The sequence below is a fragment of the Deinococcus taeanensis genome, assembly GCF_020229735.1.
Taxonomy (GTDB): domain Bacteria; phylum Deinococcota; class Deinococci; order Deinococcales; family Deinococcaceae; genus Deinococcus; species Deinococcus taeanensis.
This window is the reverse complement of sequence record NZ_CP083455.1, coordinates 1845330-2295142: the sequence shown is the minus strand read 5'-3', so window position 1 is coordinate 2295142 and position 449813 is coordinate 1845330. Positions and strand designations below refer to the sequence as shown.

The 449813-nt window shown below is 69.1% G+C and carries 424 protein-coding genes, 13 tRNA genes, 5 pseudogenes and 3 riboswitches (1 of these 445 only partly in view); of the genes and pseudogenes, 223 read left to right on the top strand and 219 right to left on the bottom strand.

The window, feature by feature from the left end; translation table 11 throughout:
* Window positions 1–37 precede the first annotated feature (37 nt).
* The gene (locus LAJ19_RS11045) at window positions 38–1207 is read right to left on the bottom strand and encodes a YihY/virulence factor BrkB family protein (RefSeq protein ID WP_225475804.1); all 1170 of its coding nucleotides are present in this window, start codon (window positions 1205–1207) and stop codon (window positions 38–40) included.
* Between the two features lie 89 nt (window positions 1208–1296).
* Here LAJ19_RS11045 and LAJ19_RS11040 point away from each other — a divergent pair, with 89 nt between their 5' ends.
* The 3 genes from LAJ19_RS11040 to dnaX all read left to right on the top strand — a co-directional run bounded on the left by LAJ19_RS11040 (window position 1297) and on the right by dnaX (window position 6125).
* Window positions 1297–1719, top strand: a complete 423-nt coding sequence (locus LAJ19_RS11040) for a thioesterase family protein (protein ID WP_225475803.1) — start codon at window positions 1297–1299, stop codon at window positions 1717–1719.
* Between the two features lie 127 nt (window positions 1720–1846).
* A complete protein-coding gene (locus tag LAJ19_RS11035; RefSeq protein WP_225475802.1) occupies window positions 1847–3580 on the top strand; it encodes an NAD-dependent malic enzyme in 1734 nt (577 codons plus the stop codon).
* A 235-nt stretch (window positions 3581–3815) separates the two neighbouring features.
* Window positions 3816–6125, top strand: a complete 2310-nt coding sequence (dnaX, locus tag LAJ19_RS11030; protein ID WP_225475801.1) for a DNA polymerase III subunit gamma/tau — start codon at window positions 3816–3818, stop codon at window positions 6123–6125.
* A gap of 427 nt (window positions 6126–6552) precedes the next feature.
* Here the strand turns inward: dnaX and LAJ19_RS11025 are convergent, their stop codons facing one another.
* Together LAJ19_RS11025 and LAJ19_RS11020 are read right to left on the bottom strand one after the other, a co-directional pair.
* The gene (locus LAJ19_RS11025) at window positions 6553–7746 is read right to left on the bottom strand and encodes a sensor histidine kinase (RefSeq protein ID WP_225475800.1); all 1194 of its coding nucleotides are present in this window, start codon (window positions 7744–7746) and stop codon (window positions 6553–6555) included.
* Window positions 7747–7915: 169 nt separating this feature from the next.
* Entirely contained in the window at window positions 7916–9202 is a 1287-nt protein-coding gene (locus tag LAJ19_RS11020) for an MFS transporter (RefSeq protein ID WP_225475799.1), read from the bottom strand.
* A gap of 152 nt (window positions 9203–9354) precedes the next feature.
* On the opposite strand from LAJ19_RS11020, the gene LAJ19_RS11015 reads away from it, so the two are divergent.
* A complete protein-coding gene (locus LAJ19_RS11015; RefSeq protein WP_225475798.1) occupies window positions 9355–9612 on the top strand; it encodes a hypothetical protein in 258 nt (85 codons plus the stop codon).
* A gap of 70 nt (window positions 9613–9682) precedes the next feature.
* On the opposite strand, the gene LAJ19_RS11010 is transcribed toward LAJ19_RS11015, so the two are convergent.
* Window positions 9683–11398 carry a S8 family serine peptidase gene (locus tag LAJ19_RS11010; RefSeq protein ID WP_225475797.1) on the bottom strand — a complete coding sequence of 572 codons (1716 nt, stop codon included), beginning with the start codon at window positions 11396–11398 and terminating at the stop codon, window positions 9683–9685.
* A 263-nt stretch (window positions 11399–11661) separates the two neighbouring features.
* Between LAJ19_RS11010 and LAJ19_RS11005 the strand changes: the two genes are divergently transcribed.
* The gene (locus LAJ19_RS11005) at window positions 11662–12906 is read left to right on the top strand and encodes a glycoside hydrolase family 1 protein (protein WP_225475796.1); all 1245 of its coding nucleotides are present in this window, start codon (window positions 11662–11664) and stop codon (window positions 12904–12906) included.
* Window positions 12907–12967: 61 nt separating this feature from the next.
* On the opposite strand, the gene LAJ19_RS11000 is transcribed toward LAJ19_RS11005, so the two are convergent.
* Window positions 12968–13042 (bottom strand) — tRNA-Thr (locus LAJ19_RS11000).
* Window positions 13043–13148: 106 nt separating this feature from the next.
* Here LAJ19_RS11000 and LAJ19_RS10995 point away from each other — a divergent pair.
* Window positions 13149–13865 carry a PIG-L family deacetylase gene (locus tag LAJ19_RS10995; RefSeq protein ID WP_432804245.1) on the top strand — a complete coding sequence of 239 codons (717 nt, stop codon included), beginning with the start codon at window positions 13149–13151 and terminating at the stop codon, window positions 13863–13865.
* A gap of 1 nt (window position 13866) precedes the next feature.
* Here LAJ19_RS10995 and LAJ19_RS10990 read toward each other — a convergent pair whose 3' ends face one another.
* Both LAJ19_RS10990 and LAJ19_RS10985 read right to left on the bottom strand, forming a co-directional pair.
* On the bottom strand, window positions 13867–14865 hold the full coding sequence (locus LAJ19_RS10990; RefSeq protein WP_225475794.1) for a ParA family protein: 999 nt from the start codon (window positions 14863–14865) through the stop codon (window positions 13867–13869).
* Window positions 14862–15323 carry a peroxiredoxin gene (locus LAJ19_RS10985; protein WP_225475793.1) on the bottom strand — a complete coding sequence of 154 codons (462 nt, stop codon included), beginning with the start codon at window positions 15321–15323 and terminating at the stop codon, window positions 14862–14864. The genes LAJ19_RS10990 and LAJ19_RS10985 overlap by 4 nt, the downstream gene beginning before the upstream one ends.
* A gap of 219 nt (window positions 15324–15542) precedes the next feature.
* On the opposite strand from LAJ19_RS10985, the gene LAJ19_RS10980 reads away from it, so the two are divergent.
* From LAJ19_RS10980 to LAJ19_RS10970, 3 genes are all read left to right on the top strand, one after another.
* Entirely contained in the window at window positions 15543–16637 is a 1095-nt protein-coding gene (locus LAJ19_RS10980) for an acyl-ACP desaturase (protein ID WP_225475792.1), read from the top strand.
* A 138-nt stretch (window positions 16638–16775) separates the two neighbouring features.
* The gene (locus tag LAJ19_RS10975) at window positions 16776–17675 is read left to right on the top strand and encodes a polysaccharide deacetylase family protein (protein WP_225523256.1); all 900 of its coding nucleotides are present in this window, start codon (window positions 16776–16778) and stop codon (window positions 17673–17675) included.
* A gap of 65 nt (window positions 17676–17740) precedes the next feature.
* Window positions 17741–19039: an MFS transporter gene (locus LAJ19_RS10970; protein ID WP_225475791.1), complete on the top strand. Its 1299-nt coding sequence runs from the start codon at window positions 17741–17743 to the stop codon at window positions 19037–19039.
* A gap of 27 nt (window positions 19040–19066) precedes the next feature.
* On the opposite strand, the gene prmC is transcribed toward LAJ19_RS10970, so the two are convergent.
* From prmC to LAJ19_RS10890, 16 genes and pseudogenes are all read right to left on the bottom strand, one after another.
* On the bottom strand, window positions 19067–19912 hold the full coding sequence (prmC, locus tag LAJ19_RS10965; RefSeq protein ID WP_225475790.1) for a peptide chain release factor N(5)-glutamine methyltransferase: 846 nt from the start codon (window positions 19910–19912) through the stop codon (window positions 19067–19069).
* Window positions 19913–20497 (bottom strand): Jag family protein, encoded by a 585-nt coding sequence (locus LAJ19_RS10960; protein ID WP_225475789.1) that lies wholly within the window; start codon window positions 20495–20497, stop codon window positions 19913–19915. It lies immediately after the preceding gene.
* Window positions 20498–20709: 212 nt separating this feature from the next.
* Window positions 20710–20985 (bottom strand): annotated as a pseudogene (locus LAJ19_RS10955) (low molecular weight protein-tyrosine-phosphatase); the annotation flags it as partial.
* 19 nt (window positions 20986–21004) lie between these two features.
* Window positions 21005–22225, bottom strand: coding sequence for a DUF418 domain-containing protein (locus LAJ19_RS10950; RefSeq protein WP_225475788.1), 1221 nt, complete (start codon window positions 22223–22225; stop codon window positions 21005–21007).
* A 40-nt stretch (window positions 22226–22265) separates the two neighbouring features.
* Window positions 22266–23642, bottom strand: coding sequence for a carboxypeptidase-like regulatory domain-containing protein (locus tag LAJ19_RS10945; protein WP_225475787.1), 1377 nt, complete (start codon window positions 23640–23642; stop codon window positions 22266–22268).
* Between the two features lie 154 nt (window positions 23643–23796).
* Entirely contained in the window at window positions 23797–24966 is a 1170-nt protein-coding gene (locus LAJ19_RS10940) for a cytochrome P450 (RefSeq protein ID WP_285892297.1), read from the bottom strand.
* Window positions 24948–26387, bottom strand: coding sequence for a phytoene desaturase family protein (locus tag LAJ19_RS10935; RefSeq protein WP_225475786.1), 1440 nt, complete (start codon window positions 26385–26387; stop codon window positions 24948–24950). Before LAJ19_RS10935 ends, LAJ19_RS10940 begins: the two co-directional genes overlap by 19 nt.
* A 139-nt stretch (window positions 26388–26526) precedes the next feature.
* On the bottom strand, window positions 26527–26820 hold the full coding sequence (locus tag LAJ19_RS10930; protein ID WP_225475785.1) for a hypothetical protein: 294 nt from the start codon (window positions 26818–26820) through the stop codon (window positions 26527–26529).
* 309 nt (window positions 26821–27129) lie between these two features.
* On the bottom strand, window positions 27130–28230 hold the full coding sequence (locus LAJ19_RS10925) for a glycosyltransferase family 2 protein (RefSeq protein WP_225475784.1): 1101 nt from the start codon (window positions 28228–28230) through the stop codon (window positions 27130–27132).
* Window positions 28227–28892: a 1-acyl-sn-glycerol-3-phosphate acyltransferase gene (locus LAJ19_RS10920; RefSeq protein ID WP_225475783.1), complete on the bottom strand. Its 666-nt coding sequence runs from the start codon at window positions 28890–28892 to the stop codon at window positions 28227–28229. Before LAJ19_RS10920 ends, LAJ19_RS10925 begins: the two co-directional genes overlap by 4 nt.
* Window positions 28882–29904, bottom strand: coding sequence for a carotenoid biosynthesis protein (locus tag LAJ19_RS10915; protein WP_225475782.1), 1023 nt, complete (start codon window positions 29902–29904; stop codon window positions 28882–28884). Before LAJ19_RS10915 ends, LAJ19_RS10920 begins: the two co-directional genes overlap by 11 nt.
* Entirely contained in the window at window positions 29901–30302 is a 402-nt protein-coding gene (locus LAJ19_RS10910) for an NUDIX domain-containing protein (protein ID WP_225475781.1), read from the bottom strand. Before LAJ19_RS10910 ends, LAJ19_RS10915 begins: the two co-directional genes overlap by 4 nt.
* A 45-nt stretch (window positions 30303–30347) precedes the next feature.
* On the bottom strand, window positions 30348–31883 hold the full coding sequence (locus tag LAJ19_RS10905; RefSeq protein ID WP_225475780.1) for a phytoene desaturase family protein: 1536 nt from the start codon (window positions 31881–31883) through the stop codon (window positions 30348–30350).
* Window positions 31884–31965: 82 nt separating this feature from the next.
* Complete coding sequence (locus LAJ19_RS10900; RefSeq protein ID WP_225475779.1) at window positions 31966–32604, bottom strand: hypothetical protein; 639 nt, start codon at window positions 32602–32604, stop codon at window positions 31966–31968.
* Between the two features lie 294 nt (window positions 32605–32898).
* Window positions 32899–33591 (bottom strand): aminotransferase class IV, encoded by a 693-nt coding sequence (locus tag LAJ19_RS10895; protein WP_225475778.1) that lies wholly within the window; start codon window positions 33589–33591, stop codon window positions 32899–32901.
* Complete coding sequence (locus LAJ19_RS10890; RefSeq protein WP_225475777.1) at window positions 33588–35492, bottom strand: chorismate-binding protein; 1905 nt, start codon at window positions 35490–35492, stop codon at window positions 33588–33590. The genes LAJ19_RS10895 and LAJ19_RS10890 overlap by 4 nt, the downstream gene beginning before the upstream one ends.
* A gap of 101 nt (window positions 35493–35593) precedes the next feature.
* On the opposite strand from LAJ19_RS10890, the gene LAJ19_RS10885 reads away from it, so the two are divergent.
* Together LAJ19_RS10885 and LAJ19_RS10880 are read left to right on the top strand one after the other, a co-directional pair.
* Window positions 35594–36052, top strand: a complete 459-nt coding sequence (locus LAJ19_RS10885) for an RrF2 family transcriptional regulator (RefSeq protein ID WP_225475776.1) — start codon at window positions 35594–35596, stop codon at window positions 36050–36052.
* 25 nt (window positions 36053–36077) lie between these two features.
* Complete coding sequence (locus LAJ19_RS10880) at window positions 36078–37175, top strand: quinone-dependent dihydroorotate dehydrogenase (protein ID WP_432804206.1); 1098 nt, start codon at window positions 36078–36080, stop codon at window positions 37173–37175.
* Window positions 37176–37217: 42 nt separating this feature from the next.
* On the opposite strand, the gene LAJ19_RS10875 is transcribed toward LAJ19_RS10880, so the two are convergent.
* The 6 genes from LAJ19_RS10875 to LAJ19_RS10850 form a co-directional block, all read right to left on the bottom strand.
* On the bottom strand, window positions 37218–37538 hold the full coding sequence (locus LAJ19_RS10875; RefSeq protein ID WP_225475775.1) for a DMT family transporter: 321 nt from the start codon (window positions 37536–37538) through the stop codon (window positions 37218–37220).
* Window positions 37539–37555: 17 nt separating this feature from the next.
* Window positions 37556–37625: riboswitch (guanidine-III (ykkC-III) riboswitch) on the bottom strand.
* Between the two features lie 81 nt (window positions 37626–37706).
* On the bottom strand, window positions 37707–38414 hold the full coding sequence (locus tag LAJ19_RS10870) for an ABC transporter ATP-binding protein (protein WP_225475774.1): 708 nt from the start codon (window positions 38412–38414) through the stop codon (window positions 37707–37709).
* Entirely contained in the window at window positions 38407–39210 is an 804-nt protein-coding gene (locus LAJ19_RS10865) for an ABC transporter ATP-binding protein (RefSeq protein ID WP_225475773.1), read from the bottom strand. The genes LAJ19_RS10870 and LAJ19_RS10865 overlap by 8 nt, the downstream gene beginning before the upstream one ends.
* Window positions 39203–40195 (bottom strand): branched-chain amino acid ABC transporter permease, encoded by a 993-nt coding sequence (locus tag LAJ19_RS10860; RefSeq protein ID WP_225475772.1) that lies wholly within the window; start codon window positions 40193–40195, stop codon window positions 39203–39205. Before LAJ19_RS10860 ends, LAJ19_RS10865 begins: the two co-directional genes overlap by 8 nt.
* Window positions 40192–41058: a branched-chain amino acid ABC transporter permease gene (locus tag LAJ19_RS10855; protein ID WP_225475771.1), complete on the bottom strand. Its 867-nt coding sequence runs from the start codon at window positions 41056–41058 to the stop codon at window positions 40192–40194. Before LAJ19_RS10855 ends, LAJ19_RS10860 begins: the two co-directional genes overlap by 4 nt.
* 83 nt (window positions 41059–41141) lie before the next feature.
* Window positions 41142–42278 carry an ABC transporter substrate-binding protein gene (locus tag LAJ19_RS10850; RefSeq protein WP_225475770.1) on the bottom strand — a complete coding sequence of 379 codons (1137 nt, stop codon included), beginning with the start codon at window positions 42276–42278 and terminating at the stop codon, window positions 41142–41144.
* An 820-nt stretch (window positions 42279–43098) separates the two neighbouring features.
* On the opposite strand from LAJ19_RS10850, the gene LAJ19_RS10845 reads away from it, so the two are divergent.
* From LAJ19_RS10845 to LAJ19_RS10800, 10 genes are all read left to right on the top strand, one after another.
* Entirely contained in the window at window positions 43099–43296 is a 198-nt protein-coding gene (locus LAJ19_RS10845; RefSeq protein ID WP_225475769.1) for a helix-turn-helix domain-containing protein, read from the top strand.
* Between the two features lie 181 nt (window positions 43297–43477).
* Entirely contained in the window at window positions 43478–44725 is a 1248-nt protein-coding gene (locus LAJ19_RS10840; RefSeq protein WP_225475768.1) for a hypothetical protein, read from the top strand.
* Entirely contained in the window at window positions 44716–45834 is a 1119-nt protein-coding gene (locus LAJ19_RS10835; protein ID WP_225475767.1) for an AAA family ATPase, read from the top strand. The genes LAJ19_RS10840 and LAJ19_RS10835 overlap by 10 nt, the downstream gene beginning before the upstream one ends.
* On the top strand, window positions 45828–46205 hold the full coding sequence (locus tag LAJ19_RS10830) for a TubC N-terminal docking domain-related protein (RefSeq protein ID WP_225475766.1): 378 nt from the start codon (window positions 45828–45830) through the stop codon (window positions 46203–46205). The genes LAJ19_RS10835 and LAJ19_RS10830 overlap by 7 nt, the downstream gene beginning before the upstream one ends.
* Before the next feature lie 220 nt (window positions 46206–46425).
* Window positions 46426–47394 (top strand): hypothetical protein, encoded by a 969-nt coding sequence (locus LAJ19_RS10825; protein ID WP_225475765.1) that lies wholly within the window; start codon window positions 46426–46428, stop codon window positions 47392–47394.
* 208 nt (window positions 47395–47602) lie between these two features.
* A complete protein-coding gene (locus LAJ19_RS10820) occupies window positions 47603–48043 on the top strand; it encodes a hypothetical protein (protein ID WP_225475764.1) in 441 nt (146 codons plus the stop codon).
* 220 nt (window positions 48044–48263) lie between these two features.
* Window positions 48264–48348, top strand: a riboswitch (cyclic di-GMP riboswitch).
* Between the two features lie 71 nt (window positions 48349–48419).
* Window positions 48420–48884 carry a hypothetical protein gene (locus LAJ19_RS10815; protein WP_225475763.1) on the top strand — a complete coding sequence of 155 codons (465 nt, stop codon included), beginning with the start codon at window positions 48420–48422 and terminating at the stop codon, window positions 48882–48884.
* A 93-nt stretch (window positions 48885–48977) separates the two neighbouring features.
* On the top strand, window positions 48978–49751 hold the full coding sequence (locus tag LAJ19_RS10810) for a hypothetical protein (protein ID WP_225475762.1): 774 nt from the start codon (window positions 48978–48980) through the stop codon (window positions 49749–49751).
* 388 nt (window positions 49752–50139) lie between these two features.
* Complete coding sequence (locus tag LAJ19_RS10805; protein WP_225475761.1) at window positions 50140–52164, top strand: carboxypeptidase regulatory-like domain-containing protein; 2025 nt, start codon at window positions 50140–50142, stop codon at window positions 52162–52164.
* Between the two features lie 508 nt (window positions 52165–52672).
* Complete coding sequence (locus LAJ19_RS10800; RefSeq protein ID WP_225475760.1) at window positions 52673–53755, top strand: tyrosine-type recombinase/integrase; 1083 nt, start codon at window positions 52673–52675, stop codon at window positions 53753–53755.
* 95 nt (window positions 53756–53850) lie between these two features.
* Here the strand turns inward: LAJ19_RS10800 and LAJ19_RS10795 are convergent.
* The 4 genes from LAJ19_RS10795 to lon form a co-directional block, all read right to left on the bottom strand.
* Window positions 53851–53925 (bottom strand) — tRNA-Asn (locus tag LAJ19_RS10795).
* Window positions 53926–54001: 76 nt separating this feature from the next.
* A complete protein-coding gene (locus LAJ19_RS10790) occupies window positions 54002–54529 on the bottom strand; it encodes a YqgE/AlgH family protein (RefSeq protein WP_225475759.1) in 528 nt (175 codons plus the stop codon).
* Window positions 54530–54584: 55 nt separating this feature from the next.
* Window positions 54585–55457 (bottom strand): hypothetical protein, encoded by an 873-nt coding sequence (locus LAJ19_RS10785; protein WP_225475758.1) that lies wholly within the window; start codon window positions 55455–55457, stop codon window positions 54585–54587.
* 93 nt (window positions 55458–55550) lie between these two features.
* Window positions 55551–57995, bottom strand: a complete 2445-nt coding sequence (lon, locus tag LAJ19_RS10780) for an endopeptidase La (protein ID WP_225475757.1) — start codon at window positions 57993–57995, stop codon at window positions 55551–55553.
* A gap of 252 nt (window positions 57996–58247) precedes the next feature.
* Here lon and LAJ19_RS10775 point away from each other — a divergent pair, with 252 nt between their 5' ends.
* Complete coding sequence (locus tag LAJ19_RS10775; RefSeq protein ID WP_225475756.1) at window positions 58248–59321, top strand: alpha/beta hydrolase; 1074 nt, start codon at window positions 58248–58250, stop codon at window positions 59319–59321.
* An 18-nt stretch (window positions 59322–59339) separates the two neighbouring features.
* Here LAJ19_RS10775 and LAJ19_RS10770 read toward each other — a convergent pair whose 3' ends face one another.
* The gene (locus tag LAJ19_RS10770) at window positions 59340–60482 is read right to left on the bottom strand and encodes an acyl-CoA dehydrogenase family protein (RefSeq protein WP_225475755.1); all 1143 of its coding nucleotides are present in this window, start codon (window positions 60480–60482) and stop codon (window positions 59340–59342) included.
* 388 nt (window positions 60483–60870) lie between these two features.
* Here LAJ19_RS10770 and LAJ19_RS10765 point away from each other — a divergent pair.
* The 5 genes from LAJ19_RS10765 to LAJ19_RS10745 all read left to right on the top strand — a co-directional run bounded on the left by LAJ19_RS10765 (window position 60871) and on the right by LAJ19_RS10745 (window position 63850).
* Window positions 60871–60947, top strand: a tRNA-His gene (locus LAJ19_RS10765).
* Window positions 60948–61023: 76 nt separating this feature from the next.
* Window positions 61024–61109, top strand: a tRNA-Leu gene (locus LAJ19_RS10760).
* A gap of 113 nt (window positions 61110–61222) precedes the next feature.
* Window positions 61223–62125 carry a tyrosine-type recombinase/integrase gene (locus LAJ19_RS10755; protein ID WP_225475754.1) on the top strand — a complete coding sequence of 301 codons (903 nt, stop codon included), beginning with the start codon at window positions 61223–61225 and terminating at the stop codon, window positions 62123–62125.
* A gap of 60 nt (window positions 62126–62185) precedes the next feature.
* A complete protein-coding gene (locus LAJ19_RS10750; protein ID WP_225475753.1) occupies window positions 62186–62680 on the top strand; it encodes a hypothetical protein in 495 nt (164 codons plus the stop codon).
* 120 nt (window positions 62681–62800) lie between these two features.
* Window positions 62801–63850 carry a barstar family protein gene (locus tag LAJ19_RS10745; protein ID WP_225475752.1) on the top strand — a complete coding sequence of 350 codons (1050 nt, stop codon included), beginning with the start codon at window positions 62801–62803 and terminating at the stop codon, window positions 63848–63850.
* A 36-nt stretch (window positions 63851–63886) separates the two neighbouring features.
* Here the strand turns inward: LAJ19_RS10745 and LAJ19_RS10740 are convergent, their stop codons facing one another.
* Both LAJ19_RS10740 and LAJ19_RS22260 read right to left on the bottom strand, forming a co-directional pair.
* Window positions 63887–64093 carry a hypothetical protein gene (locus tag LAJ19_RS10740; RefSeq protein WP_225475751.1) on the bottom strand — a complete coding sequence of 69 codons (207 nt, stop codon included), beginning with the start codon at window positions 64091–64093 and terminating at the stop codon, window positions 63887–63889.
* 132 nt (window positions 64094–64225) lie between these two features.
* A complete protein-coding gene (locus LAJ19_RS22260; RefSeq protein ID WP_490713220.1) occupies window positions 64226–64486 on the bottom strand; it encodes a type II restriction enzyme NmeDI-related protein in 261 nt (86 codons plus the stop codon).
* An 11-nt stretch (window positions 64487–64497) separates the two neighbouring features.
* Here LAJ19_RS22260 and LAJ19_RS10730 point away from each other — a divergent pair.
* The 4 genes and pseudogenes from LAJ19_RS10730 (at window position 64498) to LAJ19_RS10715 (ending at window position 68319) form a co-directional block, all read left to right on the top strand.
* Window positions 64498–65669 (top strand): annotated as a pseudogene (locus LAJ19_RS10730) (IS3 family transposase).
* 874 nt (window positions 65670–66543) lie between these two features.
* Entirely contained in the window at window positions 66544–66867 is a 324-nt protein-coding gene (locus LAJ19_RS10725; RefSeq protein WP_225475750.1) for a hypothetical protein, read from the top strand.
* Between the two features lie 224 nt (window positions 66868–67091).
* The gene (locus LAJ19_RS10720) at window positions 67092–68033 is read left to right on the top strand and encodes a hypothetical protein (RefSeq protein ID WP_225475749.1); all 942 of its coding nucleotides are present in this window, start codon (window positions 67092–67094) and stop codon (window positions 68031–68033) included.
* A gap of 25 nt (window positions 68034–68058) precedes the next feature.
* Window positions 68059–68319, top strand: a complete 261-nt coding sequence (locus LAJ19_RS10715; protein ID WP_225475748.1) for a hypothetical protein — start codon at window positions 68059–68061, stop codon at window positions 68317–68319.
* A gap of 20 nt (window positions 68320–68339) precedes the next feature.
* Here LAJ19_RS10715 and LAJ19_RS10710 read toward each other — a convergent pair whose 3' ends face one another.
* From LAJ19_RS10710 to LAJ19_RS10685, 6 genes are all read right to left on the bottom strand, one after another.
* On the bottom strand, window positions 68340–68918 hold the full coding sequence (locus LAJ19_RS10710) for an HNH endonuclease (RefSeq protein WP_225475747.1): 579 nt from the start codon (window positions 68916–68918) through the stop codon (window positions 68340–68342).
* Window positions 68899–69663: an integrase core domain-containing protein gene (locus LAJ19_RS10705; protein ID WP_225475746.1), complete on the bottom strand. Its 765-nt coding sequence runs from the start codon at window positions 69661–69663 to the stop codon at window positions 68899–68901. Before LAJ19_RS10705 ends, LAJ19_RS10710 begins: the two co-directional genes overlap by 20 nt.
* 89 nt (window positions 69664–69752) lie before the next feature.
* Window positions 69753–70040 (bottom strand): transposase, encoded by a 288-nt coding sequence (locus LAJ19_RS10700; protein ID WP_225475745.1) that lies wholly within the window; start codon window positions 70038–70040, stop codon window positions 69753–69755.
* Between the two features lie 52 nt (window positions 70041–70092).
* Window positions 70093–70650: a hypothetical protein gene (locus tag LAJ19_RS10695; RefSeq protein ID WP_225475744.1), complete on the bottom strand. Its 558-nt coding sequence runs from the start codon at window positions 70648–70650 to the stop codon at window positions 70093–70095.
* A 70-nt stretch (window positions 70651–70720) separates the two neighbouring features.
* A complete protein-coding gene (locus LAJ19_RS10690; protein WP_225475743.1) occupies window positions 70721–71164 on the bottom strand; it encodes a DUF6210 family protein in 444 nt (147 codons plus the stop codon).
* Between the two features lie 326 nt (window positions 71165–71490).
* Window positions 71491–71820 (bottom strand): DUF3969 family protein, encoded by a 330-nt coding sequence (locus tag LAJ19_RS10685; RefSeq protein WP_225475742.1) that lies wholly within the window; start codon window positions 71818–71820, stop codon window positions 71491–71493.
* Between the two features lie 450 nt (window positions 71821–72270).
* Here LAJ19_RS10685 and tig point away from each other — a divergent pair, with 450 nt between their 5' ends.
* The 11 genes from tig (at window position 72271) to ppk1 (ending at window position 84882) form a co-directional block, all read left to right on the top strand.
* Window positions 72271–73590: a trigger factor gene (gene tig, locus LAJ19_RS10680; RefSeq protein WP_225475741.1), complete on the top strand. Its 1320-nt coding sequence runs from the start codon at window positions 72271–72273 to the stop codon at window positions 73588–73590.
* Between the two features lie 128 nt (window positions 73591–73718).
* Window positions 73719–74753, top strand: a complete 1035-nt coding sequence (locus LAJ19_RS10675) for a beta-ketoacyl-ACP synthase III (protein ID WP_225475740.1) — start codon at window positions 73719–73721, stop codon at window positions 74751–74753.
* Complete coding sequence (gene fabD, locus LAJ19_RS10670) at window positions 74750–75655, top strand: ACP S-malonyltransferase (RefSeq protein ID WP_225475739.1); 906 nt, start codon at window positions 74750–74752, stop codon at window positions 75653–75655. Before LAJ19_RS10675 ends, fabD begins: the two co-directional genes overlap by 4 nt.
* Window positions 75652–76173, top strand: a complete 522-nt coding sequence (locus LAJ19_RS10665) for a DinB family protein (protein ID WP_225475738.1) — start codon at window positions 75652–75654, stop codon at window positions 76171–76173. The genes fabD and LAJ19_RS10665 overlap by 4 nt, the downstream gene beginning before the upstream one ends.
* The gene (fabG, locus tag LAJ19_RS10660; protein WP_225475737.1) at window positions 76170–76919 is read left to right on the top strand and encodes a 3-oxoacyl-[acyl-carrier-protein] reductase; all 750 of its coding nucleotides are present in this window, start codon (window positions 76170–76172) and stop codon (window positions 76917–76919) included. The genes LAJ19_RS10665 and fabG overlap by 4 nt, the downstream gene beginning before the upstream one ends.
* A 113-nt stretch (window positions 76920–77032) precedes the next feature.
* Window positions 77033–77263, top strand: coding sequence for an acyl carrier protein (gene acpP / locus LAJ19_RS10655; protein ID WP_225475736.1), 231 nt, complete (start codon window positions 77033–77035; stop codon window positions 77261–77263).
* A gap of 120 nt (window positions 77264–77383) precedes the next feature.
* A complete protein-coding gene (fabF, locus tag LAJ19_RS10650) occupies window positions 77384–78628 on the top strand; it encodes a beta-ketoacyl-ACP synthase II (RefSeq protein WP_225475735.1) in 1245 nt (414 codons plus the stop codon).
* Window positions 78629–78780: 152 nt separating this feature from the next.
* Window positions 78781–81120, top strand: coding sequence for a hypothetical protein (locus LAJ19_RS10645; protein WP_225475734.1), 2340 nt, complete (start codon window positions 78781–78783; stop codon window positions 81118–81120).
* The gene (locus LAJ19_RS10640; RefSeq protein ID WP_225475733.1) at window positions 81121–82161 is read left to right on the top strand and encodes a hypothetical protein; all 1041 of its coding nucleotides are present in this window, start codon (window positions 81121–81123) and stop codon (window positions 82159–82161) included. It begins immediately after the preceding gene.
* Window positions 82139–82711, top strand: a complete 573-nt coding sequence (locus LAJ19_RS10635; protein WP_225475732.1) for a hypothetical protein — start codon at window positions 82139–82141, stop codon at window positions 82709–82711. Before LAJ19_RS10640 ends, LAJ19_RS10635 begins: the two co-directional genes overlap by 23 nt.
* Before the next feature lie 41 nt (window positions 82712–82752).
* A complete protein-coding gene (gene ppk1 / locus LAJ19_RS10630) occupies window positions 82753–84882 on the top strand; it encodes a polyphosphate kinase 1 (RefSeq protein WP_225475731.1) in 2130 nt (709 codons plus the stop codon).
* Between the two features lie 141 nt (window positions 84883–85023).
* Here the strand turns inward: ppk1 and LAJ19_RS10625 are convergent, their stop codons facing one another.
* On the bottom strand, window positions 85024–86736 hold the full coding sequence (locus LAJ19_RS10625; RefSeq protein ID WP_225475730.1) for a 30S ribosomal protein S1: 1713 nt from the start codon (window positions 86734–86736) through the stop codon (window positions 85024–85026).
* A 293-nt stretch (window positions 86737–87029) separates the two neighbouring features.
* Between LAJ19_RS10625 and LAJ19_RS10620 the strand changes: the two genes are divergently transcribed.
* Window positions 87030–87103 (top strand) — tRNA-Gln (locus LAJ19_RS10620).
* A gap of 128 nt (window positions 87104–87231) precedes the next feature.
* Entirely contained in the window at window positions 87232–88890 is a 1659-nt protein-coding gene (gene treS / locus LAJ19_RS10615; protein WP_225475729.1) for a maltose alpha-D-glucosyltransferase, read from the top strand.
* A gap of 187 nt (window positions 88891–89077) precedes the next feature.
* Here the strand turns inward: treS and glpX are convergent, their stop codons facing one another.
* Complete coding sequence (glpX, locus tag LAJ19_RS10610) at window positions 89078–90094, bottom strand: class II fructose-bisphosphatase (RefSeq protein WP_225475728.1); 1017 nt, start codon at window positions 90092–90094, stop codon at window positions 89078–89080.
* A gap of 330 nt (window positions 90095–90424) precedes the next feature.
* On the opposite strand from glpX, the gene pgm reads away from it, so the two are divergent.
* The 10 genes from pgm (at window position 90425) to LAJ19_RS10560 (ending at window position 101698) form a co-directional block, all read left to right on the top strand.
* Window positions 90425–92074: a phosphoglucomutase (alpha-D-glucose-1,6-bisphosphate-dependent) gene (gene pgm / locus LAJ19_RS10605; protein WP_225475727.1), complete on the top strand. Its 1650-nt coding sequence runs from the start codon at window positions 90425–90427 to the stop codon at window positions 92072–92074.
* A gap of 287 nt (window positions 92075–92361) precedes the next feature.
* Window positions 92362–93174, top strand: a complete 813-nt coding sequence (locus tag LAJ19_RS10600) for an MHYT domain-containing protein (protein WP_225475726.1) — start codon at window positions 92362–92364, stop codon at window positions 93172–93174.
* A gap of 89 nt (window positions 93175–93263) precedes the next feature.
* Window positions 93264–93626, top strand: coding sequence for a response regulator transcription factor (locus tag LAJ19_RS10595; protein WP_225475725.1), 363 nt, complete (start codon window positions 93264–93266; stop codon window positions 93624–93626).
* Complete coding sequence (locus LAJ19_RS10590; RefSeq protein WP_225475724.1) at window positions 93626–94012, top strand: chemotaxis protein CheW; 387 nt, start codon at window positions 93626–93628, stop codon at window positions 94010–94012. The genes LAJ19_RS10595 and LAJ19_RS10590 overlap by 1 nt, the downstream gene beginning before the upstream one ends.
* 39 nt (window positions 94013–94051) lie before the next feature.
* Window positions 94052–96265 (top strand): methyl-accepting chemotaxis protein, encoded by a 2214-nt coding sequence (locus LAJ19_RS10585; RefSeq protein ID WP_225475723.1) that lies wholly within the window; start codon window positions 94052–94054, stop codon window positions 96263–96265.
* 79 nt (window positions 96266–96344) lie between these two features.
* Entirely contained in the window at window positions 96345–99065 is a 2721-nt protein-coding gene (locus tag LAJ19_RS10580; RefSeq protein ID WP_225475722.1) for a hybrid sensor histidine kinase/response regulator, read from the top strand.
* Complete coding sequence (locus LAJ19_RS10575) at window positions 99062–99814, top strand: DUF4388 domain-containing protein (RefSeq protein ID WP_225475721.1); 753 nt, start codon at window positions 99062–99064, stop codon at window positions 99812–99814. Before LAJ19_RS10580 ends, LAJ19_RS10575 begins: the two co-directional genes overlap by 4 nt.
* Window positions 99811–100614: a response regulator gene (locus LAJ19_RS10570; protein ID WP_225475720.1), complete on the top strand. Its 804-nt coding sequence runs from the start codon at window positions 99811–99813 to the stop codon at window positions 100612–100614. Before LAJ19_RS10575 ends, LAJ19_RS10570 begins: the two co-directional genes overlap by 4 nt.
* 93 nt (window positions 100615–100707) lie before the next feature.
* A complete protein-coding gene (locus tag LAJ19_RS10565; protein WP_225475719.1) occupies window positions 100708–100893 on the top strand; it encodes a hypothetical protein in 186 nt (61 codons plus the stop codon).
* A complete protein-coding gene (locus LAJ19_RS10560) occupies window positions 100883–101698 on the top strand; it encodes a DUF421 domain-containing protein (RefSeq protein ID WP_225475718.1) in 816 nt (271 codons plus the stop codon). The genes LAJ19_RS10565 and LAJ19_RS10560 overlap by 11 nt, the downstream gene beginning before the upstream one ends.
* A gap of 78 nt (window positions 101699–101776) precedes the next feature.
* Here the strand turns inward: LAJ19_RS10560 and LAJ19_RS10555 are convergent, their stop codons facing one another.
* The 11 genes from LAJ19_RS10555 to LAJ19_RS10505 all read right to left on the bottom strand — a co-directional run bounded on the left by LAJ19_RS10555 (window position 101777) and on the right by LAJ19_RS10505 (window position 113107).
* On the bottom strand, window positions 101777–102160 hold the full coding sequence (locus LAJ19_RS10555; protein WP_225475717.1) for a 2Fe-2S iron-sulfur cluster-binding protein: 384 nt from the start codon (window positions 102158–102160) through the stop codon (window positions 101777–101779).
* A gap of 27 nt (window positions 102161–102187) precedes the next feature.
* Entirely contained in the window at window positions 102188–103867 is a 1680-nt protein-coding gene (locus tag LAJ19_RS10550; protein WP_225475716.1) for an adenine deaminase, read from the bottom strand.
* A 384-nt stretch (window positions 103868–104251) separates the two neighbouring features.
* Window positions 104252–105061 (bottom strand): hypothetical protein, encoded by an 810-nt coding sequence (locus LAJ19_RS10545; protein WP_225475715.1) that lies wholly within the window; start codon window positions 105059–105061, stop codon window positions 104252–104254.
* Between the two features lie 21 nt (window positions 105062–105082).
* Entirely contained in the window at window positions 105083–105838 is a 756-nt protein-coding gene (locus LAJ19_RS10540; protein WP_225475714.1) for a PulJ/GspJ family protein, read from the bottom strand.
* A complete protein-coding gene (locus LAJ19_RS10535; RefSeq protein ID WP_225475713.1) occupies window positions 105835–106230 on the bottom strand; it encodes a prepilin-type N-terminal cleavage/methylation domain-containing protein in 396 nt (131 codons plus the stop codon). Before LAJ19_RS10535 ends, LAJ19_RS10540 begins: the two co-directional genes overlap by 4 nt.
* Window positions 106227–106709, bottom strand: a complete 483-nt coding sequence (locus LAJ19_RS10530; RefSeq protein ID WP_225475712.1) for a prepilin-type N-terminal cleavage/methylation domain-containing protein — start codon at window positions 106707–106709, stop codon at window positions 106227–106229. Before LAJ19_RS10530 ends, LAJ19_RS10535 begins: the two co-directional genes overlap by 4 nt.
* Window positions 106706–108304 carry a pilus assembly PilX N-terminal domain-containing protein gene (locus tag LAJ19_RS10525; RefSeq protein WP_225475711.1) on the bottom strand — a complete coding sequence of 533 codons (1599 nt, stop codon included), beginning with the start codon at window positions 108302–108304 and terminating at the stop codon, window positions 106706–106708. Before LAJ19_RS10525 ends, LAJ19_RS10530 begins: the two co-directional genes overlap by 4 nt.
* Window positions 108305–108447: 143 nt before the next feature.
* Window positions 108448–109524: a C39 family peptidase gene (locus LAJ19_RS10520; RefSeq protein WP_225475710.1), complete on the bottom strand. Its 1077-nt coding sequence runs from the start codon at window positions 109522–109524 to the stop codon at window positions 108448–108450.
* A gap of 65 nt (window positions 109525–109589) precedes the next feature.
* Window positions 109590–110600, bottom strand: a complete 1011-nt coding sequence (locus LAJ19_RS10515) for an alpha/beta hydrolase (protein WP_225475709.1) — start codon at window positions 110598–110600, stop codon at window positions 109590–109592.
* Window positions 110601–110712: 112 nt separating this feature from the next.
* Window positions 110713–112416 (bottom strand): long-chain fatty acid--CoA ligase, encoded by a 1704-nt coding sequence (locus tag LAJ19_RS10510; RefSeq protein ID WP_225475708.1) that lies wholly within the window; start codon window positions 112414–112416, stop codon window positions 110713–110715.
* A gap of 277 nt (window positions 112417–112693) precedes the next feature.
* A complete protein-coding gene (locus LAJ19_RS10505) occupies window positions 112694–113107 on the bottom strand; it encodes a RuvX/YqgF family protein (RefSeq protein ID WP_225475707.1) in 414 nt (137 codons plus the stop codon).
* Window positions 113108–113170: 63 nt separating this feature from the next.
* Here LAJ19_RS10505 and LAJ19_RS10500 point away from each other — a divergent pair, with 63 nt between their 5' ends.
* On the top strand, window positions 113171–113953 hold the full coding sequence (locus LAJ19_RS10500) for an enoyl-CoA hydratase-related protein (RefSeq protein ID WP_225475706.1): 783 nt from the start codon (window positions 113171–113173) through the stop codon (window positions 113951–113953).
* 99 nt (window positions 113954–114052) lie between these two features.
* Here LAJ19_RS10500 and LAJ19_RS10495 read toward each other — a convergent pair whose 3' ends face one another.
* Complete coding sequence (locus LAJ19_RS10495; protein WP_225475705.1) at window positions 114053–114721, bottom strand: hypothetical protein; 669 nt, start codon at window positions 114719–114721, stop codon at window positions 114053–114055.
* A gap of 109 nt (window positions 114722–114830) precedes the next feature.
* On the opposite strand from LAJ19_RS10495, the gene LAJ19_RS10490 reads away from it, so the two are divergent.
* The gene (locus LAJ19_RS10490; protein ID WP_225475704.1) at window positions 114831–115967 is read left to right on the top strand and encodes an XdhC family protein; all 1137 of its coding nucleotides are present in this window, start codon (window positions 114831–114833) and stop codon (window positions 115965–115967) included.
* Between the two features lie 429 nt (window positions 115968–116396).
* Window positions 116397–117410: a 4Fe-4S dicluster domain-containing protein gene (locus LAJ19_RS10485; protein ID WP_225475703.1), complete on the top strand. Its 1014-nt coding sequence runs from the start codon at window positions 116397–116399 to the stop codon at window positions 117408–117410.
* A 66-nt stretch (window positions 117411–117476) separates the two neighbouring features.
* Here LAJ19_RS10485 and murA read toward each other — a convergent pair whose 3' ends face one another.
* Window positions 117477–118754 carry a UDP-N-acetylglucosamine 1-carboxyvinyltransferase gene (gene murA, locus LAJ19_RS10480; protein WP_225475702.1) on the bottom strand — a complete coding sequence of 426 codons (1278 nt, stop codon included), beginning with the start codon at window positions 118752–118754 and terminating at the stop codon, window positions 117477–117479.
* A gap of 286 nt (window positions 118755–119040) precedes the next feature.
* On the opposite strand from murA, the gene LAJ19_RS10475 reads away from it, so the two are divergent.
* Entirely contained in the window at window positions 119041–119265 is a 225-nt protein-coding gene (locus tag LAJ19_RS10475; protein ID WP_225475701.1) for a transcriptional regulator, read from the top strand.
* A gap of 73 nt (window positions 119266–119338) precedes the next feature.
* Here the strand turns inward: LAJ19_RS10475 and LAJ19_RS10470 are convergent, their stop codons facing one another.
* Window positions 119339–120328: a C40 family peptidase gene (locus LAJ19_RS10470; protein ID WP_225475700.1), complete on the bottom strand. Its 990-nt coding sequence runs from the start codon at window positions 120326–120328 to the stop codon at window positions 119339–119341.
* A gap of 189 nt (window positions 120329–120517) precedes the next feature.
* On the opposite strand from LAJ19_RS10470, the gene LAJ19_RS10465 reads away from it, so the two are divergent.
* Window positions 120518–121801 carry an MFS transporter gene (locus LAJ19_RS10465; protein ID WP_225475699.1) on the top strand — a complete coding sequence of 428 codons (1284 nt, stop codon included), beginning with the start codon at window positions 120518–120520 and terminating at the stop codon, window positions 121799–121801.
* Window positions 121802–121873: 72 nt separating this feature from the next.
* On the top strand, window positions 121874–122035 hold the full coding sequence (locus tag LAJ19_RS10460; RefSeq protein ID WP_225475698.1) for a hypothetical protein: 162 nt from the start codon (window positions 121874–121876) through the stop codon (window positions 122033–122035).
* Between the two features lie 126 nt (window positions 122036–122161).
* On the opposite strand, the gene LAJ19_RS10455 is transcribed toward LAJ19_RS10460, so the two are convergent.
* The 3 genes from LAJ19_RS10455 to LAJ19_RS10445 form a co-directional block, all read right to left on the bottom strand.
* Window positions 122162–123904 (bottom strand): SLC13 family permease, encoded by a 1743-nt coding sequence (locus LAJ19_RS10455; protein WP_225475697.1) that lies wholly within the window; start codon window positions 123902–123904, stop codon window positions 122162–122164.
* 89 nt (window positions 123905–123993) lie between these two features.
* On the bottom strand, window positions 123994–125076 hold the full coding sequence (locus tag LAJ19_RS10450; protein ID WP_225475696.1) for a [LysW]-lysine hydrolase: 1083 nt from the start codon (window positions 125074–125076) through the stop codon (window positions 123994–123996).
* Window positions 125066–126103 (bottom strand): hypothetical protein, encoded by a 1038-nt coding sequence (locus LAJ19_RS10445; RefSeq protein ID WP_225475695.1) that lies wholly within the window; start codon window positions 126101–126103, stop codon window positions 125066–125068. Before LAJ19_RS10445 ends, LAJ19_RS10450 begins: the two co-directional genes overlap by 11 nt.
* Before the next feature lie 174 nt (window positions 126104–126277).
* On the opposite strand from LAJ19_RS10445, the gene LAJ19_RS10440 reads away from it, so the two are divergent.
* The 4 genes from LAJ19_RS10440 (at window position 126278) to LAJ19_RS10425 (ending at window position 129518) form a co-directional block, all read left to right on the top strand.
* Complete coding sequence (locus tag LAJ19_RS10440) at window positions 126278–126535, top strand: hypothetical protein (RefSeq protein ID WP_225475694.1); 258 nt, start codon at window positions 126278–126280, stop codon at window positions 126533–126535.
* 65 nt (window positions 126536–126600) lie between these two features.
* The gene (gene purE, locus LAJ19_RS10435) at window positions 126601–127131 is read left to right on the top strand and encodes a 5-(carboxyamino)imidazole ribonucleotide mutase (RefSeq protein WP_432804205.1); all 531 of its coding nucleotides are present in this window, start codon (window positions 126601–126603) and stop codon (window positions 127129–127131) included.
* A gap of 46 nt (window positions 127132–127177) precedes the next feature.
* Window positions 127178–128248 (top strand): 5-(carboxyamino)imidazole ribonucleotide synthase, encoded by a 1071-nt coding sequence (purK, locus tag LAJ19_RS10430; RefSeq protein WP_432804204.1) that lies wholly within the window; start codon window positions 127178–127180, stop codon window positions 128246–128248.
* A gap of 115 nt (window positions 128249–128363) precedes the next feature.
* Window positions 128364–129518 (top strand): VanW family protein, encoded by a 1155-nt coding sequence (locus LAJ19_RS10425; protein WP_225475692.1) that lies wholly within the window; start codon window positions 128364–128366, stop codon window positions 129516–129518.
* 54 nt (window positions 129519–129572) lie between these two features.
* Here the strand turns inward: LAJ19_RS10425 and LAJ19_RS10420 are convergent, their stop codons facing one another.
* The 5 genes from LAJ19_RS10420 to LAJ19_RS10400 form a co-directional block, all read right to left on the bottom strand.
* Window positions 129573–130163, bottom strand: coding sequence for an antibiotic biosynthesis monooxygenase (locus LAJ19_RS10420; protein ID WP_225475691.1), 591 nt, complete (start codon window positions 130161–130163; stop codon window positions 129573–129575).
* Window positions 130160–131044: a drug/metabolite exporter YedA gene (gene yedA, locus LAJ19_RS10415; protein ID WP_255639830.1), complete on the bottom strand. Its 885-nt coding sequence runs from the start codon at window positions 131042–131044 to the stop codon at window positions 130160–130162. Before yedA ends, LAJ19_RS10420 begins: the two co-directional genes overlap by 4 nt.
* Window positions 131045–131058: 14 nt before the next feature.
* A complete protein-coding gene (hisD, locus tag LAJ19_RS10410) occupies window positions 131059–132366 on the bottom strand; it encodes a histidinol dehydrogenase (RefSeq protein ID WP_225475690.1) in 1308 nt (435 codons plus the stop codon).
* Between the two features lie 150 nt (window positions 132367–132516).
* Complete coding sequence (locus tag LAJ19_RS10405; RefSeq protein WP_432804203.1) at window positions 132517–133038, bottom strand: hypothetical protein; 522 nt, start codon at window positions 133036–133038, stop codon at window positions 132517–132519.
* 98 nt (window positions 133039–133136) lie between these two features.
* Window positions 133137–134312: a phosphopentomutase gene (locus tag LAJ19_RS10400; protein WP_225475689.1), complete on the bottom strand. Its 1176-nt coding sequence runs from the start codon at window positions 134310–134312 to the stop codon at window positions 133137–133139.
* Between the two features lie 197 nt (window positions 134313–134509).
* Between LAJ19_RS10400 and lptB the strand changes: the two genes are divergently transcribed.
* The 4 genes from lptB (at window position 134510) to LAJ19_RS10380 (ending at window position 138606) form a co-directional block, all read left to right on the top strand.
* On the top strand, window positions 134510–135301 hold the full coding sequence (gene lptB, locus LAJ19_RS10395; protein ID WP_432804202.1) for an LPS export ABC transporter ATP-binding protein: 792 nt from the start codon (window positions 134510–134512) through the stop codon (window positions 135299–135301).
* Window positions 135302–135318: 17 nt separating this feature from the next.
* Window positions 135319–137079 carry a DUF3084 domain-containing protein gene (locus LAJ19_RS10390; protein ID WP_225475688.1) on the top strand — a complete coding sequence of 587 codons (1761 nt, stop codon included), beginning with the start codon at window positions 135319–135321 and terminating at the stop codon, window positions 137077–137079.
* Between the two features lie 56 nt (window positions 137080–137135).
* Window positions 137136–138335: an ABC transporter substrate-binding protein gene (locus LAJ19_RS10385; RefSeq protein ID WP_225475687.1), complete on the top strand. Its 1200-nt coding sequence runs from the start codon at window positions 137136–137138 to the stop codon at window positions 138333–138335.
* Between the two features lie 112 nt (window positions 138336–138447).
* Entirely contained in the window at window positions 138448–138606 is a 159-nt protein-coding gene (locus LAJ19_RS10380) for a hypothetical protein (protein WP_225475686.1), read from the top strand.
* 45 nt (window positions 138607–138651) lie between these two features.
* On the opposite strand, the gene LAJ19_RS10375 is transcribed toward LAJ19_RS10380, so the two are convergent.
* Both LAJ19_RS10375 and LAJ19_RS10370 read right to left on the bottom strand, forming a co-directional pair.
* A complete protein-coding gene (locus LAJ19_RS10375) occupies window positions 138652–139353 on the bottom strand; it encodes a potassium channel family protein (RefSeq protein WP_255639829.1) in 702 nt (233 codons plus the stop codon).
* Between the two features lie 3 nt (window positions 139354–139356).
* The gene (locus LAJ19_RS10370) at window positions 139357–140772 is read right to left on the bottom strand and encodes a TrkH family potassium uptake protein (protein ID WP_225475684.1); all 1416 of its coding nucleotides are present in this window, start codon (window positions 140770–140772) and stop codon (window positions 139357–139359) included.
* A 74-nt stretch (window positions 140773–140846) separates the two neighbouring features.
* Between LAJ19_RS10370 and LAJ19_RS10365 the strand changes: the two genes are divergently transcribed.
* The 5 genes from LAJ19_RS10365 (at window position 140847) to LAJ19_RS10345 (ending at window position 145265) form a co-directional block, all read left to right on the top strand.
* Window positions 140847–141926 (top strand): methyltransferase domain-containing protein, encoded by a 1080-nt coding sequence (locus tag LAJ19_RS10365; RefSeq protein WP_225475683.1) that lies wholly within the window; start codon window positions 140847–140849, stop codon window positions 141924–141926.
* Between the two features lie 39 nt (window positions 141927–141965).
* On the top strand, window positions 141966–142982 hold the full coding sequence (locus LAJ19_RS10360) for a Gfo/Idh/MocA family protein (protein WP_225475682.1): 1017 nt from the start codon (window positions 141966–141968) through the stop codon (window positions 142980–142982).
* Window positions 142983–142992: 10 nt separating this feature from the next.
* Window positions 142993–143928 carry a DUF8754 domain-containing protein gene (locus LAJ19_RS10355; protein ID WP_225475681.1) on the top strand — a complete coding sequence of 312 codons (936 nt, stop codon included), beginning with the start codon at window positions 142993–142995 and terminating at the stop codon, window positions 143926–143928.
* 140 nt (window positions 143929–144068) lie between these two features.
* On the top strand, window positions 144069–144650 hold the full coding sequence (gene xpt / locus LAJ19_RS10350; RefSeq protein WP_225475680.1) for a xanthine phosphoribosyltransferase: 582 nt from the start codon (window positions 144069–144071) through the stop codon (window positions 144648–144650).
* A 48-nt stretch (window positions 144651–144698) separates the two neighbouring features.
* A complete protein-coding gene (locus tag LAJ19_RS10345; protein WP_225475679.1) occupies window positions 144699–145265 on the top strand; it encodes a peptidylprolyl isomerase in 567 nt (188 codons plus the stop codon).
* 63 nt (window positions 145266–145328) lie between these two features.
* On the opposite strand, the gene LAJ19_RS10340 is transcribed toward LAJ19_RS10345, so the two are convergent.
* The 3 genes from LAJ19_RS10340 to gnd form a co-directional block, all read right to left on the bottom strand.
* Window positions 145329–146585, bottom strand: coding sequence for a cation:proton antiporter (locus LAJ19_RS10340; RefSeq protein ID WP_225475678.1), 1257 nt, complete (start codon window positions 146583–146585; stop codon window positions 145329–145331).
* Window positions 146586–146669: 84 nt separating this feature from the next.
* On the bottom strand, window positions 146670–146969 hold the full coding sequence (gene rpoZ / locus LAJ19_RS10335; protein WP_225475677.1) for a DNA-directed RNA polymerase subunit omega: 300 nt from the start codon (window positions 146967–146969) through the stop codon (window positions 146670–146672).
* 113 nt (window positions 146970–147082) lie between these two features.
* Window positions 147083–148549, bottom strand: a complete 1467-nt coding sequence (gnd, locus tag LAJ19_RS10330; protein WP_225475676.1) for a decarboxylating NADP(+)-dependent phosphogluconate dehydrogenase — start codon at window positions 148547–148549, stop codon at window positions 147083–147085.
* Between the two features lie 117 nt (window positions 148550–148666).
* Between gnd and LAJ19_RS10325 the strand changes: the two genes are divergently transcribed.
* From LAJ19_RS10325 to msrB, 6 genes are read left to right on the top strand one after another with little or no spacing between them, the layout of a single operon-like run.
* Window positions 148667–150250, top strand: coding sequence for a glycoside hydrolase family 10-like protein (locus tag LAJ19_RS10325; protein WP_225475675.1), 1584 nt, complete (start codon window positions 148667–148669; stop codon window positions 150248–150250).
* Between the two features lie 41 nt (window positions 150251–150291).
* Window positions 150292–150771 carry a flavin reductase family protein gene (locus tag LAJ19_RS10320; protein ID WP_225475674.1) on the top strand — a complete coding sequence of 160 codons (480 nt, stop codon included), beginning with the start codon at window positions 150292–150294 and terminating at the stop codon, window positions 150769–150771.
* Window positions 150772–150812: 41 nt separating this feature from the next.
* Window positions 150813–151082, top strand: a complete 270-nt coding sequence (locus tag LAJ19_RS10315; RefSeq protein WP_225475673.1) for a hypothetical protein — start codon at window positions 150813–150815, stop codon at window positions 151080–151082.
* 43 nt (window positions 151083–151125) lie between these two features.
* Window positions 151126–151860: a metallophosphoesterase family protein gene (locus tag LAJ19_RS10310; protein ID WP_225475672.1), complete on the top strand. Its 735-nt coding sequence runs from the start codon at window positions 151126–151128 to the stop codon at window positions 151858–151860.
* A gap of 58 nt (window positions 151861–151918) precedes the next feature.
* Complete coding sequence (locus LAJ19_RS10305; protein WP_225475671.1) at window positions 151919–153481, top strand: acyl-CoA carboxylase subunit beta; 1563 nt, start codon at window positions 151919–151921, stop codon at window positions 153479–153481.
* Between the two features lie 56 nt (window positions 153482–153537).
* Complete coding sequence (msrB, locus tag LAJ19_RS10300) at window positions 153538–153990, top strand: peptide-methionine (R)-S-oxide reductase MsrB (RefSeq protein ID WP_225475670.1); 453 nt, start codon at window positions 153538–153540, stop codon at window positions 153988–153990.
* Between the two features lie 45 nt (window positions 153991–154035).
* Here msrB and LAJ19_RS10295 read toward each other — a convergent pair whose 3' ends face one another.
* Both LAJ19_RS10295 and LAJ19_RS10290 read right to left on the bottom strand, forming a co-directional pair.
* Window positions 154036–154596, bottom strand: coding sequence for a CAP domain-containing protein (locus tag LAJ19_RS10295; RefSeq protein ID WP_225475669.1), 561 nt, complete (start codon window positions 154594–154596; stop codon window positions 154036–154038).
* A gap of 295 nt (window positions 154597–154891) precedes the next feature.
* Window positions 154892–155554, bottom strand: a complete 663-nt coding sequence (locus LAJ19_RS10290; protein ID WP_225475668.1) for a hypothetical protein — start codon at window positions 155552–155554, stop codon at window positions 154892–154894.
* A gap of 96 nt (window positions 155555–155650) precedes the next feature.
* Between LAJ19_RS10290 and LAJ19_RS10285 the strand changes: the two genes are divergently transcribed.
* On the top strand, window positions 155651–156121 hold the full coding sequence (locus tag LAJ19_RS10285) for a hypothetical protein (RefSeq protein ID WP_225475667.1): 471 nt from the start codon (window positions 155651–155653) through the stop codon (window positions 156119–156121).
* A gap of 30 nt (window positions 156122–156151) precedes the next feature.
* Here the strand turns inward: LAJ19_RS10285 and LAJ19_RS10280 are convergent, their stop codons facing one another.
* Complete coding sequence (locus tag LAJ19_RS10280) at window positions 156152–157603, bottom strand: magnesium chelatase ATPase subunit I (protein WP_225475666.1); 1452 nt, start codon at window positions 157601–157603, stop codon at window positions 156152–156154.
* 128 nt (window positions 157604–157731) lie between these two features.
* Here LAJ19_RS10280 and LAJ19_RS10275 point away from each other — a divergent pair, with 128 nt between their 5' ends.
* Together LAJ19_RS10275 and LAJ19_RS10270 are read left to right on the top strand one after the other, a co-directional pair.
* Window positions 157732–158079 carry a hypothetical protein gene (locus LAJ19_RS10275; RefSeq protein ID WP_225475665.1) on the top strand — a complete coding sequence of 116 codons (348 nt, stop codon included), beginning with the start codon at window positions 157732–157734 and terminating at the stop codon, window positions 158077–158079.
* A gap of 22 nt (window positions 158080–158101) precedes the next feature.
* Window positions 158102–158749 (top strand): DUF2268 domain-containing putative Zn-dependent protease, encoded by a 648-nt coding sequence (locus LAJ19_RS10270; protein ID WP_225475664.1) that lies wholly within the window; start codon window positions 158102–158104, stop codon window positions 158747–158749.
* Between the two features lie 2 nt (window positions 158750–158751).
* Here the strand turns inward: LAJ19_RS10270 and LAJ19_RS10265 are convergent, their stop codons facing one another.
* The 3 genes from LAJ19_RS10265 to LAJ19_RS10255 are packed head-to-tail and all read right to left on the bottom strand — an operon-like array spanning window position 158752 to window position 160431.
* The gene (locus LAJ19_RS10265; RefSeq protein ID WP_225475663.1) at window positions 158752–159258 is read right to left on the bottom strand and encodes a hypothetical protein; all 507 of its coding nucleotides are present in this window, start codon (window positions 159256–159258) and stop codon (window positions 158752–158754) included.
* A gap of 1 nt (window position 159259) precedes the next feature.
* Window positions 159260–160162, bottom strand: a complete 903-nt coding sequence (locus tag LAJ19_RS10260) for a DMT family transporter (protein WP_225475662.1) — start codon at window positions 160160–160162, stop codon at window positions 159260–159262.
* 8 nt (window positions 160163–160170) lie between these two features.
* Complete coding sequence (locus tag LAJ19_RS10255) at window positions 160171–160431, bottom strand: hypothetical protein (RefSeq protein WP_225475661.1); 261 nt, start codon at window positions 160429–160431, stop codon at window positions 160171–160173.
* 297 nt (window positions 160432–160728) lie between these two features.
* Between LAJ19_RS10255 and LAJ19_RS10250 the strand changes: the two genes are divergently transcribed.
* The 7 genes from LAJ19_RS10250 to LAJ19_RS10215 all read left to right on the top strand — a co-directional run bounded on the left by LAJ19_RS10250 (window position 160729) and on the right by LAJ19_RS10215 (window position 168847).
* Window positions 160729–161256 carry a GNAT family N-acetyltransferase gene (locus tag LAJ19_RS10250; RefSeq protein WP_225475660.1) on the top strand — a complete coding sequence of 176 codons (528 nt, stop codon included), beginning with the start codon at window positions 160729–160731 and terminating at the stop codon, window positions 161254–161256.
* Between the two features lie 209 nt (window positions 161257–161465).
* Window positions 161466–161542, top strand: a tRNA-Arg gene (locus tag LAJ19_RS10245).
* Window positions 161543–161734: 192 nt separating this feature from the next.
* The gene (locus LAJ19_RS21675) at window positions 161735–164893 is read left to right on the top strand and encodes a GAF domain-containing protein (protein ID WP_255639828.1); all 3159 of its coding nucleotides are present in this window, start codon (window positions 161735–161737) and stop codon (window positions 164891–164893) included.
* A gap of 113 nt (window positions 164894–165006) precedes the next feature.
* Window positions 165007–166410 carry a DEAD/DEAH box helicase family protein gene (locus LAJ19_RS10230; protein WP_225475659.1) on the top strand — a complete coding sequence of 468 codons (1404 nt, stop codon included), beginning with the start codon at window positions 165007–165009 and terminating at the stop codon, window positions 166408–166410.
* The gene (locus tag LAJ19_RS10225; protein ID WP_225475658.1) at window positions 166397–167629 is read left to right on the top strand and encodes a DUF790 family protein; all 1233 of its coding nucleotides are present in this window, start codon (window positions 166397–166399) and stop codon (window positions 167627–167629) included. Before LAJ19_RS10230 ends, LAJ19_RS10225 begins: the two co-directional genes overlap by 14 nt.
* Window positions 167630–167780: 151 nt before the next feature.
* Window positions 167781–168224: an acyl-CoA thioesterase gene (locus LAJ19_RS10220; protein ID WP_225475657.1), complete on the top strand. Its 444-nt coding sequence runs from the start codon at window positions 167781–167783 to the stop codon at window positions 168222–168224.
* Complete coding sequence (locus tag LAJ19_RS10215) at window positions 168221–168847, top strand: histidine phosphatase family protein (RefSeq protein ID WP_225475656.1); 627 nt, start codon at window positions 168221–168223, stop codon at window positions 168845–168847. Before LAJ19_RS10220 ends, LAJ19_RS10215 begins: the two co-directional genes overlap by 4 nt.
* Window positions 168848–168895: 48 nt before the next feature.
* On the opposite strand, the gene LAJ19_RS10210 is transcribed toward LAJ19_RS10215, so the two are convergent.
* Window positions 168896–169561, bottom strand: coding sequence for an HD domain-containing protein (locus LAJ19_RS10210; RefSeq protein WP_225475655.1), 666 nt, complete (start codon window positions 169559–169561; stop codon window positions 168896–168898).
* The gene (locus tag LAJ19_RS10205; protein WP_225475654.1) at window positions 169558–170097 is read right to left on the bottom strand and encodes a DinB family protein; all 540 of its coding nucleotides are present in this window, start codon (window positions 170095–170097) and stop codon (window positions 169558–169560) included. The genes LAJ19_RS10210 and LAJ19_RS10205 overlap by 4 nt, the downstream gene beginning before the upstream one ends.
* A 718-nt stretch (window positions 170098–170815) precedes the next feature.
* Here LAJ19_RS10205 and LAJ19_RS10200 point away from each other — a divergent pair.
* Both LAJ19_RS10200 and LAJ19_RS10195 read left to right on the top strand, forming a co-directional pair.
* The gene (locus LAJ19_RS10200; RefSeq protein ID WP_225475653.1) at window positions 170816–171070 is read left to right on the top strand and encodes a hypothetical protein; all 255 of its coding nucleotides are present in this window, start codon (window positions 170816–170818) and stop codon (window positions 171068–171070) included.
* Window positions 171071–171072: 2 nt separating this feature from the next.
* Window positions 171073–172227: an MFS transporter gene (locus LAJ19_RS10195; RefSeq protein WP_225475652.1), complete on the top strand. Its 1155-nt coding sequence runs from the start codon at window positions 171073–171075 to the stop codon at window positions 172225–172227.
* 71 nt (window positions 172228–172298) lie between these two features.
* Here LAJ19_RS10195 and LAJ19_RS10190 read toward each other — a convergent pair whose 3' ends face one another.
* A complete protein-coding gene (locus LAJ19_RS10190) occupies window positions 172299–172844 on the bottom strand; it encodes a CAP domain-containing protein (protein WP_225475651.1) in 546 nt (181 codons plus the stop codon).
* Between the two features lie 273 nt (window positions 172845–173117).
* On the opposite strand from LAJ19_RS10190, the pseudogene LAJ19_RS10185 reads away from it, so the two are divergent.
* Window positions 173118–173938 (top strand): annotated as a pseudogene (locus LAJ19_RS10185) (enoyl-CoA hydratase/isomerase family protein).
* A 21-nt stretch (window positions 173939–173959) separates the two neighbouring features.
* Here LAJ19_RS10185 and LAJ19_RS10180 read toward each other — a convergent pair.
* A complete protein-coding gene (locus LAJ19_RS10180) occupies window positions 173960–175048 on the bottom strand; it encodes a GGDEF domain-containing protein (protein ID WP_225475650.1) in 1089 nt (362 codons plus the stop codon).
* Between the two features lie 160 nt (window positions 175049–175208).
* Between LAJ19_RS10180 and LAJ19_RS10175 the strand changes: the two genes are divergently transcribed.
* Together LAJ19_RS10175 and LAJ19_RS10170 are read left to right on the top strand one after the other, a co-directional pair.
* Complete coding sequence (locus tag LAJ19_RS10175) at window positions 175209–176201, top strand: malate dehydrogenase (RefSeq protein WP_225475649.1); 993 nt, start codon at window positions 175209–175211, stop codon at window positions 176199–176201.
* Window positions 176202–176541: 340 nt separating this feature from the next.
* Window positions 176542–177459 (top strand): ferritin-like domain-containing protein, encoded by a 918-nt coding sequence (locus tag LAJ19_RS10170; protein ID WP_225475648.1) that lies wholly within the window; start codon window positions 176542–176544, stop codon window positions 177457–177459.
* Window positions 177460–177578: 119 nt separating this feature from the next.
* Here the strand turns inward: LAJ19_RS10170 and LAJ19_RS10165 are convergent, their stop codons facing one another.
* Window positions 177579–178835 (bottom strand): aminopeptidase, encoded by a 1257-nt coding sequence (locus LAJ19_RS10165; RefSeq protein ID WP_225475647.1) that lies wholly within the window; start codon window positions 178833–178835, stop codon window positions 177579–177581.
* Between the two features lie 176 nt (window positions 178836–179011).
* On the opposite strand from LAJ19_RS10165, the gene LAJ19_RS10160 reads away from it, so the two are divergent.
* From LAJ19_RS10160 to LAJ19_RS10140, 5 genes are all read left to right on the top strand, one after another.
* Window positions 179012–183889: a response regulator gene (locus LAJ19_RS10160; RefSeq protein WP_225475646.1), complete on the top strand. Its 4878-nt coding sequence runs from the start codon at window positions 179012–179014 to the stop codon at window positions 183887–183889.
* Entirely contained in the window at window positions 183886–184722 is an 837-nt protein-coding gene (locus LAJ19_RS10155; protein ID WP_225475645.1) for a CheR family methyltransferase, read from the top strand. The genes LAJ19_RS10160 and LAJ19_RS10155 overlap by 4 nt, the downstream gene beginning before the upstream one ends.
* A complete protein-coding gene (locus LAJ19_RS10150; RefSeq protein ID WP_225475644.1) occupies window positions 184722–186326 on the top strand; it encodes a sensor histidine kinase in 1605 nt (534 codons plus the stop codon). The genes LAJ19_RS10155 and LAJ19_RS10150 overlap by 1 nt, the downstream gene beginning before the upstream one ends.
* Window positions 186327–186415: 89 nt before the next feature.
* Window positions 186416–187843: an Asp-tRNA(Asn)/Glu-tRNA(Gln) amidotransferase subunit GatB gene (gene gatB, locus LAJ19_RS10145; protein WP_225475643.1), complete on the top strand. Its 1428-nt coding sequence runs from the start codon at window positions 186416–186418 to the stop codon at window positions 187841–187843.
* The gene (locus LAJ19_RS10140) at window positions 187840–188481 is read left to right on the top strand and encodes a hypothetical protein (RefSeq protein WP_225475642.1); all 642 of its coding nucleotides are present in this window, start codon (window positions 187840–187842) and stop codon (window positions 188479–188481) included. Before gatB ends, LAJ19_RS10140 begins: the two co-directional genes overlap by 4 nt.
* A 32-nt stretch (window positions 188482–188513) precedes the next feature.
* Here the strand turns inward: LAJ19_RS10140 and LAJ19_RS10135 are convergent, their stop codons facing one another.
* Window positions 188514–190568, bottom strand: coding sequence for a cation:proton antiporter (locus LAJ19_RS10135; protein WP_225475641.1), 2055 nt, complete (start codon window positions 190566–190568; stop codon window positions 188514–188516).
* A 57-nt stretch (window positions 190569–190625) separates the two neighbouring features.
* Complete coding sequence (locus tag LAJ19_RS10130) at window positions 190626–191879, bottom strand: sensor histidine kinase (protein WP_225475640.1); 1254 nt, start codon at window positions 191877–191879, stop codon at window positions 190626–190628.
* A gap of 238 nt (window positions 191880–192117) precedes the next feature.
* On the opposite strand from LAJ19_RS10130, the gene LAJ19_RS10125 reads away from it, so the two are divergent.
* From LAJ19_RS10125 to LAJ19_RS10110, 4 genes are all read left to right on the top strand, one after another.
* A complete protein-coding gene (locus tag LAJ19_RS10125) occupies window positions 192118–193113 on the top strand; it encodes a carbohydrate kinase family protein (RefSeq protein ID WP_225475639.1) in 996 nt (331 codons plus the stop codon).
* Window positions 193110–194141 carry an endolytic transglycosylase MltG gene (gene mltG / locus LAJ19_RS10120; protein ID WP_225475638.1) on the top strand — a complete coding sequence of 344 codons (1032 nt, stop codon included), beginning with the start codon at window positions 193110–193112 and terminating at the stop codon, window positions 194139–194141. The genes LAJ19_RS10125 and mltG overlap by 4 nt, the downstream gene beginning before the upstream one ends.
* A 78-nt stretch (window positions 194142–194219) precedes the next feature.
* Window positions 194220–194549, top strand: a complete 330-nt coding sequence (locus LAJ19_RS10115) for a hypothetical protein (protein WP_225475637.1) — start codon at window positions 194220–194222, stop codon at window positions 194547–194549.
* A 21-nt stretch (window positions 194550–194570) separates the two neighbouring features.
* Complete coding sequence (locus LAJ19_RS10110; RefSeq protein ID WP_225475636.1) at window positions 194571–195128, top strand: GNAT family N-acetyltransferase; 558 nt, start codon at window positions 194571–194573, stop codon at window positions 195126–195128.
* Between the two features lie 6 nt (window positions 195129–195134).
* Here LAJ19_RS10110 and argB read toward each other — a convergent pair whose 3' ends face one another.
* The 3 genes from argB to LAJ19_RS10095 all read right to left on the bottom strand — a co-directional run bounded on the left by argB (window position 195135) and on the right by LAJ19_RS10095 (window position 199719).
* On the bottom strand, window positions 195135–195884 hold the full coding sequence (argB, locus tag LAJ19_RS10105) for an acetylglutamate kinase (protein ID WP_225475635.1): 750 nt from the start codon (window positions 195882–195884) through the stop codon (window positions 195135–195137).
* Window positions 195885–195948: 64 nt separating this feature from the next.
* Complete coding sequence (locus LAJ19_RS10100) at window positions 195949–196950, bottom strand: MBL fold metallo-hydrolase (protein WP_225475634.1); 1002 nt, start codon at window positions 196948–196950, stop codon at window positions 195949–195951.
* A gap of 114 nt (window positions 196951–197064) precedes the next feature.
* Window positions 197065–199719, bottom strand: a complete 2655-nt coding sequence (locus tag LAJ19_RS10095; protein ID WP_225475633.1) for a sensor domain-containing protein — start codon at window positions 199717–199719, stop codon at window positions 197065–197067.
* A 289-nt stretch (window positions 199720–200008) separates the two neighbouring features.
* Here LAJ19_RS10095 and LAJ19_RS10090 point away from each other — a divergent pair, with 289 nt between their 5' ends.
* Window positions 200009–200707 carry a S4 domain-containing protein gene (locus LAJ19_RS10090; protein WP_225475632.1) on the top strand — a complete coding sequence of 233 codons (699 nt, stop codon included), beginning with the start codon at window positions 200009–200011 and terminating at the stop codon, window positions 200705–200707.
* A gap of 5 nt (window positions 200708–200712) precedes the next feature.
* Entirely contained in the window at window positions 200713–201723 is a 1011-nt protein-coding gene (gene zapE / locus LAJ19_RS10085; RefSeq protein ID WP_225475631.1) for a cell division protein ZapE, read from the top strand.
* A gap of 65 nt (window positions 201724–201788) precedes the next feature.
* On the opposite strand, the gene dnaG is transcribed toward zapE, so the two are convergent.
* Window positions 201789–203567, bottom strand: coding sequence for a DNA primase (gene dnaG, locus LAJ19_RS10080; protein WP_225475630.1), 1779 nt, complete (start codon window positions 203565–203567; stop codon window positions 201789–201791).
* A gap of 224 nt (window positions 203568–203791) precedes the next feature.
* Between dnaG and LAJ19_RS10075 the strand changes: the two genes are divergently transcribed.
* Window positions 203792–204106, top strand: a complete 315-nt coding sequence (locus LAJ19_RS10075; RefSeq protein ID WP_225475629.1) for a cupin domain-containing protein — start codon at window positions 203792–203794, stop codon at window positions 204104–204106.
* Window positions 204107–204161: 55 nt separating this feature from the next.
* Here the strand turns inward: LAJ19_RS10075 and LAJ19_RS10070 are convergent, their stop codons facing one another.
* Window positions 204162–204539, bottom strand: coding sequence for a nuclear transport factor 2 family protein (locus LAJ19_RS10070; RefSeq protein ID WP_225475628.1), 378 nt, complete (start codon window positions 204537–204539; stop codon window positions 204162–204164).
* Window positions 204540–204673: 134 nt separating this feature from the next.
* Here LAJ19_RS10070 and LAJ19_RS10065 point away from each other — a divergent pair, with 134 nt between their 5' ends.
* Window positions 204674–205237, top strand: a complete 564-nt coding sequence (locus LAJ19_RS10065) for a type 1 glutamine amidotransferase domain-containing protein (protein ID WP_225475627.1) — start codon at window positions 204674–204676, stop codon at window positions 205235–205237.
* Window positions 205238–205311: 74 nt separating this feature from the next.
* On the opposite strand, the gene LAJ19_RS10060 is transcribed toward LAJ19_RS10065, so the two are convergent.
* A complete protein-coding gene (locus tag LAJ19_RS10060) occupies window positions 205312–206172 on the bottom strand; it encodes a hypothetical protein (protein WP_225475626.1) in 861 nt (286 codons plus the stop codon).
* 284 nt (window positions 206173–206456) lie between these two features.
* Between LAJ19_RS10060 and LAJ19_RS10055 the strand changes: the two genes are divergently transcribed.
* Complete coding sequence (locus LAJ19_RS10055; RefSeq protein ID WP_225475625.1) at window positions 206457–207218, top strand: sugar nucleotide-binding protein; 762 nt, start codon at window positions 206457–206459, stop codon at window positions 207216–207218.
* Window positions 207219–207477: 259 nt separating this feature from the next.
* On the opposite strand, the gene gcvP is transcribed toward LAJ19_RS10055, so the two are convergent.
* The 3 genes from gcvP to gcvT form a co-directional block, all read right to left on the bottom strand.
* The gene (gene gcvP, locus LAJ19_RS10050) at window positions 207478–210330 is read right to left on the bottom strand and encodes an aminomethyl-transferring glycine dehydrogenase (RefSeq protein ID WP_225475624.1); all 2853 of its coding nucleotides are present in this window, start codon (window positions 210328–210330) and stop codon (window positions 207478–207480) included.
* A 96-nt stretch (window positions 210331–210426) separates the two neighbouring features.
* Complete coding sequence (gene gcvH / locus LAJ19_RS10045; protein WP_225475623.1) at window positions 210427–210789, bottom strand: glycine cleavage system protein GcvH; 363 nt, start codon at window positions 210787–210789, stop codon at window positions 210427–210429.
* Window positions 210790–210843: 54 nt separating this feature from the next.
* Window positions 210844–211917, bottom strand: coding sequence for a glycine cleavage system aminomethyltransferase GcvT (gene gcvT, locus LAJ19_RS10040; protein WP_225475622.1), 1074 nt, complete (start codon window positions 211915–211917; stop codon window positions 210844–210846).
* 377 nt (window positions 211918–212294) lie between these two features.
* Here gcvT and LAJ19_RS10035 point away from each other — a divergent pair, with 377 nt between their 5' ends.
* The 3 genes from LAJ19_RS10035 to LAJ19_RS10025 all read left to right on the top strand — a co-directional run bounded on the left by LAJ19_RS10035 (window position 212295) and on the right by LAJ19_RS10025 (window position 213939).
* Window positions 212295–212843, top strand: a complete 549-nt coding sequence (locus LAJ19_RS10035) for a 2'-5' RNA ligase family protein (RefSeq protein ID WP_225475621.1) — start codon at window positions 212295–212297, stop codon at window positions 212841–212843.
* Window positions 212844–212991: 148 nt separating this feature from the next.
* Entirely contained in the window at window positions 212992–213231 is a 240-nt protein-coding gene (locus tag LAJ19_RS10030; RefSeq protein WP_225475620.1) for an NUDIX hydrolase, read from the top strand.
* 75 nt (window positions 213232–213306) lie between these two features.
* Complete coding sequence (locus tag LAJ19_RS10025) at window positions 213307–213939, top strand: SDR family NAD(P)-dependent oxidoreductase (protein WP_225475619.1); 633 nt, start codon at window positions 213307–213309, stop codon at window positions 213937–213939.
* On the opposite strand, the gene LAJ19_RS10020 is transcribed toward LAJ19_RS10025, so the two are convergent.
* From LAJ19_RS10020 to LAJ19_RS10010, 3 genes are all read right to left on the bottom strand, one after another.
* Window positions 213926–214471, bottom strand: a complete 546-nt coding sequence (locus tag LAJ19_RS10020; RefSeq protein ID WP_225475618.1) for a 5-formyltetrahydrofolate cyclo-ligase — start codon at window positions 214469–214471, stop codon at window positions 213926–213928. The genes LAJ19_RS10025 and LAJ19_RS10020 overlap by 14 nt on opposite strands.
* 51 nt (window positions 214472–214522) lie before the next feature.
* Window positions 214523–215314, bottom strand: a complete 792-nt coding sequence (locus tag LAJ19_RS10015; RefSeq protein WP_225475617.1) for a phosphodiesterase — start codon at window positions 215312–215314, stop codon at window positions 214523–214525.
* A 152-nt stretch (window positions 215315–215466) separates the two neighbouring features.
* Window positions 215467–216315, bottom strand: a complete 849-nt coding sequence (locus tag LAJ19_RS10010; RefSeq protein WP_225475616.1) for a DUF4394 domain-containing protein — start codon at window positions 216313–216315, stop codon at window positions 215467–215469.
* Between the two features lie 151 nt (window positions 216316–216466).
* Between LAJ19_RS10010 and nucS the strand changes: the two genes are divergently transcribed.
* Window positions 216467–217216: an endonuclease NucS gene (gene nucS / locus LAJ19_RS10005; protein WP_225475615.1), complete on the top strand. Its 750-nt coding sequence runs from the start codon at window positions 216467–216469 to the stop codon at window positions 217214–217216.
* An 18-nt stretch (window positions 217217–217234) separates the two neighbouring features.
* Here nucS and hisIE read toward each other — a convergent pair whose 3' ends face one another.
* Window positions 217235–217903 carry a bifunctional phosphoribosyl-AMP cyclohydrolase/phosphoribosyl-ATP diphosphatase HisIE gene (gene hisIE / locus LAJ19_RS10000; RefSeq protein WP_225475614.1) on the bottom strand — a complete coding sequence of 223 codons (669 nt, stop codon included), beginning with the start codon at window positions 217901–217903 and terminating at the stop codon, window positions 217235–217237.
* Window positions 217900–218691, bottom strand: coding sequence for an imidazole glycerol phosphate synthase subunit HisF (gene hisF / locus LAJ19_RS09995; protein WP_225475613.1), 792 nt, complete (start codon window positions 218689–218691; stop codon window positions 217900–217902). Before hisF ends, hisIE begins: the two co-directional genes overlap by 4 nt.
* A gap of 193 nt (window positions 218692–218884) precedes the next feature.
* Between hisF and LAJ19_RS09990 the strand changes: the two genes are divergently transcribed.
* On the top strand, window positions 218885–219316 hold the full coding sequence (locus LAJ19_RS09990) for a response regulator (protein ID WP_225523248.1): 432 nt from the start codon (window positions 218885–218887) through the stop codon (window positions 219314–219316).
* A gap of 77 nt (window positions 219317–219393) precedes the next feature.
* Window positions 219394–220233: a DUF72 domain-containing protein gene (locus tag LAJ19_RS09985; protein ID WP_225475612.1), complete on the top strand. Its 840-nt coding sequence runs from the start codon at window positions 219394–219396 to the stop codon at window positions 220231–220233.
* On the opposite strand, the gene mqnB is transcribed toward LAJ19_RS09985, so the two are convergent.
* Window positions 220230–220889 carry a futalosine hydrolase gene (gene mqnB, locus LAJ19_RS09980; RefSeq protein ID WP_225475611.1) on the bottom strand — a complete coding sequence of 220 codons (660 nt, stop codon included), beginning with the start codon at window positions 220887–220889 and terminating at the stop codon, window positions 220230–220232. The genes LAJ19_RS09985 and mqnB overlap by 4 nt on opposite strands.
* Before the next feature lie 37 nt (window positions 220890–220926).
* On the opposite strand from mqnB, the gene LAJ19_RS09975 reads away from it, so the two are divergent.
* The 5 genes from LAJ19_RS09975 (at window position 220927) to glmU (ending at window position 225502) form a co-directional block, all read left to right on the top strand.
* Complete coding sequence (locus LAJ19_RS09975) at window positions 220927–221655, top strand: SDR family oxidoreductase (protein ID WP_225475610.1); 729 nt, start codon at window positions 220927–220929, stop codon at window positions 221653–221655.
* Window positions 221656–221903: 248 nt separating this feature from the next.
* Window positions 221904–222137, top strand: a complete 234-nt coding sequence (locus LAJ19_RS09970) for a twin-arginine translocase TatA/TatE family subunit (RefSeq protein WP_225475609.1) — start codon at window positions 221904–221906, stop codon at window positions 222135–222137.
* 10 nt (window positions 222138–222147) lie between these two features.
* Entirely contained in the window at window positions 222148–222927 is a 780-nt protein-coding gene (tatC, locus tag LAJ19_RS09965; protein ID WP_225475608.1) for a twin-arginine translocase subunit TatC, read from the top strand.
* Window positions 222928–223014: 87 nt separating this feature from the next.
* Window positions 223015–223941 (top strand): prolipoprotein diacylglyceryl transferase, encoded by a 927-nt coding sequence (gene lgt / locus LAJ19_RS09960; protein ID WP_225475607.1) that lies wholly within the window; start codon window positions 223015–223017, stop codon window positions 223939–223941.
* A gap of 112 nt (window positions 223942–224053) precedes the next feature.
* Window positions 224054–225502 (top strand): bifunctional UDP-N-acetylglucosamine diphosphorylase/glucosamine-1-phosphate N-acetyltransferase GlmU, encoded by a 1449-nt coding sequence (glmU, locus tag LAJ19_RS09955; RefSeq protein ID WP_225475606.1) that lies wholly within the window; start codon window positions 224054–224056, stop codon window positions 225500–225502.
* A gap of 67 nt (window positions 225503–225569) precedes the next feature.
* Here glmU and LAJ19_RS09950 read toward each other — a convergent pair whose 3' ends face one another.
* Window positions 225570–226940 (bottom strand): MFS transporter, encoded by a 1371-nt coding sequence (locus LAJ19_RS09950; RefSeq protein ID WP_225475605.1) that lies wholly within the window; start codon window positions 226938–226940, stop codon window positions 225570–225572.
* 65 nt (window positions 226941–227005) lie between these two features.
* Here LAJ19_RS09950 and LAJ19_RS09945 point away from each other — a divergent pair, with 65 nt between their 5' ends.
* Window positions 227006–227416: a GNAT family N-acetyltransferase gene (locus LAJ19_RS09945; RefSeq protein WP_225475604.1), complete on the top strand. Its 411-nt coding sequence runs from the start codon at window positions 227006–227008 to the stop codon at window positions 227414–227416.
* On the opposite strand, the gene LAJ19_RS09940 is transcribed toward LAJ19_RS09945, so the two are convergent.
* Both LAJ19_RS09940 and rnhA read right to left on the bottom strand, forming a co-directional pair.
* Window positions 227417–227974 carry an HD domain-containing protein gene (locus LAJ19_RS09940; protein WP_225475603.1) on the bottom strand — a complete coding sequence of 186 codons (558 nt, stop codon included), beginning with the start codon at window positions 227972–227974 and terminating at the stop codon, window positions 227417–227419.
* Window positions 227975–228067: 93 nt separating this feature from the next.
* Window positions 228068–228616: a ribonuclease HI gene (rnhA, locus tag LAJ19_RS09935; RefSeq protein ID WP_225475602.1), complete on the bottom strand. Its 549-nt coding sequence runs from the start codon at window positions 228614–228616 to the stop codon at window positions 228068–228070.
* A gap of 148 nt (window positions 228617–228764) precedes the next feature.
* On the opposite strand from rnhA, the gene LAJ19_RS09930 reads away from it, so the two are divergent.
* From LAJ19_RS09930 to LAJ19_RS09920, 3 genes are all read left to right on the top strand, one after another.
* Window positions 228765–229226 (top strand): DUF4870 domain-containing protein, encoded by a 462-nt coding sequence (locus tag LAJ19_RS09930; protein ID WP_225475601.1) that lies wholly within the window; start codon window positions 228765–228767, stop codon window positions 229224–229226.
* A gap of 34 nt (window positions 229227–229260) precedes the next feature.
* Entirely contained in the window at window positions 229261–230016 is a 756-nt protein-coding gene (locus LAJ19_RS09925) for a PIG-L deacetylase family protein (RefSeq protein WP_225475600.1), read from the top strand.
* 83 nt (window positions 230017–230099) lie between these two features.
* Complete coding sequence (locus tag LAJ19_RS09920; RefSeq protein WP_225475599.1) at window positions 230100–230639, top strand: SRPBCC family protein; 540 nt, start codon at window positions 230100–230102, stop codon at window positions 230637–230639.
* A 52-nt stretch (window positions 230640–230691) separates the two neighbouring features.
* On the opposite strand, the gene LAJ19_RS09915 is transcribed toward LAJ19_RS09920, so the two are convergent.
* Both LAJ19_RS09915 and topA read right to left on the bottom strand, forming a co-directional pair.
* The gene (locus LAJ19_RS09915) at window positions 230692–231006 is read right to left on the bottom strand and encodes a hypothetical protein (RefSeq protein ID WP_225475598.1); all 315 of its coding nucleotides are present in this window, start codon (window positions 231004–231006) and stop codon (window positions 230692–230694) included.
* A gap of 7 nt (window positions 231007–231013) precedes the next feature.
* Complete coding sequence (gene topA, locus LAJ19_RS09910; RefSeq protein WP_225475597.1) at window positions 231014–233920, bottom strand: type I DNA topoisomerase; 2907 nt, start codon at window positions 233918–233920, stop codon at window positions 231014–231016.
* A gap of 160 nt (window positions 233921–234080) precedes the next feature.
* On the opposite strand from topA, the gene LAJ19_RS09905 reads away from it, so the two are divergent.
* The gene (locus tag LAJ19_RS09905; RefSeq protein ID WP_225475596.1) at window positions 234081–234653 is read left to right on the top strand and encodes a YdcF family protein; all 573 of its coding nucleotides are present in this window, start codon (window positions 234081–234083) and stop codon (window positions 234651–234653) included.
* Window positions 234654–234722: 69 nt separating this feature from the next.
* On the opposite strand, the gene murJ is transcribed toward LAJ19_RS09905, so the two are convergent.
* From murJ to LAJ19_RS09885, 4 genes are all read right to left on the bottom strand, one after another.
* Window positions 234723–236291, bottom strand: a complete 1569-nt coding sequence (gene murJ / locus LAJ19_RS09900; RefSeq protein WP_432804243.1) for a murein biosynthesis integral membrane protein MurJ — start codon at window positions 236289–236291, stop codon at window positions 234723–234725.
* 88 nt (window positions 236292–236379) lie between these two features.
* Complete coding sequence (locus tag LAJ19_RS09895; RefSeq protein ID WP_225475594.1) at window positions 236380–236832, bottom strand: hypothetical protein; 453 nt, start codon at window positions 236830–236832, stop codon at window positions 236380–236382.
* Window positions 236829–237257, bottom strand: coding sequence for a uracil-DNA glycosylase (locus LAJ19_RS09890; protein WP_225475593.1), 429 nt, complete (start codon window positions 237255–237257; stop codon window positions 236829–236831). Before LAJ19_RS09890 ends, LAJ19_RS09895 begins: the two co-directional genes overlap by 4 nt.
* 39 nt (window positions 237258–237296) lie before the next feature.
* Window positions 237297–237434 carry a hypothetical protein gene (locus tag LAJ19_RS09885; RefSeq protein WP_225475592.1) on the bottom strand — a complete coding sequence of 46 codons (138 nt, stop codon included), beginning with the start codon at window positions 237432–237434 and terminating at the stop codon, window positions 237297–237299.
* 183 nt (window positions 237435–237617) lie between these two features.
* Between LAJ19_RS09885 and tdh the strand changes: the two genes are divergently transcribed.
* The 3 genes from tdh to dnaJ all read left to right on the top strand — a co-directional run bounded on the left by tdh (window position 237618) and on the right by dnaJ (window position 241740).
* Window positions 237618–238643 (top strand): L-threonine 3-dehydrogenase, encoded by a 1026-nt coding sequence (tdh, locus tag LAJ19_RS09880; RefSeq protein WP_225523247.1) that lies wholly within the window; start codon window positions 237618–237620, stop codon window positions 238641–238643.
* Between the two features lie 737 nt (window positions 238644–239380).
* Window positions 239381–240394 carry a tryptophan--tRNA ligase gene (gene trpS / locus LAJ19_RS09875; RefSeq protein ID WP_225475591.1) on the top strand — a complete coding sequence of 338 codons (1014 nt, stop codon included), beginning with the start codon at window positions 239381–239383 and terminating at the stop codon, window positions 240392–240394.
* Window positions 240395–240615: 221 nt separating this feature from the next.
* Entirely contained in the window at window positions 240616–241740 is a 1125-nt protein-coding gene (dnaJ, locus tag LAJ19_RS09870) for a molecular chaperone DnaJ (RefSeq protein WP_225475590.1), read from the top strand.
* A gap of 378 nt (window positions 241741–242118) precedes the next feature.
* On the opposite strand, the gene LAJ19_RS09865 is transcribed toward dnaJ, so the two are convergent.
* Entirely contained in the window at window positions 242119–243552 is a 1434-nt protein-coding gene (locus LAJ19_RS09865; RefSeq protein WP_225475589.1) for a phytoene desaturase family protein, read from the bottom strand.
* Between the two features lie 234 nt (window positions 243553–243786).
* On the opposite strand from LAJ19_RS09865, the gene LAJ19_RS09860 reads away from it, so the two are divergent.
* A complete protein-coding gene (locus tag LAJ19_RS09860; RefSeq protein WP_225475588.1) occupies window positions 243787–244782 on the top strand; it encodes a ribose-phosphate diphosphokinase in 996 nt (331 codons plus the stop codon).
* Window positions 244783–244842: 60 nt separating this feature from the next.
* On the opposite strand, the gene LAJ19_RS09855 is transcribed toward LAJ19_RS09860, so the two are convergent.
* Complete coding sequence (locus LAJ19_RS09855; RefSeq protein ID WP_225475587.1) at window positions 244843–246318, bottom strand: hypothetical protein; 1476 nt, start codon at window positions 246316–246318, stop codon at window positions 244843–244845.
* Window positions 246319–246431: 113 nt separating this feature from the next.
* Here LAJ19_RS09855 and LAJ19_RS09850 point away from each other — a divergent pair, with 113 nt between their 5' ends.
* The 4 genes from LAJ19_RS09850 (at window position 246432) to LAJ19_RS09835 (ending at window position 248601) form a co-directional block, all read left to right on the top strand.
* Window positions 246432–246806 carry a protein kinase family protein gene (locus tag LAJ19_RS09850; RefSeq protein WP_225475586.1) on the top strand — a complete coding sequence of 125 codons (375 nt, stop codon included), beginning with the start codon at window positions 246432–246434 and terminating at the stop codon, window positions 246804–246806.
* Window positions 246736–247107 carry a fructosamine kinase family protein gene (locus LAJ19_RS22075; RefSeq protein ID WP_432804242.1) on the top strand — a complete coding sequence of 124 codons (372 nt, stop codon included), beginning with the start codon at window positions 246736–246738 and terminating at the stop codon, window positions 247105–247107. Before LAJ19_RS09850 ends, LAJ19_RS22075 begins: the two co-directional genes overlap by 71 nt.
* A gap of 270 nt (window positions 247108–247377) precedes the next feature.
* Entirely contained in the window at window positions 247378–248211 is an 834-nt protein-coding gene (locus LAJ19_RS09840; RefSeq protein WP_225475585.1) for a VCBS repeat-containing protein, read from the top strand.
* Window positions 248212–248277: 66 nt separating this feature from the next.
* Window positions 248278–248601 (top strand): non-heme iron oxygenase ferredoxin subunit, encoded by a 324-nt coding sequence (locus tag LAJ19_RS09835; RefSeq protein WP_225475584.1) that lies wholly within the window; start codon window positions 248278–248280, stop codon window positions 248599–248601.
* 41 nt (window positions 248602–248642) lie between these two features.
* Here LAJ19_RS09835 and LAJ19_RS09830 read toward each other — a convergent pair whose 3' ends face one another.
* The 7 genes from LAJ19_RS09830 to dcd form a co-directional block, all read right to left on the bottom strand.
* On the bottom strand, window positions 248643–249158 hold the full coding sequence (locus tag LAJ19_RS09830; RefSeq protein WP_225475583.1) for a hypothetical protein: 516 nt from the start codon (window positions 249156–249158) through the stop codon (window positions 248643–248645).
* 88 nt (window positions 249159–249246) lie between these two features.
* Entirely contained in the window at window positions 249247–249954 is a 708-nt protein-coding gene (locus tag LAJ19_RS09825; RefSeq protein WP_225475582.1) for an ankyrin repeat domain-containing protein, read from the bottom strand.
* 67 nt (window positions 249955–250021) lie between these two features.
* Window positions 250022–251194 (bottom strand): acetyl-CoA C-acetyltransferase, encoded by a 1173-nt coding sequence (locus LAJ19_RS09820; protein WP_225475581.1) that lies wholly within the window; start codon window positions 251192–251194, stop codon window positions 250022–250024.
* Window positions 251195–251855: 661 nt separating this feature from the next.
* Entirely contained in the window at window positions 251856–252269 is a 414-nt protein-coding gene (locus LAJ19_RS09815; RefSeq protein ID WP_225475580.1) for a DoxX family protein, read from the bottom strand.
* A 68-nt stretch (window positions 252270–252337) separates the two neighbouring features.
* Window positions 252338–252559, bottom strand: a complete 222-nt coding sequence (locus LAJ19_RS09810) for a hypothetical protein (protein WP_225475579.1) — start codon at window positions 252557–252559, stop codon at window positions 252338–252340.
* 74 nt (window positions 252560–252633) lie between these two features.
* Entirely contained in the window at window positions 252634–253131 is a 498-nt protein-coding gene (locus tag LAJ19_RS09805) for a GNAT family N-acetyltransferase (protein ID WP_225475578.1), read from the bottom strand.
* A 17-nt stretch (window positions 253132–253148) separates the two neighbouring features.
* Window positions 253149–253709, bottom strand: a complete 561-nt coding sequence (dcd, locus tag LAJ19_RS09800) for a dCTP deaminase (RefSeq protein ID WP_225475577.1) — start codon at window positions 253707–253709, stop codon at window positions 253149–253151.
* A 271-nt stretch (window positions 253710–253980) separates the two neighbouring features.
* Here dcd and LAJ19_RS09795 point away from each other — a divergent pair, with 271 nt between their 5' ends.
* Complete coding sequence (locus tag LAJ19_RS09795) at window positions 253981–254724, top strand: metallophosphoesterase family protein (protein ID WP_225475576.1); 744 nt, start codon at window positions 253981–253983, stop codon at window positions 254722–254724.
* Between the two features lie 62 nt (window positions 254725–254786).
* Window positions 254787–255872: a hypothetical protein gene (locus tag LAJ19_RS09790; protein ID WP_225475575.1), complete on the top strand. Its 1086-nt coding sequence runs from the start codon at window positions 254787–254789 to the stop codon at window positions 255870–255872.
* A gap of 95 nt (window positions 255873–255967) precedes the next feature.
* On the opposite strand, the gene LAJ19_RS09785 is transcribed toward LAJ19_RS09790, so the two are convergent.
* The 5 genes from LAJ19_RS09785 to LAJ19_RS09765 form a co-directional block, all read right to left on the bottom strand.
* A complete protein-coding gene (locus tag LAJ19_RS09785) occupies window positions 255968–256654 on the bottom strand; it encodes a Bax inhibitor-1/YccA family protein (RefSeq protein WP_225475574.1) in 687 nt (228 codons plus the stop codon).
* A gap of 104 nt (window positions 256655–256758) precedes the next feature.
* Complete coding sequence (gene treY, locus LAJ19_RS09780) at window positions 256759–259569, bottom strand: malto-oligosyltrehalose synthase (protein WP_225475573.1); 2811 nt, start codon at window positions 259567–259569, stop codon at window positions 256759–256761.
* Complete coding sequence (treZ, locus tag LAJ19_RS09775; protein ID WP_225475572.1) at window positions 259566–261392, bottom strand: malto-oligosyltrehalose trehalohydrolase; 1827 nt, start codon at window positions 261390–261392, stop codon at window positions 259566–259568. Before treZ ends, treY begins: the two co-directional genes overlap by 4 nt.
* 249 nt (window positions 261393–261641) lie before the next feature.
* Window positions 261642–265577 carry a ribonuclease R gene (gene rnr, locus LAJ19_RS09770; protein ID WP_225475571.1) on the bottom strand — a complete coding sequence of 1312 codons (3936 nt, stop codon included), beginning with the start codon at window positions 265575–265577 and terminating at the stop codon, window positions 261642–261644.
* Between the two features lie 233 nt (window positions 265578–265810).
* Window positions 265811–266575 carry an exodeoxyribonuclease III gene (locus tag LAJ19_RS09765; protein ID WP_225475570.1) on the bottom strand — a complete coding sequence of 255 codons (765 nt, stop codon included), beginning with the start codon at window positions 266573–266575 and terminating at the stop codon, window positions 265811–265813.
* 94 nt (window positions 266576–266669) lie between these two features.
* On the opposite strand from LAJ19_RS09765, the gene LAJ19_RS09760 reads away from it, so the two are divergent.
* A complete protein-coding gene (locus LAJ19_RS09760; RefSeq protein WP_225475569.1) occupies window positions 266670–266978 on the top strand; it encodes a hypothetical protein in 309 nt (102 codons plus the stop codon).
* Between the two features lie 52 nt (window positions 266979–267030).
* Here the strand turns inward: LAJ19_RS09760 and LAJ19_RS09755 are convergent, their stop codons facing one another.
* Together LAJ19_RS09755 and LAJ19_RS09750 are read right to left on the bottom strand one after the other, a co-directional pair.
* Complete coding sequence (locus tag LAJ19_RS09755; RefSeq protein ID WP_225475568.1) at window positions 267031–268179, bottom strand: aminotransferase class I/II-fold pyridoxal phosphate-dependent enzyme; 1149 nt, start codon at window positions 268177–268179, stop codon at window positions 267031–267033.
* Between the two features lie 80 nt (window positions 268180–268259).
* Entirely contained in the window at window positions 268260–268658 is a 399-nt protein-coding gene (locus LAJ19_RS09750; protein ID WP_225475567.1) for a hypothetical protein, read from the bottom strand.
* Window positions 268659–268807: 149 nt separating this feature from the next.
* Here LAJ19_RS09750 and LAJ19_RS09745 point away from each other — a divergent pair, with 149 nt between their 5' ends.
* Window positions 268808–269341, top strand: a complete 534-nt coding sequence (locus LAJ19_RS09745; RefSeq protein ID WP_225475566.1) for a DUF2721 domain-containing protein — start codon at window positions 268808–268810, stop codon at window positions 269339–269341.
* 602 nt (window positions 269342–269943) lie between these two features.
* Window positions 269944–270297, top strand: coding sequence for a DUF1905 domain-containing protein (locus LAJ19_RS09740; RefSeq protein WP_225475565.1), 354 nt, complete (start codon window positions 269944–269946; stop codon window positions 270295–270297).
* Between the two features lie 64 nt (window positions 270298–270361).
* On the opposite strand, the gene LAJ19_RS09735 is transcribed toward LAJ19_RS09740, so the two are convergent.
* Both LAJ19_RS09735 and rpoB read right to left on the bottom strand, forming a co-directional pair.
* Entirely contained in the window at window positions 270362–274981 is a 4620-nt protein-coding gene (locus LAJ19_RS09735; RefSeq protein ID WP_225475564.1) for a DNA-directed RNA polymerase subunit beta', read from the bottom strand.
* 79 nt (window positions 274982–275060) lie between these two features.
* Window positions 275061–278516, bottom strand: coding sequence for a DNA-directed RNA polymerase subunit beta (rpoB, locus tag LAJ19_RS09730; RefSeq protein ID WP_225475563.1), 3456 nt, complete (start codon window positions 278514–278516; stop codon window positions 275061–275063).
* A 363-nt stretch (window positions 278517–278879) separates the two neighbouring features.
* Here rpoB and LAJ19_RS09725 point away from each other — a divergent pair, with 363 nt between their 5' ends.
* The 4 genes from LAJ19_RS09725 (at window position 278880) to LAJ19_RS09710 (ending at window position 281229) form a co-directional block, all read left to right on the top strand.
* A complete protein-coding gene (locus tag LAJ19_RS09725) occupies window positions 278880–279671 on the top strand; it encodes a hypothetical protein (RefSeq protein WP_225475562.1) in 792 nt (263 codons plus the stop codon).
* Between the two features lie 96 nt (window positions 279672–279767).
* Window positions 279768–280322 carry a DUF2239 family protein gene (locus LAJ19_RS09720; protein ID WP_225475561.1) on the top strand — a complete coding sequence of 185 codons (555 nt, stop codon included), beginning with the start codon at window positions 279768–279770 and terminating at the stop codon, window positions 280320–280322.
* The gene (locus tag LAJ19_RS09715) at window positions 280319–280630 is read left to right on the top strand and encodes a GIY-YIG nuclease family protein (RefSeq protein ID WP_225475560.1); all 312 of its coding nucleotides are present in this window, start codon (window positions 280319–280321) and stop codon (window positions 280628–280630) included. The genes LAJ19_RS09720 and LAJ19_RS09715 overlap by 4 nt, the downstream gene beginning before the upstream one ends.
* Window positions 280588–281229: a hypothetical protein gene (locus tag LAJ19_RS09710; RefSeq protein WP_225475559.1), complete on the top strand. Its 642-nt coding sequence runs from the start codon at window positions 280588–280590 to the stop codon at window positions 281227–281229. The genes LAJ19_RS09715 and LAJ19_RS09710 overlap by 43 nt, the downstream gene beginning before the upstream one ends.
* Window positions 281230–281280: 51 nt before the next feature.
* On the opposite strand, the gene rplL is transcribed toward LAJ19_RS09710, so the two are convergent.
* From rplL to LAJ19_RS09650, 12 genes are all read right to left on the bottom strand, one after another.
* Window positions 281281–281643 (bottom strand): 50S ribosomal protein L7/L12, encoded by a 363-nt coding sequence (gene rplL / locus LAJ19_RS09705; RefSeq protein WP_225475558.1) that lies wholly within the window; start codon window positions 281641–281643, stop codon window positions 281281–281283.
* Window positions 281644–281706: 63 nt separating this feature from the next.
* On the bottom strand, window positions 281707–282204 hold the full coding sequence (gene rplJ, locus LAJ19_RS09700) for a 50S ribosomal protein L10 (RefSeq protein WP_225475557.1): 498 nt from the start codon (window positions 282202–282204) through the stop codon (window positions 281707–281709).
* A gap of 195 nt (window positions 282205–282399) precedes the next feature.
* Window positions 282400–283101 (bottom strand): 50S ribosomal protein L1, encoded by a 702-nt coding sequence (rplA, locus tag LAJ19_RS09695; RefSeq protein WP_225475556.1) that lies wholly within the window; start codon window positions 283099–283101, stop codon window positions 282400–282402.
* Window positions 283094–283528 carry a 50S ribosomal protein L11 gene (gene rplK / locus LAJ19_RS09690; RefSeq protein WP_225475555.1) on the bottom strand — a complete coding sequence of 145 codons (435 nt, stop codon included), beginning with the start codon at window positions 283526–283528 and terminating at the stop codon, window positions 283094–283096. Before rplK ends, rplA begins: the two co-directional genes overlap by 8 nt.
* A gap of 172 nt (window positions 283529–283700) precedes the next feature.
* Window positions 283701–284273, bottom strand: a complete 573-nt coding sequence (gene nusG, locus LAJ19_RS09685) for a transcription termination/antitermination protein NusG (RefSeq protein WP_225475554.1) — start codon at window positions 284271–284273, stop codon at window positions 283701–283703.
* Window positions 284270–284449: a preprotein translocase subunit SecE gene (gene secE / locus LAJ19_RS09680; protein ID WP_225475553.1), complete on the bottom strand. Its 180-nt coding sequence runs from the start codon at window positions 284447–284449 to the stop codon at window positions 284270–284272. The genes nusG and secE overlap by 4 nt, the downstream gene beginning before the upstream one ends.
* A 79-nt stretch (window positions 284450–284528) precedes the next feature.
* On the bottom strand, window positions 284529–284696 hold the full coding sequence (gene rpmG, locus LAJ19_RS09675) for a 50S ribosomal protein L33 (protein WP_012692576.1): 168 nt from the start codon (window positions 284694–284696) through the stop codon (window positions 284529–284531).
* A 558-nt stretch (window positions 284697–285254) separates the two neighbouring features.
* The gene (tuf, locus tag LAJ19_RS09670) at window positions 285255–286472 is read right to left on the bottom strand and encodes an elongation factor Tu (protein WP_225475552.1); all 1218 of its coding nucleotides are present in this window, start codon (window positions 286470–286472) and stop codon (window positions 285255–285257) included.
* A gap of 159 nt (window positions 286473–286631) precedes the next feature.
* Window positions 286632–286706: transfer RNA gene (locus tag LAJ19_RS09665), tRNA-Thr, on the bottom strand.
* A gap of 7 nt (window positions 286707–286713) precedes the next feature.
* Window positions 286714–286786, bottom strand: a tRNA-Gly gene (locus tag LAJ19_RS09660).
* Window positions 286787–286792: 6 nt separating this feature from the next.
* Window positions 286793–286878 (bottom strand) — tRNA-Tyr (locus LAJ19_RS09655).
* A gap of 63 nt (window positions 286879–286941) precedes the next feature.
* Window positions 286942–287017 (bottom strand) — tRNA-Thr (locus LAJ19_RS09650).
* A gap of 293 nt (window positions 287018–287310) precedes the next feature.
* Here LAJ19_RS09650 and LAJ19_RS09645 point away from each other — a divergent pair.
* Window positions 287311–289230, top strand: coding sequence for an ABC transporter ATP-binding protein (locus LAJ19_RS09645; protein WP_225475551.1), 1920 nt, complete (start codon window positions 287311–287313; stop codon window positions 289228–289230).
* Complete coding sequence (locus LAJ19_RS09640; protein ID WP_225475550.1) at window positions 289227–291095, top strand: ABC transporter ATP-binding protein; 1869 nt, start codon at window positions 289227–289229, stop codon at window positions 291093–291095. Before LAJ19_RS09645 ends, LAJ19_RS09640 begins: the two co-directional genes overlap by 4 nt.
* A 64-nt stretch (window positions 291096–291159) precedes the next feature.
* On the opposite strand, the gene tsaB is transcribed toward LAJ19_RS09640, so the two are convergent.
* Window positions 291160–291744 carry a tRNA (adenosine(37)-N6)-threonylcarbamoyltransferase complex dimerization subunit type 1 TsaB gene (gene tsaB, locus LAJ19_RS09635; RefSeq protein ID WP_225475549.1) on the bottom strand — a complete coding sequence of 195 codons (585 nt, stop codon included), beginning with the start codon at window positions 291742–291744 and terminating at the stop codon, window positions 291160–291162.
* Between the two features lie 110 nt (window positions 291745–291854).
* On the opposite strand from tsaB, the gene LAJ19_RS09630 reads away from it, so the two are divergent.
* Complete coding sequence (locus tag LAJ19_RS09630) at window positions 291855–293000, top strand: citrate/2-methylcitrate synthase (protein ID WP_225475548.1); 1146 nt, start codon at window positions 291855–291857, stop codon at window positions 292998–293000.
* 97 nt (window positions 293001–293097) lie between these two features.
* On the opposite strand, the gene LAJ19_RS09625 is transcribed toward LAJ19_RS09630, so the two are convergent.
* The 5 genes from LAJ19_RS09625 to LAJ19_RS09605 form a co-directional block, all read right to left on the bottom strand.
* Window positions 293098–293490, bottom strand: a complete 393-nt coding sequence (locus LAJ19_RS09625; RefSeq protein WP_225475547.1) for a hypothetical protein — start codon at window positions 293488–293490, stop codon at window positions 293098–293100.
* A gap of 287 nt (window positions 293491–293777) precedes the next feature.
* The gene (locus LAJ19_RS09620; RefSeq protein ID WP_225475546.1) at window positions 293778–294236 is read right to left on the bottom strand and encodes a hypothetical protein; all 459 of its coding nucleotides are present in this window, start codon (window positions 294234–294236) and stop codon (window positions 293778–293780) included.
* A gap of 51 nt (window positions 294237–294287) precedes the next feature.
* On the bottom strand, window positions 294288–295286 hold the full coding sequence (locus LAJ19_RS09615) for an MBL fold metallo-hydrolase (protein ID WP_225475545.1): 999 nt from the start codon (window positions 295284–295286) through the stop codon (window positions 294288–294290).
* Between the two features lie 96 nt (window positions 295287–295382).
* The gene (locus LAJ19_RS09610; RefSeq protein WP_225475544.1) at window positions 295383–296318 is read right to left on the bottom strand and encodes a PEGA domain-containing protein; all 936 of its coding nucleotides are present in this window, start codon (window positions 296316–296318) and stop codon (window positions 295383–295385) included.
* Between the two features lie 51 nt (window positions 296319–296369).
* Complete coding sequence (locus LAJ19_RS09605) at window positions 296370–296831, bottom strand: peroxiredoxin (RefSeq protein WP_225475543.1); 462 nt, start codon at window positions 296829–296831, stop codon at window positions 296370–296372.
* A 36-nt stretch (window positions 296832–296867) separates the two neighbouring features.
* Here LAJ19_RS09605 and tilS point away from each other — a divergent pair, with 36 nt between their 5' ends.
* A complete protein-coding gene (gene tilS / locus LAJ19_RS09600) occupies window positions 296868–298472 on the top strand; it encodes a tRNA lysidine(34) synthetase TilS (RefSeq protein WP_225475542.1) in 1605 nt (534 codons plus the stop codon).
* Window positions 298473–298476: 4 nt separating this feature from the next.
* On the opposite strand, the gene LAJ19_RS09595 is transcribed toward tilS, so the two are convergent.
* A complete protein-coding gene (locus LAJ19_RS09595; protein ID WP_225475541.1) occupies window positions 298477–299157 on the bottom strand; it encodes a glycine-rich domain-containing protein in 681 nt (226 codons plus the stop codon).
* 193 nt (window positions 299158–299350) lie between these two features.
* Window positions 299351–300481, bottom strand: a complete 1131-nt coding sequence (locus LAJ19_RS09590) for a GTP pyrophosphokinase (protein ID WP_225475540.1) — start codon at window positions 300479–300481, stop codon at window positions 299351–299353.
* 57 nt (window positions 300482–300538) lie between these two features.
* On the opposite strand from LAJ19_RS09590, the gene LAJ19_RS09585 reads away from it, so the two are divergent.
* Window positions 300539–302338, top strand: a complete 1800-nt coding sequence (locus LAJ19_RS09585; RefSeq protein ID WP_225475539.1) for an N-acetylmuramoyl-L-alanine amidase family protein — start codon at window positions 300539–300541, stop codon at window positions 302336–302338.
* On the opposite strand, the gene LAJ19_RS09580 is transcribed toward LAJ19_RS09585, so the two are convergent.
* A complete protein-coding gene (locus tag LAJ19_RS09580; protein WP_225475538.1) occupies window positions 302325–302678 on the bottom strand; it encodes a hypothetical protein in 354 nt (117 codons plus the stop codon). The genes LAJ19_RS09585 and LAJ19_RS09580 overlap by 14 nt on opposite strands.
* A gap of 189 nt (window positions 302679–302867) precedes the next feature.
* Between LAJ19_RS09580 and LAJ19_RS09575 the strand changes: the two genes are divergently transcribed.
* The 5 genes from LAJ19_RS09575 (at window position 302868) to LAJ19_RS09555 (ending at window position 308254) form a co-directional block, all read left to right on the top strand.
* Window positions 302868–303557: an SDR family oxidoreductase gene (locus tag LAJ19_RS09575; RefSeq protein ID WP_225475537.1), complete on the top strand. Its 690-nt coding sequence runs from the start codon at window positions 302868–302870 to the stop codon at window positions 303555–303557.
* A gap of 50 nt (window positions 303558–303607) precedes the next feature.
* Window positions 303608–304612 carry an NAD(P)/FAD-dependent oxidoreductase gene (locus tag LAJ19_RS09570; protein WP_225475536.1) on the top strand — a complete coding sequence of 335 codons (1005 nt, stop codon included), beginning with the start codon at window positions 303608–303610 and terminating at the stop codon, window positions 304610–304612.
* Window positions 304613–304621: 9 nt separating this feature from the next.
* A complete protein-coding gene (locus tag LAJ19_RS09565; protein ID WP_225475535.1) occupies window positions 304622–305257 on the top strand; it encodes an HAD family hydrolase in 636 nt (211 codons plus the stop codon).
* 44 nt (window positions 305258–305301) lie between these two features.
* On the top strand, window positions 305302–307782 hold the full coding sequence (gene hrpB / locus LAJ19_RS09560) for an ATP-dependent helicase HrpB (protein WP_225523245.1): 2481 nt from the start codon (window positions 305302–305304) through the stop codon (window positions 307780–307782).
* Window positions 307783–307852: 70 nt separating this feature from the next.
* The gene (locus tag LAJ19_RS09555) at window positions 307853–308254 is read left to right on the top strand and encodes a hypothetical protein (protein WP_225475534.1); all 402 of its coding nucleotides are present in this window, start codon (window positions 307853–307855) and stop codon (window positions 308252–308254) included.
* Window positions 308255–308350: 96 nt separating this feature from the next.
* Here the strand turns inward: LAJ19_RS09555 and LAJ19_RS09550 are convergent, their stop codons facing one another.
* Together LAJ19_RS09550 and LAJ19_RS09545 are read right to left on the bottom strand one after the other, a co-directional pair.
* A complete protein-coding gene (locus LAJ19_RS09550; RefSeq protein ID WP_225475533.1) occupies window positions 308351–309124 on the bottom strand; it encodes a methyltransferase domain-containing protein in 774 nt (257 codons plus the stop codon).
* A 240-nt stretch (window positions 309125–309364) separates the two neighbouring features.
* A complete protein-coding gene (locus LAJ19_RS09545; protein ID WP_225475532.1) occupies window positions 309365–309973 on the bottom strand; it encodes a Rad52/Rad22 family DNA repair protein in 609 nt (202 codons plus the stop codon).
* A 130-nt stretch (window positions 309974–310103) separates the two neighbouring features.
* Between LAJ19_RS09545 and hisB the strand changes: the two genes are divergently transcribed.
* From hisB to LAJ19_RS09495, 10 genes are all read left to right on the top strand, one after another.
* Complete coding sequence (gene hisB / locus LAJ19_RS09540) at window positions 310104–310691, top strand: imidazoleglycerol-phosphate dehydratase HisB (protein WP_225475531.1); 588 nt, start codon at window positions 310104–310106, stop codon at window positions 310689–310691.
* Window positions 310688–311320, top strand: a complete 633-nt coding sequence (hisH, locus tag LAJ19_RS09535) for an imidazole glycerol phosphate synthase subunit HisH (protein ID WP_225475530.1) — start codon at window positions 310688–310690, stop codon at window positions 311318–311320. The genes hisB and hisH overlap by 4 nt, the downstream gene beginning before the upstream one ends.
* A gap of 80 nt (window positions 311321–311400) precedes the next feature.
* On the top strand, window positions 311401–312441 hold the full coding sequence (locus LAJ19_RS09530; RefSeq protein ID WP_225475529.1) for a branched-chain amino acid aminotransferase: 1041 nt from the start codon (window positions 311401–311403) through the stop codon (window positions 312439–312441).
* Window positions 312442–312613: 172 nt separating this feature from the next.
* Complete coding sequence (locus LAJ19_RS09525) at window positions 312614–314485, top strand: 1,4-alpha-glucan branching enzyme (protein ID WP_225475528.1); 1872 nt, start codon at window positions 312614–312616, stop codon at window positions 314483–314485.
* Window positions 314486–314540: 55 nt separating this feature from the next.
* Window positions 314541–314822 (top strand): hypothetical protein, encoded by a 282-nt coding sequence (locus LAJ19_RS09520; protein WP_225475527.1) that lies wholly within the window; start codon window positions 314541–314543, stop codon window positions 314820–314822.
* An 87-nt stretch (window positions 314823–314909) separates the two neighbouring features.
* Window positions 314910–315932, top strand: a complete 1023-nt coding sequence (locus LAJ19_RS09515; protein ID WP_225475526.1) for an FAD:protein FMN transferase — start codon at window positions 314910–314912, stop codon at window positions 315930–315932.
* Window positions 315933–315967: 35 nt separating this feature from the next.
* Window positions 315968–316525 (top strand): DUF2271 domain-containing protein, encoded by a 558-nt coding sequence (locus LAJ19_RS09510; RefSeq protein WP_225475525.1) that lies wholly within the window; start codon window positions 315968–315970, stop codon window positions 316523–316525.
* A complete protein-coding gene (locus LAJ19_RS09505; RefSeq protein ID WP_225475524.1) occupies window positions 316503–317168 on the top strand; it encodes a PepSY-associated TM helix domain-containing protein in 666 nt (221 codons plus the stop codon). Before LAJ19_RS09510 ends, LAJ19_RS09505 begins: the two co-directional genes overlap by 23 nt.
* Before the next feature lie 21 nt (window positions 317169–317189).
* Window positions 317190–317975 carry a nitroreductase family protein gene (locus LAJ19_RS09500; RefSeq protein ID WP_225475523.1) on the top strand — a complete coding sequence of 262 codons (786 nt, stop codon included), beginning with the start codon at window positions 317190–317192 and terminating at the stop codon, window positions 317973–317975.
* Window positions 317976–318118: 143 nt separating this feature from the next.
* Window positions 318119–319306 (top strand): trans-sulfuration enzyme family protein, encoded by a 1188-nt coding sequence (locus tag LAJ19_RS09495; protein WP_225475522.1) that lies wholly within the window; start codon window positions 318119–318121, stop codon window positions 319304–319306.
* A gap of 60 nt (window positions 319307–319366) precedes the next feature.
* Here LAJ19_RS09495 and LAJ19_RS09490 read toward each other — a convergent pair whose 3' ends face one another.
* Complete coding sequence (locus LAJ19_RS09490) at window positions 319367–320008, bottom strand: DUF1648 domain-containing protein (protein ID WP_225475521.1); 642 nt, start codon at window positions 320006–320008, stop codon at window positions 319367–319369.
* A gap of 2 nt (window positions 320009–320010) precedes the next feature.
* Complete coding sequence (locus tag LAJ19_RS09485) at window positions 320011–320298, bottom strand: autorepressor SdpR family transcription factor (protein ID WP_225475520.1); 288 nt, start codon at window positions 320296–320298, stop codon at window positions 320011–320013.
* A 162-nt stretch (window positions 320299–320460) separates the two neighbouring features.
* Here LAJ19_RS09485 and LAJ19_RS09480 point away from each other — a divergent pair, with 162 nt between their 5' ends.
* The 3 genes and pseudogenes from LAJ19_RS09480 to LAJ19_RS09470 all read left to right on the top strand — a co-directional run bounded on the left by LAJ19_RS09480 (window position 320461) and on the right by LAJ19_RS09470 (window position 323003).
* Window positions 320461–321465, top strand: a complete 1005-nt coding sequence (locus LAJ19_RS09480; RefSeq protein ID WP_225475519.1) for an NADP-dependent oxidoreductase — start codon at window positions 320461–320463, stop codon at window positions 321463–321465.
* Between the two features lie 70 nt (window positions 321466–321535).
* A pseudogene (locus LAJ19_RS09475) lies at window positions 321536–322637 on the top strand (IS630 family transposase).
* 21 nt (window positions 322638–322658) lie between these two features.
* Window positions 322659–323003: a hypothetical protein gene (locus LAJ19_RS09470; RefSeq protein WP_225475518.1), complete on the top strand. Its 345-nt coding sequence runs from the start codon at window positions 322659–322661 to the stop codon at window positions 323001–323003.
* 175 nt (window positions 323004–323178) lie between these two features.
* On the opposite strand, the gene LAJ19_RS09465 is transcribed toward LAJ19_RS09470, so the two are convergent.
* The 6 genes from LAJ19_RS09465 to LAJ19_RS09440 form a co-directional block, all read right to left on the bottom strand.
* Entirely contained in the window at window positions 323179–324180 is a 1002-nt protein-coding gene (locus LAJ19_RS09465; RefSeq protein WP_225475517.1) for an isocitrate/isopropylmalate dehydrogenase family protein, read from the bottom strand.
* Between the two features lie 133 nt (window positions 324181–324313).
* Window positions 324314–325306, bottom strand: a complete 993-nt coding sequence (locus LAJ19_RS09460; protein ID WP_225475516.1) for an NAD(P)/FAD-dependent oxidoreductase — start codon at window positions 325304–325306, stop codon at window positions 324314–324316.
* A 2-nt stretch (window positions 325307–325308) separates the two neighbouring features.
* A complete protein-coding gene (mnmC2, locus tag LAJ19_RS09455; RefSeq protein WP_225475515.1) occupies window positions 325309–326010 on the bottom strand; it encodes a tRNA (5-methylaminomethyl-2-thiouridine)(34)-methyltransferase MnmC2 in 702 nt (233 codons plus the stop codon).
* Window positions 325997–326170, bottom strand: a complete 174-nt coding sequence (locus LAJ19_RS09450) for a hypothetical protein (protein WP_225475514.1) — start codon at window positions 326168–326170, stop codon at window positions 325997–325999. Before LAJ19_RS09450 ends, mnmC2 begins: the two co-directional genes overlap by 14 nt.
* A 58-nt stretch (window positions 326171–326228) precedes the next feature.
* Window positions 326229–326696 (bottom strand): serine hydrolase, encoded by a 468-nt coding sequence (locus tag LAJ19_RS09445; RefSeq protein WP_225475513.1) that lies wholly within the window; start codon window positions 326694–326696, stop codon window positions 326229–326231.
* A 115-nt stretch (window positions 326697–326811) separates the two neighbouring features.
* Window positions 326812–327297, bottom strand: a complete 486-nt coding sequence (locus LAJ19_RS09440; protein ID WP_225475512.1) for a hypothetical protein — start codon at window positions 327295–327297, stop codon at window positions 326812–326814.
* Between the two features lie 192 nt (window positions 327298–327489).
* On the opposite strand from LAJ19_RS09440, the gene LAJ19_RS09435 reads away from it, so the two are divergent.
* The 5 genes from LAJ19_RS09435 (at window position 327490) to LAJ19_RS09415 (ending at window position 332862) form a co-directional block, all read left to right on the top strand.
* A complete protein-coding gene (locus LAJ19_RS09435) occupies window positions 327490–329502 on the top strand; it encodes an elongation factor G (RefSeq protein WP_225475511.1) in 2013 nt (670 codons plus the stop codon).
* Window positions 329503–329684: 182 nt separating this feature from the next.
* On the top strand, window positions 329685–330698 hold the full coding sequence (locus LAJ19_RS09430; protein ID WP_225475510.1) for a threonine aldolase family protein: 1014 nt from the start codon (window positions 329685–329687) through the stop codon (window positions 330696–330698).
* Window positions 330699–330762: 64 nt separating this feature from the next.
* Window positions 330763–331728 (top strand): CPBP family intramembrane glutamic endopeptidase, encoded by a 966-nt coding sequence (locus tag LAJ19_RS09425; RefSeq protein WP_225475509.1) that lies wholly within the window; start codon window positions 330763–330765, stop codon window positions 331726–331728.
* Entirely contained in the window at window positions 331725–332120 is a 396-nt protein-coding gene (locus tag LAJ19_RS09420; RefSeq protein ID WP_432804201.1) for a YkvA family protein, read from the top strand. The genes LAJ19_RS09425 and LAJ19_RS09420 overlap by 4 nt, the downstream gene beginning before the upstream one ends.
* 37 nt (window positions 332121–332157) lie before the next feature.
* Window positions 332158–332862: a hypothetical protein gene (locus LAJ19_RS09415; RefSeq protein ID WP_225475508.1), complete on the top strand. Its 705-nt coding sequence runs from the start codon at window positions 332158–332160 to the stop codon at window positions 332860–332862.
* A gap of 78 nt (window positions 332863–332940) precedes the next feature.
* Here the strand turns inward: LAJ19_RS09415 and LAJ19_RS09410 are convergent, their stop codons facing one another.
* Window positions 332941–333447, bottom strand: a complete 507-nt coding sequence (locus tag LAJ19_RS09410) for a DUF456 domain-containing protein (protein WP_225475507.1) — start codon at window positions 333445–333447, stop codon at window positions 332941–332943.
* A 75-nt stretch (window positions 333448–333522) separates the two neighbouring features.
* Window positions 333523–333599 (bottom strand) — tRNA-Met (locus LAJ19_RS09405).
* A gap of 155 nt (window positions 333600–333754) precedes the next feature.
* Between LAJ19_RS09405 and fni the strand changes: the two genes are divergently transcribed.
* Entirely contained in the window at window positions 333755–334768 is a 1014-nt protein-coding gene (gene fni / locus LAJ19_RS09400; RefSeq protein WP_225475506.1) for a type 2 isopentenyl-diphosphate Delta-isomerase, read from the top strand.
* Between the two features lie 142 nt (window positions 334769–334910).
* Here the strand turns inward: fni and ychF are convergent, their stop codons facing one another.
* Both ychF and LAJ19_RS09390 read right to left on the bottom strand, forming a co-directional pair.
* Window positions 334911–336008: a redox-regulated ATPase YchF gene (gene ychF / locus LAJ19_RS09395; RefSeq protein WP_225475505.1), complete on the bottom strand. Its 1098-nt coding sequence runs from the start codon at window positions 336006–336008 to the stop codon at window positions 334911–334913.
* An 89-nt stretch (window positions 336009–336097) separates the two neighbouring features.
* A complete protein-coding gene (locus LAJ19_RS09390; RefSeq protein ID WP_225475504.1) occupies window positions 336098–336493 on the bottom strand; it encodes an SH3 domain-containing protein in 396 nt (131 codons plus the stop codon).
* A gap of 77 nt (window positions 336494–336570) precedes the next feature.
* Between LAJ19_RS09390 and LAJ19_RS09385 the strand changes: the two genes are divergently transcribed.
* Window positions 336571–337236 (top strand): YczE/YyaS/YitT family protein, encoded by a 666-nt coding sequence (locus tag LAJ19_RS09385; RefSeq protein ID WP_225475503.1) that lies wholly within the window; start codon window positions 336571–336573, stop codon window positions 337234–337236.
* Between the two features lie 18 nt (window positions 337237–337254).
* Here the strand turns inward: LAJ19_RS09385 and LAJ19_RS09380 are convergent, their stop codons facing one another.
* Together LAJ19_RS09380 and LAJ19_RS09375 are read right to left on the bottom strand one after the other, a co-directional pair.
* Window positions 337255–338559, bottom strand: a complete 1305-nt coding sequence (locus tag LAJ19_RS09380) for a sensor histidine kinase (protein ID WP_225475502.1) — start codon at window positions 338557–338559, stop codon at window positions 337255–337257.
* A complete protein-coding gene (locus LAJ19_RS09375) occupies window positions 338556–339239 on the bottom strand; it encodes a response regulator transcription factor (RefSeq protein WP_225475501.1) in 684 nt (227 codons plus the stop codon). Before LAJ19_RS09375 ends, LAJ19_RS09380 begins: the two co-directional genes overlap by 4 nt.
* Before the next feature lie 295 nt (window positions 339240–339534).
* On the opposite strand from LAJ19_RS09375, the gene LAJ19_RS09370 reads away from it, so the two are divergent.
* From LAJ19_RS09370 to LAJ19_RS09345, 6 genes and pseudogenes are all read left to right on the top strand, one after another.
* Window positions 339535–340761 (top strand): TolC family protein, encoded by a 1227-nt coding sequence (locus LAJ19_RS09370; RefSeq protein WP_255639826.1) that lies wholly within the window; start codon window positions 339535–339537, stop codon window positions 340759–340761.
* 150 nt (window positions 340762–340911) lie between these two features.
* Window positions 340912–341265, top strand: a complete 354-nt coding sequence (locus LAJ19_RS09365) for a TolC family protein (protein WP_225475500.1) — start codon at window positions 340912–340914, stop codon at window positions 341263–341265.
* Window positions 341262–341822 carry a hypothetical protein gene (locus LAJ19_RS09360; RefSeq protein ID WP_225475499.1) on the top strand — a complete coding sequence of 187 codons (561 nt, stop codon included), beginning with the start codon at window positions 341262–341264 and terminating at the stop codon, window positions 341820–341822. Before LAJ19_RS09365 ends, LAJ19_RS09360 begins: the two co-directional genes overlap by 4 nt.
* Window positions 341819–343156 carry an efflux RND transporter periplasmic adaptor subunit gene (locus tag LAJ19_RS09355; protein WP_225475498.1) on the top strand — a complete coding sequence of 446 codons (1338 nt, stop codon included), beginning with the start codon at window positions 341819–341821 and terminating at the stop codon, window positions 343154–343156. The genes LAJ19_RS09360 and LAJ19_RS09355 overlap by 4 nt, the downstream gene beginning before the upstream one ends.
* Window positions 343153–343873, top strand: a pseudogene (locus LAJ19_RS22070) (ABC transporter ATP-binding protein). Before LAJ19_RS09355 ends, LAJ19_RS22070 begins: the two are co-directional and overlap by 4 nt.
* Window positions 343870–344727 (top strand): ABC transporter permease, encoded by an 858-nt coding sequence (locus tag LAJ19_RS09345; RefSeq protein ID WP_225475497.1) that lies wholly within the window; start codon window positions 343870–343872, stop codon window positions 344725–344727. The pseudogene LAJ19_RS22070 and the gene LAJ19_RS09345 overlap by 4 nt, the downstream one beginning before the upstream one ends.
* Before the next feature lie 312 nt (window positions 344728–345039).
* Here the strand turns inward: LAJ19_RS09345 and guaA are convergent, their stop codons facing one another.
* Both guaA and LAJ19_RS09335 read right to left on the bottom strand, forming a co-directional pair.
* Window positions 345040–346557 carry a glutamine-hydrolyzing GMP synthase gene (guaA, locus tag LAJ19_RS09340; protein WP_225475496.1) on the bottom strand — a complete coding sequence of 506 codons (1518 nt, stop codon included), beginning with the start codon at window positions 346555–346557 and terminating at the stop codon, window positions 345040–345042.
* A 107-nt stretch (window positions 346558–346664) separates the two neighbouring features.
* Window positions 346665–348395, bottom strand: a complete 1731-nt coding sequence (locus LAJ19_RS09335; RefSeq protein ID WP_225475495.1) for a PEGA domain-containing protein — start codon at window positions 348393–348395, stop codon at window positions 346665–346667.
* Window positions 348396–348491: 96 nt separating this feature from the next.
* Here LAJ19_RS09335 and LAJ19_RS09330 point away from each other — a divergent pair, with 96 nt between their 5' ends.
* From LAJ19_RS09330 to LAJ19_RS09320, 3 genes are read left to right on the top strand one after another with little or no spacing between them, the layout of a single operon-like run.
* Window positions 348492–349541, top strand: coding sequence for an Mrp/NBP35 family ATP-binding protein (locus tag LAJ19_RS09330; RefSeq protein ID WP_225475494.1), 1050 nt, complete (start codon window positions 348492–348494; stop codon window positions 349539–349541).
* Window positions 349538–350182, top strand: coding sequence for a helix-turn-helix transcriptional regulator (locus LAJ19_RS09325; protein ID WP_225475493.1), 645 nt, complete (start codon window positions 349538–349540; stop codon window positions 350180–350182). Before LAJ19_RS09330 ends, LAJ19_RS09325 begins: the two co-directional genes overlap by 4 nt.
* A gap of 17 nt (window positions 350183–350199) precedes the next feature.
* Window positions 350200–350793, top strand: a complete 594-nt coding sequence (locus tag LAJ19_RS09320) for a 2'-5' RNA ligase family protein (protein ID WP_225475492.1) — start codon at window positions 350200–350202, stop codon at window positions 350791–350793.
* A gap of 65 nt (window positions 350794–350858) precedes the next feature.
* Here LAJ19_RS09320 and LAJ19_RS09315 read toward each other — a convergent pair whose 3' ends face one another.
* The 6 genes from LAJ19_RS09315 to LAJ19_RS09290 form a co-directional block, all read right to left on the bottom strand.
* Window positions 350859–351950, bottom strand: a complete 1092-nt coding sequence (locus LAJ19_RS09315; RefSeq protein WP_225475491.1) for a bifunctional 3-deoxy-7-phosphoheptulonate synthase/chorismate mutase — start codon at window positions 351948–351950, stop codon at window positions 350859–350861.
* Between the two features lie 125 nt (window positions 351951–352075).
* A complete protein-coding gene (locus LAJ19_RS09310) occupies window positions 352076–352501 on the bottom strand; it encodes a globin domain-containing protein (RefSeq protein ID WP_225475490.1) in 426 nt (141 codons plus the stop codon).
* A 130-nt stretch (window positions 352502–352631) separates the two neighbouring features.
* On the bottom strand, window positions 352632–353180 hold the full coding sequence (locus LAJ19_RS09305) for a hypothetical protein (RefSeq protein ID WP_225475489.1): 549 nt from the start codon (window positions 353178–353180) through the stop codon (window positions 352632–352634).
* 131 nt (window positions 353181–353311) lie between these two features.
* Window positions 353312–354085 (bottom strand): DUF2705 family protein, encoded by a 774-nt coding sequence (locus LAJ19_RS09300; protein ID WP_225475488.1) that lies wholly within the window; start codon window positions 354083–354085, stop codon window positions 353312–353314.
* 34 nt (window positions 354086–354119) lie between these two features.
* Entirely contained in the window at window positions 354120–355058 is a 939-nt protein-coding gene (locus LAJ19_RS09295; protein ID WP_225475487.1) for an ABC transporter ATP-binding protein, read from the bottom strand.
* Window positions 355059–355883: 825 nt separating this feature from the next.
* Window positions 355884–356768, bottom strand: a complete 885-nt coding sequence (locus LAJ19_RS09290) for a 1,4-dihydroxy-6-naphtoate synthase (RefSeq protein WP_225475486.1) — start codon at window positions 356766–356768, stop codon at window positions 355884–355886.
* 102 nt (window positions 356769–356870) lie between these two features.
* Here LAJ19_RS09290 and LAJ19_RS09285 point away from each other — a divergent pair, with 102 nt between their 5' ends.
* Complete coding sequence (locus LAJ19_RS09285) at window positions 356871–357410, top strand: DUF6174 domain-containing protein (RefSeq protein ID WP_225475485.1); 540 nt, start codon at window positions 356871–356873, stop codon at window positions 357408–357410.
* 70 nt (window positions 357411–357480) lie between these two features.
* Here the strand turns inward: LAJ19_RS09285 and ribF are convergent, their stop codons facing one another.
* Together ribF and LAJ19_RS09275 are read right to left on the bottom strand one after the other, a co-directional pair.
* A complete protein-coding gene (ribF, locus tag LAJ19_RS09280; protein ID WP_225475484.1) occupies window positions 357481–358377 on the bottom strand; it encodes a riboflavin biosynthesis protein RibF in 897 nt (298 codons plus the stop codon).
* Window positions 358374–358877: an NUDIX domain-containing protein gene (locus tag LAJ19_RS09275; protein WP_225475483.1), complete on the bottom strand. Its 504-nt coding sequence runs from the start codon at window positions 358875–358877 to the stop codon at window positions 358374–358376. The genes ribF and LAJ19_RS09275 overlap by 4 nt, the downstream gene beginning before the upstream one ends.
* A gap of 60 nt (window positions 358878–358937) precedes the next feature.
* Here LAJ19_RS09275 and dgt point away from each other — a divergent pair, with 60 nt between their 5' ends.
* A complete protein-coding gene (dgt, locus tag LAJ19_RS09270) occupies window positions 358938–360071 on the top strand; it encodes a dGTP triphosphohydrolase (protein ID WP_225475482.1) in 1134 nt (377 codons plus the stop codon).
* An 81-nt stretch (window positions 360072–360152) separates the two neighbouring features.
* A tRNA-Ile gene (locus LAJ19_RS09265) sits at window positions 360153–360229 on the top strand.
* Window positions 360230–360265: 36 nt separating this feature from the next.
* Here the strand turns inward: LAJ19_RS09265 and LAJ19_RS09260 are convergent.
* From LAJ19_RS09260 to lipB, 3 genes are all read right to left on the bottom strand, one after another.
* Window positions 360266–360412, bottom strand: coding sequence for a CBS domain-containing protein (locus tag LAJ19_RS09260; protein ID WP_349774807.1), 147 nt, complete (start codon window positions 360410–360412; stop codon window positions 360266–360268).
* Between the two features lie 170 nt (window positions 360413–360582).
* Window positions 360583–361572: a lipoyl synthase gene (gene lipA, locus LAJ19_RS09255; protein WP_225475480.1), complete on the bottom strand. Its 990-nt coding sequence runs from the start codon at window positions 361570–361572 to the stop codon at window positions 360583–360585.
* Window positions 361573–361577: 5 nt separating this feature from the next.
* Window positions 361578–362297: a lipoyl(octanoyl) transferase LipB gene (lipB, locus tag LAJ19_RS09250; RefSeq protein ID WP_225475479.1), complete on the bottom strand. Its 720-nt coding sequence runs from the start codon at window positions 362295–362297 to the stop codon at window positions 361578–361580.
* A 189-nt stretch (window positions 362298–362486) separates the two neighbouring features.
* Between lipB and LAJ19_RS09245 the strand changes: the two genes are divergently transcribed.
* From LAJ19_RS09245 to LAJ19_RS09235, 3 genes are all read left to right on the top strand, one after another.
* The gene (locus LAJ19_RS09245; RefSeq protein ID WP_225475478.1) at window positions 362487–363017 is read left to right on the top strand and encodes a GNAT family N-acetyltransferase; all 531 of its coding nucleotides are present in this window, start codon (window positions 362487–362489) and stop codon (window positions 363015–363017) included.
* A 408-nt stretch (window positions 363018–363425) separates the two neighbouring features.
* Window positions 363426–363845: a 50S ribosomal protein L19 gene (rplS, locus tag LAJ19_RS09240; protein WP_225475477.1), complete on the top strand. Its 420-nt coding sequence runs from the start codon at window positions 363426–363428 to the stop codon at window positions 363843–363845.
* Between the two features lie 154 nt (window positions 363846–363999).
* A complete protein-coding gene (locus LAJ19_RS09235) occupies window positions 364000–364812 on the top strand; it encodes an HAD hydrolase family protein (RefSeq protein ID WP_225475476.1) in 813 nt (270 codons plus the stop codon).
* Between the two features lie 43 nt (window positions 364813–364855).
* Here the strand turns inward: LAJ19_RS09235 and LAJ19_RS09230 are convergent, their stop codons facing one another.
* Both LAJ19_RS09230 and LAJ19_RS09225 read right to left on the bottom strand, forming a co-directional pair.
* Window positions 364856–365428 (bottom strand): DcrB/PsbP domain-containing protein, encoded by a 573-nt coding sequence (locus LAJ19_RS09230; protein ID WP_225475475.1) that lies wholly within the window; start codon window positions 365426–365428, stop codon window positions 364856–364858.
* Window positions 365429–365433: 5 nt separating this feature from the next.
* On the bottom strand, window positions 365434–366882 hold the full coding sequence (locus tag LAJ19_RS09225; RefSeq protein WP_225475474.1) for an ATP-binding cassette domain-containing protein: 1449 nt from the start codon (window positions 366880–366882) through the stop codon (window positions 365434–365436).
* 96 nt (window positions 366883–366978) lie between these two features.
* Here LAJ19_RS09225 and LAJ19_RS09220 point away from each other — a divergent pair, with 96 nt between their 5' ends.
* Genes LAJ19_RS09220 through LAJ19_RS09210 form a run of 3 tightly spaced genes read left to right on the top strand, consistent with a single transcriptional unit; the run spans window position 366979 to window position 368947 of the window.
* On the top strand, window positions 366979–367542 hold the full coding sequence (locus tag LAJ19_RS09220) for a histidine phosphatase family protein (protein ID WP_225475473.1): 564 nt from the start codon (window positions 366979–366981) through the stop codon (window positions 367540–367542).
* A 13-nt stretch (window positions 367543–367555) separates the two neighbouring features.
* Window positions 367556–368476 carry an SPFH domain-containing protein gene (locus LAJ19_RS09215; protein ID WP_225475472.1) on the top strand — a complete coding sequence of 307 codons (921 nt, stop codon included), beginning with the start codon at window positions 367556–367558 and terminating at the stop codon, window positions 368474–368476.
* Window positions 368477–368479: 3 nt separating this feature from the next.
* Window positions 368480–368947, top strand: coding sequence for an NfeD family protein (locus tag LAJ19_RS09210; RefSeq protein ID WP_225475471.1), 468 nt, complete (start codon window positions 368480–368482; stop codon window positions 368945–368947).
* A gap of 68 nt (window positions 368948–369015) precedes the next feature.
* Here the strand turns inward: LAJ19_RS09210 and LAJ19_RS09205 are convergent, their stop codons facing one another.
* From LAJ19_RS09205 to murF, 14 genes are all read right to left on the bottom strand, one after another.
* On the bottom strand, window positions 369016–369612 hold the full coding sequence (locus LAJ19_RS09205; RefSeq protein WP_225475470.1) for an antibiotic biosynthesis monooxygenase: 597 nt from the start codon (window positions 369610–369612) through the stop codon (window positions 369016–369018).
* Window positions 369613–369715: 103 nt separating this feature from the next.
* Complete coding sequence (gene rpsI / locus LAJ19_RS09200; RefSeq protein WP_225475469.1) at window positions 369716–370117, bottom strand: 30S ribosomal protein S9; 402 nt, start codon at window positions 370115–370117, stop codon at window positions 369716–369718.
* Window positions 370117–370542: a 50S ribosomal protein L13 gene (gene rplM, locus LAJ19_RS09195; protein WP_225475468.1), complete on the bottom strand. Its 426-nt coding sequence runs from the start codon at window positions 370540–370542 to the stop codon at window positions 370117–370119. The genes rpsI and rplM overlap by 1 nt, the downstream gene beginning before the upstream one ends.
* 189 nt (window positions 370543–370731) lie before the next feature.
* On the bottom strand, window positions 370732–371163 hold the full coding sequence (gene aroQ / locus LAJ19_RS09190; RefSeq protein ID WP_225475467.1) for a type II 3-dehydroquinate dehydratase: 432 nt from the start codon (window positions 371161–371163) through the stop codon (window positions 370732–370734).
* 64 nt (window positions 371164–371227) lie between these two features.
* On the bottom strand, window positions 371228–372283 hold the full coding sequence (aroB, locus tag LAJ19_RS09185) for a 3-dehydroquinate synthase (protein ID WP_225475466.1): 1056 nt from the start codon (window positions 372281–372283) through the stop codon (window positions 371228–371230).
* On the bottom strand, window positions 372270–373007 hold the full coding sequence (locus tag LAJ19_RS09180; protein WP_432804241.1) for a shikimate kinase: 738 nt from the start codon (window positions 373005–373007) through the stop codon (window positions 372270–372272). The genes aroB and LAJ19_RS09180 overlap by 14 nt, the downstream gene beginning before the upstream one ends.
* Before the next feature lie 49 nt (window positions 373008–373056).
* Window positions 373057–374205, bottom strand: a complete 1149-nt coding sequence (gene aroC / locus LAJ19_RS09175) for a chorismate synthase (RefSeq protein ID WP_225475464.1) — start codon at window positions 374203–374205, stop codon at window positions 373057–373059.
* Window positions 374206–374304: 99 nt separating this feature from the next.
* Window positions 374305–376305, bottom strand: coding sequence for a secretin N-terminal domain-containing protein (locus tag LAJ19_RS09170; protein ID WP_225475463.1), 2001 nt, complete (start codon window positions 376303–376305; stop codon window positions 374305–374307).
* Window positions 376306–376308: 3 nt separating this feature from the next.
* A complete protein-coding gene (locus LAJ19_RS09165) occupies window positions 376309–377595 on the bottom strand; it encodes a hypothetical protein (protein ID WP_225475462.1) in 1287 nt (428 codons plus the stop codon).
* Complete coding sequence (locus LAJ19_RS09160; protein WP_225475461.1) at window positions 377592–378239, bottom strand: type IV pilus inner membrane component PilO; 648 nt, start codon at window positions 378237–378239, stop codon at window positions 377592–377594. Before LAJ19_RS09160 ends, LAJ19_RS09165 begins: the two co-directional genes overlap by 4 nt.
* Window positions 378229–378918 (bottom strand): fimbrial assembly protein, encoded by a 690-nt coding sequence (locus LAJ19_RS09155; RefSeq protein WP_225475460.1) that lies wholly within the window; start codon window positions 378916–378918, stop codon window positions 378229–378231. The genes LAJ19_RS09160 and LAJ19_RS09155 overlap by 11 nt, the downstream gene beginning before the upstream one ends.
* Window positions 378911–380089 (bottom strand): type IV pilus assembly protein PilM, encoded by a 1179-nt coding sequence (pilM, locus tag LAJ19_RS09150; protein WP_225475459.1) that lies wholly within the window; start codon window positions 380087–380089, stop codon window positions 378911–378913. Before pilM ends, LAJ19_RS09155 begins: the two co-directional genes overlap by 8 nt.
* Before the next feature lie 332 nt (window positions 380090–380421).
* A complete protein-coding gene (locus LAJ19_RS09145; protein WP_225475458.1) occupies window positions 380422–381141 on the bottom strand; it encodes a hypothetical protein in 720 nt (239 codons plus the stop codon).
* Between the two features lie 68 nt (window positions 381142–381209).
* A complete protein-coding gene (murF, locus tag LAJ19_RS09140; RefSeq protein WP_225475457.1) occupies window positions 381210–382499 on the bottom strand; it encodes a UDP-N-acetylmuramoyl-tripeptide--D-alanyl-D-alanine ligase in 1290 nt (429 codons plus the stop codon).
* Between the two features lie 79 nt (window positions 382500–382578).
* On the opposite strand from murF, the gene LAJ19_RS09135 reads away from it, so the two are divergent.
* Both LAJ19_RS09135 and LAJ19_RS09130 read left to right on the top strand, forming a co-directional pair.
* Window positions 382579–384309, top strand: coding sequence for a bifunctional metallophosphatase/5'-nucleotidase (locus tag LAJ19_RS09135; protein WP_225475456.1), 1731 nt, complete (start codon window positions 382579–382581; stop codon window positions 384307–384309).
* Between the two features lie 62 nt (window positions 384310–384371).
* A complete protein-coding gene (locus tag LAJ19_RS09130) occupies window positions 384372–385382 on the top strand; it encodes an acetamidase/formamidase family protein (RefSeq protein WP_225475455.1) in 1011 nt (336 codons plus the stop codon).
* Here LAJ19_RS09130 and LAJ19_RS09125 read toward each other — a convergent pair.
* The 3 genes from LAJ19_RS09125 to LAJ19_RS09115 form a co-directional block, all read right to left on the bottom strand.
* Window positions 385374–386732, bottom strand: a complete 1359-nt coding sequence (locus LAJ19_RS09125; protein ID WP_225475454.1) for an amidohydrolase family protein — start codon at window positions 386730–386732, stop codon at window positions 385374–385376. The two genes, LAJ19_RS09130 and LAJ19_RS09125, sit on opposite strands and share 9 nt — an antisense overlap.
* A gap of 495 nt (window positions 386733–387227) precedes the next feature.
* Complete coding sequence (locus LAJ19_RS09120; RefSeq protein ID WP_225523242.1) at window positions 387228–388787, bottom strand: DAK2 domain-containing protein; 1560 nt, start codon at window positions 388785–388787, stop codon at window positions 387228–387230.
* Window positions 388788–388854: 67 nt separating this feature from the next.
* Complete coding sequence (locus tag LAJ19_RS09115) at window positions 388855–389187, bottom strand: Asp23/Gls24 family envelope stress response protein (protein WP_225475453.1); 333 nt, start codon at window positions 389185–389187, stop codon at window positions 388855–388857.
* A 120-nt stretch (window positions 389188–389307) separates the two neighbouring features.
* Between LAJ19_RS09115 and LAJ19_RS09110 the strand changes: the two genes are divergently transcribed.
* Window positions 389308–390630 (top strand): M17 family metallopeptidase, encoded by a 1323-nt coding sequence (locus tag LAJ19_RS09110; protein ID WP_225475452.1) that lies wholly within the window; start codon window positions 389308–389310, stop codon window positions 390628–390630.
* A 52-nt stretch (window positions 390631–390682) separates the two neighbouring features.
* Here the strand turns inward: LAJ19_RS09110 and LAJ19_RS09105 are convergent, their stop codons facing one another.
* Window positions 390683–391603, bottom strand: a complete 921-nt coding sequence (locus LAJ19_RS09105) for a DUF4032 domain-containing protein (protein ID WP_225475451.1) — start codon at window positions 391601–391603, stop codon at window positions 390683–390685.
* 235 nt (window positions 391604–391838) lie between these two features.
* Here LAJ19_RS09105 and LAJ19_RS09100 point away from each other — a divergent pair, with 235 nt between their 5' ends.
* The 4 genes from LAJ19_RS09100 (at window position 391839) to LAJ19_RS09085 (ending at window position 395347) form a co-directional block, all read left to right on the top strand.
* The gene (locus LAJ19_RS09100) at window positions 391839–392435 is read left to right on the top strand and encodes a sulfite oxidase-like oxidoreductase (RefSeq protein ID WP_225475450.1); all 597 of its coding nucleotides are present in this window, start codon (window positions 391839–391841) and stop codon (window positions 392433–392435) included.
* Window positions 392436–392484: 49 nt separating this feature from the next.
* Window positions 392485–393018 carry a mismatch-specific DNA-glycosylase gene (locus tag LAJ19_RS09095; protein ID WP_255639822.1) on the top strand — a complete coding sequence of 178 codons (534 nt, stop codon included), beginning with the start codon at window positions 392485–392487 and terminating at the stop codon, window positions 393016–393018.
* On the top strand, window positions 393003–393779 hold the full coding sequence (locus LAJ19_RS09090; RefSeq protein WP_225475449.1) for a hypothetical protein: 777 nt from the start codon (window positions 393003–393005) through the stop codon (window positions 393777–393779). Before LAJ19_RS09095 ends, LAJ19_RS09090 begins: the two co-directional genes overlap by 16 nt.
* A gap of 149 nt (window positions 393780–393928) precedes the next feature.
* A complete protein-coding gene (locus tag LAJ19_RS09085) occupies window positions 393929–395347 on the top strand; it encodes an alpha/beta fold hydrolase (protein ID WP_225475448.1) in 1419 nt (472 codons plus the stop codon).
* A gap of 18 nt (window positions 395348–395365) precedes the next feature.
* On the opposite strand, the gene LAJ19_RS09080 is transcribed toward LAJ19_RS09085, so the two are convergent.
* Window positions 395366–395674: a hypothetical protein gene (locus LAJ19_RS09080; RefSeq protein WP_225475447.1), complete on the bottom strand. Its 309-nt coding sequence runs from the start codon at window positions 395672–395674 to the stop codon at window positions 395366–395368.
* A gap of 71 nt (window positions 395675–395745) precedes the next feature.
* Window positions 395746–396606, bottom strand: coding sequence for a GNAT family N-acetyltransferase (locus LAJ19_RS09075; protein WP_225475446.1), 861 nt, complete (start codon window positions 396604–396606; stop codon window positions 395746–395748).
* 366 nt (window positions 396607–396972) lie between these two features.
* Between LAJ19_RS09075 and LAJ19_RS09070 the strand changes: the two genes are divergently transcribed.
* Window positions 396973–397554 (top strand): DUF4258 domain-containing protein, encoded by a 582-nt coding sequence (locus tag LAJ19_RS09070; RefSeq protein WP_225523240.1) that lies wholly within the window; start codon window positions 396973–396975, stop codon window positions 397552–397554.
* Window positions 397555–398186: 632 nt separating this feature from the next.
* Here the strand turns inward: LAJ19_RS09070 and purH are convergent.
* From purH to LAJ19_RS09045, 5 genes are all read right to left on the bottom strand, one after another.
* Window positions 398187–399749: a bifunctional phosphoribosylaminoimidazolecarboxamide formyltransferase/IMP cyclohydrolase gene (purH, locus tag LAJ19_RS09065; RefSeq protein ID WP_225475445.1), complete on the bottom strand. Its 1563-nt coding sequence runs from the start codon at window positions 399747–399749 to the stop codon at window positions 398187–398189.
* 50 nt (window positions 399750–399799) lie between these two features.
* A riboswitch (ZMP/ZTP riboswitch) is annotated at window positions 399800–399886 on the bottom strand.
* 244 nt (window positions 399887–400130) lie between these two features.
* Window positions 400131–400673, bottom strand: coding sequence for a hypothetical protein (locus tag LAJ19_RS09060; RefSeq protein ID WP_225475444.1), 543 nt, complete (start codon window positions 400671–400673; stop codon window positions 400131–400133).
* A 42-nt stretch (window positions 400674–400715) separates the two neighbouring features.
* Entirely contained in the window at window positions 400716–400949 is a 234-nt protein-coding gene (locus tag LAJ19_RS09055; RefSeq protein WP_225475443.1) for a hypothetical protein, read from the bottom strand.
* A gap of 129 nt (window positions 400950–401078) precedes the next feature.
* Window positions 401079–401654: a GrpB family protein gene (locus tag LAJ19_RS09050; RefSeq protein WP_225475442.1), complete on the bottom strand. Its 576-nt coding sequence runs from the start codon at window positions 401652–401654 to the stop codon at window positions 401079–401081.
* A 7-nt stretch (window positions 401655–401661) separates the two neighbouring features.
* Window positions 401662–402027: a winged helix-turn-helix transcriptional regulator gene (locus LAJ19_RS09045; protein ID WP_225475441.1), complete on the bottom strand. Its 366-nt coding sequence runs from the start codon at window positions 402025–402027 to the stop codon at window positions 401662–401664.
* Window positions 402028–402114: 87 nt separating this feature from the next.
* On the opposite strand from LAJ19_RS09045, the gene LAJ19_RS09040 reads away from it, so the two are divergent.
* Both LAJ19_RS09040 and LAJ19_RS09035 read left to right on the top strand, forming a co-directional pair.
* Window positions 402115–402735 carry a nitroreductase family protein gene (locus tag LAJ19_RS09040; protein WP_225475440.1) on the top strand — a complete coding sequence of 207 codons (621 nt, stop codon included), beginning with the start codon at window positions 402115–402117 and terminating at the stop codon, window positions 402733–402735.
* A gap of 126 nt (window positions 402736–402861) precedes the next feature.
* On the top strand, window positions 402862–404550 hold the full coding sequence (locus LAJ19_RS09035; RefSeq protein ID WP_225475439.1) for a bifunctional metallophosphatase/5'-nucleotidase: 1689 nt from the start codon (window positions 402862–402864) through the stop codon (window positions 404548–404550).
* 55 nt (window positions 404551–404605) lie between these two features.
* Here the strand turns inward: LAJ19_RS09035 and LAJ19_RS09030 are convergent, their stop codons facing one another.
* From LAJ19_RS09030 to LAJ19_RS09005, 6 genes are all read right to left on the bottom strand, one after another.
* Window positions 404606–406204 carry an ABC-F family ATP-binding cassette domain-containing protein gene (locus LAJ19_RS09030; protein ID WP_225475438.1) on the bottom strand — a complete coding sequence of 533 codons (1599 nt, stop codon included), beginning with the start codon at window positions 406202–406204 and terminating at the stop codon, window positions 404606–404608.
* 255 nt (window positions 406205–406459) lie between these two features.
* Window positions 406460–407269: a manganese ABC transporter permease MntB gene (mntB, locus tag LAJ19_RS09025; RefSeq protein WP_225475437.1), complete on the bottom strand. Its 810-nt coding sequence runs from the start codon at window positions 407267–407269 to the stop codon at window positions 406460–406462.
* Window positions 407270–407317: 48 nt separating this feature from the next.
* Window positions 407318–408040 (bottom strand): manganese ABC transporter ATP-binding protein MntA, encoded by a 723-nt coding sequence (mntA, locus tag LAJ19_RS09020; protein WP_225475436.1) that lies wholly within the window; start codon window positions 408038–408040, stop codon window positions 407318–407320.
* A gap of 106 nt (window positions 408041–408146) precedes the next feature.
* Window positions 408147–409031 carry a manganese ABC transporter substrate-binding protein MntC gene (mntC, locus tag LAJ19_RS09015; RefSeq protein WP_225523239.1) on the bottom strand — a complete coding sequence of 295 codons (885 nt, stop codon included), beginning with the start codon at window positions 409029–409031 and terminating at the stop codon, window positions 408147–408149.
* 29 nt (window positions 409032–409060) lie between these two features.
* Window positions 409061–409306, bottom strand: coding sequence for a 50S ribosomal protein L28 (gene rpmB, locus LAJ19_RS09010; RefSeq protein WP_225475435.1), 246 nt, complete (start codon window positions 409304–409306; stop codon window positions 409061–409063).
* A gap of 87 nt (window positions 409307–409393) precedes the next feature.
* A complete protein-coding gene (locus tag LAJ19_RS09005; protein ID WP_225475434.1) occupies window positions 409394–410449 on the bottom strand; it encodes a CobW family GTP-binding protein in 1056 nt (351 codons plus the stop codon).
* A gap of 346 nt (window positions 410450–410795) precedes the next feature.
* Here LAJ19_RS09005 and trxB point away from each other — a divergent pair, with 346 nt between their 5' ends.
* Together trxB and LAJ19_RS08995 are read left to right on the top strand one after the other, a co-directional pair.
* A complete protein-coding gene (trxB, locus tag LAJ19_RS09000; RefSeq protein ID WP_225475433.1) occupies window positions 410796–411770 on the top strand; it encodes a thioredoxin-disulfide reductase in 975 nt (324 codons plus the stop codon).
* Window positions 411771–411871: 101 nt separating this feature from the next.
* Window positions 411872–412387: an HD domain-containing protein gene (locus LAJ19_RS08995; protein WP_225475432.1), complete on the top strand. Its 516-nt coding sequence runs from the start codon at window positions 411872–411874 to the stop codon at window positions 412385–412387.
* Window positions 412388–412479: 92 nt separating this feature from the next.
* Here LAJ19_RS08995 and LAJ19_RS08990 read toward each other — a convergent pair whose 3' ends face one another.
* Window positions 412480–412956: an FKBP-type peptidyl-prolyl cis-trans isomerase gene (locus LAJ19_RS08990; RefSeq protein WP_225475431.1), complete on the bottom strand. Its 477-nt coding sequence runs from the start codon at window positions 412954–412956 to the stop codon at window positions 412480–412482.
* Between the two features lie 103 nt (window positions 412957–413059).
* Window positions 413060–413866: a CAP domain-containing protein gene (locus LAJ19_RS08985; protein WP_225475430.1), complete on the bottom strand. Its 807-nt coding sequence runs from the start codon at window positions 413864–413866 to the stop codon at window positions 413060–413062.
* A gap of 444 nt (window positions 413867–414310) precedes the next feature.
* Between LAJ19_RS08985 and LAJ19_RS08980 the strand changes: the two genes are divergently transcribed.
* Window positions 414311–415522, top strand: a complete 1212-nt coding sequence (locus LAJ19_RS08980) for a molybdopterin molybdotransferase MoeA (protein ID WP_225475429.1) — start codon at window positions 414311–414313, stop codon at window positions 415520–415522.
* A gap of 21 nt (window positions 415523–415543) precedes the next feature.
* On the opposite strand, the gene LAJ19_RS08975 is transcribed toward LAJ19_RS08980, so the two are convergent.
* Both LAJ19_RS08975 and LAJ19_RS08970 read right to left on the bottom strand, forming a co-directional pair.
* Window positions 415544–417010: a glycoside hydrolase family 13 protein gene (locus LAJ19_RS08975; protein WP_225475428.1), complete on the bottom strand. Its 1467-nt coding sequence runs from the start codon at window positions 417008–417010 to the stop codon at window positions 415544–415546.
* Window positions 417011–417074: 64 nt separating this feature from the next.
* Entirely contained in the window at window positions 417075–418373 is a 1299-nt protein-coding gene (locus LAJ19_RS08970; RefSeq protein WP_225475427.1) for an HD domain-containing protein, read from the bottom strand.
* Between the two features lie 94 nt (window positions 418374–418467).
* On the opposite strand from LAJ19_RS08970, the gene LAJ19_RS08965 reads away from it, so the two are divergent.
* From LAJ19_RS08965 to LAJ19_RS08935, 7 genes are all read left to right on the top strand, one after another.
* A tRNA-Ala gene (locus LAJ19_RS08965) sits at window positions 418468–418542 on the top strand.
* 375 nt (window positions 418543–418917) lie between these two features.
* Complete coding sequence (locus LAJ19_RS08960; RefSeq protein ID WP_225475426.1) at window positions 418918–420546, top strand: ATP-binding protein; 1629 nt, start codon at window positions 418918–418920, stop codon at window positions 420544–420546.
* Window positions 420547–420635: 89 nt separating this feature from the next.
* Window positions 420636–421403, top strand: a complete 768-nt coding sequence (locus LAJ19_RS08955; RefSeq protein WP_225475425.1) for a sulfite exporter TauE/SafE family protein — start codon at window positions 420636–420638, stop codon at window positions 421401–421403.
* Window positions 421400–421693 (top strand): hypothetical protein, encoded by a 294-nt coding sequence (locus LAJ19_RS08950; protein WP_225475424.1) that lies wholly within the window; start codon window positions 421400–421402, stop codon window positions 421691–421693. Before LAJ19_RS08955 ends, LAJ19_RS08950 begins: the two co-directional genes overlap by 4 nt.
* A gap of 925 nt (window positions 421694–422618) precedes the next feature.
* Complete coding sequence (locus LAJ19_RS08945; RefSeq protein WP_225475423.1) at window positions 422619–424964, top strand: 3-hydroxyacyl-CoA dehydrogenase/enoyl-CoA hydratase family protein; 2346 nt, start codon at window positions 422619–422621, stop codon at window positions 424962–424964.
* A gap of 25 nt (window positions 424965–424989) precedes the next feature.
* On the top strand, window positions 424990–426171 hold the full coding sequence (locus LAJ19_RS08940; protein WP_225475422.1) for an alpha/beta hydrolase family protein: 1182 nt from the start codon (window positions 424990–424992) through the stop codon (window positions 426169–426171).
* 216 nt (window positions 426172–426387) lie between these two features.
* A complete protein-coding gene (locus tag LAJ19_RS08935; protein WP_225475421.1) occupies window positions 426388–427587 on the top strand; it encodes a thiolase family protein in 1200 nt (399 codons plus the stop codon).
* 79 nt (window positions 427588–427666) lie between these two features.
* On the opposite strand, the gene LAJ19_RS21665 is transcribed toward LAJ19_RS08935, so the two are convergent.
* Window positions 427667–427792 carry a hypothetical protein gene (locus LAJ19_RS21665; RefSeq protein ID WP_255639820.1) on the bottom strand — a complete coding sequence of 42 codons (126 nt, stop codon included), beginning with the start codon at window positions 427790–427792 and terminating at the stop codon, window positions 427667–427669.
* A gap of 193 nt (window positions 427793–427985) precedes the next feature.
* Here LAJ19_RS21665 and LAJ19_RS08930 point away from each other — a divergent pair, with 193 nt between their 5' ends.
* The 3 genes from LAJ19_RS08930 to LAJ19_RS08920 all read left to right on the top strand — a co-directional run bounded on the left by LAJ19_RS08930 (window position 427986) and on the right by LAJ19_RS08920 (window position 430543).
* Window positions 427986–429191: a 23S rRNA (cytosine(2499)-C(5))-methyltransferase gene (locus tag LAJ19_RS08930; protein WP_225475420.1), complete on the top strand. Its 1206-nt coding sequence runs from the start codon at window positions 427986–427988 to the stop codon at window positions 429189–429191.
* Window positions 429192–429393: 202 nt separating this feature from the next.
* Complete coding sequence (locus LAJ19_RS08925; RefSeq protein ID WP_225475419.1) at window positions 429394–429624, top strand: hypothetical protein; 231 nt, start codon at window positions 429394–429396, stop codon at window positions 429622–429624.
* A 220-nt stretch (window positions 429625–429844) separates the two neighbouring features.
* Window positions 429845–430543 carry an HAD family hydrolase gene (locus tag LAJ19_RS08920; protein ID WP_225475418.1) on the top strand — a complete coding sequence of 233 codons (699 nt, stop codon included), beginning with the start codon at window positions 429845–429847 and terminating at the stop codon, window positions 430541–430543.
* A gap of 369 nt (window positions 430544–430912) precedes the next feature.
* Here LAJ19_RS08920 and ppsA read toward each other — a convergent pair whose 3' ends face one another.
* Window positions 430913–433291 carry a phosphoenolpyruvate synthase gene (gene ppsA / locus LAJ19_RS08915; RefSeq protein WP_225475417.1) on the bottom strand — a complete coding sequence of 793 codons (2379 nt, stop codon included), beginning with the start codon at window positions 433289–433291 and terminating at the stop codon, window positions 430913–430915.
* 173 nt (window positions 433292–433464) lie between these two features.
* On the opposite strand from ppsA, the gene LAJ19_RS08910 reads away from it, so the two are divergent.
* Window positions 433465–434274, top strand: coding sequence for a pyruvate, water dikinase regulatory protein (locus LAJ19_RS08910; protein ID WP_225475416.1), 810 nt, complete (start codon window positions 433465–433467; stop codon window positions 434272–434274).
* 364 nt (window positions 434275–434638) lie between these two features.
* Here LAJ19_RS08910 and LAJ19_RS08905 read toward each other — a convergent pair whose 3' ends face one another.
* Entirely contained in the window at window positions 434639–436987 is a 2349-nt protein-coding gene (locus LAJ19_RS08905; RefSeq protein ID WP_225475415.1) for an AfsR/SARP family transcriptional regulator, read from the bottom strand.
* A gap of 152 nt (window positions 436988–437139) precedes the next feature.
* Window positions 437140–438771: a glucose-6-phosphate isomerase gene (gene pgi / locus LAJ19_RS08900; protein WP_225475414.1), complete on the bottom strand. Its 1632-nt coding sequence runs from the start codon at window positions 438769–438771 to the stop codon at window positions 437140–437142.
* 245 nt (window positions 438772–439016) lie between these two features.
* On the opposite strand from pgi, the gene LAJ19_RS08895 reads away from it, so the two are divergent.
* From LAJ19_RS08895 to LAJ19_RS08885, 3 genes are all read left to right on the top strand, one after another.
* The gene (locus LAJ19_RS08895) at window positions 439017–439235 is read left to right on the top strand and encodes a hypothetical protein (protein ID WP_225475413.1); all 219 of its coding nucleotides are present in this window, start codon (window positions 439017–439019) and stop codon (window positions 439233–439235) included.
* Window positions 439236–439419: 184 nt separating this feature from the next.
* Complete coding sequence (locus tag LAJ19_RS08890) at window positions 439420–440706, top strand: thiolase family protein (protein WP_285892296.1); 1287 nt, start codon at window positions 439420–439422, stop codon at window positions 440704–440706.
* Entirely contained in the window at window positions 440703–442061 is a 1359-nt protein-coding gene (locus LAJ19_RS08885) for a 3-oxoacid CoA-transferase (protein WP_225475412.1), read from the top strand. The genes LAJ19_RS08890 and LAJ19_RS08885 overlap by 4 nt, the downstream gene beginning before the upstream one ends.
* 63 nt (window positions 442062–442124) lie before the next feature.
* Here the strand turns inward: LAJ19_RS08885 and LAJ19_RS08880 are convergent, their stop codons facing one another.
* On the bottom strand, window positions 442125–442781 hold the full coding sequence (locus tag LAJ19_RS08880) for a TetR/AcrR family transcriptional regulator (RefSeq protein WP_225475411.1): 657 nt from the start codon (window positions 442779–442781) through the stop codon (window positions 442125–442127).
* A gap of 197 nt (window positions 442782–442978) precedes the next feature.
* On the opposite strand from LAJ19_RS08880, the gene hpf reads away from it, so the two are divergent.
* The 4 genes from hpf (at window position 442979) to tsaD (ending at window position 446173) form a co-directional block, all read left to right on the top strand.
* Complete coding sequence (hpf, locus tag LAJ19_RS08875; RefSeq protein ID WP_225475410.1) at window positions 442979–443542, top strand: ribosome hibernation-promoting factor, HPF/YfiA family; 564 nt, start codon at window positions 442979–442981, stop codon at window positions 443540–443542.
* A gap of 103 nt (window positions 443543–443645) precedes the next feature.
* Complete coding sequence (locus LAJ19_RS08870; protein WP_225475409.1) at window positions 443646–444719, top strand: butyrate kinase; 1074 nt, start codon at window positions 443646–443648, stop codon at window positions 444717–444719.
* Window position 444720: 1 nt separating this feature from the next.
* Complete coding sequence (locus tag LAJ19_RS08865; RefSeq protein ID WP_225475408.1) at window positions 444721–445095, top strand: hypothetical protein; 375 nt, start codon at window positions 444721–444723, stop codon at window positions 445093–445095.
* A 67-nt stretch (window positions 445096–445162) separates the two neighbouring features.
* Window positions 445163–446173 (top strand): tRNA (adenosine(37)-N6)-threonylcarbamoyltransferase complex transferase subunit TsaD, encoded by a 1011-nt coding sequence (tsaD, locus tag LAJ19_RS08860; protein ID WP_225475407.1) that lies wholly within the window; start codon window positions 445163–445165, stop codon window positions 446171–446173.
* Window positions 446174–446255: 82 nt separating this feature from the next.
* On the opposite strand, the gene LAJ19_RS08855 is transcribed toward tsaD, so the two are convergent.
* Window positions 446256–447965, bottom strand: coding sequence for a long-chain-fatty-acid--CoA ligase (locus LAJ19_RS08855; RefSeq protein WP_225475406.1), 1710 nt, complete (start codon window positions 447963–447965; stop codon window positions 446256–446258).
* Between the two features lie 265 nt (window positions 447966–448230).
* On the opposite strand from LAJ19_RS08855, the gene LAJ19_RS08850 reads away from it, so the two are divergent.
* The 3 genes in view from LAJ19_RS08850 to LAJ19_RS08840 are tightly spaced (at most 54 nt apart) and all read left to right on the top strand, a layout consistent with a single transcriptional unit that may run on beyond the window.
* Complete coding sequence (locus tag LAJ19_RS08850) at window positions 448231–448773, top strand: nucleoside deaminase (protein WP_225475405.1); 543 nt, start codon at window positions 448231–448233, stop codon at window positions 448771–448773.
* Window positions 448774–448800: 27 nt separating this feature from the next.
* A complete protein-coding gene (locus LAJ19_RS08845) occupies window positions 448801–449685 on the top strand; it encodes a ribokinase (protein WP_225475404.1) in 885 nt (294 codons plus the stop codon).
* Between the two features lie 54 nt (window positions 449686–449739).
* Window positions 449740–449813, top strand: partial view of a DUF1999 domain-containing protein gene (locus LAJ19_RS08840; RefSeq protein ID WP_225475403.1) — the start only. 427 nt of this gene lie beyond the right edge of the window; 74 of the gene's 501 nt are visible here — the first part of the coding sequence; it begins with the start codon at window positions 449740–449742; its stop codon lies beyond the right edge, outside the window.

Here is a 449813-nt window from a genome sequence, read left to right as displayed (position 1 = left end):
TGCGCCCCACGCGCCCTGCCGGGTGAGCCGGGCGGGCTCAGCGCTTCGGGCCACCAGTCAGGCCGAGCACGCGCAGCACGATCACGGCCGGCACGGCCAGCGCCGCCGTCAGGGCGTTCCACAGCGTGCCGCGCACACTGGGCAGCACCCGGCCCTCGCCGTGACGGGCGACCCTTGGCAGCATGCGCGGCACCTTCGGAAGCGGCAGGCCCAGGACCCGGCCGCGTGAGTCCTGCACGGGCCGGTCGGCGCTTTCTTTCGCTGCGCGTTCCTGCTCGCTCTCGGTCGTGTCGATGTCCACGCCCTGCGCGGCCAGCGCCTGCTTCTTCGCGGTGTTCGCCGCGCCGCCCGCATGCGTTCCGAACTTCTGGGAGTACACCCACGTAACTTCCGCCCCGAAGAAGAAGATCATCGCGGAGTAGTAGATCCACAGCAGCAGCACGATCAGGGTCGCCGCGGCGCCAAAGGCACTGCCGGGCGCCGCCTGCCCCAGGTACAGCCCGATGCCCAGCTGCCCCAGCGTGAACAGCGCCGCGGTGAACGCTCCGCCCACCCACACTTCCTGCCATTCCAGTTTCACGTCGGGCAGCACCTTGTAGATTCCGGCGAACACCGGGGTGAGGAACAGGGAGGACAGGAGTGCCGTGCCGATGCGCACCAGGAACGCGCCCGCCCCGATCCGGTCGCCGAGGCTCTGCGCGATGGCGGACAGGTACGTGTTCAGACCCAGGAACACGATCAGGAGCAGTCCGATTCCCAGGATCAGCAGGAACGATTTCACGCGGGTCCACAGGATGTTGATGAAGCCGTGAGGCGGCGCAGGGTCCGCGCCCCACATGGAGTTCAGGGCGTCCTGCAGCTGCACGAACAGGCCGGTCGCCCCCATGAACAGGGTCACGAAGCCCGCGATGGTCGCCACGAGGCTGCCCTTGTGCAGCGTTTCGGGTTTGATCAGGCCGCGCAGAAACCCGGCGGCGTCCGTACCGAGATTCTGCGCGATCAGGCCAGACGGTCCGAACAGCTGGTCAAGCACGGCGGAATTCGAGAGGAACTGTCCCGCGACCGCCACGGCCAGCAGCAGCAGCGGCGCCACGCTGAACATCGCGTAGTAGGCGATGGCGGCCGACAGTCGTGGGGCCTTGTCCTGCCCGAAGGCCAGGAACGCCTCGCGCAGCAGGGTGAACAGATCCGCAGGCTTGAGCCTCATTCCGGCAGTGTAGGGGCCCCCTCCGGGCGTGTCCGTCAATCCGGATTAACGCTTTACCCATAGTGCAGCGCCCCTGTTAGCCTGCCGGCATGCAAGTCATTCCTGAGGGGTTCACCCGGACCCTGACCGTGACCGTCACCGACGAGATGACCGTGAACTTCGGGGAACTGGGCCGCCTGCACCCCGTGTACGCCACGTACTGGATGGCCCGGCACTTCGAGGAGGCGGGCCGCAAGATCATCCTGCCGTTCCTGGAGGACGGTGAGGGCGGCATCGGCACGCAGGTGGACGTCACGCACACGGCGTCCGCCCTGCCCGGCATGCAGGTCACCGTCACCGCCACCTTTGAACGCATGGACGGCCGCCGGATCGTGGCGAGCATGGTGGCGGTGAACGAGCTGGGCGATGAGATCGGGCGGGGGCACACCACGCAGATGGTGCTGCCCCAGGCGCGCATTGACGCGGGTTTCGACACGCTCCGCGCGCGCTGGGCCGGCCGGGCGCCGGACTGAACGCGCTTTGCGCCTCCCTTCTGTTCACGCGCTGAACTGAGACGCCCGCGCGCTGGCGCGGCAGTGTGCCTTTCGTACGCCTCAGGCCTGAACCCGGTCCGGGCCGGGGCCGCTATGCTGGAGCGTCATGCCGAAATCCCTTCCCGTCTCCCGGTACTACGACGTGAAACGCGACGATCAGGGTCAGCGTTACATCACTGTCAACGTCACGGGACTGGCCCTGCTGCAAAACCCGCTGCTGAACAAGACCACGGCCTTCACGCCCCAGGAGCGCCGTGAACTGGATCTCGAAGGCCTGATTCCGCCGCACACCAGCACCTTCGACGAGCAGAAGGAACGCACCTACCTGCGGTACCTCAAGTGCAGCACCGACCTTGAGAAACACGAGTACCTGCGCGCCCTTCAGGACCGCAACGAGGTGCTGTTCTACGCCATCCTCGAAGATCACCTGGAGGAGATGCTGCCCATCATCTACACGCCCACCGTGGGCGAGGCCGTGCGGCACTACTCCAGCAACTACCGCTACCCGCGCGGCTTCACGGTCAGCACCGGCGACATCGACCGGGTGGAGGACATGCTGGAGAACGTCACCGTGAACGACGTCCGCATGATCGTGGCCACCGATTCCAGCGCCATCCTGGGCATCGGGGATCAGGGTTTCGGCGGCATGGCGATCAGCATCGGGAAACTCAGCCTGTACACCGCGGCGGGCGGCGTCGGCCCCGACAAGACCCTGCCTGTGGAACTCGACGTGGGCACCAACCGCCAGGACCTCATCGACGATCCGCTGTACCTGGGCGTGCACCACAAACGCCTGACCGGCGCGGCGTACGACGCGTTCCTGGACGCGTTCGTGGAGGCCGTGGCGCAGCGCTACCCCAAGGCGATCATTCAGTGGGAGGACTTCAGCCGCGGCACCGCCTTCCGCGTGCTCGACCGTTACCGGCGCGTGGTGCCCAGCTTCAACGACGACATCCAGGGCACCGGCGCCATGGCCCTGGCCGGGCTGATGCGCGCCACGCAGATCAAAGGCGAACGCCTGCAGGACCAGGTGTTCGTGATCGCCGGCGCGGGCGCGGCCGGTATTGGCGTGGCCATGGCCATCCGTCAGGGCCTGATGGCCGAAGGCCTGAGCGCCGGGCAGGCGAACGCCCGGGTGTTCGTCGTGGACCGCCACGGCCTGCTCATGGACGGCCAGCCGGACCTGGAAGAACAGCAGCTGAGCTTCGTGCGCCGCCCTGAAGACATCGCGGGCTGGACCTTTGCCGGCGAGTACCCCAGCATGCACGACGTGATCGTGAACAGCGGCGCCACCACCCTGCTGGGCTTCACGGGGGTCCCCGGGCTGTTCCGGCAGGAGAGCATCGAGGCGATGCTGGCCCACACGCCCCGCCCCATCGTGTTCCCGCTGAGCAACCCCAGCAGTCACGTCGAGGCCCGCCCCGCCGACGTGATTCACTGGACGAAGGGCGGCGCGATCATTGCGTCCGGCAGTCCCTTTCCAGACGTGGAGTACGAAGGGAAACGCTATCCGGTCGGGCAGGGCAACAACGCCTTCATCTTCCCCGGCCTGGGCTTCGGCGCCATCGCCAGCCGCGCCCGCGAGATCACCGACAACATGGTCATGGAAGCCGCCCGTACCCTCGCCGCGTTCACGCAGCGGTACGGCGAGCGGGTCTACCCGCCCATCGGCGACCTGCGCGAACTCAGCATTCAGGTGGCCGTGAACGTGGCCCTGCAGGCCATCCGTGACGGGGTCTGCGCCGAGCGCCGCATTCGCAACATGACCCGTGAGGAACTCGAAGCGGTCATCCGCGACCGCGCCTGGGAACCCCGCTACCTGCCGCTGCGCCGCACCTGAACGGCCCTCACCCGGGAACGGACCGGCGGGCCTGGCCCCGGGTCCGTTTTCCTTCACCGGCCTGGGCGTCCCGCGAGGTGCCTGACTCACGGCGCGGCCGCAAGGCAGGGCTCTACAATGATCAGGTGAAGCGGCGTGTGGTGATGCAAAGAAGGTCCGGGGCGAACAGATGTGACGCTCCTCTCGTCCGGCAGCCCACAGCCTCATCCCTTCAGAACCCTGCCCCGGAGCGGGCGTGAGCGCCATCTACCAGCGGGCGCGGCCCGTGCGCTGGGAGGACGTGGTCGGGCAGGAACACGTCAAGGACGTCCTGCGCGCCGCGCTGGAACAGGGCCGCGTGGGGCACGCCTACCTGTTCAGCGGCCCGCGCGGCGTCGGCAAGACCACCACCGCCCGCCTGATCGCCATGACCGCCAACTGCAGCGGCCCGATGCCCCGCCCCTGCGGGGAGTGCGACAGCTGCCTCGCGGTGCGCGCCGGGTCGCACCCGGACGTCATGGAGATCGACGCCGCCAGCAACAACAGCGTGGACGACGTCCGCGACCTGCGTGAGAAAGTCGGCCTGGCCGCCATGCGCGGCGGCAAGAAGATCTACATCCTCGACGAGGCGCACATGATGAGCCGCGCGGCGTTCAACGCGCTGCTCAAAACCCTGGAGGAACCACCCGGGCACGTGATCTTCATCCTGGCGACCACCGAACCGGAAAAGATCATCCCCACCATCCTGTCACGCTGCCAGCACTACCGCTTCCGCCGCCTGACCCCGGAGGAGATCGCCGGGAAACTCACCGGCCTGACGCAGCGCGAAGGTGTGCGTGCCGACGCTGACGCCCTGCACCTGATCGGCCGCCTCGCGGACGGCGCCATGCGCGACGGCGAAAGCCTCCTGGAACGCATGCTGGCCGCCGGGAACGCCATCACCCGCGCCGCGGTGGAGGACGCCCTGGGGCTTCCCCCCGGTGAACGCGTGCGCTCCGTCGCCGCGGCCCTCGTAACCGGGGACGCCGGCGCGGCCCTCAGCGGCGCCGCGAGCCTGTACCGCGACGGCTTCGCCGCCCGCACCGTCGTCGAGGGCCTCGTGGCCGCGCTGGGCGCCGCGCTGCACGCCGAACTGGGACTCAGCGCCGAAGGGCGCCTGGAGGGCGCAGAGATGCCCCGCCTGCTGAAACTTCAGGCCGCGCTGGACGAACAGGAAGCCCGGTTCGCGCGGGCAGCCGACCAGCAGAGCCTCGAACTGGCGCTCACGCACGCCCTGCTGGCCGCCGACAGCAGCCCAGGCGGGGGGGCTCCGGCCGGGGCGTCCGCCGCCGCCGCCGCCGCCGCGGTGCCCGCCGACCTGAGCGCCCGCCTGACCCGCCTGGAAAAGGAACTGGCCGCGCTGCGCGCCCAGCCCGCCCGGACCGCCGCACCCATCCCGGATGCCGACCCCGGCGCGCGCCGCGCGCCCCCCACGCCGCGCGCGGCCCCCAACAGCACCACCCCGGCCCCCGCGCCCACCGGCGGCACCTGGGCCGACGTGACCCGGCAGGCCAGCCTGCAGCTGCGCGCCTTTCTCAAACCGGCGCGTCAGCACGCCGAACCCGGCTACGTCAGCCTCACCTACGATGACCGCAACGCTTTCCACGCCAAGCAGGTCGCCGCGAAATTCGACGAGATCGGCCGGATCGTCCTGGCGGTCTTCGGGCCGGTCACCTTCGAACTGATCGCCCCGGAAGGCTCACGGCGTGCCAACCTGGGCGACGCGGGTGCCGCCGCTGCCCTCAACCCCGCGACCCCACCGATTCCGGCCCCCGCCCGGAGCGAACTTGCCCGCCCGGAGCAGCCGGCCACCCGGGGGCCTGACCCCCGGACACCTGAAGCCCAGGCGCCCGAGGCGCCCCTGGCCGCCCAGCCGCTGCCCTCCGGCCCACAACCGGATATCGCGCCGTTCGACCCTGCCCGCAGCGCCCCCCGGCGCAGCAGCGGCGCGCGCGGCCCGGACCTCGCACCCGTCGAGAGCAGCGCCGCGGCGCCGCCGGCCGCACCCACCTCCCGCGGGGCCAGCGTGGCGACCCTGCCACCCCCCCTGCCTGAACGGCGCGTCCCCCCGCCCAGCCCGGATGACGTGAGTGCCGCCCCCCTCCCCGGGCCGCCGCCACCCAGCCAGACGCGGGTCACGCAGCCCGCCCCGGCTCCCGCCGACGCGCAGGGCGGTGACCGTGCGCCCAGCCGGGAACTGTACGTCGTGGAACCCATCACCGAGGAGCCAGACTGGGACGCGTTCGGGGCGCCCGCCCTGCTCGACGGCCTGCCGCCCGAGGAGGACATGCCGTTTGCGCAGTACAGCGCTGCGCGCCCCACCCCCGCCCCCCGGCCGGCCCCACCACCCGCCCCGGCCGCGGAGGCCAAAGCTCCCGCGGGCCGTCCGGGTGACATCCGCGCGCACCCCATGTACGAGGACATCCGCGCCCGTTTCGGTGGCCGCGTCCGGGAGATCGGCAAGAACCGCAACACTCCGCCCCTCGTGACTGACCTGGGTGACCTGCCCGAAGAGGACGAAGAATAAACCTCCGGGGCCTCAGATCTGGAGGCCAGTCAGGTTGCGGACGCCGGAGGGACAGGGTCTTTCTGGCGAACCACACTGTGAAGGGCAGGTCCACAGGCATGAAGCCGGGCGCCGGTGACCCACCGGGGCAGCCCAGGCGTGCAGGTCAGGGGGGCGCTGGTCAGTCCGCACCGCGTTTTCACGGTCGTCCAGCCTGCCATTCTGAATATCCACGGAGGAACAGGACCTGTTCTGGCAGATCCGGCTCTTAAAAAATGAGGCTGTGGTGCCCACACAAGCGTTGCCAGACACCCCAGCAGTGCTGGACAGCACCAGAGCGCCCTGAAAGGGCTTTTGAAGATCATGCTGACACGCTGGCCAGGATTGCCCTCTCGTGAGGGCGAATCTGAGCCGCTGGACCATCAGGTCCTTGCCGAACAGACCCTGTTTAATCCCGGATAGCCGGCTGTTTGGGCCACGCGAACCAGAACGTGGCGCCCTGATCCACCTTTCCTTCGGCCCACACGCGCCCCCCGAACCGGAGGCAGGAGCGCCGCACCGTGATGAGTCCTACGCCACTGCCCTCGTACACCTTCGAGGAGTGCAGGCGGCTGAACAGCCGGAACAGCCGGTCCTTCTGCCGCATGTTGAAGCCCGTGCCGTTGTCCTCCACACCAATGTGGTACTCCGTCTCAAGGTCCTTGACCCGCAGGTGAATGCGGGCCATTTCCCGCTCCTTGGTGAATTTCAGGGCGTTCGCGATGTACTCGTCCAGAACCAGGTACAGCGCGCGGGGGTCGCCCTGCAGCGTGGGCAGCGGGTCGAAGGTGAGCTGCACGTTCCGGTCCGCCATGGCTGGCTGGGCATTCTTGCGGACTTCCTTCAGGACGCTGTGCAGATCCACGGGCCGCAGGCGAACGCGCATGGAGCGCATCTGCATGTACCGGTCAATGGAGGCCATCAGGGCGAACACCTGCTGCACCGCCTGCTCGGTGTGCAGCAGCGCCTGCTGCTGTTCCTGCGGCGTACGCTCGGTGCGGGCCAGGCCCAGGAAATTCATGGCGCGCGTCAGGGGCTGGTGAAGCTGCTGGACGAAGACGGTCATCACCTGCTCAAGTTCCTGATTCAGTTCCCGGATGCGCACGCTGTGCTGCGCCAGTTGCTCCTGCTGGGCGGCCGTGGTGTCCAGCAGACTCGCGTGCGCCTGTTTGTACGCGGTAATGTCCGTCAGGACCAGACGGAACCGGCGGAAGTCGCCGTCCACCTTCTCGGCGTCGAGGTCCAGCAGCACCTCGAAAGTGGACCCGTCCGCGTGGAGCAGCTGCGCTTCGCCGCGGCGGCTCAGGCCGTGCTGGACCGCCTGCCCGAGTAGCAGCTCAAAGGACCCTTGCGATTCCGGCGCGAGAAACTGACTGAAATGCCGGCCGATCAGCACCTCGCGGCTGCGCCCCAGAAGCCCCGAGGCTGCGCGGTTCACCTCCTGAATCCGGCCCTGGGCGGTGAGCAGCAGGTACGGAACGGGCGCTTCTGTGAACAGCGTCAGAGCGTCCTGCCGGCTGGCCTGAAGTTCAGCTTCCAGCGACGCCACCCTCTGCTCAAGAAGCGGCAACGGGGACTCCTGTGGGGGCTCGAGATCGGGCATGGTGTGTGATCCCATTCCGCGAAATGAGAATGTGCAGGAAACCCTCAAGCCTGTCCGGGGTCAGGCCGGCGGGGGCGACCCGGCGTTTGTCCCGCCACCGGTCAGGGAGAACCGGAAAGGAGACAGCGCGGGCGGCGGCCCTGGGCCCCAGCCGCACTACCCCGGGCCGTCACGGTTCGGTCGTCTGCACAGTCACGTCGCTGGCCGCTCTTTCCCGGCGCGCCCGCAGGTAGCCCAGCCCGGTCAGCACAGCCGCGAAGACGCCCAGCAGGGCCACCGCCGGGGCGAGGCCCACCACGCCCATCAGCACGCTGGCCAGACTCACGCCCACCGGGCGCAGGCCCTGCCCCACCAGAATCCGGGCGCTGTACACCCGGCCCCGCACCGATTCAGGCGTCAGGCGCGCGAACAGCGTGCCGACCATCACGTTCAGCGGACCGAAACACAAGCCCATCATCACCGCCAGGACTAGCGCCACCCCCAGCGACGGAGCGAAGGCGACCCCGACAATGCACAGTGCCGGACCGATGCACCCCAGGGCAATCCAGTTCAGCGGGTGACGACTGACGCGCCGCCCCATCCAGATCACCATCCCCAGTTCCGCCACGGCCAGCAGCGAGCCGAGCAGCCCCACGCCCAGCGCGCCGCGGTTCTCGGCCTGCACCCAGGCCAGGGCAGCGGGAAGATCCACGCCGGTCATCAGGCGGTCGGCGATGCGCGGCAGGAACACCGCGGTGTACGGCTCCATGGCGAAATTCACGCTGGCGAGCCCCAGCAGCGTCGCCCACAGCGCCGGGCGCGCCTGCACGAACGAAAACCCGAACCGGGTGCGTTCCCACCACGCGGCCCAGCCTCGTCCGGCGTCGCCCGCGGCGGCCACCGGCGGGAAACGCACCAGGGAGTACGCGATCACCGCCACGACAAACGTGGCGGCGTTGACCCACATCACGCCCGGCGCACCGATGCTCGCCACCAGGAACCCCGCGCTGATGGGGGCCAGCAGTCCGCTCGTGGTCCACGTAAGGTTGAACAGCGCCTGAATGCCCTGAATCCGCTCCTCCGGCACGAACGAAGGCAGCGACGCCTGCTGCGCCGGGAAGATCACGCTGCCCGTGAATCCCGTGAGGGCCGCGATCACCACCAGCGCCGGAAAGGACAGCAGATGCAGCCCGTACAGCAGGGGAATCAGGCTGATCCACACGGCGCTCAGGCCGTTGGCAACGCGGAGCGTCGCGCGGCGGTCCCACACATCCGTGAAGCTCGCCAGGCTGACCGTGCCGATCAGCATCGCCACAGTCCACGCGCCGATCACCGTGCCGGACAGGCCCGGCGAGTTCGGGTACAGGCGGTACAGGAACCAGGCGAGCGCAATGAACGTCAGGCCATTCCCGAAGGTGTTGATACTTTCACCGACCCACAGGATCAGGATGCGGCGGTCGCGGAGCAGGGAGAACATGGCGGAACCTCGGCAGGGCGCGGGGAAGACAAGGCGCCAGGGCGGCGCGACCCCAAAGATAAGCACCAGGCGGCCCGGTAAGCCGTTTGGCTCAGAGGCTCCACTCCAGCTGCGGCCTGCGGTCCGGCGGGTCCGGGCGCTACCCTGCAGTGATGAGTGACACCCTGACCGAGGTGGGAGCGAACGTCCTGCGGGCCCTGCAGGAGGGAAGAGCACTCACGCGGCACGACCGGGCCGGGCGTGGCCCGTACTACACGCTTGGCGGCCGGCGCCTGAGCATGCCCCTCGTGAAGCAGCTCGAAGCGCAGCGGTTCATTGCCCGGTCCGGTCGCCCCGGAAGCCCGGTTTCCGCGTACGAACTGACGCCAGCCGGCACTGACGCCCTGACGATGTGGACCACCCGGCCTTAACGTCCGCGCGCCATCAGAAAAGGGGGCGGTTGTGCCGCCGCCCCCCTTCCAGGCACTGAACCCGCTGGCTCTACCGTTTCCCGGCGGCCGCAATGGCCGCGGCCGGATTGACCAGACCGTTCCCGAAGAAGTTGTCCCGTCCGTTCGGGCCGAGGTCGGTGGCGGTGGCGCTGAGCAGGGCGCGCAGCTCCGCGTTGCTCAGGCTGGGCTTCGCGGCCCACACCACGGCGGCGGCGCCCGCCACGTGCGGCGTGGCCATGCTGGTCCCGTTGAAGTACTCGTAATCCGACGCGTAGATCGACACGCTGCCCGTCACGCTGCCCTGCTGGGCCGCGGCGAGCGTCGCCAGGCCGTCAGCCTGCGTGATGCCCACCACGGGAATGGTCTGCTGGGTGCCCAGCGTGACGCTGCTCAGTGGGCCGGCCCTGTTGTTGTACACGATCACCGCCGCGGCGCCGTTGGCGACGGCGTTCGCCACCTTCGCGGCGAAGGTGCAGGTGCCGCGCGCAATCAGGGCGATGCTGCCCGCGAGGTTCGGGTTGACGGCGCCCGGCTCGCAGAACTGGTTGTCCGCACCGCCGGCAGGCACGACCGGCAAGTCAGTCACTGTGGTCTTCGCGGCAAACTCGAACGGGTTGACGCTCTGGTAGGCCGCGACCCCCGTGGCACCCGCCCTGGCGGCCAGTCCGGCGCCGACCGGCACGCTGGACAGGACAGCCACGCCCGGCGCCACGAGCTCCTGCTTGCTGTTGTAGTTGCTGAAACTCGCGAGGTTCCCCAGGTTGTCCACGGCGCCCACCTTGATGACGTTGGGGTAGTCCGAAGGGTAGTGGGGCAGCTTCACGCCGTCGTTGCCGGCGGCCGCCACAATCAGCGCGCCCGCGTCGTACGCCGCCTGGAAGGCGCGCTTCTCGGTCTTGCTGCCCTCGTCGGACCCCAGAGACAGGCTGATGATCAGGCGCTCCTCCTGCCCGTTCTGGCCCTGGCTCCTGAGCTGACTGACGCACCAGTTGACGCCCTCCACAACCCCTTCGGACGAACCGCTGCCCTCATCCCCCAGCACCCGCGCCAGGTACAGGTTCACGTCAGAGGACACGCCGCCGACCCCGCGGGGGTCCATGCCGGTGGGGCCCACGCTGGAACCCACGCCGTACTGCGCGAAGATCGTTCCGGACACGTGCGTGCCGTGATGATTGACGTCATTGAGTAGAGCGGCGGAGTCACGGCCGTCGCCCATGAAGTTCCGGAAGCCCTTGAGCCTTCCGGCGAACTCCGGGTGGGTGCCGTCAATGCCGGTGTCCCCCACACAGACCGCCACGCCTGACCCCGTGTACCCGTTCGCACGCAGGGCAGGCACGCCCAGCGCCATGTCGCCGTACGTGAATTCCCCACTGGGCTGCCAGTTGACGTTGAGGCCGCCAAGCTGCCCGCCGGGCTTCCCGATCACGTCCCCGTCCCCGGTGACGTAATTGTCGGCACGCCGGGTGACCGTCAGCTCGACGTACTCCACGCTGGGATCAGCCGCGAGTTTCGTGGCCTGCGCCTGCGTCAGCGTCGCGGAGGCCGCTTCAATCCGGTCAAAGGAACGCCGGAGCTGCCCCCCCACCTTCTGGACCGCGTCGGCCCGGACGCCCTGACCGGGCTTGAATCCGATCAGGTAGGTTCGGGCACCCCCCGACGCCAGGCTGCTGAGGCCTGCACCGCCGGTCGGCGCGGCGCTCTGCTGTCCGCAGGCGGCAAGGGCAAGGGCGAGTCCCACGAACATCACACGACGCTTTGCACTCATATGGCTCCTTCCTCGGGGCGTGTCTGAGTCGCGCCTCCGGTCAAGATGAACTGTGTGGCTGCCCCCGCATCCTCTCTCGAACCTCAGAGGGCCTTTGTGGAATTTCTTACTTTACAAGAGGCTCCCCTGGTGCCGTATGACTCCTCCCTGAGCCTCAGGGCCGCCCCCAGCACAGCGGCTGACCACCTGGCTTTCCTGTGACCTGTAAGGAATCGTGACGCTGTCCCAAGAGCAACCGGCCGGCACGCGCAGTACGCTTCACCATGACCGTCACGCCAGGACTGTTCCCAACCTTCTTCCTGTCGGGCTTTGAATGCTCCACCTTCCACTGGAAGCGGCAGGGCCGGCGCGACCTGGTGGCTGAAACCCACCACGACCGCTGCGTTCACGAGGATTACGCCCTGCTGCGCACCCTCGGCATCGCCGTGGCCCGCGAAGGCATTCCCTGGCCGCTGGTGGAACAGGACGGGCAGTTCGATTTCTCACGGCTGGACCCGGTGCTGGACGCCATGAACGAGAGTCAGATCATGCCCATCTGGGACCTGTGCCACTACGGGTACCCGGACGGCCTGGACCCCCTGTCCGAGGAGTTTGCGCAGCGCTTCGCCCGGTACTGCCGCGCCGCCGCCCACCACGTCCGCGGCCGCACCCCCGGCCCCCCGTGCTTCACGCCCATCAACGAGATCACCTTCTTCGCGTTCTGCGGCGGCGAGTGGGGCTGGGTCGCGCCGTACCTGACCGGCCGGGAGAACCGATTTGCCCTGCGGGCCGCGCTGTGCCGCGCCGCCATCGCTGCCGCCCGTGCCATCCGGGAAGTCATCCCGGAAGCCCGCATGGTGAACGTTGACCCGCTGGTGTACGTGGTGCCCCCCGCCGACCGGCCCGATCTGGCCGACGAAGCCCGCGACGAGACGTTCAGGGATACCTTCGCCGCGTGGGACATCCTCGCCGGCCGCACCCACCCCGAGTACGGCGGCTCGCCGGACGTGCTCGACATCGTCGGCGTGAACTGCTACTCCTTCGGGCAGATGGAATACCGCGAGCAGGGCCCCCACCAGGCCCTCGGTCCGCGCGACGAACGGATTCAACCTCTGGCCGAGCTGCTCAAGACCGTCTCGGACCGCTACGGGCGGCCCATCATCATCGCGGAGACCAGTGGCCTGCGCGAGGGCCGGCCCGCGTGGCTCAAGGACGTCATGGAGGAATCCCTGGCGGCCATGGCGCGCGGCATTGACCTGCACGGCATCTGCCTGTTCCCGGCCGTTGACATGCCTGACTGGCACACCGGCGAGTGGCTGCACAACGGCATTTTTGATCTGGTTCCCGAGGGCCCGCAGTTGCGCCGTGAAGCGTACGGCCCCTACGTGGACGAACTGCGCCGCTGGCAGAAGGAACTCAACCGCGTGACCGAACTGGACGAGGACCCTTTCAGCGATCCGGTCAACCTCGAGGAGGTCCGCGCCGCCGCGCGCCGCCTGCAGCTGCGCCCTGACCGAGACTGGTCGTAGGGCGGCCGTCCGAAGGTGGTTGGTAAAAAGCAAGAACTCCGCGCTATGCGGAGTTTCTTTCTGGAGCCAGAGGTCGGATTTGAACCGACGACCTACTGATTACGAATCAGTTGCTCTACCCCTGAGCTACACTGGCGGGCCGAAAATTGTGGGGCTCCCGGGTGGAAGCTCAAAAAGTATATGGAGGGCGGCGGGGGGTGTCAAGGCGAGGTGGGCTTATGCTGGCGGGCGTGAGTAACGCAGTGACGCCGTTTGAGACGATTTACGGACGGGTGCAGCCGCTGGAGTGGCTGTGCCTGGCGCCGCACCCGGATGACGCGGAGATCGGCGCGGGGGGCACGTTGATCCGCCTGGCGCGTGCGGGGCGCGCGGTGGGCATTCTGGAGTTGTCGCGTGGGGAGCGCGGCACGCAGGGGTCGCCGGAGGTGCGTGTCGCGGAGTGCGCGCGCGCGGCGCAGCTGATGGGCCTGGCCTGGCGGGGGCAGCTGGGGTTGCCGGATGGCGAGCTGCGGGACACGCTGGAGGGCGCGCACGCGCTCGCGGCGGTTCTGCGGGCGGTGCGGCCGCGGGTGCTGGTGGTTCCGCATTACCGCGACCGGCACCCGGATCATTTCGGCTCGTACCACCTGAGCAAACGGGCGGTGCATCTGGCGCAGCTGCGCAAGGCGGACCTGGGGGGGGAGCCGCACCGGGTGCCGCGGGTGCTGCTGTACCAGGGCAATGCGGACATCACGCCGAACCTGCTGATTGATGTGGGGGACGTGCAGGCGGTGTGGGCGGCGGCGGTGCTGGCGCATGAGAGTCAGTTTTCGGGCGCGGCGATCTCGGAGACGGTCACGCCGGAGATCGTGGAGCGCCGCCGGGGGCGCATGACGTACTGGGGGACGATGGCGCGCGTGCGCTACGCCGAGCCGTTTGAGGCGGAGGACGCTCTGCTGGTGGACCCGCTGGGGTTGTGAGTCAGGACTCCTGGCGGGTCTGCATGGCGTGTGCCCAGCTGCTGAACGGGCTGGGGGGGCGGTCCTGCCCGCTGAGCAGGTCCTCGATTTCGTCGGCGAGGTCCAGCCCGTACTTGTACGCGGCCTGCCCGGCAACGAGGCCGCCGCCGTACTTGTCGCGGTAGTTCTGGACGGGCCGGTCGTGGTTCATGGCTTCGGCGCTGGCGTTCGTCTGGGGCAGGAGGGTGGTGAGGATGGGCGGGGTGCGTTCGCCGGTGTGCGCGAAGGCGGTCTGGAGGTCGTCGTGGAGGCGGGCGAGGCCCTGGCGGTGCTGGGCACTGGCACTCTGGTATTTGGTGATCAGGACGCCCAGGCAGTGCAGGCGCAGGTCGCGGGCGCGGCGGATCTCGGCGATGCGCGTGGCGATCTGCGGAATGCCGTAGGTGCTGAGCCGGTCGGGGATGGTGGGAATCAGGTAGTGGTCGCTGACTTCCAGGCCGTTCTGCGTGACGAAGCCCAGGTTGGGTGGGCAGTCGATCAGGACGTAGTCGTAGTGAGTGAAGGCCGGCGCGACGATCTTCTTGATGACTTCCATCGGGCCGACCGAGTAGTGCGTGCGGGCGGCGATGTTCGCCATGTGATCCTGCACGTCGATCAGGCGGATGGAGGAGGGCAGGACGTCCACGCGGCCGTACGAAGCGTCGCCCAGGCGGGCGATATCCGCTTCGTTCAGGCGGTTGAGGTTGCTGGCGCCGCGCACGATGGCCCGCTGGGGGTTGAAGTCGCGGGTGCCGTTGAGCAGGTCGAGGAACAGGTGCGCGAGGGTCTGCCGTTCGTCGTCGGCGCGTTCCCAGCGCGTCTCGCCGATCAGGGCGAGCGTGGCGTTCGTCTGGGGGTCCAGGTCAATGACCAGGACGCGTTTCTGCTTCACGAATGCCAGGGCGTCAGCCAGCTGGACGGTGGCGGTGGTTTTCGCCACGCCGCCCTTGAGGTTGATGAAGCTCAGGACGGTGGGGGTCACGTGCCCAGGCCGCGCAGGGTCGCGAGCACCAGCTCGGGCCGCACGGTGTAATCGCCGGTTTTCTCCTCAACGTGCTGGTAGCGGATGACGCCGGCCTTGTCGATCAGGAAGACGGCGCGGCCGCTGATGCCCCGTTCGTCTATGGCAACGCCGTACGCGCGGGCCACCTGAAGGGTCATGTCGGCCAGCAGGGGCACCTCGATGCCGTACTCGGCGGCCCAGGCGCGGTGGGCGTGCACGGAGTCGCGGTTGACGCCCAGGACGACCGCGCCGGCCTCCGCGAAGTCATCCTGGCGGCCGGAGTACTCCGGCAGCTGCATGGAGCATACCGGGCTGAAATCCAGGGGGTAGAACACCAGGACCACATGCTGCTGGCCGCGGTAACTGCTGAGGGTGATCTGCTCCCCGGTGGAGGCGGGAAGGGTGAAGTCCGGAGCGGGCTGTCCCACGAGGCTCATGTCCGGCAGTGTAGCGGGCTCGCCCTGCGCCCGCCGCGTGCGGACGCGCCCGGTCTGGACCTCTCTGTGGGTCAGCTGAGAGGAAGGTTGACGTTGAACTGCGTCCCGGTTTCCTTATGGCCGGGCAGGCGGGGGGTACCCTGGGGAGGTACCGTCCCCGGCGTGTGCCCCTAGGGCACTGAACTGGCCGGGCACGGCGTGTTTCGAGGAGGAACTGTCATGGCCGATGTGATGCCCCCCAACATGCTGAACGAGCGCCCCCGCACCCCGGCGGGTCTGCTGAGCAACCGCGAGAAGGACCGCCTGATCGAGCGGGGTTTCCTGGGCCTGTACCGGTGGTACACCGCCCGCAGTCAGGAGACCCGCAACTGGAACCCGGACCGCAGCTTCGACTGGCGGAACATGAACAAGGACCTGCCGCCTGAGGTGATCACGGTCATTCAGGGCTTCTTCGCGGTCGAGCAGTACGCGCCGGACTTCACGAGCAGTCTCGTGCACCTGGTGCGCCGCAGTCACGGCCGCAGCCACTTCCAGCTGCGCTGGGGCAGTGAAGAGGAAAAGCACGCGGACGCCTGGGAGAACGCCGTGCTGTTCAGTGGTCAGCGCACTCCCGAGTGGATTGAGGAGTACAAGGAACGCCTGAAATCCCAGACCTGGGAGCTGCCGTTCCCGGACGCCATTCACAACCTCGTGTACACCGTGTTCCAGGAGCGTGCCACGCAGCTGAACTACCTGAACATGATGAAAATCGCGCAGGGCAGGAGTGACAAGCCTCACCTGAAGGGCGTGAGCGACCCGGTCCTGGCGAAGGTCTCGCAGATCATCGCGGTGGATGAAGCGGCGCACTACAACTTCTTCCTCGAAGGCGTGCGCATGTACCTGTACTACTACCCTGAGCAGACGCTGCACGCCATCAAGAACGTCATCGGGCAGTTCAGCATGCCCGCCGCGACCCTGGTGCCCAACTGGGAGGACTTCTTCGAGACCGTGTACCGCGCCGGCATCTACGGCCCGCGTGACTTCCAGCGTGACGTGCTGCAGGTCGCGTTCCGGAACATGGGCATTGAAAGCCGCAAGGCGCTGGAAGAAGGCATCCGCAAAACGCGCGAGGTGCCGGATTTCGAAGGCGGGAATTTCAAGACGACCGCCATCTGGGACACCTTCGACTACGGCGCCGTGGAGGGCGACGTGCGGCGCCTGCACGTCAAGATTCAGGAGTACGAGAAGGAGATCGGGTTCGACGTGTACGACCCGACCGAGTTCATCGAGAACCCCGAAATGCCCCGCACCGGCCCGAGCGCCGCGGACGACTGAAGCCTGCCGACTGATCCTGCCTGCCCTCCGGGGCAGGTTTTTCGTTTCGTTCCGTGGCGGCGCGTGGCATGCTGAGGGGGTCCCCGCGTCCCGGACGTCCTGCTCAGCGCCCCCAGTCCCCCGAAGGAGAACGGTGTGATGCCCAATCCCGCCCTGACCGCCCTGGGTTACGGCCCCGACGACCGTGTGGTGATTTTTCATGCCGACGACCTGGGCATGTGCGAAGCGACCGTGACCGGCTGCGCCGACCTGTTCGCGGCCGGCACGCTGCCCAGCGCGTCTGTGATGATGCCCTGCCCCTGGGGGCCCGCAGCGGCTGACCTGGCCCGGCAGTTCCCGGACGCGGACCTGGGCGTGCACCTGACCCTCACGAGTGAATGGCCCGCCTACCGCTGGGGGCCACTGAGCACCCGCGATCCCGCCAGCGGCCTGCTGGACGCGCAGGGGTACCTGCCCGCCACTGTGGAGGCCGTGCGCGCCCACGCCGATCCTGACGCGGTGCGCGCTGAGCTGCACGCGCAGGTGAGCCGCGCCCTGGCGTGGGGGATCGACGCGTCGCACGTGGACGCCCACATGGGCGCCGTGGCCCACCCGAAGTTCCTGCCCGCGTGCCTGGAGGTCGCCCAGGTGCACGGAGCGCTGCCCATGTTTCCTAACCTGGATGAACACGGCTGGCGCTCGCACGGCCTGACGGCCGCGGACGCCGCGCAGGCCGCTGCACTGACCCGCGAACTGCAGCGGCAGGGCCTGCCGCTGGTGGATCACCTGGTGATGCTGCCCCTGCACGAGGGCGGGGATCACGTCCCCCTGATCGAGGAGCTGCTGCTGGCCCTTCCGGCGGGGCTGACGCACTTCATCCTGCACCCCGCGCGGGACACGCCCGAACTGCGCGCCGCGGCGCACGACTGGGCGGGCCGCGTGGCGAACTGGCGGGCATTTCTCGATCCACGCCTGCCGGGCGTGATCAGGCGCAGCGGCGTGCACGTCAGCAGCTACCGTCCCCTGCGGGCCCTGCTGCGCGCCGCCGGGTCCACTTGACCGGCCCGGCGGCTGCCACGCCGGGGGCGGCCACCACGTCCGCACAGCGCTGGCGGTATGCGCTGATGAACTTCGGCCTGACCATCCCCACGCAGGCCACCAGTTTCCTGCTGCTGTACTACGTCGAGCACCTGAAACTGAACCCCGCGTGGGCCGCGACGGCCATGACCCTGTTCGCGCTGTACAACGCGGCGAACAACCCCCTGATCGGGTTCCTGTCCGACCGCACCCGGTCCCGCTGGGGCCGCCGTATTCCGTACGTCCGTTTCGGAGCGCTGCCCAGCCTCGTCCTGTTTGGTCTGCTGTTCAGCGCCCCGTTTCACGGCACCGAACAGCCGGTCGCGCTGCTGGTGTACTTCGTGACGCTGCTGGTGCTCTGGGAGACGGCCGCCACAGCCGTAGGAACCGGCTACCTGTCCCTGCTGCCGGAAATGTTCCGCACGTACCGGGAACGCACGGACGTGGCGTGGCGCATGAACCTCGTGCAGACGCTGGGTCTGCTGGTGGGCCTGGCGCTGCCGCCCCTGCTGGCCGGTCTGATCGGCTGGTCCGCCATGGCCTGGGTGTTCGCCGCCGTGTCCGGCGCGGCAATCCTCGCGGGGGTGGGCGGCCTGTTCGAACGGCCCGGCCGTCACGAACGCGAACTGGGGTTCCTCGCGGCGCTGCGCGCCACGTTCACGCACCGCGCGTTCCTGATTGTGGTGGGGGCCCTCACGATGCGCTTTTTCGCCACGGGCACGCTGTCGGCCGGCATGGGCTTCTACGTCCGGCACAGTCTGGGCGTGGACAGTGGCCTGGTCACCACCCTGCTGCTGGCCGGAGCGTTCGTGACGGCCGGCGCGGCCCTGTGGCCGTGGCGGACCTTCGTCGCGCCGCGCCTGGGACCCCGCGGCACGTTGATGCTGGCCTTCGCGCTGAGCGCCGCGTCCCTGCTGCCGCTGGCGCTGGTGCAGTCCGTGCCCGGGGCGGTGGCGACCACCGTGCTGTTCGGCGTGGCCCTGGCCGGCCTGATCCTGATGGGGGACGTGATCATGGCCGACGTGATCGACGAGGACGAACTGCGCAGCGGCCAGCGGCGCGAAGGCATGTACTTCGGCATGGCGGGTTTCATCACCACGCTCAGCAGCGCCCTGACGTCCCTGGTGTTCGGCGCCGTGACCCGCGCCTCAGGGTACGACCCGACCCTGGCCGCTCAGCCGGAGGCGGTGGCGGCCGGGTTCCGCTTCTTCATGACGGTGCCGCCCATCTGCGGGGCGCTGCTGGCCCTGGGCATCCTGGCGTTCTACCCTCTGCACGGCGAGCGGCTGCGCGCCGTGCGGGAGGCGCTCGCCCACGTGCGGGCCCGGGCGGACGAGGCCGGGTAGTCCTTCGCGCTGCGCGTGGCGCGTTGGTCAGCCGGCGCTCGCGCCGGGCCTCTCAGCCAGAACGAAACGCTCGCGACCCGCGAGGTCCGCGGCGGTCCGGGCAGCCCAGCCGGCGGCGCGCAGCTCGGCGGCGAACCCCGGGGCGTTGCGCGGATCCAGCTCCAGCAGCAGCGGGCTGCCGGGCCCCAGGGCGTCAGCGGCCTGCGCCGCCAGCCGCCGCGCCAGACTCAGGCCGTCCGGGCCGCCGTACAGCGCGAGGGCCGGGTCGTGCGTCAGCTCCGGCGGGGCCGTCACGCGGTCGGCCTCCGGCAGGTACGGCGGGTTGCTGACCACCAGGTCGAACGGGCCGGACACACCGGTCAGCAGGTCCGCCTGGAGGAGCGTGATGTCCAGGGCGTTCAGCGCGGCGTTCTCGCCCGCCAGGCTCAGGGCTTCGGCGCTCAGGTCGGTCGCGGTGACCGCCGCGTCCGGCCGGGCGGCCTTCACCCCCAGGGCCAGCGCGCCCGTCCCGGTTCCCACGTCCAGCACGCGCGGCGCCGTGACGCTCCGCAGGGCGCCCAGCGTGAGGTGCAGCAGCCATTCCGTTTCCGGGCGGGGCACCAGTGCCCGCGCGTCGCAGCGCAGCAGCACGCCACCCCACTCCACCTCGCCCAGCAGGTGCTGCAGCGGCACCCGCGCCGCGCGCTGCGCCAGCAGCTCGTCCAGGCGGACCTCATCGGGGCCGCTGAGCGGGGCGTCCGGGGCGGTCAGCAGCGCAGTGGCCGGCAGGCGCAGGGCGTGCAGCAGCAGCGCGCGGGCGTCCACCTCCGCAGAGGGGACGCCCGATTCACGCAGGCGCGCCGCCGCGGCGCGCAGCCACTCCCGGCGCTGCATTCACCCGTGCCGGGGCCGGATGATCAACCGGCGCGCGGCGCCCTCACCCACCGACTCGCTCATCACGTCCGGGTGCTCCTTCAGGGCGATGTGAATCACGCGCCGCTCGGCGGCCGGCATGGGCTGCAGCTCGTGCGGTTCGCCGCTCTTGGCGACCTGCACGGCCAGCCGCTCAGCCAGTTTCGTGAGGGTGTCGGCCTGCCGCTTGCGGTACCCGCCGATGTCGACCCGCACGCGCAGGTGCCCGCGGCCCTCCTGCTTGGCGAGCACCGTGTAGGCCAGCACCTCAATGGCGCCCAGCGTCCGCCCGTCCCGCCCGGCGAGGCGCGCGGCATTCTCACCGCTGATCTCAGCCTCCAGGGCGTCCTCGGCTTCCCTCACCGTCACGACGAGGTCCGGGTCGATCCGGCCGATCAGGCCCCGCAGAAAGTGCTCCAGCGTGGCCCGCGGGTCCTCCGGCGCGGCTTCCAGCGTGGGCGTGCCGGTCAGGGTGGCGTCCGGCGCGGGCGGCGGCAGCTCGCTCTCGTCCGCGTCGCTGATGCCCAGCCCCGCGAGGTAGTCGTCGAGGTTCGTGCGGTTATCCATGCCCCGCAGTCTAGCGCGCCGTCCTCACCGTTTTCCCACGCTCTGACCCGGCCGGGCCTGCGCTGCGAAGGCCCGGACGCTGCGCTCCAGCATCCGGTACACCTCCCCGAACCCGTCCGGCCCGCCGTGGTCCGGGTCCGGCACGTCGGCGTCCGGCGCGACGGGTCAAAGTGCCGCATCAGCAGCCGCGCCGCAGCGTCCGGCGGACTCAGGCGACGCGCGTCCAGCAGGTTGGAGGCGTCCATCGCCAGGATGACGTCCTGCCCGGAAAAGTCCGCCACACTCAGCTGCCGCGCCCGCCCGTTCAGACTCAGGCCGTGCCGCGCGCCCACCTCCCGGCTGCGCGGATCGGCCGCCCCACCCACATGCCACGCTCCGGTTCCGGCGCTGCTCACCACGGCGTTCACGCCCGCCCCCGCCAGCTTACGGCGCAGCAGCGCCTCTGCCAGCGGACTGCGGCAGATGTTTCCCAGGCACAGCGCCAGCACCCGCAGGGGCCGCTTCCCCTCAGTCACGCCGGTCCTCCAGCCGCGCGGCCGGGCCGTACACCACCCGCCGCACCAGGCTCTCCATGGGGCCACGCCCGAAGCGGCGCAGCCACCACGCACTCAGCGGCAGCTGCGCGCCCCCCACCAGCAGCGCCAGGACCAGGCCCTGCGCCGCGCCCCACACCGGCAGGCCCCCGCTGTACGGCGCAACCGGTCCGTCCGGCGCCGCGCTGACCCAGCGGTAACCCTGCCCCAGGCCGTACGGGTAGAACAGCAGGGTCATCAGGACGCTCTGCGTGAGGTAGTTCGTCATGGCCATGCGGCCGCTCGCCGCGAAGAACCGCAGCGGCCCCAGGCGGCCTGAGGCCGTCAGCAGCCCGACCACGCCCACGTACCCCAGCGCCGCCGCCAGCCCACCTCCCATCCGTACCGGCAGGGCCAGCATGCCCGCCGCGTAGGTGGACCGCGTGTTCAGGTACGCCAGCAGCAGCCCCAGCGGCACGCCCAGGCCCAGGCCGCCCACCGCCAGGCGCCGCAGCAGAGGCCGGTGCTCGTGCGGGCGGTGCAGCAGCCCGCTGCGCTGCGCGGCCGCGCCCAGGCAGAACAGGGCCAGCAGCCACGGACCGTTGAACACCGTGCCGTCAATCAGCTCCGGCAAAAACCGCCCTGCGCGCTCCGCCACGGTGCCCGCGTACGAAGGGGCCAGGTCCGGCAGGAAAAAGAACCGCGGCCCGGTCCGCGCCGCGGCGCCCGCTGCGCTCAGCAGCGCCAGTCCCAGCCACCACGCACCCAGCCCCCCGGCCAGCCCCACCAGGGCCCGGACGCCCAGACCGGCGGTAAGCAGCAGGGCGAACGCCAGCAGCGCGTAGTTGCTGATGATGTCCCCGTGCCACACCAGGACGTAATGCGCCGCCCCCACCAGCAGCAGCGCGGCGTGCCGCCGGACAAACACGCCCGCCCCCTGCCGCGCCAGCAGTCCCGCGGCGCCCCAGCCGAACAGCATCGCGAAGATCGAGATGAACCGCCCGTTCGCCAGCGTGTCGGTCAGCACCTGCGCGGCGCGGTCCACGCCCCGCTGGTGCCATTCCAGGAACCCTGCGAAGTCCTGCATGTTCACCACCAGGATCCCCAGCAGCGCCAGCCCGCGCAGCACGTCCGGCAGCGGCGAGCGTTCACGCACCGGGCCCCGCTCGGGCGGGGCGGGCGGCGCGGCGTCGGGCGGGCGGGGGACGTCGGTCATGCCAGGAGGCTAGAGCATTTTCCGCCTCGTCCGGCGCGCCTCAGTCGCGCACGTACACGCGCAGCTGCTTCAGAGCGCCACTCACGTCGTACGACGACCACTTCAGCGTGACACTCCCCGCCTCGACATTGTTGGCCTCCAGCCCCAGCTTCAGCGGCACCTTCCGGCCGTCGGGTGTGGTCGCCACAGCCGTGAGCGTGTATATCCCCAGCGGAATATCGTTGAAGTTCTGCCCGTGGTAAGCCCAGCCGGCTCCCAGCGTGGTGCGCCCCCCACCATTCGGGTCGGTGTAGGGGTATCCGCCGGGAGGGGCGAGCGGCGCGGTCCTGAAGGTGTAGACCACGGGTTTCCCTGCGGTGCCGTCAATCAGTTTGCCCTGCGGCGTGAACGTCAGCGTGACCACGCTGCCTTCCGGCGCGGCGCCTGGAACGGCGGCGCTGTAGCGCTCGTCGCAGTACGCCTTGGCAGGCAGCCCGCAGTAGCTGAAGTCGATGCTCGCGCCGTACGTGTCGTCCCAGTCACTGCCGCCACCGGGTTTGTTGCCGCTCAGACGCCAGCGGAAGTTCAGGTTCCCGCCCTCAGAGGAATCCACCTCGGTGTTCAGGCTCCCACTCTCCGGGTGCAGGGGCAGGGTGAACGTCGCGCCGCCCAGCGCGCGTTTCACGCTGGCACTCGCGTGATACCGGCCGTCCGGCACGCGCAGGCTGTACGTGCCGTCTGCCTTCGTGACCGCCGTGAAGCTCGTGCGCTGCCCCTGCGTGAAGGTCGTGCCGACAATGAACACCTCGGCGCCGGCCAGCGGCCGGCCCTGCGTATCCAGCACCAGTCCGGTCACGTACCCGCGTTTCGGGGCAGGCGGTTTCACGGTCGGGGCGGGGGCCGCCGGAGCCGGCGTGCTGCGCGTGGCGGGGGCAGGGGCTGGCGTGGGCGCCGCCGGGGTGCGCGGCGTGGGTGCTGCCGGCGTCAGGGCCGCGGGCGGGCGGACGGCCGGGGCAGCCGCCGTGAGTTTCAGCGTACACCAGCCCAGCAGGGTGGTGCCGTCGCTGTCGGCCCAGATGCCCGCCAGGGCTGCACTGGCCTTCGTAAGCCGGAACGACACGAAGCGGCCGTCCTGGTCGTCACTCACGCTGAGTTCCCTGTAGGCGTACCCCAGGGAGTTCAGCACCTGCCGGAAATTACCTTCCAGGCCCGCCACCGAGTCCCACACCACGTACTCGCTCTTCACGCAGCTGCCGCCCGCGTCGGTGGCAACGGTGCGCAGCGCGCCGGCGAACTCTGCAAGTTCCGGCGCGCCACTCACGATCTGCGCGCCGTCAATGAAGGTTGCGTCGACCAGGCTGCTGCGTGGTCCGGCGGCGAGCGCCACGGACAGCAGGGAACTGAGGCCAAGAGTGAGGGCAGCGGCACGTTTACGCATAGGCACTCCAGAAAGCAGGTACAGGGTGGGAACGTGGGGGCCGGACACGGTCCGGCGAGGTGGGCCGAACCCACCCTCAGCGTACCGCTGCGAATTCCAGAGGGCACGTACCGGCGCTGGTCACATGACTGCCCCCGCCGGGGGTACACCGGCCTCAGGCGCGCGCAACGACCAGCGGCCCGCGCGGTCCCAGCGTCAGTCCCGGCTGCGGCGCCGGGTCCCCTCCCAGCGCCCGCAGGGCCGGCAGCGCCGCGAGCGTGTCATGAATCAGCAGCTGCGCGAGGTGCATCCCCAGGCACAGCCGCTCCCCACCGCCGAACGGCAGGTACGCCCACGCCGGCGGCCGCTCCGCCCAGCGGGCCGGGTCGAACGCCTCCGGGCGCGTCCACAGGTCCGGGTCGCGTCCGGACAGGTATGGCGAGTACAGCGCCAGCGCTCCCCTCGGCAGGCGCACGCCCCGCCAGTGCACGTCGCAGCTCAACCGGCGGCTGCCCATCCAGCCGGGGGGATGCAGCCGCAGCGTTTCCTTCAGCACGGCCGGGTGCTGCGCCGACGCGCGCCACTGCGGGTGCTGGGCAAGGTACCACGTTGCGTAGGCCAGGGCGTGCGTGGTCGTGTCGTGCGCCGCCGCCAGACTCACCCGCACTTCCTCCAGGCCGCCGGGAAGGGGGGCCAGCACCGCCAGCAGGTCGTCCCCGCCGCCCCGCGCGAGCCGGGCGTGCGCCAGCCGGCGCACCTCACCCTGCACGCGGTGGAACAGGGCCGGGCGCGGCAGGGCCGGCACGGGGAACGGGCGGCGCAGCGGAGCCAGAAAGGCGTGCAGCAGCGCTTCGGGGAACTCCCCGCTGAAGTACGCGGCGTTCAGCAGCTTCAGCACCGCGTGGTCCGCCCACGCCAGCGCGTCGAACGGGCCGTCCGGCACGCCCGGCAGGGCCGCGCGCGTCCGGGCCTGCAGGCTCAGCAGGTGCGCGCGCGAGAACCCCGGGTTCATCAGGGCCCGCCGACCCGCGTGCCCCGGCGCGTCCGTCAGGATCACGCCGCCCGACAGGTACGGCACCACCCGTGAGAAACTCCCAGCGCTGCGGAAACTGCCCAGGTCCGTGAGCAGCCGCCGGTTCCACGCCGGACTGAACCCCACCACGGCCGGCAGGCCCAGCCGCAGCCGGAACACGTCCGTGCCCGCCGCCCGGGCCCGCGCCGCCCCCTCCTCAATCAGCGAAAGGGGCGACAGCGCCCAGTCCTGCAGGTGCCCGTTCCCGGGCCGCGTGGCCGGCTCCGGCAGCGCCTCCAGGCCCGGCCCGGACCTCACTGCGGAAATGACCACACCTCGCCCTCACGCGGCACGGCGCGGCCATCAAGGTCATCGAAAGGCAGCTTCAGCAGGCCCCCCGCGCCGTTCCAGCCACTCAGCACCGACAGCGGCACCCCGCCTCCCGGGTGCACCGTGCCGCCCACCTGCACGAGGTTGCGTGCGTGAGGCAGCGTCCAGCCGGGGCGCAGGCTGCCGGTCAGGCCGTGCGGCGCCCGCCCGTACAGCGCCCCGCCCTTCGCGGTCCGGGCGTACTCGGCGGGCGACAGCGCCTGCCACGCCATCACCGGCAGCGGGCCCGGCGCCGCCGCGTGCAGACGCTCCTGCAGGCGCGCGAGCAGCCACCCGCCGTACTCCTGCGGGCGGTCCGTGACGCCCGGGTCCGGCGGCGCGTTCACCAGCAGAAAGGCGCGTGACCCGTCCAGGTGCAGGTACAGCGTCGGGTCGCGCGGCAGCCGCCCGGCCCGGATGTCCCGCCACTCGCGCGGGTACTCCGCCGGCCAGTAGATGTGGTGCGCCTGCCCGCAGTCGCGGCCCAGGTGCAGTTGCAGCGCGAAGCCGCTCACGCCGCGCGGCGTGGCCCTCTCCTGCTCGCCCAGCCACGACAGGGTCAGCGCACGGTCCGCGGCACTCACCCAGGCGTCGGCCGCGAAGGCGCCGCGCGAGGTGTGCGCGCCCAGCACCTCACTGCCGTGCGTGCTGAGGCTCGTAACGCGCGTGCCGAACTCGAACCGCACACCCAGCGCCTGGGCGTGCGCATGCAGGGTCCGCGCCAGGTCGAGCAGTCCGCCCTTCAGGTGCCACACCCCGTACCCGAGTTCCACCCACGCGATGTTGTGCAGCACGGCCGGCGCCCGGTACGGATCGGCCCCCAGGTACGTTGCGAACCGCAGCCAGAACGGCGTCAGGAAGGACCCGGACCGCACGAACCGGTGCAGCGGCACCAGCGGCGCCGCCCGCCGCCCCCGCGTGAGCGCATACCGCGCCAGCTGCGCCGGACCAGGGGGCGGCGCGAACAGAAACGTGTCCTGCGCGTCCAGATACATGCGCCGCGACGCCGCCAGAAGCGCCGCGTACCGCCGCCCCTCCCCCCTGGACAACTGCGCCAGCGTGGTGTCCAGGCTGCCTGCCACGTGAAGCGCCTCTGGGGCAAACGTCCGTCCGCCCGGCGCGTGGTACGTCGTGGTGGGCCGCGCCGCACTCAGGACCGGCATGGGCAGGTCCAGGCGCGCGTGCAGTGCCCGGAACACCTGCGGCATCGTCACCACCGTCGGGCCGCTCGAAAACGCCTCCGAGCCCAGCGCCGCCTTCCCCCCCGGCCCGTCCAGAGCGTCGAGCACCGTCACGCGCGCGCCCGCCTGGGCGAGCCGCAGGGCCGCCGCGAGCCCCGCGAAGCCCGCGCCGATCACGGCCACGTGCCGCGGCGCCCGTCTCACGCCCGCCCCCCCGCGCCGCACGCCGCGCACCGGCACGCGCAGGGTGCTTCAGGGGTGGCGCCACGCGAAGGGTTCACGCCGCCGAGCATACGGCAGTCCCCCCACCCTGAAGCGTCACATTGCGTCCGGTCCGGTCGCCTCACCGCGGCGTGCTGAGCGTGAAGGCCAGCAGCGCCTCGCGGATGACAAGGCGCCCGGCCCGCTCACCGCCCGGAACCGGCGGGCCGCCCACGGTCAGGACGGCCCCGTACTTCCCGTGGGTCCAGCGGTATTCGTGCCGGCCGGCGCGCGCCGCAGGTGTGTCCCCGGCCAGCTGCCCGCCCGTCTTCCACACGATGACCGTGGGTTTTGCCGTGGCGGCCAGCGCCGCAGGCGGCGCAACACGGCCGGGTCGTTCGCCGGCCGGTACACGCCACCCATTCACCTGCGTCATGCGGGAGGCGCAATGCCGCACGCCCCGCACGTTGCTGCGGTGCCCAAAGAAGCTCTGTGCGGGCGCTGCGCACTCCGAGGAAGGCTGCGGCGTGTCCACCGCACCGGGATTGTCCTGTCCGGCCGTCACGGGCGTCTGCTGGGGGCCGTGCCCACCTCCTGCAACAGGGTGCCGGCCTTCACTCAACGCGGGGGAACGCCCTGGGCCAGCACCCGCCCTGGCGCGTCACCCCAGAGCGGCACGGGCGTCCCCATCCTCCGGGCCTGCCCCGGGCTCCTGAGCCGCAGATGAATCTGCTCCGCGCGACGCCTACTGCCGGTACTCGCGGCCCTTCCAGGTCACGCGCGGCCGCATCGCCCGCCGGTACACCGGCAGTGCCAGCAGCGGCGTCAGCGGCCCCAGCAGCCCCTCGGCCAGGTCCGCCGGTGCGCGCCGCCCGGCAATCACGTTCACCACCAGCCGCTCCAGCAGGCTCGCGGCGCGTAGCGCCCTGCGGTTCGGGACCGGCAGCACCCACGGCAGCGTGTGGCCCAGCAGGTGCAGCAGCACGCTGAAGGTCATCAATACCCGCGAGTTCAGGTGGATGGGCAGCGCGTTCTTCCCGAAGCCAGCCACCGACGCCGGGTACGACCGGTACATGCGCACGCTGATGCACCCGCGGCCCATTACGGTCGTGACCTGCAGGCCCAGCTGCGCCAGGAGCCGCGCCATGACGGTGTCTTCGAGCACCTGCGCCCGCACCGCCGCGTACCCGCCCACACGGATGAGCGCCGCGCGGCGGTACGCCATCACCTGTCCGTTCGCAATGGTCGCCAGCGGGTGCTGCGGCTGCATGCGCAGCAGCGGAAACGGAAAGTACGACAGCACCGCGGCGTCCACCAGCGGCGTCAGGATCCGTTCGCCCGGCGTGCGGTTCACCTGGCGCGGCTGCACGCTCAGCAGGTCCGCCCCGGACGCGTTCAGTTCGCGCAGCAGCCCGCCCAGGGCCCCGGCGTGCCACGTGACGTCCGCGTCCGTAAAGACCAGCACGTCCCCGACCGCGGCGCGCAGCAGCTGCTGGCACGCCCAGGGTTTTCCGTGCCAGCCGTCCGGCCGGGCCTCACCGGCGATCACCCGCGCGCCCAGGCGGCGCGCGACCTCGCCGGTACCGTCGGTGCTGCCATCGTCCAGCACGATCACCTCGTGCGCACCCTGGGCCAGCACGCCCGGCAGGGTCACCGGCAGGTTCCCGGCCTCGTTGCGCGCGGGAATCAGCAGCGACACACGTGGCCCCCGCGCCGGCAGCGGCGCAGGCCGCAGGCGCGGGAACGTCACGGCATTCACGGCGAGCGTCAGCAGCTTCGACGCCAGCCACACGGTCGTGACTGTCCGGTACGCCCGCGCCCAGCCGGGCTCCGCGGCGCGCCTCACGCGCGGTCCCCGGTGAGCCACGCGAGCAGCCGCGACGCCGGGTCCACCCGGACTGACCGGCTGGCGCGTCCCGGGACCAGCCGCAGGTACCCGGCCAGCGGCTCCTCCGGAACGCTGCGGTGCAGGTCCGCGTCGAGCGCCGCCAGGTGCTGGGCCAGGGCTCCGGCGAGTTCCCCGGCCGTGACGGGCGGTCCGAAACGCAGGTACGCCTCGGGCCACTGTGCGCCGCGCAGCACGACGCGCAGCGCCACCGGCACAAGCGGCACGTCCGCCGAGCGCGCCAGCCACCCCGCGCCCCTTTCCACGCCCCGCAGCGGCCCTGCCGGGTGCAGTTCGCCTTCCGGGAACACCACCAGCCAGCCGGCGCGGGCGCGCCTGACGGCGGCGCGCAGTTCGCCGGCGCGCAGCGCCCCCACCCGCCGCAGGAACGGGAAGCGGGCCAGCTGACGCGCGTTCATCAGTACGCTGAACGGCTCCCCGCACGTCACGGCCACCTCGCGCAGCACGTACCCGTCCCACCACGAGTGATGGTTCGGCGCGAGCACTGCCGCGCCCGCCGGCACGCTGCCCCCCACCCAGACGCCGCCCAGGCCACTGCGCACGCTGCGGCGTACGCTCAGGGCGAGCAGCCACGTCGCCCAGCGGTGAGGGTCAGCAGTCACGGCGCGTCACCCGCCCGGCCAGCCACAACCCCAGTGCCATGGCGGCCAGCGTCACCGCGGCCTCTGCGTACCGGCCCACCAGCACCAGCCCGCCCGGCAGGAAGAACGCCTCGACCGGGTAGGCAACGCGGAAATCCGGTTCGGGCCGGCGGTCGGCGGGCAGCAGACTCAGGAACGGAACGGCCGAGCCTGGCCCGGGCACGGTGGGCCGCACGAGCGGCAGGGTCCAGCTGGGGCGCCGCAGACCGAACACCTGCGGCGCGACGCCCGTGAACACCCACGCGAGCCCCGATCCCACCGCCCACCAGCCCAGGAAGTTCTGCAGCGGCGCGCCGGCCCACACCGGCAGCGGGTCACGCCACGCCCAGTAGCCCTGCGCGGTCATGAGGGGTTCCAGGCCCACATCCCAGAGCATCATCAGCAGTCCCGCCAGCCACGGCCGGCCGCCGGACAGGCATGTGGCCGTCAGCGTCAGCGCGAACCAGCCCAGCGGCACGATCACAGGCACCCCCAGCAGCAGCGGCGCCGGCGCCCCCGCGTACGAGTACTGCCCGAAGGGCACGCCGGTCCGGCTCCCCAGCACCTCGGCCGCCAGGCCCGCTCCGAACGACACGACCAGCGTCACCAGCGCGCGCACCCACCCGGCCCGTTCCCACATGAACGCCAGCGCCGCCGCACACAGCGCGCCCGTGCTGGCCAGCCCCAGCACCGGGAACCCGGCGGGCCACAGCGGCACCGGGATTTTCAGCAGTGCGTACAGGGCCACCAGCGCCATCCACGGCCGGGTGCGCGCCAGCAGCGCCGCGCCGCGCGCGCCCAGCACCTCCGGGAACCTCCGGCCCAGCGTGTCTCCCGCCAGTGCGAGCGCTCCGCTGAGGGGCAGGCCCAGCGTGATCAGCGCCCACCCGGCTGCCTGCCCCGCCATGACGAGCAGCGCCCCCAGGAAGGCCACACCCAGCGCCGCGAAGGCCAGACCCGCCCGCCGCGCGGTGGGGGAGAGGGTGACCCTCACGTGCCCACCGTCCGCAGGGCGGTGAAGTACGCCCGCGTCACCTCTGAAACGTCCTGCGGCAGGGCCGTCCGGGGCCACCAGCGCGCCTCGGCCGCGTCATCCGAAGCGCGCACCTCCCCCCCCGCGAACGCGGCGGTAAAGACGTGCGTCTCCCACGCCACTACGTTCCCATCTGGGTACATGTGCCGGTGCCGGTAGACGCCCAGCGGCGTCAGCAGACCCACACTCAGGCCCGTCTCCTCGCGCAGTTCCCGGCGGGCCGTGACCTCCGGCGTCTCCCCGGTCCCAGCGCCGCCGCCCGGCACGTCCCACCGCCCGTTGTCCCGGCAGCGCACCAGCAGCACCGACCCGTCGCGCAGCACCGCGACGCCGGCCCCCACCCGCCGGGGCGACCGCATGACCCACCGTTCCGTGCGCACAACGCCCCTACGCCACCGCACGCCTCAACGCCACCGCCGCCGCGTCAGGTCCCGGATCAGCACCTGCGCCGCGTTCCGGCCCGACGCACCCATGATCCCGCCGCCCGGATGGGTGCTCGCGCCCGTCAGGTACAGGCCCTGAACGCCGGGCCAGCGGTACTGGCTGGCTTTCATCCAGGGGCGGAACGAGAACATCTGATCGAAACTCATCTCCAGGTGCATGACGTTCCCGCGGTGCAGGCCCAGGTTCGTCTCCAGCCACTGCGGCGTCTGCACCAGCTCCCCCACAATGGTGTCCCGTGTGCCCGGCGCGTAATGCTCAAACGCCCGCAGGATGTTCTCCCGCGCCTCGGCCGTGCGTGTCTCCCAGGAGCCGCTGCTCAGCTCGTACGGGTAGTACTGCGCCCACAGCCACAGCACGTCTGCGCCGGGCGGAGCGAGCGAGTCATCCACCGCGCTGAAACTCATCGCGATCAGTGGCGGGTCCGTCGTGGGTTCCCCCGCCAGGTACTCCCCGTACCCTTTCATCAGCTGCCGCTCACTCCTGATCAGCAGCCCGAGCCCCACGCGGCTGTCCGGCTCGGTGTGCTGCCGGTACTTCACCTTCTCACTCAGGGCCAGCCGCAGCACCATTCCGAACCCGTTCCCCACCCGCACCTGCCGCGCCGCGGCGGGCACCACCTCGTCCGGCAGGGCGCCCGCCGTGGTGAGCACGTGCGCGCCCGACACGACCGCGCGGGCCGTGTACGTCTCCCCATTCGCCAGCCGCACGCCCAGCGCCTTTCCGCCTTTCACCAGGATGTCCTGCACGGGGGCGTTCACGAACACCTGCCCGCCGTCCGCCTCAACGGCCCGCTGCAGCGCCTTCGTCAGGCCGCCCGATCCGCCCTTGGGGCGCGCCACGCCACCCTCGTGGTACAGCGGGTGCCACAGCAGAAACGGCGCGCTCAGCGGGTCACTGGGCGGCGGGCCGCTCTGCGCCGCCATCCACACCAGCGGCGCCCGCACCCGCTCCTCGGTGAAGTATTCCCGCGCCACGTCCCCGTACGGCCGCAGGATGCGCGGCAGCTGCTCCATCCAGTCGCGTCCGCGCCCGCTGCTGACCACCATCTTGCCCATGTCCAGCGGTCCTGGCGCCGCGTTGAACAGGTCTGCCACACTCCGCGCGAACGGCGTCCAGTCGTTCAGGAACCGCGCGTACGCCTCACCCTGACCTGGGAACAGGGCGTCCAGTTCGCGCGCCGTCCGGTCCGCGTCCCGGTGAATGAACCACGGCGTTTCTCCGTCCGAGGCGTGAAACATCGGATCCACGTCCAGGTAGTGCAGGCCGTGCCGGGACAGCTCCAGTTCCCGCACGACCGGCGTCATGCGGATCAGGATGTGCGCACTTCCGCCGTAATCGAAGCGGTACCCGGGCACGAGTTCCTCGGTGCTCACCGCGCCGCCCACGATGTGCCGCCGTTCGAACACGCCCACGCGCAACCCCGCCTTCGCGGCGTACGCGGCGGTCACCAGCGCGTTGTGCCCCGCGCCCATCACGATCACGTCGAAATCCGGCATCAACGTCAGTCTGGCATGCGCCCCGGCGCGCGGAGCGTCAGCGGGCACGCGGTTGTGCGTGCCCGGCACGCGGCGGGCAGAGTTAGGGGAGCTGCAGGGTCCGGCCACTGCGGAACGTGACCTCCACCTGCGGGCTGGTGCTGGCGGCCTGCGAGACGGTGCAGGTGCTGATCTGGTCGCGACTGCTGTCCGGTACGTCCGCCAGCGGGCACGGACCGTCGCGCAGCGTGCCCCCAGCCTGCTCGGCCAGAGCAAACGTGTAGGCCATGCGCGCCGCCGCCTGCTCACCGGCCTGCGTGGCGCGGGTGCGGGCACCCAGCAGGTTCGGAATCAGCACCGCTGCCAGGATGCCCACCAGGAACAAGTGCAGCACGGCGTGCCCGGCAATCAGGGCGATCTTGACGCTGTTGTCCGGGTCCGGCCGGAACGACCGCGCCTCACGCTGCGCGTACGCCCGGCCGAAGTGCACCAGCAGCGCCCCCACCCCAGCCACCGGCAGCAGCAGCGCCCCCGACGATCCGGTCAGGCCCGCCACCACGGACGCCAGCAGGTTCAGAACGATCAGGATGCCGATCCAGCCGACATGCCAGCCGATCAGGCCGATGTACGAGAACCCCGAGCCGGGCAGCAGCAGGTTCAGCAGGTGGCCGAGCGCCACGCTGGGCGGCCGGCGGGTGGCTGGAGCGGACGGAAGGTGCAGGGTGTCTTCAGGCCAGGTCATGCCCTGCACGCTAGAGGCCGCCGGGACCGCGCGGCGCCTCACCTGCGTGCCCCCCCGCCGGGGGCAGGATGACGCCTGACCCTCTTGCCGGTGGGCGGTCAGGGCCCCGTGAACGCGGGGGCGTGAGGTTCGGCAGATGGCGTGCATGAAGGCGGCCGGCACCGGGGAGCTTGGCGGGCGCCGGTGAAGGCGCGGCCCGCAGCGACGCGGTGGCCGGGCCTGCGGACGTCCCACACAGGCTGCGGGTCTGCCCAGGAGCGCGTGATCCGCCGCCGGGGTCCGGACCCGTGACGGTCAGTCCGGCCAGCCGAACACCGGGTCGTGCGGCGCGGGCCACTGCACGTCAAGGTCGCCGGTCACGCCCTCGATGCAGCGCACGGGCACGATGCCGGTCCCGCTGCCGCACACCCAGGCGCGCGTGACGCGGGGCAGTTCACTCACGGGGACAGGCCGCGTCAGGAACGTTCGGCCACTCAGGAACGCCGCGCGGGTCACGGAAGGCAACCCGCCGGCGGGCACGACCAGCGCGCCGTCCAGTTCCAGCAGGGGAGAGGTGCGGCTGCCGTCCACAACGTGCCCGTGCGTGTCCAGCAGCCACCCCTCGAATGCGGGGGCCGCCTCGTGCGCCGCGAGGCGGTACGGAAGATAGTTCCCGGTTTTATGTTCCCCCAGCTGCGGGTGCACCTGCACGCCTGTGACCCGCACGGTCACGCCCGCCGCAGGGCGCGGGCCGGGCGTGAGGGGCCGGTGCGTGCAGTACGTGCCGTCTGCCGTGACGGTCACCCGCAGCAGCCCCCACGGCACCACGTTCAGGGCAGGCCCCCCGGGCTCCGGTGGTGGCAGGCCCAGCGCCGCGCAGGTGGCACGCAGCCGCGTCAGGTGCGCGGTCCACAGCAGAGGCCGGCCCTGCTGCGTCCGGACAGTCGTGAACGCCGTCTCGCCGTGCAGCCACGCGGGCGCATTCACGCCGTCCGGCAGGGACCTCACGGGCGCCACTCGCGGCTCAGGCGCAGCCAGTTGCCCAGCAGGAGACGCCCGGCCGGGCTCAGGACGCTCTCCGGGTGGAACTGCACGCCCCAGGCGGGCCGGTCCGGAACGTGCAGCGCCATGATCTCACCGTCCTCGCTCGTGGCGGTCACGAGTTCTGCCGGTACGCCGCGCACCACCAGCGAGTGGTACCGCCCGAACGGCGCGCCCGGCGGCACATCCTGAAACAGCCCCCGGCCGTCGTGCCGGGCATACTCGGGCCGGCCGTGCACCGGCTGGGCGCGTTCCACGCGGCCGCCCAGCACCTGCCCCAGCGCCTGGTGGCCCAGGCACACGCCCAGCAGCGGCACGCCCGACGCCAGGCACGCCTGCGTGAGGGGCACGGTGCAGCCGCTGGTGTCGGGCGTGCCCGGACCCGGGCCGACCAGCACGGCGTCCGGGTGGGTGGCGAGCAGCGCGTCCGGGTCCTCGTCCTGCCTGCGGACATCGACCTGCGCGCCCAGGGCCAGCAGGTCATGCGCGAGGTTCCACGTGAATGAATCGCGGTTGTCCAGCAGCAGGACGCGTGCGCCCGTATGGGTCGTGGCGGGTGGCGGCGCCCACGCCACGCCGTGCACGGGCCGGGCCGGGGGCCGCGCGGGGCGGCCGGGCATGCCCGCCAGCACGCTCAGGAGCGCCTGGGCTTTGTGCACGGTTTCCTGCGCCTCGCGCGCCGGGTCGGCGTCAATCACGGTGCCGCCGCCCGCGCGGACCTCCACCGTCCAGCCGTGGCCGCTGCGGGTGAAGGCGGCCGTGCGAATCAGGATGTTCAGGTCCACCACCGGCCCGCTGATGAGCCCCAGGGCGCCGGTGTACCAGCCGCGCGGGCCGGGTTCCAGGGTGTGAATGGCCTGCATCACGCGTTCCTTTGGTGCGCCCGTGATGGTCCCGCCGGGAAAGGTGGCGCTCAGCACGTCGCGCACCGTCACGCCCTCGCGCACCTGGGCGCGCACTTCGGACACGAGGTGCATCACGTGGCTGTACCGCTCGACGAGCATCAGGTCCGGTACGGTGACGGTGCCGGGCGCGGCCACGCGGCCCAGGTCGTGCCGCACGAGGTCCACCAGCATCGTGTGTTCCGCGGCCTCCTTCGGACTCTGGCGCAGTTCCGCCTCGAACGCCGCGTCCTCCTCGGGGGTGTCGCCGCGGCGCCGGGTACCGGCAATGGGGCGCGCGCTGATCACGCCGCCCGCCCACTTCACCAGCCGCTCCGGGCTGCACGACACGACCACCTCGTCTCCCAGGTCCGCGAAGGCCATGAACGGGCTGGGGTTGACGTCCCGCAGGCGCAGGTACGCTGCCAGGGGGTCGCCGTGCGCGTCGGCCTGCACGCCGCGCGAGAGGTTCACCTGGTACACCTCGCCCGCGCGGATCAGCTCCTGCACGGCCTGCACGCCTGCCGGATAGTTCACGTCGTCCGCCCCGAACGTGCCCACACTCAGGGCCGGGTCCGGGGAGGGGGAGAGGGCCAGCAGGGCCGCCCAGTTGACGTGCGCGTCCCCCACCACGCTCAGGGTGCCGCGCGCGCGGTCCCACACCAGACCCGACGGGTACAGCCCCCACCACATGGCCTCCCCGCGCGGCGCGTGCGCGGGAAGGCCCAGCGTGCGGGCCGCCTCGTATTTCAGGCCGCCCAGCCACGCCGGGAAGACGGCGGTCCCGTCAGGCCGTTCGGGCAGGTCGCGCTGCACCTGCACCGGGTACGCGCTCAGGAAAGACTGCGTGCCGTACTCCTCCACCGGTCCCAGGGACTCCAACAGCACCACGCCCGGCGCGTCCGCGGCGCGCAGCCGGCGCAGCACGGCCGCGGGACTCAGGTCCTGCGGCAGGGCAGGGGAGGCGGGAGGTGCGCCGGGGGTCACGGGCCGGATTCTATCCGGCGCCGGCGCGGGGCGGGCCAGTGCCGGGGCAACCGTCAGGAATTCCTTACACTTCACCCGGATTTCCGGGATAGAATACGGGCATGTGGGTGTCGACCAAAGCACAGTACGGCCTGCGCGCCCTGATCGAGATTGCGCGCCGCGACGGCGAGGCCGTGCCGCTCAAGGACGTCTCTGAGCGCCAGGGCATCAGCCAGCACTACCTGGAGCAGATTGCCAGCAACCTGCGCCGCGCCGGGTTCATCAAGAGCATCCGCGGCGCGCACGGCGGTTACCGCCTCGCCCGCCCCGCCCATGAAATCAATGCCTACGACGTCGTGACCGCCATGGAGGGCAGCATCGCGCCCGTGTCCTGCGTTGAGGAGGACCACGTGTGCGACAGCCAGAATGTGTGCGGCACCCAGACCCTCTGGCACCGCGTGGACACGGCCCTGCGCGACGTGCTGGGCGGCACTACCCTCGCCGACCTGATCGTGGAAAGTGACCGCCAGCAGCACGCCCGGCTCGTACAGCTTGAACCCAGCTTCCCGCACCTGCGCTGACCCCACCATGCCGCACGCTTCCCCTATGCTGGAGGCCGTGTACCGCTCGCTGATCAAGCCGCTGCTGTTCCGTCTGGACGCCGAGGACGCCCACCACCTCACGATCGGCCTGATGGAAGCCGCCTCCCGAGCGCCCGGCTGGCCCGCCCTGGCCCGCCGCCTCACGGCCCCCACCACGTCTGCCCTTACGCAGACCCTGTGGGGTCAGGCTTTCGCCTCACCGGTCGGTCTTGCCGCCGGTCTCGACAAGAACGGCGTGGCCGTCCCGGCCTTCAGCGCCCTGGGCTTTGGGTTCCTGGAGGTTGGTACCGTCACGCCCGTCGCGCAGGCCGGTAACGACCGGCCCCGCCTGTTCCGCCTGCCGCCCGACGAGGCCCTCATCAACCGCATGGGCTTCAACAACGCCGGCGCCGCTTCCCTGCACGGCCGCCTGAGCGCCCTGCCGGCCCGCCCCGCCCCCGTCTGGGTGAACATCGGGAAGAACAAGGCCACCCCCAACGAGGCCGCTGCACTTGACTACCGCCGCTGCGTGGCGGCCCTGCAGGACGTCGCCGACGCGTTCGTCGTGAACGTCAGCAGCCCCAACACCCCGGGCCTGCGCGCCCTGCAGGCCGCGGGTGACCTCGCCGCGCTGGTGGGCGAGGTTCTCGATGAGGTCGGCGCCCAGCGGGTGCGCACCCTGTCGGCCCCGCCCGTCCTCGTGAAACTCGCCCCTGACCTTCACCCCGCGGACTTCGAAGCCAGCGTGGACGCCGTGGTCCGCGCCGGCGCCGCCGGCCTGATCATCAGCAACACCACGCTTGCCCGCGACGGCCTGAACCACGCCAGCCGCAGCGAAACAGGCGGCCTCAGCGGCCGGCCCCTCACGGCCCGGACCACCGACCTGGTGCGCGCCGCATACCGGCAGACTGGTGGGCGCGTTCCCATCGTGGGGGTCGGCGGGATCTTCACGGCCCAGGACGCCTACGACAAGATCCGCGCCGGCGCCAGCCTGATTGAGGTGTACTCCGCGCTGATCTACCAGGGGCCCGGCCTGGTCCGCGAGATCAATACCGGCCTGACGCGCCTGCTGGCCCGCGACGGCCTGCGTCACCTGAGTGAAGCGGTGGGCACCGACAGCTGAACCCCGGCCCACGCCGCGCTGGCCCGGACGCTCGCCTGGCGTTCAGTGGCCGCTGGTGGCTTTCAGGCCGATAATCGCCACGATCATCAGGGCCATGAAGGCCAGGCGGGCGGGCGTGGCGGGCTCCTGAAACAGCAGGACGCCCAGGAGTCCGGCGCCCACTGCGCCAATCCCGACCCACACGCCGTACGCGGTGCCGATCGGCAGGGTCCTGGCGGCCAGGCCGAGAAGGGCCATGCTGGCCGCCATGCTCAGCAGCGTGAGTGCCGTGGGCACGGGGCGGGTGAAGCCTTCGGTGTACTTCAGGCCGATGGCCCAGCCAACCTCCAGCAGGCCGGCAACAACCAGCAGAATCCATGCCATGACGTGACACCTCCAGTGTCGCGCCGTCTTGTCCTGACCGGGTACGGCGGTGCTCTCGTCCGGAGTGCAGCCCCTGAGGCTGACTGAGGAGCAGTGTACCGGGCCGCCCGATGTGCAGCAGAGGAGGAGGGGAAGCACCCGCTTCCCCTCCTCCAGTGATGTGCCGCGCTAGACGCCCAGGTAGGCGCTGCGGACGCGGTCGTCGGTAAGCAGCTGCGCCTGCGGGCCCTGCAGCGTCACCTGCCCCCCTTCCAGGACGTAGCCGCGGTGGGCGATGCCCAGCGCGGCGAAAGCGTTCTGCTCGGCGAGCAGGACGCTGACACCGTCGGCGTTGACGCGCTGCACCGCCTGGAACACCTGCTCCACCACCAGGGGGGCCAGGCCCAGGCTGGGTTCGTCCAGCAGCAGCAGCTGTGGGCGGGCCATCAGGGCGCGCGCAATGGCGACCATCTGCTGCTGCCCGCCGGACAGGCTGCCGGCCGGCGCGTGCCGTTTGTCCACCAGGGCCGGGAACAGCGCGTACACGCGCTCCAGTTCGCGCGCGGTGCCGGCCGGGTCGCGGCGGTGCACGAACGCGCCCAGGCGCAGGTTCTTCTCGACGCTCAGTTCGGGAAACAGGAGCCGCCCTTCCGGGCACTGGGCGACGCCGTAGGCCACGTTCCGTTCGGGCCGCCCGCTTGTAAGGGACTGCCCGTTCCAGGTGGCACTGCCCCCTGAGGGGCGCTGAAGGCCGCTCAGGGTGCGGAACAGGGTGCTTTTGCCGGCGCCATTCGCGCCCAGCAGCACGACGATCTCGCCCGGCTGCGCGGTCAGGCTCACGCTGCGCAGCGCCGTGAAATGCCCGTAGTTGACGCTCAGGTCGCGCACGTCAAGCATGGGCGCCTCCGGGGGCGGCCTGCTGGCCCATCTGGCCGCCGTGCGCGTGGGAACCCAGGTACGCCTCGATCACGGCCGGGTCGCGGCTTACCTGCGTGGGGGTGCCCTGCGCGATCAGCTGCCCGTGGTGCAGCACGAGAATGTGATCGGCGAGGCCCATCACGAGGCTCATCTTGTGCTCCACCAGGGTCACGCTCAGGCCGCCAGCGACCAGGTCGCGGATCAGGCCCATCAGGTTCACGGTCTCCTCGGGGTTCATGCCGGCCGCCGGTTCGTCCAGCAGCAGCAGTCTGGGGTCGCTGGCAAGCGCCATGGCAATCCCCACGCGTTTCTGCCCTTCCTGCGTGAGCGCCCCGGCGGGCAGCGCCGCGTGGCGCACCAGCCCGACGCGTTCCAGGGCGCGCAGGGCACCGTCGCGGCTGGCCTGCGCGTCGCGCCGTTCCCGGCCCGTGCGCAGCACCGCGTCCAGCAGTCCGGCGCGCGTGCGGACGCGGTGGCCGATCATGGCGTTGTCCAGCACGCTCAGTTCCCGGTAGATGGTGGTCGTCTGGAACGTCCGCGCGATGCCGCGCCCGACCACCTCGTGCGTTTTCAGGCGGGTGATGTCCTCGTTCTGGAAGCGGACGGTGCCGCTGGTGGGCCGGTAGAAGCCGCTGATCAGGTTGAAGAACGTGCTTTTGCCCGCGCCGTTCGGTCCGATGATGGCGGTGATCTGGCCGGCCGGGATGGACGCGGTGACGTCCCGCACCGCATGCAGGCCCCCAAAGTGAATGCCAAGGTTCTGCACGTCAAGCACGGGTAACCTCCTGGGTGTCACTGTCGGCCGTGAGGGGAGCGGGCCGCCGGGCGCGCCAGCGGTCCCACAGGCCCGCGAGGCCGTGCGGCGCGAACATGACCAGCAGCACCAGCAGCGGCCCGAACACGATGTACTGGTAGTCCTGCAGACCCTTGAGGGTCTGGGTGAGGCTGTAGATCAGCGCGGTGCCCAGCAGCGGGCCGGTCAGGGTGCCCAGCCCCCCGACCAGCAGGTACAGCAGCACCGTGAAGGTCGTGACCGGCCCCGTGACGGCTGAACCCAGGAACCCCACGTACACGGCGTACAGCCCGCCTGCGAAACCGGCGAGAGCGGTGGAGAGCATCATGGCGCGCAGTTTGTGAGCGTAGACGTTCACGCCGGCGCTGCGCGCCAGGTCCTCCCCGCCGCGAATGGCGAGTAGGGACCGCCCGAAGGTACTGCCCCGGGTGCGCGCCACGACCAGCACCGTTACGGCCAGGGCCACCAGGGCCAGCAGGTAGAACCCACCAGAGAGCTTCAGACCGATGGCGCGGGACGCCTCCTCCAGACCGGCAGGCGGCGCCACGCCGTTCAGACCGTCGTTCCCGCCGGTCAGGTCATCCCACTTGTTGATCACCAGCGTGATGATCACGCCCACCCCAAGCGTGAAGATCGAGAAGGCGTCCCCGCGCGTGCGGAACGCCACGAGGCCCAGCAGGAGGCCCAGCAGGGCGCACAGCGCCACCCCGGCCGGCCACGCCAGCCAGAAGTTCCACCCGGCTTTCAGGGTCAGGATGCCCACCGCGTACGCCCCGATGCCGAAGAACCCGGCGTGCGCCAGCGGCAGCAGCCCCGTGTAGCCCAGCATGACGTTCAGGCCGTACGCCACCATCGCCCAGATCATGATGTTCACGCCCACGTCGAGCGCATACCCGCTGGGCCGCAGGAACGGGAACACCGCGGCCACGGCGAACGCGGCCGCCCACACCCACACGCCGCGCTTCACGTGCCCTTCCGGAACAGGCCCTGGGGCCGCAGGGCCAGCACGACCACCAGCATCGCGAAGCCAATCACGTCCGCGAAGTCCAGGTTGATGTAGAACCCGCCGAACACTTCAGTGAAGGCCAGCAGGAACGCCCCGACGATGGCGCCCGGAACGCTGCCCATGCCGCCCAGGATGATGATGGCGAACACCTTGAGGTTCATAACCTCCCCCATGCTGGGCGCCACTGCGTTGATGGGGGCAATCAGGCTCGCCGCGACGGCCGCGAGCGCCCCGCTGATCCCGAAGGTCAGCATGCCCACCCGGTTCGTGTTGATGCCCACCAGCCGCGCCCCTTCGCGGTTCTGACTCATCGCCTCGATGGTCGCGCCGGTCAGGGTGCGTTTCAGGAAATAGTTCAGGCCGAGCATCACGACGACGCTCGCTGCGATGATCAGCAGCCGCTGCCACGTGAGGGTCACGCCCGCCATATTCACGATGCCGGGCAGCGGCTCGGGAATCTGCTTGAAGTCCGGCCCGAACACCCGCGGGTGCGAGATCAGCGCTTCCAGGAAGAACAGCACCCCGATCGCGGCGATCATGGGGTGCACGTGCGGCGCGTTGCGCAGCGGGTAGAAGATCACGCGTTCCAGCAGCGCCGCCAGCAGCGCCACCCCCAGCGCCGAGAGCAGCAGGGCCGGCACGTATCCCACTTTCAGGCTGGTCAGCGCGGCGTACGTCAGGTACGCGCCCAGCATGTACAGCCCGCCGTGCGCGAAGTTCGGAACGCGCATCACGCCGTACACCAGCGTGAGGCCCAGCGCCACCAGGGCGTACACGCCGCCCAGCGCCAGCGCGTTGAACAGTTGTTGCAGCACCGTCGTCAAAAGCCCATCCTCCTCATGAATGCAGCGCGCGCCCGGCGCAGAACGCCGGGCGCGCAGGTGAAACCAGCCAGCGTCTCCGGACCTTACTTGAAGGTCTTGATCAGGCGCAGGCGCGAGTACTGCCCGTTCTTGACGCTGGCGACCACAAACTCGGCGTCCACGTGCCCGCGGTCCGTCACGCCGAACAGCTTGTACACCGTCTTGCTCCGGGGAAGGGCCTTGGCGGCGGCGTTCAGCTGCGCGCGGATGGCCATGGGGTCGTCGGTGGTCCCGGCCAGTTCCATCGCCTTGGCGATGATGTTCATGCCCATGTAGTTCAGCGCGGCCTCACTGGTGGGAATCTTCTTGAACTGACGCTGGTACTGCGCCACGAACACCTGCGTGCCGGGGAACTCCTTGGTGGGCAGCACGCCCACGCTGCCGTCCAGGTAGTTGCGTGGCACGATCTGGTCCATCTGCTCGAATTTGGCCTGGTCCATCACGATGAACCCGCCCTTGAAGCCCTGCTCGCGCGCGGCCTTCACGACCAGCGCGGTGGGCTGGCTGGGCCCGCCGATAAACAGCACGTCCGGTTTATCGGCCAGGGCTTTTGTGACGGCGCTGCTGTAATCCACAGTGGTGGAGTAATCCACGCCGTTGTCGGCAAGGACGGTCCCGCCCTGTTTCTTCCATTCGGCGCTGATCACGGCGGCCCACTGCTTGCCGTACGCGCTGGTCGTGCCGATCAGCCCGAGGCGGTTACCGAACGCTTTCATCTGGGTTGCCGCGAACGGCTGTACGTAATTGTCGTAGCGGGGCGGAAGCATGAACGTCAGGGGATTACGGGACTCCAGGATTTTCGGCTCGCTGGAGTAGGCCACCAGCAGGAATTCCGGGTCACGGGTCGTCAGGGGCTGCACGGTGAGGATCCCGCCGGCATGAGGAACGAAAATCACGTCGATGCCCTGACTGGTGAGGCGTTTGACGTTGGTCGCCGTTTCGTTCGGGAGGTACCGGTCGTCAAGGGCCACGAGCTTGAAGGTGACCTTCTCGCCCTTGACCGTCACGCCGGTGCGGTTCAGCTCGTTGATGGCCATGTCCAGGCCGCTCTGAACGTCCTTGCCGTAGAAGGCTGCGCCGCCGGACAGCGGGCCGGAAAAGCCGATGTTCACGACCTTCTCCGCCAGAGCAGAGCTGGTCAGGGCCGCGAACAGGGTGGGAAAGAGGAGCCGTTTCTTCATTCGAACCTCCCGGTCAATTCAGCGCGCTCCAGCCTGTGCTGGACGCTGAACGGAGTACAAGTTGTGCGTGCCTGCATGCTGGCACGCGTTCCGGGGGGTGTCAATCGCTTTGCTTACACACGCCACCCAGCAGGTGCCCGGCTATTTCCACTGGCGGCTGGCGAATGAAAAGCCGCCGGGCATCCTATTGGGAACCCGCAAAACAGAAACCCCGCCAGGGGCGGGGTTTCATGCTTCTGGCTCGGCAGGTTGGGGTCGAACCAACGACCGTCCGATTAACAGGAGGACGCCTTCTCATCCTGATTGAGGATAGCTGGTGCCGGGAGGTGGTAGATATTCCCTGTGGAACGGACTTTTTCTGACAAGCGATATCCCAGAGATCCCTCATGTTTCCTCTCTGTGTTATCTCCTCCCGTCCCGGTTGGGCATGCGTTGGGCACGGAATGGATACGAAGGTTAGTCGCTATGGGAAACAGTTTCAGCGCCTACCCCTTCCGGTGTGAGAGCTCACTTATGAACGTGGACCACGTCTCATTTCAGCTGACGTGTCTCGCTGGTGTTCAGTCGTCAGGGTAATTGTTCACTGCATCTTGTACATGGATGACCATAGACGTACAAGTAGTTGTACTTAACGGGATCGAGCACTACCGTGGATGGGTCAGGAGGTACCAAATAGACCGACCCAAAGCCCATCAATATCAGCAAAAAAACGCAAGCGTGTTCATCCGGCCAAGAACACACACGCTTGCGAGGAAGGAAAGACCAGAGGTGCCACGTCAGCGGCAGCTCAAGCCCTTCACGACCTTTGGGAGGTCGCACTATGACTCTAGCTCACGATAACCCCACCCGCCTTACCCGGAAGCCTGAAGAGGCCGGCCCGATGCTGGGCGTTGGGCGAAACGGCGTGTATGACCTGATCCGCTCCGGGCAGCTGCGCAGTATCCGCGTAGGCCGCAAAATTCTGATTCCCCTGAGCGCCATCGACGACTTTCTGAATGGCTCTGGAGGCGATCAATGAATGCCGCCCGTCAGGACCATGACGGGCGAGGGGATAGAGCTGGAGGTACTTGTCGCCTTTCCGCCCTGTACGCTCTCGCGGTGCTCGACATGCAGCGCCCCGGCAACATCGGCGCTGGCCTGAAGGTGGCTGAGATGCTGATGGCCCGGCCGGGCTTCCGTCCCCGGCATGGCGGTCAGGCATGAAGCTGCGCACCCTTCTTGATGGGGTGAACTTGCCGGACCTGATCGCAGAGCACTGCGGTCCTGAGGCGGTCCGGGGGCTCCACCGTGATCGGGGTGGCGTCATTCGCGACCCCCGGCCCGGCCATACGGAGCACAGCCCCTCCTTCAGTGTGTACCTCAACGCCCAGGGCCGCTGGAAGTGGAAGCGGTTTGGTGGGGACGGTGGGCACGGCAGCGCGTATGACTTCCTGCTGGGCCTGGGCTTCACGTCATTCCAGGCGGCGGAGGAACTGTCCCGCTGGACGGGGGCAGCCCTGGCTCCCTCGGTGCCCGCTCCCAGCGCGGCCCGTGTGCCCCTTGATCCCTTGGTAGAGGCCCGGCACGCCCTGAGCCGCTGCGCGCCGCTTGGTGACGCTGAACAGCACCGCGCCCTGCGCTGGGTGTGTCCCCTGGGCCTGCAGGATGCGGCGGGACGGGCGTTGAAGGAACGTGGGTTGTACGGCTGGCAGGGTCTGCAGGCTGGGCAGCTGATCCGGGACTTCCAGACCCGGGATGGGCGCACCCTCGCGCACGCCGGGGCGCTGGCGTTCTCCCTGCGCGGTCCGGACGGGCGGCCCTGGGGCCTGAAGGTGCGGAATCTCGGCAGCGTGGAGGTGTTGAGAGCGTGCGGTCTGGAGCGGTACGTGTACCGGCTCGGGCGATACGGTTCTCCTGCGTGGTGTTCCCCCAGGTACGGCACCGGGGAAGCGGTGCTGATCGTAGAAGGCGAACTGAACGGCGCGGCGGCGTCCCGGGCGCTCAGTCGAGCGGGGGTGCGGGTGGACGTGCAGGGGCTGGCCGGTGCGAACGGGACGCCTTTCCTGGAGGGCCTGCGGGGCAAGCCGGTGTACGTGTACGCCGATCCGGACGCGCCAGGGGCCGCCTGCGTTGGTCGGGTGGCGAGGATGGCCCGCGCTGCCGGGGCGTCAGCCGTGCGGGTGCTTGCCCCTCTCGCGGACGGGGATTTCTGCGACCTCGCGGGGAAGCTCGACATTCACGCTTTCGGCGCCCTCCTGCACCGCCGGATTGAACGCGCAGACCGCTGGCACCCCCCGGTGACTGGCAATATCGCCCTGCCAGTAAACAACGCCCTCCCACACACGCAAAACGATTCCTGGCAGACTGGCCCTCAGGGGTCAGAGTGGGGGGGTGAGGCGGCCGGGTGGGGCGCCCCCGCGACCACCTGGGGCGGCCCACTGCGGAGCGGGTGGTCGGCGTGGCGTTGAAAGTCATTGACCTGCACGCGCAACTCCGGCGTATTGACTTCCTGGTTCCGGGGCTGATTCCGCTGGGCTACGTCACGTTCCTGGGGGCGCGGGAGGGGGTGGGGAAAACCACACTCATGACGTGCCTCGCGTGGCAGATGACCCGCCCAGACGGGCGGGGGGAGTACCTGGGCCACCCGATCCCGGCCGGCCCGGTGATCTACCTGAACACGGACGCCGCGGACGGTGAGGGCCGGTCCGTTCGCTTCTCGCTCGAGCAGCACCGGGTCGCGTTCCCGGACGGAGACATGCGCGGTCTTGCCCTGCTGGAAAGCACGGGCGCGGGCCTGTCCCTCGAGGAATTTGGGGAGCTGCTGAACATGGCGCGTGGCCTGGGGGCGCGGTGCGTCATCATCGACAGCTTCATGGGCACCTTCCCCGGCATTGACGGGAACAAGCTTCAGGACACCATGCGCCCCATGATCGCCCTGCGCGACTTCGCCGCCCAGACGGGCGCGGCGGTGATCGTGCTCGACCACCTTCCCAAAAAAGCCGCGAACGAGAAAGAGGGCGAGCGGGGCATTATGGGCAGCACTGGCAAGAGTGCCCAGGCGCGCGCCGTGCATCTGCTGACCCGCGTGCCCCCGCGTGAAGTCGAGGGGCGGGACGTGCTCCGGTGGGAAGTCAGAAAGAACAGCTTCGCCCGCAGTGGTCACGCGTTGGGGGTGGAGGTGGAGCGCTGGGCGGATGAACACGGGCAGCCGGCCGGGCTGCGCCTCCTGCCGTGCGACCTGCCCGCCGAAGAGGAACGCGGTGACACCCGCAGCGACCGCGCGAAAGCCGCGGCGGTCGCCGTGTTGACGGAGAAGGCCGGTCTGACGGTGCCTCACGCGGAACTGATCGCCGCGGCCGTCAAGGGCGGGAACGTCCGGGAGCGGGCCGCGCAACAGGCCGTCCGGGAGGCTCTGGCCGCGCTGGGGGCACAGGTGCGGGCCGTCCGGATGGGCGGGCGCGGCGCCCCCCGCGCCTACGTGTATGGCGCCGCAGAGGAAGACGTCAGGATCGTGGACGCACCTCAGGACTTCATGCCGCCCGCCCTGGGTGACCCCGAGGAGGTCTTTACGTGCTAGCGCTCGAACTGCTGCGCGAGCTGGAAGGCCGGGGCGTGCGCCTGGCCATTGACGGGGGGCAGCTGGTGGCCCGCGCCCCCCAGGGGGCGATCACACCGGAGCTTGCCGCGCAACTCAAGGCGCAGAAGGCGGCCCTCATGGCGGCGCTCCAGAATCCAGGCACCACGCCCGCGTCGATGCCGGACGCGCTGGTGCGGCTGATCCAGGCTGCGGTCGGGAATCACCTCAACTTCCCGGCCGTCCTGCCGGGTGGGGTGGTGGCGAACCTGGGCGAGTACGTCCTGTCCAGCGCGGCCCTCTACGCGGCGGGTGTCGAGCCGGCGCGTCAGCTTCAGGCGCTCTGGGCTGCGCGGGGCGCGTGGGCCGCATGACTGCCCCGGCAGACGCGCCCACACGGGTGGGCCTCCTGCTCAACGCCGGTGAAGGAATGTACGTGAGGCGGCGGGGAGAACGGCGCGGTCCAGGTCCGCAGGAAGGGCTGAAGCGGGAAGCCCCGCGCCTGATCACACGCCAGACCGCGGTTCCCTTCACCACTCAGCAGAAACACTCCGCGCGGGCCGCTCGACGCCCCCGCCTGGACGAGGTTCAAGCATGACGCACGGCAAAAATTACGAAACAAACCCCCAGAGCGTCGAACGTGACCCGAGAGGCGCAAATGCCGAGCGGCACGGCATCCTCAGTGAACACGTTCCCCCGGCAGAGCGGGCCGCGTACCTCGCGCACGTCGAGGCGGTGCGCGAATCCAGCGGGGCGCGCGGCTACCTGCAGGAACGCCTCGCGGAGCGGGCCGCTCTTGCCCTGTGGCGGCTCGACCGTCTGGCGCGGTACGAGGCGGCACTGTGCACCTCGGAACAGCGCACGGTCACGCAGGGCCTCGCGGAACGCCGGGAGTACGGGTATGCGGGCGGCATCCTGAAGGCGTTCAACCGCGTTCACCGGATGGTGGGGGAGAGCGCTGAGCACCTCCGGACAGATCCGGCCCTCGCGGAAACGGCGGCAGTGAGCCTGGAAGTCAGCGGGGCGTGCCTGGAGGCGCTGGCCGAAGGCGGAACCGGGGAAGGACTGCCGGCGGAGCTGGCGTTCACTGTGGGGCACCTGCTGAGTGAGTCCCTGCAGCGGGTCGGCGTGACGCCCGGGGAGCTTGTGCGGGCCTTGACGGGCAAGCGCGGGCAGCCGGAGGACCTGACCGCCCTCGAGGCAGGAGACTGGGAATTCGAGCCGGAAGAGCTTCCGGGCCTGGTGCGCCTGTGGCGGGAGCGCCTGCCGGACCTGGGGGCGGTGTGGCTCCAGAGCCTCGCGGGCGGCCAGCGCCGCAAAGCAAGGGAGGTGCGGGCGGCTGTGATGGACGCCCGGCAGATCGAAGCGGACTCCTACGTACTCGCCGCTATGCCGGATGGGGAGACCCTGGCGAAGGTCACGCGCTATGAAGCGCACCTGGAGCGCGTGCTGTACCGGGCCTTGCATGACCTGGAAGCCGCGCGGCGCCAGGGGGAGGGTCTGGAGACCCTAGGGCCGCTCCGGGGTGTACTCGATCACACAAACATCACAGAAGGCATCTGAAAGAGGCGTACTTCTGAGCTGGAGACGGCCAGAAGACGCTGAAGGAAGCTACGAGCATATGGGTTCCGCTGCGGGCTGGGCTCGGCCCGCTCGGACGGATGTCACTCCAGGGGTTGACCCTTGAAGTGCTGTAGACACCCACGCCGGCGGCTTCCGGACCCGGCCCGGCCAGTGGTGGGCCATCTGCCAACCTCAGTAAAATGCTGGCATGGCGACTCCTCCCCCCGGCCTCGATCTTCTGGTCATTGCGGAACACCTCGAGGACGTGACAGGGACTGTCGTGGGCGGGTACGTCTGCATCGAGCGCAGAAACCGGCCCTGGCGGGTCCTGCCGCTCATCGCCGTGGATGAGGACACGCTCACTACTGAGGGTGACTACCGCTACGACCGGAAAACAGGCCAGCCCTTGTTCGAGAGTGAGCAGTTTTCTCTTCACCCCCTGACTCAGGAACGGCTGGAGTATCTGATGATCGCGGAAGCCCTCAAGGCGGCTGAGAAGATCAAAGTGAACGTCCTGACTCCCGAAGAGAAGGAGGAATTTCTGCCCGCTGCGCGGCTCATTCTGGGTCTGGCCACCAGATTGGGTCAGGGTGGACCGTCCCGCCTGTTCAAGGGCCTGCGCACGGCCAGGGATCGTTCCCCGAAGTAAGACCAGTTTGCTCTGGGGCCTTCAGTTCAGAAGGGCAGGAGCCCAAGCGATTGCCAAACCGGACGGGCTTCCGGGAGGATCATTCCGTCTGTGTTAGGCCAGCTAGCGGGAATATTGAAGGGGCGAAGACCCCACGGCTTTATTGATGTCCTGATCCGAGTTGGTAAGAGACTTGTGAGGTCCCGTGGCTATTCTCTAGGTACTTCGATCAGACAAGCTCCTGACGAAGAGATGTGATGATCCTCGCCCCGTAACCCGGGCACCTCAGGCGAGGGGAGCAAGTGGTGCGACCGCCTTTTCGCCCGCTTTACCGTCCGGCACACGGATGGAAAGCACCCTCAACCCTCGGAAGACTGCTTCCGAACAGGAGTATCTGATGCGTAACTTCAAAAGCATTGCCCTGCTGGCCACCCTCGTCCTGAGCAACGTCGCGTTCGCTGTTTCCGATAGCGCCACCCTCACGCTGGTCAACTCTGCCCCTGACACCATCTCGGCTGACAATGCCGATCTGACGTGGGCTGGCGCAGGGGCTACGGCTGCCACTGGCACTGGCACCCTGAACTGGGCCACCGCCGGGGTAAGCACTGGTACTCGTAAAGTGACAGCCACTGTCTCGAATGTCCCCACCTTCGTGAAGTCTCTGACTATCAAGGTCGGTACCGCCACTACTGGCGTTATACTCGATACCACCGCGCCATCAGGTGACATTCTGAGCGGCCTGGCCGCCCAGACCAGCGCTTCCCCCACACTTTCCTACACCGCAGAACTGAGTGATGCTGCCCTGAAAAACGGATTTGCTGCTAACGCGACCATCACCGTCGACTTCACTATCTCTGAGTAATCTCGCTTTTTTCAAGTGAGCTGACCATATAAAGGGCAGTAGAACTCCAAGGTTCTACTGCCCTTTACTTCCACCTTTGAGGGGGTCTCTTCCATGAAGTACTCTTTTTTTCCTCTCCTCCTGTCCACTGGCGCACTTCTCACAACGGCACATGCCTCCACCGCTGTGCAGGGCAGCCTTGCTCGTGACCTCGATGTGAAGCCTGGCCAGGTAATTCAAGTGCCTATCACGCTTAGAAACTCCGGAACCGCCGCAGAAACTGTTCGAGTGAGCATTGAGGATGTACGGGCTCTGCCAGGCACCACCACATATCTCCAACCTGGCCAACTCGACCGAAGCAATGCGCTCTGGATCAAACTGCCTGCAACGCTGGTGACTGTGCCGGCCAACAGCACCAAATCGTTCAATGTCACCATTTCGGTGCCACAAGAGGTCGCGCCTGGGACTCACTGGAGCGCAGTCATCGTGCAACCGGATCGTCAGCCTTCAGCCAGCAAGGGTGGGGTTATTGTCAACACTCGTTACGCCATCAATCTGATTACCACTCTGGCAGGGGGGAATGCGAAAATTCGCTTCGCCAGCCCCAATCTTGAGCGTCAGCCAGAGGGCGTGAACTTGGGCGTGAAGGTTTTCAATGACGGCAATGCTGTCACCTTCCCTCAATACCGTGCCGAGGTTTATGACCCACAAGGCAAACTGGTTGCTCGTAATGAGGTGGGTAAAATCCGCCTTTACCCTGGTGGTGGCGTGCAGCTCAACTTCAACTTCGGCAAACTCACGTCTGGCAAGTACACCTTCTTGGTGATGGCCAACGATGGTGTTAACCCAGTTGTGGGAACGCGGTACAACGTTTCATTGGGGAACTAAGATGCGCTGGAGTGCCCTGGCGCTCTCGCTGCTGCTTTCATCTGGCGCGCAAGCTCTGCGCCTGACAGGCCCTCAGGGCGAGCAGGTCATTAAGGTTGTGGACTCGGTCACCGTGATATTTGAGGTACACAACGACACAGCAGTCCCCTGGAGCGGAACGCCCCAACCGGAGCTTCCAGCAGGATGGCACCTGCTGTTCCCTGTAGAAACACTGACGCTCGCGCCGGGTGAACGGTACACCCTGCTGCTTCCTGTTACAGCGCCTGCCCAAGTGGCGGCGGGGGCGTACGCAGTACATCTGCGAGCCGGAGATCTTCAAGCCAGTGCCATGCTGCGCATTGCGCCGCGTCGTGAAGTGAATGTTCAGACTCTCCCAGGTGCCCGGACCATGATTGACGGTGAGGTCGACATCCAGTACATGCTGGTGAACAGTGGGAATCTGTCCGAGAACCTGACGCTCAGTACAGACCCCGCGGGCCTAAGAGTGAATCCGGCCACCCTGACCCTGGCGCCCGGGGAACGCGCAACCGTCACAGTGAGCGGCACCCTGCCTCGCTCCAAGGCCACTACCCGCCGGATCACTCTGAAGGTGCAGGGACAGGGTGGTCTAACTCGCACAGAGCAGACCACCAGCGCGGCCCTGATCAGTGAATTGCCGGTCGCGGAGCGCGCCCTGACTCTGCGGGGCCAGGTCCGGTTCAGCGTGGGACCTGCGCTGCATACAGAACTTGCCCTGAGCGGCCGTATTCACCCAAAGGTGCCCGGTACGGTCGACCTGTATGCCTCAGACACGACGTGGCGCGCTCGGTACACCACAAAAACCTACACGGTGGCTGCGGGTCACCTGTCGCACCCCGGTCTCTCCCAGCAGGCTGGTACGAGTCTCTTCGGGGTCAGTGGCACCGTCATGGAGGGCCCCTGGCACGCCGACGTAAGTGCGGGTAGCCATGAAGGCGCCTTCGCTGGGGGCATCACCGTACGCTACGTCGGGGCGCAGGCAGGGGCCAGCCTGGGCGTCGTAACCTCCAGGCTTGGCACCACGGTCGCCGCCGACGCTACCGGCCGCTCCGGCCCTGTCCGTGCCTGGGCCGGAGCGGCCATGGACCTGACCACCACCGCGGCCCGCGGCACGATTGGCGTGACGTACCAGAGCCAGACCAACACCGCCACCGTCAGTGGTTCGTACCGCGCGGCCGGGTACCAGGGACAGACAAATGCTGACGTGACCGTGAACGCCGAGATGCGTCACCAGTTCCGCAAGGACCTGAGCGGCACTGTGTCTGGCGTCTACCAGCGGGACCCCATGACGCCCGGCGCATCAGCCATGGTTTCCGTCACTGGTCGCCTGAACGCCCCCAAAGAAAGCGTTGAAGTAAGTGTCAAAGGGATCGGCAGTCAGGTTACGGACGCCCAGGTGCGCTACCAGAAAGCTGCGTGGGACACGCGCCTGAAGTGGTCGTCCGGCACGGCGGTCATGCAGACCAGCACCGTGATCCCCGCCGGGCCCATCACCCTCCGGCCGACGGTGGGCGCCCAGTTGAACCTGCAGGCCAAGACAGTTCGTCCGGTTGTAGGGCTTGGTGCTGATTTTGGAATCCGCAGCGGTGCCGTCAACCTTGGCATTCTCTCGCCCACCTCATCCGGTGCCCCCTGGACTGTAACGGGCAGCCTGAATACGAAAATTCAGCAGGCGGACCTGTCCGTCAGTGGGTCAGTCACCGTCGGGAACGGCCAGAGTCGCCCGCAATGGCGCGCGGTGCTCAGCTACCCGCTCGAACTCATCACCGGCCGCCGTCCTGACGTGGGTCGCCTTGAGGGCCGGCTGCTGCGTCCTGACGGGCAGCCCATCACGGGCTTGCGCCTCCAGGCAGGCGAACTCACCACCATCACGGACGCTACCGGCCGCTTCGTGTTCCCGGACGTGCCGCAGGGCACTGTGCAGCTGAACGTCGTGGAGGGTGACGCAGTGGCGGGCCTGCGCGCCCGGCCCGCCCTGCCTCTCCCCGTTACCATAGTGGGTGGTCAGACAAGCACAGTGACCATTCGCCTCTCGCCTGGCGTCACGGTCCAGGGCCAAGTGGTGCTGGACTGGCCTGCGGCAGGGGAGGTGGCTGGCAAACTGGTGGTTCCTGACGCCCCGGCTCTGGCCAGCCTGGTCGTGCGGCTCAGCGGTCCTGAGGGGTCGTATGAGGCTCGACTGGCTGGGGACGGTACCTTTAAACTCAACAGCGTCCAGCCTGGTACCTATGACCTGCTACTGTCCGTGGACGGCAGCGCCCTCCTCACCACCGCCCGGCTGGTAACTGCCACGCTCACTGTGCCGGAAGACGGCTGGGTCATGGCCGACCTTCACCTTCTGCCGATTACCCAGGAAGTTCAGGTTGAAGAAGGGGGCTCGCTAGAGCTGAAATAGGTAAACATTGCCCCAGGCTCCCCTCTGGACTGCGCTTAGAGACCGGTGCGGAGGGGAGCTTGAATTCGTTGCTCAAGACGTGGTGGCGTCCCAGGGCTTTACAGTGGATGAACTGAAATGGTGCTTCCTGGGCCGCATTCAGGATTTCATGCCTGCCGACTCTGACCTGGAACCTCTCCGCGCCCTGTTTCAGCAGAGCCGCCCCCACTCCTGATTGCCAGTTTGCCAGGAATCACTCGTGGTCGGTTGACACAACGTTTTTTGCTGGTGGGTCACGCCTGCCAGTAAACTTCAACTGAACCAGAAGCCGAGTCGTACGGCAGGCCCGTCCGTACATTGAAAACCAACGGGAAGGATAGTTTTCGCAGAACAGACACGAGGGGGGACTGTGGCGAAAAAAGCGGACACAGCCAAGCGTGGCAACGGGCGCGGTACCATTCGCCGGCTCCCGTCCGGGCGGTTCCAATGGCGGGCGACCGTTGAGCTTCCCAACGGGGAACTAGAGCGCGTGAGTGGAACGGTCAGCACCAAGACGGAAGCGGAGGAAGCCCTGAGTCAGGTGCGGACGGACGCACGCCGGGGACAATTTGCCGTCACGCCGAAGACGACGCTCAAGGAGTACGTGCTGGCGTGGCATGAGGTGCGTCGGGAGGGGCAGGCAGCCAAATACAGCCATGGCCAGCGCAACATGATTGACACCCATATCATTCCCGCTCTAGGCGGGCGGAAGATGGCCAGCATTACCCCACGTGATCTGGAGGCGTTCTACGCCGGCCTCAGGCATCAGGACAAACGCCGGGCGGAGGATCTGGGGAAACCGCTCAGTGACTCGATGAAGCGGCAGATTCACAACATCCTGCGGCAGATGTTCGCGGAGGCAGTGAGGCACGGTGACCTGCTCCGCAATCCGGCGGATGTGGTGCGGCCCAAGTCTACCCGCGAGGCCGCGCAGGACGGGTTGTCGAAAGCCTGGACGGAAGAGGAGGCGGGTCGCTTCTACCGGGTGGCGCGTCAGGACCGCCGGGGGGTGGCGTTCTGCTTCATGCTCTCAACGGGGATGCGGATAGGGGAGACGTTGGGCCTCCGGTGGGAGAACGTTGACCTGGACAGCGGGTTGGTGCACATCCGGGAAGCGCTGGTCAGTCTGAGCGGCAAGGCCCACAGAACCACGCCGAAAACGGCTCGGTCGCGCCGCACCATTCCGGTGACCGGGGACGCCCTGAGCCTCCTGCGGGACATGCCGCGGCAGGTCGCGCTTGACCGGGAGGCGCAGGGCGCGCGCTACGTGGGCAGTGACGCGGTGTTCACGACCTCGCGGGGGCTGCCGATCCTGCCGGATAACGTCTATAAGCTCATGCAGGACCTGTGCAGGAAAGCGGAGGTGCCGTACAAGGGGACGCATGTGCTCCGGCACAGTTTCATTTCCATTCATGGGCAGCAGGGGAAGGCGGTCGAGGTGATCAGTGCGCACGTGGGGCACGCCCGCCCGTCGTTCACCCAGGACCGTTACCGGACCGTGTTTCAGAAGGAACGTGAGGCCTTGACCCTGGATTTCTCGACGCTCACGCAAGACTCAGACGCCGACGGCTAGCAGTTCCGTTGGGCACGCGTTGGGCACGAAACGGGCGTCTGAACCGTTGGGCACGAAAGGCAATACAAAAAACCCCCTCTGGGAGGGGGTTTGCCTGGCTCGGCAGGTTGGGGTCGAACCAACGACCGTCCGATTAACAGTCGGATGCTCTGCCACTGAGCTACTGCCGAACACTGGTGGCGGGCCGTTTCCGGCGCGAGAGGGATAGTAGCATGCACTCCCAGGCCGCGCAAGCCCCGCTCGGCGTCAGGCCTGCGCGCCACCCGGCATGATCCGGTCGGCCTGCACGCCCAGCCGGTCCAGGGCCGCCTGCCACCGCTCCTGCGCCGGTACGTCCCACAGCAGCGCCGGCGTGTCCTGCTCCACCCACACCCACGCGCCCTCGCGGGCCTCCTCGGCCAGCTGCCCGCCCGACCACCCCGCGTACCCCAGCACCAGCATGTACCGCTGCCGGCTGGCCATCACGGCGCGCAGCACGTCCAAGCTGCTCGACACGTTCAGTCCCGGCAGCAGCTTGATTTCCCCGTCCAGTCCCACGGGGTCTGGGTACAGGCACCAGCCCAGCGTGGGGTCCACCGGGCCGCCCAGCCACGCCGGGTCCCGCTGGCCTGCGGCGTCTGCCATCAGGTCCTCGACGGTCTGCACCATCGGGGCGTTCACGATCAGGCCCATGGCCCCCTTCGCGTCGTGCTCCAGCAGCAGGATCACGGCACCTTCGAACACCCCGCCGCGCAGGTGCGGGCTGGCCACCAGGAACGTCACGGGTGCGCTCATGCGTTTCAGAATACCCCCCGTCCGGGTGAACCCGGGGCAGAACTGATCTTCACGGTCAGTACGAGTAGTCGCGGGTGACCGTCATGAACGGGCGGCCCTGCACGGTGCCCACCTGCCGTACCCAGTTGCCGCGGGCGTCGTAGGTGATCTGCCACTGCTCCTGCACGTCGCCCAGGTCGGCCATCTGAATGTGCGTGACCCGCCCGGCGGCGTCGGTGGTCATCAGCAGCGCGGGAAGACGTTCACCGTTCGCCCGTTCGTCCACACGGATGCCGGTGCCGTCCGGCGCGTATGTGTAGGTGGTCTGCCGGGTGTTCCGCATGCCCGGTCCGGGGAGGCTGGCGGCAATCTCCCTTCGGGTCAGGCGCCCACGTTCGTCCAGCTGCGCGGTGGTCACCCAGGCCACGACTCCGGCGCGGGTGACACGCTCCACCACCTGCCGTTTCGCAGCGGAGTAGGTGCAGCTGACCTGTTCTTTCAGAGCGTTGAGCGCCTGGTCTTCCCACACGCCCCTGTAGGCCGTCAGTCGGCCCTGCGCGTCGAAGGTCAGCGAGACCGGCTCACGGGGCTGTTCCTGCACGTCGGCGAGCGTAACCCCCTTCCCGCTGAACAGGGCCTCTAGCCTGACTGAGGCGCGCTGGTATCCGGTCCTGCCGATCAGGGTGAGGAGCGTCTGGGTCTGGTCGCCGGGAGCCTGCGTCTGGATGTGTGCCAGGCGACCACCCTGGAAGGTGAACGTGCGGGTGGTGGTGCGTGCAGGGTCGTCCGGCGCGGCGGGATCGGATTCGCGGCGAATCTCGACCACCTGTCTGGGGGTCCCCTGAAAGCGGGGCAGCAGGGTGCGGTCCTCGCCGGGCACGTCATAGCAGTACGCGGCGTGCGCGGTGGTCAGGGTGGTCAGGAGCAGCACGAGGAGCAGGCGGCGCATGTCCCGGAAGTCTAGAGCGAGGGCGGCAGGGAGCGGCGGACATGCAGCAACCTCCCCGTCCTGGGTGGACGGGGAGGCGTGAGGTGGGGTGGCTTACGCGTGGGCGTCGCTGCGGCGGGCACTCTTGCGTTTCGGAGCGGGCAGTTCGGGGGTGCTGGTCCCGCGGGGGGTTTCCAGGGCCTTCAGGCCGCCGACGAGGGCCACGTCCAGCACCTGGTCCACCGTCTCGCACGGGTGGAAACGCATGGAGCTGCGCAGGTGCAGGGGAATGTCACGCAGGTCCCCTTCGTTCGCTTTGGGCAGGATGATGTGCTTGATGCCGGCGCGGCGGGCGCCCAGGACCTTCTCCTTCAGGCCGCCGATCGGCAGGTAGCGGCCGGTGAGGGTCATCTCGCCGGTCATGGCGACGTCATGGCGGGCAGGAATGCCGGTCAGGGCGCTGATGAGGCTGGTGGTGATGGCGCCACCTGCGCTGGGGCCTTCTTTGGGAATTGCCCCGGCGGGCACGTGAATGTGAATTTCACTGTCGTCGATGCGGGCGCGGTCCAGGTGGAAGCGTTCGGCGTTGCTCTTGGCGTACGTCAGGGCGGCGCGGGCGCTTTCCTTCATGACGTCCCCCAGCTGGCCGGTCAGCACGAGGCCTTTACCGGGGCTGATACTGGTCTCCACGAACAGGATGTCACCGCCGACCGGGGTGTAGAACATGCCGGTGCTGACGCCCACCATGTCCTCCTTGCCTTCCGTTTCGGGAATGTGGCGGGCCTGGCCGAGGTACCGGTCGAGTTCCTTGTCGGTGACCTTCACGCGCTTGACTTCGCCGGTGGCGATGCGCCGGGCGACCTTGCGGGCCACCGTGCCGATCTCGCGCTCAAGGTTGCGTACGCCGGCCTCGCGGGTGTAGTGGCTGATGAGCCGTTCCAGCGCGGCGTCGGTGAAGGTGATCTGGTTGGGTTTCAGGCCGTTGGCGGTGAGCTGGCGGGGCAGCAGGTAGCGCTTGGCGATCTCCAGCTTCTCCTGCTCGATGTAGCTGCTGAAGTCAATGACTTCCATGCGGTCCATCAGGGCCGGGGGAATCTGCTCGGGGTAGTTGGCGGTGGCGATGAACATCGTCTCGCTCAGGTCGAAGGGCACGCCGAGGTAGTGATCGGTGAAGTGCTGGTTCTGCGCGGGGTCCAGCACTTCCAGCAGCGCCGCGGAAGGGTCGCCCTGGTAGGAACTGCCGAGCTTGTCAACCTCGTCCAGCAGAATCACGGGGTTCTTCGTGCCGGCGCTGCGGATGCCCTGAATCAGGCGGCCAGGCATGGCGCCAATGTACGTGCGGCGGTGACCGCGGATGTCCGATTCGTCGCGTGCGCCGCCCAGGGCGATGCGCACGTACTTGCGGCCCAGCGCCTTGGCGATGCTCTGCGCGATGCTGGTCTTGCCGACGCCAGGAGGGCCGGTGAACACCAGGATCGGGCCCTTGTTGACGTCCTCGGCGCTGAGTTCACCGCGCTCGGCGCGTTCCTTGCGCAGGCGGCGCACCGCGAGGAATTCCAGCACGCGGTCCTTGACTTTTTCCAGGCCGTAGTGGTCGTCGTCCAGGATCTGTGAGGCCTGGCCCACGTCGAGCTGATCGTCGCTGCGGGTGTTCCAGGGCAGTTCGGTGATCCAGGTGAGGTAGGTGCGGATTACGCTGGCCTCGGCCGCGTCGGGGTGCATGCGTGCCAGGCGGTTCACTTCGCGGTCAATGTCCTTACGGACTTCGGGCCGCAGCTCCAGGGCGTCGAGCTTGGTGCGGAACGCTTCGGCTTCGTCGGCGTCCTCGTCGCCCTCACCGCCCTGCAGTTCCTTCTGGATGACCTTCATCTGCTCGCGCAGGTAGTACTCGCGCTGGTTCTTGTCGATCTCTTCTTTCACCTGCGCGCGGATGCGGGCCTGCACGGCCTGCACTTCCTGTTCGGTGTCGAGCAGCGTGAGCAGTTTGCGGATGCGGGCGGTCAGGCTGGGGAGTTCCAGCAGCGCCTGCTTATCTTCGAGTTTGAAGTCGAGGTTAAAGGCGATGTGGTCGGCCATTTCGCCGATCTCGTCCTTGCTGCTGATGGTCTGAACAGTTTCGGCATTCAGCTTGCCGCCCTGGGCGATGGCCTCGAAGCGGTCGCGCAGTTCGCGGCTCAGGGCCTGAAGTTCGACCGGGTCATCGCTTTCGGTGCCCAGCGGGGTGATGTCGGCGCTGAGGTACTCGCCGCGCTGATAGCTGCTGACGCGCACGCGCGCGACGGCGCTCACGAGCATCTGGACGGTGCCGTCCGGGTTCTTGCGCACGCGCAGGACATTGCAGGCCGTGCCCACGTCGTACAGGTCGCTGCCGCGGGGATCGTCGATGTCCTTGTCCTTCTGGGAGACGATCAGGATCACTTTGTCGCTGCTCATCGCGGCTTCAATCGCGCCGATGGACAGGGCGCGGCTGGCGTCGATGTGCTGGACCATGGTCGGGTAGATCACGCTGCCGCGCACGGGGCAGACGGGCACGTTGCTGGGAAGGGTGGGGTTGGGCATGGCTCGGAACTCCTTTTCGCCCGGGTGGGTCGTCTTGAGAGCGGGTTCCTGAAAATGCAATCACCAGGAAACTTGAGTGTGAATATATCAAGTTTCCAGGGTGGGGGCAAGCCTCAGCGCGATCCGAGATGGCCCGAGCAAACCTCGTCCTCCACGCCAAAAGACTACCCCCAACGACCTGACACAACCCTCACGGGAAGCTGATGCGCCCTTCACCCGTTCTTGCCTCACCCCAGCCCCTACACTCGGCCCATGCCCCGCCTCACCGTGCACTTGACCGTTCCGCCCGGCACGCCCAGCGGTCAGGCCTTCCTCACCGGCGACCACCGCGGCTGGAGCAGCACCCCCACCGGCTGGACCTTCACCCCCGCCGGTACCCTGCACGCCGACTTCCCCGAAGGCCAGCTGCTGAATCTCAAAGTGCGCCTTCAGCGCCCTGACGGAACTGTCACGGAAGAAGGCGATCCGTGGGGCCAGCGCGCCCCCGCCCACCGCGCCGTGCTGCGCGGCGACACCACCCTGACCCTCAAGGTGGCCGGCTGGCAGACCGCCCGGCTCGGCCGCTCCCGCCCCAGCCGCTGCGCTCCGCCCCGTGAGGAACTGACCCTGCCTGCGCCCTGGGGCAGCCAGCCTGTGCGCCTCTGGTGGCCCGACGGTCACGACCGGCAGACCCTGCCCCTGCTGATCCTGCACGACGGCCAGAACGTCTTCGACGACGGACCCACCTTCGCAGGAGAAAGCTGGGACGCCGCCGGCGCCGCCCAGGCCATGACAGACGCCGGCCTGCCTCTGCGCGTTGCGGCGCTGCCCGTGAACCACGAACGCAGCCGCCGCTACGTGCCCTTCCCATTCGAGATGAACGCCTTCTCCAGCGGCGCCGACGAGTACGCCGACTGGCTGCGGCAGACCCTCCTTCCGCACCTGCACGCCAGCTACGGCCACGTGCCGGCGGCGCGCACGGCGCTGGCGGGGTCCTCCTTCGGCGGCCTGATCACCGCCTACGCCGGCCTGCGCGACCCGGGCACGTACGGCACCCTCGGCGTGTTCAGCCCCGCCGTGTGGCCCGCCGGGCATCAGTTCCTGCGCTGGCTCGACGGCCGCGCCGACCCCGGCGCACGCGTGTGGATCGACATGGGAGACCACGAAGGCAGCAGTCTCGCCCAGGCCCAGGACCTCATCACCCTGGCCCGCGCGCTCACGGGCCGCCTGCGCCCTCATGTCCGCGAAGCGAAATTCACTACCGGCGAAGGCCACTGGCATGACGAGCCTGCCTGGCGGGCCCGCCTGCCACTGTTCCTGAACTGGTGGCTGACCGGCCTGAACTGACGACCGGCGCGGCCAGGCTCAGCGCAGCAGGTCCGCAGCAATGATGATCTTCTGAATCTCGCTGGTGCCCTCGTAGATGCGCAGCAGCCGCTGATCCCGGTAGTAGCGCTCCACCGGGGAGTCCTTCATGTACCCCATTCCACCGGCGACCTGCACGGCCTTGTCGGCGACCTGCGAGAGGGCCTCAGTGGCGTGGTACTTGGCAACGCTCGCCATGCGCCGCACGTCCTGCCCCTGGTCCACCATCCACGCCACCTTCTGCCACAGCACCCGGCTCGTCTGAATGGCGATCTCCATCTCGGCCAGCATGAACTGCACTGCCTGGAACTGCGCGATGGGCTGCCCGAACTGCTCGCGGTGCCGGGCGTGCTCGACGCTGAGGTCCAGCAGGCGCTGCATGGCGCCGGTGCTGCGCGCCGCGATCCCCACCCGACCATTCGTGAGAATCCCCAGCGCCTCGCGGTACCCGAGGTGCTCCGGCCCCAGCAGGTTGCCGGCCGGAATCTCAGCGTCCTGGAAGATCACCTCGGCACTCAGGGCCCCCTTCTGGCCCATCTTCTCGTCAACCTTCCCGATCGTGACGCCGGGCGTACTCTGCGGCTCGACCAGGAACGCGCTCATGCCTTTCGTGCCGCGCGCCGGGTCCGTAATGGCAATCACCGTCAGCAGGCCCGCAATGGGCGCGTTGCTGATGTAGTGCTTGGTGCCGTTCAGCACGTACACATCTCCTCGTCTCTCGGCGCGGGTGCGGATGTTCGCGGCGTCCGACCCGCTGCTGGGCTCGGTGATCGCGAACCCCGCAATGCACTCCCCGGTCGCCATGCGCGGCAGGAAACGCGCCTTCTGTTCGTCCGTGCCCAGCTTCACCAGGCCGCTGGTGCCGATACTGGCGTGCGCACTGATCACCCCGCCGAACCCCATGTGCCCCTGCCCCATGGCCTCGTACACCGCGCAGCGGCCCAGCGCGCCCAGGCCCACCCCGCCGTACTCCTCAGGAATACTCAGCCCGAACAGCCCCAGGTCCGCCGCCTCGCGCAGCAGTTCGGGCGGCACGCTGTTCGTGTGCTCGATCTCCTGCGCGCGGGCCTCCACGCGGGTGATCATGAAGTCACGGATGATGGCCTGCATATCCCGCAGGTCGCCCGGCAGCTCAAAGTTCATGTGCGCACAGCGTAGCGCCCGCAAGGACCTCTGCACCATCAGCCGCCAGGCGCGTGGGCAAGCCCGCTGCAGGTGAAGGCCCGCACCACCAGACCCGCCGGGGCACCCTGCAGCCCAGAAACGCCTGTGGCGCCTGCACGCTCACCTGGACGGCCGCTCACAGTACGGCCCCTGGCGGTCCAACAGAACCTGAAGGTCACGTCCGCCACCCACCTCCACGTGGCGCGGCCGCACCGGTCTGGAGGGCGTGCCTGCTTCCGGCGCGCGGGCAGGCGCCCTGTGGGCGGACCTGAACTCCTGAACGCAGAGGGCGGCCCGGCGGGGCAGGATTGACAGTCTGCCCCGCCGCCCTTAAGCTGTGTGGGCCTGCGAGTTGTGGGCAGCAGTGGTGGGTTTAGCTCAGCCGGTTAGAGCGCCGCTCTGTGGAAGCGGAGGTCGTGGGTTCAAATCCCATAATCCACCCCACTTTGAACCCCGGCCCCAGGCGTAAGCCCCGGGCCGGGTTTTTTCTTGCAGGGGTCCTGGCGGCAGGACACAGCGTGCGGGGATGGCGGAATTGGTAGACGCACCAGACTTAGGATCTGGTTCCCGTAGGGAGTGAGGGTTCAAGTCCCTTTCCTCGCACCAAAAGAGCTCGCTTAGGCGGGCTTTTTACCTTTTTGGGTGCTTCGAAAATTCCTCCCGAAACGGTGGTTTACATACCGAATCTTGTACCCATCAAAGCAGCTACAGGAGGCCCCATGAACCTGTCAGAGCTGCACCAAATCCACCGCCGTCACCTTCTGAGCCTGCGCCGCTCTGAGGGCACCGTCGATTACTACCGACAGACCATCACGAGCCTGGAACGATACATGGCATCAGAAGGCATTGCCCCTGACCTCAGTGCCGTGAACAAACCTCTCCTCCAGGGCTTCGTTCTGCATCTGCGTCAGCGAGGGCTGGCGCCTGGAGGTGAGCACGCCACCATGCGTGGCATCAGGGCAACCCTGAGATGGGCCTTTGAGGAGGAACTGATCCCGAACCATCCAATGGCTCGCTTCAAGCTGGCTCCTGTTCCCCAGGTCTTGCCCCCTGCAGTCTCTGGGATGGAAGCTAAGGCCGCTCTGAAGGCTGCCAAGGAGACCCGTCACCCCCTGCGCGACCAAGCTATCCTCCTGACGCTTCTGGACACTGGCGTTCGCATGTCTGAGTTACTGCAGCTTCAGACGGGGGATATTGACCTTGCACGGGGCATGGTCAGGGTCAGAGCCGAGACAAGCAAGCGCAAAAAAGAGCGGCGCATTCCCATAGGCATTAAGGCAGGCAAAGCCATCACCACTTATGAGCGGCGGGAGCGCAAACCTGCACGACCTCACATTCAAGAGATGTTCTTGAACCGCTCTGGTCTGCCCATGAGCAAAAGCGGTTTGCATAACCTCATGCTGCGCCTCGCCAGTAGCTCCGACATTCCTCCCGCCCATCTCTCTCCTCATGCCTGGAGGCGCGCCTTCGCAACAATGGCCCTCACGAACGGTGTGGACGTGTTCACACTTCGGGAAATGATGGGGCATGCCTCGCTAGATCAGACGCGGGTATATCTCCGCTTGAGTGATGATGACCTGGAGAGGGCACACCTGAGGGCTAGCCCAGCCGACCGCCTGTGAAAGTAAAGAGAAATAATTGGCTGTCGGCACCTAAGCTCGAGCCTGAGTATGGAGGGATCTTTGACGGAGCTGCATTGGCTTACGCGGATGTGGGCAACTGTCCACTTTTTTCAGTTTGAAAGCGGCCTCGCTGATACAGCTGTGGTTCACCTGTGGGCACAGGGTGAGCCAGAACTCGTCAAGCAACCTGAGGCGTTAAAACTTCTGGAATCAACGGAAGCCACAGACATCAGTAGAGGCCTCCGTCTCATCGCGGAAACTGTCATAGACGGGCAGAGCTTCGGGCACCTTGCCTATGGGTTACTGGAAGAGATGGTGAGTGGTGACCTGTCCGTGACTCAAGTCGTTGAGGTACTCATGCTGGTGGACCGACACCTGAAGCAGGGTGACTTCATCCTGCATGAGGACCTTGCTCGCGTATTTGTGCGAGATGGCTTTTCGCTCGGCATGTTCTCGGAGCGATTGGAATCGATCCAAAACGGCCGCACCCAGGAGTCCCTCGACGCGCTGCAGGAGGATCTTGATACGTGGCTCAGTGGATACGGCCACAACTAAGTACGTGGTCAGACGAAATGCAGATGGTCTAGCAACGGAGCAGCTCAGGATGATAAATGGCTGCAGCTCCGTACCCAGGCCTATGAAAGACGGCGCAATGCACCGCCATAGACTGCGCGTATGGCGTCTGAGCGCTTGACTCACTGGCTCTCCCGAACTCGGCACCCCTTTGATCACACCGAGTGGTGGGACCGTGTTCCCAAGCTATTCTCCGATCCCAGCCAATGGGACACCATGCTGCAGTGGACTCTTGATGTGCCGCAGGCCAGTCAATTAGGGGATGTTTGGGTGGATGTGTGGCGCCATCCACACCTGAGAGGCGTCTGGTCTCAAGGTCTGTTGGAAGAAGGGTTCGATGACAGGCGGGAGCCTGATCGACCTGATTGGGACTGGAGTGCCAAGACAGAGCTCTACCGAGGCGTCACTCTCGGCCTGGGCCCTGAAGTCGTGGAGTGCGTCAGTTGGGTTGAGCCTGCAGGAACGGGGTATCGATTCTGCTTCGCTTTGCCCATGGAGCCCCTGATTGTGGTGATGCCCGACACGAACAGGACCACGCTTGAGGCCTGGATGGGGACTTTTGCCATCCTTAGTGAAACCCATCCCGAGACCACCTGGCGAGGCGTGCAGTCAACCTCATGGCGGAATCGAACGGAATTCAGCCTGGATCCTCGAGCCTGGACCCAGAGCACGTCGCATACCCAGGCGCTGCGGTCGTGCATCACGTTCTCAAAGCCACTCTCTCCTGCAGTGTGTGGGCTGACGGTAGACCTTCCCGCTGGCCTCCAGAATGTCCAAGAGGTCTTCGAGCGCTATGGCGTGTGTATTTATGACGAGCAGCGTCAGCACCTTAACCCCATTTTTGAGGACAGTACGTATTTCGGCAGGAACTTCAATGCCTTCTGGGACTGTTTGCGGTGCGTTTATCCGAACGTGCTGACCCATCTGCGTGTCAATCATCATGCCCTGCCTCAGGTCAGTCCAGACGAGCGCATCATGTATTTGGATGTCTTACTCGACCTTGCGACCGAACTTCAGGTGACCCAGAGAGGTACGCTGGAGGTGCTGTTTCATACGTCAACGCGTGACGTGGTGGAACAGGACCTGGTGAGCCTAGAGAAACAACGGGTCTGGAGGACCTTTGACTCATGGGCGACTGATGGCACCGTTTAACCTGACCCAGACTCTTGGAACTGTCAATAATCTCCGCTAGAGCGCCTGCTTGCGCTTTTCCATCCGTCGAAGGATCGTCGTTGATTCGTCTTGGTATGGGTCCGTGATGCCTCCTTCCTCCCCAGGTATCAGAACGCCGATATTCCACAACAGCTGGCCGAACCTCTGGTCAGGCTGAGTCTCGACCGCTTCCTGCAGCAGCTTCAGAATTGCAAGGTTGGCATCCAGACGGGAAAGTGGCATTGAGGCAGTCTCGTACAGCGCCCCTAAGGTGGCAAGGTTCTTGGCTGGTAGGCTTTGAAGGTGGCCGACTACGAGCTTTTCGCTTGGCTGGACCGAAAGAACCCGCACGATGACATGGGGTATTTCCTGGGTTTATTGGTCGAAATACTCAGCTGTTTGTTCTAGGAACGAGGGGCTGAGGCTTGCGGCAATGTTCAACCGTCTGATCGCTTCGATCTTTTCCACCAGCGTCGAAAAGGGGAGAAACCCACATACGGCATACAATGGTTTGCTCCGAAGCTGGAACGTTGGTCGTCGAATCTCTTGCGCCACCTTGGCTCGACGCTCATCTGGGGCAACCAGGTAGTGAACTGGATAGAGTTTGGTGGAGGGTAAGTTCAGTGTGATCCACACTGGAGGACAGAATGTCCGTACCCAAGCAGAAATTCACCGCTGAGTTCAAACAAGAAGCCGTCCGGCTGGTCCGCACGACCGGAAAGAGTTGCGCCCAGATTGCCCGTGACCTTGGCGTTCCCCCTCACTACGTGGTCCGGTGGAAGCAGCAGCAGGACACCCAGACGGCCGCTGGCCGCCCAGCCTTCACCGGGCGGGGAATCCCCGCCCTTTCACCACAGGAGGCTCGACTCAAGGAACTGGAGCGGGAACTGGAAATTGCACGACAGGAACGGGATATTCTGAAAAAAGCACTGGCCTTCTTCGCGAAGCAGCCCTGATCTTCAAATTCATCGAGGGGCACCAGAACGAGTTCCCAGTGGAACTGATGTGCCGGGTTCTCGAGGTGGGCATCAGCGGGTACTACGCTTCGCGGGGAAGGCCGGAGAGCAAGAGGATCACAAAAGACCGCGTGCTGATCGAGAAAATCAGGACCAGCTTCGAGGAAAGCCGGGGAACATACGGGGCGCTGCGCATCCAAGCCGACCTGAAGGCACAGGGAGAGCAGGTCAGTCGTCAGCGGATCAGGCGGCTCATGCGACAAGCCCTGCTTGTCGCACGTGGGAAACGGAAGTTCCGTACGACGACCAAAACGAAATCTTCGCGTCCAGTCGCAGAAAACATTCTTGATCGGGCATTCACTGCGGATGCCCCGAACCAGAAGTGGGTCACGGATATGACGTACCTACCCACCCGTGATGGCTGGTTGTACTTGGCAACGGTCATGGACCTGTACTCGAGGAAAATTGTCGGCTGGGCGCTGAATGAGCGACTTCAGACGCCGCTGGTCACAGCGGCGTTGGAGATGGCCGTAGCGCGTCGGAAACCACCAGGCGGACTCCTGCATCACTCGGATCGAGGGAGCCAGTATACGAGCGATGTGTACCAGCAGGCGCTGGACAGACTGCAGGCCGTTCAGAGTATGAGCGAGGCGGGGGATTGTTGGGATAATGCTGTCCAGGAAAGCTTTTTTGCGACATTGAAGACGGAGATGGGGCTTGGTGAAGCGCAGTGGGACCGTGCCCAGACACGGACAGAGGTGTTCGAGTGGATTGAAGTGTTCTATAACCGTCGCCGTCGTCACTCGTCGTTGGGGTATCAGTCACCGACGGCCTTCGAGGAGCAGGCTTACATCCTGAACTGAGGCTCCACCAAACCCTTGACAGATCAACACTCCGCTCAGCTTTGTACAGCTTGCGCTTGTCCACAGGTCGCACGGTGGGATTGCGGTGGGCCTCCTGAAGCAGCTCGACCAGCAGATGACCGTCTTGTTGACTGAGGCGATTTGGGCTGCTTCTGACGATGCCTTTGAATTTGCCAGCATCCTGAGAGCCCCTGTAGAAGGCGACCTTGCCCTCCAGGTCACCCATAGGCACACCATTTTCTGGATTTAACTGAAGAACAGAGCGCACCTCTAGACGCACAGGAAAGTCGCCAGCCCATATAGCCCTGGAATCATTGCTTGGACCAACAACTTCTAGCACTCCTACCCAGCGCATGACCCCTGTGACGTAACACAGCAACTTATCGCCAGGGCGGACCTTAGCGACTGTCGTGCTCTTTGCGGCACGAAATCCAATTGTCGTAGCACCTGCTTCTCGAAACTCATCCCACGTCTGTCCTGTGAAGAGGGCAAGCCAGAAGTCTTCGTTGAGCGCTGATGCCATTGCGGTCATCTTATTCGCTTGAGCTCGATGGCGTGATCAGGCGCTACTGATTGAGACGGTGATACATGGTTGCCTATCGATTGAGGTGGCAATGGCCAAGAGGCCCCCAACGCCTTTGTAGGGACACTGGACACATCCCAAGATAGAGGGGTCTCCGTCAGGCTGCAGGCTATTTTCACGCTATGTTCTGACCTTCCTGAAATAGTCAGGGCTCAGCAGTGAAGTATGAGAAATTTAGGGGGGATTTTACAGTCTCCTCATCCCCCTCATGACTCGCTCGGCTTTATGAGAGCTCCTCATGCAAGCATGTAAACTACAGCTAGTAATTCTGCTCACGGCTAAACTGTGGTCATGAAAGCAATCGATCTACTAACAGCAAAGGGCCTGGGCGCAAGCCGTAAATCAGACGAGTGGGGCTTTAATTCAGGGGCCGAAAGATATGTGCCCAGTTCTGCGCCTAGCCGTTCTACTTGGAAGTTGCCCGACAATACTGCCGACCCAGACACAGCAATGTTGGCAGTGATAGAGGGGTGCATTGCTCCGCTGATTGAAGCATTCAATCTCAAGCTCAGCCCGAAGGGGTGGGTTGACTTGTGGGATGACCTGGGCCGACCTAAGACTTCAAAGGAAGCAAAACGCAGGTTTGCTGTGCTGTACAGCCACGGTCCACCTTGATTCACTTTCAATCCTGTTCGTTCTTTGTATGAGCGAACGATGAGTTCGCTTCTTTTATCTTTTAGATCTACCTAGGTTATCTACCTAAGATTGAGAGCACTGCGAAAATATTCGTCCCAGACGTACGAAAACCTGATCTTAAAACGCTCAAAGGTTCCTGATTCACAGGGAGGCTCTCTTCCTATTGCATCGGGAGACTTCGCAAAATTCTGCAGAGGAGTTATATGTCAAATCAACCAAAAGCTAAGCTGCACTTCTTGCAACTGCCAGTTGGTATCGTAAAAATCCCCGAAAGTAAATATTTACTAACAACGGCAGCAGGTTATATCTATTTCCACTTGTTGAGTTGGGTCTATCACAGCGGCGCGCCCGCGTACAATAACTATAATCATGAGCCAACCAAAATAATGGCAGAGAGATATAGGTTGGGTCAATTAGGCGTTCTGAGTAGCATTGACGAAATCCAGCGGGATACAGGCTATAGCAAATCTACAGTTGAATTGAGTTTGTCACGACTGGAGAGCATAGACCTGATTCGTAAAGTGCCGTTGGGTAATGTGGGTACCTATTTTTTAATGGGCTCCGTTGATACCACAACAAAGTTGGAGCGTACTTTTCTCATGGAGTTAGCTGAGCAGGCTGCTGTGCCTGAGGCTCAAGCACGGTTGGCAACAGAGTTCAAGCGAATTTTTGCCCCAACGAAATGCACTGTGCATGGGCAAGAGTCGAACCAGGTAACAGCAAGAAATTCTCAGGCTTTCTCCACTGCCTTGTACCTCTCGGAAATCGACCGACTCGGCCTGCCTCCTGAATTCAAACACAAAGACGTATTGGACGAGGTGCAGCAATGCGTCTCAGACCTGGGCGGGCAGCATCTGGGCACACTGCTAGAGACGGCAGCCTCCATCTACAGGGAGTACATACGGAGCGAAGAGGCGATTCACCTCCTGCAGGATCAACCGAATGCCAAGCCGCAGCTTGCTATGGGTGCCATTAGAGCGGTGCGGGAGAGGCTGAAGCAGGTTTCTGCGGCTGCTCGAATGCGAAGTGAGATACAGGCAACGGCATGTAAACGTGAATCAGCGGCTCCCTGTTTGGATGTAATTCTTAAAACTTCCAATATCCAGTTAATAGGCGGAAAATATCCAACAGAGACACGTGAATAAAACATAAAAAACGGGCGGATTAACTATGAATCAACACAATAAAATTATTCTAAAAGCAATTGATGGACTGTCGGAGGCTATCAACCTCGTAAGGGCCTTGGCTGACGCCCAGACAGCCTCAGGGGTGTACCTCAAGTCTGCAGTACCCAAGTACAGCTATAGCTACACCCACACCATTGACCTAGGGCAAGGCCGCACGAGAAATATTCACCTGAATTTTGGCTTCGATCCTCAGACAGGTGAGCTGGTCCTGCTTGGGGAGAATGTCTCCGATACAGATAGCTAAACTAATTCCTCAATATCAGCTCAGGCGCGTGCCTGGGCTCTTTTTAGTTTCGCATGTTCGATTCGGTGACAATTCGCGCAGAGACACTCCAGGTCAGACAGCTTGGTTACATGACCCTCGCTCATGTCCTTAACCTGGACGCGCTTGTGGTGAACCTCAATGCAGGCTTCTCCAAAGGCACCGTACTTCTCCACAGGATTCTCTTTGCAGCGCTCACACGACAGGTGCCCATGCAGTCGCTTGAATTCCGCTTTCTTGGCCTGTGCCAGACCAGGTGCTCTTTCTCTCTTGAGGTGGCTGACCAGTTTGGGGTTGCCTTCCGCCCATCTACGCTCCTCTCGGGACTCAAGGGGTCGGATCGGTGTCATGGGATGCCCCTTCGGCACCATCTCAAACCCTGCCTCTTTGAGGAGGCGAAAACAGGTCGAATCCACCCCACCAGTGAAATGTTTAGGAAGAACTGGGAAACCTAATGCCTCTGTAGCGGCAAGCCCAAATACAGCCTTAAGCGGCAGGCGCTCGCCAGTCGCTAGCACCAAGTCATAGTCAGTGGAGGGTGGTAATGCTCCAGGTTTGACTTCAAGCGGCGTTGCGAGCATTCGCCGATAAGGTGAGTGTAGACCAAGGCGTGGCGTAGCCGAGCGCCGAATGACGGCGCTCGTGGTTGTACCAGCGGTGAAAGTCCGGCATGGCGGCCCGGACATCGGCCATGGACTGCCAGTCCTGGCGGAAGGCGAACTGGTATTTGTAGGTCCGGTTGAGGCGTTCGAGGATACCGGTTCCTCCCGGCTGAGACACTTTGCAGCGCACCCAGTTGCCGTACATCAAACAGCCCTGTTGAAAGAGGTCACTGGTGAAATCACTGCCTCCATCACTCTGGACCAGGATGCGCTTGTGGTGGCCCTGAGCACGCAGCACGGCGACCGCCTCGTCGAGCGTCAGTTTGGCGAGGTGCATCGACAGGCTCCGTACCACCCGGCTGGCCAGCACCACCCGCGAGGTAACGTCCAGCACGAAGTAAATCCAACAGACCCCGTCGGGCAGCGACAGCCGTGTCGCGTCAATCTGCACCCGTCGACCTTCCGGCCAGTCTTGTGGTGCGGAAACCTTCGGGGAAGGTTTCCGGGTCTTTCGAGGCAGCGGTGGGTGAAGGTGCAATTCGCCGAGTGCGACACGGATCTTGTGCAGGCCAATCTCTTCGCCCTGAGCTTTGAGTTCCTGATACAGCAGCCGGTATCCAGACGTTGGATGCTGCAACGCCGCCTGGCGTACCTTCTCGTACAGTGCGTCACGGTGCTGCTGCTTGGCACAGCGCGCGGGCGCGCTGTGCTGATGGTCCCGCATCCGCCAGTACGGCACGCTGGCGTACTGGGCAAAACGCCGCAGGCTGAGGTGCGGCCGGCTCTGCCAGAGAACGATCAGCTCGTCCAGCGTCAGAGCCGTCGCACTTTTCGCGCAATATCGAGCTCCAGTTCCTTTTCGGCCACGATGCGTTTGAGACGGTCATTCTCCCGTTCCAGGATGGTCACGCCCTGGTCTGGTCGGTCACCAGAGAGGCGGGCACGGCCCGCCTCCAGAAACTGTGTTTTCCAGGTGTGGATCAGGCTCTCGTTGGCTCCATGCTGACGGGCTGCCTCCGCGACTCCGAGTTCGCCCCGCAGCACGCTGAGGACGATGGCTTCTTTGACGTCGGTGCTCCAGGTTTTTCGCTGTTTCCCCATGATGATCTCCAGTGTGCTCGTCCCTCGCATCGAGAGGGTCAGGTGCTGAAAGTCATCCTTGGAGCACTACCGGTCCAAAGCCATGCCCCTCGTATCCTGCCTGAAGCTTTTGAATCGCCTGCAGGATGTGCTCAGCGGTGACCTTGTGCAAATCGGAGGCAGAAATGCGATCTATCTGCTTTTCCCCCCTGAGCATTCGCTCGAAGCCCGCGGCATATGTAGGCAAGTCCAGCTCGATACAGATGCGCTTAGTCCGATTTCCCTTTCCACTCTTGCCGTTCTTCTGGCCAATGTGCTCCATTGCTCGGCTCATTTTGGAGAAGGCTTCGTCAGGTGTAAGGGCAGTATCTGTGCCCGAGAAAATCAGTCGGTCTTCAATATCCAGTTCTTGGACTGACCTGCTGTCTACGTAGGCCTGCTTGATACGGATGCGTCCGTCAATCACCAGCCTCGACAGGATGAGCCGAAGGACAGTGGTGTAGTCAGTGTTTATGGCTCCTTCTCCTCGTGTCCCACCTCTCGCTCGCAAAATGATGCTTGTGCGTGACACCTCTAGTGCTGCGTCAAGCTCTTTTCCATCATCGTCTAGAACACGATAAACAGGATTCATCTTGCTCCTAAGGCATGCAAGTAAGGGGGCTGGTTGTTGCCAAGCTGGGCTGTCAGGGCGCCACAAGTCCTTAGTCGCAGTTCTGGTGAGTCAATATGCCTGGGCCGTAGCGAGTCACGACAGGAACCCACCCTTCTGTGAGTTCCTCAAGACGTGCCCCATCAAATTGAAGGTATGCGGGTTCATCTTTATCTCGACTCGTATGCCACAGCGGGATTCGTCCGACAATCTCTGCCAGTACCTGCAAATCCTTCTCTTTCCACCACTCGTATGGAGTTCCTGGATATGGCAGATTTCCGCTATACCGACCGAAGTACCCTTCTAAGGCATCGAGGTATTGAGGGTGGAAAAGAGGAATCGCAAACCCTTCCACGGAACGTTCTTCATTGGCATTGCCGCCTACCTGTGAGGCATACACCACACCCGTGGGCGCTTGCACGACTACGACCACGCCAGCCCCCTGAGTGCCATCAGGGTCGATAAATATGTAAGCCAATTCAGCACGAGCTGTCATAGACGTACTTTGAACGATCCCAGAATGGAAAGGCGTCGGTCTACCTTGCTCTGTACCGCAGCGGGTCGTAGGTCGCACGGGCAACAGTCCTCGCGGCATCTCTATGGGAACAGTCGCACGCTCGCTGGACTGCCTTCACCAGAAACATCAAGCCCAGCCCAAACTCTTCATGTACGGCCCGAACAGCTGTGTCGAGTTCATCGCCTGCCTGCACCCGATTTTTTAGAGCTGCAGCCGCTTCACGCACAGGGGGACAGACGTGCATACGCCACCCTAACTGATCTTCCCCAGCTAGCGGAGCAGCTAGATCGTGTAGGCCAAAGAGTTTAATCCACCCGATGGTCTGGGTATGCGGTCAGTAAGCCTGTCGCAAGGTGCTGCATGTGGCTAATTTTAACTTTGAGTGCTTCTGGGCCGCGATGCTGCCGAATATCGTCTAGAAAGAAGCCCTGCTGGATGAGATCAAGGATTGGTTCTGCTACGCCACACTCTTGAAGGCCTAGGTGGACGGCAGGCTTGAACAGAATCGCTTCTACATCGTCTGGCGCGCAAATTCCTTCTTCCAGGCTGTGAAGCAGCCCCAGTGCCGTGATCAACACCCGCCGCTCCAGCCGTTCCAAATTCTGATCATCCCACTCAATCCACACGACATCCATCTTGAAGGAATTCCTTAAGAGCACAACCTTGGCCTACCTCCTGTTTTCACCTGTCGCTAGTCATGCGTCCCTCTTGCTCGATCTTGTGCCCTCCAGCTGTTTCCAATCTGCGAAAGTGCTAAAATAGTCGATGTAGAGGGCTTTGAGGGAAAGATCGGGAACAGCCAGACTTAGGATCTGGTTCCCGTAGGGAGTGAGGGTTCAAGTCCCTTTCCTCGCACCAGCGCAGCGGCGGCACCGAACCCGGAGTGGGGCGGGGCCGCCGCAGTCTGTTGGGGTGCCCGGCACCCGAAAAGCCTGCCGATGCACTATCATGCTTGGCGGCATGTCGCGCGCCCGCCCGCTTGGGCAGACGCGACCGGCACGGCAGAATCAACACAGGAACGCGCCGCTGTCCCACGCCCGCCCCGCGCGGGTACAGGTGCGCAGGCGGCGCAGACGGGAGACCCAATGGCAGAGCTGATCAGCAGAGAAGGCAACAAGGTGGAATTCAAGGTGTCGGTGCCCGCCGCCGAAGTGAACCGCGCTTACGACCAGGTGTGGGCCGGACTGGCGCGCGACGTGCGTGTGCCTGGCTTCCGCCCCGGCAAGGCTCCGCGCAAGGTCATCGAGGGTCGTGTGGGCAAAGGCTACGTGGAGCAGGAAGTTCGCGACCGCCTGCTGCAGACGCACTACACCCAGGCTGCGCGCGAACTGAAACTCAGCCTCGTGGACGCCAACATTGACCCGCAGGCGCTGCAGAGCGGCCAGCCGTTCGAGTTCACCGTGAAGGGCGAAACGTACCCTGACGTGAAGCTCGCCGACTGGCGCGGCGTGCAGCTCACCACCGCCGCCCCGGAGATTACCGATGAGGTGCTGGAGCGGACCCTGAACGACCTTCGCGAGCGCAACGCCACCTTCGACAGCGTCGAGCGTCCCATCGAGGCCGGCGACCAGGTCACCATCGAGGAGGAAGGCGAGGAAGGCGGCACATACCCCGTCTACCTGGACGTTGCCGAGGCGCACGTGCGTGACGCTCTGGTCGGCCGGACCAAGGGTGACACCGTGGAGATCACGGTGCCTGCCCACCAGCACGGCGATCATGAGCACGCCGAGCACACCGTGACCGTGAAGGTCGTGGACGTGAAAACCAAACAGCTTCAGGCGCTGGATGACGCGTTCGCGAGCAGCCTGAACTTCGAGTCCCTCGAGCGCCTGCGCACCGACCTGAAGGGTGAGCTGGAGCGCCGCGCGCAGCAGGAAGGCGAGGCGGGCCGCCGCGAGGAGTTCATTACCGCGCTGGTGGACGGTATGGAAGCTGAGATTCCTCAGGCGCTGCTGGATCGGCGCCGCGAGAGCATGCTTGAGGAGATCAAGGATGATCTGGGCCGTCAGGGCGTGAAGTGGGGCGAGTACGAAGCGTTCATGCAGGAGCAGGGCAAGCTGGACGACTTCATGGCGGACCTGAACAAGAACGCCGAGAGCCGCGTGAAGCGTGACCTGGCCCTGGAGAAACTGGCTGAGGACCTGAAGGTGCAGGTCAGTGACGCGGAGTTCAACCAGACCATGAACGCGCTGGCGCAGGCGAACGGCCTGAGCGCGGCCGAGCTCAGCAAGCAGCTGGGGCCGAACGGCATCAACTCGTACTACATCAGCCTGACGCGCGAGAAGGCGCTGCAGCAGGCGATCACCCAGCTGTCCGGTGAGCAGGTCGGTGGCACCCAGAGCGGTGACGCCCAGCCGGACAACGTTCAGGGTGAAGGTCAGGGCGAGGAAGTCAGCGCGGAGTAATTCCGGGCGGCTTGCCGTGGGAGCGTCCCTTCGGGGGCGCTCTTTTGTGTGCCGTGCAGAACCGGGGAGTCCGGGAACGCTGGACCCAATTCATTGAACGGACGTTCAATGAATGCTACGGTGCAGGCATGAGTGACCTCACCCGGCCCCAACTGGGCATCACCGCGCTCGGCAGCTACGTGCCCGACCGAACCGTGCCCAACAGCGACTTCGAAGCGCGCATGGACACCAGCGCCGACTGGATCGAATCCCGCACCGGTATCCGCGAGCGCCGCTTCGCCGCGCCCGAGCAGTACACCAGTGACGTGGGGGTTCTCGCCGTGCGCGACCTGCTGGACCGCGACCCCCAGGCCCTGGAGGGGGTGGACGCCGTTATCTGCGCCACCGTCAGCCCGGACGCCCTGATGCCGTCCACAGCAGCCCTGATCGCCATGCAGGTCGGCCTGACCGGCGCGGCGGCCTTCGATCTCAGTGCCGCGTGCAGCGGCTTCGTGTACGGCCTGAGCGTCGCGCAGGGCCTGATTCTGGCCGGCACCGCCCGCCGTGTACTCGTGGTGGGCGCCGAGGTGCTGAGCAAGATCGTTGACCAGAACGACCGCAACACCGCCATTCTTTTCGGTGATGGCGCGGGCGCGGCCGTGGTGGGCCCCGTCCCGGACGGGTACGGCTTCCAGGACTTCATCATGGGCGCCGACGGCAACGGCGGCTCCAGCCTGTACCTGCGCTGCGTGGCCCCCACCCTGCCCGGCGGGTTCAACATGGGCGAATCGGTCGGCATGAACGGCCGTGAGGTCTTCAAGTTCGCCGTGCGCGTCCTGGGCGAGAGCGGCACCCAGGTGCTCGCCAAGAGCGGCCTGACCAGCGCCGACGTGGACTGGGTCATTCCTCATCAGGCCAACGTCCGCATCATTGAGGCCGCCATGGAACGCTTCGGGCTGCCCATGAGCAGAACCATCGTGAACCTCGACCGGTACGGCAACACCAGCTCCGCCACGGTGCCCCTGGTCCTGCATGAAGGCGTGCGGGACGGCCGCATCCGCGACGGCCAGCAACTGCTGTTCATCGCCTTCGGCGGCGGCCTGAGCTGGGTGGCCGGCACCATGAAGTGGTGGGCAGGCACCCCCAGCCTCCAGTCCGAGCGTCACGCCGAGGCCGCCCGATGAAGATCGCGGCGCTGTTCCCCGGACAGGGCTCCCACAGCGTCGGCATGGGCGCCGACCTGACCGCCGCGTTCCCGGAGGCCGCCGAGGTGTACACCCAGGCCGACCACGTCCTGCCGGGCCTGCGCGCCCTGATCGAGCAGGGCCCGCTTGAGGAGTTGACCCTCACCGCCAACCAGCAGCCCGCCCTGGTGGCCGCGAGCGTCGCCGCGTACCGCGCGTGGCGCGCCCACACCGGCCTGACCCCCGCCTTCGCCGCTGGGCACTCCCTGGGCGAGTACTCCGCGCTGGTCGCCGCCGACACCCTGAGCCTGGGGGACGCGCTGCGCCTGACCCGCCGCCGGGGCGAGCTCATGCAGGCGGCGGTTCCGGTCGGTGCGGGCGCCATGAGCGCCGTCATGGGCGACCCCAGCGTGGTGGCTGAAGTCTGTGCGGCCACCGTGGGCGTACAGCCCGCGAACTTCAACGCCCCCACCCAGACCGTCATTTCCGGCACGAAAGACGCCGTGGACGCCGCTGGAGCTGCCCTGAAGGCCCGCGGTCTGAAGGCCATTGCGCTGAAGGTCAGCGCGCCCTTCCACTGCCCCCTGATGCAGCCTGCCGCTGAGGGTCTCGCGCCGGACCTGCAGACCACCCCGTACGCCCCGCCGGCCTTCCCGGTCTACGCGAACGTCACGGCGCAGCCCAACCTGGACCCCACCGCCCTCCCGGCCCTGCTCACCGCCCAGATCACCGGCGCCGTCCGCTGGGTCCAGACCATCCAGGCCCTCGCCGAGGCCGGCACGGACGTCTTCATCGAGTTCGGTCCCGGCACGGTGCTGACGGGCCTGGTCAAACGCATCCTGCCTGACGCCCGCACCATCAACGTCGGCACCGCCGCGCAGGTGCAGGACTTCACCCTGTGACACCCGGCGAACTGCAGGCCGCGCTGAACGCCCGCCGGGACGATGTGGCCGCGGCCTTCGCCGCCCTGAGCCCACGGGAGTTCACGCGCGCCGCTCCGGGCCGCTGGTCCGCGGCGCAACACCTCGATCACCTCACCCGGTCCAACCGGACACTCGCGCAGGGCCTGACCCTGCCCCGTGAGCAGTTCGCGGCGCGCCCCGCCGGGCAGCCGGGCATGAACCACGACGCGCTGCGTGATGCGTACCGCGCCCGGCTCGCCACCGGGCAGGTCCAGGCCTCCGGACGGTATCTGCCGGACCCGCACGGCACCCAGCACGAACAGCTTCAGGCCTACCACGCGTCCATGACCCTGCTCGGCGAGGCCCTCGGCGCCTTTCCGGACGAACCGGCCCTGGACACCCTGACCCTGCCGCACCCGGCCCTGGGTAACCTGAGTGTGCGGGAACTGCTGTACTTCACGCTGTACCACAACGAGCATCACCTTCGCGGCGTGCAGGCCGCACTGGAGACCCCATGACTGACACCCCCCGCAAAGTCGCCCTGGTAACCGGCAGCAGCCGCGGCCTGGGCCGAGCGATGGCCCTGACCCTTGCACGCGCTGGTTTCGACGTCGCCGTTCACTACGGCCGCAACGCCGCTGAAGCGGAGAAGGTCGCTGCTGAAGCCCGCGAGGCGGGCGTCCGCGCTGAGGTGTTCGGCGCGGACCTCACCGTGCCTGCCAACGCCGGCGCGCTCGTGGAGGACGTTATCAAGACCATGGGCCGCCTGGACGTGCTGGTGAACAACGCCGGCATCACCCGTGACACCCTCGCCATCCGCATGAAGGATGAGGACTGGGACGCGGTCATCCAGACGAACCTCAGCAGCGCCTTCACCGCCTGCCGCGCCGCGATCAAGCACATGATGCGCGCCCGGGCAGGCCGGATCATCAACATTGCGTCCGTGGTGGGCCTGACCGGTAACCCCGGGCAGGCGAATTACGTGGCCAGCAAAGCCGGCCTGATTGGCCTGACCAAGGCCCTCGCCAAGGAGTACGGAGGACGCGGCATCACCGTGAACGCTGTGGCGCCCGGCTTCATCCAGAGTGACATGACGGCCGAACTGCCCGAAAACGTCCAGCAGGGCTACCTGGGCAGCATTCCCCTGGCCCGCTTCGGACAGCCCGAAGAGGTCGCTGCGCTCGTGGCCTTCCTCGCGGGCGACGGGGCCGCCTACATCACCGGACAGACCATCGGTGTGGACGGCGGCCTGAACCCTCACTGACGCGCGCGCAGCGCGCCGTGCGCCCACAGCGTTGAACCCCGTCCAAATCAGCGGACTCTCATTTCCACCGCGTGTAGACTGGCGCAGACTTCAGTCTCAGGAGGTACGAACTCATGGCAACTTTTGAAGATGTGAAAGACGTGATCGTGGATAAGCTGGGTGTGGACGCCGACAAGGTCAGCCCCGAAGCGCGCTTCGTGGAGGATCTCGGCGCTGACAGCCTGGAAACCGTGGAACTCATCATGGGTCTGGAAGACAAGTTCGGCATCACCATCAGCGATGAAGATGCCGAAACCATCCGCACCGTGCAGGCCGCCGTCGACTACATCGAGAGCAAGCAGTAACACCTCAGCCGCTCCCCGCGCGGGAAGCAGCATCCACGGGCGGGGGAGCGGCGTGACCGCCCCCCGCCCCGTTCATTCCGGGCGCCCACGCGGCGGCCCACACAGGAGGGAAGCAAGCCAGTGAGCGTTTCAGGACTGAAACGGGTGGTGATCACCGGCCTCGGACCGGTCACACCCATCGGGGTGGGCGCGCAGGCGTTCGCCGAGGCCCAGCGGGCCGGAAAGAGCGGCATCGCGACCATCACGCGCTTCGACCCGGCTGACACCGCCAGCAAGATCGCCGGCGAAGTGAACGACGACCTCTCGCCCTTCGTGGATCCGCGCGAAGCGAAGAAACTCGACCGGTACGTGCAACTCGCCCTCGCCGGCGCCGCGCTCGCCGTGCAGGACAGCGGCCTGAGCGAAGACGAAATGCGCAGCGAACGCACCGGCACCGTGATCGGCAGCGGTATCGGCGGCGTGAAAACCTTCGAGGATCAGGCCGGCATCCTGCACTCGCGCGGCGCCGGACGCATCAGCCCCATGTTCATCCCCATGATGATCGCCAACATGGCCACCGGCCACGTCGCCATGCGCTACGGCGCCACCGGTCCCAGCAGCACCGTCGTGACCGCCTGCGCCACCGGCACCGGCGCCATCGGCGACGCTGCGCGCTACATCCAGCTGGGCCTGGCAGACACCATGATTGCCGGCGGCACCGAAGCGGCCATCACGCCCATCGCCATCGGCGGCTTCTCGAACATGAAAGCCCTGTCCACCCGCAACGACGAGCCGGACAAGGCCAGCCGGCCCTTCAGCGCCACCCGCGACGGCTTCGTGCTCGGCGAGGGCGCCGGCGTCGTGATCCTCGAGGAGTACGACAAGGCCGTCAAACGCGGCGCCACCATCTACGCCGAGGTGGTCGGCTACGGCACCAGCGCCGACGCGCACCACATCACCATGCCCGCCCCCGAGGGCCGCGGCGCGCAGGTCGCCATGCGCATGGCCCTGCAGACCGCCGGCGTGAATGCCGATCAGGTCGGCTACATCAACGCGCACGGCACCAGCACGCACTTCAATGACCTGCACGAAACGCAGGGCATCAAGCACGTGTTCGGCGAGCAGGCGTACCGCGTGGCCATCAGCTCCACCAAAAGCATGACCGGCCACCTGCTCGGCGCGGCCGGCGCCATCGAAGCCATCGCGGTCGCGCAGGCACTCAAGGACGGGATCCTGCCCCCCACCATCAACCTCACCGACCCGGACCCGGACCTCGATCTCGACTACATCCCGCTTGAGGCCCGCGAGGTGCAGGTGGACTACGCGCTGAGTAACTCCTTCGCGTTCGGCGGGCAGAACGCAACGCTCCTCTTCAAACGAGTCTGAAGATTGGCACAAGGGCCGCTCCCATCGGTGGGAGCGGCCCTTCCTCATGGCCCACCCGCCGGACGGTCATTTCCGCTTGGCTGAGCGGCCGGTCAACATTACACTGCCCTGTCTGGTTCCCCCTCCTCCTGCCTTTCCTCACAGGTGACGTCATGCTGGAACACCAACCTCAACCGAAGGGTAAGAAAACCACCGCAACCGGCCCGGCCAAAACCAAACCTCCGGCCCCCAAAACTGCCCCCCCCGCCTCCCGACCGGGCAGGAAAACCACACCGAAAATCAGTGCGCCGCAACCAGTCAGGCCGAAAGCGACCCCCACAGGCACCGGCACGCACAAACTGAACCCCCCGGTCCGGCCGCAGCCTGCCCCCACCAATGCCCCCAAGGCAACAGGCGGCATCACGAACTTTTTCCGCAAGCAGCTCACGACCCTGCACAAAAGCGGACTGGGCAAGAGCCTCACCGGCCTGGCGGACGGCGCGCGCAAAATTGTGCAGGGCGCCGCCTCCTTCGCCAGAAACCCGGTCAAATCCACCCTGAACGGCGCCGTTGCACTCGGCAAGTACGGCGGGCAGAAACTCGACCAGTTCAAGAAGTGGTACGCCACGCCCGAAGGCAAAGCGAAATTCTGGAAGGGCGTCGCCCTGACCGCCGTGGGAATCGCCACGGTCGCCAGTGGCGGCGCCCTCACCGCGCCCGCCCTGGCCCTCGCCGCCGGCATCAGCGCCGGAGGGGGCATTGCCGCGCAGGTCGTTGAGAACAAGGTCTTCAACGCCGCCGCGAAAACCAAAGCCCAGAAAGACAAGACCTACAAATTCAAGCAGCGCAGCACCTTCGAGGGAGTCACCGCCAGGAGTATCGCCGTTGACGCCGTCGTGGGCAGCATCGGCGGCCCCGTCTTCAAATTCGCCGGAAAGGTCGTCGCCGGCAGTGTCCGCGCCCTGGGCAAAGGCGCCCTGCCTGCCGCGCGCGGCCTCGGGCATCTCGCGCAGGCCACCCTGAACGGCAGTGGAAAGGCCGCCGCGAACCTCGCCCGTAAGGTTCTCCCCCAAGGCGCCCGAACCCTCCTGAAAAACGCCGGAACGCTCGCGAAGAAGTACCTTGTGGCGCCTCTCCGCACGGCCGCCACGGCCACCCGCACCGCCCTCCGCACCGCCGCCACCGCCACAGGCAACACCATGAAACGGGGCGCGCGGCGCGTCCAGGTGAGTGTCAGCCGCCGCGCCCGTCAGGCCCACGCGTTCCTGAAAAAACACACGCCCACCCTGAGAAAACTCGCCCGGAAAGGTGCAGACGCTGTGACCAGCACCGTGCGCAAAGCCGCCCGGACCTTCCGCCAGTTCGACGGGACTCTCCTGACCCGCCTGCGCAACCACGTGGAGAAAAGCCCGGCCCTGAAACTCGCCCGGAAACTCCGCGATACCGTGGACCGCCTCGGCAACCGCGCCAGCCGGAACCTCGTAAACGCCAAAGTCAAAACTGCTGACGCCTTCGACAGCCTGAAAGCCCGCGCCGGCAAGAAACTCAGCCAGACCCAGATCGTCAAGGCGCTGCGACAGGCAAACGAGAAAACTGCCCAGTACCTTACCGGCATTGTCGAACGCAACCCCGGCGGTCACCTGGCCAAGGCCATCACCGAATTTCGCGCCAGTGGCGCCGCCATCCGCACGCACCTGAACAAAGTCTGGAGCGAAGCCGGACACGAGATGAACAAGGACCTGTCCGCCCTGCTCGGCCGGCACGGAAGTGTTCAGGCAGATCTGAAAGCTCTGGCTGAGAAAGGCGGCAAGGCTCTCTACGACACGGAGATCGCCGCAGCGAAAGAAGCCACTGAGAAACGCCTGCGAGACAAAATTGCCACTGACCTCGAAGCGGTCTACGTCGCCCGACAGGGCGAGCCCTTAACAGCAGAAATCCGAGCGCACATTCAAGCACGGGCTCAGGCAGATGCGCATGATGCGGTCAGCAAAATGCAAAACCGCATCATGCGCGAGGCGGAAAACCATGTCAGCCGCCATCCATCGGTACAACTGCACGAAGTGGCAATGAACACGGCCACACTTGAGGCCCGTGCAAAGGCAATCGAGCGATACTTCGGGAAGAACGCTGAGCAACGAGGCCTCATTGAGCGCATGGGGCTGGGCCTGACGACTCCGGCGCGCGTGCCGATCAACGAGCGTGTGGAGAAGTACACGAAGGTCGTGCAGGCCCTGCGCAGCACCACCCCGCTGGGGTCCACCGTCGCCCTGGGCATTGACGCGGTCGAAGAAACCTTTGCCAAGGCGGTCGAGAAGACGGTCTCCGAGCCCGTCAAAGCAAAAGTCAAGGTAATCAAGGGTGAGAAAACGGAGCCCAAAAAAGCCACTGAAGAGGACACCCACGTGCTTCTGAAGCTCACGGAGGAGATGTTCAAGGAAGTGCTGCCTCCACTGGACCCTGACAGCTATCTCGAAGACGTCAGCAAAAAACTCAACATGAAAGACGGAGACTGAATGTTCGGCCTGTTCCGCAAGCAGCCGGAAAAACCAAATCCACACGACCGCAATGGCACCGACGTGGGAGAAATGAGGCTCTGGGCTTCAGCGACCCTCAAGGAAATGGCGGGATGGAATGACGCCATCAGTGACTTCCAGATGGGTGGCGAGTTGAGGGACATGAGCTTCACCTATCGCGGTCTCAGGGTTGAGGCCCCTGCCCTCGATAACGTGCGCGGCCTGAGGCTGTTCACCCGACTTCCCGAGTGCAACATTCAACGCTGTCAGACGGTGCCGGAAAAGGCGTTTGCCTACCGCTGCCTGGATCATGTCTGCGTGGCCTGCGCTGGCGTGCGGGCCTATTTCGACCCCGAGACCGGTGAACTGGTGATTGCTGTGCAATCGGCCGGGTTCGACGAGCAATTCCGTGCGGACACCCTGATTGACGTGGCCCTGTTCATGCTGGAAGAGGGCGTGATGCACGCCCGCGAGTACCTGGGCCTGCCGTTCACGGAGGCGCCCCGTCCGAGCATCATGCAGTGGATGGGGGGCTTTCATTACGGCGAGGGCGTTCGTACGTACGCGAGCGCGCCGGACGCATTTGCGAAATACATGGAGCGCAAGGTGCAGTGCCAGGAAGTCTCGCGGGATGACACCTCGATCCTCCTGCAATCCGGTCCGCTTCAGTTTGAGGTGCGTTTCTTTGGCTGGCGTTTTGGGTACATGGTCAGTACGGCTACGCGCGGCTTTCGTCATGCCTGTCATGACGATGAGCGGTACGTGCGCATCCAGGAACGTCTGGCGCAGCCGATCCGCGATCCGGATGGACGTCTGGAGTGGAATTACCGCTCGCCGGGGCGGAATACCATTGCCTATTTCCAGCCGGACGGCACGTTCGTGCTGGGCGAGTACGGCATGGGCAATGCCCGTACTGACGCAAATGGAAAAGCCTTCGATGGCGTTTCTGGTGCCATCACCCTCGATGCGATGTACATGACCTATCTCGTTGAGGAACTCCCCGAGGAGCTGTACTCCGATGAGCAAAACCGCCCCAACTGAAGTTGTTTCCCCGCCGCAGCCGAAAACAGCGCCTCCGAAAAAGATCGTGAAGGTCGCCGGGCAGTCGGTCAAGCCCCCGGCGCCCTCCGTACCAGGCGCGCTGGCCACGGTCCGCGACGCACTCGGCGCGCTGGGGTTCGTGGTGCAGGCTGATCCTGAGGTGGGCCTGACGTTCATGTTCGAGGGCGGTCAGTATTACGTGCCTCTGCAGGGGGAAGACGAGCGCTTCTATCACCTTCTGTTCCCCAACTTCTGGCCGTTAGAATCCGATGATGAGTACGGCCGGGCGCTTTTCGCGTGTGACGCTGTGAACCGAGAAGCGAAGCTGGTGAAACTGCACACCGTGGACAGCGACGTGTGGGTGGGTGTGGAAGCCCTGCACGCGAGCCCTGCTGAGTTCGTGGAGGTCCTGCCGCAGTACCTGACGTTCGTGCAGGACGCCGTGCGGGCGTTCCGGGCGTTGATGCTGGCTGCTGCGGATGAGCTTGCAGCGGGTGAGGGTGAGGGCGGCGGGACGGAAGATGGGGAGGGCCGTGCTGTAATGCAGTGACGTTGCCCTGATTGTCGTCTCGTCTGCTGCGCCAAGGAGTCATGACTGTGCCTGCCAAGAAACCCGAGCGTTCCCCTCGTCCCTCTGAGCCTGCACGTGCGCCCAGGCGCCGCCGGAAGGAGGAGGACGGGCGGGATGACCTGCGGACGCACAGCACTGTTGCGAACACGGAAAGTCCTTTCCTGAACCGTGAGCTGTCCTGGCTGGCTTTCAACGAACGGGTGCTGGCCGAGGCGCGTGACCTGCGGAACCCGCCGTTGGAACGGCTGAAGTACGCCGCGATCTGCGGCAGTAACCTCGACGAGTTCTTTATGGTGCGCGTGGCGGGGATTCACCGCCAGATTGCTGCGGGGGTGAACACGCCCGGGCCGGATGGGCTGCTGCCGCGGGAAACTCTGGCGCTCGTGCGGGAACGGACGCAGGTGATGCTCCGTGAGATTGAACGGGTGACGCGCAGCGCCCTGAAGGACCTGCGGGCGCAGGGCGTGAAGTTTGCGCGGGTGGCGGAACTGGGGAAGCGGGCGCGGGCGCAGCTGCGTGAGCACTACCTGGCGGAGATTCAGCCGGTGCTGACGCCGCTGGTGGTGGACCCCAGTCACCCGTTCCCGTACCTGAGCAACCTCAGTCTGAACCTCGCGGTGCTGCTGGACGCCGGGGAGGATGAAGAGCCGGATTTCGCGCGAGTGAAGGTTCCGGTGGGCGTGCTGCCCCGCGCGGTGTGCGTGGGGGACACCGTGGTGTTGCTGGAGGACGTCATTGCGGCGCACATCGGCGACCTCTTCAAGGGGCGGGCCGTGCTGGCCGCGCACACCTTCCGCGTGACCCGCAACACCGATTACGAGTTTGAGGAGGAGGAGGCCGAGGACCTGCTCGCCACCATTGAGGATGGGTTGCGGCGGCGGCGGTTCGGTTCGGCAGTGAGGCTGGAGGTGATGCGGGAGACGCCGCGCGCCATCACGGCTTTCCTGCAGGAGCGGCTGCGACTCGCGCCGGAAGATATCTACCTGCTGGACGGCCCGCTGGGCACGGCGGACCTGATGGGGCTGCCGGTTAAACGGCCCGACCTGGCCTTCCCGGCGTACGTTCCTGCCGTGCCGGATCTGGACGCGGATGAGGACAGTGGGATTTTTGACACGTTGCGGCAGGGTGACGTGCTGCTGCACCATCCGTACGACGGGTTCACGAACATCCTGGACTTTCTGGAGGAAGCGAGCCGCGACCCGCAGGTGCTGGCCATCAAGCAGACGCTGTACCGCACCGGGGATGACCCGCGGCTGCTGGGCGCGCTGCGGACCGCGGCGGAGAACGGTAAGCAGGTCGTTGCGCTTATCGAACTGAAGGCGCGGTTTGATGAGCAGCGCAACATCTCCTGGGCGCGCAAGCTGGAGCGTGCTGGCGCGCACGTGGTGTACGGCGTAGCAGGCCTGAAAACCCATGCGAAGGTGACCCTGATCGTCCGGCGTGAGGAGGGTGGGCTGCGCCGTTACGTGCACATCGGGACCGGGAACTACAACGCGAAGACGGCGCGGCTCTACACCGACCTGAGCTTATTGTCTGCCGACCCGGATCTTGGTGCGGACGTCGCCGAGCTGTTCAATCACCTGACCGGGTATGCGGCCGCGGAGTACACGCACCTGCTGGTGGCGCCTGATACAGCCCGTAGGGGCTTTGAGACGCTGCTGGAACGGGAAGCGGCGCACGCCCGGGACGGCGAGGACGCCTGGGTGCGCGTGAAGCTGAATCAGCTGACCGATCCGGGTATGATTGAGGCGCTGTACCGTGCCGCGCGTGAGGGGGTCCGCGTGGAGCTGATCATCCGCGGCGTGTGTTGCCTGCGGCCAGGGGTACCGGGCCTCTCGCAGTCCATCCGGGTGAGGAGCCTTCTGGGCCGGTACCTGGAGCACGCGCGCGTGTTCGCCTTCGGGAACGGTGGGAGCCCGGAGGTGTACTTTGGAAGTGCTGACTGGATGAGCCGCAACCTGGACCGGCGCGTGGAGGTGATTGCCCCGGTGCTGGATGATCATCACCGCGAAGCGTTCCTGAGCATTCTGGATACGGAATGGGCAGATACCCGCGGCTCCTGGGAACTGAATGTGGCGGGTGAGTACATGAAGCTCCCTGGGGATTTCAGCGCGCAGGCAACGTTTGCTGCGGCGCGTCACCCGCAGTAGGGGAGCAGCAACGGAGCAGCCACACAGGTCCGGGTGGCTGCTCCGTTGCTGTCCCCAGCAGCCGTATGGAAAGGGGAAAAGGAAAACACCCCGGACCAAACGGTCCGGGGTGCCTCAGGAAGGTCCTGAGCGGTCAGGGACTTAACCCTGGTTGTCGTCCTTGTTCTCGGTGTCGGTGCCTTCGGCTTTCTTCTCGCTGCCGAGGCCGAACTGCGCGAACAGGTCAGCGTACACGTCGCCGAGCTTGGTGCTGATCTTACCGCCCTGCTGGGCGTCCTTGGCGTTGTAGGCGTAGTCGGCGTCGCCGCGACGGCCGCCGCGGCCGCCGCCGCTGCGCTGGCCACCCTGGCCGGCGGTGTAGCGGTCGCTGCGGGCGCCGCCGCCCTGGCTGACGTAGTCGCGCTGGGCGGGCACGTTGCCACCACCGAGGAAGCGGCGACGGCTGAGGCTGGCGCGCTGCTCGACGGGGTCGATGTTCAGGATGACGGCTTCAATCTCGTCGCCCTTCTTGAACAGGTCGGCGGGGTTGTTGACGCGCTGGGTGTCGAGTTCGCTGATGTGAATCAGGCCTTCGATGCCCTCTTCGATCTCCATGAACACGCCGAAGTCGGTCATGCCGGTGATCTTGCCCTTCACGGGCGTGCCGGGCGGGTAGCGGTCGGGGAGCGCGCTCCAGGGATCGTCGGTGGTCTGACGAATCCCGAGGCTGATGCGCCGGTCCTTGGGGTCAATCCGCAGGATGACGGCTTCGACCTCGTCGCCTTCCTTCATCACTTCGTTGGGGTGACGAACGCGCTTGGTCCAGCTCATCTCGCTGACGTGCACGAGGCCTTCGAGGCCGGATTCAAGTTCAACGAACGCACCGAAGTTGGTGAGGTTCGTGACCTTGCCCTTGACCTTCTGTCCGATGCTGTAGCGCTCGGTTGCACCTTCCCAGGGGTCCTGGGTCAGGGCTTTCATGCTGAGGTTGATGCGCTCGCGGCCACCGTCCACGTCCATGACCTGAACCTGAACCTTGTCGCCGACCTTGACGACGTCGCGGGGATGGTTGAAGCGGCCGTAGGTGAGTTCGCTGCGGTGAACGAGGCCGTCGATGCCGCCCAGGTTCACGAACACGCCGAAGTCGGTGATTTCCACGACTTCACCCTCGAACTGCGCGCCGGCTTCCAGCTGACCCACGGTCTCCTCGCGGGCCTTGGCCTTCTGGGCCTCGAGGATGGCGCGGTGGCTGATGATCACGCGGTTGCGCTTGCGGTTCAGCTCGATCAGCTTGACCATCAGGGGCTTGCCCACGTAGGGGTCAAGGTCGTTCACGCGGCGGGTGTCCACCTGGGAGGCGGGCAGGAAGGCGCGGATGCCCTCGACCTGCGCGACCAGACCGCCGCGCACTTTTTCCAGTACCTCGACTTCGAAGGCCTCGTCGGCTTCCTGCATCTTCTCCAGGACGCGCCAGCCCTTGTCCTGATCGGCGCGCTTCTTGCTGAGCACGATCTGGCTGTTGGGGAGGTCAACGCGCACGACGTACGCTTCGATCTGCTCGCCGGACTTGTACATCTCCTGGGCCTGCTCCAGCGTGACGGGCTCGTCGCCCAGCTGGTTCAGCGGAATGATGCCTTCGACCTTGGCGCCGATGTCCACGGCGATGCCTTCCTGACCGATGAACACGATGGTGCCGTCGACGATGTCGCCGCGGCTGACGTTCTGGGGCTCCTGCGCCTCACTGGCGAGGATGTCCTCCATGGTCATCGCGGGGTACTCGCGCTCCTCCACGGGGGTGGGAACGCTGGTCGGGGTGGTGCCCGTCGCGGGCTGAGTCCCGCCTTGCTGGGCGGGGGTCTGGGTGTTGTCTTCCATGAACTCCTGTCCTCCTGGGTGCGGGCGCACTGCGGCGTCCGTACCGGCCTGATACCTGCTTCCGCCTTCATTCCGGCCCTGGGGCGCGGGGTGGCGGGTGCGGCAACACCTCAGTGTACCAGAGTTCAGAGTGTTGCGGCAACTGCGCTCTGAACGCGGTCCAGACGGCTTGTACAGCTTCCGGGGCCTGCACGTGGTGCACCTGGGCGCCGGGGGGGTGGCTTGACGCCTGTGCAGGGGCATGTTTATACTCCCTGACGCTGCCTCAAGAGGTGGCAAGTCAGAGCTCGCGTTGGGGCATCGTCTAATGGCAGGACAACAGTCTCTGACACTGTCGATCTAGGTTCGAGTCCTAGTGCCCCAGCCAGAACATCCCACCTTTTCAGGTGGGATTTTTCATGTCTCACCAGCAGGCGCTGCCTGTTCTGGGCGCCTGTCCAGCCGTATGAATCTCTGGTAGCGCTTCCACGTCCGGTCTGCTCTACACTTCTTCCTATGACGCAACCGCACGCGCCAGAGTGGTACAAGAGTGCCGTGTTCTACGAACTGTCGGTCCGCACCTTCGCGGACGGCAACGGCGACGGCAAGGGCGACTTCCCCGGCCTGACCGGGAAACTCGACTATCTGCGTGGCCTGGGCGTGGACGTCCTGTGGATCCTGCCCTGCTACCCCAGCCCACTGCGCGACGACGGCTACGACGTCGCCGACTACGTGGGCATTCACCCGGACCTGGGCACCATGGAGGACTTCAAGGTGTTCCTGCGCGAAGCGCACGCGCGCGGCCTGCGCGTGGTAACCGATTTCGTCACCAACCATACCTCCAGTGACCACCCCTGGTTCCAGGCGGCGCGGCGCGGCCCGGTCCTGCCCGACGGCAGCCCCAACGAGTACCACGACTACTACGTCTGGAGCGACACCGGCACCGAGTACGACGGCGCGCGCATCATCTTCACGGATACCGAGGTCAGCAACTGGACCCGCGACGAGCAGTGTGGCCGCTACTACTGGCACCGCTTCTTCTCCAGCCAGCCCGACCTGAACTTCGACAACCCGAAAGTTGTGGACGAAATCCTGAACGCCGCACGCTTCTGGCTGGACCTCGGCGTGGACGGCTTCCGGGTCGACGCCGTCCCCTACCTGATTGAACGCGAAGGCACCAACTGCGAAAACCTCCCGGAAACGCACGACATCCTCAAACGCTTCCGGCAGATGGTGGATCAGGAGTACCCCGGCCGCGTCCTGCTTGCCGAGGCCAACCAGTGGCCTGAAGAGGTCGCGGCGTACTTCGGCACCGACGAGGACCCCGAGTTCCACATGTGCTTCAACTTCCCGGTCATGCCCCGGCTGTACATGAGCCTGAAAAAAGAGGACACCACCTCCATCCGCGAGATCATGGGCCGCCTGCCGAAAGTGCCGGCGTTCGGGCAGTGGGTAACGTTCCTGCGCAACCACGACGAACTCACCCTGGAGATGGTCACCGACGACGAACGCGCCTTCATGTACGCCGCGTACGCCCCGGACACCCGCATGAAGATCAACGTGGGGATTCGCCGGCGACTGGCGCCCCTGCTGGACAACGACCGGCGCCGCATTGAACTGCTCACCACGGTCCTGCTGGCCCTGCCGGGCAGCCCGATCCTGTACTACGGCGACGAGATCGGCATGGGCGACGACCTCTCCCTGGCGGACCGCAACGGCGTGCGCACCCCCATGCAGTGGAACGCCGCCATGAGCGGCGGCTTCTCGACCGCCACGCCCGACCAGTGTTTCTTCCCGCCCATCAGTGACCCCGTGTACGGCTACCCGCGCGTGAACGTGCAGAGCCAGGAGCAGGACCCCAGCAGCCTGCTGAAGTGGACGTCCCGGCAACTGGAACTCCGCCGCCGCCACCCGGCGTTTGCCGTGGGTGAACTGGAGTTCATCGACACGGACAACCCCGCCATTCTGGCCTTCACGCGCCGCACAGAGGACGAAACGCTGCTGATCGTGAGCAACTTCGCCGCGAACGCACAGGCCGTCCACCTGAACCTTGACGCGTTCGCCGGCCGGATGCCCGTCACGCTCGCCGGGGGGAGTCACTTCCCGGCGATCAGCGAGACGCCCTACCCGATGATTCTCGGCAAGTACGACTACTACTGGCTGCGCCTGAACTGAACGCCGCCGGGAGGTCACAAGCAGAGAAGCCCCACACGCCGTTCAGGGTGTGGGGCTTCTCCAGGGCCTGACAGTGGGGGCCGGGTGAGGGCAGGCCCCTTCACCTGGGAGCCTGGAACCTGAAGGCTGCACAGCTGAGGGCCGTGCCCCCGCCTGGGGCACCCTGGGGCTCCTCAGGCTGATGGGGTCAGACGCGGATCGTGACGCGGGCGCCGTCGTCTTCCAGGTGCACCGTGTCGATAAACCGCACGACGCGCGTGGCATACCCCATGACCAGCGTGTGCGTCCGCGCGCCGCCTCCGAAACGGCGCACGCCGCTGAGCAGCTCACCGTACGTGATGCCCGTGGCGCTGAACACCATCTGCCGGCCGGGCGCCAGGTCGTTGGTCTTATACACCTTCGTTTCGTCCACGCCCATGGTCTTGAAGCGCTCGCGCATGGCGTCGTCCTCCGCAATGAACCGCCCCTGAATCTCGGCGCCCAGGCACTTCATGGCGGCGGCTGACAGCACCCCCTCCGGCGCACCCCCAGACCCCATCAGGGCGTGCACACCGGTGCCGCGTACCCCCACCTGAAGACTGGCGACCACGTCACCGTCTCCGATGAGCTTCACGCGCGCGCCCGCCTGCCGCACCCGGCGGATCAGGTCCGCGTGCCGCTCACGGTCCAGGATGGTGATCATCAGGTCGTCCACGTCCCGTTCAAGGCTCTGCGCCAGGACGTTCAGGTTGGCTTCCACGGGCCAGTCCAGGTTCACCTTGCCGGCCGCCGGGGGAGGCACGACCAGTTTGTCCATGTAGCAGTCCGGCGCGTGCATGAGGCCCCCGCGTTCCGAGAGGGCAATCACGGCCAGACCGTTGGGAAGACCCTTGGCGGTGACGCTGGTGCCCTCAACGGGGTCCACGGCGATGTCCACCTCGTACTGCCCGGCCCCGACCTTCTCGCCGATGTACAGCATGGGCGCCTCGTCCATCTCGCCTTCACCGATCACGACGGTGCCGCGGATGTCCAGGGAGTTCAGCAGTTCCCGCATCGCCTCGGTGCCGGCGCCGTCGACAGCGTTCTTGTCGCCCATGCCCATCCAGCGGCTGGCGGCGAGGGCGGCGCCCTCAGTGACGCGCGCCGTTTCCAGAACAAGGGCGTGCTCGAAGTGATTGGTGTCCCCGCGGAATTCCGCGTTGCCTTTCTGCCGCTTGACCGTCATACCCTGACCGTAACACGTGCGCGTGAAAAACCCGGCTGGGAACGGTTCCACATCCTGCGCAGCCTGTTACCCAGTCAGGGAAGAGCCCCCTGGTGCCGGGTCACCGGACAGCAATTTCTCAGCGCAGCACGCCGGCCCAGACGAGCAGGCCCCACAGCAGCACCGGGATGGCCAATGAGCCTGCGATCAGCTTGAGCAGCCGCCACCAGTCGTTCAGGAACTCCCGCATGCGCTCAGCGTAGCAGCCGGCCGCACAGGCGACCGGGTGCCTCTTCACGCTGCCTGAGCCCTTGGCACCCTCAGCGGCCTGCACTTCGTACACTGAAGCGCATGACCATCAGCGAACTGGCCGGTAAACGTGCTTCCCAGACCCTGCTGACCAACATTCCCCGCCTGGTGGCCCACTACTACGAGACCCGGCCGGACCCGCGGGACCCGCTGCAGCGCGTGGCGTTCGGCACCAGCGGGCACCGCGGCACCAGCCTGGGCGGCACCTTCAACGAGGCGCACATCCTCGCCGTGGCCCAGGCGGTCGCGGAGTACCGCGCCGGCGCCGGCATCACCGGCCCCCTGTTCATGGGCCTGGACACCCACGCCCTGTCTGAACCCGCCTGGATGAGTGCCCTGCAGGTTCTGGTCGCCAACGGCGTGCAGGTCCGCGCGCAGGCCGGAGCGTTCACCCCGACCCCGCTGATCAGCCACGCCATCCTGGAACACAACCGCGCCGGACGCGAGGGGGCCCCCGCTCACGACTGGGCGGACGGCATCGTGATCACGCCCAGCCACAACCCTCCGCAGGACGGCGGGTTCAAGTACAACCCCCCGAGCGGCGGTCCGGCCGACACTGACGTGACCGGCGCGATCCAGGCGCGCGCGAACGCCATCCTCGAGAATGAACTGCGGGACGTGCGGCGCGTCTCCCTGGAAGACGCCCTGGCCGCCCTGCAGGACTTCGACTTCATCAGCCCGTACGTGCGGCAGCTGCCGGAGGTCGTGAATCTTGACGCCATCCGGGCAAGTGGGGTGCGGGTGGGTGTGGATCCACTGGGCGGCGCCAGCCTTCCGGTCTGGCAGGCCATTCAGGCCGAGTACAACCTGAATCTCAGCGTCGTGAACGATGACGTCGACCCCCGTTTCGGGTTCATGAGCGTGGACCGGGACGGCAAGATCCGCATGGACTGCTCCAGCCCGTACGCCATGGCCAGTCTGCTGGCCCTGAAAGGCGATTTCGACGTGGCGATCGGCAACGACCCCGACGCCGACCGGCACGGCATCGTGACCCGCGCGGGCCTGATGAACCCCAACCACTACCTCGCGGTCATGATCGAGTACCTGTTCAGCCACCGGCCCGGCTGGCGTACCGACGCCGCCATCGGCAAGACGCTGGTGAGCAGCGCCCTGATTGACCGGGTGGGCGCCGGAATCGGCCGGCGTGTGGTGGAGGTTCCGGTTGGCTTCAAGTACTTCGTGCAGGGTCTGCTTGACGGGTCGTTCGGGTTCGGGGGAGAGGAGAGCGCCGGCGCGAGCTTCCTGCGGCACAACGGCACTGCCTGGAGCACCGACAAGGACGGCCTGATCCCGGGCCTGCTGGCGGCCGAGATGACGGCCGTGACTGGCCGGACGCCCAGTGAACGCTTCGCGGACCTGAGTGCCCGGTACGGTGAGACTGCCTACGACCGGCAGGACGCTCCCGCAGACCCCGAGCAGAAGAAGATTCTGAGCAGCCTCAGCCCCGAGCAGGTCACGGCCACCACGTTGGGCGGCGACCCGATCACCGCCAGACTGACGCGCGCGCCGGGCAATGGAGCGGGCATCGGTGGCCTGAAGGTCACCACCGATCAGGCGTGGTTCGCGGCGCGGCCCAGCGGGACTGAGGACGTCTACAAGATCTACGCGGAGAGCTTCCGCGGCGCGGCGCACCTGCAGCAGGTGATGGCCGAGGCGCGCGACGTGGTGGGGGCCGCCCTGACAGGCCGCTGACCCGGCTGAAAATTCTTCCGGGTTCCTGTTCCTGATCTGGGAACAGGAATTCTTCATGTTTTCCCACAGTCCTCATTGATTAAAGTGGGCGGCTGTCTGCTGCCGGCCTTCTGCGTGCCGGTTCATCACCGCCCGAGGTGAATTGTGCGTGCTGATAGGCATGCAGCCCCTCCCCACTCTCATGAGAGAACAACGAGCTCAGTAAGTTTTATGTGAGTTCTTAATACCTATGGTGGAGCAACGTTGAATGGACGGAGGGTCGCCCGCGTCCCCGAGGAGGAACACAGATGGAACCCAGTGAAATGCTTCACCACGAATGGGACAACGCGTACGTCGCGCTGTCATACGTGATCGCCGTGATCGCGTCCTACATGTCCCTGGAACTGGCCGGACGCGTCGGGCAGAACACTCGCACGGCCGCCAACCGCTTCTGGCTGGTTGCCCAGGCCCTCGTGCTGGGCTACGGCATCTGGGCCATGCATTTCATCGGCATGATGGCCTTCAAGGTCAATGCCGCTGCCAGCATCAACTATCCGCTCACAGTCTCCTCCGGCGTGATCGTGGTGCTGCTGGTGTACCTCGCGCTGCTGTACGTGCGCGCCGCCCCCCTGACCGCCGTTCGCCTCGCTGTGTCCAGCGCCCTCACCGGAACTGGCATCGTGGTCATGCACTACCTCGGCATGTACGCCTACCAGTTGCCCGGCACTGAAACCAAACTGGCCTGGCTGCCCCTGATCGGCTCCGTGCTGGTCGCCATGGCCGCCAGCACCGTGTCCCTGCTGCTGTTCCACCGCCTGAGCGGCGACTGGGCCGCGCGCCAGAAAGGCGTCGTGCTGCACAGCCTGAAACTCGCCGCGGCCGGCGTGATGGGCCTCGCCGTGCTCGGCGTGCACTACCTCGGCATGGCCGCCCTGCAGTACCACGTCGTGGATGAACTCAAGGTCGGCATCGCCAGCGCCGGAATCGACACCAGTCTGCTGGCCCTGGTGGTCGGCGTCGTGTCCTTCCTGATGATGGGGCTCGCCCTGACCAGCATGCTCATGGACGCCGGCCGCGGCGGCGATCTGGACGAACTGGACTTCGGCAGCGCCGCCGACTGAGCCTCACCCACCTGCCCCGCCCGCTCCTTCACCTCCTGCCCTGCACGGCGGCCCCACGCGGAGAGACCGCCCCGAAAGGAAAGAATCACATGGCACAAATCCTGATTGTTGATGACTCCCCCGCCGACCTGAAATTCATGGAAGCCGCCCTGAAAGGCACCTCCCACACCGTGACCTCCCTGACCGACCCCGCGCAGGTCGAAGCCGTCGCCGATCAGGTGCGTCCCGACCTGCTGCTCGTTGACGTGGTCATGCCCGGCCGCAACGGCTACGAAGTGGTCCGCGGCCTGCGGCGTCAACCCGGCATGGAAACCCTGAAAGTCGTGTTCGTGTCCAGCAAGGGCAATGAAACCGACGTGAAGTGGGGCCTGCGCCAGGGCGCCGACGACTACATCGTGAAGCCCTACACCCCCGAGCAGGTGCTCGGCGTGATCACCCGGCTGCTCGGCTGATGCCCGACGCGCTGTTCGTCCGGGTGAACGACACCCGTCTGGCCCTGCCCCTCTCGGGCGAGCAGACGATCAGCGAACTGGGTCCCGTCGCCCCCCTGCCGCACGGCGAGCCCCTGCTGCTGGGCCTCACCACCGTGCAGGGCCGCGCCGTGCCCCTCCTGGACATCGCGCCCCTGCTGGGCGAACGCAGCGCCGGGCGCGCCCCGCTGATGGTCCTGACCAGCCTGGAAGGCGAACGCGTGGCGCTGCTGGTGCACGAAGTGTACGGCGTGTCCAGCGTGCCCACCCCACCCCCCGGCACCAGCCTGCTGCTCGACGTGCCCGGCGGCAAGGTCCTGAACGCCGCGAGCCTGGCGCGCGAACTGCGCGATCACCTGACACCCTGACCCTTCCCCCTTTCCCTGCTCCCACCCGGAGGCCCACCCATGCAACTCCAGTTTCAGACCGCCCGACTGTCCCGTGCCAACCGCAAAACCAACGTCCAGCGCGTCGGCTGGCTGGGGCAGCTGCGCGTGGGCCAGAAGCTCTCCCTGGCCGCGTTCGCCTTCGCCATTCCGCTCAGCGTGCTCGTCAGCGCCCTGCTGATCGAGCAGCAGAGCGGCATTAACTTCGCGCAGCGTGAGCTGGCCGGCGTGCAGCAGTTCACGCCACTGCGCGACATCAACACCAACCTCGCCGGATTCGTGGACAACGCCCTGGAAGGCGACGCCGCCGCCGCGCAGAAGGCCGCCACCGCCGTGAACACCGCCATCGACCAGCTGGAACGGCAGGTGGCCCCCGAGTACCGCGAGCGCGTGCAGGCGCTGCGCCGCGACTGGACGGTGCTGCCCGACTCCATCGGCACGCAGCCGGACCTGGCGGTGCTGCAGACCTACGCGCAGCTGCTCGCCACGTACCAGCGCGACCTGAGCGAAGACATGCTCACGCAGTCCGGCCTGCTGCTCGACCCGCAGGCGGAAACCTTCCACGTGATGGAAGCCACGCTGCGCGTCCTGCCCCGCATCTCCACCGGCCTGAACCTCGCGTACCTGACCACCGAGGCCGGCCGGCGCGAACCCGGCGGTGACGGTCCGTACCTCAACGTGCTGCGCGACCTGAACGTGACGCTGCAGGAAGCGCTGGGGTCCTACAACGCCAGTGTGGAGCGCGTGCTGAGCGTCGACCCGGAGCTGGCAAAAACGCTGGGTGCCACCTCACAGAAACTCTCCGACGCCGTGACCCCCGTTCTGGCCGACATGGGCGCCGCCGTCGAAGCCGGCACCCTGAAAGGCGTGGACGGCAACAGCATCCAGAGCAACGCCCTGCTGCAGACCGGCGCGGCCTTCAACACCGGCATCGACACGCTGGTGGCCCAGCTGCAGGAGCGTGTGGACACCACCAAACGCGAGCGTCTGCTGTCCATGCTGTCCGTGATCGGCGCGCTGCTGCTGGCCTTCGCGCTGCTGATCCGCCTGTCGCGCTCCATCGTCAAGCCGCTGACCGAACTCACGCGCGCCAGCCGCGCCGTGGCGCAGGGTGACCTGAGCGTGAACGTTCCGGTCCAGACGCGCGACGAGCTGGGCTTCATGGCCCACACCTTCAACAACGCCACCGGACAGCTGCGCGCCAACGAAGAAAAGAACGTCAACGAACGCGAAGAGGCCGTGCGCCTGCAGGACAACATCGGGTCGTTCCTGGACGTCACCATGGACATCGCCGGCGGCGACCTGACCCGCCGCGGCGTGGTGTCCGATGACGTGCTGGGGAACGTCGTGGACTCCATCAACCTCATGGTCGACGAGCTGGGCTCGGTGCTGAGCGAAGTGCAGAAGGCTTCCGCGTCCGTGACCAGCGCCAGCCGCGAAATGCTCACCACCACCGACCAGATCGTGCAGGGCGCCGACACCACCACCAGCGAAACCCGCCGCGTGGCCGACCAGGTGCGCGCCGTGACCGACGGCTTCCGTGAGATGGCCGACGCCGCCGAGCAGAGCGCACAGTCCGCCCGCCAGGCGCTGCTGGCCTCCCAGCAGGGCCGCGAGGCCGTGCTCGGCACCCTGGACGGCATGCAGAACATCCGCCGCGAGGTGCAGGGCGTCTCCCGCCGAATCAAGACGCTGGGTGAACGCTCGCTGGAAATTCAGGAGATCGTGGACACCATCTCCCGCCTGTCCAGTCAGACGAACCTTCTGGCCCTGAACGCCTCCATCGAGGCGGCCGGTGCAGGCGCCGCAGGCAGCCGGTTCGCGATCGTCGCCGATGAAGTGCGTAAACTCGCGGACTCCTCCGCGCAGGCCACCGCCCGTATCGCCAGCCTGATCCGCACGGTGCAGCTGGAAATCACGGAAGTGGTTGCCAGCGTGGAAGACGGCACCCGTGAGGTGGAACAGGGCTACCGCGTCGCCGCGACCGCCGGGGAACGCATCGAGGAACTGGGCACGCTGGCCGCGCAGGCCGCGCAGTTCGCCGAACGAATCAACGCCGCGACCACCGAACAGGTGCGCAGCGTGGAAGAAGTGAGCGTGGCCGTGCAGCAGATCGGTCAGGTGGCCGAGCAGTCGCACGATTCCGTGCAGCGCGGCCGTGACGCCGCCCAGCGCCTGCAGCACCTCGCCCAGAACCTGCTGCAGAGCCTGTCGCGCTTCAAGCTCCCGAGCTGAGCGACCGGCCCGCGCCCGGGGCGGGCACACCGTGTCCGCCCCACCTGTTTTCCCCCTTTCCCCGTAGAAGGAGCCGCATGTGACCTCCGTGCCCACCCGTCCAGTCACCCAGGATGCGGAACTGACAGCCAGCTACCTGCAAGACGCCCGCAGCGTCATCGCCGGGCTGGAGGACGCGACCGTCGATCTGTGGGTTCCCGACCAGCGCTCCCGCGCGCTGGACAGCCTGTGGGTGCTCAGCCACCGCCTGCACGGCACCGCCGGCCTGTACGGCCACCCGCAGACCGCGGCGCTCGCCGCACTGCTCGAACGCCTGATGGAAGGCCGCGCCGGCCTGAACAGCGACTCGGCCGTGCCGATCCTCACCGCGATCCTCGAACGCGCCATGACCTGCGTCAGCAGCGCCCTGAACCGCATTGAGCAGGACCAGAGCGAAGGCGACGTGGGGCTCATGTTCGCCAGCCTGGACGGTCCGGCGCAGGTGACCGAACTGCTGCGCACCCAGCCCTTTGAGCTTGAAGCGCGCCAGGCCCACAGCGAAGAGCAGGGCGAACCGCCGTTTGCCGTGGTGAACGCCGCCATCTGGGAGGATTTCGGCCCGGAAGCGGCCGAACTCACGGCTGCGCTGCGCATCGGTCTGCACGCCGACATCCCTGACCTCACCGCGCTGTTCCGCGCGGCGCACACCCTCAAAGGCAGCAGCGCCATGGTGGGCCTCGCGGAGCTCGCCGAGGTCGGGCACGCCATGGAGGACCTGCTGGGGGCCGCCCGCGAGGACGCCGTCACCCTGGACCGCGCCATGCCGCTGATCGATGACGGCCTGAGCCTCGTGGATACCGTCCTGGCCCACGCCGAAGGGCAGGTGCGCGAAGCGCCGCACGCGCGCATCCAGGCGTACCGCGCGGCGGTGGCTGCGCTGCTCAGCGGCCAGGACCCCGCAACCCTCGTGGCCGCCACACCGGACGTTCCGGTTCCGGCGCCCGAAACGCGCCTGAGCGTCCGCGTGGACAGCAGCCGCCTGGACGGCATGCTCGACGACGTGGCCGGCCTCGTGGCCGCCCGCGCCCGCCTGAACGGCCTGTTCCTGCGCCAGCAGCAGGTGGCCGCAAGTCTGGACGCCGCTCACGAACGTGTGCAGCGCACCGTGCGGGACTTCGAGGAACGCTACCTCAACCCGAACCTGACGCCCGGCGGCGCGCCGGCCGGCACCCCCCTGGACCGCCAGCCTGACCGGCGCGCCCCCACGGACCTGGGTCTGCAGGACCGCCTCGCGGACTTCGGCGCGCTGGAACTCGACACGTACGACGACCTGAACATCCTGGCGCGCGCCGTGACCGAGCTGAGTGCCGACCTCGTGGAAATCCGCGCGCAGACCGCGCAGGTCATCAGCACCCTCGGCGACGAACTCACCGGGCTGGAAAAACTGACCCGCCAGCTGCGCGTGGAACTCAGCCGCGCGCGCCTCGTGCCGCTGGAACGCGTGACCGCGCCCCTGCACCGCTGGGCCAAGCGCCGCACCGACCTGACCCTGCGCATTCACGGTGAGGACAGCCTGATCGACGCGCAGTACGCCGCGCCGCTCGGGCAGTCGCTGCTGCACCTGCTCACCAACGCCGCCGTGCACGGCGCGCAGGACCCGGCCGAGCGCGCCGCTCAGGGCAAGGGGACGCTGCTGCAGGTCACCGTGGACGCCACGGTTGCCGACGGCCACCTGCGCGTGACCGTGCGCGACGACGGCCGCGGCCTGAACTTCGACGCGCTGCGTCAGCGGGCCCTGCAGTCCGGCCACCTGAGCGCCGGGGAACTCGGGAAGATGACCGACGAGCAGACCGCGCAGCTTGTGTTTCTCCCCGGCCTCAGCACCGCCGGGCAGGTGACGCAGGAAGCCGGTCGCGGCGTGGGCATGGACGCCGTGCGTGACGCTGTGGCCCGCCTCGGCGGCCGCGTGACGCTCACCAGCCGCCCCGGGCAGGGCACGGCCATCACCCTGCACCTCCCGGTCGCGCAGCAGATTGCGGACGTGCTGGTGATGCGCGTCGGCTCGCAGCGCGTCGCGGTGCTCGCCACGCAGATGCAGGGCATGAGCGTCCTGGACGGCGAGGCCCCCGAAGGCAGCGTGGACCTCAGCGTCCTGTGGGGGGAGGAACGCGCCGGGCAACGCTACGTGGCCCGCCTCGCGCTGCCCGTCACTGAAGATGAGGGCACCCTGAACGTCCTTGTGGACGAGTTCCTCAGCCTGGAGGAAGTCGTGCTGCGGCCCGCCGGCACCCTCCTGGGCGGGCTGGAGTACCTCAGCGGCATGACCACCCTGAACGACGAGCACGGCCACGCCTACCCCGTCGCCGTGCTCAACCCTTCCGGGCTGCGCCGCACGCGCGCCGCAGCCCGCCGCACCCAGCTGAACGCCGCGCCCAGCGCCGCGCACATCCTGCTGGTCGACGACAGCCTCAGCGTGCGCCGCCACGTGGGCCGCAGTCTGGAACGCTTCGGGTTTACGGTCAGCACCGCCAGCGACGGCCAGGAAGCCCTGGAACGCCTGCTGGCCGGCGAACGCGCCGACCTGCTGCTCAGCGACCTGGAAATGCCCCGCATGAACGGCTTCGAGCTGCTGCGAGCGGTGCGCTCCAGTCCCGCCCACGCCACGCTGCCCGTGGTCATCATGACCACCCGCGCCGGCGAGAAGCACCAGCAGCTGGCCCTGGAACTCGGCGCCAACGACTACCTTGCCAAACCTGCCGAGGAGCGCCTGCTGCAGCGCCGTCTGGGCGCCCTGCTGCCCGGCGCGGAGGGCCGGGCGTGACGGCCGGCGATGGGGCCTGCTGCCTGGTGGTGTCTCCCCACCTGTCACGCGCCCTGTCGCACGCCGCACTGATCGAGGCGGCGGGCTGGAGTGCCAGCACCGCCGCCGGCGGCCTGCACGCCCTCACGCAGATTGAACGGGAACGCCCGGCCCTGGTCACCATCGACCCGGCCCTGGAGGACCTGAGCCCCGCCGACCTGTACGAGATCCTGCGCGACGACCCGGCAACGGCGGACACCATCATCCTGATTCCCGGCGCGACCCTGCCCAACCGGTACGGCGGCCCGCGCGACGTGGTCGTCCCCGCCGGGCGGAGCACGCCCGAGGGGCTCGCGCGCGCCCTGCAACTGCTGGGTGACGCGCCCACCTGGGATGACGCCGAGAGCGCCGCCCTCGCCGGGGAACTCAGCACGCTGCCCCTCACGGACGTGCTGCTGTGCGCCCAGGAACTGCAGCTCTCGGGGCTGCTGCTTGTGCACCTCGGCGCCCGCCCCGCACACATGGTGCTGCGCCAGGGTGAAATCATCGACGCGGAGTGCGGCCAGCTGAGCCCGGCCCAGGCCGTGACGTTCCTGCTCAGCACCCGCACGCCCGGCGACTTCCGCTTTCACCAGATGCCGCCCGAATCCCTCAACGGCCTGCCGCGTCAGATTACCGTGCCCACCGCCCGTCTGCTGATGGAAGCGGCCGTGCACGTCGATCACGCGGACGCCACCGACCCACCCGTTTCTGCCCTGGAGGCCTCATGAATCCGTCCGACATCAACCCCCCCGTGACCGTCCTGGTCGTGGATGACTCCGTCAGCGTCCGCAAGGCCCTCGAACGCATCCTCGCGCCGCAGGGCTACGCGATCCGCATGGCCGACAGCGCCGAGAGCGCCCTGGAGAACCTGGAGCCCCTGCCTGACCTGGTGCTGGCCGACATTCTGATGCCCGGCATGAGCGGCCTGGAACTCGCCCGCATCCTCGGTGAGCGGCAGTCGGACCTGCCCGTGATGCTCATGAGCGGCATCGTGGACGAAGTGACCCAGCGCGACGCCCAGGCGGCCGGCGCACGCGGCGTGCTGCGCAAACCCTTCACGCCCGCCGAACTGCTGCCCGCCATTGAACCGCAGGTCCTGGCGGCGCTCGCCGTCCGCGCGGCCCGCACCGGGGAAGCGCCTGCGCCCAGTCCCAGCACCCCGGCCAGCACCCCGGCCAGCGCTGCCACCGCGCCCGCACAGCCCGCCCCGCAGAGCGGCGCCCTGGCTGGCCTGCGCGGCCTGCCGGGCGTGCAGGGCGCCGTGCTGTACACCGCCGACGGCGACCTCGCCGATCAGTTCGGCCCGGACCTGCCCGAAGCGTTCGGGATGTACGCCCGGTTCCTCGTGACGGCCGCCGCGACCGCCAGCCACCACCTGCACCGCGGGGACCTGCACGGCATCGTCCTGACGTACAGCCAGCAGACCCTGCTGCTCACCCCGCACCGCGACGGCCAGCTGCTCACGCTGCTCGACAGCGCCGCTGCGGCCAGCAGCGTGCACCAGTGGCAGGCGGCCCAGCTGAACTGATCCGGCCACCCGCCCGCCGCCCCGCGCCTGCGGGGCGGTTTTCACTGGAAAACCTTCAGGCGCGGGGCAAGCGAACTGAACTACACTGCCCGCATGGCCCCCTCCGCGCAGGTGGACGCCCTGAAGCGCCGCAACGCCCTCTGGAAGCAGCTGAGACAGCTGCCGCCCGGCGCGGCCTTCGAGGGGACGCTGACCGAACTGTCCGCCCTGACCGGCTGGCAGCGGGACCGGATCCTGGCGGGGCTGGGCCTGACGGCCGGAGACGCACATGAGCAGTGACCTCGTGCCGTTCGACTGGGCGCGCATGTTCCTCGGCGATACCCCCCCGCTGTTCCTGCTGGAGATCGTCTTCCGCACCGCCGTGATCTTCCTGTGGCTGCTGCTGCTGCTGCGCGTGACGGGAAAACGGGGGCTGGCCCAGCTCAGCCCGCTGGAACTCGCCATTGTGATCGGTCTGGGGTCAGCCGCCGGTGACCCGATGTTCTACCCGGAAGTGCCGCTGCTGCACGCCATGCTGGTCCTGACGGTCGTGGTGGGCCTGCAACGCCTGCTGAGCTTCCTCGTGATCCGCAACGAACAGGTAGAGACCTTCATTGAGGGCCTGCCGGTTGAACTCGTGCGCGACGGCGTGATCAGCCACGCGGGCCTGTCCGGCGCGAACCTCAGCCGCGAGGACCTCTTCGAACGGCTGCGCGCCCAGGGCGTCCGGCAACTGGGCGAGGTGCAGCGCGCCTACTTTGAGCAGGACGGCACCCTGACCGTCTTCACGCTGGGCCCGGACAGCCCCGCAGGCCTCCCGGTCGTGCCGCCCTGGGACCTGGAACCCCCACGCCTGCTGCTCGACACCGACGACTACCGCGCGCCGGTCGCCTGCCTGAACTGCGGCCGCGTGCAACCACAGGCCGAGCCCACGGACCACTGCACCTGCGGCAGCGACCGCTGGACGCCCGCCACCACCGACCCGCTCGCCCCGGAAAACGCCCTGTCCGGTAAGGCGCTGGGCAACAGCGGCGAGACCCGCGCCGCCCTGGACGGACAGGATGGCGGCACCCGGGGCGCCTCCACCGGCGCGCCCCACGCCTGAACCCCGCCGGGCAGGGCCTTCAGGCACGGCCCAGGGCGAACGGCCGCCCCGTCCGGGAGGGCGCAGCCCCCAGGCCGCTCAGCCTTCCGTGGACGCGCCCGGCCGGGTGGTCCACACCGGGTCCGGCTCAATCTGCTCCGCGGGCGCCTTGCCCGCCTCCAGGCCCGTACTGCGCGCCGTCTGCAGCGGCGTGACCCGCATGCCCGGCCCGCACTCGATCTGGCAGGACAGCCGCGCCTGCCCGAGCAGTCCCTTCTCACTGAGCTTCTCGTACTCCGCGGCCGTCATGGCGCCCGGCTCCCCCTCCTGAAAACTCACGCGGCAGGTCGTGCAGCGTGCCACCCCCCCGCAGCGGTGCAGGACGTCCACGCCGCCCCGCTCCAGCGCCAGCACCAGCCGCTCGCCCGGCTGCGCCTGCACGCTCCCGAAGCCCTCCACCTGCACCGTCACTGTCTGTGTCATGGCTCCAGCATGCCACGCCCGGCCCCCTCAGGCAGGCGTGACCGCCCGGTCCAGCCGCCGCCACGCCGCGACGTCCAGCAGCCCCTGAGGGGTGAGTTTCAACGCGGGAATGACCGTCAGCCCCAGGAAACTCAGCGTGGTCACCGGGTAAGGCAGCGTGCAGCCCAGCGCCTGGCACGCCGCGGTCACCTGCGTCAGCGCCGCGGCGGCCTGCGCCGGCGGCTGGGCCGTCATCAGCCCCGCGAACGGCAGGGGCAGCTGCGCCCGCACTTCCCCGTCAGCGACCACCACCACGCCGCCCCCCAGGTGTTCCAGCGCCCGCCCCGCGGCGCGGATGTCCTCATCCCTGCCGCCCAGGAAGGCCGCGTGGTGCGCGTCGTGCAGCACGCTGATCCCCAGCGTGCCGCGCGCCAGGCCCGTCCCGGACGTCCAGCACGCTGACCACTCCCCCCGCCCGTACCGGTCGGCCACCACCAGCCGCGCGTCCCCGCTGCCCGGCGCACCCACGCCGGTCGTGATCTGGTCCGGCCGCACCTGCATGACCGGCCACGCGGGCGGCACGTCAAAGGTCGCTGCGCTCCACCCGGCCCCCAGGGCCACGCCACCCTCCGCCAGGGGCGGCGTGACCGTGCCGGCACGGGCCTCCCGCCCGCCCACGAAGGTCTCCAGCACCTCAAAGCCCTGCAGGTCGCGTAGCAGCACAAAGTCTGCGTGGTACCCGGGCGCGACCAGCCCGAACTCATGCAACCCCCAGTACTCGGCCGGATTGCAGGTCACCAGGGCCACCGCGTCGGCCGGGTGCAGCCCACCGGTGACGCACGCCCGCATCAGGCGGTCCAGGTGGCCCAGCTCCAGCAGTTCATCCACGCTCACGTCATCGCTGACCAGCATCGCCCGGCGCGGCCGGTCACGCAGCACCGGCAGCAGGGCCTCCAGATTCCGCGCCGCGGACCCCTCGCGCACCATGAGCCACAGCCCGGCCCGCAGCCGCTCGCGCGCCTCCTCCGGGGTGGTCGCCTCATGATCGGACTGCAGGCCCGCCGCCGCGTACCCCTGCAGGTCCCGGCCCGTGACGCCCGACGCATGACCGTCCAGGCGCAGGCCCGACGCGCGTCCGGCTTCCAGCACCGCCCACACGGCCTCGTCGCCGCCCAGCACGCCCGGATAGTTCATCATTTCCGCCAGTCCCAGCACGCCCGGCACGCGCAGCATCCGGGCGGTTTCTGCCGCCCCCACGCACGCCCCGCCCGTCTCGAACGCACTGGCAGGCACGCACGACGGCGCTGACGCCCACACCCGCAACCCCGAAGTGCGCCCCGCCGCGAGCATCCACTCCAGCCCGCCCGGCCCCAGCACATTCACCAGTTCATGCGGCTCGGCCACCACGCCCGTCGTGCCGCGCCTCAACACGGCCTGCGCGAAACCCGCCGGCGTCAGCAGACTCGACTCGATGTGCACGTGGCCGTCGATGAAACCTGGCGCCAGGAACGCTCCACGCGCCTCCACCACCCGCGTCGCCTGAAATCCGCTGCCCAGCGCCGCGACGCGCCCATCGGCCACCAGCACGTCCGCTTCAAAGATCTCCCGGGTGGCCGGCTGAACCACACGTGCGCCGCGGACCACCAGATCCCCGCGTTCCTCACCGCGCGCCACGCGCACCAGCCGCCGCCGGTCCACCTGGCCCTGCCCTGTGCTGGTTCCAACCATGACGCAGTGTAGGGAACCGCCTCTGCCCGCGCCACCCCCGCACGCGGCACGCGGCCAGAGCGCCGCTGAAGGTCCGGGCCACAGGCCGGAAAGAGCCGTGCCGCAGTGGCCATGCCCGGCGGATGCCTCGGTTCAGGCGTGAACAGCCCGGAGTTCCGTCGGCGCACGAGACCGCGCTTCGCCTCGACCCGGCACCTCCTGCCACGACCGGGGACGGCCACCCCCTGAGCCCGGCACAGGCGTGTCCTCGTGCGGTGCGCCCAGGGCTGCGCTGGCGGGGTTACCTGTACGGCTCACGTTCAGGCCGCCTGCATTACCTGAACAGTCTTCACGCCCGGGACCCGGTCGCCACACGCACGCTCACCGCCGCGCCAACAGGGCTTCCTACGAGCCTGAACTCTTGAAGGTCCGCAACAGCGCGCCCCGTTCCTCCAGCGCCTGCTGAAACAGCGCCTGCTGAAACGCCCGCGCGTCATTCACACCTGCCCCGTCCGGCAGGGTTGCCTTCGAAGGCTTCGCAAGAGGGGAGAGCGTTCCGAACCGCCGCGCGCGGAACATGCCCGGGTGCTCCTCGACCACCACGGTCACCCCGTCGGGGAGCGTTGCAATGTGCGCCGAGAACGCCTGCTCCTGCATCAGCTCGGCGTGTGCGGCCCCCGCTCCCAGCTCCGTGAGCAGCCGGTCAATCAACGTGAACACCCGCGCGGCGTATTCATCGACCTCCGCACGGGTGGGCAGCGCGCCGCGGTGAATCACCCGGTTGCGGAACTCCGTGCCCAGGCCCCTGGGCGTCAGGAAGTCCGGTTCCCGCCCCTCACGCAGCAGGTACGCCAGGGCGAACATGCCCACCTGCCGTTCCGACTGGCTCGCCACGTGCCGCCACGTGCCGTCCAGCGCCGCAAGGGCCTGCGCGAAGGGCCGCTCCGTGCCGGCCGCCTGTTCCAGCGCGAAGGCCCGCACGTAGAATTCAAAGAACCGCTCCAGCGCCGCGGCGAAGCTGGCGACCGCCTCCCGCGCGTAGCCGTCCATCAGGGCCCGGGTGCCCAGATCGAACAGAACCTCGAATTTCTGCTTTCGCACCAGCACGCAGTACCGCGCCCCGCACCGGGCGCAGCGCAGGTCATGCACGCTGCTGTCAGCGAACTCCGCCCGGTTCACATGCGCGCAGGCCGGGCAGGTTGTGGGGAAATCCATACCCCGAGAATACGGCCCGCGTCAGGGCACGTTCCGCGCCCGGACATCGAGCGCGTACGGCTGCGCCGACGGCAGGGTCGTGACGCGCCCGCGGGCCTGCTGCCGGAACTGCACCCGCAACGTCACGGACCGGGTCGCTGCGTTCCACGTGAACGGCGCCGCCCCTCCTGGCAACTGGTCGGACGGCGTCAGGTAATCGGAGACCAGATAAGGCGTGAAGCTCTTCACTTCAGCCAGGCCCGCCAGATTCCGCATGTCCTGGCAGGCGGCGCTGCTTGCTGTGGCGAAGGTCTCTCCCGCTGACGGGACGCAGTTGGCCGGCGTGCTGCCCGCGCCGCTTCGGTACTCCCGCAGGACCTGCACGTTGTCCTCGGCCCAGGCATCTGGAGTCTTGTCCAGCGTGACCACCGAGCGGGGCTCCATGCGGTACACGTACAGCACGTACTGCGTGACCTTCCCGGCCGGGTCCACCTCGGGCAGCACCGCAGCCAGGCAGGGTCTCAGCGCCGAGCAGGCGTTCCCGCTTCCCGTGTTCACGCTCAGGCCTGAGGTGGCCACGCGGACCCGCTGCGCAGACCTGACGCGGTCCCCCACGTACCCGGTCAGGTCGGTGAGTTCGCTCAGGCCGCGCCCGGTTGCGTTCGTCCGGGTCGTGAGGTCCAGGGTGCTGGTCTGCCAGTTCGTGATCAGCACCAGCACCACGCCCATGATTGCCATGGCGAGCAGCAGTTCGATCAGCGTGAGGCCCCCCGTGCGCCGCAGCGCCGTGCCCTTCACGACGCAGGCCGCCCGAAATCAAGCGAGAAGGTGTACGTGGGCTGACCGTTCCCGGCGCAACTGAGGGTCACCCTGCGCAGGAGAGGGCCGCTGCTCGGGGACACCCAGGTCGGTACGGGATTGGACTGGGTGGCCGTGCAGGTCAGGCCGTTCAGGAGTCCGGCGCCGGGCGCGGCAGGAAGCGATCCGGCATCAAAGGTGCTCTGCACGCTGTAAGCGGTGCGGACCGACTCCATGAATGCCTTGGCGGCCACCGTGACCGCCTGATCGTTCTGGTTCTGGCGGTTGACTTTAAACAGTGTCGGCAGCAGCCCTAACACTGCCACGGACAGCGCCGTAAAGATCGCCAGCGCAACCAGGACCTCAATCAGCGTTAATCCTGCGTCTTTCATTTCACAATCACCTTTCCGAAAACGCCCGTCAGCCGGACGTCCCGCTTGATGTCCGGGTTCGCTGCCCACAACACCTCGAAGTTCATGGGGTCGGAATCGGTGGTGCCGTAGGGGCCCTTGAACTGCATGCTGTTGGGACTGCTCAGCAGCAGACTGATCTGCACGCCAGACGGCAGAGGCACGGTCCGCGTGGTCGGTGTGCCGCTGCAGGCGCCGCCGGGGTAGGCCTTCACGGTCAGGGACGGGCTGGCAGTCCGGACCGTGAGACTCAGTTCCTGACATGCGTTCAGGCGCTTGGCGTTCGTACGCACGCTGCTGACAGCCTGGGTGAACACCTGCGTTCCTTCCGTCACGGCGCTGCTGGCGCGCCAGCGGGCGTAATTCCCCACCCCAAGCGCCGCGAGAATCCCGATGATGGCAATGACAATCAGGACTTCCAGCAGCGTGAAGCCCCCGCTGCCCGTGCTGGCTGGTCTCACCGCTGCCTCCAGGAGCCCTGAATTTCAGCGAGCCGCTGGTTGCCGCGGGCGTTCATCATGATCTGCCGGAGCTTGACCGCGTCGAAGTTCACCGTGAGGTTCCCGGTGATGTCGGTGATCGTATCGTCGGTGGTGATGCCTTCAATGGGACCGCCACGCACAGCGACAGCGCCGTTCACGGTGAGGTTGCCGTTGAATTTCCCGCCCTGGTTGCCCCGGAAGTAGATCAGGCCGTTAAAGGTGGTCTTGCCATTGACGTTTGAATTGATGTCGCCGTCCACAATCAGCACTCCGCTGGAGGTGGTGTTTTTCACCGCGGCGTCAAAATCCTGCGCGCGGATGCGGCGCACCGCATTCACCATCGGGGGGAAGTTCCCGGAAGCGTCCGGGAAGGTCAGAGGCACGAGGGCGTCCAGTTCCGCGTCGCTCAGTCCCAGGATCTGCTGCGTGAAGAACGGATCGCTGCTGTTGCTGCCCAGCAGAGGGTCAGCGGCCCCTTCACACGTCACGGCCTTGCCGGCTGACTGGGTGCAGTCGTTCTGGCCGTCCATCTGAAAGTTATCCAGAGCGTTGGTGGTGGATTTCACCGCGATGGCGCCGCCACTGCGCATGGCCGTCAGATCCCGCAGGACCGGGGTGCCTTCCGTGATGGCCGGCGGCTGCCCGGCCAGCCAGTCGAGCCTCAGCTCGTTGGGGGTGGTGCTGCCGGCGCTGGCCGTGACGGCCTGGACGGTCGCCGCATAGCCGCCCACCGTGACCTTCTCGCCAACTGTGAAGTCAGCGGCGTTCGAGACGCGCTGCGTCATCGGGTCGGTGACACTGGCGGCGGTCTGGGCGGCGGCATTCAGCAGCACCGTGACAGTGCTGCCTGCGGCGAGCGACAGCGCCTTGCCCACGGGGCCCGGCACGCTGCTCAGTTGCAGCTGTGACCCGCTGATCCCGTCAATCCGGAACGTCTGTCCACCCAGCACGACGTAATCCTTGAGCAGCAGGCCCGTGGTGTCTGCGGCCGTGACGGAGGCCGTCGTGGCGCCTACAGGGATGCTCGCAGCGGCGCTCAACGTGGTGATCACGCCGCTCCCGGACCGTCCGGTGATCTCGGCGCTCCCATTGGCGTTAATGGCCGGGAGGGAGGTCAGGGCTGCGCGCGCCCGCAGGCCCGGCGGCAGGAAGGCCGGGGTCAGCTGGAAGTCCTGAAGCGCCACTTTCGTCGCCCCGTTCATCCCGCCGCGCGCCTCGACAGTGAAGTGGTTGGCACTCAGTGACGTGAAGGTCAGGGACGCTGGAATGGCCGTGGCTTCCGAGCTGGAGTTCACGCCACTCAGCCACGCCTGAAGGTCCGCCTGGGTGTTGCCGGTGTACGGCATGGTCGTCAGGCGCTGGTTGAGGCGGACCGTCAGCGTGTTCAGGCCGCTTTCCGCAGCCAGCAGCGCCTGATAGCTGCGGCGTTCGTCCACGCCGCCGCTGCGGGACCCGGTGACGAGTGTAGCGCTGGTGCTGGCCACAATCATCAGCACAATGCCCGTGAACAGCAGGGTGACGACCAGTGCCATCCCCTCCTGCCGGGCCTGCTCTGCTCCCTGCCGTCTGTTCATAAAATCACGATAACCTGCTCATCTTGTTAAGAAGCCCACACTTGCCCCACCCCCAAAAGGGGGTGACGTAAATATGCTGGCCGGGCGAATCTGCCCGCCCTGTCTATAAAAACCGCAGGTGATTAATCAATGAGGGCCGCCGGTCAGTCTACCTGCGGGGTGATCAGGTAGGTCAGCCCGCCGGAATGCGCGAGCCACAGCCGCTCAAACACGGCGCGGGGATAGGTGCGCCGCACGCCTGCATCGGTCGGCGCGGCCGGGTCGTTCAGCACAGGGTTGCCTTTCGCGTCAAAGCCAGTCAGGACCATCAGGTGCCCGGTGCTGCTGGCAATCGCGGCGCCGGGCAGTTCGCCGGCCTTCCAGCCCAGACTGACGGCCAGGGGCGTGCCGGCCGCCGTGAACTTCTCTGCCTCCGCCAGGCTGGGCAGGCGCAGAATCACGGCGCGCAGGCCCCACGTGCCCGCGTACGCTGCGTTGAACGGCCAGTTGCCCGTACCGTCGTACACCCGGTCAAAGGTGCCCTGCGCGGCGTCCGGGACGCTCACGTTCACGCCGTAGTGCGCGAGGATCATCGACACGCTCGTGGGGCTGCACCACACCTCCCCGCCATTCGGGTACAGCATCTGCGAGCGCGTCGGCACCTTCACTTCCCGCCCCCACGCTGCGCGGTTCCCAGGCGCGCCCAGCCCCTCGCTGCGCCGCGCCCGGTCGGACGTGTTGAGCGCAACGAGCTTCAGGGCCGTCCCTGCCCCCCGCAGGGTCACGCGGTACTGGTACGTGCTGGCTTTGGCGTTCAGGCGCAGCGTATCGGTCAGGACCTGCCCGGCCGCGTCTCTCTGCCCGTCCAGGGACGCGCGGTCCCCGGCGGCACTCCACGAGCCGAAGCTGTACCAGCGGGTCCAGGTGCCGCCCGCCTGCACCCGCACCTCCACGCTCACGCTGCCCCGGGCGGGCGTCACGGCATTCCAGGACGGGACCAGTTCATCGAACGCCGCCACGCGCACGGGCGCGGACGTGAACGTGCCGCTGCCTACGCCGGGTGCCAGGGTCAGCCCGGCCGGGCCAGCCGTGATGCCGCGGCCCTCGCCGCCCGCCCAGTCCGCAGCGCGCTCGTGAATCACCGTTGAGGAATGGGGATAGGTCATGGTCAGGGCCTCCGCGCGCCCCAGGCCAGCCGCGCCCACGGCGGCCAGAACAAGTAGAAGAGAGGTGCGCTGCATGAGTGTGCCCGGACTATGCCGCGCCGCGCCCGTCCGTTGGTGAGTTCAGCGGGCGCGGACCGGAATCACGGCGCGCCCTGCAGGTACAGGAAGGCTTCGGGCAGCGCCTCACGCCACGTGACCCAGTTGTGCCCGCTGGGGTACTCCCGGTACTGGTGACGGAGCCCCAGGTCAGCGAACAGACCCGCCATGCGCCGGTTCGGGCCGGTCAGCCACTCCAGCGTGCCTGTGTCCAGGCTGACCGTGAGGTGCGCGGGGGGCGCGGCGCGCAGTTCCTCCAGCAGCCACTCTCCGGCAGTCGTGGTGTTGATCACGCCGCTCGCGTCGGCTGCGCCGGGCCGCGCGATGAACGCCCCACTGTGGCTCGCCACGCGCGAGAACAGTTCCGGATGCCGCGCCCCCAGGAACAGACTGCTCAGCCCGCCCAGGCTCGCGCCCCACAGGCCCCGCACCGACGCCGTGACCAGTTCCCCCTCCACCCGCGGCATCACCTCGCGCGTCAGGAACTCCAGGTACCGCGGGTTCAGGTAGTACTCCTCGTTGCGGTCTCCGGGCTCCACGAACACCAGCGCCGCGCCTGGCGCCAGGACCGCGTCCAGGGCGCGGTCCATGACGTCCCCCAGTTTCCCGGTGCGGTAGAACGCCACGCCGTCCTGCACGTAGTACACCGGCAGCGCCGTGCCAGCGTACCCGTGCGGGGTGTACACAATCACCCGGCGCGTGCCGGGAAACACCTGTCCTTCCCAGGTCAGGCGGTGCGCCGCGCCGCGCCGCGCCGCTTCGGGGGCGAGCCACAGGGGGTGCCGGGCGTACGCGCCAACCACCGCCGCGCGTGGGTAAGGCCACCATGGGTTCAGGGACTTCTGCGGGTTGTCCGGGTCGGCGAACGCCTCGCCCGCCGCGTCCACCCACGCGTATTCCACCCACGCGCCGCGGGGCAGGTGCAACTGCACCGGTTGTCCGCCCGACACTGGAATCGGGTCGCGCTTGCGCCAGTCTGTCATGTCACCGATCAGGCCTGCCGCGCCTGCCGGGGGCGTGAACGTCACCACCTGCCCACTCACCGAAACCGCCATGGGCGCAAGTGTACGGCGACGGGCGCCTCCGGAGCGGTCACCGGCAGATGAACGCCCCCTGGTGTGGCCCGCCTTACAGAGCGGAGGACACCAGGGGGCTTCCGGGCTGTGCCTACTCGCTGCGGTCAGGCGCGGCGGGCGTCACGAGGCCCTGCGCGCTGCCGTAGCTGCGGTACTGATCGCGCAGTTCACGCTTCAGGATCTTTCCAGTTGCGCCAATCGGCAGGGCCTCGGCCACGACCGTCGCGTCGGGCAGCCACCACTTCGCGAACCTCGGCCCGATGAACTCCATCAGCGCTTCATGCGAGACACTCTGCCCGGGATTGAGCGTCACGACCGCCAGGGGCCGCTCGTCCCATTTGGTGTCGTCCATGGCGATCACGGCGCACAGGTTCACGGCCGGGTGCGCCATGATGGCGTTTTCCAGGTCCACGGAACTGATCCACTCGCCGCCGGACTTGATCAGGTCCTTGGCGCGGTCCTGAATGTGCATGTACCCGCGGTCGTCCAGCGTGGCGATGTCTCCCGTGTCGAACCACAGCTGGCCGTCCAGCTCGAAGAAGTTGCTCTGGCCTTCCCCCTTGAAGTAACTGTTCGCCACCCAGGGCCCGCGGATGATCAGGCGGCCCATGGTCTTGCCGTCGTGCGGCAGGCGCTGCCCCTCGTCGTTCAGGACGTCGAGTTCAATCAGGGGAACAGTGCGGCCCTGCTTGGCGCGCAGCGCGTACCCCTCGTCACTGGTGGGGTCCACGCCGTGCGGCACGCCGCTGGCAGTGCCCAGCGGGTGCGTTTCGGTCATGCCCCAGGCCTGCAGCAGCGTCAGGGCGTGCCGGTCCTGGAACGCGCGGATCATCGCTTCGGGCGCGGCGCTGCCGCCCACGATCAGGCGGTCCAGGCCGCTCAGTTCGTACGGCTCGCCGCTCTGCCGCGCCCGGTCCAGTTCGGCCAGCAGACCCAGCCAGATGGTCGGCACGCCCGCCGTGATCGTGACCTGCTCCTCCTGCAGCAGGCGGGCCACACTGCGGCCGTCGGCGAACACCCCGGCGTACACCTGCTTGGCGCCGTACATGGCGCAGGTGTACGGCAGACCCCAGGCGTTCACGTGGAACATCGGCACGATCGGCAGCACCGTGTCGGCCTCACCCACGTTCAGGGCGTCCTTGGGGGCGCTGGCCAGGGAGTGCAGCACCGTGGAGCGGTGGGTGTACACCACGCCCTTGGGGTTGCCGGTCGTGCCGCTCGTGTAGCACATGGCGGCCGCGTCCTGCTCGTTCAGTTCCGGGTAGCGGGTCAGGGGAGCGCTGTCCTGCACGAAGGTGTCGTAGTCATGCACGCCGGGCAGCGCGATGGGGTGCGGGGTGGGGCCCAGCACCAGGATGTGCTCCAGCGTGGGGCACGCGGCCTTGATCGCGGGAATCATCGCGGCGAACACGTTCTCGATCAGCAGCACGCGGTCCTCGGCGTGCTGCAGGATCCAGCTGATCTGCTCGGGGTGCAGGCGGATGTTCACGGTGTGCAGCACCAGTCCGGCGCTGGGCACGCCCAGGTACGCTTCCAGGTGCCGGAAGGAGTTCACGGCCAGGGTGGCGACCCGGTCACCCTTCTGGAGGCCCAGGTTCAGCAGCCCGCCAGCGAGGCGCTGGGCGCGGTCGGCCACCTGCCCGTAGGTGGTGCGGTGCTTGTGCGCAACGGGATTGCCGGCCTCGTCGCGTCCGGCAACGAGGAGGCTCACCACCTCGCGCGGGCGGTACTGCGTGCGGATGCGTTCCAGAATGGTCGGCACGGTCAGTTGAACGTCCATCATGTTGCCCTGCATGAACACCTCCGTGGCGCGGGTCGCGTTGCGGTTGCGGCCAACCGGTTCACCCGCACCAGCTCACTGTGAATGCGGGGAGTATAAAGAACTTTGGACTCGGATCAACGGTATGCCGCCCTGCCGCGGCGCAGGACGGGCTGACCGGATAGGCCTGCAAAGGCGACGGTCAGGGCTTGACGCGGCGCATGCCGCGCGGCGCGTCACCTTCAGGACACACGTTGTCCGCAGGCCGGCCGGACAGGGCGTCAGCCAGACAGGAGGTCCGCCAGACAGCAGGTCAGGAGGTGCGGCCCTGCTGGCCGAGCAGGTAAAGCTCCAGAATCTGCACGGCGGCGGCTTCGTCCTCGTCCTCGGCGCCCAGTTCACGGGCGCGGCGGGTGGTGAACCGTTCGTCCTGGTAGCGCACCACGTACCCTTTCTCGCTCAGGATCTTCCCGAACGCCCGCACGCGGTCTGCGCTGGGGCTCGGGCCACCGTCGGTGCGCAGCGGCAGGCCGAGCAGCAGTTCCTGCGCGCCGGTCGCCTCCACTTTCAGGCGCACGGCCTTCAGGTCCAGCGGCAGTCGCTTGCGGTCCACGCTGCCCCGGCCGAACGCCAGCCGGCCCGCGCTGACCGCGAACCCGATGCGCCTTTTGCTGACGTCCAGGGCCAGCACGACCGGCAGGGCGGGAGAGGGGAGGGCGTCGTTCACGTCCCGGAGTGTAGCAGCCGTCCCGAGCCCCTCCGCCCCCGAACGGACGTTAGGCTGGGAGGCATGACCGGACCTGTGATTCTGGAAGCCACGCGCGCCGGGGTGCGCACCCTTACCCTGAACCGCCCCGACAAACTCAACGCCGCGAACGACGCCCTGCTGCTGGCCCTGACGGACGCCCTGCGGCGCGCCGACACCGACGCGCAGGCCCGGGTGGTCGTGATTACCGGCGCGGGGCGCGGCTTCTGCGCCGGGCAGGACCTGGGGGACGTGTCGGGACGTGACATGACTTTCACCGAGCACCTGAACCACACGTACAACCCCCTGATCCGCACGATCCGCACGCTGAGCAAACCGGTGATCAGTGCCGTGAACGGCGTGGCCGCCGGCGCCGGGGCCAGCCTCGCCCTGGCCGGAGACCTGCGCGTGTGGGCGCAGTCGGCCAGCCTGATCGAGGTGTTCTCCAACATTGCCCTGGTGCCCGATTCGGGCAGCACGTGGTTCCTGCCGCGCCTCGTGGGGTACCACCGGGCGTTCGAGCTGATGGCTCTGGCCGAACGCGTCCGTGCCGACGACGCCCTGCGCCTGGGGCTGTGTGAGCAGGTGTTCCCGGATGACACCTTCCAGGAGGCAGTGCAGGCCTACGCCGAGCGGCTCGCAGCCCGCCCCGCGCACGCCCTGAACCTTACGAAGCAGGCGCTGGTGGCCGGCATGACCAGCACCCTGGATGAAGCGCTGGATCAGGAGGCTGCGCTGCAGCAGCTGGCCGGTGATCACTGGGAGCACGAGGAGGGCGTGACGGCGTTCAAGGAGAAGCGCACGCCTCAGTTCATCCGCGAAACCTGAACCCCTGAAAAACGCCGCTCCCGCCAGAAACGTTCGGCGGGCCGCTCCTGTTCGGGCGGCCCGCCTTTCCCGGCCGGGGCGTTCGCTCAGCGGCGCGGCTTACTGGTCCAGGGGATCCGGGTCACGGCTGGCGGCCTTGCCTTCATCCAGGTGATTCTGGTGGCGGAAGACCTTGTCACGCTCGTTTTCCAGCGCGACGCCGGCGCGGGCGTCGCCGGGCACAATGCGCTCGTCGCTGTGCTGCATGGTGGGGTCCGGGCTGGTGGGCGCCCCGGCGGGCCGTTCCTCGGGCGTGCGGTCGGCGGGCGTGTGGTACGGGTCGTTGTCAGGCATACGGGCCTCCTGGGCAGGGCGGGGAACGGCGTCAGGGATGTTCAGTTCGGTCGGGCCGGGCCGGTCGGTGAAGGTCACCGCGGAGGGGGTCACGGCCGGGCCTGCCGCGTCCGCGCTGGGCGTTGAGGAGGTGTCTGGCGCGGCCGTGACCGGCGCTGCGGGATCAGGTTCCGTTTCGCTGCCCAGTTCCGTGATCAGCCGTTCGCGCGCACGGATCTCCTCTTCCACGCCGCGGATCTCCTCCCGGATACCGGTCAGGACGTCCAGGTCCGCGCCGGCGTGGTACGAGCGGCCCAGGCGGGCGTACAGCGCGTCGAGTTCGCGGCTCAGGCTGAAGACCTCCACGCGCAGCCGCGTGGCGGACGCGACCTCCTCGCCGCGGCGCTGCACGCGCTCCGCGCCGCGCTTCACTGTGTTCAGAATATTGTCCAGCATACCGTCAGTGTGCTCCGCGCCCCCACCGCGCGGGGTGAGGGGAACTTGATGCAACGCTGGGTGTCCCTCCACCTTCTGCCAACCTGAGGAACAGTACAGTGACTGCACCATGAACGCTGCCGAGACCCGGGCGCTGCTGCTGGCGCTGAACTCCGCCCACGCCCGCGGCCAGCGGGCAGCCATCGCGACTGTGGTGGGCGTACACGGCAGCGCCTACCGCCGCGAGGGCACCCGCATGCTGGTTCTGGACGACGGCGCGCAGGTGTGCATGCTGTCCGGCGGCTGTCTGGAGGCCGAGGTGGTTGAGGTGGCGCTGGACGTCATCCGGACCGGCCGGCCCAGCCTCACCCATTACGACCTGTCCGAGGACGCCACCTGGGGTCTGGGGATCGGCTGCGGCGGCAGCGTGGACGTGCGTGTGGAACGCGTGGACCCAGGCGACCCGGTGAGCGCGGCGTGGCTGCACGCCCTGGCGCAGGGAGAGAAGGCCGCGCTGGTGGTGCCCCTGGACGCCGTGGACGGCGAACGGCTGCTCGTGACGCCCGCCGGCACCCACGGCGCCCTGCGCCCGGCGCTGCATGACTTTGCGCTGGCGCAGGCGGGCGCCCGCCTGACGCACCTCGAACCCCGCGCCGCGACCCTGAGCGCCCCCGACGGCACGCCCGTGTTCATCGACGTGAGTACCCCGCCGCCGCAGCTTGTGCTCTACGGCGCGGGACATGACGCCATGCCGCTCTCGGCGCAGGCGCACGCCCTGGGGTACGACGTGCACGTGATCGACCCGCGCGGCGCGTATCTGACACCCGGCCGCTTCCCTGGCGCGACCCTGCATCCACTCGCCCCGGAAGAACTCGCGGCCTTCACGCCTGGAGCGCGTGCCCACCTGATCATCATGAATCACCACCTTGACCGGGACCGCGTGTGCCTTCAGCACGCCCTGCAGTCCGGCGCGCCGTACGTGGGTGTGCTGGGGCCGCGGAGCCGCGCGCTGGACCTGCTGAGCACCCCGGAGGCTGAGGGCGTGACCTTCACAGCCGCGCAACTGGCGCGGTTGCGCTCACCGGTGGGCCTGCGCCTGGGGGCCGAGGCGCCTGAGGAGGTCGCGCTGAGCATCCTGGCGGAACTCATGGCGTGGCGGCGCGGGTACGACGGCTCGTTTCTCAGCGGCCACGCCGGACGCATTCACGACGCGCCGACGCATCCCGCCGCGCCCCTCCCCGTTCATCCGGCGCCGGGCACCCCGTGACCAGGTGACGGTAAGGTGCGCCGCCCTGCGTGGTCCGGCGGCGCGTTCCGCCCAGCCGGTAACTGTCCCTCTCCGGCGCCGGCCCGGGTGAATTGCGGCCGGGGTTCTCCTCACTGGCTTGGGCGTGCTGGGCCTGCTGCTGCCCGGCCTGCCCGGCATGGTGTGGTTCGTGCTGGGAAGCGCGGCTGCTGCCCCGGCCCGTGATGGGGCCGCCGGTCCTCGACGGCCGCGCCGGTCGGGGCAGCCCCCCTGCGCGGCAGGTGGACCGCACGCCTCTCCATCAGGGTGGCCATCCCGCTCAGTCCGGGCTGCCTTCCCGTGCTGGCCGGGCAGGTGGTGGGGGTCCTTCCGGGCGTTGCAGGTGTGGCGTCCATCACAGTGAAAGTCCAGCCCCGGCGGGACACCGCGGGCGGCGCGTAGACTCAGGGCATGATTCAGGGTGTTCTGGCCCGGCTGGACGATGCCGGGAATCACGTTCCGCGCTTTACGGCGCCCCGCTGCCTGCTCGAACGGCAGGCCGTGGGCGGCTGTGACGCCTGTCACACCACCTGCCCCCACCAGGCCATCACGCTGGGCACGCTGGGCGGCAGCGTCCAGATTGACCCGGCCGCCTGCACCGGCTGCGGCCTGTGCGTGCAGGTGTGCCCCAGCGGCGCCCTGGAGTACAACCTTGAGCCCGCGCTGCAGAGCGTACGTGACCAGCAGCGCCCGGAGAGCCGCGCGACTGACGACGCCAGCCTCACCTGCTCGCAGAGCGGTGCCGGCGGGCCCAGCCTCACCTGCCTGGGCCGCGTGACGCCCGCGCTGCTGTCCGCGGCGGGCGCATGGGGCGCACCCCTGACCCTGCTTCACGGTGACTGCGGGGACTGCCCGGTCGGGGCGCCCGACGTGCCCGCCCGCCTGGAGCGGGTGCTGGAGGAAACGCAGCGCCTGCGCGCCCCGACCGGCCGGCCCGCGCACGTGACCATCCGCCGCGCGGCGCCCGAAGACACGCGCCGCGCCCTGACTGTCTCCCGGCGCGGTGCGTTCGGGGCGCTGTTCCGCGCGGGAAAACAGCACCTCGCGCAGGGCATTCCGGATAGCCCCCTGCCGTTCGTGAACTGGAGTGTGCCGGAGGACCGGACGCCTCAGGAGTGGACGTGGCGCGCCCGCAGCCTCAAGCCCGCGCCGCCTGAGGACGCGGCGGTGCTCTGGCCGGCGCCCATCGTGGACGAGTCGTGCATTGACTGTCCGGTCTGCGCCAACGTGTGCCCGACAGACGCCATCACCCGTGACCTGCAACCGGACGGCGGCGTGAAGCTCCTGTTGAACCTGAGCGCCTGCACGGGCTGCATGGCGTGCCTGCACTCCTGCCCGCCGGACGCCATCCACGCACAGACGCACTGGCGGCCCGCGGCGTTCCGGGCGCCCCTGCTGTTGCGGGAAAGTCACAGCGTCATGTGACCTCGCTGCGCCCGGGCAGGCTTAAGGGCCTGTCCTTGGAAAAGGACCGGCCCACGCGCGCGGGATTCAGTCGGCGGCGGGTGCCAGTTCGTTCTGGGTGACGTTCGCGCCCAGGCCCTGAAGGCGCTGCGCAAGACGTTCGTAGCCGCGGTTGAGGTACTGCACGCCGTCAATCACGGTGCTGCCCTCACAGGTGAGGCCCGCGATAAACAGGGCGGCGCCGGCGCGCAGGTCGGCCGCCTTCACCGGAGCGGCGTGCAGGGCCGCTCCCTGAATCACCTGGGTGTAGCCGCTGACGGTGATGTTGGCGCCCATGCGGTGAAGTTCAGCGACATGCGTCAGCCGGTCCGGATACACGGGGTCCTGAACCACGCTGGTGCCGGGCACGGTCGCCAGCAGGGCACTCATCTGGGGCTGCAGGTCGGTGGGGAACCCGGGGTAGCTCTGCGTGGTGATGTTCACGGGTTTCAGCTGCCGGTTCCGGGCGTCCACGGTCAGGCGGCTGCCCTCTTCAGTCACGTCAACGCCCATCTCCTGCAGCTTGCCGATCACGGCGCGCAGGTGGTCGGGCCGGGTGTTCGTGACTGTGAAGCAGCTGCGGGTGGCGGCCGCCAGCATCATGAATGTGCCCGCCTCGATGCGGTCGGGAATCACGGTGTACTCGCCGCCCCGCAGGTGCGGCACGCCGCGGATGGTCAGGGTGTTCGTGCCGGCCCCCTGGATGTCCGCGCCGAGCCTGTTCAGGAACTCGATCAGTTCCACAACGTCCGTGTCGATGCTGGCGTTCTCCAGCGTCACCACGCTGTCTCCGAGCGTGGCGGCCAGAATGGCGTTGTGCGTGCCGCCCACGGTGAGCAGCTCGAAGATGAAATGCCCGCTGAGGCTGCCGCGGCGCACCGCATCGAAATTCCCGCCGTCCTCGCTGAGTTCGGCGCCCAGGGCGCGCAGCGCCTTGACGTGCTGATCCACGGGACGCGGCCCCCAGGCGCAGCCGCCCGGCATGGACACGGTGGCTTTTCCAGCGCGTGCCAGGATGGCGCCCAGCACAATGAAGCTGGCGCGCATCTTGCTGACCAGCGCGTAGGGCGCGTCAGTGTTCACGATCTGCGGGGTGTGCAGTTCGAGACTGTTGGGTCCCACCCAGCTGTGGTGGGTGCCCAGGTGGGCCATCAGGTCCAGGATGGTGTACACGTCGCTCAGGCGGGGCACGCCATGCAGGGTGATCCGTTCACTGCTCAGCAGGGTGGCAACAATAATGGGCAGCGCGGCGTTCTTGCTGCCCTGGACGGCGATTTCGCCGCGCAGTTCGCGGCCTCCCTGGACGTGCAGTGGGGTCAGGTGCATGGGTTTCCTTTCAGACGGCCAGGCGCCGGGCGCCAGCCGGAGGGTGGGATGAAGTGTCGAGCGACGCGCGGCATGAGTGCATGTTACACATCGTGCTCATAGGGCGTCCACACCGACCATACAGGGCGTGAGTTCCAGGCGGATGAGCCGCGTCATCAGAGTCAGGCGGCCCGAAGCTTCATGTTGAGGGGCCTCCAGAGGCGTGATACGCTGCCAGCACGGACCGTGCCACACCGCCCCCAGCGCGCCTGCGGCGCGGCGTGTGGCTCCCCCGCTCAGGAGAGGCATGCCCAAGAAGGAACGCAAACGGCTGCAGGTGGTGATCAGCGACGAGCAGGACGCCCTGCTGACCCGCACAGCCTATGAACTGTCCAGCCCGGAACGCCTGATCAGCAAAAGCGAGGTCGTACGGCTCGCCATCGAAAAGATCGCCCGTGAACTCGGTGAGGGCGAGAACCTTGATCAGTACCGCGCCATTCTCGACACGGAACTGCTCTCCGACGACAGCTGACAGAACCACACCCCCGCGCCGCCCCTGAGTGTTCAGGGGCGGCGCGGGCCATCTGTGCCGGAAACAGGTGTCTCTAACGGCTCTGCGCCGTCACCACACCCGGCAGGACCCGGCGCGCCCCGACGAACCGCGGCGCCCAGTACCGGTCGGCACTCAGGCGATCCACCGACACCCGCCCCCGGTAGGAATTGGCGCTGATGAACTGATCGTCCCCCAGGTAGATGCCCACGTGCGACACCCGCCCGGTTCCCCCGGTGTCGAAGAACACCAGGTCGCCTGCCGACAGCTCTGCCAGTGGAACGTCCTGCCCCACGCGGGCCTGCTCGGCACTGGTGCGGGGCAACGAGAACCCCAGCGGCGTGAAAACCTGCAGGACGAATCCGCTGCAGTCGGTCCCGGTGGGGCTGCTGCCCCCGAACACGTACGGCGTGTCCAGCAGCGCCATCGCGGCCCCACGCCACGACGTGGCGTCCGGGAGAACGGTGGTCACGGCCGCGCCGGGCACCTGGGCGCCCGGCATGGGCGCTCCAGGCTGCAGGACTGGCGTGACCTGCGCCGGCGCCGCCGGCTGGAACGGTGACCCGCTCACCCCGCCGGCCGGCAGAGTCCGGGGCGTCGTGGCCGGCGCCGCCGGTCCCACGGCCAGTGGGGCAAGCGCCGCACCCGGAGGCAGGGTCAGCACCTGCCCTACCTTCAGCACGGCGTCCTGGGGCAGGTTGCTGGCCGCCAGAAGGGCGTCTACGGTCACGCCTGCCCGGCGCGCCAGTCCGTACAGCGTGTCACCAGGCTGCACCCCATACGTCTGTGGGGGGGCTGGCTTCAGCAGCAGCAGCTGGCCCACCTTCAGGTCAGCGCTGCTCAGACTGTTCAGGGTCAGGAGTTCCGGCACGCTCAGGCCGGCGCGGCGCGCCAGACTGTAGGCCGTGTCTCCCACCTGCACGGTCACCGTGGCCTGCCCACGCAGGTCACCCGCGCTGGCCGTCACGGCACCCTGCGCGCCCGCACCGCCCACAAGGAGCGCGCCGGTCAGCAGTAGGGGAAGAAAGGATCGGATCTGGATCATGAGGAGTCGAAAAGGCAGGCCCACCGGCGTGAGACCCCGGTGAAGAAACCATTTGAACCTGACCCGCGCACCGTAACACGCCTGCCCCGCGGCTGCCAAGCACACCCCCCGTTCGGTTGAGCGGGCCACCCCGGGCGCGCCGTGACCCGCACACACGGGGCGCGCCGGTCAGGCGCGTATGGTGGGCGGGTGATCGCCCGCACCCAGGCGTGGCGGACGCGCACCTTCAGCGCGCTGCGCCACGCCCACTACCGCCGCTACTGGTTTTCGCAACTGCTGTCCCTGGTGGGGTCCTGGATGCAGGCCACGGCCCAGCAGTACCTCGTGCTGGAACTGTCCGGCGGCAGCAGCGCGGCCCTCGGCTGGGTGACCGTCGCGCAGTTCACGCCCAGCCTGCTGCTCTCCCTGTTCGCGGGCGCCGTGATTGACCGGGTCCCCAGGCGGCGCGTCCTGCTGGGCACGCAGATCGCGCTGCTGTGCACGGCCACCGCCCTGGCCATCACCACCCACCTGGGCGTCGTGAGCCTCCCGCTGGTGATGGTCATCGCCTTTCTGAGCGGCACCGCCAACGCCTTTGACATGCCTGCCCGGCAGAGCATGGTCCTGGACTTCGTGCCCCGCAGTGACGTGTCCAACGCCGTGGCCCTGAACAGCCTGTCTTTCAACGTGAGCCGCACGCTGGGGCAGGCGCTGTTCGGCGTGGTTGCCGCGCTCGGCGTGAATCTGCTGGCCGGCGGCAGCAGCGACAACATCGCGCGCCTGGCCCTGCCCTTCTACCTGAACGTCGCGTCATTCTTCGTGGTTCTGTATGTCATCGCCACGCTGCCCTTCCCTCACCGTGACACCGGCGCGCGCGGCAGCATGCTCGAAGACGTGAAAGAAGGCCTGCGGTACGTGCGGGGCACGCCAGCGGTACGCAACGTGATGCTCCTCGTCGGCGCGATGAGTCTGACCATCATTAACTTCAACGTGATCATCCCGTACTACGCCCGCGTGGTGTTCGGCGCGCGCGAAGCCACTTTCGGCGCCCTCTCCGCTGCGTTCGGTGTCGGCGCCATGGCGGGGGCGCTGTGGCAGGCGAGTAAACCCAACCCGCTGCGCAATCTGCGCGTCGGCGCGATCATCCTGATCGTCAGCGCCGTGCTGCTGGCCCTGACCCCCGGCCCGCTGCCTGCCTTCCCCGTGCTGGCCGCCTGCGGCTTCGGAATGCTGAGCCTGCTCGTCAGTGCCAACAGCACCGTGCAGCTCACCATTCCAGACGCCCTGCGCGGCCGCGTGATGAGTCTGTACTCCTTCGTGCTGGTGGGCATGGGCCCTCCCGGCGCGCTGATTGCCAGTACCCTGATCAGCCGGGAAGGGCCCCTCGGGCCGCGCGCCGGCCTGATCGCGCTGGCCGCGCTGGGCCTGCTGGCCGTCCTGCTTCTCTGGACCCGCTTGCCCCGCCGCCTCGAACGGCCCGCCGCCAGCGACTGAGCGACGCCCGCCGGTCAGAACTCTGAACCACGTGTAAGCGAACGGGCGCGGCGGGACTGGTATCCTGCGCGCATGGTTTCAGACCGCAATCCGGACCAATCGCACGCCCAACTCACCTGGGCGCTGATCGTGATTGCCATAGGCGCAATCATCGGGATTGGCACGGCCGCCGCGCTGCTCGCCCGCAAGGACCGTCCCCTCCCGGACGACCCCGACGCCCCCCTGTTCATCTGACGCGCCCGGCAGCTCCCGCTGCCCTGCCCGCAGCGCGCCGCCCTGGACCCCAGGGCGGCGCGCTCGTGGCCCAGCATTCAGCGGCTCACCCTCTGCGGGCCGGGGGCCGCCCCCTGGGGCTGGTGCTCAGAACGGCCACACCCGCGGGATAATCAGCATTGCCACCAGAAAGGTCAACAGCGTCAGGCCCGCTCCCACCCGCACAAAATCAAGGAAGGTGTACCGGCCCGGACCGTACACCAGCATGCACGACGGTTCCAGCGGCGTGACGAAGGAATTGCTGGCCGCGATCGTAATCCCGATGATGAACGGCCGCGGGTCGTACCCCAGGGTCTTCGCCGTGCCGATCGCCAGAGGCAGCATGACCAGCGCCGCCGCCTGGTTGCTCATGGGCTGCGTGAGCCCTACGGTCACCAGGAACAGGGCGCCCAGCAGGCCGTACGGTCCCAGGGGTCCCAGCACCCCGGAGAGCGTTCCGGTCAGGGCCTTCGCCGCTCCGGACCCCTCAAAGGCCGTCCCGAACGCCAGCATGCACGCCACCAGCACAATCACCGGCCACTCCACGGCCGAGTACGCTTCCTCCGGGGTGATCAGGCGCAGCATCAGACTCAGCGCGACAGCCACCACCACGGCCACCCCCAGCGGCACCAGGCCCAGACCGCCCAGCACGACGGCCCCGCCGAACAGCAGCACCGCCAGCGGCGCCCGCCGCAGATCCCGTTGCCGCTCGGTCAGGTCCCCCATCACCACCAGGTGGTCCCCCAGCGCGTCGATCCGGTCCGCGCCGCCCTGTACCAGCAGGACGTCCCCCACCTGCACGCGGAGTTTTCCCAGGCGGTCCAGCGTCCGCGCGCGACGGTGAAGGGCGAGCACCGACGCCCCGTACCGTTCCCGGAAACGTGCCTCGCGCAGCGTGCGCCCCAGCAGCGGCGAGCCCGGCATGACGACCGCCTCCACCAGCCGCACCTGATCCGTACCGTCCAGGGGCAGGCGCTCTTCACTCTTGCTGATCACCCCGAGCGTTCCCTTGCCGACCAGGATCCGCTCGGTGGGCCCCTCGACCGTCAGGGTGTCGCCCTCCTGCACCACAAACCCCGGACCCGGGCCGTAGGTCGTCTGACCCTCGCGCCGGACCGCCACAACTGTGAGACCGTGATCCCGGCCCAGACCGGTGGTCCGCAGGGTCTGCCCGGCCAGCACGCTGCCCGGCGCGACCGTCAGGTCCGCCAGGTACGCCCGCAGCGAGTCCTCCAGCTGCGCGTCCCGGGCCGGCAGCAGGCGCGGCGCCACGAAAAACAGGTACAGCAGACCGATCACGGCCACCGGAACGCCCACCCAGGCCAGTTCAAAGAATCCCAGCGGTTTCTGGCCGCTGCCGCTGAGTGCGCCGGACACCACGAGGTTCGTGCTCGTGCCGATCACCGTGATGGTGCCGCCCAGAATGCTTGCGAACGCCAGCGGCATCAGCGCCCGGCTCGCCGGCAGGCCCGCGCGGCGCGCCATGCCCGCCACGACCGGCAGGAACACCGCCGTGGTGGCCGTGTTGCTCGTGAAGGCACTCACGCTGGCCACCGTGCCCAGCAGGGCCCGCAGCGTTCCCGTGGCGTTGCGGGAACGGCGCGCCAGCGTCGCACCGATCCACTCGATGACGCCGGCCCGGAGCAGCACGCGCGTCAGGATGAACAGGGACGCGAGCGTCAGGACCGTGTCACTGCCGAACCCGGCGAACGCCTCCTTGGGCGTCAGGAGTCCCAGCAGCAGCAGCGCCGAGAGCAGCCCGAGCGCCGTGACATCCACCGGCAGCCACTCGGTGGCGAACAGCACCAGGGCCACCACGAACAGAATCAGCACCAGCATGACGGGGTCCATGTCAGCGGACCCCGCAGCAAAAGAAAAAAGGGAGCAAGGGCATCCACCGGATAATCCCTGCCCGCTCCCACAGGGACGTGAAGTGCGCCTTAGGGGGCCTTGGGAGCCGCGCCAAGGGCCAGGCGCGTCAGCGCGTCACGCAGCACGGCCACTGCCCGGTCATACTCCGCGAGGTCGATGCGTTCCTCCGGCGTGTGATCCAGGGCGCTGTCACCCGGCCCGTACGCCACGGTGGGCGCCGGCCAGTGCCTGGCCACCACGTTCATGTCACTAGTCCCGGTCTTCACCTTGAACACCGGCGCGCCTCCCTGCGCGCGGATCGCCACGCGCAGCGCCCGCGTCAGGAGGTTGTCCTTCCCGTGCCGGACTGCTGTCTCATGCCCCACAAACGCCACAGTGACGCTGTCCAGGTCTTCAAGGACCGCCCGGATGGCCGTTTCCGCCACCTGAGGCGTCACGCTGACCGGCAGGCGCAGCCCGAACGTGCCCCAGGCCCGCTGACGCAGGCCGTCCGTGCCGGCCCCCAACTCCTGAATGGTGGCCTGCACCCCACCGAACACCCCGCCCGGTTCACCGGCCGCCGCCGCCCACGCCCGGACGCGGAACCACGCCTCGGTCAGGTCATCTCCCGCGCTGCTGCCGTCGCCAGCCGTGTGGAAATTCTCCTTCACGGCCTGCGCCTTCACGACCAGCCGGCCCTTGTACCCCAGCGTGATGCCTTCCCAGCCGCTGGGCTCGCCGATCAGCACCACGTCCGGCGAGAGAACCGTCCTGACGTGCCGCGCGCCGCGGCTGCTGGGCGCCTCCTCCTCAGTCGCGCCGATCACCACGAACCGCGCCGCCTTCAGCGCCTCGTCCGGCAGGGTCGCCACGGCCGCCATGAACGCGCACAGCGGCCCCTTGGCGTCTACACTGCCGCGCCCATGCAGCACGCCGCGCTCATCCACCCGCACCGGGATCTCGCCCGGCACGGTGTCCATGTGCCCCAGCAGCGCCACCGTCAGCGGCCCGTGGCCCCGCTCACCCACGGCATTCCCCGCCTCGTCAATGCGCGCCTCAAAGCCGCGCGCGGCCATCCACTCCTGGAAGAACGTGGCAACCGGCCCTTCCTGACCGGACAGGGAGGACAGCTCCACCGCGCGAATCAGCAGGTCGCGCGCGTCATTCGACATCCATCACCCCGGAGCCCTCGCCGGACGCGCGGGCCAGGGCCACGAGCAGGCGCGCCATCTCCGCCAGCGCCATCAGCGTGATGGTGCCCACCCCGCCGGCCAGGAGTGTCCACAGGGCCGTGAGCCGCTCACCCGCCAGGAACTGGAAGCCGGCCAGCAGGACCGCGCCCACGAACAGCACTATGCCCAGCAGGCGCAGTCGTCCGGTCAGGCCGTCCACCACGTCCGCCTGCCGTGCCAGCGTGGCCACCGTGCCTGCCGAGCCGCGAAGTGCCGGGAGGGCGGTGGGAGCCTCTGTGACCAGGGGCGCCGCAGCCGGCGCGGCCGGCGCCGACCGGGCCTCTGCCGGGCGACTGGGGGAGAAGGCCGACGAGGAGATCACCACCGGTGTGGCCGCCGGGCGCTCCGGCGTGACGGCCTCAGGCGGCGTGACAGGCGCGGCCTTGACCACCCGGACGGACTCGGAGGTGACCGGCCTGTCACGCACCGGCGCGTCACGCACCGGTCCGGGCGTGGCCTCCAGGCTGGGCTCGGCGCCCACGGGTTCGGAGCGGTCCGGCAGCGTCTGCACCGGGTCAGGCTGCACCGGTTCCGCGGACGGCCTGAGGGTCACCGGGTGACCGGCACTCGCCACCGGCCGCGGAGCCACCGCAGGCGGAGCGGGCGCAAAGGTCTTCGCGGCGCCCGCCTGCGGCAGCGGCGACGTGGGCTGCTCCTTGGCGCGGGCCGTGGCGTCCCGCACCTGCCCGAAGAAGCCCTGCACCTGCCCCGGGTCGAAACCCAGAAGACTGGCCGTCAGGGCCGTGCCGGCGGGCGTTTCCACGCGCAGCACGCCCTCCTGGTCACTGTGAATGCGCGTCAGGTCCCGCAGGGTCACGCGGCGGGTTCCGCCTCCGTCCTGGTACAGCAGCGTGTCGGGGGTCAGGACGAACAGTGCGTCGTCGCGTTCCAGGGCACTCAGGGGGGCGTCGGTCAGTCCAAGGGCCTGCAGGGTCTGCGCGGCGCGGTCACTGGGGCGTTGGGTCATGGTCGGCTCCTCTTGTTCGCGGCGGGGCGTAGCCGTGCCCGCCCCACCCGCTCTTCTGATGGCACAGCATACCGGGCGGCGCGCCAGTGCGTCCCGGGCGGCCTGCCGCAAGGTAAAGGGACGCCCGCCGGGCCTCTCACCCCCGCGTACCGGGCGGCGCCGCACACTGCGGGCATGACCGATAACCGTTACGGTGACACGCCGCTCGGCAAAAGCGTGGAGGAAATCGAGCAGGAGGGCGGCAACCTCGTGAATGACGCCCGTCAGGGTGAAGCGGTCCGCCGGGACGAGGCGCCGGTCGTTCCGGCGGTGTCCACTCTGCAGGGCAGCGGCGTGATCGCCGCGCTGCGCCCCGGTGACCTGATCGAACGGGGCAGCGGCGCCGAGGACGGCACGGCGAGCACCAACCGCGACAGCAGCGAGAACAGCTGAGCCGCACCTGACTGCTCTGGACGCCTGCCGCCGCACCTGGCGCCGCGGCAGGTAGCATGCGGCCTGTGACCGACCTTGCCTTCCCGACCTCTCCGCGCGTGGGCGTGGTGATGGGCAGCCGCAGTGATTTCGAGACCATGCAGGGTGCGCTTGAGGTCCTGCGTGACCTGCACGTCCCATACGAGGTGCGCGTCCTGTCCGCCCACCGCACGCCGGCCCTGCTGGCCTCCTATGGCGCGCGGGCCGAACGGCTGAACCTCTCGTGCATCATTGCCGGCGCGGGCGGCGCGGCCCACCTGCCGGGCATGCTGGCCGCGTTCACGCGCGTGCCTGTACTCGGCGTGCCCGTGCAGTCGCGCGCCCTGAGCGGCCAGGACAGCCTGCTGAGCATTGTACAGATGCCCGCCGGGGTGCCGGTCGCCACTTTCGCCATCGGCGCGGCCGGCGCCCGCAACGCCGCGCTGTTCGCCGCGGCGCTCCTGGCAACCACCGACGAGGCCGTGCGCAGTCACCTGAACGCCTTCCGGCAGAAGCAGACGCAGGCGGTGCTGGACGATCCGTTCTTCGACGGTCATCCCCAGGCGGGCGCCGAGTGACGCCCGGACAGACGCTGGGCATCCTGGGGGCGGACAGCTGGCCCAGATGCTGGCCCTGGCGGCCCTGCCCCTCGGGGTCCGCGTGACAGTGCTGGAACCCGACGAGCACGCCCCGGCGCGCCTGTGCGCCCGGCACCTGCACGCGCCCTACACCGACCCGGCCGCCCTGAACGAACTGGCGGCCTGTGACGCCGTAACGCTGGAATTCGAGAATGTGCCCGTCGAGGCCCTGGCCGCCCTGCAGGACCGGGTGCCCGTGCGGCCCGGCGGGGCACTGCTGGCACGCAGCAAGCACCGCGCCCACGAGAAACGGGCGCTGCAGGGCGCCGGGGCGACCACCGCGCCGTTCGAGGCCATTGAGGCCGACACGGACCTGCCCGGCGCGCTGGCCCGCGTGGGCGGCCGGGGCATCCTGAAAACCAGTGAACTTGGCTACGACGGCAAGGGACAGGCCCGCGTCAACAGCGACGCGGAGCTGCGCGCCGCCTGGGAGAACCTGGGCCGCGTGCCCTGCGTGCTGGAGGGACTCGTGAGCTTCGAGCGGGAAGTGAGTCTCGCCGTGGCCCGCACCCCTGCCGGGCAGGTGGCGTTCGGACCACTGGTGGAGAACGTGCACCGCGACGGCATCCTGCGCAGCAGTGTCTTCCCGGCGCAGGTCCCGGACGGCACCGAGGCGCGCGCCCGCGAACTGGCGCGCGCCGTCGCGGACGCGTGGGCGCTGGAGGGCCTCATCACCCTGGAATTCTTCCAGCTGCCCGGCGGGGACCTGATCGTGAACGAGGTCGCGCCCCGCGTGCACAACAGCGGTCACCTCACGCAGGACGGCGGCGGGGTCAGCCAGTTCGAGGCGCAGGTGCGCGCCGTGCTGAACCTTCCCCTGAGTGACTGGCGACCCCTGCATCCCACCGCGATGGTGAACGTCGTGGGCGTCGACGGCCCGGACGGATCGCCCCTGACCCCGGACTGGGCTGCGATTGACGCACTGGACGGCACCCGCGTGCACCTGTACCACAAAGCGCACCGGCACGGCCGCAAGGTGGGGCACGTGAACCTCGTTGCGCCGGACCCCGGCACCCTGCGCGCCCGGCTGGCCTCCCTGGAACCACTGATTCCGTAGGGCGCCGCGTTGGGGGGGTGGAGGCCCCAGCCGCGTTAAGCGGGCCGCAAAGCCCGCTCAGGAGTCCCGTAACGCGCGCTCACAGCCGGTCAGGTGCGGGCCCCTAGCGTGAGGCATGAAGCGCCTCGCCCTGCCCCTCCTGACCCTCGCCCTGGTCACCAGTGCCCACGCGCAGGGCAGTTTCAAACTGATCCTGACCACCAGCGAGAAAAGCATCCGCAAGGGAGAGGTGCGCGAGCAGAGCATCGTGAAATCCTGGACGCTCCCCGCCCAGGGGGTGAAGGCCACCCGCAAGGTGGGGCGCCTGAGCACCACCCTCACGCCCCTCCTGGACCGCATGGAGAAAAGCGTGAACGCCCGGAAGCCCACACCGGCCGTGTTCCGCAACGTGAAGGGCAGCTGGGTGGCCACGCAGCAGAGCGGCTGGGTCCTGGACCGTCAGGCCACGAAAGCCAACCTGCTGAACGCCATCAAGGCCGGCAAGAGCACCGCGCAGGTCGAGATCGGCCGCCTGCAGCCGGGCCGCAGCGTGGACGTGCTGGCCCAGCGCGGCGTGCTGTGGCACGTCGCCACCGGCACCAGCAGCTACCGCGGCAGCCCCGCCTTCAGGGAAACGAACATCCTGGTGGGCGCGGACAAGCTCGACAACTTCTTCATTGCGCCCGGCCACGAATTCAATTTCAACGAGGAGATCGGGCAGGTGGATGCCAGCACCGGGTTCGTAAAGGGGTTCGTGATCAGTGGCGGCACCCTGGCCAAGGAGGATGGCGGCGGCATCTGCCAGGTGAGCACCACCATCTTCCGCGCGCTGTACCAGGCCGGCCTGCCCGTCACCGAACGGCACGAGCACAGCCACCGCGTGCACTACTACGACCCTGTGGGCTATGAGGCCACCGTGTACGCCCCCGCAAAGAACCTGCGCATGAAGAACGACACCGGCGCGCACCTGTTTATCCAGGCGGCCTGGGACACGGCTGCCAAGACCCTGCGCTTTGACGTGTTCGGCGCCAACACCGGCCGGCAGGTGAACGTCAGCCAGCCGGTCATCACGGCGTTCAAGGCACCCGCCCAGCCCAGCTACACCCCGGACGAACGCGTCGCCCTGGGCCGCCGCCGCCTGCTGGACCTGCCCATGCAGGGCATGACCAGCGTCCTGACCCGCACCATCAAGGTCAAGGGGAAGCTGGTGAGCCGCGACAAGCTCAAGAGCGTGTACGAACCGTGGGGCGCCGTGTACGGCGTGCATCCCCAGGACAAACGCCTGAAGTGAACGCTGAGGGGGCCGTCGGGTTCACCGGCGGCCCGCCTGGCGTCGTGTCGTCACCTACCGGGCGGGTCCCCTCAGCCACGGCGCGGCCCAGCGGGTCACGGCAGGCATCACCAGATACGTCATGGACAGCACCACAATCACCATCTGCGGCACCGCCCGCACCGGCATGGGCCAGTGTCCCAACCAGGGCTTGAGCGCTTCTCCGAACAGCCAGGACGAACTGACACTCACCGGGTACAGCGCGGCCAGGGTCAGCAGCGCCATCTTCCAGCGGGGCGGCTGGCGCAGCGTCGCGGCGGCTGGCGGCGTGAACCAGAAGTCCAGGCCGGGCTGCTTCTCGAAACTCACATGCTCATCCACGAGCGGCGCAATGCGCTCCAGCCAGGCGGCGCGCTCGGGCGACAGTTCCCACGCCGCGGCGCTCGTCAACGACTCGAAACGCGCCAGCAGCGTGTATTCCTGTTCCCCTGGCGCGGGGCGGATCACGCCGGTCCCACGGTGGCCGGGCAGGCGGGCCAGCAGCTCGTTCGCCTCCGAAAGCAGCGCCTCGTAGTCGGTCTCACGGCCCGGGCGGATGCGGCGGCGCACCACCAGACTCACCGGGTCGCTCGGGCGGCGCCCCTCGAACTGCCGCCCCTCGCTCACGTGACTTCCGGGTCCGGCACCCGGCGAGGCCACGCGACGAGCCCCACGCCGGTCAGAATCACCGCCAGGGCCACCCAGCCCAGCGGCCCCAGCGTCTCCCCGCCGAAGCCCACGCCCAGCAGCACCGCCACCACAGGGTTCACGTACGCGTAGCTGGTGGCCAGGGCGGGGCGGGTGTGCGCCACGAGGTACATGTACGCGCTGTATGCCACCAGACTGCCGAACACCGTCAGGTACGCCAGTGCCCACAGGCTCGCGGCGCTCGGGGTGCGCCACTGCTCGCCGGTCAGCACACTCAGCACCAGCAGCACCCCGCCCCCGGCGAGCATCTCTGCGGCGCTGCCCATCAGGCCTTTCGGCAGCGGCAGGTGACGGGACCACTGGCTGCCGAACGTCCAGCACAGCGGCGCCAGGATCAGCAGCAGCGCCGCCAGCGGCGTGGCGCGCAGTTCACCCAGGTTCAGCAGCGCGATGCCCAGCAGCCCCACCCCGATGCCCAGCCACTCCCGCCCCCCGGTGCGTTCGCCCCACAGCCGCGCGAACAGCGCCGCGAACAGCGGCGAGACCGCAATGACCATGGCGGCCACACTGCTGCTTGCCTCCCGCTCGGCCAGCGTCACCAGACCGGTCCCGCCGCCCAGCAGCAGGGTACCCACCGCGGCGCTCGCGGCCCACTCGCGCGCGGTGGGCAGCCGCGCGCCACGCGCGCACAGGACCAGGAACATCAGCGCGCCGGCCACCATGAACCGCAGGGCCAGCATGCCCAGGGGCGGCAGCGTCTCGATCGCCACCTTGATCCCGAAGTACGTGCTGCCCCACACGACGTACACGAGACCCAGGCACAGCAGCACCATGGGGGTCAGCCGCGCCGCGCGGTCCACTGCGGCTCCAGGCGTCACAGGCGGCTTTCGATGGCGCGCGCGTGCGCCTCGAGACCCTCGGCGCGGGCCAGCGTGGCGCCGGCCGGGCCGATCCGGCGCAGCGCACCCTCGTTCAGGCCCACCACCGAGATGATGTTCTGAAAGTCCCGCACGTTCACCGGACTCATGAAGCGCGCTGTCCCGCCGGTCGGCATCACGTGACTGGGTCCGGCCACGTAATCGCCCAGCGCCTCCATACTGGACTCCCCAACGAACACGCCGCCGGCGCGCTGAACCAGACCCAGCAGGCTCCACGGATCGCGGGTCAGCAGGCACAGGTGCTCCGGCGCGTACAGGTTCGCGAGGTCCAGCGCTTCGTCCAGCGACCCGGCCAGGATGACCTTCATGCGGGCCTGCACACTGTCGCGCGCCCACGCACGGTTGGGTTCCGGCAGCGCCTCCAGCTGGCCGCTCAGTTCGGCCTGCACGCGCACCAGCAGCTCGCGGCTGGTGGACACCAGCACCGGCTCGGCGCCGTTGTGTTCCGCCTGGGCCAGCAGATCCGCAGCCACAAAGCGGGCGTCGGCGCTGTCATCGGCCACCACCAGCGTCTCGGTGGGCCCCGGCAGGCTCTCGATGCCGGTGTGACCGTACACCAGCCGCTTGGCGATCACCACGAACAGGTTCCCGGGCCCCGCGACCTTATCCACCGGGGAAATGCTGGCCGTGCCGTACGCCAGAGCGCCGATGGCCTGCGCGCCACCCACGCGGAACACCTGCGTGATGCCCAGCTCGCGCGCGGCCACCAGGATCGCCGGGTGCACCGCGCCGTCCCGGCCGGGCGGGGTGGTCACGATGATGTCCGGCACGCCCGCCACCTGCGCCGGGACCGCCGTGTGAATCAGGGTGCTGATCAGGGGCGCCAGCCCGCCCGGCACGTACACACCCACCCGGGACAGGGGCCGGACCAGCTGGCCCAGCGCGCCGTCCGGGCCGTGCGTCAGGAAGCCGTGCGCGGGCTGCTGCTCGTAGAAGGCCCGCACGCGCGTGATCGCCGTGCGAATCGCGGCGTGCAGGTCGCCCGGCACCTGCGCCTGCGCCAGTTCGGCGCTGCTGACGGCCAGCGCGTCCGGGCGGTGACCGTCCAGGCGTTCAGTCCAGTCGCGCAGGGCGTCGTCCCCGCGGTCGCGGACGTCCGCCAGGATGTGTTCCACGACCTGCGCGGGGCTCAGGGCCTCCCCGAAGGTCGTCTCGATGCGGCGCAGCACGGCGTCCGGCACGGGAATTTCGTTGAACGTCCGCGTCAGCGCGGACCGGGCTTCGGGGCCTTGCAGAACTTGCATGGGTCACTCCAGGGGAACAGGGGGAAGGGTGGGGCCCGCGGCACAGCGGCGCGGCAGGCCCCCATGGTGCCACCTCAGGCCGGGCCGGCGCCCGCGCGGCGGCGCAGAGGTCTCGACAGGCGGGACGTCCCCGGCGCGGGCACGGGGGTGTCAGGCGCGGCGACGGCGGCGTTCGCGTTCAGGCGCGGCCCGGCGCGTGCCGGGCTGGGCGTTCGCTTCGACCAGCCCGAAATCGGTGGGCTGAATCAGGCGCATCAGGCGGTGCGGCGCGGTCTGCTCGACGTACACGTAGGCGTTCCCGGGACGCAGGAAGTACCCGCTGCAGACCGCGCCGTCCACCTCGGCGTCCGGAAGGCGCTGAATCAGGACCCGGCCGCCGGTCAGGTGCGCGTGGGTGCGCTCCGGCCCGCCGCCTTCCTGCGCCGTCAGCTGCCGCAGCCACAGCAGCAGGCTCACCGGGTCGTGGTACTCGGTGGTCAGCGGCTGCGTGGCCTCGTCACGGCCCTGACGCAGCGTGACCAGACCGGACTTGCGGTCGAACTGCACCTCGAACGCCGGGCGGCCCCGCCCGTCTCCCTCCGCGTACCCCAGGCTGGTGAGGTGGCGGGGGTGCAGGCGGCTGTGCTGCACGCGCCGGATGCCCGGCAGCACCCCGCCGAAATCGGTCTGCACGCGCGCCACCAGCGCGCTGCGTTCCCCGTGAAGCGTCCAGTGCTGCTCGCCGGCGTACCGGCCGCCCAGCGAGAGCGTCAGGCTGAACGTTTCCGGGGTCAGGTCAGCTGTGTCCAGAAGCTCTCACCCGGTCCTGTCCACTCGGCGCCCAGGGCCTCGGCCACGGTGGCGCCCACGTCGGCGAAGGTGGCGCGTTCACCCAGGTTCACGCCCGCAGCGCCTGCTTTGTGCACCAGCAGCAGGCCATGTTCGCGGGTGTGGTCGCTGCCGGTCCAGGTGGGGTCGTTCCCGTGGTCACTGATGATGATCAGTGCTCCCTCAGGCGGCACGGCCGCGATCAGGTCCGGCAGCGCCGCGTCGAACTGGGCCAGGCACGCGCTGTACCCCTGGGGGTCGCGGCGGTGCCCGTACTTGCTGTCAAAGTCCACCAGGTTGGTGAAGATGAGCCCCGAGGTGCCCTCCTGCGCGCCCCGCTGCATGCGCGCCAGCGTCCTGGCAATCCCGTCGGCGTTGTTGTCCGTGTGAATTTCCTCGGTGAAGCCCTGGCTGGCGTAGATGTCGGGAATCTTCCCGATCCCCACCACCGCCTGACCGGTGGCCTTCACGGCGTCCAGAACCGTGGGCGGCGGCACGAGGCTGAAATCCCGGCGGTGCTCGTTGGCCCGCTCGAACGGGAACTCGCCCCGGAACGGCCGGGCAATCACGCGGGCCACGGCGAACTCGCCCTGCAGGATCTCCCGGGCGGCGCGGCACCACCCGTACAGGGTGTCAAGCGGCACCACATCCTCGTGCGCGGCAATCTGGAACACGCTGTCAGCGCTGGTGTACACGATGGGCGCGCCGGTCCGCAGGTGCTCCGGGCCGAAGTCGCGGATCACGTCCGTGCCGCTGTACGGGCGGTTGCACAGGTGCCCGTGACCGGTGGCCGCATCAAAGCGGTCCATCACGGCCGGCGGGAACCCTTCGTGAAACACCTGGAACGGGTGCTGCAACTGCACGCCCATGAATTCCCAGTGGCCGGTGCTGGTGTCCTTGCCGGGGCTCACTTCCCGCATGCGCCCGAACGCGCCCCGCGCGGGCCCTGCGGGAACGGTGGCGTCCCCCGTTTCGATGGTGGGCACCTGCGCCAGCCCCAGCGCCGCCAGGTTCGGCAGGTGTGCGGGCGCGGCCTTCAGGGTGTGGTTCAGGGTGTGGGCGCCCACATCCCCGAAACTCGCGGCGTCCGGTAATTCACCGGCACCCACGGAATCCAGCACGACAATCGTCAGCAGCATGATCCCAGTCTAGGCCCTGCGGCCCGCAGCGGGGCAGCCTCAGCCGGCTGTCGCCAGCAGCGAGGCGCTGCCCGTCGCGGACCAGTTCTGGCACGCGCCTCCTGGTGCTGAGTTCATCACGGCCCGCGGCGCGCCGGCTGCCGCGGAATCACACTTCCCTCACGGGCCGTACCGGGCGGAGGTGATACGCTGCCCACGTGACCGCGCCCACCCCTTCCCCCGCCTCCCAGACGGCCAGCACGCCCGTCGCGGCTCCGGACGCACGCCCGGTCCTGCACGCTGAGAACCTCAGCAAGACCTACGGCCGGCGTGAGGTGGTGCGCGGCGTGAACCTCCGCGTGCGGCCCGGAGAGATCGTGGCACTGTTCGGCCCCAATGGCGCAGGGAAGACCACCACCTTCTACATGCTCGTGGGCTTCATCCGCCCCGGCGGGGGTCACATCGCCATTGGGGAGCGGGATGTCACGCGGCTGCCCATGCATGAACGGGCCCGGCTGGGCCTGGGCTACCTGCCGCAGGAACCCAGCGCCTTTCGCAAGCTGACCGCGCGGGACAACCTCCTTGCCATCCTGGAATACCAGGGGCTGCCGCGCGCCGAGCAGGAACGCCGCGCCGACGCGCTGCTGGAGGAATTCGGGCTGACCCGCCTGGCCGGCAGCTACGCCTACCAGCTGTCCGGCGGGGAACGCCGGCGCCTGGAACTCGCCCGGGCCCTGACCACCGATCCCGACTACCTGCTGCTGGACGAACCGTTCACGGGCGTGGATCCCAAAAGCATCCGCGAGATTCAGCGCCTGATCCGCGAGCTGCGCGACCGCCGGGGCCTGGGGGTGTTCATCACGGACCACAACGTGCGCGAAACCATCGCCCTGACCGACCGTGTGTACCTGATGTACGACGGAGAGGTCAAGTTCGAGGGCACACCCGCTGAGTTCGCGCAGGATGAGGACGCCAGGCAGCACTACCTGGGCGACGACTTCGAGCTGTGACCCCTGGAGCGCGCTAGATGCTGTGGCTGTTCCTGCCGTTCGTGGTGGTCCTGTCCGGCGTGGTCGCCTACGCCGCAGACACCATTGCCCGCAAGGCCGGCCGCCGTCACCTGCGCTGGTTCGGGCTGCGGCCCAAATCAACGGCGCTGCTCGTCGCGGTGCTGTCCGGCATGGGCATCAGCGCCGCGAGTCTCGCCGCGTTCCTGATCCTGAACCGCAGCGCCGTGAACACCATCGCGCAGGCCGACCAGCTGCGTCCCCAACTTGAGGCGCTGCGCGAGGAGATCAAGGTCGCGCAGGCCGACCGCACCCGCGCGCAGCAGGAAGCTCGTCGCCTGCGCGTTCAGCAGCAGACGGCGCAGGCGGCCCTGAAAGCGGCGCAGGCTGACCTGGGCACCGCGCGGGCCGCGCAGACCCGCGTGCAGGTGCAGGCCCGCGCCCTGGAGCAGCGCGTGCAGAGCCTCACCCAGGCCCAGGCCGGCCTGGAGCGGCGCGCCCAGGCCACCCGGGTGAAACTTCAGACCTCCGAAGCGGCCCTGAAAGCCAGCCGCGAACGCGCCCAGACGCTCGACGCGCAGGTGGTGGACCTGGGCGCGCGCGTGGCCCTGTCCGAGCAGGAAACGCGCACCGCCCAGGACCGCGCCCTCGCCGCGCAGACCGCCGCTGAGGCCGCGCAGGCCCGCGCTGAGGCGCAGCAGCGCGCCGCGCAGGCGGCCCAGGCGCAGGCCGCGCAGGCCCGTGAGCAGATTCAGGTGCTGGCCGCGTCACGCGCGCAGGCCGCCGCGGACCTCCAGGGCGCCCAGGTGAAACTGCGCGGCGCGCAGACGACCCTCCAGGCGGCGCAGGTGAAGCTCCAGGCCGCACAGGCCGCCCTGAAAGCCGCGCAGACTGAGCAGCGCAGTGCGCAGCAGGCCCGCGACCGTCTCACCGCCGACCGGGACCGCCTGCAGGCGGAACGCGACCAGCTGCAAACCGAGCGGGACCGGCTGCAGGCCGAACGCAACCGCCTGAACAACGAACGCGCCGCCCTGCTCGCCGAGCGCGACCGCGTGGCCCGTGACCGCGACCGGGTGCGCGACGACCTGAACACCCTGCAGGCCCAGCAGGCGCAGCTGCGCGCGAGCAACGACACCCTGCGTGCCAGCAACGACACCCTGCGCGCCACGCTCGGCAAACTGCAGGACGAGTACTCCAGCAGCCGCGCTGAACTCAGCGCCACCCGCAACACCGACCTCGCCTACCCCAAGAACGACCTGGTGTACGCCGCCGTGGTGCCCGGCGTGCGCAACCTCGACCAGTTCCTGAACGACGCCGCCCGCAGCGCCCTGACCCGCGGCGCGCGCGGCACGCCCGCCGCCCGCCTGACCCCCGCAGCGCGCGGCGCCCTGGAGACGAAACTGCGCGGCCTGAACGTCAGCACCTTTGTGCAGTGCCGCGCCGCGCAGAACGCCGCCGTGGGCTTTCCTGTGGACCTCAGCTGCGACGCGCGGCCCAACGCCGTGCTGTACCGCGCCAACCAGGTGATCCGGCGCACCACCATCACGCTCGGTGACCCGCGGCGCCTGCAGGACCAGCTCAGTGAACTGGTGCAGGACGCCACGCTGGACCTCACGTCGCGGGGCGTGCCCAGCGAGTACGTGCAGGGCCTGGACGTCAGCGACCTCGTGGGCCTGCTGTCGCGTCTCGGGGGGCGCAGCGGGGCCACGGTGATCGGCGTGGCGGCGCGCGCCGACGTGCGCCCCGGCAGCCGCGTGAACCTGTACCCCACCGTGCCCTGAAGCTCCCTGGAGGCGCGCGGCAGGCTCACGTCAGGTTCGCCCGCTATGCTTCGCCCATGCGCCGCGCACTCCTGCCCCTGACCCTGCTGTTGTCCGCCGCTGCGCAGGCGGCTCCCGTGCGCGTGGAGTTCTGGCACGCCATGACCGGCGTGCAGGCCACCGTACAGGCCTACGCCCGGGACTTCAACGCCGCGCAGAGTGAATACGAGGTGGTGCCGGTCGCGCAGGGCAACTACCGCGAGCTGCTGCCCAAACTCCAGACCGCCCTGAAAGGTGGCGCGGCGCCTGCCCTGGCGCAGCTGGAGTTCACGCAGTTCCCCACGCTGGCCGCCGCCGGACAGCTCACCGACCTGACCCGCGCCGTGGACGACCTGCCCGACGCGCTGCGTGCCGACGTATACCCCGCTGTGTGGAAGACCGGGCAACTGGCGGGCCGCACCTACGGGCTCCCGTGGAACATCAGCGTGCCGGTCCTGATGTACAACGCCGGCACCCTGAAAAAAGCGGGCCTGGGCGCCCCGGACACCTGGACGCAGCTCGAGGCCCACAGCCGCGCCCTCGCCACCGGTGGCCGCAGACCCCTGGTGGCTGCCGCCGACGCCTGGACCTTCGAAGCGAACGTGCTGTCCCGCGGCGGGAGCCTCACGGACGCCGCCGGCCGGCCGCGCCTGAACAGTCCGGACGCGGTGGAGGCCCTGACGCAGCTGGCGCGCATGACTGCCGCCGGGCAGGCCCAGCCGCGCGGCCTGAACGAAGCGGTTCGCGCGGCCTTCGACTTCGCGCGCGGACAGAACGTGTTTGTGCTTGCCAGCGTCGCGAACTGGACCGACGCGCGCAAACTGCCGTTCTTCAGTCTGGGCGTCGCGCCGTTCCCCTGCGAGAAGGAAGGGGCGTGCACCGTGCCGCTGGGCGGCGCCACCCTCGCCATTCCGAAAGGCACCCCTGCGCGGGAGCAGGCGGGCGCGCTGGCCTTCTGGCAGTTCCTGATGCAGCCCGCCCGGCTGGCAGGCTGGGTGCAGACCACCGCCTACGCCCCGCCCCGGCGCGCCGTGACCCCCCTGCTGGACGACTGGTACGCCAGGAACCCGCAGCTGCGGGCGGCGCACGCCCAGCTGAGCCGGGCCGTGCCGCGCCCCACCACACCCGAGTACGCCGGGTGGATCACCCTGATTGAGGACGCCCTGCAAAAGGCCACGACCGGCCGGCTCAGTGCGAAAGCGGCGCTGGACGAGGCGCAGCAACGCGCTGAACGCTGAGCGGCGCTGAGGGGTGCGGCCAGGCGACCCGCACCGCAGGGAGCGCCTTCAGGCCAAGTTCTGTTCCTGCGGGGGCCACGTCTGAGGCTGCCGGCAGCGCTACACTCCGCGCATGACGCTGCTGTACCTGCTGGTGACCCTGGCCGTGACGGCCGTGCTGCTGCTGTTCCTGCTGCGGCCCGGTGCGGCGCGTGCCACGACCGTGTGGGGCCTCGCGGCGCTGCTGCCGCTGCTGGCGGCGCTGGTCGTGGCGCTTGCCCACCGCGCCTGAACAGAGCGTGCGGGGGCGCCACGCCGCGTGTGTATGGCCCTTTCCTTACTCGCCCAGGTAGCGGCGCAGATCATCAATATTGTGGCTGGTGCCAATCACGACGAGTTTGTCATGCGGGCGCAGTTCATCCTCGGCGCGGGGTGTCACCTCGATCTTTCCGGCGCGGCTGATGGCAATCACCTGCACGGCAAAGCGCCCGGTGAGGTTCAGGTCACGCAGGGTGCCTTTCAGGCGCTCGTTCGCCTCGATCTCCACGATGGCGTAGTCGCCGCCCAGGTCCAGGGTATCCACGATGTTTGGCGTGGCAATCTGCCGCGCGAGGCGCACGCCCATGTCATGTTCCGGTCGGATCACGAGGTCCGCCCCGATGCGTTCAAGGACCCGGCGGGCCATCTCATCAATGGCTTTCGTCACGACGTACGGCGCGCCCAGGCTCTTGGCGTTCATGGTGGCGAGGATGTTCGCCTGCACGTCCGTGCCGATGGCCACGACGACCACATCGAAATCCCCGACGCCCAGAGCCCGCAGGGCCCGTTCGTCGCTGGCGTCCACGATGGCGGCGTGCGTCACGAGGTTCATGACCCGCTCGACGTTCTCCTCGTGCTGGTCGATGGCGATCACCTCGTGCCCCATCTCGTAGAGGGTGGTGGCGACCGCTGTTCCGAACCGGCCCAGGCCGATTACGAGGCATTGTTTGCTTTTCATCTGGTTTCCGTCCTTTCCGTCGGGGGCGCCCGGGGCGGGCAAAGATCAGCCGATCAGGATGTCCTTCTCGGCGGGGTAGCGCACGAGGTCGCGGCCGTCCGGGCGGCTGAACGCCACGGCGAAGGTGAGCGGCCCGATCCGGCCCAGGAACATCAGGAAAATCAGCACCACGTGCTGGTCGGGGTTCAGCAGCGGCGTGGTGTTCATGCTCAGGCCCACCGTGGCGAAAGCACTGACCGCCTCAAAGAACAGGTTCACGAACAGCACGTCCGGCCGGGTGTTGAACATCAGCAGCAGCAGGAACATCACGTTCACCAGTCCCAGGCTCAGCAGGCCCACCGTCATGGCCCGCAAGACCGTGTCCGTGTCGATGCGGCGCCGGAAGACGGTGGTGTCCCGCCGGCCGCGCACCATCGACCACGCCGAGGCCATCATCACGTAGAAGGTGCTGGTCTTGATGCCGCCGCCCGTCCCGCCGGGGTTCGCGCCGATGAACATCAGAATGATCGACACGAACAGCGTGGTGAGTTTCATTCCGCCGTAATCCAGGGTGTTGAACCCGGCGGTGCGGGTCGTGACGCTCTGGAAGAAACTGGCCAGCAGTTTGTCCGCCACGCCCAGCGGCGCCAGCGTCCGCGGGTTGTTCCACTCGGCCGCCAGGTACGCCAGGGTGCCCAGCGCCAGCAGCGCCGCCATCATGGTGAGAACCAGTTTGCTGTGCACGATCAGCCGGTTGCGCCGCGGATGAAGCAGGTGGGCCACCACGTTCATCTGCACCAGGAAGCCGGTGCCGCCCAGGATGATCAGCAGCGCCACCACCCCGCTCACGAGGGGGTCGCCCACGAAACCCATCAGGTTGTCGCTGTACAGCGCGAAGCCCGCGTTGTTGAACGCACTGACCGAGTGAAACAGCGCGTAGAACAGGCCGCGGCCCCAGCCTTCGAGGGGCACGAACCGGAAGGCGAGCAGGGCCGCGCCCACCAGCTCAATCACGACCGTGTACAGGAAGATGCTGCGCAGCAGGCCCAGAACCCCCCCGGTGTTCAGGGCGCCCACCTGCTGCGCCACGCGCATACGCTCGGTGAAGTTCACGCGCCGGCGCGAGACCAGCGCGAACAGCGTCCCGAACGTGATGATGCCCAGGCCCCCCAGCTGAATGAGCAGCATGATCACCACCTGTCCCAGCCGGTTGAAGTCCCGGCTGGGATCAATGACATTCAGGCCGGTGACGCACAGCGCGCTGGTGGACGTAAACAGCGCCTGGAGGGCCGTCACGCTGCGGCGCGTGCCGTCCGGGTTCACGCCGTGCAGGGCCGGCAGGCTCAGCAGCGCGCCGCCCACGATGATCGCCACGGCAAAGGACAGCGCGATCAGCTGCGGTGGGCTCAGACGCGACAGCGGAGTTTCGCGGCGGCTGACGCGACCCGGCGGGTCACGAGGGGGAGGAGGCGGCGCAGTCATAGAACGGCCCGGATTGTACGCCTCCGCAGCCCGGCCCGGCACCCGGGGTGCAGCGGGGGCTATACTGCTCTGCTATGCCGCGACCCGCCCGACCCGACCGACACGCGTCCCCCGGACGGAAATCCAGCCGCCCCAAAGTGGATCACCGCACCCGCCAGCCGGCCCGTGAGTACGAACTCGACGTCCTGAGTGGCCTGGAGCACGTGGCGGCCACGGAACTTGGCGGCGTGCCCCTGGCGCGTGACGTGCGCGGCCTGCGGTTCTGGTACCCCGGCAACCCCGAGCGCCTGACCCGGCTGCGGTCCGTGGTGGCCGTGTACCGCGTGCAGGCCTGGGACGTGCCGCGTCCCCGCGGGCTGCTGGGTCACCAGCAGCTCGGTGAACTCACGGCGTACCTGCAGGAGGTCATTGCTGTGGGCGGGCACCGCTCGTTCCGGCTGGGCGCCGCCGGGAAGGAATCCAGCGTCATGCAGCGCCTCGCAGAGGAACTGCAGACCAGCCTGAACCTGCCGCACGACCCGCAGGAGGGGGAACTGCTGATCCGCCTGCGGCCCCAGGACGACGGCCCCGGCTGGGACGTTCTGGCGCGCATCACACCGCGGCCGGTCAGTGCCCGGCCGTGGCGCGTGTGCAATATGGCCGGCGGGCTGAACGCCACCATTGCGTACGCTGCGCACAAGCTCGCCGGGCAGCGCGACGTGGACCGCATCTTCAATCCCATGAGCGGCAGCGGCACCCTGCTGATCGAGCGGGACCTGATGGGTCCCAGCGCCGCGCTGGTCGGCGTGGACGTGAACCCCGAGGCGGTGCAGTGCGCGCAGGCGAACATCCAGGCCGCCAGACGTCAGATTGAGGTGGCCCAGCGTGACGCGCTGCACACGGGCCTGCCCGCCCGGTCCTTCGACCTGATCATGGCGGACCTGCCCTGGGGTGACGCGATCGGCACGCACGGCGGAAATGAGGCGCTGTACCCGGCGTTCCTGCAGGAAATGCACCGCCTGACCAGCCAGCGCGGCCGTCTGTGCGTGATCACGCACGAGATCCGCCTGTTTGAACGGGTGCTGCAGGAGCAGCAGCGCTGGCACGCCACGGAACTCTTCCAGGTGGCCAGCGGCGGTCACCACCCCAAGGCGTACCTGCTCAGCCGGCGCTGACTGGCACGCTGCGGGGGCCTGCCTGCTACGCTGGCAGCCATGACCGACGCGCCGTTCCGCTGGGGGCTGCTGGGTGCCGCCCGCATTGCCCGGGCCCTGATTCCCGCCATCCGCGAAGCGGGCGGCGAGGTGACCGGCGTGGCCGTGCGCGACCCGCAGTCCGCGCGGGCGCAGGCGTTCTCTCAGGAGTGGAACGTGCCGGTTCTCGGAACGTACGACGACCTGATTGGCGCGGACCTTGACGCGGTGTACAACCCCCTGCCGAACGACGCGCACCTGCCGTGGACCCTGGCGGCCCTGAACGCCGGGAAGCACGTCCTGACCGAGAAACCCCTCACCCTGAATGCCGCGCAGGCGGCGCAACTGGCCGAGGCGGCGGCCCGCAGCGGCCGCACGCTGCTGGAAGCCTTCGCGTACCGGTTCCAGCCGCAGATTGACCGCGTGCGCCAGATCGCCGCGGAGGAACTCGGTGACCTGCGCGCCGTGCACGGCGCGTTCGGCTTCCACCTGACCAACCCCGACGACTTCCGCTGGAACGCCGCGCAGGGCGGGGGGGCGTTGTACGACGTGGGCACGTACCCTGTGAACCTGATCCGGCTGCTGCTGGGCGAACCGCACGCGGTCACCGCCACCGCCCGCTGGACCGACGGCGGCCCCGCAGGGGGCGTGGACATCGCCCTGAGCGGCGTGCTGGAGTACGGCGGCGCGCTCGCCAGTCTCGACTGCGCGTTCGACTGGCTGGAACCCGCTCCGCAGCGCCTGACCGTGGTGGGTTCACGCGGCACCCTGGACGTGAACGGCGTCTTCAACAGCCATACGCACGAGCCGGTCACGCTGCACGTCACCGCAGGCGGCCGCACCTGGGAGGACAGCGTGGCGCCCGGCAACGGTTACGCGCGGATGGTCGCCCACTTCCAGCGGACCGCGCGCGGCCAGGAGCCCCCGCTGTATCCCCCGCAGGACGCCGAAGCACAGATGCGCGTCCTGGACGCCCTGTACGCCTCGGCGCGCAGCGGGCAGCGGGTCACGCTGACCACGTCGCCCCGCCCCGCATAGAATGCCCCCCATGACCGATCCCCTACAGGGCTGGCAGCCGGCGCCGGCCGGGCACAAACACGTGGTCAGCATCAGCCTGGGCAGCAGCGCCCGCAACGCCCGTGAGACCGTCACCGTGCTCGGGCAGCCGTTCGTGATTGAACGCATCGGCACCGACGGCGACGCCCGCCGCATGGCCGCGCTGTACCAGACCCTCGACGGCCGCGTGGACGCGTTCGGGCTGGGCGGCGCGGACCTGTACGTCATCGCGGACGACAAACGCTACACCTTCCGCAACGTGCGCCAGCTGGTTGCGAACGCCAAGATCACGCCCGTGCTGGACGGCAGCGGCCTGAAGAACACCCTGGAACGCGACGCGATCGCGCAGCTTGACCAGGTGCTGAACTGGCGCACCCAGAAGGTCCTGATGGTGTCCGCCGTGGACCGCTTCGGCATGGCCGAGGCGCTCGCGCAGCACCACGCGGACGTGGTGTACGGCGACGTCGTGTTCGGCCTGAACATTGACCGGCCGCTGCGCAGCATCGCCGCGCTGCGCCGCGTGGCGAAACTCGTGCTGCCGGTCATCACGCTGCTCCCCCAGGACTGGTTCTACCCGACCGGCGCCAAGCAGGAGAGCAGCGTGCAGGGCAGCGGCACGAAGTACTACGCCTGGGCGGACGTGATTGCCGGCGACACCCACTACGCCAAACGCTACGCGCCGCAGGACCTGCGCGGCAAAACGATCCTCACCCAGACCATTACCGCCGCCGACCGCGAGTGGATGAAGGCGCGCGGCGTTCAGCGCCTGATCACCACCACGCCCCGCATGGGCAGCCGGAACTTCGCCACGAACGTCCTGGAAGCGATGTTTGTCGCCCTGAGCGGCAAACGCGAGGCGCTGAGCGGCCCCGAGTACCTGGAGTTCATCCGTCAGGTCGGTTTCAAACCGGAGGTCAACGACCTGTAGGGGAGGGCTGCGCGCGGCCTCAAGGCGCGCGGCGCCGCCGGAACCCAGCGCTCTGCCTGCCGGTTCTTCAGGCCGCGCCCTGCGCGGCCGTCCAGACGCGCGGGCCGGGGGCTGGGCGCCTGACGGGTACACTCCGGGGCATGCAGGCACTCGTGGACGCCATCCGGCAGCAGGGAGAGATTCTTCCTGGCGGTATTCTCAAGGTGGACGGGCTCATCAACCATCAGCTTCTTCCGCACCTGACGCGTGAAATGGGGGAGACCTTCGCGCGGCACTTCGCGCCGCACACCCCCACCAAGATCGTCACCATCGAGGTCAGTGGGATTGCGCCCGCCATCGCGACCGCGATCACCCTGGGCGTCCCGATGGTGTACGCCCGCAAGAAACGGCCGGTCACCATGAAAGAACCCATCTTCACGGCGCAGTCGGTGAGCCGCACCAAAGGGGGCGTGGTGGACCTGTTCGTGAGCAGCGAATTCCTGGGCGCCGGGGACCGCGTGGTGGTTATCGATGACTTCCTGGCGTCGGGCGGCACGCTGCGCGCCCTGGCCGGCATGATCGCGCAGAGCGGCGCGCAGCTGCTCGGGATCGGCTGCGTGGTGGAAAAGCAGTTCGAGTCGGGGCGGGAGAAACTCGCGGACCTGAACGTGCCGATTCACACGCTGGCGAACATCGTGCGGATGAGTGAGGCCGAGGGCATCGTGGTGGAAGCCGGACACTGAACGCAGACGGAAGGAGCGGCGGGGCGGGGTGGAGGTACAATGCCCCGCATGAGTGACCTTTACCAGCAGGACGGCTTCACCCCCAGCCCGGAACTCAGCGCCGAGCGCCAGACGCGCTTCACGCAGGCGCCTGACCTCGGCGACGGCATCGAGCCCGGCAAGCAGTACCGCGCGGTGCTGGAGACCAGCAAGGGCCGCCTCGTCGTGGAACTGTTCGCGGACGACGCCCCCGTGACTGTGAACTCGTTTGCGTACCTGCTGCGCCACCACTACTACGACGGCATCAAGTTTCACCGCGTGATCGAGGGCTTCATGGCGCAGGCCGGCGATCCCACCGGCACCGGCGCGGGCGGTCCCGGCTACGACTTCGAGGATGAACCCAACGATCGCCGCCACCGCGGCAAGGGCATCCTCAGCATGGCGAACCGCGGCCCGAACACCAACGGCAGCCAGTTCTTCATCACCTTCGTGGACACCCCGCACCTGGACGGGCGGCACACGGTGTTCGGGAAGGTCGTGGAAGGTCAGGACGTCCTTGACCGCCTGACCCGCATCGAGCCGGGCCGCCCCGGCACCGCCGACGTGATCGAGCAGGCGTACCTCGTCGAGAAGTAATTTTCACGGGGCAGAGGGCGGCCGGGGCACTGTGCCCTGTCCGCCCTCTGCCCTGTCATGCGCTCAGGATTCTTCGGGGATGGCGCCCGCGGCGCGGTGCACGAGCGGCATGATCGTGAGCCCCTGCACGGCAATCGTGAACAGCACCACCGCGTACGTGGCCGTCACGAGGGGCGTCCGGTACGGGCTGTCCGGCAGGCCCAGCGCGAGACTGATGGCGATGCCGCCGCGCAGGCCACCCCAGGTGAGGAGCCGCACGGTGAACGCCCCGTACCCGTCACGGGCGCGCACCAGCGTGAACGGCAGGGCCACACTGACCCAGCGGGCGATCAGGGCCACGCCGATCAGCAGGACGCTGGCCAGAATCTGCGCGCCGGTCGTTTCGGTCAGGAGCACGTCCAGGCCAATAAACGCGAACAGCACGATGTTCAGCACCTGATCCACGGTCTCCCAGAACGCCTCGATATGCTCGCGGGTCTTCTGGCCGAAGGCCCGGTCGCGCCACAGGGAGATCATCAGGCCCGCCACCACCATCGCCAGCGGGCCGCTGACGCCCAGCGCCGCGGCGGCCACGTACCCGCCCACCACCATCGCCAGGGTGATCAGAACCTCCACCGCGTGCTGCTCGATGCTGCGCAGCATCGCGAAACCCACTCCGGCCAGCAGCGCCCCGAACGCCAGGCCCCCCAGGGCTTCACGCGCAAAGAGGGTCAGCACGCTCGCGGCGCTGACGGCGCCGTCACCGTGGGTGCCGATGCCGGCGGCGCTCGCAAGCGCGAGGAAGATCACGACGCCCACACCGTCGTTGAACAGACTCTCCCCGGCGATCAGCGTTTCGATCCTGGCCGGCACCCGCGCGCGCTTCAGGAGGTCCAGCACGGCCACAGGGTCAGTGGGGCTGATCAGCGCCCCGAACAGCAGCGCCCACATGAGCGGCACGGGCAGGCCCACGAGCGTGAACACGCCGTACGCGGCGAAGCCGATCAGGGCGGTGCTGATCAGGGTGCTCAGGAACGCCAGGGTGAGGATGCTGCGGCGCTGGCGCAGCATCTGCCGGGTGTCCAGGCTCAGTGCCCCGGCAAACAGCAGGACGCTGAGAATGCCGTTCAGCACGAAGTTCGTGAAGTCCAGTGTCTCCAGCACCCCGGCCGCCCAGCCGCGCAGGCCCGGCAGGCCCAGGGCGTCCAGCGCGATCAGGATGACGCTCGCCAGGGCGCCGGCGAGCGTCACGCCCACCGTCGTGGGGAAATGCACGAATCGTTCGTTCAGGTAGGCCAGCAGCGCCGTGACGCACAGCAGAACGGCAAAAGCACTCAGCATGATTTCACCATAGCGTCCGGCCGGAAATGGGCCGGGTCATGAAAAAACGCCCCAGGTCCGGGGCGCGCAGGGCAGAAGCGGAGGTCAGTCGCGTTCGCGTTCACGTTCGGCGTTCAGCTGAGCCTGCAGCTGGGCCTGACGCTGGCGCACGTAATCCTGCTGGAACCGCTGCTCGTCGATCATGTTGGTGCCCACCGTGAGTTTCCCGGTCGCCAGTTCACGCATCGCCTGCGTGACCAGATTGCGGGTGCGGACGCGCTGCTCGACCGGCAGCACGCTTGGCGCTCCGCTGCGCAGCTGAAGTGCGCGTTTGGCGGTGACCACGCTCAGGCGGTACTTGCTGTCCGTCAGTGACAGCAGCTTGTCAATGTCTCGTTCTGCCATGTTGCAACCTCCCTGGTACGCCACCTGTCCTGGCGTCAGCCCCCCATTCTAGCTCACGGGGTGCGCTCCGGCCAAGTCCTGCCGGCACACTTGCCGCGGGAACCGGGGACCGCTCAGGCGGTGTACGTGGTGCTGGCGGTGTTTCCGCCGCGCCCGGTCCAGTTGGTATGGAAGAACTCGCCGCGCGGCCGGTCGGTGCGTTCATACGTGTGCGCCCCGAAGTAGTCACGCTGCGCCTGCAGCAGGTTGGCAGGCAGCGCCGCCGAACGGTAGGCATCGAAGTACGCCAGGGCGCTGCTGAAGGCCGGGACAGGCACGCCGCCGCGCACCGCCGCGGCAACGGTTTCCCGCCACGCGCCCTGCGCGCCGTGTACGGCGTCCCGGAAGTACGGGGCGATCAGCAGGTTCGCCAGGGCCGGCTGGGCGTCGTAGGCGTCCTTGATGCGGTCCAGGAAGGCCGCGCGGATGATGCAGCCGCCGCGCCACATCTGCGCGATCTGCCCGTAATCCAGCGTCCACCCGGCGTCCTGCGCGCTGAGGTGCAGCAGCTGGAAGCCCTGCGCGTAGGCGGCGATTTTGCTGGCGTACAGCGCCTGGCGGACCTGTTCCACAAACGCCTCCCGGTCAGCGGGCGCCGCGAAGGCCGGGCCGCTGAGCACGGCGCTGGCTGCCACGCGCTCGGCCTTCAGGGCGCTCATGGCGCGGGCGTACACCGCCTCGGTGATGGTCGCGGCGGGACTTCCGGCGTCCAGCGCGGCCACCGAGGTCCACTTGCCGGTGCCCTTCTGCCCGGCGGCGTCCAGGATCACGTCCACGAGCGGCTGGCCGGTCACGTCATCCACCTTGCTCAGGATGTCGGCGGTGATCTCGATCAGGTAGCTGTGCAGTTCCCCTTCGTTCCAGCGGGCAAACACCGCGCCGGCCTCGGGGGCGCTGAGGCCCGCGGCGCGCAGCAGCTGGTAGCTCTCGGCAATCATCTGCATGTCGGCGTACTCAATGCCGTTGTGCACCATCTTCACGAAGTGCCCCGCACCTTCAGGCCCCACCCACTCGCAGCAGGGCGCGCCGCCGTCCACCTTCGCGGCAATGGCCTGGAAGATCGGCTGCACCGCAGGCCAGGCCTGCACGTTCCCGCCCGGCATGATGCTGGGGCCGGTCAGGGCGCCTTCCTCCCCGCCGGACACGCCGGTTCCGATGAACAGCAGTCCCTGTTCGGCCAGCGCGCGGGTGCGGCGCGTGGAGTCCGCGGGGTGGCTGTTGCCGCCGTCGATGATGATGTCGCCCGGCGCCAGGAGCGGCGTGAGCAGCGTGATGAACTCATCGACGGCCGCGCCGGCCTTGACCATCAGCATCACGCGCCGCGGCGGTTTCAGCAGCGCCACGAGGTCCTCCAGGCTGCCGGCCCCCACAATGGTGCGGCCCACGGCGCGCCCCCCGGTGAAGGCGGTGACCTTGCTGACGGTGCGGTTGAAGGCCGCGACCGTGAAGCCGCGGCTGGCCATGTTCAGAATCAGGTTCTCGCCCATCACTGCCAGTCCGATCACGCCGATGTCTGCCTGCGCCGCTGCGTCTGAAGTCATGCCAAAAGTGTAGGGCGTACACAAAAGCGTGCCGCGGCTGCATGTCCGCACAACACGCTCACCGCTCGCCCCCTCACCCGCGATCAGGCGCCGTGCGCTAGCCTGCCCGTCACGATCATGTCCCGCCCGAACCTGCGCCGCGCCGCCCTGCTGCTGACCCTGCTGGGCGGCCCCACCCACGCCGAAAGCCCCGCCCGGCCCCAACAGCCCGCCGCCACCCCCGCGCCGGCCCCGGTGACGACCCCCGCCCCAGCCACCACCGCGGCGCCCGGAGCCACCCTGCGTGGCCTGTGGGTCGACGCCTTCGGACCGGGCCTGAAAACCCCCGCGCAGGTGCAGCAGACGGTAGAGGACGCCGCGCGGCTCGGCGTGAACACCCTGTTCGTGCAGGCCATCCGGCGCGCCGACTGCCTGTGCCTGAAGGCCAGCGTGCCCGCCGTGACCGACAAGGACCTCGCCGTGGGCTTCGATCCACTGGCGGCCATCACCACGCAGGCCCACGCGCGCGGCATGCGCGTCATCGCCTGGCTCAGTGTGACCGGCGTGGCGAACACCGCCGCGCCCAACACCAGTCCCGACCACCTGATGCGCGCCCACGGCCCCACGGCCGGACGCAACTCCTGGCTGGCCCGCCGGCCCGACGGCACCTGGCAGGAGGGCCGCGACGCGTGGCTGGACGCCGGCATTCCCGACGCCGCCGACTACATGACCCGCGCCGCCGTGAGTCTCGTGCGGAACTACCCCGTGGACGGCCTGCAACTCGACCGGATCCGCTACCCGGACGGCGGCGCCTGGGGCTACGACCCCAAGGTGCTGGCCCGCTACCGCGCCGAAACCGGCCGCGCCGGCACGCCCGCCCCCACCGACCCCGCCTGGCAGGCGTGGAAACGCGAGCAGATCACGAACCTCGTGCGGCGCATCACGCTGGAGGTCAAGGCGCTGCGCCCCGACGCCTGGATCAGCGCCGCGACCATCACGTACAACGACGGGCCTACCGACCTGAGCGCCTTTCGCCGGTCCCGGACCTACGCCGATGTGCTTCAGGACTGGCCCACCTGGATGCAGACCGGCCTGCTGGACCTGAACGTCCTGATGAACTACAAGCGTGACACCATCACGCCGCAGGGCGACTGGTTCGACCACTGGAACACCTTCGCGCGCAGCGTCCGCACCCGCGCTGACGGGCAGCAGGCCGCGCTGGCCGCCGGCACCGCCATGTACCTGAACGCGCCGCAGGTGACGGCCGCCCAGGCCACCCGCGCCCTGCAGGCCGGCCTCGGCTGGGTGGGGTACTCCTACCGCACCCCCACCGCCGATGTGTACGGTCAGCGGCAGGCCACGCCCGCCGGCCTGCAGGCCGTGCAGGCCGCCCTGACCGGCCCCGGCGCGCCCCTGGCCGGCACGCAGCCCTGGACAGACACGCCCCCCACCACGCGCGGCCTGCTGGGCCGCGTCACCGGCACGGCCACCCCCGGCGGTCGCGCCGTGCAGGCCCTCCAGGCCGGCCGCGTGGTCGCCCAGGGGCAGACGGACGCCCTGGGCTACTACGGGTTCGCAGCGCTGCCCGCCGGGCCCACCGAAATCCGCGTCAGCGGCCAGCGCTGGCTGGACACCGTGCCGGAACGCGGCGTGGTGCGCCTGCCGGACCTGCTGGTGCGCGACGTGCAGCCCGTTCCCAGCCTGCCCCCCGCCCGTCCCTGAGCGGCCGACCCCCGCCCGGGCGTGAACGGTACACTCCCCGCATGACCGACACCGGCCTCTCCCCGCAGGAATTCCGTCAGACGCTGGGCCGCTTCGCGAGTGGCGTGACCATCATCACCGCCCGCAGCGGCCAGGAGCGGCGCGGCATGACCGCCAGCGCCTTCGTGTCCGTGAGCCTCCAGCCACCCCTGATCCTGGTGAGCGTGGATGAACGCGCCCAGATGCACGCCCTGCTGTGCGGTGACGACGTGACGCACTTCGGCGTGAACGTCCTGTCCGCCACGCAGCGGCACCTGAGTGACCATTTCGCCGGCCGGCCCGGCCCGGAGGACCTCGTGACCTGGTTCGACCATGAGGGTCTGCCGCTGATCGGCGGGAGCGTCGCGCAGCTCGTGTGCCGCAAGCATCAGGTCATTCCTGCCGGGGATCACACGCTGTTCCTGGGTTTCGTGGAGTACAGCCGCTACACCGACGACGACCCGCTGCTGTACTTCCGCGGGCAGTATCACGAACTCGGCTGAGGCGGGGGGGGCACGGGCGTGGGGCGGCCCATACTGAACGGGTGCCGCCCTTTGCCCTGCAACTGCTGATTGCCGTGGCCCTGGTGGGTCTGACATTCCTGGTCACCTACCCGCTGCGCGTGGGCGCCGGCACGGTGGACGCCCTGGACGCCGCGCTGCTGGTGCTGGCCCTGGTCAACCTGCGCGTCGCGTGGACTGCCGCGAACCACGCGGGCGGCGGCCGCGCCCCCGCGTGGTTTCAGCTGGCAGGCCTGGGCGCCGCCGCGCTGATCACGTACGCCATGATCCGCGCCCTGACCCCCACCTCCTGAAACCCACCAGGGAGCGGGCTGGGCCTGGGCTACACTCCGTGGCATGATTCGCCTCGCCATTCTCGCGGACCTGCACGCCAATCTGGCGGCCACCCTGGCGGTCCACGAAGACCTGAAGCGGCGCGGCCTGACGGAGATCTGGGTGCTGGGCGATCTGGTCGGCAAGGGTCCCCGCCCCCGTGAGGTCCTCGACTGGACGCAGGCGCACGCCACCCGCGTCATTCAGGGCAACTGGGACGCCCGGGTGGCCGGCGCCACGCACCGCCCGCAGGATCTCTGGCCGCGCAGCAAACTCAGCCCGGAGCAGCTTCAGTACCTGGCCGCGCTGCCCTACGGCATCGAGGAGCAGTTCAGCGGCGCGTGGTGGCGCTTCGTGCACGCCAGCAGCCGCGGTCTGTTTCACCGCCTGTACCCGCACAGCAGCCTGCACGACCAGCTGGAGGCGTTCGCGCCGAACCCGCAGTTCGGGCTCAGGGCGCACGCCGACGCGCTGGTGTACGCGGACATGCACGAGGCGCTGCTGCTCGACGTCGAGGGCCGGCCCCTGATCAACTGCGGCAGCGTGGGCAACCCGCTGGACTCCACGCTGCCGTGCTACCTGATCCTGGAGTTCGACCCGCACGGCCCGTCGCACACTGCCACCTACGTGCGCCTCACCTACGACCGTGACGACGAAATTCGCGCGGCCGAGGAGAGCGGGATGCCGTTCACGCGTGAATACATCGCTGAACTCCTGACCGGGGCGTACCAGAAACGCCGCGCCCGCACCGGCGAGTAAGCCTGTCCCCCCGCCGGTCACGCCCGGCCCTAACGCCCGTTTGGGTAGCATGAGCGCCATGACACAAGCGGGCGTGGAGTTACAGGAACTGATCGCGGCGATGGAACAACGCCGCACCCGGGTCGAGCAGGGCGGCGGCCCGGAACGCCTGAAAAAGCAGAAGGCCGGCGGGAAACTCACGGCGCGTGAACGCATCGAGGCGCTGCTGGACCCCGGCAGCTTCCTGGAGATGGGCACCTTCGTCGAGCACCGCGGCGGGCGGCTCATGCAGGGCGTGGACGCCCCCGGGGAAGGCGTCGTGACCGGGCGCGGCACCATCGACGGCCGGCAGGTGTTCGTCTTCAGCCAGGACTTCACCGTGCTGGGCGGCTCCCTGGGCAAGATGAACGCCGCGAAGGTCACGAAGATCATGGACCTCGCCGCGAAGACCGGCTGCCCCGTCATCGGCCTGAACGACAGCGCCGGCGCCCGCATTCAGGAAGGCGTGGACAGCCTCAGCGGCTACGGCGAGATCTTCTACCGCAACGCCATCTACTCCGGCGCCGTGCCGCAGATCAGCGCCATTCTGGGCCCCTGCGCGGGCGGCGCCGTGTACTCCCCGGCCCTGACGGACTTCATCCTGATGAGCGAGGGCAGCAGCTACATGTTCATCACCGGTCCCGAAGTCATCAAGTCCGTCACGCGTGAGGACGTCACCTTCGACCAGCTGGGCGGCGCGGACGTTCACACGCGCAAGAGCGGCGTCGCGCACCTGGAGTACGACGGCGACGAAGCCGTCCTCAGGGGCGTGCGGGACCTGCTGGGATACCTGCCGCAGAACGCGCACGAGAAAGCCCCCGCCCACCCCACCAGCGACCCCGTCACGCGCACGAACGAACGCCTGCTGGAGATCGTCACGCCCGACCAGCGTAAACCGTACGCCATGCACGACGTCATTCACGAACTCGTGGACGACGGCACGTTCCTGGAAATACAGCCCGGCTGGGCGAGGAACATCATCGTGGGCTTCGCGCGCCTGAACGGCGAATCGGTGGGCATCGTGGCAAACAACCCGCGCGTGATGGCCGGCACCCTGAACATCGACGCCTCCGACAAGGCCGCGCGCTTCATCCGCACCTGCGACTGCTACAACATCCCGATCCTGACCCTGGTGGACGTCACGGGGTTCCTGCCGGGCGTGGCGCAGGAACACGCGGGGATCATCCGGCACGGCGCGAAGATGCTCTACGCCTACGCCGAGGCCACCGTGCCCAAGGTCACGCTGATCACCCGCAAGAGTTACGGCGGCGCGTACCTCGCCATGAACAGCCGCGACATGGGCGCCGACGTCGTGTACGCCTGGCCCACCGCTGCTGTGGCCGTCATGGGCGCCGAGGGCGCCGCGAACATCGTGTACCGCCGCGAGATTGCCGGCAGTGAGAACCCTGAAGCGACCCGCGCGCAGAAGATCGCCGAGTACAAAGACGCCTTCGACAACCCCTACGTGGCCGCCAGCAAGGGGTACATCGACGACGTGATCCCCATGGAGGACACCCGCCGCGTCCTGATCCAGACGTTCGAGATGCTCCGCGACAAAGAAGAGGTCCGGCCCTACAAGAAGCACGGCAACATCCCCCTCTGAGCCCGAAACGCTCCCCGCTTACCGTTCCGGCTGACCCCCGCGCCTACACTCCAGGCATGACCGAACCGAAGTTCGTGAAACCCTCCGACGCCGAGCTGCGTGAGCGCCTGACCCCCGCGCAGTACCAGGTCACGCAGCACGAGGGCACCGAGCGGGCCTTCACCGGCGAGTACTGGGATCACACCGGGGACGGCATCTACGTGGACGTCGTGAGCGGCGAGCCGCTGTTCTCCAGCCTCGACAAGTACGACGCCGGGTGCGGCTGGCCCAGCTTCACGCGGCCCATCCCGGACGTGACCCTCACGGAGAACACCGACTACAGAATCGGGTACGCCCGCACCGAGGTCCGTTCCGCCCAGGCGGACTCGCACCTGGGGCACGTGTTCCCCGACGGGCCACGCGAACACGGCGGCCTGCGCTACTGCATCAACTCCGCCGCGCTGCGCTTCGTGCCGCTCAGCGAACTGGAAGCGCAGGGGTACGGGCAGTACCGCACGCTGTTCCAGTAACAGCCCCCGGCAGGAAGGGGCCACCCCGTTTCCGTGGGCTGTCAGTCAGCAGGTGCCGAAACCCTGCACCGAGGCGGGCCGGTACGTGCTGCCGGCCCTGAAGGTGTACCCGACGCCCAACTCGCGGAAAGAGGCATTCATGATGTTCGCGCAGTGACCGGGCCTCTTCAGCCAGCTGCCCACAACCTCCTGCGCGGTCAGCCGTCCGGCGGCCATGTTCTCCCCAGCGCGTGATACAGCGTGGCCCCAGCTGCCTCGATGCGCGAAGGTACGGCCATCCTGGCTGGTGGAGCTGAAGAAGTTCCGGGCAGCCATATCGGCCGCGTGGCCCTGCGCCGCCTGAGACAGCAGGCTGTTCAGGGCTAGGGCGGGCGCGGCGTTCATCTGCACGAAGGAAGGAGGCGCAGCAGGCGCCAGTGCAGGAGCAGACGCCGTAACAGTGACGGGAAACTCAAGGAAGATGCTGGGGGTACTCACCAGCGCTGCCCGCAGCTTCGCCGGGCCTGCCCCCACCCCTGTCACCAGATCGTCTGCCGGGGCGGTCACCACAGCGGCCTGACTGGTCGTCCATTGCAGCTGCCCAGGCTGGGCCGGCTGACCGTTCACAGTGACGTTCAGCTGGGCCCTCCAGCGTAAGTGGTGTGGCCGGGTGCTGAGGTGCGCCGGGAGTGCTGCCGCAGGCGGCCAGCGGGAGGAGCAGGCTGGTCACGGCGAAACGGAGGAGAGAAGCCATGCGGTCAGTCAAGCCTGAGACAGCATGGGAACCCAGGGCCGGGCGACCTTCTGTCTCAGAGAAGCACCGTGGCTGTCCAAGGCAACAGAAACTGCAGTGCCTGCCCCTGTATGACTGCTGCCTCCCTCGTTACGTCCCCACGCGTGGCTGCCGGAACCGCCGGGAACCTCACCTGGCGAGCAGCGTGTAGTGAACCCCTTCACCGAAAGCCGCAGGGTGACTCTCCTCAACCGGGAGGGTCACGCGCAACGGCCCGCCCAGGTCGGCCGCGGCAGACAGCAGCGCCGCCCGGACCGCCCTGTCCGCCGCGCCCCACAGGTGCGCTGCGCCACCCGGGCGGCGAGGCTGCCACAGCAGTGCCCCCACGGCCTCCTCAGCGCGGTACGCGACCAGCGGCACGAACGAGCGCTCCTCTTCCAGCCTCGCGGCCAGGTGCCGCCCCACGGAGGTAGACCACTCCGGCGTGCCGTGCGTCTGCGTGAGCACCTCCGCCCAGACCCCCAGGTGCAGCCGCGACACCTGCTCGACCAGCACCTCCCCGTTGCCCGGCTCAGGCGGGAGCGGCCCCACCTCCACGCGCGCCACCTCACGCCCCGGCAGCAGCGTGAGGGGCCCGGCCGTCGCGACCAGGGGCGGCACCCCCTGGCGCTCATGCCAGTCAAGAACCGCGTCCAGATCCACCCCGCTGAGGTCAGCCGGCAGGCATGTGACGTTCAGGGCCAGCACGTTCACGCCCGGCGTGAGCAGGGTCACTGCGCCCCCCTGTTCCCTGTGCACGGTCGAGAGCGGCGCGTGAAAGGTCAGCAGGTCAGCCAGGACGGACGGCAGCATCCCCCCAAGGCTACGGCACCTGCGCCGCAGGCAACCCTTAACGTCCTGTCCGGTCTCCCACATGCGCGCCGGCCCCGCACGTGCTGCCATACAGGCATGACCCAGCACCCCCCCCGCTCCCGCGCGCTGCTGCTCGGCAGCTTCAGCGGCGCCCTGACCGTCACCCTGCTGAACGAAGGTGTGCGCCGCGCCCTGCCCCACGCCCCCCGCATGGACGTCATCGGGGAACGCGCCCTGAGCGCCACCCTGCGCGCCGCGCACCTGCCTGTGCCGCGCGGCCGCGCCCTGTACTTCACGACCATGGCCGCCGACCTGCTCTCCAACACCCTGTACTACGCCCTGACCGGTTTGGGCGGTCCGCGCCGCGCTCCGCTGAACGGCACTGCCTTGGGCTTTGCCGCCGGCCTCGGCGGCGCGCTGCTACCCCCCCGCCTCGGTCTGGGCCACCAGCCCGGCGAGCGGCCCCGTACGCTGGTCCTGACCACGCTCTGGTACACCCTGGGTGGCCTGGCGGCCGGAACCGTTCACCGCGCCCTGAGCCCCACACGGACGGAGCCGCCCCGCTGAAGCGGGACGGCCCCCCAGAAAAGGGCGGTCTCAGTTCCAGCGGCCGCCGCGCTGCTGACGCGTTTCCGGTTCCGGCGCCGCGTACAGCTCCTCGGCGCGCGACAGCTTCTTCCGGCCATACAGGCCCTCAAGCACGAACTCCGCAGCCGCCACGCGCACCGCGTCGTCTGCACTGAGGGCCACCTCGGCCGCCAGGTCCGTCAGGCCCGGCACCTCCCGCGCCGCCTTCAACGCCCCGGCGGCGTCACCACCCTGCGGGAAACGGAACACGTTCCCACCCTCGAACCATTTCTCCAGCTCGCGGGTATTCGCGCTGCCGTACCGGCGCGCGTACACCGCGCCGGCCGCCTTGCGGATCACGTCCCGGGCAATGTTGTCCGCGCCCTTCAGTTCCCCCTCGTACTCCAGTTCCATCTTCCCGGTGATGGCCGGCAGGCCCGCGTACACATCACTGACGCGCACGACCGCGGCGTCCCCGGCCATCAGGCTGCGGCGCTCCGCGTTCGCGGCCGCCACTTCCATCAGCGAGATCGGCAGACGCTGCGACACGCCGCTCATCTTGTCCACCCGGCCATCCTCGCGCGCCTGGAACGCGATTTCCTCAATCAGTTCCGCAATGAACCCCGGCACCACAACGTCCGCGCTGCGCACCGCTTCCTGCGCCGTGATGTTCATGCCGAGCTGCACGTCCGTGGGGTAGTGGGTGCGGATCTCACTGCCGATGCGGTCCTTCAGGGGCGTGACGATCTTCCCGCGCGCCGTGTAATCCTCCGGGTTCGCGCTGAACACCAGCATCACATCCAGCTCCAGACGGATCGGGTAGCCCTTGATCTGTACGTCCCCCTCCTGAAGGATGTTGAACAGTGCCACCTGCACCTTCGGCGCCAGGTCCGCCAGTTCATTCACCGCGAAAATCCCGCGGTTGGCGCGCGGCAGCAACCCGAAATGCATGCTCCGCACGTCCCCCAGGCTGGTGCCCAGCCGCGCCGCCTTGATCGGGTCCACGTCCCCGATCAGGTCCGCGACCGTGACGTCCGGCGTCGCGAGTTTCTCCACGTACCGGTCTGCGCGCGGCAGCCACCGGATCGGCAGCTCCAGCCCGTGCGCCTCCAGCAGGTGACGGCCCTCCGCGCCCACCGGGTTCAGTACGTCGTCCGGCATGTCCACGCCCGCAATGACCGGCACTTCCTCGTCCAGCAGGTCCGTGATGGCCCGCAGAATCCGGCTCTTCGCCTGACCCCGCAGACCCAGCAGAATGAAGTTCTGCCGCGCCAGCAGTGCGTTCACCAGCTGCGGAATCACCGTGTCGTCGTAGCCGACCACGCCCGGGAACAGCTCCTCTCCGCTGCGCAGCTTGCGGGTCAGATTCTCCCGCACCTCGTCCTGCACCAGCCGCGCCCGGCCGTCGAACGGCGAGCGCCCCGCGTACTCCGCGGTCTGAAGCAGTTCCCCTAACGTCCTCGCCCTGGCAGTGACAGTCATGATGCGCGGAACGTACCACGCACCCACACGCGGGAATGTGCGGCTTGCTGGGAATCCCCCGCTGCCGCGCCCGCCCGGAAGCCGCAACTTCGCGTGCAGGCCGGATCGCCACCCACTACGCTGACCGCATGACCAGTACCCGGACACCCACCAGCCCCGCCGCCACGCTGCTGCTGATCCCCGTCGCCGCACTGACCGTCTGGGCACTCGCCGCCACCACCCCGGACCTCCAGACCAGCGGCAGCGTCCGCCCCCTGCTCTACGCCACGTTCCTGCCACTGACCCTCATCACCGTCAGCCGCCTCCCCTGGACCACCTTCGCCCTGCTCGCCTGCGGCTGGATCCTCGGCATTCTCGGCCTCATCGTCACCCTCGCCGGAACCGCCAGCTGGGCCATCGGCGCGCCCGCCATCCTGCTCGCCCTGGGCAGCGCCGCCGGATTCTTCCTGCTGCGCCGCAAGGACAGCGGCGAGTAAGCCAGGAGGAAAGACAGCCGCGATGAACGTCATGCATGTCATGAACGCGGCCGGGACCCTGCCTTCGCCCCTGGCGGATGAGATGAGGCATGTGCTGGAGGCGACCCTGCAACGCCACACCGCTCAGCTGGGTCTGACCGGCGTGGACGTGGCCTTGCGGGTGCTGCCCTGGGGGCTGCCGGAAACCGGGATTCACGGATTCGCGCCCACCGGGTCGTATGTGGAACTGACGGTCAGTCCCGACAACCCGAAATTCCTGCCCGGCTGGCGCACCGAACTGCCCGCCACACTGGCCCACGAACTCCACCACGCCCGCCGCTGGCGCGGCCCCGGTTACGGCCGCACCCTGCTGGAAGTGCTGGTCACAGAGGGCCTCGCCCAGCACCACGAACGGACCGAGCGGGCCGGGCAGGCACCCGCCTACGCCCAGGTCCGCATCCACCGGGCCGCGCTCTGGCAGAGGGCGCAGCCGCTGCTCCAGACCACCGACTTCGGGTTCGAGGCGTGGTTCTACGGGTCCGGGGCACACGGCCTGCCCCGCTGGGCCGGGTACACCCTGGGATTCGAACTGGTCGGCCACGCCCTGAGACGCCTTGGGGGGACTGCTCAGGACCACGTCAACACGCCCGCTGCGGCCGTTCTGAACGCAGCGGGCGACGCCCTCTCTTAGATTCACCCCCCGCTGTGGCTGCTGCTGGCGGCAGAAGCGTCGTGCGCCTGCTGATCTTCGAGGGCCTTGTACGCGCAGGCGGCGGCCAGCGCGGCGACCTCCACGGGCACGCCGTTCAGGGTGAGGTTCACGTCCTTGCCGTCCAGCACGCCCCCGATGCGGCCGTGCAGGCGGTCACCCCTGACGTGCAGGTCGATGTCCTTGCCGTCGATGCGGCCGGAGAAGCGGCCCCGGACGCGGTCACCGCTGATCTGGAGGTGCACGTCGTCCCCGTCGATGCGGCCGCCGAGGCGCACGCTAACGCTCTGGGCGGTCACGTCGCCGTCGGCGTCGAACCCGGCGAACGTGCCGCCGATGCGGCCGTCCACGTCCCCGGCGCGGACCGTGAGTTTGATGTCCTTGCCCTGGAAGGTCCCGCCGATGCGGCCGTCCAGGCGTTCACCGTTCCAGCCCGCGTGCAGGTCGTACCCCTGGGTGACGCCGCCGATCCGTCCGTTCAGTTCGCTCATGTCACCCGGTACGCGCCGGGCGGGCGGTGGGTTGCTGGGCGGCGAGGGCGACGCCTGCCACGCACAGCAGCAGGCCGCCCAGCGACAGGGCGCTGAGGCGTTCGCCGTACAGTGCCCAGCTTTCCAGCACGGCCAGTGGCGGCACGAGGTAGAAGAGGCTGTTCACGCGCGCCGCCGGCAGGTCGCGCAGCAGGCGCATGAGCAGCAGGATCGCCCCGACCGACAGGACCAGCACCAGCCACGTGAGGGACAGGATGAATTCCGCGTTCCAGTGGATCACACCGCCTCCGCGCGCCAGGGTGACGGCCCCGAGCGCGGCGGCGCTAACGACGTACTGCGCGGCCGTGCCGCCCAGCAGGGGCATGTCGCCGCCCGCGCGGCGCTGGTAGAGGGTGCCGGCAGTGGTGCAGACCAGCGCGAACGCGGCGGCCAGCAGGGCCGGGCGGCTGGCCGTCGTCTGACTTCCGATGCCCTGGCCGCCCACGACCAGCAGCACACCCGCGAAGCCCAGCAGCAGGCCCGCCCACTGCGCCCGCGTGACCCGTTCCCCCAGCACCGGCCAGGACAGCAAGCCGGTCAGGAGGGGTTGCAGGCCCACCAGGACGCTCGTCACGCCGGCCGGGAGGCCCAGCCAGATGGCCACCGTGACGCCGCCCAGGTACCCGGCGTGCAGGAGCAGCCCGGTCACCGCCGCACGGCCCGCCTGGGCCCGTGTGGGCCACGGCGCGCGCAGCGCCGCCGTCAGGGCCACCATCAGTGCGGCCGCCAGGACGAACCGCACCGTGAGGTACGCAAAAGGGTCAGCGTTGCGTGCCGCCCCCTTCGTACCCAGAAACCCGGTACTCCAGAGCAGCACGAACAGCAGCGGCGCAGCGGCAACCAGGGCAGACTTCAGGCGGGCCATGCGGCAGGCTAGACCATCACGTTCGCGCCGCGCGTCGGCTGTCCAGCAGGCCAGGCGGCGCCTGCACGGTGCGCAGCTGGCGCGCCGTGGCGGGCCCCCGGAGTCCGCGCCGGACGCACGTGCGTCCGGCGCGGCTTGGGCGCGCCGTGCGGCGCGGTCAGGGGCACGTGCCGGCCCATGAGCCCCCGGCGTTCCAGCGTCACGTCCCGAGCAACGGGCTTCGGAAGGGCGTCCGGAGGAGTATCCCCGCCAATGGGCGGCACAGTCATGGGAACCGTCAGCAGCTCAGGCAGCAGGGCGCTGCCGCCCGCGACTCGTCCGCGCCTTGAAGCGTGCTGGGACCGGACGCCAGTGCGGCGGCCCCTGCCGGTTCTGCAGGCTCAGGACAGAAGGCCCCTTGGTGGGCCAGATTGGGAGCGTCAGGGGCGCGATGCCCATGGGGCCGCCACGGCGGTGAAGGGCGGCTCAGAGGCGCGGGCGGACAGGGCATGCGGGGAGGAGAGTTGGCATACCCTCACCCCAGAACCCTAAGTACACTTGAGGTCAAGTTCCGCCGGAAATCCCCCATGCCTGAACCCCTGACCCCCGCACAACTGGCTGAACACAGCGGCCTGACCGTCAACCCTGCGGCGCAAACCCAGCGCCCACGCCGCAACCTTCACCCCCTGATGCGCCCAGCTGCCCCCCACGATGCCCGCATCATCGCCACGCACCGCTACCCCACCGAGCCCGACGGACCTGACCACTCCATCTATGCAGAGTGGGTGGCGCAGGCCATCACGAACGGCACGTACCTGGGCTTCCTGCACGACGTGAACGGCGCCGTGATCGCCGGTGCCGGCCTGACCCTCCTTCACTGGGGCCCCACGAGAGGGCACCCCAACCCCTGGCACGCCCGCATCGTGAACGTCTGGACACACCCCCACCACCGCCGCGCCGGACACGCCCACACCCTGGTAACGGCCTGCCTGCACGCCGCCCGCACCCGCGGCATCACCCGCCTGCACCTCAGCACCACCTCCGCCGCACGCTCCCTGTACGAACGCCTGGGGTTTGAACCTGCCCTCACCGAACTGACCCTCACCGACCGCTGACTCTGTCTTCCCCCCGCGGCACAGTGCCGGCCCGCCCAGGCACGAGGCACTGGGCCACGTCCCGGCCGGCCGGAATTTGACCACCGCGCGCCACCGCACCCCCAACCTTTCCAGAGCTGCCGAAGGAGGCTCTGCTGCCTACCCTTGCAAACCTCGCGTGAAACAGATAACCTTCTTCGGCTGTCGCATCCGGTTGAACGCCGGACCGTGTGCCCGTAGCTCAGCTGGATAGAGCGTCTGACTACGGATCAGAAGGCCAGGGGTTCGAATCCCTTCGGGCACACCAGAGAAAAAGTCCGCCGTGAGGCGGACTTTCTGCTGTTGCTTTCGCTGGTGGATGGCCCGCGGCTCCGTCTGGACCGGTGGCCTGTCACTGCGCACTCTGAAGAATTGCTCGGGGTGAGCTCTCGAGCCTGTCTTACAATGCAGGCCTGTTGCCTGACCACGCCGCTCTCCCTCTGTCTTGCCGGGTCGTTTCGTGACCGGGTACGGTGAAGCGTTATCACCGGCGCTGGCCCGGCTTCTTGGCGTCAGCGAGGACGCCCTGTTCGTGCTGGACGCAGCGGGCCGCTTCAGTTACGCGAACGATAGTGCAGGGGCCATTGTGGGTCTGAAGGGTCAGGACCTGCTCGGCCGGTCCCTGGAGGCTGACTTCGGGTTCGCGTTCAGCGACCGCTGGCTCAGCGAGAGCCGCCGGGCACGCACTCAGGGGCTCCAGGTCGAGTACGACGCGTTCAATCCGTCTCTGGGAGGCTGGGTTCGCGTGCATGTCACGCCGCACAAAGGCAGTCTGGCCGTGCAGATCCGGAACGTAAGTTCCCAGCGGCGAACCGTGGCGCTACAGGCGGTAACGGCCGCCCTGGCGCAAACCGAGACTCCGGAGCAGGTCGTCCAGATCATGCTCCGGCATGCGGTGGCAGCGACTGGGGCGTACATGGGCGCCTTGGTCAGGCCCTCCGCTGATCAGGCTCATCTGGAGCTGCACGGCGAGGTCGGGTATTCAGACGAGCTGCGCGCGCGGTTCGCGCGGTTCCCGCTGACGCTGGACATTCCCCCCTGTGACGCGGCGCGCACCGGGCAGGCTGTTTTTGTGGCGGGCGACGTCTTCGACCAGCAGTACCCGGGGTCGCTGGGAACGCGCGCCGCGCACACCCGCAGTCTTGCTGCCCTGCCCCTGCTGGTGGAAGGCCAGCTGTGGGGGGTGCTGGCGCTCAGTTTCTCGGAAGTCCGGCACTTTCACCCCGAGGAACGTGAGTTCCTGCTGGCCATCGTGCAGCAGTGCGCGCAGGCCCTGGGCCGGACCGCCGCCGAGGTTCGGCTGCAGGAGCAGGCAGAGACACTGAGGCTGCTGAACCGCATCGGGCAGACGGTATCCGCGGAACTGGATCTGGGCAGAATGGTGCAGGGCGTCACGGACGCTGGGGTGGAACTGACGGGAGCTCAGTTCGGGGCGTTTTTCTACCACGTGACCAACGAGAGTCAGGAAAACCTCATGCTGTACACCATTGCCGGGGCCTCCCGGGAGGCCTTCGCGACGTTTCCGATGCCGCGCAACACGCCGGTGTTCAGTGCCACCTTCACGGAGCAGCGCGTGGTGCGCTCGGACGACATCACCCTCGATCCGCGGTACGGGCGGAACGCTCCGCACCAGGGCATGCCGCCGGGTCACCTTCCCGTCCGGAGTTACCTGGCGGTGCCGGTGGTGTCGCGTTCCGGTGAGGTGCTGGGCGGGCTGTTCTTCGGCCATGGAGACGCAGGCGTGTTCACCGAGCGCGCCGAGCAGCTCATGGTGGGGCTGGCGGCTCAGGCTGCGGTCGCCATGGACAACGCGCGGCTGTACCAGCAGTTGCAGGACAGTCACGCGCTGCTCGAACGCCGCGTGGAGGACCGCACCCGGCAACTGGAGAACCAGGCGGCCACCCTCGAGGCGTTCGTGCGGTTCACGGAAGCGGCGGGCGCGAGAACCGACGTGCACACCCTGGCCCGGGAGGCGCTGACGGTCTTCCGCGGGTTTTTCCTGGAATGCAGCGCCGCGTACTACGAACGCGACGGCGCCACGTGGCGCGCCCAGGTGTGGACGGACGATATTGCTCCGGCGGTGGTGCAGAGCATCACGGCCGGCATTCCGGCCGACGCGCCCACCTTCCGGGACGCAGTGCACACCCGCGCGCCGGTGTTCGTGAATGCCTGGAATCCGGACCGGGAGCAGGTGGCGGCCACCGAGGAGTACGGCACGGTGGCGCTGTACCCCATGCTGGTGGGGGAGCACGTGGTGGGCCTGATGGCGGTGGGCCTGAAGGGCACCCAGCAGTGGTCGGAGGACAGCCAGGCGGTGGTGCGCTCGGTCGGGCGGAGCCTGAACCTGTCTCTGGAGCGCGCGGACGTGGCGCGGCAGCTTGAGCGGCAGCGGGACGCCCTGCAGGCCAGGACGCAGGCCCTCGAGGCGTTCGAGGACCTGACGCGCAACCTGACGCTGGAAGCCGACCCGTACGCCCTGATCCTGCGGGCGCAGGAGATCATGCTGTCCCTGCTGCCCGACGGGTACGCCCTGTACTGGGAGCGCGAGGGCGACACCTGGCGGGTGCAGTCCCAGGTGGGTGACCTGCGCAACGAGGAGCTGCAGCGTCAGGTGAACGCCGGTCTGCCGTACGAACCGACCCGCACGGTCCGCATTCCGTACGAGACGGGGGAACCGCTGTACCAGGACGAGTACGACAGGCGGCACGACAATCTGGAACCCACTGTGGGGCATATCAGTGCGACCGCTTCCCTGCCGGTCCGGGTGGGCGGCAAGGTGCAGGGCGTCATTGTGGTGGGTTTGTTCGGCCTGCGGCGCTGGACTGCCACGGACCGGGCGGTGCTGGCCACCGTGATGCGCAGCGTGGGCCTGACGCTCGAAGGGGCGGAGAACGCCCGCGCGTTGCAGCAGCGGACCCGGGAACTGGAGCGGTCGAACGCGGAACTCGAGCGCTTCGCGTACGTGGCCAGTCATGACCTTCAGGAGCCGCTGCGGACCATCGCGAGTTTCTCCGAGCTGATCAACCGCCGTTACGGTGCGGACCTGGATGACAAGGGCCGCCGGTACCTGGAGCTGGTCACGCGGGGCGCTGAACGCATGAAGGTCCTCATTGATGACCTGCTGGTCTTCTCGCGCCTGAACGTCGTGCAGGAGGAACTGACGCCGCTGCCGCTGGAGGGGCCCCTCCAGGACGCCGTGGACAGCCTGCAGGGCGCCATCGGGGAAAGCGGGGCGCACGTCACATGGGAGGCGCTGCCCCAGGTGCTGGGCGTGCGGTCCGAACTGGCGCAGCTGTTTCAGAATCTGCTGGGGAACGCCATCAAGTTCCAGCGTCCTGGTGTGGCGCCGCAGGTGCACGTGCAGGCTGCCCGGGACGGGAACTGCTGGCACGTGCAGGTTCATGACAACGGCATCGGTTTTGAGCCGCAGTACGCTGAGCGCATCTTCCAGATCTTCCAGCGCCTCCACGGGCGGGACGAGTACCAGGGCACCGGCATGGGCCTGGCCATCGTGCGCAAGATCATGGAGCATCACGGCGGCCGGGTGTGGGCGCAGGCGCAGCCCGGTCAGGGCAGTGTGTTCCACCTGACGCTTCACGCGGCGGACGAGGAACGCTGATCCGGCGCCCGCAGGCGGAAGCGCCATCAGGAAAGGGCTCTGGACGCCGCCCGGCGTGAATTGCTGCGCGCGGCACTGCGGGCCCGGCCGGGTCCGGCTACCATGCCGGTCCAATGGCCCCCTCCCTGCGTCTGGACCGCGGCACGCTCGTGATGAGCGAGGTGCCGGCCTGCGTCGCGGCGCATTTCACGTGGGACGCCCGCAGCCAGTCGTGGCGCGCGCCGGGGCACGCATACCGGGCTGTGGTGGAGGCGCTGCGCGGCGCAGACGTGCCGTTCCGGGACAGCGCGGCGGCGTTCGAGAAGCTGGAACTGGGGTTCGCGCGCGAAGTCACCCCGTACGCGCACCAGACCGGCGCCCTGAGCGCCTGGAAACGGGCCGGGCGCCGGGGCGTGGTGGTGCTGCCCACCGGGGCGGGCAAGACGCTCGTGGCGCAGCTGGCCCTGCGGGACACGCCGCGCAGCGCGCTGATCTGCGTGCCCACCCTGGACCTGCTGCAGCAGTGGTACGCGGGGCTGGTGGCGGCCTTCCCGGACACGCCCGTGGGGCTGCTGGGCGGCGGCAGTCACGATGAGGCGCCGCTGCTGGTCAGCACGTACGATTCCGCCGCAATTCACGCCGAGGCACTCGCCGGGCGGTACGCGCTGCAGATTTTCGACGAGGCGCACCACCTGCCGAGCGATTTCACGCGGGTGATTGCGGAGATGGGCCTCGCCCCGTACCGGCTGGGCCTGACCGCCACCCCGAAACGCGGGGACGGGCGCGAGCGGGACCTGGACAGCCTGATCGGGCCGGTCGTGTACCAGGTGGCGCCGGAGGACCTGGCGGGGGATACGCTCGCCGAGTACCGGGAGGTGGTCATCCGCGTGCGCCTGAGCGCGCAGGAGCAGCGGCACTACGACGACCTGATCCGGCAGCGCAACGAGTTCCTGAGGCTCAACGGCATCCGGCTGGGGTCCCTGGACGGCTGGAAGCAGTTCATCATGGCGAGCGGCACGCCGCACGGCCGGCGGGCCATGCTCGCGCACCGGGAAGCGAAATCCCTGGCGTACGGCACGGACGGCAAGCTGCGGGTGCTCGAGGAGATCCTGGCGAACCACCCGCAGGCCCGCACGCTGCTCTTCACCGATGACAACGCCACCGTGTACCGTATCAGCCGTGAGTTCCTGATTCCCGCAATCACGCACCAGACGCCGGTGAAGGAACGGCACACGCTGCTGGAACGCTTCCGGCGCGGCGAGTACCGCCTCCTGGTGACCAGCCGGGTGCTGAACGAGGGCGTGGACGTGCCCGAGGCGAGCGTGGCCGTGGTCCTGTCCGGCACCGCCACGGAACGTGAGCACATTCAGCGCCTGGGCCGCATTCTGCGCAAGGCCGAAGGCAAGACGGCCGTGCTGTACGAGGTGATCACCGAGGGCACCAGCGAGGAGCGCGTCAGCCGGCAGCGCCGCGGCCAGTGGCAGCCCGGCCAGGGCGGCGGGGGCACCCCGTGGGAGGACCTGAATGCTTCCGACTGAGCTGCTGATGTTCCGCGTGAAGGCCGGGCTGGTCGAACCGCGGCGTCTGAAGCCCACCACGCAGAACCTGGACCTCGCCGCGCGCCTGATCAGCACCTTCGAGGCCAGTGTCGGTCGGCGCCGCTTCGAGCTGGACGAGGACCTGCGGGTGCTGGAGGCCGGCCGGCAGGACTTCAAGGTGCTGCGCGGCCTCGCTCACCTGCTGACCAACATGAGCACCTTCGAGGCGGGCGGGCACGTGGAGCCCGGAGTGGTGCGCGAACGGGTGTTCACGCTCGCGCAGGGCGTGGTGCCCAGCCGCCGCAACGCGGCGCTCGTGCTGGAGCAGGCCGCGCGGGCGCTGGGCAGCGAGCGGCCCCTGAGCCCCCAGGACCTTCAGGCGGCGCTGTACGCCGACCTGCCGGACCAGCAGTCGCTGGTGGCCTTCGACCCGCCCGCCCCTCTGGAACTCATTCACCGCTTCGACCTGGCGCAGGCGCAGGGCATGCTGTACCGCGCGACGGAACTCGTGATCACGGCGCGGCGCAACGAACCCGCCCGGTACAAGCAGCTGCTGAAGTACCTGAAGTTCTTCGGACTGATGGCCACCGTGGAAGGCGACGCGAACCTGGGGTTCACCCTCACGCTGGACGGCCCGGCCAGCCTGTTCGGCGCCACCACCCGCTACGGGCTGAGCATGGCGAAATTCCTGCCGGCACTGCTGCACGTCACGAAATGGGACCTGAGCGCCGCTCTGAAACCCCGCCGCGACCTGACGTGGGTGGATCCCGGCGACACCGAATGGTCCTTTCAGCTCACCAGCGAGGACGGCTACGTCAGCCACTACGCGCCGCCTGATGAGCACGACAGCGCCCTGGAAAGCGGCTTTGCCGAACGCTTCGCGAAACTCGACACGCCCTGGACCCTGGAGCGCGAAGTGGACCTCGTGCCGGTGCCGGGCGGCGTGATCCTCCCGGACTTCCGCCTCGTGCAGGGTGACCGGTCGGTGCTGGTGGAGATCGTCGGGTACTGGCGGCCCGAGTACCTGCGCAAAAAATTCGATCTGCTGCGCAAGGCCCGCCGCAGCGACGTGATCGTCTGCGTGAGCGAACGCCTGAACCTCGAGCGCGCCGGCGTGAACCCCAGCGACTTCGGGGAGCGCGTCGTGTGGTTCAAGGGCGTCCTGAATCCAAAGGACGTGCTGGCCCTCGCCGACCGGCACGCTGTCACTACCCCCTGAGTGCGGGGGGAAGCCACGAAGCCCGAGGCGCCGGACCGGTGAAGCGCAGATCGTCCCGGCCCGGGTGACGCTCCGCGTGGGGCGGGCGGGACGCCCTGTACACTCTCAAGGTTGACCCTGCCCGGACCGCGGGCGCCCAGGAGTGCCGACCATGGAAGACAAAACAATGAAGGCCCCGCGCAGCCGCGCCCGCATGCTGGAACTGGTGTTCCCCAAAGACACGAACTACCACGGCACCGCCTTCGGCGGCTGGGTGCTGTCCCTGATGGACAAGGCCGCCAGTATCGCCGCAGTGCGTCACGCAGGCGGGAACGTGGTGACCGCCCGCATGGACGGCGTGGACTTCCACGTGCCCATCCGCGTGGCGGACGCCGTGGCCCTCGACGCGCAGGTGGTCCGCGTGGGCCGCACCTCCATGACCATCCGTGTGGACGTGTACCGCGAGCACATGCCCACCGGCGACCAGGAACTCGCCACGACCGGGTACTTCGTGTTCGTCGCCCTGGACGACCAGGGCCGCCCCCGGCCCGTGCCGCCGCTGCCCGACGGACAGGACACCCGCGCGCAGGAACCGGATTTCGAGGCGCGCCCATGACCAGCCCCGCCTTGCACCTGACGCTCGTCCGGCACGGCGCCACCGACTGGAACGGCGCCGGGCGCTGGCAGGGTTGGACCGACACCCCGCTGGGCGCCCTGGGGGAAACGCAGGCGGCGCGCCTGAACTCCCGGCTCGCGGGCCGCACCTTCGACGCGGCGCACAGCAGCGACCTGGCCCGCGCCGCCCGCACCGCCGAACTGGTCCTGCCGGCCGGCACGCCCCTGACGCTCGACGTCCGCCTGCGCGAACTGCACTTCGGGCAGTATGAGGGCGTCACCACTGGTGAGGTGCTGCACGACCCGCACTACGCCGAGTGGCAGCTCGACCCCTGGCAGCGGCCCGCGCCGGGCGGCGAGAGTCTGGCGGCGGTGGGCGCGCGGCTGCGGAAATGGGCCGGATCGCTGCCCGCCGGGCAGGTGATTGCGTTCAGTCACGGCGCCGCCATCCGCGCGCTGCTGTGCGACCTGTTCGCCTGGCCCGCCCAGCCCCAGCCCGGGTACGTGCTGCCCTTCCCGTACCAGCTGGCACACACCAGCCTCACCACCCTGACCCGCCACGGGCAGGGCGCAGACGTCCGCTGGACGCTTCACACGTACAACGACCACGCCCACCTGGAGTAACCCGGCCTGCAGGGGAGAGGCGAGGCGCCGGGTGACACGGGCGCCTCTTCAGTGTTCGGGCGGGGCGATTTCCAGCTCACTGGCCAGTTCCGCCAGAAAGGCCCGCATGGTCAGCGTACGCCGGCGCGCCTCAGCCTGCCCGGCCGGCGTGAGGAAGGTGCCGTCCAGCCGCAGCAGTTTCGTGAAGAAGTGATCCACCGTGTAGGCCAGATCATCCGGCGTGCGGTCCTGCGCCCACGGATCCTCCGGGTGCAGCATGGCGCGCCCCAGCTGCCCGCCCACGCCCGCCACCCGCAGGACCCCCAGCGCGCCCAGGGCGTCCAGACGGTCGGCGTCCTGCAGCGCCATTCCCAGCGGCGTGGTGGGCGTGGCGCCCCGCGAGTAACTGTGGTCCCGCACGGCTTGGGCAATCGCGTCCGCGTCCTGGGGCGTGAACCCCAGGGCCGGCAGGTGAACGAGGACCGCCTGCGCACTCAGTTCACTGGCCTGCGTGCGCTGCGGGTGGTTTTTCGGGAGGTTCACCACGTCGTGCGTGAGGGCCGCCGCGACCGCAAGCACGGGCGGCACGTCCGGCGCGCAGCGGATCGTCCAGCGCGCCACGCGCGCCAGGTGCGCGTCGTCATGCGCCGCGTCCGGCCGCATCTGCGCCTGCACCCACGCCCACACCCTGTCCAGGCGCGCGTCCAGTGCCAGCAGGGGCGCCAGGGCGTTCACCCGCCTTCCTGCGCGGCCAGCTGCGCCTGCGCCAGGTGGTGGCGCAGGTGCCAGTCGTGCTTGGCGACCAGCCGCCACAGGTCCTGCTCCCCTTCGTGCGGATGCGTCAGGTGCGTGTCCAGGCGCGCGGCGTCCAGACCGCGCAGCAGTGCCGCCCAGCGGACGTTCGCGGCGTCCAGGAGGGCCAGCGCGGCGCTCACCGGCAGCGCCGCGTCCGGCAGGGTCAGCCACGCGTCCTGATTGAAGGGCTGTACCACGTACCCTGGTGTGGTCAGCGCGTACCGCAGCCGGTTCAGGCCATGCACGTGCGCGTCCGCAGTGTGGTGCGCGAGCTGGGCGACACTCCAGCCCTGCGGGTGTGGGCGCCGCGCCAGCAGGGCGCCGCCGGTCAGGGGCGTGCCGTCCGGGGCGCTCAGCAGGGTGCGCCACGCCCGGACGGCGTCCTCCATGCGCCCGGCCACCTGCGTCAGGCTCTGCGGGGTGCGGGGCAGGTCACGGATCGGCCCGATGGGCGCGCGCGGATCCAGGCTCATCATGCGCGCAGCATAGCGGCCCGCGGGCCGCAGACCGCGCGCCTCACGGAGCACCCTGCCCACTTCGGCTGTGCCGTCCGCCCGGCACCCCCGCCCTCCCGACTGCGGGCCGCGCACCGGGGTGCTGTCTGTCCCCCGGATCAAGGTCAGCCTCGCTGGGAGCGGCTCCCCTGCGCTGCAGCACTTCACGCCCGATTCCGCCCTGGAAGGTGGGCCTGCCCAGCGATCTGCACCTCACCCGCGCTGTGTGTCACCCCATGGTCCGGCCTTCAGCCAAGGCCGACTTCAGCGTGACAGCACCGGGCGCAACTCCTCTGGCTGGGCGCCCGGCCGGCCACAGCGCAGGAAACGGGCAGTCAGGCCACCCGGCCGGCCTGGGTGTGCCGCCGGGCAGGCGCGGGCAGCGTGCCGGTGTAGACCACCGCCGCGCAGCCTTCTGAAGCGGGGAGGGCGTGAAGGCCGCTATGCTGCGGTTCATGCTGACCTTCGCCGAAGCCCAGCGTCAGCCCGGCCCGGCCGGGCAGGAAGCCGCCCATCTCGCCGCGCAGGGGCTGGGGGGCTGCTGATCCCCGCCGAGTTCGAGGAGAGCTTCTACCGGCACGGCAACCTGCCCGAACAGCTGCGGCGCCTGTTCGCGCCCATCCGGCCTGCGCGCATTGACGAGGACGCCCTGGAACCCCTCGCCGCGCAGGCGCAGGTTCTGATCCGCACCACGTACCTGATGGATGACGCCGTGCAGGTCTTCTACCGGGCCCTGGCGCGCACCGACCTGCCGCCGGGCGCGCTGACCGTCCGCCGCCCCGGGGAGAGCGGCGGTGAGAGCGCCACGTTCACGCCGCCGGGCACGGCCGCCCTGCACGCTGTGAAACGCCTCTGGGCGCGCGACTGGACGTTCGAGGCGGTCCTGGACCGCCTGGACGGCGCCGGCAGTATCGCTCTGGACGCCCGCCCCACCCTGCTTCATCCTGCCCGCTGAGCGTGCCCGGCCGCGCTCCGTCCCCGCTGCTGTTTGCGGCGCTGGGCACCCTGGTGTTCCTGAACGTGTACGCCCCGCAGAGCCTGCTGGGCACCCTGGCCGGTGAGTTTCACGCGGGTGCAGCCCGCGTGGGCGGCGTGATCGGCGCGACCATGCTCGCCATGGCGCTCGCGTCCCCCCTGGCCGGCGTTCTTGCGGACGCCTGGGGCCGGCGGCGCACTGTGATGGCCGCCTTCGCGCTGCTGGTCCTCCCGGCGCTGCTCGCCACGCAGGCCCACACGCTGGACGCCCTGAACGCCGCGCGGTTCGCGCAGGGGCTGCTGATCCCCGGCGTCATGGTGGCCCTGAACGCCTACATCGGCGAGGAGGTTTCGCCCGCCCGCCGCGCCCGCGCACTGACCGGGTACGTGACCGGCACCGTGCTGGGCGGTTTCCTGGGCCGGTTCCTGGCAGGCGTGATCGCCGCGCACGCTCCCTGGCAGGCGGCGTTCGCGTTCCTGGCGGCAACCAGCCTCGCCGGGGCGCTGCTCAGCACCCGGCTGCCCGCCGAGACTCACTTCCGGCCGTCCCGTGACGCCCGCGGCGTTCTGCGCGCCCTGGGAGCGCACCTGCGTAATTCCTCGCTGCTGGCCACATGTGCCGTGGGGTTCCTGCTTCTGTTCACGCTGGTCGGCACGTTCAACACCCTCACCCTGCGCCTGAGCGCCCCGCCGTACGGTCTGAACACCGCGCAGACCGGGGCGGTGTTCGCCGTGTACCTGTTGGGTGTGGTGATCACTCCGGTCGCGGCGCCGTTCCTGGCCGCCCGCGGGCCCCGGACCGGGCTGCTCACGGCGGCCGGGGCGAGCGCCGCCGGGTTGCTGCTGACCCTGGCGGCCCCCCTGCCTCTGATCATTGCGGGCGTCGCGGCAGCGGCCTGCGGTGTGTTCCTGGCGCAGGCCGCTGCGCTGAACGCCGTGCAGCGTCACGTCACGCAGGCCCGCAGTCTCGCTGCCGGGCTCTATCACCTGGCGTACTACGGCGGGGCGGCGGTTGCCAGCGTCGTTGCCGGGCACATCTTCGAAGCGGCGCTCTGGCCGGGCGTGGTGGCCCTGGTCACCGGGAGCATGCTGCTGGCCGCGCTGGTCGGCGCGGTGGGCTGGCGCCCGCGGCCCTGAGCCTGGCCGGCCTGTGCGCGTTGCGTGCGCGCCCGGGGTGAGGGCGGCAGGGGCTGCTCAGCCGGGCCCGGTCAGTTCCAGCCGGAGATGTTCAGCACCCAGAACGTGCCGGCCGCGCCGTCCGCGCGGGCGACCGCGCCGTCCTGAATGTTCTCGAACAGGGCGCGGCAGTGCTTCGGGCTCTGTTTCCAGGCGGCGACCACCTCCGCCGGGTCCGTGAAGCCCAGGCCCGCCGCGAGGCTCTCCTCGAAGAGCCACGCCGCGCCGGCCGGCGGCACCGGCCGGTACCCGGCGTCCACCATGCGCTGCGACGGCACGCGCCCGTCCTTCGCGCTGCGGTGCTCGAGGCTCAGCGCGCCGCTCGCCGCGAGTTCCCGGGCGTACAGCGTCGCGGCTTTCTGCAGATGCGCCTCGAACAGCAGCGGCTGCGCGGGTGGGTACGGCACGCCGTTGCACGTGCCCCCGCGGGCCCGTTCAGCGTTGATGACCGTCAGCATCTGTTTCTCCGCGGCCGACTGCGTGAAGTCCGGCAGGGGCGCGCGCTCCGGTTTGAAGGCCACCGTGGTCGTGTACGAGAACTGCACGCCGTACTGCGCGTCCGTGACCTGCACGGTCACGGTGCCCTCATTCGCTGGTGGGACGCCCGGAGAGCCGCCGCACCCCACGAGCAGTGTCACGGCCAGCGCCGTCACTGCACTCCACGCCACTCTGTTCCGGCCTCCGCAGGTCATGCCGCAGCATAAGCGCTCCGGCCGCGCAGTACTGCCGGTTTTCAACGCGGCAGGGGGAGTGACCCCCTGCCGCATAAAGTGACCCGCGTCACCAGGGGCATCCGGCGGGCACGGACGCCCGGCGCCGTGATCCGTGCCGCCTGCCGTACGCTGCGCGGCATGAAGACCGCCCAGCTGACCACCCCGGACCGCTACCCGGGCCTGAACCTCACGCTGCACGACCCCGGCATCCTGGAAATCGTCATCCGCAGCGAACAAACCCTGAACAGCGTGAATGCCGACGCGCACCGCGCCCTGACCACGGTATGGCGTGACATTGACGACACCCCCGGCGTCCGGTGCGTTCTCATCCGCGGAGAGGGGCGCGGCTTTTCCTCCGGGGGGACTTCACGCTGATCGAGGAGATGGCCGGGGACTTCACCGCGCTGGCCCGCGTGTGGAAGGAAGCCCGGGACCTCGTCTACAACGTCATCAACTGCTCGCGGCCCATCGTGAGTGCCATCCACGGGCCCTGCGTGGGGGCCGGGCTGGCCGTGGCGCTGCTCGCAGACGTCAGCGTCGCCGCGCGCAGCGCGCGGCTCCTCGACGGGCATGTCCGCCTGGGCGTCGCGGCGGGCGATCACGCCGCGATCATCTGGCCGCTGCTGTGCGGCCTGAACAAAGCCAAGTACCACCTGCTGACCGGCGAGAGTGTCAGCGGGGAGGAGGCCGAGCGCATCGGCCTGGTGAGCCTCAGCGTGCCGGACGACGAGCTGCTGCCGCGCGCCTGGAGTGTCGCGCGGCGTCTCGCTGCGGGCAGCCCCACGGCCATCCGCTGGACGAAGTACGCCCTGAACAACTGGCTGCGGGCCATGGGCCCCACCTTTGACGCGAGCCTCGCCCTGGAATTCCTGGGCTTCACCGGCCCTGACGTCCGCGAAGGCCTGGCGAGCCTGCGCGAGAAACGCGAACCGAACTTCCAGCCGGACGCGCCCATCTGAGCAGCCGGGAGGCAGGCAGGATCAGGCGGCCTGCACCTGGTTACGGCCTGCGCGCTTCGCGCCGTACAGCGCGTCATCGGCGCGTTTGACGAGGGACTCCAGCGAGTCCCCTGCCCGCGCCTGGGCCACGCCCAGACTCACCGTCACGGTGAGCGGCCGGTCATACCTGACCTGAGCGACCCCCAGCCGGATCCTCTCGGCCACCCCCTGCGCCTCCGCCGCGCCCGCACCCGGCAGGATCACCAGGAACTCCTCCCCGCCCCAGCGGCCGAACAGCGTCCCCCGGCGCAACTGCCCGGTCACAGCGGCGGCAGTGCGGCGCAGCACTTCATCCCCGTAATCATGCCCGTGCGTGTCGTTCACCTGCTTGAAGTGGTCGATATCGAACAGGATCACACTGAGTTCCTCGGTCCCCAGGGGTGAATGCAGGCGACCGGAGAGCCACACGGTCAGCTGCCGCCGGTTGGGCACCCCGGTCAGCAGATCCAGGTACCCGGCGCGCGCCTCGCTCTGCGCCTGGGCAATCACGCGCACGTAGCGGTCCTGAAGCACGCCGAACAGCACGAAGAAACTGATGAACGTCACGTGCGTGAGCAGCACCTGCACCAACAGCGTCGAGTTCGTGCGCTGCACGGCTGTCTCGTCCCCGCCGGTCAGCACGTACAGCAGCACGATGCCGGTCAGGACCGTGAGCACCCCCGCGGAGCACAGCAGCGCCACCCGGCGCGGAAACACCAGGAACGCCACCACGTACCCCAGCGGCAACCAGTACGAGTACGTGCCCAGACCCCCCGGGGCGGCCAGGTGTTCTCCCAGCACCGCCTGCGAGAACTTGTACACGCTGGTGCCCACCAGAATCAGGAAATGCAGCGCACCCAGCAGCGGGTACTGCGCCGGAAACGCCCGCAGCCACAGCAGGAACCCGATGTTCTTCACCACCAGGAACGCCAGGCCCATCTTGATGCCGGGCGCCCACGCCAGCGGGAAGCTCACGGTCAGCCCCAGCAGCGCCGTGGCGAGCGAGATGCCCACGATGGCCGTCAGCGCCTGCCGGCGAAACATCTGTTCGTGCGGCGTGGTCGATTCGGTCTGGAGGAGCGCGCTCGGCACGCCCTGACAGTAGGCCCGCGCGCCTGACAGAAGCCTCGCAGCAGTTTGACATCAAGGCAAATGAAGTCCCGCGCCTGTTCCCCTCACAGGAACTCCGCGCTCCACCCGGCAGCGGCGCGTTATCGTGAGCCGTAAAACCATTTCCACTGGAGGGAACACCATGACCATGAAACAACCCGTCCGTGTCGCCGTGACCGGCGCCGCCGGCCAGATCGGCTACAGCCTCCTCTTCCGCATCGCCTCCGGCGACATGCTCGGGAAGGACCAGCCGGTGATCCTCCAGCTGCTGGAAATCACCCCCGCCCTCAAAGCGCTGCAGGGCGTCGTGATGGAACTGCGCGACTGCGCCTTCCCCCTGCTGGCCGACATCGTCACCAGCGACGACCCGATGGTCGCCTTCAAGGACGCCGATTACGCCCTGCTCGTGGGCGCCATGCCCCGCAAGGCCGGCATGGAACGCGGCGACCTGCTCGGCGCGAACGGCGGCATCTTCAAACCTCAGGGCGAGGCGCTGAACGCCGTGGCCAGCCGCAACGTGAAGGTCCTGGTGGTCGGCAACCCCGCCAACACGAACGCCCTGATCGCCCAGCAGAACGCCCCCGATCTTGACCCGAAGCAGTTCACGGCCATGGTCCGCCTCGACCACAACCGGGCGATCTCCCAGCTTGCCGAGAAGACCGCGCAGCCCGTGAGCAGCATCAAGAACCTCACCATCTGGGGCAACCACTCCTCAACCCAGTACCCTGATCTGAGCCGGGCCACCGTGAACGGCCAGCCTGCCCTGGACCAGGTGGACCGCGAGTGGTACGAGCAGCAGTACATTTCCACCGTCGCCAAGCGCGGCGCCGCCATCATCGAAGCGCGCGGGCTGAGCAGCGCCGCGAGTGCCGCGAGCGCCGCCATCGACCACATGCGTGACTGGGCGCTCGGCACCGCCGAAGGTGAATGGGTCAGCATGGGGATCCCCAGCGACGGCAGCTACGGCATTCCCGAGGGACTGATCTACGGGTTCCCCGTGAAGTGCAGCGGCGGTCAGTATGAGATTGTGCAGGGCCTGGAGGTCAGCGACTTCAGCCGCGGCAAGATGGACGCCACCGCCCGGGAACTGGAAGAGGAACGCGACGAGGTTCGTAAACTCGGTCTGGTGAAGTAACCCCAGCTTCAGCCTCAGCAGAGAGCGGGCCGCGGCCCGATCTCTGCTCGTTGTGCGCTGGGCGCGTCGGTCCAGCCCGGCAGGTGACCGGCGAAGTCCGGACTGCGAGGCGGCGGGGAGAAGGGGCAGGCAGACGCGCTGACCCGGCCGCGCCGGGCCGCCCACACACCGGATGTTCATGTGATCTTCATCCTTTGTGATCCGGTGATCCAGTTGAGCGGCCACGGCATATGGCTGGTCAGAGTGACATCAGACCGGACCGGCGGGCGTGGCCCCCAACCGGAGGAGTGTCCTCGTTCGGCCCGCCGCACCTCGCTCTCATTCACCTGGAGGGATCACCATGAGCAACACCATCAACCGCCGCCGTTTCCTGGGTACCGCTGGTGCCGTTGGCGCCACCACCCTGCTCGCCAGCTGCGCGCCCGCCATGAGCGTCCCCAAACCCAACCTCGACGGGACCATCTTCAACTTCGCGCTGAACCTGGAGTACCTGGAAGCGGCGTTCTACCTCGCCGCCACGGGTCGCCTCCAGGAGCTGGACGCCGCAGGCGGCGACAGCAGCAAGGTGATCCTCCCCGCCGGCTTCACCGGTCGCAACGGTGACGGCGTGAAGTTCGCTTCCGCCGACGTCCGCGCCTATGCCAACGAGATCGCCACCGACGAGCTCGCCCACGTGCGGGTCATCCGCAAGGTGCTGGGCCTCAGCGCCGTGGCGCAGCCCACGCTGGACCTCGGCCCGGCCTTCGTCGCGGCCGGCAAAGCCGCGTCCGGCGGAGCAATCGCCAACTTCAACCCGTTCGCCAACGACCTGTTCTTCCTGCACGGCGCGTTTGTCTTCGAGGACGTGGGCGTCACCGCGTACAAGGGCGCCGCACGTCTCCTCAGCGACGACTCGGCCGGCGGGAACCTGGAGAACGCGGCAGGCATCCTGGCCGTCGAGGCGTACCACGCCGGCATGATCCGCACCCTGCTGTACCAGCAGCGCGACACGCAGGTCACGGCGTCCCTGAAGGTCAGTGACGTGGTGCAGGCCATCAGCAACCTGCGCGACAGCGTCGACGGCCCACTGGACACCGACCAGGGCATCCTGGACGCCAACGGCATGGCGAACATCGTCCTGGCCGACTCCAACGCAATCGCGTACAGCCGCACGCCGCGTCAGGTCGGGAACATCGTGTTCCTGGGTGTGAACGCCACCAAGGGCGGCTTCTTCCCCGACGGCCTCAGCGGCGACTTCAGCAAGATCCTCGCGCTGTAAGCACGGCCACGGCGAGACCGTCGCCGCGCGCCAGGCCTTGCGCCTAGCGTCACCCGGCTTTCCGGGCACGAGGCGTACGGAACCCGGGAGAGGGGCACACAGATCTGTGTGCCCCCTTCTCATTGCTGCCGGATTGACGGGGAGCCCACCACCCACTCGCCGGCGCGCATCAGGGGCTCGCGGGCGCCGTCCGCGGTGACGCCGTCGACATCGGTGCCGGGCGTTCCGATCATCCAGTCCACGTGAATCAGGCTGTCCCCGTTGCCGCCCGCGGCGCGCAGCACCTCGGGGTCGGTGCCGCCCTGCACGTTGGTGGGGTAGCAGCGGCCCAGGGCGATGTGCGACGCGGCGTTCTCGTCGAACAGGGTGTTCAGGAACAGCGTGCCGGTCTGGGCGACCGGCGCGGAGGCGGGCACCAGCGCCACCTCACCCAGATGCGCGGCGCCCTCATCCGTGCCGATCAGCTGCCGCAGGGTGTCCTCGCCGCGCTGCGCGTGAAGCTCCACCGCCCGGCCGCCCTCAAAGCGAACACGGATGCCTTCGATCAGCTGGCCCCGCGCGCTGAGCGGTTTGCTCGCAACGGCCCAACCGTCCACGCGGTCGCGGTGCGGGGCGGTGAACACCTCGTCGGTGGGCAGGTTCGGGACACCGCGCACGCCGTTGCGCGCGGTTTCCGCGCCGCCCTGCCACACGTGCCGCTCCGCGAGACCCACCAGGAGATCCGTCCCCAGTTCGCTGCGCAGGTGCACGGCGGCGTACTGTCTGGCGTTCAGGAACGCCGTCAGCCGTTCCAGGCGCGCGAGGTGCTCGGCCCACGCGGCGACCGGGTCAGGCTGATCGGCGCGCGTAACGGTGAAGATGTCCTGCCACAACCGCGTGACCGCCTCATCGGCCGGCAGGTCCGGGTAGACGCGCGCCGCCCACGCGGGGGTCGCCATGGCAGCCACCGTCCAGTTCACCTGGAAGCTGCCGGTGGCCGCACTGACGCGCCGCATGGCCTGCGCCGCGAGTTTGCTGCGTGCCGCGACCCGCGTGGGATTCACGCCAGCCAGCAGCGCCGGGTCCTCACCGACGATAGCGATGGACGCGTACCCGTCCTCCACCATGGCCTCGCGCTCCCGGGCGTGCCAGCCGGGCAGGAAGTTCACAGCGTCGTCGCTGCCATCCTCGAACAGCGCGAGGTCAAGGTGCGGGTCGCTGTACGTGACGCGCACGTCCGCGGCGCCGGCGCGGTACGCGGCGCGCACGACCAGACGGGTAAGTTCGGTCGCTTCGACAGGCGCCACGATGCGCACCTTGCCGCCGTGGGGCAGGTTCACGCCGGTCCGGACGAGCAGCTCGGCGTACCGCGCGAGGTTCTCCTGAAAGGGGGTCATGCCCCTCACTGTAGAGGGACCAGGCGCCGCACGGGTGCCCTGGCGACAGGCCCGCACGCGGTTTGGGGCGGGCACGGCGGCGAGGGCGCGGAGTTTCCGATACCAATCTTGAGGGTCGGTCGCTATGCTGATGCGCGCATGCCTTCACTTCATGACGTTGTCCGGGAGCGCCGACCGTGACGGCTGTTCCCTCTGAACCGCTGGACGCTCACGCGGTCCTGCAGGCCCTGAACGCCTACCGGCGTGGGGATTTCGACGTGCGGCTGCCGGTCACCTGGGACGGCGTGGCCGGGCGGGTGGCAGAGTCATTCAATGAGATCGTGCAGGAAAGTCAGCGGATCGCGCAGGACGTGGCCCGCGTCGGGCGCACGGTCGGGAAGGACGGGAACACCAAGCAGCGCATTCCGATGGGCACCACCACCGGCAGCTGGGCGGCCCTGATTGAAAACGTGAACGACCTCGTGGACGACCTCGTGTGGCCCACCAGCGAGATGACCCGCGTGGTCACGGCCGTCGCCCACGGGGACCTGTCGCAGACCATGGCGACCGAGGTGAATGGCCGCCCGATGCAGGGGCAGTTCATGCAGATCGTGACCACCCTGAACACCATGGTGGGCCAGCTCAACGCCTTCTCGAGCGAGGTCACGCGCGTGGCGCGCGAGGTGGGCACCGAAGGAAAACTCGGCGGTCAGGCGAACGTGGAGGGTGTCGGGGGCGTGTGGCGCGACCTCACCGAGAACGTGAACTCGATGGCGAACAACCTGACGGGACAGGTGCGCAACATCGCGGACGTCACGACGGCTGTGGCGAACGGGGACCTGAGCCGCAAGATCACCGTGGACGCGCGCGGCGAGATTCTGGACCTGAAAAACACCATCAACACGATGGTCGACCAGCTCAACGCCTTCGCGAGTGAGGTCACCCGCGTGGCGCGCGAGGTGGGCACCGAAGGAAAACTCGGCGGTCAGGCGCAGGTGGCCGGGGTGGGCGGCACCTGGAAGGACCTGACCGAGAACGTGAACTCGATGGCGAACAACCTGACGGGACAGGTGCGCAACATCGCGGACGTCACGACGGCCGTGGCGAACGGGGACCTGAGCCGCAAGATCACCGTGGACGCGCGCGGTGAGATCCTGGACCTGAAGAACACCATCAACACAATGGTCGACCAGCTCAACGCCTTCGCAAGTGAGGTCACGCGCGTGGCGCGCGAGGTGGGCACCGAAGGGAAACTCGGCGGTCAGGCGCAGGTGGCCGGGGTGGGCGGCACCTGGAAGGACCTGACCGAGAACGTGAACTCGATGGCGAACAACCTGACGGGACAGGTGCGCAACATCGCGGACGTCACGACGGCCGTGGCGAAGGGGGACCTGAGCCGCAAGATCACCGTGGACGCGCGCGGTGAGATCCTGGACCTGAAAAACACCATCAACACGATGGTCGATCAGCTCAACGCCTTCGCGAGTGAGGTCACCCGCGTGGCGCGCGAGGTGGGCACCGAGGGCCGCCTGGGCGGTCAGGCGGATGTGCGCGGCGTCGGGGGCACCTGGAAGGACCTCACCGACAACGTGAACTCGATGGCGAACAACCTCACCGATCAGGTGCGCAACATTGCCTTCGTCACGACGGCCGTGGCGAACGGCGACCTGAGCAAGAAGATCACCGTGGACGTCAAAGGTGAGATCCTGGAACTGAAGAACACCATCAACACGATGGTCGACCAGCTCAACGCCTTCGCAAGTGAGGTCACCCGCGTGGCGCGCGAGGTGGGCACCGAAGGGAAACTCGGCGGTCAGGCGCAGGTGGCCGGGGTGGGCGGCACCTGGAAGGACCTGACCGAGAACGTGAACTTCATGGCGAACAACCTCACCGACCAGGTGCGCGGCATTGCCCGGGTCGTGACCGCTGTCGCCGGCGGGGACCTGAACAAGAAACTGAACGTCAACGCCCGCGGCGAGATCGCCGCCCTGACCGAGACCATCAACTCCATGACCGATACCCTGGCGACCTTCGCGCAGCAGGTCACGACCGTGGCGCGCGAGGTGGGCACCGAAGGGAAACTCGGCGGTCAGGCGAACGTGCCGGGCGCCAGCGGCACCTGGAAGGACCTGACGGACAACGTGAACAGCCTCGCGGCGAACCTCACCACGCAGGTGCGCGCCATTGCCGAGGTGGCAACCGCCGTGACGAAGGGCGACCTGACCCGGTCCATCTCCGTGGAAGCCAGTGGGGAGGTGGACGCGCTGAAGAACAACATCAACGAGATGATCGTGAATCTGCGCGAGACCACCGAGAAGAACATGGAACAGGACTGGCTGAAGACCAACCTGGCCAAGTTCACGCGCATGCTGCAAGGCCAGCGGGACCTGCTGAGCGTCAGCCGCCTGATCCTGAACGAACTCGCGCCGCTGGTCCGCGCCCGCCACGGCGTGTTCTACACCATGGACGAGGACACCAGCCCGCCCACGCTGCGCCTGCAGGCCAGCTACGCCTACCGTGAACGCAAGGGCCTGAGCAACCGCTTCCAGCTGGGCGAGGGCCTGGTGGGCCAGGCGGCCCTGGAGCAGGAGATGATCGTCCTGACGCACGTGCCGGACGACTACGTGCAGATCAACTCGGGCCTGGGCGCCTCCACCCCGAACACCATCGTGGTGCTGCCGGTCGTGTTTGAGGGCCACACCAAGGCCGTGATCGAACTGGCGTCCTTCGAGCCGTTCAGCGCCACCTCCCTGAGCTTCCTGGAGCAGTTCACCGAATCGGTCGGTATCGTGCTGAACACCATTCAGGCCACCATGCGCACCGAGACGCTGCTCAGCCAGTCGCAGAGCATGGCCCAGGAACTCCAGAGCCAGCAGGAGGAACTGCGGCAGACGAACGAGGAACTCGAGGACAAAGCGCGCCTGCTGGCCGATCAGAACCGCGAGGTGGAAGACAAGAACCGGGAGGTGGAGGCCGCCCGGCACGCCCTGGAGGAGAAGGCCGCGCAACTGGCCCTGACCAGCAAGTACAAGAGCGAATTCCTGGCCAACATGAGCCACGAACTGCGCACCCCGCTGAACAGCCTGCTGCTGCTCGCCAACCAGCTGCGCGAAGACCCGCAGGGGAATCTCTCCGAGCAGCAACGCGCGTACGCCAAGACCATCTACGGCGCCGGGAACGACCTGCTGAACCTCATCAACGACATCCTCGACCTGTCCAAGATCGAGTCCGGTACCGTCAGTGCCGATCCCACGCAGGTGCCCCTGACCCGCATCCGCGAGGCGATCGAGGCAACGTTCGAGCACCTCGCTGCCGAGAAGGGCGTGGCGCTGCACCTGAACTTTGACGCGGCCCTGCCGCGCACCATCCTGACCGATGACACCCGTCTGCTTCAGATCCTGAAAAACCTGCTTTCGAACGCGTTCAAATTCACCGAGAAGGGCAGCGTCACCCTGGACGTCGTGCCCGTCACGGGCGGGTGGAGTCACGAACAGCCGGCCCTTGACCGCGCACCGGGCGTCCTGGCCTTCCGGGTCACCGACACCGGCATCGGGATCGCGGCCGACAAGCAGCGCCTGATTTTCGAGGCGTTCCAGCAGGCCGACGGCTCCACCAGCCGCAAGTACGGCGGAACGGGCCTGGGCCTGGCCATCAGCCGGGAACTGGCGCGGATTCTGGGGGGCGAGATCACCCTGGACAGCACCCCCGGCAAAGGCAGTCGCTTCACGCTGTTCCTCCCCACGCGCCTTGTTCCGGAACGCCTGACCCCGGACCTGCCGTCCGCCGCGGCCGCCTCCGGCACCCCGGACCTCCGGCGCCGGCCCGAACCGGCCGCCCCCGCCCCAATTGCGCTGCCCGAGCCGCCACTGCTGCAGGACGACCGGCAGAACATCCAGTCGGGCGACCGCACCCTGCTGATCGTGGAGGACGACGCCACATTCGCGGGCGTGCTGCTGGACCTCGCGCACGAACGCGGCTTCATGGGCATCGTCGCCTCGCGCGGCGATCAGGCCCTCAATCTCGCGCACACCTACCGCCCGGCCGCCATCACCCTGGACCTCGCACTGCCCGACACGAACGGCTGGGCGGTGCTGGACGCCCTGAAGCACGACCCGCAGACCCGGCACATCCCGGTGCACGTCATCTCCGGGCAGGAGCCGTCCATCGTGAGCCGCAAGCTCGGCGCACTGGACCACACCACCAAGTCCGGCGATCAGGAGCAGCTCACCGAGGTCTTCACGAACCTCGAGGCGTTCCTGGCGCGGCGGGTCAAACGCGTCCTGATCGTGGAGGACGACGACCAGCAGCGCGCCGCACTGGAGGACCTGATCGGCGACACGGACGTGGAGACCGTGGCCGTGCGGACCGGCGCCGACGCGCTCGAAGCGCTGCGGGGGGCGGCCTTCGACTGCGTGGTGCTGGACCTGCACCTGCCCGACATGAGTGGCTTTGACCTGATGACCACCATGCACGAAACGCCCGCCTACCGCGCCGTGCCGATCATCGTGTACACCGCGCAGGACCTCACGCGCGCCCAGGAGCTTCAGCTGCGCCGCGCCGCGAAGTCCATCATCCTCAAGGACGTCCGCTCTCCCGAACGGCTGCTCGACGAGGTGACGCTGTTCCTGCACCGCGTGGAAGCCAACCTGCCCGAAGGCAAACGCCGCGTCCTGGAAGGCGCCCGTCAGCAGGAACCCGAACTGCACGGCAAGAAGATCCTGATCGTCGACGACGACATCCGCAACATCTTCGCGCTGACCGCCGTGCTCGAACGGCACCAGATGCAGATCATCACCGCCGAGAACGGCCGCGAGGCCCTGGACGCCCTGGCGCAGCACGACGACGTGGACCTCGTCCTGATGGACGTCATGATGCCCGAACTCGACGGGTACGAAACCACCCGCATGATCCGCAAGGACCCCGCCCGCCGGCACCTGCCGATCATTTCCCTGACCGCCAAGGCCATGCCCGGCGACCGCGAGCAGTCCATTGAAGCGGGCGCCAGCGACTACATCAGCAAACCCGTGAATACGGGGCAGCTGCTGTCCCTGCTGCGCGTCTGGCTGTCCCGGTGAAGCCCACCTTTCACGCCGAACCGCTCGAGGAGATCGAGCTGTCGCTGCTGCTTGAAGGCGTGTTCCGCGCCACCGGGCACGATTTCCGGGCGTACACGCGCGCCACCATCCGCCGGCGCGTGCTGCACGCCGTGGCAGCCGAGGGCCTGCGCACCATCAGCGCCCTGCAGGGACAGGTGCTGCGCGACCCGGCCGCCATGCAGCGCCTGCGTGAAACGCTGGCCATCAACGTGACCGGCATGTTCCGCGACCCCACCTTCTTCCAGGCGCTGCGCGAGCAGGTGATTCCCACGCTGCGCACGCACCCGTTCATCCGCGTGTGGCACGCCGGGTGCTCCACCGGCGAGGAGGTGTATTCGCTGGCCATCCTGCTCAGCGAGGCGGGCCTGCTCGAGCGCACCCGCCTGTACGCCACGGACATGCACGCCCCCGCGCTGGGCGTGGCCCGCCAGGGCATCTACCCGGCCGCGAAGATGAACGCCTACGAGGCCGCCTACCAGGATGCCGGCGGGCAGGCCGATTTCCGGCGGTACTTCACGTGGCAGTACGATCACGCGCTCGTCCGCGCGGACCTGCGCCAGCCGATCATCTGGGGGCAGCATAACCTCGCCACGGACAGCTCGTTCAACGAATTTCACCTGATTCTGTGCCGTAACGTCCTGATCTACTTCACGCGGCCCCTGCAGGACCACGTCAAGGCGCTGCTGCACGACAGCCTCACCCCATTCGGGATTCTGGCGCTGGGCCGGCACGAGACCATGGACTTCAGCGTGCACGCCCCCCGCTTCGAGTGCCTGAACCTCACCGAGAAGCTCTACCGGCGGGTCGGCTGATGGACGCGCTGATCCTCCCGCGCGCGCGCATTCTGGTGGTTGATGACCAGCCGGCCAAACGCCTGGCCCTCACCGCCGCGCTCGACGCCCTGGAGCAGGACGTGGTTCAGGCCGCCTCGGGCCGGGAGGCCCTGCGGCACCTGCTGACCAGCGAGTTCGCGGTGATTCTGCTCGACGTCCGCATGCCCGACATGGACGGCTTCGAGACCGCCCGCCTGATTCGCAGCCGCCAGCAGACCGAAAGCACCCCCATCATTTTCGTGACCGCGCACGACCGCGCCGAGGCGGACATGCTCAGCGGCTACACGCTCGGCGCCGTGGATTTCATCTACTCACCCGTGCAGGCCGAGGTGCTGCGCGCCAAGGTCAGCGTGTTCGTGGACCTGCACCTCAAAACCCTGACCGTGCAGGCCCAGGAGCGGCGCGTCCGGGAACTCGAGAACCAGCAGGCCCAGCACGAACTGCTGAAACTCTCCAGCGCCATCGCGCAGTCTGCTGATCCTGTCATGATCACCGACCGGGACGGCATTATCGAGTACGTGAACGGCGCCTTCGAGGCCGTGACCGGGTACAGCGCCGCCGAGACACTGGGCCGCACCCCGGACTTCCTGCACGACGGCCTGCAGTCCGCCGGGGAGCAGCAGGGGATGTGGCGCACCCTGCTGGGCGGGCAGGTGTACCGCGCCGAACTCACCAGCCGCCGCAAGAACGGCGAGGAATACCACGAGAACAAGACCATCACGCCCATCCGCAACGCCGCCGGGCACATCACGCACTTCGTGGCGACCAGCCAGGACGTCACGTACCGCAAACGGATGGAAGCTGAACTGCACGCCCTGAACGCCTCCCTGGAAGAGCGCGTGCGTGACCGCACGGCGGCCCTGGAGGACGTGAACAGCGAACTCGAAGCGTACGCGTACTCCATCTCGCACGACCTGCGCACGCCGCTGCGGCACATCGCCAGCTTCGCGGACCTGCTGGAACGCACCAGCCACGATCAGCTCTCGCACAACGCCCAGCGGTACCTGCGGATCATTCAGGAGGGGGCCGTGCGCATGGAGGCGCTCATCAACGGCCTGCTGGACTTCGCGAAGACCGGCCGGCAGGAGATGACCCGGCAGCCGCTCGAGCTTGGGAACCTCGTGACCGAGATCATCGGCGAACTCAGGCGCGAACCCGGCGCCCAGCAGGTCACGTGGACGCTCGGGGAACTGCACACCGTGCAGGGCGACCTGCTGGGCGTCCGGCAGGTGCTCACGAACCTCCTGACGAACGCCGTGAAGTACAGCGACCCCGAACGCCCCGCGCAGGTGGAGATCTGGAGTGAACTGCTCGCAGACGAGCACGTGGTGCACGTCCGCGACAACGGCGTGGGCTTCAACATGGCCTACGGGCACCGCCTGTTCACGGTGTTCCAGCGGCTGCACACCACCGTCGAAGGGTACGGCGTGGGCCTGGCGATCGTGAAACGCATCGTGAACCGCCACGGCGGGCACGTGTGGGCGCAGGGCGAGGAGGGCCGCGGCGCGACCTTCAGTTTCAGCCTGCCGCACGTGCCCACCGAGACCGAAGCGGACAGCGCCCACAGGGTGCCGCACCCCTGAACCGGCCCGGCCCGGCCCTCCAGGGGCGTGCTGGCCCGTCCTAGGGGGCGCCCCCGCGCGCCGGAGGTGCCGGCGGTATCCTGCAGGGTATGGCGTATCAGGCGGTTATTGGTCTGGAAGTTCACCTGCAGCTGAAGACCCGCAGCAAGATCTTCAGCGCGTGCCCGCAGGACTACCACGGGGCGGAACCGAACACGTTCACGGACCCGTTCACCCTGGGCCTGCCCGGCACGCTGCCCACCCTGAACCGCGAGGCGGTGGAACTGGCCATGATGTTCGGCCTGGGACTGAACTGCGACGTGTCGGGCTTCACGCAGTTTCACCGCAAGAACTACTTCTACCCGGACGCCCCGAAGAACTTTCAGCTGTCACAGTACGACCGGCCCATCGCCCGCGACGGGTTCCTGGACGTGACCCTGGAGGGCGGCGAGACGCGGCGCATCCGCATCAAGCGCGCGCACCTGGAGGACGACGCGGGAAAGCTCACACACCCCACGTACGCGCCGTACTCCATGCTGGACCTCAACCGCGCCGGGTCATCCCTGCTGGAGATGGTCACGGAAGCCGACATCACGACTGCCGAGCAGGCCCGCGCGTTCCTGGAGGCCGTGCAGGCTATCGCGCAGGCGCTCGGAGTTTCGGACGCCACACCGGAGGAAGGCAAGATGCGCTGCGACGTGAACCTCAGTCTGCACAGACCGGGCGAGCCGTGGGGCACCAAGTGCGAGGTGAAGAACCTCAACTCGTTCCGGAGTGTGGCGCGCGCCATCGAATTCGAAACGGCCCGGCAGGCCCGCATCCTGGACGCCGGCGGGCGCATCACGCAGGACACGCTCGGCTGGGATGAGGGAGGGCAGAAAACCTTCCTGATGCGCACCAAGGAAGGCGAGGCCGACTACCGCTACTTTCCCGAGCCGGACCTGCCGCCGCTGGACATCACGCCCGACTGGATCGAGCGGGTCCGGGCGCGCATGCCTGAACTGCCGGAACACAAACGCGCCCGGTACCTCGCGGCGGGCGTCAGGGACAGCGACGCGCAGACCCTGAGCCTCAGCGTGCCGCTGTCCCGCTTCTACGACGAGGCGCTGCGCGCAGGCGCCGACGCGCAGAAACTCGCCAACTGGCTGCTCGGCGACGTGTCTGGCCTGCTGGCCGCGCAGGAGATGGCCCTCAGTGACGCTGCGCTGCAGCCCGCGCACCTGGCCGCGTTGGTGAACCTGATCGACGCGGGCACCATCAGCGGCAAGATCGCCAAGGATCTCCTGCCGGACGTCGTGGCCGGCCACGACCCGGCCGCGCTGGTGCAGGAACGCGGCCTGAGCGTCGTGACTGACACGGCCGCCATTGACGCCGCCATCGACGCCGCCCTGGCCGCCGACCCCGCCACGGTTGAGAAGGTGCGGGCCGGAAACACCAAGGCCATGAACGCCCTGTTCGGGCCGGTCATGAAAGCCACGGGCGGCAAGGCCAAACCCGAGGTGGTGCGCGAGCGCCTGCACGCGAAGCTGGGCCTGTGACCGTGCCGCACGGCCGCTGGCGCGCCCTGGCCCTCACGGCCCTGTGGGTCCTGGTGGCCGCCACGTTCGCGCTGTGTGCGTACAGCCTGTGGCGCGCGTGGCCGGCCGACGCCCTGGACGCCCTGCGGGCCGGACGCACCCTGCTGGCCGGCGTGGTGCTGGTCTGGTGGACCCAGGTGTTCACCCGCTACACGCGCCCCGACGCCACCCCGGTCGACGACGGCGTACTGCGTTCCCTCCGCGGCCTGTTCCCGTGGCTGACCTCCCTGCGCCTGGCGCTGTGGGCCCTGACGCTCCTGCTTGTCACCTCCGCGCCGCTGGACGCCAACCCGGTGGCCGTCACGGCGCTGATCACGGTGGAACTGGCGTTCATTCTCAGCAAGAACGCCGTGTACGGCACCCTGGCCCGCGTGGCGCCCAATCCGCTGGATCAGCTGGGGCGCGCGCAGCTGCGCTCCTGGCTGAACGTGGCCGCCGCACTGAGCCTCGCCATCGGCGTGGTCAACGTGGTGCCGGTCGCCGGGCTGAGCGGCTCACCGGCCCTCACCGACCTGATCGTGTACGGTGCGCACGCCCTGCTGGACGTCACCGCCACCCTCCTGGCCCTGAAGGCCGTGCAGACCACCCCTGGCGTGTAGGGCCGGCGTGTAAGGACCGCGCCGCCTGCGGGTCAGGCGGTCCAGTGGTGCTCGTAGCAGTACGCCCAGGTTTCCCCCGGTTCGGCGCTGCGGATCACCGGGTGCGCCTGTGCCTGCGCGTGCCGCGTGGCGTGCCGGTTGCGGCTGGAGTCACAGCAGCCCACGTGCCCGCAGGTCATGCACACCCGCAGGTGCACCCAGGTGTCGCCCTGCGCCACGCACTCCAGGCACACGTCCGCCTCGGGCGTGACCGGCCCGGCACTGTGCTCGGCGTGACCGCACTGGGCCCGCTGCGCCGCGCTGAGGGTCACGGGCGGCTGCTCCGCGAGGTGCCGGGCCAGTTCGGCGCGCGTGACCTCCGGCGGGGTCAGCAGGTCCAGGATGCCGGCCGCCACTTCACGCCGGGCCGTCAGAACGTGCTGCGCGCCCAGCGCCTGCAGGCCCGTGAAGCCCTCGCGGGTGCTGGCCTGCGTGATCACCGTGACGTCCGGCGCGACGGTCCGCAGGACACTCACGCTGCGCTCGGTCATTTCCGTGTCGTCATCGGCCACCACGACCGCCCGCGCCGCGCCGATGTCCAGGTCCCGCAGCAGGCCCGCGCGCGTGTAATCCGCGATCAGGACCGGCACCCCCCGGCCCTGCAGTTCGCTGGCGCCATCGGGGCTGCGCGTCACCACCGCGTACGGCAGGCCTGCGCGGCTCAGGGCGCGGGCCGAGAGGCGCGCGTGCGGCCCGTAGCCCAGGAACACCACGCGCCCCGCCACCGGCAGGCTGTGCCCGCTGCCCTCTGCACCGGCGTCCGGCGTGACCGCTTCCCCGGCCGGGGCGGGCAGGCGGCGCAGCAGCGGCCCAGCCAGGCCCGCCAGGGCCGGCGTGAACGCCATCAGCAGCACGGTCGCTGCGATGAACACCCCGGTGCCGCGCTCACCCAGGCCCGCGAAACTCAGGCCCAGCGCCGTGCCGGTCGCGGCCAGCACAAACGAGAACTCGCCGACCTGCCCGGTCAGGAGCGCCACTGGGAGCGCCGCACGCCAGTCCTCGCCCAGCAGGCGCACGCTCAGCCCCGTAACCAGCACCTTCAGCAGCGCAATCAGCGCCGCGGCGCCCAGCACCAGGCCCAGGTTCCCCACCAGGAACCCCAGGTTCAGCTGCAGTCCCACCGACAGGAAAAACGCGGCGCTGAACAGAATCTGCAGCGGCAGAATCTCGCCCAGGGCCTGCGCCCCGTAGCGGCTTTCACTGACCAGCAGCCCCGCCAGGAACGCACCCAGCGCCAGGCTCACGCCGGCGAGCGCCGTCAGGCTGGCCGTGCCGAAACACAGCGCCACCACCGCCAGCAGGAAGATCTCCGTGCTGCACGTGCGGGCCACCACCTCCATCAGCGGCGGGACCAGGCGCCGCGCCGCGAGCAGCACCACCGCGATGATGCCCGCCGCCTTGCCCAGCGCCAGCGCGACCCCCGCCACGCCGCCCCCCTGCCCGGCCAGCATGGGCACGAGCAGCACCATCAGCACCACTGCCAGATCCTGAAAAATCAGGATCCCCAGACTCACCTGCCCTGTCCGGGTGTTCGTTTCGCCGCGCTCGCCGAGCAGTTTCATGACGATGGCGGTGCTCGACAGCGCGATCAGGCACCCGGTGAACACCGCGTCCGGCGCGCGCACGCCCAGCAGCAGCAGCGCCCCGGCGGCCGCCAGGATCGTCAGGCCCACCTGCAGGCCGCCCCCCAGGAAGATCAGCCGCGCAATGCGCGCCAGGCGCTCCAGGCTGAACTCGATGCCGATGGTGAACAGCAGCAGCATCACGCCCACCTCGGACGCCGCGGAAATCAGCGCCGGATCGCGAATCAGGCCCAGCGCCCCTGGGCCCACCAGCACGCCCGCCAGCAGGAACCCGATGATGGGCAGCAGCCGCAGCCGGAACGACGCATACGCCGCCAGCGCCGACACGGCCAGCAGCGCCGTGAGCTGCAGCAGGAACGCCGGCGGGCCGCTGTGCGCCGCCGCGCCTTCTGCGCCTGCCAGAGACACCAGCAGCGTTCCGGCCAGCGGCACCAGTTCCCAGACTCTCCCCGTCCACCGAAGCATGACTCAGCATGACAGCCCCCTGCCGCCCAACGGCCCGGCCGGTGCAGGCCACACCACTCAGGTACCGCTGTGGCGTGCGGGCTGCGCCTGGAAGGTGAGGCGCACGTCCAGGCCGCCGCCCGGGGCGTCATGCAGCGTGATCTCCGCGTGATTGGCCCGGGCCAGGCGGCGCGCCAGCGGCAGCCCCAGGCCCTCCCCGTTGCCCGCGTGATGACGCGTGCCCACCTGGAAGGCCTGCTCGTACAGACTGGGGTGCAGGCCCGGGCCGCTGTCCGTGACGCGCACCACCGGGCCGCGCGCGGCCGTGGGCGGGTCCAGCGTGACCGTCACGGGCCCGTCGCTGTACTTCAGGGCGTTTTCCACGAGGTTTTCCAGCACCTGCTGAATCTGGCAGGTGTCCACCGTCCACAGCAGCGGGTGCGGCGGGCGGCGCACCCGCACGCGCAGGCTCTCGGCGCGCGCCACCAGCGCCGACAGGTCCGTGGGGGCCGGTACGCTCGTCACGCGCACGTACATGGCGTCCAGGCGCTCCAGTTCCGTGCGGGCGGCGAGCTGCGCGGCGTGATCCTCAATGCTGCGCAGCAGTTTCTCCCGGGCGCGCAGGTTGTCGGTGTGCCGCAGGGCGTCCGTGGCGAGCAGCAGCGCCTGCATGGGCCGGCGCAGCTCGTGCGCGGCCATGCCGAGCGCCTCACGCTGCTGCGTTTCGTGCTGTTCGCGGGTGTGCCGCTCGTACCCCGCCTGCGACAGCGCCCGCAGAATCAGGGTGCTGCCCAGCAGCCCGGTCAGCAGGCCCGCAAGCAGCATGGTGCTCTCCATGAACGCCAGGCGCTCCTGCAGCGTCGCCCGCAGCTTGTTCAGGCGTTTATTCGCCACGGTGTTCAGGTGCGCCGCGATCCCCAGCGCCTCACTGGTGCCCTGCAGGGTGTCCCGGCGCAGCAGCGGGGCGATGTCCCGCAGGTGCACTCCCGCCTCCTGCTCCTGCTCGCCCAGCTGCGCGAACTCCAGCGCCAGCCGCTCAGGACTGCCCTGCAGGCGGGCCAGCAGTCGTTTCCGCGCCTGCACGCGCGCTGGGGCGCTCCCGGGCACGCTGGCCTGCAGCTGCGCGTACTGCGCGAGGTCCGCGACCAGCTCCTGGTAGGCGCGGGTGTCCCAGGCGCTGCCGGGCCGGCTGAGCGTCCGGTGCGCCGGCAGGAACGCCAGAACAATCAGCGTGCCTGAGAGCAGCATGGGCAGCAGCGCCGTCAGGACATTGCTGCGGCTCTGGCGGGACAGATCCCACAGGGGCGTGTGGGACCCGTGACGGTGCGGCACGTTACGGGGCGCCGCAGGCCGCGGCCCATCCTGAAGCGGGCGGCGCGGCCACAACGGACGAAGAACGTGGACCTCCCCCGGCCGCCTGCCGTCCCGGCGCGCGGCCGGGTGGCGGAGGGCAGACCAGACCGGAAAACACGCTGCGCATGCTAGCGATTTCCGCGGGCGCCCCTCAAGGGCCGCGCCGGGGCAGGCGGGCCCGCACAGGTCCGGGCAGACGGTATGCTGCCGGGCGACCATGATTGAACGACCTCTTGTTTCGCTGGGGGACCTGACCTGGGACGTGCTGGCGAAACCCGACACGCTGCTGCTGCCCGGCGGGGACAGCACCGGCCGCATTGAACTGTCCGGCGGCGGCAGCGCCGCCAACCTGGCCGTCTGGGCCCGCCGCGCGTCACCGGCCGGCGCAGCCGTGCGCTTCGTGGGCAAGATCGGCCACGACCGTTTCGGGAAGCTGGCCGTGGCGGAACTGCTCGCCGAGGACGTCGCCGCCGACGTGATCGAAAGCCACGAGCACCCCACCGGCGTGATCCTGGGCCTGATTGACCGGCGCGGTCAGCGGGCCATGCTGACCGGCCAGGGCGCCGACTGGGAACTCCTGCCGGACGAACTGCCCCGCGACGTGCTGCGCGGCGCCGGACACCTGCACCTGACCGCCTGGAGCCTGTTCCGCGACCCGCCGCGCGCCGCGGCGCTCGAAGCGGCCCGGCTGGCCCGCTCGGGCGGCGCCACCCTGAGCCTGGACCCCGGCAGTTTCCAGATGATTCAGGGCATGGGCCGCGAGTCGTTCCTGCGGGTGCTTGACCAGGTGCCGTTCGACGTGCTGTTTCCGAATGACGACGAGGCGCGTGCCATGAGTGGCCGCCCGGACCGCCACGACGCCATGACCTGGTTCCGGGAGCGCTTCCCGGACGCATTGATCGTGATGAAACTCGACGAGGACGGCGTCCTGATCGAGGGTCCCGCGCAGGCACGCGTGCAGGTGCCGGCCACGCCTGACCGCGCCGTGGACGCCACGGGCGCCGGGGACGCCTTTGGAGGCGCCTTCCTCGCGGACTGGCTGGCGCACGGGGACGCCCTGCGCGCCGCGCGCCTGGCCGTGCAGGTGGGCGGCTGGGTCGTGGCGCGCTTCGGGGCCCGGCCGCCCACCGATGACGACCTGCTCGGCCGCCTGCGCGCGCACGCCGCGCAGGAACTTCCCCGGGATCTGGCGGCCCGCGGCGGTGGCGCGTGACCCGCGGACGGCGCGGCGGGCCGGGCGGCTGCCTGTGGGCGCTGCTGGGGGTTACGCTGCTGCTCGTGGTGCTCGCCGCGGGCGGCGCCCTGTACGTGCGCAGCCTGCTGGGCCCGGCGGGCGGCGCACCCTACACCCTGGAGGTCAAGCCGGGCGACACCCTCGTGCGCGTGGCCGGCACGCTTCAAGCGCGCGGCATCGTGAAGAACGCCGATGTCCTGCGGTTCGTCATGCGGCGTAATGGCACGGCCGGCAGTCTGAAAGAAGGGCTGTACGACCTGAGCGGCGAGATGTCCACCGAGCAGGTCGCCGCGAAACTCGCCGGTCCGGCCCGCATTCCCACGGTGAGTGTCACCATTCCCGAAGGGCGGCGCGTGAAGGACCTGCCGGCCATCTTCCAGAAGGCCGGCTTTGACGGTGCGGCCCTGAAGCGCGTGCTGAACGACGCAAGTCTCAGCCCGTACGCGGCAGGCAGGCAGCCGGACCTGGAGGGCTTCCTGTTCCCGGCCCGCTACGAGTTCCGGCCGCAGGAGACGCCCCGCACAATCGTGCAGACCATGCTGGACCGCATGAAGGCGGAATTCACGCCGGGCAACCTGGCGCGCGCGCAGGCGCTGGGCCTGAGCGTCCGCGACTGGGTGATCCTGGCCAGCATGGTCCAGGCCGAAGCGGCCAACGACCAGGAAATGCCGATCATTGCCGGGGTGTTCCTGAACCGCCTGCGGGACGGGATCGCGCTGGGCAGCGACCCCACCGTCGCCTATGGGCTGGGCAAGGACCTGCCGGAACTCGACCGCAGCGCCGGTGACTTTAGGCGCGACACGCCGTACTCCACCTATACCCGCCAGGGTCTGCCGGCCGGGCCGATCAACAACCCCGGGCAGGCCGCGCTCCTGGCCGTGGTGCGCCCGCAGGCGAAACTGCCGGACGGGCGTGACGCCCTGTACTTCCTGCACGGCCTCAACGGCCGCATCTACGTGAACCATACGTACGCGGAGCACAACCGCGACATCGCCCGCTACCGATAGGAGTGCGGCCGGTCAGCAGGGCACGCGGCGTGACAAACTTCGCCGCGCGCTCCCTGCTGACCGCCGTACAGTAGAAGGGTGATCGTGACACTCCTGCTGGTGGGGCTGCTCGTGGCCGCTGCGATCTCCCTTTTGCGCAGCGCCCTGAATGACGGCGGACGGTATTCCGGGATTCCCAAGGGACCAGGGCGGCATGACGCGGCGCAGGACGTGTACTGGGAGGCCCGTGTGCTGGCCGTCGTGCAGGGAAACCGTGCGGCGCTTGAACGTCACGTTCTGGCCAAACAGCGGCAGAAACCGGGCCTGAAACGCTGGCAGCTGCTGCGCCTGGTGTACCTGGATCTGCGCCGACGCCACCCGGAGCGGCGCCCCGCGCCGCGCGCCGGCGTGTTCCGCACGCACTTCTGAGCGCCGCGTAGACTGGCGCGCATGACTGCCCTTCCGGACGTGCCGGCCGAACTGCTCACCTCCAGGTTGCGCCTGCGCCGCCCGGACCCGGCCGACGCTGCGGCGCTGGCCCGCGCCGTGAACGCGTCCCTGCCGGAACTGCAGGCGTGGATGCACTGGGCGCAGGCGCCCATGACCGAGGACGCCGCCCGTGAGAACCTGCGCGGCGCCGCGGAGAAATTCGACCAGCGTGAGACCCTGCGTTACCACGTGTGGAATGCCGAGGCGACTGAACTTCTGGGCAGCACGGGCTACCACGCCCTGAACTGGCGCGTGCCGAAAGGGGAGATCGGGTACTGGATTGTGAGTGAGCATGCCGGTCAGGGCTACGCGCGCGAGGCCGCGCAGGCCCTCACCAGCCTGGCCCTGGACCGGCTGGGGTTCCGCCGCGTGGAAATCCGCTGCGATCCCCTCAACGCCCGCAGCGCCCGCATTCCGGCCGCGCTGGGCTATGCGCTCGACGCGCGGCTGGTGAACGATGACGTGACGCCGGACGGTCAGGACCTGCGGGACACGCTGGTGTTCAGCCGGGTGCAGTAGGCCCCTTCAGGGCACGATGCGGGTCCCGGCCTCGCCGCGCGCCGCAGCGCCCAGGATCCCGGCCTGCATGCCGCTGGCAATCACGGCGAACGTCGCGCCGCGCGCCAGGGCGTCGAGTGCCGCGCGGACCTTGGGAATCATGCCGCCGGCAATCCAGCCGGCCTGAATGCCGCCCTCCACCTCGGCGCGCGTGAGCTGCCCGGCGCGGCTCGCGGGGTCCGGGTAGGCGCGGTACACGCCGTCCACGTCCGTGAGAAAGACGATGCCGTCCTGCAGGGCGCCCGCGACGGCCCCGGCGGCCGTGTCGGCGTTCACGTTCAGGGCGTGCCCGTCCGGGCCCACGGCGACGCAGCCCACCACGGGGGTGACGCCGGCGCCGAGGAGGGTGCGCAGCAGATCGGCGTTCACAGCCGTGACGCGGCCCACGCGCCCGAGCGTCTCGTCAAGCACCTCGGCGCGCAGCAGCCCGGAGTCGCGGCCCATCAGCCCCACCGCGTTTCCCACGTCCTGGCTGAGCTGCTTGTTCAGCTGGCACAGCGCCATTTCCACCACGTCCATCGCTTCGGGCGTGGTGACGCGCAGGCCCGCGCGGAACTCGCTGGGAATGCCGCGCGCGGCCAGCTCGCGTTCAATCACCGGCCCGCCGCCGTGCACCACCACCACGGCGTGCTCGGCGCGCAGCGCGGCGATTTCCACGGCTACGGCGCGCCGCAGCTCCAGGCTCTTCATGGCATTCCCGCCGTACTTGACGATCACGTCCGGAGTGTAGAGCAGCCGCGCGCCGCCCGGGTCGGGGTGCGGCGCGCGGCTGGTGGGTGCGTCAGCTCCAGGTCCAGACGGTGGGTTCGAACTCGTACGAGGTGCTCCCCAGGCGGCGCAGGTGGCCCAGGGCCGGGAACGGGAAGTGGTACCCGGTGACCCACATCCGGCCTGTGACGATCCGGTTGAAGATCTCCTGGCGCGTACGGGCCGCCAGGCCGCTGTCCGCATCGAAGCTGACGTACGCGCCCTCGTGCTTCAGGGACAGCAGGAAGTGCCCGCCGGCGTCGCCCAGCACCATCAGGTCCTGCCCGCCGCTCTGGGCCAGGACACTCAGGTGGTTGAGGGTATGGCCGGGCGTGCTGACCGCCGTGAGGCCCGGCACGATTTCCTGGCCCGGCTGAAGAAGCCTGAACCGGTCTTTCAGGGCGATCAGGTTGTTCTTCACGGCGTCGTTCGGGTTGGCCTGCGACGCCCAGAAATTGAACTCTGCTTCGCCCATCACGTGCTGTGCGTTGGCGAAGGTGGGGCGCCCGTTCGTGGTGAGCCCGCCGATGTGGTCCCCGTGCCCGTGCGTGATGAACACCACGCTGATGGTGTCGGGCTCCACGCCGGCGCGGCGCAGGTTGGCAAGCAGCTGTCCCGCCGCGCCGCCGCGGCCGGTATCGATCAGGACCCGCCGGCCGCCCGTTTCGATCAGGACCGGGTTGAAGTGGTTCACGGTGTTCGTGGCCGGCACGCTGTACTCCGCGAGGGTCGCGGCGAATTCCGCCTGGCGGTCCGGGTTGGCCCCCCAGGTGGGCAGCAGCGCCGCCAGGGGCGAGGTGCCGTCACTGACGACCATGACCGTCATGTCCCCGATCTTCTGACGGTAAAAGCCGTTGCCGTTCAGAGGCGCGGCCGGGGTGCCCTGGGCCGGGGCAGCGGGGGGCGGTGTGGCGGGCGCCGTCTGCGCGCGGGCCAGGGGGGCTGCAGCGGCAACCGCACCGGCTGCGCCGAGCAGTCGCAGGGCGTCACGGCGGGGCAGGCGGGGGGAAGGGGTTTTCGGGTCGGGCTGGGTCATGCGGGAACCTCCGGGTGGAATGAAGTGCAAAAAAGCGTCTTCACGTTAAACAACCGGCGGGGCATGCAGGTGTCACCCCGCACGCCATCTGACCCACACCACTTCACTCCTTCTTTAACTTTGTGCTGCGGGAACCCCAGGTGCAGCGCGGTGCCTCAGCCACGTGACCAGGTCTGCGCCCGGCATGGGTGGCGCAATCGCAAAGCCCTGCGCCGCGTCACAGCCCAGCTCGCGCAGCACACTGAGCTGCTCGGCCGTCTCGACCCCCACGGCCCACACCTGCAGACCCAGGCTGTGCGCCAGATCAATCGTGCCGCGCACCAGCGTCAGGGACTTCTCGTCCTCCGGCAGCCGCGCCGTCAGGGTCGGGTGCAGTTTCACGGTGCTCAGCGGAAAGCGCGTCAGGGCCGCGAGGCTGCTCGCGCCATCCCCGAAATCATCCACGCTCAGGCGGGCCCCCAGCGACCGCAGCTGCTCCAGCAGGCCAAGCGTCTCCTGACTGTGATCCAGCAGGCTTCCCGCCGACACCTCAATATCCGGCGCGCCCTCCGCAGACAGCAGGGGCAGCAGGCGCCGCAACCCCGCCGACCGCCGCAGTTCCTCCAGACTCAGGTTCACGCTCACCGACCACTCCGGGTGCAGTCCCGGTAACGCCGAACGCACCGCCTGCCGCCCCAGCACCGCCTCCTGCACCACCCACTCACTCACGTGCGTGATCAGTTCGCTGCGGCTCGCCAGCTCCAGAAAATGACCGGGGCTCAACTGCCCCAGCGTCGGGTGCTCCCAGCGCAGCAGGGCCTCGGCGCCCACCACCCGGCCGCGCCGCAACGACACGGCCGGCTGATACAGCAGCGTGAACTGGCTCTTGTCCAGCGCGCCACGCAGCGCCTCCTCCATCTCGAAGGCGCGCGCCACCTGCTCACGCAGCGCCGGCGCGAAGGTGCTGCGCTGCGACCGGCCCTGCCGCTTGGCGTGCTGCATGGCCACCTCCGCGTCGGTCAGGACTGCGTCCCCGGGGGCCTGGGCGTTCCACGCCGCGGCCCCCAGCGCCGCCGTGACCTGCACGTCCCGCCGTCCGGCGCGCAGGGGCGACGCCAGCGCCAGCGCCACCCGCGCCGTCGCCTCGTCAGCGCTCAGTTCCGGCAGAAACACCGCGAACGAATCGTCCGCGAGGCGCGCCGCGTCGCCGCTCACCTCGGTCGCCAGGTCGTTCAGACGCGCCGCCACCTGAATCAGCAGGCGGTCTCCGGCCGTGCGGCCCAGGCCCGCGTTCAGTTCCGCGAAACCGTCCAGGTCCAGGCACACGGCTGTGCCTGCCGTGGCGCGGCGGGCCAGCACCTCACGCAGGCCGGTGCGGTTCATCAGGCCGGTCAGCGCGTCGTGCCGCGCGTCGTGCCGGATCTTCGCCTGCGCCCGGCGCAGCGCCGTGAGGTCCCGCATGGTCAGCAGCACGCTGCCGCGCGCCCCGCCGGCCTCGCCGCCCACGCCGGTGGCGCGCAGTTCCATCTGCCGCACCGTGCCGTCCGGCAGGGCCAGCAGCACCTCGCGCCGCAGCGGCAGCTTCACCTCACGCCACTCCGGAACAGTCAGCGGCTCGCCTTCAGGCGTGAACAGCCGCACCCCCAGTTCCGACAGGACCCGCGTGACGGCCAGCCCCACCAGCCGCGCGGCGTCCACCCCCAGCAGCGTTGCGGCGCGTTCCGAAACCAGCTGCGCTCGCCCCGCGTGATCCACCAGGATCGTGGCGTCCTCGGAGAGGGCCAGCACCTGGTTCATGACGCCCAGCGGCGCCCGGCCGTCGCGCGCGCCCGCCTCGCCAGCCGCGACCAGCAGGCCCGGCTCGGACGTGCGGCGCACACTCAGCGTGAGGGTTCCGCCGCCCGCAAGGTCCACGTCCGCGCGGGCGGCGCCGCCCGACGCGGCCAGCCGCACGAGGTCCCGCACCGCGTCAGACGGCACGTTCGCAAAGCACGCCCACGCCCACAGCGGCGCGCCCGTCACCACCGGCGCGCCCGCCGGCAGCAGCGCCAGCAGGCCCTGACTGGCCTGCAGCACTGCGCCGGAGTCCGCCAGCAGCGCCGAGGGCGTGTCGGTGTCCAGCAGCGCCGACACGCGCGCTGCCCGCTCGTACTCCCCCGTGACGTCCTGCAGGGTCAGCATCACGCCCGCCGAGGACGCCCCGAAGTACGGCCGGGCCTCGCCGCGCACCCACACCGCGCCCTGCGGACGCACCACCCGTTCGTCCGGCAGCCGCACCGACCGGCCTGCACCCGCCTGGGTGAGCGCCTGAACGAGCGCCGGGCGGTCCTCGAAGACGGTTTCCGCCGGGCAGCCCGTGACGTCCGCCTCATCCACGCCAAACAGCTCCAGGAAGGGCCGGCTGACCCGGCGGAACACCAGGTCCGAGGTGAGCCAGGCCGTGGCGACCGGCAACTGCGTGATCAGCACTTCCGTTTCGCGGGTCACGCCGTCCGTGCGGGCCGCCGCGAGCAGCATGGTCAGCACCTGCACCGCCGGGTCCGTCGCGGCGCCCTCCTCATGCCACAGCAGGCCCAGCAGCGCGCCGTCCCGCGTGAGCCACGTCATCTCCCCACTCTCGAACCATTCGTCCGGCGGAACCAGGTCCGGGCCGGTCGCTTCCGGCGGCCCGTCGGCCCGGACCTTGAAGACCTCGTTGCCCAGGGAAGCCAGCAGCGTCGCCTGGGGGGTATGAACGCGCAGCAGGTCACTCAGGGCCGCGTGGACCACGGAAAAAGCAGCAGGGGTCACTTTAGATTTACCTCGCACCAGCGTGCAGAACTGAAAAGGGAAGGGGGAGGGGCAGCCGGACCATACGCCGTCATCCTGCCAGGGGAACTCTTACCGCGCTCATTCAAGGTTCCCTCACCTTTCACACCTCGGCGGCACCGGCGCGGCAGGCTGCCTGCGCCACCGGAAGCCGGGAAAGGCCGTCTGGTGGGCACTCAAATCCTCTTACCCCGCCGGAGCGCCTGCCGGGCGGCCGCACACCCACATCACACGTGCAGGCGCCGCACCCGCCACGCACTATCCTCAGCCCATGAAGCAGAAGCTCCCCACCCTGATCGCTCAGGCCCGGGGCGGCCGCGTGGTCCGCACCCCATTCGTCGACGGCGACGACATCGACCGCCGCCTCCTCACGGGCGACGACCTGCGCCACAAGATCGCCGGCGGCTTCCCCGACGCCCGCCGCGTGGTGCTCACCCTGCACCCCGCTCACATTCCCGAAGTGGACAGCGGCGTCACCGTCTACCGCCTCACCCCTCACCCCGGCGGCCCGGCGTGGGACCTGCAGGACTTCAGCGTGCAGCTGCGCCGCCTGGAACTCAATGAGGAGCAGCTCGGCGACCAGCGTGAGGAACGCGGCAGCTTTCTCGTGGCCGCCACCGGCAAGGCCGCGCAGACCCTCGCGGACCTCACCAGTCTCGGCGGCCGCGACCTGGACGTCGAGGAAATAGGGGAGAGCGCCGGGCGCGGCAGCAAGCTCCGCGAGGTGGTCGTGCCCAGCATGCGCGTCGACGTGGTCGGCGCCAAAGGCTTCGGCGTGAGCCGCGCGTACTTCCAGCAGGGCATCGACGGCGGCAAGGTCCGCCTCAACGGCCAGCCCGCCCGCGCCAGCAGCGAAATCCGTGAAGGCGACAGCCTCGCCGCTGACGGCCTCGGCCGCATTGACTTCAAACGCGTCGTGAACGAAACGCGGCGCGGCAACTACAAAGTCGAACTCGACGTGCACAAGTAACGGCCGTGATCGACCTCACCACCCGCAACCCCGCCCCTGACCCCGCGGCCCTCACCCGCGAACTCACCCCCAGCCCCCGCTACCACGCCGTGCGGTTCGACACCTACGCGCCCAACCCGCAGTACCCCAGCCAGGCGGACGCCCGCACCGCCCTGCAGGCTTTCCTGCAGGGCGCCCAGGTCCGCCCGGGAGGCTTCCGCCTGTTCCGGCGGGCCAAACCCGAAGGCCGCGGCCTGTACCTCGACGGGGGGTTCGGCGTCGGCAAAACGCACCTGCTCGCCAGTGCGTGGCACGCCGCCCAGGGCGAGGCGGCGCTGATGAGCTTCCAGGACCTGATGTACATCATCGGGGCGCTCGGCATGACCCAGGCCGTCGAGGCATTCCGCGGGCACGACCTGCTGCTCATCGACGAGTTCGAACTCGACGACCCCGGCAACACCCACATGGCCAACACCTTCCTGGGCCAGCTGATGCCCGCCGGAACCAGCGTGATCGCCACGAGCAACACCGAACCCGGCGCGCTCGGGCAGGGCCGATTCAACGCGCAGGACTTCCAGCGCCAGATTCAGGGCATCGCCAGCCGCTTCGACACGCACCGCATTGACGGCCCCGACTACCGCCAGCGCGGCGTGCGCCCCGAAGATACCCTCACGCCCGAGGAGGCGCGCACCTGGGAAGCGCGGCAGAACCCGGACACCCTGGCGCGTCTCACGCACCGGGACCTGAGCCGCCACCTGCTGCAGGTGCACCCCAGCCGCTTCGCCCGGCTGCTGCAGGGCGTCAGCGCCGTGGCCGTGACCGATCTGACCCCCATGCCCGACCAGAACGTCGCGCTGCGCTTCGTGCATTTCATTGACAAGCTCTACGACCTGGGCCTGCCGGCGGCTTTTACCGGCAGCAGCCTGAACGCCCTGTTCAGCGACACGTACCGGCACGGCGCGTACGCCAAGAAGTACAGCCGCTGCCTGTCCCGCCTGTCCGAACTGCTCAAGGAGGCCCGCGCCACCCTGACCTGACGGGTTGAGCGCCGTGCTCCCTTCGTTTCAAGACCAGTCGCGCGCCACGAAGCGCAGCGGACGCCCTACGCGCGGCTGGCCGTGCGGGCCCGCTTCTCGGCCTCAATGGCGCGCTGCAGGTCCTGAATCTGGCGCAGCAGGGCCAGCTGCTCGGCGGGCGCGGCGTCCGCCACCTGCTTTTTCAGCAGCTCCACCTCGGCGCGCAGCGTGTCGATGCTCATCGTGACCTGAATGTCATCGACCGCCGCCGCCGCGTACGCCGAGACCTTCTGCTCGTACTGCTCGCTGTTCGCCCGGCCGATGGTCCCCGCGTCCCGCCCCTCGAACATCAGGCGGATCAGCAACTGCTCCTCGGGCTGGCCGCGGAACACGTCGAGAATGTCGTCGGGACTGCGGGCGCCCTGCGCGGCTAGCATCACCTTACGCACCGCTTCGTTGCGCCACGGCATGCCGCCGTCCAGTTTCGCGAGCAGCGTCGGGTCCACGAGCAGCTGCTTGAGCAGCGCCACTTCCCGGTCCTCCTCGCCGCGCCCGGTACTCATGCCGGCCAGGTGCGTGTCGGTCAGCTGCCGGCGCTTGGCCTTGCTGGCAATCCACTCCATGAGTGCCTCGGGCTTGATGCCCAGCGTCTCGCACGCCGCGCCGCGCACGCCCTCAGCGATCTCGTCGAGCGGATCAAGGTTCTGCATGCGCGGCAGCAGTTCCATGAGGATGCGGCGTTTGCCTTCACTGGTGGCGGTGCCGTGCTTTTCAATGGCGGCCTGCACGCGGTAGCGCACCTCGTCCAGGCCGCTGCTCAGGGCGCGGCGCAGGCTCGCCTCGTCGCCGGCCAGCAGGGCGTCTGCGGGGTCCTTGCCGCTGGGGACCGAGGTGGCCCGGACACGGAATTTGGCGCCTAGCACCTGATCGAGTCCGGACAGCGTGGCCTTCAGGCCCGCCTCGTCGCGGTCGAACATCAGCACCAGACTCTGCGCGCCCAGGCGTTCCAGCAGCGTGGCGTGCTCCGCGGTGAGGGCCGTGCCCAGGCTCGCCACGGCGCCGGTGAAACCATGCTGGTGCATGGTGATCACGTCCATGTAGCCTTCCACGACCACAAGTTCCGCGCCGCTGCCCAGCCCGGTGCGGGCCTTGTCCAGCCCGTACAGCAGTTCACCCTTCCGGAACGCCTCGGTTTCCGGGGTGTTCAGGTACTTGGGTTTGCTGTCATCCAGCACGCGCCCCCCGAACCCCACCAGCCGCCCCAGATGGTCACGGATGGGAAACATCACGCGCCCGCGGAACCGGTCGTACACACGCCCCGACTCGGGATTCTCGATCAGCAGGCCGGCGCTCAGCAGCTGCTGCTCGCTGAGCCCCTTCACGCGCGCGTGCTTCAGCAGGCCGTCCCAGCCGTCAGGTGCGAACCCCAGCTCGAACGCCTCGATGGTGGCGTCCGTCAGGCCGCGCCGGCGCAGGTACGCCAGGGCGGCGGCGCCCTGCGGGCCGCTCAGGTGTTCCCGGAAGTACGCCAGGGCGAAGGCGTTCACGTCGTACAGGTCGCGGCTCGACCGCTCGCCGTAGCGCGCCTCGACCTGCACGCCGGCCCGCTCGGCCAGTTTGCGCAGCGCGTCGCCGAAACTCAGGCTCTCGGTACGCTGCACGAAACTGAACACGTCCCCCCCGGCTTTGCAGCCGAAACAGTAGAAGTAGCCCTGATCCGTATCCACCTGGAAACTGGGGCTCTTCTCCTTGTGGAACGGGCACAGGCCCTTCATGCGCCCTTTTCCGGCGGGGGTGAGGCGCACGTACTCGCCCACCACCTCCGCAATATTCAAGCGTGAACGAACGTCTTCTTTCGTTCCCACGGCCTCACCCCCTCTCTGTCGCAGGTACCGGACCCGGCAGAGCTCAAGTGTACTCCACGGCCGACCCCGCGCCTAGACGGTCTGAAATGCGTCTGGGACAGTAAAAAAACCTGATGGAATCCCCGAGTGCGTGCAGGCCGCATTTCCTTCCGGCGTGACCAACCGCAACCCCCCTGAAGCCCCCCCTCATCTCCCCGGATGCACGGCGGGTCACCCTGAATTTCATGACGACCTACAAAGTCAGCCAGCGTGACACCACCCACGGCCCCGACGGTGAACACCACCTCGTGAAGGGCGAACGCAGCAGCATGCGCCTGTGGCACCGCGAGGAACCCAACCCCAACAAGCCCGAAAGCAACCACGAGTACGAAACGCTGGGGTACGTCATTGAGGGCCGGGTGGACCTGCTGATCGGCGGACAGACCATCAGCCTGCAGCCCGGCGACTCCTACCTCGTGCCGGCCGGCGCGCCCCACACCTTCCGTGTCACCGAGACGCTCACTGCGCTCGAAGTGAACACGCCCGGCACCAGCCGCTGACGCCACCGCGCAGATGCGCCCGCCAGGATCATGCTGGCGGGCGCACACGCAGGTCCTACTCGGCGGCGGCCGGGACCACGAACGCGGCCGTGTCGTAGTAGGTGCGGAAGGCCGTGACCTGGCCGTCCTGCACGTCAATCAGGCTGACCCCCCGGTACTTGATCTCCCGCCCGCCCTTCACGCGGCCGGTCGCCGTCCACTCCATCACACCCAGGCCGCCGTCCTCCTGTGAGCGCGTGAACTCACTGCGGATCTCCTCGAAATTCGCCAGGTACGTCTCCCAGAAGTCCTGCGCGCCGTCCTGCCCCTTCCAGGTGCGCTCCGTCAGGTTGCGCAGCGTCACCTCCGGCGCATGCAGGGCCACCAGGCCCGACACGTCCCCTGAAGCTTCCGCTGCCTGCAACGCCGCCATAAAGTCATCGGTGACTGTCATGCCCTCACCCCACCACAGGTCCGTCCGGCCAAGCGTAGGCCCCCGCACCATATGGACTTCCCCTCAACTCCCTATAAAACCGCCTTCAGCCGACCATCACGCCCGCGGCGCCCACACCCGGCAGGCTGAACCTCATGGAACAGACGCTGCAGGGCAAAACCATCGCCATTCTCGCGGCCGACGGCGTGGAAGAGGTTGAACTTCTCAAACCCCGTCAGGCGCTCGAGGCGGCGGGCGCCACCACCCACCTCATCAGCCTGAAAAGCGGCCAGATTCAGAGCATGGAGGGCGACCTGACCCCCAAAGACAGATACGACGTCGATCACACCGTGACGCAGGCCAACCCCAGTGACTACGACGGTCTGATGCTGCCCGGCGGAACCGTGAACCCCGACAAGCTCCGCCTGGACGCATACGCCATGCAGTTCGTGCGGGCCTTCTACGACCACGGTCACCCCATTGCCGCCATCTGCCACGGCCCGTGGAGTCTCAGCGAGACGGGCATCGCGCAGGGCCTGCGCATGACCAGCTGGCCCAGCCTGAAGCACGAACTCACCCTGGCCGGGGCCGACTGGGTGGACCAGCCGGTCGTGGTGGACCGCGGCGTGATCACCAGCCGCAAACCCGACGACATTCCCGCATTCATTGAAAAGATGATCGAGGAGTTTCAGGAAGGCGACCACAGCAGCAAACGCTAAACGCAAAGGCCCGCTCCAGGCACAGAGAGAGGCCCCCCCGAACCGGGGGGGCCTCTCTCTGTGCCTCGGGGACTTTAGCGGCCGCCGCCCACCCCGATGCTGATGCCGCCGCCCACGCCGACACCAACGCCGACGCTGACGCCGCCCGAACCACCGGCCGTGCCGCCTGCGTCACTGCCTGCACCAACGCCGACACCGATACTGCTGCCCACGCCAACGCCGACACTGCCGCCTGCGCCGCCCGACACGCCGCCGGTTCCGGCCGCCGCGCCGCCCAGCAGCACACCCACGAGCACCTGAGCCTCACCGCGGGCGGCCACCTCCACGCTTTCCAGGTTCACTGCGCCGCGGGCATCGGCGTTCAGGCGCTCCGCCAGGTCGAACGAGGCACGCTGGCCGTTTTCGAAAGTCACCAGCACGGACGTGGCCAGGGCCGCGCTCGCGCCGCCCATCCACTGCCCAGCCGCGTTGAAGGAGCCCAGCACGCGCCCGCGGGCGTCCAGCAGCGCCACGGTCTTCCCACTGATTGCCGCGCCCGCCTGCGCCTGGGCGTTCATCAGCACCTGCAATTCCGAACGGATCGCGCTGCCCAGCGTCACCTGCGCGCCCTGACCGGCCACGACCAGGGACTCCAGCGTCACGCGGCCCTGCGCCGCTGCGCGGCCTGTCACGCGGAACGCTTCCTGCGCGCCGTCACTGAACGTCACGCGGGCCGTCGCCACGGCGCGGGTCGCTCCGGTGAACACGACCTCTCCGGCTGCGTTGGCCGTGCCGATCACGCGGCCCTGGGCGTCCAGCAGGGCTACGGCGGACACCTGCACCGCCGCGCTGGCCGACGCGGCGGCAGTCGCCGAACCGGTCGCGCCGACGCGGGCGCCGGCCAGGGAAGGAACGAGAAGAGCGACAGTTATCACAGGAATAAGGAATTTTTTCATGGGTAACGTCCTTTCCGGTGAGCGAACTCGACCGATGCGAGAACTATAGAAAACGAATCTTAAAATAAAATGATCGGCCTGAACTTCGTAATAAATACGCGAAGTTGGACGAGGAGCTTTTTTGCTCACCGCCCTGCACGGCCTCACCTGCCAGGATCAGTTTCCCTCACCCTCCACAAAAAACACTCAAACCGCAGGGCAGACGCAGCAGGGAGGCCACCACGACGCGTCCGTGACCCGCCGCCCCGGCCCCCGGCCTCCTCACGCCGTCTACACTCCGCACCATGACCCGCCCCTGGCTCATCACCGGCCTGACCGGCACCCTCGCCCCCCATATTGCCGGCGCCCTGCACGCCCAGGGCCACGCCGCGGCAGGCTGGAACCGCCACGTCACCCCGCCCGACGACAGCCCCGCAGCCCACCAGCACCTGCACACCCTGAACCCCCAGGGCATCCTGCACCTCGCCCTGGGCACGGAACGCTGGGCGCACACCCTGGCCGCGTACGCCCACGAGCGGCGCATCCCGTTCGTATTCACCAGCACGGCCATGGTCTTCCACCATCAGCCGAACGGCCCGCACCACCCCGGCGACCCCACCACCGCCCTGGACGACTACGGGCAACTCAAGATCCGCACCGAACAGGTCATTCGCGACGCGAACCCCAGGGCCGTGGTCGCGCGCATCGGCTGGCAGATTCACCCCACGGCGCCCGGGAACAACATGATTCAGCAGCTCAACGCCCAGCACGAGCAGCAGGGGGTCATCCGCGCGAGCCGCCAGTGGATTCCCGCCACGTCCTTCATGACCGATACGGCCCAGGCGCTTGTGACACTCGCCCAGGACGGCACGACCGGCACCGTTCACCTCGACAGCAACGCCCGGGACGCCCTGACCTTCCCCGACCTGGTCCGCGCCCTCGCCCGGCACCTGCACCGGCCCTGGCAGGTCGAAGAGACCGACGAGTACAGCCACGACCAGCGCCTGTCGGACCCTGTACGCCGCCTGCCCGGCCTGCGCAAGCGGCTCGGCCAGAACGTCACATGAATACCCGCCACAGACGCGGCGGCCCATAACCCCCGCCAGGACGAAGAAAAATGCCCCGGGTGCACCGGCTTGACGCGCCGTGCATACCGGGGTATCCTTTATTTAACACCGCCGCAAAAGGCGGGATTTTTTTTGCCAGTCACCCCTGCCGGTCTGGACCGCGCGCTGCGCGCCACCCTGCGGGCGTGGGGCCGCCCGGCCAGAAAAAGCCTCTCCTGTCCCGGGACAGGAGAGGCAGGGCGTGGGCACTGGTGGGCGATTACGCCTCGATGTAGTCCTCCACGGGCGGGCAGCTGCACACGAAGTTCCGGTCGCCATACACGTTGTCCACGCGGTTCACGGCCGGCCAGTACTTCCAGGTTTTCTGCGTGGCGGTGGGGTAGGCGGCGGTTTCGCGGCTGTACGCGCGGGTCCAGTCCTCGGCGATCAGGTCGTTCTGGGTGTGCGGCGCGTGCTTCAGCGGGCTGTCCGCGGCGGTGATGAGTTCATCCTGCACGTCCTGAATTTCACGGCGGATGCCGAGCATCGCCTGGATGAACCGGTCGAGTTCCGCTTTGGGTTCACTCTCGGTGGGTTCGATCATCAGGGTGCCGGGCACCGGGAAGCTCATGGTGGGCGCGTGGAAGCCGTAGTCCATGAGGCGCTTGGCGACGTCTTCCTCCGTCACGCCGGTGGCCTGCTTGAGGGGCCGCAGGTCAATGATGCACTCGTGCGCGACGCGGTCGTTCCGGCCGGTGTACAGCACCGGGTACGCGCCCTTCAGGTGATGGGCGATGTAGTTGGCGTTCAGCAGCGCCACCTGCGTGGCCTTCTTCAGGCCGTGCGCGCCCAGCAGACGGATGTAGAGGTAGCTGATCGGGAGGATGCTGGCGCTGCCGTACGGCGCGGCGCTGACCGCCCCGGTGGCGCTATCGGACGTGGGACGCACGGCGTGGTTGGGCAGGAACGGTGCGAGGTGCGCCTTGACCCCGATGGGGCCCATGCCGGGGCCGCCGCCGCCGTGGGGGATGGCGAAGGTTTTGTGCAGGTTCAGGTGGGACACGTCACTGCCGATCAGGCCGGGTTTGGTGAGGCCCACCTGGGCGTTCATGTTCGCGCCGTCCAGGTACACCTGTCCGCCGTGCTGGTGGATCAGGTCGCAGGCTTCCTTCACGCGCTCCTCGTACACGCCGTGCGTGCTGGGGTACGTGATCATCAGTGCGCCCAGGTTCGCACTGTGCTTCTCGGCCTGCGCCTTCAGGTCGTCCATGTCGATGTTGCCGTCCGCGTCGGTCTTCACCACGACGACCTGCATGCCCATCATCGCGGCGCTGGCGGGGTTGGTGCCGTGGGCGCTGGCGGGAATCAGGCAGACGTTGCGGTGCGCCTCGCCGCGCGCCTCGTGGTACTTGCGGATCACGAGCAGGCCGGCGTACTCGCCCTGCGCGCCGCTGTTCGGCTGGAGGCTCACGGCGTCGTAGCCGGTGATGTCCGCCAGCCACGCTTCGAGTTCACCCAGCATCTGCGCGTACCCTTCGGTCTGATCGGCCGGCGCGAAGGGGTGCAGCGCGCCGAATTCAGGCCACGTGACGGGGATCATCTCGGTGGTGGCGTTCAGCTTCATGGTGCAGGAGCCCAGGGGAATCATGCCGTGCGTGAGGCTGTAATCCTTGTTCTCCAGGCTCTTGAGGTACCGCAGCATGCCGTGCTCGCTGTGGTGCGTGTTGAATACAGGATGCGTGAGGAACGCGGAGGTGCGCTTGAGGAGGGACGGAATGCCGTCGGTGGCCTGTGCATCCAGGGCCAGCACGTCTGCCGGTTGCCCGGTCGTGACCTCGATCACGTCCGCGAGATCCTGCACGGTGACCGTTTCATCCAGGCTGACGGAAACGCGTCCGTTCTCGAACCGGAAGTTCAGCCCGCGCGCCTCGGCGCGCTCGCGGATGGTGTCGCCGCTTTCCTCAAAGGTGACGGTGTCGAAGAACGCTTCGTTCACGTTCAGTCCCGCGTTCCCCAGGGCCTTCGCCAGGATGCCCGTCATGCGGTGGACGCGCTGCGCGATCGTCCGGATACCTTCCGGACCGTGATACACGGCGTACGCCGCGGCCATGTTGGCCAGCAGGGCCTGCGCGGTGCAGATGTTGCTGGTGGCCTTCTCGCGGCGGATGTGCTGTTCGCGGGTCTGCATCGCCATGCGCAGCGCGGGGCGGCCGGTGACGTCCCGGCTCACGCCGATCACGCGGCCGGGCATGCTGCGCTGAAAGTCGTTCTTGCAGGCCAGGAACGCGGCGTGCGGCCCGCCGAAACCCATGGGAACCCCGAAACGCTGCGCGCTGCCGATGACGATGTCGGCGCCCATCTCGCCCACGGGTTTCACGAGGGCGCTGGCGAGCAGGTCGGTCGCGGCGATCAGCAGGCCGCCCGCATCGTGTACGCGCTCGGCGATAGGGGCGAGGTCGTGCAGGTCACCGTACGTACCGGGTGTCTGCACGAGCGCCGCGAAGGTCCCCTCCGGCAGGGGGCCGTCGGCGGGCCCGGTGACGATGTCGTACCCGAAGTACTCGGCGCGGGTGCGGATCACGTCCAGGGTCTGCGGGTGCACGTCCTGCGCGACGTACAGGGTGTTGCCCTTGCTCTTCCCGGCGCGTTTGGCGAGCGTCATGGCTTCGGCCGCGGCGGTGGCTTCGTCCAGCAGGCTGGCGTTGCACACGGGCATGGCGGTCAGGTCCATCACGGTCTGCTGGAAGTTCAGCAGCATTTCCAGGCGGCCCTGGCTGATCTCCGCCTGGTAGGGGGTGTAAGCGGTGTACCAGCCGGGGTTTTCCAGCATGTTGCGCAGGATCACGCCCGGCGTGAGGGTGCCGTGGTAACCCATGCCGATGTAGCTGCGGAACACCTTGTTCTTCGCGGCGACGGCCTTCAGGTCCGCGAGGGCCTGCGCTTCGGTAACGGGGCCACCCACGTTCAGGTCGCCGTCAAAGCGGATGCTTTCGGGCAGGGTGGTGTCGCTCAGTTCGTTCAGGCTGCTCACGCCCAGCGTGGCCAGCATCTGGGCCTGCTCGGCGTCGGTAGGACCGATGTGACGGTCGGTGAAATCAGCGGTCTGGAGAAGGTCAGTCAGGGAACGGGTCATGGAGTACTCCTGAGGGGCGGGGCGGGCGGAGGTCATGACGGGGGGCGGCCGTGCGGGCCGCGCTGGCCCGTCCGCAGTCCGCCCCCCGTGACTTGCTTAGTTGTTCGCGCTGGCGTACGCGGCGGCGTCCATCAGGTCGCCTTCGCCGGTGACGTCCAGCTTGAACAGCCAGCCGCCCTCGTAAGGGGCGCTGTTCACGAGTTCGGGGCTGCCGCTCAGGTCCTCGTTCACGGCGATGATGGTGCCGCTGGCCGGGGCGTAGATGTCAGAAGCGGTTTTCACGCTCTCCACCACGGCGATCGTCTCGCCTGCCTCCACCACGCGGCCCACTTCGGGCAGCTCGACGTACACCACGTCACCAAGCTGATCCTGCGCGAAGTCGGTGATGCCGACGGTGCCGTCCGCGGCGAGCCATTCGTGGGAGGCGGCGTATTTCAGTTCAGTGGGGGTGTTCGTCATGCGTTCATTCTCCAGGGTTTGAGGTCAGGGGTGTGTGCGGTGCGCTGCGGGTGTTCAGCTGCTCTTGTAGAACGGCAGGTCCATGCGGGTGGCGGGGTGGTCCTTGCCGCGCACCTCCACTTCAAAGGTGTCGGTGCTGGCGTGCGCGGCCTGAACGAGCGCCATGGCGATGGGGTGGCCCAGGGTGGGGCTGCTGGTGCCGCTCGTGATATGCCCGACGACCTCTCCGCCGACCTTCACGGGGTAGCCTTCGCGGACCGGCACGCGGTCGAGTTTCAGGCCGATGAGTTTCTGCGGCGGCGCGAGGCTGATGTGCTCGCGGCCCACGTGGGTTTTGTCCTTCACGACCCAGCTGTAGGTGCTGCTCAGGGGGTGGATGCTGTCGCTGAACTCGTGACCGTACAGCGGGAAGCCCGCTTCCAGGCGCAGGGTGTCGCGCGCGCCCAGGCCGGCGGGCGTGATGCCAATGGCCAGAAGCTTGTCCCAGATCGTTTCGGCCTCACTGGCGTCAGTGAAGACCTCAAAGCCGTCCTCGCCGGTGTAGCCGGTCCGGGCCAGCCACACGTCAAACCCGAACAGGGTCGCGGGGAAGTACGCGTTCTTCTTTTTGCTGCTCAGGTCCGTGCTGGTGTGGGGTTGCAGCAGGGTCTCGCTCTGGGGGCCCTGTACGGCCAGCAGCGCCCAGCGCTCACTCTCGTCGGTAAGCTGCACGTCGAACCCCGCGGTGTGCGCCTGCAGGTGGGCCCAGTCCTTGCTGACGTTCGAGGCGTTCACGACCATGAGGTACTCGCCCTCGCGGACCATGTAGATGTAGATGTCATCCACGAGCCCGCCCTGCGTGCCGGGCAGCCAGTTGTACTGGGCGCGGCCGGGGCGCAGTTTGCTCACGTCGTTGGTGGTGACGTGCTGCAAGAAGGCCAGCGCGCCGGGGCCGGTTACGCGGAACTCGCCCATGTGGGAGACATCGAATACGCCCGCGGCTCTGCGCACGGCGTCGTGTTCGGCTTTCACGCCGGTGTACTGGACGGGCATGTCCCACCCGCCGAAGGGCACCATGCGGGCCCCGGCGCGCAGGTGCGCGGCATGCAGCGGCGTCGCTTTCAGAGGCTCGGTGGGGGACTGGTTCACACCAGAAACTGTAGCCGAGCGGCCCCCAGGGTGTCCGTACGGCCTGGACGCCCCGGGGGGATAGGCTGAATCATGCCGGACCAGAAAAAAGCCGTTGAGCAGACCAGAAAGGTATCGGCAGACACCGTTCCCGGGCCGCCGACCACACCGCGCCCGGCCGCGCCGCGGGCTGCCAGCCCGTTCACCACGGACCCCCAGGCTGCCCCTGTTTCACCGGCAGAGCACATGGCCGTCCAGGGTGAGGCGCAGGCCAGGGCAGAGCTGACCCCCAACCGCTGTGCGTGGCGGCTGGCCTCAGGCCCACAGCGCACCGGCGAGCAGCGGGCGCCTGAAGCCCTCCGGCCACGAGGGCCACTGAACGCCCTCCAGGACCCCACGTGAGTTCCTCGCATCTGCTGGCCCTGCTGCCCCCACCGGACATGGCGGCCCGCATCACGCAGTTCCGGGCGGCCCACGACCTGCGCGACGCGGCGGCCACCCCGCACATCACCGTGAAGGCCCGCAGCGGCCTCACGGCCGACCTGACGTGGCTGCCCGCCGCGCGCGCCGTGGCGGCCACACACGCGCCTGTGCCGGTCACGCTGGGTGGGCCTCACGTGTTCCGCAACGGCAGCGCCCTGCACCTGCACGTCCACAGTCCCGGCGCGCTGCACCTGCACCTGGCACTGCTCGACGCCCTGCGGCCCGCGCAGCAGTTCGGGTACGAAGGGCCGCACATGACCCTCCACCTGAGTGTGGCGCTCGCCCGGCCCGGCCTGAACCTGAGCGCGCTGCAAGACGCCGCCCGGGCCATCTTCGCGGACCTGCACGACCAGCCGCTGACGTTCACCGCGCCAGCCATGGTGTGGCTGACGAAACCCGGACCCGGCGAAGCGTACGCGCCCGTGGAGACATGGCCGCTGGCCGGACCGGATCCACACGCCTGAAGGACCCCCGCGACCCGTTCGACCTGCAACGCTTCACGCGGCCGGGCACATCCTGCTGACCCGGGAGAGCAGTGACGGTGCCTGGAGCCTGCCGGGCGGCTGGGCCGACCCCGGCCGTGAAGTGCAGGCCACGCGCCTGCTGGCCGTGATGAACAAGGACCATCACCCGCACCCCCCGGACCCGTGGGGGGTCTGCAAACTGTTCGTGCACTGTGAACTGACCGGCCCTGAGGACACGCCGCACCCCGCGAACCTGGAAACCACTGCCTCCGGATTTTTCCCCGTGCATGCCCTGCCGGCCCTCAGCCTGGGCCGCATCCTGCCGGAACAGGTGCACCTTGTGGCAGGTCTGGCGATTGACCCGGCCAGTGCCGTGTCCTGCGACTGAAGCCCCGGGCAGGCCTCGGACCACCCTGTACCTGTTCGCACCAACGCGCGCGTTCCGCTGCGCTTCACTGACTGCATGAACGTGCTGATCATCGGGGCAACCGGCGGCATCGGGGCAGCGACCGCGCGCGCCTTCGCCGGCGCAGGAGCGAAACTCACGCTGTCGGGCCGCAACCCGGACAAGCTCGCCACGCTCGCCGCGGAACTCGGCGCCGCGCCCCACCCGGCCGACGTGAGCTTCGAAAGCCACGTGCGGGCCCTGCTGGAGACCGTGAGTGCCGTGGACACCCTGGTGTACGCCGCGGGCGCCGCGTTGCCCGGGCCTCTGGCTACGGCGGACCCCGCGCACGTGCGGGCCGTGTGGAACGCCAACTACTTCGGGGCGTTGTGGACCCTCAAGCACGGCCTGGGGCGGCTGGGTGCCGGCGGGCGGGTGTACCTGCTGGGCGCCCGGCCGGAACTCGTGACGGCGCGGGGGTTCAGTCAGTACGCGGCCAGCAAGGCCGCCTTGGCGAGCGCTGCACAGATCGCGCGTCTGGAACACCGACAGGCGGGCGTGACCCTGGTCCTGCCGCCCGCGGTGGACACCGGCCTGTGGGCCCAGGTTGGCCGCGCGCCGCGTGGTGCCATCAGCGCCGACAGCGTGGCCCGCGCGATCCTCATGGACCGGGCGGGCCAGACGCAGCCGGAACTCCTCATCGAGGAATGAGGACGCCGCGCTCCGTCACCAGCCGGTGCACCGGGCAGTCGTGCTCCTCGGCGGGCAGCGCGCCGAGAAGCAGCGCCGACGGAATCACCCCCACCGTCACCCCCGGGAAGGCCGGCAGCAGCCGGTCGTAGAACCCGCCCCCGTACCCCAGCCGCACGCCCCGCTCATCGAATGCCAGGGCGGGCAGCACAATCACGTCCATCCGGGCCAGCGGTGCCGCTGGCGCGTCGGCCGGGGGTTGCAGCGCGCCGAAGCGGCTGGGTTCCGTGGCGGTCTGCCACGGGTGAAAGGTCAGGTGCGGCGCCGGCCGGAAGCGGGCGCGGGGGGTGAATAGTTCGAAATCGCCGTGCAGCGCGCCTACGTCCGGCTCGCCCGGCATGGCCCGGTACGCCAGGACCCGCCGCGCACCAAGGGAGAGGAGCAGGGTCCGCAGGTGCGCGGTAACCGGCGCGGAAACATCCGGAAGGCCGGCGCGCACCCCACGCGCCCAGGCGCGCCATTCACTTTTCGAAGCGTCAGGAGAGGGAAGCACGCGGCCCACTGTGCCACAACGCGCCTCTGCGGGAGCGGCGGGCCGCCCGGCTCAGTCGTTCCAGCGCCTCCCGTCGAACAGCGCGTGCCAGGGCGTGGGCGCGATCGCCTGCGTGAAGGAGTTCAGGCCGGTCGCCTCGCTCCATGCGTGTATCAGGCACAGCGGCGGCTGGCGCTGCACGAGCAGCTGTTCGGGCCGGCTCAGCTCTGGCAGGAGGGTGGTGTCGGTGCCTGGGCAGGTCATCACGGTGGTGTGCGCGAAGCGGGTGGTCAGCGCCATGTGCAGGTGCCCGGCGGCCACACGCAGCACCTGTGGATGCGTAAGCAGCAGGTCACACAGTGCCTCGCGGCCCTGCAGGCCGATGCGGTCCATCACGTCCAGCCCGGTCATGACCGGCGGGTGGTGCATGAAGATCAGGGTGGGCTGGGCCGGCGCGGCTTGCAGTTGAGCGTCCAGCCAGTTCAGACGCACGCTGTCCAGCTCGCCCTCCCCGTGCCCGGGACGGTGCGTGTCCAGCCCGATCAGGCGCAGTGGATGGTCGTTCACCACGTACTGCATGAAGCCCGGCAGGGCCGGTCCCGGCGGGGGAAAGCGGCGCAGCAGTTCAGCGCGGTCATCGTGGTTGCCAGGCACAAGGTACGCGGGGACGGTCAGCGTGCGCAGCAGCGCCGTGAACTGCTCGTACTCCTCCGCAGTGCCGTGCTCGGTGCAGTCCCCAGTGAGCAGCACAGCGTCCGGCGCAGTGGGCAGGGCATTCACATGCGCCACAGCACGCGCAAACGCCGCTGCCTTGCCAGGCCGGTCAAGATCGATGTGCGGGTCACTGAGCTGAACAAGAAGCAAGGGGGCGTCACCTCCGCCGAAAGGGGTAAGTGCATTGTGCGCCTCGGCAGGCCCCGGCGCAGCTCACTCTGACCAGCGCCGCGCCCTGACCCCAGTAACGGGACGAAACACAAGCGGGCCCCTGTGAATTGGGGCCCGCGTGGTCCGGAAGGTCAGGGCTGCGCGAGTTTCAGCGCGATGCTGCTCAGGGCCGCGCCGCTGAGCGTCGTGAGCAACGTGGCGCGGCCGGTCGTCAGGTCCACGGTGTACAGACTGGTGCTGCCGTTGCTGCTGCGGCTCAGTACGGCGGTGTTCGCGCCGGAAATATCGAAGCCTGTGCCGCCGGCAGTGACGTCCACGCCCAGGCTGCCCACGGTGCTCAGCGTGCTGAACTGCGGCGCGCCAGCGGCCGGGTGGGCGATCAGGGCATCGGCGTCCGCATCGATGGAGTACAGGGCGGTGGTCAGGCCGGAGCTGACTTTGCCGGTGTCGTTGAAGCTGTTGGTGTACGCGGCCGCCACCAGGTTGGGGCTCCGGCCGGCGTTCACGTCGCCCGCGGCGAACGTGAAGGTGCCGTCGGGCGTGGTGCCGGTGACCGCTGGGATGGGCGCGGCGCTCAGGGTGTGCCGGGCATTCACGTCGGCCGCGCTCAGCACCCGCAGGCGGTTTGCTGCGGGATTGAAATCCACCGCGACCACGCTGGTGGCGCTGATGGCGCTGTCGCGGCTGGCCTGAGCGGTGGCCGGGTCAAGGCGGTATACGGCGCCGCCGCTGGTCACGCCGTACAGCTGACCGTCGGTGTTGCGCACGTCAAGGTCCACGAGGGTCTCGCCGGTCGCCAGTCCGGTGACGGTGCGGCGGGTCAGGCTGTCGCTGGCGTTGCCCAGCCCAAAGGTGAGCAGAGTATTGCCGCTCAGGCCGTAGGCCACCTGTCCGGTGGGTGCGGCGGGCGTGGCGGGCGTGCGGGTGGTGCAGGATGCGAGGGTCAGGGCGGACAGGGTCAGCATCAGTGCATGTTTCATACGGGACCTCCAGGCAGGAACGCGGCGTGACCCGCGCGGGTCACGCCTCTACCCAGAGGTATGCGCGGGCGGTGGGCGTGGATCACCCGCGACTGTTGACGGTTCCTTCATCGTCAAGGCCGGAATGCTCTATGCTGCGCCGCGCCCGCTCATGCTGATTGATTCCCTCACGCATCCCGACCCGGACACGCTGCTGCGGTTCCTGCGCGCGCACCTGCATGCCCGCGTGACCCTGCACCTGGCCGGCGAGGTCGAGGTGCTGTACGCCGGGCGCGCCACCAGCATGGCCGAGGCCGGAGACCGGCTGCTGCTCCTGAAACCCGACGGGTCGCTGCAGGTGCACGGCCCGCGGGGCGTGAAACCCGTGAACTGGCAGCCCCGCACCGATCACCTCAGCGCGGACCTGGAAGACGGCTGCGTGGTCGTGCATGCCGAGCGCCGCAGCCCCGCTGAGGTGGTCCGGGTCCGCGTGACCCGCTGCGCGCAGATCACCGCGCTGCACCTGGGTGACGACGCCCTCTTTCTGCTGCAGGGCACCGAGGCGCAGATGCAGCGGGCCCTGGCGCGCCACCCGGACCTGATCGAACCGGGCCTGAGCGTCCTGAACCGTGAGCTGCTTGTCGGGGTGGGCGGCATCGACCTGTACGCCCGGGACGCCCAGGGCCGGTTCGTGGTTGTGGAACTCAAGCGCGGTAAGGCCGGGCACGAGGCCGTGTATCAGCTCGCCCGCTACGTGGATGCGGTACGCGCCCAGGCGCCCGGCGCCGTGCGGGGCATCCTGGCCGCTCCGGACATCACGCTGCCTGCCCTGAAGGTCGCGCAGGCGGCCGGGCTGGAGTACGTGAAGGTCAGCGCGCTGCCGCAGGTGCCTGAGGCGGCCGCGCAGCCCACCCTGTTCTGACCGGGGGGCCCGGCGCGTCTACCCGGCGGCCTTGGGCTCCTTGAGCCCGGTGCGGCCCTCGCGTTCCTGCAGCACGGCCGCCACGTCCGCCGGGGAGACGCCGATCTCGGCCATGGCGAACAGCGTGTGGAACAGCAGGTCGGCCACCTCGGTCGCCAGTTCGGGACCGTCACTGTTCTTCGCGGCGAGCAGCACCTCGCCCGCTTCCTCACTGATCTTTTTCAGGATGCGGTCCAGGCCGCCGGCGTGCAGGCGGGCCACGTAACTGTTCTCCGGCAGCGTGGCCAGCCGTTCGGTGATCGTGGCGTACACGCGTTCCAGCGTGCCGTCCAGCCCCGCTGCGGGTGCCTCACCGCTCAGCAGCGGCTGGTGGTAGCAGGAGTAGGCGCCGGTGTGGCAGGCGGGGCCGGTCTGGACCACGCGGTACAGCAGGCTGTCGCCGTCGCAGTCGGCCTGAACGTCCACCACCTGCTGCGTGTGGCCGCTCGTGGCGCCCTTGACCCACTGCTCGCCGCGCGAGCGGGACCAGTAGGTGGCTTCACGAGTCTGCAGCGTGCGCTGCACGGCGGCGCGGTCGGCCCAGGCCTGCATCAGCACCGCGCCGGTGCGGGCGTCCTGCGTGACGACCGGGATCAGGCCGGTGGTGGGGTCGAACTTCAGGTGCTCAGGCAGGGCCGGGGCGGTCATGCGTCTCTCCAGTCGGGGCGCACGGGGAGCCCCTGGCTTTTCAGGTAGGTTTTCACCTGCGGGACGGTCAGTTCACCGAAGTGGAAGACGCTCGCGGCGAGCGCAGCGTCGGCGTTCCCACCGTCGTCGCCGGCCAGCAGCACGTCCCGGAAATCGTCGAGTTTCCCGGCGCCGCCCGACGCGATCACGGGCAGGTCCACGGCGCGTGCCACGGCGCGCGTGGCGTGCAGGTCGAAGCCGGCGCGGGTGCCGTCGGCGTCCATGACGTTCAGGCAGATTTCGCCTGCGCCGAGCGTCTGGCCGCGCGTGGCCCACTCGATCAGGTCCAGGCCGGTGTCCACGCGGCCGCCCGCGCGGAACACGTTCCAGCCCAGGCCGTCCGGGCGGCGTTTGGCGTCGATGCTGAGCATCACGCACTGCGCTCCGTAGTGGTCGCTCGCTTCGCGGATCAGCGCCGGTCGGCTCAGGGCGCCGCTGTTCACGCTGATCTTGTCCGCGCCGGCCAGCAGCAGCTGACGGAAGTCGCTCAGGTGGTTCACGCCGCCGCCCACGGTGAGCGGCATCATGACCTGCTCAGCCACGCGCGCAGCCACGTCGAGCATCAGGCTGCGGCCTTCGTGGGTGGCGGTGATGTCATAGAACACGAGTTCATCGGCCTGCTGCGCCTCGTAGGCCTGCGCGAGCTGCAGCGGATCGCCGGCGTCGCGGTGGTTCTCGAAGAACCGGACGTTTTTCACCACCCGGCCGCTTTGCACGTCCAGGCAGGGAATGATGCGCTTGGTCAACATGAGTCCGAGTCTACGCGCTGCCTGCGCCATGCGGTGGGGGCCTGCCCAGCCGGCGGGGCGGGAGGCAGATTCAGCAGGATGTCTCACTCTGTTAAACAAGCTTAAGGAAAAGCTCATGGAGTTTGCTAAACTGCGGGTCACTGGCGGCACGTCGCTGCCGGGGACTCAGGCGACCCAGCTTCAGGGGGACACCGTGGACACCCGCAGAATCCTGTTGATCGACGACAATGCCAACGACGTGGAACTGGCCCTCACCGCGCTGGACGAGGGCACCACCGACACCCGGCCGGCCGTCACGGTGGCCAGCAGCGGCCCTGAGGCACTGCGTCAGCTGCGCGCCGCCCACGCCGCCGGCACCCTCCCCGACCTGATCCTGCTGGACCTGAAAATGCCGCAGATGGACGGCCTCGCCGTACTCGACGCCATTCGCGCCGAGCCCGGCGTGCAGGGCGTCCCGGTCGTCATGCTGACCACCAGTGGTGAGAGCCGCGACATCCGCGACTCCTACGCGCACGGCGCCAGCGGATACGTGGTCAAGCCGCTGGACTTCACGCAGTTCCGCGAGGCGCTGCGTACCATCCAGGCGTTCTGGACCGCGCTGAACCGGCCGCCCATAACTCCCTGAACCTTCCCGGGGCAAGTCAGAGGAAATCCGTAACGGCCCTTCAGGTCCCCCCACGCCCGGAGCGTTAGCCTGATCGCATGCGTGTGTATATCGGCTGCGGCGGCTACAGCAACGACGACTGGGCGCAAAGCGGCCTTCTGTACGACGGCGTGCGCAAGGACGACTACCTCAGCGCCTACTCCAGGCATTTCGACGCCGTGGAACTGAACTCCTCGTTCTACGCCATTCCCGGGCTGAAAGCCTTCGAAGGAATGCTACGCAAAAGCGGCGGCCGCACCCGGTTCGCCGTGAAACTCAACAAGGTCTTCACGCACGACCGCGCCCCCACCGACGCGGACTTCGACCGCATGCTCCAGAGCCCCGAACCGCTGCGCGAAGCCGGTCTGCTCGGCCCGTACCTCGCGCAGTTCCCCTACTCCTTTCACCGCACGGCCGCCAACCGCCGCTACCTGCAGATGCTTGCTGAACGCTTCGCCGGCCACGAACTGGCCGTGGAGGTCCGCCACGCCGACTGGGACCGGCCCGAGGTGCGCGAAGGCATGGCCGAACGCGGCCTGATCTGGGTCAGTCCGGACTACCCACCCGCCGGCGGGCTGCCCGAACCGCAGCTGCACGTCACCGCGGACGTCGGGTACCTGCGGCTGCACGGCCGCAACGCCGGCGCCTGGTGGGAAGGCCAGAGCGCCGCCGAACGCCACGACTACCGCTACTCCCGCGCCGAGATGGACGAATGGGCACAGAAGATCGCGCTGGTCAACGACGACCTCAGCGAGCTGTACGTGTTCTTCGAGAACACCACCAAAGGCCACGCGCTGAAAAACATCCCCATGCTCCGCGACGCCCTGAACGCACACGGCGTTCCGGTCCAGGCCCCTGACCCCCTCGAAGGCGCGGAGGACGACGGCCGCCTGTTCTAGGAGCCACGACCCTGGCGCAGCACCTCCAGCACAGCCTGCACGCCGCGCCGGGTGGCAGCCAGAGCTTCAGGGAGCCGCCACGCCGCCCGGTCCCGCGGGCCGACCGGGTTGCTCACGCCCCGCACCTCCAGCGCCGGCACGCCGGCCAGCAGCGCCGCGTGCGCCACGCCCGCACCCTCCATGCCTTCCGTCAGCGCGCCGGGGTACCGGGCCTCCAGGGCGCGGGCGGCGTTCAGACTGCCCGTCACGCTGCACAGCGTCAGGGCGGGTCCCAGCGGCGCTCCCGCGCGGGCGGCCACCTGCGCCGCCCTGTCCCAGACGGAAAACACCGCGTCCTGAGTGCCGTCCGGCTGAACGGACAGGCCCAGCTCGCCCAGAGGCAGAAACACCGGGCCGTCCCAGGCACCCAGATCCGCCTGCACGATCACGCTGGACACCGCCAGGTCGCCCGGCAGCAGACCACTGCCCGGGTACGCACCGCCAATCCCGGCACTCACGACCACCGCTGCCGGCGCGGCCGCCAAGGCCCGCGCCGTGGCCAGGGCCGCCGCGACCGGCCCCACGCCACTGACCACCACACGGGCCGGCAGATCCGTGAGGCGCGCGGCCTCCCCGGAGGTGGCCACCACGATCAGCGCTGCGTGAGAGTCGGTCATGCCCGGCAGCGTAACGCCCCGGGTGTACCCTCAGGGCGTGAGCCTGTTCAGACTGGAAGGAAAACGTGCCCTCGTGACGGGCGGCAGCAAAGGCATCGGGCTGGCAGCGGCGCAGGACCTGATCCGGCTGGGCGCCCACGTCACCATTGCCGCGCGCGGAGAGGACGCGCTGCGCCGCGCCGCAGACGCCACCGGCGCCCAGTGGGTGGTGGCGGACGTCAGCACCCCCGAGGGCGTGCGCGCCGCCGTGCAGGCTGCCGGCGACGTGGACATTCTGGTGAGCAACGCCGGCGGTCCGCCGCCCTCGCTGCCCAGCCAGGTGAGCGAGGCCGCGTGGACGCAGGGCTTCCAGACGACCTTCATGAGCACCGCCCGCCTCGCTGAGGCGGTCCTGGGTGGCATGCGGGAGCGCCGCTGGGGCCGCATCATTGCCGTCACCAGCCTCACGGTGGGCCGCCCCTCACTGACCCTGCCGGTCAGCAACGCCATGCGCGCCGCCGTGACCAACCACCTGCGGACCCTGGCACTGGAGGTCGCGTCGGACGGCGTGACCTGCAACACCGTCGCGCCCGGCTACACCGCCACAGAGCGCCTGCAGGCGCTGCACGCCAACCCCGACGACGCCGAGCGGCTCAAGGCCCGCATTCCGGCGCGGCGCTTCGGGGAGCCAAGCGAGGTGTCGGCCGCGGTGGCCTTCCTCGCCACGAACGAAGCGGCGTACATCACCGGGCAGGAGATCCTGGTGGACGGCGGCTGGGGTATCTGAAGGGCACGCGCGGCGCCGCAGGCAGTCTCGCCGGTGCGGGCCGGCCCCCCGCGAAGTGGACCCTGGTCAGCGGTGGCGGCAGAGCCGCGCTCTTCATTCACTGTCCGTTGACCCACGCCCATTAAGGTTTGATAGGTGAGGGCAATCTCATCCAATTTCCTTCCACTCGCATACCTTCAGGGTAGAGACCTGCGTCACTTCCGCCCCGCCACTGCTGCCGCGCCCGGCGCGCCCACAAGGAGTACACCATGTTCGGACCTCTGGAAATTATTCTGGTTATCGTCGTCATCGCCCTGATCTTCGGCGCCAAGAAGCTCCCCGAGCTCGGCCGGGGTCTCGGGCAGGGCATCAAGGAGTTCAAGAAGGAAACCCACGCCGACAAGCCCGTCACCGACGTCGCCTCCCGCCAGCTGGACCCCGTGACCGGCGCGCCCATCAGCACCCAGGCGCACGTCAGCGAGACCGCCGGCGACCGCCGCTGAGGCCCACGCCATGCCGAACCCGGACTCCACTCAGCTGCACAGCGCTCCTCTGTTCGACCATCTGGACGAACTGCGCAAGCGGCTTATCATCAGCGTAATCTGCCTGGCCCTCGGCATGGCGGCCGCCTTCCAGTACCGCGCGCAGCTGATTGACCTTGTCAAGGTACCCCTGAACGCCTCGGAGCTGTACCGCAAAGGCACCGTTGAACTGGTCACGCTGAACCTCACGGACCAGTTCGTGCTCAGCCTCAACCTGTCCTTCTGGGCAGGTCTGGCGGTGGCCCTGCCGCTCATCCTGTGGCAGGTGTGGCTGTTCATCGCGCCGGGCCTGTATGACCACGAGCGCCGCTGGGCACTGCCGTTCATTGTCGGGGCGGGCCTCTCGTTCGTACTGGGCGCCGTGTTCGGGTACCGGCTGGTGCTTCCCACCATGGTCGGGTTCCTGCTGGACTTCCTCGGCGGGGCGGTCACGCCCATCCTCAGCCTGGGCAGCTACATCGGGACAGTCACCACGTTCCTCGTGGCGTTCGGCCTGTCCTTCGAACTGCCCATCCTGGCCGTGATCCTCACCCGCATCGGGCTGGTGAACCACGTGATGCTGCGCCGCGGCTGGCGCATCGCGCTGGTGGTCATCATGGTGTTCGCCGCGATTATCACCCCCACGCCCGACCCCACCAGCATGCTGATGGTCGCCGTGCCGCTGTACGTCCTGTACGAGCTGGGTGTCGTGCTCTCCCGCGCGTTCCGCGTCGTGGCCCCGGAAGAAAATCCGGCCCCGCTGAGCTTCTGAGGAAGACAGCCCCGCGCGGCGGCCCACCCTGAGCACCCAGGGTGGGCCGCCGCCTCTGACCTTTACGCTCTACACTACAAGGCACCTATGGATCCTGTTTTCCTGCAGATTGGCAGCTTCACCGTGGCCTGGTACGGCGTCCTGATCACGCTGGGCATCGTGGCCGGCGTGTGGGTCGGCACCCGCATGGCCCGTGAACGCGGCCTGAACGTCGACCTGTTCAACGACATGATCCTCTGGATGATCGTGTGGGGCCTGGTGGGCGCCCGGCTCGTGTTCGTGGCCACCTCCTGGCAGCAGTTCGAGAACATTCCCTTCCCGCGCGTGCTGCTGGACATCGTGAACCTGCGCCAGGGCGGCATCAGTATTCACGGCGGCCTGATCGGCGGGATTCTGGTGATGCTGTACTACGCCCGGCGCAAGGGCATGGACTTCTACCGGTACGCGGACCTGTGCGTACCCGGCGTGGCGTTCGGCATTATCGGCGGGCGCCTGGGGAACATCATGAACGGCACCGACACGGTCGGGCGGGTCACCGGCTGGCCCGTGGGCTTCCGCTGGCCCGACAGCGCCCGCGCCTTTCACGACGGCATGTGCGTCCGCGCTCCTAGCCCCGACATGGACCTGTCGCAGTACTGTCAGCAGATCGGCGGGCAGATCGTCATGACTGCGCCCGTGCACTTCACGCAGATGTACGGCGTGATCATCGGCGTCATTCTGTCTGTCGCGGCATTCTTCTGGCTGCGCTCCCGCATCCCCGGCTGGGCGTTCTGGCAGTTCTGGCTGTGGTACAGCGTGCTGCGCGCCGGATGGGAGGAAACCTTCCGCCTGAACCCGCTGCCCATCAAGCTGCACCTCAGCCAGGGCCTGGACGCTTCGGGCATCGGCCTGCTCACGGAAACCCAGATCATCAGCATCCCCTTGATCATCGCCAGCGTCTGGATGCTGCTGCGCCTGCGCCGCCGCGGCGCGCCGGTTCAGACGGCACCGGGCCAGGCCGAACCCACCGCCTGACCTTGCTCCGCCACACCGGAGGGTGACCCTGCGCGGGGTCACCCTCCGGTCTTGAGTGGCGCTGAGCGCAGCGGGGCGGGCCGGGCAGCCCGCTTGGTACAGTGGGCAGGCTATGACTGAACAGAACCGTCCGCTGGACGTCGTGATTCTCGCCGCGGGGCAGGGCACCCGCATGAAGTCCAGCCTGCCGAAGGTGCTGCACCCCGTGGCGGGCCGCCCCATGGTGGCGTGGGCCGTGAAGACCGCGCGTGACCTGGGCGCCCGGCAGGTGGTGGTCGTGACCGGTCACGGCGCCGAGCAGGTCGAGGCGGCCCTGCGCGGCACCGGCGTGGTGTTCGCCCGGCAGGCCCAGCAGCTTGGCACCGGACACGCCTTCCTTCAGGGCCTGGGAGCGCTGGACGCTCAGGCGGGCGCAGACGTGCTGGTGCTGTACGGTGACACGCCCCTGCTGCGCCCCGAGACGCTGCGCGAACTGCTCGACGATCACCGCGCGCGCGGCAGCGCTTTCACGGTGCTGACCGGCGAACTGCCGGACGCCACCGGATACGGGCGCATCATCCGTGACGCGCACGGGCGCGTCGAACGCATCGTGGAGCAGAAGGACGCCACGGCCGAAGAGCGCGCCGTGCAGGAATTCAACAGCGGCGTGTACCTGATGGACGCCCGCGCCCGCGACCTTGCCCGGCGCATCACGAACGACAACGCCGGTGGAGAGTACTACCTCACCGATCTGCTCGGCCTGTACCGCGCCGAGGGCGCCGACGTGCAGGCCTTCAAACTCGCCGACCCGGGCGAGGTTATGGGGGCCAATGACCGCAGCGGCCTTGCCGACGCGGAAAGCATCATCCGCCGGCGGATCACGCAGGCGCACATGCGCGCCGGTGTGACCATCCCCATGCCGGAAACGGTGTACATCGAGGACACCGTCCAGGTGGGCCGGGACGTGACCCTGGAACCTGGCGTGATCCTGCGCGGGCAGACACGCATTGACGAGGGCGTCACGGTCGGCGCGTACAGCGTGGTGACCGACAGCGTGCTGGAGCGCAGCGTGAAGATCAAGGCACACAGCGTCCTGGAGGGTGCGCAGATTGGCGCCGGCAGTGACGTGGGGCCCTTCGCGCGCCTGCGGCCCGGCACCACGCTGGGCGAGCAGGTGCACATCGGGAACTTCGTGGAGACCAAAAACGCGCAGCTGGCCTCCGGCGTGAAGGCCGGGCACCTCGCGTACCTGGGGGACGTCACCATCGGCGCAGAAACGAACGTCGGAGCCGGCACCATCGTCGCGAACTTCGACGGGGTGAACAAGCACCGCACGCAGATTGGCGCCGGCGTGTTCATCGGCAGCAACAGCACCCTGATCGCTCCGCGCGCCGTGGGTGACGCGGCGTTCATCGCGGCCGGCAGCGCCCTGCACGACGACGTCCCTGAAGGTGCCATGGCCGTGGCGCGCGGCAAGCAGCGCAACATCGAGGGCTGGTCCCGCCGCTACTGGGGCGGCCTGCGCGAGAAGGTGCAGGTTAAACTCCCGTGGCTGGCCGGCTGGCTCGACCGACAACGCTGAATGCGGGATACGGCAGAAGGGGGGCAGGCGCCGCGGCGCCTGCCCCCCTTCTGCCGCACACAAGATCCTACGTGCTGGCCGGGACTTCCGGGTGGGCCGACAGGGCCGGGTCCTCCACGCGCCGCAACGCCGGGTTCAGCAGCTGTCCCGCCGCGGCCGCGGCCAGGATCAGCCCCGCCACGACCGCCACGCTGCCCGGCGCGTACCGCGCGGCCAGCACCCCGGCCAGGGCCGTACTGGCCGGCGACGTGAACTGCGCAATCAGGCGCCGCACGCTGAACACCCGGCCCTGCATCTCAGGTGGCACCTGCGACTGCCAGATGCTCTGCGAGTGCGCGTTCATCGCCGGGAGCGTCAGGCCCATCACCAGCAGCGCCGCGGCGGCGGCGGCGACGCTTACGCTCGCTCCGAACGCGGCGAAGGCCAGCCCCGACACGACCATCGGCACCAGTACTCCCAGCACCCGCTGCCGCTTCAGCCCACCCCAGGCGCTGATCAGCACCCCTCCCAGGACGCCCCCCACGCTCTGCGTGACCGCCAGGGTGGCCAGCGCCCCCTGCAACGTCCCGCCCCGCGCGCTCCAGTCGCCTGCCAGGCCGAACTTCGCGATCAGCGGCTCCAGCACGCCCAGGTTGCTGGTGCACAGATTCGCCACGGCGAAGGTCAGCAGCAGGGCCAGCAGCGGCCGCCGCTGCCCGATGAACACCCAGCCGAAACGCATGTCCGCCAGCAGACTGCCGCGCCCCCCGCCCGCCCGCCGCGCCGGGGACGGCACCTTCAGGCGCAGCAGCACGAGCACCGCTGCCAGGAAGGTGACGGTGTCCACGGCGTATGCGAACGGAACCCCGTCCCGCAGGCCCGCCAGCCATTCCGGCCCGGTTCCCTGCGAGCGCAGGAGCGCCGGCACGCCGATCAGCAGCGCCGCCGCCGCCGGACCCACCAGACCCGCCAGGCTCCACACGGTCTGCATCAGGCCATTGGCGCGTGGCAGACGCTCGCGCGGCACGAGGCTGGTGTAGCTCGCGTCGAACGCCGACCCGTGAAAGGTGGATACCAGTCCCATCAGGGCCGCCAGAATCACCAGCGCCCACAGCGGCGCCGCCGGGGACAGCAGCAGGCCCAGCGTGCCCAGTGTCAGGACGGCCCCCGCCACGTCGCAGACCAGCATGATGCGGCGCCGGTCGTGCCGGTCCGTCCACGCTCCGGCCAGGGGCGCGCTGAAGGTCGCCACGAGTGTCCACGCGAGTGCCGTCAGGGACAGCGCCGCCGCCAGCTGTGGTTTCTGCTCGGCCAGTGGAAAGCGCGTCTGCGTCAGGTAGATGTTGAACGCAAAGCCCGCGACGGCCGACCCGATCACACTCAGGGCCTGAGACCCCCACAGCCACAGAAACGTGCGCCACCCGTCCGGCGGGGACAGGGGAGAGGGGGAGGTCGTCATTCCCCCAGCGTAGGCGGCGTCCGGCAGGCACGCATGCGCCAGATGACCTGCCCTACCCTGACCCTATGCTCCGCCTGCACGACACGCCCACGCCTGAAACGGACGCCCTGCTGAGCCGCGCCATGTTCCCCGACCCGGCCCGCGTGCAGGCCGCCCTGCGCCGTTACCGCGCCGACCCGGAGTGGCAGCTGCACACCTGGGTGGTGAACGGCACGCCCGTCAGTGCCGCCGGACTGACCGTGCAGGGCGGCGTGGGCACCGTGCTGCACATCGGCACTCACCCCGGTCTCGCCGGGCAGGGGTACGCGCGCGCGCTCCTGCGCGGCCTGCTCCAGGCCCTGAACCTGCACGCCCTGACCGCCAGCACCGACGACACTGCCGCTGACTTCTACCGCCGCAGCGGCTTCCATGTCGATGAGATCCCCAGCCCCTGGGAACGCCGCCGTTACCGCTGCACGCTCACGCTGGACCGCTGATCACCCCGGCGGGCTGATGCCGAACGCCGCCCAGGCCGCCCGGAGATCCGGATGCGGTATCAGAAGCCGCGCCTCCGGGGACGCCATCCAGCGCAGCATCCACGCCGCGCCTGCCGCCAGCCCGCCGCGCAGGGCGTCCAGCAGCGCCGCGCGGTAGGGCGGAACGCCTCCCTGGTCCCACGCCAGCTTGTCCGCCAGGAACACCACCAGATCCAGAGCGGTCGGGCTGACGTGCAGGGTCGTGTGGCACCGGATGGCCTGCACGACCGTCCCGTCCGTGACGCCGTAGCGCTCCCGGGCCAGCACGGCACTCAGTTGCGCGTGCAGCAGGAGCGGCACCTGGCGTTCCTCAGGCAGGACGCGCACACCCAGCGATTCGCACAGCGGCACCATCCGGTTGCGCGGCACCACGCCCCCCAGGTCGTGCAGGAGCGTCGCCTGCGCCGCGGCTGTCTCCGATCCCCCGAACTGCCGGGCCAGCCGACGCGTCTCTCCCGTCGCACGGGGCACATGTTCACGGATCACTTCGCGCCCGCACGCGGCCAGCAGGGCGTCCACATCCTCGGCCAGTGCTTTCAGGTCTGTCGCGTCACCCGCTCAGGCGCGTGAACCCACAGGCTCCGGCCAGAGCTGCAGGACTCCCGGCACGCCTCACTTCTGCTGGAGTTTCTTGCGTTCCTGCACGGCGAGTTCGTCCACGCGTTCGTTCTCGCCGTGCCCGGCGTGTCCTTTGACCCACACGAACGTCAGGGCGTGCGTTCTGGCCTGCGTGATCAGGTCCTCCCACAGGTCCTGGTTCTTCACGGGGTCTCCGCCGGCCGTTTTCCAGCCGTTGCGCTGCCACTTCAGGATCCAGCCGTCCGTGAAGGCTTTGCGCAGGTACTGGCTGTCCGTCACGACCCGGACCTGGCAGGGCCGCTTGAGGACCCGCAGACCCTCGAGCAGGCCGCGCAGTTCCATGCGGTTGTTGGTGGTGTTCTCCTCGTTGCCGCTGAGAACCAGTTCCTGACCTTTGTAATTCAGGATGGTCGCCCAGCCGCCGTGCCCGGCCTGCGTGTCGCAGGCGCCGTCGCTGTACAGTTCCACGTTCTCCCCGGTCACCGGGAGGTCCGGCTGGATGCCCGCCTTGATGGGCAGGCGGTCGCGCGCCGCCGCCTGCGCCTTCTGCGCGGCGCTCTGAGGACGGTGCGGGCGGCTCACGGGCGCCTCCCGGCGGCCACCGGGCTCAGGGGGGCGCGCCGGGAACGTGAGCGCCGCGCCCCTGGGCCTGCCCCGGGCGTGAACGCTGCAATCACACGTCGTGCCATATCCCGGGAACTGTAGGGAGGGGCGGGCCGTACTGTCAAGCATGATCCGCCCGCCCCTGACCATTCCCGAGCCGGACCGTACGTCCGCAATCATCACGCACCTGTCTCCGCTGGCGGGCTTTCTGATTCCGACGCTGGGCAACCTCCTCGGCCCGCTCGTGGCGTGGCTGGCCTTCCGGGACCGCAGCCGCGCCCTGGATGACCAGGGAAAGGAAGCCCTGAACTTCCAGCTGAGTTTCTGGCTGTACGGGCTGATCGTGGGCGTCGTGGCGTTCGTGCTGTTCAGCCTGGGGCTGCTGGGCGGCGCGGTCGGGGCGGCGGCCGGCGCACCCGACGTGGGGGCGTTTGCGTTCCTGGGCTCCTTCGCGTCATTCTTCCTGTTCTTCCTGCCGGTGATGCTGCTTCTCGGTCTGGTGCCGTTCATTTTCATGATCGTGGCCGTGGTGCGGGTCAGTGCCGGTGAAACGTACCGCTACCCGCTCACGATTCGTTTCCTGAAGTAAGCGTCCCGCCGGAGGGCAGGCTATGCTGGGCCGCATGCGAGTCATGGCGGTATTTGCGCACCCTGACGATGAGATCGGGTGCATCGGGACGCTCGCGGCGCACGCCGCGCGCGGTGATGAGGTCATGCTGGTCTGGACGACCCTGGGTGAACTGGCGAGCCAGTTTGGCGACAAGAGCCACGAGGAGGTCACCCGGGTGCGCCGCGAGCACGGCGCCTGGGTGGCCCGCAGAATCGGCGCGCAGCATCACTTCTTCGACATGGGTGACAGCCGCATGACCGGCGGGCGCGACGAGGCGCTGCAACTGGCGCGGCTGTACGCCCGGTTCCGCCCGAACGCCGTGATCACCTGGAGTGACGATCATCCCCACCCGGATCACCGCATGACCGCCAAGATCGCGTTTGATGCGGTGACCCTGGCGCGCATTCCGAAAATCATCAACGAGCAGGGCGACGAGGTGGCCATGCCGCCCGCCCCGGACCTCAGCGGCGACACGGCCATCGAAAGCGGCGAGGACGTGCGGCGCCTGGACGCCTGGCGGGAGCCCGTGCGGTTCTACCAGTATTACGCGCCGGCCAGTCCGTACCCGGAAGTGTTCGTGAACACCACGGACACGCTCGACGTTGCGGCCGAAGTGATGGCCTACTACCACGCGTTCTACGGGTGGCAGTGGTCGGCCGAGCAGTACCGGGCTGCCCGCGTCGATCTGGGCCGGCTGGCCGGGGTGGGAGCCGCCGAGCGGTTCAACCTGCGCGCGGCGCACCTGCGGGCGCGCGATTACCTCGACTGAGTCCCTCAGGACAGGCCGCTGAGGGCCCTGAGGGCCCGGCGGGACGCGAGGCACCGCCCCGGCGCGCTACAGTGGCCCTCACCATGTCGGAGTCCATTCATATCAAGCAGACCATCGTGGTCAGGTCCCGTCCGGACGTGCTCTACCGCCTGGCGCTGGAACCCAGGCGACGCGTGAAGTGGGACCCGAACCTCGTGAAGGCCGAGTACGAGGGCGAGGGTGGCCGCCTGACGAACAACGCCCTGGTGCGCTTTAAGTTTGCCAGGCGGCTCCTGGGTCTGAGTTTCTCCGCGCGGTACGGACAGCTGCAGGCGCCCCAGCGCGGCGGCTGGGAGAGCGTGCGGCACGTGGGGCCGCTGGAGAAGCTCACGCAGGGCTGGGTGTTCAAACCCATGCCCGGCGGCACGGAGGTGACCCTCACCGTGAACGGCAAGGTCCGCTTCAAGTGGGTCAGGGTGCCGGTGGAGCGGATCCTGCACAACATGGTGGCCACCACCCTGCTGGAGCTTCAGCGCACCGTGGACGCCCAGGGCGCCCAGCTGATGGAGGACATGGGACGCGAACTGGCCGAGAAGCAGAAAGCGGATCAGAAGGCCGCGAAGGCCGCCCGCCGCAAAGGGTAGACCTGGGTCAGAGAGGAGGGCTCCCTGTGGTGGGGAGCCCTTTCCGAGGGCGTTACAGTGAACCGTCCGGGGTGAGCATCAGGACCGTGCCGTCCTTCGTGCCGAACGCGGTCCAGGGCTCGTCGGCCCGCACGCGGTAGCCCTCGGCGGGGCGCAGGCGCACAAAGTTGTTCAGCGGAAGGTCCACGATCGCCTCGCCACTCAGGCACACCAGCCAGCCCGTCTCGGCCGGGCCGGTCAGGGTGCCGTGCAGGTGAACCACGCGGACGTTGCCGCCGGGGAGACGCACCCACTCCCCGGCGCTGCCCTGCGCGAGCCGGGCGAGGTGCAGCGCCTGCGGGGTCTCCGGGTGGGTGCGGGGCGGCAAGGGCGCCTTACTCCCCGCGCGCGGCCTGGTTGAGTTTCTTGCTGGCCTGCAGCGCCATTCCCTTGGCTTTCTTCACGTCCAGGCCGAGTTCCGGCGCGACGTCTTCCACCTTGCGGCCGCCCTCCCGGGTGGCAGTGACCAGTTGCTGTTCCTGCGCACTCAGGACGCCCAGGTGCGGTTTGAGGTCGGTCCAGGTGAAGCTCGCCTTGGGGGCCGCCTTGGCCGGGGTGACCTTTGCCGGTCCTTTGCCGGACCGGCCCGCCGGCGCTTTCACGGCCGCCTTTTTACTGGGTGCCTTCTTCGCGGCGGGTTGTCTGGTGGGGGCCGCCTTGCGGGGGGTCTTGCCGGCTTTCTTCTGGGGTTCCTTGCCGCGCTCCTCCAGGATCTCCAGGGCCCGTTCAGCACTGAGGGTGGCTTCCTCCTCACCTTTGCGGAGCGTGGCGTTGCGTTCCCCGTCGGTCAGGTAGGGCCCGAACCGGCCGGACTTCAGGAAAATGGGCGCGCGCCCTTCGAATTCAAAGGTGCGCAGGGGCGCCGCCGCGGCCCCGCGGCCCCGGCCGAAGCGCGGCTGGTTGAACAGCGCCTCGGCCTCCTGCATCCCAACGGCAAACAGGTCCTCGTGGGTGCTCAGGGAGCGGCTGTCACTGCCGCGCTTGAGGTACGGGCCGTACTTCCCGTTGAAGGCCCAGACCTCCTCCTCCCCGCTGACCCCCACGAGGCGCGGGAGACTCAGGAGCTTCAGGGCGCGTTCCAGGGTCAGGGCGTTCAGGTCGTCGCTGGGGAACAGGCTGGCCGACCGGACCGGAGGGTTGGTGTCCCCGAGCGTCACGTACGGCCCGTACCGGCCGGCGCGCGCCACGACCGGGTGCCCACTGTCCGGGTCGGTGCCCAGGGGGCGGTCCCCGGTCGGGCGGGCGAGCAGTTCCTCGGCCTTCTCGGCCGTCAGTTCATCCGGCGCGAGGTCTTCGGGGAGGTTCGCTTTCTGCTCGCCGCGTTCCATGTAGGGACCGTAGCGGCCCACGCGCACCTCGATGCCGGAGTCCTGGAGTTTCGGCACGCGGATCGTGGCGATGCCGCGCGCATCGATCTCGCCCATCTTCGAGTCGATCAGGGGCCGCAGGGCCATGCCCTCCCCATGGTCGCCGAGGTAGAAGCGGCGCAGGTACGGGACGCGCTGCGCGCGGCCGCCGGCGATATCGTCCAGGTCCTCTTCCATTTTGGCGGTGAAGTCGTAATCCACCAGCGAGGCGAAGTGGTGTTCCAGCAGGGCGGAGGTGGCGAACGCCGTCCAGGACGGAACGAGCGCCTGCCCTTTTTTCGTGGCGTACCCGCGGTCCTGGATGGTGCCGAGGATGCTGGCGTACGTACTGGGCCGCCCGATTCCGGCCGCTTCCAGTGCCTGCACCAGGGACGCCTCCGTGTAGCGCGCGGGAGGCTGCGTCTCATGCCCTTCCGGCTTCACGCTGTCGGCCGTGACCCGCTCGCCTTCGCGCAGGGGCGGCAGCGGCGTTTCGCGGTCTTCCAGCGCGGCACTGGGGTCATCGCTGCCTTCCACGTAGGCCCGCAGGAAGCCGGGGAAGTCAATGGTGCGGCCCGAGGCGTTCAGGCCGACCTCCTCCCCGCTGGCCGCGCGTCCGGTCAGGCGGACGCGCAGGCTGCGGCCGCGCGCGTCGGCCATCTGGCAGGCGACCGTGCGCTTCCAGATCAGGTCGTACAGGCGCCACTCGTCGCCGCCCAGTTCGCCGCGCAGGCTGTCGGGCGTGCGGAAACTGCTGCCGGCCGGGCGGATCGCCTCGTGCGCTTCCTGGGCGTTCTTCGCTTTCTTGGCGTAGACGCGGGGTTGCGGCGAGAGGTAGCTGGGGCCGTACATCTGCGTGACCTGGGTGCGGGCGGCCGTCACGGCCTCCGTGCTCAGGTTGGTGCTGTCCGTACGCATGTAGGTGATGTACCCCTGCTCATACAGTTTCTGCGCGGCGCGCATCGTGCGGGTGGCCGCGAAGCCCAGCTTGCGGCTGCCTTCCTGCTGCAGCGTGGACGTGATGAACGGCGGGTACGGCCGTTGGGTGAACGGTTTTTCCTCTGCGCTCGCGACGGTCAGGGCCTGTCCAGCCAGGGCCTGGCCCAGCGCCTGCGCTTCGGGCTCGGTCAGGACCCGGACGTCCGCGCCGGCCTTGAGCTGCCCGGTAAGCGGATCGAAGTCCCGTCCGGCGGCCAGTTTCTGGCCGTTCAGTTCGGTCAGGCGTGCCGGGAAGCTCTGGGCGGCTGCGGTCTGCGCGCTGACCAGCAGGTCCCACCACGAGCCGCTCACGAACTGCATGCGCTCCCGCTCCCGCTCGACCAGCATGCGCGTCGCGACGCTCTGCACGCGGCCCGCCGAGAGTTTGGGCGCCACTTTCTTCCACAGCACCGGGCTGACCTCGTACCCGTACAGGCGGTCCAGAGCGCGGCGCGCTTCCTGGGCCTCGACGAGGTTCGTGTCGATCTGCCGCGGCGCGGCGATCGCGGCCTGAATGGCTTCTTTGGTGATCTCGTGGAACACCATGCGCCGCACCGGCACTTTCGGCTTCAGCTCCTGAAACAGGTGCCACGCGATGCTTTCGCCTTCCCGGTCATCGTCGGTGGCGAGGATGATCTCGTCTGCCTCGGACGCCATCTTGCGCAGTTTTGCGACGTGCTGGCGCTTTTCGGGGGAGACCACGTACAGCGGCTGGAAGTCATTCTCAATGTCCAGGCCCAGCCGCGCCCAGGCCTTGCCCTTGAACCGCTCGGGAATATCCGACGCGCTTTTCGGCAGGTCGCGGATGTGCCCGATGGACGACTCCACCGTGTACCCCTTCCCGAGGTACTTCTCGATGGTGCGGGCCTTGGCAGGCGACTCGACGATAACTAGCGTGTGGGCAGGTGTTCTGGGCATATCAGGGTTGCTCCCTCTACAGGAACTCAGGGTCGAGCGTAGCATGCTCATGCAAAAGCTTCGGGAAGAAGTAGATCAATCCCCCCTCATGGGCCACCCACGCCGCAACTTCTCATGGCAAGGTCAGGGTTCAGATTTTCTTCATGCTAGGCTGCCCGGTATGCGTTCCCGGGGCGCCACCCTTACGCTCTTCCCCCTCGCCGTGACCGCGCTGCTCATGGCAGGTTTCCTGCTGACGCCTGGCCTCCGCGTTCCGGGCGTGCCCACCCCCCACCCCACCGTGGTGGTCCTGGGCGCCGCGCAGTACGCCGGGCACCCCAGCCCTGCCTTCCGGCGCCGGCTCGATCACGCCCTGGCGTTGTACCGGGCCGGGCATGTCAGGCACGTGGTCGTGACGGGCGGGCGGCGCCCCGGGGATCCGTACACTGAAGGCGGCGTGGGCACCACCTACCTTCAGGAACACGGCGTGCCGCGCGCTGCCCTGAGCGCCGAAACGCGCAGCCGCACCACCATCGAGAACCTCCAGAATGCCCGCGTGACCCTGCCGCCCCGGACCCCTGTCACCCTGGTCACCGACGAGGCGCACGCCCCCCGCGCCCTGGCCCTGGCGCGCGCGCTCGGCATGAATGCCAATGTCAGCGCCAGCCCCCTGAGCCCCCACGTGAGCCGCACGTACCTGCTGCGCGAGAAGCTCGCCCTGTTCGGCTACGCCCTCCTGGGCCTCGGCCTGTAGACAGAACCACAGGGAGAAGGAGGGCGCGGGGCAATCCCGCGCCCTCCTTCTCCCTGTGCCGTACCTCTTTCAGCGTCTTAGCCGCCGGGTCACTCCTGCCACCTCCGGCATCCGCAGGGCCAGCGCACCCCCCAGGTACGCCGCAAGGCCCGCGCCGCCCGCCACGGCCAGCACCGGCAGACTGGTGAGGAGAAAGCCCGGCTGAACCGGAAGCAGACGCGCGGTCACCCACGCCACGCCGCCCGACAGCGCCGCGAGCGGCACGACGCGCAGCAGGTGCCCGGCCACCTCCCGCGCCGGGAAGCCCACCGCCCGGCGGTACAGGAGGATCAGGGCGGCCGTCATCAGCAGGCCACTGACCGTGGTGCTCAGACCGAAGCCGATCAGTCCCAGCGGCGGCACCAGCAGGCGGTACAGGCCAACTTCCAGCACGAAGCCGACCGCGCTGATCGTCACGGCCTCCCGGGTCCGTTCCCGGGCGTAGAAGGTGCGCAGCAGCACCGTCACCAGCGCCCACGGCACCAAGGCCAGCGCCCAGCTGCGCAGGATGCCCGCGCCGGACGCGAACTTCACGAGTTCCTCCTGGCTCCCCGGGGCGTGCATGTTCACCACGCTGATGGCATGCGGGGCCAGGGCGATCATCAGGGCGCTCATGGGCGCCGCCAGGAACGTCGTGGTGCGGACTGTGCCGGCAGTCAGGGCGCGGAACTGCGTCCAGTCCTTCTCCGCCGCGGCCTGCGAGAACCGCGGGAAGGCCGCCAGCACAGGAGAAACCACGAACAGGCCGTTTACCATGGTGAACAGCGCCTGCGCATTGAAGTACCCCGTGGTCGTGCCCTCCCGGAACAGCCGCTGATCGGAGAGCATGTTGATCACCCACACGTTCAGGAACTGCCTCGCTCCGGCCGTCAGCGTGAACGGCGCCATCTGCCGCAGCACGCGCGCCACCGCCGGATGCGGCTTCAGACTGGGGGTCGGCAGCAGCCCGAAGCGGTTCAGGGCCGGGAGCTGCACGACCAGTTGCGCCACCCCGCCGAACAACCACCCGAAAGCCAGCCACGTGGCGGTGTCGGGCAGCAGCAGCAGCGCCGCGATGCTGGCGATGTTGAACGCGACCGGAGCGAAACTGCTTTCCCGGAAGTGCTCATCGGCATTCAGGATGCCCATCGCCACGGCAGACAGGCTGATCAGCATCAGGAACGGCATGACCAGTCTCGTCATGTACAGCGCCAGCACCGGATCAACGTTGGTCTGGCTCGGCAGGAGCAGCGCGACCAGCCACGGCGCCGCGAGAATCCCGGCGGCCATCAGCAGCAGGTTCACGGCGATCAGGATGCCGCTGAACGTCTGCGCCAGCTGACGCCGGCCGGCATCATCCAGGGACTTGTACACCGGAATGAACGAGTTGACCAGTGCGCCCTCAGCCAGCAGTTCGCGCAGCAGGTTCGGAATGGTGACGGCCACATTGAAGGCGTCGGTGAGCCGCGCATCGAACAGATTGATCACCAGCTGCCGCAGGATGCCGCTCAGGCGCGACCCCAACGTGCCCAGCATCACGATGATGGTGTTCGCCCGCAGCGACCGTTTCGGTGGTGCGGGCGGCGGAGCGGCAGGCGGCCCGGCGTCCTCGAACGTCATGTTCAGCTCGGGCGGGGCGGGCGGCAGGCCGGAGGGCGGAAGACTCACCGCGCCACTGTAGCGCCGCGCCCACACCCGCAGGGCCGGATCAGGACTCCAGGGTGCGCGCCTGCCCGTCCGGGCCGACGAACAGGCGTGCCGCGCCAAACGTGACCGGCAGCGTCAGGCCCTGCAGGTACGCCTGGAGCGGCGCGGGCATCGCCGTGACATGAAACGGCTCACGCGGCCACGCCACCAGACGGTACACGCCCGGCTCGCCCGGTACGTGGTCGTACACGAACGCGCCGCGCCGCTGCGGGGCCGCGAGGTGCTCGTCGAAGCCGCCAGCCGGGGCGTTCGGGTCTTCCGTTTCAGGCCGCGTGTCGATCCACACGTGGGTGGCTTCCAGGAGTTCCTCGGACACCAGCGCGGCGGCCGGGACGGTGTCATCGCCGGCTGCCAGGAACTGCGCGACGTGACCGGCCTGATCTGCGGCGAACCAGTCGAACTCCACGCCGGCGATCTCCTCCCGGGTCAGCGAGGTGTGGGTCTGTCCGCTCATCGGGGCTGGTTCAGGAGCGCCTGAACGGGCGTCGTCGCCTCGGGAAACCGCACCGTAACGTTCACGGTCGTGCCGGACGGCGTGGCAGGATCCACGTTGATCCAGTGACTCGCGAGCACCGGCGGGTTCGGCTGCGGGTCAATGGCGCGCACCAGCACGCGGCCCTGCGGGGGCACGAACGCGCACCAGCCTTCCTGCGTCGCCTGAAACGCCCGCACGGGCAGCACACTCTGCAGCGTCAGCTCGTCCGGGGTGGCCCAGTACTCGATCAGCAGCGTGGCCTGCGTGCGCTCGAGGTCCTCGCGCGCCACGTCCAGCTGAATCTCGATGCTGTCGGCCCGCCCCGGCACCAGGTTCATCCACCCGGGAACCACGAGGCGGCCACTACGGGCGCTCTTGAACTGCTGAGGGGCGGCTTGCGTCATGCCGCCCAGCGTACCGCACGCAACCGCCAGGTGCCGTGCTCAGCCGCGCTGCACGGTGCCGATCAGGGCGCGCACCGCCAGGAACCCCACCAGGAAAAACAGCAGCGGGGTGAGGTTCACGGTTACTTCCGCGTCCTTCTCGGGCTCCAGGGCATTCTGGCGGCGGTACTTGATCATGCCGCCCAGCGTACGACGCCCCGCCCTGCGCCGCGCTCAGCCGGGCCTTCACCTGCCCTTGTGCTCCGCGCCTGTCCAGCCCACGCGGCCCCCTGTGAGGCCAGTCGTTGCGTCCGCTCCCGCGCGGGGGGTAGAACTGCGCGCGTGACCCCCTGCGCCCCGACCGCCACCCTGCCCGCCACCATGCGCGCCCTGAGCAAACTCCACGCCCAGGAAGGCATCTGGATGACCGAGACGGACGTCCCCACACCCGGCCCGAACGACCTGCTCATCAAGGTGCGCAAGGGCAGCATCTGCGGCACGGACGTTCACATCTACAGGTGGGACCAGTGGGCGCAGAACACCATTCCCGTTCCCATGGTCGTCGGGCACGAGTACGTGGGCACCGTGGCCGCCCTGGGCAGTGAGGTGCGTGGCTTTCAGATCGGGGACCGCGTGAGTGGCGAGGGGCACGTCACCTGCGGCCACTGCCGCAACTGCCGCGCCGGACGCCGCCACCTGTGCCGCAACACCTTGGGCGTGGGCGTCAACCGCCCCGGGTCGTTCGCGGAGTACCTCGTTCTCCCGGCTTTCAACGCCTTCCGGCTGCCGGACGACATCCCGGATGACATCGCCGCGATCTTCGATCCGTTCGGCAACGCCGTGCACACCGCCCTGAGCTTCGACCTCGTGGGCGAGGACGTCCTGGTAACCGGCGCCGGGCCCATCGGCGTGATGGCCGCCGCCGTCGCCCGGCACGTGGGCGCGCGGAACGTGGTCATCACCGACATCAACGACTACCGGCTGGACCTCGCGCGCAGGATGGGCGTCACGCGCGCCGTGAATGTCGCCCGGGAAGACCTGCGCAGCGTCATGACCGAACTCGGCATGACCGAAGGCTTCGACGTGGGCCTGGAAATGAGCGGCTCCGGCCCCGCCTTCGCGCAGATGGTGGACGTCATGAACAACGGCGGCAAGGTGGCGCTGCTTGGCATCCCCTCAGGCCGGGTGGACATTGACTGGAACGCCGTGATCTTCAAGATGCTGACCATCAAGGGCATCTACGGCCGCGAAATGTTCGAAACGTGGTACAAGATGGCCGCCCTGATCCAGTCGGGCCTGGACCTCACCCCCGTCATCACGCACCACTTCGGCATCGGTGACTACCAGCAGGGCTTCGACGCCATGCTGGGCGGCCAGAGCGGCAAGGTCATCCTGAACTGGGAGTAGGCGGTCAGGCCGAATGACGGGGTGCCTCGCAAACGCTTCGGGAGGCGCTTCACCGGCCACTCGTCGAGGACATTGAACCGCAGCACTCCTCACCATGAACTCGCCGAGACTGGTCGTTCAATCTGCGCTGACGCCGGTCATCCGGGTGGACGGACTGTTCTCGAAATCTTTCGGGCGGGCACCACGGATGACCGATCGAAGAAATGATGGCATTTCACCCTGACCTCAGGCCCCCGACCTGGTTGTTACGTCACTCCCTCCGGACGGTCATCCGTGAGGTCTCGACCCAGGCAGCGGCACCCTGGCCGAGGCTTTGAGCCACGTGGGGTGAAAGCGTGACTCCTGACGTCCGCGTGGTTCTTCGCCCTCGGTCCACAGGTTCAGCGCTGAGCAGAGGCGTTCGCGCCGTTCGGGTCAGGTGATCCTCTCGCACTCCCGCGGGCCAGTGGGACTGGCGGCGCTGCCCCTGGTGGCCGGAGCAGCACAATCAGCCTGAACGGAGGCCGCCTGTGGGGAGTGCCCCTCCTTTTCCTGGCAGCGCACTCCGTTGCCCCCGCCATCTGGCGGATGCTCCTGCCCGTGTGGGCGCGGCAGACTGTGGGGGATGAGCGTTCCTGTGCAGGTGTGGTGGCCCGGTGATCCGGGCGTCCCTGCCTGCTGACGTTCACCGTCGCGCCGCGCCCGGATCTCGTGTCCGGGCGCGCTTTTTTGTCGTTTCTCGCGGAGAGGGGTGAATCATGCTGAACGGAGTGAGTGGAGCAGGAGAGAAGCCGCGCGTGCTGACGGGGGACCGTCCGACGGGGCGGCTGCACCTGGGGCACCTGGTGGGATCGCTGCGGGCGCGGGTGGCGTTGCAGGAGTCGCACGAGGTGTTCGTGCTGGTGGCCGACGTGCAGGGCCTCACGGATCATTTCGAGCGTCCCGGCGTGTTACGGCGGCACATTCCGGAGGTGATGCTGGATTACCTGTCGGTGGGGCTTGATCCGGCGAAGGTGACGTTCGTGCAGCAGTCTGGTGTGCCGGAACTGGCCGAACTGACCATGTACCTGCTGAACCTTGTGACCGTGTCGAAGTTACGGCAGAACCCGACCGTGAAGACGGAGGTGGCGCAGAAGGGGTTCGGGGCGGCCGTTCCGGCGGGGTTCTTCATCTACCCGGTGGCGCAGGCGGCGGACATCACGGCGTTCGGGGCGCAGGTTGTCCCGGTGGGGGAGGACCAGTTGCCCATGCTGGAGCTGACGCGGGAGGTCGCGCGGCGCTTCAATCTCCTGTACGGCGGCGAGGTGTTGCGGGCGCCGCAGGCGTTGCTGTCGGCGTCGCCGCGTCTGCCGGGCCTGGACGGCAACGCGAAGATGGGCAAGTCACTGGGGAACGCGGCGTACCTGTCGGACACCCAGGCGGAACTGCGCCGCAAGATCATGGGCATGTTTACTGATCCGGCGCATCTGCGCGCCAGCGACCCCGGTCGCGTGGAGGGCAACCCCGTGTTCACGTACCTGGACGCCTTCGACCCGGACGTGGCCCGGGTGCAGGCTCTGAAGGAGCACTACCGCGCCGGGGGCCTGGGGGACGTGGTGGTCAAGAAGCACCTGCTGGACACGCTGGAGGCCGAGTTGGGTCCCATCCGGGAGCGGCGCGTGGGCTACGCGCAGGACCCGCAGGCCGTCATGAAGCTGCTGCGTGATGGCACCGCGCGGGGCCGTGAGGTCGCTGCGGGCACCCTGACCCGGGTGCGGGCCGCGCTGTTCTGAAAAGGAGGCGACGAGAGGAGAGCAGGCCGGGCGCGCACAGGCGGGAACGAACCGGCCGGGTTCGGGCGCCGGGGGCGTCAGGCCGTTGGTCTGATGCGCCCACCCCTCTTTCCCGCTCTGCTCTCACGCCCGTCACCCATCTGCCCCGTGACTACTTTTCTTGAGTGCCGTCGTGTTAACCTGAGCCTGGAGGTCGGGCCTCGCCCGGCGAGACACGACATATGGATTACTACGAACTGCTGGGCGTGGCGAAAACCGCAAGCGCCGACGAGATCAAGTCCGCCTACCGGAAACTGGCCCTCAAATACCACCCCGACCGCAACAAGGAAGCTGGCGCGGCGGAGAAGTTCACCCAGATCAACGAAGCCTACGCCGTCCTGAGCGACGCGGAGAAACGCGCACACTACGACCGGTTCGGCAGTGCGCCCGGCGCCGGCATGCCCGGCGGAGATCCGTTCGGCGGCATGGGTGGCGCCGGCTTCGACCCCATGGACATCTTTGAGCAGCTGTTCGGGGGCGCCATGGGCGGCCGCGGTGGGCGCCGCGGCCCGGCCCGCGGGGACGACCTGGAAACCGAGGCGCACGTCACCCTGACCCAGGCGCGCGCCGGTGAGGAAATCCAGGTGAACGTGGACCGCCTGACCGGCTGCGATCACTGCCATGGCAGCCGCACCGAACCTGGCGGTCAGCCCCCCAGAACCTGCACCACCTGCGGCGGGGCGGGCGCAGTGCGCGCGCAGGCACGCACGATCTTCGGGGTGGTAGAAACCCAGCAGGCCTGCCCCACCTGCCGCGGCGAGGGTCAGATCGTGCAGGATCCCTGCACCGTCTGCAAGGGCCGGGGCCGCACCCTGAAAGCCGAGCAGGTCACCGTGAAACTTCCGCGTGGCATCGACGAGGGCTACCGCATCCGGGTCAGCGGCATGGGCAACGAGGGGCCTGGCGGGAACGGCGACCTGTACGTGCACATTGAGATGGAAGCGCACCCCGACCTGCGCCGCGAACAGGAACACCTGATTCACACGGCCAGAATCGGCTTTGCGAAGGCTGCGCTGGGCGGGCAGGTCACCGTCCCCACCCTCGATGGCCCGCACGTGGTGGAGGTCAAGGCTGGCACGCAGCACGGCGAACTGCACCGCCTGCGCGGTCAGGGCATGCCGCGCCTGCAGGGGGCTGGCAGCGGCGACCTGATTGTGGAGTACGAGGTGATCGTGCCGAAGCCCGGGCAGCTGAGCGCCGAGGCGCGCGACGCCCTGCTCGCTTACGCCCGCGCAGTGGGCGACGAGGTGAACGACAAACACGAGGGGTTCCTGGGCAAGGTCGGCAAGATCTTCCGGGGCGAGTAAGGGCCGAGCGCCGGGTGCGGGCCCTGGCGGGAACGCTGCGGGGCGGGTTCCTGTGGGGCTGCGGGGCGGCTCAGGTGGTTCCGGCGGGCGGGTACGCGCGCCTCGTGCCGGGCATGCGCTGGGGCAGGCGCAGCAGGTGATCGGCGATCCGGGCCTGCCCGCCCCAGCGCGGGCAGGGCAGGCGAACCGCTGGCAGAATCCGGACGGCAGTTTCGCGCAGGGTACGTTGCTCGCGGGCCGCGGGCCGTTGATTTCGGCGGAGACGGCCTGATGGCCGGCAAGGTCAGGAAGCCCGGGAAGATGCCGAAAGCCCACCGGCGCTGATGACCTGCGTTGAGGGGTTCCCAGGCACGCCTGGAGCCCCCTGGACGGTGGGTCTCAGGGCACCTCGTGAATACCAAACTCGTCCTTCAGGGCGGCCAGCGCGGCGTGATGCCCGCACATGCCGTGAATGCCGCCGCCGGGCGGGGTGCTGCTGGAGCACAGGTACACGCCCCGTACCGGCGTACGGTACGGCGTGGCGCTCAGCACCGGCCGGGCGAACAGGCCACGCAGGGTCCCCGCGCCGCCGTTCACGTCCCCGCCATGAAATACCGGGCTGAACGTCTGAAGTTGCGGCGCGGTGGTGCGCGTGCGGGCCAGCACGCGCGCTGCGAAGCCCGGCGCGAAACGTTCAATCTGCCCTTCCATCTGCGCCTGGGCGTCCTCGGCACTGCCGTTGGGCACGTGTGAGTACACCCAGAAGGTGTGCTGCCCTGGCGGCGCGCGCGTGGGGTCAAACAGGGTGTGCTGCGCGGCCAGCACGTAGGGCCGCTCGGGCACGCGCGCTGCCGACACCCGTTCGGACAGGGCGACTTCTGCAGCGGTGCCCGCGATATGGACGGTCGCGGCGCGCGCGACGCGCGGATCAGTCCACGGCACCGGCCCGGACAGCGCGTAATCGAACTTCTGCAGACCCGGCCCGTACCGGAAGCGTTCCAGGACGGCCCGGTACCGGGCGGGCGCGCGGTCTCCCAGCACGCCCAGCAGCACCCGGGGGCTGCTGTCCACCAGGGTTACCCGGGCCGGCGGCAGGTCAGCCGGGCCGCGCACGGTCAGGCCGGTGATGACACTGCCGCCCAGGTACTCCAGGTAGGCACGCAGGGCGTCGGCGATGGCCTGCGCGCCGCCCCTCGGGAACGGCCAGCCAACCGCGTGGGCGAGCAGCGCCAGCACCAGCGTCATGGCCCCGGTGCCCGGGGTGCTCAGGGGCAGGGTGGTGTGCGCGGCCAGGCCCGCCCACAGCGCCTGGGCTTCCGGCGTGCGGAACAGCGCGCCGCTGAGCAGGGACGCGGATGGCAGGCCGAGCAGCCCGAAGCGGGCGAGCGTCACCGGGTGGGCGGGCACGCGCGGCAGCGGCCTCAGGATGTCGTGCAGGAGGCCCTCCCAGTCGGCCAGCAGCGGCGCGAGCAGCCGCACCCAGGTGCGGCCGTCGCGGCCCAGACCATCGGCGGTGGCGTGCAGGTCCCGTTCCAGGGTGACGCTGCGCCCGCCGGGCAGCGGGTGCGCCACAGGGGCGTCCGGATGCACCCAGCTCAGCCCGAAGGCGTGCAGCGGCCACTGCCGGAAGGCCGGACTCGCCACCGTGAGGGGATGAATGGCGGAGCCGTAATCGTGCGTGAAGCCCGGCAGGGTCAGGGCGCGGCTTTGCAGGCCGCCGCCCACCTGCGCGTGCGCTTCAAGCACCTGAACGCGCAGGCCGGCGCGGGCGAGGGTCACGGCGGCAGACAGGCCGTTCGGTCCGGCCCCGACGATCACGGCGTCCAGCGTCATGCCTGCCAGCGTACCGCCCGGGCCGGACTGTCCCTGTTGGGCAGACATTCATGTCGTCCAGGGGGCGCCGCGCCGGTGTTCCCGGCCGGGGCACGGGCCGCGCGCATGACACCTGCCGGGGCCGGCGGGTATGCTGCTGTGCGGCCGGCTCCGCGCGCCCGCCCCCACGGGAACGCGCCTCAGAGCCGCACTGCTGCTGCTGTTCTCGCCCACCCACCCTCTGGAGGATTCCCCGTGTCCGCCCCCCACCGCGCCCCGTCCGCCCTGCTGAACAGTCGCCGCTCCCCACTCCTGGTGTTTGCCGGGCAGAGCAACCGCCCGCTGGCCCAGGCCATCTGCGACCACCTGGGCGTGCCGCTGGGCCGCAGCAAGACCGAGAAGTTCACGAACGACAACATCATCGTTCACTACGAGGAGTCCCTGCGCGAAGGCGACGTGTTCATCGTGCAGACCTTCAGCAATCCTGTCAGTGACTCCATCATTGAACTGATGCTGATGATCGACGCCGCCAAGAGCGCCAGCGCCGGGCGCGTCACGGCCGTCATCCCGTACTACTCGTACGCCCGCAGCGACAAGAAGGACAGCCCCCGCATCTCCATCGCCGGGCGCCTGATTGCCGACCTGCTGCAGGAAGCTGGCGCCGACCGGATTCTGACCATGACCCTGCACGCGCCGCAGGTTCACGGCTTTTTCAAGGTGCCGGTCGATCACCTCTCCGCGGACCTGGTGCTCAGCCAGCACTTCAAACGTTGCGTCCCCGACGCCCACGACGGCGTGGTGCTCGCGCCCGACGCCGGCAGCATCAAGCGCGCGTCGCACATCGCCCGCCGGCTCGACAGCGGCCTGGCCATGATCGACAAGGAACGCCTCTCGGACACCGAAGTCCGCCCCCGCGCCCTGATCGGGGACGTGGAAGGCAAGACGGTGTTCATTGTGGACGACGAGATCAGCACCGCCGGGAGCCTGGTGGAGACCGTGAACATCGCGCGCAGCCTGGGCGCCAAGGACGTGTACGTGGCCGTCACGCACGGCGTGTACACCGGCCCGGCCATTCAGCGCATCGCGGGACTGGATGTCACGCAGGTGGCCAGCACCAACACCGTGCACGTCCCGCAGGCCAAGATCGACGGAGCAAACGGGCGGCTGGCGGTCCTGGACGTGGCGCCGCTGTTCGCCAACGCCATCACGAACATTCACACGGGCGCGAGCGTCAGCACCCTGTTCACCTGACCCCACCGGGCGCCACCCGCAGCGGGGGAGAGCCACACGGCCTTCCCCCGCTGCCCTGCATTACGGCGTGGCGGGCACCAGGGCCCGGGCGCCGCGCAGGGTCAGCAGCAGCAGGGCCGCGGCGAGCAGGGTCACGAGCAGCCCGGCGTGGCCCCCAGTCAGGAACACCAGAGGCAGCGCGGCGCAGCTGAGAAGCGGCAGCAGCAGGCGCCGCCCGGCACCCGGCCCACCCAGGGCCGTCCAGGCCAGCAGCGCCCCGGCCAGGCAGCCGCCTGCCTCAGCGGGCACAATGGGCAGGTACGCGGTCAGCACGCCGCCCAGCGCGAAACCCACCGCCAGGGCCAGCAGCGCGGCGCCCAGCGTCAGGGGGGCGAGCGGAACGCGGCGCGTCACGGCCCAGCCGAGCAGCAGCAGCGCGGCCAGCACGACCGCGGCGGGCTGCGCGAGATGCACCTTCGTCAGGGTTTCCCGGACATTGCCCTGCGTGAAAATCACCGCTACATCCTGCGCGGTCACGGCGTTGCGCAGCTGCCAGCGCAGGGTGGTGGGACCGCCCAGGGCAGGCCGGGACTGACTGGTGGGAAACAGCGAGTACCGCTGGAATTTGGCGGGGCGGTCGGCGCGCAGGGTCAGGTCCAGGTCGCGGATGGCCTCGCGCCGGCTGAGCTGGTAACTCCAGGCGCGCGCACCCTGGTGGCGGTAACGGACCTGCACGTTCACCTGCCCGCCGGCGGGCACCTGCCCTTCCCACACGCTGCCGTTCAGGAGGTCACTGGCGCTGAGGGCCTGTCCGTTCACGGTGAGTTCAAAGCCGCTGAGGGTCCCGCTGCCCTGCGGCAGCGGGAAGGCGAAACGCAGCGTGGCCGGGGTGCGCATAGGGTTGCGGAAACGGTAGCTGGCCTTGAAGGCGGCGGCGTAGTACGTGCCGCGCCCGCCGGCGGGGTCCACGAAGCGCAGGTCGGCGCTGACGGCGCTGCGGTCCATGTCCAGGGGTCGTTCGCTGAGCATGGTGACGGCGCGGGTGTAGCGCAGGCCGGCGGGCGTGCGGGTAAAGCCTTCGCGCAGGTCCTCCACGGTGCCCGTGGCGCCGCCCAGGTAGGGCAGCAGCTGTTCCCAGCCGTTGCCCACGCGGATGCGGGCGTACACCTCGGGGGGCAGCAGCAGGCTGCGGGTGTACGTGCGGCGCTCGACAAGCGTGGCACTCGGCGCGACCTGTACGGTCTGTCCGCCGTCGGGGTCGGCGGCGTTGGCGTAGCGGGCGCTCTGCTGCGCGGCGAGACGCAGATCCACAGCGCGGCGGGTGACGTTCAGGGTAAGGAGGGCGGCGCCCAGCAGCAGCGCGGCGCCGGCCCAGCGGGCCAGGGCAGGGGTGCGGGTGCCCAGCCAGGTCAGCGCATGCTGGGCGCGTTTGCGGTCCAGAAGACCCAGAAGCAGCAGGCTCAGGAGCAGGGCGGCCAGGATCAGGCTGGCGGGCAGGGCAAGACCCAGCAGGTCGCGCAGGGCGTCGTGCAGGGCGGTCAGGGCCGAATGAACCATGATGGGCCTCCAGTGCAGCGGGATGTGAATGATACTCACCAGAGTAGAACCCTCAAGCACCTGATAAAGCGTCCGTCTTTGGTTGCACTTCTCTGCGCCCGGCCCCAAGCTGCATGACGAGCCTGGACCTGCCCGTACGGCCGCTGGCTCCTCTGCCGGAGCTGCACCTGGGCGCCGGTCTTCAGGCCGCCACGCGCTCCCATGGCGGGGACATCAGCGGCACCTCCCAGCTGCGCACCACCCACGCAGATTTCGTCCTGAACACCACGCGCCTCACCCAGCCTGACCTGTCCCCCGCAGAGGCGCAGGGCCTGAGCCTGCGGCGCGCCGCAGACCCTCTGCCTGTCCCGGATGTGGTCGCGCCCGACCACGACACCATGAGGCGCGGCTTGGCAGACCTGCGCGCCTCATGGTGTCCTGCACGCCCGGCCCGCGCTGGGCGTCGGGGGTACGCCCGACCACCCCTTCGGGCGGCCGCCGCAACGTAACCTCACCGCCCGGTCTGCAGCCGACTTCTTCAGGACGGCGCGGCTACGGCCTCTGCTGGACTGCGCCGAGCCACAGTTCAGCGCGCGGGATCAGGGGCGCTTCGGGACGCTGGGTGATCAGTTGCCGCGGCTGATCCCGCTCTCGCCACCTGCACTGGTACACGGGGACCTGTGGCGCGGGAACGTGCGGTACACCGGGCGCAGCCCAGCATTGATCGATCCGGCCGCTACGTTCAGTCACCGGGAGGTGCACCTTGCGGCTCTGAACCTTTTTGCCCGGGTACTGCGGATGGCACTGTAGAACCTGTCGCCGCTGCTGGCGCACGTGGTGATGTTCGGGGAAGGGCACCAGGCGCGCCCGCGAGCGGCGCTGGAAGCAGCCTAACTCTGCCAGAACTTTAGCGAAGAAATGGATCGCCCTCGAAAAGTGGACAGTGCACGACAGTGCTGGTTCATCCTGCCCGCCCGGCCCACCTGGGAACGCCGCCGACCTCTCCGGCCGCTGCGCCCGGCGGGGGGCTGTGACGCCGGCCTGAACACAGTACAGAGCGCCGCCCGGTACGCTGTGAGCATGCGCGCGCTGCTGCCACTGGCCCTGCTGCTCCTGACTGCCCAGGCGGCCCCGCCCTCCGGGCTGCACCCAGCGCTGGCCGTGATGCCGGGCGACCAGACGGCCTACCTGCTGGGCGGCGCGAGCGGCGGCCGCTGGCTGACCCCCGGGCAGGTCCGCCCCCTCCTGACCGGCCAGGAACGCTACGTGCGCCTCGCGCCCGGCCAGCCGCGCGTCACCGTGCGGGGGCGGCACGCCGACACCCTCGGGGAGCCGTGCGAGGCGACGCTGACCGTGCCTCTGACCCCGGCGCCCGCCGGACTGGCCGTCTTCACCTCCCCGGCGCTGGCCGCGCAGCCCCGCCCTGTGGTCGCCCTGCCCACCACCAACGCCACTTACACGCAGATCATGCAGCAGGAACTGCGGCGCCGCGGCCTCCTCACGCCTCGCGTCACTCTCACCCGGCTTGTCCGCACGGACCTGGACGGCAACGGCACACAGGAAATCATTCTGGAGGCCAGCCAGTACCGTGACCGCAGCGGCCCCTTCCCCCCACCGGTGGGTCGGCCCGGCGATTACAGTCTGCTGCTGCTCCGGCAGGTACGCAGCGGTCAGGCGGTTACGACCGTTCTGGGCGCACACGTGGCGCCACAACGCCCATGGGATGCAGGCGACCCGGCCCCCATGCCCATGGCGACGCTGCACCGTCTGGCCGGCGTGGCCGATCTGAACGGTGACGGCCGCATGGAGGTCATCGTGCACAGCGCCTACTACGAAGGTGCCGGTTTCAGCGTGCAGGAATGGACGCCCGCAGGTCTGAAGTCAACTCCGCTCGGGAGCGGCTGCGGCGTCTGAACGCCCCTTTCCAGGGACGACTCCCTTCTGAATCCAGCCCGCCGGGGCGCGCTACACTCGGCAGTCATGAGCGACACCCCGCCTGAACGCGTCCTCGTGGGCCGCACCGACGACCTCCCAGACGGGCAGCAGACCGCCGTGACCGTGGACGGCGTCAGTGTGGTCATCGTGAACCACGAAGGGCAGTACTACGCCCTGCGCAACAACTGCACCCACAAGGACTACCCCCTGCTGGGCGGCGAGGTCAGTATGGGGCGCATCACCTGCGAGAAACACGGCGCGAAATTTGAGCTGGCCACCGGAAAACCCAAAACACTACCGGCCGTCAAACCCGTCCGCCTGTACCGCACGCACGTGGAAGACGGCCAGCTGTTCGTGCTGTCCCTCTAGAACCAGGCGCCCGGAGCCGGAAAGCCTGTGGCCCCAGCCGCTCAGTGCCCCCGAGTATCGTCGCCCTTCACCTGATGCTGCAGTTCACTCGTCTCGCCCTGCGGCAGGTCCCCGGGGCGCTCCGTGAACCGCGCGGGTCCCTGGTCGCTGGGCGGCACATAGCCCGGATTCTGATCCGGATTGACGGTCGGCCGTGACTCCAGGGCCGCGGCCGTTGAGACATTCATGTTCAGCCCCGCTGTGGGAATCACCTGATCGAGCGCCTCTCCGCCCAGGCCGGCCACCGTCTGCGCTCCTGCGAACTCAGCTTCCTGCAGGGTGTGCTCCATGGCCGCCGGGTCACGCGTGGCGAGGTGATCAAACTGCCCGGTCACTTCCTTGGGACTGGGCACCTCCACCGGTTCGTAGATCATGTGATCAGCGCTCCCCACGCGGTCCTCGGGCGGCGTGGTGCTGTAGGCGCCCTGATGGCGGTCCTTCGGGTCGGGCGTGTCGAACCCGGTCTGCGCGCCAGTCTCGCCGCTCAGCGGCGGATTCTCGTCTCGGCGGTTGGTCATGCGTTCAGTCTGCGCCGCGACCCGCGGGACTGCCTTCCAGCTTTCTTGAGGCACTCCCGCAGGAACGTTCAGGGAACGCCCCGGCGCCTCACTGGTCTGCCACCCCGTCCGGCCAGGGCCGCGCCAGCGCCTCGGCGAGCGCCTCGTGCCCTTCCTCACGCGCAAAATCAGCCGCGCCGCGCCCATCAGCAGTCCGCGCTTGGGCATCCGCGCCGCACTGCCGCAGGAAGGTCACCAGGCCCGCGTCCCCGTTCTGCGCGGCGGCCATCAGGGGCGTGAAGTCATCCTGCTGCGCCGCGTTCACGTCGGCACCCGCCATGACCAGCGCCCGCGCCAGCGCACCGTGCCCGCCCGCCACTGCCGAATGCAGCGGCCGCACCTGCATGGCGTTGCGACTGACGGCGTTCACGTCCGCTCCGCGTGCCAGAAGCGTCTCGGCCACCGCAGCCCGGCCAAAGAATGCCGCGAGACCCAGGGGGCTGAACCCATCCGCGCTCACCGCGTGCAGCAGCGCCGGGTCCGCCTCCAGCGCGCGCGTCACGCCCTGCTCGTCGCCCACAGCCGCCGCCTCGAACACGTCCAGGGGCGCGCCCTCGTCCATGAGGACGCGCGCCATGTCATGCCGGCCGTAGTACGTGGCGAACAGCACCGGGCTGACCCCCATGGGACTGCGCACCGACAGCAGCGCCGGATCGGCCCGCACCAGCTGACGCAGCAGCGCCCCGTCCTGCGTCTTGATCGCCAGAAACAGCGCCGCTTCGCGGTCACTCACTTCGCCCCCGGTGGTGTCGGTCATCCCTTCAGAGTACCGGGTCACCGCACCGCAGGGCTCGCGCGCGTGGCGCTCCTGCTGTGCGGCCGGATCAGGTGCGGGCGCGCACCACCACGGCGATTCCCATGCCGCCGCCGATGCACAGGCTCGCCACGCCCGTTTCCTTCCCCAGGCGGCGCAGCTGGTGCACCAGCGTGACCAGCACCCGCGCGCCGCTCGCGCCGATCGGATGGCCCAGCGCGACCGCGCCGCCCGTGACGTTCACCCGCGCCGGATCCGCGTTCAGGTCCCGCACCACCGCCAGGGACTGCGCCGCGAACGCCTCGTTCAGCTCGAACAGGTCCACGTCGCCGACCGTCATGCCCGCCCGCTCCAGCGCGACGGGCACGGCCTTTGCCGGCCCGATCCCCATGACCGCAGGGTCCACGCCAATCGCGGCGTAGCTGCTGATCTCCGCCAGCACCGGGAGCCCGTGCGTCCGGGCGTACGACTCGCTGGCCACCAGCAGCATCGCCGCGCCGTCATTGATGCCACTGGCATTTCCGGCAGTGACAGTGCCGTCCTTGCGGAACGCGGGTTTCAGTTTCGCAAGCGCTTCGGCGGTCGTGGCCCGCGGGTACTCATCCCGGTCGAAAACGGTGGGGCCCTTCCGGCCGGGCACCTCCACGCTCACGAGCTCTTCGGCAAAGTGGTTGCCGGCCAGGGCGGCGGCCGCGCGCGCCTGACTTTCCAGCGCGAAGGCGTCCTGCTCCTCGCGGGTAAGGTTCCACTGCGCGGCGATGTTCTCCGCGGTGATGCCCATGTGATACCCGCCGAACACGTCCGTCAGGCCCTCCGAGAGAATGGAATCCAGCGCCTGCGCGTGGCCCAGCCGGTACCCCTCACGGGCGCGGGGCAGCAGGTACGGCGCGCGGCTCATGCTTTCGGTGCCGCCCGCCAGGTACAGCTGCCCGTCCCCGGCACGGATGCCCTGCGCGGCACTGATCACCGCCTGCAGGCCGCTGCCGCACACCCGGTTGACCGTGAGGCCCGGCACGTCGTGCCCCAGGCCGGCGCCCACACTGATCTGCCGGGCCACGTTCATGCCGCTGCCCGCCTGCAGGACGTTGCCCACGATCGCGTCCGCGATATCGGCGCCGTTTACGCCGTCCAGCACCGCGCGGGCAGCCGTGACGCCCAGGTCGGCCGCAGAGACGTCCTTCAGACTGCCCATGAAACTCCCGATCGGCGTGCGCCGGGCCGCCACGATCACCAGTTTGGTCATGCCCGGAGTCTAACGGCCGTTCGTTACAGCACGCGGTCACCCTGTCGGGAACGGCCCATGTGCCCTGAACGTCCTGGTGACGCCGCCCCGCATCCCCTCAGGGCGCCGCACGTGCCCGGCAGGGTGATCTGAGAACCGTCCTGCACCCCTGCCACGGCCACCTCTGCACCGTCCGCTCCAATCCGCACCCCCGCCCGTCTCGCCTGCGGTTTGCCGGGACCATGCCCCGCGCCGCTGGGGACACTGCGGCGCGTGTGCTCTGGTCAGGTGAGGTGACACAAGATGACCAGATGCGGCGTGGACGACGGTGGCTTCCCGGGCAGGCATCAGTACGGACCATCCGGACGTCACCGGCGGGTGCGCGAGGTTCACCGAACACGTCACCCTGACGAACGCAGCCGTGGTCTCGCCCCCGGGGGCGTGCGGCGAAGTGACGCGGGAAACACGTTGACCCTGGGCCTCTTTCCAGGCGTGGCGGCCTTCCTGGCTGGCGCGCTGGACAGAAATGTCGGACCGGCCGGAACAGCCAGTGCGCTCCAGTCCTGACCGGTGACCTGGCGGGTGCCGGGTTGGCGCGCCGCAGGCCGCCTGGGCCGTTCTGCTCTGCCGCGCCTGCGTGCCCCCGACACACCGGACTGAATCTCGTGAGCGGTACAGCTGTTCAGTGGTGGCGTTCGCGGCTGTTGCTCAGGCCGGGGCGACCGGCCCGCCACACGGCCCACAGCAGCAGCGGCTGCAGGGGCAGGCGGCCCCACGCCACGGCGGGACTGACCCGGAATCGCTCGGGGTCCTGCGCCATCCAGACGTTCGCCGGGAACACGGCGGCCAAGAGCGCCAGCAGGCCCCAGCGTGCGGCGGGCCGCGTGGCCGGGTGCAGCAGGCCCAGCCCGCCCATCAGTTCCGCTGCGCCGCTCAGCAGCGTCGCGGCGCGCGGTGTCATGGGCACCCAGGGCGGCACGATCCGGTCAAAGAACCGCGGCGTGATGAAGTGCAGTGCGCCGGCTGTGATGAACAGCGTGGCCAGCAGCAGCACGCCCGGAGTCAGGCGGGGCAGTGCCCGGTCAGGAGTCAGCATGCACGCAGCGTCGCGGATTCCGCGGCAAAAGAAAAGGAGCCCGCGCGGGGCTCCTGGAGAATCCGGACTCAGCCGTGATCGGCGGGCACCTGACGGGCCTGCTCCCGGTCATGGCGTTCCTTGTCGCTCAGGCCGTCGTCCGTGTTGCGTGGGGCCTGCGCCTCGCGGTCATTCACGCCTTTGACGGAAGGCTGACGGTTATGCTCGATGTCCTCCACCTCGGTCTTGCTGCGGTCGTAGTCCTGCGGGAGGCTGGTGTGCCCGCTGTTCTTGTCGTCCTTGTCTGGCATGCGTTCAGGCTGACAGGCTCAGCGGACTGAAGAGCATGGACGGCATGAACGTCAGTTCACACATGAAATGAGCCTCAATCTCTTCCGGGCGCGGCGTACACCCGCACCCACGCCTGCAGGCCGTCCGCTTCCTGCCACGAGGCCGGCGAGCGGGTCAGGAAGCGCCACCCGGCGCGCTCGTACAGCCGCACGGCCGGGAGGCTTCGCTCGTTCACCTGAAGCACCGCCGTGGCCCCTGCGGCCTGCGCTTCCCGCTGCGCGCGCAGCAGCAGGGCGCGTCCCACCCCGCCGCCCTGCACGCCCGGCACGACAAACAGCCGTTTGACCTCCTGCAGCGGTCCGGCCAACCTGCTCGCCGCCACCCACGCCGGAGGTGGGTCCGGCAGGGGGGACAGCACCACCTGCCCCGCCAGCTGGCCCTCCACCACGGCCACCCACGCCTCGCCGCGCACCGTGACGAACGCCACCGGATCTTCCGGCCACAGGGACGGGTAATCCACGGCGTCATGCACGGCTCGCAGGCCCACGGTGAGGGCCGGCAGGTCCCCGGGCGTGCGCGGCCGGATCTGCACGCCCGGACCAGCGCTCCTCACAGGCGGGGCAGGGTCACGCCGGTCTGACCCTGGTACTTGCCGCGGCGGTCAGCGTACGTCACCTCGGGCCGCTCTCCCTGGAAGAACAGCAGCTGCACGCAGCCCTCGAAGGCGTACATCTTGGCGGGCAGTGGCGTGGTGTTGCTGAACTCCAGCGTCACGTGCCCTTCCCAGCCGGGTTCCAACGGGGTGACGTTCGCCACGATGCCGCAGCGGGCGTACGTGCTTTTCCCCACGGCGACCACCATCACGTCGTCCGGCACGCGCAGGTACTCCAGGCTGCGGGCCAGCACGAAGGAGTTCGGTGGGATGATGATCTCGCTCGCCCGGACGTCCACGAACGACCGGTCATCGAACGCCTTGGGATCCACCACGGCGCTCTGCACGTTCGTGAAGATCTTCCACTCGTCGGCGCAGCGCAGGTCGTACCCGAAGCTGCTCAGGCCGAAGCTGATCACCTGTGCATTCTCCGCCGTGCGGACCAGCCGGTCCTCGAAGGGCGTGATCATGCCCGCCAGGGCCAGGTCACGGATACGCCAGTCAGGCAGAATGCTCATGCCCCGCAGTGTACGTGCCGCTCCGCAGGCTGGGGCCACCTCAGTGTCCCCGCGACGGCAACGGCGGGCCGCTCCGCCCAAGCGCCGGGACAGCGCACCGTGCCCCGGGGCAGTGCTCCGCACCGAACGTCCCTGCGCACTTTCCTTCCCTCGCAATCCTGGCGCCCCCTGTGTGACCCCGGGAGGCCACGCCGGTGCGCGTGAACGGCCAGGGCCCCTGCTGGGGGGGTCCCGGCCCGCGGTCGCGGCCAGGGCGGTACGCTGCGCGGCGATGAGGGTCGCAGTGATCAGTGACGTGCACGGCAATGCCTTCGCCCTGGAGGCCGTGCTGCGCGAAGTACGCCGGGCCGCACCGGACCTCGTGGTGAACCTGGGCGATCAGGCTGAAGGTGGAGCCGACCCCGCCCGGGCCCTGGCGATGCAGGCGGAACTCGCCGCGCACGGAGCGCTGGAGGTGCGCGGCAACAACGAGGAGAAACTCTGGCCGGGCGGTCGGCGCTCGCCGCTGTCGCAGGCGTACGGCGCGTGGCTCAGCGCGCACGCGGCGCCGGACCTGCTCGCCCGGATCGCCGCGCTGCCCCTCACGGCCCGCGCGGCCGGCGGTGAGCTGCTGGCCTTTCACGGCACCGCGGCCAGCACCTGGGACAGCCTGCTGTGGGTGTGGGATCACGCCGGGTACTACCGCGCCCGCGACCCGAAGGAGCTGCGGCGCCTGACCGAACCTCTGGGGGCGGGCGTGGTGCTGTGCGGGCACACGCACCGCGCCGGCGCGACCCGCGTGGCCGACACACTGGTCGTGAATGCTGGGTCAGTGAGCGACCAGGTGGACGGCGACCCCCGCGCCCGCTGGACGCAGCTGGACGGGGACGGCCACACGTGGAGCGCCTCCTTTCACGCGGTGGCGTACGACGTGGAGGCCGCCGTGGCGTGGGTGGCCACGCGCACCCCGTTCGGGCAGGGCGGAGCGGGCCTGCTGCGCACCGGAACCATGGACGCCCGCGGCGACGACCCGTAGGTCCCTTCGCTTCTGCGGCCTGCTGGTCTGCGGCCGGGGTGGGAAGGTTGTAGGCTGCGCGCATGCACAGGTGGGGGCTCACAGCGGCATTCATGATTCTGTCCGGCGCGGGCGCCCAGGCGGCCGGAAGCTGCGGCGGCGCGCCGGGCCTGCCGGACTGGGCGCGGGCCGGCACGTACCGCGGCACGCTCGGTACCCTTGCCGTTGCGCTGACCCTCGACCCGCGGGGCGAAAGCCGGTACTTCTACGAGCGCCGCAGTCTGGACCTGACCCTGGAAGCCCGCCGTGCCGGAAACCAGCTGGTGCTGCAGGAAACCACGCGCCGCTCGCTGGATGAGGGCGTGGTCGTGACCGGCTGCTTCACCCTGATGCCCGACGGAGCGGCCCTGAAAGGCACGTGGCAGGCGCCGGGAGGTGCGGCGCCACTGGAGGTCCGCCTGACCGCCCTGAATGCCGCGGCGCTGCCCCTGAACCTGCCCGTCTCGGCCGGGCTGGTGGCCCTGCGGCGCGATGATCCGCTGACCTTCCTGAAACTGAACCGCGCCTGGGTGCGCTTCCCGGATGGCCGCAGCGTCCGCGAACCACTTTCGGGCGTGCAGTACCCGCGGCTGCCGGGCGCCCCGGCGGCCCTGAACGCGGCCCTGCAGGACCGGCAGCTCACGCACGCCGCCGACGCCCTGGCCTGCCACGCCCTGCTTCCGGAGTCGCTGCGGAGCGGCGGTGACGGGTATCACCTGAAGGCCACCGTGACGCTTGACTCCGCCCGGCTGCTCAGTGTGCGGGAGGACGCCGAGTACTACTGCGGCGGACCGTACCCGGATCACTTCACCACGGGCGTCATCCTGGACCGCCTGAGCGGCCGGGCCGTCCCGCTGGGCGCCCTGTGGCCCCGCCTGAGTGCCGCGCGGCAGAGGAACCTGTACCTGAGCGCAGTCAGGAACCACCTGACCGCCGAGTGCCGGACGGTCGCGCAGGACGGCGCCTCGTCGTTCACCGCGCACCTCAGTGCGGCCGGGCTGAACCTTACCCCCACCGGTTACCCGCACGTGGTGGCCGCGTGCGCCGAGACGGCCGTGATTCCGTACGCCAGACTCCGCGCCGACGCGAACCTGAATTCCCCGCTGGTGAAGACGCTGTACGCGAAGTAACAACAGGGGGCGCGGCCTGAAGGGCGCGGGCCCGTGCCGCACCGGGCAAAGTGAGCCCCCCGCTGCTCACCAGCGGGGGGCTCAGAAGGTGCGGCTCAGTTGCGGCTGCTGCCGCTGAACAGACGCAGGATGAACAGGAACATGTTGATGAAGTCCAGGTACAGCGCCAGGGCGCCGTTGATGGCAGCGCGTTCCGCCATCTCCCCCTGCACGCCGCTGAGCGCGAGGTTACGCAGCATCTGCGTGTCGTAGGCGGTCAGCCCTGCGAACAGCAGGACGCCCACGATGCTGATGCCCAGGGTCAGGGCGCTGCTCGCCACGAACAGGTTCACGATCATCGCGACGAACAGCCCGATCACGGCGAACATGAAGAAGCGGCCCATGGCGCTCAGGTCTTTCTTGATCACGAACCCGGCCACGCTCATCAAGGCGAAGGTGCCGGCGGTGGTGGCGAACGCGGCGGTCACGGCGCTCAGGTCGTACGCCAGCAGAATCGCGGAGAAGGTCAGGCCGGTCAGCGCAGCGTAGGCGGTGAACAGCAGGCCCGCCACGGCGCTGGAGAGACGCTGCGCGAAGAGGCTCAGCACGAACACCAGGGCCAGCTGCGCCAGCATCAGCGGCAGGCGCAGGCTCAGAACCTGCAGGGCCAGCGCGTCGTTCTGCGCGGTGAAGTACGCCACGCCGGCCGTGAGGGCCAGACCGGCCGCCATCCACGAGTACGTGCGGGCCATGAACGTCCGGACGATGTCCGTCGTGCGGGCAGTGGTGGGATAGGTCTGCATACGCTTCAGGATACGGGGGAACGCCGCAGAAAGTTCCCGGTTTCCTGAAGCGTAGGCAGGCCTCCTGCAGGCCGGGCCGCAGCCTGCCTGTTCAGGAACCGCTCCTACTCGCGCAGCAGCAGCGCCAGCGGGAAGTCCTCCAGCACCTTCGCCAGGGGGACCTTGCCGCTCCGGGCCCGCAGCCGCTCGCCGGTCAGGGCATTGACGTACGTGCCGGCCGGCAGGGCCAGCTGCCGGTTGCCCCACACCTCACCCAGCGCCCACGGCGTGCGCTCCCGCGTGAGGGTGAACGTCAGGCGCGGCGCGACCGTCACGGCGCGCTGCGCCCCGAGTTCCCGCATGAACGCCAGCACGTGCCGGCCGCCGTCCAGCGGGCGGTACGCGCCGTTCCGGAACAGCTCGGGCTGCGCGGCCCGGGCGTGCAGGGCCGCCCAGGTCACCATGACCTTCACCGCGCCGTCCGCGTAGCGGTCCAGCAGGCGCCGCGCGAGTTCCACGCCCGCCCCCCGCTCCAGCCGGCCCAGCGTGCGGTTCAGGGCCGCGTAGTTCACGGGGCGGCGGTTGTCCGGGTCCACGAGGCTCTGGTTCCAGCCTTCGCTGCCCTGGTAGGTGTCCGGCACCCCCGGCGCGCTCAGGCGCACCAGCGAGGCGCTCAGACCGTTCTGCGCGCCGTGCGGGCTGATGCGGGCGTGCAGTTCGTCCATCGACGCGCGGAACCCCGGGTCGGCGAGCAGGCCGCGCACCAGGCGGTCCAGCGCCTCCTCATACTCACTGTCCGGTGACGCCCAGGAGGTGTGAAGCTTCGCCTCACGGGCCGCTTTGAGCATGTACGCGCTCAGCCGGTCCGGGAAGTCCGTGACGTTGCCGTCCAGCGGGTAGGCGCCCAGGGTGTTCTGCAGGAGCACGTACGCGTCGAGCGCGGCCGGCGCCGACCCGAGTTCCAGCTCCGTGGCCAGCGAGCGGATCAGGGGCGACCAGCGGCTCAGGTAGGCTGACCACGTCTGCGGCATTTCGGACAGCACACTGATGCGCGCGCGGGTGTCCTCGCCGCGTTTGGTGTCGTGCGTGCTGCCGCCCAGCATCGCGTGCGGCCAGCGGGTCGCGCGCGCCTGCGCCGCGTCATGGAACGTGCTGACCGGCGTGCCGTACAGCGACGGGTCGCCCCCCACCTCGTTCAGGGACAGCAGCCGGGCGTAACGGTAGAAGGCGGTGTCCTCGGCGCCCTTGGCCGTGACCGGTCCGGTCAGCTGCTGGAATTTCAGGGCGAAGTCCGCGTACGCCGCGCGCGTCCGGTCATCGGGCGCGTTCAGGGTCAGCACCGCGTGCAGGTAGTCGAACACAGTGGGGTCCAGCGTGAGGCCCTCGCGGCGGTTGTGGGCTTTCGCGTCGCGGATGGCGTGCGCGATCTTCGCGTCGTCGCCGGGTTCCCGCGCGCCGTCAGCACGGATGTACGTGCGGTACACCGGGAACGAGGCGATCACCTCGCGGATCGCGGCGCGCAGCGTGCTCAGCGTGAAGTCCCGCGCGCTCAGGTCCGACTCGGCCAGCCGCTCGAGGTGCTCGGCCAGGACGTTCACCTCGCCCGGCAGGCTCACCCGCTGGATCAGGTGCTTGCCGCGGTACAGGTGCTCTCCGTACGAGAGGCGGTCCCCGGTGAAACGCCGGTACATGGCGCTGACCTCCTCCTCATTGGCGCCGTCCACGAACACACCGTTCAGCTGCGCCAGGAAGTCGTACCCGGTGGTGCCGTGAATCGCCCAGGCGTCCGGGAGCTGCTCGCCGGGCTCCAGGATCTTTTCGGCCACCACGTACAGCGGAAGGTCCGGGCCGGGCTCGCGGCCCAGGGCGTGCGCCGCGCCGTCCTGAAGGGCCCGGAAGTACCCGGCCGGGTCGTACAGGCCGTCGGTGTGGTCGAGGCGCACCCCCTGAATCAGGCCCTGGCGCAGCAGGTCGAACAGCGTGGCGTGCGCCCAGGCGAACACCCGCGGGTCCTCCATGCGCAGCGCCGCCAGGTCGTTGATGTCAAAGAAGCGCCGGTAGTTGATCTCCTCGGCCGCCACCTTCCAGAACGCCAGGCGGTAATTCTGTTCGCTCACCAGCCGGTCCAGGCGTTCACGGTCGGCGTTCACGGCGCTCACGGTGGCGTCCATCACGCTGCGCACCTCGGGCGAGGCGTCAAGCAGGGCGCCCAGGCGGCGGGTCATGACCTGCACCTCCTGCGCGCGGATCACGCGGTCCTGATCGGTCAGGTCCGCGGAGGTGCTGCGCGGCAGCGTGTCCACCGACCGGCGAATACTGGCAAGTTCGCCCAGGGTGACGGTGTCCGTGCGGGCCGGCAACGCCTCGTACGCCCAGGTGAGCAGCTGGCCCACGCTGCGCGGCGAGACCGGCAGGCGCCGCTCCCAGTAACGCAGCGAGAATTCCCCACCGTCGCGTTCCAGAATCAGTTCGCCGCGCTCCAGGACCCGGCCGTACTGGTCCCCCAGGACCGGCAGCAGAACCTTGCCTTCCAGGGCGCGTTTCAACGGCTGCCAGGAGATGTCGAAGAAGTGCGCGTAGCGGCTGGCCTGCCCGTGGCGCAGCACGTCCTCCCAGTAGGGGTTGTGGCCGCCCTGGATGCCCATGTGGTTCGGCACGAAATCCACGATCAGGCCCAGGCCCAGTTCACGGGCCCGGGCGGCCAGCCGCCGCAGACCCGTCAGGCCGCCCAGTTCCGGGTTCACGGCCGCGTGGTCAGTCACGTCGTACCCGTGCGTGCTGCCCGGCGTGCTGGCCCAGATGGGCGAGAGGTACACGTCCGTAACGCCCAGCCGCGCGAGGTACGGCAGCGCGCGCCGCGCCGCGCCGAAATCAAAGTCGCGGTGCAGCTGCAGCCGGTACGTGGAGAGCGGCAGGTGCGTCCCTGGCGCACTCATGCGTCTTCCCCGGCCAGCAGCGCCGCCTCACCCGGCTGCAGCTGCAGCGTCTCCAGCGGCGCGGGCGCCTCCATGTGTCCCTCGGAGTGCAGCAGCACCCGGCCCGGCAGCTCGAACGGCAGGGCCAGCAGGGTGGGGGAGAAGGCCACGGACGCCAGGTTCCACACCAGCACGCGCACACCGTCGGGCGTGTCCCAGCGGACCCACAGGCACTCGCCGACGCCCGTGCTGGCCGACCCGGCCTGCAGGAAACGCCTCGAGCGGTGACGCAGGACCGGATCCTCGCGCCGCAGCCGCAGCAGCGCCCGGTACAGCGCCAGGGTGCGGCCGCGCTCGCCCTCAGTGCGCTCAGCCCAGTTCAGTTTCGCGCTGCGGAACGTCGCTTCGGCCTGGGGGTCCGGCACGTCCAGCGTGCTGAAACTGGAGAAGTAGGCAAACTCACGCCGCCGGCCCTCGGTGACCATGTGCCCCAGTTCCCCGGCGTGATCACTGAAAAACGGGAACGGCGTGCTGGCCGCCCATTCCTGCCCCTGGAACAGCAGCGGCGTCATGGGCAGCGAGAGCAGCAGCGTGCTTGCCCCGCGGTACTCGGCCAGCGTGACCGTCTCGAACTGCTCCAGCCGGTCTCCCAACGCCCGGTTGCCCACCTGGTCGTGGTTCTGGATGCAGTACACGAAGCTGGGAGCTTCCAGGTCCGTGGCCGGCCGGCCGCGGTCGTGCTCCTCGCCCGTCACGTTCCACCGCTGTCCCTCGTACACCCAGCCGCGGTTGATCACGCGTGCCAGTTCGACCGCTCCGCCCCGGAAACCGCTGTAGTACCCTTCCTGCTCGCCGGTCAGCGTGACGCGCACCACGTGGTGAAAGTCATCCACCCAGATGCCGTCCAGGTGAATGTCGGTTACGAGCTCCGGCAGGTTCCGGTGGTCCTCGGCCACCAGGAGGTGGTGCCCACCGAGCGCGTGCGTGGCGCGCGCCAGCTCGTGCAGGATGTGCTCCTCGCTGTCATCCTGCATGCTGGCCGTGGCGTCGAGTCTCAGGCCGTCAAAACGGTACTCGCGCAGCCACATCTGCACGTTCCCGGTGATGTACAGCCGCATGTGCGGCTCCGCGTAATCCAGGCCCTGTCCCCACGCCGTGTGAAAGCGGTCGGTGAAGTACGTCGGGCTGTAGCTCGTGAGGTAGTTTCCGTCCGGACCGAAATGGTTGTACACCACGTCCAGAAACACCGACAGGCCCAGCCCATGCGCGGCGTCTACGAACGCCATCAGGTCTTCAGGCCGCCCGTACGGCGCGTACGGCGCGTACAGGGCCACCCCGTCGTACCCCCATCCCCGTTCGCCCGGGAACGCCGCGACGGGCATCACCTGAAGCGCGGTGACCCCCAGGGCCACGAGCTCCGGCAGACGCTCCACGGCCGCGCGGTAGGTGCCTTCAGGCGTGAACGTCCCCACGTGCAGTTCGTAGAACACGCACTCACTCAGCGGCCGTTCCATTCCGTTTCCGTGCTGCCACGCGAAGGCCTCAGGGTCCACAACCTCCGCTTCGCCATGCACGCCGTCCGGCAGGAAGCGCGCGTACGGGTCCGGCAGCGCCTGCCCGTCCAGCACGAACTTGTACCGTGTGCCCGCCCCCACCGGCAGCACGCCCTCGAAATAACCGTGCCCCACAGCCTGCAGGGGGTAATCCTCGCCGCGTACCCGGACGTGCACCTGTGAGGCCCGGGTGCTCCAGACGCGGAACTCTGTGTTCTGACCGCCCGGCAGGAGTCGCGCCCCCAACTGGGAGCGCTGACCTTCGGTGCCCTGTTCGTCTGACCTGCTCATGAGTCCTCCCCTCGCCGCCCCCGAAGAGGCGTCATGCCTGTCAGGGTAGAGGCCCGCGCCCGGCGCGCCATGAAAGCAACCCTAAGGGACCATGCAGCTCGCTCCCACGCCAGCCTCCAGGCACATGAAGCAAACGTCCACGCCGCACACGGCACAAACCCCGCACGCCCTCCCGCCGAGGCGCCTCTCGCTCAGCACGGAAAAAAGCCCGGTCTGCGCGCAGACCGGGCTTTCCTGAACCAATGACTCTCAGCCCTGCGAGGGGCCGTTCCCGCCATTCCCACGGCGGCCACGGCGGCGGCGACGGCGCTTGGCGTCCTCGCTGGCCGCGTCCGAGGTGACAGCGGGCGTCACGTCCCGGGGCGTTTCCCGCACGGCCCCCGCCGGGGCGCGCCCGCCGTCACGGCCACCCGCAGTCTGCCGGCCGTTCACGCGCTGCACCGCTCCCCGGTCATTGCCGCCGCGCGTGAAGCCCCGTCCGCGCTCGGCGCCGGCGCCCCGCTCACGGTTCATGGGGCGCGGGCCGCGCCCGCCGCTTCCCTGGGCGTCCTCGGGCGGCATGTTCTCCAGCGTCCAGTCGCCGAAGTACATGCGCTGCACCGTGATGTTCACAGGCCGCAGGTGCTCGTTGCGGGGGCGTTCCAGCGTGATGACACGCCGCGCGCCGCGGCCCATGCTGACCCCGCCGAACGTGCGCCCCTGGGCGCCCGCCCCGCGCCCGGCGTCACGGTCGCGGCCGCTTCCGACCTGCCCGCGTCCCCGGACCGGCCGCGCCGTGCCTGTCGAGGGTGACAGGGCCGGGCGGGGGGAAGGGTCCTCCAGCGTGAATTTCTTCGGTTCGCTGACCGGCACGCTCTGCAGCTTCTCGCGTTTCTCCTGCTCGCGGTCCTCACGGCGGCGGGCACGGGGTTTGACGGGTGAATCCATATCGTTCTCCTGATGGGTGCTGCCCGGACGGTACTCCGGGTCGGAAGGATCGGCGAGCGTGAAGTCCGTCTGGCGCGCCAGCGGATTCACAGCCTGAATGGTGACGTCCACGGGGTCACCCAGCCGGAACGACCGGCCCCGGCTGCGGCCACGCAGGATCTGCGCGTCCTCGATGAACACGTAGTAGTCGTCATCCAGGTGTGAGATGTGCAGCTTGCCCTCCACGCCGTTGTCCAGCGCCACAAAGAGCCCGCTGGCCACCACGCCCGACACGTTTCCGGAGAAGGACTCCCCGACGTGCTCCTGCGCCCACTTCGCCTGATAGTACTTCGTGAGGTCCCGCTCAGCTTCCGCCGCGGCGCGCTCGCGCTCACTGGTGTGGTCACCCATGCCCGGCAGGCGAGACTGCAACTGCGCCACCGCGCGCCCACCGGCCTTCAGTTCACCGTTCAGCATGCCCTTCAGCACGCGGTGCACCAGCAGGTCAGGGTAACGGCGAATGGGAGACGTGAAGTGCAGGTACTCGTCGAAGGCCAGCCCGAAGTGCCCCAGGTTCTCCCCGGCGTACTTCGCCTGCTGCATGGACCGCAGCAGCAGCGTGTTCACCACGCTCTCGCGGTTCGTGCCCCGCACCTGCTTGAGCACCGCCTGGTACGCCTGCGGGGTGGGTTCCCCACCCGGGAAGGCCAGGCCGAGCCGCCCGATGGCGTTGGTCACCTCCTGAAAGCGCTGCAGCGTGGGTTCCTCGTGAATGCGGAACAGTGCCGGGATTTCACGCTGCAGCAGCTCGTGGGCCACGACCTTGTTCGCCAGCAGCATCAGGTCCTCGATCATGCCGCGCGCGGTTTCCTCGCGGATCGGGATGAGTTCCATGCGGCCGTCCGGGCCCACATCCACCTTCACCTCGCGCAGCTTGAAGTCCAGTGACCCTTCCCGCAGCCGCTTCTGGCGCAGTTTGGTGGTGATCTTCAGCAGGAGGTGCAGGTCCCCCTCCAGCTGACGGGCGTGGTCCGGCAGCGTGGCGGTCGCCTCGCTGTAGGCCTGCACCTCATCGTAGGTCAGGCGCGCTTTGGAATTGATGACGCTGGGCGCCAGCTGCACCTTCAGGATGTCACCCTCGGCACTCAGTTCCACCAGGGCCGTCATGGTCAGGCGGTCCTGGTAGGGCACCAGGCTGCACACCCCGTTGCTGAGGTGCTCGGGCAGCATGGGCAGCACCCGGCCCGGCAGGTACACGCTCGTCGCACGGGCGTAGGCCTCGGCGTCCAGCGGCGTGCCCTCCTGCACGTAATGGCTCACGTCTGCGATGTGCACGCCCACCACGAACGTCCCTTCTGGCGTGGGCTGAATGTGAATGGCGTCGTCGAAATCCTTCGCGTCGCGGCCGTCCACCGTGAAGATGTTGAACTCCCGCAGGTCCAGGCGGCCCACGAGGGCCTCCGCTGGAATCTCGGTGGGAATCGCGTTTGCCTGCTCCACGACCTCACCCGGGAAGTCGCCGCGCAGCCCGAACTTCACGATGACCGCTTCTGTTTCCGTCACCGGGTCGTCCTGCTCGCCCAGCACGCGCGTCACCTGACCGAACACCTCGTCCTCGCCGGTGTTCTCAGGCCAGAACAGTTCCGTCACCACGCGCGCGCCCGGCGGCAGGCCCTCCAGGCCCTCAGGCAGCACCAGAATCCGGTGCCGGGCGCGGTGATCGTCCGGTTTCAGGATCGGGTGCCCATGATGGAACTCCAGGGTTCCCACCAGCTGCCGGTAGGCGCGCTGCACGATCCGCACCACACTGGCGCGCGGATTGCCGTCGCCACGCTGACCGCGCCGCGGCCCGCCGCCCCGGCCGCCGTCTCCGCGGCCCTCCATGCGGACGAGCACGATGTCGCCGTTCCACGCTTCCAGCGTCTGCTCTGCCGGAACGTAGAAGTCCTCACCGCCACTGTCCGGAATCACGAACCCGAAGCCTGCGGCGGACGCCTGGAAGCGGCCACGCACCAGACTCATCGCCTCGGGCAGTCCGTACGTCTTCTTGCGGGTCCGGATGACCTCACCAGACTCCACCAGGGTCTCCAGCAGGTCCGTGAGATCCCGCCAGTTGCCCAGGCGGTTCATGGTCTGGCGCGTGAACGTCCGCTCCAGGTCCCGGACGTGCACCGGCCGGCCCAGCTTGCGCAGCTGCGCCACCACAATCTCCCGCTCCGGGTTGGTGTCCGCCGGCGCGTCGAGGTCCTCCTCTGCGGGTGCGCTACCGGCGGCCCCCGTGGCCGGCTGTTCTGCCCCGGCACTCACCTGATCAACGACCGGCGCAGCCACGTCCGCAGGAGCCGGTGTGGGCGCGACCGGCAGGTCCGCCTTGCGGGTCCGGCGGCCCTTGCGCACCGGAACTACTTCAGGCTCCTCCGGCTCGGGCAGCGCCACGCTGTCCGGCGCTGCGGCAGCGTGAGGCGCGGGCGTTACAGCCTCCACGCCGCTCAGCACGTCCGCGAGGGGTTCTGCGGGGAGGGCCTTGCGGCGCCCGCCACGTTTCTTCGGCACTTCCAGAATGACCGGGTCCAGCCCGCTGGATGCTGGCGCGTCGTCCTGCACCGCGGCCCGCCCGCGGCGGGCGCCACGGGGGGTGACGGGCGTTGCCGGCTCCGCATCCGCCGACTCGGTCGTGTCGTCCTCCGGACGCCCGGTCTCAGGCGCAGACGCCTGAACGGCAGGCGTCTCCTTCGCTTTTCGACCCCGCGACTTCTTCACCGGGGCGTCCACTGCCGTGGTGACCTCCCCAGCCACTTCAGGTTCATCCGTCGTGTCTGCCGTGTTCGCAACGGGTGCGCTCACCACTTCTGGTTCCGGCGCCTGCACAGCCTCGGCCCGGCGCGGACGACCACGGCGTACCGGCCTGGGGGCCTCCTGGGCAGCGGGGGCGTCGGTGCTCTGGACCGTCCCGGCCTCAGCACCCTGAGGGTCCTTCGTGCTGCGCGGGGCGCGTTTTTTGGCCGGAGGGGTGGTCTGCGCCGCGGCCGTCTCAGGGGCCGCGGCGTCCTCCGGAGAGAGGGCCGGTTCGGTGCGGCGGGCCTTGCGACTGGCGCGCACCGGGACCTCGGGTTCATTTACGACCGGCGAGTCCGTCACTGCGGGCACGCCTGCCAGGGTCTCATCGGCGGGATTCGCCGCAGCTTGGGGAGCGCTCTTTGCGCTCCGGGTGGTCTTCTTCGTCTCGGTGCCGGTCCTCGCGGTGCCGGGCACCGTTTCCGTCTTCTTCGTTTTCGGCATGTACGTTCCTGGTCACTCAGGACGCGCCCGTGGGGGTGAACTCGTGTGAGACGCGGTCTTCAGGCCTCATTGTGTGGCGCTGCAGCGCGCAACCCGCCCACGGGAACTGGTATTCGCTTCCTCGGGTTGCGCCCGGAATCCCGGAAGACCACTGGTCCCACCGGGGGCGCTGTCCTGAACCCGGCAGCCCGCTCAGCATAACACGCGCGTGCCCGCCCGGCCTGACGCGGACTTCATGGTCTGTGCACCCACCCGCTCAGCGGCGCATGATCACTCAGGCGCGCCGCACGGTCCACCTGCACGCCCTGCACCTGCACCCCCGCCGCCAGCAGGTAATCAATCCGCCAGCCCACATCATTCCCATACGCGTTACCACGGTTGCTCCACCACGTGTACTGCGCCGCATCCCCCAGGCAGACGCGGTGCGTGTCCGTCAGCCCGCACGCCAGGTGCCGCGTCATCCACTCGCGTTCGTGCGGCAGAAACCCACTGTTCTTCTGATTGCCGCGCCAGTTCTTCAGGTCCACCTCCCGGTGCGCAATGTTGTAATCCCCCCCGATCACGACCGGCAGGCCCTCCGAAATCAGGGCCTCCGTCCACGCCTGGAAGTCGCCCAGCACGCGGTCCTTGAAGCCCTGCCGCGCCTCCCCGCTGCTGCCGCTCGGCAGGTACACACTCACGAACCGCACCCCCTCCACCACTGCGCTCACCACCCGGCCCTCCGCGTCCATCTCCGCGTGCGGCATGCCGGCCCGCACGTGCAGCAGCGGCCGGCGCGCCAGAACCGCCACGCCGCTGTACCCGGCCTTCTGCGCCGGCAACCACACCCCTTCGTACCCCAGGTCCGCAAGCGCCCCAGGCATGGGGTCCGCGCGCACCTCCTGCAACAGCAGCACGTCCGGCGCCTCGCGCGCCACCCAGTCCCGCAGGCCCTTACGCAGCGCGCTGCGCAGCCCGTTCACGTTCAGCGTCGTGACCTTCAACCCGGCGTCCGTCATCGCGCCGGAGCATACCGCCCAGGTTCACCGCTCAAGGCACGTTCAGTCCAGTAAGGACCGCCCTTCACCCCACTTCTGTTACGCTGAGCGCACCATGGTCGAGATCACCTTCCGCAACGAAGCCGACGGTCAGGAATTCCAGATGGCGCACCCCAAGGCTGCGCGCGTTCTGTCGGACATCAAGGCCTGGGCGCAGAACAACGCCTTCGAACACGTCGTGTTCTGGCGCGACCCCGAAGACGAACACAAATTCTGGGTGCAGCTGGGCGAGGACCGCCTGAACTACTGGATTCACGACAGCACCTTCACCGAAGGCAAACACGACACCGTCGAGATGCAGATGGACTACGCCCGCGGCGCCCAGCGCCGCAGCGCCGCCGGCTACGACAAGTTCGACAAATAAGGCAGACAGGGGGTGCGCGGCCGGGCCCAGAGCGGCCCCGCGCACCCCCGCCCTACACCGGCACCGACCCCAGGCGCCGCGCCGCCTCCCGCAACACCTCTGGCGGCTGCACCAGCGCGAACCGCACGAACCCCTCCCCGCCCCGCCCGAACGCCGCACCCGGACTGACCGCCACCCCCGTCAGCTCCGCTGCCCGCACCGCGAACCCCACACTGTCCGACACCCCCGGTACCCGCGCCCAGGCGTACATACTGGCCTGCGGCTGCGTCACCCCCCACCCCAGCGCCTGTAACGCCGGCACCAGCGCGTCCCGCCGCGTCTCGAACACCGCCGCGCCCGCCCGGCCTACCTCATCCGGCAGGCCCAGCGCATGCGCCGCCGCCCGCTGAATCCCCAGGTACGCATGAAAATCCGTGGCGCCCTTCACCCGCGCCAGCGCCCCAATCGCCTGAGCGTCCCCGGCAGCGAACCCCACCCGGAACCCGCCCATGTGATGCGTCTTGCTCAGCGAGTGCAGCTCCACCACGCCCTGTACGCCCGCCTCCAGCGCACTCGGCGCACGGTACGCTCCGAAGGTCAGCTCCGCGTACGGGTGATCATGCACCAGCAGCGTTCCGCGCTCCTGGCACCACGCGGCCACCCGCCGGAAGAACGCCGCGTCCGCCACCGCTGACGTCGGATTGTTCGGGTAGTTCAGCAGCAAGACCCGGGGCCGCAGCCCCGCCGGCAGTTCCTCCAGGTCCGGCAGGAACCCCCGATCGGCCCGCAGCGGCAGCGTCACCACGTTCAACCCCGCGATCGCCGCCGCGCCCAGGTACGGGGGGTAGCACGGATCCGGAAGCAGCAGCGTGTCCCCCGGATCCGTCACCGCCAGCAGCAGGTGCGCCAGGCCCTCCTGCGCCCCGATCAGCGGCAACACCTCCGCGTCTGCATTCACGCTCACCCCGAAGCGCCGCGCGAGGTACGCCGCCGCCGCACGCCGCAACGGCGCCGTGTCACTGAACAGCGGGTACCGGTACGTCCCGGGGTCCCGCGTCGCCTCCCTCAGCTCCTCGAGCACACTGTCCGCCGGAGGCAGATCACTGCTTCCGATACTCAGATCAATCACTTCCAGACCCGCCGCGCGTGCCCGCCCCTTCGCTCCGTCCATCAACGCAAACACGCTGCCCGGCACCGCCCCCGCCCGCTTCGACACCCACATGCCCGCAGGGTAGAGCATCCCAACAACGGAAACCGTCCGCTCCCGAAGGAACGGACGGCCCGGACAGCTGCGCGGTGAACTTACTCGCCGTACACGGCTCCGTACACCGGGATCTGCACCGTGGTCAGGAGGGTCTCGCCGGACTGCACGCGGATGTTCGCCACGCTGTTCACGGCGGTCTCCGTGCTGTCACGGCTGACACTCACGTACAGCAGTGCGTTCGAACCGTCGGTGGACACGCTGTCCAGCGTCACGTAGGTGCCCTGCGGCAGGCCGCTCACGGCGATGCTCAGGTTGCTCGGCACGCTGCCACCCAGGGCGTTCAGCGGCACCTCAATCGCCATCCAGCTGGACTCGGTGTACAGCCCCTGATACTCGTTCCCGTTCCCGTCACTGGCGTACACCATGACCGGAGAGGCGGCGAAAGCGGTGGTGGCGAGGCTCAGGGCAGCGGCGGCGGTCAGCAGAATCTTTTTCATGGTGGTTCTCCTTGTGGTCGGGGGCCGTGCGCTCCCTGCCTCCCTTCCTTCCTGAGACAGAGCATCGCGCCCTCCCGTGCAGACGCCATGCAGGGAATGTGCAGATTTATCGAAGAGGTCCACCCTTCCTTTTCGCGTACCGTCAGGGCATGGCCGACACGAACCTGCAGGTGCTGACTGCCATGATCACGCCGGCCGTCCTGATCAGCGGCGCCGGGACACTGCTCATGAGCACCAGCAGTCGTCTGGGCCGCGTGACAGACCGCGTGCGCCAGCTCACGGCCCGCTTCAAGGTGCTGGTCACGGAGGGCGGGCGCCTGGAGCCCCTGGCCCGAGATGAGAAACGCATGATCGTGCAGCAGCTTCCACGTCTGGCACGCCGCAGCCGCATCATCGTGCGCGCCATGACGGCCCTGTACCTGGCCGTGGCCCTCCTGGTCCTCACCAGCATCCTGATCGGTGGAGGCGCCCTGCTCGGTGTTGCCGCCGGCCCCCTCCCGATCCTGCTGGCCATCGCGGGGGCCGGCTCCCTGGCATACGGGGCGCTGCTCCTGAGTTTCGAGACACGGCTGAGCGCCCGCACCACCAAGGAGGAAATGCAGTTTCTCGTGAACCTCGGCCAGCACTACGCCAGCCTGTACGACGAAACCCTCATCCGTGAAGTCAGCCCGGACGTGCGCTGACCCTGCCGCCAGGGGCAGGGCGACACAGGGTGTGGCGGCCCTGCGCTCCGGTGCAGGAGGTACGCCCTCCGCGACGAGGCTGAGACCCTGTGGCATTTCTGGCTCCTGCCCACATGGGTTGAACGACCCTGCTGACGGGCCGTGCGGCGTTACCCAGCTTGACGTACTGGCTGGCGGCGGCTCTCTGGGTGACGGCGCAGGCCACCCCTTCCCACTGACGGTCGGGTGCACCTCACGCTGAGTATCCCGCCGTCCAGTGTCCTGCCGGGTCGGCTGCCTGAGAGTTCACAGCGGAATGGTCCGCGCCGGCCCTGCTGATCGCCGGCCCCATCTGCAGGTGTTGAGCGCCGGGCGTGGGCTGCTGGGCACGATGCGAGATCTGCAGCTCACGCCGCGGGCAGCACGTGTACATGCCCCGGGGCAGTCGTGGACGGCTCACCTCGGTGGTGAGCCAGTGACCGTGCGGATCGGAGTCCTGCACGTGCGGCAGCGGCCCAGCCTCCCCGGCACTCGTACGTCGGGCCTGGAGACACGCCGGACCTTCCAGGGCGATGCGGGCCTGAAGGGCACCGAGCAGCAACTGAAGCCGAACTGGGGCGGCCATGGTCCTCTCTGAGCGCGGCGCTCCGCTGAGCCTGTTCCAGCTGGCGTACCGGGGGGTACGCTGGGCCATGCAGCTTGAGTTCTGTGGGTCTCTGTTTCACTGGCGTGGCCCCGCGCCGCATGACTTTGTGGCGGTACCCGAGGCGCAGGCGGTGATACTTCGGGACCTGTCTCGGCTGGTGACGTACGGGTGGGGCATGATTCCCTGCCGGGCCACGGTAGGGGAGACGACGTTCCGCACGTCACTGTTCCCGAAGGATGGCGGGTACCTGCTGCCGGTGAAGGTGGCGGTGCGCCGCGCAGAGGCGCTGGAGGAAGGGCAGGACGTGTCCGTGACACTCACGCCCGGCTGAGGGGTCGCCATGACGAACCCCCACCCGGCAAGGGGTGGGGGTCGGCGTTGCCGGGTGGGCGGCGTCAGCTGGTGTAGGTGACGTTGTCGTTCACGACGCCGGGGCGCGTGTCGTCGTAGCTGCGGTCTCCGGTGACGGAGTCGTTGCTGGTGTTGCCTTCGCCGTACTTCTCGAGCGTGCGGTCGTCGGCGACCTGCATGTCGCGCACGGTCGTCAGGCCCGTCCCGGCGGGGATGAGTTTCCCGAGGATGACGTTTTCCTTCAGGCCGATCAGGTCGTCCACCTGGCCCTTCATGCTGGCTTCGGTGAGCACGTGGGTGGTGTGCTGGAAGCTCGCCGCGGACAGCCAGGACTTGGTGGTCAGGCTGCTCTTGGTGATGCCCAGCAGGACGGGTTTCCAGCTGGCCGGGGTCTGGCCTTCTTCCAGCAGGTCGTTCGCCTGGTCCACTTCCCAGCGTTCCACGGTCTGCCCTTCGAGCAGCTCGGTGTCGCCGCCGTCGGTGACTTCGACCCAACGGAGCATCTGGCGGACGATGACTTCGATGTGCTTGTCATGCACCTTCACGCCCTGGCTGCGGTATACGCGCTGCACTTCCTCCACCAGGTACCGCTGGGCGGCGTCGGTGTCTTTGTACAGCAGCAGGTCGTGCGGGTTGATGGCGCCGCGGGTCAGGGGCTGGCCGGCTTCGACGCGGTCGCCGTCCTTGACGATCATGCGCAGGCCTTTGCTGATCTTCATGGCGGTCTTGCTGGAGTACTGGTCGTCGTCAGCTTCGATGCGCACGAGGTAACGCTCTTCGTCCTCCTCGATGCGGACCACGCCGTCACGGTCGGCCACGGCGGCGCTGGTCTTGGGTTTGCGGGCTTCGAACAGTTCGATCACGCGGGGCAGACCCATGGTGATGTCGCCGCCGCCGCTGCCGGCGACCCCACCGGTGTGGAAGGTGCGCATGGTGAGCTGCGTGCCGGGCTCGCCGATGGATTCGGCCGCGACCACGCCAACTGCTTCGCCCATGCTGACGGGTTTGGCCTGCGAGAGGTCGTAGCCGTAGCACTTCTGGCACACGCCACTCTTGACGCGGCAGTTCAGGGGCGTGCGGACAAACACGTTCTGGAGGGCCTTGGCGTTTTTGGTCACGGCCTTGACGTCTTCCAGGCTCAGCATCTCGCCGGCTTCGATGGTGTGGCCGTCGATGACCACCGCGTCGGCCAGCGTGCGGCCGTAGATGCTGGTTTCGATCTCGCTGCTCTTGCGGGTGCGCCATTCACCGGTGCGCTCGTCGTTGGCGCCCAGGGGGATGGCGGTGTAGTCGGTGGTGCCGCAGTCCACGTCGCGCACGACGACTTCGTGGGCCACGTCGACCAGTTTGCGGGTCAGGTAGCCGGAGTCGGCGGTGCGCAGCGCAGTGTCGGCCCCGCCCTTACGGGCGCCGTGGGTGGAGATGAAGTACTCCAGCACGGACAGGCCCTCGCGGAAGGACGCGCGGATCGGCACTTCGATGGTGCTGCCGTCGGGGCGGGCCATCAGGCCGCGCATCCCGGCAAGCTGCGTGATCTGCTGGGCGTTCCCGCGCGCGCCGGACAGGCTCATGATCCATAGCGGGTTGAAGGGGTAGTTCTTGCCGAAGTTGTCGAACATGGCGTTCTTGACTTCGTCCTTCGTGTCGTTCCACAGCTGCACGACCTGCTTGTAGCGTTCCTCTTCGGTCATGAAGCCGAACTCGAAGTTCTGTTCAATCTCAGCGACCTTGGCGTCCGCTTCGGCGAGAATCTCGGTCTTGGCGGGTGGAATGACGATGTCGTCAATGCCGATGGTGATGCCGGAGGTCGTGGAGAGCTTGAAGCCTGCGTCCTTCAGGCCGTCGAGCAGACCGGCGGTCGCCTCGATGCCGAGGTGCTTGAAGCACGCCATGACCATGTCCTTGAGGTGGTCTTTCTCGTAGGCGGTCTCGAGGTTCACGAGGGTGTCCACGAGGTGCGCCTGCGCGCCGAGGGCTTCCTGCACGATCCGGCGGAACATCACGCGGCCCGCGCTGGTGTCGTAGGTCACGCCGTTCAGGCGGATGCGGACGTGATCCTGGTGGTCGATCTCGCCGCGTTCGACGGCCATGATGGCCTCGTCCGGGTTGCTGAAGACGTACTTCAGGCGCCCGGGGCTGGTTTCCTGCCCGGCGACCGTGATGGTGCTGTTCAGGGCGACCTTGCCGTTCTCCAGGGCACTCAGGGCGTCCTGGGCGCTGGCGAATTCACTGCCGGTGCCCAGGTTGTCCTTGCGCAGCAGGGTCAGCGTGAAGATCCCGAGGATGATGTCGCGGCTGGGTTTGACGTTGGGTTCACCGTTCGCGGGGGACAGTAGGTTGTGGGCGCTGAGCATCTGGATGCGCGCTTCGGCCTGCGCCTGGGCGCTCAGCGGAACGTGGATGGCCATCTGGTCGCCGTCGAAGTCGGCGTTGAACGCTTCACAGACGAGCGGGTGCAGCTGGATGGACTGCCCTTCGACGAGCACGGGCTCGAAGGCCTGAATGCCGAGGCGGTGCAGGGTGGGCGCGCGGTTAAGCAGCACGACCTTGTCCTCAATGACCTCTTCCAGGGCGTCCCAGACGCTGTCGCGGGTGTCGCGGTAGCGTTCGAGCATCTTGCGGGCCTGCTTGATGTTCGTGACTTCGCCCTTCTCCTCAAGCACCTTGAACAGGAACGGCTTGAAGAGTTCCAGCGCCATGCGCTTGGGCACACCGCACTGGTGCAGCTTGAGCTGCGGGCCGACGACAATCACGCTTCGGCCGGAGTAGTCGACGCGCTTCCCGAGGAGGTTCTGACGGAAGCGGCCCTGTTTCCCGCCGAGCAGGTCGGTGAGGGAGCGCAGCGAGCGGTCGGAGCCGGGGTTCGTGACGGGGCTGCCGCGGCGGCCGTTGTCGATCAGGGCGTCTACCGCTTCCTGAAGCATGCGCTTCTCGTTGCGGATGATCATGTCCGGCGCGCCCTGACTCATGAGCTTCTTCAGGCGGTTGTTGCGGTTGATCAGGCGGCGGTACAGGTCGTTCAGGTCGCTGGTGGCGAAGCGGCCGCCGTCCACCTGCACCATGGGGCGCAGGTCCGGGGGCATGACCGGCACGGTGTTCAGGATCATCCAGCTGGGGTGGTTGCCGCTGCGTTTGAACGCGCGGGTCACTTCCAGGCGCTTGCGGGCCTTGGCGCGCTTGTGCCGGCTGGAGTCCTTCATCATCTCGTTCAGCTCGGCTTCCAGGATGTCCAGGTTCAGGTCGTCGAGGAGTTCCTTGACGGCTTCGGCACCCATTTTGGCGTCGAAGTCGTAGGATTCGATGACGCGCACCTGCTTGCGCACCAGGTCAATCTCGATGCGGCCGCTGATCTCGCTGCGCAGTTCGCCGCCGTCGGCAAGTTCGTCGCCGGGTTCGACGCGGTCACCGTTCACGACGAGGGGTTCGTCCTGGTAGGTGTAGACCTTGGCCTTGCTGACGATGATGCTGGCGGGGTTGTGCAGGGTGATGATCCCGTCGGTTTCGGCGACGATCTCTTCTTCCTTGTCGATGGCCCCGACGACCTTCTGGCCCTTGCGGACCTCGCTGCCGTCCCCGACGAGCACGTGCATGGTGGGGTTGATGGGGTACTCGGCGCGGCGGGTCCAGTGGGCGGTAACCTGAACGTCTCCCTTCTTCTTGGGGAAGGTCACGCCGCTCAGGCGGCTGTCACGGCTCACGCGCAGGCGGGTGCCGCTGGCCGCGTCGGCCAGGACGGCGCCGGCCTCCACGATCTCGCCGTGCACAACCTGCACGTTCATGCCGTGCGGCACGTACACGCGGGCCAGCACTTCACCGCTGGGCACGCCTTCCTCGTCCACACCTTCGCGCAGCTCGACGAGGACGCTGTCCTCACCCATTTCGTGCAGCACGATGGTGCCGTCCACGGGCGCGGTGAGCTGCACGTCGCTTTCCAGTTCGGCGAGGATTTCACCGGCGCGGAAGGTGTCCTGCTCGACCAGCGCTTCCGCGGGGAGAGGCAGGGTGGCCTCGACGCCTTCGGCGTACGCGATGATCGCGCGCCGGGGGAAGCGGTACTGGGCCAGGCCGTCCATCTTGCTGACGACATTCCCGCCGAGAATCTGACCGCGGGTGACGTACTCACCGTCGCGGATTTCCGCGTCGACGCCGCCCTGCAGGCTGTAGGTTTCCTGACGGCCGAAGCGCAGTTCGCGGTACTCGTCGTCGCTGAGCAGCTCGCCACGTTTCAGGGGGCGGCCGTCTTTCTGGGCGTTGCGGGGGTCGGTCACCAGGAAGGAGCTGAAGTACAGCACCTTCTCCAGCTGGCCGGCGCTGAGGTCAAGCAGCGTGCCGATCTTGCTGGGGGTGTCCTTCACGTACCAGATGTGTGCGGCGGGCGTGGCCAGGTCAATGTGGCCCATGCGGTAGCGGCGCACTTTGCTGCTGGTGACTTCCACACCGCAGCGTTCGCAGACTTTGCCTTCGTAGCGCTGGCGCTTGTACTTCCCGCAGGCGCACTCGTAGTCCTTCTGCGGCCCGAAGATGCGCTCGTCGAAGAGGCCTTCGCGTTCGGGCTTGAGGGTGCGGTAGTTGATGGTTTCGGGCTTTTCAACCTCGCCGAAGGACCACTCGCGGATTTTCTCCGGGCTGGCAATGGCGATGCGGACTTTGCTGAAATCTTTCACGGCTTCTCCTGTGAGAGACGCTTGTTGTCGGTGCGGTCCAGGTGGGAAGGGCCGCGCGGCCCTTCCCGGCGCCTGGGGATCAGCGCTTGGGCATCATGCCTTCGAAGATGTCGACGGCTTTGTCGCCGTTGTCGAGCACTTCGACGTCCAGGCCCAGCGAGTGGAGTTCCTTGACGAGCACCTTGAAGGACTCGGGGATGGTGCTGCCGGAAACTTCCTCACCCTTGACGATGCTCTGGTACGCGGCGTCGCGGCCGTCGATGTCGTCAGACTTGATGGTGAGCATTTCCTGCAGGGTGTGCGCGGCGCCGTACGCCTCGAGCGCCCACACTTCCATTTCCCCGAAGCGCTGGCCGCCGAACTGCGCCTTACCCCCCAGCGGCTGCTGGGTGATGAGGGAGTACGGCCCGGTGGACCGGGCGTGCAGTTTGTCTTCCACCATGTGGTACAGCTTCATGACGTACATGGTGCCGACCACCACGGGGCCACTGATGGGTTCACCGGTCCGGCCGTCGTACAGAACGCTCTTGCCGGTGCGGCTGAGTTCCATCTGGGCTTTCTCGTAGTCGTTCTGGGTGTCGCTGATCACGCCGAGTTTCGCGGCGCGGTCAAGGACGTTCTGTTCACGCTTGTCGAGTTCGAAGCCTTCGTCCTTGCGGGCCTGGATGCGTTCCGCCGCGGCGACTTCCAGCATTTCCTTGATGGTCGCTTCGGTCACCGAGTCGAACACGGGCGTTTCGAACTTCTGGCCGGTCAGGCGCGCCACTTCACCCAGGTGGGTTTCCAGGATCTGCCCGAGGTTCATGCGCGAAGGCACACCCAGCGGGTTGAACACCAGATCGACCGGCGTGCCGTCTTCCAGGTAGGGCATGTCTTCGGGGGCCATGATCTTGGAGACCACGCCCTTGTTCCCGTGCCGGTTGGCGACCTTGTCGCCCACCTGCAGCTGGCGTTTCTGCGCGACGTACACGCGGACCATCTCGCGCACGCCGGGTTTGAGGTCCACGCCCTCGTCGCCGCGGCGGAAGCGCACGGTCTTCACGACGATGCCGCCCTGGCCGGACTGCACCCGCAGGCTGGTGTCCTTCACTTCGCGGGCCTTCTCGCCGAAGATGGAGCGCAGCAGACGCTCTTCGGGGGTGGGCTCCGACTCGCCCTTGAAGCTGGTCTTGCCGACCAGGATGTCGCCGGGTTTCACTTCGGCGCCGACGCGGACGATGCCGTCCTCGTCCAGGTCACGCAGCGCCGCTTCGCTCAGGCCGGGAATGTCGCGGGTGATCTTCTCCGGTCCGAGTTTGGTGTCGCGCGCCTCGATCTCGTCCTTCTCGATGTGCACGGAGGTGTAGAAGTCCTTGCGCACGAGGCCTTCGCTGATGCAGATGGCGTCTTCGAAGTTGAAGCCGTCGAAGGGCATGATCGCGATGGTGATGTTCTGACCCAGGGCGAGGCGGCCCAGGTCGCTGGCAGGGCCGTCGGCAATGACCTGCCCGGCCTGGACCGTGTCACCGATGTCCACGATGGGGTGCTGGTCGAGGTTGGTGCCCTGGTTGCTGCGGGTGAACCGCACGAGTTCGAAGGTGCGGACGTTGCCGGTGTTCATGCCGGCGGCGGGCGCGTCTTCGGTCAGGGTGATCTGAATGACGCGGGCGTCCACGTAGGTTACGCGGCCGGTCACGTCACTGACGACGCTGGTGCCGCTGTCCGTCACGACACGGCGCTCTACACCGGTGCCCACAGCGGGGCTGTCGGCGCGCACCAGCGGCACGGCCTGGGACTGCATGTTCGATCCCATGAGCGCGCGGTTGGCGTCGTCGTGTTCCAGGAAGGGAATCAGGGACGTGTTGATGGACACGATCTGTTTGGGGGACACGTCCATGTAGTCCACTTCTTCAGGCGTGTACCACAGCGGGTCACCCTTGCGGCGGGCGAGCACGCGCTCGTCGCTGAAGGTGCCGTCCTCGTTCAGGGGGCTGTTGGCCTGCGCGACGGTGTAACGGTCCTCGATGTCGGCCGTCATGTACACCACGTCGTCAGTCACGCGGCCGCCTTCCACCTTGCGGTAGGGCGCCTCGATGAAGCCCAGGTCGTTCACCTTCGCGTAGGAGGCCAGCGAGGAGATCAGGCCGATGTTGGCGCCTTCGGGCGTTTCGATCGGGCAGATGCGGCCGTAGTGCGTGCGGTGCACGTCGCGCACGTCGAAGCCGGCGCGTTCGCGGGTCAGGCCGCCCGGCCCCAGGGCCGAGATGCGGCGCTTGTGGCGCAGGTCGGACAGCGGGTTGGTCTGGTCCTTGAACTGGCTGAGCTGGCTGCGCCCGAAGAACTCGCGCATGGCCGCCACGATCGGGCGGTTGTTCACGAGCTTGGTGGGGGTGGCGGCGTCGGGGTTGCCGAGCAGCATGCGTTCACGCACGCCGCGCGCCATGCGGCCCATGCCCACGCGCAGCTGGTCGGCGAGCAGTTCGCCCACCGTGCGCACGCGGCGGTTGCCGAGGTGGTCGATGTCGTCTTCGGCGACGGGCACGTTGGTGACCACGCCGTCGGCGTTCACCATGCCGACCGTTTCACGGCCGTACTGCAGGGCCATGAGGTAGCGGATGGTGTCCACGAGGCCGGCATCGGTGAATTTGCCGTCTTCGAAGTTCAGCAGGGTGCGTTCTTCACGCTGCACGCCCAGCTTGGTGTTCATCTTGAAACGGCCGGGTTCGCCCAGGTCGTAGCGGCGCGGGTCGGCCAGCAGGCCGTACAGGTACTGAATGGCTTTGTCGCGCTTGGGCGGGTCGCCGGGGCGCAGGACCGTGAACAGGCGCAGCAGGGCCTCGTCGGCGCCCATGCCGGCGCTCTTGTCCTCGGGGAGTTCCATGTCCGGCTCGAACTCCGTGAACAGCGTGCGCAGGCTGGCGTCGTCGTAGCCCAGGACGCGCAGCAGCATGGCCACGGGGAACTTGCGCTTGTTCACCTTCATTTCCAGGATGCCGCCCGCGAATTCCAGTTCAATCCAGGGGCCACGTTTGGGCATGGGGATGATCGCGCCGGTGTACATCTTCTTGATGCCCTTGTAGGAGCTGGTGAAGTACACGCCGGGGGAGCGGTGAATCTGCGAGATGATGACGCGGTCGGCGCCGTTGATGACGAAGGAGCCGTCCTCGGTCATCAGGGGCAGGTCACCCAGGAACACCTGGTCTTCCTTGATCAGGCCGCTGTCTTTGTGGATCAGCTGCAATTTGGCGTACATCGGCGCCTGGTAGGTGACGTCCTTCTCGCGGCACTCCTCGGGGGTGTAGGGCGGCTCGCCCAGACGGTACTCCAGGAAGTCCAGGACGAGCCCGGTGGAGCGGCCTTTCTCGGTTTCGTCGATGGGGAAGACTTCCTTGAAAGCGCTCTGGAGGCCGACGTTGTCGCGCCGGTCGGGCGCCCGGTCGGCCTGCAGGAAAGCCCTGAAGGAGTTGACCTGAATTTCCGTGAGGTTGGGGAGCGGAATCACGTCCGCAATGTCACCGAAACGCTCGATGCGGGGTCCTTTACTGCTTGGGCTCATGTCCACCTCGCACGCACCCTGTATCTCCCGTGCGTCTTCCGGGGCTGGAAAAGACGCAGGTGGGAAGCGCAACCCTTCTGGTCGCGTTCCCTGAACAAAGACTTAGTTTTGCAGACCCATTCGCCGCAAAGAACTCCTGCCCGACCCATCATGGTCAGCACAGGACAGTATAGGCCTGTGCTGCATTACAGGTCAATGGGGCCGCAGCGTGCGCTCCGGGTCACTCGTGAGCGGAAGTATGCCTCACGTCCGCCGCCGAATCAATCCGTCCGGGCCGGGCGGGCTCTTCATCAACCCCGGTGGCGGGCCGGGCACACTGCCGGGCGGGGCGTCTGAGGGCCGCTTGGCCCGTAGCATGAGATCGTGGACGCCCTGCAACCCTATCTGCCCCTGCTTGTGAATGCGCTGCGCCTGCTGGCCGTTGTCGGTCTGATCCACGCGGTGGTGACGCGGCAGCAGGTGTACTGGATCGTAATGCTGCTGTTCGGCGCGCTGTTCGGCGGCCTGTTCGGGCTGGCCTTCGCGGCGGTGTATGCCTATATGGTGCTGCTGCCGGCCGCGCGTGGCGGGAGCCGCGCGGCCGGGCAGGTCGTGGCGCGCGGCGTGGAAGCCCTGAAGCCGCTGGAGACCCGCATCCGTGAGGCGCAGGCGGAACTGGAGGACAGTGACACGTTGCAGCGCCGAGCGGACCTCGCGGCGCTGCAGGCCCGTGCCGGGCGGCTGGAGGAGGCCCAGAGCACGCTGGCGCCGCTGCTCAGTGGCATCTACGCGGATGATCCGGTGGTGCTGCTCACCAGCGCGGAGCTGGACCTGGCGCGGCGCGATCCGGCCGCCGCGGAGGGCAAACTGGGGCACGTGGACCTCCGCAGCAGCGCCGCGACCCGCACGCGCACCCTGACGCTCCTTGCCCAGGCGCAGGAGGCGCAGGGTAAGGCAGAGGCGGAGGCCACCTACCGGCAGGCCATGGCGGCCGCCACCACTGAGGAACCCCGGGCCCGGTACGCGGCGTATCTGGTTCGCCAGGGGCGACGTGAGGAGGCCCGGCCTGTGCTGGAGGCGCTGGCAAAGACGGAGGCGCGCGCCACGAACCTGTACCGGCGCCAGGAGCGGGAGTGGTTTCAGCTGGGCCGGGAACTGCGGCGGGAGGTGAAGTAGGCGCTCCGGCTGAACAGATGGGCTGGCGGGCACACAGGCCATTTGTATTACCCAGGGAATATTGTCTCTGCAATTTCTCCCGGGTAATATTGGATCATGTCTGACCCTCAAACGTACACCGTTTTTGAACAGCACACCCGCCTCCTGACCGCACCCCTCGAAGCGACCCTGACTTTCCTGCACGCCCGCTCGCACCACGCCCGCACTCTGGTGGTCGATGATCTGACCGGCCGCAGCGTCGACTTCGACCTGGGCGGCACGCTTGATGAAGTGCTGGCCCGCCACGCCCCCGAGCCCCAGCGCAGCGGTCCCGGCCGCCCCAAACTGGGCGTCGTGTCACGCGAGGTGAGCCTCCTGCCACGCCACTGGGCATGGCTGGAACGCCAGCGGTCCGGCGCGTCCGCCACGCTGCGCCGCCTGATCGACGAAGCCCGCAGGGCTGATCCCGACGGCGAGCGCCGGGCCCAGGCCCAGGCGGCCACCGACCGGTTTCTCAGCACCGTCGGCGGGGATCTTCCCGGCTTCGAAGACGCCACCCGCGCCCTGTACGCCGGGGACCGCGCACGCTTCGAGGTTCACCTGGCTGGCTGGCCCGCCGACGTGCGCGCGCACGCCCTGTACCTCGCCGCTCCGGCCCTCGCCGACGCATGACGCCTCCCCACGCGCCCCGCCCGGGCGTCTACCGGGTCACGCACCGCCCCAGCGGCCGTACGCTGCTGGGAGTCAGCGCCGACGCATCTGCCTCCCTGAACAGAGTCCGCTTCGAGTTACAGCACGCCTTGCACCGGGCGCCCGCCCTGCAGCGAGACTGGAAGCAGGACGGCCCGGCCGCCTTCACGTTCGAAGTGCTGGACAGCCTCCAGCCCACCGACGCAGGTGCCCCCTCCCACGCCGACCTGAAGGAGCTGCTTGCGTTATGGCTGGAGAACCTCAACCTCCCTTCCCACCAGCGGTACTGAACCGCGACCTCCCGGCCGCCGAGCTTGCCCAGCTGGCTGCCCACGGCGACCCCCACGTCCGGGCGGCGGTGGCCGGCCACCCGAACACGCCCGCCCCGGTCCTGGGGCAGCTGGCCGCCGAATTCCCGCGGGAGGTCCTGTGCAACCCAGCTCTTCCACTGCTGCGCCTCGCCGACCCGCAGCTGCTGCGCGCCTGGCCGGTGAGCGCTTTCCAGGCCTTCGTGCGCCAGCCGGAGCTGCCCGCGTGGCTCAGGACCTTCCTGATCCGGCACGGGCCTGTGGAGCAGCTCGTCCTGCTGGCCGCCCGGCCTGACCTGAGTGGCCCGGAAGTGGCGCTCCTGGCCACGCACCCGGCCTGGCTTGTCCGGGCCCGCATTGCCGCCCGCCCCGAGCTGCCGCAGGCGCTGCTGCTCACCCTGACGGCTGATCCCGACTACGGGGTGCGGCTTGCCCTGGCGTCCCGCACGGACCTGCCGGCCCAGAGCGTCAATCTGCTGCGCCGCGACATCTCACGCTTCGTGCGGCAGGTGCTTGAACAGACGCAGCGCTCGGCCCTCACCTCGACCGTGCTGGGCCTGGGCACCCTGCCGCGACGGTAAAAGGAAAAACCCCCAGCCGAAGCTGAGGGTGCACTCCCGGTGAAGGGGGACTTACTTGAGTTCGACGCGGGCGCCAGCAGCTTCCAGCTGGGCCTTGATCTTCTCGGCTTCGTCCTTGCTGATGGCTTCTTTCAGCGCGCCGCCCTTCTCGCTCATGTCCTTGGCTTCCTTGAGGCCCAGGCCGGTGATGGCGCGGATTTCCTTAATGACGTTGATCTTGCTCGCGCCGGCGTCAATGAGGATGACGTCGAACTCGGTCTTCTCTTCAACGGCGGCAGCGGGGCCAGCGGCGGGGCCGGCGGCCACAGCGGCAGTCACGCCCCAGGTTTCCTTCAGACCGTCGATGAGGTCCGCGAGTTCCATGATGGTGAGCTGGCCGAGCTGGTCGATAAGCGCCTGTTTGTCGTAAGCCATGATGTGTTCCTCCGAAAATGAAGTGGGTGGTGCAGGGCGTGCCGGGTGAGGCACGCGGGGCGCTCAGGCGCCCTGACCTTCGAGTTTGTCTTTGTACGCTTCGAGGATGCCCACGAAGCTGCTGAGGTGCGCGCTGAGCACGCCCACCAGCTCGCCCTGGAGGCTCTGCTTGCTGCCGAGGCTGGCGAGACGTTCCACAACTTTCACGTCCACGCGGTTGCCTTCGACGAAGCCGGCCTTCACGGTCGGGATGCCCTTGTCGTTGCCTTTGGCGGCGTCACTGAGCGCCTTGGCGACCCCGGCGGGGTCCTCCTGAGCGACAACGACGGCACTGGGGCCCTTGAGGGCGTCCGCGAAGTCGCGGCCGCCGTCCTGCAGGGCCAGGTTGATCAGGGTGTTCTTGGCAACGATGAGCTGCCCGCCCTTCTCGCGGATGTCTTGGCGCAGTTTGCTCAGCTGTCCGGCGGTCAGGCCCTGGTAGTCAACGACGTAGAACGTCTCGACGCCCGAGAGGCTGCCCTTAAGGCTGCTGAGGGTCTGCTGGTTCTTTTCGTTCGCCACGCAGTACCTCCTTGGTGGGAACGAGGTCCAGGTGCACGGTCGCGCCCTGGCAACTCGGCGGGCTGTTTAAACCTGGCAAGGGTCCCCGCTGTCTTTGGTGCCGGAATGAAAACGGATTGAAAAGGTGCGAGTGTGCACCGGGGTGCTGATCTGGGGTGGGGGAGAAGTCCGCTGTGAACTTCGCCCCCTGGGCACTCAGGCCTGGCTGCCGCCGCTGAGGGTCAGCTGGATGCTGGGCCCCATGGTGGTGGTCAGGTAGGCACTGCGCAGGAACACGCCCTTGGTGCTGCCGGGCTTGGCGGCTTCCAGCGCACTGATCAGCGCGCTGTAGTTGGCGCTGAGGTTGCTGGGGTCGAAGCTGGCTTTGCCGATGGGGGCGTGGACCACGCCGGTCTTGTCGTTACGGAACTCGATGCGGCCGGCCTTGAGGCCGCGCACCATGCCGCTGACGTCGGGACCGACGGTCCCGCTCTTGGGGTTGGGCAGCAGGCCGCGCGGTCCGAGCAGACGCGCAAGCTTCTGACCGACCTGGGCCATCATGTCAGGCGTGGCCACCACGGCGTCGAAGTCCATGAAGCCGCCGGCGATGCGCTCGATCAGTTCATCACTGCCGACCACGTCGGCGCCCGCCGCTTCAGCGACCTGCACGTTGTCACCCTTGGTGATCACGGCGACGCGAACGGTGCGGCCGGTGCCGTGAGGCAGCGCGACCGTCCCGCGGACGTTCTGGTCACTCTTGCGGGGGTCGATGCCGAGGCGGAAGTGCACTTCGACCGTCTCGTCGAACTTCGCCGTGGCGATGTCACGAACCAGCGCGGCGGCCTCGTCGATGGTGTACTGCTTGTTGCGGTCAACCTTGGCGGTCAGCGCGTTGTACCGTTTGCCGTGTTTAGGCATTGGGGGCCCCCTCGATGGTCACGCCCATGGAGCGGGCGGTGCCGGCCACGGTGTTCGCGGCGGCCTCCAGGCTGCCGGCGTTCAGGTCAGGCATTTTGGTCTTGGCGATTTCCAGCACCTGGTCCCAGTTGAGCTTGCCGACCTTGGCCTTGTTGGGGGTCGCGCTGCCCTTGGCGAGGCCGGCGGCCTTGCGGATCAGGTAACTCATGGGCGGGGTCTTGGTGATGAAGGTGAAGGAGCGGTCGGCGTAGATGGTGATCTCAACGGGGATGATTGCGTCACCCTTGTCGGCCGTCTGCGCGTTGAACGCCTTCGTGAACTCCATGATGTTTGCGCCGTATTGACCGAGCGCGGGACCCACGGGGGGGGCCGGAGTGGCCTTGCCCGCCGGGAGCTGCAGTTTGACGAGCCCTGCGACTTTCTTCATGTGATTCCTCCTTAGCTCCCCCTGACCGGCAGCGTGTGCCGTCCGGGGTGCTGACGCTAAGTTCTGGCCTGCCCGCCGGACTGGGTCCGGGCGTGACATGACAGCAACTTTTCGATTTTACCTTCCCCAGCCTGTTTTGCCAAGCGGGGTCCGGGCCAGCGGGTGCAGATGCTTACTTGGCGACTTGGCTGAAGTCCAACTCCACCGGCGTTTCACGGCCGAAAATGCTGACCAGCACCTTGACCTTCGCCTGCGGAATGTTCACTTCGCTGATGACGCCACTGAAGTCCGCGAAGGGACCACCAGTCACGCGGACCATGTCGCCCGCCTTGAAGTCGATCTTCACGCGTGGCGCTTCTTCCACGACAGGCTGAGCAGCCACACCCACCGAGGCGAGCAGACGCTGCACCTCGTCATGGGACAGAGGCACAGGACGCGTCGCGGTGCCGACGAAGCCGGTCACGCCGTTGGTGCCGCGCACGACTTCCCACGACTCCCCCAGTTCGCCCGGCGCGTCGTCATCCTCGACGTCCATCTGCACGAACACGTACCCGGGGAACAACTTGCGGCGGACTGTTTCCTTCTTTCCGCCCTCACGCAGTTCCACCGCTTCCTCTTCAGGCTGGATGACCTGGAAGATCTTCGTGCCGCGCATGCCGAGTTTGGTGGCGCGTTCCATCAGGTGCTGCTCCACGCGGTCTTCCTGCCCCACGTAGGTGTGCACGGCGTACCATTCGATGCTCATGACAGAACCACCTTGATCAGGGTGCCGAACAGCAGGTCAAGCGCATACACGATGACCGTCAGGGCCACGACGAAGATCAGCACAGCCTGGGTGCCTTCCAGCACCTGCTGGCGGGTCGGCCATGAGACACGCGCCAGTTCTGCGCGCGAATCACGGAAGTACTGAATCAAGTTCATGCGTTCACCTGCGACAGAGAGAGAAGGCGATCATCCGGCTGAGCGCCCCCCGGAACCGGAGGGCCGGGCAGCAGGTCGATCAGACCTTCTTCTCTTTGAAGACCACGTGCTTTTTGGCCACGGGGTCATACTTGCGCAGTTCCATTTTCGCCTGCGTGTTGCGGCGGTTCTTGGTGGTCGTGTAGTAGAAGCCGGTGCCGGCGGTGCTTTCCATTTTCACGATGATGCGGGGGCCGTCTTTCGCCATGAGATGCTCCTTCGCAAGCCCTCGCGGGGAGGGTTTGCTCCCAGCCTCTCCCGCACAGGAGAGGTCCTTCTCGCGCGCTGGCGGAGTTGGACACGCTGGTAAAAGCCCGCCTTCTGGCGGGCAACATTCGGATTATAGGCACCGGGAGCCCAGGTGTCTACTGTTCCGCCCACCCTGAAGGGGATCTGTCCGTGCTGCGCATGCTGAGCGGCTCTCACGGGCACTTCCGCTGCCGGAAGGAGAACCTGGGCAAGAGGCATCCTGCCTTTCCTGTTCTGGCTGAACAGGGGGACAGCAGAAGCCAGGACCGGTGAATGAACCACGGATCAGGGGCAAGCGTCCGATAAGAATTCGGATGGCCTGCCTGGACTCTCCCGGGTGATCAAGCCTGGGTTTCCTCACCGGATGGGTCGCTCCGGCGCGCGCGGGTACGGCCACACCTGCCGTGGCCCCAGGAGTGCGTCAGACCTGAGAAGGATCGAATTCTGGAGTCACGCCTGCCAGGACCTAAAGAAAAGAGCCCCCAGACGGGGGCTCCTTCTGTTCAATGGTGAGGAATTACTCCAGGACCTTGGCAACGACGCCGGCGCCGACGGTGCGGCCACCTTCGCGGATGGCGAAGCGCAGACCCTCTTCCATGGCGATGGGCTTGATCAGTTCCACCACGAAGGTGATGTTGTCGCCAGGCATGACCATTTCCACGCCTTCGGGCAGTTCCACCACGCCGGTCACGTCCGTCGTGCGGAAGTAGAACTGCGGGCGGTAGCCGCCGAAGAACGCGCTGTGACGGCCCCCTTCGTCCTTGCTCAGCACGTACACGCTGGCTTCGAACTTGGTGTGGGGTTTGATGCTGCCGGGCTTGGCCAGCACCTGGCCGCGCTCGACGTCATCACGGGCCACGCCGCGCAGCAGCACGCCCACGTTGTCGCCCGCCATGCCGCTGTCGAGCAGCTTGCGGTGCATTTCGATGCCGGTGACGGTGGTTTTCTTCGTGTCGCGCAGACCGATGATTTCCACTTCGTCCTGCACCTTGACGGTGCCGCGCTCCACGCGGCCGGTGGCGACGGTGCCGCGGCCGGTGATGGTGAACACGTCTTCGACGGGCATCAGGAACTGCTTGTCAGTGTCACGCTCGGGGGTGGGGATGTAGCTGTCGACCGCGTCGAGCAGTTCCCAGATGCGGTCCACCCAGTTGTTGTCGCCGCGGGCGGTTTTGGGGTTGGCCTGCAGGGCTTCGAGGGCCTGCAGCGCGCTGCCCTTGATGACGGGGAGGTCGTCACCGGGGAACTCGTACTTGCTGAGCAGTTCGCGGACTTCCATTTCCACGAGCTCGAGCAGTTCTTCGTCGTCGACCATGTCGACTTTGTTCATGAACACGACGATGTAGGGCACGCCGACCTGACGGGCGAGCAGGATGTGCTCGCGGGTCTGGGGCATGGGGCCGTCGGCGCTGCTGACCACCAGGATCGCGCCGTCCATCTGCGCGGCGCCGGTGATCATGTTCTTGACGTAGTCGGCGTGGCCGGGGCAGTCTACGTGGCTGTAGTGGCGCGTGGGGGTGTTGTACTCGACGTGCGCGGTGTTGATGGTGATGCCGCGGGCTTTTTCTTCGGGGGCCTTGTCGATCTGGTCGTAGGCCAGTTTTTCGATGGTGGGGTCCATCGCGGCGGCCGTGAAGGTGATCGCGGCCGTGAGGGTGGTCTTGCCGTGGTCGACGTGACCGATCGTGCCCACGTTCACGTGGGGCTTGGTGCGCTCGAACGTTCCTTTAGCCATGTGTGTGTCCTCCTGGAATGGAACTGCCCGCAGGTGCAGGCAAGCCTTGACAGTGTACAAGTCCGCCGCGGAAACGCAAAGCGCAGGGGCCTCAGGGTTCTCACTGCGGTCAGGTGAAGAGAAGAGGCGCGACCCACAGAGCAGGTCGCGCCGACTTGTTGGAGCTTCTGGTCGGGATTGAACCGACGACCTCTCCCTTACCAAGGGAGTGCTCTACCACTGAGCTACAGAAGCGAAGGAAAGCGGGAAACGAGACTCGAACTCGCGACATTCAGCTTGGGAAGCTGACGCTCTACCAACTGAGCTATTCCCGCGTTCGGTGGTGGGCAGGGGCGGATTCGAACCGCCGTACACTTACGTGAACAGATTTACAGTCTGTCGCCTTTAACCACTCGGCCACCTACCCAGGTTGTTCTCACTGCCCGTTTCGAGAAGTGCACGGCGCGACTTGTGGTGAGACCGCGTCGTTTGGAGCCACCCAGGAGAATCGAACTCCCAACCTTCCGATTACAAGTCGGGTGCTCTACCAGTTGAGCTAGGGTGGCACCGTCCCTGTCGAAGTGCTGGAACAATGTCCGGCCTCTGAGTGCGGAAGCCTCTGCGTTGCCGCGGTCACTTCCGGCTGCGAATAGTAGCACCCCCCCCCATACGTGTCAATCACCTCAGGCCAGGACCCTATGAGATGTGCCACGAGCCGCCCTTGAGCATTCCCTGAACGACAGCAGTGGTATGCGCCACATGGCGCATTTCAGGCCCTGCCACCGGGCGTATCCTGACCCGCGCACGGGTCCCGTACCCGCCCTCTCGCCGCACCGCTGCCCCCCAGGAGGCACCCCCCATGGACAGTTTCCGCTCCCTCTGGCCGTACCTGCGCCTGCACCTGCGCCAGTACGCCATCGGCCTGATCGCGGTCGTGATCGCCACGTCCGTGAACCTCCTGCCGTACTACCTGATCCGCCTTGCCATCGACGGCCTGACCGGCCAGGTGGATGCCGACCCCGCCACGCCCGGCATCGCCCTGACCACGGCCGGTCTGTACGCCCTGGGCATCGTGGCGGCGGCCGTCACCGCTGGTGGCTTCATGCTGATCATGCGCCGCCAGATTGTCGTTGCGTCCCGCCAGAGCGAGTACGAGATCCGCCGTGACCTGTTCGCGCACCTGCAGACCCTCGACAAGGCGTATTACGACCGGGCCCGCACCGGCGACCTGATGAACCGCCTGACCGGTGACCTGAGCGCCGTACGCGAAATGCTGGGCTTCGGCGCCTGGCAGATCGTGAACATCGTGTCGGGCTTCGCCACAGCCTTCGCGGTGATGTTCAGCCTCAGCTGGCAGCTCACGCTGATCGTGCTGGCCATCGTCCCGGTGATCGTGGGCGTCCTGACGTACCTTGCGCGGCAGATCAGTGTCCGCCACCGGCTCGCGCAGGAGCAGAATTCCGTGATCTCGGCGCGGGCGCAGGAGAACTTCAGCGGCGCGCGCGTCGTCAAGGGATACGCCATCGAGGACCGAGAGATCGAGGACTACCGCGCCATGAACCTCGAACTCCTGCGGCGCAACATTGCGCTGACCAAGGTTGACGGCCCGCTGCGCTCGTTCATGAGCCTGCTGCTGGGGCTCGCCTTCGGGCTGATCCTGCTGGTCGGCGGCCGGCTGATCCTCGCGCCTGAGAGCACCTTCACGGTCGGGATGTTCGTGCAGTTCGTCGGGACGCTCGAACGCCTGACCTTCCCCATGCTGATGATCGGCTGGATCACCGGGGTCATCCAGCGCGGCCTGGGCTCCTGGCTGCGCCTGCAGGAGATGTTCGGCGCCCAGCCGCTGGTCCGTGACGAGCCGGGCCGCACCGAGCCCCGCGTGCCCGCCCTGCGCGGCGACATCGACTTCAAGGACGTGACGCTGCGCTACGGACAGACCACCGTGCTGGACCACGTGAACCTGCACGTGCCGGCCGGAACCTTCCTGGGCATCACCGGTCCTACGGGCAGCGGCAAGACCATGCTGGGCCAGCTGCTTACCCGCGCGATGGACCCCACCAGCGGCTCCATCCGCATTGACGGTCACGATCTGCGCGTGATTCCTTTGGCCACGCTGCGCGACGTGATCAGCGTGGTGCCGCAGGAACCCTTCCTGTTCAGCGACACCATCGCCAACAACATCGGGTTCGGCATCGAGGCGCGTGACCTTCCGGTCGTGCCCACCGGCGTGAGCATTGTCGGCGCTCCGCCCCCGGACAACATCCCCCAGACGCCCGACCCCGCCAAGGTGCGCGAAGCGGCGCGCCTCGCGGGCCTGCTCGACGACGTGGAGGGCTTCCCGCAGGGGTTCGGCACCATGCTCGGCGAACGCGGCGTGACCCTCTCCGGCGGACAGCGGCAGCGCACCGCCATCGCCCGCGCCATCGTCCGCGAGCCGCGCATCCTGATTCTCGACGACTCGCTGAGCGCCGTGGACACCGAAACCGAACGCCGCATCGTGGACAGCCTGCGCCAGATCAGCCAGGGCCGCACCGTGATCCTGATCGCCCACCGCATCAGCACCCTGCGGCACGCCGACCAGATCCTGGTTCTTGACCAGGGCCGCGTGACCGAACAGGGCAGCCACGACGAACTGCTCGCCCTGAATGGGCACTACGCCCAGCTCGAACGCCTGCAACGCCTTGCCAGTGACCTTGACGCCGACGACGAACCCATCGGGGACGCCGAACACGCCGCCGACCGCCTGGAAGACACCCTGCCCCCGAAGGTGACCCGATGACTCCCCCCGACGCGACCGACGCGTACCAGAAAGGCTTTGACGCCCAGCTGGTGCGGCGCATCCTGCACTACGTCCGCCCGTACCTGCCCCTCGTGATCGGTGGGGTCCTGCTCGCCCTGCTGATCTCCCTGGCGTCCCCACTGTTCGCGCTGCTCCAGCGCCACGCCATCGACGCGTACCTGTCCCCGCTCGCGCAGGGCCGCGCCACCAGCCGCGACGTGCTCCTGAACGGCCTGACCGTCACCGCGCTGGCCTACATGGGCCTGAAGGTCCTGGAGTTCGCCCTGCAGTACGGCTTCACCCTCGCCATCGGGTACCTGGGGCAGAACGTGCTGCGCGACATCCGCGCCGACGTGTTCAGCAAACTGCAGCGCCTGCACCTCGCGTTCTTCGACCAGAACCCGGTCGGGCGCCTGATCACCCGCGTGACCAGTGACGTGGATGCCATCAACCAGTTCATCACCGGCGGGCTGGTCAGCCTGATCCAGTCGACGTTCATCATCGTCGTGTACGTGGTGATCATGCTCAGCGTGAACTGGCGCCTCGCGCTGATCTCCTTCACGGTGCTGCCCGTGCTGTTCTTCGCCACGAACTTCTTCCGCACCAAACTCCGTGACGCCTTCCGCGAGACCCGCACCCAGCAGGCCATCGTCAACAGCAAGCTCAACGAGAACATCACCGGGATGCTCACCGTGCAGCTGTTCGGCCGCCAGCGCCGCAGCGCCCTGGACTTCAACCTCAGCAACCGCGCGCTGCTCAGCGCCAACGAGAACTCCGTGCACTGGTTCTCGCTGTTCATGCCCACCGTCGCCGTGCTGGGGCAGGTGGCCGTCGCCCTGATCCTGTACTTCGCCGCCCGGCAGATTCTGGGCGTGGACGCCAGCGGCGCCGTCACGGGCGCAATCACCGTCGGCACGCTCTTTGCGTTCGTGCAGCTCTCCCAGCAGCTGTTCCAGCCCATCCAGGACCTCGCGGACGTGTTCAACAACCTGCAGGCCGCCATGGCCAGCAGCGAACGGATCTTCGGCGTGCTGGACACCGAGGAGGCCATCCAGGACAAACCCGGCGCCAGGACTCTCCCGGACTTCGAGGGCCGCGTGGCCTTCGAAGGCGTGTGGTTCGCCTACGATCAGACCGTCACCCGCGAGACCCCCGACACGGACGACCGCTGGATCCTGCGCGGCATTGACCTGCACATCCAGCCGGGCGAGAGCGTCGCCCTGGTCGGCGCGACCGGCGCCGGGAAGACCAGCGTCACCGCGCTGGTCAGCCGCTTCTACGACGTGCAGCGCGGCGCCGTGAAGGTCGACGGCACCGACGTCCGCGACCTGCAGCAGTACGACCTGCGCAAACACGTGGGCGTCGTGCTGCAGGACGTGTTCCTGTTCGCCGGGACCATCGAGAGCAACCTGACCCTGAACAACCCCGGCATTCCCCACGAACGCGTGGTGGAAGCCTGTCGGTACGTGGGGGTTCACGACTACATCCTGTCCCTGGACCACGGGTACCAGACCGAAGTGCAGGAACGCGGCGCCACCCTGTCCACCGGGCAGAAACAGCTGCTGGCCTTCGCGCGCGCCCTCATTCAGAATCCGGACATCCTGCTGGTCCTCGACGAGGCGACCGCGAACGTGGACACCGAAACGGAAATGCGGATCCAGGCGGCACTGGAGAAGGTCATGCGGGGCCGCACGAGCATCATCATCGCCCACCGCCTCAGCACCATCGAGCACTGCGACCGCATCGTCGTGATGCGCAAAGGCCGCGTCGTGGAGCAGGGCAGCCACCGCGAACTGCTTGACAAGGGCGGCTACTACGCCCGCCTGCACCGCCTTCAGTACGCCCAGGCCGACGCCGCCGACTGAGCCGCCCCGCCACAGAGACGGGCCGCCAGGAAATGGGCGGCCCGTTTCCTGGTCCTGACCATCACTACAGGTACGCCAGCGCCCACTCCCGCTGCCCATGCGCGAGCCCCGCCCGCAGCAGCGCCAGACCGTCCGGCGGGCCGTCCTGGTGGTGCGGGAGCCCGCCCAGCAGCCCGCTGAACTCCTCGAGCGGCAGGCGCGCCGGCGCGTGGGTGGTGGCGACCGCCACGCCGCCGCGCACCTCGAACACAGCCCCGTACACGTTCCCCTTGCGGGCGTCCAGCGACACGCCCTGCACGCCTTCGCCGCGCACCAGCGCCTCCAGCGTACTGACCCCCAGCACTGGAGCGCCCCACACCCGCCCCAGCCCCAGCGCGTAGCTCGCGCCCACCCGCACGCCGGTGTACGACCCGGGGCCAGTGCCGATCACGATCTGTCCGGCGCGCAGCGGCAGGCCAGCCTCTGCGAACAGCGCCTGTACCGCGCCCGGCAGCAGTTCGGCGTGCGCGCGGCCCACCTCGCGCGACACATGAAGCTCACCGCCCGGCCAGGCCAGCGCCAGCGTCAGCCACGGAGTGGCGGTGTCCAGCGCCAGCGTCACAGGCGGCCTTGGAGCGTCGGCAGGGGAGGCGGGCGGCAGGGCACTCATCGCCGGGCATTGTAGGGCCCGGTCCCATGCCCGCGGCCGCCTTTGTCACCTTGCCGGGAACGTGACGGGGCAGGGGGCGGAAAGCAGCCCGGTGATATGCTCGACCTATCATGACGAACACCGCCACGAACATCGCCAAGGGGCTCGAAGGCGTTCTCTTCACTGAGAGCAAACTCACGTTCATCAACGGGACGGAGGGCATTCTGACGCACCTGGGCATCCCGATTCAGGAGTGGGCGGAAAACAGCACCTTCGAGGAACTTTCCCTGGCGCTGCTGAACGGCAAGCTGCCCACCGCCGCTGAACTCGCCCAGTTCGACGCCGACCTGAAAGCCAACCGCGCCATCCCCGAAGCGCTCGTGCAGATCATTCAGGGCATGCCCAAAGGCGTGCACCCCATGCAGGCCCTGCGCACTGCCGTGTCCTACCTGGGTCTCCTGGACCCCCAGGCGGAAGACACCAGCGCCGAAGGCCGCCGGGCCATTGCCACCCGCATGATCGCCCAGTTCGCCACCATCATCGCCGCGATCAACCGCGCCCAGGACGGCCAGGAGGTCGTGGCCCCCCGCATGGACCTCACGCATGCCGGCAACTACCTGTACATGCTCAGCGGCAAGGAACCCACTGCCGAGCAGGCCCGTCTGTTCGACATCGCGCTGGTTCTTCACGTTGACCACGGCATGAACGCCAGCACCTTCACGGCCATCGCCACCGGCAGCACCCTCAGCGACATGTACTCCTGCATCACGAGTGCCATCGGCGCCCTCAAAGGGCCGCTGCACGGCGGCGCCAACGAAGCCGTGATGGACATGCTCGACGAGGTCGGCACCCCCGAGAAGGCCGAAGCCTACATCACGCAGAAACTCGACAGCAAAGAGAAGATCATGGGCGTCGGGCACCGCGTGTACAAGTACTTCGACCCCCGCAGCCGCGTTCTGCGTGACTACGCCGAGGTGGTGGCCAACAAGGAAGGCAAAAGCAACTACTACCAGATTCTGGAGACCATCGAGAAGGTCGTCGTGGACCGCATCGGCAGCAAGGGCATCTACCCGAACGTCGACTTCTACAGCGGCACCGTGTACAGCGACCTGGGCATCAAGAAGGAGTTCTTCACGCCCATCTTCGCCCTGGCCCGCATCAGCGGCTGGTGTGCCAGCCTGATCGAATACACCAGCAACAACCGCCTGCTGCGCCCCGACGCCGTGTACAGCGGCGCCACCGACGCGCACTACGTCCCGCTGCAGGACCGTCAGTAAAGCGCAGCCGCCGGCGTCAGGAGCGGAGGGTCCCAGGCTGTGACCCTCCGCTCCTGCTGGCCGGCGTCAACGCACGTCGTGCGGGTGCCCGGCACTTTCACGCGCAGATCGGTTCGACCACCCACACGCCGTAGTGATTCACGAAGTGCGCGCCCGCCTCCCGGAAGGCCTGCGCCACCTCCGGCAGCTGCCCCGGCTGATCGGCCACATTCACACTCAGCAGAATCTCGCCCCAGCTCAACGCCTGCACGTACCGCTGCACGTGCGCGCGCTCGTCGGTGGCCCCCTGCATGAGGCGCAGCATCCGCGCCCACACCCCGTGCCGGCCGCCGTCCACGTCCAGGCAGGTCACGCCGTCCTCACCCATCAGCATCTGCACCGACTGCCCGGCCAGCCCGAGGGTCAGCAGCCGGGCCGTGCAGGCCTGCACGCCCTCAAGATCCCGGAACAGGCCATACACCCGCCCCCGGCTGAGCATCGTGAAATGCATTGCGCCCGCCCGCGCCCCTGACCGGCCCTGAGCCGCCCCCCTGGTCATGATTGATCACCCCGTTACGCACCACACCCGGCCCAGGCCCCCGTTCCGGGGCCATGGGGGAGGAACGCGCGACCCAACGACCACCGCGCCACCGTCACTGTGAGACGTTCAGGGTACGCCCGCGGCGCCCGGCAGACTATGCCCGCGCACACAGCCGCCGGGTGGGCGGCCAGCCGCGCGGCCCACAGGAGAGCGGGCCGGGCTGCCCGTGGACAGACCCGGCCCGCTCTCCTGGCCGATCAGGCGCTCAGGCCCTTGCTGCCGTGCAGGGTGCGTTCCACGGACTCGGTGACCTCACCCTCAAAGCGGCGCAGATGCTCGCGCAGGCGGTCCAGTTCCGCCACGCCGAGATCCGGAAGCCACAGGACGCTGCGGCCCAGCACCGCGAACGTCAGCGGCGCGTCCTCATCCAGATCTTCCGGATCCACCGGGTCGAGGTTCAGCGCGCCGTAATCCAGCCCCTGATTCAGCAGGTTCATGCCCATCAGGATGTCCGGCAGGCTGTCCTCCTCCACGTACAGATCCAGGTCCAGATGCAGGCGCACAATCACGCCGCCCTGGGGGTCCGCCTCGGCGAACAGAGCCACGCGGGTCTCGCCGTCCTGCACCAGCGCCCCGTCCTCGACCGCCTCGACAGTCAGGCCGCTCTGTTGCAGCGCCGCCATGATGCGCTGCAGTTCCGACTGGGATGCTGTCATGCGCCGGAGTATAGAGTCCCGCCGCGCCCCGCACGGTCACGGCCCGCACGGTCAGGCGTGGTACAGCCACACCTCCCGCACCTCGTTCCACGTGCGGTACAGCTGCCCCAGCAGGCGCAGGTGCTCCACGTGCGCCAGCGTTTCAGCGAGCGCGAAGCGCCGCCCGCTGATGTTCAGGTCCCGCGGGAACATCGCCAGCGACAGGTCGTACGCGCTGCGGGGCTCCCGGGCCGCCTCGGCCTTCATGAAATCCAGCCGCTCGTGGTGATGGGCGCGCAGTTCACGGGCGCGCGCCTGCACGCCTTCCATCACCGGTCCGTGGTGTCCCACCACCGCCCGCGCCGGGTTCAGGGCCTCCAGTTTGCCCAGCGTCTGCAGGTAATCCCCCAGCGGATCGGGCCGGGTGTACGCGTACAGCCCCACGTTCGGGCTGATGCGCGGCAGGATCGCGTCGCCCGCGATCAGCAGGCTGTCCTGCTCGCTCCACAGTCCCAGGTGCCCGTCCGCATGGCCCGGCAGCCACAGCACCTCCCACTCCCGGCCGGCCAGCGGCACCATCTGCCCTTCGCGCAGCGGCTGCACCCGCGTGGCCGGATGCACCCGTTCACGGCCGCGGCGGTTGTCGGCGCCCATGCTGGCCAGGGACTCGGCCGGCAGACCATGGTCACGCATGTGCTTCAGGTGCCCGGGCAGCCACTCCTCCCACAGGTGCCAGTAGCGTTCCCCGCGGCCGATCTCGACGTCCAGCATCTGGACGGCGGCGCCGCTGCGTTCCTCCACCACGCCCGCCAGCCCGTAGTGATCGGGGTGATGGTGCGTGATGATCACCCGGTCCACGTCCGACCAGTGCACGCCCAGCGCCGCGAGTCCCTCCTCAATGGCGTGGCGTGCCTCAGGGGTGTCGAGGGCCGTGTCGATCATCGTGACCGGCCCGCGCCCGTCTGCGGGGACGTCCAGCAGTACGGTCACGTACTTCATGGGGTAGGGAATCGGGACCTGCAGGGCGTGCAGGGAGCCCAGCACGGGCGTGAGCAGCGGCGCGGACGTCATGCCGCGAGCGTAGCACCGCGCTCCGCGCAACCCGCCGGGGAACAAAGGAGAGCGCCCCCGCCAACAGGACAAGGGCGCAGCGGGGCAAGGTCAGGGTCAGGGAAGGGTGCAGCGGTACTCACCGTTCGTCACGGCACACACCACCGGCGTCACCCGGTCCGCCGTGACGCGCACCAGCAGGTTCTGCGACGCCAGGGCGCGGTTGCGCGGCACGACGTTCAGGGACAGCACCCCCGGCCGCAGCGGCAGGTCCAGGCCCACGCCCGGCTGCACAGTCCCAATCAGCTGCCGCTCCACGTACAGGTCCGCGAGAACGTCACTGCGCACCGAGAGCGTGCCCGTGATCAGGCGGAGCGAGGCGTTCACGCTGCTCACCTCATTGCCGGTGATGTTCACCCGCTGCGTGAACGTCCGGTACCCGCTGCGGGACACTTCCACCGTCACCTGCCCCTCCGGCAGGTCCTGAACCTGCAGTGGCGCTGTGCCCACCCGCTCGCCATTGATCCGCACCTCGGCCCCCGCAAGGTTCGCCGTGACATTCAGCGTCCCGAAGCGCTCCACGCGGTACACCGTTGTGGCCACCGTATAGGCGCCCGCAGGCAGGGTCCGTGCGGCCGCCTCCACAGCCCTCGACACCTCCGCCACGGAGGTCGCGCCGCGCGCGCCGTCCAGCGCCATGGGTTGAAGGCTGGCCACGGTGAACACCTGCGTATACCCGCTCGTGGCAGGCAGCGACGTGACCACGGTGACTCCCGCCTCCGTGCGCACGGCCGGCAGCACCACGGCGCCCCCACGTTCAGGCAGCACCACGGACGTCACGAACGCCGCGCGGTCCGTCACGACCCGCAGGGACCCCGGGCCCGGCTCACGGTACAGGCCGACCGCCCCCGTCACGGTCTGCACAGCCGGGGTTCCCGGCGCGGCCGTCACGCGCAGCTCCGCGCCCGCCTGCGCACGCAGGGGCGCCGGCACGCACCCGCTGATCAGTCCGGCCAGCACCAGCCCCATGACACCCAATCCAGCACGCTTCATAAGATCAGGGTAAGGCACACACGTGACCCGCGCCTGACGAACGCAGGGGGCTCAGGCCTGCCGGCGTTCCAGTTCGGCCAGCGCCCCGCTGACGTGACTCAACGGGTTCGCGCTGCGGTGCACCCACGCCACCCGCCCGTCCGGGTCCACCAGGACCGTGACGCGGCCCGCCATGCCCAGCAGCCCACCCAGCCCGCCCATCACGCCGTACGCCCGGCACAGACTGCGGTCCCCGTCCGGAATCAGGGGGTAACTCAGGCGGCAGCTGTCGCGGAAGGCCGCCTGCCGCGCCTCGGTGTCCGTGCTCACCCCGATCACCTGCGCGCCCAGCCGTTCGAATTCCGGCACAGCCGCCTCAAAGCGCTGCGCCTCGATCGAGCACCCGGCAGACCCGGCGCGCGGGTAGAAGTACAGCGCCACCCACTGGCCCCGCAGGGCCCGCAGACTCACGCTGCGGCCGTCATCGCTGCGGCGGGTGAAATCCGGGGCGGGCTGACCGGGCGTGACGCTCATGCGCCCGATTCTAAGGCCGGCCCGTACAATGCGCCCGTGCCCGTGTCCTTCGAATCACTGCTGGCGCCCCTGCGGCACCACGCCGGGCAACGCGTGGTGGTGGGTGTTTCTGGCGGCGCGGACAGCGTGGCCCTGCTGCGCGCCCTGCTGCTAGTGGGAGCCCTGCCGATCGCCGCTCACCTCGACCATGCGCTGCGCGGCGACTCGGCCCAGGACGCCGCGTGGGTCGAGGTCCTCGCCGCGGGGCTGGGTGTGCCGTTCACCGGCGCGCGCGTGAACGTCGGTGCGGTCGCCAGGCGCCGCGGCTGGAACGTGGAAGACGCCGCGCGGCGCATCCGGTACGACTTTCTGGGCCGCGCCGCCAGCACGCACGGCGCGCCGGTCATCCTGACCGCCCACACCCTGCGCGATCAGGCCGAAACCGTCCTGAACGCCCTGCTGCGCGGCGAGGCTGTTCTGCACGGTATTCCCGCCGAGCGCGGCCGGGTGCGCCGGCCCTGGCTGAATGTGCCGCGCGGCCACATCGAGGCGTTCCTGCGCGAGCTGAACCAGGACTGGCGGGACGACCCCACCAACGCCGACCCGACCTACACCCGTGCCTGGCTGCGCCGGGAGGTCATGCCGCTGCTGGAGGCCCGCCACCCCGCCCTGCAGGCCACCCTGGCCCGTGTGGCCCGCCACCAGGCGCAGGACGACGCCGCCCTGAGCGCCCAGGCCGCCGCCCTGACCCCGCACACGCCGCCCGGCAGCCAGCCGCCCGCCGTGCTGCGCCGCTGGCTGCGCGCCCGGCTGCGCGCCGCCGGCCTGGACGTGCACGCCGGGCACCTCGACACCCTCACCGCGGCCCTGACGTCCGGGCACACCACGCACCTTGACCTGCCCGGCGCGCACCCTGTGACGGTCACGGGCGGGCGCCTGCACCTCACGCCGCAGGCCTACCCCGAGCCGGACTTCACCCCACCACCCCACTGGAAGCGCCGCACCCGGCAGCCCGGCGACCGCGTGGCCCTGCCGGGCGGCACCCGCAAACTCAGCGACGTGCTCACCGACCGCCGCGTGCCCCGCGCCGACCGTGACCGCGTGCCCCTGCTCGTGAGCGACCACGGCGTGCAGTGGGTGGGGCTCACGCCGCCCGTCTGGGCCGCCGGGGCGCGCGAGGCGGCCGGCGCGGCCCCAGATCCGCTGCACGCCGCAATGGGGGAGGCGCTCACGCTGGCCCGCGACGCTGCCCAGGCCCTCGAGGTGCCGGTCGGTGCAGTGATCCTCGGCCCGGACGGCGCGGTGATCGGGCGGGGCCGCAACAGCAGCCGCGAGCATGGCGACATGACCCGCCACGCCGAGCTGGCCGCGCTGCGCGACGCTGCCCGGACCCTGGGCAGCGCGTACCTGAGCGGTTGCACGCTGGTCGTGACGCTCGAACCCTGCCCCATGTGCCTGGGCGCCGCGCTGGAGGCCCGGGTGGCGCACGTGGTGTACGGCGCCCCGAACCCCCGCGCAGGCGCGCTGGGCGGCGTGACCGACCTGCTCGCCGCCCACTGGGGTCACGCACCCACCGTGACGGGCGGTGTCCGTGAAGGTGAGGCGGCCCGGCTGCTGCGGAACGTCTTCGGGCAGGTACGGGCCGCGAAACGCGGAACGTAGGCGGTCAGCTGCCGCAGCTGCTCCCGCAGCCTGCGCCGCCGCTGTCCCCGCCGCCAGAGTCGCCCGGGCCGCAATCACTGTGCGTTCTGTGCGCGCCGGTGAAATCAGCCCCATCAGAGCCTGATCCGGCGAGCGCCGCCCGCCCGCGGTGGCCAGCGCTGGCCGCCGGCAGCCGGGTGCACAGCAGCACCAGCAGGAACGCTCCAGCGGCCAGCCACAGCACCAGCGGACTCCACGCGAACGTGAGACCCGTGACGAACGCGGCCCCCAGCGCCACGTTCAGCCCGGTGCGGCGCGTGCTGCCCAGCACCCGCGCGGCCGGCCGTGATCGCCGCGGATCAGGCCACAGGTCGGCGGGCGGCGCCTCCCCGAACATGCGGGCGTAGGCGTCCAGTGTCGCCTCGTACTGCGTGCGGAGCGCCGGACAGCGGTCGCCGGCGGGGTCATGATGCAGCGCCCCCGGCAGCAGCGGCGTCAGGCGCTCCCAGTCATCGCGCGTGAAGGTCAGGTGCAGGTGCCACACCTCGTCCACTGCGCGGGGCGGGGTCACGGGGTGACCGGACACGGCGGCCAGCAGCACGAACCGCAGGTACTCGTGAGCGGCGCGCGCCGCGAAGGCCGGGGTCCAGCCCTGCTCACGGGTCAGGCGGGTCAGCAGGGCCGGCGGCAGCGGGTGGGCCAGCACGCCGGGCAGAGGAACCGGGCCTGGTGTGCAAGGGACCCTGCCCGGCGCGGCGCAGCTGACCGGCACTTGACGATCGGTGGGTGAGTGACTCATCGCCAGCTCCCTTGACGGGACGCCCTCCGGGCCGGCCAGGACGGCCTCCACCTGGATGCTCCCGTCACGCTCAGCGTGCGGCGCGCAGGTCAGGGCCGGGTCAGGCGGGCCCGTCCACGGGCGGCGCGGGCCGGGTGGTGCCCGCCTGCGCCCGCTCGGCCTGCAGCTGCGCGTACACCTCACGCACCGTGGACACGAGCTGCGTGCCGCTCAGCACGCCCCGCATGTCCAGCATGCTCACGATCTCGTGCGGGTCCAGGCTGGGATTCGAGCAGGCGCGCAGCAGACCGTAATGCACCACGCTCGTCCCGGGCCGCGCTCCACCGGCGGGTGTCCACGCTTCCCGCAGCCGCGGCATGAGCAGCGCCGCAAAGCGCACCACGGCCTCGTGATGCCGCACTAGTTCCTTCTGCAGCGTCCCCACCGAGTGCACGCCCACGTAATGCAGCAGGCTCGCCAGCCGCTGCGGCCGCTCGGGGTCCGGCCAGCCGGTCAGCAGCAGCACGTTCAGCGCCGCGGCCACCTCCGCGTCCAGGTCCCGCACCGGCGGAACGCCCAGCAGGTGCTTCATGCTCTGCGCGTCGATAAACACCCCTTCCGGCGCCTCCTGCACGCGCGCCGGGAGGGTCGCGGCGTAATCCTGCGACAGGCGGTGCAGGGCCATGAACTCCTCGTCCGCCATTTCCAGCAGCCCGGCCAGGCGGTAGAAGCGGCGCTGCACCTCCCGCGGAATCGCCTCGCGGTTCTTGTAGCCCAGGTCGTGCTCGATTTCCGCCCAGGCGTGCTGCAGGATCGAGCGGATCTGCACCTCGAACTTCTGCCCCGCGAACGCCGACAGGTCCGGCGTGTCCGGCGTGACCTGCACCACGTAATGCACGCCCATGTACCCGAACCGGTCCGGGTCGTGCATCTTGCTTTTGTCAATGGAGTTCGTCCAGTCGAGCGTGTGATGCTCCTCGATCAGGCGCGACACGGCGCTCACGTCCGACTCGAAGTACGTGATGACGCGCACCGCCACGAGGTCCGTCACGTCCGCGATGGCCGCGTACCGGCCCGGCTTGCGGCGCAGCTTGTCCTCCAGGCTGGTGCGTTTCTTCACCCGGCCCGTGACGTGATGGATATTCAGTCCGGCCTCCCCGATCAGGCGCAACGTGTGCGCCACCGCCGCGTCCCGGAGTGCCTCGAAGCCCGGCAACCCCTCCTCGTACGCCTGCACAAGCCGGTCGTTCATGAGAGACCCAGCATACGCCCTCCCCTGCGGGCCCGCGCGCGTGTGCTATCCCGGAGCATGCGCCACACCGCTTCCCGAGCCGCCCTGCTGCGGTGGCTGACCCTGGGCGCCGCTCTGAGCCTCAGCGCCGCCCGCGCCGCCCCGGACGTGTTCGTCGCCTACCCGCCACCCGATTACCGCGTGGCGTTTGACCACGTGATCCTGGAAGGCAGCGTGCCCCCCGGCGCGACCCTCACGGTGAGCGGCGTGCCCGTCCCCACCGGGCCGGACGGCCTGTTCATGAGCTGGTGGCCCCTGAAGGAAGGCACGAACGACCTGCGGCTCGTGGCCCGCCTGGGCACGCAGGCCGGCACCCGGACCCTGCGCGTGACCCGCACCGTGACCCGCCCCCTGCCCGCCACCCCCACCGCCATCAGCCGCAGCAGCGTGCAGCCCACGCAGCCGCTGGAATTCTGGGACCCTGCCGGAGACACCCTGCCTGAACGGCAGGTGCCCGTGCGCTTCCAGGGCGCGCCGGGCGGCCGCGCCTACTACCGCGTCGCCGACGGCCCCGCACTCCCCATGACCGAAGGTCCCGCCGGCACCTACGCCGCCACGTACGCCGTGCCGCCCACCGGGCGCCTGGCCGGCGCCACCCTGACCGTCAGCCTCACCGGCCGGGACGGCCGCACCGTCACCGTCCCCGCCCAGGGCACCCTGTCGATCGCGCCCGGCACGGCCCGCACCGTCACCCAGGCCCCCGCGAGCGTTCCGGGGCTGGGCCTGAACGCCTCCGGCACCCGCCTGACCACCCTGACCGGCGAGCCCCTGCTATACCCGCGTGACGGCATGACGTTCCGCGCCGTGGGCCGCGCCGGCAACGACCTGCGCGTGCGCCTCGCGCCCGGCGTGAGCGCCCTGATCACGGCCGCGCAGACCACCCCGCTGGGCTTCGCCGCACCCTCACCCCTGACTGGCGGGTCCCTGCAGGTGACCGGCGACCCCACCACACTGAATGTCCGCGTGCCCCTGGGAGCGGCCCGCCCGCCCTTCACGCTCACGCAGCCCGACGCCCGCACCCTGAGCCTCACCCTGTACGGCCCCCTGAGTGCTCCCCTGACTTCCCCGGACGGCACGGACCTCCTGCTGGAGCGCCTGGACCTCCGCCCGGCCGGCCCGAACGTCACGCAGATCGACCTGCGCCTCAGCGCGCCCGCCTGGGGCTACGCGGCGGCCTTCGATGGCCCTGACCTGCTCATCACGGCCCGCCGGCCCCCCACCCTGAACCCGCTGCGTCCCCTGGAAGGCCGCGTGATCACCCTCGACCCCGGGCACGGCGGCACGCAGAACGGCGGGGCCGGCAGCCTCGGCACCCCCGAGAAGAACCTCATGCTGCCCGTCGCGCAGCGCGCCGCGGACCTCCTGCGCGCCCAGGGCGCCACCGTGAACCTCACCCGCACGGCGGACGTCACCCTGGGCCTGTACGACCGCGGCCTGAGCGCCGAGCAGAGCGGCAGCGACCTGCTGATCAGCATTCACGCCAACGCGCTGCCCGACGGCCGCGACCCGCGCGGCGTGCGCGGCCCGGAAGTGTACTTCACCCACCCGCAGGCGCAGGCGGCCGCGGCGTACATCCTGGCCGCGCTGCGCGCCGCACTGCCGGAGCTGGGTCCCGGTGCCGGCCTGAAACCCGGCGCGGACCTCGCCCTGACCCGGCCCACCACGCAGCCCAGTCTCTTGATCGAAACCGCGTACCTCACCGACCCCGGCAACCTGCGCCTGCTGCAGAGTCCCGCCGGACAGGCCCGGCTGGCGCAGGCCATCGCGCAGGGCGTCAGCACCCACTACGCCGAGCAGGCCCGGATCAGCGGTCCCTGATCCTGGACGCCGGGGGGTGCCGGCGGCCGCTGAACACGCCGGTCAGAAGCAGCAGCCAGCCGATCACCTCCAGCAGGGTGCGTCCCGCCGCGACCGCCGTGAGCACCGGACTGAGGGTCGTTGCCGTGACCTTCTGTTCCGCGGCCCACACGGGCAGCCAGCCGAGCAGAATCCCGCCGGTCAGGCGGGTGATTCCCAGCAGGACCAGTGCCGCCACCACCCAGCGCAGCGCAGGCGTGTGCCGCACGCGCAGGGCGGCCAGCACGGTGCCCACCACCCACACGATCAGAAGAGGCAAATCGGAAACGAGCGGCCACAGGATCACGGTCGGAACGGCCATACGGGCGCCAGCATGGCAGACCTCACCGCCGCGGGTGCACTCACCTGCCGCACGCCGACCCCCGGCCGTGCGGGCCCGTCGCTGCGGTGCCTCGCTGCGGTGCCCGTTCACGCGCCACCCCCGGAGGCGCGCCTTTAACAGTGAATTCACACGCGCCGGCGCCCTGTGGCGCTGCGCTAAGGTCAGGGCATGACCCAGTCCCGACCCGTCACACTCATCACCGGCGCCGCCGGAGGAATCGGCGCGGCCCTCGCCCGGCAGCTGGCCCCCACGCACGACCTGATCCTGTCCGGCCGCGGCACGCCGGCCCTGGCCGATCTGTGCGGGGCGCTCGCCGCCCGGCCGCTGCACCTGGACCTGACCCGCCCGGAGACGTTCGCGGGGGCGGTCGAGGGGTTTGGGCGCGTAACGAACGTGGTGCACAACGCCGGTGTCGTGGATCTCGGCGCGGTGGCCGAGCAGCCGCACGGCGTCTGGACGCACACCCTGGCCGTGAACACGGTCGCGCCCGCCGAACTGACGCGCCTGCTTCTGGGCCGGGTGCGGGCCGAGCGCGGCACCGTGGTGTTCGTGAACAGTGGCGCGGGCCTGCGCGCCAACGCCGGCTGGGGCAGCTACGCGGCGAGCAAGTTTGCCCTGAAGGCCCTCGCCGACGCCCTGCGCGACGAGGAGGCGCCGCGCGGCGTGCGCGTCACCAGCGTGTACCCCGGCCGCACCGCCACGCCCATGCAGGCGAAGGTACGGCAGCAGGAAGGCGGCGAGTACAGCCCGGAGGCGTTTATTGACCCGGAGACAGTGGCGGCCACGATCGCCTTCGCGCTAGGTGCCCCGCGGGACGCGACGCTGACGGACCTGAGTGTCCGCCCCGCCCCCCGGTGAGCGGCCGCCTGCCCCCCGGCCTCCTGCCGGGCGGGACGCCGCCTGCGGAGGTGCCGCCCCCACGCGCCGGGCAGGTCGTGGACGGCCTGTTCGACGTGATTGTGGTTGGGGCCGGCCCGGCTGGCCTCAGTGCCGCGCTCACGCTTGGCCGCTCGCGGCGCCACGTGCTGCTGCTTGACGGCGGTCCGCCCCGCAACACCAGCGTCAGTGCCGGACACGGCCTGCTGACCCGGGACGGCATCAGCCCGCACGACCTGAAGAAGCAGGGGCTGGCCGACCTTGAGCCCTACGACGTGACGGTCCTGACCGAAACGGCCCGTGAGGTGCGCGGCGCGCCGGGCCTGTTCAGCGTCCGTGCCGGGAACGGGTGGTTTCATGCGCGCGTCCTGCTGTTTGCCACCGGTGTACGCGACATCCTGCCGGCCGTGCCTGGGCTCAGGGAACGCTGGGGGCAGGGCGTGTACCACTGTCCTTACTGCGACGGGTGGGAGCACGGGGGCCGGGCGCTGGCGGTGTACGGGCACGGCCAGTCGGGTCACCACCTGGCCCTGACGGTCCGCGCGTGGTCCGACCGGGTGACCCTCCTCACCAACGGCGAGACCTGTCTCACCCCGGCGCAGGCGCAGGACCTGGAACGCGTGGGGGTCCGCGTGCAGGACGCGCCCATCCGGCACCTGAGCGGCGGTCCGCTGAGCGGCCAGGCGGTGTGCGTCACCTTCCGCCGCCGCCCCCCCCTGCAGGTGGACGCCATTTTTCTGGCGCCGGAGCAGGAGGGCGGCAGTCACCTGCCCGCCTCGCTGGGCTGCGCGCTCAACGAGAAGGGCCGCGTGCTGGTGAACGAGCAGCAGGAGACCAGCGTGCCTGGCGTGTACGCCACCGGGGACATGACGGGCGCTCCGCAGTACGTGGTGCAGGCCGCGGCCGCCGGGATGCACGCGGCGCAGGTGATCAACACCCGCCTGATTCACGAGGCGGTGCACTCGCTGGGCGCGGCGTTCCACAAGAGCGCGGTGGACCCGGCCGTGGCGCGCGACCCGGACCCGCAGTCCGAGTAGACTCGGCGCGTGAGTCCTGCCGCCATTCTGTTTGACCTGGACGGCACGCTGCACGACCGCGCCGCCACGGTGCGGGCGTGGCTGCGTGAGCACGTCCGGCACTTTGGCCTGCCGGACGGGTATGCGGAGCGCTTCCTGGCCCTGGAGGATCACGGCTACCGCCCGAAAGCGGACGTGATTCCCCAGCTCGTCCGGGAGTTCGGGTTAAAGCACGACCCGCAGGTGCTGCTGGACACGTACGCCGGGCATGTGGAGCACGCCGCGCCCATGCCGCACGCACTGCAGGTGCTGCGCGTCCTGCGTGAGCGTGGCGTGCGGACCGGCGTCGTCACGAACGGCTGGGAGAACCTGCAGCGCGCCAGCCTGCGCCGCTGCGGCCTGGAGGCCCTGACGGACGACGTGGTGATCAGCAGGGCCGTGGGGCTCAGTAAACCCGATCCACGCCTCTACACCCTGGCGCTGGACCGGCTGGGCGTGCCGGCCCGCCGGGCGTGGTTCGTGGGCGACTCCCCCCGGAACGACGTGTGGGGACCGCAGCAGGTGGGCCTGCGCGCCGCGTGGCTGCCGACCACGCACGCGCTGACCACCGAAACACCCGACGTGACGTTACGGGACCTGCGCGACGTCCTCACCCTGCCCGGGTGACCGGACCCGGCCCGGGAGCGCAGCCGCTCCGCTACCATCCGGGCGTGAAGGACACGGGTCTGCCCATTCAAGACGTGATTCCGGCGGTCAGAGAGGCGCTGTCCACCCAGCCGCTGGTGGTCGTTCAGGCCCCACCCGGCGCGGGCAAAAGCACCGCGCTGCCCCTGGCCCTCCTGGAGGAACCGTGGCTGGCGGGGCGGCGGATCATCATGCTGCAGCCGCGCCGGGTGGCCGCGCGCGCCGTGGCCGCCCGGCTGGCCGAAACGCTGGGCGAGGAGGTGGGCGGCACGGTCGGGTACCGCGTGCGTTTCGACGCGCGTGTGTCCGGCGCCACGCGCCTGGAAGTCGTGACCGAAGGCATTCTGACCCGGCGGCTGCAGCGCGACCCGGACCTCGCCGGGGTGGGCCTTGTGATCCTGGATGAATTTCACGAGCGCAGCCTGAACGCCGACCTGGCGCTGGCCCTGCTGCGCGAGGTGCAGGGGGCGCTGCGTGACGATCTGCGCGTTCTGGTCATGAGTGCCACCCTGGACCCCGCGCTGCCCGGACGGCTCGGCGCGCCCCTGGTGGAAAGCGCCGGGCGGGCCCACCCGGTGGAGGTCCGGTACCTGCCGGCCGACCCGGTGGGCCGCGTGGAGGACCTGGTGGCGCGGCAGGTGCGGGCGGCGCTGGCCGGCGATGAAGGCGACGTGCTGGCGTTCCTGCCAGGGGTGCGCGAGATCCGCGCGGCGCAGGGTCTGCTGGCAGGCGTGGACGCCGCGGTGCTGCCGCTGTACGGGGACCTGCCGGTGCGCGAGCAGGGGCGGGCGCTGCGCCCGGACCCGCAGGGGCGGCGCAAGGTGGTGCTGGCGACCAGCATCGCGGAGACATCCCTGACCATTGACGGCGTGCGGGTCGTGGTGGACGGCGGTCTGAGCCGCGCGCAGCAGTTCGACCCGGCCACGGGCCTCTCGCGGATGGTGACGGGCCGCGTGACGAAAGACGCCGCCACGCAACGCGCCGGGCGTGCCGGGCGCACCGCGCCCGGCGTGGCGTACCGGCTGTGGAGTGAGCGCACGCAGGCGCTGCTGCCTGCCGCGCGCCCCCCGGAGGTGCTGGAAGCGGACCTGGCGCCCCTGACCCTGGAACTCGCGCAGTGGGGCGTGCCGGACCCCGCCGGGCTGTGGTGGCTGGACCTGCCGCCAGCCCGGCGCGTGGAGGCCGCCCGGGAGGTGCTGCGCGGACTGGGCGCCCTGGACCCCTCAGGGCGCGTGACGCCGGAGGGCGCCCGGCTGCTGGACTTCCCGACGCACCCGCGCGTGGCCCACCTGCTGACCGCCGGGGCGGACGCGGCCCTCGCGTCGGACGTGGCGGCGCTGCTGGAGGAACGCGACCCGCTGCCCGCCGGGTCCGGCGCGGACCTGACGGACCGCGTCGCGGTGCTGCGCGCGTGGCGGCGCGGTGAGCACAGCAGAGGAGACGTGGGGGTGCTTGACCGTGTGGAGCGCCTCGCGCGGCAGTGGCGGACCCTGCTGAAGGTCCGTCCGGATGACAGCCCCCCCGACGGCCTGGCGGTGGGCGCCCTGGTGGCCCGCGCGTACCCGGAACGTGCGGCGCTGGCCCGGGAGGTCGCCACCGGCCTGGGCCGCGGCCGCTTCCTGCTGGCCGGCGGGCAGGGCGCCGCGCTGCCTGAAGGGGACGCCCTGGTCGGCGCGCGGGCGCTGGCGGTGGCGCACCTGGACGCCGCGCAGGCCGAAGGGCGCATCTTCCTGGCTGCGCCGCTCGACCCGGCCGTGCTGGACGCCGGGGCCGCGTGGGCTGACGTGGTCCGCTGGGACGCCCGCACCGGCACGCTCATCGCGCAGCGTGAGCGGCGCTTCGGGGCGCTGGTGCTGGAGACGCGCCCGCTGCGGGACCTGCCGGCCGGGGCGCGCGTGAGCGCCCTGGCCGGCGCGCTGCGTGAGGAGGGCCTGCACCTTCTGACCTTCAGTCCCGAGGCGCAGGCGCTGCGCGACCGGGTGGAGTCGGTGCGGGCGTGGCGGCCGGACGAAGCGGACTGGCCGGACCTCAGTGACGCCGGGCTGCTCGGCACGCTGGAGGAGTGGCTGGGCCCGCACCTGGGCAGCGTGCGCTCCCGCGACGAACTGGGCCGCGTGAACCTGCTGCCGGCCCTGCAGGCGCGGCTGCCGTGGCCGCTGCCCGCGCGGCTGGACGAGCTGGCGCCCACGCACGTGACCGTGCCGACCGGCACTCGCGTGCGCCTCTCGTACCGCCCGGGCGAGGCGCCGGTGCTGGCGGTGAAGCTGCAGGAACTGTTCGGGCTGGCCGAAACGCCGGCGGTGAACGGGGGGCGCACTCCGGTGCTGCTGCACCTGCTTTCGCCGGCCGGACGACCGGTGCAGGTCACGCAGGATCTGCGGTCGTTCTGGAACTCCTCGTACTTCGAGGTGCGCCGGGATCTGCGTGGCCGCTACCCGAAACACCCGTGGCCCGACGATCCCTGGTCGCACGCCCCGATGAAGGGCACAAAGAAACGCGGGGAGTAGGGGCGGCCTCCCCGGCGGTGACCGGGCAGGTGAGGCAGCGGCAGAGTGGTGCGTCTGGAATGCTGCAGGTATGCTGCCGCGCCCGTCTGCCCCTGCGTCCCTGATCACCCTCTGTGCGCTGTCCGGGGTGGCGGGCGCGGCCGATTACTCGAAAACCGTGTGGGGCCTCGTCTCGGGCCAGGTGAAGGTGCCTGCGCAGATGGAGACGAACGTCATGGGGGAACTCGTGATGCGCCTGTGGGCCCGGCCGCCGGGCGTGCCCGCCGACGCGCTGATGTTCATCTACACGCCGAAGGTCAGCACGAACCACTGGGCGCTGATGCTGGTCAACCCGGACGGAAAGGCCGGTGAGTTCGTAGGCGCGCGCAACCTGGCGTTCCTGAAGGCGGCCCGGTCCAGGGACGGACAGAGCGCGAATCTGTACCAGCTGGCAGACGGCATGTTCAAGGGGTTGTACCTGATGGACACGTGAAGGACAGGCAGGGCCGCCCTGCGCACATCCTGATGCTGATGACCCCACAGATGGCCCAGCGGGACCTGGACCCGCAGGACTTCCTGAAGTGAGTGATTACCCGGGGCGGCGGGCCACGAACAGCGTGCGCGTGAAGGCGTAGTACAGCCGCTCACCGGGAAATGCCCCCTGAAGGCGCGTGCGGTACGCCTGCACGAAGCGCTCAGCGTCCGCTGCGTCCAGGCGCGACAGGTACGGCACGAGGGCAGTCCCCCTGGTCCATTCGATCAGGCCTTCGGCGCCGCGCAGCACCACCGGGTACACCTTGCTCAGCGCGGTGATGTCGGTGGCCCCCAGGGCGTCAAGGTGTTCAGCGTACGCCGCGGCACTCAGCACCGGGGACGCCCCGTGCGCCGTGCCGAAGCGGGCGTACCCGCCGAGTTCCGTCTCGAAGTCCAGGGCGGTGTCAGTGAGCAGCCGGTGGCTGGGGTGGTCGTGGTTGGCGGGCACCTGCACGGCCAGCACTCCACCGGGGTTCAGGTGGGCCCACAGGCGCCTCAGCAGGGCGGGGTGGTCCGGAACCCACTGCAGCGAGGCGTTCGCGTGAATCAGGTCGAAGCTGCCGTTCAGTTCGCTCAGGTCCCCGGGTGTGAAGTGCAGGTTGGGGGCGTGCAGGGTGCGGGCACGTTCCAGCATTTCGGGGCTGCGGTCCAGGCCGGTCACCTGGGCGTCCGGGTGGCGGCGGGCGAGGGTCAGGGTGTGCTCGCCGGTCCCGCAGCCCAGGTCGATGACGCGGCGGTAGGGCTGGTCGGGGATCAGGGCGTGCAGATCGTGGACGGGGGCGCTGCGGGCCTCACGGTAGAGGTGGTACTGGTCGGGGTTCCAGGTCATGGGCAAAGCGTAAGCCTGAAGGCTGGGTGAACTGTGCGTACCAGAGTGGTAACACATGGAGGCCCTGCACGAAAAACCTGAAGCCCCAGGGCTCACCGGGGCTCCAGGCCGTTCACGCGGACTGTTACAGCAGTCGTGCCAGGGTGCCGCCCAGGAGCATCAGCAACAGCAGGCCCAGGGTGACGCCCAGCAGCTGGCTGCTGCCAGGCGTGCGGTTCTCCGGGTCGCGGCCGCGCCAGATCACGCGGCGCGCCCGGCGTGTGGGGCGCCCGGCGTGGGGTGCAGACTGCCCAGCGCCGCTTTCAGGTGCTTGTACACCTCGCGCTGCAGGTCAAGGTCCTCGGGCAGCTCGTAGCGCAGCTGCTCCATGGCCTGCATCAGGTGCGCGCCGCCAGGGGTGCGCTCGTGGTCGGGGCGGGCCCAGTCGGGCAACTCGGGTGTCTGCACCGGCTGGCGCTTTGCGTCGTCCCAGTCGGCCCAGACTTTGGGCAGGTCGTACAGGTAGCGGCCGATGCCAAAGTGCACCGCGCAGCGTTTCAGGGCGTCGCTGGAAGCGGCTTTCAGCGTCCCGAGGTCCCCTTCGGGCGCCTCGCCGATGTCCTCACGGGTGACGCCCAGGACGGTCAGGCGGCCCTTGACGGTGGGCTGGCGGGTGCCGGGAATCACCTCAATCTCGAAGGTCCAGCCGTCGGGGCAGATGGCGTCCAGACGGTCCTGAACGGCGCGGGCGTCAATGTGGGCGAGCATCATGGCGCGTTTGCGGTCCTTGGTGATCACGCCGGGTTTCCACGCGACCATATGAGCGGGAAACGGGGCCTGGAGTCGTTTCTGAACATCGCTCAGTTTCATATATTTAGTTTATAACAGAACGGTATTACGGTCAAGACAGAATGACCCGCCGTCCGGACTACTGGGCACCCCCCCAACCCCACAGACAAGCGCACACTCCCCGCCGCGCCCGCCCACTACCATGCAGCACATGAGCCGCACGGCCACCGTCACCCGAACGACCAGCGAAACGGACATCACCGTTCAGCTCGACCTCGACACCACCACCTACGAGCCCCCCAGCACCGGCCACGGCTTCCTCGACCACATGCTCGACGCTCTGGCCCGCCACGCCCGCATCGGCCTGAACATCCGCGCGACCGGCGACCTGCACATCGAACCGCACCACCTCGTCGAGGACGTCGGCATCACCCTCGGTCAGGCCCTCACCCAGGCGCTCGGCGACCGCAAAGGCATTGAACGGTACGGCAGCGCCTTCGTTCCCATGGACGAAACGCTCGCGCACGTCGTGGTCGACCTCTCCGGCCGCGCCCACCTCGCCTTTGAACCCGAAACCCTGAACGTCTGGGGCGACGCGGGCGGCATGACCCACTACCACCTGCGTGAATTCCTGCGCGGCCTGAGCAACCACGCCGGCATCACCCTGCACGTGCGCCTGCTCGCCGGCCGCGAAGCCCACCACGTCATCGAGGCGATCATCAAGGCGCTGGCCCGCGCCCTGCACGACGCCGTGCAGGTCACCTCCCAGAGCATGCCCAGCACCAAGGGGAGCCTGTGACCGCGGCCCCCGCCGTGCTGCTGCTCGACTACGGCGCCGGGAACGTCCGCAGCGCTGTGCGGGCCCTGGAACGCGCCGGCATGCAGGTCCGCGTCAGCAATGACCCCGCCGACGTGCCCGGCTCACCCGCCATCGTCGTGCCCGGACAGGGCCATTTCCGCCAGGTGATGGACGCCTTCGATGAGAGCGGTTTCCGCCGCCCCGTCCTGGACGCCGCTCACGGCGGCACCCCCATCCTGGGCATCTGCGTGGGCATGCAGATGCTCCTCGACGGCAGCGAGGAGGCGCCCGGCGTCCCCGGCCTGGGCCTGATTCCCGGCGTGGTCCGCCGTTTCGAGAGTGTTCCGGAACGCAAGGTGCCGCAGATGGGCTGGAACAGCCTGGACAAGGTCGGTGACAGCCCCCTGCTGCGCGACCTCGCCTGCCCCGCCTACGCGTACTTTGTGCACTCCTACTACGTGCCCATCACGGTGGACGTCGACGCGGGCGCCCTCACCGAGTACGGCGTGCCCTTCTGGGCGGCATTCAGCCAGGGCAACCTGCACGCCACGCAGTTCCACCCGGAAAAAAGCGGCGCGGTGGGCCTCGCCATCCTGGAGCGCTTCCGCCGGCACGTTCTCAGCGGCTGAGCGACCGGCCGGGCGGCGCACCCGAGCCCCTGTCTGGGCCGATTGGACCCCCGCCGCCCCGCTGAGCGACAATAGGCGGCATGACCACGCAGACCGCCCGCCCCCCCGTGGACCTCGACTGGAGCACCCTGGGCTTCAGTTACCTCCGCACCGACGAACGCTACCTGTCGCACTGGCGCGACGGCGCCTGGGACAGCGGCACCCTCACCCTCGACAACGTCCTGCACATCAGCGAAGGCAGCACCGCGCTGCACTACGGCCAGCAGTGCTTCGAGGGCCTCAAGGCCTACCGCGCCGCGGACGGCAGCATCAACCTGTTCCGCCCGGACCAGAACGCCGCGCGCATGCAGGCCAGCTGCCGCCGCATCCTGATGCCCGAGGTGAGCACCGAGCAGTTCATCGACGCGTGCCGGCAGGTCGTGAAAGCCAACGAGCGCTGGTTGCCCCCCTACGGCAGCGGCGGCGCCCTGTACCTGCGGCCCTACGTGATCGGCGTAGGCGACAACATCGGCGTGCGCAGCGCCCCCGAGTTCCTGTTCGGCGTGTTCTGCATTCCGGTCGGCGCGTACTTCAAGGGCGGCCTGACCCCGCACAACTTCATCACCAGCCCCTACGACCGGGCGGCACCTTCCGGCACCGGCGCCGCCAAGGTCGGCGGGAACTACGCCGCGAGCCTGCTGCCCGGGCACGAGGCCAAGGAACGGCACTTCGCCGACGCGATCTACCTCGACCCGGCCACCCACACGAAAATCGAGGAGGTGGGTGCCGCCAACCTCTTCGCCATCACGAAAGACGGCCAGACCTTCGTGACCCCCCAGTCCCCCAGCATCCTGCCCAGCATCACCAAGTACAGCCTGCTGTGGCTCGCCCAGCACCGCCTGGGCCTGAACGTCGTCGAAGGTGACGTGTACATCAACCGGCTCGACGAGTACGCCGAAGCCGGCGCGTGCGGCACGGCCGCCGTCATCACGCCCATCGGCGGCATTCAGCACGGCGAGCACTTCCACGTCTTCCACAGTGAAACCGAGGCCGGCCCGGTCACCCGGCGCCTGTACGACGAACTGGTCGGAATTCAGTACGGTGACCGGCCCGCCCCCGAAGGCTGGATCGTCAAGGTCTGACCCTCACGTGCGAGGGGGCGGCCCGCCATAGGCGGCGCGCCTGCGTACCGTTCCTGAGTGCTTCCCGCGCGAGAGCGGCCGGCCAGGAGGCCTGGCCCGGCCGCCTGAGCGTTTCCTTCATGTTCAGCCGTGCTGTCAGCGGGTTCAGGAGCCCCCCGCTAGACTGATCTTCATGATTGAACCGCTTCCGCTTGACCATGGGCACCTGCAGAAGCTCGTCACGGCCGACCTGGTTCGCCCCGATCACCTGCTGGGCGCGCACCCCGTCACCGAGAACGGCGTGGAGGGCGTGCGGTTCGGCGTGTGGGCACCCAACGCGCACCACGTGAGCGTGGTGGGCGATTTCAATGGCTACAACGGGTTCGACAACCCCATGCAGCGCCTGGATTTCGGGTTCTGGGGCGTGTTCGTGCCGTCCGCCCGGCACGGGCAGCGCTACAAGTTCCGCGTGACCGCCGCCGACGGCCGGTCCGAAGACAAGATGGACCCCTACGGCACGTTCTTCGAGGTGCGGCCCGCCACGGCCAGCATCGTCTGGAACCAGCCGTTCCAGTGGACGGACGACGCGTGGCTCCAGGCCCGCACGCCCGGCCTGGATCGTCCCGTCAGCATCTACGAGGTGCACCTGCCCTCCTGGGCCCGCCGGGACGACGGCTGGTTCCTGAACTACCGCGACCTCGCGCACCGCCTCGGCGAATACCTGCAGTACATGGGGTACACGCACGTGGAACTCATGGGCGTCATGGAGCACCCCTTCGACGGGTCGTGGGGTTACCAGGTGACCGGCTACTACGCCCCCACGAGCCGCATGGGCAGCCCCGAGGACTTCAAGTACCTCGTGAACCACCTGCACGCCCTGGGCATCGGCGTGATCCTCGACTGGGTGCCCGGGCACTTCCCGACCGACAGTGCCGGTCTGGCGCACTTTGACGGCACCCCCCTGTTCGAGTACGCCGACCCCCGCAGGGGCTTCCACCAGGACTGGAACACCTACATCTTCGATTACGGCCGCAACGAGGTCGTCATGTTCCTGATCGGCTCGGCCCTGAAGTGGCTGCAGGACTACCATGTGGACGGCCTGCGCGTGGACGCCGTGGCGAGCATGCTGTACCTCGACTTCTCCCGCACCGAGTGGGTGCCGAACATCCACGGTGGCCGCGAGAACCTTGAAGCCATCGCGTTCCTCAAGCGCCTGAACGAGGTCGTGCACCACATGGCGCCCGGGTGCATGATCATCGCGGAGGAAAGCACCTCCTTCGCGGGTGTCACCACCCCCAGTCCCTTCGGGCTCGGCTTTGACTACAAATGGGCGATGGGCTGGATGAACGACACGCTGCGGTACTTCGAGGAGGACCCGCTGTGGCGCAAGTACCACCACCACGCACTGACGTTCTTCAACGCGTACCGCACCAGCGAGAATTACATCCTGGCCATCAGTCACGACGAGGTCGTGCACCTGAAAAAGAGCATGGTCATGAAGATGCCCGGCGACTGGTACGCGCAGCGCGCCGGCTACCGCGCCTTCCTGGCCCTGATGTGGACCACGCCCGGCAAGAAACTGCTGTTCATGGGGCAGGAGTTCGCGCAGCCCACCGAATGGGACCACGACGCGGGCCTTCCGTGGCACCTCGCCGACCACCCGGACCACCGGGGCGTCATGAACCTCCTGCGGCGCCTGAACGGCCTGTACCGCACCCGTCCCGACTGGCACGTGGCCGACACGAAGGACGAAGGCCTGCAGTGGCTCAGCGCCGACGACGTCGACAACAGCGTGTACGCGTTCCTGCGCCGCGACCCCCAGGGCGGCGCGTGGAGCGTGGTGGTCGCCAACCTCACCCCTGTGTACCGCGACCTGTACCCGGTCGGTGTGCCGCAGGGCGGGGCGTACCGCGTGCTGCTCTGCACGGACGACGGGGAGTACGGCGGGTTCGGCACGCAGCAGCCCGACCTGAACGCCCGGGATGAAGGGTGGCACGGGCAGACGCACCACCTGCGCCTGAACCTCGCGCCGAACAGCGTGCTGGTGCTCACGCCCGCCGAGTAGCACGCGGACGCCCCGGCACGCGGGCGTACGGAGCCCGCGTGCTTTAATGCCCCGAGTGAGTGACCCGACGCCTTCCCGGCGCCCCGCGCCGGACGCCCTGACCGCCGTGAGCCTCGTGCTGCTGGCCGCCCTGGCCGGGCTGCTGCTGTGGCCCCTGCTGACCGGCGCACCCGCCCCCAGCCCGGCGCTGGTGGGGGGGCTGCTGCTGCTGCGCCTGGGCGTCCAGGTGCTGCGTGCCCGGCACGATCCGCGCCTGCGCCGCCCGGCCAGCTGGGCGCTGGACCTGCTGCTGATCGCCCTGATCTTCAACGTGGCCAGCCGTCAGCCCGCACCGTAACGGCCCCCCGGCCACCGCTGAGCCCTGGAGACCACGCCCCCCAGGGTCTTAACGCAGCGCCAGCCGGACAGTCGCACAATGCCGGACGTGACCCTGACCACCCTGCTGAACGTCATGCGTGCGCCGCACCGGCTGCACAGCACCTACGAACACCTGCTGGGAACCGAGGTGGAGGTGCAGATCGTGGCCGGCACACGCGCGCAGGCGGAACAGGCCGAGCACGCCGCCCTGAGCGAAATTGACCGGCTGACCCTGGTCCTCAACCGCTTTGATCCCGGCAGTGAACTGCGCCGCTGGCAGGCGCGGCGCGGCGACACGCACGTGCCGCTGAGCCTGGACCTGCTGCACGTCCTGCAGCTTGCCGATCACTGGCGCGTGTACAGCGGCGGCGCGTTCCACCCGGGGGCCGACACGCTCGGGCAGCTCTGGGCGCAGGCCGCCCGGACCGGGCAGCGGCCCGCCCCCCAGGTCCTCGCACGGCAGGTGAGCGCCCTGCGCGACGCACCCTGGACGCTGCACCGGGATGGCAGCGCCACCCTGCACGCCAGCGGCCCTCTGAGCCTGAACGCCCTGGCCAAGGGCCACATCGTGGACCGCGCCGCGTGCGTCGCGTCCCGCTGCCCGGGCGTGCGTTCCGTCCTCGTCAATGCCGGGGGGGACCTGCGCGTGGTGGGCCCCGCCAGGGTCACGGTGAACATCGCCGACCCCCGCACCCCCCGCGACGACGCGCCGCCCCTGGCACGCGTGCAGGTCCGGCGCGGCGCGCTGGCCACCAGCGGCCAGGCGCACCGCGGCTATCAGGTGGGCGAGCACTGGTACTCGCATGTCATCGATCCGCGCACCGGGCAGCCCGTGCAGGCCGCGCCGGGTGTCACAGTCACTGCGCCCGACTGCGCCACGGCGGACGCCCTGGCCACCATCCTGAGTGTGCTGGAGGTCCACACCGGCCTGCAGGTTCTGGGTCACCTGCCCGGCTGCGAGGCCCTGATCATCACGGCCGGCGGCGCGCTGCACGCGAGTGCAGGCTGGCGGGGCCAGCCCGCCTCACCGCACGGCCCGCGTCGCCTGCGCCTGCCTGTGCGCCCCGGAGGGCCGTTAACAGCCCGCTAACTCCGCAGCGCCACCCTGACTGGGAGGAGACTTCCATGACCCACACGCGCCGCACCATTCTTCACCGCCTCGGCCTGGCCGCCGCTGCCCTGAGCGCCACCTGCCTGAACCCCGCCCTGGCTGCCACGACGGCGCAGCCCAAAGCCTGGCCGGGCGGCATGGCCCTGGACATCACGTTCACGGTGGCGACCCGGGCGTCGGGCCGGGTCAAGCGCCCGTACGTGGCCGTCTGGATCGAGGACGAGGCCGGGACGGCCGTCCGGAACCTGACCGTCTGGACGCAGCAGAGCCGCATGAACCCCCGCTGGCTGTCCGAGCTGCGCCGCTGGTCCCGCGGCAACAGCAGCCTCCTGACCACCGTCAGCAGCGCCACACGCAACCCCGGCACGTACGCCGTGGCCTGGGACGGCCGGACGGACAAGGGCGCCCTGGCCCCGCAGGGTGCGTACTACGTGTGCGTGGAAACAGCCCGCGAACACGGCCCGTACTCCCTGGTGCGGGAGAAGATCACGGTGGGCGCCGCCGCGTTTAACAGGACGCTCGGCAGCAACAACGACATCGAGGCGGTCCGTGTCACGCTCGGCAAGGCCTGAGGCCCCGCCGGCTGACGTCGAGCCGGCCAGGGCGTTCGGGCGGCCTGCGCCCCGGCGCAGCCTGAAGGCCCGCACGAATGTCTGGTTGCGCTGGCTGCACACGTACACCAGCATGATCAGCCTGCTGGCCGTGCTGTTCTTCGCCCTGACCGGCATCACCCTGAACCACCCGGACTGGGTGTTCGGCACGACGGACGTGACCCGCACCGTCACCGGCACCCTCCCGGGCGGCTGGTTGAAGAACGGGCAGCCGGACTGGCTGACCGTTGCCGAGGAACTGCGCGCCCAGCAGGGGCTCAGGGGCCGCGCCAGTGACCCGCGTGCGGACAGCCAGGAGGCCGACATTGCGTTCCTGGCCCCCGGGTACAGCGCCGACACCGTCATTGACGTGCAGACCGGCCGGTACACGACGACCATCCTCGAACAGGGCGCTGTGGCCGTCATGAACGACCTGCACAAGGGGCGGGACGCCAGCCCCGCCTGGAAGTGGGTGATTGACCTGAGCGGCGTGTTCCTCGGCCTGATCTCAGTCACGGGGCTGGGTATCCTGCTGTACCTCAGGCGAACGCGCGTGCAGGCGCTGAGCGTCATGGGCGCCGGCGCCGTCCTGACGTTCCTGCTCGCGTGGCAGGGCAGCCACTAGCGGCGGCGTATCCTGCGCGGCATGACGGACGCCCGCCACCGTACGCCCGATCAGGTCAAAGCCTTCTACGACGCCCACCGCACCGTCCGCCTGTACGACACGCAGGCGGACGGCTCGCCGCTGCCGCTGCCTGACGATCACCTGGACGCCGTTCTGCACGCCGCGCAGCGCGCGCCCACCGACGCCACCGCGCAGCTGTACTCCCTGATCCGCCTGACCCGCCCGGACCTGCGCGCCCGCGTGGCGGAGCTCACCACGAACGCCCACATCGCCACCGCCAGTGAGGCGTTCGTGGTGTGCGCCGACGTGCGCCGCGTGCGGCGGGTCCTGCAGGTCAGCGGACGCCAGAGCGGGCACTGGCCGGCCATTGCCGTGCACTTCGGGATCGGGGACGCCGTGATGGCCGGCACGAACCTCCTGACCGCCGCGGAGATGCTGGGGTACCAGGGCTGCTGGATTGGCGGGGTGCTCAACGGACTGGACGGCATCCTGGACGCGCTGAAGCTCCCGCAGGGCGTGCTGCCCTTCGCGGCCCTCACCATCGGCCGCCCCGCCGAGAACGCCCCGTACCGCCCGCGCGTGCCGCGCCCCCTGGTGATTCACACCGACGAGTACCGCGACGGCACCGACGAGGAGCTCCGCCACGCGACGGAGGTCATGAACCCCATCGCCTCCCGCGGCGGGCAGCCCGGCGACTGGGCGCGCCTCCTGAACGCCTACTTCGGTCAGGGCGGCGGCATGGAGACACGCGAAGGGCTCCTGGTGGCCGCCCTGAAACGCCAGGGCCTCTGGGCGGGCAACGGGTAAGTCCGGGGCGTGCACGCTTCAGGTTCAGTGGCCGCGTGCCCGGCGCGGGGCAGCGGCGTCTGTCTGACGTTGTGAGGGTGGCGGAGCGCATTCGCCTGACCCGCGCCGCGCGCCTGCCGGATCTGGGTCCGTACAATGCGGGCGTGAGTGACCCGAAGCCTGCCCCCTCCTACGACCTGACCACCCTGGCGGCCCGCGCCGGGGAGGAGGCCCGCCCGAACCGAAGCGCGCCCCTGGTGGAACCCATCTACCAGAGCACGGTGTACGCCTTCGAGGACCTGGACGACCTGGACCGCGCGATGGCGGGCACGGAACCGGCGGCGTTCTACTACCGCAACGGCACACCGAACGCCGCGACGCTGGAACGCGCCCTGGCGACCCTGGAGGGCACCGAGGCGGCGCTGGTGGCGGGCAGCGGCATGGCGGCGATCAGCGCGGCGCTGCTCGGCGTGCTGAAGGCCGGGGATCATGTGATCACGGACGCCCGCGTGTACGGCGTGACGTACGCCCTGCTGGCGGAGGAATTCCCGCGCCTGGGCATTGAGGTGTCGTTCGTGGACGCCTGCGACCTGAACGAGGTGGAAGGAGCGTTCCGCGCGAACACCCGCGTGGTGCACGTGGAGAGCCTCACGAACCCCCTGATGACTGTGCCGGACGTGCCGGCCCTGGCGGCACTGGCGCACGCCCGCGGCGCACTGCTGAGCGTGGACAACACCTTTGCCAGTCCCGCCGTGTTCCGCCCGGCCGAGCACGGCGCGGATCTGGTGACGCACTCGGTCAGCAAGTACCTGAGCGGGCACAGCACGGCGTTCGGCGGGGTGGCGTGCGGACGCGCGGACCTGATCGCCCTGGCCCGCACGCGGCTGCTGCGCCTGGGCGGCACCATCAGTGCCTTCGACGCGTGGATGACCATGCAGGGCCTGAAGACGCTGGGCCTGCGCATGCGCGCCCACAGCGGCAACGCGCAGGCCGTGGCGGACGTGCTGGTGAATCACCCGCGGGTGAAGGCCGTGTACCACCCGGGCCTGAGCGACCACCCGCAGTTTCACCTGGCGATGGATCTCTACCCCCAGGGGTTTGGGGGCATGCTCAGCGCGGATATTGAGGACGCGCCCCGCTTCGTGAAGGCCCTGGCGGGACGGATTCCGCTGGCGCCGTCCCTGGCGGACGTGGTAACCACGATCTCCTGGCCTTGGGGCACGTCGCACCGGCCGCTGCCGGAGGGCGAGCGGCGGCGCCTGGGCATCACGCCGAACCTGCTGCGCCTGAGTATCGGCATTGAGGACATCGGAGACCTGCTGGGTGACTTCGAGGCGGCGCTGGACGCCTGATCGACGCAGCGTGCACGCGGGAGGCCAGGACCCCATCGGTCCTGGCCTCCCGCTGCCCGGTCAGCGCAGCTGGACGGGCTGGGGGTCGGGGTCTGTTTTCCAGTCGTGCCAGGACGCCCAGGTCAGGTACGCCACCATGCCGAGCACGCCGCCCAGCAGCGCCACCGGGGCCACCCAGGGACTCAGGAAGGCGGCCGGGAGCAGCAGGCCGGCAAGCAGCAGCAGGCCGCCCAGGCTGAAGAACCACACGCCGCTTCGCCGCTGCGAGGCGTGCCACGCGCGGCGGCTGAGGTACACCCAGGGGGTACGCAGACCCACGAACTTGCTGGGTTGCGTGCGCCCCATCACGTTGCCCAGCAGCATGAACAGCAGCCCGAGGCCCACCAGGACCGTGCGGATGGTGTCCCAGCCGAGAATCAGGCTGGTGGTTTCCAGGAGGGCGAGCAGGCCCAGGCCCAGGGTGGCGTTGTTCAGCAGGCCGGCGTTGCCGCGGTCGGTGGTGTGCCGCACGACCTGCATGAGCAGCGCGGCGCCAAGCAGCAGGGCGGGCAGCAGGAACAGGGCTTCGGCGGGGCTGCCCCAGCGGTCCGGCTGGCCGCTGACGCCCCAGTGGGTGGGCATGCGGCCGGGCTGGTGGGGCAGGGCCCAGGCGGCCAGGGCGAAGCTGAGCAGGAAAGGGGAGAAGGTCAGGAGTGGGCGCATGGTCAGTTCTCCTTGAGGGGGGTGGGGGCGGCGTGGGGGCCGAACAGGTGCAGCAGGTGCGCGAGGGCGTCCTGGAAGACGGTGGTGTTCAGGCGGTAGGTGATGGTGGTGCCGCGCTTCTCGCTGACAATCAGGTCGGCGGCTTTCAGGACGCTGAAGTGGCCGCTGAGGGTGCTTTTACTAAGTGGGAAACGGTCAGCGAGCTGGCCGGCGGTCTGCTCGCCGTCGCGGAGCACCGCCAGAATTTCGCGGCGGGTGGGGTCGGCCAGGGCTTTGAAGATGTCATTCATGGCGGTGAGGCTGTGGGTGCATACGGCTCCTCCTGCCTTATTTGGCTAATTAGGCAACTACCGAAATATTAGCAGTCCGGCCGACCCGGCACAAGCCTGCCGCACCCCGAACGTCACTCCCCTTACCGAAGCCCCCAACCTTCACGGCGCACAGTGACCCGCATGACCACCTCACGCGAAATTCAGCTCGCCGCCCGCCCTACCGGCACCCCCATCCCCAGCGACTTCAGCACCGTGGACGTCCCTCTTCCCGAACCCGGCCCCGGGCAGGTGCAGGTCCGCAACCTGTACCTCACCGTCGACCCGTACATGCGCGGCCGCATGAACGACGTCAGGAGCTACGCCCCGCCCTTCGCTCTCGGCCAGACCATGACCGGCGGCGCCATCGGTGTCGTCACCCACAGCGCCGACCCGCTTGTTCCCACCGGCGCGCACGTCCTGCACGACCAGGGCTGGCGCACCCACGCCAACCTCGACCCCCGCCGCCTGAAAGTGCTGCCCGACCAGCCGGGCGTGCCCCTCAGCGCGTACCTCGGCATCCTGGGCATGCCCGGCCTCACCGCGTACGCCGGCCTGCTGCGCACCGCCGAATTCCGGCCCGGCGACGTGGTGTTCGTCTCCGGCGCCGCGGGCGCCGTGGGCAGCGCCGTCGGCCAGATCGCCCGACTGAAAGGAGCCGGCCGCGTGATCGGCAGCGCCGGCAGTCCCGACAAGGTGCGCCACCTCACCAACGACCTCGGCTTTGACGCGGCCTTCAATTACAAGGAAGGGCAGATCACCACGCAGCTGCGGGCCGCGGCGCCCGACGGCATCGACGTGTATTTCGACAATGTCGGCGGTGACCACCTGGAAGCTGCCATCAGCAGCATGCGCGTCGGCGGGCGCGCGGCCATCTGCGGCATGATCAGCCAGTACAACGCCACCGAGCCCACGCCCGCCCCCCGCAATCTCGCGCAGATGATCGGCAAGCAGCTGACCCTGCGCGGTTTTCTCGTCACGCCTCATTACGATCTGTTCGACACCTTCGCGCAGGAAGTCGGCAGCTGGATCGCCAGTGGGCAGCTGAAGTTCGACGAAACGATCGTCGAAGGCATCGATCAGGCGCCCGCGGCCTTCATGGGGCTGCTGCAGGGCCAGAACACCGGCAAGATGATCGTGAAACTCTAGTGGACTGAGTCAGAAGACGCTGAATGGTATTTGCTGGCATGCAGGCGCACACTGAAGGTGGAGGTGCTGTATGCGTCGCGGTCCGACTTCCGCCGTCGTTGTGCTCACCGAGGAAGAGCGAGTTCTGCTGACAGAACTCGCTCGCAGGCGTAAAACCCCGCGTGGCCTGGCGACCCGAGCGCAACTGATCCTACTCAGCGCCGAGCATCCAAAGCTGCCCCTGACTGAGATTGGCCGGCAGGTCGGACTGTGCCGGGTCACTGTACACACCTGGCGCAAACGCTTCATCGCAAACCGTATCGAGGGCCTGAGTGACGCGCCGAAGAGCGGCACGCCGCGAAGCATTCAGGACCAGGACGTCGAACGCCTCATCCGGTTGACCCTAGAGTCCTTACCTGAAGGTGCGACGCATTGGAGTACCCGCACGATGGCAGCCACGAGCGGGATGTCACAGAGTGCAATCAGCCGGATTTGGCGGGCGTTCGGGCTGCGGCCTCACCTCAGTAAATCCTTCAAGCTCTCCAAAGATCCCTTGTTCATCGAGAAAGTTCGGGACATCGTGGGGCTGTACATGTCACCGCCAGACCGGGCCCTTGTGTTGTGTGTGGACGAGAAGCCGCAGATTCAGGCGCTGGAGCGAAACGGGCATGTCTTCGTGATGCAGCCTGGACAAGTGGAGAAGCGGGCGCATGATTACGTCCGGCATGGCACCACAACGCTGTTCGCAGCGTTGAATGCTCAGGTTGGACAGGTGATCGGGAAGTGCTATGCACGGCACCGTGCACAGGAGTTCCGGTCCTTTCTCGATGTCATCGAAGCTAACGTGCCCAAAGACCTGGAGGTGCATGTGATCCTGGACAACTACGTCACACAAGACCAACGTGGTGCAGGACTGGCTGCTGGCACATCCTCGGTACCATCTGCATTTCACACCGACGAGTGCGTCTTGGCTCAACTTGGTGGACTGCTGGTTCTCAATCCTGACGACGCGGCGTTTGCGCCGCGGGAGCTTCCAGAGTAGAGACGAACTCGAGGCAGCGATTGAAGCGTTCATTGGCACGACGAATGAGGCTGCGAGACCGTTCGTTTGGACGAGGTCAGCGGATGAGGTCCTAGCGAGCGTGGCACGTTTTTGCCAGGGTATGATTAGTCCCAGCGTAACGACCAAATAGATTACCAAGTAGAGGATCAAGATGACGAGCTTCGGCGGGAATAAGCAAGGCTTAGAAATGATGTATGCGATGTTGGATTGTGTCGAGGCGTTACGCGCGGGGAACACGCAGCATGTGCCAATGAATTGTCCAGTATGTAATGAGGCTGAGCTGCACGTGTTTTGGCGGCAGTATGCTCCACAAAAAGCAGGCCTTTGGGTTTGGTGTATCAGTTGTCGAGCTGAGCAGCACGCCAACTCCAGACCACCCGAGTGGTGGGTGAATTTGTCTAATACAGACGTGGAATCAAGCTTACTTGTTGATAATTTTGAGCGATGGAAAGAGATCATTGATAGTCATGTGCGTCAACTCCTTTTGTTGTCATGACGATCTTGGTTCGGTTGGATCTTACTACCAAGCAATACCATTCAGCGTCTTCTGACTCAGTCCACTTGAAAGGACAGAGGGAAAAGGGTGGCCCCGCACATGCCCTGCCCTCAGGACTCCGGACGGCAGAGCGGCCCGGACAGGATGTGTCCGGGCCGCCCTGCACCTGACGCACCTACGCCAGCGCAGCGATCACGGCGTTCGTGAACTCCTCGGTGCCGGCCGTGCCACCCAGGTCCCGGGTGCGGGGCCCCTCAACCAGAACCTTGTTCACCGCGTTGTCGAGGCGGCGCGCAGTCTCGTGGTCCCCAATGTGATCCAGCATCAGCACGGCCGCCAGGATGGTCGCCGTGGGGTTGCTCACGCCCTGCCCGGCAATGTCGGGCGCGCTGCCGTGCACGCTCTCGAAAATCCCGAACCGGTCGCCCACGTTGCCGCTCGCCGCAATGCCCAACCCGCCGACCAGACCGGCCGCGAGGTCAGAGAGAATGTCGCCGAACATGTTGGTCATGACCATCACATCGAACTGCTGGGGGTTGCGCACCAGCTGCATGGCGGCGTTGTCCACGATCATGGTGCTGGTGTTCAGGCCCTCAACCGTTCTGGCGTGCTCCAGGATGGTGTTCAGGAACAGGCCCTGCGTGACGGGCAGCACGTTGGCCTTATGCACCACCGTCAGGCGCTTGCCGCGCTTCATGGCCAGTTCCGCGGCGAAACGGCCGATGCGTTCGCTGGCGTCCTTGGTGATGACGGTATCGGCAATGGCCGTGTCGCCGTAGCGGCGTTCCTGCTCGACGTACAGGCCCTGGGTATTCTCGCGGACAATCACGAGATCCACGTTCTCGTACGCGCCGGGCACCGGGCGGGTGCGGGTGGGCCGGACGTTGGCGTACAGGCCGTACTTCTGGCGCAGGTGACGGATCGCGCCGAAGAACCCGGCGGGTTTCTCGCCGCTGGGGCTCGTGGCCGCGCCGAACAGCGTGGCGTGGGTGTTCTCGACGGCGTCGTAGGTGGCCTGGGGCACGCTGGTGCCATGATCGAGGTAGTACTCGTAGCCGGCCTCGGCGTGGACGTACTCGGCGTCGAAGCCGGCGGCGTCCAGGACGCGGCGGGTCGCGGGAATAACCTCGTGACCGATGCCGTCGCCTTCAATCAAGCAGATGCGGTAGTTCGCCATAACCTGTGCAGTCTAATCCAGCTTTGGTGGCGTCATCACGGTTCCTGGCGGCTGCGCGCGTTACCCGCCGCGTGACGCCGCCCGCACTGAAGCGCGGGGTGGAAGCGTTTCCCCGTGTGCGTGCACGTCCCCTTCAGGCCTGCGCCTCCCCCACAACCCGCGCCGCCAGTTCGGACGCCAGCAACGGCCCCAGCAGGAACCCTTTGCTGCCCAGCCCCGTCAGGCGCCACCCCCGCCCCGCCTCAGCGCCGCACTCCAGGCCCGACAGCCGCGACCCCGTCCAGCGGCCCGTCACGCGCACGCCCCCCAGCGCTGACAGCGCTTCACCCCTGCCCAGCAGCCAGGCCAGCGACCCCAACGGCAGCGCCTCCGGCGCCCACGACCCAGCCGGCGCCTCGAACGTCGCCCCCAGCACCCCTCCACTCCCGTGCGGCGCGAGGTACGCCCCGAAACTCACCGGCACGCGCGTCACCGGGCGCTCCAGGGTCAGGAGGGTGCCCATGCGGTGCACGCCCGCCCCGCCCCGCCCCCCCTGCGCCTGCCACGTGACGCCCACTGAGCCCCCGCAGAACACCACCGCATCCGCCTGAAGGTGCTCCAGGCCGCCCTGCGCGGGCGACAGGTGCACCTCCCGCCCAGACCAGTCCAGCGCCCGTCCCCGCACCACCCGCGCCCCCGACGCGGCCAGCAGCGCCCTGGTCAACGCCGGGCCATCCACCCACCCGCCCTCCGGCAGGTGCAGCACGTGCGCCCAGCCGGGCGAGAGCCGCGCCGGGGCGTCCCCCGGCGCCAGCCACGCATGCGCCAGCGCGGACGGCAGGTTCCGCTCGAACCGTGCCCGCGCCCGGTCGTCCGGCACGGGACGCAGCACGCCCACCTGCCCGTGTGGCACAGCGAACCCCGCCGCCGCCAGGTCCCGCAGCAGCGCCCACGTGAACGCCATGCCAGTCAGCGCCCGCGGGTCCACGCCGCCCGACTGCCCCCGCACCGGGTTCACCAGGGCGCCCGGCACGCTGCTCGCGGCGTGCACGCCCGCGTCCACCACCGTCACCCGCGCGCCCGCACGGGCCAGGAAGTACGCCACCGACGCCCCGGCGATTCCGGCGCCGATCACGACCGCATGCACGCTCAGGCCTCCCGCACGGCACGCAGGCACTCGCGCTTGCCGGGCGCACCCGGGCGGCGCTCAACACGCAGCCCCGCGGCCGCCAGCGACCGGCGCACGTGCCCCGCAGCGCTGTACGTGCCCAGCACCCCCCCCACGGCAAGCGCCCGCGCCAGCCGCGCCGTGAACGCCGGCGTCCACACTTCCGGATTGCGGGACGGAGAGAAACCATCCAGGTACAGCGCTGTGGCCCACCCGTCCGGCAGGGACGCCGTGAGCACGTCAGCGAACGTAACCCTCAGGACCGCGCCGCCCGCCGTGACCTCAAGCTCCCCGTGCCCCCCTCCGCCCTCCGGCCACGCCTCCAGCAGAGCCAGCCACGCCGGGTGCTCTGCTCCCTCGCCTCCCCGCGCCACCTCACGCAGCAGCGCCCGCGGCGCCGGGTCGAACTCGAAAGCGTGGTACGCCAGCGGCACCCCGCGCGCCGCGGCACCCGCCAGGGTCGCGCGGGCATTCACACCCACCCCGAACCCCACCTCCAGCACCCGCGGCGCCGGGTGCGCGTGCGTGCCGGTGCCCTCCAGAAACACGTGCCGGGCCTGCGCCGCCGCGCCGTGCCGTGACCCGTACGCCTCCCCGAACCGGGCATTCAGGGCCGTGCGCGACCCATCCGGCGTGACCAGCACCGCGGCGGCGTCCGGACCGCTAGGCTCAGGGTTCGTCATGCCCGGCAGGATACGGCACGGTCTGACCGGCAGACGTCCCCACCCCGGCGCTCAGGGTGTTCACGTTCCCGATCACCCAGTTCAGGACCGGCCGGATCTGCCCTTCAATCCCCCCGCCGTCCAGCGTGCGGCTCTTGTGATTCACAGAGGTGTACACCACGCTCTGCCCACCCGGACAGTCCAGATACCCACTCAGGTCAGGGTGCGGGCGTGTGCGTTCAGGACCTGTGCGGCCGAACAGGGCGAATCGCGCGCTCCAGCAGACTCCTGAGGGCGCTCTGCCCAGGCGCAACCCCCTCCATGCTGCGGTTCTCGGCGGTGGTGAACAGCTGCCTCAGGCGCAGGCGCCCGGCGTCCACGTCCCGCAGCGCCCCGGCGACCACGGTGGTCTTGAATGCACTGGCCAGCGGCATCACGTCGCCCAGCGTCACCTCCCGGAGCGGCGCGCCCGTCCGGTCGTACAGCGTCGCCTGGAAGGCCACGCGGCCCGACACCCCACCCGGCAGTGGTCCGGCCACCGGCAGGGCCGGCGCCGCCGGGGCGTCTGCGCCCTCCTGACACGCCGCGAATGCCGCCGGCAGCCCAGCCGTCTGCGCCGCCGCCCCCGGCAGGTCCAGCAGCAGAACGGCCAGCGCCGCATACCACCAGCAGGAACGGAATGGACGGCGGACAGAGGTGTGGGTCATGCTCCGCGCAGGCTGGAGCGTGCTGGCAAAGAGTGTGAACTGTTGGGAGGACATGGCGCACAGGGCCGATCCGTCGGACCATGTCCTGTGCGCTCCAGGTTCCACAGGGCGTACCTCAGAGCCCCAGGCTGTCCGCCGTATGTCCTGGGGGCAGCAGCCAGACGCAGACCTCAATCGGCGCATTCTTGTCCGCCTGTGTGACCCCCACCGAGATAGTCCGGTCCGGGAGCAGCCAGCTGACTCCCCTGGCGTCCGGTTCGGCCTGGGCGGGCTCACCCAGGACACCTGCCGCTTCGGCCACCATGTCCCGCACCAGCTCTCCTGCCTTCTTAAAGTACTGTTCGATGACCGCGTAAGGATCAGCCAGTTCCTCCGCCGTGTAATCGCCAAGGCCGTCGGTCAGCTCTTCCAGATCCTCAGACTCGTGAAGTGTCACCATCAGGTGGCGAACTTCGCCGTCCGGCGCGTCGCTGTGTCGGAGATGGGTGCCGTCAGGCAGCGTCACGCCCTCCTCGGGCAGTGCGTCCCAGGTGATGGGGAGGGTGGGCAGGGCGGACCACAGGGCCGCGCGGTCAGTGGACGAGACGACAACGTCGATCATCACCTCACAGCCTACGGTGGATCGCACAGCTGCGTATGCGACAACCCCACCCGCTTTGTCTGCAGGCTCTGGAACATCCCGGCCGGGGTCAGGTGTACACTCCAGACACCACATCGTCCCCGGTTCCTGCGTGCGTCCGCCGGCTTCCCCTCCTGCCCCTGGTGCCTGCCAGGAAAGGTCTGGTGATCCCAAGTGCCCGTTCGTATTGTCAGTCTCGCCGCCCACAGCGGCGCCGGTAAAACCACCCTCGGTGAGGCCCTGCTGCTGCGCAGCGGGGCCATCTCACGTGCCGGCCGCGTCGAGGACGGCACCACCCACAGCGACCACACCGACGCCGAGAAGGCCCACGGATTCAGCATCCAGACGGGCGTGCTGCGCTTCACGCACCGGGGCACCGACATCACCGTGCTCGACACGCCCGGCTACGCGGATTTCGTGAGGGAAATCCGGGGCGGCATCCGCGCCGCCGACAGCGCCATCATTGTGGTCAGCGCGGTGGGCGGCGTGGAGGTGGGCACTGAGCGCGTCTGGGCGACCGCCGACCGTTTCGGCATGCCGCGCCTGATCGCCGTTAGCCGCATGGACCGCGACCGCGCCGACTTCCACGCTGTGCTCGCGGATCTGCGCGCCAGTCTCAGGGGCCCGGTCGCGCCGGCCTTCCTGCCCATCGGGGAAGGCGCGGACTTCTGCGGCGTGGTGAACGTCCTGACCGGGGAGGCCAGCCCCCCGCAGGATCTTCCCCCGGCCCTGACTGCTCCGCTGCGCGAGGCGCGTGAGGCCCTCATGGACGCGATCGTCGAGACCGACGACGACCTCATGGCCCGCTACCTGGAAGGGGAGACCATCGAGGAAGACGTGCTGGCCGCGGCGTTCGCCCGCGCCGTGCACGCCGGCACGCTCTACCCTGTGGTGCCGGTCAGCGCCGTGACCGGCGTGGGCGTGGACGCCCTGATGAACCTGATGGTGTCGGGGCTGCGCAGCGCCCGCGAACGCGGCCCCCTGACCGGCGTGGACGGCCAGACCCGCGACCCCACCCCGGAGGCGCCCTTCAGCGCCCGCGTCTGGCGGGTGTCCATCGACCCGTTCGTGGGCAAGATCGCGTACCTGCGCGTCTGGAGCGGCACCCTGCGGCCCGGCGACACCGTGCGCAACACCAGTCGGGACGGCGACCTGAGGGTCATGCACCTGTACGTGCCCAACGGCAAGGACCTCACCGAAGTGAGTGAACTGCCCGCCGGCAGTATCGGCGTGCTCACCAAGCACCCGGACCTGCACGCCGGAGATACCCTGGCGGATCCCGCGCACCCGATCACGTACGACCCGCTGTGGCTGCCCGACCCCGCCCACACGCTCGCCATTCACCCCGCCACCCGCGCCGACGAGGACAAACTCGGCGCCGCCCTGACCCGCCTGCGTGAGGAGGACCCCACCCTGCACTACGCCCGCGAACCCCAGACCGGCGAGCAACTCCTGTCTGGCATGGGCGACATGCACCTCGGCATTGCCGTGGAGAAACTCGCGGCCCTGGGGGTCACCGTGACCACCACCCCGCCCCGCATTCCGTACCGCGAAACCATCCACGCGCCCGCCGAAGCGCAGGGCAAACACAAGAAACAGAGTGGCGGGCACGGCCAGTACGGCGACTGCCGCATTCGCATCGAACCGGGCGAAGGCTTCAGTTTCCGTTCCGCCGTGGTGGGCGGCGCCATTCCCGGCAAGTACCTGCCCAGCATCGAGAAAGGCATCCAGGACGCCATGCAGAAGGGCACCCTGGCCGGGTACCCCCTTCAGAACGTACACGTGACCGTCCTGGACGGCAGCTACCACGATGTGGACAGCAGCGACATCGCGTTCCGCACCGCCGGCAGCCTGGCCCTGAAGAACGCCCTGGACGGCGCGAAACCCGGTCTGCTTGAGCCGGTCATGCAACTCAGGGTCCGCGCCCCCGCCACGTTCACCGGTGACCTCATCAGCGACCTGCAGACCCGGCGTGCCCGCGTGCAGGGCATGGAGCCTGAGGGGACCGTTATCACCATTACCGCCCTCGTGCCGCAGGCTGAACTTCAGTCGTACAGCGCCGACCTGCGCTCCCTGACCGGTGACCGCGGCGCGTTCAGCGTCAGGACGCACGGGTACCAGCCCGTTCCGGATCACCTCGCCAGGAAAATCATCGAGGAACGGCAGGCCGAACTCATGCAGGTCTAGACGCGCGGGGACCAGTGCCGTTCCCGCGCCGGGAACGGCCCCCCCGGGACGCCTGGGTCGCCCTTGGCCCCGGGCGTCCCGGCGCGCACCCGGGCCGGGGTGGCCGCGCAGGGGAGACACCCCGGCCCGAATGCAGCCCGGCCCCTCGCCTCACCGTGGGGGCCGGGCGTAGCATCCACCCCATGACCCTGCCCGTGATTGCCGACCTGCGCTCCGATACCGTCACCACCCCCACCCCCACCATGCGTGAGGCCATGGCCCGCGCCGCCGTCGGGGACGACGTGTACGGCGAGGACCCCACCGTGAACGAACTTCAGGCCGAGGTGGCGCGCCTGACCGGGCACGAAGCGGGGCTGTTCATGCCGTCGGGCACCATGACGAACCAGGTGGCCATCGCGCTGCACACCCGCCGCGGGGAGGAAGTGATCTGCGCGGAAGGGTCACACATCTACGAGTGGGAACTGGGCATGATGGCCACCTTCAGCGGCGTGGTTCCGCGCTTCGTGCCCGCCCCGCTGGGCATCCCCACGCCTGAAGGCGTGCGCGCGGCCATCCGGCGCAGCATTCACCAGTCCCCGACCGGCATGATCAGCCTGGAGAACACGCACAACAAAGCAGGCGGCACGGTGATTCCGCTGGACGTCCTGGCCGGCATTCGCGCCGTGGCGACCGAGGAAGGGCTGCCCTTTCACCTGGACGGCGCGCGCGTGGTGAACGCCGCCGTGGCGCTGGGCGTGGACCTGCGCGCGATCACGGCGTCCTTCGACACGGTCAGCGTGTGCCTCAGCAAGGGCCTGGGGGCCCCGGTGGGCAGCGTGCTGGTGGGCAGCGCCGAGGCCATGAAACGCGCGCACCGCTACCGCAAGATGATGGGCGGCGGCATGCGTCAGGCCGGTGTGCTGGCCGCCGCGGCGCTGATCGCGCTGCGTGAGGGGCCTGCCCGGCTGGCCGAGGATCACCGCCGGGCCCGGGTGATGGCCGAGGCGCTGGTCAACGCAGGCTTCGCCGTGGACCTCGCGGCCGTGCAGACGAACATCATCTACGCGGCCGTGCCCGACGCGGCGGCCCGGGCCGCCGCGTGGGCCGGGCAGGGTGTGCTGGCGAACGCCCTGGGGCCGGACAGCGTGCGCTTCGTGCTGCACCACCAGATTGATGATGAGGCCCTGGACGGCGCCATCCGCGTGCTGACCGCTTAACCCGGCCTGCACCCCCACGGTCCGTTGAGGCGCCGCCGAGGGTGGGCGCGGTAGGCTCGGGGGCATGACTGTGCCCCCGAGCCTGACACCTGACGTGCCGCCCGCCGACTCCGCCCCGCCCCGGGATGGCGTGCGGGCCGTGTCGGGCAACCGGGCGGCGCTGACGCTGCTGGCGCTTCAGAACGTGGTGGCTGGCGTGTTGGCGAGCGCGGGCGCGCCGCTGGGCGTGTCCCTGCTGGCCGCGTTCGCGGTGGTGGTCCTGGTGGGCTTCACGGCGTTCCGGCGCAGCATGGACACGCTGCTGCGGGATTCAAGGTGGCGCACGCCACCGTCCCTGGGCATCGCGCTGGCGGCCTTCGCCCTGTCGTTTCTGTCCTCCCGGGCCTTCGTGCTGGCCTTCGTGATGCTCGTGCCGTCTTCCGCCGACGCCGTGCCGCAGTTCCTGAGCCACGGCGCGGACCTGTGGGTGCTGCTGGTGGCCGCCGGCCTCCTGATTCCCCTGGCCGAGGAAGTCGCCTTCCGCGGCCTGCTGATGCGCGGCCACGAGCGCGCCGCCGGTTTCATGGTCGCGGCCCTGACCAGCAGCCTGGTGTTCGCGCTGGCGCACGGCGTGCCGGCCAGCATCGTGGGCATCCTGCCGCTCGCGTACGTGCTGGCGCGCGTGGTGCAGCACACCGGCAGCCTGTGGAACAGCGTGCTGATTCACGCGCTGAACAACACGCTGGCCGTCGCGCTGGGCTCGCTCCTGGCGGGACGCCTGCCCACCGGCACGGCGCAGACCTCCGACCTCCTGAAGAACGAGGCGCTGCGCCTGCCGCTGGCGGGCGGCGCGCTGCTGTTCGGGGGGGTGGTGCTGGTCGTGCTGCACCTGTGGCTCACGCCGAAACCCGACCCGGAGGTCCGCAGCGCGCCAGGCCCGTGGCTCAGCGGAACGTACGTGGTCATGCTGCTGTTCGGCCTGCTGGCCGGCGCCATGACCGTGCCCGGCGTGGCGCAGTGGGTGACCGACCTGCGCGGAGCACTGTTTTGACCCGGCCGGGCCTGGGCGCGCGCCTGCGGACCTTCGCGCGGCGCCTGAAAGCGGAACTCGTGGCGCTGAGTCTCGCGGCGCGCGACCCGCGCACCCCCTGGTACGCGCGCGCCTGGGCGCTCCTGGTCCTGGCGTACGCCCTGAGTCCCATTGACCTGATTCCGGATTTCATTCCGGTGCTGGGGCAACTTGACGACCTGCTGCTCGTTCCGGCCGGCCTGTGGGTGGCGCTGCGGCTGATCCCTCCGGCCGTCATGGCCGGCGCACGCCGCGAAGCCGCGGCGCGACCGGACCGCCTGAACCGCAGTCTGCTGGGAGTCGCGCTGATCGTGCTGGTGTACGCTGCGCTTCTGGCCCTGGCGTGGGCATGGTGGCGAGGCACGCACCCCTGAGCGCGCCGCACGCTCAACGGGTAGCATGACGGCGTTTATGGCCCGTTCCCGCTCCCCGGTCTCCACTCCCGCGCCCGAGCCCGCTGCGCCGCTGCCCACGGCGCTGCTCAGCGGGCCGCGCCTGTTCGCGCAGACCCTGGCGCTCACTGAGCCGGTCGCGTGGCGGTACCTGGGCGTCGCCGCGCTCAGCGCCGCGCTGTCCGGTCTGGCGTACGCGGCCCTGGTCCGCCCGGCCGTCCTGCTGGCCGCGGCAGTCGACGGGAGCACAGCCCCCATGCTCGTCCACATCACGAACGTGATGGGCGGAACGTTTCTGGGCATGTTCACATTCCTGCTGATGTGGGGGCTGGGCTGGCTGGGCGCCGGCCGCGCCGCCCGGCCCGCCGAGGTGTTCGGGGCGAGCTTCGCGCTGCTGCCGCCCCTGTACCTGATCGTGACGGTCCTGGCCTTCCTGATTCCAGACAGCGCGTGGCGGCCCGGCGCGGCCGCACTGGCCGCCGCGGGCAGCGACCCGCAGGCCGTGCAGCGCGCGGCGCTGGCAGGCCTGCGCACCACCGCTCCGGCATTCCTGCTGCTGGCCGTCACCCTGCTGGGCACGGCCGCGCAGTGCGCGCTGGCATACCCGGCGTTCCGGGAACTCACCGGGCGGCCAGGGCGGGCGCTGGCCGGCGCTGCCCTGCCGCTGCTGCCCGCCCTGGCGGTGGGGGTGATCGCGCTCGGCCCGCTGCTGTTCAGCCGCTGACAGGCCCCGGCAGGGGACGAACCCGACAGGGCAGCGGGCGGACAGCCCGGCTGTCCGCCCGCTGCCCTTGACTGGTGGTCAGCCGAACACGCTTCGGGCCGGGTCCCACAGGCGCCACAGTTCGTACAGCCCGATCAGCAGGTGCAGCACCAGTTTTGCAGCCAGACCGGCCAGCAGGCCCACCAGGGTGCCCCAGGCGCTGCGCAGCGCCTCAGCCGGCGGCTTGCCCACAACGAACAGCTCGGCAATCAGGGCGCCCACCAGCGGACCCACGATCAGCCCGAACGGAATGATGGGCAGGATGCCGACCAGTCCGCCAATCAGGGCGCCCCACACAGCCTGGCGGCTGCCGCCGTACTTCCGGGCGCCCCAGGCGGACGCGACGTTATCCACCATGCTGATCAGGATGGTAATGACCAGAAAGGTCAGCAGAAAGGGCAGGTCCGGCCAGAGCTGAAAGCCATCGACGAGGGTCGCGGCGACGCTGCCCAGGAAGATGATCGCTGTGGCAGGCAGGGCGGGAATGAAGGTGCCGACCATGCCGATGATCCACGCGGCAAGAAAAATCAGGAATGCAGGACTCATACGCTGCGGGAATACGCGCTGCGGACCCTCACCGTTCCCGCAACAAGACGAAACCCCCACCGAAGTGGGGGTGATTGGTTGCAGGGACAGGATTTGAACCTGCGACCTCCGGGTTATGAGCCCGACGAGCTACCAGACTGCTCTACCCTGCGTTACTCTGGTCCTGCGGTGCGCTTTCTTCGCAGTGCTGCGTTCAGCGCTCAGAAATAGTAGCTCCAAGCTGCCAATCCGTCAAGGCCCCCCCCTCGGCCGGCAGGGCACGCCCGCCTCCACCTCACCTGCCGCCACGCCGGGTACGCTGAACAGCGTGAACGACACCGCGTCCGACCCGGCCGCCATCCAGGCGCGCAAACTCCGGCACATAGACGCCTGCCTGCGCCCTGACAGCCAGTACGCGCGCCAGACCACCGGCCTGGACGCCGTGCCCTGGCCGTACCGCGCCCTGCCTGAACTTGATCTTGACCGCGTGGACCTGCGCACCACCTTCCTCGGCCGTCCCCTCGCCGCCCCCCTCCTGATCGGCGCGATGACCGGCGGGGCTGAAGCGGCCGGCCGCATCAACCAGAACCTCGCCCTGGCCGCCCAGCGCCTCGGCATCGGCATGATGCTCGGGTCCCAGCGCGTCATGCTCGAACGGCCCGACACCCGCACCTCCTTCCTGGTGAGGCACACCGCGCCGGACATCCTCCTGATCGGCAACCTGGGCGGCGCGCAGTTCCTGCTCGGGTACGGTCCCCACGAAGCTGCGCGGGCCGTGCGTGAGGTCGGTGCCGACGCCCTCGCCATTCACATCAACCCCCTGCAGGAGGCCCTGCAGCCGGGCGGGGACACCCGCTGGGCCGGCCTGCGCGACCGGCTCGCGGACATCCTGCCCGAACTGGATTTCCCGGTGATCCTCAAGGAGGTCGGGCACGGCCTGGATGCCCAGACGGTCGCCCTGGCCGCCCCGCTCGGCTTCGCCGCCCTGGACGTCGCCGGCGCCGGCGGCACCAGCTGGGCACGCGTGGAGCAGCTGGTGCACCACGGCGAGGTCCGGACGCCCGACCTGTGCGACCTGGGGGTTCCCACCGCGCAGGCCCTGCGTGACGCGCGCCTCGCCGCGCCCGGCGTGCCCCTCGTGGCGTCCGGCGGGATTCGCAGCGGACTGGACGCCGCGCGGGCCCTCGCTCTGGGCGCCCAGGTGGTCGCGGTGGCCCGCCCCCTGCTGGAACCCGCCCTGCACAGCGCCGACGCCGCCGAAGCGTGGCTGCGGCAGTTCATTCACGAACTGCGCGTGGCGCTGTTTGTGGGCGGGTATGCCAGCGTCTCGGAGCTGCGCTGACCGCCAGACCGCAGCGGCGGCCGCCTCAGCCAGACGGTCGCCTGTGAGCCGCCGCACCCCTGTAAGGGCTCCGGCAGCCTGACGCTGCGGCAACACCAGGGGCCCGGCACCTCGCGGCGCCGGACCCCGAGGAAACGCAGGGTTACATGTTGTGCAGAACGTTCATGATGTCGCCGTCCTTCATCACGTACTCCTTGCCTTCGGTGCGCACCCAGCCCTTACCCTTGGCGTTCGACCAGCCGCCCGCCTCGACCATCTTGTCCCACTCGATCACTTCGGCGCGGATGAAACCGCGCTCGAGGTCGCTGTGAATCTCGCCGGCCGCCTCGGGCGCCTTCTCGCCGCGGCGGATCGTCCAGGCGCGCACTTCCTTCTCGCCGCTGGTGATGAACGTGATCAGGCCCAGCGTCTCGTACCCGACCTTCACAAGCTGATCCAGGCCGCTTTCCTGCACGCCGAGTTCCTCCAGGAACGCACGGGCCTCATCCTCAGGCATCTCCGCCAGTTCCCCTTCGATCTGGGCGCTGATCTTCACGACCTGCGCCCCCTCGGCCGCCGCGTACTCGCGGACCTTGAGCACGTGCTCGTTGTCCTCGGTGAGATTGTCCTCGCCGACATTGGCCACGTAGATCACGGGTTTCGTGGTGATCAGCCCGAACTCCTTGGGGATGGGCGCGTCGTACGAACCGGCGCGGGCGGGGCGGCCTTCACCGAGCACGGTGATGATCTGCTCGGCCAGCTCCGCCTGCTCGCGGGCCTCCTTGTCGTTCCCCTTGGCTTTCTTCTGAAGGTTCTGCAGGCGTTTTTCCAGCCCGGCGAGGTCCGCGAGGATCAGTTCGGTGTTGATCGTCTCGATGTCATCGATGGGATCGACGTGGCCGGCCACGTGAATGACATTGCCGTCCTCGAAGCAGCGCACGACGTGCGCAATGGCGTCCACCTCGCGGATGTTCGCCAGGAACTGGTTGCCCAGCCCCTCACCCTTGCTGGCGCCCTTGACGAGCCCGGCAATATCCACGAACTCCACGAACGTGGGAATGATCGGCGGCACCCGGTCGCCTTTCGTGAACACGCGGCTCAGCGCGGCGAGGCGTTCATCCGGGACGGTCACGCGGCCCACGTTCGGTTCGATGGTCGCAAACGGGTAGTTCGCGGCGAGCGCCCCGGCGCGCGTGATGGCGTTAAACAGCGTGCTTTTGCCGACGTTCGGCAGACCGACGATTCCGATGGCTAATCCCATGATTTCACGACTCCTTCACCCGCCCGGCGGCGGGGCAACCCCCGCAGTTTACAGGCTTCCGCGCAGGGCGCGGCGCCGGGCCGCGGCGTTCAGCGCCGGCCGGCCGACTGAAGGTACTCGGTCTGATCGCAGGCGCGCCCGTTGCGGTTGGCGTCGCGGGTCACGCTGTAGGCACCCTCGCCCGACCAGAGATTCTTGAGGCCCAGCGGCACCAGCGCGCTGCACCCGCCGGGCACGTTCACCGCGGCGCGCACGAGCCACCCGCTCCGGGTACCCACCTTCACCTGACACCACATCGCGAAGCACGCCTGAACCTCCAGGGGGATGCGGGCGGGAAGGGTCAGCAGCGCCGCGCTTTTCTGGTTCGGCATCGCGTACAGCGGCGCAATCCGGGTCGCCCAGCCGCTCAGGGCGCCTCCACTGCCCAGCATGGCGAAGGCCAGCACAGGGGCGGAACGCAGCAGAAACCGGAACGCGCGGAGCATCCCTGCCAGTCTACCTGCTTCCTCCAGCGTCGCGCAGACCCCTGCCGGGCGGGCTGGGGCGCTAGAGTGAACCCCGCATGCCCACACCAGCCGCGCCGCGCGCCCTTTTCTTCCCAGGGCGTCTGGGACCACGACTGGCGCTGCTGGTCACCGGGCTGACCCTGTACGGCCTGAGCCTGCGCCTGATGCTCAATGCGCACGTGGGCGTGGCGCCGTGGGAGGTGCTGCACGTGGGGATCACGCGCTGGGCGCCGCTGAGCGTGGGCGCCGTGAGCATCCTGACCGGCGTGGTCATCGTGGCGTTCACGGCGCTGCGGCTCCAGGAACGGCTGGGCCTGGGCACCCTGCTGAACGTCCTTTTGATCGGCGCGTTCCTGGACCTGTTTGCGACCGTCGTCCCCGAGCCCGCCGCGCTGCCCCTGCGCTGGGCACAGTTCCTGGCGGGCGTGGCCCTGCTCGGCCTCGCGACCGGCGCGTACGTGGGCGCCGGGCTGGGCGCCGGCCCCCGCGACGGCCTGACCCTGGCCCTGCGGCGCGTCACCGGGTGGCCCGTGCCGCGCATCCGCACTGGCGTCGAGGTGGCCGTGCTGCTGGCCGGGTGGGCGCTGGGCGGCCCCATCGGGTGGGGCACCCTGGTGTTCGCGCTGACAGTGGGACCCGCCATGGGCTGGGGGCTGCGGCTGTTCCAGCCGCTTCAGCGCCGCCTGAACCGTTCTGCCCGCGCCGCTGAAGCGGCCAGCTGAAGCGGCCCGCACCTGCGTTCAGGGCGCGGCAGTCGGCAGGGTCACCGTGAAGTGCGCGCCGCCCAGGCCGCTGGACGTGGAGAGGGCCGCCTGCCCCCCGTGCGCCAGGGCCAGGGCCCGCACGATGGCCAGACCCAGGCCGCTGCCTCCTGTGTCCCGTGCGCGGCTGGCGTCCAGGCGCGTAAAGCGCGTGAAGACCGCGTCGCGGCTCTCCTGCGGAATGCCGGGACCGTCGTCCTCCACGTGCAGCAGGACCTGAGGACCGTGCACTTCCACGCGCACCGCCACGCGTGAACGGGCGTGCCGCAGCGCGTTGTCGATGAGGTTCGTGGTGATCTGCCTGACCCGCACCGGATCGGCGCGGGTCAGGGCCGGGACGGCCTGCAGCGTGAGGTTCAGGCCGCGCGCGTCGGCGCGGTCCTGCAGGTCCCGCACGACCTCCGCGCCCAGGGCGCCCAGGTCCAGGGGCTGAGGGTCCAGCGCCAGCCGCCCGGCGTCCGCCAGGGTCAGGGTGCGCAGGTCCCCCACCAGCCGCGTCAGGAGTTGCGTCTGGGTGCTGAGCAGCGCGATCTGCCCGGTGGTCAGCGGGTACACCCCGTCCTCCAGGGCGTCCAGCCGGGCCTGCATAACAGCGATCGGGGTGCGCAGCTCATGCGCGATATCCGCGACGGCCTGCTGCCGCTCGCGTTCCAGCAGCTGCAGGTTCTCGGCCATGTCGTTGAAACTCTGCGCTAGGGCCGCAATTTCGCGCTCGCCACCCCGGACGGGCGCGCGGGTGCTCAGGTCCCCGCTGGCCAGCCGCGCCGCGGCGCGGGACACGGCCGACACGGGCCGCGCCACGCGCCGGGAGATCAGGAAGGCCAGCAGCGCCGAGACGGCCGCCGCCACCAGCCCCACCTGCAGCAGGCTGCTCTGCACGTCCCGCAGGAAATCCTGCGCGCGGTTGCGGGGGGGCTGCCGGCCCGGGTCGGTCCTGAGCTCCCGGGGCCGCTTGCCTGCCGTGACCACGGCGTCCTGGCCGGTGGCCTGCCGCACCACGCCTCCCACGTCGGGGCTGCTGTCAAACGGATCGAGGTACGGGTCGGCGGGTGTCCCGGTCCGCACCACCGGCAGGGGCGGCGTGGGCGCCACGAGTTCCCCCCGGAGCGCGGCGGCCTGCTGCTCCCGGATGGCCAGGCGGACAGTGCTGGGCAAGCGCTCGAACTCGCGTTTCACCACGAGATTCGAGAAGTAGAAGGTGCTGCCCACTGCCACCAGCACCACCAGGAGCATGGCCAGCAGCAGCGTCACAGCCAGCGGCTGCGTGCGGCGCGGTCCGGTCATCCGCCGCTTTCCAGGCGGTACCCGACGCCGCGTACAGTGTGCAGCAGGCCGCCTGCGTGCGCGGCGTCGAGTTTGCGGCGCACGCTGGCCAGGTGGGCGTCCACGACGCGCTCCAGCGCCTCGCTGTCCGGCAGGGCCGCGGCGAGGAGTTCCTCGCGGGTGTACGCCCGGCCCGGCGCTTCGGCCAGCTGCGACAGCAGCCGGAACTCGGCGGGCGTGAGGTTCAGGGCCTCGCCGCGCACGCGCGCCACCACCGCCCGGCGGTCCACTTCCAGCGGGCCGACCCGCAGGGGCCGCTCGGTGTCGTCGAGCACCGCGGTCGCGCGGCGCAGCACCGCCTTCACGCGGGCCATCACCTCACGCGGGCGGAACGGCTTGACCACGTAATCATCCGCGCCGAGTTCCAGACCCACGATCTGGTCGGTTTCCTCCGCGCGGGCCGTCACGAGAATCACGGGGGTGGCCCCCTCGGCCCGCACGGTCTTCAGCACCTCAAGGCCGCTGCGGCCCGGCAGCATCACGTCCAGCAGGATCAGGTCCGGGCTGGCCGCCCGGAAGGCGTACAGGGCGGCGTTCCCGTCGGCGGCGCGTTCCGTGCGGTAACCCTCCTGACGGGCATACGCTTCCAGCACCTCGGCCAGTTGCGGTTCGTCCTCAACAATCAGGATCAGGGCACTCATGCGCACAGCGTACGAGAGCCGCGTGAAGAGCGTGCGAAGGCCACCCCGGCCTGCCGCTGCTCCCGGGCCGCCTGTTTACGGCGCTGGGACCGCCGCAGAACGTCTTCGCAGAATCTTCACAGTGGCTGCGCGAAGTCTTGACCGCTTCCAGACACGCTGAGCGGCATGACCCGCTTCCCTCTCCGGTGGCCCGGCCTGCTCACCCTGGCCCTGCTGGGCGCCGCGCACCCCCCAGCAGGCCCACACCCCCTACACCCTGCCGCAGGCGTACGCGCAACTGGCGCAGGCCCCCGGCGTGACCCGCGCCGCGCTGAGCGTGCAGGTCGCGCAGCAGAACCTCAGGGCGGCGCGCGCCGCCCTGGGCCTGACCGTCAGCGTGGGTGGCAACGCCAGCTACGCCGGGCCGACCACGGTCACCGCCGCGGACGGCACGACCAGCGCCGCGGGCGGCACGCTCAGCGGCAACGCCGCCCTGAGCGTGAACTTGGGCCTGCTGCCCTGGTCCAGCGGGCAGAGCAGCCTGCGCGCCTCCGAACGCAGCCTCGCGCTGGCGCAGGCCGCCCTGCGTGACGCGCAGCTTGAGACGCAGCTGAACGTCGCGCAGACCTACTTCAATGCGGTGCTCGCCACGCAGGACATCACCCTGGCGCAGCGCACCCTGGACCTGCGCCAGCGGCAGCTGAGCGTCGCGCAGACCCAGCAGGACACCGGAAACGCCACGGCTGAAACCGTCCTGGACGCCCAGGCGGCCGTGCAGAGCGCCCAGGGGGGCCTCACGCAGGCGCAGAGCAGCCTGGACAGCGCCCGGCGCAACCTGGACGCCGTGCTGGGCACCACGCTGGGCCCCGTGACCTTCTCCACCCTGCCCGACGACCCCCTGACCCTGCCTGACCTCGCCGCCCTGGTCGCTCAGGCCCGCAGCAGCACCAGCGCCGTGATCAGCGCCCGGAACGCCCTGGCCAGCGCGCAGGACGCACTGGAGACCGAACAGCGTGACGCGCGCCTCCCGGACCTCACCGCCAGCGTCGGGTACGGGGGCGGCGGCGCCGGGACCCTCACCGCCACCCTGAACCTGAAGCAGGGGACCCTGGGCAGCAGCTACGCCCTGCCCCTGAACAGCAGCGCCAGCAGCGGCGCGCGCCTGAGCGCCAGCGTCAGCGGGTCGTACGTCGTGTACTCGCCCGCCCAGCAGGCGCAGGTGTCGGCTGCGCAGGCCAGCGTGACCCAGGCGCAGCTGTCCCTCACGGTGGCCCAGCAGAACGCGGAACTCGACGTCCGCACCCGCTTCGTGACCCTGCAGTCCAACCTCGCTGCCGTGCAGACCCGCGCGGCGCAACTCACCGTCGCGCAGCAGGGCCTGCAGACCGCCCACGCCCGCCTGGACGCCGGCACCGGCACTGCCGACGAGCTCCGCAGCGCCGAACTCACCCCCGCGCAGGCGCAGCGGGAACTGCTGGCCGCCCGCATCACCGCCCAGCTCAGCCTGACCCAGCTCCTGAACGCCGCCGGAGGCCTCCGATGAACCCACGCCCAGTCCCGTCCGCCCGTCTCGCCCGCGCCGCCCTGCGCCTCAGCGCCGCGCTGCTCACCACGCCCCTGAGCGCGGCCACCGCCCAGAACGCCGCTCGCAGCCAGCAGCGCGGTCTCTGCCGCCCTGCAGAACAACGCCGACGTGAAAACAGCGCAGGCCAACCTCGACAAGGCGCTCTCGGCCAACCGCGCCGCGCAGGCCGATCCCAGCACGCTGGTCGCCGCGAAACTCAATGCGAGAAACGGCGAGACCCTCGCGCAGGCCCAGCTGCGCGGCGCCCGCCTGAACACTCTGCACAGCACCATCAGCGCGTACACGGCGCTCCTTGAAGCGCAGCAGAACGTGGAACTGCAGACCCTGCAGGTGCAGGTGGACAGCAAAAGCATGCAGGTCGCGCGCGTGAAACTGAGCATCGGAAACGCCACCACGCTGGACGTCACGAACGCGCAGAACACCCTGGCCAGCAGAACCTCGCCGACGCCCGGGCGCAGGTGAACCTCGCCGCCGCGAAACTCGGCACCCTGACCGGCCTGGGCAGCGGCGTCCGCGCCGGCAGCGCCGTGACCGCCCCGAAACTCAGCGCGACCCTGGCGGGCCTGCAGGGCGGCCTGAGCACCCTCGCGGGTCTGGTGAGCGCCGCGAACGACGTGGCGGGCGCGCAGCTGACCGTGAAACTTGCCGAGAACGACTTCACGCCCGCCCGCACCCTGCAGGACGCCCGGACGGCCCTGTCGAACGCGCAGCGCAGCCAGGAGAGCGCCCTGAAAAGCGCTCAGCAGACCCTCGCCAGCGCCCACCAGGCGGCACAGAATGCGTACGAACTTCTTCAGGTCGCCGGAAGCCGCGAGGCCGCCGCCCAGAACACCTACACCCAGGACGCCGCCTGCCTGAACAGCGGCACGATCAGCGCCGTGGACCTGCAGGTCACGCAGCTGACCCTCAAAAAAGCCCAGTACACTCGCCTGCAGGCGCAGAACAACGGCCTGGAGCCCCTCGCTGCGCTCTCGGTCGCCGCCGGGCAGAACCTCACCGGCATCGGGGGCACGCTGTGACCACGCACACCCCCGCCGTCCGGGTGAGCGCCCCGCGGCGCCGCTGGCCCTGGGTGCTGAGTGCCCTGCTGCTCCTCGGCGCCGCGGGCAGCGTGTACCTGACCCGCACCCGCGCCGCGCAGACCACCCAGGCGACCACCGTCACCACCATCGCCCGCGCCGAACAGGGCACCCTGCGCGTTTCCGTCAGCGGGCCCGGCACGCTGGAAGCCGCGCAGACCCGCACGGTCGGCGCAGACCTGACCGCCACACTGGGCGCGGTGCCCGCTGTGGGTGAACGCGTCACCCGCGGGCAGCTGCTCACCACCCTGAACAGCGATGAGGTCGAGCAGAACGTGCAGGACGCCCAGCTGAACCTCGGGAAAGCCCAGGCGTCCCTGGACGCCACGCGCGCCAGCCAGGCCAGCAGCGCCGCGCAGCGTGCCAGCAGCGTCACGCAGGCGCAGCAGACCCTCGCGGACGCGCAGCGGACCGTGGCAGGTCAGCGGCAGCTTGCCGCCATCGGCGCCGTGAGCGCCCATGCCCTCGCAGACGCGCAGTCCACCGCGACGCGCGCCCAACAGAGCGTGGACAGCGCCCGCGCCACCCTCACGGCCGCGCAGACCCAGGCCCGCACCGGCGCGGCCAGTGACGCGCAGACCCTGCGCAACCAGCAGTTCGCCGTGCAGCAGGCGCAGGACAGCCTGCGTTCCGCGCAGCAGGCCCGCACCGACCTGAAGGTGTACGCCCCGATCAGCGGCATCGTGAGCGCCGTGACCGCCACCGAAGGAACCATTGTGACCAGCGGCGCCACCATCCTGACCCTGCGGGACGACACTACCCTCAACCTCCCCATGCAGATCGACGAAACCGAGATTGCCAGCGTGAAAGCCAGGCAGACCGCCAACGTGACCCTGGACGCCTTCGACGGCCAGACCTTTACCGGGAAGGTCGTGCGCGTCTCACCCGGCGCCACGCAGCAGAGCGGCATCAGCGTCTTCACCGCCACCGTGCAGCTGCCCAACCCAGGCGGCCAGCTGCGCGCCGGCATGACCGCCGAAGCCGAGATCATCCAGAGCGAGGCCCGCGGCCTGCTGATTCCCAGCAAGGCCATCCAGACCGTCCGCGGCCGCTCGTACGTGCAGCTCCCCGCCCAGGCCGGCGCGGCACCCGGACGGACCTGCGTCGAGACCGGCGCCACCGACGGCACCCCCACCATCATCGACAGTGGCCTGAGCGCCGGACAGGAGGTCGTGCTGCCCGGCAGTGCCCGCGCCAGCAGCGGTACCCAGACCGGCACCCAGAACAGTGCCCGCCAGAACCAGACCGGCGGCTTCCCCGACGGCGCCCCATGACCGCCCCGCCCCCGGTCGTCGACATTCAGGCTGTGCGCAAGGTGTACGAACAGGGTGACGTGGACTTCGAAGCGCTCGCCGGGGTGAACCTCCGGATCAACCAGGGCGAGATGGTCGCCCTGATGGGCCCGTCCGGCAGCGGTAAAACCACCCTGATGCAGATCATCGGCCTGCTCGACCAGCCCAGCGCCGGCCACTACCACCTGGCCGGACGTGACGTCACCACCCTCAGCGAGAACGAACGCGCCGAGGCCCGCAACACCGACATCGGCTTCGTGTTCCAGGCCTTTCACCTGCTGCCCCGCCTGAACCTGCTGGAGAACGTCGAGGTGCCCCTCACCTACGCCGGCGTCCCCGCGCGCGCGGCGCGACCGCGCCATGCAGGTCCTCGAGCGCGTGGGACTCGGCAGCAAGGCCCGCAACCTGCCCAGCCAGATCAGCGGCGGACAGAAGCAGCGCGTCGCCGTGGCCCGCGCCCTCGCCGGCCGGCCCCGCCTGCTGCTGGCCGACGAACCCACCGGCAACCTCGACACCCGCACCAGCGAGGACGTTATGGCCCTGTTCGGCGACCTGCACGCCGAAGGCACCACCGTCGTGATCGTCACACACGAGGACGACATCGGTGCGTACGCCGGACGGGTCGTGCGCGTCCGGGACGGCCAGATCGAAAGTGACCGCGCCCAGACCCCCAGGCGCCCCGCCGCGAGGTCCGCGTGACCACCCGCCCCCTGGACCCCGCCGCGCCCCTCAGTCCCCAGGCCGCCCCACCGCCCCGGCGCGGCGGGACCGGCCTGAGCGGCGCATTCACCATCGCGTGGCGCGCCATCGTGGGCACCCCCATGCGTTCCGTCCTCACCGCGCTCGGCGTGATTATCGGCGTGGCCGCCGTCGTCGCCCTGACCGATGGCGGTCAGGGCAGCACCGCCGGCGTCACCCGCAACCTCGAGTCGCTGGGCACCAACCTCCTCACTGTGCAGAGCGCCCGTGCCTTGGGCGGCGGCAGCCTGGTGCGCAGCGGCCCCCGCCAGACCCTCACTGTGGCGGACGCCGAAGCCCTCGCCGACACGTTCGCCGGCCGCGTGGCCCCCACTGTGAACAGCACCGTGCAGGCCAAGGCCGGCACCGCCAACACCCAGGCCAGTGTGGTCGGCACGTGGCCCGCCTACGAGACCGTACGCAACAGTCCCACCGAACAGGGCGAGTACTTCACGGACGCCGACGTCAGCGCCAAGAAACGCGTCGCGGTGATCGGCCGCCAGGTGCTGCTGGACCTGTGGGGCGACGGCACCGACGGCAGCGTCACCCCGGCGCAGGCCACCGGGCAGAAACTCCGCCTGGGCGGCGTGACATTCACGGTCAGCGGCGTCCTGCCCGACAAGGGCAACAGCGGCTTCGGGAATGCCAACGTGCAGGTATTGATTCCCCTCAGCACGTACCTGCAACGCTTCGCGCGCACCAACAGCAGCGGCGGCCACCCCACCGTCAGCGCCGTGTACCTGCAGGCTACCAACGCCCATGACCTGACCCAGCTGCAGACCGACGTGACCGACCTGCTCAGCGTGCGCCGGTGAACACGTGCGTGGCGTCCGCACGCCAGCCTTTCCCGATCAGACCCGGAGGGGACGGCAAACGGCGCAGCATGACCCGCACCGTCGCTTGACCGTCCTGGTGTTCCTCCAGACCGCGAGTCGAATGGTGCGCGCGAGAATAATTAGGGTTCCCGCCGTGAACCCTGGAAGGTTCGCGGGCGCTCAGGCCGAGTCCGCAAGTTCTGCCGACAGCTATGTCCCTGCTGGCACAGGACCGCTCGCCCTGAGTGCCGCACACTCCCGGCAGGGCCCGGCCCCCACTGGTGTCTCAGTAGGGGTGGGGACCTCAGCGGGTCATTCCCACTCGATGGTGGCTGGCGGCTTGCCGGTGATGTCATACACCACGCGGTTGATCTCGTGTACCTGGTTCACGATGCGGTTACTCATGGTTGCCAGGAACTCGTACGGGAGCCGCGCCCATTCGGCCGTCATGAAGTCATCGGTGGTCACGGCCCGCAGCGCGGCCGTGTAGGAGTACGTGCGTTCATCGCCCATGACCCCCACGCTCTGGATGGGCGTCAGGATTGCCAGCGCCTGCGAGCACCCGTCGTACAGCCCGAACTCCCGCAACCCCGAGATGAAGATGTCGTCCACGCGGCGCAGGATGTCCAGCTTCTCCTCACTGATGGCGCCCAGGCAGCGGATCGCGAGGCCCGGCCCCGGGAACGGGTGGCGCATGCGGATGTGATCCGGCAGGCCCAGCAGGCGGGCAATGGCCCGCACTTCGTCTTTGAACAGCGTGCGGAACGGTTCGACCAGTTTGAACTGCAGGTCGTCCGGCAGGCCGCCCACGTTGTGGTGACTCTTGATGTTCGCCGCGCCTTCACCCCCGGCAGATTCAATAACGTCCGGGTACAGCGTTCCCTGCGCCAGGAAATCAAAGGGGCCGTGGCTGCGCGCCTCCCGTTCAAACGCCCGGATGAATTCCCGCCCGATGATCTTGCGTTTCTGTTCGGGGTCCGATACGCCCTCAAGTGCCCCCATGAACTCCGTGCGGGCGTCCACGGTGATGAGGTTCACGCCAAGTGGCCGCAGCGCGGCTTCCACCTGCTCGCGTTCACCAAGACGCAGCAGTCCGTGGTCAATGAACACCGCCGTGAGTTTTTCCCCGACCGCCCGGGCCAGCAGGAGGCCCAGCGTTGAGCTGTCCACGCCCCCACTGATGGCCAGCAGCACCCGGCCGTCGCCCACCTGCGCGCGCACGTCCGCAATCAGCTCGTCAATGATGTGCTCCGCGTTCCAGTCGCGCGTTACGCCGCAGACTTCCAGGAAGTTCGCCAGCAGCTGCCCGCCCTTGGGCGTATGCACCACTTCCGGGTGGAACTGCACCCCGTAGCGGCGCGTCTGACGGTTCTCGATGGCCGTTACGGGCGTGTCGGCCGTTTCCGCCACCACTTCGTAACCTTCGGGCAGCGCGGTGACAGAGTCACTGTGGCTCATCCACGCCACGAACTCGCCCTGAATGCCCTGGAACAGCTGCCCGCCGTAGCGGGTCAGGTCGGCCTTGCCGTACTCGCGTTTCCCGGCCCGTTTGACGTCACCGCCCGCCTGGTGCGCCAGGAACTGCATGCCGTAGCACACGCCCAGCACCGGCACGTCCAGGTCCAGCACGCCCGGGGCGGGCTTGGGGGCCGCCTCGTCGTACACACTGCTGGGTCCGCCGGACAGCACGATCCCCTGTGGGTTCTCCCGCAGGACCCGTTCCAGGGGCGCGCTGCCGGGCAGGATCACGCTGTACGCTCCAAGCTCACGGAAGCGGCGCGCGATCAGGCGCGTGAACTGACTACCGAAATCCAGAATGACGACGCTCATCAGCTCGATTGTCTCACGGTCATCCCGGTCGGGCGTCCCGGCCCTCCAGACGAGCGTGGCCGGACGAACAACCGGAACACAGCAGGTGGACCGCCACGCGCCGCGCTTCAGTCACTCAGGTCAATGGTGACCGGCTGGGCGCGCGGCACACTCACGCTCATGCTGGCCGGCGCGTACCCCTCCACGGCCACCCGCACGCGGTACGTGCCGGCCACCGGGAACTGCACGCGGCCCGGCGCGGTGCCCAGCGCCTGCCCCGGGGCAAGCCGGGCGGTCTGCGGCGCCTGCTCCACCGACAGGCGCGCCGTGGCGCCCGCAGCTCCCCGGACCGTGAACTGCACCTCGCAGCAGCGCTCCGAGCCGCCGGGAATCACGGGTGCCGCCGTGGACGGCGCGGCCTGCGCGCCCTGGGGCGCGGGGCTCAGCGCTCCGCTGCGCAGCGCCCAGATCGCTCCGCCGAGCAGCAGCGTCGCCGCCACGAGCGGCAGCACGATGCGCGGCAGGCGCCGGGGTGCCTGCGCGGGTGCGGCGGGCGCCTCGCGCACCACCCGCCAGGAGTCGTCCTCATCCCACCCGATCCGGATGGGTTCCCCCGGCGCCCGCCGTGAAGGCAGCGCTCCAGGCTGAGGGTGGGGCTCCGGTGCCGGCTCAGTGGCCGGCGCGCGCCGCAGGGATGGCGGCAGGCGCTCCACATCGCGCAGCTGCAGGCCCGGCGTGGCCTGAGCTTCGGTGCGCGGCGTCTCCCATTCGGGCAGGTCATCCCCGAACCCGATGTGCAGAGGCGCTGGTACCACCGGTGCGGTCACGGCGGTCTGTTCAGCCTTCAGGCGCACGGCGCGCCGTGCGGCGGCAGCCTGGGCGTCCAGCATGGCCTGCGCGCGCCGGGCTTCGTTCTCCCGTCGGCGCCGTTCCTGGGGGCTTTCCGGCTCTGTGGGTGCCCGGCTGGGCAGGTCCCCCAGCACGATCGGGGACCCGTCATGCGGCCCGGGCGGTGTGGCGGGCGTGTCAGGCGACCCGGCCGGTGGAGCCTGCTCGAGCGGGGGAGGGGCGACGGAGGGTGCCTCTGAAGGGGTGTTGTGCTCCCTGGAGCCCGTGCGGGCCTTGCGCTTCCGGTCCGGTCTGCTCGCACGGCCGCGCGGCGTCGCCTCAGCAGCCGGGTCCGGCGCAGGTGAGGGAATGTCGGCGGGTGGGTCCGCACTGACCGGTGGAGCCTCCTGGGCCGGGCCGGGCGTGAGGGGCAGCGCGGCCGGGAGCGCCTGGGCGTCCGGCTGGCCCGCCGGTTCCGGGGGGCGCGCGGCGTCAGGCGCGGCTGCCAGCCGGCGCAGCGCCCCGGCGGCGTCCAGGGTGCCGGGGTCGGTCAGCAGGGGCCTGAGTGGTTCGGGCAGGCCTCCCAGTTCCTGCAGGATCACGGCCAGCGCGTACAGGTCGTCCGAGGGCCTCGCGTGTCCTCCCCAGGGCAGTCCGGCCCCTGCGAGCAGGACCTCCCCGTCAACACTCCACAGCTGCGAGGCGCTCAGGCCGCCGTGCACCACGCCGCGCTCGTGCAGCGCAGCCAGGGCCCCCAGCGCGCCGCGGGCCGCGAGCACCGCGTCCTGCGCGGGGCGGGCCTGCAGGGGCAGTTCGGTCACCACGTACGCCTGATCTCCACTGCTGACGCTGTCCACGGGCGCCAGCACGTTCGGGTGCTCCGGCAGGACTGGCACAGGCTGCGGGGCGGGCAGCAGGTGCAGCAGCACCGGCATGCCGGTCAGGCGGTCCGTGGCACGCAGTGTCCGCACCGGACTGCTCGTCCGGCCCGGCAGTTCACGCACGGCCACATAGGGGCCAAGGGGCTTCACGGCCCGCAGTATAGGCTGCGCGCTGCAGGTCCTGCGGCGCGCAGTGTGAGCGCGTGGCTTGCTGCCGCACCGCCTTTGCGCTACTAATTGCGGGATATGCGTGACGCCCTGATGGCCGCCCTGAGCACTGTGAACGATCCGGAACTCCACCGGGATCTCGTGTCACTGGGCATGATCGAGCACGCCAGCGTGGAGGCGGGTGTGGCGCACGTGAAGGTCACCCTCACGACGCCTGCCTGCCCTCTGAAAAGCCAGATTGAGGCCGACGTGCGTGCCGCGGCCCTGACCGTGCCGGGCGTGCAGGACGCCGCGGTGACCTTCGGGGCGATGGTGCGCCCCCCGGCCCAGCCGGCCCTGCCCGGGGTGAAACACGTGCTGCTCGTCGGCAGTGGCAAGGGCGGCGTGGGCAAAAGCAGCGTGGCGGTCAATCTCGCCGCCAGCCTCGCGCTGGACGGCGCGCGCGTGGGCCTGCTCGACGCGGACGTGTACGGCCCCAGCGTGGCGCACATGATGGGGCAGGGCGGGGCAAAGGTCACCGCGAACGCTGACCGCAAGATGCTGCCCATCGAGGCGCACGGTGTGCGGTTCATCTCCATGGCGAACCTCTCGCCGGCCGGGCAGGCGCTGGTGTGGCGCGGGCCGATGCTGCACTCCGCCATTCAGCAGTTCCTGAAAGACGCCGCCTGGGGCGAGCTGGATTACCTGATCGTGGACCTGCCCCCGGGCACCGGGGACGTACAGCTGTCGCTCACGCAGACCATTCAGGTGACGGGGGCCGTGATCGTCACCACCCCGCAGGACGTGGCCCTGATCGACGCGACGCGCGCGATCGACATGTTCCGCAAGGCCAGTGTGCCGGTGCTTGGCGTCGTGGAGAACATGAGCTACTTCGTGGCGCCAGACACCGGCAACGTGTACGACCTGTTCGGCCGTGGCGGCAGCCGCAAACTCGGTGACCACGTGCTGCTCGGCGAGATTCCGCTGGAGGTGGGCGTGCGGCAGGATGCCGACGCCGGAACGCCCGCTGTGCTCGCCCACCCGGACAGCGCCGCGGCGCTCGCCCTGCGTCAGGCGGCCCGGACCCTGGCCGGTCAGATCAGCGTCCGGACCCTCTCGCACCTGCCTGACCAGCTGACCGTCGTATGAGCGCCGCGACCCTCGCCCCAGCCGGCGCGGAACGCACCAAGACGCGCCTGCTGGAACTCGTCAAGCGGCACGGCCCGCAGACCGCGCAGGACCTCGCGCAGCGGCTGGACGTCAGTATTCCCGCCGCGCGCCGTCACCTGGGCGACCTGCAGGACCAGGGGCTCGTGGAAGCCCGCACCGAGCGGCCCGGCGGGCGGGGCCGCCCGCAGCACGTGTTCGCCCTGACCGAGCGGGGCGAGGCGGCCTTCCCGAAAACCTACTCCAGCCTGTGCGTGGACGTCCTTCGGCACGTCGAAAGCCTGTTCGGTGAGGACGCCCTGCTGAAGGTTCTGGACGCCCGCAACGCCGAGATTGCCGCCCGCTTCCGGCCTGATCTGCCGGCCGAACTGCCTCTGGGTGAGCGCGTGCGCAACCTCGTGCGCCGCCTGAACGAGCACGGCTTTGACGCCACCGCCGCGCAGGACGACACCGGCCGGTGGACATTCACCCAGCACAACTGCCCGAACCTGACGGTTGCCCGCCAGTACGCGCAGCTGTGCAGCGCGGAAGTGACTCTCTACACCGACCTGCTGGGCGTTCCGGTGCGCCGCGAGACCCGCATCGCCTGCGGGCAGGGCTGCTGCCACTACCAGGTCGGGTAGCCGGAAACAGGCGCCTCATGACGCTCCTTCCACCCCTGCCGGATGACGCGCCCCGCCCGCTGTACTCCATCGTGGCGTGGCCCCCCGAAGTGCTTGACAGCTGGCTGCGCCGCCTGCAGGACCGCCTGAATGTGCGCGGGTTTGGCCTGCCGCACCTGAACATTCGCGCGCCCTTTCAGACGCCGCTGCGCAGCGCGGAACTCCTGGACGCCTGCCGCACGGCCCTGCGCGGCCAGTCCGCTTTCGAGGTGCAGGTGCTGGGCTGGAAGCAGCTGCCGGGCGTGATCTTCCTGGAATGCGGCTTGAGCCCCGAACTGCGCGCCCTGCACGACCGCACCCTGGAGATCGGCCCGTCCAGCCGGGCCCGGTACGACGGCGCCGAGTACCGCCCGCACCTGACCCTGGCGCTCGGCGTGCTGCCCTGGGCCGAACCGGTCCTGGGCGAGGCCATCCGCGACCTGCGCCCGCCCCTCACGTCTTTCCGGGTGGAGGCCCTGAGCCTGACCAGGGAGCACCGGGGCGAAGTGCAGGAACTGCACACCTTCCCGCTTCTTCATCCCGCCTCTGAGACGGAGCCGGAGCGGCGAGACGCGGAAGCCGCACCCAGCTGAGCACCTGAGAAGAAGGCCGGCCCTGTTTCGGGGCCGGCCTTCCCTCACGCATCATCTTTAGGCTGTCAGACGCCCACCGGCAGGCGCAGCATGCTGCTCAGCGCCTCACTGAAGCGGTCGTACCCGGCGAAGTCCAGCTGCTGCTCGTTGTCACTGAGGGCCGTGGCCGGGCTGGGGTGCACCTCCACGTGAATGCCGTCCGCGCCCACCGCCAGGGCGGCCTTCGCCAGCGGGATCAGCAGGTCGCGGCGTCCGGCGGCGTGGGTGACGTCCACGATGACCGGCAGGTGCGTCTCCTGTTTGGCGAGCGCCACGGCGCTGAGATCCAGGGTGTTGCGCGTCCACTTCTCGTACGTGCGGATGCCGCGCTCGCACAGAATGACCTCGCTGTTCCCTTCGGACAGGATGTACTCCGCGGCGTACAGCCACTCCTCGATGGTGGCGGACAGGCCACGCTTGAGCAGCACCGGGCGGCGGGCGCGGCCCACCTCGCGCAGCAGCGCGAAGTTGTGCATGTTCCTCGCGCCCACCTGCAGAATGTCGGCGTGCTCCGCGACGATCTCCACGTCGCGAGTGTCCATGACCTCCGTGACGAACAGCATGCCGTTGTCGCGCGCCACGCGGCTGCCCAGGATCAGGCCGTCCACGCCCATGCCCTGAAAACCGTAGGGGCTGGTGCGGGGCTTGTACGCGCCGCCGCGCAGGATCTTCACGCCTTTGGCCGCCAGGAACGCCGCGGTCTGTTCCATCTGCTCCTCACTCTCAATGGAGCAGGGGCCAGCCACAATCACCGGGGGCTCATTCCCGCCGATACGCACGCCGTCAATGTCAAGCACGGTGTCCTCGCTCTTGACCTTGCGGGAAACCAGCAGCTGCTTCTTGTCGTTGCTCTCCTCCAGGTCCAGGCTGGCCTTGAAGATCTCCTTGAAGATCGCCTTCACGGCGGCGCTGGTGAACGGTCCTTCGTTCAGGGACTCAAGCTCCTTGAGCTGCTTTTCCTCACGGGCGGGATCGTAGTGGTTGGGGCGGCCTTCCTGCGTTTTGGCGTGCCCGATCTGCGCGACCACCTCACCGCGCTTGGACAGCAGTTTCAGGAGTTCACGATTAATCTGATCGACCTCGGCGCGGAGGTCCTCGATGCTGCGCTGGTGGGTCATGCTGCGCAGTGTAGGAAAGGGCCTTCCAGGGTGAACCCACCCTGCTAGTCAAATGGCAGGAGTTGTCCAACTTCCAGAACCGGCCCCAGCAGTCCCCGCAGCGCATCCGGCAGCCACTGGTGGGCTCAGCTGACCGCCGCGTCCCCCGGGTGCTCCCCGTCGGTATTCACCATGTGAACCGCAACCCGGGACAGGGCCGCGTACAGCTCGCGCGCTTCCGCCTCGCCAATCTGCGGGGTGTCGCGCAGCGCCGCGTTCATGCACGCCAGCCACGCCCGCGCGCGCGCCGGCGTGATCGCGAACGGCAGGTGCCGCGCCCGCAGGCGCGGATGCCCGAACCGCTCGTGGTACAGGGGCGGCCCGCCCAGGAAACCCGTCAGGAACGCCAGCTGCTTCTCAGCCGTGAGCGACAGGTCAGCCGGAAAGATCGGAGAGAGCAGCGGGTCCCGCGCCACGTACCCGTAAAAGCGCGTCACCAAGGCGGACAGGGCGTCCGCGCCGATCCGGTCGTACAGGCTGCCGCCCGCGTGCAGAGAGAGTGGAGCCGTCATCCCTGCAGGCTAGAGCATGCCCGCCGGGCAGAGGGCCGCGCCAGACCCCCGCCGCTGTGGGCAGCGGGTGCGGGTGGGCCTGGCGCGCGAGGGTGGAGAGAGGCAGCTTGGGGCCTTCTGCGGGCCTGCCTTACTTCTTCAGGGTGGCGCCGGCAGGCAGGATGTAGATGGTGTCCAGGCCCCAGGGTTGCGGTTTCGCCGGGAACTGCGCCGTGCGCCACACCACGTAGTTGCCGATGGCGTCAGCGTTCAGGACCGTGTTCTTGTACGGCGCGTCCGGCCACGTGATGCCCGCGGGGGCGTCCGCGTCGGCAACCGCGATCAGACCGCCGTGCCCCAGCACGTCCGAAAGTTTTGCGATGGGCGCGTACCCGTCACGGCACCAGAACATGATCTGCGCGCCCTGCGCGGCCAGAGCGTCCACGTTCGGAATGCGGGCCTTCAGGAACGCGTCCAGGTCGAACACCTTCGCCCGCAGGTCCCGTTTGTACAGGTAATCGCCAGGAATGGTGACGGTTTCATCGGCGACGCCCGCAGCCTGCAGGCTCAGGGACGTGACGTTCGCGCGGGCCAGGGCGGCCACCTTGAACACCGCCAGCTGCTGCGCTTTGGGCTGCGCGGCGAGCGGGGTGGGGGACAGCAGGGCAAGAGACAGGGTCAGCAGGATGGGACGACGCATAGAACAACCTCCAGAGTCAGTGCCCGCCTGGGCGGACCAAAACCGGGCGCACTCTAGCGCAGCCCGGCACCGGCCGTGCACAGAAATGTGGCGCCCACGAAGGCGCGCCACTGAAAGCCCCGCGGACGAAACTACACGTCGCGGCGGTCAAACGCGAAGATACTCATCAGCCCGAACCCGGCCGTGTAGATCAGCAGCAGAATCAGGGGCTGCAGGATGTCGCCCTGCTGCACGTACAGGTTGAGATGACTGGTCAGCAGAATGCGCTGCACCGCGTCGGGCAGCACCACCAGCAGCCGCATCACGATCAGGGTGGCGAAGGTGCCCAGCGCCGCTGCGGCCGTGTTCAGGTACAGCACGCCGAACAGCAGGGACAGGGCCGCGATGGGCATCAGGATCACGCCGGCCAGCAGGGCGCCGCGCAGCACCTCCCCGAAGGCCGCGTTGGTGCTCAGCGTGCCCACACCGACGAACAGGCCCGGGCCCAGACCGGTGCCGCCCGTGAACGAGCCGAAACCCAGCGGAATCCCGGCAATCAGGGAGCCCAGGACGGTCGTGAAAATCAGAATGAACGGGTACGTCAGCGCCACAATGAGTTTGCTGGCAATCACCTTCGTGCGGTCCACAGGGCGCAGCAGCAGCGGCGCCAGGGTGCCCTGCGCCACCTCCGCGCCGATCATCTCGGCAACGGTCACGGCGATGAACAGCGGCAGCAGGTACCCGATGGTCACGCCGATACTCACCGCCGGCAGCTGCCAGCCGCTGACGAGACTCACCTGCATCAGGGTGTTCAGGCGCGGCGCGAACGCCCAGAGCGCGGGCAGCAGCAGCGTCACGATCAAGGCGAGCTGCACGCTGCGCGAGCCGAACAGTTTGCGGAATTCCAGGGTCAGGAGGGTCAGCATGCGCGCCTCCAGGCAAAGGGAACGGTCAGGGTCATCAGGCTTGCTCCACGCGCTCGCGGTAGTACTCGTACAGGTCAAAGTGGTCCGGGCTGGCCTCGAACACCCGGATGCCCTCGCCGTGCAGGTGCGCCAGGGCGTCCGGGACGCGCGCCTCGCCGCCCAGGTGCGCGATGGCGTACGGCGTGCGGGTACTCACGCGCCGCACGAACGGCAGGCGCTCCAGCACGGCCGCGGCGCCCACCGGGTCGTCCACCCGGAAGCGGTACGCGGCCTGCCGGGCGCGCAGGTCCACGGTGTCCACCAGGCGCCCACCGGTCAGGATGCCGACCGTATGCGCGTACGTGGCAATTTCCCGCAGGTGGTGCGTGCTGAGCACGACCGCACAGCCGCTCGTGGCGAGGCTCGTCACAATCCGGTGAATCAGGCCGATGCCCAGCGGATCAAGGCCGCTCGTGGGTTCGTCCAGGATCAGGACCTTCGGTTCGGCCAGCATGGCGCTGGCCACGCCCAGCCGCTGCCGCTGCCCCAGCGAGAACTCCTCAACGCGCCGGTCGGCCATGCGGGTCAGTTCGAGCAGCGCCAGCACCTCCCGGATCCGGTCACGGCCGATCCGCCGCCCACCGGGCGCCATGGCAGACAGGCTCGCGTGAATCTGCAGATTCTGCGTGCCCGTGAACTGCGGGTAGAACTTCGCAGGCGCCTCCACCACGGCACCCAGGTACGCGCGGGCGCGCTGGCCGTCGGTATGCACGTCGCGGCCCAGCAGCCGGACCTCGCCGTCCGTGGGGAAGGCGAGGCCCGTCATGGTGCGGATCAGGGTGGTTTTCCCCGCGCCGTTCGGGCCGGTCAGGGCGTACACCTCGCCGGGTTTAACGGTCAGGTGCACGTCCTCCAGGACGCTGCTTGACCCGTATCTCTTGTACAGCCCCCGGACCTCAATGGCCGGGATGGCTGGCGCACCTTGCTTTGTCACCTGCACAGCGTACTCTACGGGGCCCAGCAAGTCCTTACGTTCCTCACCCCCACAGGCAGGGGGCTTGCGCCGCGCCCAGCCGCCCTCAGGTGCGGCGGGCGACGTTCGGGATTTCCTGAATCGCGTCAGCTGGAACGACGTTTCCGGTGTCCTTCCCTGCCACGCCACCCGTTGAGCGGCCCCTGCGTGACGATCAGGTCCCTTCACGCCCGGTATGGAATGACCCTGCCTGTCCGTGAAGTCAGCGGCGCCAGGCGTGCCCGGCGACCCCCCTTGCGGTAGTCCTGGCGACCGGGCAACAGGAAGTGCCGCACGCTGAACCGTTGCAGGGGCTGATCCCGCAGCGTTCGTGCACGCTGCGTGTGAATGACCCGTAAGCAGTTCATCCCGCCGGGGAGGCTGATTTTCGCACGGATGATCGCCTGGCCCGGATCGTCTGCACCCAGCGTCAGGACCGGCAGGGACGGGTGGTCTGTTGCCCGCCTGGAGCCGTTGTGGTTGCACTTCAGGCCCAGGCTGGAGTGACCGCCCCACCAGGCGGAACGGCGGTGATTGAGGTCGGGCGCGCACGTGGGGTGCGCCCGACTGACCTGCCTGAGCGCCGGGTCCATTCACGCGGACCTGCACGGCCGTCGTTGCCCGTCGCTGGCCGGGCTCCGCGCTGTCGCTCGTCAGCAGCGCGGGACCCGGAGGAGCACGTTCAGCAGGCGGTTGGCCGCGAATGTGGCGGCGCACGCCACCCGAACCGCTTCCGGATGCCTGCGTCCCGGAACACAAAGCTGGCCTTGAAGCACCCTTCAGCAGCGTCCTCGGACCTGGTCGGCCTCAACCCACGAACAGCGGCAATCCCGTTTCCGGCGCGGCGCCCACCGTCACCGCCCGGCGGTGCAGTTCCCGCACGGCCCGCTCCCCCTCCGCTCCCACGTCCAGACTGAACGGATTTACGTACAGGTCAATGTGCGCCTGAATCACCTCGTCCGACATTTCCAGCGCGTTCTCCCGGATGTACGCCCGCGCCGCTTCCGGATGAGCGTACGCGTACTCCAGGCTCGCCCGCACCGCCGCGTTCAGGCCGCGCTGCACGTCCAGCGGCAGGTCCCGGCGCACCAGGATTGCGCCCAGCGGCAGTGGCAGACCCGTGTCGGCCTCCCACCACGCGCCCAGGTCCAGCAGGCGTGTCAGGCCGTACTCGTGGAACGTGAAGCGCGACTCGTGAATGATCAGCCCGGCGTCCACAGGCTGCCCGGCATGCTCACCGCGCGCCACGGCCGGCATCACCTCGTCGTACCGCATGCGCACCACGTTCACCTGCGGGAACACCAGGCGCAGCAGCAACTCTGCAGTGGTCAGCGCCCCCGGCGACGCGACCGTGCGGCCGTTCAGGTCCTGCACGTCCCCGCGCGTCACGATGAGCGGTCCTACCCCGCGGCCCAGCGCCCCACCGGCCCGCAGCGCCACGTACCGGTCCATCACTCCGAAGTACGCGCGGTAACTGATTTTCGTGATGGGCAGTCGGCCCGCCAGCGCCCACTCGTTCAGGGTCTGCACGTCCTCCAGCACCTCCCGCACCGGGAGTGGCCCCCGCACCAGCCCCGCGTGCAGCGCGTGAAAAATGAACGTGTCATTCGGGCAGAACGAGTACCCCAGGTCCAGCACCGCAGGCAGGTCAAGTGTGGTCAGGGCAGGGGAGGAAGCAGCGTCCGGGCTCATGCCGCCCAGGGTACGCCCGCACCCGGCCCCCGAACGCGAACCCGGCCACCCTGCCCGGAGCGGACTCAGCGGCCCGTCACGTTGGCCGCGTACGCTGCGACCATGCCCACCTGCTCCTCCCGCCCGTTCCTGCGTTCCCTGCTGGGCATGCTGACCCTGAGTGCCTTGACGCCTGCCGCTCACGCCGGTGGGGCCGACGCACCTGTACAGGGAGCGACCTTCGGGTGCCGGCCCGGGTACGTCCGCCCGGATTTCCGCGCCCTGAACGCCCAGCTCACCCAAGCCCGCGCCCGCTGGGCGGCGCAGGGCCTGCGCGACTACAGGTACGACCTGAAGCAGATCGCCGCGCCCGTCCTGTTTCCCGGTACCCGCGTGACCGTGCAGGCCGGCCGCGTGACCGGCGTCGCCCTGACACCTGGCGCGCAGGGTGCCCACAGTCCACTTGCCGCCCGGACCATGGAAGCGCGTTTCGCCGAGATGGCCGCCACCCTCACCGCCCAGAATGCCGCCTGCCCCCTGGTGCAGCAGAGCTTCGACCCGGTCCTGGGGTACCCTACCCGCTTCGCGTCTGGCCTGGGAGACGCCGGGCTTGCCGACGGTTTCGGTGAGTGGCGCCTGACCAGCTTCACTCCACTCCGCTGAACCTCGCCGTGAAGGAGGGCAGGCCCGGCAACTGCCGGGCCTGCCCTCCTCTGCACCTCGCCGCGCGGCCTCAGCGGACGTCAGTCAGCGCCACCCGCGCCGCCTGCGCGTCCCGCCCGATCTGCGCCTTCAGGGCGTCCAGTCCGCTGAACCGTTCCTCGCCCCGCAGGAACGCAAAGAACTTCACCTGCAGTTCCTGCCCGTACAGGTCCCCTTCGAAGTCGAACAGGTGCACCTCGAACCGGCGATCCACACCGTTCACGGTCGGCCGGAACCCGACGTTCGCCATGCCATGCCAGCGCCCGTGATCCCCGACCGCCACCACCGCAAACACCCCCAGTGGCAACGCCTTGCCGTCCGGCACGCGGATGTTCGCAGTGGGCCACCCGATCGTGCGGCCCAGCCGGTCACCCTCCACGACCACGCCCTGCGCGTCGTAATGCCGGCCCAGCAGGCGCCGGGCGCCCTCCACGTCCCCGACCTTCAGGTACTCCCGCACGCGGGTGCTCTTGATGTCCTCCCCGCCCAGACCGTGAATTGGGACCACCACCACCTCCGGCGACACCAGCCGCAGGTCCTCGGCGCTTCCCTCGCGGCCCTTCCCAAAGTGGAAGTCCTCGCCGACCACCACCGTCCGGGGGTGCAACTGCCGCAGGTCCTCCAGGAACGCCGCCTTGGGCCGCGCCGCGAACTCCGGAGTGAACGACGCCGCAATCGTTTCATCCACCCCATAGCGGGCCAGCAGCTCCAGTTTCTCCGGCAGGGTCGACAGGAATTCCACGCCCTGCGTCAGAACCCGCGTGGGCGGATCGAAGGTGTACACCACGCTCGGCACCCGGTGCTCGCGCGCCTTGGCCTTCAGCTGCGCGATCAGCGCCTGATGCCCGAGGTGAACGCCGTCAAAGGACCCCACCGCCACCACCGTCCCTGTGTCCGGCCGCTGCGACGGCGAGACGAAGGTCTTCACGCGCCCCCCACCCGCTGCGCCCCGTACAGGGCCGCCGCCACGGTGGACGCACTGCCCACCAGCGACCCGTCCCGCAGGCCCTCCAGCACCCGCGCGGGCGGCAACCACAGCACCTCCATACCCTCCTCGTCCTCATCACGCGGCAGGCTGCTCTCACGCAGGTTCGTCGCCTCGAACACGTGCAGCAGTTCATCGCAGAACCCCGGGCTGGAATAGAACTGCGTCAGGAGCGTCATGTCTGCGTCCAGCCCCGCCTCCTCCTGCAACTCCCGGCGCGCCGCCTCCTCCGGCGTTTCCCCCGCATCAATCAGACCCGCCGGGGCCTCCACCGTGAACGCCTTCACCGCCCGGCGCTCCTGGCGCACCAGCAGCATCTCCCCGCGGTCATTCAGCGCCAGGATCGCCACGGCGTGCGCGTGCCGCACAATCTCCCACTTGCCGTCCAGCAGTTCCAGCTTCAGGATCCGCCCGTCGTACACCACTGTCGTTTCGCCGCTCATCTTGCGGCAACTGTAATGCACCCACCCCGCCCCATGGGCAGTCTCTACACTGAAGCCCATATGTTCACCCGCCCCGACCTGGAAGCGCGTGAGGCCACCACCCTGGCCCCCTACGCCACCCTCAGCCGCGACCACGGCGGACGCGAACACCCTGAACCCGAAAGTGAAACCCGCACCGCCTTCCAGAAAGACCGCGACCGGGTGCTGCACACCACCGCCTTCCGCCGCCTGGAGGCCAAAACGCAGGTGTTTCTCTCCGCTGCCGGCGACCACTACCGCACCCGCCTCACCCACACCCTTGAGGTGCAGCAGGTGGCCCGCAGCGTCGCCCTGACTCTCGGGCTGAACGAAACCCTGTCCGAAACCATTGCCCTGGCCCACGATCTCGGCCACCCTCCCTTCGGGCACGCCGGAGAACGCGTCCTGAACGCCCTCCTCGAAGACGAGGGCGGCTTCAACCACAACATCCAGGCGCGGCGGATCGTCACGCTCCTTGAGCATCCCAAAAGCAATTACCCCGGCTTGAACCTGACGCGTGACACCCTCGACGGCCTGAACAAACATCACCGCGACGGCCTGGGCCAGCCCAGCCTTGAAGCGCAACTCGTGGACGCCGCTGACGCTCTGGCCTACACCGCCCACGACCTTGACGACGGCCTGCGCAGCGGCCTGATCACCCCCCGCCAGCTTGCCGAGCTGCCCCTCTGGACCGAACTGACCCGCCGCGCCGGCATCACCGGTCACGACCTCGGCGAACGCGACCGCCGCACGCTGCACCGCGGTCTGCTCGGCTGGCTCATCAAGGACCTCACCCACGCCAGCCACGACGCCATTCAGACCAGCGGCGTGCAGAGTGTCCAGGCGGTTCGCGCGCAGCCCGCCCGGCTCATCACGTACAGCCCCGACATGCGCGTCCTGCTGCGGGATACCGGCACCTTTCTGCGCGAGAACCTCTACCGGCACTGGCGCGTGGAGATGCAGGTCGAACAGGCCACGCAGGTGCTCACCACACTGTACCGCGCGCTGCTCGGCCGTCCCAGCATGCTGCCCCCCACCTACCGCGCACGCGCCGCGCACAGCGGCGGCCTGCCCCGCGCCACCTGCGATTACCTGGCCGGCATGACCGACCGCTACGCCCTGGACACCCACGCCACCGTCACGCCGAGCGGCTCGGCCACTGTATGGCCCCGCTGAGACCCCGGCAGTTGACAGTCCTCAGGACCCCTGATACATTTATGCCCGCCTGCCCGAGAGGACAGCGCCGACACCACAAGCGCGAGTGTAGCTCAGCTGGTTAGAGCGCACGCCTGATAAGCGTGAGGTCCCCAGTTCAAGTCTGGGCATTCGCACCAAGAACGAAGTCCCGCCGCCCGGCGGGACTTCTTCGTTCAGGCCGGGTCATGCGGCGCCTCCGCGCTGACCGGGTTACTCAGTCCTGTGCGGCTCACGTCACTGAGCGTCACCACACCGATCAGGTCACCGTCCTTCGTGATCACCGGCGAGCCATGCACGTCAAGGTCCAGCATGCGGGTCAAGGCGTCATGGGCTAAGGGTCCTGGCGTAGGCGTGTATGGCGCGTCCCGAACGGGCAAGGGTGCGCTCATGGTGAATGCTCCTGCTGTCAGGGTCGGCCTGCCCTGTGGCCGCCCCAGAACGGCGCAACGGCCGGCGGGGTGGGGCGCCGGCCGTTGTGTGCCGTGTGAGGTCAGATCAGGCTGAGCTGTTCGGTCTCACCCAGGTGGGCAAGATGCTCGGGGAGGGTGCCAGGGCGGTCCATGACGATCTGCTCGGCCTTGTACGAGGAGCGCACCAGCGGGCCGGACACGACTTCCAGGAAGCCCAGCGCCATGGCCTCCTCGCGGATCTCGTCGAACTCGGCGGGGGAGACATAGCGTTCCACAGGCAGGTGATGCATGGTGGGCCGCAGGTACTGTCCGAATGTGAGGACGTCAACGTCAGCGTCGCGGCAGTCGCGCATGGTTTCGCGCAGTTCCTCGCGGGTTTCGCCGAGGCCCAGCATGATGCTCGTTTTGGTGATGACGTCCGGCCGGGCCTGCTTGGCATGTGCGAGGACCTTCAGGGTCTGGTCGTAGTCGGCGCGGATGTCGCGGACGGGATGGGTGAGGCGCCGGACCGTTTCGAGGTTCTGCGCGTAGGTGTCCACGCCGCTGTCAAGCACGAGGTCCACGCAGTGGGGGTTCCCGCCGAAGTCGGGGGTGAGGGCCTCGACGCGCGTTTCCGGGTTGAGTTTCTTGATGGCCGTGACGGTCTTGGCAAAGTGGTACGCGCCGCCGTCCGGGAGGTCGTCGCGGTCCACGCTGGTGAGCACCACGTACTTCAGGCCCATCAGCTTCACGCTCTCGGCGACGCTCTGCGGTTCGTCCAGGTCGAGTTTGCCCATGGGATTGCCGGTGTCCACGGCGCAGAAACGGCAGGCGCGGGTGCAGATGTGGCCCATCAGCATGAAGGTGGCTGTGCCGCGCGACCAGCACTCGCCGATGTTGGGGCACATGGCCTCCTCGCAGACGGTGTGCAGGCGGTGTTCCTTGACGATCTTGCGAACTTCCGTGAACACCTGACCCGTGGGAATGGTGACCTTGAGCCACTCGGGTTTCTTGTCGCGCACCGGGACGCTGTCCTTGCGGTAGATGCCGTTCTTGATGAACTTGGGTTCCTTGGTGGTGTCCTGGGTCATGGGGTTCAGCTCCCGGCTGCCGCGGCGGCGGGCAGCGTCCAGTCGTAACTGGCGAAGGTGGTCTGGAAGGCGCGGGTCAGGGCGGCTTTCGCGTCGCTCATGCTGGCCGTTCGGTGCAGGTCGCGCAGATCGTATTCGCGCTGCACGCTGGTCATGTGCGTCTGGGTGAGGCCGCAGGGAACGATCAGGTCGAAGTGCTGGAGGTTGGCGGTAACATTCAGGGCCAGGCCGTGCAGGGCCACGTGGCGCTGCACGGCGACGCCGAACGACGCGATTTTCTGATCGTACGGCAGGCCGTTCACGTCGCGCGGCGTGACGTACACGCCGGCGTACCCGGGATTGGGGCGGGCGTCGCTGAGTCCCAGGTCGTGCAGGGCGCTGATCGTGGCCTGTTCCAGGAGGCGCAGGAAGTCCACGACGCGCCGGCCCACCGGGAAGATGGCGTAGGCGACCAGCTGGCCGGGGCCGTGGTACGTGACGTCCCCACCGCGTTCCACGTCCACGACCTCGATCCCCTGGGCGTGGAGGTAGTCGCGGGTGACGATGATGTTGGCGCCTTCCCTGGCCTTGCGGCCCAGGGTGAGCACCGGTGGGTGTTCCACAAGCAGCAGCGTGGGGGGCACCTGCCCGCCCACCACGCTCGCGTGGGTGCGTTTCTGAAGGTCCCAGGCGTCCCGGTACGGCAGTCTGCCGAGGTCCTGAACGTCGAAGGCGGGGTGGGTCATGGGGCGATTGTACGGTGCGGGTGGGTGGTTTTATGGTGTCGTGGGCGGGTGTTCGGACCGGATTGACCAGGGCGGCTGGTGAATTCCGCGCTCCGCGCTGGTCGAGCCCGTCCGGTACGCCCGGACGCTGCGGCGGAAGCTGCGCCATCTGGCTGAAGCCGGTGCCGGCTGCAGTTCGTACGGTAGGACATGCCAGAACTCGTCCAGCCCGCCGGGAGATACAAGGCCAGCTTCCTGGAAGCCGTTCGGGAAGCCCAGTCCAGCGGCAGCGGCCTGGGTGACACCCTGCGTTTCAACGTGCCGGACATGCAACGTGACTTTCCCTCCTTCCTCGCACACCTGTGCCGCTTCGCGCCCGGCCAGCCTCTCCCGGACGGCTTCGTGCACTCCGAGTACCTGTGGCTCGTCGAAGGCGACACGTACCTGGGCCGCGCCAGCGTCCGTCATACCCTGAACGACCGGCTGCGGCAGTTCGGTGGGCACATCGGGTACGAGGTCCGTCCCAGTGCGCGCCGGCAGGGCCACGCCACACGCATCCTCCAGCTCTCGCTCAAACGCGCCCATCAACTCGGTATCGCGCAGGCCCTGCTCACCTGCGACGCCGACAACACCGGGTCACGCCGCGCCATTGAGAAGAACGCAGGGGTCCTGGAGGGGGAGTTCCGGATTGACGACCACCCGAAACCGTTCCTGCGCTTCTGGGTGCCCACCCACCCATGATCTGCAGGTGAGGCCCGCGCAGCCCGGGCGGGGCTGCCCGGCCCTCTCATTCTTCAGGGGTGCCAGGTCATCGCACGCCTGTGGCTGGCACAGTGCGCCCTGTCCCGTCATCATCTCCACCCCCGCTTCCCCAACCTGCGGCAGGACCTGCATCGGCGCCTGACCGGGTTCCTGCCCTGCCTGGCCCTGGGGCATTTTTCCGTCTGTCTCAGAGGAATTCGGTCGGCTGCGCCTGTCCGCGCCCGAAGGTGCCCCCTGTTTGACTTGCCCTGCCGGGGGAGGCCGCGTATACTCGTACGGTCCGGTCGGCTGCCCCAGCGTGGGCGCGGCCCGTTCAACAGGAGCATGAACGTCTCTGCCTGCAGACTGCAGGACCGTGGGACGGTCCGCTGCCCGAAGGAGCAACCCATGCAGCACACCATCAAAGCGAACCGTGGCGCCATCCTGCGCGCCGTCGAGCAGCCCCACCTGAAAGCCGACCTGCCCGAGTTCCGCCCTGGCGATACCGTCCGCGTGGAAACCAAGGTCGTCGAAGGCACCCGCACCCGCAACCAGGCCTTCGAAGGCGTTGTGATCGCCATCAACGGCGCCGGCAGCCGCAAGAGCTTCACCGTTCGCAAGATCTCCTTCGGTGAAGGTGTGGAGCGCGTGTTCCCTTTCAACAGCCCCCTGGTCGCCAAGATCAGCGTCCTCGAGCGTGGTAAGGTCCGCCGCGCCAAGCTGTACTACCTGCGCGACCTGCGCGGCAAGGCGGCCCGCATCAAGAGCGACCGCAGCCGCGTGATGAAAGACGCCGCGCGTGCCCAGGCCGCCAAGAACGAAGGGTAACCCTCCCTCCCGCTCTGCGAATGCCGCCCCCGACCTCGGGGGCGGCATCGTTCTTGTGCAGCCCGGGTGCACTGAGCCGGTGACGCCGGCCGCGCCGCTCGCTTGTGGCCGGGGTCCTCGCGCGGGCCCAGGCAGAGTTGCTAGGCTGCCCCGCGTGATCCTGCCCGCACACCTGCCCACCACCCTGCCGCTCCTGATGGCCTTTGACCTCGACGGCACCCTCATTCCCGACGCCGGCCGTGAGGTGGCTGCCGACACAGCGCAGGCCCTGGCGCGCCTGAAAACACTGGGCGTGCACCTGGCGATCATCACCGGGCGGGACACGCCGCCCTCCCAGGTCTGCCGGGCGATGCAGCCCGACGCGGTCGCCACGAACAACGGCGGCCGCATCATGGTGGGAGAGGACCTGCACAGCGAAGCCAGTTTCAGTGACGCTGACCTGGAAGCCGTGCTGGCCCACGAACTGCCCGGCGCGCGCGTGGTGCTGTTCACCGCCGACACCCTGTACGTGGACCTGCCCGGCGACATGAAGCCCGAACCGTGGATGCAGCTGCGCCAGTACCGGCCCCTGACAGACGCGCCCCGCAGCGGCATCCTGAAAGCCGGGTACTACCACCCGCAGGTGTCGGATTTCGCCGGGCGACTGCGGGGCACACACCCGCACCTTGTGCTGACCGGCGCGCAGGACCCGTACCCGCACTTTCTGACCGTCACCCCGGAAGGCGCGCACAAGGGCGCGGCCCTGACCCTGATCGCCGACCGGCTGGGGATTGCGCACGACCGTACCGTCGCGTTTGGGGACAGCGACAACGACGAGGCCATGCTGGAGGTCGCGGCGTTCGGGGTGCAGGTGGGCACGTTGCCGCTCCTGGCCCGGCACGCGTCGGCGCAGGTGCCTGAGCAGGCGCGGCTGGGCGAGTTTCTGCACGCCTGGGCCGACCGCCTTCAGGCTGCCGCGCCGGCATGACGCAGGGGGCCCCGGCCGGGGCCCCCTGCACGGCTGAGGATCTTTACCTGGTGGTGAGGGTCAGGCTGCTGAGAATCGCGCGGCCCTCTTCGATCAGGTCGCTGGTCGTTCCGCTGGGCTGCACCAGCGTCGCCGTGAACAGGCGGTTGTTCTTCACGGCGAACACCTGCGTCCAGCGGACCGCACCGCCCTCACCGTCACCCAGGTAGGACCACAGGATCGCGGAGGTGCCCCCGCCAAGCTTGATGGTTTTCTCGCCCAGCATCCGGAATTTGGGCACTTCCTTCGGGAGCTGCGCCGCGAACAGATCCCGGAAGTCCGCCAGGGTGGCCTTCAGTTTCGGGTCCACGTCCTGCACCTGCACGGTCACGGTGGGGCGCACCGTGCCGGTGCTGCGGTTGATGAACGCCACGTCCGCGCCCGGCACGTTCTTCAGTGGAATCCACCCGGCCGGAACGCGGATCGAGTAGCCCTTGGGGCTGGTGGCGGTCACGGCCTCCACGGTGCGGCCCGTGGCGGGCGCGGCCGTGCTGGTGGCCGGGGTGGTCTGCGCCAGGGCAGAGAGGGGCAGCGCGGTGGCGGCCAGCAGGGCGAGGATGCTCAGGGCACGGTTCATGAGCGTCAGGGTAGAGCCTGAAGGTGAGCCGAGTCTGACGGCAACGCGCGCGCCCACACCACCTCACCGCCGTGCAGGTGCAGGTGATGCGTGAGACCTGCCACGGCGTCCGACGGGCGGTGCGCGATCACCATCACGTGCGTGCCGGCGCGCACCAGACCGGGCAGCAGCGCCAGGAACGCGGTGCGTGAGGCGGCGTCCAGGAAGTCCAGGCCCTCATCCAGGATCAGGAGTGCGGGCCGGTGCGCCACGGCGCGCGCCAGCAGCAGGCGCCGCAACTGTCCCTGTGAAAGCACCTCCGCGGGCCGGTTCAGCAGGGCTGTCAGGTCCAGTGTTTCCGCGAGCCGTGCCACCTCGGTTGCCTGCGCGGCCGTCAGGGCAGGCGCAAAACCTTCCGTGCCGCTCCAGGCGCTGCCGATCACCTCACGGCCCGTCCAGTCCCGCCGCTGCCGGATTCCCAGTTCCGCGCTCACCAGCCCGATGCCGGCGCGCCGTTCGCTCAACCGGTCCGGGCGCAGAAAGGGGCGGTCCACCCGTCCGCCCAGCGCGGCGTGCAGCTCCCCGGCAATCAGGCGCGCCAGGGTGCTCTTGCCGCTGCCATTCTCACCGGTCACCAGCCAGTGCTGCCCGGCGTCCCAGGTCCAGCTCAGGGGACCCAGCGCGCGGTGACCGTTACGGAACACCTTGGCCGCCGTGAGGCGTACCAGGGTCCCGCCTGCACGGGGGGAGTCCGGCAGGGGCAGCGGAGCGCGGCACGCTTCCGCGTCCGGTGTCCCGATGCGCACCGTCCCCCCGGACACGTGCAGGGTCCGCCAGGGCAGAGCCGGCGCCTCCTCCGGGCGGTGCGAGGCCAGCACCACCGCCACGCCCGCGGCGTGCACCCTTTCCAGCAGCGTCCCCAGGTCCGCGCGGGCCGCGCCGCTCAGGCCGTCTGTGAACTCGTCGAGCAGCAGCAGCTCCGGGGCGGGCATCAGGGCGGCGCCCAGCATCACGCGGCGCCGCTGCCCGTGACTCAGTGTCCGGACGTCCCGCTCCAGCAGCGGCTCCAGGCCGGTGAGGGCCGCGACCTCCTGCACCCGCGCCCGGTCTGGGGGGGTGGCGTCCCACAGGTTCAGCCGCTCGCCGCTCAGGGCGCCCAGCAGCACGTCCTGAACGCTCTGCACCCACTCACGCGTCAGGTAGAAGGCCTCGGCATCCGGCCCGACCACACTCAGGGTGCGCCGTGCCCGCACCGCCGAGCGCTGCACCTCGCCGCCCAGCGCGTACCGCCGGTCCCCCCGCACCGGGGCCACCTGACCGGCCAGCAGCCGCAACAGCGTCGTTTTCCCCCCGCCGTTGGGTCCCCACAGGCGCAGCGCCGCGCCGCGCTCAACGTCCAGCGTCACGTCGCGCAGCAGCGCGCGGCCCCCGGCGATCACGTCCACGTTCTTCAGGCTCACCAGCGGCGCACTCACCCTGGAAGTCTAGCGGTGACCGGCCCGCCGCGCCGCCCGGGCATCTACGCGATTGCACTCAGGCGTTCCGCCGGCCCGGCGTGCTTTCCTGCACGCGTGACCCGAACGCTGCATCTGATCAAGCACGCCCGGCCGGAGTGTCAGCCGGGCGTACCCGCGCACGAGTGGACACTGGCCGCCGGGGCTCTGAACGACCTGCCCGCCGTTGCCGCAGGGCTCCACCCCCGTCCGCAGATCGTGGTGTGCTCCACCGAACCCAAGGCGCACGCCACCGCGCAGGGCCTGGCCACCCTGCTGGGCGTTGCGCTGCGCCCCATGCAGGGTCTTCACGAGCAGCTGCGCTACACCGCGCCCTGGCGTCCCGACCCGGCCGGGTTCAACGAGGACGACCGCCGGTTCTTCCTGTACCCGGACCGCGTCGTGACCGGTGAGGAAAGCGCCCGTGACGCCCTCAGCCGGTTCACGACGGCTGTCAACGCCGTGATGGACGTCAACACGCAGGGCAGCGTGGCGCTCGTGGCCCACGGTACGGTCATCAGTCTGCTTGTGGGGGCCCTGCGCGGCGTTGATCCCTCCCCGCTGTGGCGGGACCTGCCCCTGCTGGGCGTGCAGAGCGTGGCGTGGGAACCGCCGGGCACAGGGGCGCGTACTGCCCCGTAAAGGGAGGCAAGCTATGGGATTCACTGTTTTCGTGGGTGTGCTGCTGCTGCTGGTGATCGTCACGTTGTTCTCCGGCGTCAAGAGTGTGCCGCAGGGCTCCGAGTGGACGCAGGAACGGTTCGGCCGGTTTCAACGGACCCTCAAGCCCGGCCTGAACATCATCGTGCCGTACATCGACCGCATCGGCCGCCGCGTGAACATGATGGAGCAGGTGCTGGACGTGCCCAGTCAGGAGGTCATCACCAAGGACAACGCGCTTGTCACCGTGGACGGCGTGGTGTTCTACCAGGTTCTGGACGCTGCCAAGGCCAGCTACGAGGTCAGCAACCTGCAGCAGGCCACCCTGAACCTCACCATGACGAACATCCGCACGGTCATGGGAAGCATGGACCTGGACGAACTGCTCAGCAACCGCGACCAGATCAACGCCAGGCTCCTGCTTGTCGTGGATGAGGCAACCGAGCCGTGGGGCGTCAAGGTCACCCGCATTGAGGTCAAGGATATCAAACCACCCGCCGATCTGGTGGCCAGCATGGCCCGCCAGATGAAGGCCGAACGCGAGAAGCGCGCCAACATCCTCGACGCCGAAGGGTTCCGGCAGGCCGCGATCCTCAAGGCCGAAGGGGAGAAGCAGGCGGAAATCCTGTCCGCCGAGGGCCGCCGCCAGGCCGCGTTCCTGGAATCCGAAGCCCGCGAGCGGCAGGCGCAGGCCGAAGCCGAAGCCACCCGGCTGGTCAGTGAGGCCATCGCTGCAGGGAACGTGCAGGCCATCAACTACTTCGTCGCGCAGCGTTACGTGGACGCCCTGAAGGACCTGGCCAGCGCCCCCAACCAGAAGACCCTGATTCTGCCGCTTGAAGCCACCAGTATTCTCGGCAGCCTGAGCGGCGTGGCTGAAATTGCCCGTGAGGCCTTCGGCCCGCGGCGCGGGTAGACCATGGACTGGCTGCCCACCCTGGACCGCATTCAAGCCTGGCACTGGTGGGTGCTGGGCGCCCTGCTCCTGATCCTGGAAGTTGCTGCGCCCGGCATCTTCTTCGTGTGGCTCGCGCTGTCAGCCTTCACGATGGGGCTCCTGGTCTTCGTGCTGCCCCTGCCGGTCGCCGTGCAGGTGCTGCTGTTCGCGCTGCTCAGCGTCGCTGCGGTCCTCCTGGGCCGGCGGTACATCACCCGCCTGCTGCCCGACTCGCCCGAAGCGGGCCGGGTCAACCGGGGCTCCAGCCGGCTGGTGGGGCAGACCGTGACGGTCGTAACGCCCATCGTGAACGGCATGGGCCGCGTGCGCGTGGGTGACAGCGAGTGGCGCGCCACCGGCCCCGACACCCCGCAGGGCGCGCGGGTGGTGGTGGTGGCCGCCGAAGGGCCCACCCTGCACGTGCGCGAGGTCAAAGGCACCTGGACCTGAACACGCAGGCAGAAGAAGAGGCGCTCTGGAGGCCTGATCCCCCCAGGCGCCTCTCCTTCTGCCGAGGCTCAGCCGCGGCGAGGGGCCGGGTACAGCCAGGGCCGCAGCAGTCGTGACAGCCACGGCAGAACCGGCCAGTTCAGAAACACGGTCGAGAGGGTGGCCGTGGCGAGCGTCGCCGCCCAGCCGGGCCAATCGGCCGTCACAGGCCGCAGCAGCGTGGCGAACAGCATGATCAGGGGGTACACGCCCACCACACCCACCACCATGTTCTTCCACAGCGGCGGGGCGGGCAGCCGGGCCGGCCGGTCGAACCACGCCTCCAGCCCCTGCGCCTCGCGGTATTCCACCTCTGACGCCGTGAACTGATTCAGCTGCGCCAGCGCGTCCTGGTACGCCGGGTTCAGCCGCCAGGCGTCCAGCGCCGCGTGTGAAGTGAACCGCAGCAGCGTGATGTACTCCGGCAGCGGCCCGGCCGGGTCACGCAGGACGTGCACGCCGAGGAAGCCGGGCTGCGCGGCCAGCAGGGCGTGGAGGCGCCGCGCCCACGCCTCGTACGCCTCCACGCGTGAAGGTCGCACGCGTTCGGTGATCACCAGGGTCACACCTTCCGGCGCGCTGGTGGAGGGGGACGGCACGGTCATGGACGGATTCGGATGGGTCACTCTCAGCTCTCCTGCGGCGCGCAGCCCGGGCCTGCGGCACCAGCGCGCCGGGGCAACGGAAACTCCCCCTCCGCGTGGGAGGGGGAGCAGCGGGAAACGAACGTCAGCGTTTGCTGAACTGGGGGGCGCGGCGGGCCTTCTTGAGGCCGTACTTCTTGCGCTCGACTTCGCGGGGGTCGCGGGTCAGCAGGCCCTTGGGCTTCAGCTGGGTGCGGAAGTCAGGGTTGACCTTCAGCAGCGCGCGGGCGATGCCCAGCTTGATCGCGTCGGCCTGCCCGGTGGGGCCGCCGCCGGTCACGGTGATCACGGCGTCGTAACGGCCGGCAGTGCCGGTCTCACGGAACGCCTGCAGGGCGTGCACGGCGCGCAGCAGACCACGGAAGTAGGTCTGGAACTCTTTGCCGTTCACGATGATCTTGCCTTCGCCAGGGCGGAGGAACACACGGGCAACGGCGCTCTTGCGGCGGCCGGTGCCGTAGAACTGTTCGGGTTGCTGAATCGCCATTATTTGACCTCGAGCGTCTGGGGTTTCTGAGCGGCGTGGGGGTGCGTCTCGCCGGCGTACACCTTCAGGCGGCTGTGCATGGCACGGCCCTGACGGCCCTTGGGCAGCATGCCGAACACGGCGTGCTCAATAACGCGCTCGGGGTGCTTCTTCAGCGCCTCGCGGGCGGTTTCGGTCTTCAGGCCACCCTGGTAGCCGGTGTAGCGGGTGTAGACCTTGCCGTCGAGCTTGTTGCCGGTCAGGGCGATCTTCTCGGCGTTCAGGACCACCACGAAGTCACCCTGAATCATGTTCGGGGTGAAGTCAGGGCGGTGCTTGCCGCGGATGCGGCTGGCGATCAGCGTCGCGAGGCGACCCAGGGGCACGTTCGTGGCGTCCACGACGACCCAGTTCTGCTCGTCATTCTTGGGGATGTAGGTTTTCACCGTGAAACTCCATAAAAGATGGGATTTGGCTGCGACACGCCCCAAGCCGACGGGGGAGAAGGTTCGTGCGTGTCCGGGTGCCTCCCGGTCGTCTCGGCTCTACCAAGCGCGAAACACTAAAGGCAAGGGTATCAGATAAGAGCAGGGTCCGGCAAGCACAGCCCTCGCCCCTCCGGGCGCCGGACCCATTCACGTGCGCGATTCCACCAGCGCTTCCATGCCGAGGCGGTACCCCAGAAAGCCCAGACCGCTGATCTTGCCGCGGCACACGGCAGCCGTCACACTCCGGTGCCGGAACTCCTCGCGGGCGTCCACATTACTGATGTGCACCTCCACCACCGGCACCCGCTGCCCTGCGATGGCGTCCCGCAGCGCATAACTGTAATGGGTCAGCGCCCCAGGATTCAGGACGATGCCTGTAAAGCCGTGCTCCTCGGCGTCCTGCACCCACTCCACCAGCTGCCCCTCGTAGTTGCTCTGCCGGCACGTGACCGACTCACCCAGCTCCGCGCCCCACGCCTCACACTGGCGCTCCAGGTCCTCCAGCGTCTGAGAGCCGTACACACCAGGTTCCCGCAGGCCGAGGCGGTTCAGGTTCGGGCCATTCAACACGAGCAGCATACCCGCAGCGTACCGCCCGTCCGCCGCGGTGCGCACAGGGATTGTGCAGGCGTGCCCCCCGGGCCTACGCCAGCAGGTTCAGCTCCCGCAGGTCAGCCTGCCAGGCCTGGAACACGGCGCGCAGTTGCGCCTCAGGAACACGGGTCAGGTACGGCTGGGCCAGGTCACGCAGCAGCACGAACCGCACGCCGTCCGCGTCGGCCTTCTTGTCACGCGCCATGAACGTCCTCGCCTCCTCAAAGGTCACGGCCGGCAGCGGCGCCGGCCGCTGCCACACCAGGAACGCGCGGGTACGCCGCGTCAGGTCCGCGCCTCCCAGTGCCCGGGACAGCCGCGCGGCGTAGTGCATTCCGTACGCCACTGCCTCTCCGTGGGGGACCGCGTGGTCGGTCACGGCCTCCAGGGCATGCGCCAGGGTGTGACCGAAATTCAGGAAGGCCCGCTCGCCCTGCTCAGTCAGGTCCCGCGTCACCACGCCCGCCTTCACAGCGATAGCGTCGGCCAGCGTGTCCTCCAGCCCCGGGCCGCCCGGCCGGAACCCGGGCGCTGTCACCCGGTCAAGCAGGCTGGGATCGCTGATCAGCCCGTGCTTGAACGCCTCGGCGGCCCCCTCCCGGAACACCGCCTCAGGCAGCGTGGTAAGGGTGGTCGTGTCACACCACACCGCGCGCGGCGGCCAGAACGCCCCCACCAGATTCTTGCCTTCCGGCAGGTTCACGCCGGTCTTGCCCCCCACCGCCGCGTCCACCATGCCGAGCAGCGTCGTCGGCATGGTGTAGAACGCCACGCCCCGCAGATAACTGGCCGCCACGAAGCCGGCCAGGTCCGTGGCGGCGCCGCCCCCCAGCCCCACCACTGCGCCGTCACGCGGCAGGTTCACCTGGGCCAGCCGCGACAGCACGTCCGAGAACACAGCCAGCGTCTTGCAGTCATCCCGCGCCGGGACCGGCACGGTCAGCACCGGGCTCAGCACCGACTGAACCCGCGCCACCAGGGCCGCGGGAAGGTCCACCGGGTGAATCAGCGCGACCTGCCGTTCGGACGGACGGGCCCCGTCCAGGACCCCCGCACCGACCTCAACCCCATACGGTGCGGCGCCCCCCACCTCAATCCGACGCACGGTACTCCAGGGCGACACTGTCTGCACCTTCAAGGTCCGTTCCGCCGCCAGCCCAGGCGTGCTGGGCATCCGCCCACGTCCACAGCCGCTCGATGATCTCCTCCACGATCTCCTCGCTGGGCCGCCCGTCGCTGTGCACGTGAATGGTGCCCTGCCGGTACACCGGGGCGCGCTCATCCATCAGCGTGCGGATCTTCGACAGCGGATCCTCCACGCGCAGCAGAGGCCGGTCACTGTGTTTCGTCCGCTGGTAGATCGTTTCCGGCGTGGCCCACAACACCACCACCGGGCCGCGCTCCAGCAGCGTGCGCCGGTTCTCCTCCTGAATGAAGGTGCCGCCGCCCAGACTGATGACCGCGTGCTCCAGCCGCGTCACGCGGTGCACGACCTCCTGTTCGCACGCCCGGAAGTACCCCTCACCCTCCTGCGCGAACACCTCAGGGATGCTCTTGCCCACCACCCGCGTGATCAGCTTGTCGGTGTCCACGAAGTGCAGCGCCAGGGCCCGTGACAGCTCCCACCCGATGCGGCTTTTGCCCGTTCCCATGAAGCCGGCCAGCGCCACCCACGACACAGGGCGCTCAATGAGGCCGGAACTGAACATGGGGGACAGTGTACGGGAATCCTCCAGACGCGGCGTGACGCGTCCCCCGATCCCATCTTCAGGAACGTCGCGCAGATGCCCCTGAAGCCCCGGCTCCAGGCCGGCGCGGAACACAGTCAGACTGCGGGCCCAGCGGGACCCCTCAGTGTCGCTCAGCATGCCCCGCGCCTCAGTAGCTCTGCGCGTACGCCCGCGCGGCCACCACGCGCTCCTGCAACTCCGGCAGCGTGTCCCCACCGAACTTCTCCAGCATCGCCTCGGCCAGCACCCACCCGATCACGCACTGCAGAATCACCCCGGCCGCCGGCACGGCCGTCGTGTCACTGCGTTCCCGGGCGGCGTCGGACGCCGCGTGCGTCACCACGTTAACGGTCGGCAACGGCTTCATCAGCGTCGCGATCGGCTTCATCGCGACGCGCACGATCAGTTCCTCACCGTTCGTCATGCCGGCTTCCAGGCCGCCCGCGCCGTTCGTGTCGCGCGCGTACGTTCCGTCCCGGTAGTACACCGGGTCATGCACGCTGCTCCCTGGCTTCACCGCATTCTCGAACGCCCGGCCGATCTCCACGCCCTTCATCGCCTGAACACTTAGGGCCGCCTGCGCAATCCGCCCGTCGAGCTTCCGGTCGTAATGCACAAAACTGCCCAGCCCCACCGGCAGCCCCCGGAAGCGCACCTCCAGAATGCCGCCCAGCGTATCCCCGTCCCTCTTCGCCTGATCAATCCGCTCGCGCATCAGGGCGGCCGCGTCCTCATCCGGCGTTCGCAGGTCACTGTTCTCGATGGCGTCCAGCGCCTCCCACGCGAACGGCACGCGCGTCTCGATCCCCGCAAGGCTCGACACGTAATTTGCGCCCTCCACGCCCAGCTCGGCCAGCAGCTTCAGCGCGACGCTGCCCACCGCCACCCGCGCCGCAGTTTCCCGTGCCGAGGCGCGCTCCAGCACGTCCCGCAGGTCCTTGTGCCGGTACTTGACGCCCCCTGTCAGGTCCGCGTGCCCAGGGCGCGCGTCCGTCAGCGCCTTCTTCCGCGGCTCCCCGCCCGGCTCCGGGGACATGATCTCCGTCCAGTTCCGGTGGTCCCGGTTCGCGATGGCCAGCGTCACAGGCGCCCCCGTCGTCCGGCCGGCCCGCACGCCGCTGAGGATGTCCGCCTCATCGGTCTCGATGATCATGCGCCGACCCCGGCCATACCCGCCCTGACGTTTCCGGAGCCACGGATCAATATCTTCCTTGCCCAACGGCAGCTGGGAGGGGAGGCCCTCAATGATGGCCGTCAGTTGCGGCCCGTGCGATTCACCAGCGGTCAGGTACCTCATTCCCAGAGACTGTAGCGCCTGCCCGCCCCCGCCCCGGCGTCCCTGCACAAACAAACTCGCCCTTCACACGGAAGGGCGAGCAATGAACCGGTGAAGTGCCTAGCGGACGACCGTGCCGGTGATCACGACCAGCAGCTGTGACTGCTGTTTCTGCGTGGTCTGCGTTCCGAACAAGGCGCCCACGACGGGAATGCTCGACAGGAACGGAACCCCGGCATTCGTGGTGGATTCCTTCGTCGACAGCAGCCCGCTGAGCAGCAGCGTCTGGCCGCTCTTGAAGGTCAGCGTGGTCTGCGCCTCGCTGTTCGTGAACTGCAGCAGATTGGGCAGTGTGGAGGCCGTCACCGCTGTCTGAAGGGCGTTCACCTGTCCGCGTACACGCAGGGTCACGGTGCCGTCCGGTGCCACCTGAGGATCGAAGAAGTCGAGGTTCACGCCGTAGTCAATCTGACGCTGGATGTTCCCGGCGCTGGACGGAATCGTGATCTCCAGGCGCCCCCCGCTCTTGATGTTGGCTGCCGCGCTGCCCGACGCATTCTGCGGCCCACTGCTGCCCAGCGCCCGCTGGCCGCTCTGCATGGTGATGCTGCCGTCGTACACGCTCTTGCTGAGGCCCTGGTTCTGCAGGGTGTTCAGCGTGGCGCCGAGGTTGAAGCCCACCAGGCTCTGCGTCGGGTCGAACGACAGCCCCAGGCCGTTGCTGCCCGTGGTGACATTGAACCCACCGAACCCGGCTTTCAGGTTCACGCCCAGGCTGCGCGCCGCCGTGTCCGTGATCTCCTGAATGCGGACCTGCACGTTGATCTGCGGGACGCGCAGATCCAACTGCGGAATCAGATCGGCGATCTGCGCCACCTGCTCGGCCGTGCCGCGCACGATCAGGGTATTCGTGCGTTTGTCCGCGATGATCGTGGCCCCCGGCGCCGAAGAGGCGGGCGCCGGAGCGGTCGTCGTTGCCTGCGCCGCCGACGTCTGGGTCGTGGGCACGGTAACGGTCACCGCCGTGCCGTTGGCGTCCGTGGCATTCACCGGCACGTTGGCCAGGGCCGGCGAGCTGCCAGTCACTTCACGGGCCAGGGTCCCCTCCAGCGTGGCCTTGACCTCCTCAGCGCTGGCATTCACCAGCTGGAAGACCCGCTGGGTGATCTGAGCGCCCGCGACCGCCGGTGCGGGCCGGTCCACCTGGCCCAACAGGGTCAGGGCGGCGTCCAGCTGGTTCTGAGGTCCGGTGACCACCAGCTGACCAGTCTGCCCGACGGGCGTGACCTTCAGACCCGGGTACTGCGCGGCCAGCAGGGCCACGATGTCCGCCTGTGCGCCCCGCACGGCGTACACGCGCTGCACCGTCTGCGATTCCGTGGTGGTGGTCGCGGCGGTGGCCGTGGTGCTGGCACCCGGCGTGCTGTCGAGCTGGGTGAGCAGGCGGGTCACTTCAGCCACTTCCTTGTTCGTGCCGCGGACAATCACCGAGTTGCTGCGCACATCCGGCACGATGCGCAGCGTGGCCGAGTCGAGCTTCACGTCCACCAGCGCGCGGGTCATCCCGACGGTGTTGCCCTGCGCGTCCTTCTGGGGCGTTTCGCTGTAAGTGGGCGTCCCGAAGAACAGCTTCACCTGCTGCGCCGCCTGCGTGGCGTCCGCGTTCCGCAGGGTCACGGTCCGCTGGATGGGCGTGTTACTGACCCGCAGCACCGGCTGCCCGGCGAGGCTGATCACGTCATAGCTCAGGCCGTACACGTCCATCAGCAGCGGCCACACTTCATTGAAAGGTTTGTTCTGGAAGGAGTAGATCACCGGGCGTGCCGTGCCCGCTGACGACGTGGCCGCACCTGCAGCCTGAGCGTCGGTGACACTCGTGGTGCCGCCCGCGGCAGGCAGAGCGTCCACGTTCGTATCCAGGATCAGCCCGTAACCGGCCGCTTTGGCCAGGGCGCCCAGCAGACTGGAAAGCGGTCCACCGTACCGGCCGATTTCCACAGTGACACTGGCCTGAGAGAGAGCCGGGTCAGCCACGCTGGTCTGGGCGGGCAGGGAAGGCGTCTGCGCGGCGGCCATGCCCAGCGCGGCGGTCAGCAGGAGAGAAGCAAAGCGTTTAGTCATGGCTCACCTTTTATCCAGTTCGAGGATCTTCGAGTCGTTGCCCAGGCTCAGGGTGGCGCTGGTGGCGGTTACTTCCTTGACGGTCACCGGAGAATCCGGCAGGTTCTGCCCGACCGACACGACCACGAACCCGTCCTTGCTGCGGAAGATCGCCGTGTTGACCGGACCCAGAACCACGGCGTTGAACGCGAGCCCCTGAGACTGCACGAAGGAGTCCAGGGCGCTGGCGCCACTCACAGTGCCAGGAGTCCCCGTAAGATCGCTGCCAACTTCCGTAATGACATCCGGCGTGCCAGGCGTTGGAACCGTTGTGGGCAGCGCACCAGCTGACCCTGTCGCAGCACCATTCCCGGTGGCGTTCCCCGGCGTGGTTCCCGCAGTGAGACCAGCTGCCGTGGTGCCGGGCAGGCGGGTCACGCTGGGCACACTCACGCCAGCCACTGGGGCAGGTGCTGGAGCGGGCGCCGGCCGGGCGCCTGGGAGCGCTGCAGGCGTGCCCGCCGTAATAGTCGCACCGGTGGTGGCCCCACCCGGAGTTACCGGCGTGGGCGTACTGCTGCCCGACGTCACCACACCGGTTCCACCCGTGGCGGCCGTGCTCGTCCCAGGCGTTCCGGGCACCGTGGCGACGGTCCCACCCGTTGCAATGGGCGTCACCACTACAGGATTGGAACTGCCGTCTGCGCCAGGAATGGTCGGCACGGGAATGGCTCCGCCTGTCACCGTGTCGCTCGCGCCGGACGACCCGGGGAGCGGGGAGAGGCCCAACGCGCCGCCCGTCTGAATGGGAGTGACGGCAGGAGCGCTTGCGGTGGGGAGCGGGGAGGGAATACTGGCGGTCGAGGCCGGCAGGGTCTCCGACCTGCTGTTCCCCGCGCCGGCTGGAGCACCGGCCCCGGCCGCAGCGTCGATCCGCAGAGGCTGGAACGGGTTGTTGCCAGGCACCGCGGCGAGCGTGCCGTCCGGATTGATGCCGCCGGGCGTGGGCGCTACGTCCTGCGCAGCAGCCGGAGTCGGCGTTGCCGGATCACTGGTGGGGAAGGGCGGAATGACCTCCACGTCCACCTGCCCCCCGCCAGTTGAGACCGGGCCGCTGCTCGACGTGCCTTTGCCCGTGGCGTCTGGCGTGGTGACGGGCACCGTCTCTGCCGGCGGGGTCACCGCAGCGTCAGTGACCGTGTCGTTGCCCTTGTTGGTCAGGACGTACCACAGGCCAATGGCCGCCACGAGCAGCAGCAGGCCCAGCAGCAGTTTCATTTCGCGGGAGAGTTTGACGGGCGCGCGCGTCACTGGGTGCCTCCTGTCGGGGCCGGCGCAGCAGGCGCCGCGGCTGGAGCCTGCGGGGTCGTGCCGGCCGCGGCGCTGCTGGCCTGATTCGGATCAAAGGTGTACACGGTGAGCGCCAGGGTCCCTTCCAGAACCGGGTCGCGGCTGACCGCCTGGGGCAGCTGCAGACTGACGTTGTTCACGTTGGAAAAGCGGCTCATGGTCTCCACCGACCGCAGCAGCTGGAACAGCTGGGCGAACCGGCCGGACACATTCACGTTCAGCGCGATGGGCCGCACGCCGGCCGGCAGGGTCGTTGGCGCCGTGGCGTTCCCGACACTGAAGGAGGTCATCTCCGCGCCGGCCGCCGCCGCATTCAGGCGAATCTCGTCGAGGATGCTGTAGTAGTTCGCAGTGGGGGGCAGGGCGGCCAGAAATTCGTCCTGCTGCACCTTGAGCTTCGTGACCTCTTCACGCAGGGCAGGCAGCGCCTGCGCGTGAGACCGCATCACCGTAACGCGGGACCGTACGGTCTCCAGCTCCGAATTCAGAGCTGTAATCTCTGCCTGCCGGGTCTGGAAGCGCATGGTGTACCACAGCGCCGCAGTGATCAGGCAGGCGGCCAGCACCACCAGGAACAGGTTGCGGGGCGAGAGTTTAGTTAACATTGCCGCCTCCCTGTGAGGTGTCCGGGGTCGCCGGCGCGGCGGGCGTGGCACCGGGCGTCACGGGCGTTTGCGGCGCCGTCCCCGCCTGGACGATACCGACGCTGGCGTTGAAGGTGTACTCGTTGGCCTCCGCTTCCTGTTGCAGGTTACGGAAATTCAGGCCGAAGCTGGGGTTGTTCTCGAAGGTCCGGAGGAAATTCACGACGGCCTGCTGGCTGCTGGCCTTGCCGGTAAGTTCAATCTCCCGCGTCACGTTCTTCCCGCTGTACACCCCGGTCTGCTGCAGGCTGCCCAGAGCGCCGGCGTCCAGCGGGCGGATCGTCATGCTGCTCAGGGCCACTCCGCTGCCGCTGGGCAGCTGCGCGGTGAAGGCCGCCAGGTCGTTCGTCCAGTAGGTTTTCGCGTCACGCAACTGCGTGGCAATGGCCGTGATCTGCGTCAGTTGCGTGCGTTCCAGGGTCAGTTGGCTGAACTCGCGGTCTGCGGGGGTCAGGGCGGCCACCTCACCGTTCAGGCTGTCGATGTCCTTGCGCAGGTTCCCGATCTGCGTGCCGCTGACAACCTCGATTCCGCCGATGATCAGGGCGGTCAGGACGACGAGCGCCACAGCTGCAGGCTGCCACAGGGTCGGCTCGGACTGCTTGCGGTACTGCTGCGGAAGAAGGTTGACTTCAACCACGGGTGGTCACCCCCCGCAGCGCCAGGCCCAGCGGCACCGTGAACTCGGGGGCATTGGCCTGCAGGTACCCGGTGTCCACGTTCGCCTGGTCCGTCTGCACGGTCAGCCAGGGGCTGGCAACCTCCACCCGGAACCCCAGAGCGTCACTGATGGCGGCGGCCAGGCCGCGCAGTTTCGCGCCGCCGCCCGCGAGGAAGGTCCGGTCAATGACGACGTCGCCGCTCTGCACCCGGTAGAACTCCAGGGAGCGGCGGATTTCGGTGATGAGGTCACCCAGGACCGGGCGGACCACTTCGAAGACCCGGGCCGGGGAGTACTGCTCGCGGGCCATGTCGAAGTTCAGGAGATCCTCCTCGTCCTCGGTGGGCGTCGTGGCGGTCGCGTACCCCAGCTTGACCTCCTCGGCCGCGCTGAAGTCGAGATCGAAGGCTTTCTGCAGGGCGGTGGTGAAGTCGTCGGCCGAGACGTTGATGTTGCGGGCCATCAGGATGCGGTCGCCGCGCACGAGGTTGATCACGCTGCTGCTTGCTCCGATCTCCATGACCAGCGCAACCTCACCGGATTCGGTGTAGTTGCTGCCGGTCAGGGTGCTCTTGGTGAGGTGTTCGCCCAGCAGGTTCCCCCGCAGGGCGCGCAGAGACGCAAAGGACTTGAGATCCACAATGCTGGGTTCCAGGCCGGCCAGACGCAGCACCTCCACCTGACGCGCGATGGCCTCGGTGGGCGCCGCAGCGATCACAACTTCCATCTGGCCGTCCTCGGGGATGTTGGCCGGGTCGTCCAGCAGGTCGAAATCCAGGCTGACGTCATCAATCGGGTATGGAATGTAGCGTTCCGCTTCCCACTTGATGGCCTCCTGCAGGTCTTTGCGGTCCATTTTGGGCACCATGATGTTTCGCGTGACGGCCACCTGATTGGGGACGGCGGTCACGGCGAACCGCTGGGTGATGCGGTGCTCGGCGAGCAGGTTCTTCAGTTCCGTGGCAACGGCCTGCGGTTCCACCACCAGTCCGTCGCGCATGCTGCCGATGGGAGTGGGCACCATCACGGCGTGCTGGAGGGAGGGCGGCGAGCCGGGGCGCAGGGCGACGACCTTGATGGCACTCGTGCCAATTTCCACGCCCAGGGCGTTGGGACGTGGGTTCAGTAGGCGGTTCAGGAAACTCGACATTCTCCCTCCAGGGTCACGCGGATTTTAGCATTCCCTCATCTGGCGGCGGGAGGGACCGGTGGAGACGGAAAGGAAGCGGACCAGGGAACGCGCGTGAAAGGTCATGGACAGCCCATGCAATCACGCCTCCGCTTACGGAACTATGACACCCTTCCAGACGCATTGAATGGCGTCCCGGTGCCCCGCGCTGCCAGGCAGCTGGTGCCCCATGGCCTGAGGGGGACGGTTCCCCCGCAGCCTGAACACCCCCCAACCATGAAGTGGAACGGACCAGGACAGCGTCAGTACACCATAAGTCGAACGCTCATCTTGCTCAGGACTGAACAGGCCGGTCAGGTCTGCTCGCCCAGGTCCGGACCGAACACCCGCACCCGGCCTGCCGTGTCGACCGTGACGATCCAGGCGCCGACCCGCCCCACAGCGCCTGCACCATGAGGAACGCGCGCCCTGACCTGACCAGCTGCATCCACGCGCTCCAGGTGGGTTCCGGTCAGCCGGTACGAGCCGGTCTCCGTGCCCACCTCACGGAAGGTGCCGCCACTCACGCCACCGGGTCTCCAGTTCAGGCTTGAGAAGCCCTGGCCCGGCAGCGTGGCCGCGTCCCTGACCCGCACCACCCGGCCGCCCAGCAGCAGATACTCCTCGCCGTCCCCACCCGTCAGGGCCTCGGCCGCCCGGCCCCGCACTCCGGGCGCCGCGGCGCCCGCGTAATCCACGGCGCTGCCGTCCTCCCGGTACACCCGCTCTGCACTCATGGCCGTGACGCGTCCCACCGGCACAGTGGCCGGCGCGCCATCCAGTGTGACGAGACTCGCCAGCCCCGGCACGCCCGCCCAGGCCTGCCCGGCATGCCACGCGACCGCCACCACGCCCGGCAGGCGCGGGCACACCGGCGTGAACGATGGCTGCCGCGCCACACACGCCCGCCCGCCTGCCGCCCACGCCACTCCTGCGTCGCTGAACGCAGCGCGCAGTGTTCCGTCCGGCCCCGACCCAGGCCCCACGGTGGGCGCACAAGAAACCAGCAGCAGGAACGGAATCAGGAAACGCATATCTGCATTGTGCCCACCGTCCCCCTGAGCGTCGTGAAGGCCCGGCGGCACCGCCCGGCAGCGGGTGCCTAGGCGCCCGCCTGCGCGTCGAGCAGGGCGCGGACAACCACATCCAGACCCACGCCCTCCTGCGCGCGGCGCTCCGGCGTCCAGCTGATTCCCCGGCTGGCCTTGACGAGCACCACGTCGCCGTCCTTCACCTCCGCCAGCAGGTCCGCCAGCAGCGCCGGAACGGTCGCGTGCGCCCGCTCTCCCAACTCCCTGGCAAACGCGCCCACACCGAACGTCACGTCAACCTGCCCGCGCGCATAGGCGCCCACCTCCGCGTGCAGCGCCTGCTCGGTCGGCCCAAGTTCCAGCATGCGCCCCAACACGCTCACCCGCCGGCCCGGGAAGGCGCGCAGCGCATCCAGGGCCGCGTGCACGGCAACCGGTGAGGCATTGTAAGCGTCATCGATCACCGTGAAACGCCCCGGATGCACCCGGTAGCGGCCCGCCGGAACGCTCACCTCCGCCAGACGTTGCGCAGCCCCGCCCAGGTCAAGCCCGGCTTCCCGGGCCAGCACCAGACCCAGCACCGCCGCCTCCGCCTGCACCCGGGCCGCGAGCGGCAGCTGCACCGGCACCCCCTCGAAAGTGAAGGACGCGCCCTGCGGCGTGACGGTCAGCGCCGCGCCGCCGAAGGTCACGTCACCAAACCCGTACGAGTCCACGCCAGGGTAGAACGCTGAAGCCTGCGCACCCACCAGCCCCCGCACCGGCTCACCGTGCGGACCCCGCAGAATCCCGCCTTTCTCCCGGGCGATTCCCTCGAGACTGCCCAGCTGCTCCAGGTGCGCCGGACCGATCGTGGTGATAACCCCCACATCCGGCCGGACCAGATCCACCAGTTCGGCCATCTCCCCAACCCGGTCGATGCCCATCTCCACAACCAGCGGGCGCTGCGCGCGGCCATGTTCGATCAGGAAGCACGCGATGGCCGGCATGGTATTGAACACCGGCATGAACAGCGCGTTCAGGGCCGCGGCCGCGTAACTCTTCGCGGTGGTCTTCCCGGCACTTCCGGTGATGCCCACCACCAGCGGCGCGCCTGCCCGCTCCGCGCGTGCCCAGGCGAACAGCGCCTCCTGCGCGTCTGGGACGCGCAGGGCGCGGGGCACGTCCAGGTCCGTCAGTACAAACGGCGCCCCCGCTGCCAGCGCCTGCTCCACAAACGCGTTCCCGTGCGTCCGCTCGCCCGGCAACGCCACGAACGCCACCTCCGGGGAGGCCTCCCGGGAATCCCACGTCAGGCGGACTGCCGGGCGGGCCTCCGGGTGAACAGCAGCGGCGAACGGAACAGCGCGGGGGTCGAGCATGTCCCGAGGCTACACCCCTCACCCGCTGACCGGACGCACATCAAGGGTGCACTGCACATGAGTAGAATATGCAGGCCCTATGAAAAAACTGCCTCTGCTGATGTTGACCGCTGCCCTCGGTCTGACCGCCTGCACGACCGGCTCCCTCGCCCCGGACCCCACCAACGTCACCATTCTCGGACTGAACGACTTCCACGGGAACCTGGCCCCCACCAGCTTCACGACCTCCGCGGGCGCCAAGATCAGTGCCGGCGGCATCGAAGCCATCGCCGCGGAAGTCAACGAGGCCCGCAAGGCCAACCCCAACACTATCCTGGTCGGCGGCGGCGACCTGATCGGCGCGAGCCCCATCAACAGCGGCCTGCTGCGTGACGAACCCGCCGTCTACGCCCTGAACGGCATGGGCATGAAAGTCAGTGCGCTGGGTAACCACGAGTTCGACCAGGGTCTTGAGGAATTGTTCCGCATGCAGAACGGTGGCTGCAACAGCAACGACACCACCAAGGCCTGCAAGTACGAGACCACGTACACCGGCGCGACCTTCAAGTGGATCGGCGCGAACGTCGAGTACAACGCCACCTCCGGCAAGACCGGTACGCCCTTCGCCCCGTACATCATTCAGGAAATCAATGGCCTGAAAATCGCGTTCGTGGGCGCGGTCACCAGGACCACCCCCGGCATCGTGTCGCCCGAAGGCGTGAAGATGCTGAACTTCACCGACGAGGCCGCCGCCGTCAACAAGTACATCCCGGAAATCCGTGCCAGGAAACCTGACGCGATCATCATGCTGATCCACGAGGGCGGCGAACTGGCGACCGGCAGCACCGACAAGTACGACACCGTCGGCTGCAAGACCCTCAGCACCACCAGCCCGATCGTGGACATTGCCAAGCGCGTCGATCCGGCCGTGAGCGCCATCATCAGCGGCCACAGCCACCAGGGCTACAACTGCCTGGTGCCTGACCCTAATGGCAAGGACCGCATCGTCATTCAGGGCGACTTCTACGGTCACCTGCTGCAGCGTCTGGATCTGGTCGTGGATAAAGCCAATCACGGCGTCATGCAGGTCAAATCCGCCAACCTGGTCGTGAACTACGACACGCGCAAGGCGAACGGCACCCTGGACGCCAGCATGACCACGATTCTGAACAAGGCCAACGAGAAGGTCGCGGCCATCAAGAACGTGCAGGTGGCCACGCTGGGCGCGCCGCAGATTCAGCGCGGTATCAGCAATGCCCGGAACACCGAGTCCGCGCTGGGCGACGTGGTCGCCGACGCCCTGCTGCTGGCCGGCCAGCCTTACGGCGCCCAGATTGGCCTGATGAACCCCGGCGGCATCCGCGCCGACCTGCCCGACGCCACGCAGATCAAGCCCGGCAACGCCGTGAACTTCGGGGACGTGTTCGCCGTGCATCCCTTCGGGAACACCACCACCGTCCTGAGCCTCACGGGCCAGCAGATCAAGGACCTGCTCGAACAGCAGTGGAGCGGCGCGAACGCCACCGCCGTGAAACTCCTGCAGGTGTCCGAGGGCTTCAGCTACAAGTACACGCTGAGCAACCCTGAGGGCCAGCGCGTGAACATTGCCGACATCACCCTGAACGGTAAGCCGATCAGCGCGACCGCCACCTACCGGGTGGTGACCAACAACTTCCTCGCGGCAGGCGGCGACAACTTCACCGTGCTCAAGCAGGCCACGAACGTCGTGCAGCTCCCCGGCGTCAGTGACACCGATGTCCTGAGCGCCTACCTGAAAGCCTACGGCCCCACCCTGACGAACACCGTCAAGGGCCGCATCATCAAACTCTGAACCTTCCCCCTCAAGTCTGCCCTGACCACCGGTCAGGGCAGACTTGCTTTAGCCTGTCGGACATGACCCACCATCACCTGAGTGGCCCCATTCATACCGTCTGGGATCACGCCCTGGCCCCTGCGCTGACCCTGCGCAGCGGGGACTCAGTCACCCTGAGCACGCTGGACGCCTCCGATGGTGGAGTCGCCCGGCGCGTCGCGAACGGTGAACTGACCGCGCCGCCCGCTCTGGACGCCCTCATTCGAGCCGACGCCACTCCCGCGCGTTCAGGCCCGCGCGGGCATCCGCTGACCGGCCCGGTGTTCGTGGAGGGTGCTGAACCCGGAGACGCGCTGCGCATTGAGATCCTGGACGTGCAGACAGCCGATTGGGGCTGGACCGGCTGCCGCCCGGACGGCATCGGCCTGCTCGACGCCGCCCTGGCCGAGGAGGGCCTGCGCCCCTACACGCACTTCTGGGACCTGCGCGCCAGGACGCACGCCGAGTTTCTGCCCGGCATCCGCGTGCCGCTCGCGCCGTTCCCGGGCGTCATCGGCGTGGCCCTCGCTGAACGTGGCCCGCACCTCACGGCGCCCCCCCGGCAGGTGGGCGGCAACATGGACATCCGGCAGCTCGTGTCCGGGAGCACCCTGTGGCTGCCCGTGGAAGTTCCTGGCGCGCTGCTGTCGGCCGGTGACCTTCACGGCGCGCAGGGAGACGGTGAACTGTCTGGAACCGGCATTGAAACGGCCGGACAACTCCACGTGCGGATTCACGTGGAACGTCAGGCGGGGGTGACCACGCCGGAATTCGTCACGCCGACCCACGGCGGCAGCAGCAGCCGCTGGCACGGCACCACCGGACACCACCCGGACCTGATGACCGCCGCCCGCACCGCGCTGCGCGCCCTGCTGCGCCGACTGGAACAACGCGGCCTGACGCTGGAGCAGGCGTACGTGCTGGCGAGTGTGTGCGTGGACCTGAAGATCAGCCAGGTGGTGGACGCCCCGAACTACACAGTCAGCGCGTTCCTGCCGCTGGACGTCTTCGAGGACGGCACGTGGCCCGGGTCGGCCGCCCGGTCAGGCTGAAACTTCCTGGGGTGCCTGCACCGCGGCCCGCAGCGCTGACGCAGGCAGCGGCCGCCCCTCCTGAACCACCAGGGTCAAGTCCCGGGTCGCGCGGATGTCGGCGAGAGGATCGCCGCCCACGATGAGCAGGTCGGCGACCGCGCCGACCTCCAGGCGACCCAGGTCCGCGCGGCCCAGCACGGCGGCCGCATGCCCGGTCGCGGCGCGCAGCGCCTGCACCGGGCTCAGCCCGGCGTGTACCAGCCGCTCCAGCTCTGCGTGCAGCCCGCCGCCCGGCAGAGTGAACGCCCCGGCCGGAGTGTCCGTACCGGCACCCACCAGGCCGCCCAGCCCCGCAACCCGCGCACTCAGCGCCGCGGCCAGCGCCCAGTCCGCCTGGGCGACATGCCGCATGCCCGCCATGCCGGCGTGCACGGCGTTCCACTGCGCGTTCAGGCTCGTCCGCACCTCGCCGCCCAGATCCTCCAGGGGCAGCCCCCCACCTGCGGGCCGGTCCGCTGTGGCCAGCGGCGCCGTCACGCTGAGCGTGGGGACCAGCGCCGTGCCGGCCTGCACCGTCAGGGTTGCCAGTTCATCCAGCAGGTCGTCCTGGAGGGGTGCCAGAGGGTCCAGTCCGGCGCGCTGAGCAGCAAGCGCGTACCCGCTGGCGTGCTCGATGGACCGTACGCCGCAGGCGAGGGCCTGCCGGGCATCCACCTGGGCACTCAGGCCGCGGGTGATCTGAAAGCCCAGGTCCGCCATCACCGGCAGGTTCAGCCGCGCGGCCTCGTGCGCGGCGGCGGCGAACACCTCGGGTGCGAGCTGCTCGTACAGTTTCACGTGCGTGACCCCTTCGGCCGCCAGGAACGCCACCGCACGCCTCGCCTCAGCGGGCGTGCGGACGATCAGCGCCGCGGCGCTGCGTTCCTGGCCGTCTCCGGGCTCATGAACGGCGCCCGGCCCGAAATGCCGGAAGAATGCGGCTGGTCCGTCCAGCAGCGGTCCCGAAGGCAGCAACCGCGGGCGCAGACCAGGCGCGCTGAGCAGCGCGCCGATCATGTCCAGCGGGTTGCAGGCGTCCCGTACGGTGGTGACCCCCGCCGCCACAAACCACGGCAGGTACCCAGGTCGGGCGTGCACGTGCAGGTCGATCAGGCCCGGCAGGATTGTCCCCGAGACGCGTACCCTGACGGCCTCAGCCGACACGGCAAGGGTGTCCTCGGCCCCCACTGCCTCGATCCGGCCCGCGCGGGTCACCACTGCGCCCTGCTGAACCGCTTCATCGTCCAGGCCGTTCCACGTGCGTCCCAGCCACACGACCGGCTGGGCGGGGGACAGGACGGGCAGGGTGGCAGGCGTGAATTCAGGCATACCCTCACTGTGACCGTTCAGGGGCTCGTCTCTTCACTCACCTGTGGAAACTTCCGCGCCGCAGAGCGTCACCCTGCTCACCCGCGAATGGCCCCACTGGATCCTGGCCGGCTTCGTGACGTGCGGGCGGACCGCCTGTTGCGGGGGGACCGCAGGTCAGGACCCGTCCTCAGCGTTCACCGGAACGTGCAGTCCTCCTGGACGCAGGCCCGGTGCGCTGCATGCACGCCAGGTGAAGCGCAGGCCACTGGGTGAGGCAGGGCTGCGCACGTGCCGCCTCCCTCCACTGGCCGCCTCCCCCGGGCCGCTCCTGCCTGGCCTACGAAAGTGTTCGACGCTTTGTTCCGCCACACGACGCCCCGCCCATGCTGCCTTCCCAGCCTCCTGAGCCCTCAGCGCCTGCCCCTTTCCGGCACGTGAACTTTTGCAGCATGGAGAGGGGCAGACCGGGCCGGAGAGAACTGTCCCTCCGGCCCGGATCTGGTGGAACTGCCGTTACTCCAGCGTGACGAGGTAATCGTACAGATCCGGCCCGCCGGCGTGCGCTTCGACCTCAGCGCCGCTGTACACCCCGCTGATCTGACCGGCAAGCACTTCGAGGTCCTCCTGGGTTTTCTGCGGGCCGCCGAACACGGTGATGATCTCCTGACCCTGGTAGTGGCGTTCGAGCATTTCCATGACGCTGCCCTCGGGCGTGCCGCCACTCTGAACGAGTTCGTCGTCCATCAGGCCGATCACGTCACCTTCGCGGATATCAAGGGTGCGGCCGTCTTTAACGGTGATGTTGGTGGTGCGGCTCGCGCGGGTCACCTCGAAGGTGGTAACGGCGAGGGCCGCTTCGGCCATGCCGTCGCGCAGTTCCTCGGCGGGGACGTTCGCGCTGAAGTTCAGGGCTGCGCCGATGCCCTGCCCGAGCGTGCGGGTGGGGATCACGACCGCGCGGCCCTCCATGAGTTCCATGGCCTTTTCGGCCGCCATCAGCACGTTCTTGTTGTTCGGCAGGATGATGACCTTTTCCGCGCTGACGCTGCGCACGGCGTCCACGATGTCCTGCACGCTGGGGTTGGCGGTCTGCCCGCCGGACACGATGCGTGCGCCCAGGCTGCGGAACAGTTTCACGAGGCCGTACCCGCTGGCGACGGCCACCAGGCCGCTGGGTGGAAGTTCTTCCTCGGCGCGGGCGGTGGCGCCGGCCATGCCGAGAATTTCGGTGTGCTGCTCGCTCATGTCCTCAACTTTGGTTTTGAGCATCTTGCCGTAGCGGCCCACCGTGGCAAGCAGCTGGTCGGGTTCGTTGGTGTGAATGTGGCCCTTGACGTACCCTTCGGCACCCACCACGAGCAGGCTGTCGCCGAACGGCGTGACGAGCTCCCGGATCTCCTCGATGGGGCGGGTGGCTTCACTCATCAGGAACTCGGTGCAGAAGCCGAATTCCTCGTTCTCGAACTGCTGCTGGGCGTAACTGGTGACGTCCGGAGCGGGGGGGAGGGCCTCGCCGCGCAGTTGCGCGAGCATGCCCTGCACCATGTACAGGTACCCCTGGCCGCCGGAATCGATGACGCCGGCCTGCTTCAGGGCGGGGAGCATGTCTGGCGTCTGGTCAAGCAGTTCCTGGCCTCTGAACAGCGCGTTCTCGAGGACTTCCTCAATGTGCTCGCCGCGGGCACCTTCGGCCACGCCGCGCGCCACTGTGAGGATGGTGCCCTCCACGGGTTTCATCACGGCGCCGTACCCGGTCTTCTGTGCCGCCTGGAAGGCGCGGGTCAGGGCGGCGCTGTCCACGACCTTCAGGTCCTTGATGGCTTCGGCGAAGCCCTTGAGCAGCTGTGAGAGGATCACGCCGCTGTTGCCGCGCGCGCCGAGCAGCGCGCCGTAGCTGATGGCGCGCGCCACGCTCGGCATGCTGTGCTCGTCGCAGGTGTCGAGTTCGCGCCGCACGGATTGCAGCGTGAGGTGCATGTTCGTGCCGGTATCACCGTCCGGCACGGGGTACACGTTCAGGGCGTTGACCTGCTCGCGGTACACGGCGAGCCAGTCGGTCGCGTAGCGCAGCATGCGCGCCAGGTCGGCAGGGGCCAGGTGCGCGCGGTGCCCGGTGTGGGCGGCGCCGGCCAGTTCGGCGTCAGACACGCTGGACCCCCACGGCGTGGACGCGCGTGGCGGCCAGTTCGATTCCCGCCTGGGTCCTGACGGTGTGTTCCACGCGCTCCGCGATATTGCGCGCGACGGTTGGAATGCTGACGCCGTACGCGACCACCACGTACAGGTCGGCGGCGTGGCGCGCGCCGTCACGGCTGATCACGACGCCCTCGCTGACGTTCGCGCGGCCCAGCACGCGGCTGAGGCCCTCTTTCAGGTTGGCGGGGGCCATGCCGACCACGCCGGGAATCTCGTGGGCGGTCAGCCCGATCAGTGAGGCGAGGGCCGCCTCGGTGATTTGAATGGAGCCAGTCACAGTAAAGGTCACTATACCGGAGCGGGGTCAACCGCCCCACGCGGCGCCCGCGTCCGGGCGTCCCAGCTGCTGTCCCGCCACCCGGAACCCGCCGGGTGCGGCGCGTGGTTTACTCCGCGCATGCCTCTTGTCAATGCAATGGACGCCGCTGACCTGACCCTGTCTTTTGTCACGCCGGACGGAAGCCGCCTGACCCGTGACCTGAAGCCCGGCGAGGTGCGCCTGAGCACCCGGGGCGCGCAGGGTGACGAGGCAGTGGCGCTGGCTCCGGGCAGTGCCGCTGAGGCGCGGGACCTGGGCAGCGCCGTGATGACCCTGGCGCGGGAACTGAAGGCGCAGGCGGTGCGGATTGCGGCCAGCGGGCACGGCGCGGCCCTGGCGGCCTCAGCGCTTGGCGCGGCCTGGCGTGACGCCCGGTACCGGCGCGGCGCGGGCACGCCCACCGCCCTGTTCGTGGAGGGGTTTGGAGAGGCTGAGCGCCAGCGGGTGCAGGGCCTGGGGGCGGGCCTTGACTTCGCGCGGGAGCTGACGAGTGCGCCCGCAAACGTCCTGAACCCCGTCACCCTGGCCCGGGAGGCCCGCACGCTGGAACGCCTGGGCCTGGATGTAGACGTCTGGGACGGCGATGACGTGACCGCACGCGGAATGAATCTGCTGGCGGCCGTGGCGGCCGGCAGTGCCACCGGGCCGCGCCTGATCCGCGTGACCCTGCCCGCGCGCGGCGAGGTGAAGACGGTGGTGGCGCTGGTCGGCAAGGGCATCACGTTCGACACGGGCGGATACTCCATCAAACCTGCGGCCGGCATGAACGGCATGAAGAACGACATGGGCGGCGCCGCGGCCGTGCTGGGGGCCATGCGCGCGCTGGGTGAACTGCGCGGCCTGATGCCGCAGGGGGTGGAGGTCCGGGCGTACGTGGCGGCTGCGGAGAACATGGTCGGCCCGCACGCCATGCGGCCCGGGGATATCTACCGCGCGGCGAACGGCCTGCACGTGGAGGTCACGAACACGGACGCCGAGGGCCGGCTGGTGCTGGCCGACACGCTCACCGTGGCGTGTGAGGAGGGCGCCACCGAGGTCGTGGATCTCGCCACGCTGACCGGCGTGAAGGTCAGTGCGCTGGGGGCGGACATCGCCGGTCTGTTCAGCAGCGACGCGGCGCTCACGGCGCGTCTGAAGGCCGCTGCGCAGGACGCCGGGGAGTACGTGTGGGAACTGCCGCTGCATCAGCCGTACCTGCAGTCCTACCAGAAGGGCACCATCGCGGACCTGAAAAACAGTGACATGCAGCCCGCCGGGGCCAGTATCAAGGCGGCGCTGTTCCTGCAGCAGTTTGTCACGCGGCCCTGGGTGCACCTGGATATTGCCGGGAACGCCACGCGTGAGGACGTCGCGACCGGCTGGGGTGTGGGGACCCTGGTCGAGTACGTCCTGAACCGGTAGGGCGACCGGGGCGGGGCCCGGCTGTACTGTGGGCCCCGCCCCGGCGGGCGGTTTACATCGTGGGGGTCAGTTTGCCGCGCAGCATCAGGCGCATGCGCTGCCCCACGCGTTTGTAGACCGGCGGCGCGAAGTGCTCGCGGAAATCCATGGTCGCCTCCTCGCTGCCCACGTCGTGCCCGTACTTCTGGGTCAGGAAGTACCGGTGGTCCATGATCCACAGGTACAGGTCCGCCTCGGTGCGCCCTGGGAAGCGGGACATCACGTCATGCTTCCCGATGTTCTCGACAATGCGCCCGTACATGCGGTGGTACCAGTTGTCCACCGCTTCGTCCCACGTGACGGGCGGCAGGCCGGCCCGTTCGGGTTTACGGTCCAGGAAGTACTGCCGGGTGCGGATGTGTTCCAGAAGCTTCTCGTAGCGCCCGGGGGTCGTGAAGCGGATCTCGTGATGCCCAGGCACCCGCTGGTCGAGGTTGGTGGCCTTCAGGAACTGCGCGTACTCGCCCTTGATGATCAGGTCCTTGAGGGTGTCGCCCTCCTCGGGTGGAACGGTTACGTGCAGTTCGATCACGTACGCATCGATGAACTTCTGGCCCTGACGCCGCGCGACGGAAACGCGGTGGTTGCCGTCTTTGACGAAGTACAGTTCGCCGACCTTGTACACCTGGATCGGCGGCAGTTCCTTGCCCTGAAGCTGCGCGGACCGCACGCCGATCCAGCGTTCGTCCAGGTGCGCCTCTTTCGGCAGGTAGTGCCGGTCGAACTCCCGGTAGCGGTCCACGGAGCCGATGATGTGATCCACTTCGATGGTTTCCAGGCCGCGCTGGTGCTCGCCGTCGGGCGCGAGGTGCCGCACCCACTCGAAGGGCAGCAGTTCGTTCGGCTGGCGGCGCAGGATGGCGAGCAGGTCGCGCACATCCCCGAGGAAGCGGGCGCGTTCGACTTCGTGTTTGGCCTGTTCAAATGCGGACATGGGACTCTTCGCTCCTTGATCCCGCATGGGTGCGGGTGCGGGGGGGCCGGTCGCCTCTGTCACCGCCGGGGGAAGAAGAGGCCCCGGACTTGGTGTTCAGCGTACACCATCGCTGCCCAGGCACACAGAGGCATTCGTCACCGCCGCCCGGCGCACCTATCGAAACACTTCATGTTGGGCCGCAATCGTGCGCTGGCCCCTGCTCCGGCCGCGGTCACACACGGTTGAATGCGGCATGCTTGGCAAGTTCTTCAAGAAGCCCGACAGTGACATGGGCGGGCGCGTGCCGCCCGGGCAGACCCTCACCACCCGCTTCCCGGTGCTCACGTACGGGCCCACGCAGCACTACGCGCCGGACGACGTCGTGATCCGCATCAGCGGACTGGCCGAGGAACACACCTTCACCTGGGCGGACCTGATGGCGCTGCCGCAGACGACCCTCACGTACGACATTCACTGCGTCACCCACTGGAGCAAACTGGACACCACCTGGACCGGGGTGCGCGTCACGGACCTGATGGCGCACATCCAGCTGAAACCCGGCGCCACGCACGTCATGCAGCACTCGGTCGGCGGCTACACCACCAACCTCTCTCTGGACGACTTCCTGCGGCCCGGGAACCTGCTCGCCCACACCTTCGACGGTCAGCCGCTGGACGCCGAGCACGGCGGGCCCCTGCGGCTGGTGGTGCCGCACCTGTACTTCTGGAAGAGCGCCAAATGGCTCACCGGGCTGGAATTCATGCCGGCCGACCAGCCCGGCTTCTGGGAACGCAACGGGTACCACATGCGCGGCGATCCCTTCGTGGAGGAACGTTACGACGACGACTGACCCCCCCGTACCGGACCTCACCGGCAGCGGCGAGTACATCGTCCCGGATGTGCTGCGCCCCGGCCTGACCCTGGTCCTGGTGGGCACTGCACCCAGCCGCATCAGTGCCGCAGCCCGCGCCTACTATGCCAACCCCGGCAACCGTTTCTGGCGCACCCTGCACGAGGTGGGCCTCACGCCCCGGCAGCTCGACCCGCGTGAGTACCCCCTGCTGCCCACCTACGGGATCGGCCTGACGGACGTGGCCAAACGCCACAGTGGCGTGGACGCCGCCCTGCCCGGCGAAGCGTGGGCGCCTGAGGAACTCCGCGCGAAACTCCGCTCGCACCAGCCGCAGCTGGTGGCGTTCACCAGCAAACGCGGCGCGTCCGAAACCCTGGGTCTTCCCACCGGGCGCCTTTCGTACGGCGAGCAGACCCAAAGGCTCGAGGGGTGCGAACTGTGGGTGATGCCCAGCACCAGCCCCCTGGGCCACACGCACTTCCAGCTCGCGCCCTGGCAGGCGCTGGCCGACCGCGTGCACGCCCTGCACGGGAACCCGGACGGCGCCGGGCGCGTACCGGCAGCATGGCTCGAACCCTGAAACGCGTTCTGGGCGCAGCCCGGACCGGCAGCCGGGCCGTCCGGGTGCTGCTGCGCCCCGCGCAATCCTGGCCAGCCCGTCCGCCCCAGGACCCCTGGCAGCTCATGTCCGGCCTTCCCGACCCGGCCGCTGCCGTGCAGCGCGGCATGCACGGCGCACGCCGCGCCGCCGGCCTGGGCGTCCTGCTGCTCCTGACCCTGCTGGCCCTGTCTTTCCTGGCCACCCTGACGGTGCTGCTGGGCATCGGCGTGGCGTCGGGCAGCGACCTCGCCGGATGGCTTCTGGGCCTCACCCTGCTGCTGAGTCTCGCCCTGACCGGCTGGAGTGCCCGCCGCGCCCGCATGCTGCTGCGCGCTCCACCCGCCGAGCCTGTCACCCTGGAGACCGGCCCGCCGGACGAACAGGACCTCGTGCACCTCCTGCGGCGCCACGAGCGCGCCTTGCCCGCCCCCACGCTGCGGGCCTTTCACAGCGCCGTGACCGCCACCCGTGACGCCCTGCGCGCCACGCGCGACGCCGGCACCCTGACCCGCGACGCCTTCGACGCCCGGCAGGCCGCGCGCGAGGACCTGCCCCAGGTCCTGAGTGCCTATCACGACGCCCCCCCGCAGGGCCGCGATGACCAGGAACTCCTGCGGCAGCTGCACCTGATCGAGCAGCGCATGACCGAGGTGAGCCGCGTGCACGCTCAGGCCCGCCGCCGCGACCAGCAGTCGCGCACCCGTTACCTGCAGGACAAGTACACGCCCGGACAGGACTGACCGCCCCGCCTCTGCCTGACGGGCCAGATGAAGCGCAGGGCCCCCCGCACTTCACGCCCCGGCTTCATGAGGGGCGTCTCCGGAAAACCGGAAGAACTGCCGTTACCTGCGTTACCGTCGGCCGGGCCGCGTGCCCGGAGCATGGCCCCATGCGCCGATCCCTGTCCTGTGCCGCCCTGCTCGGTGTGACCCTGGCCACCACCACAGCCCGCGCCGTACCCGCCGCGCCGCTGAACGCCCAGAGTGCCGCCACCCTGAACCGCGTGCCTGCCGTGCGGGTCGTGCAGCCGGGCCTGCCCGTGCCCGGCACCCCCGCGAACCTCAACGCCAGCATCACTGTCCGGTACGGTCCGGCCCGTCCCCAGGCCGTGCTGCTGCTGATGCCGGGCTTCCTGGGTGGCGCGGCCAGTTTCGACCGGCTGGCCCGGCAACTCGTGACCCTGGACCCCACCCTGGCCGTGTGGGCCGTGGACCGCCGCGCCAACCTCCTGGAAGACCACGCCCCGCTGCTGACCAGCAGCATGACGCAACTGCAGCGCATCGTGCGGGAGGGCCTGCCGGTGCGCGACCCGGCCAGCGTGCCGTACCTCAAGGACTGGGGCCTGGACGTCACGCTGCGCGACTGGCGCGTGGCCGTCCAGGCCGCCCGCACACTCACCCCGAACGTCTTTATCGGGGGTCACTCCATGGGCGGCACCCTGACCGGTCTGTACGCCGCGTACGACTTCAGCGGCACACCTGGCGCCGCCGACGTGCGTGGCCTCGTGATGCTCGACGGCCTGCCAGGTCTGATGAGTGGCCAGCCCCTCACCGCTCAGCAGTACGAGCAGGGCGCCACGAACCCGATCGGCGCCCTGCCCGGCCTTCAGGGCCTGGCACGCGACCCGTACGTGAACACCCTGTTCTTCGGACCGACCCTCGCCAGCCGCGCCGCCGCGCAGGCCCGCCTGGCCGCCCTGCAACCCGACGCGCCCGCCCCCACCGGCGGCCTGACCCGCTTTCCCGCCACGAACCTCGCCGCGGCGTTCACGCAGATCGACCAGCGGTACGCCCTGATTCCCTTCCTGGCCCTCAAAGCCGGGCGCGCCACGAACGCGGTGGACGCCCCCTTCCTGCCCACCATGGCGCTGGGCGGCAAGGACAGCCGCTGGATTACCGGCCCGCAGGACCCCAGGCGCCCGGTGGGGTGGCAGAGTGACCCTGCGCAGCTGACCGACGCGGCCGATTTTGCGCGCCGGTACATTGGCCCGCTGGGAGATTACAGCGAGTGGTACTTTCCGAACCGCCTGGCCCTGGATCTTGCCGCGGCCCGCACAGAGACGCGCGGCACGCCGTTCGAGCGGTCCCTGCCGGTGTGGCACGCCCGCACCCTGAGCCTGCCTGTGCTGGGCGTCGCGGCGGCCGAGGGCGTCACGACCGAAGCCCAGTACCGAGAGTACGTCCGCGGCACGCGCGCCACGCTGACCGTGCACACCCTGCCGCGTGCGGCGCACCTGGACATCACCACCGCCACGAGTGACCAGGTGGCCCGCTGGATTCGCGACTGGCTGCGGCCTCTGCGGCGCTAGGACCCCAGACCGTCCGGACTACCAGGTGTCGTCGTCCAGGGCGCCACGCTTTGCGTCCCGCCGCGCTTTGCGGCGTTCGTCCTTACTGCCCTTGCGTTTTGATTTGGGCGGCAGGCTCAGGATGTAGGTGCGTTCCGGCTGGCACGGCGCGGGAATCTCTCCCAGGGCGTCCACCGGCTCGGCGGTGCGGAGATTACCGATGACATGCACGTGCCGCTCTGCGCAGTACGGGCAGGTGTCCACCACCCAGAACATCACGCGGGTGCCCGGCATGTCCCGCAGGGTCACGAACGCCAGCTGAGGGGACCGCCGATCCTTCTTGCCCATAGGGGCGCAGCGTACCCCGCGCCGGGCGGGCCCTTCTGTGGCCCCCGCGGGATTCCCCGGCCCGGTGGGGGCTACACGTCCTCCTCGCCGTCACGCATGTACGTCACGACGCTGCGGCAGTGCGTGAAGCCCGCGCGGGCGTATAGGGCGCGCGCCGCTTTCATATGGTCGTGTGCACGCACGCGCAGGCAGCGCACCTCCGGGTGAGTTTCGGCTTCCGCGGCAGCCAGCGCCAGGAGGTTCAGGCCATACCCCTGCCCGCGTTCGGCCGGGTGAACGGCAATGTACGTAACGTCCGCGCGGGCGTCCTCCACACTGAACTCCAGTTCCGCGAAGCCCACCGGCTGGTCGCCGCGCAGCAGCGCCACCAGCCGCACGTCGTCCCGGGCGAAATGCTCGTCGAACTGCTCGGGCGTCCAGTTCAGGCGGCCCGCCCAGGCATCTTCGCTGGCCTTGAACAGTTCCCGGTACGCGGTGAACGACAGGTGCCGCGTGATGCGGTGCCCGGCCGGCGCGCAGGCAAGGGGCGTGAGCCGGTCCAGCGGGGCGGAGTAGAAGTCCGTGGTGTGCATGGGCGCAAACCCGGCGTGCTCAAGTGCCTCGCGGACCGGCAGGTTGTCCTGCGCCGCAAAGGCGTACACGGGCAGGCCGTCGCTGTGCTCCACGGCGCGGGCCAGGAGCGTCGCCACGTGCCCGCCGTCACTGATGGGACCCTCCAGCACCAGGCCGTCGCGGAAGGGAGACAACGCGCAGTACGCCAGAACGCCTTCGTCGTCGACGTCCACCAGGCAGGTGCTGTCCTCGCATTCGATCTGAAGTTCGCGGGCGTCACGGGCGGCAGGGGAGAACACCTCGCGTTCAGGGGCGTCATCCATCCAGGTCAGCAGCGCGAGAACATCGGGTACATCAGTGGCCAGCATGGGTCGGATCATGAGGTGACCTCCAGGCGTGGAATGGGGAATGGGGCAACTCCGGGCACCAGCAGGATGAGGCTGGCCCCAGCCTAGTGACGCCCGCCGGGCCGTGTCTGCACCGGCCGTCACACGGCCACCGGGGCGCGCGTGCTATGCTGCACGCATGCCCTGAACAGGGTACGCCGCCTGCCTCCCCACAGACACGAAGCCGTGTTTGAGGGGCCTTTTCTTTTAGGGAAGGGCGGCCGCCCACAGGCCGCCACAGCGCAGAACCACCGGAGGTGTGTCGCCGTGACCAAACAGTCCAGCAAACCGGGAGTGACCCCGCCCCCCCGCCGCGCCCGGCCGTCCGAACCTGCCCGTGCGCCCCAGGGCGGAACCGAGCTGCAGGCCAGCGCGGACCTGCTTGCCCTGCGCGCCCAGCTGGCCCGCGCTGAAAAAGCGGCGCGCCGCGCCCCTGAACCACCCCCCACCCGCCCGGCGCGCGTGCAGGCCCCCCTGAAAGCGCAGCGTCAGGCGGATCTTGCCGGGGTCAGCACCGATGACTTCAGCCTCGCGCAGGCCCACGCGCGCCTGCGTGACGCGGTGTATGACGGACGCTACCACCTGTGCTCCCACGCGATCGGGCACGCCCGCGCCGAGGGGTTCCTGGAGCACGACGTCCTCAACGTCCTGCTGACCGGCCGGGTGCGGGCCGTGTACACCCAGGAGCGCCGCTGGCTGGTGTGCGGGTACTTCGAAGCGTGCGGCGTGGCCCTGCCGCTGCACGTGGTGGCCGAGCCGCAGCGTGACGGCCACGTGGATATTGTCACGGCGTTCGTCCCGAAGCACCCCCATCACATCATCAGCCGCGCCCGGCTGGCCGTGATGCTCCGCTATGACGACGAACAGGTCCGCGCCCGCACGGCCCACGCCGGCAGCCGCGTCGGACACCGCAGCAAGGGACGCTGGAAGAAAAGCGCCTGACACGCCAGCCGGTACCATGCGCCAGTCCAGGGCCGGGCCAGTTCAAATGCTGGCCCGGCCCTGTTGCTGGGGGCCCAGCACTGAGCGCTCTGACCACGGTGGCCGAGGGTGACGGGTCGGCCGCGCAGTTCATCTTGCTTGACCACCTCGGTGAACGTCACCCGTGGTGGTCACCCCAGTCGCAGGTCATTCCAGATCAGCAGGCGCCGCAGGAACCCACCGGCTCCCCTGATCGCCAGGAACGCCCCAGGAGCCGCAGGTCGTCCAGGCAGTGTGGTCCGTGTGCCAACCTGTACCCGGGAAGGTTGAAGGTGCGCGCCGCCGGGTCGCAGCGTGCCGGTGAGTGGACACGACGAAGGCGAGCAGCTGCAGGTCATGCTGGCGGTAAAGCGGGGACTGCAGTCGGGTGCTGACACCCTTCCTGACTGCCCAGGACGCCGCGTGAAGGCGCAGGGGGCCGGGTCAGGCCTGAGGGAGCTGGGAGCGGCCCGGGCGGCATGTTTGCGGCAAGCAACTCCTGTCGGGGCGGCCGCTGAGGGACCGGTGAAGCCAGTGGGAGCCCCGGCACAGAACACAGAGGGTGAGCGCCGCCACGCTCACCCGGGAAGGTTGAAATTGAAAGGACCGTTGACTCAGTGCCGGAAGTGCCGGGACCCGGTGAACACCATGCTGATGCCCAGTTCGTTGCACGCCGCGATAACTTCCGGGTCGCGTTTCGCGCCGCCCGGCTGAAGAATCGCCGTGACACCCACGCCCGCCGCCAGGCGCACCACGTCATCAAACGGGAAGAACGCCTCCGAGGCGAGCACGGCGCCGCGTGCCTTCTCTCCGGCGTTCGCCACGGCCCGCTCGGCCGCCCAGATGCGGCTGACCGCGCCCGCACCCAGCCCCACCGTCACACCCTCCTTCGCCAGGACCACGGCGTTGCTGCGGGCGTGCTTCACGGTCGCCCACGCGAACCGCAGGTCCAGCCACTCCTGCTCGGTCGGTTCACGCTGCGTCACCACTTCGGGGCACAGGTCATCCCAGGGCCGCGCGTCGCGTTCCTGCACGGCGAACCCTCCGGTCAGCGGGCGCACGTCCAGCACACTCACGCTCTGCGCCGGCGCGGCCACCAGCACCCGCAGGTCCGGTTTCTTCTCCGCGAACCACGCCACGGCCTCCGGCGTGACCTCCGGCGCGATCAGGACCTCCAGGAACGTGCCGCGCGTCGCCTGGGCCGCCTCGAGCGTCACTGGCGCACTCACGGCCACCACGCCGCCGAACACGCTCAGCGTGTCCGCATCCCTCGCCCGCTCCCAGGCCGTCTTCACATCCGCCGCTACTGCCACGCCGCACGGGTTGGCATGCTTGACCGCCACGCAGACCGCCGCGTGCTCCGCAAGAGCCGCCTCCTGCGCCGCAAGTTCCTGGCACAGCGACCACGCGGCGTCCGCATCGGCGTAGTTGTTGAAACTCATGGGTTTGCCCGCCACGACCTGCGCGTCAATCACCGGGCCCTGAGCGCCGCCCAGGCGGTAGATGGCGCCCGGCTGGTGCGGGTTCTCGCCGTAGCGCACCTGAGCGGCGCGGGTCAGGCGCAGCGTGAGCCGTTCCGGCAGTGCGGTGGGCAGCTCAGCGCTCGTGCCTTCCAGGTAGGCGGTGATCGCCGCGTCGTACTCACTGGTGTGCCGGTACGCCTTCGCAGCGAGGCGGCGCCGCTCGGCGTCACTGACCTCATCCTGCAGCGCCACCGGGTAGTCCGCCGGGTCCACGAGCACCAGCACGCCCGCGTGGTTCTTCGCGGCCGAGCGGATCATGGCCGGACCGCCAATATCGATGTTCTCAATCACGTCCCCGTCCGGTGCGCCGCGCGCCACCGTCTCCCGGAACGGGTACAGGTTTACGCACACCAGGTCGATCGTGCCGATTCCATGCTGTGACAGCTGCCCCAGGTGGGCTTCGTCCCGGCGCGCCAGAATGCCGCCGTGCACCGCCGGATGCAGCGTCTTCACGCGGCCGTCGAGCATCTCGGGGAAGCCGGTCACGTCACTCACCTGCCGCGCCTCAATTCCCGCCTGCACGATGCTCTGGTACGTGCCGCCTGTACTCAGAATCTCCCAGCCGCGCTCGGCGAGCTGGCGTGCGAACTCGACAACCCCACTCTTGTCGCTCACCGAGATGAGCGCCCGTTTCCTGCCCGTCGTTGCTGCCACTGTGACCTCCGCTCACGACCCGTGGCACTGCTCCGCAAGAGGAACAGTGCAGGGTCGACCCAGGCGCGCGATCAGGAAGGTCCGGAAGGCTTCCCCGTGGTGTGTCCACGTCTCAGGCGCCAGTCGCCTCCCGGCTGTACCTGCAGTGTACCGTTCCCTACCGGGCGACCGCCCCCCCTCCCTGATCGCCTGGGCCGGACGGCGCTGTCTGTCAGGCGGGGCACACCAGCAGGGTGGGCAGGGCAATCAGGCTGGCGGGCATCGTCAGCAAGGCAGTGAGCGTCGGCGTGGGCACCGCGCCCGGTCCCAGGCGAACGCCGCGCCCGCCGGTAGGGCCATGGTCAGGTCCCTCAGGCCTAAGGGGGGTGCGGCGCGGGCCGGTCAGGGGCGCTCGCCGCTGTCCGGCAGGGGCGCTGCTTCGCCGGGCGTGCTGTCTGGGGCGCCAAGCGCGCGGCGCAGTTCATCAATCACGGCGCGTTCCCGGTCGTTCACCTGCTCGCCCCCGATGCCAAGGAACCCGCCTTCCTTTGCGGCCTGCGCGGTTTTTTCGGCGACGTCCAGCAGCATGCGGCGGTACGCGGCGGCGTCCTCGGGGCTGGCCTTGCTGCTCACCAGCCACGCGGCCTGCCGCACGCCTTCGACGCTCTGCTCGCGTGCGTCGTCCATGCTGCGGGCGCGCTCCTGGTGGGGCATGGCCTGCGGGTCCGGGGCTTTGCCCAGCAGGTCGGCCGCGATGGCTTCCAGCAGGGGCGTGCGGCCGGCGGCGCTCACGGCCTCCCGGACAGCCTGCCCGATGGCCTGCGCTTCAGCCACCAGGCCGGTCAGGCCGCTGGGGCTTGCGGCGACTACCGCCGCGCCGGCCCGGCCGGGACCGGTCATGATCTTGAACCACTCGTCGGCCGTGAAGTTTTCCTTGACGCTCATCCGTTCAGGGTAAGGCGCGCTCGGCACGTCCGGCTTCGGGTTTCATTCACGCTCGCGGACCGGCAGGGGACTGAGGTCAAAGCGGACGCTGGTGGTGTCCTCCGGCACGCTGACCGGGTCGGCCTCCAGGCCGTGCGGGCCGAACATCCCGGCGGCGGCGTGTGTGGCGCCCAGCGGGTCCCCACCGGGCTCGTCACGGTTCACCAGGGGCTTCATTCGCAGCGCCACGATGATGAGGACGGTGGGGAGCACAAGAAACAGCAGGAATCCGGTCATGGGTGCTCCAGGCACAGGCAGGGAGGCGGAAGGAGAAAAGCAGGTCCGTTCATGCTGACAGACATGGTCACCGGCCGCAGTGAGAAATCCTCGGCCCCCGGCAGGGGCGCGCCCTGATGGGCCGGGCGTTCAGGCGTCACTGGCCGGGAGGGTCCAGCCGGTGCGCCGCGCCCACTGTTCGGCCCCAGCGATGATGAGGTCCATGACCGGGTCCTTCACGGCGTAGTAGGCCTCCGCGTCCTGCGGGTGCAGCTGGGCCAGTTGACGTTTGACTTCGCCGTACGCAGCGGCCGCCGGGGGCGCGGCGCGCAGGAAGTCCCGCATCAGCAGCGGGTAGCGGTGGTTGAAGCGGCCCACCTCGCGGATGTGAACGTGCACGTCCTGCGGGCGCGCGGCGTACGCCTTGGCCAATTCGCGCGGGTCGAGGGTCTGCCCTGGGGGCAGGTGATCAGCCGTGACGGCTGGGCGGGGTGGGTAGCCCAGGGCGTCCAGGACAACCAGGACTGCGGCTGCGCTGCTCAGGTCGGGCAGGCCGATCTGCACGTCGATGACGTTTTTGGCGCTCAGCCCGGGCACGCTGGTGGAGCCGATGTGGTGCAGCTGCGCGCCGGCGGGCAGGTGGGTACGGATGGGGGTGGCCAGGGTAAGGAAGCGTGCCGCCCAGTGTGGATCGGGCGGCACGATGAGAATGGCTTTGGGTGCCACGGTGGGGTCAGCAGGGGGTGGTGAGGGCAGCGGCGGCGGCCGGGGCGTCGGGGCCGTGCAGGTGGGACTGGGCCCAGCTGCCGATGGCGTCAATGACGCTCTGGAGTTCCAGGCCGGCGGGGGTGAGGCTGTAGACGCTGCGGGCGAGTTTGCCGTGGCTGTCTTCGGTGCGCTTGTGAATCAGCTGAAGCTGTTCCAGGTGCTCGAGCCGCTGCGTGAGGGTGGCGCTGTTGCAGCCGCCGACGGCGCGGGCCAGCTCATTGAAACCTTTCTCGCCGTTCAGCAGGGCGCGGACGATGTGCAGCACCCATTTCTCCTGCAACACCCCGATGGCCCGGTAAACCGGGCAGAAACCAGTGTGTTCAGTACTCATGCGGAAAGTCTACACTGCGCGACGGACCAGATCATGACGAAACTCACATCACTTGACATTTTAAAGCACTGGAGATAGTATTTCTCCATGACTGCAACGCTCTCCCGGACCCTGAACGTCAAAGAAGCCATCGAAACCCGCCGCAGCATCCGCAAATTCGTCCAGGAGCCCCTGAATCAGGACGACCTGCACGAAATCCTGCGCCTCGCCAGCCTGGCCCCCAGCGCCTGGAACGCCCAGTCCTGGCGCTTCGCCGTCGTGCAGAGCCCCGAAGTGAAAGAGCAGCTTCAGGCCGCCGCATACGGCCAGGGTCAGGTCACCAACGCCCCCGCCGTGATCGTGGTGTACAGCGACATGGAAGACACCCTCGCCACCGTCGAGGACACCGCCCACCCCGGCATGGGCGAGCAGGGCCGCACCGGCCAGCGCAGCACCTTCGACAACGTCTTCGGCGCCCAGCCCGTCGCCCAGCGCGGCCAGTGGGGCCTCAGCCAGGCGAACATCGCCTTCGGCTTCCTGATGGTCGCCGCCCGCGGCCTCGGCTACGACACCGTGCCCATGCTCGGCTTCGACCCCGCCAAGGTCCGCGAGATCCTCGGCCTGCCCGAGCACGTCCAGTTCGCCGGGCTGCTCCCCCTCGGCAAGCGCGCCGAGGACGGCTTCCCCCACCACCGCCACAGCGTCGAGCGCCTCACCAAGTTCTACTGACCTTCACTGCGCACGGAGCCAGACGCCGCCCCCACCCGGGGGCGGTTTCACCATTTCAAAAGGTTGCGCCCAGTGCTGAGCCGGCTGATTCTCTCCACGCAGCGCTCCCCTTAGAATGGACACCGCATGAAAAAGAACCTCCTTCTGGTCGGCGCCGCGCTGAGCCTGAGCAGCTGCGCCACGCTCCTGGGGCCCTCCACCGCCGACGTCACCGTCATCGGCGTGAACGACTTCCACGGCAACCTGCTGCCCACCAGCTTCCGCGTGCCTGACCCCGCCGACCGCACCAAGACCCTGACCGTACAGGCCGGGGGCATCGACACGATCGGCGGCGTCCTCGCCGACGCCCGGCGCGCCAACCCCAACACCGTGTTCGTGGGCGTGGGCGACATGACCGGTGCCAGCCCCCTCGTCAGCGCCCTGCTGCGCGACGAACCCACCATCAACGCCCTGAATCAGCTGGGCATGGCCGTGAACGTCGTCGGCAACCACGAGTTCGACAACGGGGTGACCGAACTCATGCGCTACCAGAAAGGCGGCTGCGACAGCAACGCCCCTGAACGCGCCTGCAAGTTCAACCCCACCTTCGCCGGCGCCAGCTTCCCGTACATCGCCGCCAACGTCCTCGACGAGAAGACCGGCCAGCCCATCCTGCCCGCCTACAAGATCGTGAAGGTCGGCCCGGCCCGCATCGCGTTCGTGGGCGCCGTCCTGAAGGACACCCCCACGGTCGTCACGCCCAGCGGCGTTGCCGGCCTGCGCTTCGCGGATGAAGTCGAGAGCATCAACCGCGTCCTGCCCGACATCAAACGCCAGCGGCCCGACGCGATCATCGCCCTCGTTCACCAGGGCGGCACCAGCAAGGAAGCCTTCGACGTCGTTGACTGCAAAACCCTCACCGGCGACATCGTCAAGATCGCCCAGAGCCTCGACCCGTCCATCGGCGCAATCATGACCGGCCACACCCACCGCGGCTACAACTGCGTCGTGCCTGACCCCGCCGGCCGGCCCCGCGTGGTGATTCAGGGCGACTCGTACGGGCACCTCCTCCAGCGCCTCGACCTGCAGGTCGACACGCGCCTGCACCGCCTGCTGAGCGTCAAGGCCAGCAACGTCGTCGTGGACGCGGCCAAACAGGCCAAAGACCCCGCCCTGACCGCCCTGGTCACCAAAGCCAGGGAACTCACCGACCCGCTGAGCAAGCAGGTCGTCGCCACCCTGGGCGTCGAGCAGATCACCCGCACCGCCAACGCCGCCGGCGAAAGTCAGCTTGGCGACGTGATCGCCGACAGCCAGCTCGCGGCCGCCGCGCCCGCCGACAAGGGCGGCGCCGTGATCGCCTTCATGAACCCCGGCGGCATCCGCGCCGACCTGCCCGTGAACGTCCCCAACGCCGGCAAAACCGTGACCTACGGCGACGTGTTCACCGTGCAGCCCTTCGGGAACGTGATGATGGTCATCACCCTCACCGGCGCGCAGATCAAGGCCGCGCTCGAGCAGCAGTTCGACAACCCCGGCGCCGGACAGAACCGCATCCTGCAGGTCAGCCGCGGCTTCACCTACACCTGGGACAACAGCAAACCCAAAGGTGAGAAGGTCAGTGACGTCAAGCTGAACGGTCAGCCGCTCGACCCGAGCGCCAGCTACCGCGTCACCATGAACAACTTCCTGGCCGACGGTGGCGACGGCTTCACGGTGTTCGCGCAGGGCACCAGCCGCCTTGGCGGCAACGTGGACCTCGACGCCTTCCAGACCTACCTGAAGGCCGCCGCTGTGACGCCCGAGCCTCTGAACCGGATTACCCGGCTGAACTGAGCCTCCACCGCACCCAGGCAGCGAAAAGGGGAGGCCCGCGCACGCAGCCTCCCCTTCAGCCTGGCGTGACGCGGCCCTCCCCGACCGCCCAGCGCCGCGTGGCGACGCGCTCCACCAGGGCGCGGTCGTGGCTGGCCAGCAGCACCGTCCCCGGGAACGCCAGCAGCAACGCATCCAGCGCCTCAATCGCCCGCACGTCCAGGTGATTGGTGGGTTCATCCAGCAGCAGCACCTGCGAGCGCGTCACACTCAGGCGCGCCAGGCTCAGGCGGGTCCGCTGGCCGCCCGACAGGTCCGCCACCGGAAAGTCTGGTCCCCCCGGAACCTCCAGCGCCGCGGCCACCTCGTGCAACTGGTGCGGGGAAAGCCGCCCGTTGGCGTCCAGCAGGGCGTCTCCCACCGTGCGCAGCCCGGTCAGTTCCTCCCCATGCTGCCCGGTGAACGTCACGCTCAGCCCGGCGCCCCAGGTCACCTGCCCGGTGTGGGGCAGGTCGCCGCAGAGGGCGCGCAGCAGGGTGCTCTTGCCGGCGCCGTTCGGGCCGGTCAGTGCCGCACGGTCCCCACGCCGCACGTGCAGGCACACGTCCGACAGCACGGCCCTGCCCGAGCGCGCCACGCCCAGGCCACGGACGGTGAGGACTTCCAGGGGACCGGGCGGCACCGGCGGCAACGTCAGGCGCAGCGACCGCGCGTCCCGGAACGGGCGGTCCGGCGCCTGCTCATCAAGCCGCTCAATCTGCCGGCCCATGGCCCGCGCCCGGTTCGAGAACAGCACCTGCGCCCGCCCGGCCTTGTGGCTGGACAGAAACTTGTCGTTGTCCCGCGCGCGGGCCCGGTTCTCCTCCACCGCCCCTCTGCTGTTCAGGCGCCGCCGCTCCTCATTCAGCGCCGAGCGCCGGCGGCGGTACGCCTCGAAATCCCGCGCCTGCACTTCCCGCAGCGTGGCTTTCAATGCCATCGCCTCCGAGTAGTTCCCGGGATACACGCTCAGGGTGCCGCGCTCCAGCTCCGCCACGCCGGTCGCCACGGCGTCCAGGAACGCCCGGTCATGACTGGCCAGCACGAATGCCGCGCCGGACGCCCGGATCCACCCTTCAAGCCACGCGGCGCCCTCTGCATCCAGGTGGTTGGTCGGTTCGTCAAGCAGATACACCTGCGCCGGAGCAAGCAGCAGTGCCGCCAGCAGCGCCCGCCGCGCCTGCCCACCCGACAGCCGGTCCGCACGAGCCGCTGGATTCAGGGCCAGACCAGACAGGACCGCCGCGGCCCGCGCCGCGAAGTCATACCCGCCCATCAGGCGGTACTGTTCCTCTGCCTCTGCGAAGGCCAGCAGCGCGGCGTCCGTCCCGGCGGCCAGCCCGGCGGACGCCGCGTCGAACGCCACCTGCGCGGCAGTGAGCGCAGGCGGCATGACCGCCTCCAGCACCGAGCCCCGCAGGGCCTGCGCCTGCGCCAGCAGGGCCACGCGCCCCGCACGGGTCACCACGCCCGCATCCGGGGCGTCCAGACCCGCCATCACGCGCAGCAGCGTACTTTTTCCACTTCCGTTCTCGCCCACCAGCGCCAGCCGGTCGCCGGCGCCCAGCGTGAGTTCCACCCCTGCAAAGACTGTCCGGTCCGCGAACGCGCGCGCGACCCCACTCAACATCAGCATCAGTTGTTCCCCCTGACAGGAAAGAGCCGGCCCGCACCGCGGGCGGCCGCTTGAAACTCAGTGGTCAGGGGTTACAGACGCAAGGCGAAACGGATCCTTTGAATGAACGGAGGGCCAGACCCGCGCAGTTCTTCCGGCGGTCAGGGGCACCGTAGCATTCCGGCCGGGCCCCGCGGAATACGCCAGGTGGCCGAGGACGGGGAAAGGTCCTCTGGTGCCCCGCAGGACCTCTGGCCTCAGCCCGCCTGACGCGCGTTACTCGCGGTGACGCACGGCCAGGGCAAGCAGAAAGATCGCCGTGTTCACCAGCACGATCGTCGCGCCGGGCGCCGTGTTCAGGTAGTAGCTGAGGTACAGGCCCGCTACGCCTCCGGCTGTGCCGAGCAGCGCGGCAGCCAGCATCATCTTCTTCAGGCTGCGCGACACGAGGCGCGCCGCGGCGCTGGACGTGATCAGCAGACTGACACTCAGGGTGGTGCCCACCAGCTGTACGGTGAGCACCACGACCAGCCCGATCAGGATCAGCAGCAGGCTTTCCAGGCGCCGCACCGGCAGACCCACGGCGCGCGCCTCGGTCGGGTCGAAGGACGCCAGGAGCAGTTCCTTCTGAAGTGCGCTCAGCACGCCGCCCACCACCACCGTGACGCCCAGCGCGCCCCACAGGTCGGCGGGCGTCACGCCCAGGGGGTTCCCGATCAGGAAGTTGCTGAGGTCCGTGGTGAACGTGGGGGCGCGCGAGAGCATCACGACACCCAGCGCGAACATCCCCACGAACACGATGCCGATGGCGCTGTCCTGCTTCAGGCCGCTGCGCCGTCCGACCGCGCCGATGCCCAGGGCCGTGAGGACCGCGGCGACCAGGGCGCCCAGCAGCAGGTTGCCTTTCATCAGGAACGCGCCCACGATCCCGGGAAACACCGCGTGACTCATGGCGTCCCCGATGTAACTCAGGCCGCGCAGCACCACCCACGCGCCCACCAGCGCGCACAGGACGCTGACCAGCACCACGGCCGCCAGGGCCCGCACGAAGAACTCGAATTGCAGCGGATCAGTCAGGACATGCACGGGACGCCTCAGGAAAACACAGGTGGGGGGCCGGGGAGGAAGGTGGGGTCACGCCTCGGCGTGGGTGTGCCCCAGGAAACTGGTGCTGAACGTCGCCTCGATGTTGTGCGGGGTGTACACCTCGTCGGGCGTGCCGTCTGCGATCACGCGGCGGTTCACGAGCACCAGGTGATCACACCAGCGCCGCGCCTGCTCCAGGTCGTGCGTGACCATCACGACGGCGCGGCCCTTGTCAGCCTGGGCACGCAGCAGCCCCATCAGGGTTTCCTGCGTGGCGGCGTCCACGCCGGTCAGCGGTTCATCCAGCAGCAGCAGGTGGCCCTGACGGGCCAGCATGCGCGCCAGCAGGACCCGCTGCCGTTGCCCGCCGGACAGCGCTCCGATGTGCCGGTGCCGCAGGTCGTACACCCCGGTTTCCTGCAGGGCGCCCTCCACGATCTGCCGGTCCTTGCGCCTGGGCCAGCGCAGCCAGCCCAGGCGTCCGGTGCGGCCCATCATGGCAACGTCCCAGACGGTGACGGGAAAACCCCAGTCCAGGGTCTGCTGCTGCGGCACGTAACTGATGCAGCTGCGCGCGGTGTGCCCCGGATCGAAGTGAACGGCGCCGTCAGGGTCGGGCAGCAGTCCCACCAGGGTTTTCAGGAGGGTGCTCTTGCCGGCGCCGTTCGGGCCGATGATGGCGCTGAACGACCCGGCCTCGAAGCGCACGCTGGCCCGGTCCAGCGCGGTCTGCGCGCCGTATTTCACTGTGAGGTTCTCGACGCCCAGCATCCGGTCAGCATACCTCCGATCCGCGTGATGTTGCGAGCGCAGAATCAAGATGGCGCGGGGCAGGCCGGGCGCGCGGGAAGCGGCCTGCCTGCGTGGTGCAGGCTGCTTAGTTCTTCAGTGCCCCGACCATGGTATCCACGTTGCTGCGGAATGCTTTCAGGAACGTGTCCCCGCCGCTGCCCTTCGCGCCCAGGGCGTCGGTATACAGCGGCGGGGCAATGCGCGCGCCGGTTTCGCGGGCAAGCGTCTGGGCCAGGCGGGCATTCACGGTGTTCTCCGTGAAGATCACCTTCGCGCCTGTTTTCTTCATCAGCAGGGAGAGCGACGCGAGTTCCCGCGCGCTGGGCTCGCGCTCCGTGCTGATCCCCGGAATGATCGCTCCGACGACCCGCAGCCCGTACCGTTCTGCCAGGTAGTGCAGGCTGTCGTGGTTGGTGACGATTACGCGCCGCGCGGCACTCAGGCGGCTGAACTGCTGCTTTGCGTAGACGTCAGCGGCGCTCAGCTGTTTCAGGTACGCCCCGGCGTTCCTGGCGTAGGTGGCCTTTCCGGCCGGATCCAGGCTCGTCAGCGCCTGCTGCACGTTCCTGACGTACCCTGCGGCGAGGGCCGGGTCCCACCACGCGTGCGGGTCGAGCGGCCCGTGCTCATGTGCGTCCGCGTGCCCGTGCTCATCCTCGTGCCCGGCGGCGTGCAGGTTCAGTCCACTGGTCAGAGCGACGACCTTCACCCGGGGGGCGCTGGCCGTGAGTTTCGGCAGCCACGGTTCCAGACCGGCGCCGTTCGTGAACAGGGCGCGGCTGCGGGCCAGTTCACGGATCACGCCGGTACCGGGCTGGAAGGTGTGTGTGTCGCCACCGGCGGGCACGATCACGTTCACCTGCAGGCGGTTGCCGCCCACCTCCCGCACGAAGTCCGCGAGGATAGTGGTGGTGACGCTCACCGGCACTGTCGCAGCGTGGGCGGCGGGGGCAGCGCAGGCCGCGAGCATCAGTGCGGGCAGAAGGAAGGGAGCGCGCTTCACAGCAACGCCATGCCCCGGTGGGGGCCCCGGGTGAGGGTGCGCAGGGCGCTGGCGCTGAGCCATACGGTCCGGGTCACGCCGTGCTGGCGGACCGCGCGCCTGTGCAGGTTGGCTTTCTGCACGCGCCGGGTCACGCCGGTGACCTTGCGGCCCACGCCGCCCTGCGCGCGGGCCTTGCCGCGCCTTGTCACGCGGTTGACCACGAGGTTCTTCTTGCCAGTCAGGGCACACTCACGACTCATATTGATTTCTCCTTATCACATTTGAGACTCGGGCAAAGGTACAGCGGTGCACGTTCCAGGCGGCGGGAGGCCGCCGGTAATGGCGAGTCAGGCCTGCAAGGCACCGCGCAGCAGGCCGTCGAGTGCCGCGCCGTCCAGGTCCGGGCCGATAAACACCACCTCACTGAAGGCGTCGCCGGGCCGCAGCCACTCCCCGGCGGTTTCCAGGGCCAGTTGCCGCCCGGTGTGATTCCATAGCGTGGCCACGCCGTTGCCCAGGTTCACCCACCCCTTCGAGCGGATCACATTCCGCGGCAGGCCCCCGGTAAGCACCTCATGGAGGCGTTCAGGATCAAAGGGCCGCTCGCTGCGGAAGATGTGGGTCCCCAGGCTGTACGTCCCGGCTTCCGGAAGGTGCGCCTGCTCCAGTTCGGCCATCCAGGCGTCCAGCTGACTGGCCTGGTCGACATCGAACAGCCCTGTGTGCAGCAGGTCCGCGGCGGGCAGGACGCCGCGCGTGGTGTTCAGTACCCGGGCGCGGGGGTTCGTGATCCGCACCAGCTCGCGCAGTTGCCTCACGTCCTGCGTGGAGGCCAGGTCCAGTTTGTTCAGCACAATGATGTCCGCGAATTCCAGCTGCTCGGCCAGCAGTTCACCAAACCCCCGCTCGAAATCGTCGCCGGGAATGACGTCCGGCCTGTTCCAGAACGTGAAGAACTGCGCGGTGTCCACCGCGGTGATCATGGCGTCCACATGGACGCGGCCGAGCAGGTTGGGAAGGGGCGCCTGACCGGGTGCAGGCTCGAGGTCCAGTTCTTCTGGGGTCAGGCAGAAACTCTGCGCAATGGGCAGCGGCTCGCCGATGCCGGTGGACTCAATGAGAATGGCGTCGAGGTCGCGTGTGTTCAGCAGATCGTGAACGGCGTGCAGCAGGTCGCCGCGCAGGGTGCAGCAGATGCAGCCGTTGCTGAGTTCGATGGTCTGCTCGTCGGTTTTCACGATCAGATCGGCGTCAATGTTCACGGCACCGAATTCGTTGACAATCACTGCGATGCGCTGGCCGTGGGTCTGGCGCAGCAGGTTGTTGAGGAGGGTGGTTTTCCCGGCGCCCAGAAAGCCGCACAGCACAGTGATCGGAACAGAAAGAGAAGATGGAGGGGTCACGAATGAGAATGATATAATATTATCAATAGATAGGCAAACACATTCGTCCAGCAGAACCCTGCCCAGCGCCACACCGGCCTGCACGCGCCGGCTTCCGGACCTCGGGACACGTCACGGCGCAGGCGAGGGGGGTGATGACCCTCTCCTCAGAGCGCGAAGCTGGTCCCTCTGGCCCGGCGCCGGCTGATGGGGGAGGACCTGCGCAGTCGCCCTTGCAGGCGGGGCTTCCGGTGAGGGGTGGGCCGTCCCCTGACCGCATCGAGCCTCCAGGGAATGCCCTCCGCTTTAAAAAGTAAACTGTGCGTGGCTGACCATCCTGAAACGTGCCCGGTGGTACGCTTCACTCATGACGGGCAACACCCACACCTACGACGTGGTGATCATCGGCGGGGGCCCCGCCGGCCTCACCGCCGCGATCTACACCGGCCGCGCCAGCCTGAGCACCCTGATCCTCGAAAAGGGCCTCCCCGGCGGTCAGATCGCCCAGACCGAAGAAGTCGAGAACTACCCGGGTTTCCCCGAACCTATCAGCGGCATGGAACTCGCCGGCCGCATGCAGCAGCAGGCCGAGAAATTCGGCGCGACCATCGAAATGGACGAGGTGCAGTCCATCACCCGCACCGACGACGACCGCGAACACGCCTACCCCTTCACCGTCACCGGCTACAGCGGCACCTACCGCGCCAAAGCCGTGATCCTCGCCACCGGCGCCAACCCCAAACGCCTGAACGTCCCCGGCGAGGAGCACTTCTGGGGCAAGGGCGTCAGCACCTGCGCCACCTGCGACGGCTTCTTCTACCGCGGCAAGAAGGTCGTCGTGGTGGGCGGCGGAGACGCCGCTGTCGAAGAAGGCCTGTTCCTCACCAAGTTCGCCGATGAAGTCACCCTGATCCACCGCCGGGACAGCCTGCGCGCCAACAAGGTTGCCCAGGCCCGCGCGTTCGCCAATCCCAAAATGAAATTCATCTGGGACACCGCCGTCGAGGAGATCAAGGGAGAGGACAGCGTGAGCGGCGTGCGCCTGCGCAACCTCAAGACCGGCGAGGAACGCGACATGGACACCGACGGCGTGTTCATCTTCATCGGGCACGTTCCCAACACTGAATTCGTGAAGGACACCGTCAAACTCCGCCCTGACGGCTACGTGGACGTCACCGACGAGATCTACACGAGCGTGCCCATGCTGTTCGCCGCTGGTGACGTCAGCGACTACATCTACCGCCAGCTGGGCACCTCGGTCGGCGCCGGCACCCGCGCCGCCATGAGTGCCGAACGCGCCCTGGCCGCCCTGGAACTCGAAACTGAAACTGCTGCCGACTGAGGCCCTCCCGCGCCGCGCTGCCCCCCCATCCGGACGGGGCGGCGCACGCATTAAGAACGCTTCAGTCCCGCCCAGGCCGCCCGGTCCCGTATGCTCGGCGTATGGCCCGCCGGACCCTCAGTGCACGCATTCGCCGAAAGGTGAACGGGTACGCGGCCAAAGCCCGCCGGCTCCTGCGCAGCCTGCACCCTGAGGACGCCCACCCGGATGACGTGTGGGCCCTGACGCACCTCACGCCCGGCGAAGCGCACGTCTACGAAGCCATGGACCCCCGCGACCGCGAGCACGCCTGCCGCGTTACCCGCCACCTGCTGCGCGAACACCCGGAAGCCAGCCCGGAACTTGTCGCCGCGGCCCTGCTGCACGACTGCGGCAAGAGCCTGCGCCCCTACTGGCTGTGGGAACGCGTGCTGGTCGGCCTGATTCCCAACCGCCTGACCCGCGTGCTGCCGCCCGTCGGGGCCATCGGCATCCGTGCCCACCACCCGGAGCTCGGCGCCCGGCTCCTCGCGCACGCCGGCGCCCGTCCCCGCGTCGCGCGCCTCGTGGCCCGGCACCACCACCCCGGCGGCGACCCCGACGCCACCCTGCTGCACGTGTACGACGACCAGGAGTGAACGAGGCCGCGCCGCACGCCCGGAACGGGGTGCGGCGCGGCCATGGAAAAGATCAGGCAAGGAGACGTGCCAGGCCCGGATGGGCCTGGGGGTCACTCGTGGTCGTGCTCGCCGGAATGCGCGTGCCCGTGGTCGAGTTCCTCGGCCGTGGCGTCACGCACACTCAGGACCTTCACGTCGAAATCCAGCACCATGCCGGCCAGGGGCGGGTTGAAGTCCACCTTGACGCTCTCCCCGTCCACACTCATGACCGTGAACGGAATGACGCTGCCGTCCTCCGCCTGGGCGTAGTAGGTCGCGCCAACCTCCACGTCATCCTCGAAGTCATCACGGGACAGGTCCTCGACGTTGTCCTCGTCGCGCTCCCCGTACCCGTCTTCGGGCTGCACCGTGACCTGCAGCGCATCGCCGCTGGTCTTGCCTTCCAGCGCACGTTCCAGGCCCGGAATGATGTTGCTGTGCCCGTGCAGGTACACCAGCGGCTCCCCGCTTTCGCTCTGATCGATCACCTCACCGTTGACCGTGAGTTTGTAATCGAGTTCAACAACCTTGTCCTGGGTGATGTTCATGGGATCTCCGTTCCCCGGACCACCGAGTCGAGGCGGTCGGGTGGGCGTCGCGCCTCCCGGAGTGTACCCCCTGACCCGCCGGGAATCGTCACGCGCCACCCGGTCACTGCGGTCCCTGGACCCTGAACGACCACGTCAGCGGCGCACCCGTCGTCCGGAACATCACCTGCACAGCCGCGCCCGGCGGCAGTGGCCGGTCCGGCAGCGCCAACGCCGCGCCCTGCGCAGCCAGCACGCCCCGGCCCACCTGGGTTTCCGTTTCCGTCACACCCCGGAACGACTGCGCGGTCAGCAGGCACGCCGGCCACGCCTGGCCGTTCACGCGCAGGGTCACGCCCGTCACGGCGGGCGCCGCGTCCGGCCCCAGCAGCGCCGCCACCGGCGCGCCCCGCAACCCGCTGACCGCCGGGCACCCCGCCAGGGCGTCCGGCCACTCCGCCGTGGCCGCAGGAAGGGCCGGAACGGCCTTCCCCGGCGCCGGGTACCGCACCGGGTAGCGCGCCGTGCCGCTCAGGCCCCGCCGGACGTCCAGCACGGCGGCCGAACGCACGCCACCCGCCGCGTCCTGCGCCTCTCCGAACGCCACCCAGGTCAGCCGGGGGTCCAGCAGCTGCGGCAGGTGAAACGCTCCCCCCACCCAGTACGTCAGGGCCCGCAGGGCGCCGCTGTCGGCGCGGGACGTCACGAAGAAGTGACCGGGCGCACACGCTTCTCCGTCCGGCGTGCGAAAGGCGCTGCCGGGCGCCTCACGGTGCTCGGCACGGTCCTCCCGCACGAGGTACCGGGCGTGCAGCGCGCACCCGGCCGCCCAGGCCGCCCGTTCCTGGACGCCCGGCAGGCCAGCCCGCGCCCGCACGCGGTTCAGGGCCACCAGCACCGCCCGCTCCTGGTCCGTCTCAGGCGGGGGCACCTCGGCCGGCGCACTGACGAGAGGGACACCCTGGGTGGACGGAGCCCCTGGAGAGGCCACAGGGGCCGCCGGTTCAGCCGACAGCTGTTGGGCCGGTGAAGGCGCCGGGCCTGCCCCGGGCACCGGCGTCTGCGGTCCGGCACCGGCGACCTCAGGAGCGATGCGATCAGGTCCGGCCGGCAGTGAGGTCCGCGGCCCGTCTGCCCCGGGTGCTGTTGCGGAGGCTCCGGCCGGCATTCCGTTCAGCGTGACCGGCCCGGGCCTGTGCGGCGGAGCGGCGCCCGGGCGCCACCAGCCGGCCCACCACAGGCCCGAAAGACTCAGGGTGAACAGACCCAGCAGCCACGCCAGCGCCAGCAGGGCCCGCCGTACCGTCCGCTTCATGACCCTCAGCCTAGACTGCCCCGGGCGACGTTCAGCGCAGCTGGCCCCTATTCTGCCTTCATGACCCCGCCAGCCCCACCAGCCTTTCCCATGCACGTGAGCGTGGACGAGGCCCGCGCCCATCTGGGCGCACTGCTGCCCGAACGCACCGCCGAAACCGTGCCTGTTGCCGACGCGGCCGGACGCACGCTGGCCAGCGACCTGCTGGCCCTGGTCAGTCACCCCAGCGCCACCGAAAGCGCCCTGGACGGCATTGCCGCGCGGGAGGCCGACACCCTGACGGCCACGGCGACCACGCCCGTGCGGCTGCGGGTGGTGGGGGAGAGCCGGGCGGGCGTGCCGTTCACCGGCCGCGTGGAGGCTGGCGAGTGCGTGCGCATCTACACCGGGGCGCCCCTGCCGCCCGGCGCAGACGCCATCTGCCCGGTAGAACAGCTGGACGAGGAGCGCCCCGAAGACGGCGGGGAGCACGTGCTGCTGCGCCGGCCCGCCAGTCCCGCGGACGTGCGCCCCGAAGGCGGTGATTTCCGGACGGGAGAGGTGGTGATGCGGGCCGGGCAGCGCCTCACGGCCCCCCGGCTGGCGCTGGCCGCTGCGCTGGGGCACGCGCAGGTGCCGGTCCGGCGGCGCCTGCGCGTGGCGCTGCTCTCGACGGGTGATGAGGTCGTGCCGCCCGGACAGCCGCTGCTGGCCGGACAGGTGTACGACAGCAACAGTGTCGGCCTGCACGCCATGCTGCGCGAGTGCGACTGCGACGTCGTGCCGCTCGGACACGCGCCCGACAGTCCGCAGGCCCTGCAGGCCGCCATTGACCGGGCCGGCGGGGCGGACGTGCTGCTGACCAGCGGCGGCGTCAGCATGGGCAAGTATGACTTCATGCGGGACCTGCTGATCGAACAGGGCCGCGTGAGCTTCTGGAAGGTCCGCATGCGGCCCGGCGGGCCCGCCATCCTGGGCGGCTGGAACGGCCTGCCGGTGTTCGGCCTGCCGGGCAACCCGGTCAGCAGCCTGGTGGTGTTCCAGGTGATCGTCCGGCCTGCCCTGACCGGACAGCCGCCACAGACACTGCGCCTGCGCGCCGCCACGCCGTTCCGGGCGCTGGGCGACCGGGCCGCCTTCTGGCGCGGCGTGATCGAGGGCGGATCCGTCCGGGATTACGGGCAGCAGGGCAGCGGCGTCCTGCGGTCTCTCAGTGACGCCGACGCCCTGGTGGTCGTGCCGCAGGGGCAGGCCGTGCAGGCTGGGGACGACGTGGACGTCATCCTCCTGTAGCCCGCAGGCCCAGAACGCGGCTTACCGCAGGGGGATCAGCACGATCGAGCCGCGCGCCGGGACGCGCAGGGGCGTGTCCCCAGTCAGGTGCACCGTCCGGCCCGAAATCACGTCCCGGTACGCGCCGGGCGTCACGCCGTTAAAGGGCAGGTGCGCGTCGGTCAGGCTGCAGTTCAGGCCAACGTACGCGTTTCCGCTCTCGTGACGCCGCGCGTACACCAGTTGCTCACCCTGCGCGTACGTCACGTGGAAATCCCCGCGTTGCAGGGCCGGCGTGGCGTGCCGCGCGGCCGTCAGCAGCCGCGTGAGGCTCAGCGTGTCCTTGTTCCACGCCGCTTCCTCCCACGGGAAGGCCCGGCGGCAGTCAGGGTCAGGTCCGCCCGGCAGCCCCACCTCATCGCCGTAGTAGATGCACGGCGTGCCCACGTACGTCATCTGGAACGTTGTGGCCAGGTGGTACGCGCTGGCGTCCCCGCTCACGGCCGTCAGGAAGCGCGCCGTGTCGTGCGAGTCGAGCAGGTTCAGCTGCACCCGCACCACGTCCGGGTGGTACATCTGCGTGACTTCCGCCATGCGCGCCGCGAAGGCCCCGGCGTCCATGGGGTCCACGCGGCCCGTGCCGCTGCGCTCATTCATGGGGTGGTCGAGCGTCTGCGCGCCGAAGAACGCCAGGCACGGCCGCGTGAAATGGTAATTCATGACCGCGTCGAACTGGTCACCCTGCAACCAGCGGTGCGCGTCGCCCCAGATCTCCCCGACGATGTACGCGTCCGGGTTGATGGCCTTCACGCGCCGCCGGAACTCCTGCCAGAACGAATCGTCATCAATTTCGTTCGGAACGTCCAGCCGCCAGCCGTCAATGCCGAACCGCACCCAGTGCTCCGCGACGTCCCACAGGAACGCCCGGACCGCCTCGTTGTCCGTGTTGAACTTCGGCAGTGCCCGGTTGCCCCACCAGGCCGCGTAGTTCGCAGGCGCCACGTCATCGTACGGATGCAGCGGCCAGCGGTCCACGTGAAACCAGTCCCGGTAGGCGCTGGCTTCGCCCTGCTCCAGCAGGTCGTTGAACTGAAAGAACCCCCGGCTCGCGTGGTTGAACACGCCGTCGAGCACCACCCGCATGCCGCGCGCGTGCGCCTCGTCGATCAGGTGCCGCAGCGCCTCGTTCCCGCCCAGCATCGGATCCACCTGATAGTAGTCGTGCGTGTGGTACCGGTGGTTGCTGGCCGACTGGAACACCGGGCAGAAGTAGATGGCCGTCACGCCCAGACTCTGGATGTAATCCAGTTTCGCGGCCACGCCCCACAGGTCCCCGCCCATATACCGGTTGAAGTGAGGGGCGTCTCCCCACGACTGGAGATTCAGGCCCCGAACGCGGCCAGAACGAGCAAAACGATCCGGGAAGATCTGGTAGAACACCGCGTCTGTGACCCACTGCGGGGTGATGGGGCGGGCGTCGCGGGTGTGGTCCGGATGGAGCGCGTTCATAACCGGGCCAGGATACCGGCCTGAACCTCCCACAGCTCTGACAGCCGCGTCCGCCAGGCGGTCTTCAGGGCCGCGCGGCCCACGCCTGCAGGAACACCCGCGCTTCCTGCGCCGAGCGCACCTCACCCACCGCTGCGGCTTCGGCCAGGGCGCGCGCCGCTTCCCCCACGCGCGGGCCGGGCGTCAGGCCCAGCAGCGTCATGATCTCCTCCCCGCGCAGCAGCGGCGCTGGAGCTGACGGCTGCTTCTCCAGGGCCGCCAGCACCCGGTCCATCGCACGCCGGTAAGCGAGTCGCGTCGCGTCGCTGCTCGCCGGTCCTCGCGCCGCTTCCCGGTCCGCGAGCATCACCGCCAGCAGTTCAGGCAGCAGCCCCCGGCGGCGGTGCACGAACCGCCGCGCCTCCCGCTCGCCGGCCGGCAGGGGCACCATGTGCGCCCCCACGAGCGCCGCCGCGAAACGCACGTCCTCACCGGGCAGCTTCAGGCGCGCCAGAACCTGCCCGGTTAGCGCGGCCCCCACCTTGTCATGACCATGAAAGGACGCCCGGCCCGTGACCGGGTCACACTGCAGCGTCCGCGGCTTCCCCACGTCGTGAAGCAGCGCCGCCCACCGCACCGCCAGCGGCGCGTCCGGGAAACGCGCGATCAGTTGATCCAGCGCCTCCACCCCGTGGTGAAACACGTCCAGGTGATGAAAGCCCCGCTGCGCCACCCCCAGCCCCTCCCGCAACTCCGGGACCGTCAGCGCCAGCAACCCCAGCGCTTCCAGACGCAGCACGCCCCGCGCGGCCTCCGGGGAGCGCAGCAGGGCATGCACCTCGTCCCGCACCCGCTCCCCGGCCGGTGCGGGCAGGTGACCCGCCGCGAGATCTGCCGCCACCTCCCGCACCGCCTCCTCTGTCGGGCCGTCCAGCGCAAACCCCAGCGTCACCTCAAACCGGGCCGCACGCCACGCCCGCAGCGGATCCGCCCGGAGATTCTCCCGGGACACCATCCTCAGGCGCCGCGCCCGCAGGTCCGCCTGTCCGCCCGTGGGGTCCAGCAGCCGCTCACCGGGCAGCACCCCCAGGGCATTCACCGTGAAGTCCCGGCGGCGCAGGTCCGCCTCCAGGTCCGCCGGGCGCGGCACAAGGTCATGCTGCACGCCGTCCGGCGCCGACACGCGCCAGTATCCGCGCGCCTCATCCAGCGCGAAAGCTGAGCCGCCCAGCGCCGCCGCCAGTTCACGCGCCGCGCCCGGCGGGTCCGGCACGGCCCAGTCAAAATCCTTTGCGTTCACCCCACGCAACCAGTCGCGCGCCGCGCCGCCGACCAGGACGCCGCCCGGCGGGAATGGCGGCAGCGGAACGGAGCGCCTGAACATGCCCGCATGCTAGCGCCGGGACGCTGCCCCACCATCCGCCGGATGACGCACACTTGCGCCGCCCGCGCCCCTCTGCTACAGTGCCCAGCGCTGAGGGGGCTTAGCTCAGCGGGAGAGCATCCGCTTTGCAAGCGGAGGGTCTGGGGTTCGAATCCCCAAGCCTCCACCAGGAATAACCGCGCTGAAAGGCGCGGTTTCCTTTTTGTTGCTTCCGTCGGGTCGTGGGCGGTGAACCTGCTGAAGTCCGTGTCCGCTGGATTTGTCAGTGATGCGCAGGGGACGCCGCAGGGCCAGTGAAGCCGGCACCCGGCACGCGCCTCTTCCAGTGCGCTGGCGAGGGACGCGGGGACGGTTCCCCTTCCCGTGCTGGCCGGATACGGCCGGGAAGGTGGCCCCTGGGGAACTGCTACGCCGTGAAGGGCGCCCCACGTGTGATCCCTTCAGAACAGGAGGGGCCGTGCCGCTCTCCGCGGGCGTGCCCGCTGGGGCCGGGTTGCTGGCAACTGACCCGGCAGTCCGTTAGGGTAAGGCCCGGTTGCCTGACATGCCCTCCCGTCCTGATTCCTCCTTCCTTCTGGTCGAGCAGCTGCTGGCCGGCCTGCCTGATCCATTCTTCACCGTGGACAGCGCGTGGCGGTTCACGTTCGTGAACGCCCTGGCCGCCGCGTTTGTTGGCCGGCCCGGCGAGGCGGCGGCCTTAATCGGCCGGGGCCTGTGGGACGAGTTCCCCGAAGTCACCCAGACGGCCCTGTACGCGCTGGGCCAGCGGGTCATGCACACGCGCACCCCTGAAAGCACCGAGGTGCTCTACCCGCCGGTGAACACCTGGATTGAACTGCGCGCCTTTCCATTTCAGGACGGCGTCGCCGTGCACTACCGCGACCTCACCGCCCGGAAACAGGCCGAGGAAGCCCACGCACGCGCCGAGGTGCTCGCCGCCATGGGGACCGCCCTGCAGCGCGCCGCGACGCCTGAAGCCGTGGCGGACCTGGCTCTCGCGCGCCTCGGGCCGGCCATCGGCGCGCACTGCATGCTTGTGGTGCAGCTGTATGGTGAGATCCTCTCGTACCCGCACTGGTGGGGAGAGGCGCCCGGCGTCATTCAGGCCTTCATGAATGCCCCGGACCTGCACCTGAATGCCGCGCCCATCCTGACGCAGGTGGCCCGCAGTGGGCAGGCCGCGTACATGGACGATTACCGCGCCGCGCCGGGCGCCGCGTCCCTGTTCCCCAACCTGGCGTGCGGGGTTGAACCCATTCACCTGCCCAGCGGCCGGCTGGTGGGATTCCTCGTGGCCTGGGGAACAGCCGCGCCGGGCGCCTGGCCGGCTGGCACGCGGGATCTGCTGGCACGCGCCGCGGGCACCCTGGGGCTCGCGCTGGACCGCACGAATACCCTCAGCGCCCTGCAGCAGAGTGCCGATCTTCTTCAGCAGCAGAATCACGCGCTGGAGGAGCACTCGCGCGCCCTTCACGCCGCAAACGCTGAGCTGGACGCCTTCAGTCTGTCCGTGTCGCATGACCTGCGGGCGCCCGTGCGGCACATGGTGGGGTTCCTGGAACTGCTGCGCCGCGCCCTGGGCGACGAACTGAGCGGCAACGCGAAGGCCGCGCGGTACCTGGAGGTTGTTGAGGGTGCCGCAGGCCGCATGCACACCCTGATCGACGCGCTGCTGGACTTCTCCCGCACTGGCCGCGCGGAGGTCCGCACGGTCCCCGTGAACCTGCAGGCACTCGTCGGGTCGGTGCGCACCGCGCTGGCGGCCGAAACCGCTGGCCGCCACCTCACGTGGGTGACCGGCCCGCTGCCGGACGTGCAGGCGGACGCCGCGCTGTTACAGCAGGTGCTGATGAACCTCCTGTCGAACGCCGTGAAGTACACCCGCAGGACACCGCAGGCACGAATTGAGGTCTGGGCCGAGGAACACCCGGACGGATGGGTGATTCAGGTGCGGGACAACGGCGCAGGCTTTGACCCCCGGTACGCGGAGAAACTGTTCGGGGTGTTTCAGCGGCTGCACCGCGCCGAGGACTTCGAGGGCAGCGGCGTGGGCCTCGCGAACGTGCGCCGCATCGTGGAACGCCACGGTGGGCGCGTATGGGCGCAGGGTCAGGTGGGTGGGGGCGCCACCTTCGCGTTCAGCCTCCCGCGCCCGGCCACGCCCGGAACCTGAGCTGCCCGGACCGCTCCGCCTGGGCGCCACTCACGCCGGAACAGGGCGCGCCGCGCGGCCCGTGTTAGCCTCCAGGGTGTGATGCACAGGTGATTACCGCGGTGACGCTCGCCGTGATCGGTGTGGGCCTCCTGGCCGGGGTGCTGGGCGCCATCCTGGGGTTGGGAGGCGGCGTGGTCGTCGTGCCGGCCCTGGAGTTCGTGCTGCCGCTCCTGGGGCGGGACATCACCATTCAGCAGGCCGTGGCCGCCAGCCAGATCGGCGTGCTGGCGGTGGGCCTGTCCGGCGCGGCCAGTTACCTGCAGCAGGGTCTGGTACGTGCCCGCACGGGATACCTGCTGTCGCCGTACACGATTGTGGGAGGCGCTGCAGGGTCCTTCCTGGGGCTGGTGCTGCCAGCGCGGGCGGTCGCCACGGTGTTCGCGGCGCTGCTGCTGTACTCCGCCTACAACCTCCTGCGCGGCCTGAAACGCGTTGAGGTGGAACGCGAGCCGAGCCGGCTGGTGCCGCCCGCCATGACCTTCGCCGGCGTGATGAGCGGCCTGCTCGGCATCGGCGGCGGAACTGTGCAGGTGCCCGTCCTGAACCTGCTGGCAGGCGTGCCGATCCGGCAGGCCATTGCGACCAGCACGTTCATCATGGGCCTGACTGCCGTAGGGAACGCGCTGGTGTACCAGGCGGGCGGGCTGCTGGATGTCCGGCTCGCGGCGGGCATCGCGCTGGGCGTGCTGCTGGGCGCGCGGGCCGGGGCGACCCTGCAGAGCCGAATTCCGGCGGCGCAGCTGAAACTGTTTTTCAGTCTGCTGCTGATCTTCACGGCCGTGCAGTTGCTGTGGAAGTACTGGGGGCACGCGTGAGCGGCCCGCAGCGCGCGCCGGAACAGGGCCGCCCGGACACGGAACTGGCAGGTCTGCCCGCGTGGCTGTACCCCCTGGGCTTCTGGGTGGCGGTGGCCCTGCTGGCCGTCGGGGTGCTGTGGCCGGACCTGTCGTGGGTGGGGGTCTCCTGGGTGGGGGCCGTGCCGGTCCTGGCGGCCCTGTGGGTGGCGGTGGCCGGCTGGCGGGCGGACCGCCGCCTGAGTGTCGCCGCAGGGCTGGCGCTGGCAGGCCTGGCCCTTGTGGTTGTGGTCAAGCAGTTCATCCGCTAGGGCGGGCCGCCCGTGGCCTCCGGGTGAGGTGATTCGCTCCCCTGGCGACTGCCCGCGTGAAACCGCCGGCCCTGACCGGCAGGGAGAGCACGGTGCTGCTTCCCGCTGGTCGGACAGACGACGTGCACTTTGTGGGGGGAGGCGCGGATCACCGGGGGTTCCGTGCCGGGACGGCGAGGGTGGTGCAATTCCCGGCCGGGTGGACAGAGTGGCGGCGCCGGGACGCGCGGCTGATAACGTGGCTCCTGGCGAGTGGCCCGGCGTTCAGTGCGGTGAGCCGGCCGGCCGTGCCCGCCTGGGGCGCAGCGGTGCCTGGAAGGGTTCTTGATGGCCCCCCGCGCTCAGGGCGTCGGGCGGCATGGGCCTCAATTCCTGGCCCGGTCGGCCTGAGGCGGAGACTGGCTTCCTGTGGTGGGTGGCGCTGCGCGCACTGGAGCCGGACGGTGCCCAGGTGTGAGTGGGAATCGCGGTTCAGCGTGCCCGGCCGGGCTGGTGAAGGCTCCGGTGAACCGGAGCGCGGCGCAGAGTGCACGACTCCTGACGGCCGCCGTGGTCTGAACTGGCGGACCGTCGCTGGACGGGCCGCGCTGGGGGTTTTGTGGCGTGGCACGTGCTGGCAGGTCCGGAGGGGGTGCGGTCCGGGGTGCTGGACTGCGCGCGGCGCTGGGGAACGTGAATTCGCGGGACTGGTGCAGGGGGTGGAGCCGGGCGTCCTGGCGGTCGACCCAGCGGGGACCGGTGGGCATGGTCTGCGCTGGGCCGGGGACTGGGTGACCTGGGATTCGGGAAGGTGCGCGCCTGGCCGGTGCAGGTGTGGGCGGGCCAGTGGGCGTTGGGGGCGGTTGAGGGTGTGGTGGACAAACGCCCCGGACCCCCCTTAAACTTGAACCGAGTCTAATATTACTGGAAGGTCGCAGGAGGTCGCATGAAGATTCAGAAAGCAGCCGTCATCGGCGCAGGCGTCATGGGCGCCGCCATCGCCGCGCAACTCGCCAACGCCGGCATTCCCGTCATCCTGCTGGACATCGTCCTCCCGGACAACCCCGACCGCAACTTCCTCGCCAGACAGGGCCTCCAGCGCGCCCTGAAAGCCCGCCCCGCCGCCTTCATGGACCCCGCCCGCGCCGCGCTGATCCAGGTGGGCAACCTCGAAGATGACCTCAAGAAACTCAAGGACGCCGACTGGATCCTTGAAGCCATCATCGAGAAACTCGACGCCAAACGCGACCTGTGGGCCAGGGTCGAGGCCGTCGCCAAAAAGACCGCGATCATCAGCTCCAACTCCAGCGGCATTCCCATGCACCTCCAGATCGAGGGCCGCAGCGACGACTTCCGGCGCCGCTTCGTGGGCGCGCACTTCTTCAACCCGCCCCGCTACCTGCACCTCCTCGAAGTCATCCCCACCCCCAGCACCAACCCCGAGATCATCCGCACCTTCAGCGAATTCGCCGACACCACCCTCGGCAAGGGCGTCGTGATAGCCAACGACGTGCCCGGCTTCGTCGCCAACCGCATCGGCGTGTACGGCATCGTCCGCGCCATGCAGCACATGCAGCGCACCGGCCTCACCCCCGCTCAGGTGGACCAGCTCACCGGCCCCGCCCTGGGCCGCGCCAGCAGCGCCACCTTCCGCACCGCGGACCTGTCGGGCCTGGACATCATCTATCACGTCGCCAACGACCTCGGCAAAGCCACGCCCGACGACGAGGACTTCACCCTGACCCCCGCCTTCCGCGCCCTCGTCGAGGACAAGAAGTGGCTGGGCGACAAGACCGGCAGCGGCTTCTACAGGAAAACCAAGGACGAGCGCGGCAAGACCAGGATCCTCAACCTGAACCTCGACACCTTCGAGTACGAGGACCAGGGCAAGGTCAAGGTCCCCGCCGTTGAGGCCGTCAAGGGGCGCCCCCTCGCCGAGCGCGTCACCACCCTGTACACCCTGGAAGGCCCGGAGGGCGACTTCCTGCGCGGCGTCATGAACGACGGCTTCTGGTACGCCGCCAAAATGGCCGGCCACGTCAGCAACCGCCTCCAGGACATCGACAACGCCCTCAAGTGGGGCTTCGGTTGGGAACAGGGCCCCTTCGAGACCATGGACACCCTCGGGCTCCAGACCGTCATCACCAACCTCGAAGCGGAGGGCCGCACCCTGCCGCCCCTGCTTCAGGCCATGAAGGACAGCGGCCGCGACCGCTTCTACCAGAGCGGCGAGACCGTCACCCCCGAAGGGCAGCCCACCCCGTACCAGGCGCCGTACTTCATCATTGCCGACCTGAAAAAAGACGCCACGAAGATCATCCGGAAACGCGCCGGCGCCAGTATCGTCGACCTGGGCGACGGCGTCCTGCTCGCCGAATGGCACGCCAAGATGAACGCCCTGGGCGAAGACCAGCTGCGCGCCGTTCAGGACGCCCACAAGCTCGTGCAGGACCTCGGTTACGCCGGCCTCGTGATCGGCAACCAGGGTGAGAACTTCAGCGCCGGCGCCAACCTCCCCCTGATCCTCTCGCAGGCCCAGGCCGAAGAATGGGACGAACTGGATGACATGATCAAACAGTTCCAGCAGGTCACCACCAGCCTGCGCTTCAGCCCCCACCCGACCGTCGCGGCGCCCTTCGGCCTGACGCTCGGCGGCGGCGCCGAATTCACCCTGCACGCCGACCACGTCGTCGCCAGCGCGGAACTGTACATGGGCCTCGTGGAAGTCGGCGTGGGCCTCATCCCCGGCGGCGGCGGCACCAAGGAAATGCTGCTGCGCTTCACCGACCAGCAGCAGCCCAGCCAGCGCGTCGGCGCCACCCTCCTGCCGGCCGTGCAGCGCGCCTTTGAACTCATCGGCACCGCCAAGGTGTCCACCAGCGCCCTCGAAGCCCGCAACCTCGGCTTCCTGCGCGACACCGACACCGTCGCCATGAACAAGAACCACATCCTGCAGGACGCCAAACGCCAGGTCCTCGCCCTGGCCCCCGGCTACGTGCAGCCCACCCCCCGCCAGGACATTCCCGTCATGGGTGACGCCGCCATCGGCGCCATCAAAAGCGCCCTGCACGGCATGCACCAGGGCGGTTACATCACCGACTACGACCTCGTCGTGTCCGAACAGCTCGCCCGGGTGCTGTCCGGCGGCACCGGCAACAACCGCACCGCCAGGGTCAGCGAGGGGCACCTCCTCGACCTGGAACGCGAGGCCTTCCTCACCCTCCTGGGCAAGAAAGGCACCCAGCAGCGGATCGAGCACATGCTCAAGACCGGCAAACCCCTGCGCAACTGAACGGCCCGCCTGACAGGATGACCCCATGACCCGCCTGACCGACCGCCTCCGCACCGTCCGCAAACGCCGCGCCCTGGGCTGGGCCGCCCTGGCCTACGCCGGGGTGGTGCTGGCGGGCGCACTGATCGGCGCGGACATCACCCTACGCAGCAAAACCCGCTGGGTGAAAGGGGTGTTCGTGCCCGTCGGCCGCCGCGGCAACGACGTGTTCCTTCCCGCCAGCAGCGAAACGCTCTCCCGCGGCCCCCTCGGCATCGTGCCCCTCCTGCCGAACAAGGGGCACGCCGTGCTGGGCGAACGGCAGGTGGTAGGTACCCTGATCCGGCGCCCCGTGCAGGAGGAACGCGGCGTCCTCCCCAACGGCGCGCTCGCCTGGGCCAGCACCTTCGTGTACAACGGCACGCCCGAACAACTTGGCGTGCCGTTCGAGCACACCGCCGTGGCAACCCCCCTCGGCCAGATGCCCGCCTGGCACATCCCACCCAGCGGGGACGTTCCGGGCCGCGCGGACGCCGTGGTGATCGTCATTCACGGGCACGGCGGGCAGCGCGCCCAGGCGCTCCGGATGCTTCCCGCGCTGCGCCGCACCGGAGCGGGCAGCCTGTTCGTCACCTTCCGCAACGCCCACGGCGCCCCCCGCACCCCATCCGGGTACCTCACCCTGGGCGACCAGGAAGCCGAGGACGTCATTGCGGCCCTCCACTGGGCACAGCAGGCCGGGTACCGCCGGGCCATCCTGTACGGATTCTCGATGGGCGGCAACGTGGCCCTGAGCGCCCTGCGCGACCGGCATCAGCCTTACCCCATCCCCGTGACCGGCGTCATGCTCGACTGCCCCGCCCTCGACTGGCGCGCCACCATCCACTGGCAGGGTCAGCGCTTCGGTCTGCCCCCGATCCTCGCGCGGCACGTCGCCACCTTTACCCAATGGGTCGTCACGCGCCGCAGCGGCCAGGATTTCGACACGGTGGACCAGATCCGCGCCGCCCCACACTTCGACCTGCCCATCCTCCTGTGGCACGGCACCCGCGACCGCACCATCCCGATCAGCCAGTCCGACGCCCTCGCCGCCGCCCGCCCCGATCTCGTGGAATACCACCGCGTGGACGGCGCCAAACACATCCGCGTCTGGAATATCAACCCCGGCGCCTACGACGCCCAACTCGAAACCTTCATCGCCCGCGTGGTGCCGGAGATTCAAGCGTGACGGCGCCAACCTTGATGGTCCCCTCACCGGCGGACACTGTGCGGGTGGAAAAGGCCATCGCGCGACCTGCACAGGCCCCATCACCAGTTCCCGGCCTTCCCCAGAACGCCACTGACCTTCCTGGCGGGCGTCCCCGCTTCATCCCACGCCCACCGTCTCAACCCTCCCTGCCCCCGATTCAACCGTCCAGAAGAGACGGAGAAGGAGTCCACCCCCATGCGTGACGCTGTCATTGTTTCTGCTGTTCGCACTCCCGTCGGCCGCGGCGTGAAAGGCACCCTCGCCAACACCCGCCCCGACGACCTCGCTGCCCTCGTCCTGAACGAAGCCGTCCGGCGCGCCGGCGTGGACGCCTCCGTTGTTGAAGACGTCTACCTCGGCTGCGCCATCCCCGAAGCGGAACAGGGCCTCAACGTCGCCCGGCTCGCTGCGCTGCGCGCCGGTATGCCCGACAGTGTCGGCGGCGTCACCATCAACCGCTTCTGCTCCAGCGGGCTGCAGACCATCGCCATGGCCGCCGCCGCCATCCAGACCGGACAGGCGGACGTGATGCTGGCCGGCGGTGTGGAAAGCATGAGCTTCGTCCCCATGAGCGGCCACAACCCCAGCCCCAACCCTGACCTCGTCGACACCCGCCCCGGCGCGTACATCGGCATGGGCATGACCGCCGAGAACGTCGCTGCCAAGTACGGCGTGTCCCGCGAAGACCAGGACGCCTTTGCGCTGCGCAGCCATCAGCGCGCCGCCGCCGCCCAGGACGCCGGGAAGTTCGACGCCGAGATTGTGCCCGTCCCCGTGCGCGTCGACAAGGTCAAAGGTACCAGGCTCAAGACCGAGACCATCCACTTCGACAGGGACGAACTGATCCGCCGCGACGCGAACCTCGCCGACATGGCCAAGGTGCGCCCCGCCTTCAAAGCCACCGGCTCCGTCAGCGCCGCCAACAGCAGCCCCTTCAGTGACGGCGCCGCCGCTGTGCTCATCATGAGTGGCGAAAAGGCTCAGGAACTGGGCGTGAAACCCCTGGCTAAATTCCTCGGCTTCGCTGTGGCGGGCGTCGACCCGGAACTCATGGGTATCGGCCCTGTGGAAGCCGTTCCGAAAGTCCTGGCGCAGACCGGCCTGAGCCTCGACGATATTGACCTGATCGAACTGAACGAGGCGTTCGCCGCGCAGTCCCTCGCCGTGGCCCGCGAACTCGGCCTGAACGAGGACATTATGAACGTGAACGGCGGCGCCATCGCCCTCGGTCACCCGCTCGGGTGCAGCGGCGCGAAGCTCACCACCACCGCCATCCATGAACTGCAGCGCCGCGGCGGCGGCAAAGCCCTGATCACCATGTGCATCGGCGGGGGCATGGGCGCCGCCGGCATCATCGAGGTGTACCCAGCCGAATCCGCTCAAGCCGCCGACTGAGAAGCAGACCGCATAGGCACAGAAGCAAGGGCGGGCTTTTCCAAGTCCGCCCTTGCTTCTGTGCGTTGCCGTGACGCCCTCAGCGGTTCTGAACGGCGTTCATGATGGCCTTGGCCGAAACCGGGTTGGACTGAGCGCTGAACCCGGCGCGCAGCGCGAGATGCTGAATGGTCGTTGGCGTCCGGGTGGACATCGTCTCAGGCACGGTGGTTGAAGTCTGAATCAGCACGACGCCAACATTCCGGATCGGTATTCCATTGGCGTCAAAGATGCGGTTCCTGCTGCCGCGCCCTGAGGCTGCTCCGGTTCCCTGACGGCCGTGTGCTGCATGTGGACAAGCAGGGGCATCTTCTCCCCGCTTCGCTGTGCGGTGTGGACCGGTGCGCTACGCTGAAGGGATGCCGGACGCCGCCCCTGCTTCCCGTTCCCGCCTGCGCCTGCGGGTGTCTCCTGCCGCCGAGGCGCATGTGCGCGCCGGGCATCCCTGGGTGTACGAGTCCAGTCTGCGGGCCCAGAACCGTGAGGGAAGCGCCGGGGAACTCGCCGTGATCTACGACCGCCGGGACCGGTTCCTGGCGATCGGCCTGTTCGACCCGGACAGTCCGTTGCGGGTGAGGGTGCTGCACCAGGGCACGCCGGTCACGCTGGATGACGCGTGGTGGGGGGAACGGCTGGACACGGCTCTGCTGCGCCGCGCGCCGCTGTTCGGGCCGGACACGGACGGGTACCGCGTGGTGAACGGAGAGTCCGACGGTTTTCCGGGGCTGGTCGTGGACCGGTACGGCACGGCGCTGGTCGTGAAGCTGTACACCGCGGCGTGGTTCCCGCACCTGCCGCGGATGCAGGCGCTTCTCGCGGAGCGGTTTGGGGACTTCAGCGTGGTGCTGCGCCTGAGCCGCAACATTCAGGACCGGGCGCGGCAGGAGGGCCTGTTCGACGGGCAGCTGCTGGCCGGGCACGTCGGGAACGGCACGGTGGTGTTCCATGAGACTGGCCTGGCGTTCGAGGCGGAAGTCGTGCGGGGGCAGAAGACCGGGTTCTTCCTGGACCAGCGGGAGAACCGGCGCCGCGTGGAGAAGCACGCCCGGGGTCGCCGGGTGCTGAACGCCTTCTCATTCAGTGGCGGCTTCTCGTTGTACGCCGCGCGGGGTGGCGCGGCGTACGTGGTGAGCCTGGATATCAGTGCGCACGCGCTGGCAAGCGCGGAGCGGAACTACGCTCTGAATTCGCGCCTCGCGGCGCCGCACGAAACGGTGCAGGCCGACGTGTTCGACTGGCTGGCTGGCACGGACCGTGAGTTCGACCTCGTGGTGCTGGACCCGCCCTCCCTGGCCCGCCGGGAGGCAGAACGGGCCGGCGCGGTCCGCGCCTACGGGAAACTCGCCGCGGATGGCATCAGTCGCCTCGCGCGGGGCGGCATCCTGATGAGCGCGTCGTGTTCCGCGCACGTCAGCGCTGAGGAGTTCTGGGACGCCGTGCGGGACGCCGCGACCCGCTCGGGCCGGGTCTGGCGTGAGCTGAGCACCAGCCAGCACGCCCCGGACCACCACGCGAGTTTTCCGGAAGCGCAGTACCTCAAGGCCATCTTCGTTCAGTTCGACTGACCAGGGGTGTGCCGTGCCCGCGCCGCGCAACGTGCCTCACGTGGAGGTGAGTGCCTTGCGCACGTCCGTGACGCAGCGCCTTGACCCTGCCCTTAGGGGCGGTGCGTGGCCGTCACGGGTGGGCGGGGCAGGGCGAGTACCGGCCCCGCTCCGAGGAACGGCCGCTCCGGCTGCTGACCGTGCTGCCGGAGTGCAGGCTGGAATGCCCGGACCTGTGGGCAGCCGGTCGCAGATTCACGGCCCCACGCGCCTGAGGGCCACGGCGGGCGTCAGCGTGAACAGGTTCCGGGCGAAACCTGCCCTGACCAGGCCGGACGCCCTCACTACCCTCCGGCCCCCGCAGGTGGGCGCCCGCTCGCCGTCCCTGGGCGGTGAGGTGGAACGCCGACTGGGCGGAGGGGGCCTCGCCGCCCGGACGGTGATCCTGGACTGAACTTCGGTGACCACCGTGTCATGACGCGGCGCCCCGTTCCCCGCCTGGGTGCACGCGGCGCTGCTGTCTGCGCCGGCGGGCACCTCGCGGGCCGCCTTCCTCGCGGGCCGGTGGGGGAGACCGCCACTGCTGGGCCGCCCCGGCATCGGGGCAGCCTGGAGATCTGCGCGGCGAGGTCATGCAGGCAGAAAGCAGCGCGGGCGTGCTCTACAGTCAGGCGGTGACTGTGCCCGTTTCCCTGCCCCGCGCTGTGATTCTCGATCTCGATGACACGCTGTTTGACGACACCGGCTGCACGCATGCAGGCCTCCGCGCACTGGCAGAGGCTCACGACGTGCGCACTGAGCCCGGCGAGCTGTTCCGGCGGCACGCGGCGCGCATCCGGGAAATCGACCCGCTGCTGTTCCGCGGGGAGGTGACCGCGCACGGCGCGCGGGTGCTGCGCTTCACGCGGCTGCTGGGGGACCTGGGTGTCAGCGACCCGGACGGCGAGGCCGCCACCCGCATCTACCGCGAAGCGTACCGCGCCGCGTGGGCTCTGCTGGACGGCGCTGAAGTGCTGCTGCGCGGTCTGCGTGCGCAGGGGCTGCGCACAGCCGTTCTGACCAACTACGTGCGCGAGGTGCAGTTTGAGAAACTCAGGCACTTTGACCTGCACCAGCTGGTCGACGCGGTCCTGTGCACCGAGGATGTGCCGGCCCCAAAACCTGACGCCCGCGCCTACCACGCCGCCTGCGCTGCCCTGAATGTCACCCCGGCTGAAGCGGTCATGGTGGGTGACTCGTGGGAGAACGACGTCCAGGGTGCCCGGGCGGCAGGCCTGCGAGCCGTGTGGATCAATGCGGCCGGCCGGGCCGCCCCCGATCCGGCTGTTCCTCAGTGCCGCACGCTGGCGGACCTGCCCGCGCTGCTGGCGTAACGCACCGCGCCACCTGCCGTCTGCCCGTCAGTTCGCTCGGCGCGCGGCAGACTGCTGGGCGGAAACCATCAACAGACGCAGGAGACCGGCTGGCAGCTGGGGCGGCTGATTCCTGCTGGACCGCCGGGCACGGCCTGGGCGGCGCTGGACCGGCGGCGGAAGCGCGGTGTTTGGGCACAGGCGGACTGGAGCGATCCGACCGTTCACGGAAACCGGCGGGACCGGGCAGCAATTCCGCGCTTGTAAGGCCTGGGTCCCGTGGGTGGCCTGGTTGCCGGTGAAAGCTGCCGAGTCCCGGAGTGGCCCGCGGTTCGGTTCAGACAGCAGGGGCACCCCCGGCGACCGGGGGTGCCCCATATGGCCTGCGGGTCAGGCGCTGGCGGTGGCGCGCTCCTCGGCGCCTTCGCCGGCCAGGTGCAGCCACGTCCCGAGGACACTGTCGGGGTTCAGGCTCACCGAGTCGATGCCCTGCTCCATGAGCCACTGCGCGAGTGCCGGGTGGTCACTGGGGCCCTGGCCGCAGATGCCGATGTACTTCCCGGCGCGTTTTGCCGCTGCAATGGCCTGGGCCATCAGGATCAGCACCGCTTCGTTCTGCTCGTCGAACAGGTCGGCCACGAGGCCGCTGTCGCGGTCGAGGGCCAGGGTCAGCTGCGTCAGGTCATTGCTGCCGATGGAGAACCCGTCGAAGTGCTCCAGGAACTGATCGGCGAGGATGGCGTTGCTGGGGATCTCGCACATCATGATGATTTTCAGGTCGTTCTCGCCGCGCCGCAGGCCGTTGCGGTTCAGGATGTCGATAATCTGCGCCGCCTCACCCACGGTCCGCACGAAGGGAATCATGACCTGCACGTTCGTGAGGCCCATTTCATCGCGCACCTCGCGGATCGCTTCGCACTCCATCGCGAATGCCGCGGCGAAGTCGGCGCTGCGGTAGCGGCTGGCGCCGCGGAAGCCGATCATGGGGTTTTCCTCGTTGGGTTCGTACGCAGGGCCGCCGATCAGGTGCGCGTACTCGTTGCTCTTGAAGTCACTGAGGCGCACAATCACGGGTTTGGGCGCGAAGGCCGCTGCGATGCTCGCCACGCCCTCGGCCAGTTTCTCCCGGAAGAAATCGCGGGGGCTGGCGTACCCGGCGGCGCGTTCCTCAATCTGCACCTTGACGTCTGCGGGCACCTGCGGGTAGTCCAGCAGGGCGCGGGGGTGCACGCCGATCACGTTGCTGCAGATGAACTCCACGCGGGCCAGGCCCACACCCTCGTTCGGCAGGGCGGCGAAGCTGAACGCCCGGTCCGGGGAGGCGACATTCATCATGATCTTCATGCCGACTTCCGGCATGTTTCCCAGTTCCACGCGGTTCACGCGGTAGGGAAGCATTCCGCCGTACACGAAGCCGGTGTCGCCTTCCGCGCAGGACACCGTGACCTCCTGTCCGCTCTGCAGTTCCCGCGTGGCGTTCCCGGTGCCGACCACTGCCGGAATGCCCAGTTCCCGCGCAATGATCGCGGCGTGACAGGTGCGTCCGCCGCGGTTGGTGACGATGGCGCTGGCGCGTTTCATGACGGGTTCCCAGTCGGGGTCGGTCATGTCGGCAACCAGCACGTCGCCGTCGCGCACGCTGTCCATCTGCGACACGTCACTCACCACACGCACGGCACCTGCCCCGATGCGGTTCCCGACGGCGCGGCCTTCCACGAGCACGTCACCTTTGCCGGTCAGCTCGAAGCGCTCCATGATCTTTCCGGTGCGGCTCTGCACGGTTTCCGGGCGGGCCTGCAGGATGTAGATCTGCCCGTCGCGGCCGTCCTTACCCCATTCGATGTCCATGGGACGGCCGTAGTGGTTCTCGATGGTGACGCACTGCCGGGCCAGTTCCGTCAGGTCCTGGTCGGAGAGGCTGAAGGTTCGCTGCTCGGCCTCACTGACGTCCACGGTCTGAACGCCGCCTGCTTCGGCGTAGATCATCTTGCGCTGCTTGCTGCCCAGCGTGCGGCGCAGAATGGCGCGCCGCCCGGCGTTCAGGGCGGGTTTGTACACGAAGAATTCGTCCGGGTTCACGGCGCCCTGCACGACCATTTCGCCCAGCCCGTACGAGCTGGTGACCAGCACCGCGTCCCGGTAGCCGCTCTCGGTGTCCAGGGTGAAGGCCACGCCGCTGGCGCCCAGGTCGGTGCGGACCATGCGCTGTACGCCGGCCGAGAGGGCCACGTCGTTGTGCGAGAAGCCGTGATGCACCCGGTACGAGATGGCGCGGTCGTTGTACAGGCTGGCGAACACCAGTTTCACGTGGTGCAGCACACTCTCGACGCCGCGCACGTTCAGGAACGTCTCCTGCTGCCCGGCGAAGCTGGCTTCGGGCAGGTCCTCGGCGGTGGCGCTCGACCGGACGGCCACATCGGGTTCGGTCCCGGTCTCGGCGCTCAGGGCCGAGTAGGCTTCGCGGATCGCCTGTTCCAGCGGGGCGGGCAGGGTGGCGCCTTCCACCTGGGCGCGGATTTCACGGCCTGCCTGGGCCAGGGCCACCACGTCGTTCACGTCGAGAGCGCCCAGGCGGGCGTTGATGCTCTCCTCAATGCGGTTTTCCTGCAGGAACAGCCGGAAGGCGTCGGCGGTGGTGGCGAAGCCGCCCGGAACGCGCACGCCCGCGCCGGCGAGGCCCTGGATCATTTCGCCGATGCTGGCGTTCTTCCCGCCCACGATCTCCACGTCAGACATCCTTAGTGTATGGAACACGCGAATCATATCCATCGTTTTTCTCCGGTGTGCAAGGAATTCCGCCCGGTGGAACCAGAGGCGTTTGTGTTACGGCCTGAAGTCAGCTTACCTGACGCCGCTCCCCTGCGCTGCCACCCGCGAGGTGACAATGTCCCATTCCGGCAGACACGCAGGTTCTGCCCGCCGGGGCATGTCACGCTGGGCGCATGCCTGAACCGCGCACCATCCTGATCGTCAGTGACCATACCGGTCTTACCGCTGAGAACATTGCCCGCGCCCTCCTGGCCCACTTCCCGACCCAACCCATGCGGTACCTCCGCCGCCCCTTTACTGCCGACGTGTCTGCCGCGCAGGCCGTCACCCGCGAGGTGCAGGCCCTTGCCGAGCGCGGCGAACGTCCCCTGATCTTCACGACCATCACCCGGGCTGACGTCCTGACCGCACTTCAGGCGGCACCCGCCGAGATCTTCGACCTGCTCAGCAACGGCCTGGGGGTCCTGGAACGGGAGTTCGGCGTGCCTGCCGTGCGGGAGGTCGGCCGCCACCACGACATGCACGATACCGAGGCGTACCTGTCCCGCATGGACGCCCTGGATTTCGCCCTGGCCACCGACGACGGCATCGGTGACAAACAGTACGGCCTGTCCGACGTGATCCTCGTGGGGGTCTCCCGCGCCGGCAAAACGCCTACCAGCCTCTTCCTGGCCCTGCAGCACGGGGTGCGCGCCAGTAACTACCCCCTGGCCGAGGATGATTTCGAACGCACCGGCCTGCCCCTGCCCCTCGAAGCGCACCGGCACAAACTGCACGGCCTCACCATCGACCCGAGGCGCCTGCACGCCATCCGCACGCAGCGGAAACCCGGCAGCCGCTACGCCAGCCTGGAACAGTGTGAGCATGAGGTCCGGCGCGCCGAGCGACTCTTTCAGCGGGCCGGTATTCCTGTGCGGGACACCACGAGCGCCAGCGTGGAGGAAATTGCGGCCGGAATCCTCGCCGCGCTGCGCGCCGGCTGACCAGCCCCCAACAGCGGCGGGAGGCCCTGGGACACCCAGGACCTCCGAGTCGGTGATGGTTGAAGAAGACGCAGAAGAAGACGCGGGGATGACGGAACTCTTGCCGCTGACGAGGATGTTGGTATTAAGGGTGCGTGGAGGCGGGCGACTGGCCCGTTATGCAGCAGTCAGACACGCTATGGAAATCTGGCGCAGCACTGACTGGCGTCAACAGGACAGACACGAGAACCAGGCAACGACCAAGAATCTTCTTCATTGAGATGAACCTCCATACCGGTTTGACTGAGTTCAGTCTGCCGGTTCGGCGGTTAAGAACCGGTCAACCGCCCGCCCTCACCGCTGGCCGGCGGACCCGTTCCTCTTCTCAGCTCAGCAGTTCATTGTCCAGGACGCGTTTCTGGGTCATCCGGGCGTGCAGGGCCAGGTGGGGAAGAGCCGCGTGTTCATAAGCGCGGACGGCACTGGTCCAGGCGGATTCAAACAGGGGGTTGATCTGTGCGGCTTTCAGATAGAGTGCCGCGGCAGCGGCGGGATCATGGGCCTCTGCGGCCTGCCCCAGCGACATCATCATGGACAGCATCCTGGACTCCAGGTTCTCCCGCTCCTCGTTCACCCACTGCGTGTCGAGTTCCGGCATGAACGGACCCGTGTACAGCTCCAGGAGGCGTTCGCCTTGCGCCGGAGTCAGGGTGGGAGACGCGCCTTTGATCTCGACTGCGTCGCACTGCACGGCGAACCTGTCGGAGAGCCGGTAGCTTCCGCCCATCAGCGGCACGGGATCGGTGCCCGGAGCAACCAGCGGACGCAGGGCTTCCCGTAACGCGTGCAGGGCCTGCTTGAAGTAGGACCGGAGTTCAGGGCGCCCCTCGCCGTCCCACAGGGCGGTGATCAGCTGATCGCGCGTGGCCGGGCCACGAACGGCCAGGAACGCCAGCAGTTCCCGAGCCTTGCGCAGACGCACATGCGCCGCCGTTTCACCAACCTGGAGGCCAAATTCGCCCAGAAGGCGGACATGAACGACCGGACGCGCACGCCGCGCCAGCCGCCGGGCGGCGCCGCCCCCCAGCCCCTGCGCCGCGCAGGCAGTGTAAAGGCTGGCCAGCCGACTGGCGTCCACCGCGAGGGCCAGCTCGCCGCCCACGTGCGTCAGAACGCCCAGCAGCTCGGCGCAGGCATCCTCCAGCGCCTGCCCGGCAGCCCACCGGCAGTAGGCCAGAAAGGCATGTGAACGCAGACGGAACCCATCAAGCAGGGCCACGCCCTCCGTCACCTGGCGGAACGCAGCTTCAGCGGCAGACAGCTCACCCAGCTCGAAGGCGATCAGCCCCAGGTAGAAGGCCCGGGTCACGTGATCGAACTCCTGCGCGGGCCGCAGCGCTTCAATCTGACGTTCGAAGCCCCCCCAGTCCAGCTGCCCCAGCCGCCACAGGCATTCGGCACGGAACGCGCGGGCCGGAACGTTCAGCCGGTCACTGCCCTGGCGCTGCTGGGTGTCCAGCGCCAGATTGAGATGCGCCAGCGCCCGTTCGAACTGTTCATCCAGCAGGCACAGTTCCCCGCAGATCAGGTGCGCCGTGTCGCGGCGGTGATCTTTCACCTGCTCGGCGCGGCGCAGCACCTCCGCGATCATGCTGAACGACTCTTCCGGCCGCCCCTGAAAGTACAACCGGTACCCGAGGTCCAGACGCAACGACAGGCCCTCGCTGTGGCCGCCAAGCAGGTCGAACAGGCGCAGCGCTTCCCGGGCATACCGGTCCTGAGAGGCAAAATCATCCAGTGAGGCGCTGACATTCTGCGCAAAGTACAGGGCCCTGGCGCGGGAACGCAGCTCCGAAACGGGAATTTCGTCCAGTACCGCGGCCATCAGTGCCTGCGCTTCCCGGGCGTCGCCGAGTTCCACCAGTGCACGCGCCTGCGAGCAGCACAGCCACCAGCGCGTAATGTCGTCCGGAGAGGCGCCCAGGCCGCGCTGGGCGTGGGCCAGCCGGGCGGCCGGGCCGCTGCGCATCGCGGCGAGAAGACTCAGCCCCAGGTGAATTCGTGCGTCGGGCCGCGGCGATGCCGTGGCGGCCAGCAGCCGGAGCTCGGCCGCGTCGGTCTCACCCGTTTCCAGCAGGGCCAGGGCGAGCTGCCCGGTCTGCCGGGAATCCAGCGGCCGGTCCTGAAGGAGCGGCGCCAGCTCGGCATACCGGCCTTCCCGTTCCAGCTGGTCCACGCGTGCGTCCAGCGGGTGGGGGCGCGGGGCGATGGAGCGCGGCGCGGGGCGGTCCGGCAGGCTGAGGTCCACGTTGATGTACCACTCGCCGGCCCGGCTCAGCGTGACTCGTCCGCCGCGGATCCGGCCGCGGGTGAGCAGGTGCCGCTGGTAGTTGCCGAGCCGGGCGGGCAGCGTCAGGCGGCCGCTGAGGGTCCAGAGGGTGACGTGCCCGGTGCGGGCGTCGATGCGCAGGCTGCGGGCGTCGAGCCAGTACGATTCACCTTTCACGCCGCCCCGCTGGCGGCGCCGGGCCTGCTGGGCGGCCAGCGCCACAGCGCGCCGGGTGCCCTGCGGGAGGCGCTGTGCGTCAGGGTGGCCGGGCAGCAGGTCCTCGCAGGGTGTCTCAGGGGTGCGCCGGGCGTGAACGAGCAGGGCGTTGGTGAGGCGGCCGACGGTCTGACGCGTGGCGTTCAGTGCGTCCTCGGCGCTGGGGGTGGTCTGAAGCGTCAGTCTCAAGGAAAACACCGGAGCAGGGCGGGGTGTGGGAAACAAACGTGGGGTTGAGCGGGGTTCAGGGTCCAGATATAGCAGATTCGGCGGCGTCAGTGTGCGCGGGCACGGGAACGCCGGAACCCTGGGTGCCCAGGGTTCCGGCGTGGGGCGGTGAGTCAGCGGCGGGCGCGGTAGCGGCGGATGAGGGCGTTGGTGCTGCTGTCGTGGCGCAGCTCCGGTTCGGTGGCACTGTGCAGTTCCGGCACAATCTTCCTGGCCAGGACCTTGCCGAGTTCCACGCCCCACTGATCGAAGGAGTTGATGTCCCACACGGCCCCCTGCACGAACACCTTGTGCTCGTACAGGGCGATGAGGGCGCCGAGCGTGTGCGGGGTCAGGCGGTCGGCCAGGAGGGTGTTCGTGGGCCGGTTCCCGTCGAATACCCGGTGGGGCGCAAGGTCAGGCTGGACCCCCTCGGCGAGGACCTGCTCGAGCGTCTTGCCGAAGGCGAGCGCCTCGGTCTGCGCGAAGACGTTGGCCATCAGCAGGTCGTGGTGGGGCGCGCCGCCTTCCAGCGGCAGGGGATTGAGGGTCTGGCAGAAGCCGATGAAATCGCACGGAATGAGTTTGGTACCCTGATGAATCAGCTGGTAGAAGGCGTGCTGGCCGTTCGTGCCGGGCTGCCCCCAGATGACCGGGCCGGTCTGGTAGTCCACGGGCTGCCCCTGCAGGGTGATGTGCTTGCCGTTGCTTTCCATGTCGAGCTGCTGCAGGTAGGCGGGGAAGAACTGAAGGTACTGGTCGTAGGGCAGCACGGCGTGGGTCTGCGCGCCGAAGAAGTTGTTGTACCAGACGCCCAGCACGCCCAGCAGGACGGGCAGGTTGCGTTCCAGCGGCGCGGTGCGGAAGTGTTCGTCCATGGCGTGAAAGCCGGCGAGCAGCTGCGTAAAGGCGTCTGGACCGGTGGCAATCATGAGGCTCAGGCCGATGGCGCTGTCCATGGAGTACCGGCCGCCCACCCAGTCCCAGAAGCCGAACATGTTGGCGGTGTCGATGCCGAACGCCGCGACCTGCTCAGCGTTGGTGGAAACGGCCACAAAGTGCCGCGCGACTGCGGCGTCGTCTCCCAGGGCGTTCAGGAGCCAGTGGCGGGCGCTGCGGGCATTGGCCATGGTTTCCTGCGTCGTGAAGGTTTTGGAACTGACGATGAACAGCGTTTCGGCCGGGTCGAGGTCGCGGGTTTTCTCCACGAGGTCGGTACCGTCCACGTTCGACACGAAGCGCACAGTCAGGTTCCGCTGGGTGTAGTGCCGCAGGGCCTCGTAAGCCATGACGGGGCCCAGGTCGCTGCCGCCAATGCCGATGTTCACGACGTTCCGGATGGAACGGCCGGTAAAGCCCAGCCACGTGCCGGCGCGGATCTGCGTGGCAAAGGCGCTCATGCGGCTCAGCACCTCGTGAACGTCGGGAACGACGTTGCGGCCGTCCACGAGCACCGTGGCGCCGCGCGGCTGGCGCAGGGCGGTGTGCAGCACGGCGCGGTCCTCGGTGACGTTGATCTTCTCACCGGCGAACATGGCGTCGCGTTTGCGTTCCACACCCGCTTCCCGCGTGAGGTTCAGTAGGAGCGTCAGGGTGTCGTCGGTCACGAGGTTCTTGCTGTAGTCGAGGAACAGGCCCGCGCCCTCGGCAGTGAGGCGGTCGCCGCGCTCCGGGTCTGCGGCAAACAGGTCACGCAGGTGCGTGGTGCTCAGGTCCCGGTGATGTTCGAGCAGGGCGGTCCAGGCGGCGGTGTCGGTGATGGTCATGCGCGTCTCCCTTCGGCGGAACGGCCTGTGGGCCGTTCCCCTTACCGCCCGCGAGCATACCCCCGGCGGGTGCGTGGTCGTGCCGGGGCTGTTTACACCTGAATCTCATAGGGGACTCACGGCGTTCCCACCGGCCGGCGGACCAGTCGGAAACGGCTTCCTCCGCGCCGGGCGGGCCTCGCCATGAACAGTTGACAGACCGGGCAGTCAGAGAATTGTGTGAGTTATGTCGCTACGCTCAAGGCATGACGAGGAAGGTCAGAGACGGGGACAGCATGACGTGGAGTCGGTGGGGCACGCCCTACCTCGATGAGTCCCGGCCGGCTGTTCCGACCTCCGCCGCGCCGGTTCGTGACGCGCCGCGCCCACTCTCCTCGGAAGCGCTGCGGCGCGCCATTCAGGCCGAAGAGCAGCGGCAGGTGTTCGCGGTGCTGGGGCGCCTGCGCCGCAACCGTCCAGGCTGACACCTTGCTGTTGCACCGCCGCGCCGCCCCGTCGCTTCTCAGCTGGCAGGGGCGGCGTTCCGTTTGACAGGCCGCCGGCCCTTCCCATCGGGGGGGCTGGCGCGCTTGAATACAGCGGCCTGAACCAAACCCCGCGGGCCTCCCCAGATGGAGGCCCGCAGTCTGCCCGCCGGAGGGACCTAGCGTGACTGAAGCCCCAGTAATAAGCAGCCTGCAAGACCTTGATGTCGTGATCGTCTCCGCCGTACGTTCACCGATCGGCTCGATTCGCGGCAGCCTCTCCGGCGTGCGCCCGGACGACCTCGCCGCCCTCGTGGTGCGCGAGGCCGTCCGCCGCGCCGGCATCGACGCTCACCTGATCGAGGAGGTGATTCTGGGCTGCGCGAACCAGGCGGGCGAGGACAACCGCAACGTGGCCCGCATGGCCGCCCTGCTGGCCGGCCTGCCCGAGAGCGTGGCGGGCCTGACCGTCAACCGCCTGTGTGCCAGTGGCCTGTCGGCCATCAACACCGCAGCCCGCGCCATCCGCAACGGCGACGGCGACGTGTACGTGGCCGGGGGTGTGGAAAGCATGACCCGCGCGCCCCTCGTGATGCCCAAAGGCGCGCAGGCGTTCGCGAACGGCAACGTCACGGCGTACGACACCACCCTGGGCTGGCGTTTCCCGAACCCTGCCCTGGAGGCGCTGTTCCCGCTGGAGGCGATGGGGGAGACCGCGGAGAACATCGTGCAGCGCAGCCGCGAAGGCGCGTACGCGGGCGGTGAGATCACCCGCGAAGCCCAGGACGCCTTCGCGCTGCGCAGCCAGGAGAAGGCGGCCGCCGCCCTGAATGCCGGGGCGTTCCGTGACGAGATCGTGCCGGTCGAACTCCAGAGCCGCAAGGGCACCACGGTGTTCGACACGGACGAGCATCCCCGCGTGACCCGCAGCGCGGGCAGCTTCACCCTCGCGACCGACGCCGCGACCCTGGCGGGCCTGAAGCCGGCCTTCCGCAAGGGCGGGAGCGTCACGGCCGGCAACGCCAGTGGCCTGAACGACGGCGCCGCCGCGCTCGTGCTCATGAGCGCCGCGAAGGCCCGCGCACTGGGCGTTCCAGTCCTGGCCCGCTGGGTGGGCGCCGCGTCGGCCGGCGTGGAGGCCCGCGTGATGGGCCTGGGGCCCATTCCGGCCACACGCAAGCTGCTCGCCCGCACCGGCCTGACCACCGCAGACCTGGACCGCATCGAACTGAACGAGGCGTTCGCGGCGCAGGCGCTGGCGTGCATCCGGGAACTGAACCTCCCGGAGGACCGCGTGAACGTCAATGGCGGCGCGATCGCCCTGGGGCACCCGCTGGGCATGAGCGGCGCGCGCCTCGTCACCAGCCTCGCGCATGAACTGCGCCGCACCGGTGGGCGGTACGCCCTGGCGACCCTGTGCGTGGGCGTGGGTCAGGGCGAGGCGGCCATCATCGAGCGGGTGCACGCATGAAACGCGTGCCGGTCATTACGGCCCCCGAGGCCGCGCAGAAGGTCCGCAGCGGGCAGACGCTGCTGGTGGGCGGCTTCGGCATGACTGGAAATCCGGTGCATCTCGTCCACGCGCTGGCCGACACGGACGTGCGTGACCTGACGTACGTGGCGAACAACGTCGGCGAGGCCGGCCTGAGCGGCGGGCGGCTGCTGCGCAACGGGCAGCTGAGCAAAGCCATCGGGTCGTTCTTCACCAGCAACCGCGAGGCCGTGGCGGCCGCCCAGGACGGCCGGCTGGACGTTCAGCTCATTCCGCAGGGGTCACTCGCCGAGGCGCTGCGGGCCGGGGGCGCCGGAATCGGCGGGTTCTACACGCCCACCGCGGCCGGCACCGTCATCGCCGCAGACGCGGACGTGCGCACCCTGAACGGCCAGGAGATGATCTTCGTGCCGGCCCTGCGCGGCGACGTGGCGTTCATCCGGGCGTGGCGCGCCGACGAGGCAGGCAACCTCCAGTACCGCCTGACCGAGCAGAACTTCAACCGGGCCATGGCGACGGCCGCGGATCTCGTGATCGCAGAGGTCGAGGAGATCGTCCCGGTGGGAACCATTGCGCCCGAGCAGGTGCACACGCCGGGGCTGTACGTGGATTACCTCGTGCAGGCTCACCTGACCGAGCAGGATCTGGGCAGCAGCGCCAGTGTGCAGGGCAGCGCGAAAAAAGTGGATGAGGGCCGCCTGCACATGGCCCGGCGCGCCCTGGCCGAACTGCGGCCCGGGCACGTCGTGAACCTCGGCATCGGCATTCCCACGCTGGTCGCGGACCTGATCACGCCGGAACACGGCGTGAACCTGCACACCGAGAACGGCATGCTCGGCGTGGGCCCGGCCCCCGAGCAGGGCGGCGCGCTGGAGTACCCCGTGAACGCCGGAAAGATTCCGGTCACGGCCCTGCCCGGGGCGAGTTACTTCGATTCGGCCGACAGTTTCGGCATGATCCGCGGCGGGCACGTGGACGTCGCCGTGATGGGGGGCCTGCAGGTGGACGTCCACGCGAACCTGGCGAACTGGGCGGTGCCCGGCAAGCCACTGCTGGGCGTGGGCGGGGCGATGGATCTCGCCAGCGGCGCCCGGCGGCTGATCGTGCTGATGACGCACACGGACCCGGACGGCACCCCGAAACTCGTGCCGGACTGCACCCTGCCGCTCACCACCCGGGGACAGGTGGACATGGTGATTACCGATAAAGCCGTCTTCGAGTTCCAGGCTGGCCAGCTGACACTGACTGAACTGATGCCGGGCGTCACGCTCGACGAGGTGCGTGCCACCACCCCCGCGCCATTCCGGGAGGCGCTGCTCGCGGTAACGCTATAGGTTCAGCGAACTGAAGGGTGCGCCGTATGGCGCGCCCTTCAGTCTTTCTTCAGTCCGCTTTGATCAAGCCTTCAGTTCATCTCGCGCCGCGGTGTCAGGCGCCAGCGCCCCGTGCATCAGCAGACTGAACCGGTCCTGCCAGTCGCGCAGCACTTCGCGCTGATCGCGGTGCCCGCCGTGCAGGAGCGCCAGGATGAAGGCGTCGACCAGCAGCAGACTGAGCATCTGCACGTTCGCTTCCGGCCGCAGCCGCCCCTGGTGCTGCATGGCGATCAGGACGGGCTGCACCAGCGCGGCCAGGGTCAGCCCGGTGCGCATGCCGTCGCCCGGCCTGGCGGCGACCCGCCCGGGGGCGTCCAGCGGGTCGGGGGCCGCGCCCAGCACCGCCTGCCCCACGGCGCCCACGAGGTGGCGGTACCGCACCCCCAGGTCTGCCATCCGCGCGGTCACGTTGTCCCACACCTGCTGTGGATTGGCGCCGGCCCGCAGGCGTTCGAGGGCGTCGTCCCGGCTGGCCTGCACGGCCTTCTCAAAGTGCGCCAGCAGCATGTGCACCTTGCTGGGAAAGTAGCGGTACAGGTTGGTGCGGCTGACGAACGCGGCCCGGGCGATGTCCTGGGCGCTGATGGCGTCCAGGCCACTGCGGGCAAACAGCTCGAAAGCAGCCCGGGCAATGCGTTCACGCCGCGCTTCGTCCTGTTCCTGCCGGTCGACCTTCACGTGCCTATGGTACCGCCTGCTGCCACAGTCAGCTGCCCCCACCGTCTTCATGCACGTGGGGGGCTCCCCGCCCCGGAGCATAGCGTGAAATGCCGCGCGCCGCTGTGGCGCGCCCGCATGACACTCTCATGACGCTCCGTCTAGAGTGAGGCACCGGAGCCGACCCTACCCTCCGGGAAAAGGAAGAGGTGAAAGCCGTGCACATCTACAAGCTGTCAGGCCGGAACGTCGAAGTTACTGATGCCATGCGGGATTACGTCGAGGAGAAGCTCTCGCGTCTGGACCGCTTTAATGACCAGATTACCGACGCGCGCGTGACCCTGACAGTCCGCGACGTGCGTGACGCAGGACGGCGCAACCGTGTTGAAGTGCAGCTGAACGTGCCCAACGGCATTATTCGCGCCGAGGAACACCACGCGGACATGTACGCCGCCATCGACCGGGCCGGTGACGTTCTGGAACGTCAGCTGCGCAAATTCAAGACCCGTTACCTCAAGCACCGCCACGACACCACCCCACAACCCGAACCCGGGCCGGCCGAGGCCGCTGTGGAGGCCGGCCTGGACGACGTGAGCGAGTTCCACCCTGAAATTGTGCGGCAGAAACGCTTCGACCTGCGCCCCATGAGCCCGGAGGATGCCGTGGCGCAGATGGAAGCGCTGGGGCACGACTTCTACGTGTTCAAGAACATGACCACCGGCACCTGCGGCGTCGTCTACCGCCGCCACGACGGTCACTTCGGTCTGATCGAACCCAGCTGACCGGCCCCCACGGCGGGACTCCGTTCACCCGCGCCCACCCTGCCTCGCCGGGGTGGGCGCTTGTCCCTCATGATCACCGCCTGATCTGCTACGCTGCGGCGTTGTGATCGCCTACGTGATCAATCCCGGAACCAGCGGCGTGAAACTCGCCTGCGCTGCCATCGAGCCCAGCGAGAACCCCGCCCTGCCGGGACAGCTGCGCCTGCACCTGACGCGCAGCGAACTGCCCCTGGACACCCTGCCCACCGCAGATCAGGTGCCCGCCCTGACCCAGGCCATCATGCAGCACACCCAGGACTGGCCCGCGCCAGACGCGGTGGTGGGCCGCGGTGGGTTCATCGGCCGGGTCGCCACCGGCACGTACCGCGTCACGCCGAACCTCGCGGCGTACGCCGTGCAGGGCGACGCCGGACATGACCCGCCCAACCTGGGCGGACCGCTGGCCCTGGCAGTCGCCGAGGCGCGCGGGGTGCCGGCCTTCATCGTGGACCCGCAGAGTGCCGACGAACTGCTGCCCGAGGCGCGACTCACCGGGTTGCGTGGCGTGCAGCGCCACGGGCAGTTTCACGCACTGAACGCCCGCGCGGTGGCCCGGCGCGCCGCGCATGAGGTCGGCCGGCGCTTCCAGGACGCCCGCGTGGTGGTCGCGCATCTCGGGGCGACCACCAGCGTCACTGCGTTCGAGCACGGCCGCGCCATCGACACCACCGGCAGCGGCGCCAACGGCGGCCCCATGGGTGCGCGCCAGAGCGGCCCCGTGCCTGCCCGTGACCTTCTGGAGCTGCACCGCACGCTGGGGGACCTCACGCTCGGTCACCTGGCCAGCGAAGGCGGCTTCCTGGCCCTGACCGGCAGCGCCAACCTCCGTGAACTGGAGGCCCGCACCTTGAGCGACCCGGCCGTCGGCCGGGTGGCCGGCGCGTTCGTTCATCAGGCGGCCAAGGCCATCGGCGAGCAGACCGGCGCGCTCAGCGGCCGGCCCGACGCGATCGTGATTACCGGCGGGATTGCCCGCTGGGATGAACTTGTCGACCGCATCGAGCGGCGGGTCGCGTGGATTGCGCCGGTGTTCGTGATTCCCGGCGAACTGGAACTCGAGGCGCTGGCCGAAGGGGCCGGGCGGGTGCTGCTGGGGCTAGAACAGCCGCGCGAGTGGACGGCGCCCGCCGGAGCCTGACGTGGCGCGCCGCCGGCCCTCCCAGCGCGCTCCGGATCCGATCCGGGCGACCAGCATGTGGCGCGTGGATCAGGTGTTTCTCGCCCGGCGCGGCCTGCGCGTGGAAGTCACCTGCTCCCTGGTGAACGACCAGGGCGGCCTGCGCAATCTGGCCGTGACTGCCCCCACCGAGGACCCCGTGCAGGCCGTGCGGCACGCCGCGCGCTTCATCGCCGGAAAAGGCAACGTGAGTGGCGCCCGGCAGGCCCGGGTCCGCTGGACCCGCGAGCAGGCCACCACCGAGCAGGACGCCCTGATCCGCGACCGGCTGCTGGAAGACGAGTTTCTGGACGAGTTCGAAGAAACGCTCGCCGCCGTGCGGGACCAGCAGCGGTAGACCCTTCCCGCAGGCGCCCGCGGCGCCCCGCATTCTGCGCGCGGCGCCCCTGCTACACTCCCCGGCGATGAGTGACCGTTCCGTTCCCCTGCGCATTCTGGGCATCGACACCTCCTGCGACGATACGGGCGTGGGCGTGGTGGAACTGACCCCAGGCGGCGCGGCGCGCGTGCTGGCCAATCGCGTGTGGTCCCAGACGGTGCACGCGCAGTACGGCGGTGTGATGCCGGAACTGGCGAGCCGCGAGCACGTCGAACGCATTGACGCGATCATGGGGGACGCGCTGGCCGAGGCCGACCTGAGGGTGCAGGACCTGGACGCCGTGGCCGCCACCTCCGGTCCTGGCCTGGTCGGGGCGCTGCTGGTGGGCCTGATGTACGGCAAGGGCCTCGCGCAGGCCCTGAACGTGCCCTTTTACGCCGCGCATCACCTGGAAGGACACATTTTCGCGGCGGCCAGCGAGGCCGAGCTGAACGCCCCGTACCTCGCCCTGGTGGTCAGCGGCGGGCACACCCACCTGTTCGACGTGCCCAGCGACGGTCAGTACGTGCTGATCGGCGCGACCCGTGACGACGCGGCCGGCGAGGCCTTCGACAAGATCGCCCGGCTCGCGGGCCTGGGGTACCCGGGCGGCCCGGCCATCAGTGAGGCCGCGACGCGCGGCGACCCGCACGCGGTGCCGTTCAAGGAACCTCTCAAAGGGCAGCCGGGCTTCGACTTCAGTTTCAGCGGTCTGAAAACCGCGGCGCTCCTCGCGCACCGGGGCGGCGCGAGCCCTGAGAACCTGGCGGCCAGCTTTCAGCGGGCCGCGGTGAACGCCCTGGTGAACACCACCGTACGGGCTGCGGGTGCCACCGGGCGCGGCACGGTCGTCGTGTCGGGCGGGGTGGCCGCCAACCGCGCGCTGCGGGAGGCGTTCGGCGCGACGGGGCTGCGGGTGGTGTTCCCTGGCCGGGGCCTGAACACGGACAACGGCGCCATGATCGCCCTGGCTGGCGCGGCGGCCATTCAGGCCGGCCGGCCGGCCAGCGCTCTGGACGGCGGCGCCACCGCGTACGCGCCCCTGGCGAACGCGTAATCCGGAACGCCACAGCCGGGGAAGGGGCGCCAGGGTGATCTGCGCCTCCTCCCGTCAGGCCTGCTGGAGCTGACCGGCCGCCCTACGTGCTTTTGACCGTGCGGGCCTCGCGGGCCTCCTGGGCCAGCTGACGGCGCAGGATCTTCATGGCGGCCGTCTTGGGCAGTTCTGCGCGGAATTCCACGCTGCGCGGCACCTTGTACGGACTGAGCAGCGCCTTGCAGTGCGCGATGACGTCCGCCTCTGTCGCGTGCGCGCCGGGTTTCAGGGCCACGACGGCGTGCACACTCTCACCGCGGTACGCGTCGGGGACGCCCACCGCCGCGGCTTCCAGCACGGCCGGGTGGGCCATCAGCGCCTCCTCGACCTCACGGGGGTAGATGTTGAACCCGCCGGCAATAATCAGGTCCTTCTTGCGGTCCACGATCCGGAAGTACCCCTGCTCGTCCATGCGGGCCATGTCACCGGTCATGAGCCAGGTGCGGCCCGCGGCAGTCCGCAGCGTGCTGGCCGTCTCGTCCGGACGCTGCCAGTAGCCTTTCATGATCTGCGGGCCGGCCACCCACAGTTCCCCCACCTCGCCGGGCGCGACGGGCGTGCCGTCGTCCGTGGCGATCATGGCGTCCACGCCGGGCAGCGGCAGGCCAATGCTGCCGTCCTGCTGCTGGCCGTAGATGGGGTTCACGTGCGTGATGGGGCTCGCTTCGGTCAGGCCGTAGCCCTCCACGAGGTTGGCGCCGTTGGTGATCTCCCGGAATTTCCGGGCAGTTTCCAGCAGCAGAGGGGCGCTGCCGCTGATGCACGCGCGGATGCTGGTCAGGTCGTGCCGGGCGGTGTCCGGGTGGTTGTTGATGGCGTTGTACAGCGTGGGAACCGCCGGGAACAGCGTGGCGCGCGAGGCCTGCACCTGTGAGAGCACCATCTTCAGGTCGCGCGGGTTGGGGACCAGCACGATGGTCGCGCCAATCAGGATGCTGAGGTTCATGGCGACCGTCATGCCGTACACGTGAAAGAACGGAATGGCCGCCAGCGTGACCTCCTGCCCCTCGCGCAGGTCTGTCATCCACGCGCGGGCCTGCTCGCAGTTCGACACGAGATTGGCGTGAGTCAGCATGGCGCCCTTGGGCACGCCGGTGGTGCCGCCCGTGTACTGCAGCAGCGCCACGTCCTGCGCGGTGATGTCTGTCGGCGCCACCTGCGGCGCCTGCGAATCCAGGACCCTGCGGTAGGGCAGAACGCGTTCGCCGTACGGCACGTTCACCCAGGTGCCTTCGCGGCGTGCCTTGACGGGGTAGAGCACGTTCTTCGGGAAGGCCAGGGCGTCCTGCACGCCAGTGACGAGCGCGCGCCGCACTGGAACACGCTCCTGGATCTCCGCGTAGCGCGGGTAGAAGCTGTCCAGGATGATCAGGGTTTCGCTGCCGCTGTCGATCAGCTGGTGCTCCAGTTCACTGGCGGTGTACATGGGGCTCGTGTTCACGGCCACCGCCCCGGCCAGAAGGGTGCCGTAGAAGGCCACCACGAACTGCGGGGTGTTCGGCAGCATGATCGAGACGCGGTCGCCGGGTTTCACGCCCATCTTGTGCAGGGCAGAGGCGAAGCGTTGCGTCTGCTGCCACAGCTCGCGGTACGTGGTGCGGGCGCCCACGAAGTTCAGGGCGACGCGGTCAGGGTACTTGCGCACGGTGCGTTCCAGCAGGGCAGGAAGGGTCAGGCCGCTGGGCCGGAAGGTGGCGGGCACGCCGGATTCGTAGCTGTGGAGCCAGGGGCGGCTGGGCGTGGGGTTGGTCATGACGCTCCTCGTGGGGTGGGCATGCGCCGCGGGGCGGGGGAGGCCCGGCCTCCTGCGTGGGCGCGCAGGAGCGGGTGATCTCAGGCGATCGTGGGCTGGATGAGCCGGGGATGAAATTGAACTCAGTATAAACGCTGCGCCGGGCCCTGCAACCCGTCTGCCCCCACATCCCCCCAGGCACTCAAGCCCGCTGCTCCAGCAGACTTAAAGACCCCTGAAGCTCCCCCGCAGGCGGCAGCCGCGCCCGCCCGCCACACTGACGGTCATGGCCCCCACCCCGCCCCCCCTGGATCACCGCTCGTACCTTCAGGCCGCCCTCGACCTCGCCCGGCAGGCCCAGGCTGCCGGCAGCGCGCCCGTCGGCGCCGTGCTTGTCGACGCCCAGGGCACCATCATCGCCCGCGGCCGCAACCGCGTCGGGGAAGCCCAGACCTCCGAACACGTCGGGCACGCCAGCGTCGCCCACGCCGAGATGGACCTGTACTTCCAGGTGGGCAAGCTCCAGGCCCCCGAAACCCTCACCCTGTACACCAGCCTGGAACCCTGCCTGATGTGCGGCGGCGCCAGCGCCCTCCTCGGCGTCAGACGCATCGTCTGGGCCACCGACGATCCCTGGGGCGGCTCGGGCCGCCTGATCAAATGGTCCGATCACCCCGCCATGCAGGACACCGAAGTCATTCCCACCCCCGAACGGGACCTAGAGCGCGACGGCGCCGCGCTGTTCGCCCCCGAGGCGAAACGCGCCTTCCCCGACGAAGGCTGGGCCCTGTGGCAGCAGCGCTACCCGGACGAGACCCACGGCCTGTAACACCCCGCGACGCGGCACAATACCGCCATGACCGTGCTTGTCGTTGGCAGCGTGAACCTGGACCTCACCGTCCGCGCCGGGCGGATTCCTGCCCCCGGCGAAACCGTCCTCGGGCAGGACGCCGTGACCTCCCCCGGCGGCAAGGGCGCCAATCAGGCCGTGGCGGCCGCCCTGGCCGGCGCCCCTGTGGCCCTCACCGGTGCGGTCGGCCAGGACGCTTTCCGGGAGGACGCCCTGCGCGGCCTGCAGGCCGCCGGCGTTAACCTCAGCGGCCTGCACACCCTGGCCGCCCCCACCGGCCTCGCCCTGATCACTGTGAACGACGAGGGCGAAAACGCCATTACCGTCGCCAGCGGCGCCAACGCCCACCTGCGCCCGCACCACCTGCCCGGCACTCTGCACGGCGTGACCCACGTGCTGCTGCAACAGGAACTGCCGCCCGAAGTCACGCTCGCGGCCGCGCAGCGCGCCCACGCGGCCGGCGCACACGTTCTCCTGAACGCGGCCCCCACCCGCGCCACCGCCCCCGCCCTGCTGGCCCTGGTGCACCACCTGATCGTGAATGAACACGAACTGGCCGCCCTGCAGCCCGGCGAGACCGAACCCGCCGCCCGCGCCCTCCTGACCCGCGGCCCGCAGGCCGTGACCGTCACCCTCGGCGGCCGCGGCAGCCTGACCGTGACCGCGCAGGAGACCCTGCCCCTCGCCGCGCACCCCATTCAGGTGGTGGACACCACCGGTGCGGGCGACACCTTCTGCGGCGTCCTGGCTGCCCGTCTCGCCCAGGGGGACCCGCTGCCTACCGCGCTGCACGCCGCCGGCGTGGCCGGCGCCCTCACCTGCACCCGCCCGGGCGCGCAGAACGCCATGCCCACCTGGGGTCAGGTTCAGGCGCAGTTCACCCGGCCCTGACCCCCAGGTCCCCGCCCGGCCTTCCAGGGCTGGGGGATGGGCTACCCTCACCGCATGCGTTACCGCACCTTCAGTGAACCCGATTACCCGGCCCTGCAGGCCCTGGACCTCACCCTGCAGCGCGCCGC

Bases quoted from the DNA above. Each gene is read 5' to 3' on its own strand.
- LAJ19_RS11045 (WP_225475804.1), bottom strand. From the start codon at position 1,207: ATGAGGCTCAAGCCTGCGGATCTGTTCACCCTGCTGCGCGAGGCGTTC.
- LAJ19_RS11040 (WP_225475803.1), top strand. From the start codon at position 1,297: ATGCAAGTCATTCCTGAGGGGTTCACCCGGACCCTGACCGTGACCGTC.
- LAJ19_RS11035 (WP_225475802.1), top strand. From the start codon at position 1,847: ATGCCGAAATCCCTTCCCGTCTCCCGGTACTACGACGTGAAACGCGAC.
- LAJ19_RS11025 (WP_225475800.1), bottom strand. From the start codon at position 7,746: ATGCCCGATCTCGAGCCCCCACAGGAGTCCCCGTTGCCGCTTCTTGAG.
- LAJ19_RS11020 (WP_225475799.1), bottom strand. From the start codon at position 9,202: ATGTTCTCCCTGCTCCGCGACCGCCGCATCCTGATCCTGTGGGTCGGT.
- LAJ19_RS11015 (WP_225475798.1), top strand. From the start codon at position 9,355: ATGAGTGACACCCTGACCGAGGTGGGAGCGAACGTCCTGCGGGCCCTG.
- LAJ19_RS11010 (WP_225475797.1), bottom strand. From the start codon at position 11,398: ATGAGTGCAAAGCGTCGTGTGATGTTCGTGGGACTCGCCCTTGCCCTT.
- LAJ19_RS11005 (WP_225475796.1), top strand. From the start codon at position 11,662: ATGACCGTCACGCCAGGACTGTTCCCAACCTTCTTCCTGTCGGGCTTT.
- LAJ19_RS10985 (WP_225475793.1), bottom strand. From the start codon at position 15,323: ATGAGCCTCGTGGGACAGCCCGCTCCGGACTTCACCCTTCCCGCCTCC.
- LAJ19_RS10980 (WP_225475792.1), top strand. From the start codon at position 15,543: ATGGCCGATGTGATGCCCCCCAACATGCTGAACGAGCGCCCCCGCACC.
- LAJ19_RS10975 (WP_225523256.1), top strand. From the start codon at position 16,776: ATGCCCAATCCCGCCCTGACCGCCCTGGGTTACGGCCCCGACGACCGT.
- LAJ19_RS10970 (WP_225475791.1), top strand. From the start codon at position 17,741: ATGAACTTCGGCCTGACCATCCCCACGCAGGCCACCAGTTTCCTGCTG.
- prmC (WP_225475790.1), bottom strand. From the start codon at position 19,912: ATGCAGCGCCGGGAGTGGCTGCGCGCCGCGGCGGCGCGCCTGCGTGAA.
- LAJ19_RS10960 (WP_225475789.1), bottom strand. From the start codon at position 20,497: ATGGATAACCGCACGAACCTCGACGACTACCTCGCGGGGCTGGGCATC.
- LAJ19_RS10950 (WP_225475788.1), bottom strand. From the start codon at position 22,225: ATGACCGACGTCCCCCGCCCGCCCGACGCCGCGCCGCCCGCCCCGCCC.
- LAJ19_RS10945 (WP_225475787.1), bottom strand. From the start codon at position 23,642: ATGCGTAAACGTGCCGCTGCCCTCACTCTTGGCCTCAGTTCCCTGCTG.
- LAJ19_RS10930 (WP_225475785.1), bottom strand. From the start codon at position 26,820: ATGACGCAGGTGAATGGGTGGCGTGTACCGGCCGGCGAACGACCCGGC.
- LAJ19_RS10910 (WP_225475781.1), bottom strand. From the start codon at position 30,302: ATGCGGTCGCCCCGGCGGGTGGGGGCCGGCGTCGCGGTGCTGCGCGAC.
- LAJ19_RS10905 (WP_225475780.1), bottom strand. From the start codon at position 31,883: ATGCCGGATTTCGACGTGATCGTGATGGGCGCGGGGCACAACGCGCTG.
- LAJ19_RS10900 (WP_225475779.1), bottom strand. From the start codon at position 32,604: ATGACCTGGCCTGAAGACACCCTGCACCTTCCGTCCGCTCCAGCCACC.
- LAJ19_RS10885 (WP_225475776.1), top strand. From the start codon at position 35,594: ATGTGGGTGTCGACCAAAGCACAGTACGGCCTGCGCGCCCTGATCGAG.
- LAJ19_RS10880 (WP_432804206.1), top strand. From the start codon at position 36,078: ATGCTGGAGGCCGTGTACCGCTCGCTGATCAAGCCGCTGCTGTTCCGT.
- LAJ19_RS10875 (WP_225475775.1), bottom strand. From the start codon at position 37,538: ATGGCATGGATTCTGCTGGTTGTTGCCGGCCTGCTGGAGGTTGGCTGG.
- LAJ19_RS10870 (WP_225475774.1), bottom strand. From the start codon at position 38,414: ATGCTTGACGTGCGCGACCTGAGCGTCAACTACGGGCATTTCACGGCG.
- LAJ19_RS10850 (WP_225475770.1), bottom strand. From the start codon at position 42,278: ATGAAGAAACGGCTCCTCTTTCCCACCCTGTTCGCGGCCCTGACCAGC.
- LAJ19_RS10845 (WP_225475769.1), top strand. From the start codon at position 43,099: ATGACTCTAGCTCACGATAACCCCACCCGCCTTACCCGGAAGCCTGAA.
- LAJ19_RS10840 (WP_225475768.1), top strand. From the start codon at position 43,478: ATGAAGCTGCGCACCCTTCTTGATGGGGTGAACTTGCCGGACCTGATC.
- LAJ19_RS10825 (WP_225475765.1), top strand. From the start codon at position 46,426: ATGACGCACGGCAAAAATTACGAAACAAACCCCCAGAGCGTCGAACGT.
- LAJ19_RS10820 (WP_225475764.1), top strand. From the start codon at position 47,603: ATGGCGACTCCTCCCCCCGGCCTCGATCTTCTGGTCATTGCGGAACAC.
- LAJ19_RS10815 (WP_225475763.1), top strand. From the start codon at position 48,420: ATGCGTAACTTCAAAAGCATTGCCCTGCTGGCCACCCTCGTCCTGAGC.
- LAJ19_RS10810 (WP_225475762.1), top strand. From the start codon at position 48,978: ATGAAGTACTCTTTTTTTCCTCTCCTCCTGTCCACTGGCGCACTTCTC.
- LAJ19_RS10805 (WP_225475761.1), top strand. From the start codon at position 50,140: ATGATTGACGGTGAGGTCGACATCCAGTACATGCTGGTGAACAGTGGG.
- LAJ19_RS10790 (WP_225475759.1), bottom strand. From the start codon at position 54,529: ATGAGCGCACCCGTGACGTTCCTGGTGGCCAGCCCGCACCTGCGCGGC.
- LAJ19_RS10785 (WP_225475758.1), bottom strand. From the start codon at position 55,457: ATGCGCCGCCTGCTCCTCGTGCTGCTCCTGACCACCCTGACCACCGCG.
- lon (WP_225475757.1), bottom strand. From the start codon at position 57,995: ATGCCCAACCCCACCCTTCCCAGCAACGTGCCCGTCTGCCCCGTGCGC.
- LAJ19_RS10775 (WP_225475756.1), top strand. From the start codon at position 58,248: ATGCCCCGCCTCACCGTGCACTTGACCGTTCCGCCCGGCACGCCCAGC.
- LAJ19_RS10770 (WP_225475755.1), bottom strand. From the start codon at position 60,482: ATGAACTTTGAGCTGCCGGGCGACCTGCGGGATATGCAGGCCATCATC.
- LAJ19_RS10755 (WP_225475754.1), top strand. From the start codon at position 61,223: ATGAACCTGTCAGAGCTGCACCAAATCCACCGCCGTCACCTTCTGAGC.
- LAJ19_RS10745 (WP_225475752.1), top strand. From the start codon at position 62,801: ATGGCGTCTGAGCGCTTGACTCACTGGCTCTCCCGAACTCGGCACCCC.
- LAJ19_RS10740 (WP_225475751.1), bottom strand. From the start codon at position 64,093: ATGCCACTTTCCCGTCTGGATGCCAACCTTGCAATTCTGAAGCTGCTG.
- LAJ19_RS10725 (WP_225475750.1), top strand. From the start codon at position 66,544: ATGAAAGCAATCGATCTACTAACAGCAAAGGGCCTGGGCGCAAGCCGT.
- LAJ19_RS10720 (WP_225475749.1), top strand. From the start codon at position 67,092: ATGTCAAATCAACCAAAAGCTAAGCTGCACTTCTTGCAACTGCCAGTT.
- LAJ19_RS10715 (WP_225475748.1), top strand. From the start codon at position 68,059: ATGAATCAACACAATAAAATTATTCTAAAAGCAATTGATGGACTGTCG.
- LAJ19_RS10710 (WP_225475747.1), bottom strand. From the start codon at position 68,918: ATGCTCGCAACGCCGCTTGAAGTCAAACCTGGAGCATTACCACCCTCC.
- LAJ19_RS10705 (WP_225475746.1), bottom strand. From the start codon at position 69,663: ATGCGGGACCATCAGCACAGCGCGCCCGCGCGCTGTGCCAAGCAGCAG.
- LAJ19_RS10700 (WP_225475745.1), bottom strand. From the start codon at position 70,040: ATGGGGAAACAGCGAAAAACCTGGAGCACCGACGTCAAAGAAGCCATC.
- LAJ19_RS10695 (WP_225475744.1), bottom strand. From the start codon at position 70,650: ATGAATCCTGTTTATCGTGTTCTAGACGATGATGGAAAAGAGCTTGAC.
- LAJ19_RS10690 (WP_225475743.1), bottom strand. From the start codon at position 71,164: ATGACAGCTCGTGCTGAATTGGCTTACATATTTATCGACCCTGATGGC.
- LAJ19_RS10685 (WP_225475742.1), bottom strand. From the start codon at position 71,820: ATGGATGTCGTGTGGATTGAGTGGGATGATCAGAATTTGGAACGGCTG.
- tig (WP_225475741.1), top strand. From the start codon at position 72,271: ATGGCAGAGCTGATCAGCAGAGAAGGCAACAAGGTGGAATTCAAGGTG.
- LAJ19_RS10675 (WP_225475740.1), top strand. From the start codon at position 73,719: ATGAGTGACCTCACCCGGCCCCAACTGGGCATCACCGCGCTCGGCAGC.
- fabD (WP_225475739.1), top strand. From the start codon at position 74,750: ATGAAGATCGCGGCGCTGTTCCCCGGACAGGGCTCCCACAGCGTCGGC.
- fabG (WP_225475737.1), top strand. From the start codon at position 76,170: ATGACTGACACCCCCCGCAAAGTCGCCCTGGTAACCGGCAGCAGCCGC.
- acpP (WP_225475736.1), top strand. From the start codon at position 77,033: ATGGCAACTTTTGAAGATGTGAAAGACGTGATCGTGGATAAGCTGGGT.
- LAJ19_RS10645 (WP_225475734.1), top strand. From the start codon at position 78,781: ATGCTGGAACACCAACCTCAACCGAAGGGTAAGAAAACCACCGCAACC.
- LAJ19_RS10640 (WP_225475733.1), top strand. From the start codon at position 81,121: ATGTTCGGCCTGTTCCGCAAGCAGCCGGAAAAACCAAATCCACACGAC.
- LAJ19_RS10635 (WP_225475732.1), top strand. From the start codon at position 82,139: ATGAGCAAAACCGCCCCAACTGAAGTTGTTTCCCCGCCGCAGCCGAAA.
- ppk1 (WP_225475731.1), top strand. From the start codon at position 82,753: ATGACTGTGCCTGCCAAGAAACCCGAGCGTTCCCCTCGTCCCTCTGAG.
- LAJ19_RS10625 (WP_225475730.1), bottom strand. From the start codon at position 86,736: ATGGAAGACAACACCCAGACCCCCGCCCAGCAAGGCGGGACTCAGCCC.
- treS (WP_225475729.1), top strand. From the start codon at position 87,232: ATGACGCAACCGCACGCGCCAGAGTGGTACAAGAGTGCCGTGTTCTAC.
- glpX (WP_225475728.1), bottom strand. From the start codon at position 90,094: ATGACGGTCAAGCGGCAGAAAGGCAACGCGGAATTCCGCGGGGACACC.
- pgm (WP_225475727.1), top strand. From the start codon at position 90,425: ATGACCATCAGCGAACTGGCCGGTAAACGTGCTTCCCAGACCCTGCTG.
- LAJ19_RS10600 (WP_225475726.1), top strand. From the start codon at position 92,362: ATGGAACCCAGTGAAATGCTTCACCACGAATGGGACAACGCGTACGTC.
- LAJ19_RS10595 (WP_225475725.1), top strand. From the start codon at position 93,264: ATGGCACAAATCCTGATTGTTGATGACTCCCCCGCCGACCTGAAATTC.
- LAJ19_RS10590 (WP_225475724.1), top strand. From the start codon at position 93,626: ATGCCCGACGCGCTGTTCGTCCGGGTGAACGACACCCGTCTGGCCCTG.
- LAJ19_RS10585 (WP_225475723.1), top strand. From the start codon at position 94,052: ATGCAACTCCAGTTTCAGACCGCCCGACTGTCCCGTGCCAACCGCAAA.
- LAJ19_RS10570 (WP_225475720.1), top strand. From the start codon at position 99,811: ATGAATCCGTCCGACATCAACCCCCCCGTGACCGTCCTGGTCGTGGAT.
- LAJ19_RS10565 (WP_225475719.1), top strand. From the start codon at position 100,708: ATGGCCCCCTCCGCGCAGGTGGACGCCCTGAAGCGCCGCAACGCCCTC.
- LAJ19_RS10560 (WP_225475718.1), top strand. From the start codon at position 100,883: ATGAGCAGTGACCTCGTGCCGTTCGACTGGGCGCGCATGTTCCTCGGC.
- LAJ19_RS10555 (WP_225475717.1), bottom strand. From the start codon at position 102,160: ATGACACAGACAGTGACGGTGCAGGTGGAGGGCTTCGGGAGCGTGCAG.
- LAJ19_RS10550 (WP_225475716.1), bottom strand. From the start codon at position 103,867: ATGGTTGGAACCAGCACAGGGCAGGGCCAGGTGGACCGGCGGCGGCTG.
- LAJ19_RS10545 (WP_225475715.1), bottom strand. From the start codon at position 105,061: ATGGATTTCCCCACAACCTGCCCGGCCTGCGCGCATGTGAACCGGGCG.
- LAJ19_RS10535 (WP_225475713.1), bottom strand. From the start codon at position 106,230: ATGAAAGACGCAGGATTAACGCTGATTGAGGTCCTGGTTGCGCTGGCG.
- LAJ19_RS10525 (WP_225475711.1), bottom strand. From the start codon at position 108,304: ATGAACAGACGGCAGGGAGCAGAGCAGGCCCGGCAGGAGGGGATGGCA.
- LAJ19_RS10520 (WP_225475710.1), bottom strand. From the start codon at position 109,524: ATGCAGCGCACCTCTCTTCTACTTGTTCTGGCCGCCGTGGGCGCGGCT.
- LAJ19_RS10515 (WP_225475709.1), bottom strand. From the start codon at position 110,600: ATGGCGGTTTCGGTGAGTGGGCAGGTGGTGACGTTCACGCCCCCGGCA.
- LAJ19_RS10510 (WP_225475708.1), bottom strand. From the start codon at position 112,416: ATGCAGGGCAACATGATGGACGTTCAACTGACCGTGCCGACCATTCTG.
- LAJ19_RS10500 (WP_225475706.1), top strand. From the start codon at position 113,171: ATGACCGGACCTGTGATTCTGGAAGCCACGCGCGCCGGGGTGCGCACC.
- LAJ19_RS10495 (WP_225475705.1), bottom strand. From the start codon at position 114,721: ATGCTGGACAATATTCTGAACACAGTGAAGCGCGGCGCGGAGCGCGTG.
- LAJ19_RS10490 (WP_225475704.1), top strand. From the start codon at position 114,831: ATGAACGCTGCCGAGACCCGGGCGCTGCTGCTGGCGCTGAACTCCGCC.
- LAJ19_RS10485 (WP_225475703.1), top strand. From the start codon at position 116,397: ATGATTCAGGGTGTTCTGGCCCGGCTGGACGATGCCGGGAATCACGTT.
- murA (WP_225475702.1), bottom strand. From the start codon at position 118,754: ATGCACCTGACCCCACTGCACGTCCAGGGAGGCCGCGAACTGCGCGGC.
- LAJ19_RS10475 (WP_225475701.1), top strand. From the start codon at position 119,041: ATGCCCAAGAAGGAACGCAAACGGCTGCAGGTGGTGATCAGCGACGAG.
- LAJ19_RS10470 (WP_225475700.1), bottom strand. From the start codon at position 120,328: ATGATCCAGATCCGATCCTTTCTTCCCCTACTGCTGACCGGCGCGCTC.
- LAJ19_RS10460 (WP_225475698.1), top strand. From the start codon at position 121,874: ATGGTTTCAGACCGCAATCCGGACCAATCGCACGCCCAACTCACCTGG.
- LAJ19_RS10455 (WP_225475697.1), bottom strand. From the start codon at position 123,904: ATGGACCCCGTCATGCTGGTGCTGATTCTGTTCGTGGTGGCCCTGGTG.
- LAJ19_RS10450 (WP_225475696.1), bottom strand. From the start codon at position 125,076: ATGTCGAATGACGCGCGCGACCTGCTGATTCGCGCGGTGGAGCTGTCC.
- LAJ19_RS10445 (WP_225475695.1), bottom strand. From the start codon at position 126,103: ATGACCCAACGCCCCAGTGACCGCGCCGCGCAGACCCTGCAGGCCCTT.
- LAJ19_RS10440 (WP_225475694.1), top strand. From the start codon at position 126,278: ATGACCGATAACCGTTACGGTGACACGCCGCTCGGCAAAAGCGTGGAG.
- purK (WP_432804204.1), top strand. From the start codon at position 127,178: ATGCTGGCCCTGGCGGCCCTGCCCCTCGGGGTCCGCGTGACAGTGCTG.
- LAJ19_RS10425 (WP_225475692.1), top strand. From the start codon at position 128,364: ATGAAGCGCCTCGCCCTGCCCCTCCTGACCCTCGCCCTGGTCACCAGT.
- hisD (WP_225475690.1), bottom strand. From the start codon at position 132,366: ATGCAAGTTCTGCAAGGCCCCGAAGCCCGGTCCGCGCTGACGCGGACG.
- LAJ19_RS10400 (WP_225475689.1), bottom strand. From the start codon at position 134,312: ATGCTGCTGACGATTGTCGTGCTGGATTCCGTGGGTGCCGGTGAATTA.
- LAJ19_RS10390 (WP_225475688.1), top strand. From the start codon at position 135,319: ATGCTGTGGCTGTTCCTGCCGTTCGTGGTGGTCCTGTCCGGCGTGGTC.
- LAJ19_RS10385 (WP_225475687.1), top strand. From the start codon at position 137,136: ATGCGCCGCGCACTCCTGCCCCTGACCCTGCTGTTGTCCGCCGCTGCG.
- LAJ19_RS10380 (WP_225475686.1), top strand. From the start codon at position 138,448: ATGACGCTGCTGTACCTGCTGGTGACCCTGGCCGTGACGGCCGTGCTG.
- LAJ19_RS10370 (WP_225475684.1), bottom strand. From the start codon at position 140,772: ATGACTGCGCCGCCTCCTCCCCCTCGTGACCCGCCGGGTCGCGTCAGC.
- LAJ19_RS10365 (WP_225475683.1), top strand. From the start codon at position 140,847: ATGCCGCGACCCGCCCGACCCGACCGACACGCGTCCCCCGGACGGAAA.
- LAJ19_RS10360 (WP_225475682.1), top strand. From the start codon at position 141,966: ATGACCGACGCGCCGTTCCGCTGGGGGCTGCTGGGTGCCGCCCGCATT.
- LAJ19_RS10355 (WP_225475681.1), top strand. From the start codon at position 142,993: ATGACCGATCCCCTACAGGGCTGGCAGCCGGCGCCGGCCGGGCACAAA.
- xpt (WP_225475680.1), top strand. From the start codon at position 144,069: ATGCAGGCACTCGTGGACGCCATCCGGCAGCAGGGAGAGATTCTTCCT.
- LAJ19_RS10345 (WP_225475679.1), top strand. From the start codon at position 144,699: ATGAGTGACCTTTACCAGCAGGACGGCTTCACCCCCAGCCCGGAACTC.
- LAJ19_RS10340 (WP_225475678.1), bottom strand. From the start codon at position 146,585: ATGCTGAGTGCTTTTGCCGTTCTGCTGTGCGTCACGGCGCTGCTGGCC.
- rpoZ (WP_225475677.1), bottom strand. From the start codon at position 146,969: ATGGCAGAACGAGACATTGACAAGCTGCTGTCACTGACGGACAGCAAG.
- gnd (WP_225475676.1), bottom strand. From the start codon at position 148,549: ATGACTTCAGACGCAGCGGCGCAGGCAGACATCGGCGTGATCGGACTG.
- LAJ19_RS10325 (WP_225475675.1), top strand. From the start codon at position 148,667: ATGTCCCGCCCGAACCTGCGCCGCGCCGCCCTGCTGCTGACCCTGCTG.
- LAJ19_RS10320 (WP_225475674.1), top strand. From the start codon at position 150,292: ATGACCGACACCGGCCTCTCCCCGCAGGAATTCCGTCAGACGCTGGGC.
- LAJ19_RS10310 (WP_225475672.1), top strand. From the start codon at position 151,126: ATGATTCGCCTCGCCATTCTCGCGGACCTGCACGCCAATCTGGCGGCC.
- LAJ19_RS10305 (WP_225475671.1), top strand. From the start codon at position 151,919: ATGACACAAGCGGGCGTGGAGTTACAGGAACTGATCGCGGCGATGGAA.
- msrB (WP_225475670.1), top strand. From the start codon at position 153,538: ATGACCGAACCGAAGTTCGTGAAACCCTCCGACGCCGAGCTGCGTGAG.
- LAJ19_RS10290 (WP_225475668.1), bottom strand. From the start codon at position 155,554: ATGCTGCCGTCCGTCCTGGCTGACCTGCTGACCTTTCACGCGCCGCTC.
- LAJ19_RS10285 (WP_225475667.1), top strand. From the start codon at position 155,651: ATGACCCAGCACCCCCCCCGCTCCCGCGCGCTGCTGCTCGGCAGCTTC.
- LAJ19_RS10280 (WP_225475666.1), bottom strand. From the start codon at position 157,603: ATGACTGTCACTGCCAGGGCGAGGACGTTAGGGGAACTGCTTCAGACC.
- LAJ19_RS10275 (WP_225475665.1), top strand. From the start codon at position 157,732: ATGACCAGTACCCGGACACCCACCAGCCCCGCCGCCACGCTGCTGCTG.
- LAJ19_RS10270 (WP_225475664.1), top strand. From the start codon at position 158,102: ATGAACGTCATGCATGTCATGAACGCGGCCGGGACCCTGCCTTCGCCC.
- LAJ19_RS10265 (WP_225475663.1), bottom strand. From the start codon at position 159,258: ATGAGCGAACTGAACGGACGGATCGGCGGCGTCACCCAGGGGTACGAC.
- LAJ19_RS10260 (WP_225475662.1), bottom strand. From the start codon at position 160,162: ATGGCCCGCCTGAAGTCTGCCCTGGTTGCCGCTGCGCCGCTGCTGTTC.
- LAJ19_RS10255 (WP_225475661.1), bottom strand. From the start codon at position 160,431: ATGACTGTGCCGCCCATTGGCGGGGATACTCCTCCGGACGCCCTTCCG.
- LAJ19_RS10250 (WP_225475660.1), top strand. From the start codon at position 160,729: ATGCCTGAACCCCTGACCCCCGCACAACTGGCTGAACACAGCGGCCTG.
- LAJ19_RS10230 (WP_225475659.1), top strand. From the start codon at position 165,007: ATGGCCCCCTCCCTGCGTCTGGACCGCGGCACGCTCGTGATGAGCGAG.
- LAJ19_RS10225 (WP_225475658.1), top strand. From the start codon at position 166,397: ATGCTTCCGACTGAGCTGCTGATGTTCCGCGTGAAGGCCGGGCTGGTC.
- LAJ19_RS10220 (WP_225475657.1), top strand. From the start codon at position 167,781: ATGGAAGACAAAACAATGAAGGCCCCGCGCAGCCGCGCCCGCATGCTG.
- LAJ19_RS10215 (WP_225475656.1), top strand. From the start codon at position 168,221: ATGACCAGCCCCGCCTTGCACCTGACGCTCGTCCGGCACGGCGCCACC.
- LAJ19_RS10205 (WP_225475654.1), bottom strand. From the start codon at position 170,097: ATGATGAGCCTGGATCCGCGCGCGCCCATCGGGCCGATCCGTGACCTG.
- LAJ19_RS10200 (WP_225475653.1), top strand. From the start codon at position 170,816: ATGGATGACGCCGTGCAGGTCTTCTACCGGGCCCTGGCGCGCACCGAC.
- LAJ19_RS10175 (WP_225475649.1), top strand. From the start codon at position 175,209: ATGACCATGAAACAACCCGTCCGTGTCGCCGTGACCGGCGCCGCCGGC.
- LAJ19_RS10170 (WP_225475648.1), top strand. From the start codon at position 176,542: ATGAGCAACACCATCAACCGCCGCCGTTTCCTGGGTACCGCTGGTGCC.
- LAJ19_RS10165 (WP_225475647.1), bottom strand. From the start codon at position 178,835: ATGACCCCCTTTCAGGAGAACCTCGCGCGGTACGCCGAGCTGCTCGTC.
- LAJ19_RS10150 (WP_225475644.1), top strand. From the start codon at position 184,722: ATGGACGCGCTGATCCTCCCGCGCGCGCGCATTCTGGTGGTTGATGAC.
- gatB (WP_225475643.1), top strand. From the start codon at position 186,416: ATGGCGTATCAGGCGGTTATTGGTCTGGAAGTTCACCTGCAGCTGAAG.
- LAJ19_RS10135 (WP_225475641.1), bottom strand. From the start codon at position 190,568: ATGCTTCGGTGGACGGGGAGAGTCTGGGAACTGGTGCCGCTGGCCGGA.
- LAJ19_RS10125 (WP_225475639.1), top strand. From the start codon at position 192,118: ATGATTGAACGACCTCTTGTTTCGCTGGGGGACCTGACCTGGGACGTG.
- LAJ19_RS10110 (WP_225475636.1), top strand. From the start codon at position 194,571: ATGACTGCCCTTCCGGACGTGCCGGCCGAACTGCTCACCTCCAGGTTG.
- LAJ19_RS10100 (WP_225475634.1), bottom strand. From the start codon at position 196,950: ATGACCCAGCCCGACCCGAAAACCCCTTCCCCCCGCCTGCCCCGCCGT.
- LAJ19_RS10090 (WP_225475632.1), top strand. From the start codon at position 200,009: ATGAAGCAGAAGCTCCCCACCCTGATCGCTCAGGCCCGGGGCGGCCGC.
- LAJ19_RS10075 (WP_225475629.1), top strand. From the start codon at position 203,792: ATGACGACCTACAAAGTCAGCCAGCGTGACACCACCCACGGCCCCGAC.
- LAJ19_RS10070 (WP_225475628.1), bottom strand. From the start codon at position 204,539: ATGACAGTCACCGATGACTTTATGGCGGCGTTGCAGGCAGCGGAAGCT.
- LAJ19_RS10065 (WP_225475627.1), top strand. From the start codon at position 204,674: ATGGAACAGACGCTGCAGGGCAAAACCATCGCCATTCTCGCGGCCGAC.
- LAJ19_RS10060 (WP_225475626.1), bottom strand. From the start codon at position 206,172: ATGAAAAAATTCCTTATTCCTGTGATAACTGTCGCTCTTCTCGTTCCT.
- LAJ19_RS10055 (WP_225475625.1), top strand. From the start codon at position 206,457: ATGACCCGCCCCTGGCTCATCACCGGCCTGACCGGCACCCTCGCCCCC.
- gcvP (WP_225475624.1), bottom strand. From the start codon at position 210,330: ATGACCCGTTCCCTGACTGACCTTCTCCAGACCGCTGATTTCACCGAC.
- gcvH (WP_225475623.1), bottom strand. From the start codon at position 210,789: ATGACGAACACCCCCACTGAACTGAAATACGCCGCCTCCCACGAATGG.
- LAJ19_RS10030 (WP_225475620.1), top strand. From the start codon at position 212,992: ATGAACAAGGACCATCACCCGCACCCCCCGGACCCGTGGGGGGTCTGC.
- LAJ19_RS10025 (WP_225475619.1), top strand. From the start codon at position 213,307: ATGAACGTGCTGATCATCGGGGCAACCGGCGGCATCGGGGCAGCGACC.
- LAJ19_RS10010 (WP_225475616.1), bottom strand. From the start codon at position 216,315: ATGAAACATGCACTGATGCTGACCCTGTCCGCCCTGACCCTCGCATCC.
- nucS (WP_225475615.1), top strand. From the start codon at position 216,467: ATGCTGATTGATTCCCTCACGCATCCCGACCCGGACACGCTGCTGCGG.
- hisIE (WP_225475614.1), bottom strand. From the start codon at position 217,903: ATGACCGCCCCGGCCCTGCCTGAGCACCTGAAGTTCGACCCCACCACC.
- hisF (WP_225475613.1), bottom strand. From the start codon at position 218,691: ATGTTGACCAAGCGCATCATTCCCTGCCTGGACGTGCAAAGCGGCCGG.
- LAJ19_RS09985 (WP_225475612.1), top strand. From the start codon at position 219,394: ATGCGTGTGTATATCGGCTGCGGCGGCTACAGCAACGACGACTGGGCG.
- mqnB (WP_225475611.1), bottom strand. From the start codon at position 220,889: ATGACCGACTCTCACGCAGCGCTGATCGTGGTGGCCACCTCCGGGGAG.
- LAJ19_RS09970 (WP_225475609.1), top strand. From the start codon at position 221,904: ATGTTCGGACCTCTGGAAATTATTCTGGTTATCGTCGTCATCGCCCTG.
- tatC (WP_225475608.1), top strand. From the start codon at position 222,148: ATGCCGAACCCGGACTCCACTCAGCTGCACAGCGCTCCTCTGTTCGAC.
- lgt (WP_225475607.1), top strand. From the start codon at position 223,015: ATGGATCCTGTTTTCCTGCAGATTGGCAGCTTCACCGTGGCCTGGTAC.
- glmU (WP_225475606.1), top strand. From the start codon at position 224,054: ATGACTGAACAGAACCGTCCGCTGGACGTCGTGATTCTCGCCGCGGGG.
- LAJ19_RS09950 (WP_225475605.1), bottom strand. From the start codon at position 226,940: ATGACGACCTCCCCCTCTCCCCTGTCCCCGCCGGACGGGTGGCGCACG.
- LAJ19_RS09945 (WP_225475604.1), top strand. From the start codon at position 227,006: ATGCTCCGCCTGCACGACACGCCCACGCCTGAAACGGACGCCCTGCTG.
- LAJ19_RS09930 (WP_225475601.1), top strand. From the start codon at position 228,765: ATGATCCGCCCGCCCCTGACCATTCCCGAGCCGGACCGTACGTCCGCA.
- LAJ19_RS09925 (WP_225475600.1), top strand. From the start codon at position 229,261: ATGCGAGTCATGGCGGTATTTGCGCACCCTGACGATGAGATCGGGTGC.
- LAJ19_RS09920 (WP_225475599.1), top strand. From the start codon at position 230,100: ATGTCGGAGTCCATTCATATCAAGCAGACCATCGTGGTCAGGTCCCGT.
- topA (WP_225475597.1), bottom strand. From the start codon at position 233,920: ATGCCCAGAACACCTGCCCACACGCTAGTTATCGTCGAGTCGCCTGCC.
- LAJ19_RS09905 (WP_225475596.1), top strand. From the start codon at position 234,081: ATGCGTTCCCGGGGCGCCACCCTTACGCTCTTCCCCCTCGCCGTGACC.
- murJ (WP_432804243.1), bottom strand. From the start codon at position 236,291: ATGACGTTCGAGGACGCCGGGCCGCCTGCCGCTCCGCCGCCCGCACCA.
- LAJ19_RS09895 (WP_225475594.1), bottom strand. From the start codon at position 236,832: ATGAGCGGACAGACCCACACCTCGCTGACCCGGGAGGAGATCGCCGGC.
- LAJ19_RS09890 (WP_225475593.1), bottom strand. From the start codon at position 237,257: ATGACGCAAGCCGCCCCTCAGCAGTTCAAGAGCGCCCGTAGTGGCCGC.
- LAJ19_RS09885 (WP_225475592.1), bottom strand. From the start codon at position 237,434: ATGATCAAGTACCGCCGCCAGAATGCCCTGGAGCCCGAGAAGGACGCG.
- tdh (WP_225523247.1), top strand. From the start codon at position 237,618: ATGCGCGCCCTGAGCAAACTCCACGCCCAGGAAGGCATCTGGATGACC.
- trpS (WP_225475591.1), top strand. From the start codon at position 239,381: ATGCTGAACGGAGTGAGTGGAGCAGGAGAGAAGCCGCGCGTGCTGACG.
- dnaJ (WP_225475590.1), top strand. From the start codon at position 240,616: ATGGATTACTACGAACTGCTGGGCGTGGCGAAAACCGCAAGCGCCGAC.
- LAJ19_RS09865 (WP_225475589.1), bottom strand. From the start codon at position 243,552: ATGACGCTGGACGCCGTGATCGTCGGGGCCGGACCGAACGGCCTGTCT.
- LAJ19_RS09855 (WP_225475587.1), bottom strand. From the start codon at position 246,318: ATGGTTCATTCGGCCCTGACCGCCCTGCACGACGCCCTGCGCGACCTG.
- LAJ19_RS09850 (WP_225475586.1), top strand. From the start codon at position 246,432: ATGACGAGCCTGGACCTGCCCGTACGGCCGCTGGCTCCTCTGCCGGAG.
- LAJ19_RS09840 (WP_225475585.1), top strand. From the start codon at position 247,378: ATGCGCGCGCTGCTGCCACTGGCCCTGCTGCTCCTGACTGCCCAGGCG.
- LAJ19_RS09835 (WP_225475584.1), top strand. From the start codon at position 248,278: ATGAGCGACACCCCGCCTGAACGCGTCCTCGTGGGCCGCACCGACGAC.
- LAJ19_RS09830 (WP_225475583.1), bottom strand. From the start codon at position 249,158: ATGACCAACCGCCGAGACGAGAATCCGCCGCTGAGCGGCGAGACTGGC.
- LAJ19_RS09825 (WP_225475582.1), bottom strand. From the start codon at position 249,954: ATGACCGACACCACCGGGGGCGAAGTGAGTGACCGCGAAGCGGCGCTG.
- LAJ19_RS09820 (WP_225475581.1), bottom strand. From the start codon at position 251,194: ATGACCAAACTGGTGATCGTGGCGGCCCGGCGCACGCCGATCGGGAGT.
- LAJ19_RS09815 (WP_225475580.1), bottom strand. From the start codon at position 252,269: ATGCTGACTCCTGACCGGGCACTGCCCCGCCTGACTCCGGGCGTGCTG.
- LAJ19_RS09810 (WP_225475579.1), bottom strand. From the start codon at position 252,559: ATGCCAGACAAGGACGACAAGAACAGCGGGCACACCAGCCTCCCGCAG.
- dcd (WP_225475577.1), bottom strand. From the start codon at position 253,709: ATGAGCATTCTGCCTGACTGGCGTATCCGTGACCTGGCCCTGGCGGGC.
- LAJ19_RS09795 (WP_225475576.1), top strand. From the start codon at position 253,981: ATGAGGGTCGCAGTGATCAGTGACGTGCACGGCAATGCCTTCGCCCTG.
- LAJ19_RS09790 (WP_225475575.1), top strand. From the start codon at position 254,787: ATGCACAGGTGGGGGCTCACAGCGGCATTCATGATTCTGTCCGGCGCG.
- LAJ19_RS09785 (WP_225475574.1), bottom strand. From the start codon at position 256,654: ATGCAGACCTATCCCACCACTGCCCGCACGACGGACATCGTCCGGACG.
- treY (WP_225475573.1), bottom strand. From the start codon at position 259,569: ATGAGTGCGCCAGGGACGCACCTGCCGCTCTCCACGTACCGGCTGCAG.
- treZ (WP_225475572.1), bottom strand. From the start codon at position 261,392: ATGAGCAGGTCAGACGAACAGGGCACCGAAGGTCAGCGCTCCCAGTTG.
- rnr (WP_225475571.1), bottom strand. From the start codon at position 265,577: ATGCCGAAAACGAAGAAGACGGAAACGGTGCCCGGCACCGCGAGGACC.
- LAJ19_RS09765 (WP_225475570.1), bottom strand. From the start codon at position 266,575: ATGACGGACGCCGGGTTGAAGGTCACGACGCTGAACGTGAACGGGCTG.
- LAJ19_RS09760 (WP_225475569.1), top strand. From the start codon at position 266,670: ATGGTCGAGATCACCTTCCGCAACGAAGCCGACGGTCAGGAATTCCAG.
- LAJ19_RS09755 (WP_225475568.1), bottom strand. From the start codon at position 268,179: ATGTGGGTGTCGAAGCGGGCGGGGGCGGTGCCGGGCAGCGTGTTTGCG.
- LAJ19_RS09750 (WP_225475567.1), bottom strand. From the start codon at position 268,658: ATGAAAAAGATTCTGCTGACCGCCGCCGCTGCCCTGAGCCTCGCCACC.
- LAJ19_RS09745 (WP_225475566.1), top strand. From the start codon at position 268,808: ATGGCCGACACGAACCTGCAGGTGCTGACTGCCATGATCACGCCGGCC.
- LAJ19_RS09740 (WP_225475565.1), top strand. From the start codon at position 269,944: ATGGTCCTCTCTGAGCGCGGCGCTCCGCTGAGCCTGTTCCAGCTGGCG.
- rpoB (WP_225475563.1), bottom strand. From the start codon at position 278,516: ATGAGCCCAAGCAGTAAAGGACCCCGCATCGAGCGTTTCGGTGACATT.
- LAJ19_RS09720 (WP_225475561.1), top strand. From the start codon at position 279,768: ATGTCTGACCCTCAAACGTACACCGTTTTTGAACAGCACACCCGCCTC.
- LAJ19_RS09715 (WP_225475560.1), top strand. From the start codon at position 280,319: ATGACGCCTCCCCACGCGCCCCGCCCGGGCGTCTACCGGGTCACGCAC.
- LAJ19_RS09710 (WP_225475559.1), top strand. From the start codon at position 280,588: ATGGCTGGAGAACCTCAACCTCCCTTCCCACCAGCGGTACTGAACCGC.
- rplL (WP_225475558.1), bottom strand. From the start codon at position 281,643: ATGGCTTACGACAAACAGGCGCTTATCGACCAGCTCGGCCAGCTCACC.
- rplA (WP_225475556.1), bottom strand. From the start codon at position 283,101: ATGCCTAAACACGGCAAACGGTACAACGCGCTGACCGCCAAGGTTGAC.
- rplK (WP_225475555.1), bottom strand. From the start codon at position 283,528: ATGAAGAAAGTCGCAGGGCTCGTCAAACTGCAGCTCCCGGCGGGCAAG.
- nusG (WP_225475554.1), bottom strand. From the start codon at position 284,273: ATGAGCATCGAATGGTACGCCGTGCACACCTACGTGGGGCAGGAAGAC.
- secE (WP_225475553.1), bottom strand. From the start codon at position 284,449: ATGAACTTGATTCAGTACTTCCGTGATTCGCGCGCAGAACTGGCGCGT.
- rpmG (WP_012692576.1), bottom strand. From the start codon at position 284,696: ATGGCGAAAGACGGCCCCCGCATCATCGTGAAAATGGAAAGCACCGCC.
- tuf (WP_225475552.1), bottom strand. From the start codon at position 286,472: ATGGCTAAAGGAACGTTCGAGCGCACCAAGCCCCACGTGAACGTGGGC.
- LAJ19_RS09645 (WP_225475551.1), top strand. From the start codon at position 287,311: ATGGACAGTTTCCGCTCCCTCTGGCCGTACCTGCGCCTGCACCTGCGC.
- LAJ19_RS09640 (WP_225475550.1), top strand. From the start codon at position 289,227: ATGACTCCCCCCGACGCGACCGACGCGTACCAGAAAGGCTTTGACGCC.
- tsaB (WP_225475549.1), bottom strand. From the start codon at position 291,744: ATGAGTGCCCTGCCGCCCGCCTCCCCTGCCGACGCTCCAAGGCCGCCT.
- LAJ19_RS09630 (WP_225475548.1), top strand. From the start codon at position 291,855: ATGACGAACACCGCCACGAACATCGCCAAGGGGCTCGAAGGCGTTCTC.
- LAJ19_RS09625 (WP_225475547.1), bottom strand. From the start codon at position 293,490: ATGCATTTCACGATGCTCAGCCGGGGGCGGGTGTATGGCCTGTTCCGG.
- LAJ19_RS09620 (WP_225475546.1), bottom strand. From the start codon at position 294,236: ATGACAGCATCCCAGTCGGAACTGCAGCGCATCATGGCGGCGCTGCAA.
- LAJ19_RS09615 (WP_225475545.1), bottom strand. From the start codon at position 295,286: ATGACGTCCGCGCCGCTGCTCACGCCCGTGCTGGGCTCCCTGCACGCC.
- LAJ19_RS09610 (WP_225475544.1), bottom strand. From the start codon at position 296,318: ATGAAGCGTGCTGGATTGGGTGTCATGGGGCTGGTGCTGGCCGGACTG.
- LAJ19_RS09605 (WP_225475543.1), bottom strand. From the start codon at position 296,831: ATGAGCGTCACGCCCGGTCAGCCCGCCCCGGATTTCACCCGCCGCAGC.
- LAJ19_RS09590 (WP_225475540.1), bottom strand. From the start codon at position 300,481: ATGAACGACCGGCTTGTGCAGGCGTACGAGGAGGGGTTGCCGGGCTTC.
- LAJ19_RS09585 (WP_225475539.1), top strand. From the start codon at position 300,539: ATGCGCCACACCGCTTCCCGAGCCGCCCTGCTGCGGTGGCTGACCCTG.
- LAJ19_RS09580 (WP_225475538.1), bottom strand. From the start codon at position 302,678: ATGGCCGTTCCGACCGTGATCCTGTGGCCGCTCGTTTCCGATTTGCCT.
- LAJ19_RS09575 (WP_225475537.1), top strand. From the start codon at position 302,868: ATGACCCAGTCCCGACCCGTCACACTCATCACCGGCGCCGCCGGAGGA.
- LAJ19_RS09555 (WP_225475534.1), top strand. From the start codon at position 307,853: ATGCTGCCGCGCCCGTCTGCCCCTGCGTCCCTGATCACCCTCTGTGCG.
- LAJ19_RS09550 (WP_225475533.1), bottom strand. From the start codon at position 309,124: ATGACCTGGAACCCCGACCAGTACCACCTCTACCGTGAGGCCCGCAGC.
- LAJ19_RS09545 (WP_225475532.1), bottom strand. From the start codon at position 309,973: ATGAAACTGAGCGATGTTCAGAAACGACTCCAGGCCCCGTTTCCCGCT.
- hisB (WP_225475531.1), top strand. From the start codon at position 310,104: ATGAGCCGCACGGCCACCGTCACCCGAACGACCAGCGAAACGGACATC.
- LAJ19_RS09530 (WP_225475529.1), top strand. From the start codon at position 311,401: ATGACCACGCAGACCGCCCGCCCCCCCGTGGACCTCGACTGGAGCACC.
- LAJ19_RS09525 (WP_225475528.1), top strand. From the start codon at position 312,614: ATGATTGAACCGCTTCCGCTTGACCATGGGCACCTGCAGAAGCTCGTC.
- LAJ19_RS09510 (WP_225475525.1), top strand. From the start codon at position 315,968: ATGACCCACACGCGCCGCACCATTCTTCACCGCCTCGGCCTGGCCGCC.
- LAJ19_RS09500 (WP_225475523.1), top strand. From the start codon at position 317,190: ATGACGGACGCCCGCCACCGTACGCCCGATCAGGTCAAAGCCTTCTAC.
- LAJ19_RS09490 (WP_225475521.1), bottom strand. From the start codon at position 320,008: ATGCGCCCACTCCTGACCTTCTCCCCTTTCCTGCTCAGCTTCGCCCTG.
- LAJ19_RS09485 (WP_225475520.1), bottom strand. From the start codon at position 320,298: ATGAATGACATCTTCAAAGCCCTGGCCGACCCCACCCGCCGCGAAATT.
- LAJ19_RS09480 (WP_225475519.1), top strand. From the start codon at position 320,461: ATGACCACCTCACGCGAAATTCAGCTCGCCGCCCGCCCTACCGGCACC.
- LAJ19_RS09470 (WP_225475518.1), top strand. From the start codon at position 322,659: ATGACGAGCTTCGGCGGGAATAAGCAAGGCTTAGAAATGATGTATGCG.
- LAJ19_RS09465 (WP_225475517.1), bottom strand. From the start codon at position 324,180: ATGGCGAACTACCGCATCTGCTTGATTGAAGGCGACGGCATCGGTCAC.
- mnmC2 (WP_225475515.1), bottom strand. From the start codon at position 326,010: ATGACGAACCCTGAGCCTAGCGGTCCGGACGCCGCCGCGGTGCTGGTC.
- LAJ19_RS09445 (WP_225475513.1), bottom strand. From the start codon at position 326,696: ATGACCCACACCTCTGTCCGCCGTCCATTCCGTTCCTGCTGGTGGTAT.
- LAJ19_RS09440 (WP_225475512.1), bottom strand. From the start codon at position 327,297: ATGATCGACGTTGTCGTCTCGTCCACTGACCGCGCGGCCCTGTGGTCC.
- LAJ19_RS09430 (WP_225475510.1), top strand. From the start codon at position 329,685: ATGACCCTGCCCGTGATTGCCGACCTGCGCTCCGATACCGTCACCACC.
- LAJ19_RS09425 (WP_225475509.1), top strand. From the start codon at position 330,763: ATGACTGTGCCCCCGAGCCTGACACCTGACGTGCCGCCCGCCGACTCC.
- LAJ19_RS09415 (WP_225475508.1), top strand. From the start codon at position 332,158: ATGGCCCGTTCCCGCTCCCCGGTCTCCACTCCCGCGCCCGAGCCCGCT.
- LAJ19_RS09410 (WP_225475507.1), bottom strand. From the start codon at position 333,447: ATGAGTCCTGCATTCCTGATTTTTCTTGCCGCGTGGATCATCGGCATG.
- ychF (WP_225475505.1), bottom strand. From the start codon at position 336,008: ATGGGATTAGCCATCGGAATCGTCGGTCTGCCGAACGTCGGCAAAAGC.
- LAJ19_RS09390 (WP_225475504.1), bottom strand. From the start codon at position 336,493: ATGCTCCGCGCGTTCCGGTTTCTGCTGCGTTCCGCCCCTGTGCTGGCC.
- LAJ19_RS09385 (WP_225475503.1), top strand. From the start codon at position 336,571: ATGCCCACACCAGCCGCGCCGCGCGCCCTTTTCTTCCCAGGGCGTCTG.
- LAJ19_RS09380 (WP_225475502.1), bottom strand. From the start codon at position 338,559: ATGACCGGACCGCGCCGCACGCAGCCGCTGGCTGTGACGCTGCTGCTG.
- LAJ19_RS09375 (WP_225475501.1), bottom strand. From the start codon at position 339,239: ATGAGTGCCCTGATCCTGATTGTTGAGGACGAACCGCAACTGGCCGAG.
- guaA (WP_225475496.1), bottom strand. From the start codon at position 346,557: ATGAGCGTCGTCATTCTGGATTTCGGTAGTCAGTTCACGCGCCTGATC.
- LAJ19_RS09330 (WP_225475494.1), top strand. From the start codon at position 348,492: ATGCGTGACGCCCTGATGGCCGCCCTGAGCACTGTGAACGATCCGGAA.
- LAJ19_RS09325 (WP_225475493.1), top strand. From the start codon at position 349,538: ATGAGCGCCGCGACCCTCGCCCCAGCCGGCGCGGAACGCACCAAGACG.
- LAJ19_RS09320 (WP_225475492.1), top strand. From the start codon at position 350,200: ATGACGCTCCTTCCACCCCTGCCGGATGACGCGCCCCGCCCGCTGTAC.
- LAJ19_RS09315 (WP_225475491.1), bottom strand. From the start codon at position 351,950: ATGACCCACCAGCGCAGCATCGAGGACCTCCGCGCCGAGGTCGATCAG.
- LAJ19_RS09310 (WP_225475490.1), bottom strand. From the start codon at position 352,501: ATGACGGCTCCACTCTCTCTGCACGCGGGCGGCAGCCTGTACGACCGG.
- LAJ19_RS09305 (WP_225475489.1), bottom strand. From the start codon at position 353,180: ATGCGTCGTCCCATCCTGCTGACCCTGTCTCTTGCCCTGCTGTCCCCC.
- LAJ19_RS09300 (WP_225475488.1), bottom strand. From the start codon at position 354,085: ATGCTGACCCTCCTGACCCTGGAATTCCGCAAACTGTTCGGCTCGCGC.
- LAJ19_RS09290 (WP_225475486.1), bottom strand. From the start codon at position 356,768: ATGAGCCCGGACGCTGCTTCCTCCCCTGCCCTGACCACACTTGACCTG.
- LAJ19_RS09285 (WP_225475485.1), top strand. From the start codon at position 356,871: ATGCCCACCTGCTCCTCCCGCCCGTTCCTGCGTTCCCTGCTGGGCATG.
- LAJ19_RS09275 (WP_225475483.1), bottom strand. From the start codon at position 358,877: ATGAGCGGCGAAACGACAGTGGTGTACGACGGGCGGATCCTGAAGCTG.
- dgt (WP_225475482.1), top strand. From the start codon at position 358,938: ATGTTCACCCGCCCCGACCTGGAAGCGCGTGAGGCCACCACCCTGGCC.
- lipA (WP_225475480.1), bottom strand. From the start codon at position 361,572: ATGACCCAGGACACCACCAAGGAACCCAAGTTCATCAAGAACGGCATC.
- lipB (WP_225475479.1), bottom strand. From the start codon at position 362,297: ATGACCCACCCCGCCTTCGACGTTCAGGACCTCGGCAGACTGCCGTAC.
- LAJ19_RS09245 (WP_225475478.1), top strand. From the start codon at position 362,487: ATGCCAGAACTCGTCCAGCCCGCCGGGAGATACAAGGCCAGCTTCCTG.
- rplS (WP_225475477.1), top strand. From the start codon at position 363,426: ATGCAGCACACCATCAAAGCGAACCGTGGCGCCATCCTGCGCGCCGTC.
- LAJ19_RS09230 (WP_225475475.1), bottom strand. From the start codon at position 365,428: ATGAACCGTGCCCTGAGCATCCTCGCCCTGCTGGCCGCCACCGCGCTG.
- LAJ19_RS09215 (WP_225475472.1), top strand. From the start codon at position 367,556: ATGGGATTCACTGTTTTCGTGGGTGTGCTGCTGCTGCTGGTGATCGTC.
- LAJ19_RS09210 (WP_225475471.1), top strand. From the start codon at position 368,480: ATGGACTGGCTGCCCACCCTGGACCGCATTCAAGCCTGGCACTGGTGG.
- rpsI (WP_225475469.1), bottom strand. From the start codon at position 370,117: ATGGCGATTCAGCAACCCGAACAGTTCTACGGCACCGGCCGCCGCAAG.
- aroQ (WP_225475467.1), bottom strand. From the start codon at position 371,163: ATGCTGCTCGTGTTGAATGGCCCGAACCTGAACCGCCTCGGCCTGCGG.
- aroC (WP_225475464.1), bottom strand. From the start codon at position 374,205: ATGAGGTACCTGACCGCTGGTGAATCGCACGGGCCGCAACTGACGGCC.
- LAJ19_RS09170 (WP_225475463.1), bottom strand. From the start codon at position 376,305: ATGACTAAACGCTTTGCTTCTCTCCTGCTGACCGCCGCGCTGGGCATG.
- LAJ19_RS09160 (WP_225475461.1), bottom strand. From the start codon at position 378,239: ATGTTAACTAAACTCTCGCCCCGCAACCTGTTCCTGGTGGTGCTGGCC.
- pilM (WP_225475459.1), bottom strand. From the start codon at position 380,089: ATGTCGAGTTTCCTGAACCGCCTACTGAACCCACGTCCCAACGCCCTG.
- LAJ19_RS09145 (WP_225475458.1), bottom strand. From the start codon at position 381,141: ATGCGTTTCCTGATTCCGTTCCTGCTGCTGGTTTCTTGTGCGCCCACC.
- murF (WP_225475457.1), bottom strand. From the start codon at position 382,499: ATGCTCGACCCCCGCGCTGTTCCGTTCGCCGCTGCTGTTCACCCGGAG.
- LAJ19_RS09135 (WP_225475456.1), top strand. From the start codon at position 382,579: ATGAAAAAACTGCCTCTGCTGATGTTGACCGCTGCCCTCGGTCTGACC.
- LAJ19_RS09130 (WP_225475455.1), top strand. From the start codon at position 384,372: ATGACCCACCATCACCTGAGTGGCCCCATTCATACCGTCTGGGATCAC.
- LAJ19_RS09125 (WP_225475454.1), bottom strand. From the start codon at position 386,732: ATGCCTGAATTCACGCCTGCCACCCTGCCCGTCCTGTCCCCCGCCCAG.
- LAJ19_RS09120 (WP_225523242.1), bottom strand. From the start codon at position 388,787: ATGCTGCGCTACGCGACCGACTGGCTCGCCGTGTACCGCGAGCAGGTC.
- LAJ19_RS09110 (WP_225475452.1), top strand. From the start codon at position 389,308: ATGCCTCTTGTCAATGCAATGGACGCCGCTGACCTGACCCTGTCTTTT.
- LAJ19_RS09105 (WP_225475451.1), bottom strand. From the start codon at position 391,603: ATGTCCGCATTTGAACAGGCCAAACACGAAGTCGAACGCGCCCGCTTC.
- LAJ19_RS09100 (WP_225475450.1), top strand. From the start codon at position 391,839: ATGCTTGGCAAGTTCTTCAAGAAGCCCGACAGTGACATGGGCGGGCGC.
- LAJ19_RS09090 (WP_225475449.1), top strand. From the start codon at position 393,003: ATGGCTCGAACCCTGAAACGCGTTCTGGGCGCAGCCCGGACCGGCAGC.
- LAJ19_RS09085 (WP_225475448.1), top strand. From the start codon at position 393,929: ATGCGCCGATCCCTGTCCTGTGCCGCCCTGCTCGGTGTGACCCTGGCC.
- LAJ19_RS09080 (WP_225475447.1), bottom strand. From the start codon at position 395,674: ATGGGCAAGAAGGATCGGCGGTCCCCTCAGCTGGCGTTCGTGACCCTG.
- LAJ19_RS09075 (WP_225475446.1), bottom strand. From the start codon at position 396,606: ATGATCCGACCCATGCTGGCCACTGATGTACCCGATGTTCTCGCGCTG.
- LAJ19_RS09060 (WP_225475444.1), bottom strand. From the start codon at position 400,673: ATGAGCGTCAAGGAAAACTTCACGGCCGACGAGTGGTTCAAGATCATG.
- LAJ19_RS09055 (WP_225475443.1), bottom strand. From the start codon at position 400,949: ATGACCGGATTCCTGCTGTTTCTTGTGCTCCCCACCGTCCTCATCATC.
- LAJ19_RS09045 (WP_225475441.1), bottom strand. From the start codon at position 402,027: ATGAGTACTGAACACACTGGTTTCTGCCCGGTTTACCGGGCCATCGGG.
- LAJ19_RS09040 (WP_225475440.1), top strand. From the start codon at position 402,115: ATGACTGCAACGCTCTCCCGGACCCTGAACGTCAAAGAAGCCATCGAA.
- LAJ19_RS09035 (WP_225475439.1), top strand. From the start codon at position 402,862: ATGAAAAAGAACCTCCTTCTGGTCGGCGCCGCGCTGAGCCTGAGCAGC.
- LAJ19_RS09030 (WP_225475438.1), bottom strand. From the start codon at position 406,204: ATGCTGATGTTGAGTGGGGTCGCGCGCGCGTTCGCGGACCGGACAGTC.
- mntA (WP_225475436.1), bottom strand. From the start codon at position 408,040: ATGCTGGGCGTCGAGAACCTCACAGTGAAATACGGCGCGCAGACCGCG.
- mntC (WP_225523239.1), bottom strand. From the start codon at position 409,031: ATGCTCGCGGCCTGCGCTGCCCCCGCCGCCCACGCTGCGACAGTGCCG.
- rpmB (WP_225475435.1), bottom strand. From the start codon at position 409,306: ATGAGTCGTGAGTGTGCCCTGACTGGCAAGAAGAACCTCGTGGTCAAC.
- trxB (WP_225475433.1), top strand. From the start codon at position 410,796: ATGACGGGCAACACCCACACCTACGACGTGGTGATCATCGGCGGGGGC.
- LAJ19_RS08995 (WP_225475432.1), top strand. From the start codon at position 411,872: ATGGCCCGCCGGACCCTCAGTGCACGCATTCGCCGAAAGGTGAACGGG.
- LAJ19_RS08990 (WP_225475431.1), bottom strand. From the start codon at position 412,956: ATGAACATCACCCAGGACAAGGTTGTTGAACTCGATTACAAACTCACG.
- LAJ19_RS08980 (WP_225475429.1), top strand. From the start codon at position 414,311: ATGACCCCGCCAGCCCCACCAGCCTTTCCCATGCACGTGAGCGTGGAC.
- LAJ19_RS08975 (WP_225475428.1), bottom strand. From the start codon at position 417,010: ATGAACGCGCTCCATCCGGACCACACCCGCGACGCCCGCCCCATCACC.
- LAJ19_RS08970 (WP_225475427.1), bottom strand. From the start codon at position 418,373: ATGTTCAGGCGCTCCGTTCCGCTGCCGCCATTCCCGCCGGGCGGCGTC.
- LAJ19_RS08960 (WP_225475426.1), top strand. From the start codon at position 418,918: ATGCCCTCCCGTCCTGATTCCTCCTTCCTTCTGGTCGAGCAGCTGCTG.
- LAJ19_RS08945 (WP_225475423.1), top strand. From the start codon at position 422,619: ATGAAGATTCAGAAAGCAGCCGTCATCGGCGCAGGCGTCATGGGCGCC.
- LAJ19_RS08940 (WP_225475422.1), top strand. From the start codon at position 424,990: ATGACCCGCCTGACCGACCGCCTCCGCACCGTCCGCAAACGCCGCGCC.
- LAJ19_RS08935 (WP_225475421.1), top strand. From the start codon at position 426,388: ATGCGTGACGCTGTCATTGTTTCTGCTGTTCGCACTCCCGTCGGCCGC.
- LAJ19_RS08930 (WP_225475420.1), top strand. From the start codon at position 427,986: ATGCCGGACGCCGCCCCTGCTTCCCGTTCCCGCCTGCGCCTGCGGGTG.
- LAJ19_RS08925 (WP_225475419.1), top strand. From the start codon at position 429,394: ATGCCCGGACCTGTGGGCAGCCGGTCGCAGATTCACGGCCCCACGCGC.
- ppsA (WP_225475417.1), bottom strand. From the start codon at position 433,291: ATGGATATGATTCGCGTGTTCCATACACTAAGGATGTCTGACGTGGAG.
- LAJ19_RS08910 (WP_225475416.1), top strand. From the start codon at position 433,465: ATGCCTGAACCGCGCACCATCCTGATCGTCAGTGACCATACCGGTCTT.
- pgi (WP_225475414.1), bottom strand. From the start codon at position 438,771: ATGACCATCACCGACACCGCCGCCTGGACCGCCCTGCTCGAACATCAC.
- LAJ19_RS08895 (WP_225475413.1), top strand. From the start codon at position 439,017: ATGACGAGGAAGGTCAGAGACGGGGACAGCATGACGTGGAGTCGGTGG.
- LAJ19_RS08885 (WP_225475412.1), top strand. From the start codon at position 440,703: ATGAAACGCGTGCCGGTCATTACGGCCCCCGAGGCCGCGCAGAAGGTC.
- tsaD (WP_225475407.1), top strand. From the start codon at position 445,163: ATGAGTGACCGTTCCGTTCCCCTGCGCATTCTGGGCATCGACACCTCC.
- LAJ19_RS08855 (WP_225475406.1), bottom strand. From the start codon at position 447,965: ATGACCAACCCCACGCCCAGCCGCCCCTGGCTCCACAGCTACGAATCC.
- LAJ19_RS08850 (WP_225475405.1), top strand. From the start codon at position 448,231: ATGGCCCCCACCCCGCCCCCCCTGGATCACCGCTCGTACCTTCAGGCC.
- LAJ19_RS08845 (WP_225475404.1), top strand. From the start codon at position 448,801: ATGACCGTGCTTGTCGTTGGCAGCGTGAACCTGGACCTCACCGTCCGC.